This window comes from Xanthomonas sp. 3793, from assembly GCF_024806835.1.
Taxonomy (GTDB): domain Bacteria; phylum Pseudomonadota; class Gammaproteobacteria; order Xanthomonadales; family Xanthomonadaceae; genus Xanthomonas; species Xanthomonas arboricola_F.
This window is the reverse complement of the sequence record NZ_JANTYU010000002.1, coordinates 223,959-656,137: the sequence shown is the minus strand read 5'-3', so window position 1 is coordinate 656,137 and position 432,179 is coordinate 223,959. Positions and strand designations below refer to the sequence as shown.

Annotated in this window: 355 protein-coding genes, 2 tRNA genes, 6 other RNA genes and 1 riboswitch (1 of these 364 only partly in view); of the genes, 177 read left to right on the top strand and 186 right to left on the bottom strand. The window is 65.5% G+C overall.

Annotated elements, in window-relative coordinates; translation table 11 throughout:
* Positions 1-431 precede the first annotated feature (431 nt).
* Complete coding sequence (gene fur, locus FHY18_RS09115) at positions 432-842, bottom strand: ferric iron uptake transcriptional regulator (protein ID WP_029221003.1); 411 nt, start codon at positions 840-842, stop codon at positions 432-434.
* Positions 843-946: 104 nt separating this feature from the next.
* Here fur and bamE point away from each other — a divergent pair, with 104 nt between their 5' ends.
* Entirely contained in the window at positions 947-1,342 is a 396-nt protein-coding gene (bamE, locus tag FHY18_RS09110; protein WP_029221004.1) for an outer membrane protein assembly factor BamE, read from the top strand.
* Between the two features lie 398 nt (positions 1,343-1,740).
* Here the strand turns inward: bamE and FHY18_RS09105 are convergent, their stop codons facing one another.
* Both FHY18_RS09105 and FHY18_RS09100 read right to left on the bottom strand, forming a co-directional pair.
* Positions 1,741-2,016, bottom strand: a complete 276-nt coding sequence (locus tag FHY18_RS09105) for an RnfH family protein (RefSeq protein WP_259153998.1) — start codon at positions 2,014-2,016, stop codon at positions 1,741-1,743.
* Positions 2,017-2,018: 2 nt separating this feature from the next.
* On the bottom strand, positions 2,019-2,450 hold the full coding sequence (locus tag FHY18_RS09100; RefSeq protein ID WP_046963470.1) for a type II toxin-antitoxin system RatA family toxin: 432 nt from the start codon (positions 2,448-2,450) through the stop codon (positions 2,019-2,021).
* Positions 2,451-2,510: 60 nt separating this feature from the next.
* Here FHY18_RS09100 and smpB point away from each other — a divergent pair, with 60 nt between their 5' ends.
* Positions 2,511-3,014, top strand: coding sequence for an SsrA-binding protein SmpB (gene smpB, locus FHY18_RS09095; RefSeq protein WP_259153574.1), 504 nt, complete (start codon positions 2,511-2,513; stop codon positions 3,012-3,014).
* A 143-nt stretch (positions 3,015-3,157) separates the two neighbouring features.
* Here the strand turns inward: smpB and FHY18_RS09090 are convergent, their stop codons facing one another.
* Positions 3,158-5,593: a S8 family serine peptidase gene (locus FHY18_RS09090; RefSeq protein ID WP_259153571.1), complete on the bottom strand. Its 2,436-nt coding sequence runs from the start codon at positions 5,591-5,593 to the stop codon at positions 3,158-3,160.
* Positions 5,594-5,727: 134 nt separating this feature from the next.
* Between FHY18_RS09090 and ssrA the strand changes: the two genes are divergently transcribed.
* Positions 5,728-6,124: a transfer-messenger RNA gene (gene ssrA / locus FHY18_RS09085) on the top strand.
* A gap of 129 nt (positions 6,125-6,253) precedes the next feature.
* Here the strand turns inward: ssrA and FHY18_RS09080 are convergent.
* Entirely contained in the window at positions 6,254-6,424 is a 171-nt protein-coding gene (locus FHY18_RS09080; protein ID WP_259153569.1) for a hypothetical protein, read from the bottom strand.
* 216 nt (positions 6,425-6,640) lie between these two features.
* A complete protein-coding gene (locus FHY18_RS09075) occupies positions 6,641-6,892 on the bottom strand; it encodes a hypothetical protein (protein ID WP_259153996.1) in 252 nt (83 codons plus the stop codon).
* A 144-nt stretch (positions 6,893-7,036) separates the two neighbouring features.
* On the opposite strand from FHY18_RS09075, the gene FHY18_RS09070 reads away from it, so the two are divergent.
* Entirely contained in the window at positions 7,037-8,752 is a 1,716-nt protein-coding gene (locus tag FHY18_RS09070) for a diguanylate cyclase (RefSeq protein ID WP_259153567.1), read from the top strand.
* A 254-nt stretch (positions 8,753-9,006) separates the two neighbouring features.
* Here FHY18_RS09070 and FHY18_RS09065 read toward each other — a convergent pair whose 3' ends face one another.
* Positions 9,007-9,306 carry a hypothetical protein gene (locus tag FHY18_RS09065; RefSeq protein ID WP_259153566.1) on the bottom strand — a complete coding sequence of 100 codons (300 nt, stop codon included), beginning with the start codon at positions 9,304-9,306 and terminating at the stop codon, positions 9,007-9,009.
* Positions 9,307-9,400: 94 nt separating this feature from the next.
* Here FHY18_RS09065 and FHY18_RS09060 point away from each other — a divergent pair, with 94 nt between their 5' ends.
* On the top strand, positions 9,401-10,375 hold the full coding sequence (locus tag FHY18_RS09060; RefSeq protein ID WP_259153995.1) for a diguanylate cyclase: 975 nt from the start codon (positions 9,401-9,403) through the stop codon (positions 10,373-10,375).
* 85 nt (positions 10,376-10,460) lie between these two features.
* On the opposite strand, the gene FHY18_RS09055 is transcribed toward FHY18_RS09060, so the two are convergent.
* The 6 genes from FHY18_RS09055 to FHY18_RS09030 form a co-directional block, all read right to left on the bottom strand.
* Complete coding sequence (locus FHY18_RS09055; protein ID WP_259153565.1) at positions 10,461-11,885, bottom strand: efflux transporter outer membrane subunit; 1,425 nt, start codon at positions 11,883-11,885, stop codon at positions 10,461-10,463.
* Positions 11,879-12,610, bottom strand: coding sequence for an SDR family oxidoreductase (locus FHY18_RS09050; protein WP_046963463.1), 732 nt, complete (start codon positions 12,608-12,610; stop codon positions 11,879-11,881). The genes FHY18_RS09055 and FHY18_RS09050 overlap by 7 nt, the downstream gene beginning before the upstream one ends.
* A gap of 36 nt (positions 12,611-12,646) precedes the next feature.
* Positions 12,647-15,817, bottom strand: a complete 3,171-nt coding sequence (locus FHY18_RS09045) for an efflux RND transporter permease subunit (RefSeq protein ID WP_259153562.1) — start codon at positions 15,815-15,817, stop codon at positions 12,647-12,649.
* Positions 15,818-15,922: 105 nt separating this feature from the next.
* Positions 15,923-17,113 carry an efflux RND transporter periplasmic adaptor subunit gene (locus FHY18_RS09040; RefSeq protein WP_259153561.1) on the bottom strand — a complete coding sequence of 397 codons (1,191 nt, stop codon included), beginning with the start codon at positions 17,111-17,113 and terminating at the stop codon, positions 15,923-15,925.
* Positions 17,110-17,883 carry an SDR family NAD(P)-dependent oxidoreductase gene (locus tag FHY18_RS09035; protein WP_259153560.1) on the bottom strand — a complete coding sequence of 258 codons (774 nt, stop codon included), beginning with the start codon at positions 17,881-17,883 and terminating at the stop codon, positions 17,110-17,112. Before FHY18_RS09035 ends, FHY18_RS09040 begins: the two co-directional genes overlap by 4 nt.
* A complete protein-coding gene (locus tag FHY18_RS09030) occupies positions 17,880-18,107 on the bottom strand; it encodes a hypothetical protein (protein WP_259153559.1) in 228 nt (75 codons plus the stop codon). The genes FHY18_RS09035 and FHY18_RS09030 overlap by 4 nt, the downstream gene beginning before the upstream one ends.
* 129 nt (positions 18,108-18,236) lie before the next feature.
* Here FHY18_RS09030 and FHY18_RS09025 point away from each other — a divergent pair, with 129 nt between their 5' ends.
* Positions 18,237-19,271 carry a LysR family transcriptional regulator gene (locus tag FHY18_RS09025; protein ID WP_003483593.1) on the top strand — a complete coding sequence of 345 codons (1,035 nt, stop codon included), beginning with the start codon at positions 18,237-18,239 and terminating at the stop codon, positions 19,269-19,271.
* 441 nt (positions 19,272-19,712) lie between these two features.
* On the opposite strand, the gene FHY18_RS09020 is transcribed toward FHY18_RS09025, so the two are convergent.
* The 9 genes from FHY18_RS09020 to FHY18_RS08980 all read right to left on the bottom strand — a co-directional run bounded on the left by FHY18_RS09020 (position 19,713) and on the right by FHY18_RS08980 (position 32,831).
* A complete protein-coding gene (locus FHY18_RS09020; protein WP_046963485.1) occupies positions 19,713-20,438 on the bottom strand; it encodes an OmpA family protein in 726 nt (241 codons plus the stop codon).
* Between the two features lie 266 nt (positions 20,439-20,704).
* Entirely contained in the window at positions 20,705-22,123 is a 1,419-nt protein-coding gene (locus FHY18_RS09015) for a deoxyribodipyrimidine photo-lyase (protein ID WP_259153557.1), read from the bottom strand.
* Positions 22,124-22,847: 724 nt separating this feature from the next.
* Positions 22,848-24,278: a replicative DNA helicase gene (locus FHY18_RS09010; RefSeq protein ID WP_259153556.1), complete on the bottom strand. Its 1,431-nt coding sequence runs from the start codon at positions 24,276-24,278 to the stop codon at positions 22,848-22,850.
* Between the two features lie 221 nt (positions 24,279-24,499).
* Complete coding sequence (locus tag FHY18_RS09005) at positions 24,500-25,054, bottom strand: NAD(P)H-dependent oxidoreductase (protein WP_259153555.1); 555 nt, start codon at positions 25,052-25,054, stop codon at positions 24,500-24,502.
* Between the two features lie 265 nt (positions 25,055-25,319).
* Complete coding sequence (asnB, locus tag FHY18_RS09000) at positions 25,320-27,260, bottom strand: asparagine synthase (glutamine-hydrolyzing) (protein ID WP_259153554.1); 1,941 nt, start codon at positions 27,258-27,260, stop codon at positions 25,320-25,322.
* Between the two features lie 40 nt (positions 27,261-27,300).
* Complete coding sequence (locus FHY18_RS08995) at positions 27,301-27,945, bottom strand: glutathione S-transferase family protein (protein ID WP_259153553.1); 645 nt, start codon at positions 27,943-27,945, stop codon at positions 27,301-27,303.
* 134 nt (positions 27,946-28,079) lie between these two features.
* Positions 28,080-30,647, bottom strand: a complete 2,568-nt coding sequence (locus tag FHY18_RS08990) for a DUF3857 domain-containing protein (RefSeq protein WP_259153993.1) — start codon at positions 30,645-30,647, stop codon at positions 28,080-28,082.
* A 61-nt stretch (positions 30,648-30,708) separates the two neighbouring features.
* The gene (locus FHY18_RS08985) at positions 30,709-31,884 is read right to left on the bottom strand and encodes an acyl-CoA dehydrogenase family protein (RefSeq protein WP_259153552.1); all 1,176 of its coding nucleotides are present in this window, start codon (positions 31,882-31,884) and stop codon (positions 30,709-30,711) included.
* Positions 31,885-32,039: 155 nt separating this feature from the next.
* Positions 32,040-32,831: a glycine zipper 2TM domain-containing protein gene (locus FHY18_RS08980; RefSeq protein WP_259153551.1), complete on the bottom strand. Its 792-nt coding sequence runs from the start codon at positions 32,829-32,831 to the stop codon at positions 32,040-32,042.
* A 144-nt stretch (positions 32,832-32,975) separates the two neighbouring features.
* Between FHY18_RS08980 and FHY18_RS08975 the strand changes: the two genes are divergently transcribed.
* Together FHY18_RS08975 and FHY18_RS08970 are read left to right on the top strand one after the other, a co-directional pair.
* Positions 32,976-33,191 (top strand): DUF6116 family protein, encoded by a 216-nt coding sequence (locus tag FHY18_RS08975; protein WP_259153550.1) that lies wholly within the window; start codon positions 32,976-32,978, stop codon positions 33,189-33,191.
* Positions 33,191-33,958, top strand: a complete 768-nt coding sequence (locus FHY18_RS08970) for a TatD family hydrolase (RefSeq protein WP_259153549.1) — start codon at positions 33,191-33,193, stop codon at positions 33,956-33,958. Before FHY18_RS08975 ends, FHY18_RS08970 begins: the two co-directional genes overlap by 1 nt.
* Positions 33,959-33,992: 34 nt before the next feature.
* Here the strand turns inward: FHY18_RS08970 and FHY18_RS08965 are convergent, their stop codons facing one another.
* Complete coding sequence (locus FHY18_RS08965; RefSeq protein ID WP_259153548.1) at positions 33,993-34,826, bottom strand: tRNA threonylcarbamoyladenosine dehydratase; 834 nt, start codon at positions 34,824-34,826, stop codon at positions 33,993-33,995.
* A gap of 71 nt (positions 34,827-34,897) precedes the next feature.
* On the opposite strand from FHY18_RS08965, the gene FHY18_RS08960 reads away from it, so the two are divergent.
* Positions 34,898-35,326, top strand: coding sequence for a hypothetical protein (locus FHY18_RS08960; RefSeq protein ID WP_259153547.1), 429 nt, complete (start codon positions 34,898-34,900; stop codon positions 35,324-35,326).
* Positions 35,327-35,456: 130 nt separating this feature from the next.
* Positions 35,457-35,939 (top strand): glycine zipper 2TM domain-containing protein, encoded by a 483-nt coding sequence (locus FHY18_RS08955; protein ID WP_046963449.1) that lies wholly within the window; start codon positions 35,457-35,459, stop codon positions 35,937-35,939.
* A 91-nt stretch (positions 35,940-36,030) separates the two neighbouring features.
* Here the strand turns inward: FHY18_RS08955 and FHY18_RS08950 are convergent, their stop codons facing one another.
* The gene (locus tag FHY18_RS08950) at positions 36,031-36,246 is read right to left on the bottom strand and encodes a cold-shock protein (protein WP_003483561.1); all 216 of its coding nucleotides are present in this window, start codon (positions 36,244-36,246) and stop codon (positions 36,031-36,033) included.
* A 228-nt stretch (positions 36,247-36,474) separates the two neighbouring features.
* On the opposite strand from FHY18_RS08950, the gene FHY18_RS08945 reads away from it, so the two are divergent.
* Together FHY18_RS08945 and FHY18_RS08940 are read left to right on the top strand one after the other, a co-directional pair.
* Positions 36,475-36,960: a DUF456 domain-containing protein gene (locus tag FHY18_RS08945; RefSeq protein ID WP_259153538.1), complete on the top strand. Its 486-nt coding sequence runs from the start codon at positions 36,475-36,477 to the stop codon at positions 36,958-36,960.
* 210 nt (positions 36,961-37,170) lie between these two features.
* Entirely contained in the window at positions 37,171-38,301 is a 1,131-nt protein-coding gene (locus FHY18_RS08940; RefSeq protein ID WP_259153537.1) for a phospholipase A, read from the top strand.
* 190 nt (positions 38,302-38,491) lie between these two features.
* Here the strand turns inward: FHY18_RS08940 and FHY18_RS08935 are convergent, their stop codons facing one another.
* The 4 genes from FHY18_RS08935 to FHY18_RS08920 form a co-directional block, all read right to left on the bottom strand.
* The gene (locus FHY18_RS08935; protein WP_259153536.1) at positions 38,492-39,208 is read right to left on the bottom strand and encodes a carbonic anhydrase; all 717 of its coding nucleotides are present in this window, start codon (positions 39,206-39,208) and stop codon (positions 38,492-38,494) included.
* 112 nt (positions 39,209-39,320) lie between these two features.
* Positions 39,321-39,956: a glutathione S-transferase family protein gene (locus FHY18_RS08930; protein WP_259153535.1), complete on the bottom strand. Its 636-nt coding sequence runs from the start codon at positions 39,954-39,956 to the stop codon at positions 39,321-39,323.
* A 13-nt stretch (positions 39,957-39,969) separates the two neighbouring features.
* Entirely contained in the window at positions 39,970-40,317 is a 348-nt protein-coding gene (locus FHY18_RS08925) for a hypothetical protein (protein ID WP_259153990.1), read from the bottom strand.
* Between the two features lie 382 nt (positions 40,318-40,699).
* Positions 40,700-42,217 carry a fumarate hydratase gene (locus tag FHY18_RS08920; protein WP_259153534.1) on the bottom strand — a complete coding sequence of 506 codons (1,518 nt, stop codon included), beginning with the start codon at positions 42,215-42,217 and terminating at the stop codon, positions 40,700-40,702.
* Between the two features lie 210 nt (positions 42,218-42,427).
* Between FHY18_RS08920 and FHY18_RS08915 the strand changes: the two genes are divergently transcribed.
* Both FHY18_RS08915 and FHY18_RS08910 read left to right on the top strand, forming a co-directional pair.
* Complete coding sequence (locus tag FHY18_RS08915; RefSeq protein ID WP_259153533.1) at positions 42,428-44,308, top strand: ABC transporter ATP-binding protein; 1,881 nt, start codon at positions 42,428-42,430, stop codon at positions 44,306-44,308.
* Positions 44,309-44,509: 201 nt separating this feature from the next.
* Complete coding sequence (locus tag FHY18_RS08910; RefSeq protein WP_259153532.1) at positions 44,510-45,289, top strand: ferredoxin--NADP reductase; 780 nt, start codon at positions 44,510-44,512, stop codon at positions 45,287-45,289.
* 294 nt (positions 45,290-45,583) lie between these two features.
* Here FHY18_RS08910 and FHY18_RS08905 read toward each other — a convergent pair whose 3' ends face one another.
* Positions 45,584-46,069 (bottom strand): glutathione peroxidase, encoded by a 486-nt coding sequence (locus FHY18_RS08905; RefSeq protein ID WP_259153531.1) that lies wholly within the window; start codon positions 46,067-46,069, stop codon positions 45,584-45,586.
* A gap of 485 nt (positions 46,070-46,554) precedes the next feature.
* On the opposite strand from FHY18_RS08905, the gene FHY18_RS08900 reads away from it, so the two are divergent.
* Positions 46,555-48,753, top strand: coding sequence for a M3 family metallopeptidase (locus tag FHY18_RS08900; RefSeq protein WP_259153530.1), 2,199 nt, complete (start codon positions 46,555-46,557; stop codon positions 48,751-48,753).
* Between the two features lie 90 nt (positions 48,754-48,843).
* Here the strand turns inward: FHY18_RS08900 and FHY18_RS08895 are convergent, their stop codons facing one another.
* The 3 genes from FHY18_RS08895 to FHY18_RS08885 all read right to left on the bottom strand — a co-directional run bounded on the left by FHY18_RS08895 (position 48,844) and on the right by FHY18_RS08885 (position 50,580).
* Entirely contained in the window at positions 48,844-49,344 is a 501-nt protein-coding gene (locus tag FHY18_RS08895; protein WP_259153529.1) for a MarR family transcriptional regulator, read from the bottom strand.
* A gap of 66 nt (positions 49,345-49,410) precedes the next feature.
* The gene (locus FHY18_RS08890) at positions 49,411-50,256 is read right to left on the bottom strand and encodes a DUF3298 and DUF4163 domain-containing protein (protein ID WP_259153528.1); all 846 of its coding nucleotides are present in this window, start codon (positions 50,254-50,256) and stop codon (positions 49,411-49,413) included.
* A gap of 39 nt (positions 50,257-50,295) precedes the next feature.
* Complete coding sequence (locus FHY18_RS08885; protein ID WP_259153527.1) at positions 50,296-50,580, bottom strand: GNAT family N-acetyltransferase; 285 nt, start codon at positions 50,578-50,580, stop codon at positions 50,296-50,298.
* 213 nt (positions 50,581-50,793) lie between these two features.
* Between FHY18_RS08885 and FHY18_RS08880 the strand changes: the two genes are divergently transcribed.
* Positions 50,794-50,994, top strand: coding sequence for a hypothetical protein (locus FHY18_RS08880; RefSeq protein WP_259153526.1), 201 nt, complete (start codon positions 50,794-50,796; stop codon positions 50,992-50,994).
* Positions 50,995-51,145: 151 nt separating this feature from the next.
* On the opposite strand, the gene FHY18_RS08875 is transcribed toward FHY18_RS08880, so the two are convergent.
* Both FHY18_RS08875 and FHY18_RS08870 read right to left on the bottom strand, forming a co-directional pair.
* Positions 51,146-51,754: a rhomboid family intramembrane serine protease gene (locus tag FHY18_RS08875; protein ID WP_259153525.1), complete on the bottom strand. Its 609-nt coding sequence runs from the start codon at positions 51,752-51,754 to the stop codon at positions 51,146-51,148.
* 7 nt (positions 51,755-51,761) lie between these two features.
* A complete protein-coding gene (locus FHY18_RS08870; RefSeq protein WP_259153524.1) occupies positions 51,762-53,327 on the bottom strand; it encodes an oligopeptide:H+ symporter in 1,566 nt (521 codons plus the stop codon).
* 284 nt (positions 53,328-53,611) lie between these two features.
* On the opposite strand from FHY18_RS08870, the gene FHY18_RS08865 reads away from it, so the two are divergent.
* The 4 genes from FHY18_RS08865 to FHY18_RS08850 all read left to right on the top strand — a co-directional run bounded on the left by FHY18_RS08865 (position 53,612) and on the right by FHY18_RS08850 (position 59,264).
* On the top strand, positions 53,612-55,381 hold the full coding sequence (locus FHY18_RS08865) for a M14 family metallopeptidase (RefSeq protein ID WP_259153523.1): 1,770 nt from the start codon (positions 53,612-53,614) through the stop codon (positions 55,379-55,381).
* A gap of 181 nt (positions 55,382-55,562) precedes the next feature.
* Entirely contained in the window at positions 55,563-57,752 is a 2,190-nt protein-coding gene (locus tag FHY18_RS08860; protein ID WP_259153987.1) for a glycoside hydrolase family 3 protein, read from the top strand.
* 141 nt (positions 57,753-57,893) lie between these two features.
* A tRNA-Leu gene (locus FHY18_RS08855) sits at positions 57,894-57,980 on the top strand.
* 465 nt (positions 57,981-58,445) lie between these two features.
* Positions 58,446-59,264, top strand: a complete 819-nt coding sequence (locus FHY18_RS08850) for a YggN family protein (RefSeq protein ID WP_259153522.1) — start codon at positions 58,446-58,448, stop codon at positions 59,262-59,264.
* A gap of 279 nt (positions 59,265-59,543) precedes the next feature.
* Here FHY18_RS08850 and FHY18_RS08845 read toward each other — a convergent pair whose 3' ends face one another.
* The 5 genes from FHY18_RS08845 to FHY18_RS08825 form a co-directional block, all read right to left on the bottom strand.
* Positions 59,544-60,878 carry a serine hydrolase domain-containing protein gene (locus FHY18_RS08845; RefSeq protein WP_259153521.1) on the bottom strand — a complete coding sequence of 445 codons (1,335 nt, stop codon included), beginning with the start codon at positions 60,876-60,878 and terminating at the stop codon, positions 59,544-59,546.
* 251 nt (positions 60,879-61,129) lie between these two features.
* Complete coding sequence (locus FHY18_RS08840; RefSeq protein ID WP_259153519.1) at positions 61,130-62,710, bottom strand: DHA2 family efflux MFS transporter permease subunit; 1,581 nt, start codon at positions 62,708-62,710, stop codon at positions 61,130-61,132.
* A gap of 6 nt (positions 62,711-62,716) precedes the next feature.
* Complete coding sequence (locus FHY18_RS08835; RefSeq protein WP_259153518.1) at positions 62,717-63,910, bottom strand: efflux RND transporter periplasmic adaptor subunit; 1,194 nt, start codon at positions 63,908-63,910, stop codon at positions 62,717-62,719.
* A gap of 10 nt (positions 63,911-63,920) precedes the next feature.
* Positions 63,921-65,435 (bottom strand): efflux transporter outer membrane subunit, encoded by a 1,515-nt coding sequence (locus FHY18_RS08830; RefSeq protein ID WP_259153517.1) that lies wholly within the window; start codon positions 65,433-65,435, stop codon positions 63,921-63,923.
* Positions 65,432-65,872 (bottom strand): MarR family transcriptional regulator, encoded by a 441-nt coding sequence (locus FHY18_RS08825; RefSeq protein ID WP_259153516.1) that lies wholly within the window; start codon positions 65,870-65,872, stop codon positions 65,432-65,434. Before FHY18_RS08825 ends, FHY18_RS08830 begins: the two co-directional genes overlap by 4 nt.
* 122 nt (positions 65,873-65,994) lie before the next feature.
* Here FHY18_RS08825 and FHY18_RS08820 point away from each other — a divergent pair, with 122 nt between their 5' ends.
* The 4 genes from FHY18_RS08820 (at position 65,995) to FHY18_RS08805 (ending at position 70,498) form a co-directional block, all read left to right on the top strand.
* A complete protein-coding gene (locus tag FHY18_RS08820; protein WP_259153515.1) occupies positions 65,995-66,846 on the top strand; it encodes a helix-turn-helix transcriptional regulator in 852 nt (283 codons plus the stop codon).
* A gap of 60 nt (positions 66,847-66,906) precedes the next feature.
* Complete coding sequence (gene parC / locus FHY18_RS08815) at positions 66,907-69,150, top strand: DNA topoisomerase IV subunit A (RefSeq protein WP_259153514.1); 2,244 nt, start codon at positions 66,907-66,909, stop codon at positions 69,148-69,150.
* Positions 69,151-69,361: 211 nt separating this feature from the next.
* Positions 69,362-69,601 (top strand): hypothetical protein, encoded by a 240-nt coding sequence (locus tag FHY18_RS08810; RefSeq protein WP_259153513.1) that lies wholly within the window; start codon positions 69,362-69,364, stop codon positions 69,599-69,601.
* Positions 69,602-69,841: 240 nt separating this feature from the next.
* The gene (locus FHY18_RS08805) at positions 69,842-70,498 is read left to right on the top strand and encodes a thiopurine S-methyltransferase (RefSeq protein ID WP_259153512.1); all 657 of its coding nucleotides are present in this window, start codon (positions 69,842-69,844) and stop codon (positions 70,496-70,498) included.
* Between the two features lie 232 nt (positions 70,499-70,730).
* Here FHY18_RS08805 and bfr read toward each other — a convergent pair whose 3' ends face one another.
* Positions 70,731-71,216, bottom strand: coding sequence for a bacterioferritin (bfr, locus tag FHY18_RS08800; protein WP_074059611.1), 486 nt, complete (start codon positions 71,214-71,216; stop codon positions 70,731-70,733).
* Positions 71,217-71,478: 262 nt separating this feature from the next.
* Between bfr and FHY18_RS08795 the strand changes: the two genes are divergently transcribed.
* The 3 genes from FHY18_RS08795 (at position 71,479) to hpaM (ending at position 77,880) form a co-directional block, all read left to right on the top strand.
* The gene (locus FHY18_RS08795; protein ID WP_259153511.1) at positions 71,479-73,884 is read left to right on the top strand and encodes a penicillin acylase family protein; all 2,406 of its coding nucleotides are present in this window, start codon (positions 71,479-71,481) and stop codon (positions 73,882-73,884) included.
* A gap of 569 nt (positions 73,885-74,453) precedes the next feature.
* Complete coding sequence (locus FHY18_RS08790; RefSeq protein ID WP_259153510.1) at positions 74,454-76,595, top strand: TonB-dependent receptor; 2,142 nt, start codon at positions 74,454-74,456, stop codon at positions 76,593-76,595.
* A 232-nt stretch (positions 76,596-76,827) separates the two neighbouring features.
* Positions 76,828-77,880, top strand: a complete 1,053-nt coding sequence (hpaM, locus tag FHY18_RS08785) for a type III secretion-associated outer membrane-bound protein HpaM (RefSeq protein WP_259153509.1) — start codon at positions 76,828-76,830, stop codon at positions 77,878-77,880.
* 59 nt (positions 77,881-77,939) lie between these two features.
* On the opposite strand, the gene asnB (FHY18_RS08780) is transcribed toward hpaM, so the two are convergent.
* The 7 genes from asnB (FHY18_RS08780) to map form a co-directional block, all read right to left on the bottom strand.
* Positions 77,940-79,634, bottom strand: a complete 1,695-nt coding sequence (gene asnB, locus FHY18_RS08780) for an asparagine synthase B (RefSeq protein WP_259153508.1) — start codon at positions 79,632-79,634, stop codon at positions 77,940-77,942.
* 295 nt (positions 79,635-79,929) lie between these two features.
* On the bottom strand, positions 79,930-81,060 hold the full coding sequence (gene dapE / locus FHY18_RS08775; RefSeq protein ID WP_259153507.1) for a succinyl-diaminopimelate desuccinylase: 1,131 nt from the start codon (positions 81,058-81,060) through the stop codon (positions 79,930-79,932).
* Positions 81,061-81,171: 111 nt separating this feature from the next.
* Positions 81,172-81,528 carry an arsenate reductase gene (locus FHY18_RS08770; RefSeq protein WP_259153506.1) on the bottom strand — a complete coding sequence of 119 codons (357 nt, stop codon included), beginning with the start codon at positions 81,526-81,528 and terminating at the stop codon, positions 81,172-81,174.
* A complete protein-coding gene (locus FHY18_RS08765; protein WP_259153504.1) occupies positions 81,525-81,998 on the bottom strand; it encodes a hypothetical protein in 474 nt (157 codons plus the stop codon). Before FHY18_RS08765 ends, FHY18_RS08770 begins: the two co-directional genes overlap by 4 nt.
* A complete protein-coding gene (gene dapD, locus FHY18_RS08760; protein ID WP_259153502.1) occupies positions 81,995-83,161 on the bottom strand; it encodes a 2,3,4,5-tetrahydropyridine-2,6-dicarboxylate N-succinyltransferase in 1,167 nt (388 codons plus the stop codon). The genes FHY18_RS08765 and dapD overlap by 4 nt, the downstream gene beginning before the upstream one ends.
* A 17-nt stretch (positions 83,162-83,178) precedes the next feature.
* Complete coding sequence (locus tag FHY18_RS08755; RefSeq protein ID WP_259153500.1) at positions 83,179-85,788, bottom strand: [protein-PII] uridylyltransferase; 2,610 nt, start codon at positions 85,786-85,788, stop codon at positions 83,179-83,181.
* The gene (gene map / locus FHY18_RS08750) at positions 85,785-86,561 is read right to left on the bottom strand and encodes a type I methionyl aminopeptidase (RefSeq protein WP_039410342.1); all 777 of its coding nucleotides are present in this window, start codon (positions 86,559-86,561) and stop codon (positions 85,785-85,787) included. Before map ends, FHY18_RS08755 begins: the two co-directional genes overlap by 4 nt.
* A 291-nt stretch (positions 86,562-86,852) precedes the next feature.
* Here map and FHY18_RS08745 point away from each other — a divergent pair, with 291 nt between their 5' ends.
* From FHY18_RS08745 to bamA, 16 genes are all read left to right on the top strand, one after another.
* Positions 86,853-87,404 (top strand): spore coat U domain-containing protein, encoded by a 552-nt coding sequence (locus FHY18_RS08745; protein ID WP_024940365.1) that lies wholly within the window; start codon positions 86,853-86,855, stop codon positions 87,402-87,404.
* An 8-nt stretch (positions 87,405-87,412) separates the two neighbouring features.
* Positions 87,413-88,183, top strand: a complete 771-nt coding sequence (locus FHY18_RS08740; RefSeq protein ID WP_259153499.1) for a molecular chaperone — start codon at positions 87,413-87,415, stop codon at positions 88,181-88,183.
* A gap of 16 nt (positions 88,184-88,199) precedes the next feature.
* Positions 88,200-90,551, top strand: a complete 2,352-nt coding sequence (locus FHY18_RS08735) for a fimbria/pilus outer membrane usher protein (RefSeq protein ID WP_259153498.1) — start codon at positions 88,200-88,202, stop codon at positions 90,549-90,551.
* On the top strand, positions 90,548-91,582 hold the full coding sequence (locus FHY18_RS08730) for a spore coat U domain-containing protein (RefSeq protein ID WP_259153497.1): 1,035 nt from the start codon (positions 90,548-90,550) through the stop codon (positions 91,580-91,582). Before FHY18_RS08735 ends, FHY18_RS08730 begins: the two co-directional genes overlap by 4 nt.
* Before the next feature lie 48 nt (positions 91,583-91,630).
* Positions 91,631-91,963: a hypothetical protein gene (locus FHY18_RS08725; RefSeq protein ID WP_259153496.1), complete on the top strand. Its 333-nt coding sequence runs from the start codon at positions 91,631-91,633 to the stop codon at positions 91,961-91,963.
* Between the two features lie 2 nt (positions 91,964-91,965).
* Positions 91,966-92,673 carry a fimbria/pilus periplasmic chaperone gene (locus tag FHY18_RS08720; protein WP_259153495.1) on the top strand — a complete coding sequence of 236 codons (708 nt, stop codon included), beginning with the start codon at positions 91,966-91,968 and terminating at the stop codon, positions 92,671-92,673.
* A 361-nt stretch (positions 92,674-93,034) separates the two neighbouring features.
* Positions 93,035-93,847 carry a 30S ribosomal protein S2 gene (gene rpsB, locus FHY18_RS08715; RefSeq protein WP_046963032.1) on the top strand — a complete coding sequence of 271 codons (813 nt, stop codon included), beginning with the start codon at positions 93,035-93,037 and terminating at the stop codon, positions 93,845-93,847.
* 170 nt (positions 93,848-94,017) lie between these two features.
* The gene (gene tsf / locus FHY18_RS08710) at positions 94,018-94,896 is read left to right on the top strand and encodes a translation elongation factor Ts (RefSeq protein ID WP_046963033.1); all 879 of its coding nucleotides are present in this window, start codon (positions 94,018-94,020) and stop codon (positions 94,894-94,896) included.
* 281 nt (positions 94,897-95,177) lie between these two features.
* Positions 95,178-96,701 (top strand): GGDEF domain-containing protein, encoded by a 1,524-nt coding sequence (locus tag FHY18_RS08705; RefSeq protein ID WP_259153494.1) that lies wholly within the window; start codon positions 95,178-95,180, stop codon positions 96,699-96,701.
* Between the two features lie 106 nt (positions 96,702-96,807).
* Positions 96,808-97,530, top strand: a complete 723-nt coding sequence (pyrH, locus tag FHY18_RS08700) for a UMP kinase (RefSeq protein ID WP_046963035.1) — start codon at positions 96,808-96,810, stop codon at positions 97,528-97,530.
* Between the two features lie 195 nt (positions 97,531-97,725).
* A complete protein-coding gene (gene frr / locus FHY18_RS08695) occupies positions 97,726-98,283 on the top strand; it encodes a ribosome recycling factor (protein ID WP_046963036.1) in 558 nt (185 codons plus the stop codon).
* A 17-nt stretch (positions 98,284-98,300) separates the two neighbouring features.
* Positions 98,301-99,062 carry a polyprenyl diphosphate synthase gene (gene uppS, locus FHY18_RS08690; protein ID WP_259153493.1) on the top strand — a complete coding sequence of 254 codons (762 nt, stop codon included), beginning with the start codon at positions 98,301-98,303 and terminating at the stop codon, positions 99,060-99,062.
* Positions 99,059-99,886, top strand: a complete 828-nt coding sequence (locus FHY18_RS08685) for a phosphatidate cytidylyltransferase (protein WP_259153492.1) — start codon at positions 99,059-99,061, stop codon at positions 99,884-99,886. The genes uppS and FHY18_RS08685 overlap by 4 nt, the downstream gene beginning before the upstream one ends.
* A 2-nt stretch (positions 99,887-99,888) precedes the next feature.
* The gene (locus FHY18_RS08680; protein ID WP_259153491.1) at positions 99,889-101,079 is read left to right on the top strand and encodes a 1-deoxy-D-xylulose-5-phosphate reductoisomerase; all 1,191 of its coding nucleotides are present in this window, start codon (positions 99,889-99,891) and stop codon (positions 101,077-101,079) included.
* 26 nt (positions 101,080-101,105) lie between these two features.
* Positions 101,106-102,452: an RIP metalloprotease RseP gene (gene rseP, locus FHY18_RS08675; RefSeq protein ID WP_259153490.1), complete on the top strand. Its 1,347-nt coding sequence runs from the start codon at positions 101,106-101,108 to the stop codon at positions 102,450-102,452.
* 83 nt (positions 102,453-102,535) lie between these two features.
* On the top strand, positions 102,536-104,902 hold the full coding sequence (gene bamA / locus FHY18_RS08670) for an outer membrane protein assembly factor BamA (RefSeq protein WP_259153489.1): 2,367 nt from the start codon (positions 102,536-102,538) through the stop codon (positions 104,900-104,902).
* Between the two features lie 75 nt (positions 104,903-104,977).
* Here bamA and FHY18_RS08665 read toward each other — a convergent pair whose 3' ends face one another.
* Complete coding sequence (locus FHY18_RS08665) at positions 104,978-105,169, bottom strand: hypothetical protein (RefSeq protein WP_259153488.1); 192 nt, start codon at positions 105,167-105,169, stop codon at positions 104,978-104,980.
* Positions 105,170-105,296: 127 nt separating this feature from the next.
* Between FHY18_RS08665 and lpxD the strand changes: the two genes are divergently transcribed.
* From lpxD to FHY18_RS08625, 8 genes are all read left to right on the top strand, one after another.
* A complete protein-coding gene (gene lpxD / locus FHY18_RS08660) occupies positions 105,297-106,310 on the top strand; it encodes a UDP-3-O-(3-hydroxymyristoyl)glucosamine N-acyltransferase (protein ID WP_259153487.1) in 1,014 nt (337 codons plus the stop codon).
* Positions 106,307-106,768, top strand: a complete 462-nt coding sequence (fabZ, locus tag FHY18_RS08655; protein ID WP_046963043.1) for a 3-hydroxyacyl-ACP dehydratase FabZ — start codon at positions 106,307-106,309, stop codon at positions 106,766-106,768. Before lpxD ends, fabZ begins: the two co-directional genes overlap by 4 nt.
* Before the next feature lie 23 nt (positions 106,769-106,791).
* Complete coding sequence (gene lpxA / locus FHY18_RS08650; RefSeq protein WP_259153486.1) at positions 106,792-107,583, top strand: acyl-ACP--UDP-N-acetylglucosamine O-acyltransferase; 792 nt, start codon at positions 106,792-106,794, stop codon at positions 107,581-107,583.
* Positions 107,584-107,612: 29 nt separating this feature from the next.
* Entirely contained in the window at positions 107,613-108,884 is a 1,272-nt protein-coding gene (lpxB, locus tag FHY18_RS08645; protein ID WP_259153485.1) for a lipid-A-disaccharide synthase, read from the top strand.
* Positions 108,881-109,618 carry a ribonuclease HII gene (locus FHY18_RS08640; protein ID WP_259153484.1) on the top strand — a complete coding sequence of 246 codons (738 nt, stop codon included), beginning with the start codon at positions 108,881-108,883 and terminating at the stop codon, positions 109,616-109,618. The genes lpxB and FHY18_RS08640 overlap by 4 nt, the downstream gene beginning before the upstream one ends.
* Positions 109,619-109,904: 286 nt before the next feature.
* Complete coding sequence (dnaE, locus tag FHY18_RS08635) at positions 109,905-113,489, top strand: DNA polymerase III subunit alpha (protein ID WP_259153483.1); 3,585 nt, start codon at positions 109,905-109,907, stop codon at positions 113,487-113,489.
* Positions 113,490-113,683: 194 nt separating this feature from the next.
* Entirely contained in the window at positions 113,684-114,643 is a 960-nt protein-coding gene (locus tag FHY18_RS08630; RefSeq protein ID WP_259153482.1) for an acetyl-CoA carboxylase carboxyltransferase subunit alpha, read from the top strand.
* 64 nt (positions 114,644-114,707) lie between these two features.
* Entirely contained in the window at positions 114,708-115,463 is a 756-nt protein-coding gene (locus tag FHY18_RS08625; protein ID WP_259153481.1) for a tetratricopeptide repeat protein, read from the top strand.
* Positions 115,464-115,615: 152 nt separating this feature from the next.
* On the opposite strand, the gene FHY18_RS08620 is transcribed toward FHY18_RS08625, so the two are convergent.
* A complete protein-coding gene (locus tag FHY18_RS08620; protein ID WP_259153480.1) occupies positions 115,616-116,062 on the bottom strand; it encodes a CopD family protein in 447 nt (148 codons plus the stop codon).
* A 74-nt stretch (positions 116,063-116,136) separates the two neighbouring features.
* Here FHY18_RS08620 and FHY18_RS08615 point away from each other — a divergent pair, with 74 nt between their 5' ends.
* Positions 116,137-116,739, top strand: coding sequence for a class I SAM-dependent methyltransferase (locus FHY18_RS08615; protein ID WP_259153479.1), 603 nt, complete (start codon positions 116,137-116,139; stop codon positions 116,737-116,739).
* 504 nt (positions 116,740-117,243) lie between these two features.
* Positions 117,244-118,587, top strand: coding sequence for a polyhydroxyalkanoate depolymerase (locus tag FHY18_RS08610; protein ID WP_259153478.1), 1,344 nt, complete (start codon positions 117,244-117,246; stop codon positions 118,585-118,587).
* 177 nt (positions 118,588-118,764) lie between these two features.
* Here the strand turns inward: FHY18_RS08610 and FHY18_RS08605 are convergent, their stop codons facing one another.
* Positions 118,765-119,676 (bottom strand): sensor domain-containing protein, encoded by a 912-nt coding sequence (locus tag FHY18_RS08605; RefSeq protein WP_259153477.1) that lies wholly within the window; start codon positions 119,674-119,676, stop codon positions 118,765-118,767.
* Entirely contained in the window at positions 119,673-120,035 is a 363-nt protein-coding gene (locus tag FHY18_RS08600; RefSeq protein ID WP_259153476.1) for a PadR family transcriptional regulator, read from the bottom strand. Before FHY18_RS08600 ends, FHY18_RS08605 begins: the two co-directional genes overlap by 4 nt.
* Positions 120,036-120,412: 377 nt before the next feature.
* Between FHY18_RS08600 and FHY18_RS08595 the strand changes: the two genes are divergently transcribed.
* The 4 genes from FHY18_RS08595 to FHY18_RS08580 all read left to right on the top strand — a co-directional run bounded on the left by FHY18_RS08595 (position 120,413) and on the right by FHY18_RS08580 (position 126,538).
* A complete protein-coding gene (locus tag FHY18_RS08595) occupies positions 120,413-121,966 on the top strand; it encodes an alginate export family protein (RefSeq protein ID WP_259153475.1) in 1,554 nt (517 codons plus the stop codon).
* An 810-nt stretch (positions 121,967-122,776) separates the two neighbouring features.
* Positions 122,777-123,451, top strand: coding sequence for a DUF502 domain-containing protein (locus FHY18_RS08590; RefSeq protein ID WP_259153474.1), 675 nt, complete (start codon positions 122,777-122,779; stop codon positions 123,449-123,451).
* Positions 123,452-123,456: 5 nt separating this feature from the next.
* Positions 123,457-124,233 (top strand): queuosine precursor transporter, encoded by a 777-nt coding sequence (locus FHY18_RS08585; protein ID WP_259153473.1) that lies wholly within the window; start codon positions 123,457-123,459, stop codon positions 124,231-124,233.
* Positions 124,234-124,588: 355 nt separating this feature from the next.
* Positions 124,589-126,538 (top strand): DUF885 family protein, encoded by a 1,950-nt coding sequence (locus FHY18_RS08580; RefSeq protein ID WP_259153472.1) that lies wholly within the window; start codon positions 124,589-124,591, stop codon positions 126,536-126,538.
* Between the two features lie 195 nt (positions 126,539-126,733).
* Here FHY18_RS08580 and mmuM read toward each other — a convergent pair whose 3' ends face one another.
* Both mmuM and mmuP read right to left on the bottom strand, forming a co-directional pair.
* The gene (gene mmuM / locus FHY18_RS08575; RefSeq protein WP_259153471.1) at positions 126,734-127,696 is read right to left on the bottom strand and encodes a homocysteine S-methyltransferase; all 963 of its coding nucleotides are present in this window, start codon (positions 127,694-127,696) and stop codon (positions 126,734-126,736) included.
* Positions 127,693-129,090 carry an S-methylmethionine permease gene (mmuP, locus tag FHY18_RS08570; protein WP_259153469.1) on the bottom strand — a complete coding sequence of 466 codons (1,398 nt, stop codon included), beginning with the start codon at positions 129,088-129,090 and terminating at the stop codon, positions 127,693-127,695. The genes mmuM and mmuP overlap by 4 nt, the downstream gene beginning before the upstream one ends.
* Positions 129,091-129,469: 379 nt before the next feature.
* Here mmuP and FHY18_RS08565 point away from each other — a divergent pair, with 379 nt between their 5' ends.
* The 18 genes from FHY18_RS08565 to FHY18_RS08480 all read left to right on the top strand — a co-directional run bounded on the left by FHY18_RS08565 (position 129,470) and on the right by FHY18_RS08480 (position 149,594).
* Positions 129,470-129,859 carry a VOC family protein gene (locus tag FHY18_RS08565; RefSeq protein WP_259153467.1) on the top strand — a complete coding sequence of 130 codons (390 nt, stop codon included), beginning with the start codon at positions 129,470-129,472 and terminating at the stop codon, positions 129,857-129,859.
* Between the two features lie 144 nt (positions 129,860-130,003).
* Complete coding sequence (locus tag FHY18_RS08560) at positions 130,004-130,897, top strand: ABC transporter ATP-binding protein (RefSeq protein WP_259153466.1); 894 nt, start codon at positions 130,004-130,006, stop codon at positions 130,895-130,897.
* A 12-nt stretch (positions 130,898-130,909) separates the two neighbouring features.
* Positions 130,910-134,500, top strand: a complete 3,591-nt coding sequence (locus FHY18_RS08555) for a M1 family aminopeptidase (protein ID WP_259153465.1) — start codon at positions 130,910-130,912, stop codon at positions 134,498-134,500.
* A 398-nt stretch (positions 134,501-134,898) separates the two neighbouring features.
* Positions 134,899-135,348: a DUF2147 domain-containing protein gene (locus FHY18_RS08550; protein WP_005993603.1), complete on the top strand. Its 450-nt coding sequence runs from the start codon at positions 134,899-134,901 to the stop codon at positions 135,346-135,348.
* A 253-nt stretch (positions 135,349-135,601) separates the two neighbouring features.
* Positions 135,602-137,686 (top strand): methionine--tRNA ligase, encoded by a 2,085-nt coding sequence (metG, locus tag FHY18_RS08545; protein ID WP_259153464.1) that lies wholly within the window; start codon positions 135,602-135,604, stop codon positions 137,684-137,686.
* Positions 137,687-138,364: 678 nt separating this feature from the next.
* Positions 138,365-138,955, top strand: coding sequence for an HAD family hydrolase (locus FHY18_RS08540; protein WP_259153463.1), 591 nt, complete (start codon positions 138,365-138,367; stop codon positions 138,953-138,955).
* A 16-nt stretch (positions 138,956-138,971) separates the two neighbouring features.
* Positions 138,972-139,391 carry an Rnf electron transport complex subunit RnfB gene (gene rnfB / locus FHY18_RS08535; protein WP_259153461.1) on the top strand — a complete coding sequence of 140 codons (420 nt, stop codon included), beginning with the start codon at positions 138,972-138,974 and terminating at the stop codon, positions 139,389-139,391.
* A gap of 345 nt (positions 139,392-139,736) precedes the next feature.
* Complete coding sequence (locus FHY18_RS08530) at positions 139,737-140,525, top strand: hypothetical protein (protein ID WP_259153459.1); 789 nt, start codon at positions 139,737-139,739, stop codon at positions 140,523-140,525.
* 85 nt (positions 140,526-140,610) lie between these two features.
* Positions 140,611-140,976: a DUF4345 domain-containing protein gene (locus tag FHY18_RS08525; RefSeq protein WP_259153458.1), complete on the top strand. Its 366-nt coding sequence runs from the start codon at positions 140,611-140,613 to the stop codon at positions 140,974-140,976.
* 58 nt (positions 140,977-141,034) lie between these two features.
* A complete protein-coding gene (locus tag FHY18_RS08520) occupies positions 141,035-141,598 on the top strand; it encodes a sigma-70 family RNA polymerase sigma factor (RefSeq protein ID WP_259153457.1) in 564 nt (187 codons plus the stop codon).
* The gene (locus FHY18_RS08515) at positions 141,595-142,431 is read left to right on the top strand and encodes an anti-sigma factor (protein WP_046963069.1); all 837 of its coding nucleotides are present in this window, start codon (positions 141,595-141,597) and stop codon (positions 142,429-142,431) included. The genes FHY18_RS08520 and FHY18_RS08515 overlap by 4 nt, the downstream gene beginning before the upstream one ends.
* 337 nt (positions 142,432-142,768) lie before the next feature.
* Positions 142,769-143,764 carry a fatty acid desaturase gene (locus FHY18_RS08510; RefSeq protein WP_259153456.1) on the top strand — a complete coding sequence of 332 codons (996 nt, stop codon included), beginning with the start codon at positions 142,769-142,771 and terminating at the stop codon, positions 143,762-143,764.
* Positions 143,761-145,011: an FAD-dependent oxidoreductase gene (locus FHY18_RS08505; protein ID WP_259153455.1), complete on the top strand. Its 1,251-nt coding sequence runs from the start codon at positions 143,761-143,763 to the stop codon at positions 145,009-145,011. Before FHY18_RS08510 ends, FHY18_RS08505 begins: the two co-directional genes overlap by 4 nt.
* Entirely contained in the window at positions 145,011-145,895 is an 885-nt protein-coding gene (locus FHY18_RS08500; RefSeq protein WP_259153454.1) for a DUF1365 domain-containing protein, read from the top strand. The genes FHY18_RS08505 and FHY18_RS08500 overlap by 1 nt, the downstream gene beginning before the upstream one ends.
* Positions 145,892-147,178, top strand: a complete 1,287-nt coding sequence (locus FHY18_RS08495; protein ID WP_259153453.1) for a cyclopropane-fatty-acyl-phospholipid synthase family protein — start codon at positions 145,892-145,894, stop codon at positions 147,176-147,178. Before FHY18_RS08500 ends, FHY18_RS08495 begins: the two co-directional genes overlap by 4 nt.
* Before the next feature lie 3 nt (positions 147,179-147,181).
* Positions 147,182-147,727 carry a DUF2878 domain-containing protein gene (locus FHY18_RS08490; RefSeq protein WP_259153452.1) on the top strand — a complete coding sequence of 182 codons (546 nt, stop codon included), beginning with the start codon at positions 147,182-147,184 and terminating at the stop codon, positions 147,725-147,727.
* Positions 147,724-148,506, top strand: a complete 783-nt coding sequence (locus FHY18_RS08485; protein WP_259153451.1) for a DUF1295 domain-containing protein — start codon at positions 147,724-147,726, stop codon at positions 148,504-148,506. Before FHY18_RS08490 ends, FHY18_RS08485 begins: the two co-directional genes overlap by 4 nt.
* Before the next feature lie 17 nt (positions 148,507-148,523).
* Positions 148,524-149,594 carry a cyclopropane-fatty-acyl-phospholipid synthase family protein gene (locus tag FHY18_RS08480; RefSeq protein WP_259153450.1) on the top strand — a complete coding sequence of 357 codons (1,071 nt, stop codon included), beginning with the start codon at positions 148,524-148,526 and terminating at the stop codon, positions 149,592-149,594.
* 348 nt (positions 149,595-149,942) lie between these two features.
* Here FHY18_RS08480 and FHY18_RS08475 read toward each other — a convergent pair whose 3' ends face one another.
* Complete coding sequence (locus tag FHY18_RS08475; RefSeq protein ID WP_046963077.1) at positions 149,943-150,290, bottom strand: RidA family protein; 348 nt, start codon at positions 150,288-150,290, stop codon at positions 149,943-149,945.
* Positions 150,291-150,300: 10 nt separating this feature from the next.
* Positions 150,301-151,008, bottom strand: a complete 708-nt coding sequence (locus FHY18_RS08470) for a DUF998 domain-containing protein (protein ID WP_259153448.1) — start codon at positions 151,006-151,008, stop codon at positions 150,301-150,303.
* A gap of 260 nt (positions 151,009-151,268) precedes the next feature.
* On the opposite strand from FHY18_RS08470, the gene mprF reads away from it, so the two are divergent.
* Positions 151,269-153,833, top strand: a complete 2,565-nt coding sequence (gene mprF / locus FHY18_RS08465; protein ID WP_259153446.1) for a bifunctional lysylphosphatidylglycerol flippase/synthetase MprF — start codon at positions 151,269-151,271, stop codon at positions 153,831-153,833.
* A 265-nt stretch (positions 153,834-154,098) separates the two neighbouring features.
* Here the strand turns inward: mprF and FHY18_RS08460 are convergent, their stop codons facing one another.
* The 6 genes from FHY18_RS08460 to FHY18_RS08435 form a co-directional block, all read right to left on the bottom strand.
* A complete protein-coding gene (locus FHY18_RS08460) occupies positions 154,099-155,472 on the bottom strand; it encodes an AcvB/VirJ family lysyl-phosphatidylglycerol hydrolase (RefSeq protein ID WP_259153444.1) in 1,374 nt (457 codons plus the stop codon).
* Between the two features lie 69 nt (positions 155,473-155,541).
* The gene (locus tag FHY18_RS08455) at positions 155,542-155,724 is read right to left on the bottom strand and encodes an oxidoreductase-like domain-containing protein (RefSeq protein WP_259153442.1); all 183 of its coding nucleotides are present in this window, start codon (positions 155,722-155,724) and stop codon (positions 155,542-155,544) included.
* A 67-nt stretch (positions 155,725-155,791) separates the two neighbouring features.
* Entirely contained in the window at positions 155,792-156,397 is a 606-nt protein-coding gene (locus FHY18_RS08450; protein WP_259153441.1) for a hypothetical protein, read from the bottom strand.
* 40 nt (positions 156,398-156,437) lie between these two features.
* Positions 156,438-157,064 carry a 2'-5' RNA ligase family protein gene (locus FHY18_RS08445; protein WP_259153440.1) on the bottom strand — a complete coding sequence of 209 codons (627 nt, stop codon included), beginning with the start codon at positions 157,062-157,064 and terminating at the stop codon, positions 156,438-156,440.
* A 280-nt stretch (positions 157,065-157,344) separates the two neighbouring features.
* Positions 157,345-157,800 (bottom strand): PA2169 family four-helix-bundle protein, encoded by a 456-nt coding sequence (locus FHY18_RS08440; RefSeq protein ID WP_104614037.1) that lies wholly within the window; start codon positions 157,798-157,800, stop codon positions 157,345-157,347.
* A gap of 640 nt (positions 157,801-158,440) precedes the next feature.
* The gene (locus FHY18_RS08435; RefSeq protein WP_259153439.1) at positions 158,441-159,652 is read right to left on the bottom strand and encodes an MFS transporter; all 1,212 of its coding nucleotides are present in this window, start codon (positions 159,650-159,652) and stop codon (positions 158,441-158,443) included.
* 243 nt (positions 159,653-159,895) lie between these two features.
* Between FHY18_RS08435 and FHY18_RS08430 the strand changes: the two genes are divergently transcribed.
* From FHY18_RS08430 to FHY18_RS08420, 3 genes are all read left to right on the top strand, one after another.
* Entirely contained in the window at positions 159,896-160,990 is a 1,095-nt protein-coding gene (locus FHY18_RS08430) for an alkene reductase (RefSeq protein ID WP_259153438.1), read from the top strand.
* Positions 160,991-161,223: 233 nt separating this feature from the next.
* Positions 161,224-162,273, top strand: a complete 1,050-nt coding sequence (locus tag FHY18_RS08425; protein WP_259153437.1) for a L,D-transpeptidase — start codon at positions 161,224-161,226, stop codon at positions 162,271-162,273.
* A gap of 181 nt (positions 162,274-162,454) precedes the next feature.
* Entirely contained in the window at positions 162,455-163,255 is an 801-nt protein-coding gene (locus FHY18_RS08420) for a hypothetical protein (RefSeq protein ID WP_259153436.1), read from the top strand.
* Between the two features lie 134 nt (positions 163,256-163,389).
* Here FHY18_RS08420 and FHY18_RS08415 read toward each other — a convergent pair whose 3' ends face one another.
* Complete coding sequence (locus tag FHY18_RS08415) at positions 163,390-163,725, bottom strand: zinc ribbon domain-containing protein YjdM (RefSeq protein ID WP_259153435.1); 336 nt, start codon at positions 163,723-163,725, stop codon at positions 163,390-163,392.
* Positions 163,726-163,840: 115 nt separating this feature from the next.
* Here FHY18_RS08415 and FHY18_RS08410 point away from each other — a divergent pair, with 115 nt between their 5' ends.
* From FHY18_RS08410 to FHY18_RS08395, 4 genes are all read left to right on the top strand, one after another.
* The gene (locus FHY18_RS08410; RefSeq protein WP_259153434.1) at positions 163,841-164,887 is read left to right on the top strand and encodes a cation diffusion facilitator family transporter; all 1,047 of its coding nucleotides are present in this window, start codon (positions 163,841-163,843) and stop codon (positions 164,885-164,887) included.
* Positions 164,888-165,225: 338 nt separating this feature from the next.
* Positions 165,226-165,699 carry a peptidylprolyl isomerase gene (locus FHY18_RS08405; RefSeq protein WP_259153433.1) on the top strand — a complete coding sequence of 158 codons (474 nt, stop codon included), beginning with the start codon at positions 165,226-165,228 and terminating at the stop codon, positions 165,697-165,699.
* A gap of 123 nt (positions 165,700-165,822) precedes the next feature.
* Positions 165,823-167,199 carry an Hsp70 family protein gene (locus FHY18_RS08400; RefSeq protein WP_259153432.1) on the top strand — a complete coding sequence of 459 codons (1,377 nt, stop codon included), beginning with the start codon at positions 165,823-165,825 and terminating at the stop codon, positions 167,197-167,199.
* A gap of 188 nt (positions 167,200-167,387) precedes the next feature.
* Entirely contained in the window at positions 167,388-167,573 is a 186-nt protein-coding gene (locus FHY18_RS08395; RefSeq protein WP_010366034.1) for a hypothetical protein, read from the top strand.
* Between the two features lie 113 nt (positions 167,574-167,686).
* On the opposite strand, the gene FHY18_RS08390 is transcribed toward FHY18_RS08395, so the two are convergent.
* The 3 genes from FHY18_RS08390 to FHY18_RS08380 are packed head-to-tail and all read right to left on the bottom strand — an operon-like array spanning position 167,687 to position 169,700.
* The gene (locus FHY18_RS08390; protein WP_259153431.1) at positions 167,687-168,571 is read right to left on the bottom strand and encodes a DUF4097 domain-containing protein; all 885 of its coding nucleotides are present in this window, start codon (positions 168,569-168,571) and stop codon (positions 167,687-167,689) included.
* 11 nt (positions 168,572-168,582) lie between these two features.
* Complete coding sequence (locus FHY18_RS08385) at positions 168,583-169,119, bottom strand: hypothetical protein (protein ID WP_259153430.1); 537 nt, start codon at positions 169,117-169,119, stop codon at positions 168,583-168,585.
* Positions 169,116-169,700, bottom strand: coding sequence for an RNA polymerase sigma factor (locus FHY18_RS08380; protein ID WP_259153429.1), 585 nt, complete (start codon positions 169,698-169,700; stop codon positions 169,116-169,118). The genes FHY18_RS08385 and FHY18_RS08380 overlap by 4 nt, the downstream gene beginning before the upstream one ends.
* Positions 169,701-170,148: 448 nt before the next feature.
* Here FHY18_RS08380 and FHY18_RS08375 point away from each other — a divergent pair, with 448 nt between their 5' ends.
* Both FHY18_RS08375 and FHY18_RS08370 read left to right on the top strand, forming a co-directional pair.
* Positions 170,149-170,397, top strand: a complete 249-nt coding sequence (locus tag FHY18_RS08375) for a hypothetical protein (RefSeq protein ID WP_259153428.1) — start codon at positions 170,149-170,151, stop codon at positions 170,395-170,397.
* 205 nt (positions 170,398-170,602) lie between these two features.
* The gene (locus tag FHY18_RS08370; RefSeq protein WP_259153427.1) at positions 170,603-171,196 is read left to right on the top strand and encodes a mechanosensitive ion channel family protein; all 594 of its coding nucleotides are present in this window, start codon (positions 170,603-170,605) and stop codon (positions 171,194-171,196) included.
* A gap of 147 nt (positions 171,197-171,343) precedes the next feature.
* Here FHY18_RS08370 and FHY18_RS08365 read toward each other — a convergent pair whose 3' ends face one another.
* Positions 171,344-171,610, bottom strand: coding sequence for a DksA/TraR family C4-type zinc finger protein (locus FHY18_RS08365; protein WP_259153426.1), 267 nt, complete (start codon positions 171,608-171,610; stop codon positions 171,344-171,346).
* Between the two features lie 143 nt (positions 171,611-171,753).
* Between FHY18_RS08365 and FHY18_RS08360 the strand changes: the two genes are divergently transcribed.
* Complete coding sequence (locus FHY18_RS08360) at positions 171,754-172,008, top strand: DUF2789 domain-containing protein (protein ID WP_259153425.1); 255 nt, start codon at positions 171,754-171,756, stop codon at positions 172,006-172,008.
* A 144-nt stretch (positions 172,009-172,152) separates the two neighbouring features.
* Here the strand turns inward: FHY18_RS08360 and FHY18_RS08355 are convergent, their stop codons facing one another.
* Positions 172,153-172,326 carry a DUF1328 domain-containing protein gene (locus FHY18_RS08355; RefSeq protein WP_003489471.1) on the bottom strand — a complete coding sequence of 58 codons (174 nt, stop codon included), beginning with the start codon at positions 172,324-172,326 and terminating at the stop codon, positions 172,153-172,155.
* A 393-nt stretch (positions 172,327-172,719) separates the two neighbouring features.
* Between FHY18_RS08355 and FHY18_RS08350 the strand changes: the two genes are divergently transcribed.
* The 3 genes from FHY18_RS08350 (at position 172,720) to FHY18_RS08340 (ending at position 175,796) form a co-directional block, all read left to right on the top strand.
* Positions 172,720-173,247, top strand: a complete 528-nt coding sequence (locus FHY18_RS08350) for a M48 family metallopeptidase (protein ID WP_259153424.1) — start codon at positions 172,720-172,722, stop codon at positions 173,245-173,247.
* A gap of 35 nt (positions 173,248-173,282) precedes the next feature.
* The gene (locus tag FHY18_RS08345; RefSeq protein WP_259153423.1) at positions 173,283-174,539 is read left to right on the top strand and encodes a 2OG-Fe(II) oxygenase; all 1,257 of its coding nucleotides are present in this window, start codon (positions 173,283-173,285) and stop codon (positions 174,537-174,539) included.
* 156 nt (positions 174,540-174,695) lie between these two features.
* Complete coding sequence (locus FHY18_RS08340; RefSeq protein ID WP_259153422.1) at positions 174,696-175,796, top strand: Glu/Leu/Phe/Val dehydrogenase dimerization domain-containing protein; 1,101 nt, start codon at positions 174,696-174,698, stop codon at positions 175,794-175,796.
* A gap of 101 nt (positions 175,797-175,897) precedes the next feature.
* Here the strand turns inward: FHY18_RS08340 and FHY18_RS08335 are convergent, their stop codons facing one another.
* Positions 175,898-178,738: an autotransporter serine protease gene (locus tag FHY18_RS08335; RefSeq protein ID WP_259153421.1), complete on the bottom strand. Its 2,841-nt coding sequence runs from the start codon at positions 178,736-178,738 to the stop codon at positions 175,898-175,900.
* 158 nt (positions 178,739-178,896) lie between these two features.
* On the opposite strand from FHY18_RS08335, the gene FHY18_RS08330 reads away from it, so the two are divergent.
* From FHY18_RS08330 to pdeM, 11 genes are all read left to right on the top strand, one after another.
* Complete coding sequence (locus tag FHY18_RS08330; protein WP_259153420.1) at positions 178,897-180,072, top strand: thiolase family protein; 1,176 nt, start codon at positions 178,897-178,899, stop codon at positions 180,070-180,072.
* 123 nt (positions 180,073-180,195) lie between these two features.
* Positions 180,196-180,537, top strand: a complete 342-nt coding sequence (locus FHY18_RS08325) for a hypothetical protein (RefSeq protein ID WP_039528386.1) — start codon at positions 180,196-180,198, stop codon at positions 180,535-180,537.
* Between the two features lie 225 nt (positions 180,538-180,762).
* The gene (locus FHY18_RS08320) at positions 180,763-181,089 is read left to right on the top strand and encodes a hypothetical protein (protein ID WP_104614060.1); all 327 of its coding nucleotides are present in this window, start codon (positions 180,763-180,765) and stop codon (positions 181,087-181,089) included.
* A 242-nt stretch (positions 181,090-181,331) separates the two neighbouring features.
* Complete coding sequence (locus FHY18_RS08315; RefSeq protein WP_259153419.1) at positions 181,332-183,053, top strand: diguanylate cyclase; 1,722 nt, start codon at positions 181,332-181,334, stop codon at positions 183,051-183,053.
* 97 nt (positions 183,054-183,150) lie between these two features.
* Positions 183,151-183,711 (top strand): polymer-forming cytoskeletal protein, encoded by a 561-nt coding sequence (locus FHY18_RS08310; protein ID WP_259153418.1) that lies wholly within the window; start codon positions 183,151-183,153, stop codon positions 183,709-183,711.
* Positions 183,708-184,073 (top strand): hypothetical protein, encoded by a 366-nt coding sequence (locus FHY18_RS08305; RefSeq protein WP_104611419.1) that lies wholly within the window; start codon positions 183,708-183,710, stop codon positions 184,071-184,073. Before FHY18_RS08310 ends, FHY18_RS08305 begins: the two co-directional genes overlap by 4 nt.
* Positions 184,074-184,324: 251 nt before the next feature.
* On the top strand, positions 184,325-185,341 hold the full coding sequence (locus tag FHY18_RS08300; RefSeq protein WP_259153416.1) for a ligase-associated DNA damage response exonuclease: 1,017 nt from the start codon (positions 184,325-184,327) through the stop codon (positions 185,339-185,341).
* Positions 185,338-185,571, top strand: a complete 234-nt coding sequence (locus tag FHY18_RS08295; RefSeq protein WP_259153415.1) for a hypothetical protein — start codon at positions 185,338-185,340, stop codon at positions 185,569-185,571. The genes FHY18_RS08300 and FHY18_RS08295 overlap by 4 nt, the downstream gene beginning before the upstream one ends.
* Positions 185,568-187,172, top strand: coding sequence for an ATP-dependent DNA ligase (locus tag FHY18_RS08290; protein ID WP_259153414.1), 1,605 nt, complete (start codon positions 185,568-185,570; stop codon positions 187,170-187,172). Before FHY18_RS08295 ends, FHY18_RS08290 begins: the two co-directional genes overlap by 4 nt.
* Positions 187,169-189,670, top strand: a complete 2,502-nt coding sequence (locus tag FHY18_RS08285) for a ligase-associated DNA damage response DEXH box helicase (RefSeq protein ID WP_259153413.1) — start codon at positions 187,169-187,171, stop codon at positions 189,668-189,670. Before FHY18_RS08290 ends, FHY18_RS08285 begins: the two co-directional genes overlap by 4 nt.
* A complete protein-coding gene (pdeM, locus tag FHY18_RS08280) occupies positions 189,660-190,304 on the top strand; it encodes a ligase-associated DNA damage response endonuclease PdeM (RefSeq protein ID WP_259153412.1) in 645 nt (214 codons plus the stop codon). Before FHY18_RS08285 ends, pdeM begins: the two co-directional genes overlap by 11 nt.
* Positions 190,305-190,590: 286 nt before the next feature.
* Here the strand turns inward: pdeM and FHY18_RS08275 are convergent, their stop codons facing one another.
* From FHY18_RS08275 to rlmD, 11 genes are all read right to left on the bottom strand, one after another.
* The gene (locus tag FHY18_RS08275) at positions 190,591-191,901 is read right to left on the bottom strand and encodes an NAD(P)/FAD-dependent oxidoreductase (protein ID WP_259153411.1); all 1,311 of its coding nucleotides are present in this window, start codon (positions 191,899-191,901) and stop codon (positions 190,591-190,593) included.
* 96 nt (positions 191,902-191,997) lie between these two features.
* Positions 191,998-192,204: a cold-shock protein gene (locus FHY18_RS08270; RefSeq protein WP_003488188.1), complete on the bottom strand. Its 207-nt coding sequence runs from the start codon at positions 192,202-192,204 to the stop codon at positions 191,998-192,000.
* A gap of 87 nt (positions 192,205-192,291) precedes the next feature.
* Complete coding sequence (locus tag FHY18_RS08265) at positions 192,292-193,044, bottom strand: S-methyl-5'-thioinosine phosphorylase (RefSeq protein ID WP_104611515.1); 753 nt, start codon at positions 193,042-193,044, stop codon at positions 192,292-192,294.
* A gap of 222 nt (positions 193,045-193,266) precedes the next feature.
* Positions 193,267-193,821, bottom strand: a complete 555-nt coding sequence (locus tag FHY18_RS08260) for a hypoxanthine-guanine phosphoribosyltransferase (protein WP_005991984.1) — start codon at positions 193,819-193,821, stop codon at positions 193,267-193,269.
* Positions 193,821-194,822 (bottom strand): beta-N-acetylhexosaminidase, encoded by a 1,002-nt coding sequence (gene nagZ, locus FHY18_RS08255; RefSeq protein WP_259153363.1) that lies wholly within the window; start codon positions 194,820-194,822, stop codon positions 193,821-193,823. The genes FHY18_RS08260 and nagZ overlap by 1 nt, the downstream gene beginning before the upstream one ends.
* A 357-nt stretch (positions 194,823-195,179) precedes the next feature.
* Positions 195,180-195,256: non-coding RNA, sX9 sRNA (locus FHY18_RS08250), on the bottom strand.
* A gap of 59 nt (positions 195,257-195,315) precedes the next feature.
* Positions 195,316-196,911 (bottom strand): cryptochrome/photolyase family protein, encoded by a 1,596-nt coding sequence (locus FHY18_RS08245; protein ID WP_259153362.1) that lies wholly within the window; start codon positions 196,909-196,911, stop codon positions 195,316-195,318.
* Positions 196,886-197,896 carry an FAD-dependent oxidoreductase gene (locus FHY18_RS08240; protein WP_259153361.1) on the bottom strand — a complete coding sequence of 337 codons (1,011 nt, stop codon included), beginning with the start codon at positions 197,894-197,896 and terminating at the stop codon, positions 196,886-196,888. Before FHY18_RS08240 ends, FHY18_RS08245 begins: the two co-directional genes overlap by 26 nt.
* 39 nt (positions 197,897-197,935) lie before the next feature.
* The gene (locus FHY18_RS08235) at positions 197,936-198,619 is read right to left on the bottom strand and encodes a DsbA family oxidoreductase (RefSeq protein ID WP_259153360.1); all 684 of its coding nucleotides are present in this window, start codon (positions 198,617-198,619) and stop codon (positions 197,936-197,938) included.
* A gap of 149 nt (positions 198,620-198,768) precedes the next feature.
* Positions 198,769-199,266: a CYTH domain-containing protein gene (locus FHY18_RS08230; protein WP_259153359.1), complete on the bottom strand. Its 498-nt coding sequence runs from the start codon at positions 199,264-199,266 to the stop codon at positions 198,769-198,771.
* 110 nt (positions 199,267-199,376) lie between these two features.
* The gene (gene rlmD / locus FHY18_RS08225; RefSeq protein ID WP_259153358.1) at positions 199,377-200,711 is read right to left on the bottom strand and encodes a 23S rRNA (uracil(1939)-C(5))-methyltransferase RlmD; all 1,335 of its coding nucleotides are present in this window, start codon (positions 200,709-200,711) and stop codon (positions 199,377-199,379) included.
* A 160-nt stretch (positions 200,712-200,871) separates the two neighbouring features.
* Here rlmD and FHY18_RS08220 point away from each other — a divergent pair, with 160 nt between their 5' ends.
* Positions 200,872-201,594 carry a response regulator gene (locus FHY18_RS08220; RefSeq protein WP_039424755.1) on the top strand — a complete coding sequence of 241 codons (723 nt, stop codon included), beginning with the start codon at positions 200,872-200,874 and terminating at the stop codon, positions 201,592-201,594.
* 119 nt (positions 201,595-201,713) lie between these two features.
* Here FHY18_RS08220 and recO read toward each other — a convergent pair whose 3' ends face one another.
* The 9 genes from recO to rpoE form a co-directional block, all read right to left on the bottom strand.
* Complete coding sequence (recO, locus tag FHY18_RS08215; RefSeq protein ID WP_259153357.1) at positions 201,714-202,436, bottom strand: DNA repair protein RecO; 723 nt, start codon at positions 202,434-202,436, stop codon at positions 201,714-201,716.
* 308 nt (positions 202,437-202,744) lie between these two features.
* Entirely contained in the window at positions 202,745-203,641 is an 897-nt protein-coding gene (gene era / locus FHY18_RS08210; RefSeq protein ID WP_104611434.1) for a GTPase Era, read from the bottom strand.
* Entirely contained in the window at positions 203,638-204,318 is a 681-nt protein-coding gene (rnc, locus tag FHY18_RS08205; protein WP_259153356.1) for a ribonuclease III, read from the bottom strand. The genes era and rnc overlap by 4 nt, the downstream gene beginning before the upstream one ends.
* Positions 204,308-204,715 carry a DUF4845 domain-containing protein gene (locus FHY18_RS08200; protein WP_104611435.1) on the bottom strand — a complete coding sequence of 136 codons (408 nt, stop codon included), beginning with the start codon at positions 204,713-204,715 and terminating at the stop codon, positions 204,308-204,310. The genes rnc and FHY18_RS08200 overlap by 11 nt, the downstream gene beginning before the upstream one ends.
* Positions 204,716-205,516 (bottom strand): signal peptidase I, encoded by an 801-nt coding sequence (gene lepB, locus FHY18_RS08195; protein ID WP_104611436.1) that lies wholly within the window; start codon positions 205,514-205,516, stop codon positions 204,716-204,718.
* Positions 205,517-205,621: 105 nt separating this feature from the next.
* Positions 205,622-207,412 (bottom strand): translation elongation factor 4, encoded by a 1,791-nt coding sequence (lepA, locus tag FHY18_RS08190; RefSeq protein ID WP_259153985.1) that lies wholly within the window; start codon positions 207,410-207,412, stop codon positions 205,622-205,624.
* Between the two features lie 186 nt (positions 207,413-207,598).
* The gene (locus FHY18_RS08185) at positions 207,599-209,191 is read right to left on the bottom strand and encodes a DegQ family serine endoprotease (protein ID WP_259153355.1); all 1,593 of its coding nucleotides are present in this window, start codon (positions 209,189-209,191) and stop codon (positions 207,599-207,601) included.
* Between the two features lie 109 nt (positions 209,192-209,300).
* A complete protein-coding gene (locus tag FHY18_RS08180) occupies positions 209,301-210,173 on the bottom strand; it encodes a sigma-E factor negative regulatory protein (RefSeq protein WP_259153354.1) in 873 nt (290 codons plus the stop codon).
* Positions 210,170-210,790: an RNA polymerase sigma factor RpoE gene (rpoE, locus tag FHY18_RS08175; RefSeq protein ID WP_005991949.1), complete on the bottom strand. Its 621-nt coding sequence runs from the start codon at positions 210,788-210,790 to the stop codon at positions 210,170-210,172. Before rpoE ends, FHY18_RS08180 begins: the two co-directional genes overlap by 4 nt.
* 235 nt (positions 210,791-211,025) lie before the next feature.
* On the opposite strand from rpoE, the gene FHY18_RS08170 reads away from it, so the two are divergent.
* Together FHY18_RS08170 and FHY18_RS08165 are read left to right on the top strand one after the other, a co-directional pair.
* On the top strand, positions 211,026-213,107 hold the full coding sequence (locus FHY18_RS08170; RefSeq protein ID WP_259153353.1) for a 3-hydroxyacyl-CoA dehydrogenase NAD-binding domain-containing protein: 2,082 nt from the start codon (positions 211,026-211,028) through the stop codon (positions 213,105-213,107).
* Between the two features lie 179 nt (positions 213,108-213,286).
* Complete coding sequence (locus FHY18_RS08165; RefSeq protein WP_259153352.1) at positions 213,287-213,805, top strand: hypothetical protein; 519 nt, start codon at positions 213,287-213,289, stop codon at positions 213,803-213,805.
* An 80-nt stretch (positions 213,806-213,885) separates the two neighbouring features.
* Here the strand turns inward: FHY18_RS08165 and FHY18_RS08160 are convergent, their stop codons facing one another.
* The 6 genes from FHY18_RS08160 to FHY18_RS08135 all read right to left on the bottom strand — a co-directional run bounded on the left by FHY18_RS08160 (position 213,886) and on the right by FHY18_RS08135 (position 220,850).
* Positions 213,886-214,851 (bottom strand): cation diffusion facilitator family transporter, encoded by a 966-nt coding sequence (locus FHY18_RS08160; protein WP_259153350.1) that lies wholly within the window; start codon positions 214,849-214,851, stop codon positions 213,886-213,888.
* A 308-nt stretch (positions 214,852-215,159) separates the two neighbouring features.
* Positions 215,160-216,062 (bottom strand): 3-hydroxyisobutyrate dehydrogenase, encoded by a 903-nt coding sequence (mmsB, locus tag FHY18_RS08155; protein ID WP_259153348.1) that lies wholly within the window; start codon positions 216,060-216,062, stop codon positions 215,160-215,162.
* 118 nt (positions 216,063-216,180) lie between these two features.
* Positions 216,181-217,359, bottom strand: coding sequence for an enoyl-CoA hydratase/isomerase family protein (locus FHY18_RS08150; protein WP_259153346.1), 1,179 nt, complete (start codon positions 217,357-217,359; stop codon positions 216,181-216,183).
* Entirely contained in the window at positions 217,359-218,156 is a 798-nt protein-coding gene (locus FHY18_RS08145) for an enoyl-CoA hydratase (RefSeq protein WP_259153344.1), read from the bottom strand. The genes FHY18_RS08150 and FHY18_RS08145 overlap by 1 nt, the downstream gene beginning before the upstream one ends.
* Complete coding sequence (locus FHY18_RS08140; RefSeq protein WP_259153342.1) at positions 218,153-219,334, bottom strand: acyl-CoA dehydrogenase family protein; 1,182 nt, start codon at positions 219,332-219,334, stop codon at positions 218,153-218,155. The genes FHY18_RS08145 and FHY18_RS08140 overlap by 4 nt, the downstream gene beginning before the upstream one ends.
* A 10-nt stretch (positions 219,335-219,344) precedes the next feature.
* A complete protein-coding gene (locus FHY18_RS08135; protein WP_259153341.1) occupies positions 219,345-220,850 on the bottom strand; it encodes a CoA-acylating methylmalonate-semialdehyde dehydrogenase in 1,506 nt (501 codons plus the stop codon).
* A gap of 135 nt (positions 220,851-220,985) precedes the next feature.
* Between FHY18_RS08135 and FHY18_RS08130 the strand changes: the two genes are divergently transcribed.
* The 6 genes from FHY18_RS08130 (at position 220,986) to FHY18_RS08105 (ending at position 232,551) form a co-directional block, all read left to right on the top strand.
* Positions 220,986-222,371, top strand: a complete 1,386-nt coding sequence (locus FHY18_RS08130) for a short-chain fatty acyl-CoA regulator family protein (protein ID WP_259153340.1) — start codon at positions 220,986-220,988, stop codon at positions 222,369-222,371.
* Positions 222,372-222,738: 367 nt separating this feature from the next.
* Positions 222,739-225,426 carry a TonB-dependent receptor gene (locus tag FHY18_RS08125; RefSeq protein ID WP_259153339.1) on the top strand — a complete coding sequence of 896 codons (2,688 nt, stop codon included), beginning with the start codon at positions 222,739-222,741 and terminating at the stop codon, positions 225,424-225,426.
* Positions 225,427-225,730: 304 nt separating this feature from the next.
* A complete protein-coding gene (locus FHY18_RS08120; protein ID WP_259153338.1) occupies positions 225,731-226,933 on the top strand; it encodes an arabinogalactan endo-1,4-beta-galactosidase in 1,203 nt (400 codons plus the stop codon).
* A complete protein-coding gene (gene galA, locus FHY18_RS08115; protein ID WP_259153337.1) occupies positions 226,930-229,491 on the top strand; it encodes a beta-galactosidase GalA in 2,562 nt (853 codons plus the stop codon). Before FHY18_RS08120 ends, galA begins: the two co-directional genes overlap by 4 nt.
* 1,171 nt (positions 229,492-230,662) lie before the next feature.
* A complete protein-coding gene (locus FHY18_RS08110; protein ID WP_259153336.1) occupies positions 230,663-231,664 on the top strand; it encodes a hypothetical protein in 1,002 nt (333 codons plus the stop codon).
* 311 nt (positions 231,665-231,975) lie between these two features.
* Positions 231,976-232,551 carry a hypothetical protein gene (locus tag FHY18_RS08105; RefSeq protein ID WP_259153335.1) on the top strand — a complete coding sequence of 192 codons (576 nt, stop codon included), beginning with the start codon at positions 231,976-231,978 and terminating at the stop codon, positions 232,549-232,551.
* Between the two features lie 332 nt (positions 232,552-232,883).
* On the opposite strand, the gene FHY18_RS08100 is transcribed toward FHY18_RS08105, so the two are convergent.
* Positions 232,884-234,047 carry a mandelate racemase/muconate lactonizing enzyme family protein gene (locus tag FHY18_RS08100; protein ID WP_259153980.1) on the bottom strand — a complete coding sequence of 388 codons (1,164 nt, stop codon included), beginning with the start codon at positions 234,045-234,047 and terminating at the stop codon, positions 232,884-232,886.
* A 28-nt stretch (positions 234,048-234,075) separates the two neighbouring features.
* Positions 234,076-235,362, bottom strand: coding sequence for a C4-dicarboxylate transporter DctA (gene dctA / locus FHY18_RS08095; protein WP_276577188.1), 1,287 nt, complete (start codon positions 235,360-235,362; stop codon positions 234,076-234,078).
* Between the two features lie 184 nt (positions 235,363-235,546).
* Here dctA and FHY18_RS08090 point away from each other — a divergent pair, with 184 nt between their 5' ends.
* Positions 235,547-236,464 carry a LysR family transcriptional regulator gene (locus FHY18_RS08090; protein ID WP_259153334.1) on the top strand — a complete coding sequence of 306 codons (918 nt, stop codon included), beginning with the start codon at positions 235,547-235,549 and terminating at the stop codon, positions 236,462-236,464.
* Between the two features lie 43 nt (positions 236,465-236,507).
* On the opposite strand, the gene FHY18_RS08085 is transcribed toward FHY18_RS08090, so the two are convergent.
* From FHY18_RS08085 to FHY18_RS08070, 4 genes are all read right to left on the bottom strand, one after another.
* Positions 236,508-236,861 (bottom strand): hypothetical protein, encoded by a 354-nt coding sequence (locus FHY18_RS08085; RefSeq protein ID WP_326521208.1) that lies wholly within the window; start codon positions 236,859-236,861, stop codon positions 236,508-236,510.
* A gap of 3 nt (positions 236,862-236,864) precedes the next feature.
* Positions 236,865-237,146, bottom strand: coding sequence for a TetR/AcrR family transcriptional regulator (locus tag FHY18_RS08080; protein ID WP_259153332.1), 282 nt, complete (start codon positions 237,144-237,146; stop codon positions 236,865-236,867).
* 120 nt (positions 237,147-237,266) lie between these two features.
* The gene (locus tag FHY18_RS08075; RefSeq protein ID WP_259153977.1) at positions 237,267-239,195 is read right to left on the bottom strand and encodes an alpha-L-fucosidase; all 1,929 of its coding nucleotides are present in this window, start codon (positions 239,193-239,195) and stop codon (positions 237,267-237,269) included.
* Positions 239,196-239,952: 757 nt separating this feature from the next.
* On the bottom strand, positions 239,953-240,246 hold the full coding sequence (locus FHY18_RS08070) for a hypothetical protein (RefSeq protein ID WP_259153331.1): 294 nt from the start codon (positions 240,244-240,246) through the stop codon (positions 239,953-239,955).
* 311 nt (positions 240,247-240,557) lie between these two features.
* Here FHY18_RS08070 and FHY18_RS08065 point away from each other — a divergent pair, with 311 nt between their 5' ends.
* Positions 240,558-242,822, top strand: a complete 2,265-nt coding sequence (locus FHY18_RS08065; RefSeq protein ID WP_259153330.1) for a methyl-accepting chemotaxis protein — start codon at positions 240,558-240,560, stop codon at positions 242,820-242,822.
* A gap of 108 nt (positions 242,823-242,930) precedes the next feature.
* On the opposite strand, the gene FHY18_RS08060 is transcribed toward FHY18_RS08065, so the two are convergent.
* The 6 genes from FHY18_RS08060 to FHY18_RS08035 form a co-directional block, all read right to left on the bottom strand.
* Positions 242,931-244,055: a pyridoxal phosphate-dependent aminotransferase gene (locus FHY18_RS08060; protein WP_259153327.1), complete on the bottom strand. Its 1,125-nt coding sequence runs from the start codon at positions 244,053-244,055 to the stop codon at positions 242,931-242,933.
* Between the two features lie 13 nt (positions 244,056-244,068).
* Positions 244,069-244,845 carry an SDR family oxidoreductase gene (locus FHY18_RS08055; RefSeq protein ID WP_259153325.1) on the bottom strand — a complete coding sequence of 259 codons (777 nt, stop codon included), beginning with the start codon at positions 244,843-244,845 and terminating at the stop codon, positions 244,069-244,071.
* 11 nt (positions 244,846-244,856) lie between these two features.
* Entirely contained in the window at positions 244,857-246,113 is a 1,257-nt protein-coding gene (locus FHY18_RS08050) for an aminotransferase class V-fold PLP-dependent enzyme (protein ID WP_259153324.1), read from the bottom strand.
* A 27-nt stretch (positions 246,114-246,140) separates the two neighbouring features.
* A complete protein-coding gene (locus FHY18_RS08045) occupies positions 246,141-247,598 on the bottom strand; it encodes an FAD-dependent oxidoreductase (protein ID WP_259153323.1) in 1,458 nt (485 codons plus the stop codon).
* A gap of 85 nt (positions 247,599-247,683) precedes the next feature.
* Positions 247,684-248,856: a tryptophan 2,3-dioxygenase family protein gene (locus tag FHY18_RS08040; RefSeq protein WP_259153322.1), complete on the bottom strand. Its 1,173-nt coding sequence runs from the start codon at positions 248,854-248,856 to the stop codon at positions 247,684-247,686.
* Positions 248,849-249,379 (bottom strand): VOC family protein, encoded by a 531-nt coding sequence (locus FHY18_RS08035; protein WP_259153321.1) that lies wholly within the window; start codon positions 249,377-249,379, stop codon positions 248,849-248,851. The genes FHY18_RS08040 and FHY18_RS08035 overlap by 8 nt, the downstream gene beginning before the upstream one ends.
* A gap of 928 nt (positions 249,380-250,307) precedes the next feature.
* On the opposite strand from FHY18_RS08035, the gene mutS reads away from it, so the two are divergent.
* From mutS to katG, 3 genes are all read left to right on the top strand, one after another.
* Positions 250,308-252,929: a DNA mismatch repair protein MutS gene (mutS, locus tag FHY18_RS08030; protein ID WP_259153320.1), complete on the top strand. Its 2,622-nt coding sequence runs from the start codon at positions 250,308-250,310 to the stop codon at positions 252,927-252,929.
* A gap of 309 nt (positions 252,930-253,238) precedes the next feature.
* The gene (locus FHY18_RS08025; RefSeq protein WP_259153319.1) at positions 253,239-253,853 is read left to right on the top strand and encodes a DUF937 domain-containing protein; all 615 of its coding nucleotides are present in this window, start codon (positions 253,239-253,241) and stop codon (positions 253,851-253,853) included.
* A gap of 360 nt (positions 253,854-254,213) precedes the next feature.
* Positions 254,214-256,460: a catalase/peroxidase HPI gene (katG, locus tag FHY18_RS08020; protein WP_259153318.1), complete on the top strand. Its 2,247-nt coding sequence runs from the start codon at positions 254,214-254,216 to the stop codon at positions 256,458-256,460.
* 603 nt (positions 256,461-257,063) lie between these two features.
* Here katG and FHY18_RS08015 read toward each other — a convergent pair.
* The gene (locus FHY18_RS08015) at positions 257,064-257,471 is read right to left on the bottom strand and encodes an RNA-binding S4 domain-containing protein (RefSeq protein WP_259153317.1); all 408 of its coding nucleotides are present in this window, start codon (positions 257,469-257,471) and stop codon (positions 257,064-257,066) included.
* Positions 257,472-257,909: 438 nt separating this feature from the next.
* Between FHY18_RS08015 and FHY18_RS08010 the strand changes: the two genes are divergently transcribed.
* Positions 257,910-259,385 carry an MATE family efflux transporter gene (locus FHY18_RS08010; RefSeq protein WP_259153316.1) on the top strand — a complete coding sequence of 492 codons (1,476 nt, stop codon included), beginning with the start codon at positions 257,910-257,912 and terminating at the stop codon, positions 259,383-259,385.
* Between the two features lie 444 nt (positions 259,386-259,829).
* Here the strand turns inward: FHY18_RS08010 and rplS are convergent, their stop codons facing one another.
* The 8 genes from rplS to ffh all read right to left on the bottom strand — a co-directional run bounded on the left by rplS (position 259,830) and on the right by ffh (position 266,539).
* A complete protein-coding gene (gene rplS / locus FHY18_RS08005) occupies positions 259,830-260,237 on the bottom strand; it encodes a 50S ribosomal protein L19 (RefSeq protein WP_005989873.1) in 408 nt (135 codons plus the stop codon).
* Positions 260,238-260,381: 144 nt separating this feature from the next.
* Positions 260,382-261,155: a tRNA (guanosine(37)-N1)-methyltransferase TrmD gene (gene trmD, locus FHY18_RS08000; protein ID WP_259153292.1), complete on the bottom strand. Its 774-nt coding sequence runs from the start codon at positions 261,153-261,155 to the stop codon at positions 260,382-260,384.
* Positions 261,156-261,220: 65 nt separating this feature from the next.
* The gene (rimM, locus tag FHY18_RS07995; protein ID WP_259153290.1) at positions 261,221-261,733 is read right to left on the bottom strand and encodes a ribosome maturation factor RimM; all 513 of its coding nucleotides are present in this window, start codon (positions 261,731-261,733) and stop codon (positions 261,221-261,223) included.
* Between the two features lie 43 nt (positions 261,734-261,776).
* Entirely contained in the window at positions 261,777-262,037 is a 261-nt protein-coding gene (rpsP, locus tag FHY18_RS07990; protein WP_011036396.1) for a 30S ribosomal protein S16, read from the bottom strand.
* Between the two features lie 110 nt (positions 262,038-262,147).
* A complete protein-coding gene (locus FHY18_RS07985; RefSeq protein WP_259153282.1) occupies positions 262,148-262,945 on the bottom strand; it encodes an aminotransferase class IV family protein in 798 nt (265 codons plus the stop codon).
* The gene (locus tag FHY18_RS07980) at positions 262,936-264,027 is read right to left on the bottom strand and encodes a nitronate monooxygenase (RefSeq protein WP_259153281.1); all 1,092 of its coding nucleotides are present in this window, start codon (positions 264,025-264,027) and stop codon (positions 262,936-262,938) included. Before FHY18_RS07980 ends, FHY18_RS07985 begins: the two co-directional genes overlap by 10 nt.
* A gap of 7 nt (positions 264,028-264,034) precedes the next feature.
* Entirely contained in the window at positions 264,035-264,820 is a 786-nt protein-coding gene (locus FHY18_RS07975) for a DUF2314 domain-containing protein (RefSeq protein ID WP_259153974.1), read from the bottom strand.
* A 342-nt stretch (positions 264,821-265,162) separates the two neighbouring features.
* Positions 265,163-266,539, bottom strand: coding sequence for a signal recognition particle protein (ffh, locus tag FHY18_RS07970; RefSeq protein WP_259153280.1), 1,377 nt, complete (start codon positions 266,537-266,539; stop codon positions 265,163-265,165).
* 354 nt (positions 266,540-266,893) lie between these two features.
* On the opposite strand from ffh, the gene ccsA reads away from it, so the two are divergent.
* Entirely contained in the window at positions 266,894-267,685 is a 792-nt protein-coding gene (ccsA, locus tag FHY18_RS07965; RefSeq protein ID WP_259153279.1) for a cytochrome c biogenesis protein CcsA, read from the top strand.
* A 370-nt stretch (positions 267,686-268,055) separates the two neighbouring features.
* Here ccsA and FHY18_RS07960 read toward each other — a convergent pair whose 3' ends face one another.
* Complete coding sequence (locus tag FHY18_RS07960; RefSeq protein WP_259153278.1) at positions 268,056-269,105, bottom strand: aldose epimerase family protein; 1,050 nt, start codon at positions 269,103-269,105, stop codon at positions 268,056-268,058.
* A gap of 241 nt (positions 269,106-269,346) precedes the next feature.
* Here FHY18_RS07960 and FHY18_RS07955 point away from each other — a divergent pair, with 241 nt between their 5' ends.
* Positions 269,347-270,930, top strand: a complete 1,584-nt coding sequence (locus tag FHY18_RS07955; RefSeq protein WP_259153277.1) for an alpha-L-arabinofuranosidase C-terminal domain-containing protein — start codon at positions 269,347-269,349, stop codon at positions 270,928-270,930.
* A gap of 165 nt (positions 270,931-271,095) precedes the next feature.
* Here FHY18_RS07955 and FHY18_RS07950 read toward each other — a convergent pair whose 3' ends face one another.
* On the bottom strand, positions 271,096-272,061 hold the full coding sequence (locus FHY18_RS07950; protein WP_259153276.1) for a LysR family transcriptional regulator: 966 nt from the start codon (positions 272,059-272,061) through the stop codon (positions 271,096-271,098).
* 134 nt (positions 272,062-272,195) lie between these two features.
* On the opposite strand from FHY18_RS07950, the gene FHY18_RS07945 reads away from it, so the two are divergent.
* Both FHY18_RS07945 and FHY18_RS07940 read left to right on the top strand, forming a co-directional pair.
* Positions 272,196-272,471, top strand: a complete 276-nt coding sequence (locus tag FHY18_RS07945; RefSeq protein ID WP_259153275.1) for a DUF2798 domain-containing protein — start codon at positions 272,196-272,198, stop codon at positions 272,469-272,471.
* Between the two features lie 356 nt (positions 272,472-272,827).
* Entirely contained in the window at positions 272,828-274,177 is a 1,350-nt protein-coding gene (locus FHY18_RS07940) for a glycoside hydrolase family 16 protein (RefSeq protein WP_259153274.1), read from the top strand.
* A 32-nt stretch (positions 274,178-274,209) separates the two neighbouring features.
* On the opposite strand, the gene FHY18_RS07935 is transcribed toward FHY18_RS07940, so the two are convergent.
* A complete protein-coding gene (locus tag FHY18_RS07935) occupies positions 274,210-274,578 on the bottom strand; it encodes a response regulator (RefSeq protein ID WP_259153273.1) in 369 nt (122 codons plus the stop codon).
* Positions 274,571-275,734, bottom strand: coding sequence for a PAS domain-containing sensor histidine kinase (locus FHY18_RS07930; protein ID WP_259153272.1), 1,164 nt, complete (start codon positions 275,732-275,734; stop codon positions 274,571-274,573). The genes FHY18_RS07935 and FHY18_RS07930 overlap by 8 nt, the downstream gene beginning before the upstream one ends.
* Positions 275,735-275,892: 158 nt before the next feature.
* On the opposite strand from FHY18_RS07930, the gene FHY18_RS07925 reads away from it, so the two are divergent.
* From FHY18_RS07925 to trxC, 6 genes are all read left to right on the top strand, one after another.
* Positions 275,893-279,063 (top strand): response regulator, encoded by a 3,171-nt coding sequence (locus FHY18_RS07925; RefSeq protein ID WP_259153271.1) that lies wholly within the window; start codon positions 275,893-275,895, stop codon positions 279,061-279,063.
* Entirely contained in the window at positions 279,036-279,884 is an 849-nt protein-coding gene (locus FHY18_RS07920; RefSeq protein WP_259153270.1) for a CheR family methyltransferase, read from the top strand. The genes FHY18_RS07925 and FHY18_RS07920 overlap by 28 nt, the downstream gene beginning before the upstream one ends.
* Positions 279,881-280,465 carry a chemotaxis protein CheB gene (locus FHY18_RS07915; RefSeq protein ID WP_259153269.1) on the top strand — a complete coding sequence of 195 codons (585 nt, stop codon included), beginning with the start codon at positions 279,881-279,883 and terminating at the stop codon, positions 280,463-280,465. The genes FHY18_RS07920 and FHY18_RS07915 overlap by 4 nt, the downstream gene beginning before the upstream one ends.
* Complete coding sequence (locus FHY18_RS07910; protein ID WP_259153268.1) at positions 280,462-281,586, top strand: hybrid sensor histidine kinase/response regulator; 1,125 nt, start codon at positions 280,462-280,464, stop codon at positions 281,584-281,586. The genes FHY18_RS07915 and FHY18_RS07910 overlap by 4 nt, the downstream gene beginning before the upstream one ends.
* Before the next feature lie 393 nt (positions 281,587-281,979).
* On the top strand, positions 281,980-282,345 hold the full coding sequence (locus FHY18_RS07905; RefSeq protein ID WP_259153267.1) for a DUF1428 domain-containing protein: 366 nt from the start codon (positions 281,980-281,982) through the stop codon (positions 282,343-282,345).
* Between the two features lie 179 nt (positions 282,346-282,524).
* A complete protein-coding gene (gene trxC / locus FHY18_RS07900; protein WP_259153266.1) occupies positions 282,525-282,971 on the top strand; it encodes a thioredoxin TrxC in 447 nt (148 codons plus the stop codon).
* Between the two features lie 95 nt (positions 282,972-283,066).
* Here the strand turns inward: trxC and FHY18_RS07895 are convergent, their stop codons facing one another.
* Positions 283,067-285,427 (bottom strand): TonB-dependent receptor, encoded by a 2,361-nt coding sequence (locus tag FHY18_RS07895; RefSeq protein ID WP_259153265.1) that lies wholly within the window; start codon positions 285,425-285,427, stop codon positions 283,067-283,069.
* 301 nt (positions 285,428-285,728) lie between these two features.
* Here FHY18_RS07895 and FHY18_RS07890 point away from each other — a divergent pair, with 301 nt between their 5' ends.
* Positions 285,729-287,366: a glycoside hydrolase family 43 protein gene (locus FHY18_RS07890; RefSeq protein ID WP_259153973.1), complete on the top strand. Its 1,638-nt coding sequence runs from the start codon at positions 285,729-285,731 to the stop codon at positions 287,364-287,366.
* A gap of 48 nt (positions 287,367-287,414) precedes the next feature.
* Here FHY18_RS07890 and FHY18_RS07885 read toward each other — a convergent pair whose 3' ends face one another.
* From FHY18_RS07885 to FHY18_RS07860, 6 genes are read right to left on the bottom strand one after another with little or no spacing between them, the layout of a single operon-like run.
* Positions 287,415-289,370 (bottom strand): response regulator, encoded by a 1,956-nt coding sequence (locus FHY18_RS07885; RefSeq protein WP_259153264.1) that lies wholly within the window; start codon positions 289,368-289,370, stop codon positions 287,415-287,417.
* Complete coding sequence (locus FHY18_RS07880; protein ID WP_259153263.1) at positions 289,360-290,235, bottom strand: ATP-binding protein; 876 nt, start codon at positions 290,233-290,235, stop codon at positions 289,360-289,362. The genes FHY18_RS07885 and FHY18_RS07880 overlap by 11 nt, the downstream gene beginning before the upstream one ends.
* Positions 290,232-291,242, bottom strand: coding sequence for an ATP-binding protein (locus FHY18_RS07875; protein ID WP_259153262.1), 1,011 nt, complete (start codon positions 291,240-291,242; stop codon positions 290,232-290,234). Before FHY18_RS07875 ends, FHY18_RS07880 begins: the two co-directional genes overlap by 4 nt.
* A complete protein-coding gene (locus FHY18_RS07870) occupies positions 291,233-291,628 on the bottom strand; it encodes an ATP-binding protein (protein ID WP_259153261.1) in 396 nt (131 codons plus the stop codon). Before FHY18_RS07870 ends, FHY18_RS07875 begins: the two co-directional genes overlap by 10 nt.
* Entirely contained in the window at positions 291,625-291,987 is a 363-nt protein-coding gene (locus tag FHY18_RS07865) for an STAS domain-containing protein (protein ID WP_104611489.1), read from the bottom strand. The genes FHY18_RS07870 and FHY18_RS07865 overlap by 4 nt, the downstream gene beginning before the upstream one ends.
* Position 291,988: 1 nt before the next feature.
* On the bottom strand, positions 291,989-292,831 hold the full coding sequence (locus FHY18_RS07860) for an STAS domain-containing protein (protein WP_104611490.1): 843 nt from the start codon (positions 292,829-292,831) through the stop codon (positions 291,989-291,991).
* 676 nt (positions 292,832-293,507) lie between these two features.
* On the opposite strand from FHY18_RS07860, the gene FHY18_RS07855 reads away from it, so the two are divergent.
* Positions 293,508-294,608 carry an NADH:flavin oxidoreductase/NADH oxidase gene (locus FHY18_RS07855; RefSeq protein ID WP_259153260.1) on the top strand — a complete coding sequence of 367 codons (1,101 nt, stop codon included), beginning with the start codon at positions 293,508-293,510 and terminating at the stop codon, positions 294,606-294,608.
* Positions 294,609-294,800: 192 nt separating this feature from the next.
* Here the strand turns inward: FHY18_RS07855 and FHY18_RS07850 are convergent.
* From FHY18_RS07850 to FHY18_RS07835, 4 genes are all read right to left on the bottom strand, one after another.
* A non-coding RNA gene (locus FHY18_RS07850) (sX9 sRNA) lies at positions 294,801-294,875 on the bottom strand.
* Between the two features lie 60 nt (positions 294,876-294,935).
* Positions 294,936-297,260: a tetratricopeptide repeat protein gene (locus FHY18_RS07845; RefSeq protein WP_259153259.1), complete on the bottom strand. Its 2,325-nt coding sequence runs from the start codon at positions 297,258-297,260 to the stop codon at positions 294,936-294,938.
* A gap of 24 nt (positions 297,261-297,284) precedes the next feature.
* Entirely contained in the window at positions 297,285-299,153 is a 1,869-nt protein-coding gene (locus tag FHY18_RS07840; protein ID WP_259153258.1) for an ATP-binding protein, read from the bottom strand.
* A 225-nt stretch (positions 299,154-299,378) separates the two neighbouring features.
* Positions 299,379-300,734, bottom strand: coding sequence for a helix-turn-helix transcriptional regulator (locus FHY18_RS07835; protein ID WP_259153971.1), 1,356 nt, complete (start codon positions 300,732-300,734; stop codon positions 299,379-299,381).
* A 901-nt stretch (positions 300,735-301,635) separates the two neighbouring features.
* Between FHY18_RS07835 and FHY18_RS07830 the strand changes: the two genes are divergently transcribed.
* Positions 301,636-302,421, top strand: a complete 786-nt coding sequence (locus tag FHY18_RS07830) for a response regulator transcription factor (RefSeq protein ID WP_259153970.1) — start codon at positions 301,636-301,638, stop codon at positions 302,419-302,421.
* Between the two features lie 696 nt (positions 302,422-303,117).
* On the opposite strand, the gene FHY18_RS07825 is transcribed toward FHY18_RS07830, so the two are convergent.
* From FHY18_RS07825 to murJ, 13 genes are all read right to left on the bottom strand, one after another.
* On the bottom strand, positions 303,118-303,504 hold the full coding sequence (locus FHY18_RS07825; RefSeq protein WP_259153257.1) for a DUF805 domain-containing protein: 387 nt from the start codon (positions 303,502-303,504) through the stop codon (positions 303,118-303,120).
* 266 nt (positions 303,505-303,770) lie between these two features.
* Positions 303,771-305,162, bottom strand: coding sequence for a DNA repair protein RadA (gene radA, locus FHY18_RS07820; protein WP_259153256.1), 1,392 nt, complete (start codon positions 305,160-305,162; stop codon positions 303,771-303,773).
* 376 nt (positions 305,163-305,538) lie between these two features.
* The gene (locus FHY18_RS07815) at positions 305,539-307,419 is read right to left on the bottom strand and encodes a tetratricopeptide repeat protein (RefSeq protein WP_259153255.1); all 1,881 of its coding nucleotides are present in this window, start codon (positions 307,417-307,419) and stop codon (positions 305,539-305,541) included.
* A 155-nt stretch (positions 307,420-307,574) separates the two neighbouring features.
* Complete coding sequence (gene cyoD, locus FHY18_RS07810) at positions 307,575-307,910, bottom strand: cytochrome o ubiquinol oxidase subunit IV (protein WP_003484294.1); 336 nt, start codon at positions 307,908-307,910, stop codon at positions 307,575-307,577.
* Positions 307,910-308,542, bottom strand: a complete 633-nt coding sequence (cyoC, locus tag FHY18_RS07805; RefSeq protein ID WP_024711670.1) for a cytochrome o ubiquinol oxidase subunit III — start codon at positions 308,540-308,542, stop codon at positions 307,910-307,912. Before cyoC ends, cyoD begins: the two co-directional genes overlap by 1 nt.
* A complete protein-coding gene (cyoB, locus tag FHY18_RS07800; protein ID WP_259153253.1) occupies positions 308,539-310,539 on the bottom strand; it encodes a cytochrome o ubiquinol oxidase subunit I in 2,001 nt (666 codons plus the stop codon). The genes cyoC and cyoB overlap by 4 nt, the downstream gene beginning before the upstream one ends.
* On the bottom strand, positions 310,539-311,474 hold the full coding sequence (cyoA, locus tag FHY18_RS07795) for a ubiquinol oxidase subunit II (RefSeq protein WP_259153252.1): 936 nt from the start codon (positions 311,472-311,474) through the stop codon (positions 310,539-310,541). Before cyoA ends, cyoB begins: the two co-directional genes overlap by 1 nt.
* A gap of 356 nt (positions 311,475-311,830) precedes the next feature.
* Positions 311,831-311,906 (bottom strand) — tRNA-Thr (locus FHY18_RS07790).
* A 142-nt stretch (positions 311,907-312,048) separates the two neighbouring features.
* On the bottom strand, positions 312,049-312,999 hold the full coding sequence (ispH, locus tag FHY18_RS07785) for a 4-hydroxy-3-methylbut-2-enyl diphosphate reductase (RefSeq protein ID WP_259153251.1): 951 nt from the start codon (positions 312,997-312,999) through the stop codon (positions 312,049-312,051).
* A 66-nt stretch (positions 313,000-313,065) separates the two neighbouring features.
* Complete coding sequence (gene lspA, locus FHY18_RS07780; RefSeq protein ID WP_259153249.1) at positions 313,066-313,584, bottom strand: signal peptidase II; 519 nt, start codon at positions 313,582-313,584, stop codon at positions 313,066-313,068.
* Positions 313,585-313,892: 308 nt separating this feature from the next.
* Positions 313,893-316,724: an isoleucine--tRNA ligase gene (gene ileS, locus FHY18_RS07775; protein ID WP_259153248.1), complete on the bottom strand. Its 2,832-nt coding sequence runs from the start codon at positions 316,722-316,724 to the stop codon at positions 313,893-313,895.
* A 6-nt stretch (positions 316,725-316,730) separates the two neighbouring features.
* Entirely contained in the window at positions 316,731-317,816 is a 1,086-nt protein-coding gene (locus tag FHY18_RS07770; RefSeq protein ID WP_259153247.1) for a bifunctional riboflavin kinase/FAD synthetase, read from the bottom strand.
* Between the two features lie 272 nt (positions 317,817-318,088).
* Positions 318,089-319,693, bottom strand: a complete 1,605-nt coding sequence (gene murJ, locus FHY18_RS07765; protein ID WP_259153969.1) for a murein biosynthesis integral membrane protein MurJ — start codon at positions 319,691-319,693, stop codon at positions 318,089-318,091.
* A gap of 116 nt (positions 319,694-319,809) precedes the next feature.
* Here murJ and rpsT point away from each other — a divergent pair, with 116 nt between their 5' ends.
* A complete protein-coding gene (gene rpsT / locus FHY18_RS07760; protein ID WP_002807888.1) occupies positions 319,810-320,079 on the top strand; it encodes a 30S ribosomal protein S20 in 270 nt (89 codons plus the stop codon).
* Positions 320,080-320,170: 91 nt separating this feature from the next.
* On the opposite strand, the gene obgE is transcribed toward rpsT, so the two are convergent.
* The 3 genes from obgE to rplU form a co-directional block, all read right to left on the bottom strand.
* A complete protein-coding gene (gene obgE / locus FHY18_RS07755; RefSeq protein ID WP_259153246.1) occupies positions 320,171-321,220 on the bottom strand; it encodes a GTPase ObgE in 1,050 nt (349 codons plus the stop codon).
* Positions 321,221-321,452: 232 nt separating this feature from the next.
* A complete protein-coding gene (rpmA, locus tag FHY18_RS07750) occupies positions 321,453-321,713 on the bottom strand; it encodes a 50S ribosomal protein L27 (protein ID WP_003484326.1) in 261 nt (86 codons plus the stop codon).
* A gap of 12 nt (positions 321,714-321,725) precedes the next feature.
* Positions 321,726-322,046, bottom strand: a complete 321-nt coding sequence (gene rplU / locus FHY18_RS07745) for a 50S ribosomal protein L21 (RefSeq protein WP_005989959.1) — start codon at positions 322,044-322,046, stop codon at positions 321,726-321,728.
* A 292-nt stretch (positions 322,047-322,338) separates the two neighbouring features.
* Between rplU and uvrA the strand changes: the two genes are divergently transcribed.
* From uvrA to FHY18_RS07715, 6 genes are all read left to right on the top strand, one after another.
* On the top strand, positions 322,339-325,305 hold the full coding sequence (gene uvrA, locus FHY18_RS07740) for an excinuclease ABC subunit UvrA (RefSeq protein WP_259153225.1): 2,967 nt from the start codon (positions 322,339-322,341) through the stop codon (positions 325,303-325,305).
* Positions 325,305-325,709 carry a thioesterase family protein gene (locus tag FHY18_RS07735; RefSeq protein ID WP_259153224.1) on the top strand — a complete coding sequence of 135 codons (405 nt, stop codon included), beginning with the start codon at positions 325,305-325,307 and terminating at the stop codon, positions 325,707-325,709. Before uvrA ends, FHY18_RS07735 begins: the two co-directional genes overlap by 1 nt.
* 228 nt (positions 325,710-325,937) lie before the next feature.
* Complete coding sequence (locus FHY18_RS07730; RefSeq protein ID WP_259153223.1) at positions 325,938-326,708, top strand: enoyl-CoA hydratase/isomerase family protein; 771 nt, start codon at positions 325,938-325,940, stop codon at positions 326,706-326,708.
* A gap of 72 nt (positions 326,709-326,780) precedes the next feature.
* Positions 326,781-327,686 (top strand): acyl-CoA thioesterase II, encoded by a 906-nt coding sequence (gene tesB / locus FHY18_RS07725; protein WP_259153222.1) that lies wholly within the window; start codon positions 326,781-326,783, stop codon positions 327,684-327,686.
* A 230-nt stretch (positions 327,687-327,916) separates the two neighbouring features.
* The gene (locus FHY18_RS07720) at positions 327,917-328,420 is read left to right on the top strand and encodes a DUF2007 domain-containing protein (RefSeq protein WP_259153221.1); all 504 of its coding nucleotides are present in this window, start codon (positions 327,917-327,919) and stop codon (positions 328,418-328,420) included.
* A gap of 488 nt (positions 328,421-328,908) precedes the next feature.
* Positions 328,909-330,102: a sigma-70 family RNA polymerase sigma factor gene (locus FHY18_RS07715; protein WP_259153220.1), complete on the top strand. Its 1,194-nt coding sequence runs from the start codon at positions 328,909-328,911 to the stop codon at positions 330,100-330,102.
* A gap of 494 nt (positions 330,103-330,596) precedes the next feature.
* Here the strand turns inward: FHY18_RS07715 and FHY18_RS07710 are convergent, their stop codons facing one another.
* Complete coding sequence (locus FHY18_RS07710) at positions 330,597-331,196, bottom strand: EF-hand domain-containing protein (protein ID WP_259153219.1); 600 nt, start codon at positions 331,194-331,196, stop codon at positions 330,597-330,599.
* A 39-nt stretch (positions 331,197-331,235) separates the two neighbouring features.
* Between FHY18_RS07710 and FHY18_RS07705 the strand changes: the two genes are divergently transcribed.
* Together FHY18_RS07705 and FHY18_RS07700 are read left to right on the top strand one after the other, a co-directional pair.
* Positions 331,236-332,150, top strand: a complete 915-nt coding sequence (locus FHY18_RS07705; RefSeq protein ID WP_259153968.1) for an arginyltransferase — start codon at positions 331,236-331,238, stop codon at positions 332,148-332,150.
* Positions 332,151-332,201: 51 nt separating this feature from the next.
* Entirely contained in the window at positions 332,202-333,428 is a 1,227-nt protein-coding gene (locus tag FHY18_RS07700) for an endonuclease/exonuclease/phosphatase family protein (RefSeq protein ID WP_259153218.1), read from the top strand.
* 252 nt (positions 333,429-333,680) lie between these two features.
* On the opposite strand, the gene purT is transcribed toward FHY18_RS07700, so the two are convergent.
* On the bottom strand, positions 333,681-334,883 hold the full coding sequence (gene purT, locus FHY18_RS07695) for a formate-dependent phosphoribosylglycinamide formyltransferase (RefSeq protein WP_259153217.1): 1,203 nt from the start codon (positions 334,881-334,883) through the stop codon (positions 333,681-333,683).
* A 129-nt stretch (positions 334,884-335,012) separates the two neighbouring features.
* Between purT and FHY18_RS07690 the strand changes: the two genes are divergently transcribed.
* From FHY18_RS07690 to FHY18_RS07665, 6 genes are all read left to right on the top strand, one after another.
* The gene (locus FHY18_RS07690) at positions 335,013-335,879 is read left to right on the top strand and encodes an SPFH domain-containing protein (RefSeq protein ID WP_259153216.1); all 867 of its coding nucleotides are present in this window, start codon (positions 335,013-335,015) and stop codon (positions 335,877-335,879) included.
* Positions 335,880-335,888: 9 nt separating this feature from the next.
* Entirely contained in the window at positions 335,889-336,173 is a 285-nt protein-coding gene (locus FHY18_RS07685) for a hypothetical protein (RefSeq protein WP_011036335.1), read from the top strand.
* The gene (locus FHY18_RS07680; RefSeq protein WP_259153215.1) at positions 336,170-336,349 is read left to right on the top strand and encodes an Arc family DNA binding domain-containing protein; all 180 of its coding nucleotides are present in this window, start codon (positions 336,170-336,172) and stop codon (positions 336,347-336,349) included. Before FHY18_RS07685 ends, FHY18_RS07680 begins: the two co-directional genes overlap by 4 nt.
* 331 nt (positions 336,350-336,680) lie before the next feature.
* Positions 336,681-337,133, top strand: coding sequence for a PH domain-containing protein (locus tag FHY18_RS07675; protein ID WP_326521197.1), 453 nt, complete (start codon positions 336,681-336,683; stop codon positions 337,131-337,133).
* 15 nt (positions 337,134-337,148) lie between these two features.
* Complete coding sequence (locus tag FHY18_RS07670; RefSeq protein WP_259153212.1) at positions 337,149-337,946, top strand: M15 family metallopeptidase; 798 nt, start codon at positions 337,149-337,151, stop codon at positions 337,944-337,946.
* Positions 337,947-338,114: 168 nt separating this feature from the next.
* Entirely contained in the window at positions 338,115-339,548 is a 1,434-nt protein-coding gene (locus tag FHY18_RS07665; protein WP_259153211.1) for an FAD-binding oxidoreductase, read from the top strand.
* A 106-nt stretch (positions 339,549-339,654) separates the two neighbouring features.
* On the opposite strand, the gene FHY18_RS07660 is transcribed toward FHY18_RS07665, so the two are convergent.
* From FHY18_RS07660 to FHY18_RS07640, 5 genes are all read right to left on the bottom strand, one after another.
* Entirely contained in the window at positions 339,655-340,329 is a 675-nt protein-coding gene (locus tag FHY18_RS07660; RefSeq protein ID WP_259153210.1) for a DNA-3-methyladenine glycosylase, read from the bottom strand.
* 1 nt (position 340,330) lies between these two features.
* Positions 340,331-340,702 carry a DUF423 domain-containing protein gene (locus FHY18_RS07655; protein WP_259153209.1) on the bottom strand — a complete coding sequence of 124 codons (372 nt, stop codon included), beginning with the start codon at positions 340,700-340,702 and terminating at the stop codon, positions 340,331-340,333.
* A gap of 95 nt (positions 340,703-340,797) precedes the next feature.
* Positions 340,798-341,979, bottom strand: coding sequence for an SRPBCC family protein (locus tag FHY18_RS07650; protein WP_046964735.1), 1,182 nt, complete (start codon positions 341,977-341,979; stop codon positions 340,798-340,800).
* A 419-nt stretch (positions 341,980-342,398) separates the two neighbouring features.
* Positions 342,399-343,040, bottom strand: a complete 642-nt coding sequence (locus tag FHY18_RS07645; protein WP_005990002.1) for a response regulator transcription factor — start codon at positions 343,038-343,040, stop codon at positions 342,399-342,401.
* Positions 343,041-344,234 carry a sensor histidine kinase gene (locus FHY18_RS07640; protein ID WP_046964733.1) on the bottom strand — a complete coding sequence of 398 codons (1,194 nt, stop codon included), beginning with the start codon at positions 344,232-344,234 and terminating at the stop codon, positions 343,041-343,043. It abuts the gene before it with no gap.
* Between the two features lie 240 nt (positions 344,235-344,474).
* On the opposite strand from FHY18_RS07640, the gene FHY18_RS07635 reads away from it, so the two are divergent.
* The 5 genes from FHY18_RS07635 to FHY18_RS07615 all read left to right on the top strand — a co-directional run bounded on the left by FHY18_RS07635 (position 344,475) and on the right by FHY18_RS07615 (position 347,573).
* Positions 344,475-345,074 carry a GNAT family N-acetyltransferase gene (locus FHY18_RS07635; RefSeq protein ID WP_259153208.1) on the top strand — a complete coding sequence of 200 codons (600 nt, stop codon included), beginning with the start codon at positions 344,475-344,477 and terminating at the stop codon, positions 345,072-345,074.
* A gap of 2 nt (positions 345,075-345,076) precedes the next feature.
* The gene (gene minC, locus FHY18_RS07630) at positions 345,077-345,820 is read left to right on the top strand and encodes a septum site-determining protein MinC (RefSeq protein WP_259153207.1); all 744 of its coding nucleotides are present in this window, start codon (positions 345,077-345,079) and stop codon (positions 345,818-345,820) included.
* Between the two features lie 36 nt (positions 345,821-345,856).
* Positions 345,857-346,666, top strand: coding sequence for a septum site-determining protein MinD (minD, locus tag FHY18_RS07625; protein WP_046964730.1), 810 nt, complete (start codon positions 345,857-345,859; stop codon positions 346,664-346,666).
* 2 nt (positions 346,667-346,668) lie between these two features.
* Complete coding sequence (gene minE / locus FHY18_RS07620) at positions 346,669-346,926, top strand: cell division topological specificity factor MinE (RefSeq protein ID WP_005994583.1); 258 nt, start codon at positions 346,669-346,671, stop codon at positions 346,924-346,926.
* Positions 346,927-347,081: 155 nt separating this feature from the next.
* The gene (locus tag FHY18_RS07615) at positions 347,082-347,573 is read left to right on the top strand and encodes a hypothetical protein (RefSeq protein ID WP_046964729.1); all 492 of its coding nucleotides are present in this window, start codon (positions 347,082-347,084) and stop codon (positions 347,571-347,573) included.
* Between the two features lie 112 nt (positions 347,574-347,685).
* Here the strand turns inward: FHY18_RS07615 and FHY18_RS07610 are convergent, their stop codons facing one another.
* Together FHY18_RS07610 and FHY18_RS07605 are read right to left on the bottom strand one after the other, a co-directional pair.
* Entirely contained in the window at positions 347,686-348,984 is a 1,299-nt protein-coding gene (locus tag FHY18_RS07610; RefSeq protein WP_259153204.1) for a HAMP domain-containing sensor histidine kinase, read from the bottom strand.
* On the bottom strand, positions 348,977-349,693 hold the full coding sequence (locus FHY18_RS07605) for a response regulator transcription factor (RefSeq protein ID WP_259153203.1): 717 nt from the start codon (positions 349,691-349,693) through the stop codon (positions 348,977-348,979). Before FHY18_RS07605 ends, FHY18_RS07610 begins: the two co-directional genes overlap by 8 nt.
* A gap of 147 nt (positions 349,694-349,840) precedes the next feature.
* Between FHY18_RS07605 and FHY18_RS07600 the strand changes: the two genes are divergently transcribed.
* The 6 genes from FHY18_RS07600 (at position 349,841) to FHY18_RS07575 (ending at position 358,458) form a co-directional block, all read left to right on the top strand.
* Positions 349,841-351,574: a glycosyltransferase family 39 protein gene (locus tag FHY18_RS07600; RefSeq protein ID WP_259153202.1), complete on the top strand. Its 1,734-nt coding sequence runs from the start codon at positions 349,841-349,843 to the stop codon at positions 351,572-351,574.
* A gap of 98 nt (positions 351,575-351,672) precedes the next feature.
* A complete protein-coding gene (locus tag FHY18_RS07595) occupies positions 351,673-352,437 on the top strand; it encodes a phosphatase PAP2 family protein (RefSeq protein WP_259153967.1) in 765 nt (254 codons plus the stop codon).
* Positions 352,434-354,095: a phosphoethanolamine transferase gene (locus FHY18_RS07590; RefSeq protein WP_259153201.1), complete on the top strand. Its 1,662-nt coding sequence runs from the start codon at positions 352,434-352,436 to the stop codon at positions 354,093-354,095. The genes FHY18_RS07595 and FHY18_RS07590 overlap by 4 nt, the downstream gene beginning before the upstream one ends.
* A gap of 135 nt (positions 354,096-354,230) precedes the next feature.
* Positions 354,231-356,249 carry a M2 family metallopeptidase gene (locus FHY18_RS07585; RefSeq protein ID WP_259153200.1) on the top strand — a complete coding sequence of 673 codons (2,019 nt, stop codon included), beginning with the start codon at positions 354,231-354,233 and terminating at the stop codon, positions 356,247-356,249.
* Positions 356,250-356,380: 131 nt separating this feature from the next.
* Complete coding sequence (locus FHY18_RS07580) at positions 356,381-358,315, top strand: XVIPCD domain-containing protein (protein WP_259153199.1); 1,935 nt, start codon at positions 356,381-356,383, stop codon at positions 358,313-358,315.
* Between the two features lie 75 nt (positions 358,316-358,390).
* Positions 358,391-358,458, top strand: a non-coding RNA gene (locus FHY18_RS07575) — sX9 sRNA.
* A 256-nt stretch (positions 358,459-358,714) separates the two neighbouring features.
* Here FHY18_RS07575 and FHY18_RS07570 read toward each other — a convergent pair.
* Together FHY18_RS07570 and FHY18_RS07565 are read right to left on the bottom strand one after the other, a co-directional pair.
* Positions 358,715-359,119 (bottom strand): hypothetical protein, encoded by a 405-nt coding sequence (locus tag FHY18_RS07570; protein WP_259153198.1) that lies wholly within the window; start codon positions 359,117-359,119, stop codon positions 358,715-358,717.
* A 19-nt stretch (positions 359,120-359,138) separates the two neighbouring features.
* On the bottom strand, positions 359,139-360,392 hold the full coding sequence (locus FHY18_RS07565; RefSeq protein ID WP_259153197.1) for a multidrug effflux MFS transporter: 1,254 nt from the start codon (positions 360,390-360,392) through the stop codon (positions 359,139-359,141).
* Positions 360,393-360,661: 269 nt separating this feature from the next.
* Positions 360,662-360,776, top strand: a riboswitch (glycine riboswitch).
* A gap of 89 nt (positions 360,777-360,865) precedes the next feature.
* Here FHY18_RS07565 and gcvP point away from each other — a divergent pair.
* From gcvP to FHY18_RS07545, 4 genes are all read left to right on the top strand, one after another.
* Complete coding sequence (gene gcvP / locus FHY18_RS07560; protein WP_259153196.1) at positions 360,866-363,739, top strand: aminomethyl-transferring glycine dehydrogenase; 2,874 nt, start codon at positions 360,866-360,868, stop codon at positions 363,737-363,739.
* Between the two features lie 376 nt (positions 363,740-364,115).
* Positions 364,116-365,786, top strand: coding sequence for a carboxylesterase/lipase family protein (locus FHY18_RS07555; RefSeq protein WP_259153195.1), 1,671 nt, complete (start codon positions 364,116-364,118; stop codon positions 365,784-365,786).
* A 100-nt stretch (positions 365,787-365,886) separates the two neighbouring features.
* A complete protein-coding gene (locus FHY18_RS07550) occupies positions 365,887-366,741 on the top strand; it encodes an aldo/keto reductase (RefSeq protein WP_259153194.1) in 855 nt (284 codons plus the stop codon).
* Positions 366,742-366,957: 216 nt separating this feature from the next.
* The gene (locus FHY18_RS07545; RefSeq protein ID WP_259153193.1) at positions 366,958-369,063 is read left to right on the top strand and encodes a catalase; all 2,106 of its coding nucleotides are present in this window, start codon (positions 366,958-366,960) and stop codon (positions 369,061-369,063) included.
* A 279-nt stretch (positions 369,064-369,342) separates the two neighbouring features.
* Here the strand turns inward: FHY18_RS07545 and FHY18_RS07540 are convergent, their stop codons facing one another.
* The 5 genes from FHY18_RS07540 to FHY18_RS07520 form a co-directional block, all read right to left on the bottom strand.
* Entirely contained in the window at positions 369,343-369,876 is a 534-nt protein-coding gene (locus tag FHY18_RS07540; RefSeq protein ID WP_259153192.1) for an immunity 21 family protein, read from the bottom strand.
* A gap of 40 nt (positions 369,877-369,916) precedes the next feature.
* A complete protein-coding gene (locus FHY18_RS07535) occupies positions 369,917-370,648 on the bottom strand; it encodes an AraC family transcriptional regulator (RefSeq protein WP_259153191.1) in 732 nt (243 codons plus the stop codon).
* A 134-nt stretch (positions 370,649-370,782) separates the two neighbouring features.
* Positions 370,783-371,268, bottom strand: a complete 486-nt coding sequence (locus FHY18_RS07530; protein ID WP_259153190.1) for a hypothetical protein — start codon at positions 371,266-371,268, stop codon at positions 370,783-370,785.
* A 226-nt stretch (positions 371,269-371,494) separates the two neighbouring features.
* Positions 371,495-371,563, bottom strand: a non-coding RNA gene (locus FHY18_RS07525) — sX9 sRNA.
* 203 nt (positions 371,564-371,766) lie between these two features.
* The gene (locus tag FHY18_RS07520) at positions 371,767-373,887 is read right to left on the bottom strand and encodes a S9 family peptidase (RefSeq protein WP_259153189.1); all 2,121 of its coding nucleotides are present in this window, start codon (positions 373,885-373,887) and stop codon (positions 371,767-371,769) included.
* Between the two features lie 506 nt (positions 373,888-374,393).
* On the opposite strand from FHY18_RS07520, the gene FHY18_RS07515 reads away from it, so the two are divergent.
* Positions 374,394-374,469: non-coding RNA, sX9 sRNA (locus tag FHY18_RS07515), on the top strand.
* Between the two features lie 4 nt (positions 374,470-374,473).
* Here the strand turns inward: FHY18_RS07515 and FHY18_RS07510 are convergent.
* Entirely contained in the window at positions 374,474-375,319 is an 846-nt protein-coding gene (locus tag FHY18_RS07510; protein WP_259153188.1) for a transporter, read from the bottom strand.
* Positions 375,320-375,854: 535 nt separating this feature from the next.
* Entirely contained in the window at positions 375,855-377,825 is a 1,971-nt protein-coding gene (locus FHY18_RS07505) for an oligopeptide transporter, OPT family (RefSeq protein WP_259153187.1), read from the bottom strand.
* A 473-nt stretch (positions 377,826-378,298) separates the two neighbouring features.
* Between FHY18_RS07505 and FHY18_RS07500 the strand changes: the two genes are divergently transcribed.
* Positions 378,299-378,697, top strand: a complete 399-nt coding sequence (locus tag FHY18_RS07500) for a DUF3757 domain-containing protein (protein ID WP_259153186.1) — start codon at positions 378,299-378,301, stop codon at positions 378,695-378,697.
* 40 nt (positions 378,698-378,737) lie between these two features.
* Here the strand turns inward: FHY18_RS07500 and FHY18_RS07495 are convergent, their stop codons facing one another.
* The 5 genes from FHY18_RS07495 to lexA form a co-directional block, all read right to left on the bottom strand.
* The gene (locus tag FHY18_RS07495; protein WP_259153185.1) at positions 378,738-379,556 is read right to left on the bottom strand and encodes an HDOD domain-containing protein; all 819 of its coding nucleotides are present in this window, start codon (positions 379,554-379,556) and stop codon (positions 378,738-378,740) included.
* Between the two features lie 516 nt (positions 379,557-380,072).
* A complete protein-coding gene (locus tag FHY18_RS07490; RefSeq protein ID WP_259153184.1) occupies positions 380,073-383,324 on the bottom strand; it encodes an error-prone DNA polymerase in 3,252 nt (1,083 codons plus the stop codon).
* A 166-nt stretch (positions 383,325-383,490) separates the two neighbouring features.
* A complete protein-coding gene (locus FHY18_RS07485; protein WP_259153183.1) occupies positions 383,491-384,909 on the bottom strand; it encodes a DNA polymerase Y family protein in 1,419 nt (472 codons plus the stop codon).
* A gap of 9 nt (positions 384,910-384,918) precedes the next feature.
* Positions 384,919-385,569 carry a translesion DNA synthesis-associated protein ImuA gene (imuA, locus tag FHY18_RS07480; RefSeq protein ID WP_259153182.1) on the bottom strand — a complete coding sequence of 217 codons (651 nt, stop codon included), beginning with the start codon at positions 385,567-385,569 and terminating at the stop codon, positions 384,919-384,921.
* Between the two features lies 1 nt (position 385,570).
* The gene (gene lexA, locus FHY18_RS07475; protein WP_259153181.1) at positions 385,571-386,176 is read right to left on the bottom strand and encodes a transcriptional repressor LexA; all 606 of its coding nucleotides are present in this window, start codon (positions 386,174-386,176) and stop codon (positions 385,571-385,573) included.
* 148 nt (positions 386,177-386,324) lie between these two features.
* Between lexA and FHY18_RS07470 the strand changes: the two genes are divergently transcribed.
* Both FHY18_RS07470 and FHY18_RS07465 read left to right on the top strand, forming a co-directional pair.
* A complete protein-coding gene (locus FHY18_RS07470) occupies positions 386,325-386,546 on the top strand; it encodes an AbrB/MazE/SpoVT family DNA-binding domain-containing protein (RefSeq protein ID WP_210762070.1) in 222 nt (73 codons plus the stop codon).
* 9 nt (positions 386,547-386,555) lie between these two features.
* A complete protein-coding gene (locus FHY18_RS07465) occupies positions 386,556-386,981 on the top strand; it encodes a type II toxin-antitoxin system death-on-curing family toxin (protein ID WP_259153180.1) in 426 nt (141 codons plus the stop codon).
* Between the two features lie 107 nt (positions 386,982-387,088).
* Here FHY18_RS07465 and FHY18_RS07460 read toward each other — a convergent pair whose 3' ends face one another.
* The 5 genes from FHY18_RS07460 to FHY18_RS07440 form a co-directional block, all read right to left on the bottom strand.
* Positions 387,089-388,393 (bottom strand): jacalin-like lectin, encoded by a 1,305-nt coding sequence (locus tag FHY18_RS07460; RefSeq protein WP_259153179.1) that lies wholly within the window; start codon positions 388,391-388,393, stop codon positions 387,089-387,091.
* Between the two features lie 109 nt (positions 388,394-388,502).
* Positions 388,503-389,831, bottom strand: coding sequence for a histidine-type phosphatase (locus FHY18_RS07455; RefSeq protein ID WP_259153958.1), 1,329 nt, complete (start codon positions 389,829-389,831; stop codon positions 388,503-388,505).
* Positions 389,832-390,106: 275 nt separating this feature from the next.
* Positions 390,107-393,013, bottom strand: coding sequence for a TonB-dependent receptor (locus FHY18_RS07450; protein ID WP_259153178.1), 2,907 nt, complete (start codon positions 393,011-393,013; stop codon positions 390,107-390,109).
* Positions 393,014-393,345: 332 nt separating this feature from the next.
* Positions 393,346-394,443, bottom strand: coding sequence for a FecR domain-containing protein (locus FHY18_RS07445; protein ID WP_259153177.1), 1,098 nt, complete (start codon positions 394,441-394,443; stop codon positions 393,346-393,348).
* Positions 394,440-394,964, bottom strand: coding sequence for an RNA polymerase sigma factor (locus tag FHY18_RS07440; RefSeq protein ID WP_259153176.1), 525 nt, complete (start codon positions 394,962-394,964; stop codon positions 394,440-394,442). The genes FHY18_RS07445 and FHY18_RS07440 overlap by 4 nt, the downstream gene beginning before the upstream one ends.
* Positions 394,965-395,235: 271 nt before the next feature.
* On the opposite strand from FHY18_RS07440, the gene FHY18_RS07435 reads away from it, so the two are divergent.
* The 4 genes from FHY18_RS07435 to FHY18_RS07420 all read left to right on the top strand — a co-directional run bounded on the left by FHY18_RS07435 (position 395,236) and on the right by FHY18_RS07420 (position 401,686).
* Entirely contained in the window at positions 395,236-395,811 is a 576-nt protein-coding gene (locus tag FHY18_RS07435) for a (2Fe-2S)-binding protein (RefSeq protein ID WP_259153175.1), read from the top strand.
* On the top strand, positions 395,784-396,872 hold the full coding sequence (locus FHY18_RS07430; protein ID WP_259153174.1) for a xanthine dehydrogenase family protein subunit M: 1,089 nt from the start codon (positions 395,784-395,786) through the stop codon (positions 396,870-396,872). The genes FHY18_RS07435 and FHY18_RS07430 overlap by 28 nt, the downstream gene beginning before the upstream one ends.
* Positions 396,869-399,166 carry a xanthine dehydrogenase family protein molybdopterin-binding subunit gene (locus FHY18_RS07425; RefSeq protein ID WP_259153173.1) on the top strand — a complete coding sequence of 766 codons (2,298 nt, stop codon included), beginning with the start codon at positions 396,869-396,871 and terminating at the stop codon, positions 399,164-399,166. Before FHY18_RS07430 ends, FHY18_RS07425 begins: the two co-directional genes overlap by 4 nt.
* A gap of 234 nt (positions 399,167-399,400) precedes the next feature.
* On the top strand, positions 399,401-401,686 hold the full coding sequence (locus tag FHY18_RS07420; RefSeq protein WP_259153172.1) for a glycoside hydrolase family 3 N-terminal domain-containing protein: 2,286 nt from the start codon (positions 399,401-399,403) through the stop codon (positions 401,684-401,686).
* Between the two features lie 108 nt (positions 401,687-401,794).
* On the opposite strand, the gene FHY18_RS07415 is transcribed toward FHY18_RS07420, so the two are convergent.
* Positions 401,795-404,329 (bottom strand): excinuclease ABC subunit UvrA, encoded by a 2,535-nt coding sequence (locus tag FHY18_RS07415; protein WP_259153171.1) that lies wholly within the window; start codon positions 404,327-404,329, stop codon positions 401,795-401,797.
* Positions 404,330-405,391: 1,062 nt separating this feature from the next.
* The gene (locus FHY18_RS07410) at positions 405,392-406,030 is read right to left on the bottom strand and encodes an HD domain-containing protein (protein WP_259153170.1); all 639 of its coding nucleotides are present in this window, start codon (positions 406,028-406,030) and stop codon (positions 405,392-405,394) included.
* Positions 406,031-406,177: 147 nt separating this feature from the next.
* Between FHY18_RS07410 and FHY18_RS07405 the strand changes: the two genes are divergently transcribed.
* Positions 406,178-406,924, top strand: a complete 747-nt coding sequence (locus FHY18_RS07405) for an EAL domain-containing protein (RefSeq protein WP_259153169.1) — start codon at positions 406,178-406,180, stop codon at positions 406,922-406,924.
* Between the two features lie 331 nt (positions 406,925-407,255).
* On the opposite strand, the gene FHY18_RS07400 is transcribed toward FHY18_RS07405, so the two are convergent.
* The 3 genes from FHY18_RS07400 to FHY18_RS07390 all read right to left on the bottom strand — a co-directional run bounded on the left by FHY18_RS07400 (position 407,256) and on the right by FHY18_RS07390 (position 410,109).
* Positions 407,256-407,561 (bottom strand): UBP-type zinc finger domain-containing protein, encoded by a 306-nt coding sequence (locus tag FHY18_RS07400; RefSeq protein WP_259153168.1) that lies wholly within the window; start codon positions 407,559-407,561, stop codon positions 407,256-407,258.
* Positions 407,558-409,267 carry an FAD-dependent oxidoreductase gene (locus FHY18_RS07395; RefSeq protein ID WP_259153167.1) on the bottom strand — a complete coding sequence of 570 codons (1,710 nt, stop codon included), beginning with the start codon at positions 409,265-409,267 and terminating at the stop codon, positions 407,558-407,560. The genes FHY18_RS07400 and FHY18_RS07395 overlap by 4 nt, the downstream gene beginning before the upstream one ends.
* Positions 409,268-409,479: 212 nt before the next feature.
* Positions 409,480-410,109, bottom strand: coding sequence for an alpha-ketoglutarate-dependent dioxygenase AlkB (locus tag FHY18_RS07390; RefSeq protein ID WP_259153166.1), 630 nt, complete (start codon positions 410,107-410,109; stop codon positions 409,480-409,482).
* A 702-nt stretch (positions 410,110-410,811) separates the two neighbouring features.
* Between FHY18_RS07390 and FHY18_RS07385 the strand changes: the two genes are divergently transcribed.
* The gene (locus tag FHY18_RS07385) at positions 410,812-413,166 is read left to right on the top strand and encodes a GH92 family glycosyl hydrolase (RefSeq protein WP_259153165.1); all 2,355 of its coding nucleotides are present in this window, start codon (positions 410,812-410,814) and stop codon (positions 413,164-413,166) included.
* Between the two features lies 1 nt (position 413,167).
* Here FHY18_RS07385 and FHY18_RS07380 read toward each other — a convergent pair whose 3' ends face one another.
* Positions 413,168-413,875, bottom strand: coding sequence for a DUF429 domain-containing protein (locus FHY18_RS07380; RefSeq protein ID WP_259153164.1), 708 nt, complete (start codon positions 413,873-413,875; stop codon positions 413,168-413,170).
* A 184-nt stretch (positions 413,876-414,059) separates the two neighbouring features.
* On the opposite strand from FHY18_RS07380, the gene FHY18_RS07375 reads away from it, so the two are divergent.
* Complete coding sequence (locus tag FHY18_RS07375) at positions 414,060-414,962, top strand: SDR family oxidoreductase (RefSeq protein ID WP_259153163.1); 903 nt, start codon at positions 414,060-414,062, stop codon at positions 414,960-414,962.
* Positions 414,963-415,258: 296 nt separating this feature from the next.
* Here FHY18_RS07375 and FHY18_RS07370 read toward each other — a convergent pair whose 3' ends face one another.
* The 4 genes from FHY18_RS07370 to FHY18_RS07355 all read right to left on the bottom strand — a co-directional run bounded on the left by FHY18_RS07370 (position 415,259) and on the right by FHY18_RS07355 (position 418,879).
* Positions 415,259-416,722, bottom strand: coding sequence for a glycoside hydrolase family 30 protein (locus FHY18_RS07370; RefSeq protein WP_326521206.1), 1,464 nt, complete (start codon positions 416,720-416,722; stop codon positions 415,259-415,261).
* Positions 416,722-416,865, bottom strand: a complete 144-nt coding sequence (locus FHY18_RS07365; protein WP_259153160.1) for a hypothetical protein — start codon at positions 416,863-416,865, stop codon at positions 416,722-416,724. Before FHY18_RS07365 ends, FHY18_RS07370 begins: the two co-directional genes overlap by 1 nt.
* A gap of 356 nt (positions 416,866-417,221) precedes the next feature.
* Positions 417,222-418,091 carry an NAD(P)H-hydrate dehydratase gene (locus tag FHY18_RS07360; RefSeq protein WP_259153158.1) on the bottom strand — a complete coding sequence of 290 codons (870 nt, stop codon included), beginning with the start codon at positions 418,089-418,091 and terminating at the stop codon, positions 417,222-417,224.
* Positions 418,091-418,879 (bottom strand): histidine phosphatase family protein, encoded by a 789-nt coding sequence (locus tag FHY18_RS07355; protein ID WP_259153157.1) that lies wholly within the window; start codon positions 418,877-418,879, stop codon positions 418,091-418,093. Before FHY18_RS07355 ends, FHY18_RS07360 begins: the two co-directional genes overlap by 1 nt.
* A gap of 173 nt (positions 418,880-419,052) precedes the next feature.
* On the opposite strand from FHY18_RS07355, the gene FHY18_RS07350 reads away from it, so the two are divergent.
* The 3 genes from FHY18_RS07350 to FHY18_RS07340 all read left to right on the top strand — a co-directional run bounded on the left by FHY18_RS07350 (position 419,053) and on the right by FHY18_RS07340 (position 422,311).
* The gene (locus FHY18_RS07350; protein ID WP_259153156.1) at positions 419,053-419,682 is read left to right on the top strand and encodes a TetR/AcrR family transcriptional regulator; all 630 of its coding nucleotides are present in this window, start codon (positions 419,053-419,055) and stop codon (positions 419,680-419,682) included.
* A 218-nt stretch (positions 419,683-419,900) separates the two neighbouring features.
* Entirely contained in the window at positions 419,901-421,370 is a 1,470-nt protein-coding gene (locus tag FHY18_RS07345) for an XVIPCD domain-containing protein (RefSeq protein ID WP_259153155.1), read from the top strand.
* Positions 421,367-422,311 (top strand): hypothetical protein, encoded by a 945-nt coding sequence (locus tag FHY18_RS07340; RefSeq protein WP_259153153.1) that lies wholly within the window; start codon positions 421,367-421,369, stop codon positions 422,309-422,311. Before FHY18_RS07345 ends, FHY18_RS07340 begins: the two co-directional genes overlap by 4 nt.
* A gap of 111 nt (positions 422,312-422,422) precedes the next feature.
* Here FHY18_RS07340 and FHY18_RS07335 read toward each other — a convergent pair whose 3' ends face one another.
* On the bottom strand, positions 422,423-422,692 hold the full coding sequence (locus tag FHY18_RS07335) for a hypothetical protein (protein ID WP_259153151.1): 270 nt from the start codon (positions 422,690-422,692) through the stop codon (positions 422,423-422,425).
* Positions 422,689-422,985 (bottom strand): hypothetical protein, encoded by a 297-nt coding sequence (locus tag FHY18_RS07330; RefSeq protein WP_259153149.1) that lies wholly within the window; start codon positions 422,983-422,985, stop codon positions 422,689-422,691. The genes FHY18_RS07335 and FHY18_RS07330 overlap by 4 nt, the downstream gene beginning before the upstream one ends.
* A gap of 576 nt (positions 422,986-423,561) precedes the next feature.
* On the opposite strand from FHY18_RS07330, the gene hsdR reads away from it, so the two are divergent.
* From hsdR to FHY18_RS07305, 5 genes are all read left to right on the top strand, one after another.
* Positions 423,562-427,035 (top strand): type I restriction-modification system endonuclease, encoded by a 3,474-nt coding sequence (gene hsdR / locus FHY18_RS07325; protein ID WP_259153147.1) that lies wholly within the window; start codon positions 423,562-423,564, stop codon positions 427,033-427,035.
* Positions 427,036-427,123: 88 nt separating this feature from the next.
* Complete coding sequence (locus FHY18_RS07320) at positions 427,124-428,326, top strand: Fic family protein (protein ID WP_259153146.1); 1,203 nt, start codon at positions 427,124-427,126, stop codon at positions 428,324-428,326.
* Complete coding sequence (locus FHY18_RS07315; RefSeq protein ID WP_259153144.1) at positions 428,323-429,861, top strand: type I restriction-modification system subunit M; 1,539 nt, start codon at positions 428,323-428,325, stop codon at positions 429,859-429,861. Before FHY18_RS07320 ends, FHY18_RS07315 begins: the two co-directional genes overlap by 4 nt.
* A complete protein-coding gene (locus FHY18_RS07310; protein WP_259153143.1) occupies positions 429,854-431,170 on the top strand; it encodes a restriction endonuclease subunit S in 1,317 nt (438 codons plus the stop codon). The genes FHY18_RS07315 and FHY18_RS07310 overlap by 8 nt, the downstream gene beginning before the upstream one ends.
* A 36-nt stretch (positions 431,171-431,206) precedes the next feature.
* Positions 431,207-432,179: the 5' portion of a DUF262 domain-containing protein gene (locus FHY18_RS07305; protein WP_259153142.1), read on the top strand. 830 nt of this gene lie beyond the right edge of the window; only the first 973 of its 1,803 coding nucleotides appear in the window; it begins with the start codon at positions 431,207-431,209; the stop codon falls past the right edge of the window.

Here is a 432,179-nt window from a genome sequence, read left to right as displayed (position 1 = left end):
CATCCGGCGCTGCGCGCCACCTTCTCCCGCCAGCGGGAGAAGCGATGCCTGGCTGCGCGTGATCTCTCGATTGCACGGCACCCCTCCACCGCTCCCTCCCCCGCCTGCGGGGGAAGGTGCCCGAAGCGCGGATGGGGGCAACATCGCTGCGACGCGACCACCACAGGCGCGACAAGCGCAAACGGTGCTGCCCCTCATCCGGCGCTACGCGCCACCTTCTCCCGCCAGCGGGAGAAGCGATGCCTGGCTGCGCGTGATCTCTCGATTGCACGGCACCCCTCCACCGCTCCCTTCCCCCGCCTGCGGGGGAAGGTGCCCGAAGGGCGGATGGGGGCATGGGGGCATGGGCCTGCGGCATACCCACCAACACGCCCCAGAACGCACAAGGCGGCCGAAGCCGCCCTGTCTTTCTCATTGGCGATGCATCGCGCTCAGCGCTGGCGCTTCTTGCGCACGTACAACACCAGCGAATGCTCTTCCAGTTCGTAGCCATGCTTGGCGGCGATCTGACGCTGCAACGCCTCGATCTCTTCGCTTTCGAATTCGATGACGTGGCCGGTGTCCACATCGACCATATGGTCGTGGTGGCCGCCGCGGTCCAGCTCGTACACGGCCTGGCCGCCTTCGAAATTGTGCTTGAGCACCAGACCGGCCGCCTCGAACTGGGTCAGCACGCGGTACACCGTGGCCAGCCCGATCTCGTCGCCGTGGTCGAGCAGCTGCCGATAGATGTCTTCTGCGCTGAGGTGGTGCTGGTTGCTCTTCTGTTCGAGCAGCTCCAGGATCCGCATCCGCGGATGGGTCACCTTGAGCCCGACTTTGCGCAGGTCGTGGGTTTCCATATGTTCTCCGTTCATTGGCGATTTAGCGCCAGCTGCCATCAAACGGGTCGCGGCGACCGGCGGGAGTGTATCATCGGCGTGATTTCCTCAGCACTTATTCCCCGATGCGCAATCTCCTGCTGGTCGCCGCCGTTGCTCTTTCCACCGCTGGCTGCGGCATCATCTACAAGCAGCCGATCTACCAGGGCAATCTGATCAAACAGAACGCCGTGGAGCAACTGCAGGTAGGCCAGAGCAAGCAGCAGGTCAGCGCGTTGCTGGGTACTCCGTCGATTCCGGACCCGTTCCATGCGCAGCGTTGGGACTACACGTCCACCCAGCGCGTCGACCGTCTGGCGCGTACTGAAATCAAGAATTTCACCGTGTTCTTCGAGAACGATCAGGTGGCGCGCTGGGAAGGCGACTACTTCCCGTCGCAGGACGAGCAGCTGGCCAAGTCGGCCCCCAAGCAGTTTGGCCGCAACCTGGCACGCGACAAGAAGAAGCAGCGCGGCCGTTGATGCAGTGGGTCGGCGATCGCGCGATCGCCTGACCACGCGCAGCGCCAGAAAGCCGGCCTTGGTGCCGGTTTTTCTTTATTTTCTCGCCTGAATGCCCTCGACCGGCATGCCAACGGCGACGCGCCTGCCCATCTCGACAGGCCGCCCGACTGCTGGGCGGAGCGCCCACGCCAATGGCAGCGGCGCTACCGTACCGCTACGCCCATGCACAGCCGCCGCACGACTCAGCGCAGCGCCAGATGTCCTCGGAACCCGTTTGCCCGCACCCACGCCGGAGGCAATGGGTCTGCAGCTGACGCAACGCGCCGTCGCATGACACGACGCAAGACACAGCAATGGCGCCCCATCTGGAAGAGCTCGCTCACCAGCAATGCGGCCGACTGCGGCCAATCCCGCCACTAGCTGCCGGTGTCGGCTTTCTTCGCAGGTGCAGCCCGACGGCGACGGGCTTCTTTCGGATCCAGCAGCAGCGGCCTGAGCAACTCGACCCGGTCGCCGGCGCGCAGCACCTGGTCCGGGCGCACCACGACACCGTGGATGGCGATCGCTGCGGGCGGGGCCTCTGCGCAGAGGCCGGATGCGGCGGTTGCCTCGGCGACGGTGGCACCCTGCGGCAGATCAAGCACGATCGCGCTGTAGCGATCCGGCCAGGCCAGGATGACTTCGACCTGCACGGTCACACGTCGCCGCGATCGGCGACCCGCACGAAATCGTTGACCATGCGATCGGCCAGGCCCTGGAAGCCCAGCGCCAATGCCGGCCCCAGCAAGCGCGAGCTGGTTTCCACCTCGAGGGTCAGGCTCACCTTGCACGCGTTGTCGCCCAGCGATTGAAACTCCCACAGGCCTTCCAGGCGCTTGAACGGGCCGTCGCGCAGATGCATCACGATGCGTTCGGGCCGCTCGAGCATGTTTTCGGTGGTGAACCAGGTGCGGAACGAGCCCAGCCCCAGGTCCAGGCGCGCCACGATATGCGCATCGTCCTGCTCCAGCACATGGGCAGCGTCGCACCAGCCGAAGCGGCGCGGATAGGCGGCGACATCATTGACCAGATCGAACATGCGGGAGGCGCTGTGTTCGACCAGTGCGCTGCGACGGATGGTAGGCATTCGCTAACTTGTGAAAGACGGAAGATCGTTTGACGACACCGAATCGGCGACAATGGCGTCATGAGCAAGAAACCAACCAAGGATAAAGCAAACGGCGCGAAGGCCACGAAAACCATCGCGCTGAACAAGCGTGCGCGCCACGAATACCACCTGGAAGAGCGCTACGAAGCCGGCCTGGCGTTGCAGGGCTGGGAGATCAAGGCGATCCGCGCCGGCCGCGCCAATATCGTGGACGGCTATGCGTATGTGCGCTCCGGCGAGATCTACCTGATCGGCGCGCAGATCACCCCGCTGATCCAGGCCTCCACCCACACCGTGCCGGTGGAGCGTCGCGACCGCAAGTTGCTGCTGCACCGGAGCGAAATCGACAAGGTGCTTACCCGCGTGGAGCGCGAAGGCTACACCCTGGTGCCCACCGCCCTGTACTGGAGCAGCAACAAGGTCAAGCTGGAAATTGCGCTCGCCAAGGGCAAGCAGAATCACGACAAGCGCGACGCCGCCAAGGACCGCGACTGGCAGCGCGACAAGCAGCGCGTGATGCGGCGGCACAATCGAGATGCCTGAGGGGCGGGGATTGGGGATTAGTAATTAGGGATTCGTTACAGCAGTTGTGCATGAACTGGCGCGCCGCTGGCTTGCGATCCATTTAGTACCAAGGCAAGGCGCGGGCTTGCTGCTCTTGCCAATCCCCAATCCCGACTCCCGAATCACGTGGCTCCAAGCATCCGCATCAAATTCGGCACCCCCCTGCCCTGCACGTAGCGGTCGCGTTGCAGATCGGTGCAGGTGTCGAGCATCAGCTGCTTGACCCGGTCCGGAAAGCCGATGAACTCGCGGCGTGCCGACAGAAAGCCGGCCAGCACGCCGGAGACATGCGGCGCAGCCATGCTGGTGCCGCTCATTTCCACCATCAGGCTTGCCGGATCTTTCGGATCGAAGTCGTAATACGTCGAGACGATCTTTTCGCCCGGCGCCACCACGTCGGGCTTGCCGCGGCCGTCGGCGGTGGGCCCGCGCGAGGAAAAATACGACACGCCGTAATTGTGCGGGCTGCTCTTGTGCACCGAGCCGACCACGATAGCCTCTTCCAGATTGCCGGGGTCGCTGATCGACAGATCCATGTTGGCCGGGTAGGCATCCCCATCCTTGCCCATCAACCAGGCCAGCCCTTCGTTACCGGCAGCCACCACCACCAGTACGCCCTGTCGCCATAGCCGGCGCAACTCGTTGCACAGCGGTGTAAAGCCACAGCCGTAGCTTTCCGGGTCGAAATAGCCGCCCAGGCTCAGGTTCACTCCGTGGATGACCAGCTCGCCTGCGCGCTCGTTGATGGCAGCCACCTGCTGCACTGCCTTGATCATCCACGAATCGCGCCCATCGCCGGCGTCGTCCAGCACCTTGAAGCCATACAGCTGCGCATCCGGCGCCATGCCGGCAAATTCCAGCGGCGGACCAGGCTTGCCCTGCGCATCCGGCAGCGTTGCCTGGCAATGGCCGGCAATGATCCCGGCGATGTGGGTGCCGTGGCCGTGCCGATCGAGCCGGGCAAACGCATCGCCATCGGCGCGCGTCAATTGCCTGGGCGCACCGCGCCGCGTGCAATCCCATTGCGCCACCACGTTGTCGCGCTGGCCTTTGACGAAGAAATGCGGATGGCTGGCGGCGATACCGGTATCCAGCACTGCCCAGCCGATCTGCTGCCCGCGCGCCCGATAGGCATTGCGTGCTGCGTCGGCATGCAGCACGTTGCCGGAGATGTGGATCAGCGCGCGCTTGCCGGCATCGCGCCACACCCGGCGAAACCCCAGCGCACGATAGCGGCCCTGCAGCGATTCGATTTCGAAGCGGGTCAACCGCGCCGATACGAAGCGCTGCAAGCCATCTTCCAATTCGATCGCCTCATCCAGCGCGTCGCCCTGCAGGCCGGTGCTGCGCGCAGCGACCTCGCGCAGATGGCGTATCAGCACTGCCCGCACACCGGCCGGATCGTTGCCGGCGAGCCGCCGGTCCAGTTCGATCAGGACTTCATGCCGATGCTCGGGGCCGTGCGCTTCGAGCTGCTCGCTGAGGTCCTTGATCAACACCGCATTGGACACCGGCTGGTCGAAGCCCACGCCCACCGCTTGCCGCACCGCTGCGCGCACCTGCGGGATCGACAGATAACCCGAGCCCGAATGCGCGTTGTGCTGCCAGTCGGGATTGATCCGCGCGCCGGCAATGTTTTCGAAACGCCCCTTCGCGTTGGCGATGTCGTCGGTGAGATCGGCGTCCAGCGCGATCGGGTCGCGCGTCTCGGCGACGTTGATCCACTGCCGCACGCATGCAGGGAACGGCAGCTTGCGGGTGCCGGTCCAGCGCTTGAACATGCTGCGCACCTGCGGCAACCCGAGCGGCGATCCCAGGGTCAGGAACAACGTCACCTCGCAGTCGGCCGCCTCGAGCTGGCGCAGCACGTCGTAGGCGATCATCGAACCCTGGCTATGCGCGACCACCACGAACGGCCCGCCTCCCGCACGCAGCCGCTGCGTCAGACTGTCGCGCATCGACGCCGCGCGCTCGGGCACGAAGAACAGGTCGTGCACGTCCTGCAGCAGCGCTGCGGAAATCAGCCGCAGCAGCACCCGGTTGATCGCGTCGATCGGGCCCTTTGCCTGCACGCTGCCGGGTGCGCTCGTACTTTCCAGCTCGTCCAGCAAGCGATGCAGGTCGGCCCGCTCCTGATCGCTCTGTGCCAAGGCGTCGGCGAGCACGTGCAGATCCTGCCCGCCCGGCACCAGACCGAGCGTCGTCAATGCACGCTGCACGCTTTGGTTGAGCGCCGGCCCCACATCGCGCCCGTCGCAATTGCCGGGCTCCGCCACCGGATACCGCTCGCGGTTGACCCAGTACGCCAACCGGGTGCGCTCGCCCATCGGGCGCCCGAACAATGCCTTGTCCCACTGACACCGCAATACGTCGGCCGGTGGCTTGTTGCCGATGCCGTGGATATAGATCACGGTGCGCGCCTTGCCCTGCACGCGAGCCGCAGCCGCGGCCTGCGTGCCTGACTGCGGTGCGCGCTTGTGTGGCTGCCTGGCAGGTACAGCGGCAGCGCGCGGTGCTGCGCGTGTCGAACGTGGACGTGGGGGCTTGCCGGTCGCCATCGCTTCGCTCCTTCGTTTACAGACTGTTCGGTCCGGTACGGGACTGAAGCCACTGTAAGCGCTGTCCATCTCACCACTTGTGACAGGGCGCGCCGATCCCTACACTGGCCTGGTCAGCGTTTGATGCTTTCCCCGGGGGTGCACTGGTTTCGACGGGGGTCGCGAAGTCGCTTGGCGCATGCCGAGGGGGCAGCTTTCCTCGTTAATCCAGCAGCAAACTTTTAGTTGCCAACGACGACAACTACGGTTCGGACTTCGCTATCGCCGCTTAATTGGCTTTAGTTGTAGTTCTACAGCCGCCTAAGGCGAACCCCCGAAACTACTTGTGCCCGTGCTCGTAGATGTAGGGTCATTATCACGGAACCGCCGGTGGTGGCTGCCTGTCAGCTACCGGCTAAATCAAGCAGGCTGGTTTCCAGGTGCGCTTTGCCCGCCGTGCTGCCTGGGAATGAGATCTAACGGAGGGATAAGCATGTAGTGCCGGGGATGGAGTGCTTCCGGACGGCGGTTCGATTCCGCCCACCTCCACCACACAACGGTCCTAAGACGGCCGACTGAGGCCGGGAATTCTCGAAAGAGGTTCTCGGCCTTTTTCATGGACGATACTGCGGCTCAATCAGCTCGCACGGGAGGCGCCAGCGATCACCGCTACCGGCCGCGTCAGTTAGTGACGCAGTCGGTCGGTTCGGATGTGGTGGGCGTGGACGTGCAGGTCGTGCCATCACACGCGCGCGCCGATGGAAGGTCGCCGCGGAGTTGGTCGAACAGTGCGAGCAGCTCGGTAGCCTCCTGCTGCAGCAGGACCAGGGCACTCTTGTTGGGTTCATCCATTGCATGTGGTCCGACGGCGCTCCCCAGCGCTCCTGATGCCGGCGACGCAAACTGCGTGCCAGCATGACGGCACCTGATCCGGGTTGGTCAAGGTTGGGTCAGGCAAGCAGATTCGTAGCCGCAACCTTGCACGATGCGCTGCCCGGCCATCGGGTGCCATGCTGTCGTCTCGCCTGTCCGCGGGCTGGGTCTGCGCCAATGCAAGCCGTGTTCGACTCAGCTGTAGTCGAGCTGCCGTTGCGCTTCGGCGTGCATGACTTCCAGGGTCACCATGCCGGCGCTGCGCGCGGCAGACATGGCGCTGCGGTGGTCGGGAAACGTGCGCGCAAGAGTGGCGCCTGCGAGTTCGCCCGCTTTCCGTCCCATGCCGATCTGTTCGATACGCCAGTCCGCGCTCCAGGTCGCGTCGACGCCACGGCTTGGGGCCGCATGGCAAATCAGCTGATAGTTTCCAAGAAAAATGACCAAACTGGGCTCGGCTCTGCGGTGCGTGATGAGCATACCGTCGCAAGATCGCGGCGGCGAGTCCCGCCCCCGTCTGCCAGCTGACTGGGCGGTTGAGGCACGCGACTTGCATCGACCTCGACCATACCATCGGTGTTGGGGAACACGGTGTTGACCAAACAAGCAAAACGTCATGCAGCCGGAGCGCTGCTGCTGGGCGGGGCCATCTTCGTGGTGATCGGCATCGGCGGCTACTTCACCACGCAGCGCTCGCTGGCCGATGCGGGCTGGGTCACGCATACACAGGAGGTCCTCGCGGGCATCGACGAAATCCAGGCCGGGCTGCTGTCGGCGGAGTCGTCGGTACGTGGCTACGTGCTGACCGACAACGAGGCGTTCCTGGGCGTCTATGCCGACGCGATCGGGCGCCTGCCCGAGCGCATCGTGCGGCTGGAGGCGCTGGTACAGGACAACCCGGTACAGGGCCGCAATGCGCGTGAGCTCAACCGATTGGTGAACACGCGACTGGTGCAGATCAACGATCTGCTGCTCAACTACCGTAGCCATGGGCTGGAAGGCGCGCGCGGGTCGATCGCGCGCGGCGTGTTCCAGACCTCTTCGGCATTGCGGCGCCAGGTGCAGATCATGACCGAGCTGGAACGTCATCAACTGGTGAAGCGGACGCAGGCCAATGCACTCAGTGCGCAGTGGGTGCTGCGGATGACCGTGATCGGCATCGTCAGCGGGCTGCTGGTGATGCTGCTGGCCTACCGCTTGCTGGCGCGCGAGCTGCAACGCCGCGTGCGCGCCGAGGACGATGCCAGCCATACCAGCGAGCGGTTGGTCGAATCCTTTGCGGCGCTGGAGCGAACCTCTGCGGGACTGGAAGCGCTGGCACGCTACTCGGGACTGCTGCAGAACTGCCGCGACGCCGAAGAAGCACTGGAAATCACCGCACGCACGATTGCGCCGCTGATCCCCGGCGCAGCCGGCGCGGTATATCTGCTGCGCGCATCGCGCGATCGCGCCGAGCAGGTCGTGGCGTGGGGCGCGATGGCCGACGGCGACAGCGCAAGCATCGCGCCGGAGACGTGCTGGGCGCTGCGCCGCGATCGTACGCACGTGGTGGAAGATGCCAGCCAGGGCATGCTGTGTCGCCATGCCGACGCCAATCTTCCGACGCACGCCAGCACGGTGTGCATTCCGTTGTCGGCTCAAGGCACGCAACTGGGCATGTTGGCGCTGCGCAGCGACCAGCCAGGTGGTCTGAGCTCACTGACCGTTGCCGAAGCGGCGGCCGAACAACTCTCGCTGGCGCTGCATAGCCTGCGTCTGCGCGAAACGCTGCGTCAGCAATCGATCCGCGATCCACTGACCGGCCTGTACAACCGCCGCTATCTGGAAGAAGCGCTCAATCACGAACTGGCGCGCTGTACGCGCCGCGAGCAGCCGTTGTCGGTGCTGATGCTGGACGTCGACCACTTCAAGCGCTTCAACGATCTGCATGGGCATAGTGGCGGCGACCGCGTGTTGGCGGCCATCGGCGAACTGTTGCTGACGCAGACCCGCGGCGAAGATATCTGCTGCCGCTACGGCGGCGAAGAATTGACGATCATCCTGCCGGAAGTGGATCTGGCAACTGCGCGCAGGATGGCGGAGAAGCTGCGCGCCGGGATCGAGGCCTTGCAGGTAATGGCCGATGGCGTATCGCTGCCGAAGATCACCGCCTCGTTTGGCGCAGCGAGCTTTCCCGAACACGCGGGCACTGCGGCGCAACTGCTGCGGCGCGCGGACGAGGCCTTGTACCGGGCCAAGCAGGCCGGCCGCAATCAGGTGGTCAGCGCACCGGACGCTGCGAACGCCGACTGTGCGCAGCAGCCCTGAAGGCAGCAAGAGACGTCGCGAACCTGGCCTTGATGCGCTTGGCCAGACCGCCGGCCAGGCGCCACTGGTCGCTAACCGCTTGGCGATCCAGGCGCAACTATGCAATTTCACTTATATCGGTCTGCGACAGATCGAGCCCGGCCGTTGCTGGGTACCGCTGCGCTGGTGGGTTGCAGCCAGCTCACCGCGCCGAGATTGGCGTTCACCGCGTTTGCTACCCGCATCATCCGGCTTCGAGCAGCGCAGCATCACCGTCAGCCGCGTCCCTCTTCGTCGGTGGGAATAAGACCGGCGCCAGCCAGCATGCCGTCGACGCGGGTACGCACATAGGCCGCATCTTCGGGGTCGGCGCTGCGCAGCACCGCTTCGGCGCGTGCCTGGAAATCCAGATAGTCAAAATCCGCATCCTCATCGGCAGACAGTTGCGGCAGTTCGTCCTGCAACGCGTCCAGGCGCGTCTCGAGCTCTTTGCGTGTAGGCATAACAGGCTCCGGCATCAAAGCCGTTACGGTTGCGGCAAGGCCGTCAAGGACGCGCGAAGCCTTGCCATGCAACGCTTCATTTTCCTACCCGCTGCAGCGGCGGCTGCATGCTCAACTTTCGCACAGGCCGGCCGATAATGATGCCGACTCCGACAGAACCTTGCCTGTGATCCTCCACCTGCGGCGGGATTTCCGCCTCGGCATCGTCAAGATGCTTGGGCCAATCACCGCGCTGTTGCTTTGCCTCTATGCGGTGTATCTGGCCATGACCGGCCAGGCGATTGCGTGCCTGATCACCGCAGCGCTGGGCATGCTGGCGATCTGGCGCGGCTGGAAGATGCGCGCGGCCGAACGCACCGCTGCCGGCGGTGTCTGGCTGGCGTCGATCAATGTCGCCGGCTGCCTGGTGGCTTGCTGGACCGGGGGCGATGGCGCCCTGCCCTGGCTGTTTCCGGTATTGGCAACCAATTATTTTTTGTGCGGGCCGCAGCGTGCGGTGTTGCTGAGCCTGCCGTTGATGGCGGCATTGCTGTTCCTGCCCGGCTTGATCGTCAGCCCCGGCCAGGGGGTGTCGACCGTAGTGGTGACCTTGGTGACGCTGGCGGTGGGATATTCGTTCTCGCTACGCATGCAGGACGACCGCGTGCACCTGGAAGAGCTGGCCTCGCTGGATGCACTGACCGGCTTGCCCAACCGACGCATGCTGGAACGCGCGCTGACCCACCAGATCGATCAGCGCCAACCGCAGGACCGGCTCAACAGCCTGATCATCCTGGACCTGGATCATTTCAAGGAGGTCAACGATCTGTACGGACATGCCGCCGGCGATGCGGCGCTGTCGGATCTGGCGACCATCCTGCGCTACGAAGTGCGCGAGCCGCATCAGGTGTTCCGGTTCGGCGGCGAAGAATTCGTGGTACTGCTGCGCGCAGGTTCGCTAGCGGAACTGGAAGCGGCCACCGAGCGCTTGCGCAAGGTGATCCGCAGTGGATTGCGCGGCCCGGGCGGGCGCATCACGGTCTCGCTGGGCGCTGCGCGCCACGATGGCGAAACCCATTGGCAAGACTGGTTTTCGCGTGCCGATGCAGCACTGTACCTGGCCAAGAACAGCGGCCGCGACAGCGTGCGGGTTGCCGACTGAGCGCAGCGCTGCGGGCTGGATCGCAACATCAGGAACCACGCCCTTCTGCCAGGCGGGGCGACCCAACGGCCGCCCCGTCCATCGGTCAACGATTGACCACGGCCACCGGTGCGGCGGGGGCTTCGCCCTGCTTCCAGCCGCCCAAGGCCTTGTACACGCCGACCACGCCGACATTGACTGCCGCCTCGGCCTGCGCCAACGCATCGTCTGCCGCCAGCTGAGTGCGCTGTGCATCCAGCAAGGTCAGGAAGTCTTCCGAGCCCTCGCGGTAGCGGATCTGCGCCAGCTGTTCGGCACGCCGCGCCGCATTGGCCTGGTCGACCACGATCGCCAGGCGCGCCTGCTGACGCCCATAGCCGATCAAGGCGTTTTCGGTGTCTTCCAGTGCCAGCAAGACCGCTTGCTGGTACTGCGCCAACGCACCGTCGGCCTGCGCCTTGCTGGCACGCAGGCGTGCACGCACGGTACCGAAGTCGAACGCGGCCCAGCTGATCGACGGGGTGACCGACCAGGCCTTCGCATTGCCCTGGGTCAGCCTGGCCGCATCGCCGGACAGAAAGCCGACAAAACCGCTGACGCTGATGCGCGGGAACAGATCGGCCGTGGCCACGCCGACCTGCGCGGTGGCTGCGGCCAGACGGCGTTCGGCACTGCGCACGTCCGGACGTTGACGCAGCAATCCGGCGGTATCGCCCAACGGCAACGGGTGCGCGAATGCCGGCATGGCGCGTGCGACCAGAGTGGCGTCCAGCGCATTCGGCTGTTGGCCAAGCAATACGGCAAGCCGGTGCCGGTATTGCGCCTCGGCAGTTTCCAGCAACGGAATATCCGCCTCGATCGCCTTCAACCGCGCCAGGCTGCTCTGCACATCCAGCTCGCTGCCGGCACCCAGATCCCAACGCGTCTGCGTCAGCTTCTGGGTGTCGCGCAGGTTGGTCAGGGTGCGCTTGGAGACATCGAGCTGCTTCTGGGTGCCGCGCAATTGGAAGTAATTGCGCGCCACTTCGGCAGCGACCGTGACCTGTACGTCCTGCAGGCTGGCCTGCTCGGCGTCCAGATCGGCGCGCGCCGCTTCAGAGGCGCGGCGCTGGCGGCCGAACAGATCCAGCTCCCAGGCCGCATCCAGGCCCAGGGTGGTCTGCTCGGTGAGGAAGCGCTGATTGCCGGCGATCACCTGCTGCTGCTCGCGTCGATCGAAGCTGCCCTGGGCGGTGATGTGCGGGGCCTGGTCGAGACGACGCTCCACGAAGACCGCACGCGCCTGCTTCACCCGCGACACCGCAATGCGCAGATCGTGGTTGGCGAACAAGGCATCGCGCACCAGCTGCTCCAGCACCGGGTCGTCGAACTGCGACCACCAGTTGCCGACCGGGGATTGTGCGCTGAACGCGGCATCCTGCGCGCCCTGCAGCGTGACCGGCGGCGGCGGGTCGGGCCGGTAATCGGGCCCCACCGCGCAACCGCTGAGCACCAACGCGGCCAACGCCGCGCCAAGCAATGTTCTTACCATGGCAAGGTGTCTCCCAGGTGGGTAAAGCTGCCGGTCGGGCCGTGCGCATCGATCAATGCCATCTGCACGCTGCTGTGCGCGCCCTGCTCGATGTCGATCTCGCCCTCGCCACCGTTCATGTCGGTTTTGACGTAGCCGGGATGGATGGTATTGACCTTGATCGAGGTATCGCGCAGCTCGTAGGCAAGATGCACGGTCCAGCTGTTCAAGGCGCTCTTGGACGCGTTGTAGGCCGGCACCTTGAAGCTGTAGATCGGCGAGCCGGGGTCGCTGTGCAGCGTGAGCGAGCCGAGAATGCTGGACACATTGACGATGCGGCCGGCCAGCGAGCGCTGCAGCAGCGGCAGGAAGGCCTTGGTCACGCCGACCACCGCGAACAGATTGGTGTCGAAGGTGCGCTTCCAGGTGTCCAGGCTTTGCTCGGACGGCTTGCGCTGGATGTCATCGATCATGATGCCGGCGTTGTTGACCAGGATGTCCAGGTGGCCGTGACGCTCCTTCACCGTACCGACCGCCGCAGCGATGCTGATGTCGTCGTTGACGTCCAGTTGAATCGCTTCCACCGGCAGGCCTTCGGCCTGCAGCTTGAGCGCGGCGGCCACCGCGTCATCGCGCTTGCGACCGGCCAGCAGCGTATGCACGCCGGCCTGTGCGAGTTGACGAACCGTTTCCAGGCCGATGCCGCGGGTGGCGCCGGTGACCAGTGCGATCTTGGTGTTGCTCATGTGGTGCATCCTCTTGAATTGGGGGAAGTGACTGGCTTACGCCTTCACGGGGTCATGCGAAACGGCAGCCGGTGCAGCAGGCCCGCGACGGGTCACCCACTTGCGCAGCGCCACGTAGAACACAGGGGTCAGGAACAGGCCGAACAAGGTCACGCCCAGCATGCCGGCGAATACCGTGATCCCGGTGACCGAACGCACTTCGGCGCCGGCGCCATGGCCGAACACCAGCGGCACGGTGCCGGCGATGAAGGCGATGGAGGTCATCACGATCGGGCGCAGACGCAGGCGGCAGGCTTCCAGCGCTGCTTCCACGATGCCCTTGCCATGCATCTCCAGCTCGCGGGCGAACTCCACGATCAGGATCGCGTTCTTGCACGCCAGGCCCATCAACACCACCAGGCCCACCTGCACAAACACGTTGTTGTCGCCACCGGTGAGCCACACACCGAACAGTGCGGACAGCAAGGTCATCGGCACGATCAGGATCACCGCCAGCGGCAGGGTCCAGCTTTCATACAACGCGGCCAATACCAGGAACGCCAGCAACACCGCCATCGGGAACACGATCAACGCCGAGTTGCCCTGGGTTGACTGCTGATAGCTCAGGTCGGTCCACTCGATGTTCATGCCGTTGGGCAACACCTTCGGTGCCATGCCGGCCAGCGTGTGCATCGCCTCGGTGGAGGAGAGCATGCGCGGGTCAGCCTCGCCGATCAGATCGGCGGCCGGGTAGCCGTTGTAGCGGATCACCGGATCCGGGCCGTAGGTCTGGCCCAGCGTGACCATGCTGCCGATCGGCACCATCTCGCCGTTGGCATTGCGGGTACGCAGGTTGGCGATGTCTTCGACGCTGTCGCGGAACGGTCCATCGGCCTGGGCGATCACCTGATAGGTGCGACCGAAGCGATTGAAGTCGTTGATGTACGACGAACCCAGGTAGGTCTGCAGCGTGTCGAACAGGTTGGTCAACGGCACGCCCTGCGCCTTGGCCTTGTCGCGATCGACCTTGGCGTCCAGCTGCGGCACGTTGGCCTGGTAGGTGCCGATCGGGAACTGCATGCCCGGCGTCTGCGAAATCGCACCGGACATCGCATTCACCGCGCTCTGCAACTGGCCATAACCCAGACCCGCACGGTCCTGGATATACAGCGAGTAGCCCGAGCCCTGCCCCAGGCCCAGAATCGGCGGCGGCATGAAGGCGAACGCAAAACCCTGCTGGATCTGGCTGATGCGCGCGTTGAGCTCGGCATTGATCTGCACCGCGCTGCGGGTGCGCTGACTGAACGGCTTGAGCGTGATGAACACCGTTCCGGTGTTGGGCGTATTGGTGAACTGCAGCGGATTCAACCCGGGGAACGCGATCGTGTGATCCACTCCTTCGGTCTGCATCGCGATCTGGCTGATCTGGCGGATCACTTCATTGGTGCGCTCCAGCGAGGCGCCTTCCGGCAGTTTGGTACCGGCAATCAGGTACAGCTTGTCCTGGGTGGGAATAAAACCGCCCGGCACGATCTTGAACATGAAACCGGCGCCCACCAGCAGCAACAGGTACACCATGAACACCGCACCGCGCTTGCTCAACGTGCGCGACACCGCACCCTGGTACTTGTGCGAGCTGCTGTTGAAGAAGCGGTTGAACGGACGGAACAACCAGCCGAACAGACGGTCGATCAAACGCGACGGGCCATCCTTGGGCGCGTCGTGCGCCTTGAGCAACATCGCGGCCAGCGCCGGCGACAGGGTCAGCGAGTTGATCGCCGAAATCACCGTGGAAATGGCGATGGTCACCGCGAACTGCTTGTAGAACTGGCCGGTCACGCCCGACAGGAACGCCATCGGCACGAACACCGCGCACAGCACCAGCGCGATGGCGATGATCGGCCCGGACACCTCACGCATCGCCTGATGCGCGGCCGCCAGCGGGGTGAGGCCTTCTTCGATATTGCGCTCGACGTTTTCCACCACCACGATCGCATCGTCGACCACGATGCCGATCGCCAGCACCAGGCCGAACAGGCTCAGCGTGTTGATCGAAAAACCCAGCAGATACAGCGCAGCGAACGTACCGACCACCGACACCGGCACCGCCAGCAACGGAATGATCGAGGCACGCCAGGTCTGCAGGAACAGGATCACCACCAGCACCACCAGCAGCACCGCCTCCAGTAGCGTGTGCACCACCGCACTGATCGAGTCGCGCACGAACACGGTGGGGTCATACGCTGCCGACCAGGCCATGTCCTGCGGGAACTGCTTTTCCAGCTCGGCCATCTTGGCGCGCACGGCGTCTGACAATTCGATCGCATTGGCGCCGGGCGACTGGAACACACCCATGCCCACCGCGTTCTGGTTGTCCAGCTGCGAGCGCAAGGTGTAGTTGCCGGCGCCCAGTTCCAGACGCGCCACGTCGCTCAGGCGCACGATCTCGCCGCTGTTGCCGCTGCGGATCACGATGTTGCCGAATTCCTCTTCGGTGGTGAGTCGGCCCTGCGCATTGATCGAGAGCAGGAAATCGCTCTTGTTGGGCATCGGTTCGGCGCCGAGCTGGCCGGCGGAGACCTGCACGTTCTGCTCGCGGATGGCCGCGACCACGTCGCTGGCAGTGAGCCCGCGCGCGGCGACCTTGTCAGGGTTCAACCAGATGCGCATGGCGTAATCGCCGGCACCGAAGACCCGGATCTGGCCCACGCCCGGCAGGCGCGACAGCTCATCCTTGACCTTCAAGGTGGCGTAGTTGCTCAGGTACAGCGAGTCGTACTTGCCCTTGGGCGAGGTCAGATGCACCACCATGGTCAGCGTCGGCGATTGCTTCTGCGTGGTCACGCCCTGGCGGCGCACGTCTTCGGGCAGGCGCGCCTGCGCCTGACTGACGCGGTTCTGCACCTGCACCTGCGCCTGGTCCGGATCGGTGCCAGGCTTGAAGGTCACGGTGACCATCAGCACGCCATCGGAGCCGGCGACCGACTTCATGTACATCATGTTTTCGACGCCGTTGATCGCCTCCTCAAGCGGCGTGGCGACGGTCTCGGCGATGACCTTGGGGTTGGCGCCCGGATACACCGCACGCACCTGCACGCTCGGCGGTACTACTTCGGGGTATTCGCTGATGGGCAACAGCGGCATGGCGATCAGGCCAGCCGCGAAGATGATGATCGACAGCACCGCGGCAAAGATCGGCCGGTCGATGAAAAAACGGGAAAAGTCCATTGGGGTGGTCCTGAAAGAGGTTGCCGCCAGGTGGCGGCGCGGCACGGCGGCCCCGGACCGGCCTGGTTACCAGGCCGGTGGTCGAAGGCGCGATGCAGCGATGAATCAGTTCGACGCGGTGCGCTTGTCCGGTGTCGCGGCCATGGCCACGGCCTTGGCATCGACCGGCATGCCGGGCATGAAGATCTTCTGCACGCCGTCGACCACGACACGGTCGCCGGCAGCCAGGCCCTTGCGCACGATGCGGAGTCCATCGGCGCTGCGGCCCAGTTCCACATCGCGGCGCTGCGCCTTGCCGTCCTTGTCGACCACGTAGACGTACTTACGGTCCTGGTCGGTCAATACGGCTTTTTCGTCGACCAGCATGGCCTTGAACTGGCCGCTGCCCAGCAGCTGTACGTGCGCATACAGGCCCGGCGTGAACTGCCGCTGCGCGTTGTCCAGCACGGCACGCACGCGGATGGTGCCGGTGCTGCGGGTCACCTGGTTATCCAGGAAATCCACGCGCCCTGCATGCGGGAAGCCCTGCTCGCCGACCAGGCCGATACGCACCGGCAATTGGCCGCCGCGCTCGTCCGGACGTTCGCCGTTGCGGGCCATCTGCGAGTAGCGCAGGAAGGTGCCTTCGTCGGCATCGAAGTAGACGAACACCTTGTCCAGCGACACCAGCGTGGTCAGCACGCTGGCGCTGTCGCCGGCAGTGACCAGGTTGCCGGCGGTGACCATCGCACGCCCGGCGCGGCCATCGATCGGCGCACGCACGTGGCTCCAGTCCAGGTTGAGCTTGGCGGTGTCCACTGCGGCCTGTGCGGCCAGCAGATCGGCATCGGCCTGGTCGGCGGCGGCGCGGCGCTGCTCCCACACTTCGGTGGAAATGGCCTGCTGATCGGAGAGTTTGCGCGCACGCGCCGCTTCGCTGCGCGCCAGCGTAGCCTGGGTGCGCGCCCGCACCATCGCTGCGTTGGCGCGCGCGAATTCGGCGCGGTAGCTACGGTCGTCGATGCTGAAGAGCACATCGCCCTTTTTCACTTCCGCGCCTTCGGTGTAGTTCACCTTGTCGATGTAACCGGACACGCGCGGGCGCAGCTCGACGCTTTGCACCGCCTCGATGCGGCCGCTGAACTCGTCCCACTGGTTGATCTCCTTCATCAGCACCGGTGCGACGCTGACGCTGGGCGGCGGCGGCGCGCCGGTCTGCGCAGCACCGCCGCCGCAGGCGGCAAGCACCACCGCGAGCACGGCGCCCGTCAGAACAGTACGCATTGGAAAACGGAACGGGGTGGCGTTCGGGGTCATGGTGAGATCTCTCGAGTGGGGATGGGCAAATGCAGGCCGGCCAGCCGGTCCACCGACGGAGCGGTGGAAAGACGACGGCTGACGGTCACGATGGGTTGTGCGGGCTGGCCGGGCCCGGTAATGAGCGAGACCGCGGCGCGGCCGACATCGACGGCGCGAATCCATTCCGGGCACGCGTCCTTGGTGCGGCCCGGCGTGCACACCGGTTGTTCAACCGAGAGCAGATGCACGCGCACGCCCAGCGGTTTGGCTTCTTCATGCAGCACCTGGGCAAGCATGCGGATGGCGGCCGCGGCCACCGACATGTCGCCATGCGCCGCCCAGGCGCGCAGTGCGCACGGGCTGCCCAGCAACAGATAGCGTCCGCCGCCATCTGCTTCGGCCAGCAGCGGCAGCAGATGACGTGCCGCAGCCAGATGCGGCAGCACGTCGCGCTCCAGGCGTCGACGCAGTGCGGTCACCGGCCGGTCCAGCAGGCGCCCGGCCTTCAACGGGCTGCCCAGGCTGGCGATCACTGCGCCCAGCGGTCGCGGGCGCTGCGCCAGCTCGGTGGCCAGCGCCTGCGCCGAGGCATCATCGGCCACCGAGCCTTGCAGGGTGTCCAGCAGCGCAGCATTGCGATGCTGCGCGCGCAGCGCGTCGAGCTTGGCGGCATCGCGTCCAATCACCAGAACCGGCATGCCGGCGTCGAGCAGTGCGGTCACGATCCCGGCACCCACGTTGCCCGCGCCGCCGATCACGACGGTTTCGGATTGGACCATCCCGGTCATGGGACTTTCACTCCCGACATCGGGACAATTCCGCGCTGAACCCAACGCGCTTGCAGTCCAGTCCGCTGCGTCGGCGCACCGCCGGCCTGCCGCTTCGGCGACGCGGCAAAGCCACGCGAAACGCTGGCGCGCGGGCTTCTTGCCGGGGAAACCACCGGATCGAAGGCGCTTTCAAGGGCGCTGCGGGAGTTGGAGGACAAGCCGAAGACATCGCACAACCACATGGCCGTGCTCCTGCGTTGAAGGGATGCTGCATAAGCTAGGCCTCAAAGCAGCACTTGATTAGTCCGGATTTAGGGGAATAATCGTCCCGTAAGCGGTCTAATCCCTCCTGACCCCCGGAAGGCAGTCCCATGACACACGATCTCAACGACACCCTGATCTTCGTCAAGGTGGTCGAACAGGGCAGCTTCATCGCCGCCGCCAACGCGCTTGGCCTACCCAAGACCACCGTCAGCCGCAAGGTGCAGGAACTGGAGACCCGCCTGGGTGCGCGCCTGCTGCACCGAACCACGCGGCGCATCGGGCTGACCGAAGCAGGCTCGGTGTACCACGAACATTGCCAGCGCATCGCCCGCGAACTGGAAGAAGCCGAAAGCGCGGTCGGGCAATTGCAGTCCGGCCCACGCGGCTGGCTGCGGTTTACCGTGCCGTACTCGCTGGGCATCACCTGGATCGCGCCGTTGCTTGGCGAATTCCACGCGCAATACCCGGAAATCCAGCTGGACATGCACCTGGGCAACGAGAAGCTGGACCTGATCGGCGGCGAAGCCGACCTGGCCCTGCGCGTCGGTGCCCTGCCCGATTCCAACCTGGTCGCACGCAAGCTGGGCAGCCTGCGCACGCAGGTGTTCGCCAGCCCGTCGTATATCGAACGCTATGGCGAGCCGCTGCATCCGGACGAGCTGCAATTCCATCGCACGCTGGCGCTGCGCAAGAACCGCAACGTGCACAACAACCGATTTTTCTGGTCGCTCAGCGACGGCAGCGATGTGCGCGATTTCCCGGTCAATCCACTGATGGTGGCCAATGACCCGGCCGCGCTCAACGGTGCGGTGTTATGCGGCGAAGGGCTGTTGCTGACCGGCGATGTGATGGCCAAACCCTTCGTGCAATCGGGTCTGGTGCGCCGCGTGCTCGCTGGCTGGACCGGGCCGGAAGTGGATTTCAATGCGGTGTTTGCCGGCGGCCGCCTGGTGTCGCCGAAAGTGCGCGCGTTCGTGGATTTCCTGGTCACGCGGATGAACTTCGACGCTGACTACATGATGGCGCAGTGTCCGGCCCGTCTGGCCGCGCAAAAAGCCGACAACGATGCGAAAGTCGAGGTGGGCGCAGAAGCGGAACTGCGTGCCGAGGGCAAGCGCATCCTGGAAAACGTCACGGCGTAGCCCGCACTCAAACAGTCGCCTGACGGAGCACCCTCGTCCCCCTCGGGACAAGGTGTCCGAAGGGCGATGGGGGGACGTTGCCCGCACAAGCGAAAACGTCCTGGCTGCTACAACTCCCGAATCCCTGCAGGAGTGTCGGGGCCATCCGGCGCCGGTCCTTTTGTCGTGGCCGGCCACCATCACCGCTGTGGACCGAGTCCGCAATGCTCTCGCCTTGTTTCTTCCTGCGCGCCATGACCCATACACGGAAGGGTCCATGCCGCCCCGTGGATCCCACAAAACCGCAAAGGCTCCACACCTGCCAAAACAGCACTCGGGAGATTTATGCACCGCTCTTGATCAACAAGATACGCAGCGCAAAAAAACAGGCCGCTTTCGCGGCCTGTGTTTCGCATGCATCGTCGGCTAGTCAATCGACCCGCCACGATTCATTGCATCACCTCAACGCATGCCGGTATTGCTGGCAGCGCCTTCCGCACGCAGCGGAATCAGGCGGATTTCCACGCGTCGATTCTGCGCGCGGCCGGCGTCGGTGCTGTTGTCGGCGATCGGATAGCGCTTGCCAGCACCCATGGTTTCCATGCGCTCGCGCTGCACGCCCTGCGCGGTCAGATACTGTGCAACTGCACCGGCACGTTCTTCGGACAGGCGCTGGTTCACCGCATCGCTGCCGACGCTATCGGTATGCCCTACCACTTCCACCATGGTCTGGTTGTACTCGCGCAAGGTCGATGCCACGCCATTGAGCGCGCCATAGAACTGCGGCTTCAAGGCAGACTTGCCGAAGTCGAAGGTGATGCCGTCAGGCAGGTTCAAGGTGATGTTGTCGCCCTGGCGCTGCACGTCGATACCGGTGTTGGCGGTGCGCTCGCGCAACGCGCGTTCCTGGCGATCCTGGTACTGGCCGATGGCCGCGCCGCTGAGCGCGCCGATGCCGGCACCGACCATCGCGTGCTGACGACGCTCGGTGGCGCTATCGCCGGTGAGCAGACCCGCAGCCACACCGATCGCGGTGCCGATCAGCGCATTGCGGCCGGTACGGTTCTGTTGTTGCGTCTGGTCGCCATATTGATCGCGCTGCACATACGAGCCGCCGGTGGCGCAGGCGGACAGCGCGATGGCGCTGGCCAGGGCAACGGCGAGACTCTTGGTGGCTGCTGGGGACATGGTGTTCTCCTGTGGCCGGAACATCCGGCGCTCAATCGTGTCGGCGAGGATAAACAGACCGACGCGATTGGCGCATGATGAAACCGGCCATCGCCGCCGCGCGGATAGCCGTCCATTCAGGAAAACGTTTTCGATAATCACGCGCGAAAACAAGACCAAAACGACCTCTTCCTGCATCGCCAGATGGCCGCTTCGAAGACGCGCCCGTGGCGCGACGTCTCATCAAGAAAAGCACATCGGCACGCGCACTGACAGCGACGTTTCACTCAGCCCTTTGTCTTTGCATACGCAGCCAACGCCGCATCACGCCCTTCTGCCAGACCGATGATCGGTGTGCGCGGATACTCTGGTGCCAAGCGCGCGAGCGACAACGGATGCAGCCAGGGGGCGAAGCGTTCCTTCACCGCGAGCTTGCCGAGTTCGGGCACCCAGCGCGTGATGTACGCGGCCTGCGGATCGAATTTTTCCGCCTGCGTCACCGGGTTGAACACGCGGAAATACGGCGCGGCATCGGCACCGGTGCCGGCCACCCATTGCCAGCCCATGGTGTTGTTGGCCAGGTCCGCATCCACCAGCGTGTCCCAGAACCAGCGCGCGCCTTCGATCCAGTGCACGCGCAAGTGCTTGCACAGCAGACTGGCCACGATCATGCGCACGCGGTTGTGCATCCAGCCGGTATGCCAGAGCTGGCGCATGCCCGCATCGACGATCGGAATGCCGGTGCGGCCGCGTTGCCAGGCCTGCAGCGCAACTGGGTCGGCCTTGGCCCAGTCGAACCCTTCGAAGCGCGGATTGAGATTCTGGTTGGTGGTGTCGGGGAAGTGATGCAGCAGGTGATACGAAAAATCGCGCCAGCCCAGTTGGCGGATATAGCCATCGATCTCGGCGCCGTTGCGCGCATTGCGCTGCGCGTCCAGCATGCCGGCAATACGCCACGGTGCGATCTCGCCGAAGTGCAGGTGCGGCGACAGCTGCGAGGTACCGACGCGATCGGGACGGTCGCGGTTTTCGCGATACCCGTTGAGCGCACCGTCGCTGAAGATCTCCAGCATTTCATGCGCACCGGCCTCACCGGGCTGCCAGTGCTCCCAGAACCCGTGGTCCCAGTTCAAGCGCGGCAGCAAGGCCAGCGACTCCAGCGCAGCGGTTTTCAGCGCTGCCGGCAACGGCGGCAAGCTGCGCGGCGCAGGCACGGCGGCGGGCAACTGCAGCTGGCTCAGCGCGTTGCGCCAGAACGGGGTGAACACCTTGTACGGGCCACCTTGCTGGGTGGACAACTGCCAGGGCTCGAACAGCAGCGCAGAATTGCAGCTTTGCACCTCGATGCCGCGCTCACGCAGGCTGCGTTTGATCTGCGCATCGCGCGGTTGGGTGGCCGGTTCGTATTTGCGGTTCCAGTACACCGCCACCGCGCCGGTCTGCGCGATCACCTCATCCAGCACCTGCGCACTGTCGCCGGCACGCACGACCAGGCCGCTCCCCAGCGCACGCAGCGCGTTGTCCAGCGCCGCCAGCGAGCGATGCCGCCAGCTGCGCGACGCTGCGCCAGGGGTCCACTCGCCTTCTTCGTGCGGTGCGTCGATGTAGAGCGGAATCGGGTCATGCCCGGCATCGAGCGCGGCACGCAGGGCCGGGTTGTCCTGCAGACGCAGATCGCGACGGAACCAGACGATGGCGTAGGACATACGAACTCGGCAGCGACGATAAGGCTGCGCAGCATAAGACAGCAGGTGCAACGATGGCGCGATGCAGGGTGAGCACTCCTGGCCCCGCTAAGAGCCCTCCCGCCCCCTGTAGCGATGGCGGCAGCGCGGTTGGCCATGCCAGCCTTCGTTGACCAGTGGAGCGATATCGTGAACAACAGTGACATTGTCCGGTTCAGATCGAACTGAGTTGATCACCCCGCACCTGATCAACCGGCCGCGCAGCATGCACTGCTCGCAACCATGCACACCGACCATCTCCACTTGTCCTTGCCCGTCCACCGTCGAGGGACCTTATGCGGCATGAATGACGCAGAAGAGCTTACATGGACGTACCTGCAGCGTGCACCGCGATGGTGGGCGGGCACGGCCTCTGCAGCAGACCCGCAGATCATCCGCTCTAAAACACCGCATCCACGCCGTTCAATCACCTCTCAAGGCGACCGATCAAGGCGACCGAGAGCTGAGCTTCAACGCAATTTGGATGTTGCCACGCCGAGCGGGTCGAGGGCGCGACGCCCTCACCGCTTGCGGGACACGCCGCAAGTGCGTGCATGCAGGCTCGGTGGCGGCATCCATGCCGCCGCACGGTCGCGCAAGCGGTGAGGGCATCGCAGCTGCCAACGTGGTCGCGTACGTACGGACGCCACGACGCGGGCCGCGCCCGCTGAGCGTCGTCGCTTTTTGGAGAACCAAAACAGAACGCTTACTCGAAACTGCCGACCGAATCGTGCGCCAGGTTGTCGAAGCGGGTGTATTCGCCGAAGAATTTCAACTTGCACGAGCCGGTCGGGCCGCCGCGGTGCTTGCCGATGATGATCTCGGCCAGGCCCTTGTCCGGCGAATTTTCCTTGTTGTAGTAATCATCGCGGTAGATGAAGACGATCATGTCCGCGTCCTGCTCGATAGCGCCGGATTCGCGCAAGTCGGCCATCACCGGGCGCTTGTCGGTGCGCGTTTCCAGCGAGCGGTTGAGCTGCGACAGCGCGATCACCGGCACGTTGAGTTCCTTGGCCAGACCCTTGAGACCACGCGAGATTTCCGAGATTTCGGTCGCGCGGTTTTCGCTGTTACCCGGCACCGACATCAGCTGCAGGTAGTCGATCACGATCAGGCCCAGGTCGTGTTCGCGCTTGAGCCGGCGGCACTTGGAGCGCAGCACTTCCGGCGACACGCCCGGCGTATCGTCGATGAAGATCTTGGTTTCCTTCAGCATCTTGATCGCGCCGGTCACGCGCGCCCAATCCTCGTCTTCCAGCGCGCCGGTACGCAGACGCTGCGCATTGATGCGGCCGTTGGAGGAGATCAGACGCATCGCCAGCTGCGATGCCGACATTTCCATCGAAAACACCGCCACGCCCTTCTTGGACTTGATTGCGGCGTACTCGGCAATGTTCAGCGCAAAGGTGGTCTTGCCCATCGCCGGGCGCGCGGCCAGGATGATCAGATCGGTTGGCTGCAGGCCGGCGGTCATCGCGTCGAAGTCGGTGTAGCCGGTAGGCAGGCCGGTGATGTTGCCGCCGTTTTCGAAACGGTTGCGCAGCTCTTCGAACGCGTCCTTCAATGCGCCCGGCATCGCCACGAAATCGGTGCGTCCGCGCGCGCCGGCCTCGGCGATCTTGAATACTGCCTTTTCCGCGGCCGACAGCAACTCCACGCTCTCGCGACCTTCCGGCTGGAAACCGTCGTTGACGATGGTGGTGCCCACCTCGATCAGCTGCCGCAGCACCGCCTTGTCGCGGACGATTTCCGCATATGCGGCGATATTGGCGGCCGACGGCGTGGTGCTGGCCAGCTCGATCAGGTATGCGCCATCGCCAACCTGCTCCAGCTTGCCCTGCGATTCGAACCACTCGCCCAGGGTCACCGCATCGAAGGGGCGGTCCTTCTCGTTCAGTTCGCGGATCGCACGGTAGATCAGCCGGTGATCGCGACGGTAAAAGTCGTTTTCGGTGAGCTGGTCGTTGACCCGATCGAACGCATCCGGCGCCAGCATCAGCCCGCCGAGTACCGCCTGCTCGGCCTCGACCGAATGGGGGGGCACGCGCAGCTGGTCAATCCGCGGCTCGGGACGATCGTAATCGTCGTCGTCGCGATCGCGATTGCGCTTGGAACGGAAACCAGGACGAGCGGACATGGACAGACAAACCTGACGCGGGGAGACGAGGGCAGGAAGCATAGTCATCGACGGCGCCGACGACCATGCACAACTCTGTGGATAACTGGTGGACAGCCAGTGCATCACGCTTGTACGCGAGCACTGTCGCAGCAGCCGCGACCCCTGCCCTGCCTGGCTTTCAGACCACCGACCAAGCTTCCCGGCGAGCGTGCACCCGCCGGGACAACGCTGTGATCAACTCAGCGCTTGAGGTGCGCGACCAGGCCCACAAACGCGTCGACAAAGCCCTGCAGGAACTTGCGGCTGTCGGCATTGGCGATCTGATTGTCCGGGCCGAACAGGCCGTCCTTGTACTGCAGGAAGACCTCCGGCTGGCCGAGCACATGCATGTTCAGATACGCCAGCACGTTGCGCAGATGCTGCTGCGCGGTCGCGGTGCCGATCGCACCGACCGAGATGCCTACCACCGCTGCCGGCTTGCCGCTGAACGCGCTGTCGCCGTAAGGACGTGAGCCGGTATCGATGGCGTTCTTGAGCACGCCGGGAATCGACCGGTTGTATTCGGGGGTGACGAACAACACCGCATCGGCCGCGCGGATCTGTTGCTTCAGGCGCGTGCCCTCGGCCGGGTAGTCGCTGTCGCGGTCCTGGTTGTACAGCGGGATATCGCCGATCTCCACATACTCGAAGACGGCCTTGTCGCCGGCCAGATGCTCCAGCGCGCGCGCCAGCTGACGGTTGTAGGACTCTGCGCGCAGGCTGCCGACCAGGACGGCGATGGTGATCTTGCTCATGGGAGACGCTCCGTGGAAACCGAGCCCCACCCTACCCAGCGCGATGCTCAGAGCCGGTGAAGCGCCGTCCGGCTCCGGGCGATCGACCGCAGGCACCGGCAACCGGCGCCGTGACAGTCCGCAAGGCGCTGACGCGCCCTGCCCTGCCCGGCCCGATGTCCGAATGGCAGGTTCAAGCGTCAGCAACACCTCGGCAACGGCAGCGCGGTTTCGCACACCGCGCAGCGCTTGGCCGCCGCATCCAAGATCACCACGTTGACCTGGATCAGCGCGTGATCGCCGCGCGTTGCGCGCGCCAATGCGCCTGCCAGGCCTGAAACATCAGTACCGTCCACAGGTGCGTATGCCATTTGCGCTCGCCACCGTTGAAGTCGCGCCATAGCCCGGCCACGGTGTCGGCGGCGAACACGCCTTCGCGCTCCAGGGTGGCGTGCGCCAGCAGATCGTCGGCCCAGCCGTGCAGGTCGCCACGCAGCCATGCGCTGACCGGCGCGCCGAAGCCGCGCTTGCCGCGGTAGACCATCGGGTCGGGCAGGTAGCGGCACAGCACGCGCTTGAGCAGGTACTTGCTGACCCCGTCGCGGTACTTGAGCGAGAGCGGCAACGACCAGGCGAATTCGGCCACGCGCCAGTCCAGCAGCGGCGCGCGCGCCTCCAGGCCCACCGCCATGGTGGTGCGGTCCACCTTGCACAGCAGGTCGTCGGGCAGATAGGCGGCGAAATCGGCCAGCATCATCGCGTCGGCGGGGGTGCCGGAGCCGTGCAGCGGGTCGGCCAGGCTGTAGAAACTGTCCGGCTCGGTGGCGCCCAGCACCACCGCGGCCGGATCGCGCCAGCGCGAGATGCGGTTGCGGTAGATGTCGCCGATGCCGCGTGCGCCGGCCTCGGCCACCAGCGCGGCCAGGCCGCCGGTACGCGAGGACTCGCCGTTGCGGCGCGCCGCCAGCGCCATCAACCGCCGCAGCGGCCCCGGCACCAGCCCATGCATGCGCCAGTTGCGCAGCGCACGCTGGTACCGGCCGTAGCCGAAGAACAACTCGTCGCCACCATCGCCGGACAGCGCCACCGTCACCCCGCCACGCGCCAGCCGTGCCACCAGCGCGGTCGGCACCTGCGAGGCATCGGCGAAGGGCTCGTCGAACATGTCAGGCAAGGTCGGCACCACCGCCAGCGCGTCTGCGCCGCTGACGTAGAGCTCGGTGTGGTCGGTGTGCAGATGTGTGGCCACTTCGCGCGCCAGCGGCGCTTCGTCGTGATGCGAGCCTTCGAAGCCGATGCTGAAGGTATGCACAGGCTGGCTGCTTTGCGCCTGCATCATCGCGGTGACGATGGACGAGTCGGTGCCGCCGGACAGGAACACACCCACCGGCACATCGGCCACCATGCGCAGCGCCACCGCATCGCGCAGCACGCTATCGAGTTGCTCTTCGGCCTGCGCATCGCTGCCGGTGAACGGCGCCGCCAGCGCGCGCTGCATCGCCTCGCGCGCGTTCCAGAACGGCTGTTGCGCCTGGTCGGGGCGATGCGCGGCCGCGCCGGCCGCCACCATCTGCGCATCCAGCCGCAGCACCCGGCCAGGCATCAGCTTGAAGGTGCGCTCGTGGATGCAGGCCGGCGCCGGGATATAGCCCAGCCGCAGCAGCAAGGTCAGCGCATCGCGATCCACGCCGTTGTCGAAATCCGGGTGCTGCCACAACGCCTTGAGTTCGGAACCGAACACCAGCGTGTCGCCGGCCCAGCCGTAGTACAGCGGTTTCTTGCCGACGCGATCGCGGGCGAGATACAGGCAGTTATCGCGTTCGTCCCAGAGCGCGATGGCGAACATGCCGTTGCAGCGGCCCAGGGTGTCGTCCAGCCCCCACTCCACCACCGCCGCCAGCAGCACTTCGGTATCGGAATGCCCGCGGAAGCGATGCCCCAGCGCGGCCAGTGCAGCGCGCAGCTGCGCAAAGTTGTAGACCTCGCCGTTGTAGGCCAGCACGTAGCGGCCGTCGGCCGAGCGCATCGGCTGATGGCCCAGCGGCGACAGATCCAGAATGCTCAAGCGTTGATGCGCCAGCGCCACACCGGCCTGCGCATCGCACCAGGTGCCGGCATCGTCCGGGCCGCGATGGCGCAGGACCGCGCCCATCGGTCGCACCAGCGCATCGAGCTGCTCGCCATGCAGGCGCGGCGATGCCAGCAGCATTCCTGCCAATCCGCACATCGTCAGTGCTCCTGCGGGCGGCCGATGCCGTGCATATCGCTCATGCGCTCACCGAGGCGGACGCGGGCGCCGGCATCGCGACAAACCCGGGCAAGGCCTGCACGCGTTGCAGCCAGGCGCCGATCGCCGGCCAGCGTTCCAGATCGAAGCCGCCGTCCTCGGCGCAATGGGTGTACGCAAACAGCGCGATATCGGCGACGCCGTAATCGCTGCCGGTGAACCAGGCGTGCTGCTGCAGATGCTGCTCCATCACCGCCAGCGCCTGCTCGCCGCGCACACGCAGCTGCGGCAGTTCGGCGCGGCGCGCTGCATCGCGCGGTGTCCACAGGCTGATGAAACGCGCCACCGCCAAATACGGCTCGTGGCTGTACTGCTCGAAGAACATCCAGCTCAGCGCTTGCGCGCGTTGCCACGCATCGGTGGGCAGGTAAGGCGTGCCCTCGGCCAGCCAGAACAGGATCGCGTTGGATTCGGTAAGCACGCGGCCGTCGTCGCGTTCCACCATCGGCACCTTGCCATTGGGATTCTTGGCCAGGTAGTCCGGCGTGCGGGTCTGCCCGGCCACGCTGTCCACTTCGACCCAGTGATAGCGGCTACCCAGCTGCTCCAGCAGCAGACGCACCTTGTAGCAGTTGCCGGAACTGGACATGCCATGCACGGTCAACGGGGGACGCACGGTCGACATCAAGCTGGCTCCGCGGCAACGACGAGGGGCTGGCAGTGTCACAGCCCTGTGCGCCTTTGCAAAGCCCTTGCATGCATCTCAGCTGCCTGCCGCCATCGTTGCCATCGCCAGCGGCATTGCGGCGATGGCCCATCTCAGGCTGTCGCCACGAGCGCCACCGGCACGCCCAGCACCGCGATGACCACACCCAGCAGCGACAGCGTCAAGGCCCAGGCGCCGAAGGCGCGCGTGCGCCCGCATCCGGCGGCACCGGCAACGGCCTGAACCGAGCACACCGACCACCACAGGCTGCCCAGCAGCAACAGCAGCACGCACGTCGACAACTGCGCCATGCCGGCCGGATCGCTGGCACCGCTCTGCAGCAGGGCCGGCCTGCCCTTGAGCGCGACCAGCCCGGCGAGCACGCACACCAGCCATGGCAAGACGCTGCCCGCCATCGCCGGCAGCAGCCGCTCGAGCTGCGCTGCGCTGTCCATCCAGCGCAACAGCTGTTTGAGCAGCACGCAGCCCAGCACCAGCAGCGCTCCCACGGCCAGCGCACCGGCCAGTTGCATCCACCATGGCAAGGCCTGCAGCCACATCCACGCCGACAACAGCGTGGTCACCGCAAACACCGCCCAGGCGCTGCGGCGCAAACCGCTCTGCTGCGGCATGCGCTGCACCGTGCCGTGCGGGTCGAACAGCAGCCCGCCCAGGCCGCCGCCACGCCACCAGGCCAGGCAACCCAGCACAAGCACGATCAATGCCAGCAATCCGATTAGTGGGTAGCTCAGCGCCCGCCAATCGGTCGGCTGCTTGCGCCGCTGCGGCTTGAGGTCGTGATTGAAGTACAGCAGGTCGCGCGCGCGCTCCATATCGGCCGCCGCACGTGCCACCCCATTGGCGGGGATGCGGTCGGTGTAGCGCTGCCATTGCCCGATGATCTCGATACGGCCATCGCGCATCGCAATCGTGCGCGAGAAGCGAAACCAGGGGTTGGACACGATCTGCGTGTCTGCATCCACCTTGGCCGCCGGGTCGGTCTGCACGCGCACGGTCTGCCGCGCCAGCTGCGGCCCGCGCAACGCCAACGGGCTCTTGCGCGCCTCCTTGGGCAAGCTGTCCATCCAGTCGCCGAGCTGAAACAGCGGGAAGCCCACTTCGTCGCCTTCGGCCGCCGGCCATTCCAGCCGATAGGTCTCGTGCGTGCGCACATTCAATGCATCGCTAGCGTCGATGGTGGGCTCATCGACCTGTGTCAGCGCGGTGTAGTACTGCTGCATGAACTCCAGATAGCGCTCGCCCACCGTTTGCGCGCCATCGTTTTCGAAACTCGATGCCACCCGCTCGCCGCGTCCCTGCCGGTAGGTGGTGTCCACGCTGAAGGTGGCCACCCGCTGCGGTTTGCGCAGCGAAATCGCGATGTCTTCAATCACCTCGACCTGCGGCAAGGTCGGCATCGGCGCCGGTACGTCGACCAGGGCGTCCTGCCCCGCCAGGACCGGTAATCCGCGCACAAACGGCAGCGGCCGACGCTGCGCAAGCGAGCCTTCCTCGCGGTCGCGCGTGGCGTCCACCCACACATCGCCCTGCGGCAGATGCGCGCGCACCACGACATGGTCGAATGCGTAGGGGCTCGGCAGGCGCTTGTCCAGCGTGGCGCCCTTGTCGCTGTTGACCAGCACCGGCTCGGCGCGGATGCCGGCCAGCTGCAACAGCGCGATCAACAGCGTCGCCTTGTCCTTGCAGTCGCCGTAGCGGTTGCGCAATGTCACTTCCGGCGCATGCGGGGCATGCGAGTTCTCGCCCATGTCCAGGCCGACGTAACGGATCTCGCCCTGCACGAAGGCCACCGCACGCATCAGTGCGCCTTGCGCATCGTCGCTGCGCAGCCGCAGGCTCTGCCTCATGCTGGCAGCCACCTGCGCATCCTTGAATGCATCCGGGTACAACTGCGCGGCCCACGCCGCCACACGCGCCCAGTTTCCGGCAGTGGACACTTCGATCAGCCCGTACGGGTCCACATCGTCGGGAGCGCCTTTTTCCTCCTGCACGGCGGCGACGTTGCTTGCCCCGATGTTCAACAGCGCGACCCCATCGGCCTTGCCGACATTGCGGCTGAAGCCCGGCGCGCTGATGCGCCACTGCAAGGCCATGTCGGCGGGATAGCGCACACGGACCCGCCGTTCGCCCAGCGGCACGCCGTAGCGCGCATCGAAGATGTCGTAATAGCCCTTGCCGAACACCGGATTGCTGCCGGTGATGGTCACGCCGTAATCGACCCGGTCGCCCACGCGCAGATCCGGCAAGGTGATCGACAGCGTCAGCGCGCCATCGATCAAACCGTCTTCCAGCCCGCTTTCGCGGCGCAGCTTGGCGTAATGCGCACGGCTGCGCATGTCGATGCGCTGACCCGCGCGCCAGACGTCCAGGCTGTTGAGCTGCAATGTCTGATACTGCGGCTGGTAATCGATGGAGATCTGCCCGGCCTCATCCAGGCTCTTGGCGCGCTGTATCGTATAGCTCAACCGGCGGTACGCGCGCACCGCCGGGCCGGTGAGATCGACCTGATCGGACACCAGCTCATAGCGCAGCCCGCTCGCACCCGGCACGCTGTCGGGCACCGCATCGGCCACCACCCATGCCGGTGCCGGCGCCATGCTAGGCGCCTCGTTCGCTTGCGCCGGTATCGCGATTGCGGCAATCGCGCAGATTCCGCACATCGTCCAGAAGACGCCTCTCAGGCGTCGCACCACATCCTTGCCGATCAACACCCACTCCTCGTCAAAACGCGTTGAGCCCCGTCAGCGCACGTCCCACCACCAGCTGGTGCACGGTTTCGGTGCCCTCGTAGGTAATCACCGATTCCAGGTTGAGCGCATGCCGGATCGCCACATGTTCGGTGGTGATGCCGGCCGCCCCCAGAAGGTCGCGGCACTCGCGCGCCACGTCCAGCGCCATGCGGCAATTATTCCACTTTGCCAGCGAGATCTGTTCCGGTCGCAGCGTCCCGGCCTCCTTCAGGCGGCCAAGCTGCAGCGCCAGCAACTGCGCGGTGGAAATCCGCCGCGCCATGTCGGCCAGCTTGATCTGCGCGCTCTGGGTGGCCGCCAGCGGCCGGCCGAACAGGATGCGTTCGCCTGCGTAGGCCAGCGCCTCGCGCAGGCAGGCCACCGCCGCGCCGATGGCACCCCAGGCGATCCCGTAACGTGCCTGGTTGAGGCAGCCCAGCGGCGCCTTCAACCCGGCCGCGTTCGGCAGGCGCATCTGCTCGGGTACGAACACGTTGTCCAGGAACAACGCCGAGGTCACCGAGGCGCGCAGGCTCATCTTGTGGGCGATGTCCTGCGCAGTGAAACCGGGGCTGGCGGTTTCCACCAGAAAACCGCACACGCCATCGTCGGTGTGCGCCCAGACGATGGCCAGGCTGGCGATGCTGCCGTTGGTGATCCACATCTTTGCGCCGTTCAGGCGCCAGCCGTCGCCATCGCGCACTGCACGCGTGGTCATCGCCGCAGGGTCCGAGCCGCCTTGCGCTTCGCTCAGGCCGAAGCAGCCGATGACGCGGCCGGCGGCCATCTCCGGCAACCAGCGCTGGCGTTGCGCGTCGCTGCCATAGGCATGGATGGGATACATGCACAGCGAGGACTGCACGCTGACGAAACTGCGCAGGCCGCTGTCGCCGCGCTCCAGTTCCTGGCAGATCAGCCCGTAGGACACCGCTCCCAGACCCGCACCGCCATCGCCGACCGGCAGGCTGGCGCCCAGCAGCCCCAGTTGCGCCAGTTCAGGCACCCACTCGCTTGGGAACCGCCCCGCATCGAAGGCATCGCCGATCGCCGGCAGTACCCGCGTATCGGTAAAACGCGCGACGGCGTCCTGCACCGCCCGTTCTTCGTCGGTCAGCAGCGCACGGACATCGAACAGATCATCGGGACGCACCGGCATGCTGATTTCCACCACTGGAGAAGCGGCGATTATCTGCCAGTTGCCTGCCGAACATGGCGGCGACGTGTACAGCGCACGGGAGTTACCGCTGGCCTGAAAACAAAAAGAGCCGGCAGTGCCGGCTCTTTTTGCTGACGCAGCGATCCAGCCGGAAGGCTGCCAGCGTGTTACTGGCGCGTACTGCCCGCATCCACGCGGACGCCCCGGTCACCGGCCGTCGAAGCGGTCTGGGTCACCAGCTGGCCATCGACCACCGGCAGACGATCGCTCGCCGGCTTGTCGTTCATACGCACGGTCTTCTCGAACCCATCGTAGCGGTAGGTCACGTCGTAGGCCACCACGTTGTCGGCGTCGCCCAGCGAGATGCGCTCGCCCGGCTTGCTGTCCATACGCATGGTCCCGGTGGTGCCGTCGGCATTACGGTAGGTCACGTCGTAGCCCACCACGCGCGAGGAGCTCGAATTGGCGTTCTCGGTGTGGCACTGGCGTTCGGTGCGGTCGACTACGCGGCCGCCGACATGATTACGGTCGACACGGTTACCGACCATGCCGCCACCGACCGCACCGGCCACCGTGGCCAGCTTGCGGCCGTTGCCGCCGCCGACCTGGTTGCCGAGCAGACCGCCGATCACCGCACCGGCGACGGTGCCGCCGACGTTGCCATCGCGCTCGGGCAGACGTTCCTGCACCACCACGTCGCGGCACACTTCGCGCGGCGAGGAGCTGGTGGTGGTTTCGCGAATGGCCGCGCTGTTGACGACCTGCGCATACTGCGGCTCGCGCTGGGTGATCGGCGCGACCTTGACCACGTCGGCATATTCCAGACCACGCGGTGCCGGCTCGCCGTTGGCGACGAAATCGCCCGAGGACGGTCGGTTGTTCATGAAGGCGGCAGTGGCCACGCCTCCCACCAGCAAGGCACCAGCGGCGACCAGTATAGTTGTCGTGTTGCTCTTCATGACCAGCTCCCTGCGGACGCACCGCGTTGTTGACGGCGTGATTCCAGCACGGGAACCCTGAACGAAAACGCCCTCGCTCATGAACGCCACGGTTAAGTTCAGCTAGCGGTTACTTCATGCACTTCTAACAGCCGGAGTCTTCGCATGCGAAATCCCCTGACCGCACGTGCCCTGGAATGGGCGGCCAAGCTGCGCTATCCCACCTTGTTCAAGCTGGCAGCCACGCTGTTCGTGGTGGATGTGCTGGTGCCGGATCTGGTGCCGTTCGTGGACGAACTGCTGTTCGGCCTGACCACGCTGCTGCTGGCGAACTGGAAAACCCGCAAGGCGCCGCTGCCGGCACCGGTGCGCCGCGACTGATGCAGTTGATCGACAGCCATTGCCATCTGGACGCGGGCGAATTCGACCACGACCGCCCTGCGGTGATCGCGCGCGCGCGCCAAGCCGGCGTCATGCAACAAGTGATGCCGGCCGTCACTGCCGCCAGCTGGCCGGGCTTGCGTGAAGTGTGTGAAATGGCGCCTGGGCTGCATCCGGCCTATGGCCTGCACCCGATCTTCCTGGATCAACACCGGCCCGCGCATCTGGAGCTGCTGGCCGAGTGGATCGAGCGCGAGCGCCCCTGCGCGATCGGCGAATGCGGGCTGGATTTCTATCTCGAAGGACTGGACGCGCAGGCCCAGCGCGACTATTTCGATGGGCAGCTGCGCCTGGCAAAGCGCCACGACCTGCCGCTGATCGTGCACGCGCGCCGCGCTACCGAAGAAGTCATCGCCCGCATCAAGGCCGTCGGCGGCCTGCGCGGCGTGGTGCACAGCTTTGCCGGCAGCCCTGAGCAGGCGCGGCAATTGTGGACACTGGATTTCATGATCGGCCTGGGCGGCCCGGTCACCTACCCGCGCGCCAATCGCCTGCGCGGCCTGGCCGCAACCATGCCGTTGCAGTACCTGCTACTGGAAACCGACGCACCCGATCAACCCGACGCCAGCATCCGCGGCGAGCGCAACGAGCCGGCCGCGCTGCGGACGGTAGTGGACTGCATCGCGCAGCTGCGCGGCGAAGACGTCGAGCGCATCGCCGCACAGACCACGGCAAACGCACGCGCCCTGTTCGGCTTGCCGGGCTGATCAGGCAGGCTGCCGCCGCAGCGCGCGCATGCAGTTACGATGACGCGGCAGCGACCTCGGCCACCGGCTTGGACGCAGCGGCCTTGGGCTTGAGCAACATCTCCAGTGCCTTGCCGACCGCTACAAACGCGAACGTGCCGGTGATATGCGTGGCTGCGCCCAGCCCGGCCCCGCAATCCAGCTTGAGCGTGGCATCGGCATCGAGTTGCGGGCGAATGCCGCACACGCTGCCGTCGGCCTGCGGGTATTTGACGTTTTCCAGCGAGTACACCGCCGGCACGCCGAAATAGCGCTGCGCATTCTTCGGGAAGTTGAAGTCGCTGCGCAGCTTCTTGCGGATCAATGCCAGCATCGCATCGTGCTCGGTGCGCGAGACATCGCGCACGCGCACCAGGGTGGGATCGGTGCGCCCGCCGGCAGCGCCCACGGTGAGCATCGGCAGCTTGCGGCGGCGGCACCAGGCAATGGTTTCCACCTTGACCCGGAAACTGTCGCAGGCATCGATCACCAGATCCAGGCCGTCGCCTAGCAGGGTTTCGATGTTGCCGGTGGTGAGAAACGCCTCCACCGCCTCGGCATCGATCTCCGGGTTGATCGCAATGCAGCGCTCGGCCATGGCGCGCGCCTTGTTGCGTCCGTACTGCCCGGCCAGCGCCGGCAATTGCCGATTGGTATTGGACACGCACAAGTCGTCGGCATCGATCAGGCGGAGATGGCCGACGCCGGTCCGTGCCAGCGCCTCCACCACCCACGAGCCCACACCGCCCATGCCCACCACCGCCACGCGGCAGGCGGACAACCGCTCTACCGTGCCGACTCCGTACAGCCGGTCGATACCGGCAAAGCGTTCACGCCATTGTGCTTTCATCGGCCTATTTTACGCGCGCCGCCGTGCGCGCGTCCGCCCCACCGCGGGCTTTAATGCCGGAGCAGCTCGCCATGTCCGCCACACCTCCCCATCAGTCACGCGCGGCCCGTTACGCCTTCATGCTGGTGCTGGGCGTGTTGATCGGGCTGATCACCACGGTCATGCTGGCGCGGGTGTTGCAGGCGCGGCGCGACCCGCTGCCCGACAGCCTGATGCACGTGCTGGACTACCAACTGCGCGCCCTGCAGCCGCAGCCCGGCAGCGCGTGCACAGCTGCGCAGCAGCAGGCGCGACTGCAATCGCTGCGCTTGCTTGCCGACGAACTGGAACCGGCATTTGCGCAGATTGGCGAAGACCGCCGCTTCAGCGAACATGCTCAGGCACTGCGTGTCGCCCTGGAGCAGGCGCAGCGCAGCGCGCCGTCCAGCTGCGCCGCGTTCGTGCCGATCAAACGGCAGGTCGCGGAGGCCTGCGAGGCATGTCACCGCGACTTTCGATGAGCCTGGATGAAGGCGACGCTCGGGTTTCGTTAAGCCTGGAGTGATCCAGTTGGCAGACCGTTCACCTGGACCAACACAGGATGACGTCGCCGCGGCCCCGACCGCCTTGTCGACCCACCTGGAGACACCCATGAAAACCCGACTGCTCGTTATCGGCCTGGCTGCAACCGCGACCTTGGTCGGCTGCGCCACATCCCAGCCCCAGTACGGCAGCTATCGCGGCGACCGCGGCTACGACCAGGGCTATTCGCAGCCTGCGCCGCGTTGCGTGGACTGCGGCATCGTCACCCGCATCGACGAAGTCGGCCCCACCCGCACCGCGCCCACCGGCACCGGGGCGGTGCTCGGCGGTATCGTCGGCGCGGTGGCCGGCCGCCAGATTTCCAAGGAAACCGGCGGCAGCAAGGGCAACAAGAATGTCTCGGCCGTGGCTGGCGCCGCTGCCGGCGCGCTGGCGGGCAACGCCATCCAGAACAACGTCACCAGCGAGAGCTTCGACGTGCAGGTGCGCATGGACGATGGCCGCGTCATCGTGGTGAACCAGCGCGACCTGGCCGGTGTGCGCGAAAACGCTTACGTGCGCGTGGTCAACGGCAAGGTAGTGCTGCGCTGAGCAACGGCTGCGGCCGACGTGCAGACAACAAAAAGGCCCGGTGACGGGCCTTTTTGCTGGGCGCGTGATGCATCGCCCCCGATGCCGTAGCTCAGACCACCTGCACCGCATCGGCCTGCAGGCCTTTCTGACCTTGCACGACGGTAAAGCTGACCTTCTGCCCCTCCTTGAGACTCTTGAAGCCCTGGATCTGGATGGCGCGGAAATGGACGAAGACGTCTTCGCCGTTTTCGCGACTGATGAATCCAAAGCCCTTGGCATCGTTGAACCACTTTACGACACCATTCTCGCGTTCGATGTTGGACATCTCGACTGACTCCCTACGACACTGTGATGGACTGGCGGTGGTGGCTGTGATTGCAAGGAGGAAGCGAGGTACAAGGATGTAGCGGATCGGGCGATCTACCGCATCAGGCCACGATTCACGGTGACCTTTGCAAACAGCAGCGGCTGCAACTTAACCCGCGCAAAACCAATTTTCAAGCACCCCTTGCGTATTTTTGTCAAGCCTGAAATAGGACATTTCCAAACCTTCATGGACACGACTGTCGTTTATTACGTGCTGGCTGGCGCACTGGTGCTGGTGGGTCTTGCCGGCGTCATCCTGCCCGCACTGCCGGGCCTGCCGCTGGTCTTTGCCGGATTGCTGGTGGCCGCCTGGGCAGATGGGTTCACCCATGTCGGCTGGGTCGCGCTGGTGATACTCGGATTGATCACCGCCCTGTCTTTTGTCATCGACTTCCTTGCCACCCTCTATGGCGCGCAGCGCGTAGGGGCCAGCAAGATGGCGATGTGGGGTTCGGTGATCGGGGCCATTGCCGGGATTTTCTTCATGCCGATCGGCCTGTTCGTCGGCCCGTTCGCCGGCGCGTGGTTGGGCGAGTACTACCAGACCCGCAAGACCGGCCAGGCCACCAAGGTCGGCTTCGGCACCTGGGTCGGCATCATGCTGGGCACGGCCACCAAGCTGGCGCTGGGCATGTGCATGTTGGGCGTGTTTGCGATTGCCTGGTTGTTCTGACACGCGAGCCGATGTCCCAGGCCGGCACGGCCGCGGTTGCCGCGAGCGTGCAGACCGGCCCTCAATAACGGCCCCGCCAGCGCAGCGACATCTGCCTAAACGCACCGCCCCGGATGTTATGCCACCGTGTACACACGGCGTATGCAGACGCGACCGTTAAGCTAAGCGCCTGACGCGCCTGCCTGGCGCCTACACTCGGCCAGACTGCCCATGCCCAAGCACCGCACCCGTCCCCTGATGCTGATCGCCCTGGCCGCTGCGCCATTGGCGCACGGGCAGGAAATCGCTCCGCAGCCCGCATCGCCGCAGGCCTGTACCTCCGTGACCTCGGATGCCGCGCGCCTGGCGTGCTACGACCAGGCGCTGGGCTACACCCCGCAGGCCGTGCAGGAGGCAGATGCCGCAGCGCAGTTGGCCAAGCAAGCCGCCAAATCGGAAGACACCGGCAAGACCAGCCGCGTAGGCGATTTTTTCCGCGCCGACGGTCAGGATCAGCCGAAGGAAGAAGCGGTCGCCAATGCCGGCCGCGGTTCGCTGCTGGATCGCCGCTGGGAACTCGCCAAGGACTCCAAACTGGGGACCTTCCAGCTGCGCGGCTACAAGCCGGTCTACCTGCTGCCGGCGTTCTGGACCAGCGACTCCAACCGCACTCCGCAATCGCCGAATCCGGCCAACTCGGTCAGCACGCCACAGCAACTGGACAGCGCCGAGTTGAAGTTCCAGCTGAGCTTCAAGACCAAGGTGGTCGAAGACCTGTTCGGCGACAACGGCGACATCTGGATGGGCTACACCCAGAGTTCGCGCTGGCAGGCTTACAACACCGATGCCTCGCGCCCGTTCCGGGAAACCAATTACGAGCCGGAAGCGATGCTGGTGTTCCGCAACAACTACAGCCTGTTCGGCTGGAAGGGCCGCATGAGCGGCATCAGCATTAACCACATGTCCAACGGCCGCGAAGATCCGCTGTCGCGCTCCTGGAACCGGGTCATCCTCAACATCGGGCTGGATCGCGAAAACTGGGCGCTGACGCTGCGCCCGTGGTTCCGCATCAAGGAAGACCGTGTCGACGACAACAACCCGGACATCGAGGATTACATGGGCCGCGGCGACGCGACCCTGGTCTACAACAAGGACGGCCACGAATTTGCGTTGATCGCGCGGCATTCGCTGCGCGGCGGCGACCGCTCGCATGGCTCGGTGCAGCTGGATTACGGCTTCCCCATCACCAACCTGCTGCGCGGCCATGTGCAGGTGTTCGACGGCTACGGCGAAAGCCTGATCGACTACAACCACAAGGCCACTTACATCGGCCTGGGCGTGTCGTTGCTGGAGTGGTTCTGACGTTTCCGGAATTACGACAACGCGTGCGTCGCAGCCTGACCACGTGCTGAGACTGCGTGGGACCTCAGCGATGTGAGGGACAGGAATAAAAAAAGCCGGCAGCGATGTCGGCTTTTTTGTGTCGCGATTACCGCACGCACAACAGGGACGGCGAAAGACCGTTGCCAGCCGCCCTGTTTCAGGCGGGGACTCAGACGTCGAAGAAATCCACCTTGCCGTCCTTCAATGTGTAGTACGCGCCCACCACGCGGCATGCGCCTGTGCGCAGCGGTTCGAGCAATGCCGGTTCGGAGGCGCCGCGCAGGCGGTCGACGGTGCGCTTGACGTTGGCCTTGACCGAGGCGGCGAGCAGGTCGTCGCTGCCCTTGCTCTTGGCGGCCAGCACCGCCGGGACGATGGGTTCGATCATGGAGCCGATCGCGCCGGGGAAGAAGGCATTCTGTTCGACAACCGACACCGCCGCCGCCACTGCGCCGCAGCTTTCGTGGCCCATCACCACCACCAACGGCACGCCGAGCTGGCTCACCGCATATTCGATCGAGCCAAGCGCGGTGGTGTCCACGGTATTACCGGCGTTGCGCACGATGAACATCTCACCCAGGCCGCGGCCGAACAGCAGCTCTGGCGGCACGCGCGAGTCCGAGCACGACACCAGGATCACGAAGGGAGTCTGCCCGAGCGCCAGTTCCAGACGCCGCTTGCTGTCGGAAATAACCTTCTTGGGGCGATTTTCGACGAAGGCCGCGTTTCCGTCGCGCAGCACCTGCAGCGCCTGTTCGGCATTCAAGTCGGTCTTTTTCGAGGGTGCTGCCGCGCGCACCGCGAACGGGAGGGATGCGGCAGCGGCCGCGATCGGCGCGCAACAGGCGCACTGCAGCAATTTTCGGCGGGATGCGGAATGCGACATGGACGAGCCCCTGCTCTCTGGTTGGTGTCGCGATCCTACTACGCGGCGAGCGCGGCAAAATGCCTGCCGGAGAGGTTATACGGACATGACTTCGCGCCCACGCGCCGCAGGTTCAGGTCCAGTCCGTCAGGCCCTCGCGGCGATAGGTTTCCTGAAACGCAGGACGCGCCTTCATACGCTGCGCATGCGCCTGCAGTGCCGGCCAGGTATCGGTCGGGCGCGGCATGTTGCGCGACCAGCGCATCAACATGGTCAGCATGAAATCGGCGGCCGATGGCGTCCGGCCGAGCAGATACGGCCCGTGCGCCTGCAGATGCGCATCGACCTGGGTCCAGGCCGCTTCCAGCTTGTCGCGTGCCTGGGTCTGCGCTGCATCGACGTGCGCAGCGCCGGCCGGCTCGTGCGGATAGAACCAGGCGCGATACGCCGGCTGCAAGGTGTTGGCGCAGAAGAACATCCACCTGTAGTAAGCCGCACGCTCGGGCGTGGCCACCGGCGGCGCCAGCCCGGCTTGCGGGTAGAGATCGGCCAGGTGCATGACGATGGCGGCCGCTTCGGTGAGTACCTGCCCGTCCAGCACCAGGGTCGGCACCACCCCGGCCGGGTTGAGCGCCAGATACTCCGGCGCCTTTTGCTCGCCCCGTTCGAAATCCAGCGGATGCAGCACGTGCGCAACGTCCAGTTCGATCAACAGCCAATGGACGACCAGGGCGGCGGTACTGGGGGTGTGGTAGAGCGTGGCGGCCATGCGGGGTCTCGGGTCAGTTGGTACAGGCGCGCAGGCAGGCGAGCTTGCGCGGTTCGCAACGATTGTCGTCGCTTTGCTGAGTGCAGTCGAAGACCTGCGCCATGCAGTTGGCCCGTTGCGCCGGATTCTGTACGTCGTCGCAGCGCTTTCCTCGCGGCGCCACCCTGCTGCTGCAACTGGACTCGCTGGGCCGGTCTGCGCGGCATTGTCGGGCGCCGCTGTTGCACTGCGCGATGCAGCGATCCGCAGCCGAGGGTCCGTTGAAGCGTGTCGCGGCATCGTTTGTTTTGAGCAGCTTGCGCTCTGCGAACGGCACCGGGGCGGCAGGTGGCGGCGCGTAGTTGCGCGAGGGAAACAACACCGTGGGTGCTTTTTGCTGCTGCGCCGCCGAGCTCAGGCTCAGGCACGACAACAGCGCAACGCAGACGAGTCGGAGCATTCCTGTTCTCCTGAAGGTCACCGGTCAGTGCGGCGAGCATAGCCGGTTCCCGTGGAGTCACGCCTGTCTTCTCTGTCGAGAGATCGCAGATGCCGCCTCTCCGACGGCACTGGACCCGCTGCCGGCACCAGCCTGCATCTGCCCGGTGACCTGCAGCAAACGGCAAGGCGTGCCATTGCCTCGCGGTTCCAGCCACGCCTGACGAGCGCACTGTGGCGCAGTCGTCAGGCGAGTCTGCGCGCTTGTTCCGCCAACGGGCGCAGACCGCCTTGCTGACGGTCTGCTTGGCAGGTTGCGACTGCCGTTATTCCACCACGACCGGAATCTTGCCGATACGCGACTGCCACAAGCGCGGGCCGGTCTTGTGCACCGATTCGCCGGTGGAATCCACCGCCACGGTGACCGGCATGTCCTTGACCTCGAACTCGTAGATCGCCTCCATGCCCAGATCTTCGAAGGCCAGCACGCGCGCAGCCTTGATCGCCTTGGACACCAGATAGGCCGAACCGCCGACCGCCATCAGGTACACGGCCTTGTTGTCGCGGATCGCATCGATCGCGGCATCGCCGCGCTCGGACTTGCCGACCATGCCCAGCAGGCCGGTCTGCTCGAGCATCTGGCGGGTGAACTTGTCCATGCGCGTGGCGGTGGTCGGGCCGGCCGGGCCCACCACTTCGTCGCGCACCGGATCGACCGGGCCGACGTAATAGATGAAGCGGTTGGTGAAATCCACCGGCAGGGTTTCGCCCTTGTTGAGCATGTCGATCATGCGCTTGTGCGCGGCGTCGCGGCCGGTCAGCAGCTTGCCGTTGAGCAGCACCACCTCGCCCGGCTTGAAACTGGCGACCTCTTCCTTGGTGATGGTGTCCAGGTTGACCCGGCGCGCGTTGCTCGGGTTGTAGGTGAGCTTGGGCCAGTCTTCCAGCGACGGCGGGTCCAGCATCACCGGGCCGCTGCCGTCCAGGGTGAAATGGGCATGGCGGGTGGCCGCGCAGTTGGGGATCAGCGCTACCGGCAGGTTGGCGGCATGGGTCGGGTAATCCTTGACCTTGATATCCAGCACCGTGGTCAGGCCGCCCAGGCCCTGCGCGCCGATGCCGAGCGCGTTGACCTTTTCATAAAGTTCAAGCCGCAGTTCCTCGGCGCGATTGGACGCGCCGCGCGCCTGCAGGTCGACGATGTCGATCGGCTCCATCAGCGCTTCCTTGGCCAGCAGCATCGCCTTTTCGGCAGTGCCGCCGATGCCGATGCCGAGCATGCCCGGCGGGCACCAGCCGGCGCCCATGGTCGGCACGGTCTTGAGCACCCAATCGACGATGGAGTCGGACGGGTTGAGCATGGCGAACTTGCTCTTGGCTTCCGAACCGCCGCCCTTGGCCGCGACGATCACCTCGACATGGTGGCCCGGCACGATCTTGGTATTGACCACTGCCGGGGTGTTGTCGCGGGTGTTGGTGCGCTTGCCGGCCGGGTCGGCCAGCACGCTGGCGCGCAGCTTGTTGTCGGGGTGGTTGTAGGCGCGGCGCACGCCTTCGTTGACCATGTCTTCCACGCCCATGGTGGCGTCGTCCCAGCGCACGTTCATGCCGATTTCCAGGAACACGGTAACGATGCCGGTGTCCTGGCAGATCGGGCGATGGCCCTCGGCGCACATGCGCGAGTTGATCAGGATCTGCGCGATGGCGTCCTTGGCCGCCGGCGATTCTTCGCGCTCGTAGGCGGCGGACAGATTCCTGATGTAGTCGACCGGGTGGTAGTAGCTGATGTACTGCAGCGCATCGGCGACGGACTGGATGAGGTCTTCCTGCTTGATCGAGGTCACGGCTGGCTCTACGGCTGGCGGGGGCAATCCGCATATTTTAGAGCAAACCGCGGGCGCGGCCGGATGTGGCATCAATCACAGCGATTGACAGGTGGAACGCGTGCGCCTGCCAGGACAAGCCCGACGGGGCGCCGACATCGCCACCCACGCTGCACCCGCCGTGCCCGTGCCAACACCCCGCACCCACGCCGCGCGCGGCACACTAGCGCGATGTCAGCTTCCCGTTCCGGCGCCACCGCGCCCGCCGCCGCCCGTACCGGCCCCACCCTGCGCGAGCGCCTGGATGCGCTGCGTAATCTGCCCCCGTTCCTGCGCCAGATCTGGCAGACCAGCCGCTGGTTGAGCGCCAGCAGCATCGGCCTGCGCGTGCTGCGCGCGTTGATGCCGGTGGCCACGCTCTACATCGGCAAATTGATCATCGACGAGGCGATCCACCTGGTCGGCCAGCCGCCGGCGTTCGAGTCGCTGACCCAGGCATTGGGCAACGGGCGCTTGAACCGCCTGCTGGAATTGCTGGCGCTGGAACTGGCGCTGGCGATCGGTTCGGACCTGCTCGGGCGCATGGTCGGTTATGCCGATGCGCTGTTGTCGGAGCTGTTCAACAACGCTGCCAGCGTGCGGCTGATGGAACATGCCGCGCAGCTGGATCTGGAAGACTTCGAAGACCCCGACCGGCAGGACAAGCTGGATCGCGCGCGGCGCCAGACCATGAACCGCATGAACCTGATGAGCCAGTTGTTCGGCCAGGTGCAGGATGCGATCACCGTGGTCAGCCTGGCGGTGGGCCTGGTGGTGTATGCGCCGTGGTTGATCGCGCTGCTGGCGGTGGCGCTGATCCCGGCCTTCATCGGCGAGGCGCACTTCAATGCGCTGGGCTATTCGCTCAACTTCCAGTGGACGCCGGAACGCCGCCAGCTCGATTACCTGCGCCAGGTCGGTGCCAGCGTCGAGACCGCAAAAGAAGTCAAGATCCTCAACCTGCATCGTTTCCTGATCGCTCGGTATCGGCGCCTGGCCGACAAGTTCTTCCTGGCCAACCGCGCACTGGCGCGCAAGCGTGCGTTGTGGGGCGCACTGCTCGCTGCACTGGGCACGCTCGGCTATTACATGGCCTATGGCTACATCGCCTGGCGCACCGTGCGCGGCGATTTCAGCATCGGCGATCTGACCTTCCTGGCCGGCAGTTTCCTGCGCCTGCGTCAGTTGCTGGAGGGGCTGCTGATCGGGTTTTCGCAGGTCGCCGGCCAGGCCTTGTATCTGGACGATCTGTACTCGTTCTTCAACATCGTGCCGGAGATCCGCTCGCGCCCGAACGCACTGCCGGTGCCGCGCCCGATCCGCCAGGGCTTCGTGTTCGAGGACGTGGGCTTCCGTTATCCGGATGCCGAGCAGTGGACGGTGCGGCACCTGGATTTCGAACTGCGCGCCGGCGAAGTGCTGGCCCTGGTCGGCGAAAACGGCGCCGGCAAGACCACCCTGGTCAAGCTGCTGGCGCGGCTGTACGACCCGGACGAAGGCCGCATCCTGCTCGATGGGCAGGACCTGCGCGACTACGACCTGGACGATGTGCGCGCCAACCTGGGGGTGATCTTCCAGGACTTCGTGCGCTACCACCTGAGCGTGGGCGAGAACATCGGCGTCGGCCAGGTCGATGCAATGGACGATATGCCGCGCATCCAGACCGCTGCGCAGCGCGCAATGGCCGGCGAGCTCATCGACAGCCTGCCCGATGGCTACGACCAGCTGGTCGGGCGCCGCTTCAAGAACAGCGTGGATCTTTCCGGCGGGCAGTGGCAGAAGATCGCCATCGCACGCGCCTACATGCGCGATGCGCAGCTGATGATCCTGGACGAACCCACCGCCGCCCTGGATGCGCGCAGCGAGTTCGAGGTGTTCCAGCGATTTAAGGAGCTTTCCGACAACCGTACCGCGGTGCTGATCTCGCACCGCTTCTCCAGCGTGCGCATGGCCGACCGCATCCTGGTGCTGGCCGCCGGCCGCATCGAAGCCAACGGCACCCACGCCGAGCTGATGGCGCAGGGTGGGCGGTATGCGGAGCTGTTCGAGTTGCAGGCGGCGGGGTATCGGTGAGGTTGGGGATTGGGGAGTCGGGATTGGAGATTCGCTATAGCAGATCCGGGGTCCTGGACGTATCGGGCTCGCGGATGAGCCAGGAGCTCTTGCGAATCCCCAATCCCGACTCCCGAATCCCGGCCGGCCAAATGAGAGCCTCTCTCATTTGGCCGGCTTGAGGTAGAATTGGCCGGTACTCTTCCCACGACACTTACCGGTATGTCTTCCGCTTTCGGCGCCGAAACGGTGCTTGAGGTCCGTCACTGGACCGATGCCTACTTCAGCTTCACCACCACCCGCGATGCCGGTTTCCGCTTCGAGAACGGGCAGTTCGTGATGATCGGTCTGGAGACCGAAACCCGCCCCCTGCTGCGGGCGTACTCGATCGCCAGCGCCAACTGGGAAGAACATCTGGAGTTCTTCAGCATCAAGGTGCCGGATGGTCCGCTGACCTCGCGTCTGCAGCACATCAAACCCGGCGACAAGGTCCTGGTCGGCAAGAAGCCCACCGGCACACTGCTGATCAGCGACCTGCACCCGGGCCGCAATCTGTATCTATTGGGCACCGGCACCGGCCTGGCGCCGTGGCTGTCGATCATCAAGGACCCGGAAACCTACGAGCGCTTCGACAAGGTAATCCTTACCCAGGGCGTGCGCTTCGTGCAGGACCTGGCCTATCGCGACTACTTCGAGCGCGAGCTGCCGCAGCACGAATTCCTGGGCGACATCCTGCGCGAGAAGTTGCTCTACTACCCGGCGGTGACCCGCGAAGCGTTCGCCAATCAGGGCCGGCTGACCGAGCTGATGGCCGATGGCCGCATGCAGCAGACGCTGGGACTGCCGACCCTGGACCCGGCCAACGACCGCTTCATGATCTGCGGCAGCCCGCAGATGTTGGCCGACCTGCGCACCCTGCTGGACGCGCGCGGCTTCCAGACCTCGCCACGCATCGGCACGCCGGGGCATTACGTGTTCGAGCGCGCCTTCGTCGAGAAGTGATACGGCGCGCGCGACGCGGCGCCTCGTGCAGGCTCCGCTGTCGTAGGAGCGCACCTGGGCGCGACTAGCCATCACCAGGAACGCCTCGTCGCGCCCAGGTGCGCTCCTACGGGTGGGCGTGGGTCTTGGGAGATCGGAAGTGATGTGGCGCGCATGAAGCATCAACGCGATCCGGCGTCTCGTCTAACCCGCCACCTGACTCCGCTGTCGTAGGAGCGCACCTGGGCGCGATAGCCATCACAAGGAACGCCTCGTCGCGCCCAGGTGCGCTCCTACGGGGGCGTACGCTGCGGGTCAGGTGCCCAGCGCGCGCTCGATATCTGCTGCCAGGGCTTCCGGTTTGGTGGTCGGCGCGTAACGCTCCAGCACCGCGCCATCGCGGCCGATCAGGAACTTGGTGAAGTTCCACTTGATCGCCTCCGATCCCAAGACGCCGCGCTGCTGGTGCTTGAGCCATTGCCACAGCGGATGCGCGCCGTTGCCGTTGACTTCGATCTTCGAAGACAGCGGAAAATCCACCGCATAATCGAGCGAACAGAACTGGCGGATCTGCGCAGCATCGCCTGGCTCCTGGTGACCGAACTGATCGCAGGGAAACCCGATCACCACCAGGCCACGTTCGCGATAGCGCTGCCACAGCGACTGCAAACCGGCGTACTGCGGGGTAAACCCGCATTTGGATGCGACATTGACCACCAGCACCACGCTGCCGACGTAATCGCGCATCGATTGCGTGCGACCGTCCAGGTCGGTGAATTCAAACGTGGAGAGATCGCTCATGGCGTGCTCGAATGCCCAGGGGAAGCGGCAGCGTAGCGCAGCCGCGGGCCATGCAGCACTGCAGCGGTAAGGCTGACCCGGCTCCCCCGTGCAAGGGTGAAGAACGACAGCTAGCGCGCTGGCGCGTCCGTCCGCACCTGCCAGCACTGCGCCCGGTCCGCGCCGACGTCGCGGCTGCAACGCCAGTCAGCTCCGCCGAGCGAAGCGCTCCCGCAATCGCAGGGCCCGCACAGCGGGCGAACTTCGCTACGGCGCTTGCGTGCTGCCTGCCATGCCGGCACGACGCCGTGCGAATCGCGGTCCGGCGACGCCGGCCACGGGCCGAACCCGCCAGCATGACGACCGGCCAACCGGCGAGCTCGGCCTCACGCGTCGGCCGCGTCTGCCAGTTGACTGCGCGAAGCCAGGGCAGCCATGCCTTTTGTCACACGCCTGTCCCGGCAGGCTGGGTTAGCCTCGGCGGTTCGCACTTTGGAGCTACCTTCTTGACCACCCGTCTCGCTTTTGCCCTGGCCGCTTCCCTGGGACTTGCCATGCCGTCCTACAGCATCGCCGCACCCGCGACCACGCAGGCTGCCACCCAAGCCAACCCCTTCTTTGCCGACAGCACGCTGCCGCTGCATTACCCGCAGTTCGACAAGATCACCGACAACGACTTTGCCCCCGCCTTCGATGCCGGCATGGCCGAGCAGTTGAAGGAAGTGGACAAGATCGCCAACCAGAAAGCCAAGCCGAGCTTCGACAACACCATCGTCGCGCTGGAAAAGAGTGGCGCCACGCTCGATCGCGCAACCACGGTGTTCTTCAACCTGGTGGGTGCCGACACCAACGATGCACGCAAGAAACTGCAGGCCGATTATTCGGCGAAGTTCGCCGCGCATCGCGATGCGATCTCGCTCAACGGCAAGTTGTTCGCGCGCATCCAGACCCTGTACGACCAGCGCGCCAAGCTGGGCCTGGATGCGCAAAGCCTGCGCCTGGTAGAGAAGTACTACAGCGACTTCGTCCGCGACGGCGCCAAGCTCTCCGAGGCCGACAAGACCACGCTCAAGGCGATGAATGCCGAGCTGGCCAACCTGGGCACCACCTTCAGCCAGAACGTGCTGGCCGAGGTCAACGCCGCTGCAGTGGTGGTGGATGACGTCAAGCAGCTCGACGGCCTGTCTGAAGAACAGATCGCCGCAGCCGCCGAAGCGGCCAAGGCGCGCAAGCTCGACGGCAAGTACGTGATCGCGCTGCTCAACACCACCGGCCAGCCGCCGCTGACCCAGTTGAAGAATCGCGACCTGCGCAAGAAGATCTATGACGCGTCGGTGTCGCGCGGCAGCCACGGCGGCCAGTACGACAACACTGCGCTGGTGTCGCGCATCATGAAGCTGCGCGCCGACAAGGCCAAGCTGCTCGGCTTCCCGACCTATGCGGCGTATTCGCTGGAAAACCAGACCGCCAAGACCCCCGAAGCGGTCAACGCGATGCTCGGCAAGTTGGCACCCGCTGCTGTGGCCAATGCCAAGCGCGAGGCTGCCGACCTGCAGGCGATGATCGACAAGGAACAAAAGGCCGCGCGCAAGCCGACCTTCAAGCTCGAAGCCTGGGACTGGGCCTACTACAGCGAGAAGGTGCGCCAGGCCAAGTACAACTTCGACGAGTCGCAGCTCAAGCCGTATTTCGAGCTGAAGAACGTGCTGGAAAACGGCGTGTTCTATGCGGCCAACCAGGAATACGGCCTGACCTTCAAGCAGCGTACCGACCTGCCGACCTACCGCGACGACATCACCGTCTACGACGTGTTCGACGCCGACGGCAAGCAGCTGGCGATCTTCATCGCCGACATGTACGCGCGCGAATCCAAGCGCGGTGGCGCATGGATGAACTCCTACGTGTCGCAGTCGGACCTGACCGGTTTCAAGCCGGTGGTGGCCAATCACCTCAACATCCCCAAGCCGCCGGCCGGCCAGCCGACGCTGCTGACCTGGGATGAAGTGACCACCATGTTCCATGAGTTCGGGCATGCGCTGCACGGCATGTTCTCCGACGTCAAATACCCGTATTTCTCCGGTACCAGCGTGCCGCGCGACTTCGTCGAGTTCCCTTCGCAGGTCAACGAGATGTGGGCCGACGAGCCGTCGATCCTGAAGAACTACGCCAAGCATTACCAGAACGGCACCCCGATGCCGCAGGCGCTGCTGGACAAGGTGATTGCCGCGTCCAAGTTCAACCAGGGGTTTGCCACCACCGAGTATCTGGGTGCGGCGATGCTGGACCAGAACTGGCATCAGATCAGCGCCAGTCAGGTGCCGGATGCGGCCGGCGTGATGGCCTTCGAAGCCAAGGCCCTGCAGCAGGACGGCATCGCCTACGCGCCGGTGCCGCCGCGCTACAAGACCCCGTATTTCAGCCACATCATGGGCGGTTACGCGGCCGGCTACTACGCCTATATCTGGTCCGAAGTCCTGGATGCAAACACCCAGCAGTGGTTCAAGCAACATGGCGGCTTGAGCCGGGCCAATGGCGACCGCTTCCGCAAGACGCTGCTGTCGCGCGGCGGCAGTGTGGACGCGATGGAGCTGTTCCAGAACTTTGCTGGCCATGCGCCGCAGATCGAGCCACTGCTCGAGAAGCGCGGCCTGAGCGCGCAGGGGGGCGATGGGGCAACGCCGGAAGCGCCGCAGTCCAAGCCGTAATCGGACCTGCATGACGACAACGCCGCCCGGAGCGATCCGGGCGGCGTTGTGGTTTTTGCGAAGGCATGCAGCGCAGCTGCCGCGTGGCGCTCAGGCGTCTACGGCGTCCACGCCATTGAGCAGCTTCTTCAGCAGCTTTTCCAGACGCGCCTGCTCCGCTTCGCTGAGGTCGGCCGTCTGTTCGTGCAACAGCGTGCATGCTTCCGGCAACACGCTTTCGATCAATGCCAGCCCGGCCGGCTGCAGGGTCAGCATGATCTTGCGGCGGTCGTCGGGACTGCTGCCACGCGCGATCAAGCCCTTCTCGCACAGCTGGTCAGTGAGCCGGGTGATGTTGGCCGGTTTCTCGCTGGCGGCTTCTGCCGCCTCGGTCGGGGTAATCGCCTGCTCAGGCGTGCCGTACAGCATCATCAGGATTTCGTATTCCGGCGGGCTGATCCCGTACGGCTTGAGTCGCACACAACTGATGGTGTGCAGCCGCTTGTAGAGATGCTTGATCAACCTCACCAGGACAGCGGGCTCCCGCGGGAAGGCTGGGTAGCGCGCGCAGGTGTGGTCCACGCGATTTGCGGTTGGATCGAAACTACTCATATCACCCGTTTGGCTACATTACTGAATGGCCGAACCATTCAATCACATCACTTGCGGGGCAACACCTCAGCGAGCGAAAAGATGTACATATTCCGGCGCGACCCAGGGCATCAAGGTGGCTGCAGCGACCTCGGCCGTTTGCGTGCCGTCCGAATACGGCCCGACCTGGTAAGGCGGAAACACGAAGCGCACGGCAGTGATCTGCCCGGCTGCGTTCAACACCGGGACGAACTGCGCGAAGTTGTCCACTTGCGCTGCAGTGCCTTCGGCAATCATGCGGTCGGCCGATGCGACCTGTTCGGCCTGTTCCTCGACCGGTACCCGATCGGCTTCCACACGTTGGGTAGCCGCCGCATGCAATTGCGCAGCGACATCGCGACCGATCTTCTCCCATCCGGCCGGGTCGGGGACCAACGCCTGCGCGGTCAGTTGCTTGCGCTCCTTGATCAGCCACACGAAACGCGCCACCAGCGGCTCGCCATGCGCGCCGCCGGTGTAGCGGCTGCCATCGGCGGCGATGACGATCAGGTCCGTGGTCTGCAACAATTTTTCGAATGCCAGCGACAACTCATAAGGCGCGGCGGGCTTGTCGTTGCCCAGACCGGAGACGGCCTCCATCAACTCGCTGCGGGCATCCTGCGCATACTTGCGAATCAACGCAGCCAGGTCCGGGTATGCATCCAGCCCGGGCGGATAGCTGATACCAATCATGTAGGCCGGCGCGTGTTCGATCACATCTTCCAGCGGGCCGCTCTGCACCATCTGCGGTTCCGGAGCCGGCGTTGTCGGTGCGCCCGCATCGGCTGCCGGCTCGGTCGACTCGACTGCCGCAGGTTCGCGCTGCGTACAGCCCGTCAACAGGGCCAGCATCAGCAGACCGCGCGCACTATTGAATCCAAGCAACCGCCCCATCCCACCTGCTCCCCTGATCGAACCACCCACTGCTGTCCATCAGGCCAGCAGATCCTGAAACTGTTGATGCCGGCGCACGTAGGCGGCGGCGTAGCTGCACGCTGGCACGACCTTCAGCCCAGCCTGGCGCGCATGCTGCAGAGCGGCCTCGACCAACACCGCGGCGATCCCGCGGCCTGCAATGGCATCCGGCACCAGCGTGTGCGTGATGGTCATGCGCGCACCCTCGAGCTGATAGACCAGCTCGGCATGATGTCCCTCGGTGTCAACAACGAAGCGCTGCTGCGTGGAATCGTGTTCGGCGTGCACTGTCGCTGCCTCCATCGTGGTCTGCGCCCGGCAGTGAATATGCGCCAAGTGTGACCAGCGCGACGCCGCGCCTGCGTGAAAATGAATCCCCGCTGTGACCGCCGGCCCGACTTGGCGACGACGTCCTTAAGTTCGCCGCGGCAGCGCCGATAGCTGACTCGACGGCGCTGCCTGCAACCGGTCTCCGGCCTGGCCAGTGCCCTCGCCTTATCAACGAGGAGTCACCGCATGCACAACGATTCGGCAGGAAACGGCACGGACAGCGATAGCTCGCTGCTGGAAGGCTTGTTCCAGTTCGCCATCAATGGCGACACCCACAACCCCGATTTCGCGCAACTCAACGATACCGTCTACGAACGTCTGCAGCAGGCCTACGGCGCAGCGTCGGGCACAGCGCTCAGCACCGACCGCGAACGCAACGCGGCCTGACGCCGGCCTCGCTCCATCCGCCAGGACCTGCGACGCCATGGCGTCGGTCCTGGCCCGGTTGCCGCAGGCAACCGCTGCACTGATGCGTCAGCTGCGTCACCGCAGCGCCGGCCAGCCCGGTACCCCCAGGCAGCAGGACGGGCCAGCGCCCTCAGCCGAAGCGGGGATTGGACAGCTGCTCCAGGAAGACCTGCCACACCCGCGGCTCCATGATCAGCATGAACATCACCCCGAATGCCGCACCGGCCAGGTGCGCGCTGTGGTTGATGCGATCGCCGCCACGGCGGTCCATCCACAGGCTGTAGCCCACGTAGAACACCGCATAGATGATCGCCGGTGCCGGAATGAACAGCACCAGGATGATGGTCCACGGCTGCAGCAGGATGAAGGCGAACAGCACCGCCGACACCGCACCGGAGGCGCCCAGGCTGAGGTAATTGGGGTTGTTCTGGTTTTTCAGATAGCTGGGCAGGATCGACACCACCAGCGCCGCCAGATAGAACAGCGGATAGGTCAGCACGCTGCCGGTCAGCTGTGTCATCACGCTTTCGATCACCCGGCCGAAAAAGAACAGCGTGATCATGTTGAAGACCAGGTGCCCCAGGTCGGCATGGATGAAGCCGTAGGTCACCAGGCGGTCGTACTGGCGCTGCTTGTCCAGCGCTGGAGGCCAAAGGATCAAGCGGTCGTTCAATTTGCGGTTGTTGAACGCCATCCACGAGACGATGCCGGTGATGGCGATCAGGATCAGGGTAATCATGCGGACCTCAGGCAGAACGGTAATTGTCGACCATGCGATACCGGCGTGCGTACAGGCCGAAGGCCAGTGCTGCCAGAAACGCGAAGGCCGCGAAGAAGAACATCAGGAATGCCGCTTCGCTGAGCCCAGTATCGGCGATATGGGAGGTCACCGTCGCGTTGCGAACCGCCACGTTCGATAGCAGCACCCACAGATTGCCCACCGTGGTGGTCAGATACCAGAAGCTCATCACCACGCCCTTCATCGACGGCGGCGCCTGGCTGTAGGCGAACTCGATGCCGGTGGCCGATACCAGCACCTCGCCGAAGGTGAGCAAGGCATAGGGCAGCATCTGCCAGGCGATGTGCATCGGCTCACCGCCATCCATGACGACCTGGATCGCGCCGACCGCAATCCACGCCACCCCGCTGAAGGCGATACCGCTGGTCATGCGACGCAACGGCGTCGGCTCCCAGCCTCGACGGCGCAGCAGCGGGTACAGCACCAGGTTGTTGAAGGGGATCAGCAACATCACCAGCAGCGGATTGAGCGCCTGCATCTGCGAGGCGGTGAACCACGCCGGCATGGTCATCTCGCGCCCCTGCAGCACCCAGGTCGAAGCCTTCTGATCGAACAACGAAAAGAACGGCGTCACCAGCGCGAAGATCACCAGCACCCGCAGCAATGCGCGCACGCCTTCAACCGCTGCATCCGGATGCAGGCCGCGCGCGCGTTCCAGCTGCCACCAGGTGCCGCCACCGATCCCGGCCAGCAGCAGCACCAGCGCCATGCACAGACAGATGACGATGCCCAGCGGCTCGATCAGCGCCATGCAGGCCAGTGCAGCGACCACCGCGATGATGGCCAGCGCCAGACCAGGCCGCCCCTGCCCGGGCGCGCGCGCCAGCAATGCCGTGCGCAGCACGGCGCCAAACCCGTGCGGGTCTTTCGGCGGCAATGGCACCAGCACGTAGCGCTTGCGCCCCAGCCAGAACACCAGCGTGGCCACGAACATCAGGATGCCGGGGATGCCGAACGCCCACGACGGGCCCAGATTCTTCAGCGCCAGCGGAATCAGCAACGAGGCGAACAACGAGCCGAAGTTGATGATCCAGTAGAAGGCGTCGAACACCACCTTGGCCATGTGCTTGTTGGACTGGTCGAACTGGTCGCCCATGAACGAGGCCACCAACGGCTTGATGCCGCCCGCGCCCAGCGCGATCAGGCCCAGCCCCACGAAGAAGCCGTGACGGCTGCCCTCGAACATCGCCAGACACGCGTGGCCGGCGCAATAGATCAGGCTGAACCACAGGATGGTGTTGTATTTGCCGAACAGCCGATCGGCCAGCCAGCCGCCCAGCAGCGGGAAGAAGAACACCCCGATCATGAAACTGTGCAGGATGTGCTTGGCTTCGGCCTCGCGGCCCGGCCCGCCAACTTCCTGCAGCAACAGCGAAGTGATCAGAAACTGCACCAGGATGTTGCGCATCCCGTAAAAGCTGAAACGCTCGCAGGCTTCGTTGCCGATGATGAAAGGAATCTGGCGCGGCAGGCGCGCGCCGGCCGTGGGGCCCGGCAGGGTCGAGGTGGTCAAAGGCGGTCCGGTCGAGCGGTAAACAGCCCCTATCGTACCGGCGCCGAGAGGCCGGCCGCCATGCAGGAGCAGGCCGGCGGCCGGCGCGGCGCGCTGCCGACATCGGACGGCGCGCAATCGACGCCGCGTGCAGGCGCGCGCAGAACGTATCGATAGCCGGCGAAGCAGCGTGTTCGAAGCGCTCGCGCCCGCTTTGAATGGTCGGCAAATGTCGCAGTGCAGATTGGCCTGCCAGCTCGGCTCGGCTACATTGCAAACGTTTTCCTGGAACACTGGACCGCTGGATGCCCCGCTTTACCCGCCTGGCCCTGAGCCTGTTGTTGTTGACCTGTGCCCCTGCCGCGCTGGCCGCCGAACCGCTGACTACCCAGGCCGAGCGCAGCGGCTTCGTCCAGACCGGACGCTACGACGAAGTCGTCGCACTGTGCGATGCCTTTGCCCAGCGTTACCCGCAGGCGGTGCGCTGCGTGGAGTTCGGCACCACGCCGGAAGGCCGGCCGATGAAGGCGTTGATCGCCTCCACCAGCGGCGCGCTGGATGCGGACAGCGCCGCGCAGCGCAAGCTGCCGGTGGTATTGATCCAGGGCGGCATCCATGCCGGCGAGATCGATGGCAAGGACGCGGGCTTTCTGGCTTTGCGCCAGCTGCTCGATGGCAAGGCCGGCAAGGGCGTGCTCGACAAGCTGGTCTGGGTGTTCGTGCCGGTGTTCAACGTGGATGGGCATGAGCGCTTTGGCGCCTGGAACCGCCCCAACCAGCGCGGCCCCGAGCAGATGGGCTGGCGCACTACCGCGCAGAACCTCAATCTCAACCGCGACTACGTCAAGGCCGACGCGCCGGAGATGCAGGCCATGCTGCGGCTGGTGCAGCAATGGGACCCGCTGATGTACGTGGACCTGCATGTCACCGACGGCGCCAAGTTCGAGCACGACGTCTCGGTGCAGGTCGAGCCGGTGCACGCCGGCGATACCGCGCTGCAACGCGACGGCACGCGTTGGCGCGATGCGGTGCTTGGCGATCTGGCCAGGCAAGGTTCGCTGCCGCTGCCGTACTACCCGTCTTTCGTGCACGAAGACGACCCCGCCTCCGGTTTTGCCGACGACGTATCGCCGCCGCGCTTTTCGCATGGGTATTTCCTGCTGCGCAACCGCTTCGGCATGCTGGTGGAGACCCATTCGTGGAAGGACTATCCCACGCGCGTGCGGGTAACCCGTCATGCCATCGTGTCGGTGCTGCAGCAGGCCGCAAAACACGGCAGCGCCTGGCGCGCCGATGCGCTGGCGGCCGATCGGCGCGCCAGCCAGCTGGCCGGCATGCCCGAGCCGCTGAGCTTTGCTGCCGGCCCTGCCGCGCGCACCGTGGCGTTCCGCGGCTATGCGTACACGCGCACGCCCTCGCCGATTTCCGGCGCGTTGATGACGCGCTACGACGAGAGCAAACCGCAGATCTGGAAGCTACCGCTGCGCGATCAGATCAAGCCCGACCTGGTGGTCGACGCACCGCGTGGCGGGTATCTGGTGCCGGCCGCGCAGGCTGCCTTCGTCGCAGACAAATTGCGCCTGCACGGCATCGATTTCCGCACCGTCGCCAGTGCGGCCGAACACCCGGTGCAGACGTTCCGCGCCGACACCGCCAGCTTTGCCGCGCGCTCGAACGAAGGCCACCAGACGCTGGACGTCGCTGGGCAGTGGCGCGATGAAACCCGCGCCGTGTCCGCCGGCTCGCTGTTCGTGCCGATCGCTCAACCCAAGGCGCGCCTGCTGATGGCGATGCTGGAGCCGCAGGCACCGGACTCGTTGCTGCAGTGGGGCTTTTTCAATTCGGCCTTCGAGCGCAAGGAATACATGGAGGCCTACGTGGCCGAAGACGTGGCGCGCGACATGTTGGCCAACGACCCCGCGCTGAAGGCGCAGTTCGAACAGCGCATCGCCAGCGACCCGGAGTTCGCCAAGAGCCCGCAAGCGCGCCTGGAGTTCTTCGCCAGGCGTCATTCCTCCTGGGACGAGCGCTACCAGCTGTATCCGGTGCTGCGTACCGCGCAGACCGATTTCTAACCGCAGCGCCGATTCCGGCGAGCGGCCGAGCGGCGCCTGTGCGCCCCTACCATTCGGGCATCCCGGTGCCCCTTAGTTTTGTAATGACCCAGCACCACAAGGACACCCCGTGCCACACCCCGATATGAAAACGTTTACAACAACCGTCTATCGCCGTCGCCCGCTCGTATTGGCGGTGGTGATGGGCCTGGGCATTGCGCTGGCTGCACCGTTGGCAATCGCACAATCCGCACCGGCATCGCAGCCATGGATGGACACCGCATTGACCGCCGACCAGCGTGCGGATCGGCTGCTGGCGCAAATGAGCGAGGACGAAAAATTCCAGATGTTGCGCAGCTACTTCGGCCTGGGCACCGACAAGATTCCCAAGCCCGAAGGCGCGCTGGGGTCGGCCGGCTATGTGCCCGGCATTCCACGCCTGGGCATCCCGGCGCAGCAGCTGGCCGATGCCGGGGTGGGCGTGACCAATCCCGGCGGCATCCGCAAGGGCGACTTCGCCACCGCGATGCCGTCCGGCCCCTCGACCGCCTCAAGCTGGAATCCGCAACTGGCCTACGCCGGCGGCAGGACCATGGGCCGCGAGTCCTGGCAGCAGGGCTTCAATGTGCTGCTGGCCGGCAGCGTCAACCTGCAGCGCGACCCGCGCAACGGACGCAATTTCGAGTATGCCGGCGAAGACCCGCTGCTGGCCGGCACCATGGTCGGCGAGTCGATCCGCGGCGTGCAGAGCGAGCACGTGCTGTCGACGATGAAGCACTTTGCGCTCAACGACATGGAGACGCGCCGCAACTTCCATAGCGCGCAGATCGGCGAGCAGGCAATGCACGAATCGGACCTGCTGGCATTCGAGATCGCGCTGAAGATCGGCGACCCGGCTTCGGTGATGTGCTCCTACAACAAGATCAACGGCATCTACGGCTGCGAGCACGATTACCTGCTCAACCAGGTGCTCAAGCAGGAATGGAACTACCCTGGCTATGTGATGTCCGATTGGGGCGGCGTGCACAGCGGCTCCAGGGCGGCCCTGGCCGGACTGGATCAGCAATCGGCCGGCGAAGTGTTCGATGCGGCGGTGTTCTTCGATGCCCCGTTGCGCATGGCGGTGTCGGCCGGCGTGGTACCACGCGCGCGCTTCGACGATATGGTCAAGCGCGTGCTGCGCAGCCTGTTCGCGCATGGCGCGTTCGATCATCCCACTAAGCGCCAGCCGATCGACGGCAAGGCCGGGCTGCTGGCCGCGCAGCATGTCGCCGAAGAAGGCAGCGTGCTGCTGCGTAACGAGCAGGCGACCCTGCCGTTGTCCAGGGACGTGCGCCGCATCGCGGTGATCGGTGGTTACGCCGACAAGGGCGTGATGTCCGGCGGCGGCTCCTCGCGGGTGGACTACACCATCAACGGCGGCAACGCGGTGCCCGGGCTCACCCCGACCACCTGGCCGGGCCCGGTGATCATCCATCCGTCCTCGCCGTTGCAGGCGCTGCGCGCGGCATTGCCGAACGTGCAGATCGATTATGTCGACGGCAAGGACCGCGCTGCCGCCGCGCGCGCGGCCAAGGCGGCCGATGTGGCGATCGTGTTCGCCACCCAATGGGCCGCCGAATCGGTGGATCTGCCGGACATGCAATTGCCGGACAACCAGGATGCCTTGATCGAGGCGGTGGCCAAGGCCAACCCCAAAACCACCGTGGTGCTGGAAACCAACGGCCCGGTGCGCATGCCCTGGGCCGAACGCGTGCCGGCAGTGCTGCAGGCCTGGTATCCGGGTATCGGCGGCGGCGAGGCGATCGCCAACCTGCTGACCGGCAAGGTCAATCCCTCCGGCCATCTGCCGGTGACCTGGCCGGTGGACGAATCGCAGTTGCCGCGCCCCTCGATTCCGGGGCTGGGCTTCAAGCCGGCCAAGCCGGGCAAAGACACGATCGACTACGCCATCGAAGGCGCCAACGTCGGCTACAAGTGGTTTGCCGCGCGCAAGCTGACCCCGAGGTACCCGTTCGGCCATGGTCTGTCGTACACGCAGTTCCGCATGGGCGGCCTGCAGGTGGACGCGCAAGGCAGTACCCTCACCGCGCGCTTTGACGTGGAGAACACCGGCCCGCGCGAAGGCGCCGCCGTGCCGCAGCTCTACGTCACCCTGCCCGACGGCCACCCCACCCCGCTGCGCCTGATCGGCTGGCAGAAGCTCACGCTCAAGCCGGGTGAAAAGCGCAGCGTGCAGGTGGTGGCCGAGCCGAAGACGCTGGCCGATTTCGATGCCAAGGCACGTCACTGGAAGATCGCTGCCGGCACCTACCGAGTGCAGCTGGCGCGTTCGGCAAGCGAACCGGTGCAAAGTGCGGAGGTCATCTTGCAGGCGGCGCAGCTGCCGTAATCGCGTGCCGTGGCGGCCATGCAATGCGCATGGCCGCCACGCCGTCTTCTCACATCGCCGGCAGGCGCCAGCCACGTCAAGAATTTGTGCCAGATGCGTTGACAGCCGCGCGCGCAGCTTGCACAATTCGCCCCCTGAGTCGCCCAGGTGGCGGAATTGGTAGACGCACTAGCTTCAGGTGCTAGCGGGGGCAACTTCGTGGAGGTTCGAGTCCTCTCCTGGGCACCACGACTCACGGTAGATCGCAAAAAACCTCGCTTCGGCGGGGTTTTTTGCGTTTGGGCATTTGCGTTTGGGCGCCTGCCTTCGCGCACTACTCGCCATTGCGCCGTGGTCTGTTGCAGGCAGTCTCCGGCAGCAGCAGCATCGAACGATTCCGCCATCGCGCGGCCAGGTCACCGGGCATGGGCCAAGCTCAGCCCGGGCAGCAAGCGCATGCGTGGTGATCTCCTGATGTGTTGCCAGAAACACATCACTGCGCGCCGTCGCACCCAACACACACCCAAGCGCCATAGCAGTGACTTTCGACACGCGCCACACGCGCTCCACACGCATGAGGATGCCTCGTCACCATCATGGCAATCCCCGATGCGCCGTTCGCTGCCACTTGCCTTGATGCTGATTGCCACGTTCAGCACGCCCGCATGGGCACAGCAGGCCCATAGCGGCGCGGCGCAGACGCATCGAGCTCAGGTGTCATCGCACCAATGCGGCCTTGGCACAGCGTTCAATGTGCTCGCCGACAGCGGCGGCATCTGGCTTTACCGCGACACTGGCGTGCCGCGCGAGGTGTTCTTCCACGCTGGCGAGTTGAGCATTGATCACCAGGTGCAACAGATCAGTGCTGCCGACAGCGAGCGATTGCGCGAGATGGAACAACACGCCCGTGCACTGATGCCGCAGGTCGCCGATATGGCGCACGCGGTGGTCGACCTGAGCTACGACGCGCTGGGCGGCGTGATCGAGGTGCTGACCGGCAGTTCGCTCAACGCCCGCAAGATCGCACGCCTGCGCACGCGTGCCAACGACTATGTCGATGCCACGCTGGGCAAGGGACGCTGGGACCAACAGGCCTTCGACGGGAACTTCGAGCGTTATGTCGAACACGAAGCCGAAGCCTTCAAAGGCAGCATCGAGCGTCACATGCTGTGGCAGATCATGACCGGCCGCTCGGATGCGATCGATGCACGCGCACAGGCGATGGATGGCCAACTCGACGCCAGACTGGATGCGCGGGCACGCGCAATCGAAGCCAGGGCCAGCGCCTTATGCAGCGATGTACAAACGCTACGCGCCTTACAGGATGCACTGGACGTGCGCTATCAGGGCCATGCACTGCAGTTGCTCGATGCAGTGCCGCAAGACGATCGCAACGCCATCACCGCAGCCGCGCGCACGCGCGCACCGGTTGAAAAAGAGATCGCCAACGATGGAGCGCTTGCGTTGCCGCAACCGGTAAAACTGCAAGGCGGCACCGAAGGCACGCCGGCAGCTGCGGTGACGCATCAGTAGTGTGCCGGAGCGACTGCCACATGCCGCGAGCGAGGTCGGGCGCACGGCGCGGAGAAACGGGTCCTAGGAGCGGCATCTGCCGATTGCGAACACCGGCCGCACCCGCCAGGAGATCGCGCAGCGGCGTGTGAGCCGCACCCAGAGTGGCCAGAACGTGGCGAGCAGTCGTCACGCGGGAACGGACAGCGCGCTCAAAAACGGGGGGACACGTGGTCCATGCCGCACCGGGCACCGGCTGCACCCGCCTGACGGTGAGCACAGTCGGTTTGTTAGCTGCCCTCAGTCGGCACTGCTGGACTTGCCCTTGATCGCTTGCCTGATGCGCTTGGCACGTGCAAGGTCTCCGGCCGCCTCGTACGCTTCAGCCAGGCTGTCCTGCGCATTGCGCGATGCCGGGAACACGTCCACGTTGAGTGCAAACACCCTGATCGCGGCGGTGGCGCCCAGGTTGGACAGCACGGTGTAGCCGGTCGTATTGATCGCGCGTTCGAGCGCAGTGTCGGAGAGGCCGGGCCGTGCCCGCAGTGCCTGCACAAAGAGACGGTTGTCCTGCTCGTCGGAAGCGCGCAGCGCGTAGGCAATCAGCGATTCAGCCAGCGACTTATCGGCAAACCGTTGCGGCGAAAGCGTGCCAAGCACGCTATCCAGCAGCACCCTGCTCCACACACCGCGTGCGCTGCCATTGGTGAGATAGACGACGCTGTAACTGTCCCCATCAAGCGTCGTATCGAACAGGATCCGCACTCTCGCCCGCGCGCCGCCATCGTGGCCAATCGCCTGATACGCGTCGTCCTGCCCGAGCTCCCACCCACTGGCGAACCAGCCGCGCTGTCCATTGGCAAGCGTCTGCGGTTGCCAGAGCTGGCGCAGCGTGTCCTGGCCCACCAGACGCCCGGTCCGCACCGCCTCCAGGAACGTGCTCAGATCGTCGACGCTCGTATACAACTGCCCATGTGCGAGCGCGTAGTCCGGCCAGGCGACAGTCGGCTCCAGCTCCGGCTTGCCGTCTTTACCGAGGTACGCGCTGGCCACGCTGTGTGCAGGCAGCAGTGGGAGCCCAACAGATGTGCGCGTCAGATGCAGCTTGGCGATGATCCGCTCCGATGCGATCTGCGGATACGGCTTGCGGTAGTGCGCCTGCAGTAGCTGCGCCAGCACCACGTAATTGGTGTTGGTGTAGCGCGTTTGGCTGCCGGGAACGGCAACCAAGGGCTGTATGGCCAGTCGCTCGAACATCGCCTGCGCGCTGGCTGGAAAGCGCGCATTGTCCTGGACCGAGCCACGCATCTGCGACGGCTCGAAGTACTCCGGTAGACCGGAGGTATGATCGAGCAGCTGCCGAACGGTGATGCGCTTCCAGGGCGCGGGCAACGCGGGCAGATACTGCCTGGCCGGCTGGTCCAGGTCGATCTGCCCTGCCTCGACCAGTTGCATGATCAAGGTACTGACAAACAGCTTGCCGATCGAAAATACGGGAAAGATCTGCTCGCGCGTGATCGGTTGCTGTGTCTGCAGATCGGCGACGCCGTCGACTGCGCAAAATTCCCGCTTGCCGTTGTGCACGACAACCACTGCCTGGCCGACGATGCCGTAGCGCTGCCGATTGAGCTGCATCTGCCGGGCCAGGCGGTCGCCGAGAGACTCAGGCGTGGCAGCAACGGGAAAGCAGCAGCACAACGCAAGACACAGCAGCAGCCATGCAAACCACTGGGTCAGTTGTCGCCGCCGCGCTGGCAGGTGCGATGATCGCGACGCCGCTGGCAAAGCTCCATCCGTGAATGCCCTACCTGCCCAACACCCGACCATCGGCGCTGCTCCCGAGTGAACAGCGCCAGTCTAGCCCAGCGGCAAAACCTGCCGTGCGCTCAATGCCCCCCGGCCGCCGCCGCACCACCGGCGCCCGCGCCGAATGGCGGCTTGGCCAACCACAGGAAGAAGATGATCGCCAGGAAGGTCCAGCCCAGCAGATAGAAGATGTCGTTGAAGCCCATCTGCGAGGCCTGGTGGTTGATCATGTTGTTGAGCGATGCCGCGCCGCGTTGCAGGTCGCCCTGCCCCATGGCGGTGACCTGTTCCTGCATGCCGGGCGTGTACACCGAGATGTGTTCGGTGATGTGCGCGTGGTGCACCTGCGTGCGGCGCGCCCACAGATACGTGGTCAACGATGCGGCAAAGCTGCCGCCCAGGGTACGCAGGAAGGTAGCCAGGCCCGAGCCCGCGGCGATCTCGCGCCCATCCAGGTCGGAGAGCAGGATCTGCAGAACCGGCATGAAGAACAACGCCACGCCGACGCCCATCACCAATTGCACGGTGGCCACGTGGCTGAAGTCCACCTGCAGGTTGAAGTTGGAGCGCAGGAAGCTGGTGAACGACAGGAAGATGAAGGCGACGGTTGCCAGCATGCGCAGATCGAAGCGCAAGGCGTATTTGCCGACGAACGGCGTCATCAGCACCGGCAGGATGCCGATGGGCGCGGTGGCTAGGCCGGCCCAGATCGCGGTATAGCCCATATCGCGTTGCAGCCACTGCGGGATCAACAGGCTCACGCTGAAGAACGCCGCATACGCCACCACCATGGCCAAGGTGCCGGCGCGGAAGTTGCGATGCCGGAACAGTTTGAGATCGACGATGGGGTCCTTGTCGGTGAGCTCCCAGATCACGAACACCACCAGCGCCACGGCAGCAACGCAGGCCAGCACCACGATCTTGTCTGAAGAGAACCAGTCCTCGTCGTTGCCCAGATCCAGTACCAGCTGCAGCGCGCCCACGCCGACCACCAGCAGGATCAGGCCGATATAGTCCATGCGCGGTTTTTCGAGCTGTTCGGGGCGATGCCGCAACTGCGAACCGACGATGCTGCTGGCGATGATGCCCAGCGGCACGTTGATCAGGAAGATCCATTCCCAGCTGTAGTTGTCGGTGATCCAGCCGCCCAGGATCGGGCCGGCGATCGGCGCGACCACGGTGATCATCGCCAGCAACGCCAGCGCCTGCCCGCGTTTTTCGCGCGGATAGATCGACACCAGCAAGCTTTGGGTGATGGGATACATCGGCCCGGCGACAAACCCCTGCAGCGCGCGTGCGACCACCAGCATGCCCATGCTCTGGGCAAGCCCGCACAGCAACGAGGCGATGGTGAAGGCCAGCGTGGACCACACGAACAACTTGGTTTCGCCAAAGCGCCGGCTCAACCAGCCGGTCAACGGCAACGCGATCGCCGTGCTCACCGCGAACGAGGTGATGACCCAGGTGGCCTGCTGCGAACTGGCGCCGAGATTGCCGGCAATGGTCGGCAGCGAGACGTTGGCGATGGTGGTGTCCAGCACCTGCATGAACGAGGCCATGGCCAGGCCCATGGTGCACAACGCCACGCTGGCCGGACGAAAGCCGGCAGCGGGCGCCGGCGCTGCCGGGCCGCCGGACGCAGTGGGAGCTTGCGAAGACATGGTGGCCTAGCCCGCCTTGCTGGCAGCCTGCGACGGCAGGTTGTCCTGGATGATGCGATGGATGTCGGCGTCGGCAGCCTGCAACTGCTGCGCGTACACATCGGTGGAGAACACCGAACCGGTCGCCAGCTTGGTCGGCAGCACGCTGCCCTGCTGGTCATGCAGATTGACGTCGACCTTCATCGACAACCCAATGCGCAGCGGATTGTCGGCCAGTTGCTTGCTGTCCACCGAAATGCGCACCGGCACGCGCTGCACGATCTTGATCCAGTTGCCGCTGGCGTTTTGCGCCGGCAACAGTGAGAACGCGCTGCCTGTGCCCAGGCCCAGGCTCTCGATGCGACCGGTGTAGTCGACACCACCGCCATACAGATCCGAATGCAGTTCCACTTCCTGGCCCAGGCGCATGTGCTTGAGCTGGGTTTCCTTGAAGTTGGCTTCCACCCACACCTGTTCCAGCGGCACCACCGCCATCAACACGCTGCCCGGCTGCACGCGCTGACCGACCTGCGCCGAACGTCGTGCGACATAGCCCGATACCGGCGCCACCACGCCGGTGCGCGCATGATTGAGATAGGCCTGACGTACCTGCGCTGCGGCCGTCTGCACATCCGGCTGATTGGACAGCGCGCTGTCGTCGATCAGCGCACGGTTGCGCTCGAAGCTCTCGCGCGAGCCGCTCACGGCCGCTTCGGCGGCAGCGAGCTCTTCGCGGGCATGCGCCAGTTCTTCATTGGAAATGGCGCCGCTGGCAGCCAGATTCCTGCGTCGCGCAAAGTCGGCACGGGCGCTGCGCAGGGTGACTTCGCGTGCCGACAATTCGGCCTGCGCGCCTTCCACGCTGCGATACAGACCGCGCACCTGGCGCACGGTCTTGGCCAGGTTGGCTTCGGCCTGCTGCAGCGCCACGGCGGTATCGGCCGGGTCCAGTTGCACCAGCAGCTGGCCACGCTCGACACGCATGCCGTCTTCGGCACCGATGCTGACCACCGTGCCGCCCACCATCGGGGTGATCTGCACCTGGTTGCCCTGCACGTACGCATCGTCGGTGTCCTCGTACCAGCGTCCGACCAGGACGTACCAGGTCACGATGCCGATGATCGCCAGGATCACCACAATGGCCACGATGCGCAGCGCCGCGCGGCGCTTGCTGGGTGCGGCTGGCGCGGGTTGGGAAGAAGTTGGAGTCGTCTGGCTCATCGTCGATGTCTCAGGAATTCGGTTGTGCGGAAGTGGGCGCGGTGTGTGCGGTGTCGCGTGCGGGCTCCGGCGCAAATCCGCCACCCAGCGCACGCTGCAACCTCACCGAGGCCAAAAGTTGTTGCGATTGCAGTCCGGCCATGCGCTGGCGTGCGACGAGCAATTGCTCCTGCACGCTGAGCACCTCCAGGTAGCCGCCGATGCCGGCGCGGTAGCGCTGCTCGGCCAGATCGAAGGCGGCGGCGGCGGTCTGCACGGCATCGTCCTGGGCGCGTGCGCGCTGCTCCAGCGAACGCACCGCGTTGACCTGGTCGGCCACTTCGCGCAACGCCGCGATCACCTTCTGGTTGTAGTCGGCAACGGCCAGGTCGTACTGCGCATCGCTGCCGGCCAGATTGGCGCGCAGCTTGCCGCCGTCGAAGATCGGCAGGCTCAATGCCGGGGCGACCACGCCGAAGACCGAAGCGCTTTCCAGCAACTGGCCGACATCGCGGTTCACCACACCGCCCAGCGCGGTGATGTTGAAGCTGGGATAGAAGCGGGTCTTGGCCGTGGCGATGTCCTTGTCGGCCGCCTCCACGCGCCAGCGCGCGGCCACCACGTCCGGGCGACGGCCGAGCAGATCGGCCGGCAGGTTGCTCGGCAGCTGCGCGGCGACGCTCGCGCCCAGCAGCGGGCGCGCGATGTCCAGCCCGCGGTCCGGGCCCTGGCCAAGCAACGCCGCCAGCGCGTTGCGCGCTTCGTCGATCTGCTGCTGTGCGGATTGCACCTGTTGCTGCGCCGCCGGCACCCGTGCCTGGGCCTGACGCAGCTGCAGATCGCTGTCGATGCCTGCACTGCGGCGCTGCTGGGTCAGCTCCACGGTCTTGCGCGAGCGCGCCAGTTCCTCGTCGGCCACGTCGTGCAGACGCCAGGCGTAGTCGAGTTGCGCATAGGCTTCGGCGATCGCCGCCGACAGGTTCAGGCGCGCGGCCTGCGCATCCACCTCGGCCGCGTGCGCGGTGTCCACCGCCGCTTCCCAGGCGGCGCGCTTGCCGCCCCACAGGTCCACGCCATAGCGGAAGTCCACCACCAGCTGACCGTTGCCGCCGAAGCGTCCGCCGCGCTCTTCGCCGGCCACCGACTCCGGCAACTGCACGCCCGCATAGCCGCCGGAGACCGACAGGCTGGGGCCTCGATCGGCCTGCGCGGTACCGATGCGGGCCTGCGCCTGGCGCAGGCGCGCGTCGGCCGCCTCCAGGCTGGGGCTGTGCTGCAGGCCTTCGCCGATCAGCGCGTTCAATTGCGCATCGCCAAGCGCACGCCACCAATCGCTGGCCGGCCATGCGGCCGCACTCAGCCCGGCCTGCCCCAGGGTGCGCTCGGCATGCAGCTGGCTGGCGTCGAGCACGGTGGCTTGCGGCGCCAGGCCACGGCTGCTGGCGCAGGCGGCCAGCGCCAGCGTCAGGGCGGCGACAACGAGTGGCCGCGCGCGGCGCATCGGGCGCGGGCGCAGCGTCTGGATGGAAAAACTAGCAGCGTTCATGAGTTGAGTGCATCGCGGACACGGATAAGAAGAGAGGTGAGTTGTTCGCGCTCAGAGGCATCCAGGTCGCGCAGGCCATGCTCGATCGCACGTTCGCCGCGCAAGCGCAGCCGTTCCCACAGCGCCACGCCCTGCTCGGTCATGACGATCTGCAGCGCACGCCGGTCCTGGGCATGCGGCTCGCGCCGCACCGCGCCCAGTGCCTCGAGCTTGTCGAGCAGGCGGGTCACCGCGCTCGGCGTCTGGTCCAGCGCCAGCGCCAGTTCGTTGGCCGTACACGGCGAACGCACCGCCAGGATCTTCAGACCGACGTAGTGGCTGAAACCGAAGTCGGGCAGCTCGCCCTTCATCTCGGCATCGAGCTGACGCATCAGCGCGTCGCGCACCTGGCGCAACAGCAACCCGAACGACGGCGGAGCGGTGGGCGGTAAATTCATGCGGCACATTTTGTTCCGAAAAATATATTTGTCAACGCAAATATCTCACCCGGGATTAAACCGCCAGCAAGGATCGCCACCTTACGCGCCACTCCAACTGGCCCGGTAATACAATCAGGCCAATGACTATCGAAAACCCGCCAACGACGGTGGACGCACTGCCGCCCGGCGTGCGCAGCAGCTTCGAATGGGCCGACGGCCCGGTGCTGATCGCCTTCCTGGCCGACCTGCGTGCGGTGTGGGCGCCCGAAACCGCCTGGCATGCGCATGTACGCGGACAGCTGATGTTTGTCGAACAAGGCGTGCTGACCGTGCATACCCGACAGGGCACGCTGTCGTTGCCACCGGGCTGCGCCGGCTGGATGCCGCCTGGCCAGCAGCACACCGTCGAGCTGGCCGGCCCGATGCGCGGTTGGGGCGTGGTGGTGCGGCCGGATGCCTGCGCCTCCCTGCCCGCGCAAGGCGGAGTGATCCGGCTGACCGGGCTGGCCCGCGAGGCGATCATGCGTGCCGCCGGCTGGCCGCTGGATCGGCCGCTGGATAGCGCCCAGCAGCGGCTGGCCGCGGTGCTGCTGGACGAGCTATGCCAGGTCCAAATCGACCACCTGCACCTGCCGATGCCGGCCGACCGCCGCCTGCTGCGGATTGCCCGGCAATTGCTCGCCACCCCTGCCGACCCACGCCCGCTCGATGCCTGGGCCGATTGGGGCGGGCTGTCGCCGCGCAGCCTGAGCCGGCATTTTCGCGACGAGACCGGGCTGAGTTTTGCGCAATGGCGCCAGCAGGCACGCCTGGCCGAGGGCCTGCGCCGGCTCAGCCAGGGCAGCGCGGTGGCGCAGGTGGCCGACCAGCTCGGCTACAGCAGCCCCAGTGCCTTCGTCAGTGTGTTTCACCGCCACTTCGGCGCCCCGCCCACCCGTTATCTGGCCGCCGGCCACGCGCGCGGCTTGGCATCCCCCGCCGCATCCGGATAATCGGCGCTCTTCGAGCTCGCGCTGCGGCGCGGTCTCCTCTCACGCAGGACCTGGCTTTACATGACCGATCTGACCCGCCCCACCTTCCATGGCTTCGAACAGCTGCCGCTGCGCGAGTACGCCGAACGCGCCTATCTCGACTATTCGATGTACGTGGTGCTCGACCGCGCCCTGCCGTTCCTCGGCGATGGCCTGAAGCCGGTGCAGCGCCGCATCATCTTCGCGATGAGCGAGCTCGGCCTGAACGCGGCTGCCAAGCCGAAGAAATCCGCGCGCACCGTGGGCGATGTGATCGGTAAGTACCATCCGCACGGCGACAGCGCCTGCTACGAAGCGCTGGTGCTGATGGCGCAGCCATTTTCGTACCGCTATCCGCTGATCGAAGGCCAGGGCAACTTCGGCTCCACTGACGACCCCAAGTCGTTCGCGGCGATGCGCTACACCGAGTCCAAGCTCACCCCCATCGCCGAAGTGCTGCTGGGCGAAATCGGCCAGGGCACCACCGATTGGGCGCCCAACTTCGACGGCACCCTGGAAGAGCCGACCTGGTTGCCGGCCCGCCTGCCGCACCTGCTGCTCAACGGCACCACCGGTATTGCCGTCGGCATGGCCACCGACGTGCCGCCGCACAACCTCAACGAGATCGTCAGCGCGCTGCTGCGCCTGCTCGACAACCCCGATGCCACGGTCGCCGAGTTGTGCGAACACGTGCTGGGCCCGGACTACCCGACCACCGCAGAAATCATTACCCCGGCCGCCGACCTGCGCAGCATCTACGAGACCGGCCATGGCAGCGTGCGCGCACGTGCCACCTATAAAAAAGAACACGCCAACATCGTCATCGATGCGCTGCCGTACCAGGTCTCGCCGTCCAAGGTGATCGAGCAGATCGCCCAGCAGATGCGCGCCAAGAAGCTGCCGTGGCTGGAAGACATCCGCGACGAGTCCGACCACACCAGCCCGGTGCGGGTGGTACTGGTGCCGCGCTCCAACCGTGTCGACGCCGAACAGTTGATGGGCCACCTGTTCGTCACCACCGATCTTGAGCGCAGCTACCGCGTCAACCTCAATGTGATCGGCCTGGACGGCCGCCCGCAGGTGAAGAACCTGCGCCAGCTGCTGAGCGAGTGGCTGACCTTCCGCAGCGATACCGTCACCCGCCGCCTCAACCATCGCCTGCAAAAGGTCGAGCGCCGCCTGCACCTGTTGGAAGGCCTGTTGATCGCCTTCCTCAACCTGGACGAAGTGATCCGCATCGTCCGCAGCGAAGACGAACCCAAGCCGGTGTTGATTGCCCGCTTCGCGCTCAGCGAGGAACAGGCCGAATACATCCTGGAAACCAAGCTGCGTCAGTTGGCGCGCCTGGAAGAAATGAAGATCCGCGGCGAGCAGGAAGCACTGGCCAAGGAACGCGCGCAGCTGATGGCGATCCTGGAAAGCAAGACCAAGCTCAAGAAGCTGATCAAGGACGAGCTGACCGCCGACGCCAAGAAGTTCGGCGACGCGCGCCGCTCGCCGCTGGTGCAGCGTGGCGCCGCGCAGGCGATCGACGAGACCGAAATGGTCGCCAGCGAACCGATGACGGTGGTGCTGTCGGAAAAGGGCTGGGTGCGCGCGGCCAAGGGCCACGAGGTCGATCCGGCCGGCATGTCGTATCGCGACGGCGACAGCCTGCTGGCGGCGGTGCGCAGCCGCAGCACGCATCAGGTGGCGTTCCTGGATTCGGATGGCCGCGCCTATTCGACCGCCGTGCACACCCTGCCCTCGGCACGCGGCAACGGCGAACCGTTGACCGGACGCTTCTCGCCCGGCTCGGGCGCATCGTTCCAGGTCATGGCCAGTGCCGACAACGCCACCCGCTTCGTGCTGGCGTCCTCGCACGGCTATGGCTTCGTGACTCGTTTCGAAAACCTCACCGGCCGCAACAAGGCCGGCAAGGCGATGCTCAACCTGACTGCCGGCTCGCATGTGCTCAGCCCTGCGCAGGTGAGCAACCCGCAGACCGACCGCATCGTCGCCGTCACCAGCGCCGGCAACCTGCTGGCGGTGCCGGCCACCGACGTGCCCGAGCTGGACAAGGGCAAAGGCAACAAGATCATCGAGATCCCCAAGGCCAAGCTCGGCACCGAGCGCGTGGTGGCAGTGGTCGCGGTGGCGCCGGGCAACACCCTGCTGGTGCGCAGCGGCGCGCGCACCATGAGCCTGTCGTTCAAGGATCTGGATACGTACGTGGGCGCGCGTGCGAGTCGTGGATCGTTGTTGCCGCGCGGGTGGCAGAAGGTGGATGGGCTGGAGGTGCAGTGACGGTGATTCACTCGTCTGGCGCGCGGCGGCGCGACTGACATTGCTATCGCCTCAGGCTGCTGAGGCGCGGCAAAAAAGTCGATGGGCTGGAAGTGCGGTAACGGCATCCGCTCACCGCGCGCGGCGGCGCGGCTGACACTGCGGTCGCCCCAGCCCGCTGAGGCGCGGATCACCAACGCACCGCATTGCGGTGTCTTGGCTGGGAGGTTCAATGCTGTATGCGGATGGCCAGGAATCCAAAGCCGGTGATCTGATCGAGATCGACACTCAATACCGCGGAAATGTCGTTGCCTGCATGGACACAGCCGATTATCTTCCGGGCCACGAGAGCTGGGGCTATCTAAGCCACGGCATCATGGTCGACACGGATTTTTGTGGCCTGGTTCATTACGATCAGGCCTCTGCCGATGCAGAGGGACTGCTACTTCTTGCACGCCTACCAGCCAATTGAATCACCCAGTCACGCGATTTGATTCCGGCAAGTGCTGTAGCGTCTGGACTAACGCAGCGGGCATAGTTCGGTGGGACCTTCCCCAGCTTGCAACCACGCAGCCGGCGATCTGATCGATGCGATTGGCTGCAAAACCAACTTCATCACCCGCAACACTAAGCACCCCTGCCGCACTGCGCACACAGGCGCGTTTTTTCGTAAGCGCGGTACCGCACTGGGGTGCACCGACATGACGAGACCATGGACACAGATTTCTGGTTGCAACGTTGGCAGGACGGACAGACCGGCTTTCACCAGGATGAGGTGATGCCGCTGCTGCAGAAGCACTGGCCGGCACTGCAGCTGCCACACGCTGCACGCGTATTGGTGCCGCTGTGCGGCAAGACGCTGGACATGCATTGGCTGGCCGCGCAAGGCCATCGCGTTCTGGGCGTGGAGGTCTCGCCACTGGCCGTGACGCAGTTCTTCGATGACGCCAACCTGCAACCGCAGCGCCATAGCAGCGGCGCTGCCGAACATTTCGTCGCCGGCCCCATCGAGATCATCTGCGGCGATGCCTTTGCGCTGGACGCGCACGTATTGGCCGATTGCATGGCGGTCTACGACCGCGCTGCGCTGGTGGCCTTGCCGGCGAACCTGCGCCAGCGGTATCTGCAAACCACCTACGCGCACTTGCCGGCAATGTGTCGTGGGCTGCTGATCACGCTGGATTATCCGCAAACCGAAAAGGCCGGCCCGCCTTTTGCAGTGGATGCGGCCGAGGTGCAGTCGCTGTTTCAGGCGCCATGGCAGGTGCAACAGTTGGAACTGCGCGACATCCTGGATCAGGAGCCGCGCTTCCGTGCCGATGGCGTCACCGCCTTATCGACTGCGGTGTATCGGCTGCAGCGCAACTGACAGCGTCGAGACCAGGTCTGCAGCGCCAATCCGGGCGCCGGGATGGCCTGAATGAAAAAGCCGGCATCGAGCCGGCGATCTGCAGCACTGGAGCCTGTGACGTAACGGAGGTCTGCACGTCTGCACACTCCGGTGCAACGTGCCGGCCGCATGCGCCAAGCACCACGGTTCGTGGCCGCCTCAAGCACCAGCGCACGGCCTTGGAGCGTACGCCAGTCCAGCAATCCCGCAATCAACCGGCCACGTGGCCCTTGTCGATCTTCGAGGTCTGGTACAGCTCCAGGCCGATCCGCTTGATCAGGCCAAGCTGCTGCTCCAGCCACCAGGCATGGTCTTCTTCGGTGTCCTGCAATTGCTTGAGCAACATGTCGCGGCTGACGTAATCGCCGTGCTCTTCGCACAGCTTCATGCCGGCAGCCAGCGCCGCGCGCACTTCGTATTCCACCACCAGATCGCGCTCGAGCATCTCGACAACGGTCTTGCCCGGCGCAAACTCGGCCGGGCGCATATCCGGGTCGCCTTCCAGGAACAGGATGCGCCGCAGCAACGCGTCAGCGTGCTCGGTTTCTTCCTGCATCTCATGGTTGATGCGCTCGTACAGCGCCATCAGGCCCTGATCCTCGTAGCGGCGCGAATGCAGGAAATACTGGTCGCGTGCCGCCAGTTCGCCGCGTAGCAGCTGCTTGAGGTAATCGACGACTTCGGGATGGCCTTTCATGGTGTGCTCCAGCGACGCAATGCGCGCATGGTGCACTAAGCCGGCGGGCAATGATCTAATCGGAATCACTTTCAGTTGCGCTTGCGGCCAGACCCGTCGCGGTCATGATCTGCAGCCACACTGAAACGGCCCGCACCTCGGCGCAGCAGGAACGGGCGGCCTCGCCCCGCATCGCGCCTGATGCACCGGAGCCGCCATCTCTCGCTCCACTGACCGCCCAGGTCTATCGGCAACCCCCGAACCACGCTCCAAGGAACCGACGATGCGCAAATGGCTGGCCCGGCTGATGCTGGCAACTGTGGTGCTGGTGCTCGCCGCCGGCCTGGCGCTGTATCTGCTGCTGCGTGGCAGCCTGGCGCAGCTGGATGGCGACACGCCCTTGAGTGGCCTGGCCGCCGCCGTCAGCGTGCAGCGCGACCAGAACGGCGTGGTCACCATCGACGCGGCAAGCCAGAGCGATGCGATGCGCGCGCTCGGCTACGTGCATGCGCAGGAGCGCTATTTCGAGATGGACCTGATGCGCCGCGCGCCCGCCGGCGAATTGTCCGAACTGTTCGGTCCCAAGGCGGTGGATCTGGACAAGCGCAGGCGCGTGCATCGGCTGCGCGCCCGCGTGCATGCCAACCTGGACATCGCCGCCGGCAGCCAGCGCGCTGCCCTGCAGGCCTACACCGACGGCGTCAATGCCGGGTTGGCCGCCTTGCCGGTACGCCCGTGGCCGTATCTGCTGCTGCGCCAGGCCCCGCGCGCCTGGACGCTGGACGACTCCATCCTGACCGGCCTGGCGATGTATGCCGACCTGCAGGACAGCGACAACCAGACCGAACTGGCCGCCGCGCGCATCCGCGCCGTGGTGCCGCCTGCGCTGGCGGCGCTGCTCGATCATCAAGGCTCCAGCTGGGACGCGCCGCTGCTGGGCCCGGTACATGGCGATGCCGTGCTTCCCGACGCGGCTGCACTGGATCTGCGTGCCTTGCCGCACCCGCCCGCCACACCGCCTGCCGAGCAACCCACCCCAGGCAGCAACAATTTTGCGGTGGATGGAAGCCTCACTGCAGACGGGCGCGCCATCGTCGCTGACGACATGCATCTGGGGCTGCGCGCGCCCAACATCTGGTTCCGTGCGCGGCTGCGCTACCCCGACAGCGCTGCGCCGGACGGCAAGGTGGACGTCACCGGCTTCACCCTGCCCGGCCTGCCCGCGGTGGTAGTCGGCAGCAATGGGCATGTGGCCTGGGCGTTCACCAACAGCTATATCGACACCGCCGACTTTGCGCGGATTCCCGCAGCTACGCCCGGTCATCCGCAGGCGCTGACCACGCATGTCGAAACCATTGGTGTAGCGGGCGCTGAGTCAGTGCGTCTGGAGGTGCGCGAAGCGGCGTGGGGGCCGATCCTGCATGAAAACCCGGATGGCAGCCTGCTGGCGCTGCGCTGGGCCGCGCAGTTGCCGGGCGCGATCCGTCTGGACTTCGCACAGATGAGCAGCGCACGCGACCTGCGCAGCGCCTTCGAAGTGGCCGACCGCTCGGGCATTCCGGCGCAGAACCTGTTGCTGGCCGACCGCAGCGGGCGCATCGCCTGGCGCCTGATCGGTGCGCGCCCGGCCCGCAATGCCGGATGCGAGCCGACCGGCATTGCCGAGCTCGCGAGCGCCGCATCACCGTCTGCGTCGCCCACACCCGCTGCGCAAGCGGACACACCAGCGGCCGCCTGCACACCATGGCCGGTGCGCAGCGATGCGGCGCCGGCGTTGATCGACCCGCCCTCGCATCGACTATGGACAGCCAATAGCCGCGTGGTCGATACGCAGCAGCTGGCCACGCTCGGCAATGCCGGCTACGACCTCGGCGCGCGTGCGCAGCAGATCCGCGACGACCTGTTCGCGAAGCAGCGCTTCAGCGAGCGCGATCTGCTGGCGATCCAGCTGGACGATCGTGCGTTGTTGCTGACACGGTGGTGGCAGCTGTTGCGCGGTGTGGTCGAGCACGACAAGGACCCGGCGTTGCAGCAGATCGAACAGGCAACGCGCCGGTGGGACGGCCATGCATCCACCAGCTCGGCCAGCTACCGCATCGTGCGCGAGTTCCGCAGCAAGACCATCGCTGCGGTGGAAGCCGGTCTGCTGGCGCCGGCCCAAGCAGCGCTGGGCGAGCAGTTTCTCGCGCCGCGTCGCGCACAGCTGGAAGGCATCGTCTGGCCGTTGCTGCAGCAGCGCCCCGCCAACCTGCTGCCACCGGCCTTCGCAGACTGGGACCAGTTGCTGAGCGATGCCGCACGCAGCGCGCAGGCGGACCTGATCGCGCAGGCGGCGCCCGGCCAGCCACTCGACAAGCGCAGCTGGGGCGAACGCAACACCGCCGCCATCTGTCACCCGATCGCGCGGGCATTGCCTGCGCTCGCCAAGCACTGGCTGTGCATGCCGCCCGACCAACTGCCAGGCGACCGCGACATGCCGCGCGTGCAAGGCCCGGCCTTCGGCGCATCCGAACGCATGGTGGTGTCGCCCGGCCACGAGCAGGACGGCATCGTGCACATGCCGGGCGGCCAGAGCGGACATCCCTTGTCGCCGTTCTGGGGCGCCGGGCACGACGATTGGGTGCACGGCCGGCCGACCCCATTCCTGCCGGCAGCCATGCGCTACACGCTGCACTTGCAACCGGAGTAGGCGGTCGTGCTTTCTTTGTCTGTCGACACGGGTCTCTAGGTCGGCGTCCTGCACCCTCATCCGCCCTTCGGGCACCTTCTCCCGATGGGAGAAGGGAGACAGGCAGCGCTTCATCCGTTTGCTTGAGCAATCCCCTCTTCCGCCGGGAAAGCGGTTGGGGTGAGGGTACGGGCGCCTGCCATGCGACCGATGGCAGGCGATGCGACTCAGCTTGCGCTGGCTTCGATCGGTTTCCTGCATCGCAAAATGGCGTCCTGCACGACAGACAGCACGAGGCTTCGCTCGTACCCTCATCCGCCCTTCGGGCACCTTCTCCCGAGGGGAGAAGGCAGACAGGCAGCGCTTCATCCATCTGCTTGAGCAAGCGCTCTCCCGCCGGGAGAGCGGTTGGGGTGAGGGTATGGGCGCCTGCCATGCGACCGACGCAATTGCACGTTTTGCTGTTTACAGATCGCGCCCGGCACATCGGCACGCGCAAGTGTCCGCGACTATGTCCGCCTGCCGACCTGCGCAATCAAGCGGGCACAACATGCTAAGATGCATTTGATAACCATTCCCATTAGTGACCAATGCGCCCCACGCTCCTTGTCACCGCACTCGCCGCTGTCTTGGCGTTACCCTCGCCCCGCGCCTTTGCCCAACACACCAGCACCTCGGCAACCGTCACCGACCTGGATGGCGTCGACGTCGTCGGCCGTGCGCAGACGCTGTACAAGTCCGACGACGCCGCGGTCGCCACGCGCACCGACACGCCACTGTCGCTGGTGCCGCAATCGGTGCAGGTGCTGCCGCGCGAGTTGATCGACGACCAGGCCGCGCGCCAGATCACCGATCTGTATCGCAGCATCAGCGGCATCAGTTTCTTCAGCTATGCGGGCGTCACCTTGCGTGGCTTTCGCCAGGAAAACGTGCTCTACGACGGTCTGCGTGGCGACCCGTATGCCGGCTTCTCGGTGCCGCAGCTGTTCAACATCGAACGCGTGGAAGTGCTCAAGGGCCCGGCAGGTGCGTTGTATGGCGGCGGCGAACCCGGCGGCGTCATCAACTACGTCACCTGCAAGCCTGCGCACCAGGCGCAGCGGCGCGTGGAGCTGCAGCTGGGCAATCAATCGTTCGGCGCGGCGTCGTTCGAAGCCACCGGCCCTGCGCGCGAAGACGGCCGCATCCGCTATCGCATCGGCGCCTATGCCGATGGCGAGGATGGCTTTCGCTGGAACACCGATAGCCAGAGCCAGATCGGCGATGCATCGGTGGCTTTCGATGTCGGCGACACCGGCGAGCTCACCCTGCAGTACACCGACATCACCCAGAACCTGGGCGGAAACCGCTTGCGCGGTGTGCCGGTCGATGACGAAGGCAACTTCCTCACCGACCGTCGCTGGAACCACAACGAGCCCACCGATTTTCTCGACATGCGCGCCAAGGTGGCGTTCGCGCAATATCGCTTTGCGCCGTCGGATGCGTGGGACGTGGACATGGCGCTACGCTGGTTCAAGAACGACGAGCACCAGATCTATCACGAGCCGATGGGTTTGATCGATCGCGATCGCGACGGCACCGCCGAGTGGATGACACGGCAGTTGCGCAATCAGTTCCGCGACAACGATGCGATCTCCAGTAACGTCAATGCGGTGTTCCGTACCAGCACCGGTGCCATCGCACACAAGCTGCTGATGGGCGCTGATTACTATCGCCTGGATGCCGATTTCCGCGCGCAAACGGCCAATACCGCAGATACCGGACGCGTGCGCGGGCCGGTGCCGGGCATCGACCTGTTCAACCCGGTGTATGGCCGCAGCGGCTTTTACGACTACGGCCTGGACGCGCTGCCCTGGCGTGCCACCAGCACGCACAGCCAGCGCTACGGCGCGTATCTGCAGGACGAACTCACCCTGACGCCGCGCTGGTTTGCGATGGCCGGACTGCGCTGGGACGGCTTCAAGGACGACAACCGGCTGGACGGCTCGCGCGTCACCGGCAACGATCTCAGCTGGCGTGTGGGCAGCACCTTCGTGCTGCGCGATGGCGTCAACGCGTACGCCAGTTATGCCAGCGGCTTCCTGCCGCAGGATGCGGCGAACCAGGACAGCAGCGTCGGGGGCCCGTTCGAACCCGAGCGCAGCACGCAGTGGGAAGTCGGCCTGAAAACCGCGCTCAACGACGGCGGGCTGACGCTCAACACCGCGCTATATCGCATCGAACGCAGCAATATCGTGCAGGCCAACGGCAGCATCGTTGCCGGCGTCAACCAGCTCTCCGCGCTCGGCCTGGTGCGCAGCGAAGGCCTGGAAGTGGATCTGCTGGCCGACCTCACCGAACGCTGGGTGCTCAACCTGACCTACGCCTACAACGATGCGCGCGTGCTCGATGCGGGTACCAACGGCATCACCAATGCGTCCGGCGACCGCTTCGCCAATGCACCGCGCAACACCTTCGGTCTGTGGACGCGTTACGACCTGCCGGCCTGGAACTCGGCGATTGCCTTCGGTGCCGACTACGTGGGCGAGCGGGTCAGCCTTGAAGGTCAGCGCGTCAAGCCGTACGCCATCTTCGACATCAGCTGGCAGACGCAGTGGGATGCCTGGAAGCTGCAGGTCAACCTCAAGAACCTGTTCGACAAGGTTTACGCCGTCAGCGGGTTCACTGAGCGCACTGGTCACTTTCCCGGAGAGCCGCGTCGCATCTACGCGCAGCTGGCTTATAGTTTTTAAGCGTGGCGAACGCGCGCCTGCGCAGGCCTTGCGCGCGGCTTCAGATGTGACGTTCGTCGACCGCTACACGCGCGTTTGCGGCCTCGACGACGGCTGTGCAATGAACCTGCGCCGAATCAGGCAGGCCGGAATCAGCCAGACTTTAACGTCCGGTGGGACACACTAGAGGCCGTCGCGATGTGGAGTACCGCTCCACAGCATCGCCCTCTTCCCCCCACTGACCGGAATCCGCATGCCTCTGCTTGCCCGCTCCGTTTCCGCCTTGTTGCCTCTGCTTGTTGCCACTGCCTGCTCGGCAGCGCCGCCCGCCCGGTCCGGCCCGCCGGCCGCGCCCGTCGCTGCCTGCACCGCCAAGGTGAAGCCAGGACAGGATCTGCAAAAAGCCATCGACAAGCTCCCGCAAAGCGATACGCCTGCGGTGTTGTGCCTGGAAAAAGGCGAATTCCCGCTCAATGGCCTGGTCTCGATCCACCGCGGCAATCTCACCCTGCGCGGCAAGGGCCCGACCACCGTGCTGCGCATGGCCGATGGCGTGCAGCAGCCGGCACTGGTGGTCGGCGACTACGAAAACCAGCAGCCGACCGGCGTGATCCGCAATGTCAGCATTGAAGACATGCAGATCGTCGCCAGCACCGGCGACAAGGAGTTCATGCCCGAGCGCCCGTACCTGAGCAATAGCGCGGTGGTCGTGCGTTCCGGCCAGGGGATTCGCCTGGCCGGCCTGCAGGTCAACAAATGCCGCAGCGCCTGCCTGCTGAGCGAATACGACACCCGCGAGATCACCATCGAAAACAACGATGTGTCCGGGGCGATCTGGGACGGGGTGTCGTTCAACCGCACCGCCAAGGTCACCATGGTCAACAACTACATCCACGACAACGTGGCCGCAGGCCTGACCACCGAACATCTGGAAGACAGCGAGATCCGCAACAACCGCTTCGAGCGCAACGGCAGCCAGGGCATCTACCTGTCCGACGCGCGGCGCAACCGCTTCAGCAACAACGTGTTCGATGGCAACAAGGTGGCCGGCGTGTTCCTGGCCTGCGCGATCCGCTATCGCACGCCGGAAATCCTGTGCTGGGACAACAGCATGAGCCAGGACAACGTGTTCGAGAACAACCGCTTCTCCAATACGCCGTTCACCTACACCATCGGTGTGGACCGTGCGGCCAATTGCACCGCGGGCGACTTCAAGCCGAACCTGTGGCGTAACAACCAGGCCGATGTGGCCGGTGTGGATATCGAGCCGCAGCGCTACGGCTATTGCGTGCGCCACGAGCAATAAGCACGGGCGATACGACAGCGGCCGGCCGCGCAAGCCGGCCGCTGTTCCTGCACTGTGCGTTACGAGGCCAGTGCCTGTTCGTGCACGCCGGCGATCGCACGACCCGACGGGTCGGCCATCGCCGCGAAACTGGCATCCCAGGCAATCGCGGTCGGCGACGAGCATGCAATCGACTTGCCGCCGGGCACGGTTTCCGCGGCCGCCTGGCTCGGGAAAAACTGCTCGAACAGGCTGCGATAGAAATACGCTTCCTTGGTCTGTGGCGGATTGACCGGGAAACGCCGGTCGGCCGCGGCCAACTCGCGGTCGCTCACATGCGCGGCGGCATGCGCCTTGAGTCCATCAATCCAGCCATAACCCACGCCATCGCTGAACTGCTCCTTCTGCCGCCACAGGATCGATTCGGGCAGGTAGCCGGCGAAGGCTTCGCGCAACACGCCCTTTTCCATGCGCGTGGCGCCCGTGCTGGTCTTGTCGATCATCTTGAAGCTGGCATCCATGCGCATGGCCACGTCCAGGAACTCGCGATCCAGGAACGGCACGCGCGGCTCCACGCCCCAGGCCATCATCGACTTGTTGGCGCGCAGGCAATCGTAGTTGTTGAGCGCGTCGAGCTTGCGCACCAGCTCTTCATGGAACTCGCGCGCATTCGGCGCCTTGTGGAAATACAGATAGCCGCCGAAGATTTCATCGCTGCCTTCGCCCGACAGCACCATCTTCACGCCCATCGCCTTGATCCGCCGCGCCAGCAAAAACATCGGCGTGGACGCACGAATGGTGGTGACGTCGTAGGTTTCGATATGGCGGACCACTTCCGGCAACGCGTCCAGGCCTTCTTCGAAGCTGTACTCGAACCCATGATGCACGGTCCCCAACGCCGCGGCGGCCACCTCGGCGGCGGCCAGGTCCGGCGAGCCCTTCAAGCCGATTGCGAACGAATGCAGGCGCGGCCACCACGCTTCGGTGGTGTCGTTTTCTTCGATGCGGTGCCGTGCATAGCGCGCGGCAACGGCTGCGACCAGCGAAGAATCCAGCCCGCCGGACAGCAACACGCCATACGGCACGTCGGTCATCAGCTGACGGTGCACCGCGCGCTCGAAGGCCTCGCGCAACTCCTGCAACTGCACCTGCACGCCTTCCACTTCGGCGTATTCGCGCCAGGAGCGCTCGTAGTAACGGCTCAATGCACCGGTGGCGCTGTCGTACCAGTGCCCGGGCGGAAACTGCGCCGCATCGGCGCAATCGTCCACCAGCGACTTCAGCTCGGAGGCCACACGTAGCCGGCCTTCGCGATCGTGGCCCCAGTACAGCGGCACCACGCCGATCGGATCGCGCGCGATGATCACCCGCCCTGCCGCCTTGTCCCACAGTGCGAACGCGAAGATGCCGTTGAGGCGGTTGAGATAGGAGGCCGGCGCATCTTCGCGATACAGCGCGTTGATCACCTCGCAATCGGAGCCGGTCTGGAAGGCGTACGGCTGCACCAGTTCCTGCTTGAGTTCACGATGGTTATAGATTTCGCCATTCACCGCCAATGCGAGCTGCCCATCTTCGGAGAGCAATGGCTGCGAGCCGCCAGCCGGATCGACGATGGCCAGCCGCTCGTGCACCAGGATCGCACCGGTGTCGACATACACACCGCTCCAGTCCGGACCGCGATGCCGCTGCCGCTGCGAACATTCCAGCGCCTGCCGGCGCAGGGCCTGCAGATCGTCGCCGGGTTGCAGGCCGAAAATGCCGAAGATGGAACACATGGAAACACTCCTGATGAAACTGCGGGGATGGATGGCCGATGGATGAGCATGCTGCATGCAAGTGACGCCCAAAAAAAAACCCGCATCGGCCGATGCGGGTTTTCTGATTCCTGGGCGTTTGGTTTTACTTCGCCTAGTCGCAGACCCGCATCGACCGCGCACGATTATTCGCGCGCAGCGTGTTGCGGTTGGCGTTATTGACGTTGGCGAAGCGGATGACCATGCAGCCGACGCTAACCGTTCGTTTTCGCTGGCGCAACTGTTTCAGCGGCAACGACGGCGGCGCGGCGCCTGCTCAACCGATCAACAAGCGCTCGACAAGCGTGCGATACAGCGATGGCAGCGCCTCCAGGTCGGCCACGCGCACATGCTCGTCGACCTGGTGGATCGACGCGTTGACCGGGCCGACCTCGATGCATTGCGCACCAAGCGGGGCGATGAAGCGCGCATCGGAGGTGCCGCCGCCGGTGCTCTCCTCCGGTGGTGCCCCGGCAAACTGGCCCAGCACCTCGCGCGCGACACTGCGCAGCCGCCCCTCCGGCGTGTAGAACGGCTCGCCGCTGCGGTGCCAGCGCAATGTGTAATCCAGTGCATGGCGCTCCAGCACTGCGGTGATTTCCGCCTCCAGACGCGGCGCATCCCAATGCGGGGTGTAGCGCAGATTGAAGGCCACCTGCAGCTCGCCGGGAATCACGTTGTTGGCGCCGGTGCCGGCGTGGATATTGGAAATCTGCAGGCTGGTGGGCGGGAAACTTTCGAAGCCCTCGTCCCAGCGGCGCGCGATCAGTTCGGCCAGCGCCGGTGCCGCCAGATGGATCGGGTTGCGTGCCTTGTGCGGATACGCCACGTGGCCCTGCACGCCGTTGACGACCAGCGTGCCGGACAGGCTGCCGCGGCGGCCAACCCGCAGCAGATCGCCCAGCCGCTCGGTGGAGGATGGCTCGCCGGTGATGCACCAATCGATCTGCTGGCCACGCTCGGCGAACAGCCGTGCCACGTGCCGCACACCATCGATGGCATCGCCCTCTTCGTCGCTGGTCAGCAGCACCGCGAGCGTGCCTGGGTGCTGCGGATGCGCAGCGACGAACTGTTCGGCCGTCACCACGAACGCAGCCACGCTGCCCTTCATGTCGGCCGCGCCACGCCCGTACAGCACGCCATCGCGGATCTGCGGATCGAACGAATCGCTGGTCCACGCCTCGCGCGGGCCGGGCGGCACCACATCGGTATGCCCGAGCAGCACGAGCACCGGCGCGCCGCTACCGTGCGTGGCCCATAGATTGTCGACCTCGCCCAGGCGCAGGTGTTCGCAGCGGAAACCGGCCGCATCCAGACGTTGCGCGAGCATTGCCTGACATCCGGCGTCGACCGGCGTTACCGACGCGCGTGCAATCAGATCGCGGGTCAAATCCAGTACATCGCTCATGGAACATCACCTGCGTGGAGGCCGCCGCTGGCGGCGTGAGTTGATCCTGCACCATCGAAACAGCAGGCGCAGGCCTGCAGCGTCGCCGCAGTCTGCATGCAGCTGCGCGACTCAGCCGATGCCGAAGCGCTGCTTGAAGCCGTTATCGGAAAAGCCCTGGGTCAGGGCTCCATCGTCACTCACCACTACCGGACGACGAATCAGTTGCGGATACTCGCGCAGCAGCAGCTTCCACTCCGCCTCCGAGCCGGGCGCCTTCTTGTTGTCGGGCAACTGCCGCCAGGTGGTAGACGACTTGTTGATCAAGGCATCGAATCCTCCGGCCTTGCCGGCCCACTCCAGCAGCGTCTCCGGCGACGGCTTGTTGTCGCGGTAATCCACAAACGTATAGGCGACACCGAAGCGGTCCAGCCACTTGGTGGCTTTCTTGCAGGTATCGCAGTTCTTCAATCCATATAGCGTGGTCATGTCGTGCTCTCTTCAACTGCCTGGCGCGCGCCCGCACGCGTCAGCAAGGTGGTGGCCAACTCGGCGGGGTCCAGCCCGTGTGCGGGCAGGAACACCACCTGAGTGCGCTCACCGTGGAATTTCAATGCCAGCCGCGTCGGCGGGAGCAGCCAGGCAGGAACCGCCGCACGCAATTGCGCAAGGTCCACGCGCTGCGATCGCCCCTGCCGGGTGATCTCCAGCGCATCGCCGGCATCGCGCACCTGCGCCCACCGCCTGCATGACACGAGGTGCCGCACGGCCAGCCCCACCAGCGCGACAGGCGCCAGCCAGCGCCGCACATCCAGCTGCTGCGGGACGCCGTCGCGCACCAGCGAGCCCATCACGTAGACCGCAGCCCATCCCAGCCACAGCGCCGGGATGCCCCACCGCATCCAGCCACTGGCCGGACGCGACAGCAGCGTGCCGGCAGGCGCGTGTGCGGCACTCAATCGGCCAAACCGCGCAACAGTTCGTTGACGCTGGTCTTGCTGCGCGTCCTGGCATCGACCTGCTTGACGATCACTGCGCAATACAGCGAATGCGACCCGTCCTTGGACGGCAGCTGGCCGGACACCACCACGCTATACGGCGGCACATAACCGTAGGAGATCTCGCCGGTGGCGCGGTTGTAGATGCGCGTGCTCTGCGAAATGAACACGCCCATGCCGATCACACTGTGGTGGCCGATGACCACGCCTTCGACCACTTCCGAACGCGCACCGATAAAGCAGTGGTCTTCGATGATGGTCGGGCTGGCCTGCAGCGGCTCGAGCACGCCACCGATGCCGGCACCGCCGGACAGATGGCAGTGCTTGCCGATCTGCGCGCACGATCCCACCGTGGCCCAGGTATCGACCATGGTGCCTTCGCCGACATAGGCACCGATGTTGGTGAAGCTCGGCATCAGCACCACATCCTTGCCGAAATAGGTGCCGCGCCGCGCCGCCGCGCCGGGCACCACGCGCACGCCGGCCTTGCGGAACTGCGCTTCATGGAAGCCGGCAAAGCGCGATTCCACCTTGTCCCAGAACGGCGCCGGCTGGGCGTCGATCACCGCCATCTCGTTGACACGGAAATACAGCAGCACGGCCTTCTTCAGCCACTCGTTGACGGTCCAGCCGCCCTTCCCGTCCGGCTCGGCGACGCGGAACTCGCCGCTTTCCAGGCCGTCGATGACGCGATTGACGATGGCGCGGGTAGACCCGTCGATCTCGTCCATGGTCAAGGTGGCGCGACGCTCGAAGGCGCTTTCGATGCCGAACCTGAGTTCATCGCTGCCCACCTGGGTTGCAGCGCTGTGCACGGCCTGCTCGGCAATGGACAGTTTCTTCGCGGCGGCGGCCTTCCTTGCAGTCGGCGCCGACACCACGCCAGTCGCCTGTCTGGCCACACGCGGCGCGCCGGCTGCGGTCTTTGCAGCGGTCTTCTTTACCGCGGCTTTCTTGACCGCAGCCGTCTTGACGGCACCCTTCTTGCCGACGCTCGCTACCGGCTTGGCCGTGTCTGCTGCGGACGTCTTGGCGGCCTTGGCGGTGGAGGTGGCTGCGCGCTTGGGTGCGGCGCTGGCGGTGGTGGCACCGGGCTTGCGCACGGTCTTCTTGGTGGTGGCCATGGGGGTCTCCGGTCGTACTAGGCGGGGTCGAGACAGGCGCACAACGCATCGCGCAGGGCCTGCCGGGCGGATTCGGACAACGGGCGATCGTGCTCGTCGGTGATCTGGAACTGATCTTCCGCACGCTCGCCAAAGGTGGCGATGCGCGCATCGTGCACGCGCAGATGTTGCATGCGCAGGACATACGCCACATCGGCCAGCAGGCCGGGGCGATCGGGGGCGACCAGACTGATGCGGGTGCGGCGGCCGCCGGCGCTTTCGCTGAACTCCACGCGCGGCGCGAAGCGGAAATGCCGCAACTGGCGCGGCACCGCACGCCGCGATGGCCGCACTTTTTGCAGGTCGCCGGCCAGCACCTGCCGTAGCGCTGCGGCAAGACGCTGCGGATCGCCATCGGCATAGCCTTCCTGCGGCAGCACTTCGAACACGTCGAAGATCGCATCGTGCGGTGCATCCAGCACGCGCGCGCGGTGGATGCCGTAACCCTTGCGATCCAGGGTGGCCACGATCGCCGAAAACAGTCCATCGCGGTCCGGCGAATAGACGAACAGTTCCAGCGCGTCGTTGTCCGGCACCGCACGCCGCGCCTTGACCAGGGTCTGGCCGATCTGCACTTCGATCAGCGAGACGGCCTGCCAGGCGAGCTGCTCGGGACGGAAGCGCAGGAAGTTTTCGTCCGGCATGCCGGCGAACTGGCGGTCGATGGTGGCATCGTCATGCCCTTGCGCCTGCATCAGCGCGCGCGCGGACTCGCGCGCTTCGCGCAGCCGCTCTTCGCGCGGCGGCGGATGTTCCAGGCCCTCGCGCAGCGCGCGCCGCGCCGCGAAATACAGGTCCGCCAGCAGGCGGTCCTTCCACGCGTTCCACAGTTTGGGGCTGGTGCCGGCGATATCGGCGCAGGTCAGCAGATACAGATAATCCAGCCGCTCGCGCGTGCCGACCAGGGTGGCGAAACGATGGATCACCTCCGGGTCGGAGATGTCCTGCTTTTGCGCAGTGACCGACATGCGCAAGTGCTGCTCCACCAGCCAGGTCACCAGTTGGGTATCGCCTTCGCTCAACCGGTGCGCAAGACAGAATGCACGCGCATCGACCGCGCCCAGCTCGGAATGGTCTCCGCCGCGGCCCTTGGCGATGTCGTGAAACAACCCGGCCAGCAGCAGCAATTCCGGCTTGCGCAGGCGCGGCCAGACTTCGTGGGTGATCGAAAAACGCTCGTCGGCGCGGCCGGCGGCGAACAACGCGATGTTTCGCAGCACCATCAGCGTGTGCTGGTCCACCGTGTAGACGTGGAACAGATCGAACTGCATACGTCCGGATACGCTGGCAAAGGCGGGAATCCACTGCCCAAGCACGCCCAGCCGCGCCATGCGATTGAGCGTCTCCACCGCGCGCGGGCCACGCAGCAGCGCCATGAAGCGGTCGCGCGTGGCGGCATCGGCCACGTCGTAGGCCGGCAGTTGCTGCAGCACCTCGGCCAGCGCGCGCGCGGTCAACGAATGCAGGCCGCGCACATCGCGATGCGCCGCCCACTGCGCAAACAGCGCGAACACCTGCAGCACATCGCCATCCGGCCAGCTCTCGGCATCGGCGGCAAGGTAGCCGCGGCGCAGGCTGAAACCATCGCCCAGCGGCTCTGGTACCGCTTCGCCGTCGAACTGTTCTTCGAAGCGCTGCAGCAGCCGGTCGCTGATCCGGCGGATCAATGCAGCGCTGCGGTAAAAGCGCTGCATCATTTTTTCCACGCCCAGGCTTTCCGGGTCGTCGGCAAAGCCCAATCGCTGCGCCAGGGTCTTTTGGTAATCGAAACGCAGCCGCTCTTCCGGCCGGTTGGCCACGATATGCAGCCCGAACCGCAGCCGCGCCAGCTCTTCGCGCTCGCGCCGCAACGCGGCCGCTTCATCGAAGCCGACATGGCCCAGCCCGACCAAGGCTTCCAGATCCTTGACCCCGAACGCGCGCAACGCCATCCAGCCCAGGGTCTGCAGATCGCGCAGGCCTCCCGGGCCATCCTTGATATCGGGTTCGAGGTTATCGGCGGTATCGCCGAACCGCTGATGCCGCGCCAGCAATTCTTCGCGCTTGGCCTGGAAGAAGTCGCGTGGCGGCCATACCCATTGCGGCGCGATCGCCGCAGCCAGCGCTGCCCGCGCTTCGCCATCGGCCACCAATGGGCGCGACTCGATCAGGGCGGTGAGCACGGTCTGATCGATCGCCGCAGCGGTGCACTGCGCCGGCGAGCGCACCGCATGACTGATCGGCAGACCCACATCCCACAACAACGCAAACAAGCGGGCCAGCGCCTGCTCATGGTGCTGCTGCGCAGCGGTGTCGCCCAACACCAGCACGTCCACGTCCGAGCGCGGAAACAGCTCGCCGCGGCCGTACCCACCGACCGCATGCAACGACAGGCCGCTATCGGCCGGAATGCAACGCGTCCAGGCGTTGCGCATCAACTGGTCGACCGCGCGTGCGCGTAACGCAACCAGCCGTTCGATCGGCTCGCCCTGATCGAAGCGCTTGCACAGCCGCATGTCGGCATGCACCAGCAGCGGACGGGCCTGCGCGGCCCACTCCGCGTCGCCGGCGACGCCCGGGTCGGGTCGGTCCGCCGGCGTGTCCGTCATACCGGCGCGGGCGAATTGGCCGACAGCGTCAGCACATCCACGCCGTCTTCGGTCACCGCGACCATGTGCTCCCACTGCGCGGACAACTTGCGGTCCTTGGTCACCACGGTCCAGCCATCGGGCAGGGTCTTATGGTGATAGGTGCCTTCGTTGATCATCGGTTCGATGGTGAAGGTCATGCCGGGCTTGAGCACCAGGCCTTCGCCGGGACGGCCGTAATGCATCACCTGCGGTTCGTCGTGGTAGACCTTGCCGATACCGTGGCCGCAGTAGTCGCGCACCACGCTGAAGCGCTCGGCTTCGGCGAACTTCTGGATCGCATGGCCCACATCGCCCAGCGTGGCGCCCGGCTTGACCGCACGGATGCCGCGCCACATCGCTTCATAGGTGGTGTCCACCAGGCGCTTGGCCATCACCGACGGCGTGCCGACGTAATACATGCGGCTGGTGTCGCCATGCCAGCCGTCCTTGATCACGGTGACATCGATATTGACGATATCACCGTCCTTCAGGACCTTGGCCGCGCTCGGAATGCCGTGGCAGATCACGTTGTTGACCGAGGTGCACACGCTCTTGGGAAAGCCGCGATAGCCGACGTTGGCAGGAATGGTGCCCTGCACGTTGACGATGTGGTCGTGGCAGATGCGGTCCAGCTCGGCAGTGGTCACGCCCGGCTTGACGTGCGGGCCCACGATGTCGAGCACCTCGGCAGCCAGACGGCCGGCGATGCGCATCAGTTCGATTTCTTCTTTGGTTTTCAGATTGACGCTCATGACAGCGATTATCGCCGATTCGGGCTGAATCTGAACGGCCTGCGCAGGCGTTTTTTCATCCTGCACGCCCAGCCCGCCGAAACGGACCGGGCAACAGGAAACTGACGGTACCGCGTATTCATGTGTGACGCACAGCCATCCGCGTCAAGAAACCCCTGAGCGAAGTCATCCGAAAGACATCGCAATTTCGCGCAGAATCGCAGGATAAACAGCGAGATAGCCAAACCATTCAGGGTAATCTTTGGCACAGCTGATGCATTGGAGGCAGGGCGACGAGTTGTCGCGTCATCAATGACCAGACCGGTCAAGGAAATGTCCATGCGTACTGTCCGCCCTGTCCTGCTGTCCCTCGGCCTGCTCTCGACCATTGGCGTTGCCAGTGCAGCAGATACCACCACATTCAATGTCAAGATCGCCGTCACCAAGGCCTGCACGATCACGGCAGCCTCCGCGACGGACGTCGACTTCGGCTCGGTGCTGTCCACCTCGACCGCCAATGCCGACGCCAACGGCAGCGTGACCGCACAGTGCACCGCGCTGACTCCGTACAACATCGCATTGAGCGCGGGCAGCAATGCCGGCACCGCCAACGACGTCACCACCCGCCGCATGAAGAACACCGATGCGCTGGTCACCACCAACAACTTCATCGCCTACCAGCTGTACCAGGATCTGGGCCGCAGCACGGTGTGGGGCAGCACCACCGGCACCAATACGCTGAGCCGCACCGCCACCGGCATCAACCAGGTCTATCCGGTCTACGGCCGCGTGACCAACCCGTCGGCCAACAATCCCGCGACCGGTACCTACCAAGACACCATCACCGCCACGATCGTCTATTGAGCGCGCGCATGCCATTGCACCACCCCCTGTCGTACCGGACGCCGGCCTGGCTGATCAGCGCCGGACTGGCCCTGACGCTGGCGCTTGGCAGCGGCTTGCCGCTGCAGCCGGCGCATGCGGCCAGCCTGCAGCTGGCACCGACCTCGCTGACGCTGAGCGCCCAGCAGTCGGCCGACGGGCTATGGCTGAGCAACAGTGGCAGCGCGCCGGTCCAGGTGCAGACCCGCGCGTATCGCTGGACCCAGCGCGACGGCAAGGATCAGCTCGACCCGACCCAGGAACTGCTGATCAGCCCGCCGATGCGCACGCTGGCCGCCGGCGAGCGCCAGCTGATCCGGGTGATTCGCGCCGGGCCTGCGCCCACCAGCGAGGAGGCCTGCTACCGGATCATCGTCGACGAATTGCCCAACGCCGATGCGGATCGCAAGGGCATGCAGTTCGTGCTGCGCTATTCGGTACCGATCTTCCTGTTGCCACCGGGCAAGACCGACTCCATGCCGACCTTGAGCACCCAGGTGATTGCCGGCAGCGATGGCAATGCGCAGATCCAGATCAGCAACACCGGCGACGGCCACGCCCAGGTCGCCGACCTGCAGCATCGGGTCGATGGCACGACCAAGACCGCATTGAACGGGCTGGTGGGCTATGTCCTGCCCGGCCAGACCATGCGCTGGTCGCTGGGCGCGCCGCTGGCCCAGTTCGGCCGCGGTACCATCATCGCAAGGATCAATGGTGAGGCGGACGAACGCACCTTGCTGGCCGCGCCAGCAGCGCCGTGATGCGGGCCGGCTGGCGATGACGCTGCTTGCGACCGCCACCTGCCTGGCCCATGCCGCGCCCGCCGATCTGGCCGACGTGGCGCCACTTCCCGACCAGGCCCCGCAAAACGTGGCGGCCCTGCCGCAGACGCTGTACCTGGATGTCACCCTCAATCAGGCCGACCGCGGCCTGGCACCGTTCGAACTGGTGGACGGCCACCTGCGCGGCTCGGTCGACACGCTACGCAAGCTGGGCTTCATCCTGGCCGACCGCGCCGCCAGCGAGCTGGTCGACCTGGATCGCCTGCCCGACGTGGAAGTGCGCTACGACGCCGCGCTGCAACGGCTGGCGCTGCAGGTGCCGCTGGCGCAGCTGTCGCTTTCCACCACGGTGCTGAAGGCCGAACAGGTCGCGCCGCCCAGCGCCACCGCCTCGCCGGGCATGCTGCTCAACTACGACTTCTATGCCACGCGCAATGCAGGGGCCAGCAGCGTGTCGCTGGCGACCGAATTGCGCGGCTTCGGCATCGGCCGCGGCATGGTCGACACCACTGCGGTGTTCCTGGCCTACGACCGCCCGCAGGACCAGCGCTGGCGCAGCGAGGCGGTGCGCCTGGACAGCGCCTGGCAGATGGACTTCCCCGACAGCGCCACCAGCCTGACGGTCGGCGATTTCTACAGCGGCTTTGTCGACTGGAGCCGCTCGATCCGCCTGGGCGGTGTGCAGATCGGCCGCAACTACGCCTTGCAGCCGTATCGCGTGCTGACCCCCACGCCCAGCTTCCTGGGCGAGGCGGTGGTGCCCTCGACCGTGGAGCTCTACGTCGATGGCCTGCGCCAGTACAGCGGCCAGGTGCCGGCCGGCCCGTTCCAGCTGGCCGCGCAACCAGGCATCAGCGGCACCGGACAGGCGCAGATCGTGGTGACCGACGCGTTCGGCCAGGTGCGCCGGCTGGACTTCGCGTTCTATGGCACGCCGCAACTGCTGGCGCGCGGCATTTCCGAGTGGTCGGCCGGCATCGGCCATCTGCGCCAGGACTACGGCGTGCGCTCGTTTTCCTACGCGTCGCGCACGGTCGCCAGCGCCACGCTGCGCAAAGGCCTGCGCGAAGACTTCACCATCGAAGCGCATGCCGAGGCCGGCGGCGGCGTGGTCAATGCCGGTGCGGGCGGTGTGTGGCTGCTCGGCGTGGGCGGCGTGGCCAACGTCGCCTACGCGCATAGCCGTATGGATGCGCTGCGCGGTGGCCAGTACGTGCTGGGCTATGCCTGGAACAACCGTCGCTTCAACCTCACCGCCGGCACCCAGCGCACCCACGGCGACTATCGCGACCTGGGCGCACTGCAGGGCGCGTTGCCGGCGCGCATCAGCGACCGCGTGGCATTCGGCGTCAACGTCAATCCGATCGGCTCGCTCGGCACCAGCTATGTGCGACTGAGCTACCCGCAAGGCGACACCTCGCGTTACGCGAGCCTGTTCTGGTCGCGCAATTTCGGGCGCAACTGGGCGGCCAACCTGTCCGGCAACCAGAACCTGGATGTGCGCAGCGACCGCAGCCTGTACCTGTCGCTGTCGACCACATTCGGCGAGTTGCGCCAGGCCAGCGCATCGATGCAGCGCAACGGCAACCGCACCGGGTTCGTGGCCGACCTCAGCCAGCCGCTGCCCGGCGACGGCGACCTGGGCGGGGTCGGCTGGCGGCTGCAGGGGCGTGCCGGCGACGACGCCAACGGCGGCCTGGCAGAACTGGGGTGGTTGAACCGCATCGGCCGCTACAACCTCGGCGTCGCCAACCAGGATGGCGACAACTTCGGCTATGCCAGCGCCAGCGGCAGCCTGGTGTGGATGAACGGCAGCGGCTTTGCCGCACGCGACATCCAGGATGCCTTCGCGGTGGTGTCCACCGACGGCCAGCCCGGCATTCCGGTGCGGCTGGAGAATCGCCTGATCGGTGTCACCGACGCGCGCGGGATGCTGCTGGTCACCCCGCTGCAGTCTTGGCAGCGCAACCAGTTGTCCATCGACACCCTGAGCCTGCCGGCGGACCTGCGCGTGGACCGCGTCGATACCGCGGTGACACCGCGCCAGCAGTCCGGGGTGGCGGTGCGCTTCGGCATCACCCGGGTACGCGCGGCCATGATCGTGCTGCACGACGCCCAGGGCGTGCCGTTGCCGGTCGGCAGCGTGGTGCAGCGCGAAGGCGATGCCGAACGCGTGGTGGTCGGCTACGACGGCGAAACCTATCTGGACAACCTGCAGATCGACAACCGCATCCTGGTCGAGCTGCCCGCTGGCCGCTGCAGCGCGCGGTTCACCTACCCGGCCAACCCCGGCGGCATCCCGCGGGTCGGCCCGCTGCCCTGCGTCCCCGAGCAGAAGGCCCCATGAGCCCGCTCGCGCTCTGGCGCCTGCTGCTTGCGCTGGCGATCGCCACGTTATGGCTTGTCCCCGGCCAGGACGCGCGTGCGGACACCACCTGCAGCGTCACCCTGGGCACGCCGCTGGCATTCGGCAATGTGGCGGCCAACGGCACCACCCATGCGGTGGCAACGCTCAACGTCTCCTGCGCGACCGCCGCGCTCAGCGTATTGGGTTATGCCCAGGTGAGTCTTTGCCTGGACCTTGGCCCGGGCAGCGCCAGCAACGGGCTGTATGCACCGCGCCGCATGCTCAACCCCACCAGCGACAGCCTGGACTTCCAGATCTACAGCGAGGCCACGCGCACCCAGGTCTGGGGCGCCACCGGATCCACGACGCCTTCGCCGCGCCTGCTGACCCTGTCCTACGGCGTCCCGGTGATCACCGGCGGCTCGCAGACGACCACCATCACCGTCTACGGGCGGATTCCGGCCAACCAGATCCTGTCGGTCGGCAACCACACCAGCAGCTTCGGCGGGGCCGACACCGTGCTGCGCTACTCCTACAACGAAAGCATCATCGGCATCCCGCCGGCGCCGAGCAGCTGCACGGCCGGCGGCAGCGGCGCCAAGACCGCCAGCAACGCGTTTCCGTTCACCGCCTCGGCCAACGTGCCGGCCCGCTGCAATACCTATGTCACCACCGACCTGGATTTCGGCAGCATCGCCGGCACCATCGATACCGCCATCGACCGCACCTCCACCATCAGCCTGTCGTGCACCAACCGCACCGCCTGGAACATCGGGCTGGGCGACGGCATCAATGCCAGCGGCAGCACCCGGCGCATGCGCCATGCCAGCAGTGCCAACTACATTACCTATGAGCTGTACCGGGATGCCGGCCGCGGCAACCGCTGGGGCACCAGCATCGGCGTCGACACGCTCAGCGGCACCGGCAACGGACTGGCGCAGACGGTGACCGTCCACGGCCGCGCGCCGGCACCGCAGCAGCCCATTGCAGGCGCCTACAACGACACGGTGACCGTCTCCATCACTTACTGACAGTTAATAAAGTTCGCATCGGGGACGTCGCTATTTGTTACGTCTCCAATGCAAACGATTGCCTTCATGACGCTGGTCACCTCGCTCAAGCGCCTGACGCTGGCCGCCCTCGTCTGCACCGCGACCTCGACCGCGGCCAGCCCGGCCACCGCCCGCGGCCCGGAGAACTTCACCCTGCACATCGGACTGCGGCTGCTGAGCGGTTGCGAGCTGCGCACTGCGCCGCCGCGCGCCAGCTGCTCCAAAGGCACGCCGATGGCGATCGCCCCGCCAGCCAGCACCGCCGAAGCCCCGACCGTCACCAGCACCGGGCAGGATGCCAGCGCACTTGCCGGGCCTGCGCCTGCCGGCAGCGCGCGCATGACCACGATCGCGTTCTGAGCATGGCAGCGCCCCGCCCCTGTCGCTGCCTGCTGACGCTGGCGTTGGCCGGCCTGTCCATCGCGGGCAGCGCCGCTGGCGCCGAGATCGCGATCGCCCCGACGACAGCGCGCATTCCCGCCGACAACGACCAGGCCACCGTCTGGCTGTACAACCAGGCGGCACTGCCGTGGCGGGCCGACGCCAAGCTCTACCGCTGGCGCCAGGACGGCGACCGCGAGCTGCTCGAACCGACCGCCGCCGCCACCGTCAGCCCGGCGCATTTCGAAATTCCTCCACAAGGCCGGCAGCTGCTGCGGGTGATCCGCCTCGGCCCCGGCCCGGTGCAGACCGAGGACAGCTACCGGCTGGTGGTCACCCAGCATGCCACCGGCAGCGATAGCGAACTGTTGCGGTACTCCACGCCGGTATTCGCCCTGCCCAGCCAACCGGGCGACCCGCACCCGGCACTGCAGGCCAGTCTCTCCGGCCACGGCAGCGGCCGCGCACTGCAAATCCGCAACGCCGGGCCAGGCCATGCCAGGCTGGCCGACCTGGCCTACATCGATGCCGGTGGCACCCGCCGCCGCATCCGCGACGACCTCGCCGGTTACGTGCTGCCGGGCCAGACCCGCCACTGGCCGCTGCCCGCCGACCTGCCGGTTGGCAATGGCCGCTTCGTGGCGCGCATCAACAGCGACATCGAGACTACGCTGGCACTCGAGCCGTAAGCTCGGGATTGGGGATTGGGGATTCGCATCGAGGAAGCGCCAGCTTTTGCCAATCCCGAATCCCCAATCCCACCCCACCCAATTGCACCGCCCCGCCCAGCCGGCTATACTCCGCCGGCTGTTTTGCGTCTTTCACGCATCGCGCCGTCCACGTCGGACGTCATCGACGAATTCACACCTGCCGCCGCCATCCGTGCCGGGGTGCCCCCACAAGGGGTTCGTCACGGAGGCGACAGGGAAGCCCAACCCCGGAATCATGTGCGTTTTGATGCGAGTGCCTCGCAACAGCCCGCGCATCCATGTGCGGACCCTTCAAAGTCCAGGCCGCGCACGGCGATTCCGCTCTTACGGAGTTACTTCAATGCCCCAAGTCACCATGCGCCAGATGCTGGAAGCCGGCGTCCATTTCGGCCACCAGACCCGCTACTGGAACCCCAAGATGGCGCCGTACATCTTCGGCGCACGCGGCAAGATCCACATCATCAACCTCGAGAAGACCGTTCCGCTCTTCAACGACGCGATGAACTTCCTGTCCTCGATCGCGCAGAAGCGCGGCACCGTGCTGTTCCTGGGCACCAAGCGCAGCGCGCGCGAGTCGATCAAGGAAGAAGCCGAGCGTTGCAACATGCCGTTCATGACCCAGCGCTGGCTGGGCGGCACGCTGACCAACTTCCGCACCGTCAAGCAGTCGGTTGCCCGCCTGAAGGAACTGGAAGCCGCTGAAACCGACGGCACCTTCGAAAAGCTGGTCAAGCACGAAGTGCTGGGCCTGCGTCGCGAGCGCGAGAAGCTGGACGCCTCGCTGGGCGGCATCAAGGAAATGAACCGCCTGCCCGACGCGATCTTCGTGATCGACATCGGCCATGAAGACATCGCCATCAAGGAAGCCAAGAAACTCGGCATCCCGGTGATCGCAGTGGTCGATACCAACTACGATCCGGCCCTGGTCGACTACGCCATCCCGGGTAACGACGACGCCATCCGCGCCGTGCAGCTGTACGCACGTGCCGCCGCCGATGCCGTGCTGGAAGGCAAGGCTGCTGCGCCGAACTCGGCGTCGGTTCGCGAAGAAGAGTTCTCGGCCGAAGCCGGCGACGAAGGCAAGGGCCGTCGCGCTCCGGCCAAGAAGGCCGACAAGAAGGCCGACGCACCTGCGGCACCGGCTGCCGAGTAATCGGCATGCCATGCGGCCGCTCCATGCTGGGCGGCCGCAGCCCCGACGGGTCCATCGCGCCCCGTCGCTGAGGCCACCAAAAATTCTTACGGGGACGGCGCGCACGCTGCACCGTCTCCTCACTGGCGGAACACTTCCGCCGTACGCATTCGTCCATACGAGGTAATTCCATGGAAATCACTGCTTCCCTGGTCAAGGAACTGCGCGAGCGCACCGGCGCCGGCATGATGGAGTGCAAGAAGGCACTCGTCGAAAACGCTGGCGACATCGACGCTGCGGCCGAGTGGCTGCGCAAGTCGGGCCTGGCCAAGGCCGACAAGAAGGCTGACCGCGTTGCCGCCGAAGGCCGCATCGCCACCGCACAGGCCGGCGGCAAGGCCGTGCTGGTCGAAGTCAATTCCGAGACCGACTTCGTCGCCAAGGATGAGAACTTCCTGGCCTTCACCGAAGTCGTGGCCAATGCCGCACTGAGCTCCGACGTGGCCGATGCCGATGCGCTGAAGAGCGTCAAGCTGGACAGCGGCGAAACCATCGAAGAGCGTCGCGCTGCGGTCATCGCCAAGGTCGGCGAGAACCTGCAGGTGCGTCGCCTGGTCCGTGTCGACAGCGCCAACAACGTCGCAGCCTATGTGCACGGCGGCCGCATCGGCGTGCTGGTCGAGCTGAAGGGCGGCGACATCGAACTGGCGCGCGGCATTGCGATGCACATCGCTGCCATGAACCCGCCGCACGTCAAGGCATCCGACGTTCCGGCCGAGTTTGTCGCCAAGGAAAAGGAAATCGAACTGGCCAAGATGTCCGAGAAGGACAAGTCCAAGCCGGCCGAAATCCTGGAAAAGATCATCAGCGGCAAGATCAGCAAGATCGTCAACGAAGTGACGCTGTACGGCCAGCCGTACGTGCTGAACACCGATCAGACCGTCGAGCAGGCCGTCAAGGCCGCTGGCGCCGAGGTGATCGGCTTCCAGCGCCTGGCCGTTGGCGAAGGCATCGAGAAGGTGGTGGAAGACTACGCCGCCGAAGTGATGAAGCAGGCCGGCCTGGCCTGATCTTCGCCACAGCGTGAAGAAAGCCGCGGCCATGCCGCGGCTTTTTTTTTGCCTTCCACTGCGCGCCGCATCCCAGCGCAGCAAACTGAAGCGCACGCATCCGTCGCGGCTTCAGCCGGCCTCGACGCTATAGATGTCGTCGGGGTTGCCGCTAAACCTGGATGCCAACCACACTCTCAGAACCCGCCGCGCATGCATTCCAGCGCGGCGAACGCGGGCCGTGGCGTGCTCAAACTCACCGAACGCAGCTGTATGCTTGCGTTCACTGTTGGCGATGACTCATGCAACCAGATCTCCAGGCCGCCCTGCACTACTGCCGTAACCTGCCCTCGCCCCCGGGCGTCGCGCTGCGCATCATCGAGCTGGCGCAGGACCCGGATGTGGACATGACCACCACCGCGAAGGTCATCGGCATGGACATGGCCCTGAGCGCACGCATGCTGCGCGTGGCCAACTCGCCGCTGTACGCCAGTCGCCGCCGCGTCGACAACCTGGGCCAGGCACTGACCATGCTCGGCCTCAATGCGACCCTCAGCCTGGCGCTGGGATTTTCGATGGTGCACGGCGTGCGCAGCACCTTCGCCGCGCATCCGTTGCATGAGCGCATCTGGCGTCGCGCCGGCCTCTGCGCCCTGGCAAGCCGCATCCTGGGCCAGGCCTATGGCATTCGCAAACCCGAAGAATTGATGCTGGCCGGCCTGCTGCAGGACATCGGCAAGCTGGCGCTGCTGCAAGGCGCACCCGCGCTGTACGCCCCACTGCTGGAACAGGCACCCGACAACGCGTCGCTGCTGGAGGCCGAGCGCCAGCACCTGGGCGCCACCCACGCCGAGATCGGCGCCTGGCTTGCGCACCAGTGGCAGTTGCCGCACTACCTGCAGAATGCGATCGCGCAGAGCGAAGAAGAGCCGGCAGGGCTGGAGCCCTTCATGGCCTGCGTGGCGCTGTCCGGGCACCTGGCCGACATCTGGCTCTCCGCCAGCGCCGTCACCGCGACCGAGCATGCGCAGCGCCAGGCGCAGGACGTGCTGGAACTGGATGCCGAACGCTTCGAAAAAGTGATCGAACGCATCGCCGAATCGTTGCCCGAGCTGGAAGCGCTGTTCGATATCCGCGTGCCGCAACCCGAGCACATCCAGCTGATCTTCGAACAGGCGCGCGAGCTGGCGATGCTGCGCAGCCTGCGCGAACTGCAGGATGTGGCCGAAGCGCGCCGACACGCCGACGAATCGGAAAACCGCATGCGTCACCTGGCCGAGCAGGCCAGCCGCGATGCGCTGACTGGCGTGTTCAACCGGCATCAGCTCGGCACCGCCTTGGCGCATGAATTCGAACTGGCATCGCGACAGAGCTGGCCGCTGTCGATCGCCTTCATCGATCTGGACGACTTCAAGCGCGTCAACGACGCGCACGGCCATCTGGTCGGCGACGAGGTGTTGCGCAACTTCGCGCAGACGCTGCAACGCATGGTGCGTACCAGCGACCTGGTGGCGCGCTATGGCGGCGAAGAATTCCTGGTGATCCTGCCCAACACCCCTGCCGATGCGGCATTGATGGTGATCGAGCGCATCCTTGCCGAGACCGCGCGCACGCCGATGGCGCAGTTGCAGGGCGGCCCGCTGCACATCACCTTCTCCGCCGGCCTGGCCACGCATGGCGGCATCGAGCGCCAGTTCGAAAGCATCGAGCATCTGTTGCAGGCGGCCGACAGCACGCTGTACCGCTCCAAGCATCGCGGCCGCAACCGCGTCACCGCCTACGATGCGACCGATGTCTCGACGCCGCCGAACCTGCGGGCACACTGAGCACGCCGTCACTTGGATGCCGACAAAGGAATTTTTACCACGCCCGGTGGCAGGCTTCCGCTAGAATTGCCGGCGTTTGCCGTCCCCCACCCCCGAGGTCTCCCCCATGTCCGAACTTTCCTATCGCCGCATTCTTCTCAAACTTTCCGGGGAGGCGCTGATGGGGGACGGGGATTACGGCATCGACCCCAAGGTCATCAACCGCCTTGCCCATGAAGTGATCGAAGCCCAGCAGGCCGGCGCGCAGGTCGCGCTGGTGATCGGCGGCGGCAACATCTTCCGCGGCGCCGGCCTGGCTGCCAGCGGCATGGACCGCGTCACCGGCGACCACATGGGCATGCTGGCCACCGTGATCAATGCGCTGGCCATGCAGGACGCCCTGGAAAAGCTCGGCGCCAAGGTGCGCGTGATGAGCGCGATCAAGATCAACGACGTCTGCGAGGATTTCATCCGTCGCCGCGCCATGCGCCACCTGGAAAAGGGCCGCATCGCGATCTTCGCCGCCGGTACCGGCAACCCGTTCTTCACCACCGACTCGGGCGCGGCGCTGCGCGCGATCGAAATCGGTGCCGATCTGTTGCTCAAGGCAACCAAGGTCGACGGCGTGTACGACAAGGACCCGAAGAAGCACACCGACGCGGTGCGCTACGACAGCCTGACCTACGACGAAGTCATCATGCAGGGCCTGGAAGTGATGGACACCGCCGCTTTTGCACTGGCGCGCGACAGCGACCTGCCGCTGCGCATCTTCGGCATGAGCGAGCCCGGCGTGCTGCTGCGCATCCTGCGTGGCGAGCAGATCGGCACCCTGGTGCAGGGCCGGAGCTGAGTTTAGGGATTCGGGAATCGGGATTGGGGAGTCGCAAAGGCGCGGCGCCCGGGCTGCGCTGATAGCTCACGATGGCGGCGCCGGGCGTGAAGTGCCGGCAAGTGAACCGGCTGCGCCGGCCCATGCAGGCCGGCGAGTCGTGAAACCCCAGTCCCGGCTATAATCCCCGGATTCAGCTCCACACGGATTCCGGCGATGCTCAACCAGATCAAACAAGACGCGCTCACGCGCATGACCAAGAGCATCGATGCTCTGCGCCATTCCCTGACCACCGTGCGTACCGGCCGCGCTTCGCCGGCGCTGCTGGACGGCATCAAGGTCAAGGCCTACGGCACCGACACCCCCCTCAACCAGGTTGCCAGCATCAGCGTCTCCGAAGGCCGCTCGCTGGTGATCAGCCTGTTCGACAAGGGCATGATCAAGGATGTGGAAAAAGCCCTGTATGCCTCGGATCTGGGCCTGACCCCGACCGTGGTGGGCACGGTGATCCGTCTGAACCTGCCGCCGCTGACCGAGGAGCGCCGCAAGGAGCTCAGCAAGTCCGTGCATGGCGAAGGCGAAGACAGCAAGGTGGCCATCCGCAACATCCGCCGCGATGCCAATCAGCAGGTCAAGGATCTGCTGAAGGACAAGAAGGTCACCGAAGACGAAGCCCGCAGCGCCGAAGACGACATCCAGAAGTTGACCGACAAGGCCATCAAGGATGTGGATGAGGTCGTCAAGGGCAAGGAACAGGAATTGATGACGGTCTGATCGTGGCATCTCCTGCCATGCATCCAGCCCCTTCTACCGACGCGATACCGCGCCACATTGCCATCATCATGGATGGCAACGGGCGTTGGGCGCAGCGTCGGCGACGTCCGCGCATGATCGGCCATCGCGCCGGTGCGCGTGCGGTCAATCGCACCATCGATTTCTGCCTGGAAAAAGGCGTCTCGGCACTCACCCTGTTCGCGTTTTCCAGTGAAAACTGGGGCCGCCCGCAGGAGGAAGTCGATGCGCTGATGAAACTGTTCCTGCATGCGCTGGACCGCGAGGTCGAAGAACTGCAGCGGCGAGGCGTGCAAGTGCGCTTCATCGGCGAGCGCAGCCGCTTCGCCGCACCGCTGCGCGAACGCATGGCCGCTGCCGAGCGCGTTACCGCCGGCAACGCACGCCTAGTGCTCAGCATCGCGGCCAGTTACGGCGGCCGCCAGGACATCGCGCTGGCCGCGCGTGCGCTGGCAGAAGAGGTGGCGGCCGGACGCCTGCAACCGCACCAGATCGACGAGGCACTGCTGTCCAGCCGGGTCGCCCTGTCGGACCTGCCGGCGCCGGACCTGTTCATCCGTACCGGTGGCGATACCCGTATCAGCAATTTCCTGTTGTGGCAGCTGGCCTATACCGAGCTGTGGTTCACCGAAACCCTGTGGCCGGAGTTCGATGCCGGCGTGCTGCAGCAGGCGCTGGACGACTATGCCGGGCGCGAACGCCGCTTCGGCCTGACCAGTGCCCAGATCGCCGACAAGGCGACGGAGAGCTCCTCCGCATGACCAAGACCCGCGTGATTGCCGCGCTGATCATGGCGCCGCTCGCCATCTGCGCGATCGTGCTGCTGCCCACGCAATGGCTGGCGGCGCTGGCGGCGATCCTGTTCCTGACCGGTCTGTGGGAGTGGCTCAAGCTCTCCGGCATCGACGACAGCCTGCCGCGCACCGTGCTGCTGATGCTCAATCTGCTGCTGATGGTGCTGATGGTGTGGGCGTCGGCCGGCTCCATGGTGCTGTTCCAGATCGCCGCCCTGGTGGGCGTGGTCTGGTGGCTGCTGGCGCTGCTGTGGCTGCGCTTTTTCACCTTTGGCGCCGATCATGGCAACGGCCAGGCGCGCGCGCTCAAGCTCGCTGCCGGTACGCTGGCAGTGCTTCCGGCCTGGGCCGCGCTGGTGCTGCTGCACGCCAACCCGGACAGGGGCAACCTGTGGCTGCTGACCGCGCTGACCATGGTCTGGGCGGCCGACTCGGGGGCGTATTTCGCCGGGCGCGCGTTCGGCAAGCACAAGCTGGCGCCGCGCATCAGCCCGAACAAGACCATCGAAGGCCTGCTCGGCGGGATGGTCGCCGGTATCGCGGTGGCCTGCGCCTTCGGCTGGCTGGCCGGACTGACCCTGGCGCATGTGCCGCAGCTGGTCCTGGTCGCGGCGGTGGCGGTGCTGGCGTCGGTGCTGGGCGACCTGTTCGAGAGCCTGCTCAAGCGCCATGCCGGCGCCAAGGACTCGGGCACGGTCATTCCCGGACACGGCGGCGTGCTGGATCGCATCGATGGCGTACTCGCCGCCCTGCCGGTGTTCGCACTCGGCAAGGAAATTCTCGGATTCTAAGCATGGCTGGCTCTTCTCCCCGCCAGGTCGCCGTATTCGGCGCGACCGGCTCGATCGGCACGTCGGCATTGGACGTGATCGCCCGCCATCCGCAGCGGCTGCGCGCCAGCGTGCTGTCTGCGGGCAGCCAGGTGGATGCGCTGCTGGCGCTGTGCGCCACGCATCGCCCCGCGCATGCAGTGATTGCCGACCCGACCCTGTACCCGGCTTTGCGTGACGGGCTGCATGCGGCCGGTCTGGCCACCCAGGCGCATGCCGGGACGGCGGCGCTGGACGCGCTGGCCGGCAGCGATGCCTGCGACACCGTGGTGGCCGCGATTGTGGGAGCGGCTGGCTTGCCCTCCACGCTTGCCGCCGCCCGCGCCGGCAAGCGCCTGCTGCTGGCCAACAAGGAATCCTTGGTCCTGGCCGGCGAGCTGCTGACCCGCACCGCGGCTGCGGCGGGCGCGCAGATCATTCCGATCGACAGCGAACACAGCGCGATCTTCCAGTGCCTGCGCTCCTGCGATGCGAGCCGCGGCGTACGTCGGGTGATCCTGACCGCGTCCGGCGGCCCGTTCCGTGGCTGGGATCGCAACGCGCTGTCGGCAGTGACGCCGGCGCAGGCGGTTGCGCACCCGAAGTGGTCGATGGGCCCGAAGATCTCGGTGGACTCGGCCACCTTGATGAACAAGGGCCTGGAAGTCATCGAGGCGCACCATCTGTTCGGCCTGCCCGGCGAGCAGATCGACGTGCTGGTGCATCCGCAAAGCCTGGTGCATTCGCTGGTGGAATTCGTCGACGGCTCCACCCTGGCCCAGCTCGGCCTGCCGGACATGCGCACCACCCTGGCGGTGGGCCTGGCCTGGCCGGAACGGGTCGACTCGGGCGTGGCGGGCCTGGATCTGCTGCAGCAGGGCCGGCTGGATTTCGAGGCGCCCGATACCGCCGCATTCCCCTGCCTGCGCCTGGCCTGGGAGGCCTTGCGCGCCGGCGGGACCGCGCCGGCGATCCTGAACGCGGCCAACGAAGTGGCTGTTTCAGCGTTTCTTCAGGGCCAAATAGGTTTCCTAGCGATCCCTGCGTTGGTCGAACACACGCTGACAACGCTCCCACGGCACAATGCCGACTCCCTCGACACCCTGCTTTTTGCCGATGCGCAAGCCCGGCAAACCACCGAACGCGCCCTCGCCAACCACGCCCTTCATGCCTGATCGATCCACGCAGCCGAGTTGCATCCATGGGTGATTTCATCGGTTCGGTCTGGTGGATGATCGTCAGCCTGGGTCTGTTGGTGACGTTCCACGAATTCGGACACTTCTGGGTCGCGCGCCGCTGCGGCGTCAAGGTGCTGCGTTTTTCGGTGGGCTTCGGCAAGCCGTTGTGGATGCGGCGCGACCGCCATGGCACCGAGTTCGTGGTGGCCGCGATCCCGCTGGGCGGTTACGTCAAGATGCTCGACGAGCGCGAAGGCGACGTGCATCCGGCCGAACAGGACCAGGCGTTCAATCGCAAGACGGTGTGGCAACGTATCGCCATCGTCGCGGCAGGCCCGATCGCCAACCTGTTGCTGTGCATGGCGATGCTGTGGGCGATGTTCGTGGTCGGCAAGCAGGATTACTCGGCCACCGTCGGCCGCGCCGATGGCCTGGCCGCCGAAGCCGGGCTGACACCGGGCGAGCGCATCGTGCGCATCGACGGACGCAGCGTGAGCAGCTGGAGCGATGCCAGCATGCAGCTCACCACCGCGGCCATGGACAAGCGCGACATCCGGGTACTCACCGCCGCCGAAAGTGGAGGCCACAGCGAACACACCTTGCGTCTTTCGCAGCTGCCGGTCGGTTTCGACGAGCGCCGCGTGGCATCGCTGGCCGGCATCGGCTGGCAGTTCATGTTGCAGCCGCCGGTGATCGCCGAGGTGGTGCCCGGTTCGGTGGCCGACGGCCTGCTCAAGCCGGGCGATCGCATCGTGGCCATCGATGGCCAGCCGATCCGCTCGGCCGACGACATCATTCCGCAAGTGCAGGCTCTCGGCGCACACGGCGGGCCGGGCATGATCGAAGTGGCACGCGGCGAAGACCGCCTGGCGCTGGAAATCGCACCGCGCAAATCGCCGCAGGGCCAGTGGATGATCGGTGTCCGCCCCGCCGCCGCACCGGCGCCGCAATACGACAGCCGACAGCAGTACGGCATCTTCGCGGCGGTGCCCGCGGCCATCCGCGAAACCGGCAAGATGACCGCCGATTCGCTGGGCATGATGAAGCGCATGCTGACCGGCCAGGCCTCGGTCAAGAACATTTCCGGCCCGGTCACGATTGCGCGCGCCGCCAATGCCTCGGCCGAACGCGGGCTCGACTGGTTCCTGTATTTCCTGGGGTTGCTGTCGCTCAGCCTGGCGATCATCAACCTGATGCCGATCCCGATCTTGGACGGTGGGCATCTGCTGTATTACCTTATCGAGTTGGTCAAGGGCAGCCCGATCAGCGAACGGGCCATGATTGCCGGGCAATATGTCGGCCTGGCGGTCCTGGCCGGGTTGATGGGACTGGCGTTCTACAACGACATCCTCGGCCTGGTTCCACGATGAAACTGCTCCACTCTTTCCGCCTGTTGTCGTCGTCATACGCCGGCACCCAGCAACACCCGAAATCGACTCCAACCGGATGTGACATGACGCGTCTTCCCACTCGCCGCCTGCTTGCCCTCGCTCTTGCCGCCGGCCTCAGCCTGCCAGCCGTTGCCCTGGCCGCAGAGCCGTTCGTTGCCAGCGACATCCGCGTCGACGGCCTGCAGCGCATCGCTTCCGGCACCGTGTTCACGTACCTGCCGGTGAACCGCGGCGACACCGTGGACGACACCAAGGTGGCCGACTCGATCCGGGCGCTGTACCGCACCGGCTTCTTCGAGGACGTACAGCTGGACCGCCAGGGCAACATCCTGGTGATCACGGTCAAGGAACGCCCGGCGATCAACAAGCTCACCGTGACCGGCAACAAGGACATCAAGTCCGAGGAACTGCTCAAGGGCCTGGGCGACATCGGCCTGACCGAGGGCGGCACCTTCGACCGGCTGAGCCTGGACCGCGTGACCCAGGAACTGACCCGCCAGTACAACAACCGCGGCAAGTACAACGTCGAGATCACCCCGACGGTGAGCCCGCTGGACCGCAACCGCGTGGACGTGGCGATTGCGATCAAGGAAGGCAAGGCGGCCAAGATCCGCCACGTCAACCTGATCGGCACCGAGAAGTTCGCCAACGAGGACATCCTGGAGAACTGGGAATCCAAGGAGCACAACTGGGCCTCGTGGTATCGCCGCGACGACCAGTACTCCAAGGAAAAGATGTCCGGCGACCTGGAGAAGCTCAATTCCTGGTACCTGGACCGTGGCTATGTCGATTTCAGCATCGACTCCACCCAGGTCTCGATCAGCCCCGACAAGCGCGACATGTTCGTCAGCGCTGGCGTCACCGAGGGCGAGCAGTACAAGATTTCCGAGATCAAGGTCACCGGCGACACCGTGCTGCCACAGGCCGACATCGAGCGCCTGGTCATCCCCAAGGCCGGCGACATCTTCTCGCGCGCGCTGCTGGAATACACCTCCGATGCGATCACCAACACGCTGAGCAACGTCGGTTACGCATTCGCCAAGGTCAACCCGATTCCAACCCCCAACCGCGAGGACCGCACCGTTGCGGTGAACCTGCAGGTGGTGCCGGGCCCGCGCGTGACCGTGCGCCGCATCCTCTACAAGGGCAACAGCCGCACCTCCGACGAGGTCTTGCGCCGCGAAATGCGCCAGTTCGAGAACACCTGGTACTCGCAGGCGGCGATCGACCGTTCCAAGATTCGTCTGCAGCGCCTGGGCTATTTCGAGTCGGTGAACGTGGAGACCCCGGCGGTGCCTGGCAGCAACGACCAGGTCGACGTGATCTACGACGTCAAGGAAACCACCTCCGGCAGTTTCGTGTTCGGCCTGGGGTATTCGCAAAGCTTCGGTGTGACCACCTCGGTGCAGTTGTCGCAGAACAACTTCCTGGGCGGCGGTAACCGCGTGGCGGTGGAAGCCTCGCGCAGCACCTTCCAGCAGCGTTACGCGTTCTCCTACACCAACCCGTTCTTTACCGACGACGGCGTGTCGCTGGGCTACAACCTGTCGTGGCGTTCGCTGGATTACTCGGACTTCAACACCGCGCAGTTCAACAGCAAGAACGGCTCGGCGCAGGTAGTGTTCGGCGTGCCGATCACCGAGAACGACACTGTCTCGGCCATGGTGGGCATCGACAGCAATCAGATCACCACCTTCCCGGGCACCACGCCGCAGGCGATCGTCGACTACATCGATGCGATCGGCACGCGCACCTTCCATGCCTGGCGCAGCGAGCTGGGTTGGGCGCGCGATACCCGCAACGACTTCTTCATGCCCACCCGCGGCATGTACCAGCGCGTCGGCCTGGAAACCACCCTGCCCGGCTCGACAGTCGAGTACTACAAGCTCAACTACCAGATCTCCAACTACTGGCCGATCATCCCGGCGCTGGTGTTGAACACCCGCTTCGAGCTGGGTTACGGCGACAGCTACGGCAACGACAGCACCCGCGTAGTCACCAACCCCGATGGCACCTCGCGCACCATCACCGCCACCGGCCTGCCGTTCTACGAGAACTTCTACGCCGGCGGTACCAATTCGGTGCGCGGCTTCGAAGACAACACCCTGGGTCCGCGTTCGGAGCCGATCAACGGCTTCAACCGCGGCCAGCCGCTGGGTGGTTCGTTCAAGACCGTCGGTTCGGTGGAAATGTATTTCCCCAAGCTGTTCGACAGCCCGTCGGCGCGCGTGTCGGCGTTCTTCGACTTCGGCAACGTGTACAGCGGCGTGGACAACTTCAAGGCCAACGAGCTGCGCGCCTCCACCGGTGTGGCGCTGTTGTGGCGCGCTCCGGTCGGCCCCATTTCGATCAGCTACGCGTTCCCGCTGAAGAAGGAAGACAACGACGAGATCGAGCGCCTGCAGTTCACCTTCGGCGGCCAGTTCTAAGACGCACACAAGACAATGGCGGCCCGATTGATCGGGCCGCCATCGTTTGTCTGTCGTAGCTGAAGCGCTACCGGTTCAGAGGTAGCTCTGGAACAGCGTGCTCAGGCAGCTGGCCGTACCGCTCCAATCGGACGGATTGACGCACTGGACCTGCTGGTCCCAGAAGCTCTGAGCGTCGGCGCGCTGCTGCGCGAAATCGTCGGCCGAGGCGCTGCTGACTGCGCCCAGCAGGACGACGCCGGCGAACATGGAGAGGAGAGTTTTCATATGCTTCTTCCTGGGTTAGCCGCTCGGTTGCGGCCAGGCAACAGATACGCCTGACTGTTTAGCGGATTCTTGGCGATGTTTTTTTTCCGTAAAAACAGCCACTTACTGTTTACACGAGGTTCACCTGATGCCCCTGACCGCCAGTGCGATTGCCGAACAATTTGGTCTGACCGTCGTTGGCGACGGCGCAACCGAAGTCACCGGGGTGGCGACGCTGGCGCACGCCGGAGCGGGCCAGCTGAGCTTCCTGTCCAACCCGCGCTACCGGCCGCAGCTGGCCGACACGCACGCGGCGGTGGTCGTGGTGCGCGCCGATGACGCTGAGGCGGCGCACGGCACCGTGCTGGTTGCCAAGGACCCGTACACCGCATTCGCCAAGATCGCCGCGTTGTTCGACGTGGCGCCGGTGCGCGAGCCCGGTATTCATCCCCTGGCGGTAATCGACCCCAGCGCGCAGGTGTCGCCCGGTGCGCATGTCGGGCCGTTCGTCAGCATCGGTGCGCGCAGCCGCGTGGGCGATGGCTGCATCATTGGCACCGGCAGCATCATCGGCGAAGACTGCGTGGTGGACGACGGCAGCGAGCTGATCGCCCGCGTCACCCTGGTCACCCGCGTGCGGCTGGGCAAGCGCGTGCGGATTCATCCCGGCGCGGTGATCGGCGCCGATGGCTTCGGCCTGGCGATGGATGCCGGCCACTGGATCAAGGTGCCGCAGCTGGGTGGTGTGGTGATCGGCGACGACTGCGAGATTGGCGCCAACACCTGCATCGACCGCGGCGCGCTGGAAGATACCGTGCTCGAAGAAGACGTGCGCGTGGACAACCTGGTGCAGATCGCCCACAACTGCCGGATCGGCGCGCACAGCGCGATCGCCGGCTGCACCGGCATTGCCGGCAGCGCCAAGATCGGCCGGTATTGCCTGCTCGGCGGGCACGTCGGCGTGGTCGGCCACCTGGAGATCTGCGACAAGGTCGTGATCACCGGCAAGTCGGTGGTGCGCAATTCCATCCATGAGCCGGGCGAGTATTCGTCCGGCACCCCTCTCACCGACAACCGCACGTGGCGCAAGAATGCCGCGCGCTTCAAACAACTCGATGCGCTGGCAAGGCGCATCCTGGCTGTGGGCAAGGAGAACGCATGAGTCACCCCGTTTACGAGCTGCCGATCGACGTCAACCAGATCCAGACGCTGATCCCGCACCGCTACCCGTTCCTGCTGATCGACCGGGTCATCGAGCTGGACCTGGAAGCCAAGCGCATCGTTGGCCAGAAGAACGTCAGCATCAACGAGCCGTTCTTCCAGGGCCACTTCCCGAGCCGTCCGGTGATGCCGGGTGTGCTGATCATCGAGGCGCTGGCGCAGGCCGGCGGTGTGATGACCCAGCTTGGCCTGGGCCGCGATGCGCTGTCCAAGCTGTTCTACATGGTCAAGGTCGACAACGCGCGCTTCAACAAGCAGGTGGTGCCGGGCGATGTGCTGATCCTGGAGGTGCAGATGAAGCGCCTGATCCGCAACATGGGATGCTATTACGGCGAGGCCAAGGTCAACGGCGAGATCGTGGCCAGTGCCGAAGTCATGTGCGCCGGCGCCAAGGAATAATCCGTTTTTGGAGGTGAGACACGATGCGTGATCAAGCACCCTTGATTCATCCCACCGCCGTCATCGACCCGTCGGCGCAACTGGCCGACGACGTGCGCGTTGGCGCGTTTTCGCTGATCGGCGCCGACGTGCAGATCGGCGCCGGCACCGAGGTGGGGCCGCATTGCTCGATCCACGGCCCGACCCGGATCGGCCGCAACAACCGGTTCATCGGGCATGCGGCGATCGGCGGCGAACCGCAGGACAAGAAGTACGCCGGCGAGCGCACCGAACTGGTGATCGGCGACGGCAACGTGATCCGCGAATTTGTCACCATCAACCGCGGCACCGGCGGCGGTGGCGGCATCACCGTGGTCGGCGACGACAACTGGATGCTGGCCTACACCCACGTGGCGCACGACTGCCATGTCGGCAACCACTGCGTGTTTTCCAACAACACCACCCTGGCCGGCCATGTCACCGTGGGCGACTACGTGATCATCAGCGGCTTTGCCGGTGCGCATCAGTTCTGCCGCATCGGCGCGCACGCCTTCCTGGGCATGGGCGCGCTGACCAACGGCGACGTGCCGCCGTTCACCATGGTCGGCAGCGAATCGCTGGGCCGCCCGCGCGGCATCAACAGCGAAGGGCTCAAGCGTCGCGGCTTCGATGCCGAGCGCATCACCGCGATCAAGCGCGCCTACCGCACGTTGTACGTCGCCGGGCTGCCGCTGGCCGAGGCCAAGGCGCAGCTGGCCGAACAGGCCAAGAGCAGCGAGGACGTGCGCGGGCTGCTCGAGTTCATCGAGGCGGCGGAAAGGCCGTTGTTGCGATGAAGGCCGGGATTCGGGATTCGGGATTGGGGATGCAAAGCGTCCACACCACACCGGGCGACGTCGTGCATGACGCGCTGGCCAATCCCCAATCCCCAATCCCCAATCTCCGCTCCCCACGCATCGCGCTGATCGCCGGCGAAGCTTCCGGCGACATCCTCGGCGCCGGGTTGATCGATGAATTGAAGCGACGTTATCCGAACGCCGAGTTCGTCGGCATCGGCGGCGACGCGATGCGTGGTGCCGGTTGCCAGACCTGGTTCGATGCCAGCGAGCTGGCGGTGATGGGGCTGACCGAAGTGCTGCAGCATCTGCCGCGGCTGTTGAAGCTGCGCCGCGCCTTCCGGGAGCGTGTGCTGGCGTGGAAGCCGGACGTGTTCATCGGCATCGACGCACCCGATTTCAATCTGCCGGTCGAGCGCTGGCTCAAGCAGCGCGGCGTGCGCACCGTGCATTACGTCAGTCCATCGGTCTGGGCATGGCGCGAGAAACGTGCCGAGAAGATCGGTGCCAGCGCCGACCTGGTGCTATGCCTGTTTCCGATGGAGCCGCCGATCTACGCCAGGCACGGCATCGATGCGCGCTTTGTCGGCCACCCGATGGCCGACGACATCCCCTACAAGGCAGACCGCGAGGCGGCCCGCGCGGCCCTGGGCATCTCCGCCTCCAGCACCGTGCTGGCGGTGCTGCCGGGCAGCCGGCATGGCGAGATCAGCAAGCTGGGCGACACCTTTTTCCAGGCCGCCTGGCTGGTGTCCGAGCACCTGCCCAACCTGCACGTACTGGTGCCCGCCGCCAACCCGGGCTGCAAACAACTGCTGGCCGAGCAGCTATCGCGCAGTTCGTTGCCGGTGCTGCGCTCGCACCTGCTCGATGGCCAGGCGCGCACCGCGATGCTGGCCGCCGACGTGGTGCTGCTGGCGTCGGGCACCGCCACGCTGGAGGCGATGCTGGTCAAGCGCCCGATGGTGGTCGGCTACAAGGTCGCCCCGCTGACCTACCGCATCGTCAGGACGCTGGGCCTGCTCAAGGTCAACCGCTACGCACTGCCCAACATCCTGGCCAACGACGACCTGGCACCGGAGCTGATGCAGGACGACTGCACCCCGGAACGGCTATGCGTGGCCCTGCTGGACTGGTTCAAGCACCCGGAAAAGGTCGCCGCGCTGCAGCCGCGTTATCTGGCCCTGCACGCCGAACTGCGCCGCGATGCGTCGGCGCGTGCGGCCGATGCGGTGGCGGAGCTGCTGGAAGGCGGGGATTCGGGAGTGGGAATTCGGGATTCGTCAGGAGCGAAAGCATGAAGATCCTCGCTCCGCGCGCACACGCCGATAGCGCCAACGCCGAGGCGCGCCAGTCGCCCTTGTTCGACCAATCCCAAATCCCGAATGCCGAATCCCGGCGTTTGATCGCCGGTGTCGACGAGGCCGGCCGCGGTCCGCTCGCCGGGCCGGTGGCGGTGGCTGCGGTGGTGTTCGACCCCGGCAAGCCGCGCATCAACGGGCTGGACGATTCCAAGCAACTGACCGCGCAGCGCCGCGAGCAGCTGTACGCGCGCATCGTCGAGCGGGCGCTGGCGTGGTCGGTGGTGCTGATCGACAGCGAAGAGATCGACCGCATCAACATCTACCAGGCGACCATGCTCGGCATGCGGCGCGCGGTGGAAGGCGTGGCGCACGTGGCCGGGTTTGCGCGGATCGACGGCAACCGCGTACCCAAGGGGCTGCCCTGCCCGGCCGAGGCCTTGATCGGCGGCGATGCGCTCGATCGCGCCATCATGGCCGCCTCGATCGTGGCCAAGGTCACCCGCGACCGCCTGATGCAGCAGCTGCACGCCGAGCATCCCGAATACCGCTTCGACCAGCACAAGGGCTACGCCACGCCGGTGCATCTGGCCGCGCTGCGCAGCCACGGGCCGTGCCCGCAGCACCGTCGCAGCTTCGCCCCGGTACGGCGTGCCTTGGGAATCGAGGCGGCGCAGTCGCCGTGGGACGTGCCCTGCGCAACCCCGGCCGACGACCTGCTGCGGGCCGACTGAACGACCGCACCCCAGGCAGACCGGCCCGCTACCGGCGCCATCCCTCCATTGACGCGTAAGCAGCCGGTTCGCCCGGGGCCTCGAGCATCGAACCTCGCACACCCGCGTCCGCGGGCCGCCGATCCGCGCAATCGCCACTGCTGCGCCGCACGCAGCTAGCCGAAGCCTGAATCGGCTGCCGCGCCCAGCCCCCGTGGCAGCTGGCCGCGGCCCTGCGCCGGCGCTGTCAAGCCTTGTTCGACCCGACCACGCTCGCTACCCTGACCGCGCATTATTCCGGTCTCGCATGTCCACTTCCCGTTTCGTCCATCTGCACGTCCACACCGAGTTCTCGCTGGCGGATTCCACCATCCGTGTGCCCGAGAAACCGGATCAGGCTGACCCGAAAAAGGCCAAGCAGGCCAACCTGCTGAGCCGCGCGGTCGAACTCGACATGCCCGCGCTGGCGGTCACCGACCTGAACAACCTGTTCGCGCTGGTCAAGTTCTACAAGGCCGCCGAGGGCGTGGGCATCAAGCCGATCGCCGGCGCCGACGTGATGATCGCCACCCCGGACATGACGCCCTGGCGCATGACCCTGCTGTGCCGCGACCGCGAGGGCTACCTGAGCCTGTCGCGGCTGCTGACGCGCGCCTGGATGGAAGGCCACCGCCCCGAAGGCGGGGTGGCGATCCACCCGGAATGGCTGCAGGCCGGGCACGCCAACCTGTTCGCCCTGGCCGGCCGCGACAGCCTGGCCGGACGCCTGTTTTCCGAGGGCCGCGCCGATCTGGCCGAGCAGCAGCTGGCCGACTGGCAGCGCGTGTTCGGCGATGGCCTGCATCTGGAACTGACCCGCACCGGACGCGAGGGCGAGGAACGCTTCAACCAGTTCGCCTTGCATGCCGCTGGCGTGCGCGGGCTGCCGGTGGTGGCCAGCAATGACGTGCGGTTTCTGTATGCCAGCGACTTCAACGCGCACGAGGCGCGCGTGTGCATCTCCTCCGGCCGCGTGCTCGACGACCCCAAACGCCCGCGCGACTACAGCGACCAGCAGTACCTCAAATCCGGCGAGGAGATGGCCGCGCTGTTCGCCGACGTGCCCGATGCCATCGACAACACGCATGCGCTGGCGCAGCGCTGCAACATCGAGATGCGCCTGGGCACCTACTTTCTGCCTGCCTACCCGGTGCCCGAAGACGAGACGCTGGACAGCTGGATCCGCAGCCAGTCGCGCGAGGGTCTGGCCGCACGTCTGGAAAAGAACCCGATCGCACCGGGCAAGACCCGCCAGGACTACGTCGACCGGCTGGAATTCGAGCTGGACACCATCATCAAGATGGGCTTCCCCGGCTACTTCCTGATCGTGGCCGACTTCATCCAGTGGGGCAAGAATCAAGGCATCCCGATCGGCCCGGGCCGCGGTTCCGGTGCCGGTTCGCTGGTGGCCTGGGCGCTGCAGATCACCGACCTGGACCCACTGCCGTACAACCTGCTGTTCGAGCGCTTTTTGAACCCCGAGCGCGTGTCGATGCCCGACTTCGACATCGACTTCTGCATGGATCGCCGCGACGAGGTGATCGACTACGTGGCGCGCAAGTACGGGCGCGAACGGGTCAGCCAGATCATCACCTACGGCACCATGGCCGCCAAGGCGGTGGTGCGCGACGCCGGGCGCGTGCTTGGCTTCACGTACGGGTTAGTCGACAGCGTCGCCAAGCTGATCCCCAACATCCTGGGCATCACGCTCAAGGATGCGATGGGCGAAGGCAAGGATTCGGAGATGGCCTCGCCGGACCTGATCCAGCGCTACCAGGTCGAGGACGACGTACGCGACCTGATGGACCTGGCGCGCCAGCTCGAGGACCTCACCCGCAACGCCGGCAAGCACGCCGGTGGCGTGGTGATCGCGCCCGATCCGCTGTCCGAGTTCTGTCCGCTGTTCGCAGAACACGACGAAGACGGCCGCGGCAAGAATCCGGTCACCCAGTTCGACAAGGACGACGTCGAAGCGGTCGGCCTGGTGAAGTTCGACTTCCTCGGCCTGCGCACGCTGACCATCATCGACTGGGCGGTCAAGGCGATCAACGTGCGCCATGCGCGCGCCGGCATCGACCCGGTCGACATCACCACCATTCCGCTCGACGACGTGCCCACCTACAAGGGCGTGTTCGCCTCGGGCAATACCGGTGCGGTGTTCCAGTTCGAGTCCTCGGGCATGCGTCGCCTGCTCAAGGACGCGCGCCCGGACCGCTTCGAAGACCTGATCGCGCTGGTGTCGCTGTACCGCCCCGGCCCGATGGACCTGATCCCGGACTTCAACGCGCGTAAGCACGGCCAGCAGGAGATCGTCTATCCGGATCCGCGCACCGAAGTCATCCTGAAAGACACCTACGGCATCATGGTGTATCAGGAGCAGGTGATGCAGATGGCGCAGATCGTCGGCGATTATTCGCTGGGCGGCGCCGACCTGCTGCGCCGTGCGATGGGCAAGAAGGTGCCGGCCGAAATGGCCAAGCACCGCGAGATCTTCCGCGAAGGCGCGGCCAAGGGCGGGGTGAGCGCGGCCAAGGCCGACGAAATCTTCGACCTGATGGAGAAGTTCGCCGGCTACGGCTTCAACAAGTCGCACGCCGCCGCCTACGCGCTGGTCAGCTACCAGACCGCCTGGCTGAAGCGGCATTACCCGGCCGAATTCATGGCCGCGACGCTGTCCTCGGACATGGACAACACCGACAAGGTGGTCGGCTTTCTCGATGAAGTGCGCAACCTCGGCCTCACCGTCAAGCCGCCGCGGGTCAACGAATCGGCCTACATGTTCGAAGCCGCCAGCCCGGACACGATTCAATACGGCCTGGGCGCGATCAAGGGCGTCGGCCAGGGCGCGTGCGAGGCGATCGTCGAAGAACGCCAGCGCGGCGGCCCCTACACCACGCTGCTGGATTTCTGCACGCGTGTGGGCACCGCAAAGCTCAACCGCCGCACGCTGGAAGCGATGATCAATGCCGGCGCGATGGATGGGCTGGGCAGCAACCGCGCCTCGCTGATGCTGCAATTGCCGGAAGTGATGAAGGCCACCGAGCAGATGGCGCGCGAACGCGCCTCGGGGCAGAACTCGCTGTTCGGCGGGCCGGACCCGAGCGCCCCGGCGATGCGGCTGGATCTGCCCGAAAGCAAGGAATGGCCGCTGGGCCAGTTGCTCACCGGCGAGCGCGAAACGCTGGGCTTCTACCTCAGCGGCCACCCGTTCGATCCGCATCGCGACGAAGTGCGCGAACTGGTCGGCTGCGACCTGGGTGCACTGGAAAAGATCCTGGCCTCGCAACAACGCGGCGGTGGCGGCGGCGATGGCGAAAAACGCGCCTGGCGCCCGGAAGTCAGCGCCATCCTGGCCGGCCAGGTGATCGGCGTGCGGCGCAAGGGCGACAGCCAGGTGTTCGTGCAGCTCGAAGACGGTCGTGGCCGGGTCGAGTGCAGCGCGTTTTCCGATGCGATGGCCGAGTTCGGGCACCTGCTCACCCGCGACCGCATCCTGATCGTCAAGGGCGGCCTGCGCGAGGACGAATTCAACGGCGGCTACAGCCTGCGCATCCGCCAGTGCTGGGACTACGAGCAGATCTGTGCCGAGCATGCGCAACGTCTGTCGCTGCGCCTGGACCTGCGCGAGAAGCAGGCATGGAAACGCATCGACGCGTTGCTGGCCAAGCACCGCCCCGGCAAGACCCCCCTGCGCCTGGACCTGCTGCTGCGCGCGTCCAGCGGCGGCGTGGCCGGCATGCTCGACCTCAACGGCAGCCACTCGGTGCGCATCGACCAGCACCTGATGGACAGCCTGCGCGCCGACCCGGCGGTGCGGACCTTGAAGATCAAGTACAGCCCGCCGTGGGCTTAAGGGGCGGGGATTGGGGAGTCGGGATTGGGGATTGGGGATTGGCAACGGCGGTCTACCGCCATGCCGAAGCGGCGCGGTACTGCTCTTGCGAATCCCGAATCCCGACTCCCCAATCCCCGCCTCCGAACGGCTCCGTACGGGCCAGCCACACCGCTTCAGCTACACTCCCCGCCTTACGTTGACGACGCCATTGCATGAATCCTAACTACCTCGACTTCGAGCAACCCATCGCCGATCTGGAAGCCAAGATCCAGGAACTGCGCAACGCCAGTACCGGCCCTGCGGTCAACGTGGAGACCGAGGTGCGGGCGCTGCGCGACAAGGCACGCGTGCGCACCGCACAGATCTTCCGCGACCTGTCGTCGTGGCAGATCTCGCAGCTGGCGCGCCACCCGCAGCGCCCGTACACGCTGGACTACATCAATACCATCTGCGATCAATTCCAGGAGCTGGCCGGCGACCGCGCCTATGCCGACGACAAGGCCATTGTCGGGGGCCTGGGCCGCATCGACGGCCGCCCGGTGGTGATCATCGGGCACCAGAAGGGCCGCGATACCAAGACCAAGGTGGCGCGCAACTTCGGCATGCCGCGCCCGGAGGGCTACCGCAAGGCGCTGCGCCTGATGAAGCTGGCCGAGCGCTTCCGGCTGCCGTTGCTGACCTTCATCGATACCCCCGGCGCCTACCCGGGCATCGGCGCCGAAGAACGCGGCCAGTCCGAGGCGATCGCGCGCAATCTGCTGGAAATGGCAGAGCTGAAGGTTCCGGTGATCTGCACCGTGATCGGCGAAGGCGGCTCCGGCGGCGCGCTGGCGATCGGCGTGGGCGACCGCACCTTGATGCTGGAATACGGCACCTACTCGGTGATTTCGCCCGAAGGCTGCGCCTCGATCCTGTGGAAGGACGCAGCCAAGGCCAAGGACGCCGCCGAACAGCTCGGCCTGACCGCCAAGCGACTCAAGGGCCTGGGCCTGGTCGACAAGGTGATCCGCGAGCCCACCGGCGGCGCGCACCGCAACCCCGAGCAAATGGGCAAGCGCTTGAAAGCGGTGCTGCTCAACGAGCTCGACGCGCTGGAGAAAATCCCGGTCGAAGCGCTGCTGCAACAGCGTTACGAGCGCCTGCGCAGCTACGGTGCCTACGAAGGAAACTGAATCCTGCGGCTCCGCCTGGCGGAGCCCCAAGGAACTTGCACCAGGGACAAGGACTCCTACCGGCATGAGCCCCCTCATTCTTCTGTCGATCGTGTTGCAGATCGCCTGCTGCGTGCATGTGGTGCGTAGCGGACGGCCGCTGTACTGGATCCTGATCCTGCTGACATTTTCGTATCTGGCGGTGTTGATCTACGCGTTTGTCGCGCTCATCCCAGACATGCGTAACGACCCGAGCGCACGCCGCAGCCTGCAACGCGTGCGCCGGACGCTGGACCCGCAGCGCGACCAGCGCGATGCCGCACGCAAACTGGATGTCTCCGACACTCCGGAAAACCGCCGCCAGCTGGCCCGCACCCTGCTCGAACAGGGCAACCATGCGCAGGCCGCCGAGGTCTACGAAGGCGCCTTGCGCGGGCTGTATCGCGACGACCCGGACCTGATGCTGGGGCTGGCGCAGGCGCAGTTCGGTCTTGGCAATGCCGCGCAGGCACGCCAGACCCTGGATGCCTTGATCGCCGCTAACCCCAACTTCCGCTCGCATGACGGGCATCTGCTATACGCACGTGCGGTGGAAAGCAGCGGCACCATCGAAGAAGCGCTGCACGAATACCAGACGCTGGTGCAGGGCTATCCTGGCGAAGAGGCACGCGTGCGCTATGCGCAGTTATTGCAACGCGCTGCGCGTCCGGAGCAAGCCAAGGCCGTGTTCGACCAGGTAATCCGTCGCGCCGCCGCCTCGCCCAAGCATTACCAGCGTGAGCAACGCGGCTGGATCGATCAGGCGCGCAAGGGCCTACGCGAGTTGGATTCGATCGCCTGAGTCAGGCCGGGGTATGCGCCATCTGCGCAAATCTGCCCCTTCCCCACTCATTGATGGCATGCAGCGACAGCGACCAGCGCGCCATGCAGCGACCGCACCGGAGTGGCACACGCCGACAAGGCGACGCTGCGCCGCCTTGTCGGTATCGCGGCCTAAAAAGGCTTGGCCAGCACCAGCCAGATCACACCGACCAGCAGGATTACCGGCACCTCGTTGAACAAGCGCAATGCCCGCCCGCTCGGGACCGCGCGGCCCTGGTCCACGCCCTTCAACCAGCGCCCGGCCACGATGTAATGCGCCAGGATCAAGGCCACCGCCAACAGCTTGGCGTGCAGCCAGCCGCCGGTCACCATCGTCGGGAAGTCGGGGATCACGCGATAGCCTTGCCACAGCACCGCACCCAGCAGCAGCGCCAGACCGAGCATGCTGTGGCCGAACCTGTAGAGGCGTCGGCCCATCAGCACCAGCCGCGCACGCACGGACGGCTCGCTGCCGGCTTCGGCGATGTTGACCAGAATGCGCGGCAGATAGAACACCGCCGCCATCCAGGCGATCACGAACAGCAGATGGAAGGTCTTGATCCACAAATACAGGGTCATGCGCTGGCTCCGCTGGCTCGCGTAGGATGGCCCGCATTTTCACCTATCCGCGCACGCGAAAGCAGCTGAGCCCCATGCAGCAGTCAGACGAAAAACAGTACGACGCCCGGTATTTCCGCCGCTGGTACCGCGATGCCGGGCTGGCCGACCCGGCCCGCCTGCGACGCAAGGTCGCACTCGCCGTCGCACAGGCCGAGTATTACCTGGAGCGACCGATCCGCAGCGTGCTGGATATCGGCTGTGGCGAAGCGGCCTGGCGCGCGCCCTTGTTGGCGCTGCGGCCCAAGCTCAGCTACCTGGGCTTCGACAGCAGCGCCTACGCCGTGCAGCGCTACGGACGCAGCCGGCAGATCCACCCCGCCCGCTTCGGTGATTTCGCCTGGCTACGCCCCGGCGCACCGGTGGACCTGCTGATCTGCTCGGACGTGCTGCATTACGTGCCCACGCGCGAATTCAACCAGGGCCTGCCTGGGCTGGCCGACATGTGCGCGGGCGTGGCGTTTCTGGAGACCTTTGCGCAGGAAGACGCATTCGAAGGCGATCACGACGGCTTCCAGCCCCGCCCGGCGCGCTGGTATCGCAAGCGCTTTGCCAGCGTCGGATTCGCTGCGCTGGGGTCGCATTGCTGGTTGTCGCCGCAGCTGGCAGATGAGACATCTGCGCTGGAGCGCGGTTGACGAGTCCGTTGGCTACTTGAGGCACTTATTGCGTGTAGCTTCGCTCCGTACCCTCTCCCCAATCCCCACTCCGCGCCCCGGCCCGCGCTTGCGGCGCGGGCGCTCCAAGGCACGCGCGCCATGGCGCGCAAGCAGTGCCTTCTCGCCCCGCAGGGAGAGGGGCTAGATTGTGCAGGCCGAACGTTACTCTGCTGGCGAAGGCTATCTTCCAGCCACACGAAACTGTTCCTTCTCGCGCCGGGAGAAGGTGCCCCGCAGGGGCGGATGAGGGTACGGGCGAAGCCTCATGGAGTTTGAATGCACATGTGGCTTCGCCCATCCCCCTCACCCCGCCCCCTGTCCCGAGAGGTGCTTACCCTGCCGGCGAACGCGATCTGCAAGCCGTACGAAGCCGCTCGAAAGACCACAACCAGCGGCAGACAAAGCTGCCTACGCCCGCCATACCTTCTATGACAGCCTCTACCGTCCGCAGCCCCATTAAGGTGCAAATGCGCCAAACCCGGTATGCTGCGCGGCAGCAAAACCGCACGGATGGGTGGAATGCTTTATCAACTGCATGAGCTGACCCGCAATCTGCTAGCCCCCTGGGTGCATCAGGCCCAGGCGAACGCCAAGATGTTCTCCGACCCCGACAGCCTGTGGGCTTCGCTGCCCGGCGCCGAACGCATGGCGGCCAGCAACGAGCTGTTCCATCGGCTGGGCAAGGAATACGAAAAGCCGGCCTGGGCACTGGACGATGTCGAGGTCGACGGCCATTCGTTGCCGATCATCGAACGCGAGGTGCTGAGCAAGCCCTTCTGTCGCCTGCTGCGCTTCAAGCGCTTCAGCGACCACGTCGAGCTGATCGGCAAGATGAAGGAGCAACCAGCCGTGCTGGTGGTGGCGCCGTTGTCCGGCCATCACGCCACCCTGCTGCGCGACACCGTGCGCACGCTGCTGCGCAACCACAAGGTCTATGTGACCGACTGGGTGGACGCGCGCATGGTGCCGCTGGAGGCAGGCGCGTTCCGGCTCGAGGACTACATCAGCTATATCCAGGACTTCATCCGCCATATCGGCGCCGAGCGCCTGCATGTGGTGAGCGTATGCCAGCCCACGGTACCGGTGTTGGCGGCGGTGTCGCTGATGGCGACCAACGACGAACCCACGCCGCGCTCGTTGGTGATGATGGGCGGGCCGATCGATGCACGCCGCAGCCCCACCCAGGTGAATAACCTGGCGACGGAAAACGGCATCGAGTGGTTCCAGAACAACCTGATCCACACCGTGCCGTTCCCGTATCCGGGGCATGGCCGCCAGGTGTACCCGGGCTTTCTGCAGCATGCCGGCTTCCTGTCGATGAACCCCAACCGACATGTGATGTCGCATTGGGATTTCTACACCGATCTGGTCAAGGGCGATCTGCAGGATGCGCAGGCGCATCGGCAGTTCTACGACGAGTACAACGCCGTGCTCGACATGCCGGCCGAGTATTACCTGGACACGATCCGCGTGGTGTTTCAGGACTTCCTGCTGCCGCAGGGCAAGTGGAAAGTGGACGGCCAGCTGGTCAAGCCGTCGGCGATCCGCAACACCGCCCTGTTGAGCATCGAAGGCGAACTGGACGATATCGCCGGGCTCGGCCAGACCGAAGCGGTGCACGATCTGTGCACCGGTATCGATGCGGCGCACCGTCGCCACCTGGTGGTGGAAGGGGCCGGCCATTACGGCATTTTCAGTGGCCGCCGCTGGCGCGAAGTGGTCTACCCGCAGGTGCGCGAGTTCATCGCGCGCTATGACGCAGACCCGGTCGGCAGCCGCGACCCCGCCACCGTCACGCCCATCCGCAAGCGCGGCAAGCGCGCCTGAGCGCACGCACAAACGCTCCCGGTCGTCGTCGACCGGGAGCGTTTTTTATGCGCGCGACTGCCTCATCCATATCTGCAGCAACACATGCGTGCGGCCGTCGTCGTCTCTGAACCACTCGCGGAGGACGCAGGCCTGCTCAGCGAGACCGCCTGCGCGAGGCCGCCTGCATCGATCCACTCAGATCGCACCGCTCTTGACCAGCAGATGCTTGGCCAGCATGCCGTGCACAGCGCCGATCGCACGCGCCAGGTGCAGGGTCACGAACAGCAGCAGCACACCGAGCACGCAGATCGGCAGCGTCAGCCATCCATTGACGACATCCACACCACCGAAGGTCATCACCACGCCCGAGTCGAACAGTGACAGCACGGGCGCGACGACGAACCCCAGCGAAATCGCCAGCAGCGTGACGAACACGGTGAAGTACACGATGCCCAGCGGCAGCATCAGCAGGAAGTACAGCATGGTGCTCCAGGTACGCAGGTCGGTGAACATCTCGCCGATCCGCTGCAGCCAGCCGCCCTGCAGGCCTGGATGGGACGGCCGGCGCGGCATGCGCACCCCCAGCAAGGTCTCCACCACGCGCCCTTCCACCAGCGACAGCATCCGCACCGAGCCGAAGAACAGCACCAGCAGCGGCACGCCGATGATCAGGATCAACAGGCCCAACGACAGGCTGCCCCCGGCAACCACCCAGGTGAAATAGAAGATGCCGGTCAACAGCGACAGCAACATGTAGAACAGCGCGCCGTAGGTGCGCGGGTCGGCGGCCACACCGAAGAACTTGCCGATCCATGAGGCACGGCGAGGCGGCAGCGGCGGGCGCAGCGCACGGCTGACGGTGACTTCGGTTTCGCGATAGATCTCGGCTACCTCATCCGGCGCGCCATAGCTGCCGGCGACGCCTGCGATGACCTCCGCTTCGCTCTTGTCACGGTGTTCGGCAAGCTCGGCGCGCAGATATTCTTCGGCGTCGTAAAGCGCATCCTGGACCATCGCCGGGTCGGCACCGGCCAGCGCCTGCCGCAGTTGCGTCAGGTAATCGGCAATGGTGGTCGGCAACGGACGTGTTTGTGCGATCGTCATCATGAGTGGGTCCCCTCCAGCACGGAATCAACGGAATCACGGGTGGCGCGCCAGGCGGCGATCCATTGGCGCAGGCAGTCATGCCCGCTGTCGGTAATGCGGTAGTAGCGTCGCGGCGGTCCCGATGCGGACGGCTCGATATGGCTGTGCAACAGCCCCGCCCCTTCCAGATTGCGCAACACCGGATACAAGGCGCTCTGTTTGCCGCTGAGCACTCCCTCCAGCCGCTCAAGCCGCTTGGCGATCAAATAGCCGTACAGCGGTTCTTCGGCCTGGGCCAGCACCGCCAGCAAGGCCAGCGACACGGTGCCTGCACTCAGCTCCTTCTGGAATTTGCGCAGGTAGACATCCGGCTCGCTCATCGGTCATCTCCGCTAGGTCGAAGCTCATACTATGTAGAACCTAGCTATAGCGAATGTGCCGGTAGTCATGGGCGGTGATGGGGGAGTCGGCATTGGGGATTCGCGAAAGCAAAAACAAAGGCGGGGCCGCCGGCTCGCTTGGGCAATCGTCGGCATCGCAATGCGGTCCACCGCAGACCCCAGCGCCGCCGTTACCAACCCCGCAATGCCCAATCCCCACTCCCCACCCCACTCGCGCTCGCCTGTGCAAACCCCAGTGCGTTCATGAGCTTAGAACCTTTGGGTTACTGCCTTTCTGGCACGGCTTAACTACAGTCGACGTCCCCCGTGCCGATAAGTTTCGCTCAGGGGTTTTTCACTTTCGACGGGGCAATACGATGCAATTGACACGCTTGGCGCAGCCGGCCATGGCTGAAACTTCCTTTGGAGCCACCCGGCGCCTGTGCCTTGCGATCGGGTTGGCGCTGCCGGTGCTGGGCTTTGCGCAGACACAGCCTGCGCCAGCCAATGCCGAACAGACCCAGCCGGAGCCTGCCAAGCCGCCGGTCACCGCCGCACCCGCCACCGCCAAGGGCTATCCGCTCGAGGCGCAGGGCTGGGGCGCCAAGCAGGGCGGCAACATGTGGCAGGTGCGCTGGGCCGAGGACTGGTCGTATCTGAAGGACCCATCCAAGCGCAAGAGCCTGTTCGATCCGCTCAAGTACATCCCGCTCAGCGAAGACGGCGATGTCTACGTTTCGCTCAGCAACGAGCTGCGCGTGCGCAGCAACACCATCACCAACCCGGGGCTGATTCCCGGCAGCCACTCGCAGCAGCAATACCTGTTGCGCGCGTTCTTCGGTGCGGACCTGCACGTGGGCGAGCACTTCCGTCTGTACACGGAACTGGCGCACGGCAGCCTGGATGGGCGCAACGAGGGCGCCAAGACCGGTACCCAGGAAAACAACGCGATCCTGCAGCAGGTCTTCTTCGACGTGAAGGGCAACATCGGCGGCGCCGACACCGGCCTGCGGGTCGGCCGCCAGGTGTTCGTCGACGGCCCCACCACCTTGATGGCACTGCGCGACAACACCGATATCTTCGTGACCTTCAACGGCGCACGCGCCTGGGCGATCGGCGAAAAGACCCGAGTGGACATATTCGATTTCAATTTCAACCTGGATGGCACCGAAGGCCTGGGCGATGACCGCATCGACCGCTCGCGGCATTTCCGCGGCGTGGTGGGCGGCTATCGGTTGCCGACCGCCAAACCGATGTATCTGGAGCCGTTCTTCTATCAGTTCCGCAACGACAACCAGGTGTGGGGCCGCCAGACCGCGGAAGAAAACCGCAACTACTACGGCCTGCGGTTGTGGGGCAACGTGGGCAAGCTGCGTACCGACTCGTTCGTGACCGTGCAACGCGGCAGCTTCGGCGGGCGCGACCTGCGCGCCTACATGGCCAGCACCTCCAATGCGTGGACACTGAGCGACAACGGCTGGAAGCCGCGCCTGGGCTTCCACAGCGAAATCGCCTCCGGCGGCGGCGGCACCTCCGGCACCGGCACGCTGCGCAACAACAACTTCCTGTACGGCAATACGATCTACTTCAGCTGGGCCACGTTCTTTGGCCCGGTGAACCTGGTCACCGCCGCCCCGACGTTCACCTTCTCGCCCACCTCCAAGCTCACCGTGAACCTGGAATGGGAAACCCTGTGGCGGCAGACCACCAGCGATGCGATCTACAACAATCAGGCGCGCGCCTATGCACGCACCCAGGGCACCGGCGAGCGTCGCATCGGCACCATGCCGCGCATCAACGCGACGTGGAATATCGATCCGAACTGGTCGGTGACCTTCCGCGCCGAGCATCTGATGGCAGGGCCTGCACTGGAGAAGGCCGGTTACGGCGATTCGACCTTCGTGATGGGCTGGTTGAACTTCCGGTTCTAAACGCCGTTTGTCGGCGCTGCAATGTGCCGACCCGGTGTGCGTGCGTTTCTAAACCAGTCGCTGTTGGATCACATGCCGCGTCCGGCAAGGACGCGGCATGTTGGTTTTCAGCGTTGATCGTTTTGATGCCCCGGGGTTTTCGCACGCTGCACGCAACAGACAAGCGCTGCCTTCGGTCACCTGTGGCGACGGATGGTCGCGCTGCTCCGCCGGTCGACCACGCCGCAACCGGCTGCGGTGCACGCAAACGCGGTCCGCATCCGTCATCGGCCTGACGGTGCCGGGCACATCGAAAAGGCACTGTCCTTACTGAATCAACGGCGCCCTGCCTCAAGCGCACTGCCCGCCAACGGCCAGCGGTCGTCAGCTGCGCCTATTTTCAGGTCTTGCGTGCCTCCCCTGGAGAGTGACGCCTTTCAGTGCCACCTGAGTGCAGATGTCAAACAAGCAAACGCGCATCGACACCAAGAGGGCGGGATATTTCAGTATGCAAAAACATCGAGAGCCGTTCGACTGACGACCGCACGCCGCTCGGCCAACACCGCATGCCATTGGCCACCCGCTGCAGGCCCATATCTGGCTGGAGCAGCGCGATATCAGCCCGGGTCGCCAGGCAGTTGCCGCTGTCATACGCGCGCCCCTTCTCCTGGCGGAAGCCGGAAATGAGCTGATGCAGCCTTGGGCACTCAACGAGCCGCTGCTGGATGGCTAGGCTGCACCAAGCAGCAGTGCGTCGTTTTTTTACCAATGCCCAATCCCGAATCCCCGCCCTACCTGCACCGGACGCGGCCGAATGCCTACACTACGCAGATGTCCGAATCCCCCACTCCGCATCCCCGCCCTTCCCTGCAACGCGTGTTTCTGACCGGGTTGCTGACCCTGCTGCCGGTCTGGCTGACATGGGTGGTGGTGAAGTTCGTCTTTTCATTGCTCTCTGGCATCAGCAGCCCGTGGGTGGTGCCATTGTCCGAGCGCATCGCGGCCTCGTTTCCCGATTACCTGGGCTGGATCAAGGCGCTGTGGGTGCAGAACACCATCGCCCTGGTCGCCACGGTGGGGGCGATCCTGTTCGTCGGCATCCTGAGCCGGCGGGTGATCGGCCAGCGCCTGCTGCGCTGGTTCGAGGCGATCATGCGGCGCATCCCGCTGGCCAGCGTGGTCTACGACAGCGCGCGCAAACTGCTCGACATCCTGCAGACCCAGCCCGGTAGCACGCAGCGCGTGGTGCTGATCGACTTCCCGCATCGCGACATGAAGTCGGTCGGCCTGGTCACGCGCGTGATCAAGGAGCAAGGCACCGGCCGTGAGCTGGCGGCGGTGTATGTGCCGACCACGCCCAACCCCACCTCCGGCTATCTGGAAATCGTGCCGGTCGAACTGCTCACGCCCACCGACTGGAGCGTGGACCAGGCGATGAGTTTCATCATTTCCGGTGGCGCGGTTGCGCCGGAGTCGGTTCCCTTCACCCGTACTGCGGATCGCTGAAGCCCATGACACACACGCGTACCCTCGACGATCGTGCGGTCCGCCTGTTCATTGCCTTGGCGGCATTCTTCTGCGTCAACGCGGCCCTGGCCGAGTTCATCGGCGTCAAGATCTTCGCACTGGAAGACACCCTCGGCATCGCGCCGCTGAACTGGAACCTGTTCGGCCAGACCGGTTCGCTCAGTTTCACCGCCGGCACCTTGTTGTGGCCGGTGGTGTTCATCATGACCGACACCATCAACGAGTTCTTCGGCAGCCGCGGGGTGCGTTTCATCTCGTGGGTGGCGGTTGCGCTGATCGGCTACGGCTTCGTGTTCGCGTTTGCCGCCATCGCATTAGCGCCTGCAGGCTGGTGGGTGACTGCGGCGCAGAGCCAGGGCGTGCCGGATTACCAGGCCGCATTCGCGGCGGTGTTCGGGCAGGGATTGTGGACGATCGGCGGCTCGCTGGTGGCCTTCCTGTTCGGCCAGTTGATCGACGTGTCGGTGTTCCATCGCATCCGCAAGGTCACCGGCGAAAAACACGTCTGGCTGCGCGCCACCGGCTCTACCGCAGTGTCGCAGTTGGTGGACAGCTTCGTGGTGATCTACATCGCCTTCGTGCTTGGCCCGCAGCATTGGTCCACCGACCAGTTCCTGGCGGTGAGCACACTCAACTACATCTACAAGATGGGTTTTGCGATCGCCTTGATTCCGCTGCTATACCTCGCGCGCCGCGCCATCAGCGCGTATCTGGGTGCCGAACGCGCCGAGCAGTTGCGCGAAGAAGCCGCTGCCGACTAAGAGCGGCCACCAAACGTAGCGCGCAGTCGTCGGCTGGGGCCGACGGCGCACTCGGCATCGGGGTACCCGCGTGGTCCGCGTGGGGCCAAGTACCGGCCGCGCCCGTCTGGCGATGAGCACAGGCGTTTTGTTGGCTGCTCCTGAGACGGCGCGGTGCCCACACGGTGCCTGACCGAGGCCGGCAGCGCCCATGGCAGCACGCTGCGCGGCGGGTTATCGCAGCGCACCATTGCAGCCAGGCCCCCTCCCCTGCCCGTGCCGCATCTGAATTGCATGTACGCCGCATGCGCCGCACGGCTGGCCGTAACGGTGCGGATCGGGCAAGCTCCCCGCTCGCTTGTTTCCGGAGCCGGTAATGCCCCTCAGCTTTTCCCGCCTGCTGTCGCTGGCCCTCGCCGCCGTGTTGAGCCTGTCAGTGGCAGCGCCCGCCGATGCGGCCAAGAAGAAGACCGCCAAGGCACAGACCACGCAGACGCGCGCGAAGGCGAGCAAAGGCAAGAAGACCACCAAGCCGGCGGCCAAGGCCTCCAAGACGGCCAAAGGCAGCAAGGCCGCCAAGGCCAGGCCGCGCGCAGTGGCCGCACCGGTGGTGCTGACCAAGGCGCAGCAACTCAACCTGCTCTACGACCAGTACTGGGACGCTTCGCTCAAGCTCAACCCGCTGCAGGCCACCTTCCAGGGCGAGACCCGCTACAACGACCAGCTGCCCAACTTCCTGTCGCCGGCGTTCCGCCAGCAGTCGCACGATTTCACCGTGCTGTGGCTGGGCAAGGCCGAAGCACTGGGGCCGGACGGTCTGAGCGGGCAGGACCTGCTCAGCTACCAGATCTTCGTGCGCGATGCGCGCAGCGCCCTGGCAGCCGAGCAGTTCCCCAGCTGGATGCTACCGATCAACCAGTTCTACAACATCGCCAGCATTACGGTGGTGCTGGGCTCGGGCACCGGCGCGCAGCCGTTCAAGACGGTCAAGGATTACGACAACTGGTCGCGGCGTGCGCTGGGCATTCCCGACCTGTTCGATCAGGCCATCACCAACATGCGCGCCGGCATGCAGGCCGGCGTGGTGCAGCCCAAGGTACTGATGCAGAAGGTGTTGCCGCAGCTGGATGCGATCATCGCGCGCAGCGCCGAAGACAGCCTGTTCTGGGGGCCGATCCGCAACCTGCCGGCCGACATCCCCGAGGCCGACAAGCAGCGCCTCACCGCCGAGTACAAGCGGCTGATCGAAGTGCGCATCCTGCCGGCCTATCGCGCGCTGCGCGGTTTCATCGCCACCGAATACCTGCCCGCCTGCCGCGACAGCGACGGCCTGGCCGCGCTGCCCAATGGCGCGGCGTGGTACGCCTATGACGTGCGGCAAAGCACCACCTCCGACCTGAGCCCGGAGCAGATCCACCAGATCGGGCTGGAGGAGGTCGCGCGCCTGCAGGGCGAGATCACCGCGCTGACCAAGCAGGTCAAGTTCCGCGGCAACCTGCCCAAGTTCTACAAGTTCATGCAGACCGACAAGCGCTTCGGCTTCCGCAGCGACACCGAGCTGCTGGGGTATTACCGTGGCCTGCAGGGGCGCGTGCAAGGCGCAGTGCCGCGGCTGTTCGCCCTGCAGGGCATTCCGGAGCTGGAAGTACGCGCGGTGGAACCGCAGCGCGCGCAATCGGCAGCCAGCGGCTCGTACATGCGTCCCAGCGTCACCGGCAGCAATGGCGGCACCCCGGGCATCTTCTACGTCAATACCTCCGACCTGCCCTCGCGCAAGACCTGGGAAGCGGAGAGCCTGTACCTGCACGAAGCGATTCCGGGCCACCACTACCAGCTCGGGCTGCAGCAGCAGCTGACCGACCTGCCCAAGTTCCGCCGCCTCGGAGGCGAGACCGCCTACATCGAGGGCTGGGGGCTGTACGCCGAATCGCTGGGGCGCGAGTTGGGGCTGTATCAGGACCCCTACAACTACTACGGCTACCTGCAAAACGCATTGTGGCGCTCGATCCGGCTGGTTGCCGATACCGGCCTGCACAGCAAGGGCTGGACGCGGGCCCAGGCCATCGACTACATGCTGGACAACTCGGCGATGAGCCGCACCGATGCCGAAGCCGAAGTCGACCGCTACATGGCCATCCCCGGCCAGGCGCTGGCCTACAAGGTCGGCGAGATGAAGATCGCGCAGCTGCGCGAGCAGGCGCAGCGCGAGCTGGGGCCGCGCTTCGACGTCCGTGCCTTCCATACCGAAGTACTCAAGGATGGCTCGGTGCCGCTGGAGATCCTGCAGGACAAGATCCAGCGCTGGATCGCAACGCAAAAAGGGTGAGGCGACCTGGCGCGGCATCACGGTCGTCAAGCCACTGCAGGTCACGCGCTCCGGACCAGGCGCGTCACCTGTGGGCATCGCCCAAGGCGCAGGCTACCTGACGCCGCGCCAGCGTCTGCCAGCGGCACACACGCGGCTGACCGGTCCGCCCGACGCCCTGCCCTGCGATGAACGCCGCCGCTTTACCGGCTGCGTTCATCCCGCCACGCGTGCGGCTGCCAGCGCTGCAATGTCGCGCGGCGTGGTGCGGCAGCAGCCGCCGATCAGGCGCGCGCCTGCAGCCAGCCACTGCGCGTGCTGGTCTGCCAGGCTGCAGGCCGGCGCATCGCCAGCATGCCAGCGCTTGTCGCCAGCATCGTAGTGCTCGCCGGAGTTGGGATACACCACCAACGGCAAGGCGGTCAGCGCCGACAGGCTCTGCAATGCGGCGGTGACCCGATCCAGCGCGATGCAGTTGATCCCCACCGCGATCACCTGCACGCAGGCATCCAGCGCCGGAATCACCTGCGCCAGCGGCGTGCCATCGCTCAGATGGTCGGCATCGCGCAAAGTGAAGGAGAACCACGCATGCAATTGCGGGAACTCTTCCAGCAGCAGACGTAACGCCACGATCTCGTTCGCCGAGGGCAGCGTCTCGCAGGCCAGCACATCCACGCCCGCCGCTGCCAGCGCGGCGATGCGCGGGCGATGGAAGTCCATCAATTGCGCCAATGGCAACGCATAGTCGCCGCGGTATTCCGAACCATCGGCCAGATAGGCGCCGTACGGCCCGACCGAACCCGCCACCCACAACGGCGCGTCCTGCGGTTGCATCTGCAGATGATCGGCACGCGCCTGCGCAGCCAGTGCCACGCTGCGCGCGATCAGCACCTGCGACTGCGCCAGATCCAGCCCGCGCGCCGCAAAGCCCAGCGGCGTGGCCTGGTAGCTGGCGGTGATCGCGCACTGCGCGCCGGCAGCGAAGTAGTCGCGATGCACCTGATAGATCAGCTCCGGTTGCTCCATCAGCACGCGCGCCGACCACAGCGCATCGTTGAGATCGCAGCCGCGTTGCTCCAGCTCGGTGGCAAGCGCGCCATCCAGCAGCACATACCCATCGTGCTGGAGCGCCGCACTGAAAGGCGCATCCACGCGCGGCTGGCGGGGAAGTGTCGTCATACGTGCAGTCTCCTGGCTGCGAGCCATCGGGTCAGTGCATAGGCGCCATAGCACAGTGCCACGAACGGGATCCCGCACCACAGCGCGATGCGCTGCTGCGGATCGAATGCCAAGCCGACACAGGCCAGCAGGCATAGCGTAAAGCCCAGGATCGGCGTCCACGGATACCACGGCGCGCGATAGGCCAATGTCTCTACTGCGATGCCGTCGCGCAACAACTGGCGCCGAAAAAAATAGTGCGAGGCGCAGATGCTCAGCCACACCACCACCACCGCAAAACCCGATACTGCCGAAATCGCCACGAACACGGTATCGGCCGCGTAGACGCCGGTGAGCAGCGCCAACAGGCCGCCCAACATGCTCAACAGCAAAGCCGGCAAGGGAATGCCGCGCTTTGTCAGGCGTGCCAGCCGCGCCGGCAGCGTGCCCTCGTTGGCCAGCGACCACAGCATGCGTGCGGCCGCATACAGGCCGGAATTGGCCGCCGACAGGATCGCGGTCAGGATCACCGCATTCAAGATGTCGGCCGCATACGGGATACCCAGCAACTCGAACGCGCGCACGAACGGACTGGTGTCTACCGCCGCCTGCTCGGCCGGCAGCAGCGCGGCCAGCACCAGCACCGTGCCGACAAACAACACCACCAGCCGTATCAATGTGGTGCGGATCGCCAGCGGAATCGCACGCGCCGGCTGCGCGGTTTCGCCTGCGGCAACGCCGATCAATTCGGTGCCGGAGAAGGCGAAATTCACCGCCACCATCGTCATCAGTATCGGCAGCGTGCCTTGCGCAAACCAGCCATCGGCACGCAAATGGCGCAGCCCGGGCGCGGGCGAGCCATCGGCCAACGGAAGCAGGCCGATCACCGCCGCGCCACCCAGCAGGATGAACACCAGGATCGTGATCACCTTGATCAACGAAAACCAGAACTCGCCCTCGGCAAACCAGCGCGCCGACACCGTGTTCAGGCCGAAGATCAGCGCGCAGAACAGCAGGCACCACGGCCACGTCGGCGTGTGCGGAAACCAGTACTGCATGCAGAACGCCGCAGCGGTCAGGCTCGAACCCAGCGCCACCGTCCAGGTCAGCCAGTACAACCACGCCACCACGTACCCGGTGGCCGGGCCAAGGTAGCGCGCCGCATACACATGGAAGGCACCGGTCTGCGGCATCGCCACCGCCAGTTCGCCCAGGCATTGCATCACCAGATACACCGCCAGCGCACCGATCAGGTAGGCGATCACCGTGCCCAACGCACCGGTGCTGGCAATGATGTAGCCGGTGTTGAAGAACAGCCCGGTGCCGATGACCCCGCCCAGCGAGAGCATCACCAGATGGTGCACCTGCATGCTGCGCTGGAATTGCGGTGCGGCGTTGGACGACGGCTCGGGCATCGGCGTGTCTGATCGGTGGCAGCGCATCCTGCCATGCGCGCGCAGGCGAGCACAGCCATGCAGTGGCCAGGCGTGACGCGCAACCAGGTATTGCGGGATGCCATGCGGCAGGTCGCGCCCACGATCGGCCCACGCATGCTTCGCGCCCGGCCCGGCCTGCACGACACGCCCGGGCGCTACCGAGGGTATCCTCGCGACTGCTCATCCGGACTGTTGCCATGCCACATCATCTGCACACACGCACGGCAGCGCAGACGCAGCGCTGGAGCGCATCCCGGCTGCCGGCACGTCTCACAGCCCCGAGCGCTGTCACCACGCTCCGTGCATCCCTGCTCGCCACCGGGCAGCGCCAGCGTCCGCAACGCGTGCGAGGCGCGGCATGAAGCTGGCCGGCATCCACCACGTGGCGATCATCGCCGGCGACTACGCGGTCTCCAAAACGTTCTACTGCGACATCCTCGGCCTGCGGGTGCTCGATGAGCATTACCGGCAGGCGCGCGCTTCCTGGAAGCTGGACCTGGCACTGCCCGATGGCGGCCAGATCGAGCTGTTCTCGTTTCCCGCCGCACCGCTGCGCCCCAGCCGCCCGGAAGCACGCGGCCTGCGCCATCTCGCCTTCCGTGTCGAGGATCTGGACGCGGCCGTGGCGCATCTCGCTGCGCATGGCGTGGCCACCGAGGACATCCGCATCGACGAGTACACCGGCCGCCGCTTCACCTTCTTCGCCGACCCGGACGACTTGCCGCTGGAGCTGTACGAGGTGGGCTGAGCGCAGCGGCGCCGGCGGGTTCGGTCACATCCGCCGCACGGTCACGTCGAACAGCTGTAGTCGATCGTCGCCGTGACTTCCGGCGGATGTGGCGATGCGGCAACGTCGTGAAGATCGAACCACCCCAGGACACAGGAGCCGTCCATGCTGCAGATCCGTGCGTTGTCCAAGACCTATGCCAATGGCGTGCATGCGCTGCAAGGCGTCACGCTGGACATTCCTCGCGGCATGTTCGGACTGCTCGGGCCAAACGGCGCCGGCAAATCGTCGCTGATGCGCACGCTGGCCACGCTGCAGGAGCCGGACTCGGGCAGCGTCAGCCTGACCGGTGCCGATGGCAGCAGCATCGACGTGCTCGCCGACAAGGACGCGTTGCGGCGCCGGCTGGGCTATCTGCCGCAGGATTTCGGCGTGTACCCGAAGGTGAGCGCGCTGGACATGCTCGATCACTTCGCCGTGCTCAAGGGGCTCACCGATCGCGCCCAACGCAAGGAGGTGGTCGAGCGGCTGTTGCAGCAGGTCAATCTGTGGGATGCGCGCAAGCGCAAGCTCGGCACCTATTCCGGCGGCATGCGCCAGCGCTTCGGCATCGCGCAGGCACTGCTGGGCGATCCGCAACTGGTCATCGTCGATGAGCCCACCGCCGGGCTGGATCCGGAAGAGCGCAACCGCTTTTTGAACCTGCTGGCCGAAATCGGCGAGAACGTGGTGGTGATCCTGTCCACCCATATCGTCGAAGACGTCACCGACCTCTGCCCGACGATGGCCATCATGAACAAGGGCCAGGTGCTGCTGACCGGGCGGCCCGTCGATGCGATCGACATGCTGCATCAGCAGGTCTGGCGCAAGCAGGTCAGCAAGCAGGCCTTGCCCGATTACGAAGCACGTTTCACCGTGTTGTCCACGCGCCTGATCGCCGGCCACCCGGTGATCCACGTGTTCAGTACCGATTGCCCGGAGCCCGGCTTCGAGCAGGTCGCTCCCGATCTTGAGGATGTCTATTTCCAGCGCCTGCGCAAGCAAGCGCTGGCCGCCTGACGGAGCGTTGCGATGATCCTGGCGTTCCTGCGCTTCGAGCTGCGCGAGCAACTGCGCTCGCCCTTCCTGTGGTTGCTGGCCGCGCTGTACGCCTTGCTGGCCTTCGCCGCACTCTCCAGCGATGCGGTGCAGATCGGCGGCGGCATCGGCAACGTGCTGCGCAATGCGCCGACCGTGATCGCCACGCTGCTGAGCCTTTTCAGCCTGCTCGGCCTGCTGGTGACCACTCTGTTCGTCAGCAACGCCTTGCTGCGGGACTTCGACCTGGGCACCGCCGAGCTGGTGTTCTCCACACCGGTGCGCCGCCGCGATTACCTGGTCGGCCGCATCGGTGCGGCATTGATCGCCGGCACGGTGATGTATCTGGTGATCGCGCTGGGCATGTTCATGGCGCAGTTCATGCCCTGGATCGACCAGGCGCGGTTGGGTCCGGTCGCCGTGTTGCCCTATCTGTGGTCGCTGCTGGTGCTGGTGCTGCCCAACCTGCTGTTCACCACCGCGTTGCTGTCAGTGCTGGCGGTGACCACGCGCAGCATCCTGTGGGTCTATATCGGCGTGATCGTGTTCTTCGTGCTGTACGGCGTGAGCCGTGCACTGCTGGCCGATCTGGACAACGTCTGGCTCGCGACCCTGTCCGATCCACTCGGCATCCGCGCACTGTCGCAGACATTGCGCTATTGGTCGGCCGAACAACGCAACCTGCAGCTTCCTCCGTTGACCGGTTACCTGCTCGCCAATCGCGCCCTCTGGCTGGGCATGAGCGGGCTGTTGTTCGCTGCGACCTTCGCACTGTTCCGCACCGAACGTAGCGGCACGCGTCGTCGACGCGGAGCGGTGCCTGCTGCATCCACCAGCGCACCGGCAGCCAGCGTGCGCGTCACCACCACCCGCCTCACCGTGACACCCGCCTTCGCGGCTACCACCGCGTTTCAGCAACTGCTGCGCCAGATCCGTTTCGACACGCTCGGCGTGCTGAGCAGCGCGCCGTTCGTAGTGCTGCTGATGCTGGGCCTGGCCAATTTCATTCCGACCGCACTGTTCACTGCGCGCCTTTACGGTACCGCCGTGCTGCCGGTCACCTCGTTGATGCTGCAGGCGCTGCAGAACAGCTACAGCTTTCTGCTGATCATCGTGGTGCTGTTCTATGCCGGCGAACTGGTGTGGAAAGAACGCAGCAACCGCATCGACGGCATCACCGATGCCATGCCGGTGCCGGACTGGGTTCCCCTGCTGGGCAAGTTTGTGGCCTTGCTGGCGGTGATCGCCAGCTTCCAGCTCGCCGGCGCGTTGACCGCGATCGCGCTGCAGCTTGGCCGTGGCTATACCAGCATCGAGCCACTGCTGTATCTCAAGACGCTGGCGCTGGGCTCGGTGCTGTATGTGCTGATGGGCGGCATGGCGCTGGCGCTGCAGGTGTTGAGCAACAACAAGTTCGTCGGCTATGCGCTGCTGATGCTGGTGCTGATCGGTCAATCGGCGCTGTCGATGCTCGACTACACCCAGAACCTCTACACCTTCGGCGGCTGGCCCAACGCGCCATATTCGGACATGAACGGCTACGGCCACTTCCTGCCCGGCCAGTTGTGGTTCCAGGGCTATTGGGGCCTGTTCCTGCTGGCCCTGCTGTTGCTGTCTTCGGCGTTCTGGCCGCGTGGCGTTGGCCACGGTGTGCGCCAACGTCTGCGGCTGGCGTTGCAGCGCCTGCGCAGCCCGACCGGTGCGGCCCTGGCGGTCACCCTGCTCGGCTTCGCAGCGGTCGGCGGCTGGCTGTACTGGAACACCAACGTCTACAACAGCTTCCTGTCGCCAGAGCAGCAGCTGGACCTGCAAGCGCGCTACGAGCGCGAGTACGGCAAGTACCGGGACCTGCCGCAGCCGCGCATCATTGCCGTGGATAACCATGTCGACCTGCATCCGGAAACGCAATCGGTCGTCATCGATGCCACCTGGACCGTGCGCAACACCCACCCCACGCCGATCAGCGACGTGCACATCGGCATGCAAGGCAGTACCGGCGACCGCAGCCTGGTGCAGGTAGATCTGGGCGGGCAGACGCTGATCACGCACGATGTACCGGCCGGTTACCGCATCTATCGCCTGCACACACCGCTGCAACCCGGCCAGGAGCGCGTGTTCCGCTTCCGCGTGGACCAGCACCCGCATGGCATTACCGCCGGGCAGGCACAGACCGATCTGGTCGCCAACGGCAGCTTCTTCAACAGCCAGGTCTTGCCCTGGTTCGGCTACAACAGCCAAACCGAGATCACCGACCGCAACGACCGCCGCAAGCGTGGGTTGGGCGAGCCCACGCGCATGCCTAAACTGGAAGACCAGGCCGCACGCGCCAACACCTACGTCAGCGACGATGCCGACTGGCTCAGCTTCGCCAGCACCATCTGCACCGCACCGGACCAGATCGCGCTGGCGCCGGGCTATCTGCAGAAGCAATTCCGGCAGGCTGGCAGGCGCTGCTTCCGCTATGTAATGGATCGCCCGATGCTGAACTTCTATGCCTACCTGTCGGCGCGCTGGCAGGTGCGCAAGGCCTATTACAACAAGATTCCGATCGAGATCTATTACGACCCCAAGCACCCGTACAACGTGCAACGCATGATCGAAGGCGTGCAGAAATCGCTGGCCTATTACGAGGCCAATTTCACTGCGTACCAGCATCACCAGGTGCGCATCATCGAGTTTCCGGGCTATGCGGGGTTTGCGCAGTCGTTCGCCAATACCATTCCTTATTCCGAATCGATCGGTTTCATCGCCGACCTGCGCGACAAGGACGACATCGACTACGTGTTCTACGTCACCGCGCATGAAGTGGCGCACCAATGGTGGGCGCATCAGGTGATCGGTGCGAATGTGCAGGGCGCCACGGTGCTGTCCGAATCGCTGGCGCAGTACTCGGCGTTGATGGTGATGGAGCGCGAGTACGGGCGTGCGCACATGCGTCGCTTCCTCAAGTACGAACTGGACCGCTATCTGGAGGGCCGCGGCGGCGAAACCATCGACGAACTGCCGCTGTACCGGGTGGAGAACCAGCAATACATCCACTACCGCAAGGGCTCGCTGGCGTTCTACCGGCTGCGCGAGGAGATCGGCGAGCAGGCGCTCAATCGCGCATTGCAGCGTTTCCTGCAGGCCAAGGCGTTTCAGCAGCCGCCTTACACCACCTCGGCCGAGCTGTTGCAGGCCATTCGTGCCGAGGCACGCCCGGACCAGCAGGGAATGATCACCGACCTGTTTGAAAAGATCACCTTTTACGACAATCGCGTGGTTGGCGCACAGGCCCACAAGCGCCCGGATGGACGCTTCGATGTGACCGTGCAGACGCAGGCGGCCAAGTTGCAGGCCGATGGCCGCGGCAAGGAGCATGCGGTGCCGATGGACGACTGGATCGAAGTGGGGATCTACGGTTTGCCCGCCGGCAAGAATGCGCAGGCGCCGGTGTTGGCGCTGCGGCGGCAGCACGTCACCAGCGCCACGCCCAGCTTTACCCTGACCGTCGACGCCCTTCCCATCGAAGCCGGGTTCGATCCCGACAACAAGCTGATCGACCGGGTGCCGGACGACAATCGCAAGCGGGTGACGCTGCAATAGCGGGCAAGCGTTCGCTGGCCGATGATTGGCGGTCGGCCAGGACCGGCGACGCGCACGGCCAACGACTGAAAGCGAGCCGGACCAGTCCGCGACGGCCGGCGTGACGACGAGCCCTGCGCGCGTCGTCGACTCAGTCGCAGCGAACGGACTGCGCTCACCCGTCCTCCTCCCGGATGCCGGACAACGCGTACGTCGCACGACGGAATCTGCCGACTTAGCGCCGGCCCGAAGCGGCCAGCCTGCGCAGCCGGCATCTTCAATGGGAGCGGCTCAGCAACGGCACCGCAACTGCGCGCATGAACGCATCCCGCAGCGCATCTTTCCCGCACCATACCCCACGGTATACATTCGCCATCAGGCCGCCGACGGCGGCCACAGCAATCCCTGGGAGGGGACACATGCGCAAGACCTTCAAGACCCTGATGGTGGCCCTGCCGCTGGCCGCCGCCTCGCTGCTGGCCCAGGCGTCCGATTCGCCGGTGGGCCGCTGGAAGACCATCGACGACGAGACCGGCAAGCCCAAGTCGGTGGTGCAGATCGAACAGGCCGCCAACGGCACGCTGAGCGGCAAGGTGGTCGAGATCCTGCAGTCCAACCATGGGCCCAACCCGACCTGCGACAAGTGCGATGGCGCGCTGAAGGGCAAGCCGATCAAGGGCATGACCATCCTGTGGGGCCTCAAGGCCGACGGCACCGCCGTGTGGGATGGCGGCTCGGTGCTGGACCCGGCCAAGGGCAAGACCTACAAGGCCAAGATCACCTTGACCGAAGGCGGCAAGAAGCTGCAGATGCGCGGCTACGTCGGCATCGAAGCGCTGGGCCGCACCCAGACCTGGATCCGTGAATAGCGGGGATTCGGGAATCGGGATTGGGGATTGGCAAGAGCGGGCGTCCTTCGGGGCGCCTTTTTTGTGCGTCGGCGCATTTGGGGCTTGTCCTGTTGCACGGGATCGTCTGCTGCTGGTGCCGCACAGACGGCCAACGCCGCGCGTCTGGACAGACAGTCGGCGTGATCCTGCTTTGACGAATCCCCAATCCCCATTCCCCAATCCCGGCTCGCGACTAATGCGATAATCGGCTGTCCCCCGCATCACGCCTGCCATGACCCGCACCGCACTTGTCACCACCGCTTTGCCGTATGCCAACGGCCCGCTGCATCTTGGCCATCTGGTCGGTTATATCCAGGCCGATATCTGGGTGCGCGCGCGCCGCCTGCGCGGCGACAAGACCTGGTTCGTCTGCGCCGACGACACCCATGGCACGCCGATCATGCTGGCGGCCGAGAAGGCCGGGGTCACCCCGGAAGCCTTCATCGCCAACATCCAGGCCAGCCATGAGCGCGATTTCGCCGCGTTCGGGGTCACCTTCGACCATTACGACTCGACCAATTCGCCGGTCAACCGCGCGCTTACCGAGGCCTTTTACGCCAAACTGGAGGCCGCCGGTCACATCAGCCGCCGCTCGGTGGCGCAGTTCTACGACCCGGCCAAGGGCATGTTCCTGCCCGACCGCTACATCAAGGGCATCTGCCCCAACTGCGGCAGCGCCGACCAGTACGGCGACAACTGCGAAGTCTGCGGTGCCACCTACGCGCCGACCGAGCTGAAAGAGCCCAAATCGGTGATTTCCGGCGCCACACCGGAGTTGCGCGATTCGGAGCATTTCTTCTTCGAGGTGGGCCATTTCGACGGCTTCCTGCGCGAGTGGCTGGCCGGCGATGTGGCGCTGCCGGGGGTCAAGGCCAAGCTCAAGGAATGGCTGGACACCGAAGGCGGCCTGCGCGCCTGGGACATCTCGCGCGATGCGCCGTACTTCGGCTTCCAGATTCCCGGCCAGCCGGGCAAGTATTTCTACGTGTGGCTGGACGCGCCGATCGGCTACCTGTGCAGCTTCAAGACCCTGTGCGCGCAGATGGGCGAGGAGTTCGAAGCGCATCTGGTCGCCGGCACGCAGACCGAGCTGCATCACTTCATCGGCAAGGACATCGTCAATTTCCATGGCCTGTTCTGGCCGGCGGTGCTGCACGGCACCGGCCACCGCGCGCCGACCCGGCTGCACGTCAACGGCTACCTCACCGTGGACGGCGCAAAGATGTCCAAGTCGCGCGGCACCTTCGTGATGGCGCGGACCTTCCTGGATGTGGGCCTGGAGCCGGAGGCGCTGCGCTACTACTTCGCGGCCAAGTCCTCCGGCGGCGTGGACGACCTGGACCTGAACCTGGGCGATTTCATCGCGCGGGTGAACGCGGATCTGGTCGGCAAGTTCGTCAACCTGGCCAGCCGCTGCGCCGGCTTCATCGGCAAGCGCTTCGACGGCAAGCTGGCCGACGCCCTGCCCGACCCGGCGCAGTACGACCGCTTCGTCGCCGCGCTGGCGCCGATCCGTGAGGCCTACGAGCGCAACGATGCGGCCAGCGCGATCCGCCAGACCATGGCGCTGGCCGACGAGGCCAACAAGTACATCGACGACACCAAGCCGTGGGTGATCGCCAAGCAGGACGGCGCCGATGCGCAGCTGCAATCGGTGTGCACGCAGGGCCTGAACCTGTTCCGCATCCTGGTTGCCGCACTCAAGCCGATCCTGCCGCGCACCTGTGCCGAGGCCGAAGCCTTCCTGTCGGCGCCCATGACCAGTTGGGAAGACGTGGAGCGCCCGCTCACCGCGCACACGATCCAGCCCTACACCGCCCTGTTCACCCGTATCGACCCCAAACTGATCGACGCCATGACCGACGCTTCAAAAGACACCCTGGCCGCACCTGCGGCACCCGCTGTGGCTACCAAGCCCGCACCGGCCAAGGCCAATGTAGCGCCCGCCGCCGTTGCGAATCCCCAATCCCCAATCCCCACTCCCAGCCTCATCGGCATCGACGATTTCGCCAAGCTCGACCTGCGCATCGGCAAGGTGCTGGTGTGCGAATTCGTGGAAGGCTCGGACAAGCTGCTGCGCTTCGAACTGGATGCCGGCGAACTGGGCAAGCGCCAGATCTTCTCGGGCATCCGCGGCAGCTATGGCGAACCGGACGCGCTGGTCGGCCGCAGCGTGGTGTTCATCGCCAACCTGGCCCCACGCAAGATGCGCTTCGGCATCAGCGAAGGCATGATCCTCTCTGCCGGCTTCGACGGCGGCGCGCTGGCGCTGCTGGATGCCGACAGCGGCGCCCAGCCGGGCATGCCTGTGCGGTGAAGCGGGATTCGGGATTCGGGATTCGGGATTCGGGATTCGTAGAAGCCAGAGCTGATTGTTGAGGGAGACCTGACTCGAGTGCTTGGCGCGTCCCCTCATCCGCCCCTGCGGGGCACCTTCTCCCGCAAGCGGGAGAAGGGAAGATTTCAGAGCCCTCTCCCGCCGACAGAGAGGTTGGGGCGAGGGTGCGGGGCGAAGCGCTGTTACCTTTCCACCTGCACATGGCTGCGCCCGTCCCCTCATCCGCCCCTGCGGGGCACCTTCTCCCGCAGGCGGGAGAAGGGAAGATTTCAGAGCCTCTCCCGTCGGGAGAGGGGTTGGGGTGAGGGTGCGGGGCGAAGCGCTGTTACCTTTCCACCTGCACATGGCTGCGCCCGTCCGCTCATCCGCCCCTGCGGGGCACCTTCTCCCGCAAGCGGGAGAAGGGAAGATTTCAGAGCCCCTCTCCCGTCGGGAGAGGGGTTGGGGTGAGGGTGTGGGGCCAAGCCCTGGTACCGTTCCACCTGCACATGGCTGCGCCCGTCCCCTCATCCGCCCCTGCGGGGCACCTTCTCCCGCAAGCGGGAGAAGGGAGATAGATCAACGCTGTAGCGCCCTCTCCCACAGGCGGGAGAAGGGAACAACCAGTCACCGCGCTTTTAACCAATCCCCAATCCCGACTCCCCAATCCCCGCCCCCATGCACCTGGCCCTGTTCGACTTCGACCACACCATCACCACCTGCGATACCTATGCGCGCTTCCTGCGCAAGGTCGCAACGCCCGCGCAGCTGGCGTCGGCAAAGTGGAAGGTCGGTCCATGGGTGCTGGGCTATCGGCTCGGCATGGTGTCGGCCGCCGCGCTGCGTGCGCGCGTAACGCGCATGGTGTTCAGCGGCCGTGCGCTGGACGAAATGACCGCGCACGGCGCGGACTACGCGCGCAGCGCACTGCCGGGCGTGCTGCGTGCAGAGATGATGCAACGCATCGACTGGCACCAGGCGCAAGGGCATGAGGTGGTACTGGTGTCGGCATCGGTGGACCTGTATCTGCAGCCATGGTGCACCCAGCATGGGCTGTCGCTGATCTGCAACCGGCTGGACCACAGCGACGGCCGCCTGAGCGGACGGTATGCCGACAGCGACTGCGGACCGCACAAGGCCGCGCAGATCCGCGCACGCTATGACCTGTTGCAGTACGACTGCGTGCACGCCTACGGCGACAGCCGCGAAGACAAGCCGATGCTGGCACTGGCGCAACAGCGCTGGTATCGCGGCAATCCGCTGCACTGATCGCCACTGATCGCCCATGCCCGTCTCCGCGCCCTCCCTGGTCGAACGCCTCGACCGCCTGCTGCCACAGACCCAATGCGGTCAATGCGGCTACGACGGCTGCCGCCCCTATGCGCAGGCCATGGCCGACGGACTGGCCGACGTCGACCATTGCCCGCCGGGCGGCGATGCGGGCGCACGTGCCCTTGCGCAGGTGCTGGAGGTGCCGGCGCGCCCCTTCGATCGCAGCCGCGGCGCGCACAAACCACCACAGGTGGCCTGGATCGTGGAGGCCGATTGTATCGGCTGCACCAAATGCATCCAGGCCTGTCCGGTGGATGCGATCGTCGGCGGAGCCAAGCACATGCACACGGTGATTGCGCCGCTGTGCACTGGCTGCGAGCTTTGCCTGCCGGCGTGCCCGGTGGATTGCATCGCCTTGCGCGTCCTCGGCTAGGCAACGCGAGCGCAAGCCGGCGCGCCCCGTCCGGCACGACCGGCAGTGCACGTTGCATCCGCCACCTGTGGCTCTGCGATTGCTGCGCAGGCGCTAACCGATGCCAGACGTGGCGGGTCTGCTCGCCAGCCACCTCGACGCACGTCGCAACGGTGAACCGACCTGTCGGCATGACCGGCGACGCCTTCCCCGCGCAACGGCCCGAAATCGCGCCACCGGCAACGCCGATGCCACCGGCCATGGCGGCCGCACCCTACCTTCGGTCAGGAACGTCCTGACGCCGCCGGCGCATCCATGCTGCGGCTGTGCCCGTATGCATAGGCACTCCCATCGAGGAATCGGCCGATGCGCCCATTCGCTGCTGTCGTTGCTGCGCTGGCACTCCGCTGCCGGCCGATTCCGCCGTTGCTGCTGCTGGTGCTGGGCAGCGCGCCGCTCAGCGCGGCAGCGGTCACGCGGGTGGACGGCGATGTCTTCGATGCCGACAAGGGCGCGCTGCGCTACCGCGAGTCGCATTGGCTGCTCGACGATGGCGGGCGGCTGGTGCTGTACCGCTGCCCGAACGGGCAAGCGTTCGCACGCAAGCAGGTCGATGGCGGCGGCAGCTCGCCCGATTTCAGTCTGATCGACGGTCGCGACGGCTACCGCGAAGGCGTGCGCAGGCGCAATGGTGTGCGTGAGATGTTCCAGCAGCCGCCCGGCAAGCCGGAGCGCAGCACGGCGTTACCGGCCGGCGAAGACGAGCGCGTGATCGATGCCGGTTTCGATGCCTATCTGCGCAACCACTGGGATGCGCTGGCCAGCGCCCCGCAACGTGTGGACTTCGTCTTGCCCAGCTTGCAACGGCAGTTGGCGTTCCGGGTCGAACGCGTCGACGACAGCGCCGGCCAGCGTCGCTTCCGCATTTCGCTCGACGCCTGGTATGGCGCGGCAGTGCCCTCGCTGGAGGTGCGTTACGCGATCGCCAGCAAACGTCTGCTCGAGTTCCGCGGCGTAGGCAATCTGCGCGACGCACAGGGGCGCTACCCGCGCGTGCGCATCGTGTTTCCGGACACCGCTGCGCGTGCCGCCAGTGCAGACGAACTGCGCCAGGCACGCGAGCAGCCGCTGACCCGCAGCTGCAGCGCGTCATGAGCCAGACCCGCGTCATCTTCACGTTCGACCACGCGCCGTTGCGTACAACGGCCCGGGCACCCACTCCCTGTACAGGAACACGTCCATGGCAAAGGCTTATCTCTGGCTCAACGCAGTGCTCTACGTCGTCCTGGCGATCTGGTGCACGCTGTCGCCGACCAAGACCGCAAACGCGGTTGGCTATACCCAGCTCTCGCCGGCCGGGCAATCGGAATATCTGGTCATCTATGGCGGGCTGCAGTTGGGCATGGCGTTCTTGTTCGGCTACTTCGCCTGGATCAATCAACCGCGCACCGGTCTGCTGGTCGCACTGGCGTTCTACGTGCCCATCGTGTTGTTCCGCAGCGTCTCGCTGTCGCGCCTGTGGCCGGTGTCCACGCCAACCGTCGCACTCGCCGGTGTCGAGATCCTGCTGCTGCTCGCCGCCGTACTGTTGTGGCTGCGCAAGTGACAGACAGCGCCTGCGCACTCCGGTAGCATCGCCCCCACCTTACCCAACGCCCGACCGCATGAGTGCCATTCCTGGCCACGACGACGATGAAACCGGACGCCTGCTGACCGCAACCGCGGGTGGCGACCGGCATGCCTTCGAAGCGCTGTACCGGCAGACCTCGCCCAAGCTGTTCGGGGTCTGCCTGCGCATGATCCCGCAACGTGCCGAGGCCGAAGAGGTGCTGCAGGACGTGTTCACGCTGATCTGGCACAAGGCCGGGCAGTTCGACCCCGCGCGCGCGCGCGGGCTGACCTGGCTGGCGATGATCGCGCGCAACAAGGCGATCGATCATCTGCGTGCCAATGCGCCGCAGCGCCGCAACGTCGCGCTGGACGATGCCGGCGAACTGCGCGATGGCGATGCGTCGCCGCTGGAGCGCACCGAGCGCGCCAGTACGCGTCGCCGCATCGACCATTGCCTGGCCGAACTCGAACCGCCGCGCAGCGAACTGATTCGCACCGCATTCTTCGAAGGCATCACCTACGAGGAACTCGCCGCGCGCACCGACACACCGATCGGCACGGTCAAAAGCTGGATCCGCCGCAGCCTGGCCAAACTCAAGGCATGTCTGGAACGATGAGCACGCCCTTTCCCATCGACCAGGAACCGCCGCGCGAAGTGTTGGCCGGAGAGTACGTGCTCGGCCTGCTGAGCGCAGAAGAACGCCTGGCAGCAGAACAACGCATCGCCACCGACGCCCAGTTCGCGCAGGCGGTCCTGCAATGGCAGGATCTGCTGGCCCCGCTGCTGGAAGACATCGCCGCCGTGACCCCGCCCGATCAGGTCTGGGCGCAGGTGCGGCAGGCGCTGGGCTTCGACACGCCGCTCCGCGCGGTGACATCGGCCGCGCCGGCAGCCACTACCGGCACCCCGGCCACGCCATTGTGGAACAACGTCCGCGTGTGGCGTTGGGCCAGCGCCGGCGGCCTGGCGACCGCTGCAGTGTGCGTGCTTGCCTTGCTGAACCTGCGCACGCCGCCGGCACCGGTACCGCCCGTGGGCGATACGCCGGTGGTACAGACGCCGGTCACCCCGCCTGCGGCCACCACACCGCCGGAGACCGGCATCGCAATGACATCGACGCTGGCGACCGAAGACGGACGTCCGGGCTATGTGGCGCTGATGGATGCCGACAAGCACACCATCACGGTGACGCCGCTGGATCGCACCGCCACCGCCGACAAGGTGCCCGAGCTGTGGCTGATCACCCCGGACGGCAAGGCGCATTCGATGGGCACCTTCGACGATCAGCGCGCGCGTCGCGCGCAGATTCCCGACCAGCTGATGCCCATGCTCAGCAACGAGGCGATTCTGGCGGTGACGCTGGAGCCGCCGGGCGGCGCGCCGGGTGGCGTGGCCACCGGCACGGTGGTCGCCAAGGGCGGCATCAGCACGCTGGCAATGGCGCCCTGATCGGATGCCCGGGCAGTTGCTGCGCCGCCACCGGACGGAGCGCAGCAACTGCGCGATGGAGTCATCGTTCTCACCGTCATTGTGTGCCTTCCGCACCGGGATGAGCACGCCTACCCAGCGCGATGGCTTTACGCACCCGCGCTGCCCGCACCGGCGACTTCACAACCCACCTCATCTGCGTCACTGATACTGAGCGCACATATCGGTGTGCGCGCTTGCGTCCTGGGGGTGCGCAAGCGCGTCAATCCCACCCTTGCATGCGACGATCAAGCGGGCTGGTGCATCTGTTTGCCGGCAGCTTGCGTAAAGGGTTTCGATAACCTACGGAGAACCACGCGTGCCGAGCACTGGACTCGACCCCCACGTCGCATCGCCTCAGCCCCCGCCCAAGCATCGCGGCTGGGTGGCATCGCGCATCGGCAGCCTGCGTCGCTGGGTGGATTCGCAAGCCGACGAGCCGCTGGACGAGGCGCGCGCCGATCGCATCGACTGGCTGCGCGCCCTGCCCTTCATCGCGCTGCATGTGGCCTGCCTGGCGGTGTTCTGGGTCGGCGCATCGTGGTTTGCCGCCGGCATAGCACTGGCGCTGTACGCGCTGCGCATGTTTGCGCTCACCGGCTTCTATCACCGCTATTTTTCCCATCGTGCATTCAAGACCTCGCGCGCATTGCAGTTCGTGTTCGCCGCCATCGGCGCCACCTGCGTGCAGCGCGGGCCGCTGTGGTGGGCGGCGCATCACCGCAACCACCATCGGCACACCGACACCGGCCGCGATCCGCATTCGCCGGCCCAGCACGGGTTCTGGTGGAGCCACACCGGTTGGTTCCTCACTCCGCGCAACTTCCGCACCGACTGGGAGGTGATCCCGGACCTGCGTCGCTTCGGCGAACTGCGTTTCATCGACCGCTTCGACATCGTGATGCCGGTGCTGCTGGCGCTCGGCCTGTATCTGCTTGGCGACTGGCTGGCCGACGCTGCACCCGCGTTGCACACCAACGGCCCGCAGCTGCTGGTGTGGGGATTTGTGCTGTCCACGGTGGCGCTGTTCCATGCCACCTTCACCATCAATTCGCTGGCCCACCGCTTCGGTAGCCGGCGGTTCGACACGCGCGACGACAGCCGCAACAACTGGCTGCTGGCGTTGATCACCTTCGGCGAAGGCTGGCACAACAACCATCACTTTTTCCCCGGCTCGGCGCGGCAAGGCATGCGCTGGTGGGAGTACGACGTCACCTGGTATGGCCTCAAGGCGATGTCGTGGGTAGGCCTGGTATGGGATCTCAAGCCGATGCCGGCAATGCTCACGCGCCGCGCGCAACGGGTGGCGCGATGAGGGAGGGCAGAATCGCCGTGGTCGGCAGCGGAATCGCCGGCCTGGGCGCGGCGTGGCTGCTGTCGCGTCGCTACGAAGTCACCTTGTTCGAGGCGGCCGATTATCTCGGCGGCCACACCCACACCCACGACATCCAACTGCACGGCCAGCGCTACGCGGTGGACAGCGGCTTCATCGTGTTCAACCCGCAGCACTATCCGCTGCTCACCCGCATGTTCGCCGAGCTGGACGTGGCCTCGCAGCCGACCACGATGAGTTTTTCGGTGCACGATGCCGGCAGCGGGCTGGAGTACAACGCCGGCAGCCTGGATGGATTGTTTTGCCAGCGGCGCAATCTGCTCAACCCGCGCTTCTGGGGCATGCTGGCGGACCTGCGGCGCTTCTATCGGCAGGCGCCGCAGGTACTGCACAGCGACGAGCGCTTCAGCACGCTGGGCGCGTATCTGCAGCGGCATGGCTATTCGGCCGCGTTTCGCGACCAGCATCTGGTACCGATGGCATCGGCGCTGTGGTCATCGCCGTCGCAGACCATCCTTGAATTCCCCATGGGCCAGCTGATCGGCTTCATGGCCAACCACCACATGCTGCAGATCAGCGGCCGGCCGCAGTGGCAGGTGGTGCGTGGCGGGTCCAACAGCTATGTGCGTGCGCTGCGGCGGCGTTGGCAGGTGCTGGAACGCTTGTCCACACCGGTGCACGCGATCCGGCGCACCCCCGATGGCATCATGCTCAACTCGTTGCGCGGCGAAGAATACTTCGACGAGGTGGTGCTGGCCTGCCATGCCGACGACGCACTGGCCTTGCTCAGCGATGCCACCGAGTCCGAGCGGCAGATCCTGGGTGGCATCACCTACCAGGACAACGACACCGTGCTGCATACCGATGCCCGCGTGCTGCCGCGCGACAGGCGCGCGTGGGCGGCGTGGAACGCGCATGTGCCGGCCGACCCGCAGGCGCCATGCACGGTGAGTTACTGGATGAATGCGCTGCAGTCGATCGACGCGCCGCAGCCCTTCATCGTCAGCCTCAACCGCGACCACGACATCGACCCGGCCAAGGTGCTGCGGCGCATGCGCTATCGCCACCCGGTACAGAACGCCGCCGCGCTGGCGGCGCAGGACCGCAAGGCAGAGATCCAGGGCAGGCACCACACCTGGTTTGCCGGTGCGGCATGGGGCTTCGGCTTCCACGAAGACGGCCTGCGCAGCGGCGTGGATGTGGCCCATGGCCTGGGAGTGACCTGGTAATGCAACTGCTGCGCGAAGCCAGTACCGACGCGGTGCCGCTGCCTCCCGGTGAGGACAGCGGTGCCGGCAGCGTGGCGGGCGGCTTGCGCAGCGCGATCTACACCGGATGGGTGCGACATCGCCGCTTCGCGCCCAAACCGCTGGATTTCCGTTACCGCCTGTTCCTGATGTACCTGGACCTGTCCGAACTGGATCAGGTGTTCGCCCATCGCTGGCTATGGTCGGTAGGCCGCGCCAATCTGGCGCAGTTCCGCCGCAGCGACTACCTGGGCGATCCCAGCGTTCCGCTGGACCAGGCAGTGCGCGATTGCGTGCAGGCGCAGACCGGCGAGCGCCCGGAAGGCGCCATTCGGCTGCTGACGCATCTGCGTTACTTCGGCCACGTGTTCAACCCGGTGAGCTTTTATTACTGCTTCGACCGGCATGACGGCTTGCGCTGGATCGTGGCGGAAATCACCAACACGCCCTGGCAGCAACGTCACACCTATGTGCTGCCGGTGGCGCAGGCCCGCACGCATCGCGATGTGCATGCATGGCGCTTCGACAAACGCTTCCACGTCTCGCCGTTCATGGGCATGCAGCACCGCTACGACTGGCGCTTCAGCGTGCCGGATGCGCAACTGCGCGTGCATATGGACGTACTGGATGCCAGTGACGACGACGCTGCCGACGCAATCAACAACAGCGGCACCCGACGCTTCGATGCCACGCTGGTCCTGCAACGTCAGCCACTGACCGCGCGCACGCTGGCGCGCACCCTGCTCGCCTACCCCTTGATGACCGTGCAGGTGGTGCTCGCCATCCACTGGCAGGCCCTGCGCCTGTGGCTGCGCGGCAACCCTGTCCACGATCACCCCCATCCGCCTGTGCGAGATTCCCGATGAACGCCACCTCCCTGCCCGACACTGCTGCGCCGCGCGCGGCTTCCTGGACGGACCGCCTGCTGCGCAAGCGCCTGCTGGCCACACTCGGCGACCTGCGCGACGGGCAGCTGCAGCTGCGCGAAGCCGACACGGTCACCACGCTGGGTAACGCCAGCGGTGCGCACGCGTTGCAGATGCAGTTGCGCGTCATCGACCCGGATTTCTATCGGCAGGCCGCACTCAACGGCAGCGTCGGCGCGGGCGAGTCGTACATGGACGGGCAATGGCAGTGCGACGATCTGGTCGGGCTGATGCGCCTGCTGTTGCGCAATCGCGACCGGCTGGATGCGATGGAGACCGGCACCGCGCGCCTGGGTGGCTGGGCGATGCGCAGCCTGCATACGTTTGCGCGCAATACCCGCAGCGGCAGCCGGCGCAACATCGCCGCGCACTACGACCTGGGCAACCCGCTGTTCAAGCTGTTTCTGGATCAGAACCTGATGTACTCGTCGGCGATCTTCGTCGATGGCGAAGAAGCCCAGGGCGAAGCGGCGCTGGAACGTGCGGCCACGCGCAAGCTCGAACGCATCTGCCAGAAGTTGCGCCTCGGCCCGCAGCATCATGTCGTCGAGATCGGCACCGGCTGGGGCGGGTTTGCACTGCATGCGGCGCGCGAACACGGCTGCCGCGTCACCACCACCACCATTTCGCGCGAGCAGTTCGATCTGGCGAGCCAGCGCATCGCCGAAGCCGGCTTGAGCGACCGGGTCAGCGTGTTGTTGAGCGACTACCGCGACCTGCAGGGCCGCTACGACCGCGTGGTGTCGATCGAGATGATCGAGGCGATCGGCCACCAGTATCTGGACACTTACTTCGCCAAGGTCGGCAGCCTGCTCGGCGACGATGGCGAGGCGCTGATCCAGGCCATCACCATCGAGGATCATCGCTACAAGCAGGCGCTGCACTCGGTGGACTTCATCAAGCGGCATATCTTCCCCGGCAGCTTCATTCCGTCGGTGGCCGCGATGACCGGGGCGGTAGCGCGCGCCAGCGACCTGCGCCTGTTCCATCTCGAAGATATCGGTCCCAGCTATGCGCTGACATTGCGCGCCTGGCGGCAGCGCTTCATGGCGCAGCTGCCGCAGGTGCGCGCACTGGGCTACGACGAGCGCTTCATCCGCATGTGGGAGTTCTACCTGGCCTATTGCGAAGCCGGTTTTCTGGAACGTTCGATCGGCGACGTGCACCTGTGGCTGAGCAAGCCCGGCGCACGCCCGCCGCAGTTCGTGCCCGGTCTTGCGTGAGGCATGAAGCAGCTCGGCAACTATCTCGGCTTGCAGGTGCTCTGGGTGGTGGCGGTGGCCGCTGCCGCGCACGGCCGCGTCTGGCCAACGCTACTGGTGCTGGCGCTATTTGCGCTGTATCAACTGTGGCCCTCGCGACGCGCGCCCGGCGATGGTCCGTTGCTGATCGCCGCATTGGCGCTGGGCCTGCTGCTGGACACCACGCTGGCAGCGGGGGGCTGGGTGCGGTACGCCGCGGCGTGGCCCGGTAGCGTGCTGGCGCCGGCATGGATTCTGGCGCTGTGGGTGGGCTTTGCGCTCACGCTCAATCATTCGTTGCGCAGCGTGATGCAACGCCCGTGGCTGGCGGTGGTGCTTGGCGCCATCTTCGGCCCGTTTTCGTACTGGCTGGCGCAACGCAGCTGGCATGCAGTGGAACTGTCGGCACCGCCGCTGCATGCGGTACTCGCCGTCGGCACCGGCTGGGGCGTGGCCTGCGGCGTGTTGTCGCTGTATGCACGGCGTCTGGCGCGACCATTGCCGCACGACATGACCGGAGAACTGCAATGACTGTGTGGCCGCTGCTGCATGTGGGCGTATTCGCAAGTGGGGTGATGGTGCTGGGCTGGCTATGGCAACGCCGTAGCGGCAATGCCGGCCCGGTCGACGTGTTGTGGGCGGCCTGCCTGGCGATTGCTGCGCCGTATTGCGCGTGGATGTCCGACGGTGCGTTGCTGCCGCGCGTGTTGGTGGCGGTGCTTGGCGGTCTGTGGGGCACGCGTCTGGCCTGGCATCTGGGCGTGCGCGTGTTCGGCGACCCGCACGAAGACGGCCGTTATCGCGCCCTGCGCGAACATTGGAACGGCGACCAGCGCAAGTTTCTCGGTTTCTTCCTGGCCCAGGCGGTGGTGGTGGTGCTGTTTGCGGTGCCGTTCCTGGCTGCGGCCAGCAACCCGAACCCGGCATGGAGCGTATGGAGCACGTTGGCGGTTGTGGTGTGGCTGGTTGCCGTCGGCGGCGAGGCACTGGCCGACCGGCAGCTGTCTGCGCACAAGGCCGACCCGGCCAATCGCGGCAAGACCTGTCGCAAGGGACTGTGGCGGTATTCGCGCCATCCCAATTATTTCTTCGAGTTCGTGCATTGGTTCGCCTATCTGGCCCTGGCGGTCGGCGCCGGGCCCTGGCCGGTGGCGCTGTGCGCGCTCGGGCCGGTGGTGATGTTCGTGTTCCTGTATCGCTTCACCGGTATTCCCTACACCGAGCAGCAGGCCCTGCGCTCGCGTGGCGAGGATTACGCGCACTACCAGCGCACCACCAGTGCGTTTTTCCCGCTTCCCCCTTCGTCCTGAGTTGCCTGGAGAGTCGCATGTCCACCGTCACCGCCCCGCCCTCCTCGCTGCCCGAAGAAGCCTTTGCCACCCGTCTGGCCGAATCCGGCGTGCTGCCCGACGCCGCGTTGCGTTACGGCATCCGGCGTCTGTGCGCGCAGCGCCTGCGCGATGAGCGCGGCGGCGATGCCGATGCCAACGGCGAGCGGCAGCGCGTCTTCATCGACAGCCTGCGCGCCAGCGCGATCGCGATCGAAACCGATGCCGCCAATCGCCAGCACTACGAATTGCCGCCGCAGTTCTTCACCCTGTGCCTGGGCAAACGGTTGAAATACAGCAGCTGCTACTGGGACGCGAGCACCCCGGACCTGGACGCGGCCGAAGAACGCATGCTGGCGCTGTACGGGGAGCGCGCCGAGCTGGCCGATGGCCAACGCATCCTGGAACTGGGCTGCGGCTGGGGCTCGCTGACCTTGTGGATGGCCGAGCGCTACCCCAACGCCACCATCACCGCAGTGTCCAACTCACGCCCGCAGCGCGCGCACATCCTGGAGCAGTGCCGCATCCGCGGCCTGGGCAACGTGCAGGTCATCACCGCCGACGTCAACGCGCTGGCGCTGCCGCCGGGCAATTTCGACCGCGTGGTGTCGGTGGAAATGTTCGAGCACATGCGCAACTACCGCGATCTGCTTGCACGTGTAGGCAGCTGGCTGGCGCCCGGCGGCAAGCTGTTCGTGCACATCTTCTGCCACCGCGATCTGGCCTATCCGTTCGAGGTGGCCGGCGAAGACAACTGGATGGGGCGGCATTTCTTCACCGGCGGGCTGATGCCGGCGGCCGACACCCTGCTGCATTTCCAGCAGGACGTGGTGATCGAACAACGCTGGGTCCTGTCGGGCGAGCACTACGAAAAAACCGCCAATGCCTGGCTGGAAAACCAGGACCGCCACCGCGCGCAGATCATGCCGCTGTTGAAGCAGACCTATGGCGACGATGCGCAGCGCTGGTGGCAGCGTTGGCGCATGTTCTGGCTGGCCTGCGCGGAGCTGTTCGGCTACGACCACGGCCGCGAATGGGGTGTGGCGCACTACCGCTTCGTCAAACGCTGAGGGCACGCTGCCTCGAACGCCTGGATGGCGATGACGGACCAGCAGCCACCGCTGCCGTGCATCGCGACGTAAACGAACCATCGCATTGGTTGGCGATGGGGAGAAGGCGCGACAGACCGCAGTCGCGCATCGTGGCAGCCTGCGCATTGCAGGCGACCTGACGCATAACGCGCTCGGACCTCAGATGGTGAAGCGCGCCAAGCACGATGCGTCTGAGCCGATGCCATGCATCGGCATCCGTGCACCGCGCTTGCAAGCGCGCAGTGCGGAGGAGACACACCGGTCGCAGACACCGCCACGCACCCTGGCGGATGCGCAGCCGTATCGATAGGCGCATGCAGCGCGCGATCAGCCCGCCGCGGCGGTGATCACGATCTCCACCTTCCATTCCGGCCGCGCCAGTTTGGCTTCGACCGTGGCGCGCGCAGGCGTGAAGCCGTGCGGCACCCATTCGTCCCAGGCGGCGTTCATGCCGTCGAAGTCGGCGATGTCGGCCAGATAGATTTCGGCGCGCAGAATCTTGGTCTTGTCGCTGGCCGCCTGCGCCAGCAGCTTGTCGATCTCGGCCAGCACCTGGCGGGTCTGCCCGGTGATGTCTTCGCTGGTGTCATCGGCAATCTGGCCGGCCAGGTAGCACACGCCGCCATGGACGGTCATCTCGGACATACGCGGACCCGCATCGAATCGCTGCAGCATTTCAGACTTCCTACGGTTGATTGACCCGGCCATTGTCACGCGAATGCGCGGTGCGTGCAGCCCCACCGCGTACGGTGCGCGTCAGCCACAGCCCCACCCGCACCATCCAGGCCACGATCAGCACGATGGCGATCTTCTGGCTGATCCCCGGCGGCGCGCTAGTGACCGTGACATGGAACAGCAGCACCGCAAATGCCGCCCAACCGAGCACGCATGCTCCGACCCAATGCGCGCGCCATGCGCGATCGCGGCAGAAGTACCACGACTGCAGCAACACCGCCGCGATCACGCACAGGAACGTGGCGTCGGCCGACACCACATGCACCAGTGTTGCCGCGTCTGGCGCCAGCTCCGGCATCCAGCTGTCGCCGATCGCCACCGCGCACAAGCCCAGCCCTGCCAGCCAGAACAATCCCAACACCGTGCGGCTGCGTGCCGCCGGCGCCAGCGCCGCATACAGGCCCGCCGCCAGCCACGCCATCGCTGCGGCCAACAGGCAGTACGCCGTGCGCAGCAGCAGGCCGTAGGCGCCGTGCAGATAGGCGCTGAGTTGCGCGTCGATCCACCACAGATCGCCGCGTAGCCACTGCAGCACCAGTACCAGCCCGATGAAGGCCAGGCCGGCGGCAGCGGCCAGCGCCCCGGCATGCCCGCTCCAGCGTGGCGCCCCCCCCGGGGTGGCCTGCGCACCATCCGTGCGAAAGTCGGTCGTGCGCATCAGCAGCCTGTCTGCCTTCCAACGGTAACGCCGTTCATCCATTCCCCTGCGGCACGCACCTGCGCCTTTGCCCTATGATGCGCGCGGCCGTCCCGGGCCGACAGGTGTCGGCTCTCACGAACCCTGCGTTCACCTCGTTTCGGCACTTCGCGATCACGCTGCATGCTTCTTCAACCCGCTTGGCACATGCAGATCTTTGCGCACGCGGCACGTATCGTGCATGCGTCCTCTTTCCCTCTTATGCAGATCCCGTTGCCCTCATGACGGATACCCCCGTGTCTTCCGAAGCGCCTGCCAGCGGTTGGCGTCGCGCCCTGCCGGTCATCATCAGCCTGGCGATCCTGGCTATGGCGCTGCACGCGCTGTCGGCGCAGTTCACCGACCATGGGTACCGCCAGATCCGCCAGGCGTTCCGGGCGCTGGGCGCGGGGCAGATCGCACTGACCCTGCTGCTCGGGTTGAGCAGCTACGCCTGCCTGGTGGGTTTCGACTGGGTGGGGCTCAAGCGCACCGGCAAGCGGCTGCATCCGGCCCGGGTAGGCATCACTGCCTTCATGGCGCATGCGGTCGGCCAGACGCTGGGCTTTGCCGCGCTCACCGGTGGCGCGGTCCGCCTGCGCGGCTATGGCAGCGTCGGGCTGACCCTGGCCGAGATTGGCCAGGTGGTGCTGATGAGCACGCTGGGCTTCATCTTCGGCGCCTGGGTGCTGCTCGGGCTTGCGCTGATGCTGGAACCGGAAGCGGCCGCGCGTGCCCTGCCGATCACGGCAGAAGGCATCCGCATCGCCGGCATCGCCTTGCTGGCCGGCTATGTGGCGATGCTGGTGCTGGTGGGCAAGCAAGGCCGTGAGTTCGGGATCCGCAGCCATCGCTTCTGGCTGCCCGACCGCACCACCGTGCTCGGCGTCACCGCCCTCAGCGTGGTCGAGCTGGGCCTGGCAGCGGCTGCGTTCTACGTGCTGTTGCCGCCGGATCCGGGCACCGGTTACTTCGGCTTTATCGGCATCTGGCTGGTGGCGGTGGTGGCCGGCCTGATCTCCACCGTGCCGGCCGGGCTGGGCGTGTTCGAGTGGAGCCTGCTCAAGCTGCTGCCGCATGTGACGCCTGCCGCCGTGCTGGCTGCGGCGCTGGCGTACCGGGTCACCTACTACATCGTGCCGCTGCTGATTTCGGTGGCGATGGCGGCGGCCTCCGGGCTGGGGGCGCCGGTCCGCGCCAGCGCCAGCACCGCACGCACGGTGTGGAAGACGCTGCGTCCGTGGCTGCCGCAGATCCTGGCCCTGGCGGTCTTCGCCGTGGGCGCGGGCCTGATGATCGACGGCACCTTGCCGACGCCGCGTGCGCGCCAGGAAGTGGCGCCGCTGCCACTGATCGAAACCTCGCATCTGCTGGTCAGCCTGGGCGGCATGCTGCTGCTGCTGATCGGCCAGGGCCTGCAACGCCGCAGTCATGCGGCCTGGATGCTGGCGCTGGGCGTATGCGTGCTGCTGCCGCCGTTGTCGCTGCTGCGCGGCAGCCACATTTCGGTGTCGTTGTCGGCAGCGCTGGCAGCGCTGGCGCTGTGGGCCGCGCGGCGCGAGTTCTACCGCCAGGGCGCGCTGCTGGACGAAGCCTGGTCATGGCGCTGGCTGAGCAATCTGGGCCTGGTGCTGGTGGCCACGTTCTGGCTGCTGTTCTTCGTCTACAGCCACGTCGAATACAGCAACGACCTGTGGTGGCAATTCGCCACCTCGGCCAATGCGCCGCGCGCGTTGCGCGCCGCGCTGATCCTGTGCGTGGGCGTGATCATGTTCGGCATGGCGCGGCTGCTGCGCGGCGGGCGCCGACCGATACCGGCCGCCGATGCGCAAACCCTGCAGACGCTGGCGCCGATTCTGGAAATCAGTACCGACACCCAGGCCTGTCTGGCGTTGACCGGCGACAAGGCGTTTCTGTTCGATGCGCAGGGCCGGGGCTTTGTCATGATGCAGCGCTACGGTGGCTCGCTGATTTCGATGGGCGACCCGGTCGGGCCGCCGGAGGTGGCCCGCGCGCTGATCTGGCGCTTCCGCGAGGAGGCCGACCACATGGGCCTGCGCCCGGTGTTCTACCAGGTCGGCGAAAAATACTGGCAGACCTATCTGGATATGGGCCTGACCCTGGTCAAGCTTGGCGAAGAAGCGATCGTGCCACTGGAGGGCTTCACCCTGGAAGGCCGCGACCGCGCCGATCTGCGTCAGGCCTGGAACCGCGGCAAGCGTGGCGGCCTGACCTTCCGCATGCTGCAGCCGGAGCAGGTGGACGCCGTGCTGCCGCGCCTGGCCGAGGTATCGGAACAATGGCTGGAAGAAAAATCCGGCGAGGAGAAAGGGTTCTCGCTCGGCAGCTTCGATGCGGACTATCTGCGCCGGTTCCCAGTGGCGGTGGCCGAGGCCGAAGGGCAGATCGTGGCCTTTGCCAATGTGTGGTGGGCACCGGCCGGCGGCGAGCTGTCGGTTGACCTGATGCGGCATAGCGCCGAGGCGCCGAAGGGCACAATGGATTTCCTGTTCATCGAGCTGTTCCTGTGGGGCCAGGCCAATGGCTACACGCGCTTCTCGCTGGGCATGGCGCCGTTGTCGGGGCTGGCCGAACACCGCCTGGCCGGGCGCTGGAATCGCTTCGCCAGCCTGGTCGCACGCCATGGCGAGCGCTTCTACGGCTTCAGCGGGCTACGCCGGTTCAAGTCGAAGTTCGCCCCGACCTGGCGCCCGCGCTATCTGGTCGCGCCGGGCGGCATGCATCTGCCGGCCGCGCTGCTGGACGTGACCCGGCTGATCTCGGTGGACCCCGGCCGGCAGGAATGACGCGATGCACCCGCCTGTCCGCTTTGCGGCGCAGGTGGGTGCGCAGATCGCAGGATGTGGCTGGGCGGTTGGAGAGGTTGCCGCAATGGAGTCAACCATCGCCAGGGGCGCCCCCACAGCTGGCGCACACCAGTGGCACAGCCACACCTGTCAGCGGCCGCGCCCGCCTGGCTGGGAGCGTTGCAGCACTGACAGCCGCGCCTGGTTCAGTGCCTGAGCCGCACCGACCGATGGCAAGGGCATCGTGGTTACGATGCCCTGCACGTCAAGGCGTCGACAAGCCGTGCAGCTGCTCCATGATCACCTTGGACAGGGTCGCGTAATCGCCCTTGAAGTGGTGATCGCCCGGCAGCGCCACGCGCTTGGCGGCCTGCGCCGGCAGGCTCGGGCACAACGCATCGCCATCGTCCTGGCCGTAGATGCACACCGTGGTGCCGGCCGGCAGACGCTGCACTTCCGGCGCGATCGGCAGGCCTTCGTCATCCGAGCCCAGCCAGTTGCTGACATGGAATTCGTAATCGGCCAGCTTGCCGACCGACAGCAGCGCGGTCATGCGGATGTTCTGCCTGGTCTGCGCCGGCAGCTTGTTGATCGCCGCCGGCAGCACATCGGCGCCTTGCGAGAAGCCGATCAGCACCACGCGCTTGCGCTGCCAGCGCTGCGCATACACGCGCGCAATGCGGTCCAGGTCGGTGGCGAAGCCCTGCGGCGTGCGCTCGGTCCAGAAGTATCGCAGCGAATCCAGCCCGACCACCGGGATGCCCTGCGCGGCGAGCGCATCGGCGACTTCTTCGTCCAGCCCGGCCCAACCGCCGTCGCCGGACACGAAGATCACGAAGGTGTCGTCGTCGCCGTCGCCGTCCGGCTTGGCCGGCAATTCGACTACCGGCAGGTCGGTCAGGCCGCCCGGCGGGGGCGGCAAGACAACGCCCTTCTGCTCGCCCAGCGAACGGGCTGCGGCACGCAGGCCGGGCAGGATGTCGCCCTGCGCAGACCGCTTGAAGGTGCGGGCCTGCGGAACCTGCTTGAGGAAGGCGTCCTCGGCTGCTGCAGGACACCGTTTGTCCTGGCTGCCGGCCAGCACCCAGGGAATCTGCAGCGTCGCCGGAACCAGGCTATTGCCGCCCGGACGCACACCTGGCTGGCAGATCGCCTGATCGGACACCGTGGCCGGGCACAGACCATCGGTGAGCACGCCGGCCAGCACATGCGGCTTGGCCTGCGCGCCGATGGCATACGCCAGCGCCGCACCTTCGCCATCGCCCACCAGCAACGGCAACCGGTAGGTGGGGATGTGATAGAAGGCCTGCAGGTAGCGCGAGAAGTTCTCCACATCGCCCACCGAAAACGCGCAGGTGCCGCCGGCCTTGCGCAGGACCGCGTACAGATGCGCGGTATCCACCATCGCCACCATCGCGCCATCGTCGCGCAACGCTTGCGCCTGGGCCTGGCGCTTGCCGGCATTGCCTGCGCCCGCCAGCCAGATCACCACGCGCTGCGGCTCGTCCTTGGGCATCAACACCGGGATCTGTTCGAAACGCCCGTGGCTGATCGGTTCCGGAGCCTGGGCGGCGGCCATTCCCGACAGCGTCACCATCGCCGCGCCGCAGAGCGCGCTCCATCGTTCAAGTCGTCGCATGTCGCACCATCGGGAAAAGTGATCCAAAGATAATCGTTCCGGCACTCGCCGCGAAGCGCGGCGCTTCGCTCACCGCGCCTGCGCCAGCTGACGGGCTTCCCAGGCGGCCAGGGCCTGGCGGTAACGCGTCATTTCTTCGGCGTACAGATCGTGCACGCACAGCGGGCAGCCGCTTTCGCAGCACTCGTTGGGCGCGGGTGCCTGCGGCGGTTGCGGGCGGGGATCGGAGGCGGACATGGCGCTGTCGTGCATGCGGCTATTGTAGCGTCGTGCGCATCCGCCGCTGCGGGGTCGCGCACCACGCGGTGGCAGCGACGGCTCAGCGACCCAACCGGCGACGCAGGTTGTCCCGCGCGGCCGTATCGATGCGTGCGTGGAAATAGTCGCTGAGAAAGATACGCGGGCGCTTCAGCAGCCCGGCCAGGAAGCGGCGGCGATTGAGCCGGAACAGCAATGCCGGAACATGGCCCCGGTATTCCTCGGCGATCGCGCGGTCGTAAGCATCGAAGACGGCAGCGGGCGCGGCCAGGATCGCCATGTCGCAATCCAGGAACAGCGCGGCCTCCTCGTCCACATCCTGCGGTTGCAGTTGTCCATGGCGCGCGGTGAGCAGGATCAGCGCCTGCACGCGCTGCAGATCCACTTCGGCCTGCGGCCACCAGCGCGGGATGCAGTCCATCGCCCACTTCGCAGATTCGGCTTCGTTGTCGCTGCGCCCGGGCTGGTAGATAGCATCGTGGAACAGGACCGCCAGCCAGACCTCCATCGGCCGTTGCCAACCCGGCCCGGCAGCGACCTCGGCATAGTGGTGCAGCAGTGCACGCACGTGGCCGAAGTGATGGTAGGCGCGCGGCGGCGTGGCATAGGCCTGTTCCAACGCGGCCAGATGGTCGGCATGCAACGGCAGGGGTGTGATGGCATCCATGCGCGCAGGCTACCGCGTGCATGCGCGTCTGCACACAGCCTTACCGATCAACGCAGCTTGCGGCCTGACGCAGCGGCCAGCGGCCTTCGATCTGGTAACGCGACTGGCCGAGAAAGCTGCGCACCAGCGCAAAGTCGCGCACCGTCCAGGCAAGCGCGTCGCAACGGCGTTGCGGCAAGCTCTGGTTGCAATACAGCAGCGTCATATGCGGCGTGTACTGCGCATCGCCAGCGATGCCCACGTGTGCCAGCTGACGGCCAAGCGCCCCTTGCAACGCATACAGCCCGCGCACGCGCTCTTCGCCACGCAGCACGCACGGCAGTTGTGAGCGCCGTCCACCGAACGTCCCGACGCGGTCGAACTCGACCTCGAAGGCGTCCATCGCCACCCGCCCGGCGGCCTGGCTTGCACGGCTCACCAACGAGGGCGGCAGCCCGCCGGCGTAATCGCCCAGGTGATGCAAGGTCACATGCAGCCGCTCGCGTCCCAACGGCTTGCCATCCACCTGCCCGCTCTGCAGCAGCCCGTTGGCGATGCCTGCCGCACGCTCGGCAGTGGTGGCGTCGGCCATCACCGCAAAGAACAGACGTTCGGTGGTCTTCTCTTCCCCCAAGCCAAGCGACAACTGCGCCTCGGCCGATGACAGATATAGAAACTGCTGCTTCATGGGGTGATTCCACGACCGCCTGCGCGGGCCTGGCTGAAGAAGGGCGGCGGATACTAGCAGACCTGACGCACGCGCGAATATGCCGCGCAATCCATCGCCAGCGTGGAACACACCAGCGCCGTGGAACGGCACCTTCGATGTGGCGATCTGCTCGCCACATGATGGGCAGCGTGCCGCGCACACAAAAAGAAACGGGCAGCTCGCGCTACCCGTTTCCCGCCTGTATCGATCTACTCCGAGAGCTGCATCGGTACAGATGCGCTTCGGTCTTGCTACCGCGTTATGCGGCGTTCTTCATCGCATGCTTGCGATTGCGCATCACGTCGTGACATGCACGCACTTCCGGCAGCAGGCGCAGTGCGGCGTCGCGTGCAGCGGCCGGCGTGTCGGCATCGGCAATGGTTTCATCGAACGCCTTCAGCAGGCGGTCTTCGGACTCTTCCAGCTCGGCCACGTAGCCGTACTTGGTGTCGCCCAGCGTCGCGCGCACCTTGCCGTAGAACTGCTGCATGCTGCCGACCATGGTGCCGTGCTTTTCCGGCGTCCCACCGGCCGAGACGACCACGCTGCTCAGGCTGCTCACGATATCGGTCTTGACGCCGGCAATGCGGCGGAACAACGTCGCCAGCTCTGCGTCGCCAACCTTGGCCGCGGCTTCGTCGTAGAAGTCCTTGCCGTCGCGGGAAATGGCGATAAGGTCGTTGAGGCTATGCTCGGTCTTGCTCTGAATGCTCATGTGTCGCTCCTTGCTGGATGCGCTGACGCTGCGGAAGTGCGATGCGTCGGCTTTCGGGGAGTAGCGCAATCGATGCGTTGATTGCGATGCCGTAAACGTTGTGTACGGCTGCATCCTGGCGGCGCGACCATAATCGGCATGTGAGCGATGCGCGGCTCGTCCTCACGCCATCGTGCGGCCGATGAACTGCGATTCATCGATGGCAACGACGCATCAAGACTCCTTTGGTTGCCGACTTGCCCACATATTGTCGACCAGATTCGGATACGGCCGCCCGGCCGCTGCTGCACGTTGTTTCGCGGCGGCTTTCTGCGCCTCGGTCAACGGTGTGGATGCGCTCTTTCGCTTGGGAGTGGGCCGCTTCCACGGCGGCGGAGTGAATTCGGTCATGGCGCTGTTCGGTCCGCTTGCATTGAGCGTGCAGTCTCGACACATCGCTGTGAGTTGATCGTGGATGCGCGCATGCGGCGCCCACAGGGACGCGACAGCGAACAAGCGCTGTCGCGTGTTGATCAGCCCGCCACGCCGTCAGCCGGCGTCGCACGCTTCCCAGATGGAAGGCGCGGGCCCAACGTCAACAGCCCACCCCAAGCAGCGCAGCCCACGCCGGCCGGCAAACGCAGCTGCGCGGAGCAACCCATCAGCAGTGGGTCACCAACGTGCGCTGGCGCTGCTCCTGCCACACCGCCAGCGCGTAGACCAGTAAGCCGCCAAGTGCCGTGGCCGCACCCACGTACCCGGTGGAGGTCCAGCCCCAGCCCGCGGTGATCGCCATGCCGCCCAACCAGGGGCCCAAGGCATTTGCGGTGTTGAAGGCGGCATGGTTGGACGCTGCCGCCAAGGTTTGCGCTTCGGCCGCCACATCCATCAGGCGGGTCTGCAACGCAGGCGCCAGCGCGCCCATCGTGCCAACCGCCACGATGGAGACGAACACCCAAAGCCCCGAATGCGCGGCCAGCGGGAAGGTCAGCATCACCACGATCGACCACACCAGCAGCACCGGCACCGCGCGGAACTGCATGCGGTCGAATAACCACCCACCCAGGATGCTGCCAAGCACGCCGCCAACGCCGAATGCGGCCATTGCCAACGGAATGCGCGCAGGCGCGACGCCGGTGACCGCCGTCAAGGTTGGCGCCAGGTAACTGAAAACGCAGAACATTCCCGAGAATCCCACCGCACCGATCGCCAACGCCAGCCACACCTGCGGCTGATTGAACGCACGCAGCTCGCGCAGTGGCTGCTGACGTGGCTCGTCCGGCGCAGGCGGCAGCAACGCCGCCACCGCCGCCACCGTGCCCAGCGCGATCACCGACACCGAGGCATACGCCCAACGCCAGCTCACGAGTTGCCCCAGCCAGGTCGCCAGCGGGTTGCCCACCAGCAAGGCAACGCTCAGGCCCAACAGCACGCGCCCCACTGCGGTCGCGCGTTGATTGGGCGGACTAATCGAGGCGGCAACCAGGGACGCGACGCCGAAATACGCGCCGTGCGGCAGGCCGGCGATGAAGCGACACAACAGCATCGTGTGATAGCTGGGCGCCAGCGCACTGGCAAGGTTGCCCAGCGCGTAGAACACCATCAGCAACAACAACAAGGTGCGGCGCGGCCAGCGCGCGCCCAGGATCGCCAGCAACGGCGCACCGACCACCACACCCAGCGCATAGGCACTGATGACATGGCCCACCTGCGGTTCGCTGATCTGCAGTCCCTGCGCGATCTGCGTCATCAGGCCCATCGTGGAAAACTCGCTGATGCCGATCGCAAAACCGCCCATCGCCAGCGCAAGCAGGATCAGAACGTAGTCGCGCCGTGGCACGCGCGGCGGCGCGGAGAGGTCGATATCGGACATGCCCGACTCCAGGATGACGGGGCGGCTTATTATTGTGCAATGCAGCAATCGGCGAAAGGTGTCGGCCGATGACGGTTCAGCGCTGATCCGCAGCACATCACAGTTCCACTGGCCTGACGCGGTGTGGGGACGCAGTGTCCTATTGACGTCGCTCGAATCTGCTTGGGTCCGCCACCATCGCTGTGGGGCACCGCGATCGGCGTGGTGCCGCGCCTGGCGCGATCCAACTCGAACTGGTTGCTGATGTCCAAATCCACTGAATCTCCGTTGTTCTCCCCGGTGCGCCTGGGCGCATTGGATCTTGCCAACCGCGTGATCATGGCGCCGCTGACACGCAACCGCGCCGGCGCCGGCCAAGTGCCCTCGCCGCTCGCCGCCGAGTATTACGGCCAGCGCGCCACCGCCGGCCTGATCGTCGCCGAAGGCACGCAGATCAGCCCGCTCGGCCAGGGGTATCTGGACACCCCCGGCATCCACACCCAGGCGCAGGTCGAAGGCTGGCGCGCAGTCACCGATGCAGTGCACCGCCGTGGCGGCAAGATCGTGCTGCAGCTATGGCATGTCGGCCGCGTCTCGCATACCAGCGTGCTGCCTCCTGGCGAAGTACCGGTCGCGCCCAGCGCCATTCGCGCCGAAGGCAAGACCTACACCAAGAACGGCTTCGAAGATGTCTCCGAGCCGCGCGCACTGGCGCTGGAGGAAATCCCCGCGCTGATCGAGGACTACCGCATCGCCGCACGCAATGCGATCGATGCCGGGTTCGATGGCGTGGAAGTGCATGCCGCCAACGGCTATCTGCTGGATCAGTTCCTGCGCGATGGCTCTAACAAGCGCACCGACGCCTACGGCGGCGATATCGAAAACCGTACGCGCCTGCTGAGCGAGGTGGTGCAGGCCATCGCCGATGAAATCGGCGCCGAGCGCACCGGCGTGCGGCTGTCGCCGGTGACCCCGGTGTACGGCGCACACGACTCCGATCCGCAGCCGTTGTTCGAACGTGCAGTCGAGCGGCTCAACCTGATCGGCGGGCTGGCCTTCGTGCACGTGATCGAGGGTGCCACCGGCGGCCCGCGCGACAACATCGCCTTCGACTACGCCGCGTTGCGTGCCAAGTTCGATGGTGCGTGGATCGCCAATAACGGCTACGACCGCGGCATGTCCGAACAGGCCATCAGCAGCGGCTACGCCGATGCGATCGCTTACGGCCGCCCGTTCATCGCCAACCCGGATCTGGTGCGTCGGCTGCGCGAGAACGCGCCGCTGACAGAGGTCGACCAGGCCACCCTGTACGGTGGCGGTGCCAAGGGCTATACGGACTACCCCGCACTGGCGGATTGATTCCGCCCCGGCTGGCCGATCACTGCCGGAACCAGGCGGCAGTGATCGGCAGCCAATGCAGTGCGTACGCGCAGTGCGCGATGCAGTGCGGCACTACCAACGCAGACCGGCCAGCTTGGCTACCCTGCGTGCGCAGCCCAGGTTCGCGTGGCACGCCGACACCGCAGCGTCGCCACATGACGCGCACAGCGCATGCCGCTAGCATCCAGGCAGCCCTTGCTGCTGGACGACCCATGCGCTGCCTTCTCTCGTTTGCCCTGTGCTGCACGCTGCTGATCGGCGGGCAGGCGCTCGCCGTGCCGTTCTGGGGCGCGCGCCAGTCCAGCCCTGCCGATACCCTGCCCGCGCAGCTCCAACCGGGCCAATGGATCTGGGGTGGCGTCAGCAAAGGCTGGGGGCCGATGGCGGTGATCGTCAGCCTGACCGAACAACGCGCCTATGCGTATCGCAACGGCATCCTGATCGGCGTGTCCACCATCAGTTCCGGCAAGCCCGGGCACGAAACGCCCACCGGTGTGTTCACCATCCTGCAGAAGGACAAGGACCACCGCTCCAACATCTACAACGCCGCCCCCATGCCGTATCAGCAGCGGCTGACCTGGGACGGCGTCGCCCTGCACGCCGGCGGCCTGCCCGGCTATCCGGAGTCGCACGGTTGCGTGCATCTGCCTTCGGAATTTGCGCGATTGCTGTTCGACAATTCCAACATGGGCATGGTGGTGGTGGTCGCACAGGCCGGCATCAGCGCCGACGATGTGGTGCATCCGCGCGCGCTCAGCCCGATCGATCCCACCACCGGCGCCGAGCGCGCCCTGCTGCCGCTGCCAAGCGGCCAGGCATTCGCCTGGCAGCCGGAGCTGGCACCGACCGGCCCGATCTCGATGCTGATCAGCAGCACCGACCAGCAACTGGTGGTTTACCGAAACGGTGTGGAAATCGGACGCGCGCAGGTGGCCTTGCATGCACAGCCCGGCGCAGCGCCGCTGGGCACGCAGGCGTTCATCGTCGGCCAGGGCTTTCTGCCGGGCGACCTGCCCGGACTGCCCGGCCAGCGCATGCCCAACTGGATGCGAATCGGCATTCCCGGCAGTACATCCGCGGCAGGGCAGGCACTGGACGCCGCCACCGTCGCGCGCCTGCAGGTGCCGCCCGCATTTCTGGCCGGGCTGTTGCCGCTGCTGACCCCTGGCGTGGTATTGGTCGCCACCGACCAGCGCATCCTGCCGCAGACCACCGGCGCCAAGCTGCAGGTGCTGGATTCGGACCCGCCTGAAACGCCATGAGCGCGCCATCAGCGCGTTGACTGGACAGGCGGGGGCAGCGACCGCGGCTCGCGCGGCGTGCCGCGTGCCACCCTCCCCCACCGCGCAGCGTTGTTGTTTGACGGGCTGATCCAGTGCCACGGATCGCGCGATTGTCAACGCGGCGCTACAGGCACATGATGCGGCGACCTCATTGCCAAGGATGTGCGTGATGCGCCTGTTCGCTGCGGTTCTGTTCGGTATCCACGTTGCGGCCTGCAGCATGGCCGCTGCATCGGCACAAACCACACGTCCTGCGGCGCCAGGCGCAGACTGCCTGGATGCGCGGCAGGTTGCGGAACTGCATCAGGCCGACGCACGCACGCTGGCCGTCGCCCAACACGACGGCCGCTTGTTCCGCCTGCAGCTGGCGCAGGACTGCCCACAGCTCGCCGCACAGGCAGATGCCACGCTGCTCGCCCCGCACGGTTGGGTCTGCAACGGCGCCCAGGCGTTTGTCGGCGTCGGGCAGCAACGCTGCGCCATCGGCCAGGTCGCCACGCTCAGCGCGCGCGATTACGCCGGCATTGCCCGGCAACGCGACCGCGACGGAATCCCCACGCTGGACGGCGTCAGCGTCCGCCAGGCGCGACGTCGCAGCTTCGCCGGCTCATCCAGCTACTGCTTCAATCCCAGCATGTTGCGCGCGTGGTCGGAAGACGCCCAGGGCCTGGTGGTGGAAGTGTCGCCGCGCCACCCCGGCACGCACCGCCATTATCGCGTCGAGTTGATGGACAGCTGCCGCGAACTCAGCGGCGCACCGCCGATTCGCTTCGTATCCGGCATGGGCTTGAATGCGATCTGCGGCAATCCTGGCGACAAGGTCGATGTCCTCGACGAAATCGGCCTTGCCGGCGCCAGCGTCGGTGCGGGCCAGCAAGGCGACCTGAGCACGACGCGCGGCGGACAGTTTGGTCGCATGCGCCAGAGCTGCATGGTGGCAGCGGTGTATCCGCGCGATTGAGCGTGCCGCAGCGCAGGAACGCGCTTGCGCGCGACGAAGCGTCATCGAGCATGCATCATCGCGCGCAAGCGCGCTCCTACACACGCCAGACGACATCTGACTCCAGATGACACCTGACCAAGGCGGCGGCAGGCTCAGGCCTTGCGCAGGAAACAGGTCTTCAGCACCAGCCCCTTGATCTTTTCCGAGCTGCCTTCGATATGTTCGGCATCGTCTTCGACCAGGCGGATATTGCGGATCACCGTGCCCTGCTTGAGCGGAATCGACGAGCCCTTGACCTTGAGATCCTTGATCACCGTCACCGTGTCGCCGGCCTGCAACACGTTGCCATTGCTGTCGCGCACGACCGTCGCGCTCGCGGCAGCCTCACCTGCACTCCATTCGAAACCGCAATCGGCGCAGATCGACAACGCGCCGTCGGCATAGGTGTTGTCCTGGCCGCATTGCGGGCAGGCGGGAACGGTAGACATGCGGGTCCTTGATCAAAAACGGCTGTGGATTGTAGCTCTCCGGCGTTGCGATCACGCACCCGGCACGGCCGCAGCGCGATAGTGCCGGGCTTATCGAATACCTTGCAGGTCGTACGTGTCCAACCAGCCAGCGCCTCCCGTACCGACCGCCACAGACACCGGTAACGCCAGCGGCGGCCCCGGCAATGCGAGCCCAGGCACTCCTGCAAAGCCCAAGGGCTCGCACCTGGTGGTTTACGTTGCGCTGGCCGGCAACCTGGCCATCGCAGTGGCCAAATTCATTGCGGCAGGCATTTCCGGCAGCTCGGCCATGCTCAGCGAAGGCGTGCATTCGCTGGTGGATACCGTCAACGAGGTGCTGCTGCTGTACGGCCTGCGCCGCGCCGCGCAAGCGCCGACGCCGACGCACCCATTCGGCTACGGGCGCGAACTGTACTTCTGGAGTTTCATCGTCGCGCTGCTGGTGTTTGCGATGGGCGCCGGCGTGTCGCTGTACGAAGGCATCGTGCACCTGCGTCATCCCGAGCCGGCCAAGAGCCATCTTGTCGCCTACTGCGTACTCGGCGTCTCGATCGTGTTCGAAGGCATTTCCTGGGTGGTGGCGCTGCGCGAATTTCGTGCCAAGAAGGGCCGCATGGGCTATTTCGAGGCGTTTCGCCAGAGCAAGGACCCCAGCACCTTCACCGTCTTGCTGGAAGACAGCGCAGCGTTGATCGGCCTGTTCATGGCGCTGCTTGGCCTGGCCGGCGCGCAGCTGCTGGACATGCCCGAGCTCGACGGCATCGCATCGATCGGCATTGCCGGCGTGCTCGCCTTCACCGCCTTCCTGCTGGCGCGCGAAACCAAGGGCTTGCTGATCGGCGAGCCGGCGCATGCGCATGTCACCGAGTCGCTGCTACGCATCGCCGCCAGCGACCCGGATGTGCGCGCCGCCAACGGCGTGCTCACCATGCAGATGGGCCCCAACCAGGTCGTTGCCGCGCTCAGCGCCGAGTTCGAAGACAGCCGCACCACGCCGCAGATCGAAGCCTGTGTCGGGCGCATCGAAGCGGCGGCCAAGCGCCAGCATCCCGAGCTCACCGCGTTGTTCATCAAACCGCAGACACCGGAAACCTGGCGCGCGCGCCGGGCACAGATCGAGCGTGGCGCGCAGACCGACTGAGCAGGTCCATAGATGTCTGACGCGCACGCGAGCGTGCGCGGGGTGCGGCGTTTCAGCCGGATTCGCGCTGCAGCAGATCCAGCACACGGCCGCCAGCGCATCGGCGCAGACCGCGCCACGAGCCGATCTGCACCCGCATCGCCCGTGCCCACGCAGCAAGGCATTGCTGCGCGGCCTGGTCCAGCCACGCTCTCCACCAAGCTGATCCTCGCCCCAACCGCAACTGCAGCCGCGGTTGCATGACCGGCTTCGATTGCCTACGGTGTGCGGGCAGCATCTGTTCGCATCGTGAATCAGCCGATGCACTCCCCTTCGATCACCCGTCATGGAGGTTTCCAATGGAAATCAGCCAAGGTCGCGTTGCGACCATTCACTACACACTTTCCGACGACAGTGGCCAGGTATTGGACCGCTCCACCCCGGACACCCCGCTGAGCTATCTGCACGGTGCCGGCAATATCGTTCCCGGCCTGGAGCAGGCCCTGGACGGCAGGCGCGTCGGCGACACGCTCACTGCCGATGTCGCGCCTGAGCAAGGCTACGGCCCGCGTCATCAGCAGCTGATCCAGCACGTGCCGCGCGATGCCTTCCCCACCGATGTCGAGGTGGTACCCGGCGTGCAGTTCGAGGCGCGCACCCAACAGGGCCCGGTGCTGGTCACCGTGACCGAGGTCGGCCCCGATCAGGTCACCGTGGACGGCAACCACCCGCTCGCCGGGCAGACCCTGCACTTCGCGGTGGAGGTGGTGGAGGTGCGCGAAGCCACCACGGACGAATTGAACCAGGGTCACGTGGACGACATCGCAGCCTGACGTGCTGTGCCGCGTGCCGACGCGCACGCGGCACATCGGCCGGGGCGCAATGCCTGCGTGCCGATCTGGACGGAGCACGCGGCAGCCGTAGTACAGTGCGCGCCCCGCTCTCAGGCACTGTGCATGAAACTCGGCATCGACTTCGGTACCAGCAACTCCGCCGCCGCGGCGATCGTCGATGGGCAGGTGGCGCCGGTGCGCTTCGGCGAGGCCTTGCAGTTCCGTACCACGGTGTATTTTCCCGACACCATGCGCGACCCGGAGGATTTCAGCCTCACGCCCGCGCTCGAATACGAAATGCAGCGCCTGATCGACTCCGGCCGCCGCGACGCCGTTGCCGCTGGCCGAACGCCCAATCAGGACAGTCTGCGCCGCGAGGCGCTGCGCATCGTGCGTCGGCAATGGATGGAAGAGCAGGTGCGCGAGCCGCGCAGCTCGGCGGCACTGCTGCAGAACGCGGTATACGGCGACGATGCGCTGGACGCCTACTTTCTCGAAGGCGAAGGCAACCTGGTGCAGAGTCCCAAGTCGATGCTGGGCTACAACCTGCACCCGCGCGCGCGCCAGACCATCACCGGCATCGCCACGCACGTGCTGGAGCATATCCGCCTGACCGCCTCGCGCCAGTTCGATCTCAACATCCGCACCGCCGTGCTTGGCCGCCCGGTGCAATTTCGCAGTTCGATCGGCGAGGCCGGCAATGCGCAGGCGCTGGAGATTCTGCAGACTGCGGCAATCGCTGCAGGGTTCGACAGCGTGGAGTTTCTCGAAGAACCCGCAGCGGCGGCGATGCACTACCACGTCAGCCATGACACCCGCCACGACACGGTGGTGGTGGACATCGGCGGCGGCACCACCGACATCGCCCATGCCAGCGTCGGCGGCAGCGCCCCGCCGCAGGTGCACCGCGCCTGGGGCATCGCGCGCGGCGGTACCGACATCGATCTGGCACTCAGTCTCGCCGCCTACATGCCGCTGTTCGGCCGCGGCATCACCCGCGTGCCGGCGCACCATTACGTGGAAGCGGCGATGGTGCAGGACATGACCCGCCAACGCGAATTCCGCCTGCACAAGTACCAGGACGTACCTGCCCCGTTCGACAAACGCCTGCAGGCATTGCAGGACACCGGCAATACCGCGCGCCTGTATCGCGGCGTGGAAGCCTGCAAGATCGCGCTCAGCGAGCTCGACCGGCACCAGGCATCGCTGGAATTCATCGAACGCGGGCTGGGCGTGGACGTGCAGGCCAGCGCGCTGGTTGCGTCCGCTTCCAGTTATCTGCGCGAGCTGGAAGGCCTGCTTGCGCAGGTGCGCGCCGACCTGGCTGCGCCGCCGGCTACCTTGTTCCTGACCGGCGGCATGTCGCGCGCCGGCTATATCCGCGACACCGTGGCCGCGGTGTTCCCGGAATCGCGCCTGGTGCATGGCGACCCCTCGTTCGGCGTGGTGCAGGGCCTGGCATGGGCGGCGGCACAAGACGTCCGCCCGTCGGACGGTTAACACAAATCGGCGCTCAGTGCCTATAATAAGCGGTTGCTGCCTGACGCCCCGCCGTCGTGTCAGCAAGGCACGCTCGCCGTGCCACCGCGATGGCGCACCGAACGCGATCGCACTTCTCGACACCGCTTCCGCGCGCACCACCCTGGCCGCACGCGGTGTCATTGCACTTCCCCGCTACAGGAGGCCACATGGCACGTCCCGCGACCAAGCAGAAATCCCAGCCCAGCATCGCTCGCAGCGAAGGCAAGTCGCAGCCGCTCAGTCGTGAGCGCATCGCTGCCGACATCGCCGCGTTCCGCAAGACCGGCGGCCGGATCGAAGTGCTCACCACCAACTTCGGCCCCGCCCGCAACGACGGCGACAAGATCGCGTAAGCAGCGAGCACGCTAGCGCTTGCTGCGCAGCGCGCGCTCAAGCAGCTGCAGCCAAGGGTTTCCTTGACGTGTTACCGACGTGCCACCGCAAGGTGGCACGTTTGTTTTCGGCATCAGTTGCTGTAGTCGATACGCACCGAACCCGAGTGCGACTCCAGTTTGATATCGCCGTTGCCTGCCCCCAGCGTCGCACGCAAGCTCTTGCCGGGGCCGTACTCCGGCCGTTCGACCCGCCCGGCCACCGAGCGGATGTCGCCACTGAAGACCTCTGCATTCAGCGCCGCCGATACGTTGCGCGGCACCCCCAGCGTGATCGTGCCGCTGACGCTCTCGGCAGAGATGCTGCCGCCCGGCGCCAGTCCGGTCACCGTCACTGCGGTCGAGCCAGACACGCTCTGCGAACGCAACTGCGAGACCTGCCCCGCACCGATCCGGATATCGCCGGAGACGGACTCGGCCGACACGACCCCGCTGGCACCGGCTTGCGCGTCGATCTGCCCGCTGACCGTGCCCAGCGTCACCCGCCCGCTGCTGACCGTGCTGCGCAACGTCCCGCTGACCGTCTCCAGCTGCGCTTCCTTGGCACGCCCGCGTGCCACCACGTCGCCACTGACGGATTTGAGCTGCAGCCGCGCAAGATCGACCTGATCCACATCCACCGACGCGCTGACCGCATCCACCTGCAGCATGGCGGCACGCGGTACGCGCAACTCCAGCTGGGCGCCCTTGCCGTTGCGGCTGGTGCGCGGATAGATCACCTCCAGCTGCAACCGGTTCGAACTCGCATCGACCTCCAACCGCTGACCCTCGCCCAAGGTCCCGGTCAGCGCCACCTCGTCGCGGTCCCAACCGCGCACACGGATTTGCCCGGCGATGTTTTCCAGCTCCACGCGCCCGCCGCGCGCCAGGGGATGACTCTGGTTGACCGCGGTTTGCGCAGCTGCCGGTGCAGCGCACACCGCAGCCAACAGCAACAGGGAAACAGATGCGTAGTGCATGAGCATGCTCCTCAACTTAGAAAGGGTGTCTGGCCCTGGGAGGCGAGACGGGTCAACTGCAGCCGCTTGGCGTAGGTGCGCTGCAGTTGCGATAACAAAAAGGCCGACCGCGGACTCTGCGCGATGGCGGCATGGATGGCCTGTGCGCTTTGATCCAGCTCATCCAGCGCAGGGCGCAAATCGGCCGGCACCTGCTGTACCGGAACCTGCGCAATGGCCTGCTGGTATTGCCCGGCCATCGCCTGCGCCTGCGCGACGAGCGCCGGCTGCGCAGGACGCAGCGGCGATGTGTGCTGCCTGAGACCTGGCACGATCGCGACCACGGCCACCGCCGCTGCCAGCGCCACCCCGAGCACCGGCATCGCCCAGGACCGGCCGCGCGGCCGGCACGCCACCACAGCGGTGTGCGGCACCAATGCCGGCGCGATGCGCTCCCACACCTGCGCAGGCGGCAGGCGCTGCTGCGGCAACGCCTGCAGGTGGGCACGCAGCACAGCGTCTTCGGCCGTGGACTCGGCGTCGATGCGATCAGGGGGATCGGGGGTCATGCGTGTTCTCCAAGCCGGGCGCGCAGCAGACCGCGCGCGCGATGCAGTTGTGCCTTCGAACTGCCCACTGCCATTTGCAGTTGGTCGGCGATTTCATGGTGTTTCCAGCCTTCGATATCGTGCAGCACCAGCACCGCCCGCGCACGTGGCGGCAGGGTTTCCAGGGCGCGCTCCAGATCCATCCGTATCGAATGACAACCCGCGCCATCGGGAACCGCCGCGAGAAGTTCGTCAGCGTCGTCACTGGCGCGATCGCCAAACGCCGAGCGCGCGCGCAGTTCCATCAATGCGGTATTGACGGCAAGCCGATGCAACCAGGTGCCCAACGCGCTCTGGAAGCGAAACTGCGGCAACGCCTTCCACGCGGCGATGAAGGTGTCCTGCAGTACGTCGTCGGCGCGCGCGGCATTCCCGCCGCACAGACGCCACACCAGCGCGTACAGCCGCGGCGAATGGCGGCGATAGATCGTCTCATACGCTGCGCGTTCGCCAGCGGCTGCCGCACGCGCCAACGCCGCGTCGTCGCGGTCGGCGGGAGTGGCGCAAGGCAGGGCGTCGATGGGCACGGAGGTGTCGAGCATAGCCAGTTGGATGCGCCGGGCAACGGAAAGGTTTAAGGCCTGGCGAACTTTTCCAAGACCGGTCGAAAGACCACTGACCTGCCGGCATCCCTGCAGCCCCGCATCGCTTGATCCGGGGCGGCGCCAGCGCTCTGGCTACTGGAGGCGTCGCAGTGTTTGCCAGTGGCACGCCGCGTGGCAGCCGCCACCGCTCTAAAAGCGGCTGACAAAGCGCAGCAAGCAGCGTCAGGCAGGCGCACACGGCACGCAGGACCCGGCGTGTACGTGGGATAGATGCCGCACCGAGCCCGGCCGCACCCGCCTGGCGCCGAGCACGGCCCTTTGTTCGACTGCCCTAAACCTTTTGGCCGGCCGCCGCATCCAAGTCTGCAACCGTGCGCTCCCCGCGCCATCTCGCTGCAAGCCGCCACCACCGTGGTGTCACGCCTGATCGACATTGGAGATCGTCATGCCACACCTGCTCGGCCTGGTCCTGGCCTTGTGCACACCCCACTGCTCCGATGCGCTGCCGCTGCAAGAAGTGCAACTCAGGCTGACGCCTACGCGGATCGAGGCCTGCCTGCTGGAGACTCGTTCAAAGCACGCCTCCTGCATCGGTGCCAGCACGCCGGATCAGTGGGCGGCTGTCCACGCAATCGCGCAGACGTTGCAGCGGTTGGCGGCTTTGGTGACACATGACGCACGTGATCGGCACTGAGTGGCAACCATCTATCGCAACGGAAGACGCGTTGCCTGCACACCACAAGACGCTCGGCATCGGAGACGCGGCGTTTTGAGTCCCTAGCAGCGACAGCACTCGCTGCTGTCGATAACACTCGGCACTCCACGCATTCATCCCCCGCACCTGCCGCGTGCAGGTTGCGCCGTTACAATGGATGCCCGCTCTATGTCTGCCCGATCCGATGTCCGCGTCCGACCCCTTGCCCGCCATGATCCGCAGCCTGTTGCCTCACTGGAACCCGCAGTGGCTGGCAATCGCAGTGCCCACGATCAAGATCGTGCTGATACTTGCCGTGGCCGGATTGGTGCGGCTGTTGTTGCGGCAATTGCTGCGGCGCCTGTGCACGCGCTACAACGTGCCCGCCGAGATGATGATCGGCATCCGCCGCGTTGGCAGCTTCGTCATTTCGATCAGCGCCTTGCTGATGGTCCTGCGCGTTGCCGGTGTCTCTGGCGGCACGCTGTGGACGGCCTTCACCGGCTTTGCTGCGGTCGGTGCGGTGGCGTTCTTCGCCGCATGGAGCGTGCTGTCCAATATCTTCTGCACCTTCCTGATCATCACCACGCGCCCGTTTCGCCTGCACGACCATATCGAATTGCTCGAAGGTGGCGACAAGCCCGGCCTGAAGGGGCGCGTGATCGATATCAACGTGATCTACACCACCCTGGAAGAAACCGGCGACCATGCGGGCAGCGTGTTGCAGGTTCCGAACAGCCTGTTCTTCCAGCGCACCACGCGCCGGTGGCGCGAGAGCAGCGGCTTCAGCGCGAATTGAGCCAGCAAAGGGTGCGTAAGGTACGGTAGCGGTGATTGGCAACCGCAGAGCGCGCGAAGCCATGGCGGCTGACGGGGCAACCCGCTCGCGTCGAGGATGGTTGAAGGTCAACTGAGGCGCCAGCCATTCGCAGGCGCGCCGACGCATTCAGCGCAGCTGGCTGTCCTTGCTGCCGCGACGGTTGAAGCCGCCCTGCGCGCCCTGCTCCAGGTCATGCGCCTGCTGACAGTTCACGCACAGATGCACGCCAGGCACTGCCTTGCGTCGCGCTTCGGGGATCGGCGCATCGCACTCTTCGCAATGGGTCAGGCTCGGCCCCTGGTGCAGCTGGCTGCGCGCTCGCTGGATCGCATCTTCGACGGTGGCATCGATTTGGTCCTGCACCGCCCCATCACCCGCCCATCCGGTCGCCATGCTCGTCTCACCTTGTCTGGTCAGGCTGACGATATGGTCATTGGCGCAGGCAATTCCAAGCCGGCCGTGCACAGTGCCCTCAAACTGGGGGCTTTAACATTCAGCCATCAACACCCGTCATCCGCACTCACGAAGGATCTGCCATGGAACAACCTGTCCACCCATTTTCTGACCTGTTCGCCCAGCTGGGCTTGCCCTCCGATGAGGTCAGCATCGGCAACTTCATCGCCAAGCACTCGCCCTTGCCGGGCGATATGCGCGTGGAAGAAGCGCCATTCTGGACACCTGCACAAGCGCAGTTGCTACGTGAAGAACGTCTCGACGATGCCGACTGGATCGTGACCATCGACCAGCTCAACATAGCGCTGCACACGACCGCCGACGACACGGGCGTCTGATCTGCGTCCGCGAGGTAGTTGCGGTTGAGATCGCCTTCAACGATCGCGTCGTACAAGGCGCTGACAAAAAGAGAGCGGCCAGTGGCCGCTCTCCTTGCGAAAGTGTAGCCGACAGCAAGGCGCTGCCCAGCTGCACGTGGCGCGTCAGGTCACCTTCTTGGCGATCGTCATGCCCAGCACAAACAGCACGATGGCAATGATGATGCCGGCCCAGAACAGGAACTTGGCAATCCCCATCGCAGCGCCTGCCATCCCGCCGAATCCGAGCGCACCGGCAATCAGTCCGATGATGGCGAAAATAATGGCCCACTTGATCATGTTGTTGTCTCCTAATCCGGCACGGTGCCGTGTTCGATCGTGTGCTTGCGACACATCGCCGCAAAACATGCGCTGCACGCTACCCATCCGCATGTGCCGCATTCGTGAATACAGCTGACACACGCTGCCACACGCAGACGGTGCTCAGAGCCAATGGCGCGCAGGAATCATGCACAGACCAGGCGCGTCGACGGTGCGTGGACATCGCAAAGTCGCTATCTCTCAAGACCGTTTGCAAGAGGCATCAGGTCGACAGCGACCACGCAGCGGGCGAGCCGGTCGCACGTCCATACTTGAGACTGGTGGCAGTGAAAGCAATCGCCGGGAATTGTTCCGACGCCATGCAGCACACCCGCTTTCCCGGATTCGCCAGCGCCGCCGGCATCGGCGATCATGCAGGTCTTGCATCAATCGATCGCCATGGACACTCTTCGCTACCTCGCCGGTTACCCGCCCGCCGTCCTGGATCAGGTGCGCGAGCTGATCGCACAGGACAAGCTCGCCGCGGTACTGGCGCGGCGCTATCCGGAGCGGCACAGCATTCGCACCGATCGCCACTTGTACGACTACGTCAAGGCAATGAAGGAGCGTTACATGCGCTCCTCGCCGACCCTGCACAAGGCGATCTACGACAACCACCTGCAGGTGGTGAAACATGCGCTGGGCACGCATACCGCCATCTCGCGCGTGCACGGCGGCCGGCTCAAGGCCAGTCGCGAAATTCGGATTGCCTCGGTATTTCGCGATGCACCGGAGCCGTTCCTGCAGATGATCGTGGCGCACGAGCTTGCGCACCTGAAAGAGGCCGATCACAACAAGGCCTTCTATCAGCTGTGCAACCACATGACGCCGGATTACCACCAGATCGAGTTCGACCTGCGCCTGTATCTGACCCAGCTGGCACTCGTTGCCGATAGCTGATCGCGTTGTGCCGGGGCACGCATTAGGATGCGGCCATGCACACCCCATCCCTCGCGCAGCTCACCCTTGCCGCACAAAGCCGACAGCCTGCGGCCATCAACGCATTGGCGCAGGCGCTGGTTCGCGCCGGCGAGACCGGGCAGGCCCTGGCCTGGTATGTCCGTGGCGCCGCTGCAGGTGATGCCGCCGCCCAGATCGAAGCCGGCCGCATGCTGGCCTACGGCATCGGCGGCCCAGTGGATGTCCCCCAAGCCGTCGCGTACTGGCAGCACGCCGAACGCAACGGCGTGGCCGCCGCGTCTTACCTGCTGGCGACGCTGGCTGTCGGCCAGGATCCTGAGCAACTGGGCACGCAAGCGCATGCGCGGCTGCACACGGCAGCGGCTGCACACTACCTGCCGGCGCTGCGTGCGCTGGCCATCCAGCACGGCCGAATCGATCATCCGCAACACCAACAGCGCTGCGTTCGCCTGCTGGAGCAGGCTGCATCGGCAGGCGACGTGCCAGCCGCAGCGCTGCTTGCCGAGCGCCTGCTGCGCGGCGAAGGCGTTACCGCCCAACCCGATGCAGCACATCACCTGCTACGGCAATTACAGCCACTGGGTGTCACGGCCCTACCCGACGTGCAGATCGCGCCGCCCGATCCGGCCGGTGACATCGCGCTGGACCACCTTCACTTCACACCACGCAGCGCACCGACCCCGCTCCACCAGAGTCCAACGATCGAAAGGCACGCGGCCGTGCTGTCGGCCGACGAGTGCCGGCTGCTGATCCTGCTGGCCCGCCCGCATCTGCGTGCTTCCCAGGTGGTCGATCCGGAAGATGCAAGCAGCCAGCGCACGCCGATCCGCACCAGCCGCGGCGCCACGCTGGACCCGATTCTGGAAGACTTCGCCGCCCGCGTTGCGCAGGCACGGCTGGCCGCCTGCGCACGGCTGCCATTGACGCACGCCGAGCCGTTGTCGGTGCTGTGTTATGCGCCAGGGGAGCACTATCGCGCGCACCGCGACTACCTGCCGGCCAGCAGGATCGCGGCGGATCGTCCCGCCGCCGGTAACCGGTTGCGCACCGTCTGCGTCTACCTCAATGCGGTCGCGGCAGGTGGTCACACCCAATTCCCGGTCGCCGGTGTCAGCGTGCAGCCCTGCGCAGGCTCGGTAGTGTGTTTCGACAACCTGCACGCCGACGGACAGCCCGATCCCGATTCGCTGCATGCAGGCCTGCCGGTCACCACGGGAACCAAGTGGCTGGCGACATTGTGGTTCCGGCAGCAGCGCTATCGGGATTGGTGAACAGATTCATACACTGCGCCCTACCGACGTGGTTTAAAATGTTGCAGCGCGACGTGATCGGACAGGGTCTGCAGACGTCGCTTTTTTGTTTCCTCATTGCACGGGTCCAGGCCCGGCGTCAGGGGAGGCACATCACGCAGCCCCGCGGAGCCTTCGATGCTTTTCGAAACCCTCGATACCACCGGTCACGAGCAGGTGATCTTTTGCCACAACCGCGATGCCGGCCTCAAGGCCATCATCGCCCTGCACAGCACCCGGCTTGGCCCGGCCCTGGGCGGCGTGCGCATGCGCCCGTATCCCAATAGCGAGGCGGCGCTCGCCGATGCGCTGCGGCTCAGCCGCACCATGACCTACAAGAACGCGCTGGCGGGGCTGAATGTCGGAGGGGGCAAGGCAGTGATCATCGGCGACCCCAAGACCGACAAGAGCGAGCCGCTGTTTCGCGCATTCGGCCGTTTTGTCGACACGCTGGGGGGCCGCTACATCACCTCCGAAGATGTCGGCACCGACGTCAACGACATGGAACAGATCTACCTGGAGAGCGAGTACGTCACCGGCGTGCATCAGGTGCACCGCGGCTCCGGCGACCCGGCGCCCTTCACCGCCTACGGTGCGTTGCAGGCGCTGATGGCCTCGCTCAATCGCAAGCTCGGTCACGAAGAAGTGGGCAAGGCGAGCATCGCCATCCAGGGCCTGGGCCATATCGGCATGGAGCTGGTGAAGTTGCTCAAGGAACGCGGCGCAAAGCTCTATGTCGCCGATCTGAATCAGGCGCTGGTGGACAGGGCAGTGGCCGAATACGGCGCCGAAGCCGTGCGCCCGGACGAAATCCACCAGGTGCCGGCCGACGTGTTCGCACCCTGCGCGCTGGAAGGTGCGATCAACGAAAACACCTTGCCGCAGCTCAGGGCCAAGATCATCTGCGGCACCGCCAACAACCAGCTCGCCAGCGCCGCCATCGGCGAAGAACTGCACCAGCGCGGCATTTTGTATGCGCCCGATTATGTGGTGAATGCCGGCGGAGTGATGAATGTGTCGCTGGAGATCGACGGCTACAATCGCGAACGCGCAATGCGCCTGATCCGCAGCATTTATCACAATCTGGAAAAGGTCTTCGACCTGTCCACGCAGTTGAATGTTTCACCGCAGCAGGCGGCCGATCAGATTGCCGAGACGCGCATCGAAGCCATCAGCAAACTCAAACTTCCGCTGGGCCGTACCGCACCGCGTTTTCTGCATAAATTGCGCGGCGAATAAGCCAGCCGGCAGTCGAGCCGCGTTTGACGACACGTGCGATAACGCAACGGCCGCCGCACACGTGACGCCCGGGCGTTGCACCCGGGCATCACCCACACCGATCAGAAATCGGCGCTGTACTTCAGGCTCAACGCGCGGTCGTCGCCGCGCTCACCGACGCGTTGGTCGTAGCCGAAACGCAGCTGGCTCTGCTGGCCCAACGGCGCCGAGGCCGCAATGCCGAACACGCCGCCCGAGCGCGCCGGCTGCATGCCGCTCATCGGTGCCCATGCTTCAACACCGGTGAAGCTGGCATCCAGCATCAACCCCTGGCTGCTCAACGCCTGCTGCCATTCGGCATAACCGCCCAGTTGCAGGCCGCGCCAGCGATACGCCGAACGCACACCCGCCAGCACCTGCGTGCGCGAAGACGTGCTTGCATCGGCACGCAGGCCGAAGCCATCGCCACCGCTTTCGCGGAAACCTTCGCTACGCAGGCGCACGTAATCCAGGCCCATGTACGGCGTCAGCGACGCAGCCGCATGGCCCCAGCGATACCCGGTCTCCAGGTTGCCGCTGAGATAGCTGCCGCTGTAATCGCTGAAGGCGCTGCTGCGGTCTTCGCCCAGTTGCAGGTTGCGCTCGATCTGCCGGTTGACGTTACCGAAGCCCAGCTGGCCCAGCGTGTACGCCGAGCCCAGCGTCGTGCCCCAGTAAAGTTGCGCCTGCACCTGCCGATCGCGGCCACGTGCGCCGTCCAGATCGCCCAGGCTGCTGGAACGGGTTTCGCCGAAAGCGAAACCGGTGACTGCGCCAGACGCCAGGCGCAGATCGTTGCCCATCATCCAGCCGGAGGTAGCGAATCCTGCGGTGGTCACCCCGCCCTCGCCCGGCCCGCCCAGCGCACGCTGCCAGGTGCCCAGCATGCGCGGCTGTTGCGACAGGCCATCGAAATGCGCAGACAACGCGCGCCGGCCCAGATCGATGGTGTCGAAGCTCATCGCTGCCGACGCAGCATGCGCGCGTCCGGACAGGCTGCGCAGCGAATCCGCAGCGGTCTTGGCATCGGGTGATTGCTGCAATGCCGCCGCGGCACGAATGAAACCGCTGCTGATGCCGCCGTTGCCCTGCAGCTGCTGCGCATCGACCTTCTGGAACGCCTGTTCGACGCGGATTGCCGAATCCATCGATGCCGTGCCGACCGCGCCAAGCGAAGCGGCGACGGCGGTGACATCCATGCGCTGCAGCGACACGTACGCGGTGTTGGCGTCGTAGCTCATGGTAGCGTTGAGGAAGGTCACTGCCGGCCCGTTGCTGAGCGAGGCGAAGGTTCCCTGCAAGCCATTGGTCGCCTGCAGCACCGGATAGGTGACGTTGTCGACGACGTAATTGCGCCGCCCGAGCAATTGCAGGTCGCCTGCAATGGTTGCGGTGCCGGCGACGTTCATGCGGTCGCCCACAGTCAGCGCCAAGCGTCCGTTGCTGGCCTGGCTGTAATTGCCGTTGACCGAGAGCAGCGCGCTGTTGACCTGCAAGGTGCCGGCATTGTCGACACGACCGCCGATCCTGCCGGCTGCGACCAGGCTCGCGCCATTGGCAATGCCAACCCGCGCGCTTTGCAGACTGGCCGTCTGTAAGGTTCCCCCAAGTACCTGGGTGTCGCCGGTGAAGGTATTGGCGTCGCTGCCCAACACCAGCGTGCCGGTGCCGCGCTTGATCAGGCCACCGCCGCCGCTGATGTCGTTGGCCCAGGTCGACCGCAAGGTGTTGACCGTGACATCTACCGTCCCCCAATCGAACCGCGCCGGCCCCAGCACCGCCTTGCCAACGTTGAGCAGGCCGTAGCCGAACGTCGGATCGACGCCGGCCGCGCCCAGATCGGTGGCCGTGCCCAACAGCGTCTGACGTACCAGATCGTTGTTGAAATACGGAAACGCCTGCCACACCAGTGCCGCTGCACCCGATACCAGGGGCGCCGCAAACGAGGTGCCGCTGCCGTAGAAGTAACGGATGTTGCTGGCGGTTGCATCGGGGTCGATGAACAGCGACGTGCCCGGTGCCACCAGGCAATAACGCATCGCCACGCCGCAGGCATTGGAGTACGACGCCAGCTGCGTGGGATTGGCGGTGTCCAGCGCGCCGACCACCAGCCAGCCACGCTCCAGGTCGGCGGCCGGAAGCGTTCCGTTCGGTCCGGGCTGACTCGGCAACGCGGCAGTATCGGACGGCTGCGCGCGCGACTCGTTGCCCGAGGCGAACACCACCAGGCCATCGTTGCCGATGATGAAGGAGCGGTATTCCTGCGCGATCTGATTGGTCACCGTCGGGTCGTTCCAGTACAGGCCGCCCCATGAGTTATTCATGATGCGCACGCCTGCGCCGATCAGGTCGGCATGCACCGGACCCAGACCGAGCGGGCCGTCGACTTCATTGCCCTGGCCACTGCCATCGTCCACCGGCGCGCGGTCGCTGATGATGCGCGCCGACACCAGGCCCGCACCCGGCGCAATGCCGCCCGGCCACTGCCCCACCGCACGCCCGGCCGCCAGCTCGGCGACAACCGTGCCATGCCCGACTACATCGCCCACCGCAACATTGTTGGTACGCGGGTCGACATAGATAAAGCTGTCGCTCACCCGGCCCTGCAAGGCAGGATGATTGGCGTTGATGCCGCTGTCGATGACGCCGATGCGATAGCCCGCGCCATTAAAGCCAAGTGCCTGCGCGGCACGTGCATTGGTCAATGCCAGATGCGCGTCGATTGCCGGTTCCGGCGTCGGTGCAGTGACCGGCGGTGGAGGCGGCGGCGGTGAGGTAGGCGGCGGCGGAGGTGGCGAGGTCGGTGGCGGTGCGCTCGGCGTGGTCGGGCGAATACCGCCTCCGCCACCACCGCCGCCACACGCAGTCAACGCCACAGCCAACGCCGAGGCCAGGACAGTCCTGGCGACGTCTTTCTTCTTCATTTGGTGTTCTCCCCGAACCCATTCCATGGATTGGGCCCCATCCCGGGCCCGAACCGAATCATATACGGCATCGAGGCGCGCCTGCAGACGCACTTCAGCTTGCTGGCGCGAATCGACCATGAGGCAGATAATCGTTTCACTTTAAACGGTATCTGCTCATGTCCGACATCGTCATCGTTGCTGCCAAACGCACTGCCATCGGCTCGTTTCTCGGTCAATTCAACGGTGTGCCCGCACCGACGCTCGCTGCTGCCGCCATCGAAGGCGCGCTGGCGCAATCGGGAATCGCACCGGCCGACGTGTCCGAGGTCATTGTCGGCTGCGTGCTGCCAGCCAATCTTGGCCAGGCACCGGCGCGCCAGGCCGCCATTGCCGCAGGCATCCCCACGTCCACTGGCGCCACCACCATCAACAAGGTGTGCGGCTCGGGCATGAAGGCGATCATGTTCGGACACGACCTGATCAAGGCCGGTTCTGCCAGCATCGTGGTGGCCGGCGGCATGGAGTCGATGAGCAATGCCCCGCACCTGCTGCCCAACTCGCGCACCGGCAACCGCTACGGCAATTTCCAGGCGGTGGATCACATGGCGTGGGACGGCTTGACCAATCCCTACGATGGGCAGGCGATGGGCGTGTTCGGCGAAGCCACCGCAGAAAAATTCGGGTTCAGCCGCACCGATCAGGATGCCTTCGCGATCGCCTCGGTGGAGCGTGCGCAGGCCGCGCAACGCAGCGGTGCGTTCGCCGATGAAATCGTCCCGGTCAAGGTCGCCACGCGCAAGGGCGAAGTGGTCGTCGACAGCGACGAACAACCCGGCAAATCCGATATCGCCAAGATCCCGACCCTGAAGCCGGCCTTCAAGAAGGACGGCACTGTCACGGCGGCCAGCTCGTCGAGCATTTCCGACGGTGCGGCAATCACGGTGCTGATGAGCGCTGACGATGCGCAGCGCCGTGGCGTGACGCCGCTGGCGCGCATCGCCGGCCACGTTACCCACTCGCAGGCGCCGGAATGGTTCACCACCGCACCGGTGGCGGCGATCCAGTCTTTGCTCGGCAAGATCGGCTGGCAGCTGGACCAGGTGGACCTGTTTGAAATCAACGAAGCCTTTGCCGTGGTGGCGATGACGCCGATCAAGGAACTGGGCATCGCGCACGAGAAGGTCAACGTGCACGGCGGCGCCTGCGCACTGGGTCATCCGATCGGCGCATCCGGCGCGCGCCTGGTGGTGACATTGGTGAATGCGTTGCGCATGCGCGGCGGCAAGCGCGGAATCGCGACGCTATGCATCGGCGGCGGCGAAGCGACCGCCATCGCTATCGAATTGATTTGATTGCCATTAACAGCGAATTTGCAAAGCTGAATGCGCGCGCGCTTGACACTAGTCTTCGGGCCGTCATCATGTCGGGGGCGCGCAATAGCGCGTTGCCTAATCTAATCGACGAGGATTGAAACAATGACCATCAACAAGCTGCTGATCGCAATGGCTCTGGGCCTGGCCCTGACCGCTTGCTCGAAGCCGGAACAGGCTCAGGACGCTGCTGCTTCGGCTAACGAAGCCGCTGCTGACGCGCAGACCGCTGCTGACCAGGCTGCTGCCTCGGGCTCGCAGTCGGCTGACGCCGCTCAGGCTGCTGCCAACACCGCCGCTGCTTCGGCCGACACCGCTGCTGACGCTGCCCAGGCTGCTTCCGGCGCCGCGACCGACGCTGCTGCCGACCAGGCTGCCGACGCTGCCAAGACGGCTGAAAACACCGCCGAAGCTGCTAAGGACACCGCCGAAGAAGCCAAGAAGTAATCACTTCTTAGCTCCAAGCGAGTTCGGAAAAAGCCGCTGGTTTCCAGCGGCTTTTTCTTTGCCTGCGATTCGAGTCGAGCGACCTGCCGGCCACGATGATGCGCCGCGCCGACGCGATCAAGCCCCGTGCTTGTGCCGCACGCTGGTGGCCGCCCCTTGACACAGGCTGCATCGGCTCCTGAATAAGCTCCGCTCTCCAACACCGGAACAGGAACAGGACCACTTATGAAGACGATCCGCATGCTGTCCTTGAGCGCCATCGCCGCCCTCACCCTCGCCGCCTGCCAGGGCCCTGATGCCGAGCAGGCCCGTCGCGACGCCGCGTCCGCCGCCAAGCACGCTGCCGCTGCCACCGAACAGGCTGCCGACCGCGCTGCAGTACAGGCCAAGGCCGCCACCGCCGATGCGCGCGTGGCCGCGCGCGAGATGGCAGCCGACGCCAGCCGCGCGACCGCCAACGCTGCCGACGCCACCGCCGACAAGACCCGCGAGATGGCCAACAAGGCAGAGCAGAACGCCGACAAGCACGATGCCGAGCACCCGCAGCACTAACGGCGACGACAAAGCCGCTGCGCTCACCGGCGGGTGAGCGCGGTCCATCGCATGAACTGGCCCCGGTCATCCGCTTGCGTTCCAGAGCAACATCCCGCCAGCCAACGGCAGCCTGCATTGCCTGCCAGCTGCACTGAACCGCTCATGGCGCTGCATCTACGCACCCACAATTTCGTGCGCGTGCACACGTCTTGCGTCGAGATGGATCTCGTGTTGTCGAGCCTGGCAGGCTAGCATTCGGCATGCCCAACTCTTTTACATCGCGGCGTCGCAACCAGCTGGCGCTGGTGTTCTCTGCCCTGATCTTCATCGCCATCGGCATCGGCATCTTCGTCGGTGCGCGCCGCTCGCTGGCCGATGCCGCGCTGGTCTCGCATACCCATGAAGTGATCGGGCGGGTCGACGAGATCCAAGCACGCTTGCTGGACGCCGAGTCGGCACAACGTGGCTTCCTGCTCACCGGCAACGAGGCCTATTTGCTGGACTACCACAGCAGCGTGGAACGCCTGCCGATCCTGCTCGGCAATCTGCGCACGTTGATTATCGACAACCCCGCACAAGAGCGGCATCTGGATCAACTGCAGACCATGGTGGAGACGCGGCTGCGGCAGATTCAGCATGTGCTGGACGTCTACGCGCAAGGCGGCCTGGAACCGGCACGTGCCAGCATCCGGCAGAGCGCGTTCCGCACCACCAGCGCCATCCGCGAGCAGGCGCTGACGATGGTGCAACGTGAGCAGGAACTGCTCGCCGAGCGCGCGGAAAGCAGCCGGCAAAGCGCGGCCTTGTTGCTGACGCTGGCCCTGGCCGGCATTCCGTTCGGGCTGCTGGTGGTCGGGGGTGTCTATGCGCTGCTGATGCGCGAACTGCGACATCGTGCGCAGGCCGAACGCCGTGCCGCAAACGCCAATCGAGAACTGGGCGACAGCGTCGGCGCATTGCAGCGCAGTACCGCCGATCTCAATCTGCTCAGCCGCTACACCGGCCTGCTGCAAAGCTGCATCAGTGCCGAAGAGGCATTGGTGGTGACCAGCCGGACCCTGGCCAGCCTGCTGCCGGGCGTTGCCGGAAGCGTGTACCTGCTGCGCGCCTCGCAGGATCGCGCCGAAGCGATCAGCCACTGGGGCGAACCGCTGGTGGAGAGCGCGCCGCATCTGTTGCCGGAGGAATGCTGGGCGTTGCGCCGCGGCCAGCCGCACATCATCGAAGACCTCGCGCGGGATGCGCTGTGCGCGCATATCGACCCACCGGAGCACCCGACACCGATCACCACCGCATGCCTGCCGATGTCGGCGCAGGGCACACAGCTCGGTTTCCTGTTTCTGTCCTCGCCTGGTCCGGGGCCGATGCAGCGCCTGGAAATCGCCGAGGCGGCGGCCGAGCAATTGTCGTTGGCGTTGAGCAATCTGCGCCTGCGCGAGTCGCTGCGCCGCCAGTCGATCCGCGACGCGCTGACCGGGCTGTACAACCGCCGCTATCTGGAAGAATCGTTGAGCCACGAGCTGGCGCGTTGCGCGCGTCGCGGCCTGCCGTTGTCGGTGCTGATGCTGGATGTGGACCACTTCAAGCAGTTCAACGACAGCCAGGGGCATGCCGGTGGCGACCTGCTGCTGGCGGCGGTCGGCGAGCTGTTGCTGACCCGGTTGCGCGCCGAGGACGTGGCGTGCCGCTATGGCGGCGAAGAATTCACCGTGATCCTGCCCGAGGCCGATGGCGAGGAAGCCATGCGGGTGGCCGAGCAGATCCGCGGCCACATCGCGGCGCTGGCGGTCAGCGATGGCCAGCGCGCATTGCCGCGGGTGACCGCCTCGATCGGCGTGGCCAGCTTTCCGGCCGATGGCGAACTCGGTGCGAGCCTGATCCAGAAAGCCGACGCAGCGCTGTATGCAGCCAAGCATCGCGGGCGTAACCGGGTCGAGCGCCATGGCGACGGCGCGCCGCGCGCGACCGACAGCGGGGCCTGAGCAGGCAGCTTGTCGATCGCGGATTGCGCGCTCTGTCACACAAAAGATCGATTGACGCAGCGATAGTCGGCCTTGATCCCCGAAGCGAGGCAATCCGATGTCGATGTGGCGCGATCAAGGTCCCAACAAGAAAGACGGCGTTCCCGCAACGCCGGAGGCTACTGCCGCCGATGGGCGGCTGTTCAATGCCGATGCCAGCCCTGCCCCGCCGGTGCCGGCCGCCACCGCCACGCCCAGCGTCGCGCCAACCGCCGCAGTGCCGCAGCGCCAGGGCGAGGCCAAGGAATCGCTGATCGCCGCCGACATCAGCATCGAAGGCAAGATCGAGGGCGCCGGCCACGTGCGTCTGGCTGGCCGCTTCAAGGGCGACGTCAACGTCAAGGGCGACCTGACCATCGAACGCGGCGCCAAGCTCAATGGCGGCGTGCGCGCCAACAAGGTCATCATCGCCGGCGAGCTGGAGGGCAATATCGAATCGGCCGCGCAGGTGGAGCTGCAGACCTCCGGCGTGCTGGTCGGCGACGTCAAGGCCGGCAGCCTCACCGTGGCCTCGGGCGCGCGCATGCGCGGCCAGGCCGACTTCGGCTGGGGCGATGACACCGGCAAGCCGGCAAGCGCCGGCAAGGCGGCCATCGTCGGCGACAACGACGCCACATGAGTGCACCCCGCCCGGGCACGCCCGGAGCCACGCGCAGCTGTCCGCATTGCAAGGCGACGATCCTGGAAAGCGCCATCATCTGCCCTGCCTGCAAGCACCATCTGCGCTTCGATTCGGCGGCTGCGCAACACGCGCAGCCGGCGCCGATCGTGCCGTTGAAGGTCGACGGCACGATCCGTCACCCCGCCGATGGCGATCCGTGGGAATACACGGTGGTGGTGGTGGTGCGTAACGGCAAGGGCGAGGAGATCCGCCGCCACGTGGTCGACGTGGGCGCGATGCATGGCGGCGAAGAACGCGGATTCACACTGGCGGTGGAAGCGAGCGCGGTGCGCTCGCCGGGGCGACGAACGCGGCATTAGCGCGGTGAGCGCGACCTCGCAGCTGTGGCATCACACTGGCGCAGTGGCGGCACGGGGTTCGCATGCGCCACACGAGTGACGCCGAGCACCATAGCGCCCACCGCAAACCCGCGTACTGACGCGCTCTTGGCGCCGATACAAGCAGGTTCTCGGTCCCGCACTCGTGACTATGGCCGCAGTCGCCTGGTCGCGCCGATGCGCGCCATTCCCATTCTCAGGATCTGCACACCGGCTTGGCCAGAGTTGCGGGCATGCGCAATGGCAACGACACGAACACACGCGGCGATCTGGTGGTGCTCGGCCCCGAGGGGCTGTATTGCCCGCAGGGCGACTTCCATATCGACCCCTGGCGGCCGGTGGCGCGTGCGGTGATTACGCATGGGCATGGCGATCACGCGCGTGGCGGCATGGGTCAATACCACTGCACGCGCGAGAGCCTGCCGATCCTGCAATGGCGGCTCGGCGAGCAGGTCTATCACCCCCATGCCGATGGCGAAGCGTTCACGTTGGGACGCGCGCGCGTGTCGCTGCATCCGGCCGGGCATGTGCTGGGCTCGGCCCAGGTGCGCATCGAGGTGGATGGCGAGGTCTGGGTGGCCTCCGGCGATTACAAGCGCCAGCACGACCCCACCTGCGCTCCGTTCGAGGTGGTGCCGTGCGACACCTTCATCACCGAAGCGACCTTTGGCCTGCCGGTGTATCGCTGGCCGGAGACGGCGGAGGTGGCGGCCGATATCGTCGCCTGGCGGCGCGAATGCGCCGAACGCGGCGAGGCGGCCATCCTGTATTGCTACGCCTTGGGCAAGGCGCAGCGTGTGCTGGCGGAACTGCGCGCCTGGGATACCCAGCCCGCACTGTTGCACGGCGCGATTGCTGCAGGGGTGGAGGTGTACCGTCAGGCCGGCATCGCGATGCTGGACACCCAGCCGGTCAGCGAACATGCGCGCGGCGCCGACTATGCCGGCCAGTTGGTGCTGGCACCGCCTTCGGCTGCGGGCAGTCCCTGGATCCGCCGCTTCCGGCATGCGCAACAGGGATTCGCCTCGGGCTGGATGCGTATTCGCGGCAATCGGCGCCGACGCAATTACGACCGCGGCTTCGTGGTGTCCGATCATGCCGACTGGCCGGATCTGCTGCGCACCATCGAAGACACTGGCGCGCGCCGGGTGATCGCGACCCACGGCAATACCGATGCCTTGATCCAGCACCTGCGCGAGCGCGGCGTTGCGGCCGAAGCGTTCCGCACCGATTTTGGAGCCGAAGAATGAACCCGCTTCCCGCCTGCCGTTATGCCCGCGCCCGTGCGCGTGCGCGCTTGAGCGGCGCGCTGGCGTTTGGCCGGCACGCACTGGCGTTTCGCGTGCATCGTGGCGCACCGGCTGCAGCCATCGGGCCGCCACGTCCGCAGCGCCGTCCACGCACGTTGGCCGCATTTACCCGGCGTGCGCTGGAGCTGCGCGCGGCAGCTGACGACACGACACCCCAGGCGCTGCAGTGAAGCGTTTCGCCGCGCTGTACCGCACGCTCGACCGCAGCACCGGGACGCTCGACAAGCGTGCTGCGCTGGTGGCGTATTTTCGCCAGGCGCCCGCGTTGGACGCGGCCTGGGCGCTGTATCTGCTGGCCGGCGGCAAGGTCGCCGGCCCGCGCATGCGCATCGCCAGCAGCGGTGAGCTGCGCGAGTGGATCACCGATACCGCCGGCATTGCCGATTGGCTGGTCGCCGACAGCTACGACCATGTCGGCGATCTGGCCGAAACGCTGGCGTTGTTGCTGGACGACCCCATCACCGAAGCGGCCGATCTGCCACTGGCGGAATGGATCGAACAGCGGCTGCTGCCGATCGCCAACCAGGACGTTGCGGTGCGCAAGGCGTGCATCGTGCAGGCCTGGCGCAGCCTGGCCTTCGACGAGCGCCTGGTGTTCAACAAACTGCTGACCGGCGCCTTGCGCGTAGGCGTTTCGCAGCGGCTGGTGCAACAGGCACTGGCCGAACTGTCGGGCGTGGATATCGCACGCATCGCCCAGCGCATGCTCGGCAGTTGGCGGCCGCACCCGACCTATCTTGCCGATCTGCTGACACACGAAGAACTGCCGGGCGACCGCCAGCAGCCCTATCCGTTCTTTCTCGCCTCGCCGCTCGAAGCCGAGGTCGACACGCTGGGCGCCATCGACGACTGGCTGCTGGAATGGAAATGGGACGGCATTCGCCTGCAACTGCTTCGGCGCGCCGGCGAAGCGGCATTGTGGTCGCGCGGCGAAGAACGCCTGGATGGCCGTTTCCCGGAAATCGAACACGCTGCCATGCAGTTGCCCGATGGCACCGTCATCGACGGCGAGCTGCTGGCCTGGCAACCCGGGCACCCCCTGCCGATGCCGTTCACCGCCTTGCAGACGCGCATCCAGCGGCTCAAGCCCGGCCCCAAGACATTGGCGGCCGCGCCCGCGCGCGTGGTGGCCTACGACCTGCTCGAACTGGATGGCGCTGACCTGCGCGAGCGCCCCTTGCACGCGCGGCGCGCACTGCTGGAGCACGTGCTCAGCGCGCTCGACGATCCGCGCATCGTCGCCTCGCCCCTGGTGCAGGTCGGCGATTGGCATGCCGCCGCGCAGCTGCGCGTGCAGGCGCGCGAACGCGGCGTGGAAGGGCTGATGCTCAAGCGCGCCAACTCGGTCTATCAGGCCGGCCGCCGACGTGGCGACTGGTGGAAATGGAAGATCGACCCGCTCACCATCGACGCGGTGCTGCTGTACGCGCAGGCCGGCCATGGCCGCCGCAGCACGCTGTATACCGACTACACCTTCGGGCTGTGGCACGAAGGGCAGCTGGTGCCGGTCGCCAAGGCGTACTCGGGCCTGGACGATGCACAAATCCTGCAGCTGGACCGCTGGATCCGCGCCAACACCACCGAACGTTTCGGTCCGGTGCGCGCGGTCAACCCGCACCATGTGTTCGAGCTGGGCTTTGAAGCGGTCAACCGCAGTGCGCGGCACAAGTCCGGCATTGCGGTGCGGTTTCCGCGCATCCTGCGCTGGCGGCACGACAAACCGTTTGCCGAGGCCGATCACCTGAGCAGCCTGCAGGCACTGGCGCGGTGACGGCGGCGCAGCAGGCGCGCGGCACGCCATTGCAGCAATGGCGCGACTGGTTCGCGCAGCGCGGCTGGACGCCGTTGCCGTTTCAACGTGATGTGTGGAAGCGCTATCTCGCTGGCGAATCCGGGTTGCTGCACACGCCAACCGGTAGCGGCAAGACGCTGGCGGCCTTCGGCGGCCCATTGCTGGAGGCACTGGCCGCGCGTGGCCGCGCGCTGCCGATCACTTCGGCCAAACCTGCCGCCGCAGCGCGCCGACAGCAGCAACGCAGCTTGCAGGTGCTGTGGATCACGCCCTTGCGCGCGCTGGCCGCCGACACCGCACGCGCACTGCGCGAACCGGTAGACGCACTGGGACTGGACTGGCAGGTGGGGTTGCGCACCGGCGATGCCAGCGCGCGCGACAAGCGGCTGGCACGCAGCGGCAAGCTCGATGTGCTGGTGACCACGCCCGAGTCGCTGGCCTTGTTGCTGTCCTACTCCGACACCGCGCCGCAGCTGTCCGCGCTGCGTTGCGTGATCGTCGACGAATGGCACGAGCTGCTGGGCAACAAGCGCGGCGTGCTGCTGCAGCTGTGCCTGGCGCGCCTGCGCGGCTGGGCGCCCGCGCTGCGCATCTGGGGCCTGTCGGCCACGCTGGGCAACCTGTCGCAGGCACGCGATGTCCTGCTGCCGCATCTGCCCGATGCGGCACTGGTGTCGGGCGTCAGACCGCGCGCCATGACGCTGGAGACGCTGTTGCCCGACAGCGGCGAGCGCTTTCCGTGGGCCGGCCACCTGGGTCTGGCGCAGCTGGCGCGGGTGCTGCAGAAGATCATGCAGCAGCGCACCAGCCTGGTGTTCACCAACACGCGCGCGCAGGCCGAACTATGGCACCAGGCATTGAGCGCGGTGTGGCCGGACGATCTGGCCACGCTTGCGCTGCATCATGGCTCGCTGGACCCCAGCCTGCGCGCGGCCGCCGAACAGGGGCTGCGCGACGGCAGCCTGCGTTGTGTGGTTGCCACCTCCAGCCTGGATCTGGGCGTGGATTTCCCGGCGGTGGATCAGGTGCTGCAGGTCGGCAGCCCCAAGGGCATCGCGCGCCTGTTGCAACGCGCCGGCCGCGCGCGGCACCGCCCTGGCGAATCCGGGCATGTGGTGTGCGTACCCTCGCATGCCCTGGAACTGGTCGAGTACGCCGCGGCACGTCGTGCCATTGCCAATGGCCATATCGAAGCGCGGCCGCCACCGCGGCTGTCGCTGGATGTCCTGGCCCAGCACTGCGTCACCCTCGCCCTGGGCGGCGGCTTCGATGCCGATGCCTTGTTCGCGCAGGTGCGCGGCACCGATGCCTTCGCTGCGCTGGACGCCCCCACCTGGAACGCGGTGCTCGACTTCATCGTGCAAGGCGGCAGCGCCTTGGCGCATTACCCGGATTTCCACAAGGTGGTGCGCGACGAAGACGGCCTGTATCGCGTCACCGACCGCCGCGTCGCGCTACGCCACCGCTTGTCCATCGGCACCATCACCAGCGATGGCAGCGTGCGCGTGCAGTTCCTGCGGGGCGGCCGACTGGGTGCGGTCGAAGAGCAGTTCGTCGGCCGCCTGCGGCGTGGCGATCGCTTTCAGTTCGCCGGACGATTACTGGAACTGGTGCGCCTGGAAGACATGACCGCCTATGTGCGCGTGGCCAAGGGCGGCAGCGGCGTGGTGCCCAAGTGGATGGGCGGGCGCATGCCGTTGTCGTCGGCATTGGGACGCGAAGTGGAAGCGGTCTTCGCCACGCCAGGCGATGCGCCTGAAATGCAGGCGCTGGCGCCGCTGCTGCACTTGCAGGCATCGCTCTCGTCGCTGCCCGGTCCGGATCATCTATTGGTGGAAAGCATCAAGGCGCGCGATGGCCGGCACGTGTTCGTGTATCCCTTCGCCGGGCGGCAGGTCAACGAAGGGTTGGCGGCGCTGTTGGCCGCGCGTTGGGGCCGACGTCAGCGCAATACCTTCAGCTTCGCTGCCAACGACTACGGCTTTGTACTCTCGCCCGCACAGGAGGTGGAGATCGATCCGGACGTGCTGCACGCCTTGCTGTCGCCGACCGGGTTGTTCGACGATCTGCGCGACAGTCTCAACCTGGGCGAGCTGGCGCGCCGGCAGTTCCGCGAGATCGCGCGCGTGGCCGGGCTGCTGTCGCCGTCGCTGCCCGGCCGTGCGCCGCGTAGCCTGCGCCAGTTGCAGGCGTCCAGCGGCTTGCTCTACGACGTCTTGCAGCGCTTCGATCCGGAGCATTTGCTGCTGGCGCAGGCCGAACGCGAAGTCTTTGAAGGCCAGCTCGAACTGGCGCGCCTGGCGCATGCATTGGAGGACTGCGCACGCCGCGAACTGCGTCTGTGCACGCCACGCAGCCTCACCCCTTTGTCGTTCCCGCTGTGGGCCGAACGCATGCGGGGCCAATTGAGTACCGAGGACTGGAAGGCGCGCGTGTTGCGCGCCGCCGAGCAACTGGAGCGCAGGCATGGGCGATAGCGTGCACCTGCAGCTGGCCGGCGAAACCGTCGAACTGCTCGGCGAACGTGCATTGTATCGACCGGCACAGCGCGTCTTGTTGATCGCCGATCTGCATCTGGGCAAGGCCGATGTGTTCCGACGCGCCGGTATCGGACTGCCGGCCGGCGGCACTGCGCACGATCTCGAACGCCTGGATGCGTTGCTTGCGCAGCGCCAGGTCGAGGCATTGTGGATACTCGGCGACCTGTTGCATGGCCCTGCCCCGCGCGCGGCCTGGCATCGCCGCTGGAGTGCATGGCGCGAGCAGCATCGCGATCTGCGCGTGATTGCCATCCGCGGCAACCACGACCGCGCGGTGGCCGGTGCGGAGCTGCAGATCGAAGCGGCCGGCGAGCAGGTCGAAGACGGGCCGTTCGTGCTGCGCCACGAGCCGTTGCCGCATCCCACCGGCCACGTGCTGTGCGGGCATCTGCACCCGCTGGCGGCACTGCCGGGCCTGTCGCGACGCTGGCCGGCATTCTGGTTGCGCGAACGCGTCACCATTTTGCCGGCGTTCTCGCATTTCACCGCGGGCGTGGTGCCGACACTGCGCGAGGGCGAGCGCCTGGTGGCCTGCGTGGAAGGCGATGCGGTGGCCTTGCCAGTACGTTAGCCGCTGCGTCGCTGGCAACGACTGCGCTCGCCGCCAGGCAGGCGCGCCCGGCGCCCGGTGCGGCATGCCTTCCTCGCGCACGCCTACTCGTACATTCCGATTCCGGGTGCGCCATCCCTATCCGACGTCTGCGCGCCCATCTTTGTAGTTGCCGCTGGCAAACCGCGTACACGCAGGCGACGTCGCGTTGCCACTACGCCAGATGGAGCCACGCACACAGCGCGGCGAACCGTCGCCGAGCGCTGCGGTCGATGCATTGCTACCGAAGCCCGGCGATCCGTGCGCCTTACGACGACTCGCCACGCGCGGTGGGCACATGCGTCTGGTCAGCTGCGGTGGCAACGCCCTGTGGCCGTGGCAGCGCTTGGGGCAATGGTTGCGACAGCGCGTCCACGAACTCGGGGGCCAGTGCCAACTTGCCGAACCAGCCGTGCTGGGTGCCGCTGAGCACGCGCAACATGTGGCCACGACCGCCCGGTACGCGTCCCATCGGCTGCAGCAACAGATCGCGCCCGCGCGCCCACAGGTCGCGCTCGGATTGAAACAGCGGCGTGAGCCAGCGGCTCCAGCGGTGATAGATCGCCACATGCGCCTGGCGTTCGCGCTGATAGCGCTGCAAGGCGTCATCGATATCTTCGCCCGCGCGCAATGCGTCGCGCATGGCCAACGCATCCAGCAACGCCATGTTGACGCCCTGACCCAGCTGCGGGCTCATCGCATGTGCGGCGTCGCCGGCCAGCACGAAACGGCCACGATGCCAGCGCGTCATCACCGCGTCGCGATAGCTGGCGCGTGCCAGCGCGGTGTGCATCTGTACGCTGTCCAGGCGCAGATGCGCGTCCGGCCACATCTGCGCCACCTCCGCGCGCCATGCGCCGATGCCGCGTTGCTCCCAGGCTGCGAAATCGCTGCACGGCAGGCTCCAGAAAAAACTCAGCCGCGGGGTATCGTCGCCAGGCCGCGTGCCGACCGGCAACAGCCCGATCATCTTGCGCGCACCGATATAGCGCTGGCGCAGCTCGTCGACGAACGGCCAGTCCTCGCGCGGCAACAGACACCACAGCGCGCCCCATGGATATACCCGATCCAGCCGGGTTCCCTGCACCTGCGCGCGTAGCGTGGAAGCCGAGCCATCGGCGGCGATGATCAGATCGTAAGGACCATGCCATTGCCCACGCTGGTCCTGCACACGCCTGCCCTCGTGGTCGATGGCGGTGATCCGGGTATCGGTATGCAGCTGCGCGTACTCGGGCCAGGCATCGCACAACAGCGAGAACAACGCACCGCGCTGCATGCCCACCCCCATCAGACGGGCATCCAGATCGCGGTATTGCATGTCCATCACCGCGCGCCCGCAGGGCGTCTCGCCGTACAGGCGGCGAACCGGCGCGCCATGCACCAGTGCCTGCGGCAACAAGCCCATCTTCCACAACACCTGCAGGCCGCTGGGCTGCAGCAGGAAACCGGCACCGACCGGCCCGGGCCTTTCGGCGCGCTCGAACACGTCCAGTCGGTGGCCATCGGCACCCAGCAGGACCGCCAGTGCCTGCCCCGCCGTTCCATACCCCACTACCGCAATCCGTAATGCTTGTTGCATCGTCCCTGCTCTGGTTCGCCGGCACCGGCACCGCATGGGCCGGTGTAAAAAAAACCCCGCCGTGGCGGGGTTCTTCAACCGCACAATCGAGTCGGTTTACTCGACCGGCGTGATGTTCGAAGCCTGGGCACCCTTGGGGCCCTGGGTCACGTCATAACTGACGCGCTGGCCTTCCTGCAGGCTGCGGAAGCCCTTGGAGTTGATCGCGGAGAAGTGCGCGAAGACATCGGCGCTGCCGTCCTCCGGTGAGATGAAGCCAAATCCCTTGGCGTCGTTGAACCACTTGACGGTACCGTTCGGCATGGTGATGCGAGACCTTTGCAATAATTAATGGGTGGTGTACGGCGGTGCGTACGCGCCGAGTATGCAAAGCTTATTCCCCAATGACAATCACCCGCGTGCAAGTTCGCCGATCAGTTCGGGCAACCCGGACGAGGCGGCATCCACGTTGGCCAGCACCTCGGCCATGGTGATTTCCTGCGCGTCGCCGCACCCGGCCGCCCAGTTCGCCACGATCGCCAAACACGCATATTCCAGGCCTTTTTCGCGCGCCAGCCCGGCTTCTGGCATGCCGGTCATGCCGACCAGGTCGCAGCCGTCGCGACGCATGCGGGCGATCTCTGCAATCGTTTCCAGACGCGGCCCTTGCGTCGCACCGTAGCAACCGCCAGCCACCATCGTGACGCCTGTCACCTTGGCCGCAGCGATGACCTTGCTGCGAAACATCGGCGAATACGGATGCCCGAAATCCACGTGCTGCACCTCGCTGCCCGGCTCTTCGCAGAAGGTGGACACGCGCCCCCAGGTGTAGTCGATCAGCTGATCGGGACACGCCAGCACGCGTGGGCCGAACTGTTCGGTGATGCCGCCGACGGTGTTGAGTGCAAGCACGCGCGAGGCGCCGATTTGCTGCAATGCAGCGATGTTTGCGCGGTAATTGACCTTGTGCGGCGGCAGCGAATGGCCTTCGCCATGCCGCGCCAGGAATGCGACCCGATGGCCGAGCAACATGCCGACGCGGATCGGTCCGGATGGCGCGCCATAGGGCGTCTCCAGCTCGTGGGTCTGCACGTCATCGAGCTGCGCGAGCTTGTAGACACCAGTGCCGCCGATCACGGCCAATGCGATGGAATGGGAAGACACAACCGACCTCTGCAACATAACGGACGTGGAAGCGCGCAAGCGCGCAGGAGTGCCCGCGCGATGGCGGACCGGTGATTGGAAGCGACCAGCAACATAGGACGGGCGATCTGTCGCCGGGTTTGGCCGCCGAGGCAGCGCATTGCCCCGGTGCAAACCCACCTTGCGCAGCTGCCAGGTTCACCTGGCGGCTACGCCACCGCGTTGAGGGTCGCAGCGCGCGTCTTATTGCTTCATCGCGTAGATGGCAGGAATGCCGCGCAGCTGTTCGTTGACGTCCATGCCGAATCCGAACACGTAGCGGTCGGCCACTTCCACGCCCACGTAATCGGCGGTCACGCCCGGCACGCAGCGGTCGTGGCGCTTGACGGTCAACACCGCCACGCGCACGTCGGTGGCGCCCTGCTCCAGGCACCACTGGCGCACGCCCTGCAGCGTATAGCCTTCATCGAGGATGTCGTCGACCAGGATCACCCGGCGGCCGAACAGCGCGGTGGCCGGGCGGTGCTTCCACACCAGCTCGCCGCCGACGGTTTCGCCGCGATAGCGGGTGGCGTGCAGGTAATCGAACTGCAGGTCCTGCCCACGCGCGCCCAACTCCAGCGCCAACTGGCCGGAGAACGGCAGCGCGCCGTGCATGATGGTGAGATAGACCGGCACTTCGCCGGCATAGTCGCGCGCGATGGCATCGGCAATGGTGGCGACGGCAGCATCGATGGCCGGGCGGTCGACCAGCAGATCGGCTTGGGCCAGGGCCTGGGAAATGGTGAGCGTGGACATCAGGCAATTGATCCGAAAGGGGCGGAAGGAGTGTTGAAAGAGGCGTCGGTACCGGCAAGCAGGCCGTCCCAGCCGAGCGCGCCGCGACCGATCAGGCCGATCAGCGCTGCAGTGTTGAGGCTGCGGTTTTGCACCGCCTGCAGCGATTCGTCGACCAGTTCAGGATGGCAGACCAGCACGACGTCGCAACCGGCATCCAGGTGCGCGTGCACCCGGCCCGCCACGCCCCCGGCGCTGAACGAAGCCGCCATCCCGATGTCGTCGGAAAACACCACGCCGCGGAAACCCAGCTGTCCGCGCAGGATCTGTTCGATCCAGCGCTGCGAGTAACCGGCCGGTTCCGGCGCGACCTGCGGGTAGACCACGTGCGCCATCATCACCGCATCGGCGCCGGCCTCGATGCCGGCCACGAACGGCAGCAGATCTTCGGCCTGCAGTTGCTCCAGCGACCGCGGGTCGCTGGCATGGTCCACATGGGTGTCTTCAAGCACCGTGCCGTGGCCGGGGAAATGCTTGAGCGTGGCGGCCATGCCGGCGCCGTGCAGCGCCTGCACATAGGCGCGGGTGAAGGTGGCCACGATCTGCGGGTCGTCGCTGAAGGCGCGATCGCCGATGGCGCGGTTGCCGCGGCCCAGATCCACCACCGGCGCAAAACTCAGGTCCACGCCGCTGGCGCGCACTTCATTGGCCATCAGCTGCGCGTGCGCGCCGGCCGCGGCGAGCGCGCCTTGCGGATCCTGCAGATACTGCGTACCGAAGCTTTGCAACGGCGCCAGCGCGCTGAAGCCTTCGCGGAACCGCTGCACGCGGCCGCCTTCCTGGTCCACGCACAGCAACACCGGGCGCGGCGCGGCTGCGCGGATGGAGGCCGACAACTCGGCCACCTGGGTGCGCGAGGCGAAGTTGCGCTTGAACAGCACCACACCGGCGACGGCATCGTGCTGCAGCCAATCGCGTTCCTGTGTGCTGAGTTCGGTACCGGCAACGCCGATCAGAAGCATGTTGGGGGACTCCCGGGCCAGGCGCCACGAGGGCGCAGCGCGGCATTGTCGCAGATGCGCGTTGCAGCGTCAGATTGCGCATTCAGGCAAGGGCTGACGTCTCTCCGCCGAAATGCCTTGCGACCAGGCGTTGCGGTGCCGCGCGCAGCCGCCGCCCGCGTGATTGCCTGCGTGGCCAGGTTGCTGCGCTGACTGGCTGGCGACATTCGTTCGCACCGCATATCCGGTAGCCGGCAGACCCGGCAGCCACTGTGGCTGCGCTGGCCTGGTCGCCTCCACGTGGCGGTCTTCGGGGGCACAGGCGGCCGCCTTCCGCACCCAGGGCAGACGGGTTCAACATGCGCCGACTCCAAGAGCGGCTGACAAAACGTCGCGCGCGGTCGTCAGGTGGGTGTGGACGGCGCGCTCAGAACCGGCGTGTACGCGTGGCCCATGCCGCACCGAGCACCGGCCGCGCCCGCCTGGCGGAGAGCACGCTCCTTTGTCAGCTGCTCTAAAGACGTTCCAGATTCGCCCGCCAGTGCGCGGCCTGGGTCTGGATGCCCTCCAGCACCTGCGGCGCCATGCCGTCGAGCTGCCGATACGGCATCGCCAGGCGCTCGTTCGTGCCCAGCAGCGGGCGCTGCCGCGCCAGGAAATCCCAGTACAGCGCGTTGTAGGGACAGGCCCGCGCACCGACGCGCGCCTTGCGCTGATAGCTGCAGCCGCTGCAGTAATCGCTCATGCGATCGATATAGGCCGCACCGCTGATATACGGTTTGCTGCCGAGCAGGCCACCGTCGGCGAATTGACTCATGCCCACCGTGTTGGGCAACTCCACCCACTCGAACGCATCGATATAGACACCCAGATACCAGCGATGCAGCGCCTGCGGGTCCAGCCCCGCCAGCAACGCGAAATTGCCGATCACCATCAGCCGCTGGATGTGGTGCGCATGCGCGTCGGCCAGCGAATTGCCGACGGCATCGGCCAGGCAACGCATGCCGACCTGCCCGTCCCAGAACCAGTGCGGCAGCGGCGCATGCTGATCCAGCCGATTGGACTGCGCATAGCCTGGCATCTGCGACCAGTACACGCCGCGCACGTACTCGCGCCAGCCCAGGATCTGGCGGATAAAGCCTTCCACCGATGCCAGCGGTGCATGCCCCTGCCGCCACGCCGCCTCTGCACGCGCGATCACTTCGGCCGGGTGCAGCATCTTGACGTTGAGCGCGAACGACAGCAGCGAATGAAACAGCCGCGGACTTTGCGTACTCATCGCATCTTCATAGCGGCCGAAATCCGGCAACGCAGTGGCGATGAAGGCATCCAGATGCCGCAAGGCTTCGTCGCGGTCCAGCGGCCATGGCAGCGCCTGCGCATTCGGCGCACCAAAACTGCGTACGCCGGCGGCTTCGATGCTGCGCCACAACGCGCCATGGTCGTGCGCGGCGCGCCACTCCTGCGGTGCCGGCGGATCGCCCGGCCACGGCGCGCGATTGTCGCGATCGAAATTCCAGCGCCCCCCTTCCGGTTGGCCGGAGGCATCGAGCAGGATGCGATGGCGCGTGCGCATGCGTCGATAGAAGACCTCCATGCGCCACTGCGTTGCGGCGCGGAAACACCCTTCCACCTCATCGCGTTCGGTCAGAAAATGCTCGCTATCGACCATGCGCGTGGCGAACGCGCAGCCCGCGCTCCAGTGCCGCAGCGCTTCATCCAGCCGCCACTCGTCCGGCGCCTGATACTGCAGATGCTGTGCACGGTAATGCGCCATCAAGGCCTGGAGATTGGCCGGGATGGATTGCCGATTACTGGGGGCATCGATCGCGACATAGCGCACGCGGTGCCCGTCATGCCGCAAGCGCGCGGCAAACGCGCGCATTGCCGCAAAGATCGCCAGGATCTTCTGCGCGTGATGCAGCACGTAATCGGTTTCCTCGCGCACCTCCATCAGCACGTAGACCACGCCCGGGTCGTGCGCGGCAAACCAGCTGTGCTGCGGATTGAGCTGATCGCCCAGGATCAGGCGCAAGGTGTGTGCGGATGCCTGTGGGGTGAGGTCGGCTGCGCCTGCCACAGCGTCACTCGTGGCCGCTACGCGCGGCATCGCTGGCGCGCACACGCTCCGCCAATGCCACACCACTTTGCCAGGCACCTTCGACCTTGCCGCCGGCCAACCAGTCGCCGCACAGACCGATGCTCAATCGCCGATCCCACGCACAGCCGATCTGCGAGGGCGGATCGGTGCTGGCCGCAGTCCAGCGATAGGCGTCGCAGGACTGCGGCAATGGCAAACCGAGCACAGGCAACGTTGGCAGCACACTGGCGATCACCGCTTCGGGTTGTGCATCAAGATGCGCTTGGCTCCAATCGGCGGTGGTATGCAGCAGCCAGGTTTCGGCGCCCTGACGTCCAGGCTTGCTGGAGTTGCGCGCCACCCAGCGCAATGGCCCGACGTTGACGAACAAGGCGTCGTAACCGGGATCCACCGGCGTGTCGAAATGCAGCACCACCGCCCAGGCCGGCCGCATCTTCGCGCCAGCGGCAATCGTCGCGAGCGTGGGCGCGCTGTTGGCCAGTAATGCAGCTGCAACTGGCGCAGGCACTGCCAGCAACACGGTGTCGAAAGCGCGTGTCGTCTCGTCTCCCGACACTGCCAGCTGCCATGTGTCACCGTCGCGCTGCAGCGATCGCACAGCGGTCAGCAATCGAACATCAAGTTCCGCCGCAAGCGCACGCGCCGGTTCGGCCATGTCCGGCACACCGACCAAACGCGTCAACTCGCTCTGCGAAGCGCGAAAGTCGGTGCCATCCCAACTGGCGACGCGTGCAGGCCAGGCCGCTGCGACGCCGCTCGCAATCCACTTGTCCCCCACCGCCGCAAACGCCGGATCGCGTGCGGTGAAATACTGCGCGCCGTGGTCGCACTGCCAGCCATCGCCTGCGCAACTGCGCATGCGTCCTCCGGGCGCATCGCCCTGCTCGAACAGCGTCACGGTAAACTCCTGCGCCTGCAGCCGTTGCGCGCAGGCAAGCCCGGCCAACCCGGCGCCGATCACCGCAACCGTCTTCGGGCGGGCAGCCGGTGTCATCTCTTCAGCTGTTGGGAGTTGCAAGATGCCGTTGGCCGTTCACACCGCACAGTCGTCCGGCCCGCAGACATCGGGACCACCGATGGGCGTCGATTCGGCCGCCAGCTGCAGCAACGCTTGCGCAAAGCTCTCTGGCGGCTGCGCGCCCTGGATCAGGCTGCGTCCGTCGATCACGAAACTGGGCACCGCGCGGATTCCCAGTGCAGCGGCTTGCGCCAATTGCGCCTGGACCGCAACGCTGCCTTCGTCGGAGTCCAGCAGCGCGCGTACGCGCGCCTCATCAAGACCGCCAGCGGCTCCGGCAGACACCAGCGTTTCGGTCGCGCCGACGTTCTGGCCTTCGGCAAAATGCGCATGGAACAGCGCTTCGATCACCGCCTCGACATCGCCCTCGCGGCTCGCCAGCCAGATCAGCCGATGCGCACGCAGCGTGCTGACCTGCACCTGGTCGCGTCCGAAATCGAATGGCAGGCCTTCGGCCCGCGCAGTGGCCTGCGTCTGCGCGAGCATCTGCTCCACGCGCGCGGCACCGCCGAACTTTTGCGCCAGCGCATCGCGCAACGGCGTCGGCTCCAGGCCGGCGTCAGGGTCCAGCTGAAACGCGTGGTAATGGATGTCCAGCGCAGGTGCCTGCGCGCCCAGCGAGACCACCGCCTGCTCGAAACGGCGCTTGCCGATCCAGCACCAGGGACAGACAACGTCAGACCAGATATCGATGCGCATGGGCGGGGATTGGAGAGTCGTCATTGGGGATTGGCAAAGCATAAACCCAATACCAAGGCAGGGATTGGCGAGTCGCAACGCAAGCAGCCCAAGTCCGACGCGCCACTTCAGCTGTTACGAATCCCGAATGCCCAATCCCGAATCCCGAATCACAAATCCCCGCCCCAGTTCCTGAACGGATGCGACGCCAATGCCAGGTTGTAATAGCGCACATCGTCGGTGACTTCCGCACCGATCCATTCGGGCTTGGCGAAGGCCTCGTCGGCACTCCCGAGTTCGATCTCGGCCACCACCAGCCCGGCGTTGTCGCCGAGAAACTCGTCCACCTCCCACACGTGGCCCTGGTACTCGACCAGATGCCTACGCTTGTCGATCAGACCGCCGACACACAGCGCCAGCAGCGCGCGCGCATCGACCACCGGAATCGGGTAGTCGAACTCCTGCCGGGTATGCCCCACCTGCCGCGACTTCAGGTTGAGAAATGCGCTCTCGCCCTGGATGCGCACCCGCACCGACGCGTTCTGCGCACCACTGCGCATCGCCGCCTGGTCGTTGATGTAGCCCTGCGCCATCGGGATCACCGCATGCGCGGCGCTACGCCAACCGTCGCCGGTCACGAGAAACTTGCGTTCGATTTCAATGGGCATGGGATTTGGGGGATGAGAGATTCGGGATTGGGGATTGGGGATTAGTCACAGCGGCTAACTGGCGGGCGACGGGAATGCGCTCCTGCGAATCCCCAATGCCCAATCCCCAATCACCGCCGCTCAAACACCGCAATGCTTTCCACATGCGCAGTATGCGGAAACATGTCCATCGCGCCGGCGGACTTGAGCGTGAAGCCCTGTTCGTTGACAAGGTAACCGGCATCGCGCGCCAGCGAGCCGGGGTGGCAGCTGACATAGACGATGCGCTCGAACTTTTTCAACGGCAGTTGCTGCAGCACTTCCAGTGCGCCCGAACGCGGCGGGTCCAGCAGCAGCTTGTCGAAGCCCTGCTTCATCCAGGGCGCATTGCGTTGGTCCTGGGTCAGATCGGCCGCATGGAACTGCGCGTTGTCCAGGCCGTTGCGCTGCGCGTTTTCCCTGGCACGTGCGACCAGACCGGCATCGCCCTCCACGCCGACCACCTCGCGCACCGTCCGTGCCAGCGGCAGGGTGAAATTGCCCAGACCGCAAAACAGATCCAGCACGCGGTCGTCGGGGCTGGCATCGAGCAGCGCCAGTGCGTGCGCAATCATCTTCTGGTTGAGCGAGGCATTGACCTGGATGAAGTCCAGCGGCCGGAACGCCAGCTCCACATCCCATTGCGGCAGGCGGAACGACAGCGTCACGTCCTGCGGCCACAAGGGATGCACGCTGTCCACGCCGCCGGGCTGCAGGAAGACCGCAAACCCGTGCGTCTGCGCGAAGTCCACCCAGGCCTGCCGATCGCGCTCGCTGAGCGGCTGCATGTGGCGGATGGTCAACGCCACCGCATCGTCGCCGGCGATGAACTCGATCTGCGGGATGTCGCGCTTGCCGTCCATGCTTTCGACCAGGGCGGCCAGCAGCTCAATCTTCTCGCCGATCTGCGGGATCACCGTGTAACAGACCGACAGGTCGGCCACAAAACGCGGGTCGAGTTCGCGAAACCCCACCAGGGTCTTGTCCTTCTTCTCTACCCGCCGCACCGAGAAACGGCCTTTGCGCCGATAGCCCCAGGCGTCGCCGACCAGCGCGGGCAGCACCGCCTGCGGGCTGACGTGGCCGATGCGCTCGAGGTTGTCCATCAGCACGCGCTGCTTGGCCACGATCTGCTGCGACTCTTCCAGGTGCTGCAACACGCAGCCGGCGCACACGCCGAAATGCGGGCAACGCGGGGCGACCCGCTGCGGCGAGGCCTCCAGCACTTCAACCGTCTTGGCTTCATCGAAATGGCGGCTGCGCGCGGTGGGTTCGGCGCGCACCAGTTCACCGGGCAAGGCGCCGCTGATGAAGGTGACCTTGCCGCCCTCGCCGTCGCGGCGCGCCACCCCACGGCCGTCATGGCTCAGGTCGGTGATGGCGGTCTGAAAGGGAGTACGGTCGAAACGGTTTCGGGTTCTGGCCACGTGGCGACAAGCTGCGGGCAAAAAGGGTGCGTATTGTCGCAGATGCGATCGACCGAGGCCGCCCTGCGCGGGATGGCAATTGTCGTGCCCTGCAAACACAGGCAAACTTGGCCTGCGCGCCGCAGCTCAGGACGCGGCACCGCTGACAAGGAGGCAGCACATGAATATGGCGACACGTCAGGAACCCCACCCACGACTCTTGCTGGTGGAAGACGACCCGATCAGCCGCGGCTTTCTGCAGGCTGCCCTGGAAAGCCTCCCGGCCCAGGTGGATTGCGCCGATTCGTTGTCGTCGGCGCTGGACCGCGCGCGCGAACGTCGCCACGACCTGTGGCTGATCGACGTCAACCTCCCTGATGGCACCGGCAGCGGCCTGCTGCGCGCGTTGCGTCTGCTGCACCCGGATGTGCCCGCACTGGCGCATACCGCCGATGGCGACATGGCGATGCAGCGCGGCCTGCAGTCCGACGGCTTTCTGGAGATGCTGGTCAAGCCGCTGACCACCGAGCGCCTGTTGCAGGCGGTGCGTCGCGGCCTGGCGCGGGGCCGCTACAGCGTGGCGCCGGTCGGCGTGGTCGACATCGCCGCCAGCGATTGGGACGAAGCGGCAGCACTGAGCGCACTCAACGGCCAGCAGCATCATCTCAACGCTCTGCGCGAACTGTTCCTGGCAGAGCTGCCGGGCACACGCGATGCGGTCACCTCCGCACTGAACATCAGCGACGAGCAGGCGCTGCGCAATCACCTGCATCGGCTGCAGGCCAGTTGCGGCTTCGTCGGCGCCGCCCGGCTGGCCGGCGCGGTCCGGCTGCTGCGTGGTGACCCGCAGTCGCGCACCGCGCAGACCCAGTTTCATGCCGCAGTGGCCGCGTTATTGCATTGAGCTGAGGCTGCCGCAGCCGCCAGCGCCGGTAAGGTCAGGCGCTGGCTGGGTGTCGAAGGGAGCGGAGACGCGACTGGTCCAATGACACGCGACACGGCGCTTGGTCCGGATCGTGCAGATCAACGCCGCCGCGCCAGATCCTCGAGCATTTCCCAGGATTTCAGGCCGCGTCCGTTCAGATGATGCAACAGCACGCTGCGCATGCTGCGGCGCAAGCCGGGCATGTCATCGGTGGCCGGCATCGTATCTTCCCCAAGCGCCAGCAGCGCTGCGCCAGTCACGGTTTCGCGCCGATCCTGCGCCAGACGTTCGCTCAATACCCGCATGGCGCCCTCTTGCGGATCGAGTCGATAGCGCGCCGCCGGGTCGATCGGCTGCCCGTCGCTGTCGTGCTGCAGATCGAAGGCAAACCCCAGTCCATCCAGCACATCGCGCTCGAACCGGCGCAACCCCCACGCCAGCGACAACTCGGACGCCAGATGCGCCCGCGCCTGTGCATAGCACGCGTAGAGCTCCGGCACCGCATCATTGCGAGGAGCCAGGCGCAGCAACAGCTCGCTGATATAGAAACCGGCCAGCATGCGCTCGCCGACCAACCGCGGCGCAGTGTCCAGCGCCTCGGCCTGGCGCAGCTGGGCAAGTTCGCCGCGCTGCACGGCCGTGAACTGGATCAGTTGCAGGGGCTGCAGCGCCGCACGCAGGGCCTGCTTGCGCGGACCCTGCACCCCACGCGCCAGCAGCCCGACACGTCCGTGCTGCTCGGTCAGCACTTCCACCAGCACGCTGGTTTCGCGCCAGGCACGCACATGCAGGACGAAGCCGTGTTCGTGCTCGATCAGCATGGGGGCAGTTGCCGGGATTGGGAACCGGGGACCAGAGATCCGTAAACAGCACGGGCAGCGGCCTCGGGGTGGCGACCGTGCACAGCGGCGCGGTCGGAGCTGCATGCGCGAGCCACAAAAACGCGCACTATGCGCACAACGGCGACCCTGTCATTGTTCCGCAAAACTGGATGCCCTGCCCCGTGTTGAGCGAGCGGTACTCGCTCAACACGGGGCAGGGCATGCCGAGACATCGTCCGTCGACATAATCGCGCCATTGCCGGCGCATTTGCGGACAGGATCCGCTTTCCGGGTCCCAGGTCCCGGCTTCATTCGTACCCGAACGCCTTCAACGCCGCTTCGTCATCCGACCAGCCCTCGCGCACGCGCACCCAGGTTTCCAGGAACACTTTCGCACCGAATAGCCGCTCCATCTGCAGACGCGCCTTGCCGCCGATCTCCTTCAGGCGGGTACCGCCCTTGCCGATGACGATTGCCTTCTGGCCCTCGCGTTCGACCCAGATCACCGCGCCGATCCGCAGCAGCGCGCCGTCTTCGGCAAAGCGCTCGATTTCCACGGTGGTGGCATACGGCAGTTCTTCGCCCAATTGACGCATCAGCTGCTCGCGCACCAGCTCGCCGGCCAAAAAACGCTGGCTGCGGTCGGTGATTTCGTCCTCGCCGTACATCGCCTCGGCTTCGGGCACCAGCTTGAGCAGATCGCTCACCAACGCTTCCAGCCCTTTGCGCTTGAGCGCGGACACCGGATGCACTGCGGCAAACGTCCGCCCTTCACTGACCTGCGCCAGAAACGGGAACAGCGCGGTCTTGTCCTTGAGCCGGTCGACCTTGTTGACCACCAGCACCACCGGCACCCCGGCGTCGCTGAGTACCCGGAACGCCAGCGTGTCTTCCTCGTCCCAACGGCCGGCCTCGATGACCAGCACGGCGGCATCCACGCCTTCGAGCGACCCGCGCGCGGCGCGATTCATCACCCGGTTCATCGCGCGCTTTTGTTCGCGATGCAGCCCGGGCGTGTCGACCAGCATCAACTGCCCTTCCGGGAAGGTGGCGATGCCGAGTAGCCGATGCCGCGTGGTCTGCGGCCGATTGGACACGATACTGACCTTGGCGCCCACCAGGGCGTTGGTCAGGGTGGATTTGCCGACATTCGGCCGGCCGATGACGGCAACGCTGCCGCTACGGTGGGGAGTGGTTTCGCTCACGTGTTTACATCCAGTTGTGCGATGACGGTAGCCGCCGCCTGTTGCTCGGCAAGACGGCGCGACGTGCCCTGGCCCTCGGCGCGGGCGATGGGCTGCTCCAGGATGCAGGCGACGTGGAACTGCTTGGCATGTTCGTCGCCGCTCTCGCTGATCAGAGCGTAATTGGGCAACGGCAGCTGCCGTGCCTGCAGCCATTCCTGCAGCCGCGTCTTGGGATCTTTTTCGGCCTTGCCGACCGGCAGTGCCGCCAGCGATGGTTCAAACCACGGAAGCACCACCTCCCGGCAGCGCTCGAACCCGCAGTCCAGATAGATCGCCGCGACGATCGCCTCGACCGCATCGGCCAGGATCGAATCGCGCCGATGGCCGCCGGACTTGAGTTCGCCCGGGCCCAGCGTCAGCCGCTCGCCGAGATTGAGCGTGCGTCCGATCACCGCCAGCGCACCTTCGCGAACCAGTTCGGCGCGCGCGCGCGTCAATGCACCTTCGTCGGCCTTGGGCCAGCGCCGATACAGCGCCTCGGCGATCAGCAGGTTGACGATGCCGTCGCCGAGAAATTCCAGTCGCTCGTTATGCGGCGTCCCGGCGCTGCGATGGCGCAGCGCCTGGGCGAGCAGACCCGGATCGGCGAACGCATGCCCGATCGGATCACCGCGCTGGAAGGTTCTATTCGACACCACGTCCGGTCATGTCCTGCGACGTATCGAACTTGCCTACGATATCCAGATTGCCGATCAGCTCGCGACGCACTTCGTAGTTGACCTTCATTCGCCAGCCGCCGTCGACACGCTCGAACTTGACGTCCTCTTTTTTGACGTTTTCCGAGTAGTTGATGTACAGGCGACGGAAGAACAGGTCCTGCAACTTGGACGGGTCCATGTTGGCACTCCCCGGCTCATTGGCCAGGCCCTTCATTGCAGTGCGGACGGAGTAATACTCCTGATACATCGGAAACAGCTTCATCCCGATGTACAGGCCAAATCCGACCACCGCCAGCACCACCACGAACGACGTCAACGTCATACCGCTTTGCTTGCGCTTCATTGTGCTTTCCCCGGCACGCCGTGCGTGCATTTACTGGATTCCAGTCCCGATCCGCGATGGATCGAAACTCCCCTTGCAGAACCACCCTTCGCAATTGAGCCAGATCAAGAACGCCTTGCCGCGCAGATTGGCCTCCGGCAGGAAATGCGTCTGGGTCCAGAACCGGCTGTCTTCGCTATTGTCGCGATTGTCCCCCATCACGAAATAGCTGTCTGCAGGCACCGTCCAGTCGCCCTGCCCGGCCGGCATGTTGCGGTCCACCCACTCCAGCACGGTGTGCGTGCGGCCCGGCAGGTCCTCGACCAGCAGCGTGGTGCCGGTCATCTCGGCGCCCTTGCCCTTGCCGATGTACTCGCCCTTGACCGTGTAGCGCATCGGCTTGTCGTTGATATACAGCGTATCGCCATGAAATCCGATCTTGTCGCCCGGCAGGCCGACCACGCGCTTGATCCAGTTCTGGTCCGGCGCATGCGGCGGCTTGAACACCACCACGTCGCCACGCTTGGGCTCGCCGGTGGGGATGAACTTGGTATTGGTGATCGGCAGACGGAAACCGTAGGCGAACTTGTTGACCAGGATGAAATCGCCGATCAGCAAGTTGGGCATCATCGAGCTGGACGGAATCTTGTACGGCTCGGCGACGAAGCTGCGCAGGATCAGCACCACCGCCAGCACCGGGAAGAACGCACGCGAGTAATCGATGATCGCCGGCTCGCTGTCCAGCAGCCCGGCACGTGCGGCACGGCGCTTGGCCAAAAACAGCTTGTCCAGCAGCCAGATAAAGCCGGTACCCAGCGTCAGCACAACCAGGATGATTTCAAACCATTTCATTGGTGTTCCTTCGGAACGTGATTCGGGATTGGAGATTGGAGATTCGCAACAGCAGGAAGGCGGACGAGCCGTTGCCAATCCCGAATGACGAATCCCGAATCCCAGCTACTTATCCATCTGCAGCACGGCCAGGAAGGCCTCCTGCGGAATCTCCACGCGGCCGACCTGCTTCATGCGCTTCTTGCCTTCTTTCTGCTTTTCGAGCAGCTTTTTCTTGCGCGAAACGTCGCCACCATAGCACTTGGCCAACACGTTCTTGCGCATCGCCTTGACCGTGGAGCGCGAGATGATCTGCGAGCCGACAGCGGCCTGAATCGCCACGTCGAACATCTGCCGCGGGATCAGGTCCTTCATCTTTTCGCACAGCTCGCGGCCGCGCCGGTCGGCATGGCTGCGGTGCACGATCAGCGACAACGCATCGACCTTGTCGCCATTGATCAGCACGTCCACGCGCACGAACGGGCCGGCATCGAAGCGCACAAAGTGATAATCCAGCGAGGCGTATCCGCGGCTCACCGACTTGAGCTTGTCGAAGAAATCCAGCACCACTTCGGCCATCGGCAGCTCATAGCTGATCTGCACCTGGCTGCCCAGATAATTGATGCTGATCTGGGTGCCGCGCTTTTCTTCGCACAGCTTGATGATGTTGCCGATGTACTCTTCGGGCGTCAGCACGTTGGCGCGAATGATCGGCTCGCGGATCTCCTGCACCAGGTTCAACTGCGGCAGCTTGGCCGGGTTGTCCATGTTGATGATGGACCCGTCGGTCTTGAGCACTTCATACACCACCGTCGGCGCGGTGCTGATCAGGTCCAGGTTGTACTCGCGCTCCAGACGTTCCTGCACGATTTCCATGTGCAGCATGCCCAGGAAGCCGCAACGGAAACCGAAGCCCATCGCCTCGGAGCTTTCCGGCTCGAAGCGCAGCGCCGCATCGTTCAGACGCAGCTTGTCCAGGGCTTCGCGCAGATCCGGATAGTCCTCGGCATCGACCGGGAACAAGCCGGCGAACACGCGCGGCTGCATTTCCTGGAAACCCGGCAATGCATGCGGCGCCGGATCGGCCGCCAGGGTCAGGGTGTCGCCGACCGGCGCGCCATGAACGTCCTTGATCGAGGCATTGATCCAGCCCACTTCGCCAGCGCCCAACGACGCCAGCTCCTTGCGCTTTGGGGTGAACACGCCGACCTTGTCGACCAAGTGCGTGCGCCCGGTCGACATCACCAGAATCTTGCTGCCCGGCTTGATCTCGCCCTGCATCACGCGCACCAGCGACACCACGCCCAGGTAGTTGTCGAACCAGGAATCGATGATCAGCGCCTGCAGCTTGTCGGTATCGCGCGGTTTTGGCGGCGGGATACGGTGCACGATCGCTTCCAGCACCAGATCGATGTTCAGACCGGTCTTGGCGCTGACTGCCACCGCGTCTTCGGCATCGATGCCGATCACCGCTTCGATCTCGGCCTTGGCACGGGCGATGTCAGCGGTGGGCAGGTCGATCTTGTTGAGCACCGGCACCACTTCCAGCCCCTGCTCCACCGCGGTGTAGCAGTTGGCCACCGACTGCGCTTCCACGCCTTGCGCCGCATCGACCACCAGCAGCGCGCCTTCGCAGGCGGCCAGCGAGCGGCTGACTTCATAGGAGAAGTCGACATGCCCGGGGGTATCGATGAAGTTCAGCTGGTAGACCTGCCCGTCCTTTGCCGTGTACGGCAAGGACACCGACTGCGCCTTGATCGTGATGCCACGTTCGCGTTCGATCGGGTTGGAGTCGAGAACCTGGGCCTCCATCTCGCGCGCCTGCAGGCCGCCGCACAGCTGGATGATCCGGTCGGCCAGGGTGGATTTACCGTGGTCGACGTGGGCAATGATGGAGAAGTTGCGGATATTCCGCATTGAATCAGAGGACATTGAGGTGGGCGCCGGCGGTGCCGTCGTCAGGGTAACGCAGCATTATCGCACGGTCGGCCCCTTTGGGGCCGGGGATTGGGGAATCGGGAGTCGGGAATCGCAAAAGCAGGGCAGCCGCTGCGTATCACGGGGCCGCTTCTGCCAATCCCGAATCCCGAATCCCGGCCTCGATCAGCCGCCAGCCTTCAGGGCCACATAGCTGGTCGCCTTGCCATCGGTGACCAGCAGCATGACCACGTCGCCCTTCTTGTAGCTGGACAGCGCGCGGTTGAGTTCGGCGACGCTGCCCACCTTGGTGCGGCCGACGCGGGCGATGACCAGGCCCGGCGAGAGCGGCGGCTGGGTGCTGCGCGCCGCAACCCCGGTGACCGCGGCAATCCGCACGCCCTCGCCGGCTTCCAGGCCCAGGCGGCTGCGCTCGGCAGCGGTCAGGTCGGCGACCTGCAAGCCGAGCAAGGCCACGCTGGCGGGAGCTTCCGGCTTGGCGTCCGCGGCCGCAGTACGCGGCGCGGCGTCGTCGCGACCATCCTGCAATGGCGCCAGCACAACCGACACCTGGCGCGGCTTGCCGTCGCGCAGCACATCCAGGTTGACCTTGGTGCCCGGCGCCATCAGGCCGATCATCGGCGGTAGATCGCTGGCGACATCGATTGGCTTGCCGTTGACGGCGCGGATCACGTCACCCACCTCGATTCCGGCCTTGGCGGCCGGGCTGCCCGCGGGAATGTCGTTGACCAGCGCGCCGCGCGTATCCGGCAGGCCCAGGCCCTGCGCCTTGAGCGAATCGATCGGGCCGACCGCCACGCCCAGCATGCCGCGGCTCACATGGCCGGTAGCCTTGATCTGCTCGGCGGCGCTGAAGGCCAGATCGATCGGGATCGCGAAGCTGATTCCCATGTAGCCGCCCGACGCGGAGAAGATCTGCGAGTTGATGCCGACCACTTCGCCGCGGGTATTAAGCAGCGGGCCGCCGGAGTTGCCCTGGTTGATCGCCACGTCGGTCTGGATGAAGGGCACATAGCGCTGATCCGCATACGGATTGCTGCGACCGGTGGCACTGACGATGCCGGCAGTGACCGAGTGGTCCAGCCCGAACGGCGAGCCGATCGCCACCACCCACTGACCTGGCTTGAGCGTATTGGAATCGCCCAGGCGCACGGTCGGCAGGCCCTTGGCCTCGATCTTCAGCAACGCCACGTCGAACTGCTCGTCGCTGCCCACCACCTTGGCCTTGAACTCGCGGCGATCGGTCAGCTTGACGGTCACCTCGCTGGCGCCATCGACCACGTGGTGATTGGTCAGCACATAGCCGTCTGCGGAAATGATGAAGCCCGAGCCCATCGACTTGCCGGCGATACCGCCATCGTCATCGCCCTGGCCCGGCCCTTGCCTTGGGCCGCCCGGCATCTGGAAATCCGGGCCGAAGAAGCGCTTGAAGAACTCCGGCATCTGCTCGTCGTCCGGCATGCCGCCCTGACCGGGCATGCCACCCTGGCCACCGCGCCCGCCACGGGCAGAACGTGCCATCGCATCCTTGCGGGTGATGGTGGTTTCGATATTGACCACGCCCGGGCCAACCTGTTCGACCAGATTGGTGAAGTCCGGCAGGCCGGCGACCAACTGCGGCGCCGGTGTCGCGCTGCGGTTGGCGGCAATCGGCGCACTGGTCTTGGCCTCCGGCGGCGGCGCCTGCTGGGCACAGGCTGCCAGCGGCAAGGTCATGGCGATCAGGCCAAACATCTGGGTACGCATGCGGTGATTCATCGAGTTGCCTCCGATGGCAGGGCGACAGGGGCCGCAACCCGCGACATGACGCGGGCCCGGCAAGTTAACGGGAGGAAGGGCGCCGACTGGATGAAGATCGGCAGCAGGATCAGTTCTGCGGGACCGGCAGCGGCCGGCCTGGCGCGGCAGTGCCGGCCGCCTGGGGCGCAGGCTCGAACGGATAGAACGCCGGACCCTGGCGGCTCTGGCTGAAACTGGCGTTGAGCGGGCTGTCGCCTGCACCGGACAGGGCCGAGCGCGGCCACGGGCGCGCCTGCAGCGTCGTATCCGGATGCGTAAATGGATTGGAGCTTGCTGCCGGGCTCATCGCTGCCGCAGGAGCCGGGGCCGCGGAGGCCACCATCCGTGCCGGGGTCGGTTGCTGACGTGTTGCCGCGCTGCGCGCCACCTGCTGGTTACGCGTGGCGGCACCGCGGCGGGTGGACGCCAGCGCAGCGGCCGGCACCGCCGCAACCAAGGCGCCACCATCGCCGGGGTTAGCCGGGTCGGGGACGGCCGGCGTCTTCGGCGCCGCTGGCGGCTGCGCAAGGCCGGGCACTTGCGCGGTGGTGGCATAGACCGGCACAGCGGATGCTGGCGACGCCGTCTCCGGCAAGCGCTCGCGCGCCATGAACAACGCGATGGCGGCAACCGACGCCGCAATCGCCGCACCGCCACCCCAACGCCAGCGTGCGGCCGAGCGCGGTGACGGCTGCGCCTGCGGCGCGGGCTCATCGGCAATGGCGCTGCGGACACGCGCGGCAAAATCCAGCGGCGCCGGCGCACTGGCCGCACCGCGCAGCACGTCGCCGCACAGCTGCCAGCGTTCGTGGCAGCCGGCCAGCTCCTCATCGTGCGCCAGACGGCGCAGCAAAAAGCGCGATTCGTCGGCGTTCAACTCTCCGTCGACCAGTGCAGACAACTGCTGCCGGTAGTGACGTTCGAATTTGTCGGTGGTGGACATGGCAGGGTTATCGCTCATACACGGTGTCGCTCACGGGTAGCGCTTTCGGTCTCCAGCAGAGGCCGCAGCTCGATGTCGATGGCCTCGCGCGCCCGGAAGATGCGCGAGCGCACCGTTCCGATCGGGCAATCCATCTTTCGCGCGATGTCCTCGTAGCTCAGCCCCTCCACCTCGCGCAGGGTGATGGCCGACCGAAGTTCTTCCGGCAGGGCTTGGACCGCACGCATCACCGTTTGTTCCAGCTCCTGTCGCATCAATTCGCGCTCCGGGGTGTCGTTGTCGCGCAAACGGGTCGCCCCATCGAACTGCTCGGCATCGCTGATCTCGATGTCGTCGGTGGGCGGACGGCGGTTGTGCGCAACCAGATGGTTCTTGGCAGTGTTGACGGCAATGCGGTGCAGCCAGGTATAGAACTGGGAGTCGCCGCGGAAACTGTTGATCGCGCGGTAGGCGCGCACAAACGTATCCTGGGCCACGTCCTGACATTCGCTCCAGTCGGCGATGTAGCGCCCGATCAATGCAACGATCCTGTGCTGGTATTTGCGCACCAGCACATCGAACGCCGCGCTCTCGCCGCGCTGCACACGCCGGACCAGTTCCAGGTCCAGCTCCTGAGGTGTATCGACTTCGGCCATGTCGGGCCGCACTCCTGTCAGCCCACCGAAGTCGGGCAATGAGACCGCCGTTGAAGAGGAAAGTTCATACCGATCGGTACGATCGTCACGTAGCAGGGTAGCGGCTCGGGTGCGCCGCTGGCGACGCCTCCTGCGAAGCGCATGCCGCCCTGTCGACTGGTATGGGTATTTGACGTGATGGAAACAACCTCTGGATGATAACGGCCTTTCCTTATATCGCCGGATGGCCAGACGCATGCTTCCAGGTTTCGACGGGCTCCGATTCAGCCATTGGCAGGCCGACCTGCGCGAGGACGGCGTGGTCGTGCTCAGCCTTGATCGCCAGGGCGCACCGGTCAACGCGTTCTCGCAGGAGGTGCTGCTCGAACTGGGCGCCCTGGTCGAGCGGCTGGCGCTGGACCCGCCCAAGGGCGTGGTGCTGCGCTCGGCCAAGCCCAACGGCTTCATCGCCGGCGCCGACCTGAAGGAATTCCAGGAATTCGACCGCAAGGGCACGGTCAACGATGCGATCCATCGCGGCCAGCAGGTGTTCCAGAAGCTAGCGGAGCTGCCCTGCCCCACGGTGGCGGCGATCCACGGCTTCTGCATGGGGGGCGGCACCGAGATCGCGCTGGCCTGCCGGTACCGGGTGGCATCCGACGATGCCGGCACGCGCATCGGCCTGCCGGAAACCAAGCTCGGCATCTTTCCCGGCTGGGGCGGCAGCGCCCGCTTGCCGCGCCTGATCGGCGCACCGGCGGCGATGGATCTGATGCTGACCGGGCGCACCGTCGCAGCCAGGGCCGCGCGGGCGATGGGGCTGATCGACAAGGTCGCTGCACCTGCCGTGCTGGTCGATGTCGCCGCCGCGTTGGCCTTGAACGGCACCACGCGTCCGTTCAAGCAACGTGCGACTGCCTGGGCCACCAATACATTGGTGGCACGCAAGCTGCTGGCGCCGCAGATGCGCAAGCAGGTCGCACGCAAGGCGCGCAAGGAGCACTACCCGGCCCCGTACGCCTTGATCAACGTGTGGGAGCGCGCTGGCGGCAGCGGTATCCAGGCGCGGCTTGCAGCCGAGCGCAAGGCGGTGGTCAAGCTCGCCAGCACGCCGACCGCGCGCAACCTGATCCGCATCTTCTTTCTTACCGAGCGGCTGAAGGCGCTGGGTGGCAAGGATGCTGGCGCGGCCGCATTGCCGCCGATTCGTCATGTGCACGTGATCGGTGCCGGCGTGATGGGCGGCGATATCGCGGCCTGGGCGGCCTACAAGGGTTTCCAAGTGACGCTGCAGGATCGCGAGCAGCGCTTCATCGATACGGCGCTGGGCCGTGGCGGCGAGCTGTTCGCCAAGCGGGTCAAGGACGAGGCCAAGCGCCCGGCGGTGGCGGCGCGCCTGCGTGGCGATCTGGCCGGTGCGGGCGTGGCGCAGGCGGACCTGGTGATCGAGGCGATCATCGAGAATCCGCAGGCCAAGCGCGAGCTATATCAGTCCGTCGAGCCGCAGCTCAAGCCGGACGCGGTGCTGACTACCAACACCTCGTCGATTCCGTTGACCGAGTTGCGTGGACACATCCAGCGTCCGGCGCAGTTTGCCGGCCTGCACTACTTCAATCCGGTGGCGATGATGCCGCTGGTGGAGATCGTGCAGCACGATGGCCTGGATCCGGCCAACGTGGCGCGCCTGGCGGCGTTCTGCAAGGCGCTGGACAAGTTCCCGGTGCCGGTGGCGGGCACGCCCGGGTTCCTGGTCAACCGCGTGTTGTTTCCGTATCTGCTCGAAGCGGCCACCGCTTATGCCGAAGGTGTGCCGGGCCCGGTACTGGACAAGACCGCAGTGAAGTTCGGCATGCCGATGGGGCCGATCGAACTGATCGATACGGTGGGGCTGGATGTCGCTGCCGGCGTCGGCGCCGAGCTTGCGCCGTTCCTGCATCTGCCGATTCCTGCGGCGCTTGCCACCGTGGAGGCCGGCAAACGCGGCAAGAAGGACGGCCAGGGCCTGTACAAGTGGGAAAACGGCCGCGCGGTCAAACCCGAGGTGGCCAGCGGCTATGCCGTGCCGCCCGATCTGGAAGACCGTCTGATCCTGCCGATGCTCAACGAGGCGGTTGCCTGCCTGCACGATCGCGTGGTGGCCGATGCCGACCTGCTCGATGCCGGTGTCATCTTCGGTACCGGCTTCGCGCCGTTCCATGGTGGCCCGATCCAGCATATCCGCAGCGTCGGTGCCGATGCCCTGCTCGAACGCCTGCAGGCGCTGCACGCCCGCTATGGCGAGCGTTTTGCCCCGCGCCCGGGCTGGGACTCGCCGGTGTTGCGCGAGCCGGTGGCGTGAGGCGCGTCCTGGACGAGTGGCAGTGAAAGTACGCAGCAAGGCCGCCACCGACAGCGTTGCTGCCGCATGCCTACGGCAGACCTCGGTGGCGTTGTCCCGGACCTGCTCTTCGATGCAGAACATGGAGGATGCACAGACATGCATCTGGTCGACGCGCTAGATCTTTCAAGATTTACGCAATGAGCATTATCGAGGCCGTCGACGAGCCGGCGTATGCATTTGGTTCCATCGGACAGGCTGGGAGTTATCCATTCGAACTAAACCTTTCCGACAAACATCATCCAAGCTCCGTGCATGGCGTGCGCATCGACGGCCTGCCGATCGCTGTCTTTGGCGCCTGCGGTGGCGCCACCAACATTCATTCCAACTCGATGATTGCAGTAGGCGGTCGTAGCTATCTGGCTATTGGGCCGTTTATCGTGTGTTTCAGCACGTGTCCATTTCAATGGCATTGGGCTATGCAAGCAGACCAAGCGACCTGTTTCGGGGTCTATCACCAGCCCGCGTGTGATGCTCTCTTGTCGCACGGGGAGCTCGCGATCTCCCGCTTCGATCAAAGCGGCCATCTCATCTGGTCGTCGGCAGGCGCCAATATCCTCACTGGCAAACTGACGCTGCATCCCGCATATGTGGAAGTCATCGATTTCAATGGCAACGCATACCGATTCGATTGCGCGGACGGTCACAAGCATCCCTAGCGACTCGTTGCATTCCGTGCAATTCACTGCTGCGCTGCGCCGACATTGCTGACCTGTCTGCGGAGAGCGTGGCGACGCAGTCAGTGGTGATGGTGATGCACCCCATGCGCATGACCATGGTGATCACCATCCGCCATTGCCCGCGCGGGCTTGGACGTGCCACACGGCGGCGTACCGCAATCGCCGCTTTCCACCTGCAAGGTGACGTGGGCGATGTCGAAACGGTCGTGCAGCAGCGTGACGAGGGCGTCGCGCAGGCGATCGCGGTCGGTGCTGTCACCGACCACCACGTGCGCGGTGAGTGCCGGCGTGCTGGAGGCCAGGGCCCAGACGTGCAGGTCGTGCACATCGTCGACGCCGGGATAGCTGGTCAAGGCCTGACGGACCTGCGCCAGGTCGATGCCTTTGGGGACGCCTTCGAGCAGGACGTTGATCGCCTCGCGCAGCAGCACCCAGGTACGTGGCAGCACCCATAGGCCGATCAGCACGGCCAGTACCGGGTCGATCCACTGCCAGCCGGTCCAGCGGATCAGCAAGGCGCCGATGATCACCGCCACCGAGCCGAGCATGTCGCTCCAGACTTCCAGGTATGCGCCCTTGACGTTGAGGCTCTCGCCGCTGCCGGCATGCAGCAGCTTCATCGCGATCAGGTTGATCACCAGGCCGAAGCCGGCGATCAGCAGCATGCCGTTGGAGGAAATGTCCTGCGGCGCGCGGAAGCGTTGTGCGGCCTCCCAAAGGATATAGGCGCCCACACCGAACAACAGCGCGCCATTGACCAGGGCACCCAAGGCTTCGAGACGGACATAGCCGTAGGTGCGACGCGCGTCCGCCGGGCGCCGGCTCAGCCGCACCGCGAGCAGCGCGATCATCAGACCGAGCGTGTCGGTGGCCATGTGCGCCGCATCCGACAGCAGCGCCAGGCTGTTGGACACGAAGGCGCCGATGACTTCGGCCACCAGAAAGGCGGCAGTGAGCCCGAGCGCCCACCACAACGGTGCTTCGTGGCGGATTTCGCTGGGTGCGTGGCTGTGATCGTGTCCCATGGGGTGCAGTGGCCTTGTGCGATGCGCGCACCTTAGGCGCGTGCGATGGCGGAGACTATTACACCCGTGCGTGATGACATCACATCACGTGAGCGCGGCGCCTTGTTGCCCAAGCCGGGCGGCAACTCGGAGCGGCCCACAAAATCCCTCGAACACCGCAGCAGTGGCGGCAATGTGCCGACCACGCTGCATTCGTCAGCCGGTGGAGTGATGTCGTCCTGGCGGTGACGTTGTTCGATCACCTGTCGATACGAAGGCGCGTTACCACGCTGGCGACGCCCACTTGGCGGTGGGCGTCGTAGTCGCTCTCACACCTTGGCCACAAGCTTGACCACGCTGGAAAAATCCAGCGCACCGTTGCCGGCCTGGCTGTTCATGGCGTACAGGTTGCGTGCCAGCTCGCCGAGCGGAATCGACACGCCGGCCTGCACTGCGGATTCGGCCACCAGGCCCAGGTCCTTGAGCATCAGGTCATTGCCGAAACCACCGCTGTAGCCGCGCGAAGCCGGCGCGTTGGGCAGCACGCCCGGCCAGGGATTGCAGACCTCGGTGGCCCAGCTGCGGCCGGTGCTGACCGCCATCATCTGCGACAGCACCGCCGGGTCCAGGCCCTGCGCCACGCCAAGCGCCAGCGCTTCGCCGGTGGCAGCCATGATCACGCCCAGCGCCATGTTGTTGCACAGCTTGGCGACCTGACCGGCACCGTTGTCGCCGACATGGAAAATGTTCTTGCCCATGGACTCCAGTACCGGGCGGGCGCGTTCCAGCGCGTCGGCGGCACCGCCGACGATGAAGGTCAGCGTGCCGGCGGCGGCGCCTGCGGTGCCACCGGACACCGGCGCGTCCAGCATCGCCAGCCCGCGCGCGCGCGCGGCATCGGCCACCTTGCGTGCGGAGACCGGCGCGATGGTGCTGCAGTCGATCACCAGCGCGCCGTCGGGAATCTGCGTCAGGATACCGCGATCGCCCAGATACAAGCCTTCGACATGCCGGCTGGCCGGCAGCATCGAGATGACGATCTCGGCATCGGCCAGGGTGTCGGGCGCCGAGCCTGCTGCGTGCGCGCCGGCGGCCGATGCCGCATCCAGTGCGCCCTGCACCAGATCGAAGACGCGTAGCTGGTGGCCGGCCTTGATCAGGTTGGCGGCCATCGGGCCACCCATGTTGCCCAGGCCGATAAAAGCGATCTTGCTCATCGTGTCGATCTCCACAGTGGAGCAAATAGCGAACGTGTCGGGCGCACGCGCAGCGCTTGATCGCAAGCGGCTTCATGCACGCAACGTGCGCGGCGGTTACGTGGGCGCGTCGAACCTGCGACGCACGCGGTCGTCATGTCTGATACACACCAAGATCTGCCAACGGATGCTGCGCAGCCGGCCACGGCGCATTGAAGAAAGCCGCCGCCCATTGCGTATCCGCTTCGCTCAGCGATGCCGGCTGCCACTGCGGCTGGCGATCCTTGTCGATCAGCAGCGCACGGATGCCTTCGGCAAAATCGCCGTGGGCGGCGGCATGCAGCGCCACTACGTACTCGGTGCGGAAGGTATCGGCCAGTGTGGCGGTGCCGGGATGACGTTGCAGCTCCCATGCCAGCCGTGCCGAACCGGGTGAGCCAGCGGCCAGGCTCGCACGTGCAGCCTGCAGCCAACTGTCCTCGCTTTGCAGGGCCTGGATCGCATCGACCACCTGCTCCAGCGTGTCGGCGGCCACCAGTTGCGCGATCAATGCCGCATGCAGTTGCAGCGGGCCCGGTTCCAGCGGCTGCGCGATGCCCTGTAAAAACGTGCCCAACTGCTCGCGGTCGATGCCGGCGTCGCCGGTCCAAGCGTGCGCGCTCAACGCGTCCAGCACGGCGCTGTATTGGGCATGTTCCAGACGCACGTCGGCCAGGCCGGCGTAGATGGCATCGCTGGCATTGAGCGGCGCGCCGGTCAAGGCGAGAAACAGGCCAGCGCCGTGCGGCACGCGTCGCAACAGCCAGCTGCCGCCCACGTCGGGAAACAGGCCGACGCTGATCTCGGGCATGGCCAGGCGAGAACGCTCGGTGACCACGCGATGGCTGGCGCCGGACATCAGGCCGATTCCACCGCCCATGACGATCCCATGCCCCCAGCACAGCAGCGGCTTGGCATAGGTATGGATGCGGTGATCCAGCCGATATTCCTCTTCGAAGAATGCGGCGGCATGCGGATTGTCCTGCGGCCGTGCGCAGCGCTGGGCCGCATCGGGCACCGCATCGCGATGCGCGCGCATGCTCTGGTACAGCCCGTGCAGATCGCCGCCAGCGCACAACGCCTTGTCGCCGGCGCCACGCAGCACCACGCAGGCGATCTGCGCATCGTCGGCCCACACCTGCAGCTGCGCATCCAGCAGCCGGGTCATCTGCAGCGAAAGGCCATTGAGCGTCTTGGGCGCATTCAAGGTTGCGATCCCGATGCGATGCCCGTCGGCACAATCGCGCTGCTCGAACAGCACCGGCGCCTCGTCGGTTGCGCTTGCCTCCGCCATCAGCGCTTGCTCCACTGCGGTGCGCGCTTTTCCAAGAATGCGGCAACACCTTCGGCCTGGTCGGCCTGTTCGAACAGGTCAACGAAGGCTTCGCGCTCGGCCACCAATGCCGCAGCGTGCGTGCCATGCCGGGTGGATTGCACCAGACGCTTGCAGGCCGCCACGCTCACCGGGCTCTGCTTGCCGGCACGCTGCGCCCAGGCTACCGCCAGCGCGCGCGACTCACCCTTGCCCACCACCTCCTCCACCAGGCCGATACGGTGGGCGGTGGCGGCATCGATGCGCTCGCCCAGCAGGATCATGCGCTTGGCCCAGCCTTCGCCGACCAGGCGCGGCAGGTTCTGCGTGCCGCCCGCGCATGGCAACAACCCGACGCTGGCTTCCGGCAGCGCCAGGTGCGCCTGCTGTTCGGCGATGCGCAGGTCGCAGGCCAGCGCGCATTCCAGACCGCCGCCCATGGCATAGCCGTTGATGGCGGCGATCGACACGCCACGGAAGGCGCTCAACGCCTCGAACGCTTCGCCAAAGCGACGCGCGGCCTCCCGCGCGGCGGCCTTGTCGCCGTCGGCAAACTGCTTGAGGTCGGCGCCGGCGCTGAAGAACTTTTCGCCCTCGCCCGTGATGACCAGCGCGTACACGCTGCGGTCGGCATCGAGCGTATGCACCAGATCGCGCAAGGCGGCCAGGCTCTGCACGGTCCAGGTGTTGGCCGGCGGGTTGCTCAGCGTGACGATGGCCACATGCCCATCGCGCTCGACCTGCAGGCCGGCATGCACGCGTCCTTCCCAAGTGCTCATCGCAGTTCCTCCTCGCCGTTGAGCAGATGGCGCGCCACGATCATGCGCATCACCTCATTGGTGCCTTCCAGGATGCGGTGCACGCGGCTGTCGCGCAGCAGGCGTTCGATCGGGTATTCGCGGATGTAGCCGTAGCCGCCGTGGATCTGCAGCGCCTCGTCGCAGATGGCAAAACCGGCATCGGTAGCGAAGCGCTTGGCCATCGCGCACCACACGGTGGCATCGTGGCTGCCTGCATCGAGCTTGCGTGCAGCGGTGTGCACCATCTGCCGCGCGGCCACCAGCTGCGTGGCCATGTCGGCGAGCTTGAATTGCAGCGCCTGGAAATCGGCCAATTTTTTGCCGAACTGGCGGCGCTCGCCCATGTAGCGGCGCGCGGCATCCAGCGCGCCCTGCGCCGCGCCCAGCGAACAGGCAGCGATATTGATGCGGCCGCCGTCCAGCGCCTTCATCGCCATCTTGAAGCCCTCGCCCTCCTTGCCCAGAAGATTGCCGGCCGGGATGCGCACATCGGTAAAGGTCACTCCGCGCGTGGGCTGACTGTTCCAGCCCATCTTTTCTTCCTTGCGGCCGTAGCTGATGCCCGGCGCATCGGCCGGCACCACGAAGGCGCTGATGCCGCGTGCGCCATCGTCGCCGGTACGTGCCATCACCACCAGCACATCGGTGGCGCCGGCACCGGAAATGAAGGCCTTGCTGCCGTTGAGCACATAGGCATCGCCGTCGCGCTGGGCGCGGGTTTTCAACGATGCCGCATCCGAGCCGGCACCCGGCTCGGTGAGGCAATACGAGCCCAGCTTGGCGCCGCTGGTCATCGCTTCGCCCCATTGCGTACGCACGCCGTCGTTGCCGTAGCTGGCGATCAACCAGGTGGCCATGTTGTGGATGCTGATGAAGGCCGAGGTGGACGGATCGACCGTGGCGAGTTCTTCGAACACCACTGCCGCATCCAGCCGGCGCATGCCCAGGCCGCCTACGCCTTCGTCGGTGTACAGGCCGCAGAAACCCAGTTCGGCGGCCTTGGCGATCGCCTCGCGCGGGAAGTGGCTTTCCGCATCCCATTGCGCGGCATACGGGGCGAGCTCCTTGTCGGCGAAGTCGCGCGCGGCGGCGCGGAACGCTTCCTGCTCGTCGTTCAGATCGGCCGCGTTGGCGTGTAGCTGGATGGCTGCATTCATGGCGTTGAGATCACTTGAGAGAGATGGTGGTGTTGACGCCATGGCCCAGCGTTTCGTCGTCGAACCAGCGCGCAGTGACGGTCTTGGTCTGGGTGTAGAACATCACCACCTGCTTGCCGTACGGTCCCAGGTCGCCGAGCTTGGAGGCGCGCGAGCCGGTGAACGAAAACAGCGGCACCGGCACCGGGATCGGCACGTTGATGCCGACCTGGCCCACGTCGATGTCTTCCTGGAAGCGCCGCGCGGCAGCACCGGACTGGGTGAACAATGCAGTGCCGTTGCCGTTGGGATTGGCGTTGACCAGCGCGATCGCATCGTCAAGCGTGTCTGCGCCCAGGATCACCAGCACCGGGCCGAAGATTTCTTCGTCGTAGATGCGCATGCCCGGGGTGACGCCGGAAAAGATCGTCGGGCCGACGAAGTTGCCCTGCTCCAATCCCGGCACGGTCGGGCTGCGACCGTCCAGTTCCAGCGTGGCGCCCTGCTCCACGCCGGAAGCGATCAGGCCCTCCACGCGCTCACGCGCCGCGCAGGAAATCAGCGGGCCCACATCGGTTCCATGCGCGTTGCCCGCACCCAGCGACAAGGTCCTGGCCTTGGCGACCAGGGCGGGAATCCACTGCTGCGCTTGGCCCACCAGCACCAGCGTGGAGGCGGCCATGCAGCGCTGGCCGGCAGCACCGAATGCGGCGCCGACCATCGCATTGAGGGTCTGTTCCTGATTGGCGTCCGGCAGCACCACGGCGTGATTCTTGGCGCCCATCATGCATTGCACGCGCTTGCCGGCCAGCGATGCGCGGCGGTAGACGTGCGTGCCCACCTTGGTCGAGCCGACGAACGACAGCGCCTTGATATCCGGGTGATCGCACAGCGCGTTGACCACGTCTTCGCCGCCGTGCACCACGTTGAGCACGCCCTTGGGAATGCCGGCCTCCAAGGCAAGCTCGACCAGGCGCATGGTGACCATCGGGTCCTGCTCGGACGGCTTGAGCACGAAGGTGTTGCCAGTCGCAATCGCCATCGGAAACATCCACAGCGGGATCATCGCCGGGAAATTGAACGGCGTGATGCCCGCGCACACGCCCAGCGGCTGCAGCAGGCTGTAGGTATCCACGCCGGTGGCGACGTTGTTGGCCAGCTCACCCAGCTGCAGGTTGCCGATCGCCGCGGCGTGCTCCACCACTTCCAGGCCGCGGAACACATCGCCTTCGGCGTCGGCCAGGGTCTTGCCCTGCTCGGCGCTGAGCAGCGCGGCCAGCTCGGGCATGTGCTCGCGGATCAGCTGCTGGTACTTGAGGAAGATGCGTGCGCGGGCGCCGATCGGCGTCTTGCGCCAACCGACGAAGGCGCGGCCGGCGGCGGCCACCGCAGCATCGACTTCGGCCGTGGTGGCGAACGGCACCTGCGCCAGTACCGACTGGTCGGCCGGGTTGACCACGTCCTGCCACTGATCGCTGGTCGAGACCAGCATTTGTCCATCGATCAGCAGGGACACGCGGGGGACGGATTCGCTCATCACAGGGCTCGCTTGTAGAAGGACATCGGGCCGACGGGCCCCGTTCTTCGCATTGTTCGCAGCCCGCACCGGCTTTCCCAGCCTTCACTTGCTTAATCGCGCTAAGCTTGCGGCACAATTTTGCGAATCTTGCGAATGCCGCAGCCACCCCCTGCCCTCCGCCATCAGCTCGGACTGCGCCTGCAACGGCTGCGCCAGCGCCACGGCCTGACCCAGGCAGAGCTGGCGCGCCGGCTAGGCCTGTCTCCCAGCTATCTCAACCAGATCGAGCGCAACCAGCGCCCGCTGACGCTGGCGATCCAGCAGCGTCTCAAGGCCACCCTGGGCGATCTGGAAGGCCTGCTGGATCTGGACGACCCGGCCGCCCTGGCCGACCCGCTGGACGAGTCGCTGCGCAGCCTGGGCCACACGCTGTCGCCGGCCGAGTTGCGCGCGCTCACCGGCAACCTGCCGCAGGTGGCGCAGGCGCTGCTGGATCTGCACCGCGCCCATCAGCACCTGCTGGAGCGCACTGCCGCACTGGAAATGCAGATCGGCGTCGAGCATGCGGCGATGCCGTCGCTGTCGCCCGGCGAGCAGGTGCGCGATTACTTCAACCGCGCGCACAACTATCTTCCCGAACTGGATGAGCGCGCCGAGGCGTTGTACGCCGAACTCGGCCTGACTCCGGAAAACCTGCCGCTGCGGCTGCGTCAGCGGCTTGCCGACCGCCACGGCCTGCTGGTGCAGGAGGCGCCCGATCTGCACAGCGACAAACGCAGCGTGGATGCGCAGGCGCGCGTGCTGTGGCTACCCGCCCATCTGCGGCCCGGCCAGCAGGCGTTCCAGATGGCCGCGCACCTGGCCTTGCTGGAATGTGCACCGTTGCTGGAAGCGCGCATCGCCGATGCCGGATTCATGGATGCCGAGCGCATCGCGCTGTCGCGGATCGGGCTGTCGAATTATTTCGCCGGCGCGCTGGTGATGCCCTACAGCGATTTCCTGCGCAGTGCGCAGCGTTCGCGCTACGACATCGAATGGCTGGCGGACCGCTTCGGGGTGGGTTTCGAGGCGGTCTGCCACCGCCTCAGCACCCTGCAACGGCGCGGCGCGGCCGGGCTGCCGATCTTCTTCATGCGGGTGGACCGCGCCGGCAACGTCTCCAAGCGCCATTCAGCCACCGACTTCCACTTCTCGCATGTCGGCGGCGCCTGCCCGCTATGGATCGTGTACGAGGCCTTCAACCAGCCAGACCGCATCCTGACCCAGATCGCGCGCATGCCCGACGGGCGACGCTATTTCTGGCTGGCGCGTCAGGTCAGCAGCGGTGCGCCCGGCTACGGCCGTCCGCGCAAGACCTTCGCACTGGCGATGGGCTGCGACCTGCGCCATGCCGACCAGCTGGTCTATGCGCGCGGTTGGGACCTGGGCGCGGTGGACGACGCGGTACCGATCGGGCCGGGCTGCCTGACCTGCGAGCGCAGCGACTGCGTGCAGCGCGCATTCCCCGCCCTGCCCCGGTTGCCGGTCAGTCCGCGCTAGCGAGACCACCCCGCGCCACTGCCACCTGGGCAACATTTGATCGCCCCGCACGCACCCACGCCAGACTGTGACGAAGCAGACGCTAGCGCTGCAGTGCAGCATTCCAAGCCGAGATAGCTCCCGCAAAATGCTTCATTGGAATGGAATGGCTCGCGCTTCTACCCTGAAGCGGACACATGCAGGACAGGGGGACGCCAGCGCGATCGTCGATCGTCGATCGTGGCAGCGCCACAGCAACGCACTCGCCGTAACCGCGTCACCGCACTACGCCATACCCGCTCGATCGCGCCAGACCCAGGTCGGCGCCGGCGGGCAGCACCAGCCGCCATCACTTATTCGGTCACTTAATCCTGGGAGGGATCAACCGATGCCTGTTCACCATACCGGTCACCCGGCCAGCCGGCGCCTGCGCCGCACGCCGGTCCGCGACGTCCTCTGCACCACCATCGCCTTCGTGCTCGCCACCGCGTTCAGTGCGCAAGCGCAGGACACCGCGCCCGCCGCGCCGCCAGCCAACGACACCAGCGCCAGCAATGCGCAGGCACCGGTGACGCTGGACAACATCACCGTGATCGGCCAGCGCGCCAGCCTGAATCAGGCCGTGCAGGCCAAGCAGATGTCCGATCACGTCATGGAAGTGATCTCCGCAGACAACATGGGCCAGATGCCCAACGTCACCGTAGCCGAAGCGCTGGTGCGCCTGCCCGGCGTCAACGGCACCCGCGACCGCGGCAACGAGAGCCTGGCCACCGTGCGCGGCCTGGGCCCGCGCATGACCATGGGTACCGTCAACGGGCGCGAAATCGCCTCCTCCGAGCCCAATCGTGCGGTGCGCTGGGAAGTGTTCCCCACCGAGATCGTCTCCACCGTCAAGGTCTACAAGACCCAGTCGGCCGACCTGGTCGCCGGCGGTCTGGCCGCTACCGTGGACATCTCCACCATCAGCCCACTGGACTACACCGGCCCGGGCTTCGTCGGCACCGCCGGCCCGGTGTTCTACGACCACGCCAAGGACGTGGACGGCTACACCCCGTGGGGCAGCCGCTTCGGCGCCAGCTGGGTGCACAAGTTCAACGACAATCTGGCCGTGGCCTTCGGCGCGACCTATCAGAAGCAGAAGAACGCCAGCTCCTCGATCGGCAGCTGGGGCTATACCGATGCCACCACCTCGCGCGACGTCGATGGCGATGGCACTCCGGATCCCACCCCGTGGGGCGCGGCCGATCAGCTCAAGCTGATCGACCAGACCCGTACCGGCGCGATGGGCACCGTGCAATGGCGCTCGGGCAATTTCGAGTTGAAGTTCGACGGGTTGTATTCGCGCATCGAAATCGACGAAGACCAGCTGCAGAACTGGTTCAACGGCCTGGCCTTCAGTACCTTTTCCGGCGCGACCAACCCGTACACCACGCCGGGCTCGTCCTACACCATCGTCGACGGCGACGTGGTGGCCGGCACCCTGGCCAATTCCAACCTGCAGGTCGACCATGTGGTCAGCCACTACAACGAGGTCAAGACGCTCACCGCCGGCGGCCTGAATGCCAAGTGGAACGGCGATGTGTGGACCTTGGGCAGCGATCTGTCGTTCTCGCAGGCCAAACGCGACAACACCTGGCAGGCGGTGCGCTTCGGCAGCAATCCGGACACGGTGTCGTTCGATTTCCGCCGCAGCGTGACACCCACGATCAGCACCAGCTCCGATACGCCCGAATACGGCATTGCCGGGCAGACCGAACCGCAGGCGCTGCGCGACAAGATCGCCGCGCTGGCGCTCAATGCCAGCCGCTCGGTCGATGCAGGCCCGTTCACCTCGCTGGAATTCGGTGCACGCGCGGCGCGGCGCGAAAAGCAGAACCGGCATTTCATCAGCAACCAGTCCGGCTACGACCAACCGATCTCGGCGTACCAGGACCTGATCTACCCGGTCACCATGCCCGACTTGAACGTCCCCACGCTGACCGGCGGCAATCTGGGCGAGATCGCGCGGATCGGATTCGGCGGCTTCGACCCGACCACGCTCAATGAGCAGATGCTCGACCACTGGAACGTCAAGGAAGACGTGCGCGAAGCCTTCGCCAAGGCGGTCTTCAGCTCGCAGCTGTTCGGCACCGATGTCACCGGCAACGTCGGCGTGCGCCTGGTCAACACCAAGACCAGCAGCAACGGCTTCGATTCGGTCGGCGGCACGGTGCAGGCCAGCAGCGACAGCAAGGAGTACACCGACGTACTGCCCAGCGCGACGCTCAACTTCCTGATCGACGATCAACGCATCCTGCGCTTTGCGGTGGCCAAGGTCATCGCACGCCCGCCGCTGGACGAACTGCGCACCGGCCGTCGCCTGGACGACCCCACCGTCACCGTCGGCCAGCTCACCGGCAGCGGCGGCAATCCGCAGCTGGACCCATTCGAGGCCACCCAGGTCGACGTCTCCTACGAGTGGTACTTCCACAAGGAAGCGCTGGCTGCACTGGCCGTGTATCGCAAGGAAGTCGATTCCAGCATCGGCTACCGGACCGACCGCGAAGTGATCAACGGCCTGGACTACCTGGTCAGCGCACCGTTCAATGGCGGTGGCGGCTACATCAATGGCGTGGAACTCACGTTCCAGACGCCGTTCTTCTTCATCCCGCACATGGAAAACTTCGGCGTCTATTCCAACTATTCGCTGGTGGATTCCAATCTCAAGGAATTCTCGCCGGAAGACAACCCGCTGCCGCTGAGCGGCCTGGCCCGCAAGACCGGCACCTTCGACCTGTGGTACAGCAACGGCACCTTCGAAGCACGCGTGGGCTACAAGTACCACAGCCCCTACACCGTGGTGTACGGCTGGAATGCAGCGCGGCTGGCACGCCTGCAGAGCGAAGGCACCGTGGACCTGAGCTTGAACTGGCAGTACAGCAAACAGCTGGGCTTCCGCTTCCAGGCCGGCAATCTCACCAACGAGCCGCTGCGCGCCTATACCGACAACAAGCCCAACCGCCTGGCCAATCAGGACGATGGCGGCTACCAGCTGTTCGGCCGTCGTTACCAGCTGGAAGCGACGTACCGCTTCTAGGCATGGCGGCGAACCATGACGCGCAGTCGCCGGCAACGCATCGACGGCACACAGGAACCGGCAGCTACGCGTCATGCGTGCCGGTTCCGTGCAGGCCGCCATGCCCCTGGCGCCTGCACCGTCATGCTTTATTGCAGCCCTACATATGCATCCGGCGCACGCTGCGCCGGGCAGCAGGCCAGTGAAGTCGATCCGCGGGAACAAACTGCAACCCTGGTTGCGATTCCGCACAGCGCCTGCGTCGCACGACGGCCACATGCAGCATGCTGTTGGCCGCTTCATGATTGATCTGTCGAGGAATAGCATGCGCTCTACACGCCGCTTCTGGACGCCGACGCTGCTGGCGCTGGCATTGTCCGTTTCCGCACACGCCGCCCAGCCTCCCGCCACGCTGTATCTCGGTGCGGACCTGTCCTACGTCAACGAAATGGAGGAATGCGGCGTGCAGTACCGCGAAAACGGCGCGGTCACCGATCCATTCGAACTGTTCCACGCGCATGGCGCCAACCTGGTACGGGTGCGGTTGTGGAACGATGCACGCTGGACCAAGTACAGCGACCTGACCGATGTCAAAAAGACCATCGCACGCGCGCGTGCGCAGGGCATGCAGGTACTGCTGGACCTGCACTATTCCGACGATTGGGCCGATGGCGAAAAGCAGCTGATCCCCAAGGCCTGGGCCAGCATCACCGATACCGACGAGCTTGCGCGCACGCTCTACGGTTTCACCTACGACACCCTCAGCGCGCTCGACCGCGCCGGGCTGATGCCCGAACTGGTGCAGGTGGGCAACGAGAGCAATTCCGACCTGATGGACAGCCAGCCCTGGGACAAGAAACGCCCCATCGACTGGCAACGCAACGCCAAACTGTTCAACGCAGGCATCAAGGCGGTGCGCGACATGAGCGCGCGCTCGACGATCAAACCGCGGGTGATGTTGCATATCGCCCAACCGGAAAATGTGGAGCCGTGGTTCGCCGCCGCCACCAAGGCCGGCGTTACCGACTTCGACCTGATCGGCATCAGCTACTACCGCAAGTGGTCCACCCAATCGATGGCGCAACTGGGCAAGACCATCAAGCGCCTGCGCAGCCGCTTTGATGCCGACGTGGTGGTGGTGGAAACCGCCTACCCGTGGACGCTGGAGTCCGGCGACACCTCGCACAACCTGCTTGGCGAAGACTCGCTGATTGCCGGCTACCCGGCCACGCCGCAAGGGCAGTCCAGGTACATGATCGATCTCACCCAGCTGGTGATCGACACCGGCGGTGCCGGTGTCGTGTACTGGGAACCGGCATGGACCAGCAGCAGCTGCAAGACGCGCTGGGGCACCGGCTCGTCATGGGAGAACGCCAGCTTCTTCGATTTCAAGCATGGCAATGAAGTGCTGCCGGCGATCGACTTCATGCACCACCCATACACCGGCGCGCCACCTTCGTATGTGCCCACAGTGCACACGCCTGCATCGGCACAACCGGCAGGCGCCGGCACGAGGACACGGCCATGACCGGCATCAATCGCCGCGCGTTGCTGCGCGGCATGCTTGCGAGCGGCGTGAGCGCGGCACTACCGGTTGGCACCGCTGCCGCCCTGGTGCCCGGCGTTGCCGCATCGGCAACGGCCAAAAACACCGTGCCGGTTGGCCCACTGGGTGACCCAACGCTGGCACCACGCGAGCGGCTGCTATTGGATTTCGGGTGGCGCTTTCATCTGGGCCATGCCGGCGATGCGTCGCGCGATTTCGACTTCGGCACGTTTCAACGCACCTTTGCCAAGGCCGGCAAGGACACCGCCACCTGCGCGCAACTGGCCTTCGACGACAGCAGCTGGCAGCAGGTGGATCTGCCCCACGACTGGGCCGTGACACTGCCGTTCCGCCCGGAGCCGATCTCCGCCTCGATGACCGAGGAAGACCCGGCGGCCGCACACGGCTACAAGGCGCTGGGGACCAGCTTTCCGGAAAACAGCGTGGGCTGGTATCGGCGCACGCTGCAGATTCCGGCAAGCGATCTGGGCAAGCGCATCTGCCTGGTGTTCGACGGTGTGTTCCGCGATTGCGTGGTGTTCTGCAACGGCCACATCGTCGGGCGCAATGCCAGCGGCTATTGCGGCTTCGAGGTCGACCTGAGCGAAGTGCTGGACTACGGCAAACCCAACCTGATTGCCGTGCGTGTGGATGCCACGCTGGGCGAAGGCTGGTTCTACGAAGGCGCCGGCATCTATCGCCATCTGTGGCTGCAAAAGACCGATCCGCTGCACATGCCGCAGCACGGCGTGTTCGTGCGCAGCACCGTGCACGGCGACAGCGCCACCGCGCAGGTGTCTGCCGAAGTCCGCAATGACGGTACTGCCCCGCGCCAGTGCAGCGTGCAGGCCAGCATCACTGCACCCGATGGTCGCGTGGTTGCAAAGGCGGTCAGCGCGGTGGTGACGGTGGCGCCGGGCCAGGTGCAGTTGCTTGAGCAGACCCTCCCGCTGGGACAGGCGGCCCTGTGGTCGATCGACGCCCCGCAGCTCTACACGCTCACCACCAGCGTGCACAGCGATGGCAAGGCAACCGATGCGGTGGCCACGCCGTTTGGCGTGCGCAGCATCGCCTTCGATGCGCAGCGCGGTTTCCTGTTGAACGGCACCCCGCTCAAGCTGCACGGCACCAACAACCACCAGGACCATGCCGGCGTCGGCACCGCCATCCCGGACGCCCTGCACGAATGGCGCCTGCGCCAGCTCAAATCGATGGGCTGCAACGCCTATCGCAGCTCGCACAATCCGGCCACCCCCGAATTGCTCGCACTGTGCGACCGACTGGGCATGTTCGTGATCGAAGAAACCCGACGCATGTCCACCGACCCCGAAGCGATGGGCGAACTGGAAACCATGGTCCGGCGTGGGCGCAATCATCCCAGCGTGATCCTGTGGTCGCTCGGCAACGAAGAACCGCAGCAGGTGACCGAGCGCGGCGCGCGCATCGTCGCGCGCATGCAGCAGCGCGTGCGCCAGCTCGACCCCACCCGCCCCACCACCTTTGCCATGGACAAGGGCTTTGGCGACGGCGTGGGCCAGGTGGTGGATGTGGTCGGCTTCAATTACCGCACCAGCCAGATGGACGGCTTCCACGCGCAATACCCCGACATCCCCATCTACGGCAGCGAAACCGGCAGCACCGTGTCGGTGCGAGGCAATTACCAGCGCGACGACGCACGCGGCTATACCCGCGCCTACGACCTGGAGCACCCATGGTGGGCCAGTACCGCCGAAGCCTGGTGGAGCTATGTCGCGCAACGCCCGTACATCGCCGGCGGCTTCATCTGGACCGGCTTCGACTATCGCGGCGAACCCACACCCTACAACCGCTGGCCGAATGTCGCTTCGCAGTTCGGCGTGCTCGACAGCTGCGGCTTTCCCAAGGACAACTACTGGTACTACCGCGCGCAATGGACCAGCGAACCGGTGCTGCATCTGTTTCCGCACTGGAACTGGGACGGCCTGCTGCAGCCCGACGACAAGGGACGCGTCGCCGTCTGGTGCCACAGCAATCTCGAAGCGGTAGAACTGCTGGTCAACGGCGTCAGCCAGGGCCTGCAACACGTGCCGGCCTACGGGCATGTGGAATGGCGCGTCGCGTATGCGCCAGGCGTGATCGAAGCGCGCGGCTATCGCGGCAGCAAGCTGGTGCTCACCGAACGCCGCGAGACCGTCGGCAAGCCGGCTGCGATCCGCTTGAGTTGCGATCGCAAGGCGCTGCGCGCCGACGCAGAAGATGTTGCAGTGATCAAGGTAGAGATTGTCGATGCACAAGGCCGCCTCGTTCCCACTGCCGACACGCAAGTGCAGTTCGCCGTGCACGGCGCAGGCAAGCTGATCGGCGTCGGCAACGGCGACCCCAGCAGCCACGAGGACGACAAGGCAGCGCAGCGTAAAGCGTTCAACGGCCTATGTGCGGCGCTACTCCAAACAACGCGAAAGGCTGGCGACATTCTGTTGCAGGCCAGTGCGCCAGGTCTGACATCGGCCACCTTGCGTCTGCAGGCTGCCAAGTCGGCCTTGCGGCCGTCGGTGGACTGAACCTAGACCACCAGGTGCAGTTCGCCCATGCCCAGTCCCGTGCTTCTGATCGGCGCGGGCAGTGGAGTCCTCGGTCGCCACGGTGATCGACAGGGCGCGCCGTACAGGCCCGACATCCCTGAAGCGGCGCCTGACTTCGCCGCGTGAATTTTTGTGGCTTGAGCCACCTGCGATCTTCTACGGGGACTTCACCGATCATCGCTCAATGCTGGCAGCACTTCCTACCCAACGGCCAGTCGGGAAGCAATAACGCTGACGGACGCGCTTGCCGAGAGACAGTCTCAGTGGCAAAGCAGTACTGGGACGTTCTTGCACATCTATTCGCTCCGACAAGCAATCGAGCAGATGACCGCTTGTTCCCACGCGCCGATTTTGCACAAGGTCACGTTTCTCGGTCTGGACGTCAGCGCACATGGCGTTGTGCAGCCGCGTACGTATTGCTGCCAAACGAGCCAACTCGCAAAAACCATTCCGAGAGGGGGCGCCGCAATCGTCATTGCGTGTGCATCCCAGCGCGCGGCGGCACTGAACTTAGCGGCGCACATAGCGGGCAGAAAGGCGATATCGCTTGGCCGAAAGCGAAACGATAAAAATTTATTTTCTTGAGTGCTGCAAATAGTTTGAAGCGCTGCTCTATCAACGCCCGATGAGCCTGCGCTATTCCACAGCCATATAAGACACACCTGGACTCGTCATGAGTGTCAAAAAAAAGCCTCAGCCATCGAGTAATGCATCGCTTAAATCGAACCCCCTTCGCAATTCCAGGTCACTTTTCCACGCAACGATCTGGTTATCTTTTGAGATCAACGGACGCTTTATAGCCACGCGAGTTCGCTATTTCCTGCATGCAATATTTTACGTAAAGATAGTAACCAACTTTATCACGCCGCGTGGCGATTAATGGCAAGAACTGACACAGATAACGTTGCTTGAACATGTACGTTAATCGGAGACAACAACAATTCGAACCTGATTTTGATAAGCCCTTACCGGCTCGATTCGAATTATACGAAGTCTCGGAGCCTCACTGCGGGGGCGCACCTCAACGTGGCAAGTAAATATATTTCATTTAGACACATTTTTCTATAAATAGGTATGACGGGCAATTGTCGCGACGTGATCGCGCGGCCGCGCCCTTAAGTAGTCTCCAATAGAGTGCAGGAGTTAATCAGTGTCCAGATCGACGAAACCAATCCTCGTTTCCGTTCTTGCCGCAGGGATCTTAGCTGCAACAGCATTTTACTTCGTACATGGTGCACGTGCTACTACGACGACTACATCTGGAACCACAAAATCAGCTAGTTCCAATCATTCAACGTTAAAAAGCGCGTCTCCCACTCGTAACGCTAATGGGCAGTGGGATGTATCCGACTTTTCGGACCCTGCAGCGACCGATCGGCCTTTCACAGCAAGCGATGTTGTATCGCATCTCAACGGCTTTTTTTTAAGGCTTTATTCAGACAAAACAATGACACTGGCGGAACGAGACGCCTTTGCCTATCGGCTTGCGTTGGCGCTTGAAGGCGACAAGGAGGTCCGAAAAGCGGTCTCCGACTATTACAGTCAGATTCCTGCAAAAAAAGCGATGCAGCGCGACCTCATGCGGAACATGCTCGCAGTTAGTCCGGTGGGTCGTGGAGTGATGCTGGACGAGGCCAAGCGGATATGGGAGAGCAAGGAAAAGGACTCGTACCAACACATGTATGAGACCTATTCGGGATTTCCGGGCCAAGCTCCTAAACCGGTTATCGCCGATGCCATTGCTGACCTCAGTACGCATGACATTGGGAGCGGAACAGCTGTCGCAGCATTGAATCTCATCGGCACAATTGAAAAGGACGATTCGCCTGACGCTGCTCAATTGCGCAAAGCAGCCATTTCGCAAATGAGTTCGCTTGTATCAAATGATCAAGAAAAATCGGTGCGCGGAATCGCAGCGCAAAAAATATATCAACTCTCTTCACCCGAAGATGCAGCAAACCTAGCAGCCGGCTTCGTCAGAAAAGATGGCGCCAATCCATGGATGGTCGATCAAACGCTTTACTCGGTTTCTAGCGGCGATGTGGAACTGACACCGGCATTGCGGTCCGCGCTTGCGTCTGCTGTCGCACAAGGTTCGCTTCCCGCTGCCGCAGTCGCACATTACAACTCGGTGGTCTTGCAAGGACACTAACCCCAGCTCGAACTTATGACACGTAGTCGGTATTTACATCATGACTCGCTCACTTCAGTAAAAGCCCTGTTGCCTGAGAAGTCGCGAGGGAGTTGACCCACGATTGGCAAGGAAGGTCGTTTTTAATAGCTGCTTGTAATCGGTGTATTTGCATTTCATGCAATCTATTTAAATACCCATCATGCTGATGCACCCTAATTTGGTGTTCGACTTGTCACCAGATGCGTGAATATATTATCCAATTACCGAGGAGTTTAATTATGTTAAATAGCCATAGATTTAATCGGTGCCTACGTTTTCGAGACGTTTTGATGACTGTTGCTCTGTCAGTCATGACCATCGGTTCTGCGCATGCACAGACCATCCATGACAACTTCCAGCAATGGCTCGGGCATCAGCAAAAGGCTTCCTATGTCAATATATCAAAGGACGCCGTTGCCTGCCTGAGAGGCGGCGGAGGTGCATGCCCGCAGAGGCAGGAAACCTCCGGGACAAGTCAGTGTGTGGAGCAGTCTTTTAATATCGGAGCAAGTTGGGAACCGCCCATCCCGCCCGTCTGGGGTGCATTTTCCCTGAGCGGCGGCGGGGGTAAAAGCTGGTCGGCTTGCCATGAGCGGGCCGAGTCGTTGACTTGCCAACCGGATCCTGGATTTGAGGGCAGGGCCGCCAACTGGGTTGGCGAGCGAATTGGGCGGATCAAGATGATCTCGGCTAAGACCTATTCTGTTCCCGGACAGTTTGCAGCCTGTCCATCGCATTTCACTGCATCGGACTTCTCTGGCAAGTGGGGACGTCGAACCTTGTGCACGTTCAATGGGGCAGGCCAGACGGTGGATGGTTACCTGCCTGAATTCGAACGCCAGATTTGCCTCTACACCAAAACCTGACGCTCGCTGTTCAGCAAGTCGAAGGTGGATGTCCTGCTGTCATAAGCTTTATGTCCGCCGTGCTGCATAAGATAGTGATTAGATTTTTAGAGTAATACGATCGCTATCAGCCAGCCGCTGGACACCAGCGGCTGGTGTCTTATCGCCAAGTGTTTGACCGGGCCGTTCTTGTTGCAGCACGTTTCCATGATTTGAGCTCTACGGCAGCGTGCAGCAGTGCTGAGTACCCTCGCTTGTTGAGGCATCGGTTGCGTATCATGGCTTCTTCGTTGTGGCCTCTGCACTCGCCGGAAATGGCAGGCACGAGGTCGCTGTAGCAGTGACCTCGATCCTTACTCAGCAAGCTCGCGCATCACTTTGATCAGGTCGGACTTGCCCTCGAAACCGATGCCTGGCAATTCCGGCATCACGATGTGCCCGTCTTGAACTTTTACGCCGTCCGGAAACCCGCCATACGGCTGAAACAGATCCGGGTAACTCTCGTTGCCGCCCAAACCCAGGCCTGCGGCAATGTTGAGCGACATCTGATGACCACCGTGCGGGATGCAACGCGCGGGCGACCAGCCGAACTGCTCGAGCACCTCCAGCGTGCGGAGATATTCCACCAGGCCGTAAGACAGCGCGCAGTCGAACTGCAGATAATCGCGATCCGGGCGCATGCCGCCGTAGCGCAGCAAGTTGCGTGCATCCTGGTGCGAGAACAGGTTTTCACCCGTCGCCATCGGTCCTGGATAAAATTCGCTCAGGCTGGCTTGTAGCGCGTAGTCGAGCGGATCCCCGACTTCCTCATACCAGAACAGTGGGTAGTCGCGCAGCATCTTGGCGTAGGCGATGCCGGTCTCCAGATCGAAGCGACCGTTCGCATCGACCGCCAGACGCGCCTGGCCGCCAATTTCCTCAAGCACCGACTCGATGCGGCCGCGGTCCTCGTCGATGGAGGCGCCACCGATCTTCATCTTGACCACGTTGTAACCACGATCCAGATAGCCGCGCATCTCCTTGCGCAGGGCGCTGTTGTCCTTGCCCGGGTAATAGTAGCCACCGGCTGCATAGACAAAGACGCGGGGATTGGCTTGACAGCCTTTTATCTGCGCCAGATAACGAAACAGCGGCAGACCGGCAATCTTGGCGGTGGCATCCCAGACCGCCATATCCAGCGTGCCCACCGCCACCGAGCGCTCGCCATGACCGCCCGGCTTCTCGTTGGACATCATCGCCGTCCAGATCCTGGAAGGATCCAGATTGTCGCCGGCGTCGTTGCACAACGCAGCGCTCTCGGCTTCCAGAATGCGATCGCGAAACCGCTCGCGTATCAGTCCGCCCTGTCCATAGCGCCCATTGGAGTTGAATCCGTAGCCGACGACCCGACGGCCGTCGCGCACCTGATCGGTGACCACCGCCACCAGACTGGCGGTCATCTTGGAAAAGTCGATGTAGGCGTTACGGATCGGCGAGGAGATCGGCTTGGTGATTTCGACGACATCGATGATACGCATTGGGTAGTCTCCCGCGAGGTGTGGTGAGTTATGAATCGGTTGAAGAGGCTGCAACAGGCATTGGCTCGCCCGCCTGTTGACGACGAATGATGTCCTCGGTCTTGGAGATATCCAGCGCGCCATCCCACTTGGCGATCGCAAGCGTGGCAACACTGTTACCGATCAGATTGACCACCGCCCTGGCCTCATTCATGAAGCGATCGACGCCCAGCAAAAGCACCAGCCCTGCAACAGGCACCGTGTCGATGGTGGAAAGCGTTGCTGCCAACGCGACAAAACCCGCGCCAGCGACGCCAGCAGACCCTTTCGAGGTCAGTAACAACACGCCAAGCAGTGCGATTTGTTGATAGACCGGCAGCGGTGTATTGGTCGCTTGCGCGACGAAAATGGCCGCCATGGTCAGATAGATACAGGTGCCATCCGCATTGAAGGTGTATCCCGTTGGCAGAACCAGGCCAACCGTCGATTTGCGCACACCGGCCAGTTCGAGCTTCATCATCATGCGCGGCAGAACGGCTTCGGTCGAACAGGTTCCGAACGTGACAAGCAGTTCGTCCTTGATGAACCGCAGAAGGCGCAGCAGCGGAAAGCCGGTCCACCGCGCGATCGCTCCCAGCACCACGAAAACGAACAGTGCCGAGGTCACGTAGACGGCCAACATCAGATGCCCAAGCGACCACAGGGTGGCCAGGCCATACTTGCCGATCGTGAAAGCGATGCCTGCCCCGGCACCCAGCGGCGCGAGCCGCATCACCATGTTGATCATCTTGAACAGCGCCTGCAGCCCGTTATCGATGAGATCGACCAGCGGCTTGCCACGCTCGCCCAGCTGCAACAGCCCCACTGCAAACAGCACCGACACCAGAATGACCTGCAGCATGTTGCCCTTGGCAAAGGCATCCACCAACGTGGTGGGAATGATGTTCAACACAAAATCCACCATGCCCGCGTCGTCTTTTGCACGATCGACATACTGGCCAATCGCGCTGCTGTCGATCGATGCGGCATCGATGTTCATGCCATCGCCCGGCCGGATGATGTTCACCACGACAAGACCGATCGCCAGCGCCAGTGTCGAGACGACCTCGAAGTAAATCAGCGCCTTGATGCCGGTTTTTCCGACCTCTCTGACACTTCCCATCTTGGCGATCCCAACCACGACCGTTCCAAAGATGATGGGGGCCAACAGCATCTTGATCAGCTTGATGAAACCCTCTGCAGCAGGTTGCATGACCACACCCAGATGCGGCCAGACATAGCCCACCAGGCCACCAATGACGATGGCGATCAAGACCTGCACATAGAGTTGGCTCAACGCCCCTCTCATGCCACTTCTTTTCTGCATGATCGCCCGCTCCCGTCGACATGCGAATTCACCGGAATTGCCGCTTGCCGGACGACCTGCGTGTCGAGGCGTTGCAAGCTCGAGTCAGAGCGTAAGGGGCACCTCCCAAGCGCTGCCAATGCCTTTTTTATGCGCTTGATGCACAATCGGCATCATGGAACTGACATGGCTCGAAGACTGCCTGGCATTGGCTGACACCCTCAATTTTTCGCGCGCGGCACAGCGTCGCTTCGTCACCCAGCCGGCCTTCAGTCGGCGTATTCATGCCCTCGAAGAATGGCTGGGAACGCCGCTGTTTACGCGTTCGCGCAAAGAGGTGCTGATGACGCCGGCTGGAGAAGCCTTCGTTCGCAAGGCATCCGGATTGGCCGCGGCGATTTACGCCGCGCGGCAGGAAGCGCTTGAGGTGGCCGGACAACAACGGCCTGCGTTGGCATTCCTTGCCACACATGTTCTCTCCTTCACCTTCTTTCCGGCCTTTGTAAGACGCATCGAATCGAACACCGGCATCGGCGCGTTTCAGCTGGTCTCCGACACGCTCAGGGCGTGCGAAAAACTGATGCAGCAAGGGGCAGCGCAATTCCTGCTGTGCCACCATCATCCGCGCATGCCGCTTGGGCTGGATCCCGAACACTTCGAGCGCGTTGTGGTTGGCAGCGATGTGCTGCAACCCTTCAGTGCACCGAAGGAAAATAGCGACGGCAGCCCGCGTTGGTCGCTCGCTTCCACCGATGCAATGCCCTTGTTGTCTTACAGCGCAGATTCCGGGCTGGGCCGCATCATCGCCGGGCATCCGGCGTTCAAGGACGTGGAAGCACGCCTGACCCCTGCACTCACCTCCGACCTTGCCGCGACCTTGCTGGCCATGTGCCGCTCCGGTGGCGGGGTGGCCTGGCTGCCGCGCACGCTGGTGGAAGAGGACGTCGCCAAGGGGCGGCTCGTCCATGCAGCGCCCGGACACACGCAGTGGGATATCAGCACGGAGATCTGTCTGATACGCCACATCGGCAGCTTGTCCCAGCAGGCCGAAGACATGTGGCAAAAGCTCAAGCAGGGCAAGTTGCAGCACTAACACACGTGGCGCTGCACGTTTCCAGACTGCAAGCCTAATGCCGCTATCCGCTTGTGGGCTGGCCAGGCGCTCCCGCGCATAACCCCTCCATGACCGTCTCCATCAGCCAGGTCAGGCGGGGCTGCCAGTTCTCGGTAGCGTCTATCTGCCAGATACCCGCAATGGCCAGGAAAAACTTGTCTGTGGTGACCCCCGGACGGATCGTTCCGGCCTTCTCGTTGGCATCGAGCAGCAGTTGCGCGGCAGCGATCACGGATGCATAGCCTGCATTGCCCTCGCATTCTTTCGCGTTGGCGACGGTCCGCAGTGCATCCGCCAGACCCGCCTTGGTGATGGCGTATTCGGCCAGGCGGTTCATCCATTCGCGGAGTGCTTGCTCCGGCCGAAGCGTCTTCAGCAGCTACTCGGCTAAACCGGTGACCTGCAGCATTTCGTGGCGATAGACCTCGATCACCAAGGCCTCCCGGGTCGGGAAGTGCCGGCAGAAAGTTCCCTGCCCGACACCCGCCTTCTTGGCAATTGCAAGGCCGCCGTGCACTCCTTCACCGAACGCTTGCGTATGCAACTGGCCGACAGCAACGTGCAAGTCATCGAGCTGGTGCCGCCAGGCGTTCGCACCAAGTTGTATGGCCAAGGCAACGACGAGCGCGCCATGCCCCTGGATGAATTCCAGGTTCGCCACGTGGTCTGAATGCGGCGATTTCTGGCGCCATCGCGTCGCTTGACGCGTCTCAATTCCGCCAAACTCCGTCACCCCGGATGCTTCCCCTCGCGGCGCGTGGTCGCGAGGGAGCGCAAGTCCTTATCGCAAGCGCGAGAACGCGCCGATCCCCGCAATCGCCAGCCGCTCAGCGGGCACCGCCGTCTCCGCGAACGACAACCGCAGGTAGCGGATCTGGCGGACCTCGGGGAAATTCAGACGCTGGGTCGAGAGCGCATAGGCGATATTGGACAACTCGCCGGCGCCGGCCGGCTGCCAGTGCTTGCCATCTTCGCTGGTTTCGGCGCGATAGCCCTTCGGTGGCGCCGCACCGTTCATCACCGTGCGCGAGGGCGTGAGGCTGAAACCGGCCACCTGACGCAGCGCGCCCAGATCGATGGTCGCCTGCGCGGGATGGCCCGGCGTGGGCGCGGGCGTGATCCAGATCGTGCTGGCATCGTCGTCGAGCAATTTTTCCGCCCCGGGCGCGCTCGCCTCGACGATGTGCCAGCCAGCGGTGGACAGCACGTCCGGCGCATTCGCCATCGGCCGCGCAACCGGCACTGGCGCCACGGCCCGGAATAACGCGAATTCGCTGATTGCCGGGCACACCGGCGCCTCAAGCACGACCAAACGCACCCGGCGCGCGGCGATCGGGCGCTCCAGCCGCACGATGCGCTGCGCACCAATGCACTGCGCTTCGGCCAGCCGACGCCATTGCCCATCGACCTCGGCTTCGACCGCGAAGCGAGTGATGCGCACGCCCAGCGGCAAATACTCGCGCAGCCGGATCAGGTCGAAGCTGTGCACCGCCGACAGGTCCAGCGTCAGCGTGGGCGTGGTGAGGTCATCCGGCGTGGACCAGTAGCTGTCCGGCTGCCGATCAAGCACGCGCGCCGGCTCGAAGCCAGGACCGCGCGACGCGCTGGCGCTGGCCTTGGCGCCCTTGGCCAGATCGATGGCGAAGCTGGCGCGGATTGCGTCGCCGAAACTCTGCAGCACTGCCACGTCGTGGTCGGCGATGCGGCCGCGTCGGTCGGGCGGGAGATTGAGGTTCATGTTGGTGCCGCGCGCGACGGAGGTGTCGAAATAGCGCACCAGGTTCTCCGGGCTGCGCACCTTGCCATCTTCATCGGCATGGTAGAACCAGCCCGGGCGGATCGAGGTGTTGGTTTCGGCCGGCCACCACAGCGCCCCTCTGCGCACCCCGGAGTTGCCGTTTTCCTGTGTGTAGGGCGCATTGGGCATGGTCGGCCAGGATGGATCACCAGCGATACCGTCCTCGTTGCCACCCCAGCGAATATCGGCGCCGAGCGGATCGAAGGTGCAGGCCATCGGCTGGTGCAGATGCACCAACTCAATCATTTTTGGCCAGTTGTAGTAAGCAGGCGCATCGATCTTGCGCGCTTCGCGCGCTCCACCGTAATAGCCGTCGCCACCATTGGCGCCGTCGAACCAGAACTCGAACAGCTCGCCATAGCCCGTGCAGAGTTCGACGATCTGCTTGCGAAAATAGTCGAGGTAGCCGGGGCGCCCATACTCGGCGTGGTTACGATCCCAGGGAGAGAGATAGATGCCGAATGCCAGGCCGGCGCGTCGACACGCCGCGGCCATCTCACCGACGATGTCGCCTTTGCCGTTCTTGTACGGCGAGTTCCGGATGCAATGCTCGGTCAAGCGCGTCGGCCAGAGGCAGAAGCCGTCGTGGTGCTTGGCCGTGAAAATGAGCCCTTTCAGATTGCCGGCCTTGGCAGCAGCGACAATCTGATCGGCCGAAAAATCGCTGGGGTCGAATTTGCCCGGATCCTCGTCGCCGTAGCCCCATTCCTTGTCGGTGAAGGTATTCATCGCAAAATGCACGAAAGCATATTGCTCCCACCGATGCCACCGCAGCTGGCGCTTGCTAGGAACCGCACCCCACGGTGCCGGCCCGTTTGCGCGCGGCGTCTGTGAGATCCGCGCCGCCGGGGAACTGAAGCTGGCAGCAGCGGCTACCACGCCCGTGGCAAGAAAGGTACGACGATCGATCATTGGCGCCTCCGACTTTGCACAAGTTTCGATCTTAGCTTTTTCAAAGGCGAATGAGTCCTCGCAACGACGCAACCGGCAGTGATGCAAGGCAACGCGCGCAAGCAGGCCACTGCGCGGCTGTCACTGAACAGCGTGCGAAGCGAGCTGCAACGATGCGTGGTTCAACCGCCGCTTGTCTCATCCCACGCTGCGCTGTGGTGCCAGCAGGGCGGCTCGTCTTTCCGCACGCGAAGCGAGTTCCGCGGACAGGACAAACAATGACTGGATGACACCCCGCCAAGACCGCAAGACAGTCTGGACTAGCCAGCACCCGCCAAGTTTTGTCATCAAGATTGACCGCAGACCTTATCGTTTGGCTTGCACTGCATTGCAGGGTCCACAGGACCTTGTGTGGCAGCAATTGCTCGGGCTGATTGCGCGCACTCCTCGATGTCAGGACGCCCTGTTCGTCAGCCGTACGCAGTGACGAGGCTGGTGTGGATTGCTCTACTGCAGCGTTGACAGGTCTTGCGCGATCCAGCGATGGACGAAACGCTGAATGAGCCCCGCATCCCGCGGCGTTTTGCCAAGCTCAAACCCACTAGGCGCGTCCTCCAGGCACTGCCTTTGAACTTCAGAGATTCTGCAGGTTATGCAGGTTATGCAGGTTATGCAGAGCACTAGCATCGGGCCAAACAAACATGCGCCGTGAAAAATACAATGCGCTCCGTCACTTGCCTTGTGTTTTCTACGGCGACGAAAAGGCGCGCCCGTGGACCTACGGCCCACCCACATCGCGCGGAAAATAGCGGCGAAACTTTTCTTCCCAGGCCTGGAATTGTTCCAGCGTGTACTCGTCCATGGGGCGTTCCACCGACGCGACGGCCTTGTTCTGTGCAACGATCGCGATCCGCTGAGACGACAACTCGTCCCAGGCCTTCCTCAAGGCCACCGGATCGGGATGCGAAACCAGCATGGCTTCCAGCAGCGTGGCCTGCGCCACACGCGCGGCCAGCAGATCGCTGAGCGCGTCGGTGACGGCCTGCATCCATTCCTGATTGCGGTTATCCATGCGCGGCGTGTCGTAGTTAATCGTTGGCAAACCACTCTAACGTGGCGGCCGCAACGATACCGTGCAGCAGCCGGCCGCCTGGATGACAGCGCGCAGTCCAGCCGCTTTGGTAGTCTGCGCGCCTTCACGCAGCACTCGCCAGTCGGGCAATTCCTGACCGCTGCCGAAGGCAATCTGCAGCTAAATCCGAGCGGTACAGTGGGGTCAAGTTTCCCAATGGCGCGTCGTTATCCACACGCCGGCCCGACACTCATGCGTTCTTCACGCAGTTGCCCAGACGGCACCCTTCGACTCGCACCTGGGATTGCCGCATGACCGCCTTACTCCAACGCTATTCCGTCGGCCGCCGCCTCGGCGCCGCCTTCGGCCTGTTGATCCTGCTGTCGGGCCTGCTTGTCGCCATCGGGCTGAGCTCGATGGCCAGCGCCAGAAAACAACTGGATTTCATCGTGCTGGACCGCATGGCCAAGATCCAGATGGGCAACGGGATGCTGGATGCCAACTCGTCGATCATGATCGCGCTGGGCACCTACGCCATGGCCACCAGTGACCAACTCAACGATGACGCGGTCGCGACGATCAAGACCCAACGGCAACGCTACAACGACTTGCGCGCCAAGCTCGACACCCTGCCCAGCTCCGAAGAAGGTCGCAAGATCCGGGCCGAGATGGATGCCAAGCGTGCCATCTCGGGCACGCTCAACGACCAGGTGATGGCGTTGGCCGCCAGGAACGACAACACCGCGGCGCAAACGCTGCTGAACGAAAAAGCCAGGCCTGCCACTTTGGCCTGGCAGGAAAAGATCCGCGAACTGGTCACCCGGCAGGAACAACAGAGCCAGCAGGCGTACACCGAAGCCGTGCAATCGATGAATCGCGCCAAGCTGCTGCTGTTGATCGGCGGCGTTGCCGTGGTCACGATCAGCGGCCTGCTGGCCTGGCTGATCACCCGCAGCCTCACCCATCCGCTGGCCCGTGCCACCAAGGCAGCCGAAGCGATCGCCAAGGGCCAGCTGGACAACCAGGTGCAGACAGACGCGCAGGACGAAACCGGCCGCCTGCTGCGCGCCATGAGCGGCATGCAGACCCAGTTGCAGTCCCTGTTGCGCGCGCAAGCCGAGATGGCCAAGCGCCACAACGACGGCCAGATCAGCTTCCGCATCGATGCCAATGCATTTCCCGGCGATTACGGCCGCATGGCGCACGACACCAACACCCTGGTCGCCTCGCATCTTGCGGTGCAGACCACGCTCGCGCGCATCATGGGCCGCTATGCGATTGGCGACCTCAGCGAGAGCATGGACGCGCTGCCCGGCGAAAAAGCCGTCCTCACCCAGACCATGAACGAGGTCAAGGCCAACCTGTCGGCGATGAATGCCGAAATCAAGCAGCTGGCAGTGTCGGCGGCCAATGGCGACTTCAGCGCGCGCGGCGATGCGGCCCGCTTCCAGTACGACTTCCACATCATGGTCGACAGCCTCAACCAGCTGATGGCCACCGCCGACGGCAATCTGCAGTCGCTGTCGTCGTTGCTGCAATCCATCGCCGCCGGCGATCTCACCGCCCGCATGAGCGGCGAGTTCAAGGGCGTGTTCGCACAGATGCGCGACGACGCCAATGCCACCGCCGCGCAACTGGCCGAGATCGTCGGGCGCATCCAGCACTCGGCGGTATCGATCAATTCGGCCGCCAGCGAGATCGCCGCCGGCAATCAGGACCTGTCGCAACGCACCGAGCAGCAAGCGGCCAATCTGGAAGAAACCGCCGCATCGATGGAAGAACTCACTTCCACCGTGCGTCAGAACGCCGAACACGCACGCCAGGCCAATCAGCTGGCGATCGGTGCCGCAAGCGTCGCCTCGCAGGGCGGCGACATCGTCAGCAAGGTCGTGGGCACCATGACCGGCATCGAGGCATCGTCCAAGAAGATCGCCGACATCATCAGCGTCATCGACGGCATCTCCTTCCAGACCAACATCCTGGCGTTGAACGCAGCGGTCGAAGCGGCACGCGCTGGCGAGCAGGGCCGCGGTTTTGCGGTGGTCGCCAGCGAAGTGCGCACCCTCGCCCAGCGTTCCACGGCTGCGGCCAAGGAGATCAAGAGCCTGATCGACGATTCGGTCGAGCGCGTGGCCGAAGGCTCGACACTGGTGCACAGCGCCGGCACCACCATGGCCGAGATCGTCGCCAGCGTGCAGCGCGTCACCGACATCATGGGCGAGATCTCCGCCGCCTCGCAGGAGCAGTCGGCCGGTATCGAGCAGGTCAACCTCACCGTCACCCAGATGGACGAAACCACGCAGCAGAATGCCGCGCTGGTGGAAGAAGCCACCGCCGCCGCACGGTCGATGGAAGAACAGGCGGTACAGCTCAGGCAGGCGGTGTCGATCTTCAAGATCGAAGCCGAACGCCCGTCGGTTGCGCGCGCAGCCGCACCGACCGTGCTGCATCCCAGGAAGCCGGCCGGCGTTGCCGCACCGAAGCCACAGGCTGCCGCGGCATCGGTCAAGCGCCCGGTCAGGCAGGCGGTTGTCGCCAGCGCGTCGAGCAGTGGCGCAGATTGGCAAGAGTTCTAAGCCGTCGCTGTCAGCAATAGATGGCGCACTACGAAGGCCGGCTGCGTGAGCAGCCGGCCTTCTGTGTTGCGCCCAAGCACGTCTCAATCGATAACGCCCAAACAGCGATCAGCCCCATTCGGCCAGCAACTGCGCCATCCGCGCAAGACCCAGCTCCAGCTCCTCGGGTGACACCCCACCCGCCCCCAGGCGCAGGTGCTGCGGGTATGCGTACGCACCACCGGACATCACGAACGTCTTGTACGGCGGCGCCAGCAGCCGGCTGCTGAAGGCATCGGCGTCGATCGGCAGGTTCAGATGCGCCATACCGAGCAGGCCTGCCTGCGGCCGCCGCCAGGTCAGTGCCGGCTGTTCGGCGACAAAGCGATCCAGCAGATCGATCCGAGCGTGCCCCATCGCACGCGAGTGCGCGACCGCAGTATCGAAATGCTCCGGTCGCAGCGCGACCTCGGCAATGCGCTCTCCCAGCACATTCATGATTTCGCTGGTGTTTTCGCGCAGCACCATCGCCGCATTGAGCAGGGCTCGATCGCGCGTCACCATCCAGCCGGTACGCAACCCCTGCAGGCCGAGCAACTTCGATACGCTGCCGGTGCTCACACCGCGGTCGTAAAGAGCCGCGATGCGTGGCGTCTCTTGCCTATCCCACTCCAGGCCGCGATAGACCTCGTCGGACAGGATGTAGGCCCCCACGCGCTCTGCCGCCGCCACGATGCGCTGCAGCGTTGCCAGATTCTCCACGCGCCCGGTCGGGTTGTTGGGATTGCACAGAAAAATGAGCTTGGTCCTGGGCGTGACCAGCGCTTCGAGCTGGTCGATATCCAGCGCCCAGCCGGAGGCCTCCAAACGCGTCACCAACTTGGGCATCGCACCGATCTGTCTTGCCAGCACCAGCGGTTGCTGCCAACCCGGCGCATCGATGACGAATTCGTCGCCGGCAGCGAGCAATTGCGTCAGCACCAGATAGTTCGCCTCCTGCGCGCCGGCGGTGATCAACACATCCTGCAACCCGCATGTGCTGGCATACCCATACTGCGCCAGCACCCGCTCGCGCAGCAGTGGCAAACCTTGATAGTCCTCGCCGGTCCAGTCCAGCGACTGCGCAGGATCCAGGTGCGCCAGATAGCGCTGCAACGGCGGCGATGGCGACAGCGAATAGGTGACGCAGGCATCGGGCTTGGCGCGATGCGCGGTGAGCCATTGCTCCCAGAAACTGTTCGATGGCACAGGCATGCATGTGGCTCCCTTATTCCATGACGGCCGGGCACACGCCCAGACCAAGCGAAGCGTCGATCACCGCGCCACGCAGAATGCGGGCCTCGTCGCGGCACAGGTAAAAGCACAGATCGGCGATCTCCCGCGGCGCGATCAAACGCCCGCCAGGCAGCGATGCCTCGAGTAGCCGGCGTTGTTCGGCCGACAATGCATCCAGGGTACTGGCCTGAAACATCGGCGTATCGGTGGCACCGGGACAGACGGTGAAAACATCGATACCCGTGCAGGCGTAGGTGGCCGCAAGCTGCCGACCCAGAAACGCCACCGCCGCCTTGCTCATGCCATCGGCGGCGCGAAAGCGCGGAAAGTGCGTGATGCCGCCATCCACGGAGCTCATCAATAAAATCTTGCCGTGTCCACGCGCCAGCATGCCCGGGATCACATCCTCGCTCAGCCACAACGGCCCCAGCGTGTTGACCCGGAAAAACACCTCGTCCTGCTCCTTGTACGTGGCCGCAGCGCGCTCAACGGTCTTGGTGCCGACGCCGGCGTTATGGATCACGATGTCCAGCGGTGATGACAGCGCGTCCATCAGCCGCGCATGGCTTTGTCGGTCACCCACATCCAGTTCCAACGCGTGCACGCCCTCCTCGCCAACCTTATCGAGCAGCGCCTGCGCACGTTGCCGGCTCTCCTCCCCGGGGCGGTAGGTAAAGCTCACCCGGTACGCGGCCTGCGCAAAGAGGCGCACCAGCTCGACGCCGATCCCTCCTACACCGCCGGTAATCAACACATGTTTACGATCCATCCCGATCGCATTCATCGCGCAACTCCCGCAGTGACGGCCTGCATCAACGCATCGCGTTCGTCCAGGGCAGCGAGCGCGCCTTGCAACGCATCGCCCAGTCGAACCACATCCTCCATCGCCGCATACACCTGCATGGAGACACGCAGCACGTAGCTGGTGTTGTCTGGCCATGCGTTGACTGCCACGTCGATGGAAGACGTGTCGTACAGCCAGTCCTGCAGCGCAGCCGCATCGGGATACGCCGCGCAGATGCGAGGCGGCAGCGCGAATGCGACCATGCTGCCAAGGTGGTCGTCGGCGGCCAGGCGCTTGAGCGGCAGTCGCGCCGTCAGGTAGTGCCCACACCGCATCGCCAGCGCACGGTTGTGTGCAAGCAGCGCAGGCATGCCGCCGGGCAGCACGTTCTGCAGGAAGACGATCGCTTCGGGAATGCACAGCAGCGGCGTGGGGTCGGAGGTACCCAGCCAATCGAATTCCAGATGCAGGCGCGGGCGAGCGCTGCTGCGGTCGCCATAGCCGCGACTGATCACCGGCGGATGCACTCCCGCCTGACGATCGCGACGCACATGCAGGAACCCCGCACCACGCGGGCTGCAGAGCCATTTATGGCAATCGCCTGCGTAATACGCCGCCCCGATCGCTTGCACGTCCAACGGCAACATGCCCGGTGCATGGGCGCCGTCGACCAGCGTCTCGATGCCACGTTCGGCCAGCGCGGCGACCAGGGCGGCAATGGGAAATACGATCCCGGTGGGGCTGGTGACGTGATCCAGTACGGCAAGCCGCGTGCGTGCGGTGACCCGCTCCAGCACGGCCTGCACGACATGCTGCGGGTCCGGAACCGGCACGCCGACCTGCGCAACCACCACATGTGCCCCGGTGGTGCCGGAGACGAAATCGAGCACGTTACGCGCAGACAGATACGCATGGTCCGTGGTCAGAATCTCGTCGCCGGGGACAAAAAGACACGAGCGCAGCACCGCACTCAGTGCGGTGGTGACATTGGGCAGCAACACCAGATCGGTTGGATCGGCACCGATGAGCCCGGCCAGCGCCTCGCGCGAGTCATCCAGCAAACGCGGTAGATCGCGCAGGATGAAGGCAGACGGCAGCCGCTCGATCTGTGCACGAAACGCCGCCTGACGTTCCAATACATCATTGGGGCAGGCACCCAGCATGCCGTGATTGAGGCAGGCAACTGTCGGGTCGAGCGCAAAACGGTGTTTCAGCCGCATCGCTGGTGCGTCGGGTTGCCACGGTGGTTGCATCAGTTACGTCCTCTTGGCAACGGCAAATCAGGAAACAAGGGTGGACTCGGGCGCGGCGCGGTGCTGAGCGATCAGCTGCAACAGCGTCTGTCGGGAGGGTGTGGCCGGCGCTGGCGCGGGATGTGTCGCTGCCAGCGTGCGCACCCGCGTCATGACCTCGTGCTGGTTGAAGATCGCAGACGGGTCTTCAAGCATTCCGGTGCGCCGCGCCAGTGCGTGCCAGACGACTGCATCCTGGCGCGCGGCTGCGGCAATCTGCGGCAAGTCGATCGCATCCGGGTGCTGCGCCACAGGCGATTGCTCGGCCCACACTGCGCGACGTATGCGGTCTTGCGCCACGCTATCGGCGTGCCAGGGCCGAACAAGACGCTGCGCAAGGGCATCGGCATCGATGGCAAGCCGCAGCGGGTCATCCAGTCCCTGGCGGTGGGCAAGATCGGCGACGGCATACGCGTAGCGCATCGCCAACGACATGCCGCGCGTATAGGTCGGATTGGTGGTGCACAACGCATCCCCCACCGCGACCGTCCCGGCGACGGTCGGCATGCCGCTGACCACCGCCGGCCGGTAGCGGTTCTCGCACACTGGCCAGCGCAGCACGCCTGACACCGGTTCGCAGACGGCGGCTTCGAGCCAGGGCGCAATGCCGGCGTGCGCGCATGCGGCTGCAGTGAACACCGCGGGCTCGGCCATGCAATGCCAGGCGCTGTCGCCATGCGGCGCCATCAGCGTGATGGAGACATAGCCGTTATCGGCCGGACACACGATGCATCCACTGGAGGCGGCATAGCCGCCCACCGAAAATCCCGCCGTGAGCTGCACATTCGGACGCTGCCGGCAGCGATACCAGCGCGTGAAATATGCCAGCCCGCAACTTTCCACCAAGGTATCGGGCGTCTGCACACCAGCCTGCCGCAGCCATTTGCCGAATGCAGAGCCGCGACCCAGTGCATCGATGGTCAGCGCCGCACGCAGCTCGCCGCGTGAGGTGCACACTCCTTGCACCAGTGGACCATCCTCGGCACCAACCAGCAGGCCATGGACGCCGACCGCATCGCGCACCGTGATGTTGGGCTCTGCCAGCACCACCGAACGAACGACGTCCTCGATCAACGGGCGGCGCGTCGACAGGCCGAATAGCTCCGCATCCCCGCAGCGCGGCACAGCGACAGAGGGTTCAAGCGTTCCACCGAACGGCATCTCGACCGCACCGGCATCCAGTAGTGCCTGCCAGACGTCCGGTGCGCGTTCGCGCAACACCTGTCGCCCCAGCGCGGCCAGCGCATGCGTGTGACGCGCGTGCGGCACGCCTTTGCGCCACCAGCGCTGCGTGGGCAGATGGGCATCGCGCGCCAGCGATGCCCCGTCGACGAACTCGTCCCGTTCAAGCACGGTCACTTGGTAGCCGTGCCTGGCAAACGCCAGTGCGCTCATCAGACCGGCGATGCTGCCGCCGACCACCAGCACCTGCGAGGTGTCGCTCATGGCAGCCAGCCTGCATCCGCATCGATCCCGTATGCCGACAGGTCGTAGGCAAACGGCAACCGGCGAACGACCGCAAACCTCGACATCACCGTCCATCCTCCGGCGCGAATCCATACGCCGCCGGGTTGTCGATCGGCGGCACGCTGGAGGCGCGTAGCAACAACGAGCGTACCGTCCAGAGTTCGGCAAAAATCCGGTAGCGCAGCGCGGTCTGATCCAGGTAGTCCACACCCGCCGAGCCACCCGTACCAACGCGACGGCCGATAAAGCGTTCAACCATGCGCGCATGCCGTTGCCGCCAGATCAACATCGCCTGTTCCAGCTCGACCACGCTTTCCAGCAGTTCGCGCGGCCACGCAAGCTGCGGCAACTCACGATGACTTTCGACAAACAGCAAGGCAGCGCGTACCGCGCGGTGTGCGTCGTGGGCGGGCGCGCCCAGCTGCGCGTGCTCGTCGGCCAGCAGGAACGCCTGAGCGCTATCGTCTTCCGCCTCATACCGCGCCCGCAGCCGTTGCAACTCTTCCGCAGTGGCGGCCCGGTCGGCAGCCAAACGCCAGCGGCGCTCGCTGTCTGCACGCATCGCCTCGATATAGCGGCGCGCGAAGCGCTCCTTCGCTACCGGCGTAGTGGCGCCGTCGATCGGTAGCCGAGCCAGCCATGCGTAGAGACATTGCTTCAGCGTGGGGCCGGCCTTGGCGCGCGCGTCGACGCGCTGCGCGGCAGTCGAAGGACTGCCGTCCGGCAGCTTGAGCGCATCGCGATAGGAACCGGCGCCGATGGAAATACGTTGCGCATCCTCAAGACCCAGCAGGATCTCGATCTCGCGCAATTGCGCCGACTGAAACCCGCTGGCTGGCGTCAGCCGCTCGCGAAACTCGAGAAAGTCGCGCGCGGTCATGGTCTCCATCAATCGAAAATGCTGGTTCGCCTGCTCGAACACCGTGATTGCGCGACGCAGCGAACGTACCCCGGCAACAATCTGATGCCCCGCCACGTCGCGTGAATTGAGCAGATCGCGCGTGTAGGTCAACTCGCGCAGCACTAGCTTGAACCACAACTCATGCACCTGGTGCACACTGATGAACAAGGCTTCGTCGTTGCTGACCGCTGCTTCGTCATCGTCAAGCCCTCCCTGCAGGGCGAGCAGTTTCTCGACCTTGATGTAGTCCCAGTAGTTCGCCGTTACCGCCCGCGCGCCTTTCCGGTGCTGCGACGCCAGGGCGGGCTCTGCATCCAGGCGGCCGGCATCATCCAAGCAAATGCTCCTTTTTCAGTTGCGTCCACGCAGCAAGATTGGCGTAGGCCATCTTCTCCAGATCGTCCCAAATGGCCGTTTGCGCCACCTCCGGCTTGACGATCAGCTCCAGTCGATGCCCATTCGGGTCGCGGAAATACCACGACCTGGCCAGCTCGGCATGCCTCCCGTCCCCGGCCACGTCGTGGATCACCGGTCCTTCCACCTCGACCCCGCTGGCACGCAGGCGAGCGCACAGTGCATCCGCCCGCTTGCTGTCGCGCACTTCAAGCGCCAGATGCTGAGCCCAATCCTCCTCGACCGGCACCAGCGGAAGCGCACTGCCAAGCACCTCGAAGAAGCAGATATAGCTCCCGTCTTCCATTTCAAAGAAGACATTATTGTTCGTGGCCTTCAGGCCACTGGAAGGAACGTGGTCGATCAGTGCCGCCGCAAACTTCAAACCCAGGGTTTCCGTATAAAAATGCACTGTTTCTGCCGCATCCCGGCAGCGATAACCCACATGATGAAGTTTACTCAACATACTTTCTCCCATATTTCAGCCACAGAAAATCGACTTTCAATTAGTGAAAGCGCTCCGACCACTATTTTTGGCAAGCGAGAACACACAACCATGCTTGCGCACAGCGTGATATGCCATTGCAACTGCAGGACACACCCGGACCTGGGCCAGCCCACACGCGATGCATGCAACAAACCGACAGGTCCTAAGCGCTCTCATCCGCAACGGGACGGAACTTAGCACTTATAGCGGCAGATTTTTATTAATACCCCGACGATTTTCCGATGACATTTGCGATCGATCCCACCTCTTTCCGATGGCGCCGTAAATCGCTTCCGATGGGGAAAATCAACTTTTAGCGAGAGTTGAAGATCAGAACGCAGATCCATCGCGACATACATCACAAAGTGGTTCCCTGCAGATCATCGAAGACGATCGGGCGCCAACTGCAAAAAATTTTGATTTACTTCAATTTCTCGAGACAGATCTCATTCCAACCATAATCAGCACGTGGTTACTTAAATGGAACCATTATCCATCCCGGCTTTCGCCGCAGCGATAGAGAGTCGTGGATTGTCACTGACACACGACACGGTGGAAGCAGATGCATGGCCAGCTCGCCCGACGACCTCCGGACAACAATCGACGACGCCTTGCCGCGACACCCCGCACGATCGTCGCAGGCTGCGCTGGCCAACTGAGAGTGCACCCTCCACAAGGTCGCGACGCACTGAACCCGCCGCTCCGGTCCCTTCACCTGTTGCCTCTCCCCAAGCGGCCAGCGCTGCATCCTGGATCGCGGTTCCGGCGCGCTCGGCTTAAACTTGCCTCCCCACGCCCGACCAGACCACAGCCGCCGCCGCACGCGGCGCCCGGCAGGCCAATGCCGTACGCCCTGCACGCCATCGCCTGCCCGCCCCTACCGCGCCCAGATTTCGGAAGCCGTTTCTTGCAAAGCACTGACACCAAAGACAAATCCAAGCCCAGCGGCGGAGTTCCAGAGCACACCCCGCTGATGAAGCAGTTCTTCGCGGCCAAGTCGGACTACCCCGACCTGCTGCTGTTCTTCCGCATGGGCGATTTCTACGAGCTGTTCTACGACGATGCGCGCAAGGCGGCGCGCCTGCTCGACATCACCCTGACCCAGCGCGGTAGCTCCGGCGGCGCACCGATCCCGATGGCGGGCGTGCCGGTACATGCGTACGAAGGCTACCTGGCGCGGCTGGTGGCGCTGGGCGAGTCGGTGGCGATCTGCGAGCAGATCGGCGATCCGGCACTGGCCAAGGGCCTGGTCGAGCGCAAGGTGGTGCGCATCGTCACCCCGGGGACGGTCACCGATGAGGCGCTGCTGGACGAGCGCCGCGACACCTTGTTGATGGCGGTCTCGCGCAGCAAGCAGGGCTATGGCCTGGCCTGGGCGGATCTGGCCGGCGGGCGTTTCTTGGTCAACGAAGTCGATAGCGTGGATGCGCTGGAAGCGGAAGTCGCGCGCCTGGAACCGGCCGAGCTGCTGGTGCCGGACGAGGACAACTGGCCGGAGTTCCTGCGCGGCCGCATCGGCGTGCGGCGGCGGCCACCGTGGCTGTTCGACGCGGACAGCGGGCGTCGGCAGCTGCTGGCGTTCTTCAAGCTGCACGATCTGTCCGGCTTCGGCATCGACGACAAGCCGTGCGCCACGGCCGCCGCCGGTGCGCTGCTGGGCTATGTCGAGGAAACCCAGAAACAGCGCTTGCCGCATCTGACCTCCATCGCGATGGAAGTGGCCAGCGAGGCGATCTCGATGAACGCAGCCACGCGCCGGCATCTGGAGCTGGACACGCGCGTGGATGGCGACACCCGTAACACCTTGCTCGGTGTGCTGGACAGCACGGTTACGCCGATGGGCGGGCGATTGCTGCGACGTTGGCTGCATCGCCCGTTGCGCCTGCGCGATGTGCTGGTGCAGCGCCACCACGCAGTGGCGAGCCTGATCGACTCCGGCACCGATGCCGACGTGCGCGAAGCCTTCCGCGCGCTTGGCGACCTGGAACGTATTCTCACGCGCGTTGCATTGCGCTCGGCGCGCCCGCGCGATTTCTCCACCCTGCGCGATGGCCTGGCGCTGTTGCCGAAGGTACGTACGATCCTGGCACCACTGGATTCGCCGCGCCTGCAGACCCTGTTCGCCGAATTGGGCGAGCACGATGCCACCGCGCATCTGTTGAGCAGCGCAGTGGCCGAGCAACCACCGCTCAAGCTCAGCGACGGTGGCGTCATCGCTACCGGCTACGACGCCGATCTGGATGAGCTGCGCCGCCTGTCCACCAATGCCGATCAATTCCTGATCGACCTGGAACAGCGCGAACGTGCCAGCAGCGGCATCGCCACGCTCAAGGTCGGCTACAACCGCGTGCATGGCTACTACATCGAGATCAGCAAGGGCCAGGCCGAGAAAGCCCCGCTGCACTACAGCCGCCGGCAGACGCTGACCAATGCCGAGCGCTACATCACCGAAGAACTCAAGAGCTTCGAGGACAAGGTGCTGTCGGCGCGCGAGCGCTCGCTATCGCGCGAAAAACTGTTGTACGAAGGCCTGCTCGATGCGCTGGGCAGCGAACTGGAAGGCCTCAAGCGCTGCGCTGGCGCCCTGAGCGAACTGGATGTATTGGCCGCCTTCGCCGAGCGCGCGCAGGCACTGGACTGGTCGCAGCCGGAACTGGACAGCGCACCGTGCCTGCGCATCGAACGCGGCCGCCACCCGGTGGTGGAAGCGGTGCGCGACCAACCGTTCGAACCCAACGATCTGGACCTGCACACAGACCGCCGCATGTTGGTCATCACCGGCCCGAACATGGGCGGTAAGTCGACCTATATGCGGCAGAACGCCTTGATCGTGTTGCTGGCGCATATCGGCAGCTTCGTGCCGGCCAGCCGCGCGGTGATCGGGCCGATCGACCGCATCCTCACCCGCATCGGCGCCGGCGATGACCTTGCGCGCGGGCAATCCACCTTCATGGTGGAAATGGCCGAAACCAGCTACATCCTGCACCACGCCACCCCGCAATCGCTGGTGCTGATGGACGAGATCGGCCGCGGTACCTCGACCTACGACGGCCTTGCCCTGGCCGACGCGGTGGCGCGCCACCTGGCGCATACCAATCGCTGCTACACGCTGTTTGCCACGCATTACTTCGAGCTCACCGCACTGGCCGACCAATCGCATGCCGGCGGCGCCAGCGGCATCGCCAACGTGCATCTGGACGCGGTGGAACACGGCGAGCGCCTGGTGTTCATGCATGCGGTCAAGGACGGCCCGGCCAATCGCAGCTTCGGCCTGCAGGTCGCCGCGCTCGCCGGCTTGCCCAAGGCCGCCGTGACCCAGGCGCGTCATCGCCTGGCCGAACTGGAACAACGCGGCGGCGACAGCCATGTCGCACAGATGGCGCCGGCCGCATTGGACGCCCCGCAACAATTCGGTCTGTTCACCGCGCCCTCGTCTGCTGCGCAGGAAGCGCTGCAGGCGCTGGACCCGGACGAACTCACGCCCAAGCAGGCGCTGGAAGCACTGTATCGGTTGAAGGCGTTGCTTTGAGGGCGGGGATTGGGGAGTCGGGATTGGGGATTCGTCACGGCGCAGCTTGCTGCGCTTACGGATCTGTCACGGCAGCAGGGTTGGTTGGTCGTTTGAATGCCGGTTTGGAGGTTCGCCACGGCTTTAGCTGCATGCCTGACGCTTGCGAGACCTGATGATCCATTGCTGTTGCAGGTTTGCGTGGTTGCTCGAATGCTGCCCTGCGACAGCGCTGCATCGCGCCCTGCGCGGTGATGCGCAGCGCGCGGATTGCTCTGATGGCGCGACGGGCGCACGCTGCCGCAACGTTTTGTCCAACCGGAGACACCGATGACCACGTCCGCCTCGTTGACCGATCAACTTGCCGCGCAGTTGCAAGGTCCGCAGTTGCAGCAACTCGCCAGCCGGCTCGGCATCGCGCCCGAGCAGGCCCAATCGGCGGTGCAGACCGCGCTGCCGCTATTGATGGGCGCGCTGGGCCGTAACAGCCAGCAGGCCGGTGGCACCGATGCGTTGCTGGGTGCCTTGCAGCGCGATCATGCCGGCAGCCCGGACATCGGCAGCCTGCTCGGCTCGCTGCTGGGCGGCTCGGCCAGCGGTGCGCAAGGCAATGGCGCCGGTATCGTGGGGCATCTGTTCGGCGACAAGGCACCGCAGGCTGCTGCAGGCCTGGGCCAGGCCACCGGGCTGGAAACCGGCAAGGCCAATCAGCTGCTGCAATTGCTGGCGCCCATCGTAATGGCGTATCTGGCAAAGCGCTTCCTTGGTGGCAATGCCACCGCCAGCAGCCAACTCGGCCCTGCCCTGGCACAGGAACGCCAGCAGGTCAGCAGCAATGACGGCGTCAACGGCCTGCTAAGCAGCGTGCTGGACCAGGATGGCGACGGAAAGCTTGGACTGGGCGATGTCATGAAGCTCGGTGGCAGCCTGTTCGGCAAGCGCTGACAGCGCGGGCGCACGTCGGTTCGGCACCGGTCTCATCCATAGCACCTCGCTATCGATATGGTTGAATAATTCGAATTCCCCAACCGATCGATGCTGCTTATCGTGTACCCACGCTGCCACGATGAGTCCGCCTGATGCGCATGCCTGCCAGTCACATTCTGCAGATCGCCCCATACCCGCCCCTGCAGGCAGGCGCTAGCATCGCCACACGCGGCGACGCTTCTCGATGCCCCCACGGCCGCATGTGCGCCTTCGATGGATGACCACCGCTGACGCATTGCCCGCCCTTTCAACTCCACCAGCACGTGTCCGCAGTTTCGGCACACAGCTCCCCAAGTGCTCACGCACACAGGTATTGCCATGACAACCGAAGCAAAGTGCCCGTTCAACCACGCCGTCGTCGGCACCGGAACCACCAACCGCGATTGGTGGCCCACGCAGTTGCGCGTGGACCTGCTCAGCCAGCATTCGAGCAAGTCCAACCCGCTGGGCCAGACTTTCAGCTATGCCGAGGCGTTCAAGCGCATCGACCTGACCGCGCTCAAGCAGGAGCTGCGTGCGCTGATGACCGACTCGCAGGACTGGTGGCCGGCCGATTTCGGCCATTACGGCCCCCTGTTCGTGCGCATGGCCTGGCATAGCGCCGGCACCTATCGCATCGGCGACGGGCGCGGCGGCGGCGGTCGCGGCCAGCAGCGCTTCGCACCGCTCAACAGCTGGCCGGACAACGTCAGCCTGGACAAGGCGCGCCGGCTGCTGTGGCCAATCAAGCAGAAGTACGGCCAGGCGATCTCCTGGGCCGACTTGATGATCCTCACCGGCAACGTCGCGCTGGAAAGCATGGGCTTTACGACCTTCGGTTTTGCCGGCGGCCGCGAAGACACCTGGGAGCCGGATCAGGACCTGTACTGGGGCCGCGAAACCAAGTGGCTGGGCGGCGACGACCGCTACGCGCGCGGCTCGCCGGGCGTGGACGAAGCGCACGGCGTGCTGGTGAAGGACGACGACAGCGAGGTGCCGCATACCCGCGATCTGGAAAACCCGCTGGCCGCCGTGCAAATGGGCCTGATCTACGTCAATCCGGAAGGCCCGGACGGCAAGCCCGATCCGGTCGCCGCCGCGCGCGACATCCGCGATACCTTCGCGCGCATGGCTATGAACGATGAAGAGACCGTGGCGCTGATCGCCGGCGGCCACACCTTCGGCAAGACCCATGGCGCCGGCCCGGCCGACAACGTCGGCGCCGAGCCGGAAGCCGGCGAGCTGGAAAGCCAGGGCCTGGGCTGGCACAACCGCTACGGCAGCGGCAAGGGCGCCGACACCATCACCAGCGGTTTGGAAGTCACCTGGACCACCACCCCGGCGCAGTGGAGCAACGACTTCTTCGACCATCTGTTCAAGTTCGAGTGGGAGCTGAGCAAGAGCCCGGCCGGTGCGCACCAGTGGGTGGCCAAGAATGCCGAGGCCATCATCCCCGATGCGCACGATGCATCGAAGAAGCATCGCCCGACCATGCTCACCACCGATCTGGCACTGCGTTTCGACCCCGCTTACGAGGCCATCTCGCGTCGCTTCCACGAACACCCCGACCAGTTCGCAGATGCCTTCGCCCGCGCCTGGTTCAAGCTCACCCATCGCGACATGGGCCCGCGCTCGCGTTACCTGGGTACTGAAGTGCCGAGCGAAGAATTGCTGTGGCAGGACCCGGTGCCGGCTGTCGACCATGCCCTGGTCGATGCGCAGGACGCTGCCGCCCTCAAGCAGACCATTCTCGATGCGGGCCTGAGCGTGGCGCAGCTGGTCTCTACCGCGTGGGCGTCGGCGTCGACCTTTCGCGGCTCGGACAAGCGTGGCGGCGCCAACGGCGCACGCATCCGCCTGGCACCGCAGAAGGACTGGCAGGCCAATCAGCCCGAACAACTGGCCAAGGTGCTCGGCACGCTGGAACGCATCCAGGCCGACTTCAACGCGGCGCAATCGGGCGGCAAGAAGATCTCGCTGGCCGACCTGATCGTGCTGGCCGGCAACGCCGCGGTGGAACATGCAGCGCACGCCGCAGGCCACAGCGTCACCGTACCGTTCGCACCCGGCCGCACCGATGCCTCGCAAGAGCAGACCGATGTCGAATCGTTCGCCGTGCTTGAACCGGTGGCCGACGGCTTCCGCAACTTCGCCAAGCGTCGCTACGCCGTGCCTGCCGAAGCATTGCTGATCGACAAGGCGCAGCTGCTGACCCTGACCGCACCCGAGCTCACCGTGCTGGTCGGCGGCCTGCGCGTGCTCGGCGCCAATGTCGGCGACTCCAGCCATGGCTTATTCACCGCCCGCCCCGGCGTGCTGAGCAACGACTTCTTCGCCAACCTGCTCGACATGCGTACCGAATGGAAAGCCACCTCCGAATCGAAGGAGGTCTACGAAGGCCGCGACCGCAGCACCGGTGCAGCCAAGTGGACCGGCACGCGCGTGGATCTGGTGTTCGGCTCCAACTCGATCCTGCGTGCGGTGGCCGAGGTCTATGCCAGCGCCGATGCACAGGAGAAGTTCGTCCAGGACTTCGTCGCCGCCTGGACCAAGGTGATGCAACTGGATCGTTTCGATCTGGCGTGAGTGGCAAGGCGCACGCACGCCTTCGTGCGTGCGCCTATAGCGCTCGGGGGAACCACGCACAAGACATCGACTCGGCACAAGATGTCGGTGATCTTGAAGTGATTGGTCTGAAGCGATTGGCTTGAAGCGATTGGTCTGCGCGGAGAGTTCCATGGTGGAGCGGCTGGTCCGCGGCTTGGCTGCAGGGCCCTTGCCCGCCCACCATCGCGGGACACGCCGTGAATCCGTCCATGGAGGCTCTTACGCGGCATCCATGCCGCGTAAGGTCCCGCGACGGTGGGCGGGCAAGGACCCGTCGAGATAGTCGGTGTGCATGGTTAAGAGCAGAGCATGATGCGCTGGTCGGATTACTGTGCGGCTTGCACCACCTACCTGGCGCCAAACGTGGCCAACACCGCCACCACGCGACCGCCGGCCAGGTCTTATGAGTCGTTCCCAAGCTTCTGATCGATGGTTCTGCACCGGCTGCATCGCGCACCGCAACAGAAAACGGCGCTTCCCACCTCAACGGGAAAGCGCCGTTCTTTCTTGATCGACCAGCGTGGCGAAGACCCAGGCGTTTCTCTTTCCACCATCCAATTCGCAGCGGACAACCACGCAGTGCTACAACGCGTCGATATCGCCCAACGCGTTGATCAGCCGGCGTGCGCGCTTGTCCGGCTTGCCCTCGGGTGCGCGATAGCCGGTGCGTTCGGCAGCGCGCTGCAGCCGCCATTGCGCGCGCGCCTCGCGTGAGGCATCGCTTTCCACGTACAGCGTCTGCGCGACCGGTGCCGGGCCGCGTACATCGCTTAGCGCGGCGATGGTGATCTCGAAGATTTCGCCACCGCGGTCGATGCGCAATTGCTCGCCACTACGCAGCGTGCGCGACGGCTTGGGCCGCTGCCCGGCCAGATCCACCTTGCCGGTCTCCACTGCCGCCTTGGCCAGGCTGCGCGTCTTGAAAAAGCGCGCCGCCCACAACCACACATCCAGCCTGACCGTTGTGCCCTGTTCCAGCTCCGGATTCATGCGCCTTGCTGTCTCGCTCTGTCTGGTAGCCGATATTTGGGCAGCCATTTGGGAACTCAAGCTGGACCGTCAACCCCGCGATGGTGACCGATTGCCAGGTCGATGGTCGTCGCGCTCCGATCCGCCCTGCGGGCACCTTCCCACGCAGGCAGGGGAAGGGACCGGCTGTCCATGCGCAACCCCAATCCAATAAGCGCTCGCGAGCTCCAACCCGTCTTCCGCCTGCGGGAGAAGGTGGCGCGCAGCGTCCGATGAGGGACACGCCCCTGCGCTACAGCGCATCCCAACAGCAAGCGCAACATCTCTGCGAAGGCAGTCACCGCTGGTGTCGAACGTAGAGCGTGTCCCAACGAAATCTGCAGCGCAAACCGCATGGCATGCATCGGATCTCACACAGCGATGCTAGTGTGCGCAGCTTCTGCGCGACGATGCCAAGCGATGCCCAAATCCGCTGTCCTGACCGAAGGCCCGATCGGCAAGAACCTGCTGTTGTTCGCGCTGCCGATCATGGCCGGCAACGTCGCCCAGTCGCTCAACGGCTCGGTCAACGCAATCTGGATCGGCCGCTATCTTGGCGAGGAAGCCCTGACCGCTGCGGCCAACGCCAACAGCATCATGTTCTTCCTGATCGGCTCGGTGTTCGGCATCGGCATGGCCTCCACCATCCTGATCGGCCAGGCCATGGGTGCGCGCGACATCGCGCAGGCACGCAAGGTGATGGGCACCAGCGCGAGTTTCTTCGGCGGGCTGTCGGCGGTGATTGCCGTGCTCGGCTGGTATCTGGCGCCCCACCTGCTCACCGCCATGGGCACGCCGGCCGCCTCGCAGGCGCCGGCCGAAGCGTATCTGCGGGTGATCTTCCTGGCGATGCCAACGCTGTATCTGTTCGCCTTCCTGTCGGCGGCATTGCGTGGCACCGGCGATGCGCGTACGCCGTTTCGATTTCTGCTGTTGTCGGTGCTGCTGGATATCGTGTTGAACCCCTTGCTGTTGTTCGGCATCGGCCCATTTCCCGCGCTGGGCATCGCCGGTGCGGCCTGGGCCACGCTGATCGCCCAGGTGGTCGCGCTGGCCGGCCTGCTGATCTATCTGCGCAAGAAACGCAACGTGCTTTGGCTGGGGCGGCGCGACCTGCACCTGTTCCGGATCGATCCTGCCATCCTGCGCGCGCTCATCGTCAAGGGCGTGCCGATGGGCCTGCAGATGGTGATGATCTCGCTGGCGATGATTGCGATGCTGTCGCTGGTCAACGGCTTCGGCACCGACACCGCCGCCGCATTCGGCGCCGGGCTGCAGCTGTGGAATTACGTGCAGATGCCGGCAATGGCCGTCGGCGCTGCCTGTTCGTCGATGGCCGCCCAGAATGTGGGGGCCGGCCTGTGGTCGCGCGTGGATGCCGTCGCGCGCACCGGCATCGCCGCCAACTTCCTGATGACCGGCCTGCTGATTGCACTGTTGATTGGGTTCGATCGCTGGACCCTGGCGCTGTTTCTGCCCGAAGGCAGCGCCACGCTGGAGATCGCGCGCCACCTCAACCACATCGCGATCTGGTCGTTCCTGTTGTTCGGGGTCAGCTTTGTGGTCTCGGGCGTGGTGCGCTCCACCGGCGCGGTGATCCCGCCGCTGCTGATCCTGGCGTTCTCGCTGTGGGGCGTGCGCGTGCCGCTGGCCAACGCTTTGCTGCCGCATCTGGGGGCTGATGCGGTGTGGTGGAGCTTCCCGATCAGCTCCACCTGCTCGATGCTGCTGTCGCTGGCATATTACCGCTGGGGCGGCTGGCGCAAGGCACGCATGCTGGCGACACCGACGCATCCGTCAGCCTTGGCTGCCGCTGCCGAAGTGCCCGCGCACCCCGCTTCCCCCGTCGCCGACCCGGCTCCGATCACCAACCCGGCAGAGCCTCGGCAGCAGTGAGCCCGGCCCTCGCCACGCGACGGATACCGCGGTCGATCCCGATCAAGACACGAACCACCTGCCCTTGAAAGAACGCAACAGCCTGGAATGAGCCCTTGCAAGACCGGCAAGCTGTTGAAGCGCAAAACGCCACGTCGGCCGACTTCACGATTGACAGCAGGCAGCTGCGATCAGCGATCTTTTTGCGCGCCATGGCGCCAGAGGAGCCGGCCCGGTCTCCAGGCCGTCCATGCGCCGATGGCTAGCCCATTGCCGTGCAACGGCCAGTCCTAACGAAAGAAGTGCGTCGCCCTGAAATGGCGATCGACGAAAGGGCCTGCGACGAAACCGCTCCCACGGCCCGCGCAACCTCCCCAACGCACCCGCCACTGCAATGCCAAACGCAGACGGCCGCCCGAAGGCGGCCGTCTGGCAGTGGCAGATCGACGATCTGCCAGTGTTGGCTTACTCGGCCTTGGCAGCAGCCTGGCGAGCGGCCTTGGCCTGTGCAGCAGCGGCCAGATCTTCCTTGATGCGGGCAGCCTTGCCTTCCAGACCACGCAGGTAGTACAGCTTGCCGGCGCGCACCTTACCGCGGCGCTTCACTTCGACCGAGTCGATGATGGCGCTGTGGGTCTGGAACACGCGCTCGACGCCGAAGCCGTGCGAGATCTTGCGCACGGTGAAAGCGGAGTTCAGGCCGGCATTCTTGGTCCCGATCACGACGCCCTCATAGGCCTGCACGCGCTCGCGGTTGCCTTCCTTCACCTTGACGTTCACCACAACGGTGTCGCCCTGGTTGAATTCCGGCAGCTTGCGCTGAATCTGGGCGGCTTCGAAGTCAGCCAGGATGGTCTTGTTGAGTTTGCTCATGATGGGCACCGCGTGTCTGGTGATATTGGACCGGCAGTCGCCGCACGGCGATTGCTCGAGGTTCGTAAGAGGGCCAGACGCAAGGCTGGCCAGCAAGCCGCATATTGTACCCCAATCAATCTTGCAAGAGCTAGGGGTGAGCTCTTATTTCTCGTCACCGGGTTGATCGTCGCTTGGAGCGAGTTCGCGGCGAAACTCGTCCAGCAGACGACGATCGTTCTTGTCCAACCCGGCCTCGTCCAGCAGATCGGGGCGACGCAACCAGGTCCGGCCCAGCGACTGCTGCCGCCGCCAGCGCGCGATGGCAGCATGATTGCCCGACCGCAGCACGTCCGGCACATCGCCCCAGGCATGGGTCGACGGATGGCTGTAGTGCGGGCAATCCAGCAGGCCGTGCGGCCCTTCGAAACTGTCCTGCGCGGCAGATTCGGCGTCGTTCAACACCCCGTCCTGCAAGCGCGTCACCACATCCACCAGCACCGCTGCGCCCAGCTCGCCACCGGACAACACGTAGTCGCCGATGGAGATTTCCATATCCACCGCCTGCGCAAGGAAGCGCTCGTCCACCCCCTCGTAGCGCCCGCACAGCAGCACCATGCGCGGCAACTGCGCCAGCTCGCGCGCGAGCGACTGGGTGAGCGGACGCCCCTGCGGGCTGAGATAGATCACCGGTGCCGGCCGCGGATCGGCGGCGTGCACAGCGTCCAGGCAGGCCCGCAACGGCTCGATCAACATCACCATGCCGGGCCCGCCACCGAACGGACGGTCGTCCACCCGGCGATAATTGCCCTGCGCATGGTCGCGCGGATTCCAGCCCTGCAGCTCCAGCAACCCGCGCTCCTGCGCCCGCCCGACCACGCCGAACGCCGCGCATTGCGCGATGAACTCGGGGAACAGGCTGATGACGTCGATGCGCACTGGGGAATCGGGAATCGGGATTGGGGAATGGGTAGAGCGAAAGCGAAGCCGGGGCAGCGCTTCGATCAGAAATCCGGATCCCAGTCGACCACGATCAGATTGGCCTCGAAGTCCACCGACTTGACGAACTCCGGAAACACGAACGGGATCATCCGCTCACGATCGCCGCGCACCACCACCACGTCGTTGGAACCGGTGGAAAACAGATGCGACACCGTGCCGAGCTTGACGCCCTCGACGGTTTCCACCTGCAACCCTTCCAGATCCACCCAGTAGTATTCGTCGGGCTTGGGCGGCGGCAATGCGCTACGGGCGACGTAGATCTCGGTCCCGTGCATGGCCTCGACGGTATCGCGGTCGGTCACGTCCGGGAACACCGCAATCAGGTTCTTGCCCTGGTCGCGCCCACGCACGCCGCTCACAACCGTTTCCTGCCCCGATGGCGAACGCACGATCCACGGTTGATACCGGAAGATCGCATTGCGCGGCTCGGTCCAGGATTCGAGCTTGAGCTCGCCCTTGACACCAAAAGCGCCGACAATCCTGCCTAACAGGATGCGGCGCTCGGTCGGCTTCATCTGTGTCGACTCTGGGCCAGGCAGCGATGCCCGGCCCTCAAGATCAGGCCGCAGCGGCCTGGGACTTGGATGCTTCGCGATACAGGTTACGCACCTTGTCGGTCAGCTGTGCACCCTGGCCGACCCAATGGTCGACGCGTGCAACGTCCAGCACGACGCGCGGTTCTGCGCCCTGTGCAACCGGGTTGTAGTAACCCAGACGCTCGATGTTGCGGCCGTCGCGCGCGCTGCGCACGTCGGTCACGATGATGTGGTAGAACGGACGCTTCTTGGCGCCGCCGCGGGTCAGTCGAATCTTGACCATGGTGTCGTTTTCCTAAGTTGCCCAGTCGCCTGAAGTGGCGCGGTAAGCCGGCGATTATAGCGGGCTCCGGCGGCGAAGCCAAGCCACCCGGCGCCGGCACAGCAGATCGCTCAGATCGCTTGCCAGGCATGGGTCTGCAGGGCCCGCTCCAGCAGCGGCAACTGCGCGGCATGCGGCCCCCAGCGCGCCGGCCCCAGCGCCACGATGGCCTGCTGCCCACGCGCATTGCAGGCGAATGCGCCATCGAAACGGTCCAGCTCGCCCAGCTCCACCGGGCGGCTGATCTGGGCGATACCCAGCGTCTTCAGGCCGGACTGCAGCAACTGCTGCCGGGTCCCCAGCAGTGCCGGCCCCTGCGGCCAGACCAGCCCGCCGCGTTCCCACAGACCCAGATTCCAGAAGGCACCCTCCAGTACCCTGCCCTGCCGGTCCTGCAGCACCACATCGTCGTGGTCTGCCTGCATCGCCAGCCGACGCAGATGCAGGAGCCCAAACGTTCCGACATGCTTGAGCTCCGGCCGTTCGCGCACGTAATCGGTCACCTGCACGCGCAGCCCGGTCTCGGGCATGTCGGCCGGCGGCGAGATGGCGACCAGCACATCCAGTGCGACTTCACGCAACGGGTTGCGGAAATCGTAGTCGGGCGCGAACACGGTGACGCGCAGGCTGGCATCGGCCATGGCCGATGCCAGCAACGCAGCGCGCATCTGCGCCCGCAGCTGGTCTGCTTCCAGCTCCTTGCCGAACAGCGCGCGACTGCCTTCCTGCAGCCGCTGCAGATGCAGCTCCAGTCCCAGCGTAGCGCCGCCGCGCACCTGCAGCGTGGTGAAGTGGCCGTAGTTGATCAGCGCAGCAGCGCCGAGCTGTTGCGCGCTGGCCGGAGCGCCATTGCAGAAGATCAGCGACATAGCAGTGCCTGCGCCTGCCGCCACCACTGCGCGACCAGTTCGCCGGCCGGCCGGGCTGGTGCCATCCATGCGGATTGACCCGCCCAGGCCTGCATCGATGCCAGACGGTTGTCGCGCGCCGCTGCCTGGCGCATCGCTGCAGTCAGCCCGCGCTGCACCGGGTAGGGCGCAGGCGGCGGTGCATCCGCAGCGATGGCGGCCCGCACGTAAGGCGTGAGCAATGCCCGCCCCAGGCGCCCGGAAAATGCGCGGGTTGGCTGAGTATGTTCCGGCTCGGCGGCCGCCAGTGCATCGGCCCAGGCGCTTGGCAGCGCCGCTTCGGGCGTACGCAACAGGCCGGTGCCGATCTGCACTGCGCTCGCGCCCAGCATCAGCGCCGCCGCGATTCCGCGCGCGTCGGCGATGCCACCGGCGGCGACGATCGGAATCTCCAGCTGATCGACTAGCCGCGGCAGCAAGGCGAACAACCCGGTCATCTGCTGCGCGGCCTGGCCCGCAGCGAACGCGCCGCGATGGCCACCGGCTTCAGCACCTTGCGCAACCACTGCGTCGGCACCGGCAGCCTGCGCCGCACGCGCTTCCTCCAGGGTGGTGGCGCAGGCGAACCACGCGATGCCGGCCGCTTTCAGGCGCACAACCTGGTCGGGCCGGAACAGGCCCATGATCGAGGACGCCACCGCCGGGCGGGCGTCGAGCAAGGCCTCGAACTGCGCATCGAAGTCGGCTGGCGTGGCATCGCCTGCGGCTTCGGCCACCGGCGGCCCCCAGTGCGCAAGAAACCCGCGCAGACGCGCCTCTGCCTCTGCGTCGCGGACAGGGGCCGGATCGGGAATCCACAGATTGACTTGCGCAGGCCCGGCACTCGCTTCAGCGAAGGCGGCCATCCACGCCACGATGTCCTGCGGCTGCGACAACACCGCCCCCATCGCGCCCATGCCGCCGGCGTTGGCGACAGCGACCGACAGCGGCACCGGGCAGGCGCCGGCCATGGGGCTGAGCAGGATCGGGACACGCACGCCAAAGCGCTCGCAGAAATGGGCGACGTTTGAGTACGGGCCATCCGATGCGAGCGACTGTGTCATGACTACCTCAGCGATGGCCTTCAAGAAGTTGCACGATCCTGGGCCACTGCATCTGACGTGCCAGATCCAGCGCACTCTGTCCCGCGGGCGTGCGTAGCGACGGATCCGCGCCGTGCTTGAGCAGCAGCGAAACCGGCTGGTAATTGCCAGCCAAGGCCTCGCGCTGCAATAACGTCCAACCAGCATCGTCGCGAAAATGCACCATGTCGGGCTGATCGCGCAGGCCCTGATCGAACGGGGGCCCCATGTTTTCACTCATCGGATGCTCGCACTCGGACGGATCCTGCTCCGCTGCGGCAGGCTGCCCCGGCTTGCGACCGAATAGCTTGTCGAGCAGGCCACCTTTACGCTCCTGCACAGGCTTAGGCACAAGGCGCACTTCGCCCAGCTCAGCGAAGTCCAGGCCCCACGCGACATCGTGCTCGATCTGTTCGGCCGGCGACATCGCGCGGCGCATCGCGTCGATGGTATGGCCACCGTAAGCCAGCCCATCGATGACGTACATCCAGTCTTCCAGTTCGCCGATCGGCGCAGAGACGGCGTCGCCGGCGGCCAGCCCCGAGATCCAAGCCGGTTTGTTGACCAGCTTGCCAGACAGCTGGTCGCCGTCGAACTGCACGTCCGATACCCACATGTGCTCATGCGAGGGCGCACCAACCGCGAATGCATCGGTGGCAAACGGTAACTTGATCGCTGCCAGGGACAACGCCGGCACGATCCGACGATATTCCCACGACAGTTCACGCCAGAAAAACTTGAACGTCGCGCGCGCAGCGGCATACGCCGCCAACATCGCGGCGTCGTCCTGGGCGGGGTACATCCGGCTTTCGGTCATCTATCCATCTCGAAGTAGGCGCCGCTGGCCACGCCAGGCAAGCCTTGGTCAGAAGCCGGAAAGAGGCAGGCAATAGCGCGGCATGGCGGCGACTCTCAACAGCACTTCACTTCGACAACCGGTTCCAACGCGCGCATGGGCGCCTTTCATTCGCCTGCGCGCGCGTTGGTGGCATGCAGTCTGAACGCTGCGACGCAACGTTCAGCCAATTGTGCCAAGCCCATCCTCGTGCTGCCCTGTATGACTTACGACCGCACCTACCGCATGCACTTATCGCGTCGCGTGAGCGAACGAGCAGACTCAGCGGAACGGCATGCCGCCGCGGCCGCCCATGGCGCCCATCATGCCCTTCATGTTGCGCATCAGCCCCTTCATGCCGCCGCCGGCCAGCTTGCCCATCATCTTTTCCATCTGCTGGTACTGCTTCATCAGCTTGTTGACGTCGGCCGGCAACATGCCCGAACCACGGGCGATGCGGGCGCGGCGCGAGCCGTTGAGCAGGGCCGGGTTGCGGCGCTCCTTCTTGGTCATCGAGTTGATGATCGCGATCATGCGCGGCACTTCCTTGCCGGTGACCTGCTGCTTGACGTTGTCCGGGATCTGGCCCATGCCCGGCAGCTTGTCCATCAGCCCATGGATGCCGCCCATGTTCTGCATCTGCTCGAGCTGTTCCTTCATGTCGTTGAGGTCGAATTTCTTGCCCTTGGCGACCTTGGCGGCGAGCTTGGCGGCTTTTTCCTGGTCGACGCTGTGCTCGACCTGCTCCACCAGCGACAGCACGTCGCCCATGTCCAGGATGCGGCTGGCGACGCGGTCGGGGTGGAACACGTCCAGGCCGTCGGTCTTTTCGCCGGTACCGACGAACTTGATCGGCTTGCCGGTGATGTAGCGCACGCTCAGTGCGGCACCGCCACGGGCGTCGCCGTCGGTCTTGGTCAGCACCACGCCGGTCAGCGGCAGCGCCTCGCCAAAGGCCTTGGCGGTGTTGGCCGCGTCCTGGCCGGTCATCGCATCGACCACAAACAGGGTTTCGGTGGGGTTGACCGCGGCGTGCAGCGCCTTGATCTCCTCCATCATCGCCGCATCGATCGCCAGGCGGCCGGCGGTATCGACCAGCAGCACGTCGGCGAACGACTTGCGCGCATCGCTGATCGCGGCGCGCACGATGTCGACCGGCTTCTGCGAGGCGTCGGAGGCGAAGAACAGCACGCCGACCTGTTCGGCCAGGGTCTTGAGCTGCTCGATCGCAGCCGGGCGATAGACGTCGGCCGAGACCACCATGACCTTCTTCTTGCGCTTTTCCTTCAGGTGCTTGGCGAGCTTGCCGACCGTGGTGGTCTTGCCCGCACCCTGCAGGCCGGCCATCAGGATGATCGCCGGCGCCGGCACATTGAGGTTGAGGTCGGTGGCGGCCGCGCCCATCACCGCGGTCAGCTCGTCGCGGACGATCTTGATCAGCGCCTGGCCCGGGGTCAGCGACTTGAGCACTTCCTGGCCGACCGCACGCACCTTGATGCGCTCGATCAGCGCCTGCACCACCGGCAGCGCCACGTCGGCTTCGAGCAAGGCGATGCGCACTTCACGGGTGGCTTCGCGGATGTTCTCCTCGGTCAGGCGGCCGCGGCCGCGCAGGCGCTCCATGGTGCCGGAGAGACGTTGGGTAAGGGACTCGAACATGCGCAAGGGACCGCGTAAGGGGAAACGGGCACCGATTATAGCGGCACCGGCCAATGCGCCGCCCCGGCCGGCCCGCCGTCCAGCGGCGGAGCCAGCTCGGGCAGCCGCCGCGCCCAAGCGCGGCAATACGCACAGCCAACCAGCGACAGCGCCGCGATGCACGGGAACGGCAGCCGCAGGAAAGCAGCCACCCCACCCCCGCATCCCAAGCCCCCTTACCCACTCGCGCCCTGCCCCGCCTGCCAGCCCAGCTCAAGCCCCGCAGCTCGCAACCTGCTTTTCTCGACTCCCGACTCCCGAATCCCGACTCCCGAATCCCGAATCCCAGCCCCACCAATATGCGAAACTTCCACGATGACAATCGTTCTCATCGCGTTCGCCCTGTATCTGCTGGCCACGGCGCTGCTCACCCAGGCGGTGCTGCGCGATGGCAACCAGGCCCCTGCGCGCTGGCTGGCCCCTGCGCTGGCGGCGGTGGCATTGCACGCCGGATATCACGTCCTGGTGGCGTTCCGCACTGCGGGCGGGCCGGACATGCATTTCTTTGCGGCCCTGTCGCTGTGCGGCCTGGGCATGGCCGCGCTGACGGCGGTGTTCGGCGGCCGCGGGCGCATGGCGGCGGTGGGCGTAGTGGTGTTTCCGCTGTCGGCGATTCTGCTGGCCTGCTATCACGCCTACGGCCACGAACCGAGTGCGGACCTGGGCTGGCGGCTGGAGCTGCACGCCTGGATGGCACTGCTGGCCTACGCCACCCTGGGCATCGCCGCGCTGCTGGCGATCATGCTGTGGCTGCAGGAGCGTGCGCTGCGGCGGCGCGACTTCCATACCTGGTTGCGTGCGCTGCCGCCGTTGACCGAGCTGGAAACCTTGCTGTTCCGCACGATCACGGTGGGCTTCGTGCTGCTGAGCCTGACCCTGTTGACCGGGCTGCTGTTCGTGCAGGATTTCCTGGCGCAGCGGCTGTTGCACAAGACCGTGCTCAGCATCCTGTCGTGGATCGTGTTCGGCGCGCTGCTGGTCGGCCGCTGGCGCAACGGCTGGCGCGGCAGCAAGGCGGTGCACTGGACGCTGACCGCGATGGCGCTGCTGGTGCTGTCGTTCTTCGGCAGCAAGTTCGTGATCGAGCTGGTGCTGGGACCGCGTTGATGGCGGTGGACGTGGAGCTGTTTTGGGCGTCATCGCCGCGGGACGGCATGCCGGAGTGTGTCCGCCCCGGGGGTAACTGCACGTCGATGTCACTGACGCAACCACCGGGCGTCCTTGCGAATCCGCGGGCGATGCGCTTCAGAGCGCAGGCCCGGAACTGCCCTGCTGCGGCGCGCATGCAATAGCAAGCCAGCCAGACTGATCCGACCGATGCGCAGGCTTTCGTGCAATGCGCGTATGCCGCTTTCGCCGCGTCGCTGGCGCCCGGCTGACGCGCGCGCTCCATATGTGCGCATTACCAAACGCAGCAACGCCTGTTTCAGACACGAGCCGCGCAGCGCAGTGGCATCCTATTGCCCCACGCCAAGCCTCAAGCATCCAGCGCCGCACTGACCACATCCCACGGCTGGTCCGGTCCGGGGATGGCGAAGCGATAGACGATACGGCGGCGGTAGGTCTCGCCCGGGCGCAGGATCGTGGACGGGAAGTTGGGGTGATTGGGGGCGTCCGGGTAGTCCTGCGGCTCCAGGCAGACACCGCGCCCCAGTCCGGGGTGATGGGCATCCAGATGCTGCCCCTCGTAGAGCTGCACTGCCGGGGCATCGCTGGTCATGCGCAGCGCTACGCCACTGTGCGGCGAGTACAGCTCAGCCGCGCGGTCCGCGCCGTCCGCCAGCACCAGGCACTGGTCATACCCCTTGCCGAGCACCACTTGCGGATGCGCGGGGTCGATCCGGTCGGCCAGCGCGGCAGGCGTGCGGAAGTCGAAGGGCGTGCCGGTCACCGGGGCGATCTCGCCGGTCGGTATCGACTCGGCATCCACCGGCAGATAGCGGTCGGCCGGCACGCGCAACACCTGCGATGCCGCCCGCGTCTGCGGGTCGCCCGACAGGTTGAAGTACGGGTGGTGGGTCAGGTTCAACGGCGTGGCGGCATCGCAATGCGCCTGGAAGTCCAGTTGCAGGCTGCGCTCGTGCAGTGCCAGACGCGCACGCACCTGCAGATTGCCGGGGTAGCCTTCTTCGCCATCGGGCGAGTGGTAACCCAGCAGTACCTGATCGGAGCTCTGCTCCAGCACGCTCCACACGCGTCGGCCGAACCCACGCAGGCCGCCGTGCAGCTGGTTGCGCCCCTCGTTGGCTGCGAGCACGTGCGTCACCCCATCCAGGGTGTAGCGCGCACCGGCGATGCGATTGCCGAAGCGGCCCACCAGGATATTGAGGCTGTCGCCATCGGCCGCGTAGGAAGACAGGTCCGGCAAGGCCAGCAGCAACGGCACCACGCCCTGTGCGGTGGTCAGCCGCAGCGTGTGCAGGATGCCGCCATAGGTCAGCACTTCGGCCTCCAGCCCGGCATCGCTGCGCAGGGTAAGCGCGTGGACCTCGACACCGTCTGGCAACTGCCCGAACACTCGCTGCATGAATCGCCCCGCCACTGATGGAAGCTGGCGAGCATAGCGGTGTCACGCATCTGCCGACCATGCCCTTGCGCACATCTCGGCGGCACACTCCACAACCACCTATCGGTGCGCGCGGCCGTGCCCGCCTGCTTCGCTCGCGCTGCAACACGACAAACGGCGGCAGCACGCACTACGCTACCGCCGCACTGCTGCAGCAGCGGCGCGTGACCACCCCGACGACCAACACAGGAGCGCCAAGCCGATGCAGTGGATTCCCCTCACGTTGCGGACAGCCTGCAGGCGGCTGACGCATACCGTCGTTGCGGCGGCCCTGGCGACCGGCGCATGTAGCACTTCTGCCGCCGAGGTCAAGGTGACCGGGACGCTGCGTGCGGACCAACCGGGCGCGCAGGTCTCGCGGCAGCTGTTTGGCCAGTTTGCCGAGCATCTTGGCACCGGCATCTACGGCGGCGTGTGGGTGGGCGAAGACTCCCCGATTGCCAATACGCGCGGATACCGCAACGACGTGCTCGCCGCGCTGAAAGCCATCGCAGTGCCGAACATCCGTTGGCCGGGCGGTTGCTTTGCCGACGAATACCACTGGCGCGACGGCGTCGGGGCGCCGGCCAAGCGCCCGATCCGGGTCAACACGCATTGGGGTGGCGTGGAAGAATCGAACCGGTTCGGCACCCACGAGTTCATGGACTTCACCGAGTTGCTCGGCACCCAGGCCTATATCGCCGGCAACGTGGGCAATGCGGCGCCGGACGAGATTGCGCAGTGGACCGAATACATGACCGCGCCCACACGCTCCAGCCTGGCCAGCGAGCGCCGCGCCAACGGCCGCAATACGCCCTGGCAGGTGCCCTACTTCGGCGTGGGCAACGAGCTGTGGGGCTGCGGCGGCAACATGCGGGTGGAATACGCGGCCGACGTGTATCGGCGCTACCAGACCTTCGTCAAGGCGCCGGCCAACCAGAAGATCCTCAAGATCGCGCCCGGCCCCAACAACGACGACTACCACTGGACCGAGGTGATGATGCGCGAGGCCGGCACGCTGATGGACGGCCTGAGCCTGCATTACTACACCGTGCCCGGCGGCTGGCCGCCGCGCGCCTCGTCGACCGACTTCGACCAGCGCGCCTGGATCGACACGCTGTCGCGCACGCTGGTGATGGACGAGCTGATCACCAAGCACAGCGCGATCATGGACAAATACGACCCGGGCAAGAAAGTCGCACTGGTGGTCGACGAATGGGGCACCTGGTATGCAGGCCTGCCCGATGCGAACCCGGGCTTTTTGCACCAGCAAAACAGCCTGCGCGATGCGCTGGTGGCCGCACTGAACATCGATATCTTCAGCACGCATGCCGAGCGCGTGCGAATGGCCAACATCGCGCAGATGGTCAATGTGTTACAGGCAATGATCCTCACCGACGGCGACAGGATGGTGCTGACGCCGACCTACCACGTGTTTGCGCTGTACAAGCCCTACCAGGACGCCACACACCTGCCACTGCAGTTGCAGACACCGGAGTACCGCTACGGCAACACGCATGTGCCGGCGGTACATGGATCGGCGGTCAAGGCAAAGGATGGGCATGTGTATGTCGCGCTGACCAACCTGGATGCAAGCGTGCCCGCCTCCGTCCGCGTCGACGTGCAAGGGCTGTCCGCACGCCGTGTCGATGGGCAGATCTTGACCGCGCCGGCGATCACCGCGCACAACACCTTTGCGCAACCACGCGTCGTCGAGCCGAAGGCGTTCAACGGCGCCCGTCTGCAAGCGAAGGTGTTGACGGTGGCGCTGCCTGCGCACTCGGTGGTGATGCTCAAGCTGCAATGAGCGCGCCATCGCAGGCTTGTCGCCCTGGGAGCAGGTAACAAACCAACTGCGCGAACACCACGCAGGCCAGGCCGGTGCTCGACATCATCATGTAACGCGCGCCCCTGGAGTGAGCGCGCCACCCATGCCCGCCTGGCCGTCGCCGGCCCTGTTTGGTTGGCCGACCTAGACGGATGTGGGTGCCGATGTCGGCAGCGCGTCCGGCTCTGCGAGGCGCCACTCCGGCGGCAGGCGTTCGAGTAGATGCGCCATGAAGGCCCGCACCTTCGGAGTGAAGTCGCGGCGGTCGGCCACGCAGAGGTAGATCCGCAGCGGCTCCGGCACGGCCTGCGTGGTGCTGCCGAGATCGGAGCCAAACAGCGGCTGCAGTTCGCCGCGCTGCAGGTAAGGCTGCACGACATAGGCTGCCAGGCGCGCGATGCCGCCGCCGGCAGCGGCCATGGTGGCCAGCGCGTCGATATCGTCGCTCACCATCGCCTTGCCCGGCTCCGGCTGGAAACGCACGCCATTGCGCACGAAATTCCATGGCAGGCAGCGTCCGTCGACCGGGTAACGCAGCAACAGGCAATCGTGATACTTCAAATCGTCCGCGCCCTGCGGCGTCCCGCAGCGGGCCAGATAATCGGGCGCTGCGCAGATCACCATCGGCACCTGGGCGATGCAACGTGCCACTAGGCCATCTTCGAGTTGCGCCTCGATACGCAGACTGACATCCACGCTTTCCTGCGCATGCTGCACGGCACGGTCGGTGCATAGCAGCTCGATCTCCAGCTGCGGGTAACGCTGCCGCAGCGCGGGCAGCATCGGTGCGAGCACGTGACGCGCGAACGCAGCGGTGCTGGCCACGCGCAATCGCCCGGCCGGCGCATGCTGCGGGCCGGCCACCAGCTGCCGTGCACGCTCCAGGTCGCGCTCCAGCTGCCTGACCTGTTCGAAGTACAGCGCGCCGCGCTCGGTCAGCGCCAGGCTGCGGGTGGTCCGATGCAGCAGGCGCACGCCCAGGTGGTGCTCCAGCCGCGCGATGTTCTGGCTGACTGCAGCGGCACTGACGCCCAACAACTTGGCCCCACCGGCAATGCTTCCGGCATCGACCGTACTGACAAAACTGCGAATCGACTGAAGAATATTCATTTATGGAGCAAGTATTCCCTGGCGATTCGTAAGATCTGCTTACGTAAGCCGCAAGGTTACGCCATCTACCCGCCCGGCGACCCGCATCCTAGAGTTGCACCACGCCGCTGGTTCGCGGCAAGCGAGGTCACCGCATGTCGTCATCCCCACCCCCATCCGCACTGGCGCGCCCACGCTGGAAGCTCGGCGTACGCGCCACGCCGTTCGTGTTTGCGTTTTACATGGCCGCGATCATGGCGCTGCTGATGTGCATCGTGATTACCGGCGCCAACACCGGCCTGGCGTCAGGGTTCGGGTGGCGCGTACTGGACGCCTACCGCATCGCAATGCCCACTGCGTTCTGCTGCGTGCTGGTGGTCCGGCCGCTGGTGGTCCGCCTGGTCGCGTGGACGGTGCATGCAGGGCATTGAGCAGCGCCGGCAATGCTGCTGGCGCCAGATGCATCAGACCCGGCGGATGGTCTGCGAGCGCGGCGCCCGGATGTGCTGAGCAGGCTCCATGCGTCCTCGACAAGCACCAGGCTTTGCTGGGTGTACGCAAGCGTACCGATGGAAGGGAGTACCAGCCCCGGGTAGTGCCGATCGCACCAGGCTGCTGCCGCGCAAGATGCAGCAGCCGACGTTTGCGACCGGCGTCATACCATTGATGGATTATTCCGGAATGAACACCACGAAACGGAATCAGATCGAACAATTGCTTTGACTCTGAACCAAGCGCTGCGCAGCGTCGCTACTCCACGGACACCGGTCCATCGTTGGAGATACGCATGAGCGTCGTACGCAGCGTCACCGTGCAGTTCGCTATTGTGCTGGGCCTCGCATTGACACCTTGCGTGCACGCGCAGACCCTGGTGTGGGAAGACAACTTCAACGGGCCATCCATCGACGGCACCAAGTGGACCTACGACGTCGGCAACGGGTGTCAGATCGGCTTGTGCGGCTGGGGCAATGGCGAAATGCAGTACTACACCAGTCGCCCAGACAACGCGCGCATCGAGAACGGCAGGCTGGTCATCCAAGCGCGCCGCGAAGCGTTCGGCGGCATGCCCTTCACCTCTGCGCGGCTCAAGACCGAAGGCCGCATGCACTTCAGATACGGAACGCTCGAAGCGCGCATCAAGACGCCGATCGTCGGCAACGGGCTATGGCCGGCCTACTGGATGCTGGGCACCATCGGCGTGTGGCCTGGGCGTGGCGAAATCGATCTGATGGAAGCCGGCATGGCCGCGGCGATCGCCAACGGCACCGCCAATCGCCGGATCGGTGCGGCCGTGCACTGGGACTACAACGGCTCGCAAGCCGACTACGACACCAGCTACACCAGCCCGGTGAATCTGCATGACGATTTCCATGTATATCGCATGACCTGGGACCCGCAGCTCATCCGCGTCTCGATCGACGGGCAGCAGTATTTCGAATTTGCGATTTCCAATATCGAAGGCGCCTCGTTGCATGAGTTCCATCAGCAGCAGTATCTGCTGCTCAATCTGGCAGTGGGTGGCACCTACACCGGGGTGACCTCACCGGCCGCAGTCACCGCGCCGCTACCGGGCAAGATGGAGGTCGACTACATCCGCCTGTACCAAAACCCCGGTTCGCAGCTGTATGTGGGCTCCCAACAGGCTACACCGGCCGGACGCTTTGGCGTGTTCACCGACCAGACCGATACCAGCGCGCGGCTGACCTTCGGCCAGGATGCCGAGCTGTATCTCTGGAACAACCTCACCCCGATCGCGCAGGCGCCGTTCGAAGGATCCAATGTCATGGCGTATCGCGCCAATGCGGGGGCATGGTATGGGCTGGGAATCCAGAGCGATTACCGCAATCTGGCCGCCTACGCCGGTGGTGCGCTCAAGCTGCAGCTAAAGACCACCACGGCATCGACATTCAAGATCGGCATCAACACCAGCTTCGGCGATAGCTGGGTGGATTTTGCGGCCGGCGGCAACCAGTACGGCCTGGTGCGCGATGGCGCCTGGCACGAAGTGAGCATTCCACTCAGTGCGTTCTACGACCTGGACCTGCAGGCGGTCAAACAGCCTTTCATGCTGGTGGCCGATCCGCCGGCAGCACCGGTGGAGATCGCCATCGACAAGGTCTATTACCAGAGCCGTTGAGCCGGCAGCGGACGCGCGCCCGCAGCCGGTGCTCAGGCGTTGGCCGGGATGCCCTTCAGCATGTCGATGAGCTGACGCAGGCGATAGGGCTTGGGCAGAAAATCCACCCCTGCCGGCAGCGGCGGCAACTGCGCCTTTGCAAAGCCCGATGCCAGGATGACGCGCGCCTGCGGCAACAATTGCGCCACCTGCTCGCTCAATTCGATTCCCGACATGCCGTTGGGCATGCGGATATCGCTGAACACCACATCGTAGGGGCCGCTGTTGCGCACCATGTGCAAGGCGCCTTGCGCATCGTCGGCGGTGTCGACGGTGATGCCGGCATCGCGCAGCGCCTCGCCGATCAACTCGCGCAGTTCTTCTTGATCTTCCACCATCAACAGGCGCAGGGATTCAGTCATGCTCGGCCTCCTCGATGGCCGGGAGAAACAGGGTGACGGTGGTGCCGCACCCAGGTGCGGTTTCCAGATCGACGAAGCCACCGGATTGGGACGCAAAGCCATACACCTGGCTCAATCCCAGGCCGGAACCCTTGCCGACATCCTTGGTGGTGAAAAACGGCTCGCTGGCGCGCTGCGCCACCTGTACCGACATGCCGGGGCCATTGTCGCGCACGGCGATGCTGACATAACTGCGCTGCGTCCCTTGCGAAGCTGACGGTGCAATACGTTGCTGCGCGGCGGTGATCACGGTGATGGCGCCACCGACCGGCATCGCGTCGCAGCTATTGAACACCAGATTGAGCAGCGCCGATTCCAGTTGGCTGGAGTCCACGCGCACATCCGGTAGCGCTTCGGCAAAGTCCAGCGACAGCGCGACTCCGGCCGGGCAGGCGCGGCGCAACAGCTCGAGCGTGCGCGTCACCAGCGCGTTGGCGGCATGCCGCTCCGGCACCAGGCGCTGCCCACGCGCGAAGGCCAGCAGCTGGCGGGTCAGCAAGGTGCCGCGATCCACCGCGGTCTGCGCCGCTTCCACCAGCATGCGCGTGCGCGCATCGTCGCCGGCGCGCAGCGCGATCAGATCCAGGCTGGTCACCATTACCGTCAGCAGGTTGTTGAAGTCGTGCGCCATGCCCAGCGTCAACCGGCCCAGCGCCTCGACTTTCTGCGAATGCAACAGCGCGTGCTGCGCCTGCTGCAACAGGCGTTGCGCCTCATGACGGTCGGTGACATCGCGGGTGATCTTGGCAAACCCGACCAGCACGCCGAATTCAAGCACCGGCTCTATCACCACGCTTGCCCAGAAGCGGCTGCCGTCCTTGCGTACGCGCCAGCCTTCGGCAGCAAGCCGCCCCTGGCGTTTGGCGATGTCCAGGTTCTGCATCGGCTCGTCGCGCTGCGCATCCTCGGGCAGGTAGAAGCGCGAAAAATGCGAACCGAGCACTTCGGCAGCGGAATAGCCCTTGATACGCTCACCGCCGGGATTCCAGCTACGCACGTAGCCGCCGGTGTCGAGCATATAGATCGCGTAGTCGGAGACGCTTTGCACCAACAGCTGGCACTGCCGGCTGTCGTGCGACAGCGGCCCGATGCTGCCGATGGCCGTTTCCGTCTCCATCGCGCGATGTTCCCCTGCAAAAGCGCGCGACCTTAGTGACGTTGCCGTGAAGGTTGCGTGCAAGCCAACCCGGCCGGAAAAGCGTCAAAAACCCGGCGATTGGCCCGTGAAACTTATCGGCTACCATGACCGCCCTCTCAAGTCGGTACGCGTGCCCCATGCAGAACATCTCGACCACACGCGACCGCTGGATCTGGGTCATCGCGGGGGCCTTGATGGCTGGCACGCTGGGCGTGGAGCTGGTCACGCCGCTGGGGTATGCGGTATGGCTGACCTACTTCGTGGCAGTGGGCGTGACGGTGTTCCAGAACCGCCCGCAGGCGCCACTGGTGGTGGGTGTGCTGTCGTGCGTGCTGCTGGCAATCGGTTTCCATCTGGCGCCGCCCAGCACCAATTCGAGCTTCTCGTCGATCAACCGCAGCATCGGTGGCGTCTCGTTTGTGGCGATGGCGCTGGTGGTGACGCAGGCGATCCGCGCGCGACGTCAGGCCGAGCTGGCGTTGTGGCTGCAGCAGGCAGAGAACACCGTCGAAGCGAGCCTGCGTGGCGATCAAAGCCCTGAGGATCTGTCCAATGCGGCGCTACGCGCCCTGTGCGACACCCTGGATGCGCAGGTCGGCGCACTGTACCGCGTGGAAGGCGAGCGGCTGCGGCTCACCGGCGGTGCGGCGCTGCCGGTCGACATGCCCAGAACGCTGCCCAGCAACGCCGGCCAATGGGGCGAGGTGTTGCAGCGTGGCACGGTGCGTCGCGTGCATGGCGTGGATGCGGGGCATCTGCAGATTGCCTCTGGCCTGGGCCAGAGCGCGTGCCAGGAGTTGCTGCTGGCCCCGGTGACCGCCGATGGCCGCGTGATCGGTCTGCTGGAGCTGGGCCGGGTCACCAGCGCGCAGACATCGGGCACGCGCGAGGAAGAAGTGCTGGCGCGTTGCGGCGAGAACATCGGCCTGGCGCTGCGCACCGCGCTGCTGCGCGCGCAGCTGGTGTCCCTGCTGGAAGAAACCCAGCGGCAGAGCGAGGAACTGCAGACGCAGCAGGAAGAGCTGCGCGTGGCCAACGAGGAACTGGAAGAACAAAGCCGCAGCCTGCAGCAGTCGCAAAGCGATCTGGAGCAGCAGCAGGCCGAGCTGGAACAGACCAATGTGCAGCTCGAGGAGCGCACCCAGGCACTGGAAGCCCAGAAGCAGGCGCTGCTGATCGCGCAAGGCCAACTGGTGCGCAATGGCAACGAACTGGCCACCGCCTCGCGCTACAAGTCGGAGTTCCTGGCCAACATGTCGCACGAGCTGCGTACCCCGCTCAACAGCGCGTTGATCCTGGCCAAGCTGCTCGCCGACAACAAGGACGGCACGCTCAGCGCAGATCAGGTGAAGTACGCGCAGGCGATCCTGTCGTCCAACAACGATCTGCTGGCGCTGATCAACGACATCCTGGACCTGTCCAAGATCGAAGCCGGGCATGTGGAACTGGCCGACGAAACCGTCGCTACCGACGCGGTGCTGCAACGCCTGCGCGACACCTTTGAACCGATGGCGCGGCAGAAGGGCTTGACCCTGGAGATCGGCGTTCAAGCCGCCGCACCGACGCAATTGGTGGTCGACAACCAGCGGCTGCAACAAATCCTCAAGAACCTGCTGGCCAACGCGATCAAGTTCACCGAGCGCGGCACGGTGAGCCTTTCGATCCAGGCGGGTGCACCGGGACGGGTGCTGTTCAAGGTCAACGACACCGGCATCGGCATTGCGCGTGAGCAGACCGATGTGATCTTCGAAGCGTTCCGTCAGGCCGACGGCAGCACACGACGTCGCTATGGCGGCACCGGCCTGGGCCTGTCGATCTCGCGCGATCTGGCACAGCGCATGGGCGGCAGCATCAGCGTGGACAGCGAACCCGGTCGCGGCAGTTGCTTCACCCTGGAATTGCCGACCGACGGCGCGCCGGCAGAAGGGATGAGCGCCACCGAGGCGAACGCGACGTCGCCATCGAGCGCGATCAACGCTACCGCGCCCCTGCATCAGCCCACCGGCACCGCAATGGCTGCGCGGCTTGGCGCACCCGGCAGCGCTGCACCCACGGCAGTGCCGCTGCCGATTCCTGCGCCCAGCGCTGCGCAACAGCAACGTGCGCAGGACGACCGCGATCAACGCACCCGCAGCGGTCGGCTGATCCTGGCGGTGGAAGACGACACCCGCTTTGCGCAGGCACTGGTGGACCTGGCGCATGAGATGGACTTCGATTGCGTGGTTGCCCCCAGCGCCGAAGAAGCGCTGCAGCTGGCCGCCGACTTGCGCCCCAGCGGCATCCTGCTCGACATCGGCTTGCCGGATGCCTCCGGCCTGAGCGTGCTCGAACGCCTCAAGCGCGACCCCGCGACCCGCCACATTCCGGTGCACGTGGTGTCGGCGCTGGAACGCAGCCAGATCGCATTGGAACTGGGCGCGGTGGGCTATCTGATCAAGCCGGCAACGCGCGAGTTGCTGGCCGGTGCGATCCGTCAACTGGAAGATACCAACGCGCGTGCGGTGCGCCGCCTGCTCATCGTCGAAGACGACAGCGCCCTGCGCGAAAACCTGCAGCTGCTGCTGGCGCGCGACCAATTGGAGATCGTTGCGGTGGGCAGCATTGCCGAGGCGATGGCGCAGCTGGCGGGCTCCACCTTCGACTGCATGGTCACCGACCTGGCATTGCCCGATGGAAGTGGCTACGACCTGCTCGAACGCATGGCCGGTAACGATGCGGTCGCGTTCCCGCCGGTGATCGTCTACACCGGGCGCGCACTGACGCGCGACGAAGAACAGCGCCTGCGCCGTTATTCCAAGAGCATCATCATCAAGGGCGTGCGCTCACCCGAACGCCTGCTGGACGAAGTGACGCTGTTTCTGCACAGCGTGGAAGCCTCGCTGCCCAGCGACCAGCAACGCCTGCTGCGCGAAGCGCGTCGCCGCGATGCGGTGCTCGACGGCGCCACCGTACTCCTGGCCGAAGACGATGTGCGCAACATCTTTGCGCTGTCCAGCGTGCTCGAACCGCTGGGTGTGACCCTGCAGATCGCACGCAATGGCCGCGAGGCGCTGGAGCGCCTGGCCGAGCGCGAGGTGGACCTGGTGTTGATGGACATCATGATGCCGGAGATGGATGGCATCACCGCGATGCGTCAGATCCGCGCCAATCGTCAGTGGCAGGATCTGCCCATCATCGCGCTGACCGCCAAGGCGATGGCCGACGACCGCGAGCGTTGCCTGGAGGCCGGTGCCAACGACTACATCGCCAAGCCCATCGACGTGGACAAGCTGGTGTCGCTGTGCCGGGTGTGGTGCTCGCGGCAATGAATCCAGTGGAACTGTTCGACCTGGAACTGCGTGTGCTGCTGGAAGCGGTGTACCAGCGCTACCACTACGATTTCCGTGACTACGCGGTGTCGTCGTTGCGGCGGCGCATGCGCCATGCCATGGCGCGCTTCGAGTGCGCACGCGTGGCCGATCTGCAGCACCGGCTGCTGCACGAACCCGACGCGTTTGCGCAGGCGATGCAGTTCTTCACCGTGCAGGTGTCGGAGATGTTTCGCGACCCGGCGTACTTCCGCGTGCTGCGCGAACATGCGGTACCGGTCCTGCGTACCTACCCGTCGATCAAACTGTGGGTGGCCGGCTGCAGCACCGGTGAAGAGGTCTGGTCGCTGGCAATCCTGCTGCACGAAGAAGGCCTGCTGGAAAAAGCCGTCATCTACGCCACCGACATCAATCCCGAAGCGTTGAACATGGCCGAAGCCGGTGCCTACGGCATCGATCGCATTGCCCAGTTCAGCCGCAACTATCTGGAGGCCGGCGGCCGCGGGTCGTTGTCGGACTACTACACCAGCGCCTACGACGGCGCGGTGTTCGATCGCCGCCTCAAGCGCAATATCGTCTTCGCCGATCACAGCCTGGCCACCGATACGGTGTTTTCCGAAGTGCATCTGGTGTCGTGCCGCAACGTGCTGATCTATTTCAACCGCACCCTGCAGGACCGTGCCGTGGGCCTGTTCTTCGATGCGCTGGTGCACCGCGGATTTCTTGGCCTGGGCAGCAAGGAATCGCTGCAATTCGGCGCGCATGCGCAGGCCTTTGAAACCTGCGCACGCGAACAACGGCTGTACCGGAAGGCCGCATGAGCAGCATGCCCGCGCCCCGGCGGTTCGATGCCATCGTGATCGGCGCATCCGCCGGTGGCGTGATGGCGCTGCAGGCGCTGCTGTCCCACCTGCCGGCAGATCTGCCGATGCCGGTACTGGTGGTGCTGCACATGCCGCGCGACCGCACCAGCCATCTGGCCGAGCTGATGGATGCGCGTTGCGCGCTGCCGGTGCGCGAGGCGGACGACAAGCAGCCATTGCGCACCGGCACCGTGACCATTGCCCCGCCCGATTATCACCTGCTGGTGGAAACCCGCGACAGCCTGGCGTTGTCGATGGATGCGCCGGTGCTGTTTTCGCGCCCGGCAATCGACCCCCTGTTCGAATCGGCCGCGGACGTGTTTGCCGAACGCCTGCTGGCGATCCTGCTCACCGGCGCCAGCAGCGATGGCAGTGCCGGCGTGGCCGCGGTGCGTGCAGCCGGCGGCACCGCCTGGATCCAGCGACCCGATGATGCCGCGTCTCCGCTGATGCCTGCCTCCGCCCTTGCCCACGCCGGTGCCGATGCGGTGCTGACCCTGCAGGCGATCTGCAGCCGACTGGAAGCCTTTCACCCATGAACCTCACCGCGACCGGTCTTGCCACACACCGCGACGAACCCGCCAAGCTCCTGATCGTGGACGATGTCCCGCAGAATCTGGTGGCGATGGAAGCGTTGCTGCAACGCGACAGCATCCAGGTGCTGTGCGCACCCTCCGGTGCGCACGCGCTGGAATTGCTGCTCGAGCACGATGTGGCGCTGGCCCTGCTCGATGTGCACATGCCGGAAATGGACGGTTTTTCGCTGGCGGAATTGATGCGCGGCTCGCAGCGCACCCGGCATGTGCCGATCATTTTCCTGACCGCCTCGCCGAACGATCCGATGCGCGCATTCCAGGGCTACGAAACCGGTGCAGTGGACTTTTTGCACAAGCCGATCGAGCCGCACGTGATCCTGAGCAAGGTCAACGTATTCATCGAGTTGTATCAGCAGCGCCGGCTGCTCAAGGCACGCAATGCCTCGTTGGAACGCGCGCTCGCGCTCAACGAAACCATGATGGCAGTGCTCACCCACGACCTGCGCACGCCGCTGTCGGTGATCCTGTTGTGCGCAGACAAATTGAGCCTGGACGTCGACGGCGAAGGCTCGGCGGCACGCACGCTCGAACACCTGGAAAACAGCGCCCGGCGCATGGCGCGCATGGTCGAGCAGCTGCTGGATTTCTCGCGCCTGCGCACTGACGGGCTGTCGATGCAGTTCGGCCCCTGCAATCTGGGCGAGGTGGCCCACAGCGTGGTCGGCGAGGTGGCGCAGGCCAACCCGCACACCGCCATCGACCTGCGCACCGAAGGCGACCTGGACGGCGACGGCGACGGCGACCGACTGGCGCAGGTGGTGTCCAACCTGGTCGGCAACGCCGTGCTGCATGGCGGCAGCCATCCGGTGCAGGTGCATCTGGATGGCCGCGAGCGCGACGTGCTGCGCCTGTCGGTCCGCAATGCCGGGCATATTCCCGACAGCCTGATGCCGCGCCTGTTCGAGCCGTTCAAGGCCAGCTTCCATGCCAGCCAGGGACTGGGGCTGGGGCTGTTCATTGCCGACCAGTTCGTCAGGGCGCACGGCGGGACGCTGCAGGCCCGCAACGAGGACGGGAATGTGGTGTTCGAAGCAAGACTGCGGCGGCACAACCTGGCTGCATGACCCGGCACGCGCCGGCCGCCAGGTAACGCACTGGCGCACCACGCCACGCTTGCAGCAGCGTTGCGCAGTGCGCCTTGCATCCCACGCGATGCCCGACACAGGCGTGTTGCGATAACCGCCCGTCAGGTAATCCAGCCTCGCAACCGCGCCTGGCGAGCTCATCGATTGTGGGTGGCCATCACCGCTAGGCCTTGAAGCACACAACCGGGCTCAACGCCTGCATCCTGGCGTCATGCGAGCACGAGCAGTGCCAGTTGCGGCAATGCACCGTATGCTCGCAGCCGATGCCCTGGCGCCATTGGCCCGAGCGCTGCGTTGCTGGTTCTTCGATCGCACCTAGATCTGTTCGTCATCATCAGGCGCACGCCGTGCGCCATGTCAGCGGAGGCGGTTATGTCGTATATCGATGGCTTTGTGCTTGCAGTGCCTGCAGCCAACAAGGATGCGTTTATCGAGCACGCCCGCATGGGCGACGCCGTGATCCTGGAATATGGCGCATTGCGTGTGGTGGAGTGCTGGGGCGACGATGTCCAGCGCGGTCAGTGGACTGACTTCCAGCGCGCGGTCGATGCCAGCGACGACGAGATCGTGGTGTTTTCTTGGATTGAATGGCCGGACAAGGCCACCCGCGATGCCGGCATGCGCAAGATGATGGAGGACCCGCGCATGGACCCGTCGGTCAACCCGATGCCCTTCGACGGCAAACGCATGATCTACGGCGGCTTTGTCCCGATCGTGACCCTTGGGCAATCGGCCTGAGCGAGGCAGCGCGCGTCTGCACGCGCGATCGCATGGCGGCCGCACGCCGTTGGTGCGGCCACCGGTCTGCGGGCCCAGCAGCGTCGGCCGCGGCCGCTACACTGGTGGCATGCAGCCGCAATCGCCGCCGGCGATGTCTGGCGTAGCGACGCGCTGCCTGCCCATCGGAGACCATACGCATGACCGACGCACCGCTTCTGATCGCCTGCCCGAACTGCGCTGCCATGAACCGCGTGGCGCACGCACGCCTGCACGATGCGCCCAACTGTGGCAGTTGCCATCGGCCGTTGTTTCTGGGGTCACCGGTGGCGTTGTCGGCGGCAGATTTCGACAAGCACGCCGTGCGCAGCGCGCTCCCGCTGGTGGTGGATTTCTGGGCACCGTGGTGCGCGCCGTGCCTGAGCATGGCACCGCAGTTTGCGGCCGCTGCCGCGACGCTGGAGCCGCAGGTGCGGCTGGCCAAGGTGGATACCGATCTGCATCCGGCGCTGGGCACGCGCTTTGGCATCCGCAGCATCCCGACCCTGCTGGTCATCCGCGGTGGACATGAGATCGGCCGTCATTCCGGCGCGGTGAGCAGCGCGCAGATCGTCAGCTGGGTGCGCTCGGTCCTGAGCCAAGGCTGAGATGACAAAGCCAGCGGCGCATCCACGCCGCTGGCTTGGCTGACACATCGGACAGGGCCGCGAGGGCTGCGCCGCGGCCTTGCCCCAGGCAGGCGTTACTGCCAGTTGACGTTGACCGACACGCCCACGATGCGCGGCTCGTTATAGACCGCCGCCATGTAGTTTTCGATCACACCCTTGACGTTCTTTTCGTTGGTGATGTTGCGCGCGAATGCCGCCACTTCCCACGCGCCATAACCACCGGTGTAGCCCAGCTTGAGGCCGCCTTCGAAGTTGCCGTCGGCGCGGAACTCGGTGGAGTCGTACAGCACGAAGCTGGTTTCGCCCTGCTTGTTCCAGTCGGTGGAAACGAAGAACGCGCCATCGTTGCCCATCGGGATGTCGTAGCGCGCGGCCAGGTTGAGGTTGTACTTGGGCGCGTTGGGCAGCGGGTTGCCGTCGATCTGCGCAAAGGTGTTGGCACCGACGCGGATGGTCGGGTCGTTGACCGTGCACACCACCACGCCATTGAGCGCGCAGGCCTGCGCAAACACGCGCCTGTCCTGGATTTCGCTGTGCAGCAGGCTCAGGCCGGCGGTCAGCGACAGGTTGGAGATCGGGCGCCAGTCCAGGTCCGCTTCCAGACCGTAGGCCTTGGCCTTGTCGGCATTGAACAGCACGCCGTTGCCGTCCGAATCGTTGCCGTTGAGCTGGATGTCGTCGACGGTGTAGGTGAAGCCGCTGACATTCAGGCGCAGCCGGTTGTCGAACAGGCTGCTCTTGATGCCGGCTTCCCAGGACAGGATGGTTTCCGAATCGGCGGTGGTGAAGTCCGAATTGAACACCGCGCTGCGGCCCTGGATGGTGGGGCCGCGGAAACCGCGTGCCACGCGTGCATACACGCTCAGGTCCGGGTTGAGTTCATACATCGCGCTCAGGTCCCAGCTGGGCTGGGTGTCGGACATGCGCACATCGCGACGGCCGCGATAGGTCACCGCACCGGCGGCGGTATCGGCGGTCTTGAGCAGGCAGGTCTCCTTGCTGTCCTTGGTCTGGCGCAGACCGGCGGTCAAGGTGAGCGCATCGGTGGCCTTGTAGCTGAGCTGACCGAAGCCGGCCCATGAGGTATTGGTGTTACGCAGCCGCACCCAGTTGTTGGGGTTGCGCGCGGCGGTGCGCAGGAAATACGCACGCTGATAGAAGTCGGTGGTGTCGCGGCCATCGAAGTAGAACGCGCCCACTTGCCATTGCAGTGCGTCGTCGCCTTCGCTGGCCAGACGCAGCTCCTGGGTGTATTGATCCAGGTCGCGGATCTGCCCCATCGACTGGCCGAAGCCGTTCGGCACGCCGTTGACCGGGTAATTGGCCGCCGCGCCGCCATCGGTATCGCCACGGCTGTAGCCGGAGGTGGTTTCGTAGGCGGTGATGGAGGTCAGCGACACGCCGCCGAAGTCGTAGATCGCCTTGATCGAGCCGCCATCGGTCTTGTAGGCCTGCGGGTTGTTGTTGGCCTCGTCGTAGGCCACGCGGTCGCGCGGCACGTCGACCTTGTCGCTGCCGCGCGTCACTGCATTGCGCAGGAACAACGTGGAGGTGCCGTCGTAGTCGCGGGTGTGCACCGAGCCCAGCAGCGAGAACGCATCGTTGGGCTTGAGCAGCACCTGCAGGCGCGCATTGCGGTCGTTGTAGCCGCCCATCGTGTCCTTGCGCGGGGTGCGCGTGCCATCGGCGCTGCTGCCGGCAAAGGTATTGTCCACCCAGTCGTCGCGGTGCTGGTACAGGGCCGACACGCGGAACGACAGCACATCGTTGATCGGCCCGCCAAAGCCGCCGTCCAGCGACATGGTGTTGTAGCTGCCGTAGCTGGCATCGACGCGACCGGTATAGGTGTCGCCCGGCTTGACCGTGTCGAACTTGACGATGCCGGCGGTGGTGTTGCGGCCGAACAGGGTGCCCTGCGGGCCGCGCAGCACTTCGACCTGATCCACGTCGTAGACGGGGTTGGACTTGAGCACCACGTGCTCCAGCACCACGTCGTCCTGGATGATGGACACCGGCTGCGACGCGCCGAGATAGAAGTCGATGTTGCCCAGGCCGCGGATATAGAAGCGCGGAAAGATGCGCCCAGTGGTGGTCTCGGCGTAGAAGCCCGGCACGCGGCCGGACAGCGCCAGCAAGGTGTCGTCGCCGCCGGCGGTGTACTGCCGCATCGCCGCGCCCTGCACCACGCCCACCGACACCGGCACCTCCTGCAGGTTCTGCTCGCGGTGCTCGGCGGTGACGGTGACCGCGTCCAGCGCGGTGGGGCTGCCCTCGCCCTGGCTGGCCGGCGCCTGCTGGGCCGATGCGGCAGCGGCCATCGAAGCGAGCAGCAGACCGGCGCAGGCGCGTGCCAGCGGCGTGCGTTGCGGTGCACGTGCATACAGATGCGCAACAGCGGACGTCAGCGACGGAGAGACAGACGAGTACAACGACATGCGGGTTGATCCTTGGATGAAGACGCGAAGATGAGTCCGTGCGGCACGGGCCTGCCAGCAGGAGGCGCAGCATGGCGCCGCGCGCACGATATGTCAGCAATGTTGCAGCGAAGTGGCAGGCGCACCGATCCGCGCCCAGAGGCTGCGTTGCGCACAGCCATGCCAGCACGCGCCTGCGGCATGGCAAAACGTCATGCCGTGCCAGGCGCAGAGCTGTCATGCTGCCGCGAGGCTGGCGCCAGGCCAGTGGACGCGTATCGGGGAACCTGTCGTGAAACGAGTCGGATGGATACTGGGCCTGATGGCCGCCGTGAGTTGCCAGCTGGCCCATGCCGGCAGCGCGCTGATCACCCAGGTGGATTACCAGGGCGATGACGGCGGCGCGTTGCCGACCGAGACGCAGTACCGCAATCCGGTGCTGGCCGGGTTTTATCCGGACCCGTCCGCGGTCCGGGTCGGCGACGACTTCTATCTGGTCAACTCCACGTTCGGCTACTTTCCCGGCCTGCCGGTGTTCAAGAGCAGCGACCTGGTGCACTGGACCCAGATCGGCAATGCGATCGATCGCCCCGACCAGATCGACTACGGCCGCGACGAGCTGACCCGCGGCCTGTTCGCCGCCAGCATCAGCCACCACGACGGCACCTTCTACATTGCCAACACCTGTTTCTACTGCGACGGCGGCAACTTCCTGATCACCGCCACCGATCCGGCCGGTCCGTGGTCCGACCCGATCTGGCTCGACGCCAAGGGCATCGACCCGTCGCTGTTCTTCGACGACGACGGCAGCGCCTGGCTGGTCAACAACGACGTGCCGGCCGGCAAGCTGCGCTACGACGGACACCGCGCCATCTGGCTGCAGCAGCTGGATCTGACCCGCATGACGCTGGTCGGCACACGTCAGGTGATCGTGGACTCGGGCTTTCAACCGGCCACCAATCCCGAACATATCGAGGGCCCGCATCTATTCCGCCGCGACGGCTACTATTACCTCACCGCAGCCGAAGGCGGCACCGGCGAGCAGCATGCGCAGATGATCTACCGCAGCCGCCAGATCACCGGCCCCTACGAGCCCTGGAGCGGTAACCCGGTACTGACCCAGCGCGACCTGGACCCGAGCCGCAGCGCACCGATCACCTCGACCGGGCATGCACAGTTCGTCGAGCTCCAGGACGGCACGTGGTGGGCGGTGTTCCTGGGCACACGCCCGTATCAGGGCAACCACTACGCGCTTGGCCGCGAAACCTTTCTATTGCCGGTGCAATGGCGCGACGGCTGGCCGCAGGTATTGCCGCATGGCAGCGCCGTGCCGCCGATCGCCACGCGCTCCGCACTGCCTACCGGCACCCAGGCCCTGCCCACCAGCGGCCCGATGCAATGGAGCGAGCGCTTTCAACAGGCGCGCGTGCCGATGCAATGGATGACCTTCCACCCGCCTACCCAGCCGTGGTACCTGCCCGGCCCGCAGGGTCTGCGCATCACCCCCTCGCAGGTGGCGCTGGGCGATATCGGCCGCGGTCAACCCGCGTATCTGGGCCATCGCCTGCAGCATCACCACGCCACGCTGGCGGCCACTGTCGATGGCAGCGCGCTGGCAATCGGCGAGCAGGCAGGCCTTGCGATGGTGGCCAAGGAAAGCCACTTCCTGGCGGCCATGCTGGTGCGCGACGAGGCCGGCGCCGCTGTCGTGTTGTATCGCCGCGCAGGCCTGCAGGACCCCGGCACCGGCACCGTGCTGGCACGTGCGCCGCTGCCCGATGCGACCCAACCGGTGCAGCTGCGCTTTGCGCTGGACGGCGCGCGCGTGCATGTGGATTTCGCGGTAGGCAACGGTCAGTGGCAGACGCTGCTCGAACAGGGCGACGCCCTGCTGCTCAGCACCGAGACGGCCGGCGGTTTTCTGGGCGCCACGTTCGGGCCGTACGCGTACTCGCGTTGACTGCCGGCGCGCGTACACCGCACTGCCGGGCAATCGAACCAATGCTTCCTAAGCGCGCGCCAGCACGCTGCTGTCGAGCATCTGCCCGACGGTATTGAGCAAATCGTTGAGGCTGAAGGGCTTGGGCAGCAAGGCCATGCCGTCGGCCAGAAATTCCTGCCGTGTGACCGCGTTTTCGGCGTAGCCGGTGATGAACAGGATCGGCAGCCCCGGAAGCAGCGTACGCGCCACATCGGCCATGTCGCGCCCGTTCATGCCCGGCAGGCCGACATCGGACACCACCAGGTCGATCTGCAGATCGGTGCGCAACTGCTCCAGCGCGCCGATGGCGTCTTCGGCTTCGATCACCTGATATCCGGCGTCGCTGAGCACCTCGCTGACCATCATGCGCACCACGTCGGTGTCGTCCACCAGCAGGATGCGCGCGTTGCGCGCGCGTTGCGTCGTCGGCGACGGTGCCGGCGGCACCTCGCTCGCCGACAGCCCGCGCGGCAGCAGCAACGTCACCGTGGTGCCCTGGCCGATCTGGCTGGTGATGCGCGCGGTACCTCCGGACTGGCGTGCAAAGCCGTAGGTCATCGACAACCCCAGGCCGGTGCCTTCGCCGATGGGTTTGGTGGTGAAAAACGGCTCGAACACCTGATTGAGGATGGCCGGCTCGATGCCGCTGCCGTTGTCGATCACATTGACCGCGACATACTCTCCATCGTCCAGTTCCGGGTCGTTGAGCGCGACGTAGGCGGCGGTCTGCACGCAGATGGTGCCATGCCCGCGTAATGCATCGCGGGCATTGATCACCAGGTTGAGCACCACGTTCTCGAGCTGGTTGGCATCGGCAACCGCCACCAGCGAGGCATCGGCAAGCTCCAGCTCCAGGGCGATGTTCTCCCCGATCGAGCGTTGCAGCATGTCTTCCAGCGAGCGCACGCGCAGATTGACGTCGAACGGCTGCGCATCCAGCGATTGCTTGCGCGCAAACGCGAGCATGCGCTGGGTCAGCGCCGCTGCCCGATGCGCCGAGCCGGTGGCAATTTCGGCCAGGCGCGGCACGCGCTCGATGCGGTTGGATTCCACCGCCAGCTGGATCATGTCCAGGCCGGAAATGATGCTGGTCAGCAGGTTGTTGAAGTCGTGCGCGATGCCGCCGGTGAGCTTGCCCAGCGCTTCCATCTTTTGCGCCTGCAACAGCTGGATTTCGGTGCGCTGGCGCTCGGCGATCTGGTGCGCCAGCTCGGTGGTGGCGGTATCCAGTTCCTGACGCTGCTCGCGCTCGCGCAGGCGCCGCTCGGTGACGTCCTCCACCATCAGCAGGCCCAGGTCCGGCTCGCGGTACGGCGACACCCGCCATTCGGTTTCGCACAGCTTGCCATCGCGCAGGATCGACAGCGTGCCGCTCCAGCGCTCGCGCTGCGCCAGTGCGCCGGTCAGCGCCTGCACGGTGGCCGTCTGATCCAGCCCCGCAGCGTGGATCGCTTCACCCGGCGTGGCATCGCCGATCAGGCGCTGGAACGCCGCGTTGAGTTCATGCGTGTGCAAGGCGGCATCGACCACTGCGATCGGCGCGCTGATGTGCTCGAAGATCTCGCGGAAACGTGCCTCGCTGAGCCGCAACGCTTCTTCGGCATTGCGCGCGCGCAACAGCGTGCGCAGCGTGGCGACCAGCACGTTCGGATCCACCGGGTGGATCAGGTAGGCATCGGCGCCGGCATCAAGCCCGGTGATCATGTCGCCGGTGGCGATCGAAGCCGCCGACACGTGCACCACCGGCAGCAACGCAGTGCGCGGCTCGGCGCGCAGGCTGCGCACGATGTCGAAGCCGCTCATGTCAGGCAGATTGACGTCCAGCACCACCGCCGCGAACGCCTGCGCTGCCAGCTTGGCCAGGCCTTCGGTGCCGGTGCCGGCTTCCTCGACCACGAAGCGGTGGTGCTCGAGCACACGTCGCACCGAATAGCGCGTCACCGCGTTGTCGTCGACGACCAGAATGTGCTGCTTACTGCCCAAGTGCCTTCTCCGCTGCCAGGGTCACCGGCAGCACGACGAAAAATTCCGACCCCTGCCCCACCACGCTGTTGATGCCGACCCGCCCGCCCAGCAGTTCGGCGAACCGCTTGCAGATCGACAGGCCCAGGCCGGTGCCGGTCAGGCGCTTCTGCAGCGGCGAGTCCACCTGTACGAAATCCTCGAACAAGGTCTCGTGAAGTTCGGGCGCGATCCCGATGCCGGTGTCCTGCACGCTGAAGCGCACGTGGTCGTCGCCTTCCATCTGCGCCAGGACGCGCACATGGCCCTGCGGGGTGAACTTGAGCGCGTTGGAAATGAAGTTGCGCAGGATCTGGGCCAGCTTTTTGTCGTCGGTGTACAGCATCGGCAGCACCGGCGGGTCTTCGAAGATCAAGGTGGTGGTGCCCACGTCGGTGAGCGGGCGAAACATGCCGCGCAACGCCGCAAACAGGTCCATCAGGTCGAACCAGCCCGGCGAAATGGTGATGCGGCCGGCCTCGATCTTGGCCAGGTCCAGCAGGTCGTCCACCATCTCGGTGAGCTCGCGCGCCGATGCGCTGACAAAGCGCACCTGCTTGAGTTGCTCGTCGTTGAGCGGCCCGTCCATACCGTCTTCCAGCAGCCGGGTAATGCTCAGGATCGAGCCTAGCGGGGTACGGAACTCGTGGCTCATGTACGACAGGAAGCGGCTCTTGAGCTCGGATACCTCGCGCAGCTGTTCGGCCTGCTGGTCGAGTTCGGCGTACAACGCCAGGACGCCCTGGTTGGTTTCGTCCAACTCCTCGCGCAGCGCCTGGTTCTGCTCGCGCAGGCTCGCCAGTTCGCTCATCGGATCGCTGCCCGGTACTGCATCGGATGCGTTCATTGCATGGCTCCCAGGCGCATGACGAAGACGCAGGCATCGTCGCGGCCGCGCGCGTAATCGCGCAATAGCACGCCCGCAATGATGCGTGGATGGCGCGACAACAGCCCGGCGTGATCGCGCAGGTTCCAGCGCGTCTGCAGGCCGTCGCTATGCATGACCAGCAGCTTGCCCGACGCCTGCGGAAAATCGAACGGCTTGGCCCTGCGACACTGCACGCCGACGATGCCCGGATGCGAGGGCATGCCGCGCACACCATCGCCATCGCACAAGGCTGCGGCGACATTGCCGACGCCGGCAAAGCGCACGTGCCCGCTGCTGCCGTCGAACTGCATCACCGCGGCCGCGCCGCCCCGGCTGCCGGACATGCCGGCATGCAGCCGCAAGAGACGTTCGTCGGGTTCGCCGCTGGCAGCGGCCGCAGCGCGCGTGCCGGCATCGGCAGCATCGGCCGCGCCCGGACCGTGGCCCAGGCCATCGATCATGGTGACGGTGACGTGTTGCGCATCGATCGCCAGATGCCAGGCATCGCCGCAGACCGCTTCGCTGTGCAGCGGCAGCCGGATGGCGCCGTACGGCAGATCGGACGCGGCGCCTGCATCGGCATAGACCCGCGCCAGCACCATCGTACCGGCATGATCCGAATACGCATCCAGCAGCGCCGCCTGCCGTCGCACCGCGCCCAGACCATTGCCGGGCGTGCTGCCGGTGGAGTAGCCGTCGGGCAGGCAATCGGCGAGCACGAAGCCCGGGCCCTGGTCGAGCGCGCACAGCTCCACGCCGATGCCAGCGCTGCCGGCCACGCGGCAAAGCTGAATCTGCCCGCCGCCGCCATGGTTGAGCAGGTTGGTACACAGCTCGGTCGCGACCAGCGCAACGCGGCCGCAAGCGCCTTCGTCGAACCCATTGGCCTGCGCAAGCGCCACCGCATCGCGGCGCACCTGCCCCACCTGTGTCACTTCTTCGACGCGGATGACCTGGGTGAGTGCGCCGGCAACATTCACTTCCATTTAGTGATGGTGATGCGCGTGCCCTTGCCGGCCGCAGTGTCCAGCGTGAAATCGTCGACCAGACGCCGGCTGCCGGACAGGCCCAGCCCCAGCCCGCTACCGGAGGTCCAGCCATCGGTCAGCGCAAGATCCAGATTGGGGATGCCCGGGCCTTCGTCGCGGAAGGTCAGCTGCACGCCCTTGCGGATGCCGCTTTCCACCAGCGCCCAGTCCATGTCGCCGCCGCCGCCGTAGATCACGGTGTTGCGCGCCAGCTCGCTGGCCGCAGTGACCAGCTTGGTCTGGTCGACCAGACGCAGGCCGCACTGCACGACCAGCTTGCGCACGGTCTGTCGCGCCAGCACCACGTCCTGCTCGGTGCGGACCGGTTGCGAGCCGGTGGTCATGATGCGGTGTCGGGTTGCTGCAACAGCCGCATGCCGCGTTCGACGTCCAGCGCCGTGCGCACCGACGGCAAGGTCAACCCCAGTTCCACCAGGGTGATCGCCACCGCCGGTTGCATGCCCACCACCACGGTGCGGGCACCCATCAGCGTCGCCAGCCCGGAGATGGTGCTGATCATGCGGCCGATGAACGAGTCGACGATATCCAGTGCGGAGATGTCGATCAGCACGCCACGCGCGGAGGTGACGCTGATCTTTTCCGACAGGTCTTCCTGCAGCTGCAGCGCGAGCTGGTCGTGCATGTCCACCTGGATGGTGACCAGCAACAGGTTGCCCATCCGCAGGATCGGGATGCGCTCCATGTCAGAGCGCCTTGCTCACGGTCAGCCCGGTGCGCTTGAGCGCCAGCGCCAGTGCGTCGGCCAGGTTGGCCTTGGTCACGATGCCCTGCAGATCCAGCCCCAGATGGACGATGGTCTGCGCAATCTGCGGGCGCACGCCGCTGATGATGGCATCGGCGCCCATCAGCCGGATCGCGGTGACGGTCTTGAGCAAATGCTGCGCAACCAGCGTGTCCACGGTGGGCACGCCGGTGATGTCGATGATGGCGATCTCCGAGCCGGTATCGACGATGCGCTGCAGCAGCGACTCCATCACCACCTGGGTGCGTTGCGAATCCAGCGTGCCGATCATCGGCAGCGCCAGCACGCCGTCCCAGAGTTTGACCACCGGGGTGGACAGCTCCAGCATCTCTTCCTGCTGGCGCGCGATGATGTCTTCGCGGGTCTTCTGAAACGCCTTGACGGTGTACAGGCCCAGACGGTCCAGCAGCTCGGACAGCGCCCACAACTGCTGCGCGAGGTCTTCCGGAGTACTGGCGTATTCGCGCTGCACCAGCTCGAACAGCACGCGCTTGAGCGAGAAAATGAAGTTGGCGGTTTCCTGCGAATCGAAGCCGCGGGTGGCGCGGTCGCGCGACAGGTTTTCCAGGAAGCGACGGACCTCGCTCCACTCGGCGCTGTCCAGACTGCTGCCATCGTCCTTCAACGAGGCGGCCAGCAGCCGCAAAAAGTCCGCACCCTGGGCCTGCTGATCCTGCCGGGAGATACGCGCATCGTTGCCGAGGCCTGAGCCCAGCCACGCGGCCAACAACGCCGCTTCCTGGCCACGGATCGCGTCGATCGAGCGCTGCTGCAGTGCCACCATGAGATCACCCGCCAAAGAAATGAATAAAAGAAGCTGGCATGCGGGCTGGACTGCGCCTGGACCGACGCGGCGCCCCCACGCCGATGCGTAGGAGAGTAAAGCAATTCAGTTTCGGCAACCAGCAACCCAACCTGTAGCGGTCAGAGGACGTTGCCGCCCGCAGTTTGACATTGCAGCGCACGCACCGAACGTGCGCCGGGACACGTGGTGGGGAATGGGGAATGGGGAATGGGGAATGGGGAATCGGGAATCGGGTGTGGGGTATTGGGTGTGGGGTATTGGGTGTGGGGTATTGGGTGTGGGGTATTGGGTGTGGGCAGTTGTTGGTCGGGATTTCGCAGGCGGGGACTGCGCGCAAGTGATTGATTGCTGGCAGGTGCGCCGGCAACGGCGCATGCAGGTCTCTTGCACGCTGCATGCCGCGGCACTGCCATGGTCGCCACGCGTTGTCGCACCGGTCTTGCGTGCGCGACAAGGCGCATTGGAAAGCGTGCGCTGCGCACCTGCCCTTGCGCTTCTGCCCCCCCCACCACGCCGTCTTACTCAAGCAAGCGCCACCGGCCTCGACGGTGCGCGCGCCAGGCCGCTGCAACGCGGTGTGCCACCGGCAGTGTTTTGATACGGCCGCCGACGTGGTCTGATCGCCAACCAATTTTCCCAAGGTTCCCGCCCCGCCATGTCGTCGCTTTTTACGCCGTACCACCTCAAGGACGTCTCGCTGCGCAATCGCATCGCGATCCCGCCGATGTGCCAATACACTGCCGTCGACGGATTCAGCAACGACTGGCATCAGGTCCACTACGCCGGCATGGCGCGCGGTGGTGCCGGGCTGGTCATCGTCGAGGCGACCGGCGTGTCGCCCGAAGGGCGCATCACCCCAGGATGTCTGGGCCTGTGGAATGACGCGCAGGCCGAGGGGCTGGCCCGCATCGCCGCATCGATCAGCGCGGCAGGCGCGGTGCCCGGCATCCAGATCGGGCATGCCGGTCGCAAGGCCAGCGCCAACACACCGTGGGAAGGCGACGACCATATCGCCGATGGCGATGCGCGCGGCTGGGACACCCTGTCACCGTCCGCGGTCGCCTTCGGCGGCGGTCTTGGCAAACTGCCGCGCGAGATGACACTGGACGACATCGCCCGCGTGCGTGGCGATTTTGTCGCCGCCGCGCAGCGCGCGCGCGATGCCGGCTTCCAGTGGCTGGAACTGCATTTTGCCCATGGCTATCTGGCGCAGAGTTTCTTCTCGGTGCACGCCAACCACCGCCAGGATGGTTACGGTGGCAATGCCGAAGGCCGCGCGCGCTTTCTGCTGGAAACGCTGCAGGCCGTGCGTGCGGTGTGGCCGGAACATCTGCCGCTGACCGCACGCTTCGGTGTCATCGAGTTCGACGGCCGCGACGAACAAACCCTGGCCGAGGCGATCGACCTGACGCGCGAGTTCAAACGCAGCGGCCTGGATCTGTTGAACGTAAGCATGGGCTTCAGCACACCGAATGCGCAGATTCCATGGGGCCCGGCGCTGCTGGCACCGATCGCCGAACGCGTCAGCCGCGAGGCGCAATTGCCGGTCGCCTCGTCCTGGAACATCGACGACCCCATCGAGGCCAACCGCGTCGTCGCCGACGGGCAAATGGAGCTGGTGATGGTCGGACGCGCGCACCTGGCCAACCCGCATTGGCCGTACCAGGCGGCACTGGCACTGCAACAAGCGCGTCCGTCCTGGGTGCTGCCGCCGTCGTACGCGCATTGGCTGGAGCGGTACGGCAGTCGCAGCTGAGCGGACACGGACTGCAACGTTGCCGCGCGCGGCAACGTTGCGCTCAAGCAAGGACGGGCCCAGCCCACCACGATCGCTGCACGCGCGGGAACGAAGGCAGCCTGGTACTTCTCCGCAGACCGCACCGATGGCATGCGAAACAGCACGCCAATCGCCGTACCGATCGTTACGACGCCACGCCGCTCCAACAACGACTGACAAAAGTTGGCGAGTGGTCGTCAGCTGGCTGCGGACGGCGCAGAGCAACCGGATGTATGCGGGGTACATGCCGCACCGAGCAGCGGCCGCGCCCACCTGGCGGTGAGCGCAGTCGTTTTGCTCGCTGTTCTAGAGCCCGTAACGCTCCACCGCTTCCAGATGCGGACGCGTGTCCTGCTCGCAGGCTTCGGCCAGCCGCAGCCAGCACATCGGATGCGACCAGCGCGAGGTCGTGCATCGCAGCACGCGATGCAGTTCCTGCGGGGCGACGTTTTCAGGAAGCGCCACAGTGAACAACACGCCCGGCAGCCCGGATGTTGCATCCTCCGGATCGAACGCATCCGGATGATCCGGGTCGACCACGCGATAGTCGTCGCGACTGTGCAGCCACATCTTCCAGCCGCGCGTCTCCATGTCGGCACGCATCGCCTCGATCACCTCGTCGCCGGGATGCACGCCGTCCACCAGCCAGCTGCTGCCAAAACCGCCGGCTTGCAGCACATGCACCTGCGCATAGGTCGGCACGAAGCGCGCACGCTCGGCCTCGTCCTCCGGTGCCGGATACAACAGATCCGCATCGAACACCACCCAGTCGCCCACATGCTGACGGCGATGGGCCGGTGCGTTTTCGATGATGCGCGCGGTCACCGGGCCGGTGCGGCGCGCGTAGTACTCGGCAACGTCGCCATCGTCCACACACCGCACGATCACCCAGCCCCAGTCTTCTTCGACAACGCCACTGGCGCTGCTCAGTTCCATGCCGATCGCGGCAGCAGAGGTACGCACCGCATCCCAGTCCTGCGCGGCACTGGCGGCGGTCATGAGATCCCAATGCGCCGAGCGCGGCTCGTCCATCAGCGCGATCAGTTGGCGGTAGACATCGGCCGCCTCGGCAAAACGGCCGGTATTGAGGTACATGCGCGCCAGCAGCCCGCGCGCACCGTGCGAGCCTGGGGAGAGATCCAGCAGCGACGTGCATGCCTGCTCCAGCGCCGGCCAATCGGCCAACCGCTGCGCAAGCTGGGCCTCGCACCACAGCGCCGCCACCGGCACCTGCGGCCGATACAGCAACGCCAGCCGGCGCACGCCCGCGTCATCGCCCCGGGCCAGCAACAGATTCATCAGGCGGAAGGTGGGGCTGGTTTCGCGATCGGCATGCCGCTCCACGAAGGCCCACAGCAGCGCAATCGCCTGCTCGTCCGCCGCGCAGGCACTCAATGCGGACGCCGCGGTATCGACCAACTCGGCATCGTCCGGACGCTCGGCCACCGCCTGCAGCAACCATTGCGCTTCGCGCTCGGGATTGCGCACCACATCGTCGCCCTGCGCGTTCAACCATTCCAGCAACTGTGCGGCAGCGACCGGTGCATCCTCGCCCGCCGATGCGGATGCGATGCGCGCAGCCCAACCGTCCAGCGCCTGCGTGGCGCCACGGTCCTGCCGCAACTTGGACACATGCGCACGCGCCAGCGCCAGATGCCGGCGTGCCGTCCACACCGCACCGCGCTGCAGCGCCAGATCGATCGCGAGCTCGGCAGCCTCGATCAGGATGCGATGCGCACCGACCTGCGCGTAATGATCCAGCATGACCTGCAGGCGGCTGCCCAGGTCCCAGGTATTGCGCTCGGGTGCGCGCGAGGCCAGCACCGCCACCGCGCGCAACCAGTGCAGGCGATAGCGCGGCGCCACCTCGCGCCACGGCAGCAACGCATCCATGGCTTCTTCGTCGCGTTGCAACAGCGCCAGCGCGCGCGCCTTCTGCAGGCGGCGCGGCTGACTGCAGTTGGCCCACTCCGCACCCTCGCGTGCGGCCTCGGCTTCGCGCTGTTCGATCAGCGCCAGGGCATCGGTTGCCCGCCCCAGCGACAGCAGGATCGAGATCCGCATGTCCGGCACACCGTCGTAGATCTGGCCGCCGTGCGCCACGATGGTCTGCGACTGCTGCTCCAGATAGCTCAGCGCGGCGTCGCCGCGACCATCGTCGAGCAAGGCATCGGCCTTTTCGCAGCTCAGGCATTGGTAGCACGACCAACTCGGATCGATGCGGCCCAGGGTTTCATCGCAGACCTCGATGCGCTCTTCCACCCAGCCTGGGCCATCGATATTGGCGTAGCAGGCGGCCAGATCCTGGGTGACGCACACCGATTGCGGGCACTCCACCGCATCGGCACGGTGCGCGCGCTCGAACAGCGCCACCGCATCGCCCAGCGCGCGCTCGCCTTCGCACAGATTGCCGACCCGGTTGCGCATTTCCCAATGGCCGACGAACACTTCCAGCCAGGGGTTGGCCAGCGTCTTGCCCAGCGCGCGCGCCTCGGGCAGCAGCGCTTCGGCACGTTCGATCTGCAGATCGCAGATATGGTCGGTCAGGCGCGTCAGCAGCTGCGCGTTCTGCGGCTGCCCGGCTTCGCCCAGATCGTCCTGCAGTTTTTCAACCCAGTTCCAGATTTCCATTACGTTGTTCCTTGAATGCAGCGCTCAGCGCGCCAGCAATTGGGTCACGGCGTCGGCAAAATCGCCGAACGCCTTGTTGAGATCCGAACCGCCCGACTCGGCGCCGCCGGCCTGCGGCTGCGCGCGCCCCTGCGCAGACACGATCACCTTGAGCGAGCGCAGCAAGCGTGCAGCGACCGCGGCTTGCGGGTTGCCCGCACGCTGTGCGGCCAGCAATGCCTGCAGTGCAGGATTGTCGAGGTTGAGATACAGCCGCTGGGTCTGACGCGCTTCGATACGCGCGGTGAACTGCCGCGCCAGCCGCAGCGCTGCAGTGGACACCCGCTTGTCGTTGTCGTCCTGCTCCAGCCGACGCTTGAGTTCGGCCTCGCGGTCGGGCACCACCACCAGCGGCAGTTCTTCGGGGCTGAACCGCGCCGGCACCAGTGCCTCGCCATCGCCCAGATGCTGCTCCAGCCACGCCAGTTCGTCGGCCGGCAGGGTGTCGAGATGGAACAACTGGCGGTTGCCGTGCTCGGTGCCCAGCTCCACCAGGCGCACGCCCTTGGCCTGCGCCCAGCGACGCAGGAACGGCACCACCGCGTAGCGGTTTCCGTAAGCGACCGGCACGCCCATCGCGCGGAACAGCATTTCTTCGAAACCGCTGTCGCTATCCAGGATCACATGCACCGCGCCACGCGCCGGCAACTGCTGCGCCGGCAAGTCGCCCTGCGAGGTCGGCACGCGCACATGTTCCAACAGCAGGTCGAACAGGCGCTCATCGCACAGCGCCGCGCCCAGCAAGGCTTCGTTATGCCGCAGCAGGATGCGGCGCCACGCTTCGGGCTGTTGCCGCGCCACGTCCGCCAGGCCCTGCACCAGCGCTTCGGACAAGGCGTGCTGCACCGAGCTGTACACCGCATCGCGCTGCAGATCCTCGCGGCTCGCGGTCGGCGTCAACCGGTTGGATTCGATCACCCCGCCGATGAAACCCGCCCACGGCGGCAACAACTCGCGCGCATTGTCGTCCAGCAACATGCCGCGCAGGAACACCGATAGATTGCGGTTATCGCTGGTGCCGTAGGTGGCGCCGTCCTGCACCCACAACAGGCCGACCGCATCGCTGCCGTCGGCGGCACGCACCGGCATGCAGCACAGCGGCTCGAAATTCCGTTCGAAGCGCGCCGCAAACTCGCGCTGCCGACGCCATGCCTGCACCGGATGCAACGGCACCGCATCGTCCATGCGCCACGGCGGCGGCTCGGGATTGATCGGCTGCGCATCGGCACCGACCCGGATCGGCTCGCGCAACAACGCGCAGTAGCGCGACAGGATCTCGTGCAGGCGCGCGTCCTGCGCCAACGCCAGATATTGATCGTGCAGCTCCAGCACCACCTCGGTGCCGACCTGCGCACGCGCCGGGATCGGGCTGACCGTGTATTGCTCGGCATTGCTGGAGATGTAGCAATGGGCCAGTGTCGGATTCTGGTACGAGGCGGTACGCACGGTGACGCGTCGCGCCAGCACGAATGCCGACAAAAACCCCAACCCGAACATCCCGATCAGACCGCTGTCTTCGTGCCCTCCCTGACGCAGCCCACGGGTGTACCCCACACCAACGGTGGCCAGAAAATCGTGGATTTCCTGCTGGGTGAGCCCGGCACCGGTATCGGTGATGCGCACGATGCCCTGGGCGGGATCGGCATAGACATGAATGCACGATTCGCCTTGCCAATCGGGCTGTTCCAGGCGGCGTCGCAGGATCGAGTCGTGCGCGTTCTGCACCAGCTCGCGCAGGGCGACCACTGGAGTGGAATACAGATGTTTGCTGAGGACGGACATCAGTCCGTTGAGATCGACGCCGGCGCGGCGGATCTGTGAGGCGTCCGTCGCCTCGGAGATGTGATCTTGCATGATCGTCGTCGTTTCCTTGGCGGCCACGCCCATCCTCGGACGCGCCTCCTGGGTGGCAGTGCGAGCCGGCAAGGATAGCCGCAAGCCATCCTGCACGCACGTCTCACTTTGGCTCCTGCGCTGGCGCGTATACAGGCGCATACGCGCAGCGGACTGCGCCTGACATGTGCCGTCGGAAACGATGCGCCACCGCCCGGCATGCATGCCGGGCGGTGGCGCTGTCGACTAGCGTTGCAGGGTTTCCATCGGTGCCTCGTTGAAATGCTGGCGGTACCCTTTGGCCAGCGCTGAACGGCTGCCAACGCCCCAGCGGCTGGCCGCCTGCAACACGCTGCCGCAGCCGCCTTCGGCCAGCAACTCGTCGCGGATGCTCTGCATGCGGTAACGCCGCAGCACCTGGGTCGGCGACAGCCCTGTGGCCGACTTGAATGCCTGCTGCAACGCGCGCCCGGTCACGCCGATCTGCGCAGCCACTTCGTTGATCGACAGGTCCGAACGGTGCGCATTGGTGATCATGTACCCGTAGGCACGGCGGTACTTGGCCGGCAGGCGCGCGGAGATATCGTCGCTGACGTGCGCCGGGGTGCCGCTTTCCAGCAGACGCGGTGCCTGCACTTCGCTGCGCAGGCATTGCACGGCGCCCAATGCGTAGCGGTTGTACAGCAGCAAGGCCTGCTCGGTACGGCCCAGCGCCTGGCTGATCTTGGCCTGGCAGTACTCGAACTCCAGGTTCCAGCGCGGCGCATGATGCCGGCCGGCACCGGCCAGGGCACGCTCGGCCAGATCGGCGCGACCGACCGCCAGTGCAGCCAGCGCCAGCTCCACCTGCGCATCCTGGCGCGCGCACGGCGGGCAACCGGTTGCCGCGGCCGGCAGCGCATCGATCTGCGCGTCGAACCCGAAGGTGTCGCCGCCAGCGATCCGCAACAGGTTGCGCACATGCCGCATGCGCTGCGCCAGTACCGGCATGCTTTCGGCCAGATCGGCGATGCAGGCACGCAGTTCGCTGGGCTCGAACGCATGCGCGGCATCTTCCTGGCGCAGCGTAGCCTGCCAGAAGACATGGTCGCTCATGCGGTCGGCGCGACGGATACGCAGCTGCGCAATCATGTCCAGACGCAGCGCGGTGGCGATGCGCAGCCAGTCGGAGGCGCCGGTTTCCAGCTCGGATAGCGCTTCACGCGCACGTTCCAGCGTCTGCAGGGCCAGGGTGCTCTGGCCGAGGTGAAAGTGGGTCAGCGCCTTGCCCAGCAGACCTTCGCCACACAGGCAGGCCGGCGTGTCGCGGTCCATCGCAAGCTGCGCAAAGCAGTTCAGCGCCGCGCTCAAACGCCGCTGGCTCAGCATCAGCCAGGCGGTATTGCGGCACGACAACAGCCGAAGCTGCCGCTGATGGCCGCGCATTGCCTTCAATGCGTGGCGGTAGGCGTCTTCGGCTTCTTCCTGGTATTCGAGAATCAGCAAGGCATCGCCGCTGGCTCCCAGCAGGCTGACCTCGTCGTCGGGGCCGTCCGGTGTTGCCTGGCCATCGCGACGTTGTTGAAGATGTTGCAGACCTTGCGGCCAGGCACCAACCAGCATCCTGCTTGTATAGGTAGGAAGACGATCTGCGTAAGACAACGCAGAAATCGCTGCGAAGTAGGTTGAAAGGATCATGCCGGGCTCTCTCTGAGGGGGACGAGCAAAAAACAAACAATGCGCCGGTCTGGCTGGCGCAAACGATTGTATGCAGCGGATCCAATGGAAATTCTCACCTGCGCACACCGCAAAAATCAAAAAACCTCACTCTGTCTTCCAGCGCGTCCGCCGTGCGTTTTGCATATGCGGGATTCTTTTTTGCAAAGCGCACGTAGTGTCCAGCGATGGACATTACTTAACGCCTGGACGCTGGTTGCGGTTGCGGCACGACCAGGCAACGCGGTGCCTTCGCGCAACATCTGCCAACGCACGCGTTGATCGCAGATTTTTGGGTGTTTGCTCCGATTGCTGCGCGAGCGCTGGACGGGACGTGGCCACGTTGCTGCACACACGTCCCGCTCATAACCAAAGTAACTTTTGTGTTACCTGCTCGCCGGACCTATTCCTTGCGGAGGCAGCATTCGTCGTAATCGCAATACCTTGGTCTAGACCTTTCCAACCAATTTCTGCGTATCGCCCGGACAGACATGTCCGGGCAATACGCCAAGGATATGCGTGGATGCGCGCCCGCATGCCCAAGACGTAAGAGCTGCGTTGCGTATAGATGAGCGCGAGTTAAAGCGTACCCACCCAAACCCGAAGAAAAGTACGCAGCAGTGAAACTTTCTGCCGCTGGAATGGTACATACCATTCGCCTGACCTCGGTCAGACCCTCCCCCCTTTCGCAGCCGGATGGTATGGCGATGCACTTATCTCTATCTGTGGATTTTGTAGCGGCGCCTGCCGCCCGTCACCGGCATCCCACGCATGACTGGTACGTGTGCCGTCACGGGAAGGCCGGATGATGCACACCCCTTCTCCCGGCAAGCACGGAGCGGCGTTCCTGTTGACGCAGGACGCGCGCCTGACATCGCAGGTCAACGCGAGCCTGGCCTCACTAGCACCCAAATTGGCGGTGTTTTCCGATGAGCTGGAGTTGTTGCGCAACTTGCGGCATTCGCCCTGCGACCTGCTGATCTTCGATGCAAGCTGCGTCGCCTCCGACGACAGCTCGGTCCTGGCCTGGCACCGCTGCCACAGCGGCCATCCCACGCCGCTGATCGTGCTGGGGCGGTTCGACTGCCCCGACGACATCCTGGCCTGGTACCAGGCCGGCGCGCAGGAAGTGTTAGCGCTCCCATTCAACTCGTGCGAACTTCAGGTGCGAGCGGCATTGGCGATCTCCCCCGCCCCGGAGGCCTGCCAGGAGTCGCAACACCTCACCGTCGGCCCGTACCAGCTGATCCGCGAAGAAAACACGGTTTACCTGCATGGCAAGCCGATCGTGCTCACCGCGCGCGAGTTCTCGATCGCCTGGCTGCTGTTTTCCAGCCCCGGGGTCTGTTTCCGCCGCTGCCAGCTCGCCAAAGCGGTCTGGGGCAGCCACACCGAGTTCACCGACCGCACCATGGAGCAGCACATCTACAAGCTGCGCAAGAAATTGCAGCTGTGCAACCACAGCGGCGTGGTCCGCATCAGAACCGTGTATTCGCATGGCTACAAGCTGGAGCTCGCGTTACAGGGCAAGGACCCGCTGGCGCCGGGCAAAAGCGCAAGCCCGAGCGCCGGACATCGCGCGGCCGCCTGCTGAGCGCTGATTCTGGATCAGACCCGCGCCATGCACTTATCGAGGTACGTGCATGGCGGATCGTGACGCTGGCGGCCTGCATCGGCTTGCCATGGCGCCATGCGCCCGCCCCCACTCGCCGGTTTCAAGGTGTTTGAATCGTTGTATTAAGTCATTTCAAACTGTGTTGTTCGACCAAACCAAGTTGAATCGACCAACGATGAGATCGGCAGTGGCTCAGGCTGCGAATATGAAGTCCGGGCAGATCGGCTGTTCACGCACGATGCCGAGTGACGCAACCGCAGGTCGAAACACCTTGCGATCTTCGGAAACTTTCTGATTCCCTTTGGGCGAGCAAGGGAGGCCTGAACAGGCACCCGTACAACCGATTGCGATGAGGGCGCTGCGCCCGCGCATCTCGCCACTGCAAAAATTCAACAGCGCCACCAGAGCGACGGCGTAGCCGCCAGGCAGGAGCAGGCGTGCTGCTAACGCAGCACGCGTTGCCGTGATCATTCGGCTGCGGCGTACTCGATCCGCCATGCGGTGGATGTGTGGCCATGAGCCGCCGTCCCGGCATCGGCAGGTAACACGCGCGCAACGCGGAAGACAGTGCACGCGACACCGCACCCTGGGGGTTGCCAGCCGCTCCAAATCGCATAAACGACGATGGCGCAGGAAACTCCTGCGCCATCGTTCAACCTACATCGTGCGAGGCGATTACTGCTTCGGGCTCTCGCCGTACTGGTTCGGGCCCGGGGTGCCTTCCAGGCACATGAACACGAGCACGATAAAACCGCCGACGTAAGGCACGAAGCTGATCAGATAGAACCAGCCCGACTTGTCCTGGTCATGCAGCCGGCGCACGGTCACCGCAATGCTGGGGACGATCAGCGCCAGCACGAAGATCGCCATGATGGCAACGACCACCCAGGCCAGCGGACCAGGGCCGTTCTCGCCTCCCATCACCGCCGCCGCAATACCGAACATGATGCCCAGCACCGCCAGAACGATCACCTGCATCAATATGAACATCCAGTATTCCTTGCGACGCGAGCGACCTTCAAAGTCGGCGTAACGCTTGAGCGGCAACAACATCCATTCCATCGTGGTTCTCCAGTTCGAGCAATCGGCGGTGTCTGTGATCCGGTGCACAGTGCAACGGGCCGCGCATGGTGCCATAGCCGCACTCTGGTGAAAACGCTTTCTTCACACCCGAATCCAGATTGCTGCCACCAGCCGACAGGCGGTTGCCTGCGCAGGCAAAGCCCATCGGGCGATGGCGATATTGGGCAGGGCCGCCTGCGGATAGGCCCAACGGCCAGCTCGGCCGGGTCGTCTGCCCTGCCAGTCCCCACGCAGCAACGCATGCCTCAGTCGGCCGCGGCCTCCAGCGCCTGGCTCAGCCGCTCCACCGCGATGATCTCCATCCCCTTGATGCTGGCCGTCTTCGGTGCATTGGCACGCGGCACGATCGCGCGTTTGAAGCCATGCGTGGCAGCTTCCTTCAAGCGATCCTCGCCATTGGGCACCGGACGGATCTCGCCGGACAACCCGACCTCGCCGAAGGCGATCGTCTTCTCGGACAACGGCCGGTCGCGCAGCGAGGACAACACTGCCAGCAACACCGGCAGGTCGGCCGCGGTCTCCTGCACGCGAATGCCGCCGACCACGTTGACGAACACGTCCTGATCGCCCACCACGATGCCGCCATGGCGGTGCAGCACCGCCAGCAACATCGCCAGCCGGTTCTGCTCCAGGCCCACCGCCACGCGCCGCGGATTGGACAGCGGCGAGGCGTCCACCAGCGCCTGCACCTCCACCATCAACGGCCGGGTGCCTTCACGGGTGACCATCACGCAGCTGCCGGGCTGCTGGGTGCTGCCGCCAGACAGGAAGATCGCCGACGGGTTGGAGACCTCCTTGAGGCCCTTCTCGCCCATCGCGAACACGCCCAGTTCGTTGACCGCACCGAAGCGGTTCTTGAACGCGCGCAACAGGCGAAAGCGGCTACCGCTTTCGCCTTCGAAGTACAGCACCGCATCGACCATGTGTTCCAGCACGCGCGGGCCGGCGATGCCGCCTTCCTTGGTCACATGGCCAACCAGGAACACCGCGGTACCGGTCTCCTTGGCGTAGCGCACCAGCCGCGCCGCGCTCTCGCGCACCTGGCTGACCGAACCCGGCGCCGCGGTCAACGACTCGGTCCACAGCGTCTGGACCGAGTCGGCCACGATCAGCTTCGGGCGCGCCACGCTGGCGTGCTGCAGGATGTTTTCGATGCCGGTTTCGGCCAGCGCGTTCAAGCCCTCCAACGGCAGATCCAGCCGCACCGCGCGCCCTGCCACCTGCGCCAGCGATTCCTCGCCGGTCACATACAACACCGGCAAGGTGCTCGCCATGCTGGCCAGCGCCTGCAACAACAACGTGGATTTGCCGATGCCGGGGTCGCCACCGATCAACACCACCGCACCTTCGACCAGCCCACCACCCAGCACGCGATCGAACTCGCCGATGCCGGTGGACACGCGCGCCTGCTCGGATTGCTGCACATCCTTGAGCGCGGTGATCTTGGGCGCCTCGGCCTTGCCGGCCCAACCGGTGCGGCGCGAGGCCGCAGGCGAGGCCTTGCCGCCGGGCGTGGCGCTTTCCAGCAAGATTTCGCTGAGCGTATTCCACACTCCGCACTCGGTGCATTGTCCCTGCCACTTGTTGTATTCGGCGCCGCACTCGCCGCAGACATAGGCCGTCTTCGCCTTCGCCATCGTCAGTTAACCAATCGCTTCTGGAGCGACAGGATAGTCGGCGTTGGTCTCAGGATGCGCGACGCTGGCTCGGGATTCGGGATTCGGGATTCGGGATTCGGGATTCGGGATTCGGGATTCGGGATTCGGGATTCGGGAATCGGCCAGGCTGCGGCGGCGCAGGAATGGATGCAACCGCGCATTCCTGCTGCTGCTTTCTCACTCGGACATCGATGGCGCCGAGCATTTGGCTGGCGCGATGTCTTTTGATCGGTCGGCACCGGCATCGGTACCGAACAAGACCAGCGTCTGGAGCCGCATGATCGATCGCAGCCGGTCATGCAGCTCCAGGTCTTGCCATTGCCCGCTTCAACGCCTGCGAGCGGGCGGCCGCCACTCAGCGCGGCTTGTACAACTCGCTCAGGCGGTCAGGCTTGCCGGCGATACGTTCCAGATGCGGATACAGCAGGCCGCCGTGGTAATCGATGCGCACGGTGTCGTAGCGGTCCAGGCGCTTGACCAGCAACTCGATCGGCGCGGTGGTGCCCTTGGCCGCCTTGATCGCGTCCTTGATCACCTCGCTGCTGAAGGCGCGGCCGTTGACCGCCACGATGGTGTTGCCGGCGATCAGGCCGGCATTGAAGGCCGGGCCGTCCCAGAGCACATCACCGATCTCGCCGGAGGCCTTCAGGGACAGGCCAAGCGAATAGGTCAGGCTGGCGTCCTTGTCGTCGCTCTCGTCGGCCTTGGTGGCCAGGTTCGGCTCCTCGTTGTAGACCAGCTTCCAGCCATTGGCCTCGATGCCGGCATTCAAGGAACCGTGCCCGTCCATGCGGCTGCGTAACAGGCTGGCCCAGTCGTAGGGCGCCACGCCGTTGAGCGTGGCCACGATGTCGTCGAAGGTGTACGGGTTGACGTCCCAATCGCCGTTGTTCATGCCGAAGAAGGCCTTGCCGAAATCGTCGATGGAGCGCTTGTTGTTGGTCAGCGCGCGCAGCTTGCTGTCCACTTCCAGCCACATCATCTGGCCGCCGGAGTAATAGTCTTCGGCCATCTGATAGCTACGGTAGGCCTTGGGGCGGCGCATCGACATGGTCGGGTCGTTGGTGGTGTCCTGCACGGTGCGCCAGGCCATGCCGGGGCGCCCACGCTCGTACTGGGCTGCCACGCCAGCGAGCATTTCGCGCGCCTGATCCTGCGTCCACAGGCCCGAACGTGCAGCCATCACTTCGCCCCAGAACTGGGTCTGGCCTTCGTACAGCCACAGCAGGCTGTCGCCCATCGGGACGTTGAAATTGGGCGTGGCCAGGTCGGCACCACGGCGGTACTTGCCGTTCCAGGAATGGTTGAACTCGTGCGCGAGCAGGTCGCGCCCGGTCCAGCTCTTGTCCCACTCGGTGAAGTAGGTCGGCACACCGCTGTTTTCGCTGGAGCGATGGTGTTCCAGGCCGATGCCGCCCAACTTCTTGGTCAGCGCCAGCAGGAATTCGTAGTGATCGAAATGCCGCGCGCCGTAAAGCTTGTCCATCTGCTGCACCAGCGACGCATGCGCCTTGATCTGCTCGGGCTTGGCCTCCAGCGACTTGGCTTCGTCGGCGAACACGTTGAGGTAGACCGGCTGCTTGCCGGCGCTCAACTCCACGCGCTTGTAGTACTTGCCGGCGAACATCGGCGAGTCGACCAGGTCGTCGAAATCGATCGGCTTGAAGGTCACCGTGTCGCCGACGCGGCGGTCGGTCTCCAGTGCCGTGGCATAGCTCCAGCCGGCTGGCAAGGTGACGCTGGCCTGGGCCTTGATGTTGCGCGCGAACACGCCGGCCGGATACAGCGCGGTGGTGTTCCACTGCAGGTTGAGCATTTCCGGAGTCATCATCACCCGGCCCTGGTTGGGGGCCTGCGGCGAGAGGAACTTGAACTCGGCCACCAGCTCGGTGGCGCCCTGGGGCACGTCCACCTTGAACGCGTAGACATCGAACTGGTCGCGCGTCCATGGCACCACCTTGCCGTCGACCTTGATCACCAGACCAGCCAGTTTGTCGATCGGCCCTGTCGGCGAGTGGTTGCCCGGAATCCACTGCGGATACAGCAGCGTCATCGGGCCCGGCTTGGCCGGCATCGTGGTCTTGACCTTGAAGATGCGGTGGGCCAGATCGGTGGCATCGACGTCGATCTTCAAGGTGCCGTCGAACGGCACGTCCTGCGGCGGCGCGGTTTGCGCGGCGACCGGCAACGACAGCGCTGCCAGCAGCGACACGGACAACAGGGTGGGCATCTTCATCGCAACTCCGCAGGTGACCTGGAACAGGCAAGCCCACGATGCTAAGCGCCCACCACGGCTTCCCCGTATGCCATTGGTCATGCCGCAGGCAAATTCATGCGCAAAAAAAAGCCGCCCATCGCTGGCGGCTTTCTCCGATCCGGCACTGCGCCGTCTCAATGCATCATGTTGACGTTCATGTTGTGCAGCACCCACAGCGAGCCGACGATCACGATGCCGATGATCAGCAACGAGAACAGGCCCACCTGCACGTTGGAGCGCTGCTCGGGCGTGCGATCCATATGCAGGAAGTACACCATGTGCACCAGCATCTGCACTGCGGCCATGACCGAGATCACGACGATGGTGACACCCTTGGAGAACGCCCCGCTCATCACCATCGCAAACGGGATGACGGTGAGGATGACAGCCATGACGAAGCCGATCAGATAGGACTTCAAACCGCCGGCATGCGCATCGGCCGCGGTATCGGTGTGGTGGTGATTGGCCATTACAGCGCTCCCAGCAGATAGACGACGGTGAACACACCGATCCAGATGATGTCCAGGAAGTGCCAGAACAGGCTCAGGCAGGCCAGACGCGTGCTGTTGCGCGCAGTCAGGCCGTTCTTGGAGATCTGGATCACCAGCACCGCCATCCACAACAGGCCCGATGCCACGTGCAGACCGTGGGTACCGACCAGGGTGAAGAAGGCGGACAGGAATGCGCTGCGTCCCGGGCCGGCACCTTCATGGATCAGGTGGTTGAACTCCCAGATTTCCATGCACAGGAAGCCGATACCCAGCAGCGCGGTGACAGCCAGCCAGCCATACAGGCCGCCCATCTTGCGCTTGTGCGCGGCAATCATCGCAAAGCCAAAGCTCAAGCTGCTGAACAACAGCAGGAAGGTTTCCACCAGCACGAACTTCAGGTCGAACAGCTCCTTGGCGGTCGGCCCATCCACCGTGGCGCCGGAGAGCACCGCATAGGTGGCGAACAGACCGGCAAACAGCAGGCAGTCGCTCATCAGGTAGACCCAGAACCCGAAGACGGTGTTGCCACCGCCGTCGTGATGCTCGTGGTCGTGATCGTGGCCGCCCGCGTGGGCGGCGTGGTCAAGCGTGGTCGAGGAAGCCATGGTCATACCACCTTCGCGGCCTGCGCCGCCTGTTGCTGTTCGAGCAGCGCAAAGCGCGCGTTTTCGATGCGCTCCACTTCATCGGCCGGCACCCAGTAATCGATGTCGTCGTCGAAGGTGCGCGCGATGAAGCTGCCGATCATGCCCACCAGGCCAATGATGGCCAGCCACCAGATGTGCCAGATCAGGCCGAAGCCCAGCAGCACGCTGAAGGCGCCGATATACACGCCTGCACCGGTGTTGCGCGGCATGTGGATGGGTTCGTACTTGGACGGACGCACCCAGCCCTTGCCGTTCTGCTTGTCGGCCCAGAACTGATCGCGGTCGTCGATGTGCGGCAGCACGGCGAAGTTGTAGAACGGCGGCGGCGAGGAGGTGGCCCACTCCAGGGTGCGGCCATCCCACGGATCGCCCGTGTGGTCCATGTGCTCCTTGCGCTTCCAGACGCTGTAACCGATCTGCACCAGATTCAGGAAGATGCCCAGGCCGATGATCGCAGCACCCACCGCAGCGACATACAGCCACGGCGCCCACTCGGGATGGTTGTAGGTGTTCATGCGACGGGTCATGCCCATGAAGCCGAGCACGTACAGCGGCATGAAGGCCACGAAGAAGCCGATGATCCAGCACCAGAACGAGGCCTTGCCGATCTTCTCGTTGAGCTTGAAGCCGAACGCCTTCGGGAACCAGTAGGTCAGGCCGGCCAGGTAACCGAACACCACGCCGCCGATGATCACGTTATGGAAGTGCGCGATCAGGAACAGGCTGTTGTGCAGCACGAAGTCCACCGCCGGGATCGCCAGCATCACGCCGGTCATGCCGCCGATGGTGAAGGTGATGATGAAGCCGATCGTCCACAGCACCGGCGAGGTCATGTGCACGCGACCGCGGAACATGGTGAACAGCCAGTTGAAGATCTTCACACCGGTCGGGATCGAGATGATCATCGTCGTGATGCCGAAGAAGGCATTGACGTTGGCACCCGAGCCCATGGTGAAGAAGTGGTGCAACCACACCACGAACGACAGCACGCCGATGCACGAGGTGGCGTAGACCATCGAGGTGTAGCCGAACAGGCGCTTGCGGCTATAGGTGGCGATCAACTCGGAGAAGATGCCGAACGCCGGCAGGATCAGGATGTAGACCTCCGGGTGACCCCAGATCCAGATCAGGTTGACGTACATCATGGCGTTGCCGCCACCGTCGTTGGTGAAGAAGTGCGTGCCCAGGTAACGGTCCGCACCCAGCAGCGCCAGCGCCACGGTCAGGATCGGGAACGCAGCGATGATCAGGATGTTGGTGATCAGCGCGGTCCAGGTGAAGATCGGCATGCGCATCAGGGTCATGCCCGGCGCGCGCATCCGCATGATCGTCACGAAGAAGTTGATGCCGGTCAGCAACGTGCCTAGACCAGACACCTGCAATGCCCAGATGTAGTAATCGACACCGACCCCTGGACTGTATTCCAGCCCCGACAACGGCGGATAGGCCAGCCAGCCGGTCTGCGCGAATTCGCCGACGCCCAGCGAGATGTTGATCAGCGCCGCACCGGCCACGAACAGCCAGAAGCTCAGCGAGTTCAGGAACGGAAACGCCACGTCGCGTGCGCCGATCTGCAGCGGCACGATCAGGTTCAACAGGCCGGTCATGAACGGCATGGCCATGAAGAAGATCATGATCACGCCATGCGCGGTAAAGATCTGGTCATAGTGGTGCGGCGGCAGGACGCCTTCGCCACCGTTACCCGCCAGCGCCTGCTGAGTACGCATCATCGCCGCATCGGCGAAGCCGCGCAGCAACATGACCAGCGCCACGATGATGTACATCACGCCGATGCGCTTGTGATCCACCGAGGTGAACCACTCGTTCCACAGGTAGCCCCACAGCTTGTACTTGGTGATGGCGCCAGCGATGAGCAGGCCGAGCAGGCCGGCACCACCGAGAGCGACCATGATGATCGGCTCGTGGTACGGAACCGCCTCGATCGTAAGTTTGCCTAGCATCACTTGTCTCCAGAAGTGCACATGGCAACCGGCTCTGCAGCCGATGCCTCATGGTCGCCGTGGCCTTTGTTGTGGCCCGGACCATTCATGTATTTGTCGACCAGCGAGCGGAACATGCCGTCCTGCACCGACGAGTAGTAGGTGACCGGATACTGTTCCTTGTCGTTGCGGTTGGCGGCCAGCACCTGGTACTCGGCAGCGTTCAACGCGGTCGGCGATGCCTTGACCTTGGCCACCCATGCATCGAAGCCGGCCTGATCCACGGCATGCGCCTTGAAGCTCATCTTCGAGAAGCCGTGACCGCTGTAGTTGGTCGACAGGCCGAAGTATTCGCCTGGCTCGTTGGCCACCAGATGCAGCTTGGTTTCCATGCCCGCCATCGCGTAGATCATGGTGCCCAGGTGCGGAATGAAGAACGAGTTCATCACCGTGTCTGAGGTGATCTTGAAGTTCAGCGGCGTATGCACCGGGAACGCGATCTCGTTGACCGTGGCGATGTTCTGGTCCGGGTAGATGAACATCCACTTCCAGTCCAGCGACACCGCTTCGATGGTGATCGGCTTGACGTCCGAATCCAGCGGCCGGTATGGGTCCAGCGCATGCGACGAGCGCCAGGTCAGCACCGCCAGCACCAGGATGATCACGCACGGGATCGACCACACCACCACTTCGATCGCGGTGGAATGCGACCAGTCCGGCTCGTAGCGCGCCTTCGTGTTGGATGCGCGGTACTTCCACGCGAACGCAATCGTCATCACGATCACCGGGATGACCACGATCAGCATCAGCACCACCGAGGTGATCAGCAGTTGCTTCTCGTCGTGGCCGATCTGGCCTTTCGGATTGAGGATGGCCGAGTTGCAGCCTGCCAACAGCAGGAACGGCAACATCAGACCTGGACGAAGTAAACGCCCGAGATGTTTCAGCGGAATCATCGGTCGATCCAAGTGCGAAGGAACGCCAGCCGCGCATCGTCTCCAGCAAGGGAGATGTCCGGCGATGCCCTTCTTTTTGAGGGAGGGCCCACGCAGACCGAAGTTGCAGGTTAGCGCGCCAATTTTAATCTTTGCTGCACCTGCACGAAACCCATTGGCAATGATCTGCCGCAATAAATGCGCGCAAAACCGTGCGACATGTTGTCGCAGCGCAGCGTAAGCAAAGATGCAGGCCATGACGCCCGTCGTCGCAGCCTGCGGTTGCAGTGCAATCGATGCGCAAATCACGTGAAATACGCTTGCGAACGCCAGAAACGCAACTGGGCCGGCCAAGGGCCGACCCAGTGCTGAAGCGATGGTGCCGGAAATAGGAATCGAACCTACGACCTACGCATTACGAATGCGCCGCTCTACCAACTGAGCTATTCCGGCGAGCCGTGCATTGTAGGAGCGGAGCCAGGGGCTGGTCAATCGCCGCCGTGGCGGCCAGCTGCGCGAATGGTCTGCCAGACGTGCCGACACCCGGACGTCGCTCTCCCTGCCCTGCCCGGCAGCTTTGGCTGCTGACGTGAAGTCAGCTGACCAGGCGCAACCGCAATTCCTTGGGCAGCGCGAACACCATCGATTCGGGCTCGCCTTCCAGCTCGCACACACTGTTGGCGCCCAGCTCGCGCAACCGCGCCAGCACGCCATCGACCAGCACCTGCGGGGCGGAGGCGCCAGCGGTCAGGCCGATGTGCTGCTTGCCGACGATCCAGGCCGGATCGATCTCGCCGGCATTGTCGATCAGATACGACTCCACCCCGTCGCGGCGTGCGAGTTCGCTCAGTCGATTGGAATTGGAGCTATTGGGCGAGCCGACCACCAGCACCAGGTCGCACTGGCGCGCCAGATCGCGCACTGCGTCCTGGCGGTTCTGGGTGGCATAGCAGATGTCATCGTGGCGCGGCCCCTGCATCGCCGGGTAGCGCGCACGCAGCGCCTCGATGATGCCCATGGTGTCGTCGACCGACAGCGTGGTCTGGGTGGTGTAGGCGAGATTGTCGGGCTGGCGAATCTGCAGCGTGGCAACCTGCTCGATGTCCTCGACCAGATAGATCGTGCCCGGGCCGCGCTCGCGGCTCCACTGCCCCATGGTGCCTTCCACTTCCGGGTGCCCGGCATGGCCGATCAGCACCACATCGCGACCGGCACGGCAGTGGCGGGCAACCTCGAAATGCACCTTGGTCACCAGCGGACAGGTCGCGTCGAACACCTTCAAGCCGCGGCGCTCGGCCTCCTGGCGCACCGCCTGCGAGACGCCGTGTGCGCTGAAGATCACCGTGGCGTTGTCGGGCACCTCGTCGAGCTCTTCGACGAAGACCGCACCGCGCTGCTTCAGGTCGTCGACCACGAAGCGGTTGTGCACCACTTCATGGCGCACATAGATCGGCGCGCCCAGCGTCTCGATCGCGCGCTTGACGATCTCGATCGCGCGGTCGACACCGGCACAGAAACCACGGGGATTGGCGAGCAGGACATCCATGACGGGCATTCTACGGGAATGGAGAAAGAGGGGTCGGACCGGGTGACGCGCGTCGGCACCGGGGCTTCAGGGGAGATTCCCGATTCCCGGCTCGTGTTTGCCGCCCTTGTCGAACAGCCCGAACACTGCAATCCCGATGGCACCGCCCACGATGGCCGAGTCCGCGATGTTGAATGACGGCCAGGTATGGCTGCCGATATACCACTGGATGAAATCGACCACGTGGCCGTGCATCAACCGGTCGATCACATTGCCGATCGCCCCGCCGATCACCAGCGCGTAGGGCAGCGCGCTGCGCCACTGCCCACGCGCGGTGCGCGACAGCCAGAACGCCAGCAGGCCACTGATGCCCACCGCCAGCGCGGTGAAGAACCACAGCTGCCATCCGCCGGCATCGCTCAGGAAGCTGAAGGCTGCACCGGTGTTATAGGTGCGGTACCAGTTCCAGAAGCCGTCGATGACCGGCACCGGGGTGTATTCGGGCAGGCTGGACAACACCCAGGCCTTGCTCCACTGGTCCAGCCCGACCACGAGTGCGGACAGCAGCAACCAGATCAGGGCGGAGGGTTTGGGGCGTTGACTCATGTCGGAAGGTCGCAGTTGGTGGTGACTTCTCCGACGCCGGAGAAGATGCCTGGATGGCGTTGAGGATGACGGTGGCAGAACGAAAGCCGGAAGACAGGCGCGCAAGGATGGCATGGACCTCGGAGCCAGCCGCCCCGCCCCGCCTTGCCGCATGCGCCACGCTTCAGCAAGCTGGGAAATGCGATGCTGGCGCAGTCACCCTGCCGCAGCGCCTGCGAACGAGGTCGCACGCAGGCGCAAGCCGGGCCCATACGGGTTCTGGATCACGCGTGGCAGGATCGGCCCGCCATGCGCATCGTGCAAACCCATCAGAACCAGCGACGATCCTCGCCGGGGCCTTCGATATTGCTGACGCAGCGGCTGCACAGCTCCGGGTGGCGCGCATCGCTGCCCACGCTGGCCTGGTGGTGCCAGCAGCGCACGCACTTGGCCTTGGTGGTCGGTTGCGCGCTGACGAAGATGTCGTCGGTGCTGGCCGCGGTCACGGTGACATCGCCGCTGATGAACAGTAAACGCAACTCCTCGGCCAGCGGCTGCCAGCGCGCCGCGGTCTGCGCATCGGCGGCAACCGTGATCTCCGCTTCCAGCGCCGCGCCGATCGCACCATTGGCACGCATCGGCTCCAGCACCTTGGCCACCTGCTCGCGCAGCGCCAGCAACTTGTCGACATCCGCGCTGGTCAATGCGGCATCGGCAGGCAGCGGCGCCAGGCCGTCGTACCAGTTGGCGAACAACACGTTGCCGACATGCTCGCCCGGCAGATACGCCCATAGCTCTTCGGCGGTAAAGCTCAGCACCGGCGCGATCCAGCGCACGAAGGCTTCGGCCACGTGATACATCGCGCTCTGCGCCGAACGGCGGCCGCGTGCATCCTCGGCCATCGTGTACAGGCGGTCCTTGGTCACGTCCAGATACAGCGAGCCCAGGTCCACGCTGCAGAAATTCAGCAGCGCCTGCACGATCTCGGCAAAGTCGTAGCGCGCGTAGGCGGCGACGATCTTTTCCTGCAGCTCGTGCGCGCGATGCACGATCCAGCGGTCCAGCAGCACCATGTCGTCCAGCGCCACCAGATGCTGCAACGGGTCGAAGCCATGCAGATTGCCGAGCAAAAAGCGCGCGGTATTGCGCAGGCGGCGATACGCATCGGCATTGCGCTTGAGGATCTCCTGCGACAGCGACATCTCGTTGCTGTAGTCGCTTGACGCGATCCACAGGCGCAGGATGTCCGCGCCCAGGGTCTTCATGATCTCCTGCGGCTCGATGCCGTTGCCGGAAGACTTGGACATCTTGCGGCCGTGCTCGTCCACGGTGAACCCGTGGGTGAGGCACTGCTTGTACGGCGCCGCCTTGTCCATTGCCACGCCGCTCAGCAGCGAGGACTGGAACCAGCCGCGATGCTGATCCGAGCCTTCCAGGTACAGGTCGGCCGGCTTGGGCAGGCCGCGGTCCACCAGCACCGCTTCATGGGTCACGCCGGAGTCGAACCACACATCCAGGATGTCGGTGATCTTGTCGTAGTGGGCCGCTTCGTCGCCCAGCAGTTCGGCCGCGTCCAGCGTGTACCACACGTCCACGCCACCCTGCTCCACCCGGTCGGCGACCTGGCGCAGCAACTCGGTGCTGCGCGGATGCGGCTCGCCGGTTTCGCGGTGCACGAACAGCGCGATCGGCACGCCCCAGGTGCGCTGGCGCGAGATGGTCCAGTCCGGGCGGCCGTCGACCATGCCGGCGATTCGCGCCTGGCCCCAGGCCGGGTACCAGGTCACCTGCTCGATGGCCTTGAGCGCATCGGCGCGCAGGTTGGCCTGCTCCATCGAGATGAACCACTGCGGCGTGGCACGGAACGCGATTGGTGTCTTGTGGCGCCAGCAATGCGGATAGCTGTGCTCCATCTTGCTGGCCGCCAGCAACGCACCGGTGCCGCCCAGCGCCTCGATGATGACGTCGTTGGCCTTCCAGATATGCAGCCCGGCCAGCACGGTGTCGCCCAGCGGCGGTGTGGAGGGCAGGTACACGCCACGCCCGTCCACCGGGTTGATCTGCGCAGCGCCGTAACGCTCGAGCAGGCCGTACTGCTTGGAGACCTGGTAGTCCTCCTGGCCATGGCCCGGTGCGGTGTGCACCGCGCCGGTACCGTCCTCGGCCGACACGTGGTCGCCCAGCAGCAGCGGGATCTCGCGCTCGGCATAGAACGGGTGGTTCAGCAGCATCTGGTCCAGCACGGCGCCCTTGGCATGGCCATGCACCGCCACTTCGTCCACGCCGTAGCGCGCCAGCACCCTGGCCGCGAGGGCCTCAGCCACCACCAGCCAGCGCGGCTGGCCGCGGTCGGCCGGGCCTTCGACCAGCACGTAATCGAGCTCCGCACCCAGGCTCACCGCCAGCGACGCCGGCAGCGTCCACGGCGTGGTGGTCCAGATCGGCACCGCCACGCTGGTGCCTGCCGGCAGGCTGGCACCGAATGCGGCAGCCACCGCCGCCGGATCGCGCGCCGGATAGGCCACATCCACGGTCGGCGAGACCTTGTCGGCGTATTCGATCTCGGCCTCGGCCAGCGCAGAGCCGCAATCGAAGCACCAATGCACCGGCTTGACGCCGCGCGTCAGGTGGCCGTTGTCCACCACCTTGGCCAGCGCGCGGATTTCATTGGCTTCGAAGCGGAAATCCAGCGTCTTGTACGGGTTATCCCAATCGCCGACCACGCCCAGGCGCTTGAAATCGCGCCGCTGCAGATCGATCTGCTCGGTCGCGTATTCGCGGCACTTCTGGCGGAACTCGGCAGCGTCCAGCTTGACGCCGACCTTGCCGTACTTCTTTTCGATCGCGATTTCGATCGGCAGGCCATGGCAATCCCAGCCCGGGATGTACGGCGCATCGAAGCCAGCCAGATACTTCGACTTGACGATGATGTCCTTGAGGATCTTGTTGACCGCGTGACCCAGATGGATCTGGCCATTGGCATACGGCGGGCCATCGTGCAGCACGAACAGCGGGCGCCCCGCCGCGTTGGCACGCAGTTGCGCATACAGCCCATCGCGCTCCCAGCGGTCCAGCATCGCCGGCTCACGCTTGGGCAGGTCGCCGCGCATCGGAAATTCCGTCGCAGGCAGATGGAGAGTGGCTTTGTAGTCTTGGGTCACAGGAATCTACCGTTGCGCTGCGTAAGGAGATGTACGGGGATGTTGCGAAGCGGTGGCATCGACGGCGTCTGCATCTGCCAAATGGCGCGAAGCGTTGTCACGCTGCCCCTCAACGGGAAGACCGACGGAACGAGCAACGCCCGCATCGGCAGGCAGGCGCGAGGGGCTCGCCTTGAGCACGGCGCGGGCCTGCTCGGCGTCGCGATGCATCTGCGCGGTCAACGCGTCCAGCCCATCGAACTTTTCTTCATCGCGCAGCTTGGCGACGAATTCGACCTCGATATGCCGGCCATACAGATCGCCCTGGAAATCGAACAGGTGCGCTTCCAGCAATGGCTCCACGCCGGCCACGGTGGGCCGGGTACCGAAGCTGGACACCGATGGCCACGGCCGCTCGGCCACGCCATGCACCCAGGTCGCGTAGATGCCCGACAACGCGGGAGTGCGCGGGAAACGCAGATTGGCGGTGGGATAGCCCAGCGTGCGCCCCAGTTGCTTGCCGCGCACCACCCGCCCACCGATGGCATACGGGCGGCCGAGCAGTTCCCCGGCATGCACGAATTCCCCGGCGCCCAGCAGCTCGCGAATCCGCGTGGCGGAAATCCGCTCGCCGTGCAGGTGCACCGGCGTGATTTCGCCAGCCGCAAATCCATGCTGTTCACCCAACGCACGCAGCAAGCCGATATCGCCGCCACGCCGATGGCCGAAACGAAATTCCGGGCCGATCCACACCTCTTTGGCGCATAGCCGGCCGACCAGCGCCAGCCGTACGAAGTCTTCGGCACTCATTGCCGACAAGCGGCCGTCGAAACGGATCAGGCCCACGCTGTCGGCACCGAAGTCGTACAGGCCTTCGATCTTGGCGCGCGCCAGGGTCAAGCGCGGCGGCGGCGCGGCCGGCGCAAAAAATTCGCGCGGCAACGGCTCGAAGCTCAACGCCACCGCCGGCACGCCCAGTGCGCGCGCGCGCGCGATGGCGTGCTGCACCAGCGTCCGATGCCCCAGGTGCAGGCCATCGAAAGCGCCGATGCAGACCACGCTTCCGTGCGGGAACAGCGTCCCGCCCTCGACGTCTCTAAACAGCCTGCTCATTCCTCGATCCAAACAGATGCCGGCCTGGTGGCCGACCCTCGCTGATACATAACTTGTAAGTATAGCCGTGCCTGTCAAGCCGCATGGGCGCGCCCGGCGCGCGCAGCACCACCCACGCGCGTGGCCTGGGCAGGCAGCGACTGGTATCCGCTCCCCGGCCGTAACGTCGGCCAGGGCCGCCGCGGACCTTCCACGCCTGTGCGGCCGCGCTGATTGCAGACACCCCGGCGGAGCTCGCCAGGGGCCGCTGCAATGTTCGGAACCAGGGCGGCTCAGCTCTCCCGCAGATGCCGCGGCCGCAACCCCAACGCCAGTTGGGCGACCACGTAGGTCAGCCCGCCGCTGCCGACCAGCACCGCCAACCATCCGATGCGATGCCATTTATCCATCACGGTGAACGATGGCAGCCACCACAACACGCCCAACAGCACCGTTACCATGGCCGCGCACGCCAGCAACAGGCGTACCGCATAGCCGCCCCAGCCCGGCCGCCGCTGGTAGACGCCGGACTTGCCGAGCCAGTACCACAGCAACCCGAGATTGAGATAACTCGACAGCGCGCTCGCAATGCCAAGCGCCAGATGCAGACCCGGCTGCTTGCCCAGCGCCTGCATCACACCCTGGGCCTTGAGCTCGGGCGGCACCATGATCTGGTAGACCACTGCCAGCAACGCGAAGTTGAACACCATGTTGGCCACCAGCGCCGCCACGCCGGCGCGTACCGGAGTACGGGTGTCCTGGCGCGCGTAGAACGCCGGCAGCAGCACCTTGAGCATGGCGTAGGCCGGCAGGCCGAAGCTCAGCCCGTAGACCGACATCGCGGTCATGCGCGTATCGAAGGCAGTGAACTGGCGGTACTGGAACAAGGTGGCCACCAGCGGCTCGGCCAGCAGCAGCAAGCCGAGCATCGCCGGCATCGCGATCAGCAGCGTGGTACGAAAGCCCCAGTCCAGCGCGCCGGAGAACGCGTTGCGGTCGGTCTTGACGTGATGGCGCGCCAGCGCCGGCAGGATCACCGTGCCCAGCGCCACCCCGAACACGCCCAGCGGCAATTCCAGGAAGCGGTCGGCCAGCGACAGCCACGACTGTGAGCCATCGGTCAGCCTGGCCGCGATGATGGTGTCCAGCAGCAGGTTGATCTGCGCGATCGATGAGCCGAACAGGGTCGGCACCATCAGGGTCAGCACCTTGCGCACGCCCGGATGTTGCCAGCCCCAGCGCGGCAGGGTCAGCAGGTCGATGCCTTTCAGCGAAGGCAGCTGGAACAGCAACTGCAGCATGCCTGCCGCCAGCACCGCCCAGCCCAGCGCCAGGATCTGTTTTTCCGGAGTGCCGCCCAGCTTCGGCGCCAGCCACACGGCGCCGGCGATCATGCACAGGTTGAGGATCACCGGGGTCAGCGCCGGCATGGCGAACTTCTGGAAACTGTTCAGCGCCCCGCCGGCCAGCGCGGTCAGCGAGACGAACAGCAGGAACGGGAAGGTCAGACGGAACAGATCCACCAGCAGGCCATGCTTGGCCGGATCCGTATCTACCCCACTGGAGAACAGCGTGGCCAGCGACGGCGCGAAGATCAGCGCCAGCGCGGTGACAAGCAGCAGCACTCCGCCCAGCGTGCCTGCCACCCGTGCCATCAACTCGCGCAGGTCCGCATGCGGGCGGGTTTCCTTGATCTCGGTGAACACCGGCACGAACGCGGTGGCGAAGGACCCTTCGGCAAATAGCCGGCGCAGGAAATTGGGGACCCGGAATGCCACCCAAAACGCATCGGTCACTGCATTGGTGCCGAAGGTGGTGGTGATGACCTGGTCGCGAACCAGTCCCAGCACCCGCGACACCATGGTCATACTGCTGAATGAGAGCAGGCCTCTCAACATGCCAGGCTTGCTCACGCTGCATCCCTCTTGACAACTGACTTGACGTACATATCTGGGTCCATCATACTTTCCCGCTTGCTTTTTCCACTACACCGATTCTTCAGGAAACCACCACCGTGGCCAATATCAAGTCCGCCAAGAAGCGCGCCAAGCAGACCGTTGTGCGCAATGAGCGCAACACCGGACAGCGCTCGATGCTGCGCACCGCCGTCAAGAAGGTGATCAAGGCCCTTGACGCCAACGATGCCGCAGGCGCCGAAGCTGCTTTCGCCGTTGCTCAGCCCATCCTCGACCGTTTCAGCGCCCGTGGCCTGATTCACAAGAACAAGGCTGCGCGCCACAAGAGCCGTCTGACCGCTCGCATCAAGGCCATCAAGGCCGCGTAAGCGATCAGCCGCGCCGTTACCGGAAGCCTGGCTTCCGGTAACACAGAAAAACCCGGCCTCGGCCGGGTTTTTTGTGTGCCTGTACGTGCACTCAGCCCGCATTGCGCGCCTCGAGCTCGTCCTCGCGCTGGCGATCGAAGAACGCCATGACATCCTTCATGATCGGGAACGTGCCATCGCGCCCCAGCGCTGACACCAGATACCACGGCGCGGTCCAGCCCAGCTCGGCCACGATGGTTTCGGCGGCGGCACGCGCTTCGTCCTCGAACATCAGGTCGGCCTTGTTGAGGACCAGCCAGCGCGGCTTCTTCAGCAACTCGGCATCGTGACGTTCCAGCTCGCGCTCGATGGTGCGCACCTGATCCACCGGTGAGGCGTCCACGCCCCCATCCATCGGCGAAATATCCACAAGATGCAGCAGCAGCCGGGTGCGCTGCAGATGGCGTAGGAACTGCGTGCCCAGGCCGGCACCATCGGCGGCCCCCTCGATCAGGCCCGGCACGTCCGCGATCACGAAGCTGCGATAGGCCTCGACACTGACCACGCCCAGATTCGGGTACAGCGTGGTGAACGGATAGTCGGCCACCTTCGGCGTCGCCGAGGACACCGCGCGGATCAGCGTGCTCTTGCCGGCATTGGGGAAACCCAGCAGGCCGACGTCGGCCAGCAGCTTGAGCTCGAGCTTGAGCAGACGCTCCTCACCCTCTTCGCCGGTGGTGGACTGGCGCGGCGCGCGATTGACCGAGCTCTTGAAATGCATGTTGCCCAGACCGCCCTTGCCGCCCTTGGCCACCAGCAGTCGATCGCCATGCTGGGTCAGGTCGCCGATCACTTCGTCGGTCTGCACATTGATGACCACGGTGCCGACCGGCACCACGATGACGCGATCTTCGCCCCCCTTGCCATAGGCCTGACGGCCCATGCCGTTCTCGCCGCGCTGCGCCTTGAAGGTGCGCTCATGACGAAAATCGACCAGGGTGTTGACGTTCTCGTCCGAGACGATCCAGACGCTGCCGCCGGCACCGCCATCGCCACCGTCGGGACCACCAAGTGGAATGAACTTCTCGCGGCGAAAGCCGACACAGCCATTGCCGCCATTACCGGCGGTCACCAGGATTTCTGCTTCGTCGACTAACTTCATGAGATTTGGGATTCGTAATTTGGGATTGGTAACACCACCGCAGGACGCCGCTTGGCGAACGCGGAGATAACAGGAAGCTACGGTATCGGGACGATCGAAATCCGCCGTTGCGAATCCTCAATCCCGAATCCCTACTCCCGGCCGTCAAACGAAAAACCCCGCAAAAGCGGGGCTTTCCGTCTCGTCCGCCGGGCAGCGATGCCTGACGAACTGGCCTGCATGGAGCGGGCGATTACGCCTCGGCAACCACGCTGACGGTACGACGCTTCTTCGGACCCTTGGTGGAGAACTCCACCTTGCCGTCGACCAACGCAAACAGCGTGTGGTCACGACCCAGGCCGACGCCGGCGCCCGGGTGGAACTGGGTGCCGCGCTGACGCACGATGATGTTGCCGGCGTCGATGGCCTGGCCACCGAAAATCTTCACGCCGAGGTACTTCGGGTTGGAATCGCGACCGTTGCGCGAGGAACCTACGCCCTTTTTATGTGCCATGACTGGTTCTCCTTACTTCTTGTCGCCACCGGCGATGCCGGTGATCTCGATTTCGGTGTAGTACTGACGGTGTCCCTGACGCTTCATGTGGTGCTTGCGGCGACGGAACTTGATGATGCGCACCTTGTCGGCGCGGCCATGGGCCACGACCTTGGCGGTGACCGAGGCGCCCTTCAGCGCATCGCCCAGCTTGATTCCATCGCTATCGCCCAGCATCAGGATGGTGTCGAACTTGATCTCGTTGCCTGCTTCGACTTCGAGCTTTTCCACGCGGAGCGTTTCGCCCTGCGCGACGCGGTATTGCTTACCGCCGGTTACCAGAACTGCGTACATGACCAGGTGTTCCTCTGTAGTTATTATGGTCGCCTGACTTGCCCATGGGGCAGACAGGAGCGGGATTGTACTGGCCTAGCGGGTTTCGGGTCAACCCGCAAGCAGGTTCGCAGCCGCGCACCCGAATCGGACGGGTGGAACGCATCATCCGGCCGCCACAACGGCCCCGGCAGACTGGCATTTGGGGCAATTGCCCTCACCTAGGTCGGCGGGTAGGCTGATCGACTGCCACTCATTCCTGCTGAGCACGCTCGCACCACTGCCGGTTCGCCGGCCCGACATCGGATCCCCCATGGCGATGGATTTCATCCGCATCCGCGGCGCGCGGACGCACAACCTCAAGAACATCGACCTCGACCTGCCTCGCGACAAACTGATCGTGATCACCGGCCTGTCCGGCTCGGGCAAGTCGTCGTTGGCGTTCGACACCATTTATGCGGAGGGCCAGCGCCGCTACGTCGAGTCGCTGTCGGCGTATGCGCGCCAGTTCCTCAGCGTGATGGAAAAGCCGGACCTGGACCATATCGAAGGCCTGTCCCCGGCAATTTCGATCGAACAGAAATCCACCTCGCACAACCCGCGTTCCACGGTCGGCACGATCACCGAGATCTACGACTACCTGCGCCTGCTGTACGCGCGCGTCGGCCAGCCGCGCTGCCCGGATCACGGCTTCCCGCTGGAAGCGCAGACGGTCAGCCAGATGGTCGACCACATGCTCACCCAGGACCAGGAGCAGCGCTACATGCTGCTGGCGCCGGTGATCCGCGAGCGCAAGGGCGAGCATGCGCAGGTGTTCGAGCAGCTGCGCGCGCAGGGTTTCGTGCGCGTGCGCGTGGATGGCGAGCTGTACGAAATCGACGCGGTGCCGCCGCTGGCGCTGCGCCAGAAGCACACCATCGAGGCGGTGATCGACCGCTTCCGTCCGCGCGAGGACATCAAGCAACGGCTGGCGGAAAGCTTCGAAACCGCACTCAAGCTCGGCGAAGGCATGGTGGCAGTGCAGTCGTTGGACGACCCGGCCGCAGCCCCGCACCTGTTTTCGTCCAAGTACAGCTGCCCGGTGTGCGATTACTCGCTGCCGGAGCTGGAGCCGCGACTGTTTTCGTTCAACGCACCGGTGGGCGCCTGCCCCAGTTGCGATGGCCTGGGCGTGGCCGAGTTCTTCGATCCGGATCGCGTCGTGGTGCATCCGGAGCTGTCGCTGTCGGCCGGCGCGGTGCGCGGCTGGGACCGGCGCAACGCCTATTACTTCCAGCTGATCGCCTCGCTGGCCAAGCACTACAAGTTCGACGTGGATGCGGTGTGGAACTCGCTGCCGGCCAAGGTGCGCCAGGCGGTGCTGTTCGGCAGCGGCGATGAGGTGATCAGCTTCACCTACTTCACCGATGCGGGCGGGCGCACCACGCGCAAGCACCGCTTCGAAGGCATCCTGCCGAACCTGGAACGCCGTTACCGCGAGACCGAATCGCCGGCCGTGCGCGAAGAGCTGACCAAGTACGTCAGCCAGCAGCCCTGCCCTGCCTGCAATGGCACACGTTTGAATCGTGCTGCGCGCAACGTGTTTGTGGCAGATCGTCCGCTGCCGGAGCTGGTGGTGTTGCCGGTCAATGAAGCGCTGAGCTTTTTCCGGGGCCTGTCGCTGCCGGGTTGGCGCGGCGAGATCGCCAGCAAGATCGTCAAGGAAATCGCCGAGCGCCTGGGCTTTTTGGTCGACGTGGGCCTGGATTACCTCACTCTGGAACGCAAGGCCGACACCTTGTCCGGCGGCGAGGCGCAGCGCATCCGACTGGCCAGCCAGATCGGCGCCGGCCTGGTCGGGGTGATGTATGTGCTGGATGAGCCGTCGATCGGCCTGCATCAGCGCGACAACGAGCGCCTGCTGGGCACGCTGACGCGGTTGCGCGACCTCGGCAACACGGTGATCGTGGTCGAACATGACGAAGACGCCATCCGTCTGGCCGACCATGTGCTGGACATCGGCCCCGGCGCGGGCGTGCACGGTGGCGAAATCTGCGCGCAAGGCACGCTGCAGGACATCCTGGACTCGCCACGTTCGCTGACCGGGCAATACCTGTCCGGCAAGCGCCGCATCGAGATTCCCAAGCAGCGCCACAAGCCCAACCCGAAGATGATGCTGCATCTGCGCGGGGCCACCGGCAACAACCTCAAGAATGTCGACCTGGAGATTCCGGCCGGCCTGCTGACCTGCATCACCGGTGTGTCCGGTTCGGGCAAGTCGACCTTGATCAACGACACGCTGTTTTCGCTGGCAGCCAACGAGATCAACGGCGCCTCGCATCCGGTGGCGGCGCATCGGGAGATCGAAAATCTCGATCTGTTCGACAAGGTGGTCGATATCGACCAGTCGCCGATCGGACGCACGCCGCGCTCGAACCCGGCGACGTATACCGGCATGTTCACTCCGCTGCGCGAGCTGTTCGCACAGGTGCCCGAGTCGCGCGCGCGCGGCTATTCGCCGGGCCGTTTCAGCTTCAACGTACGCGGCGGCCGCTGCGAGGCCTGCCAGGGCGACGGCATGATCAAGGTGGAGATGCATTTCCTGCCCGACGTCTATGTGCCGTGCGATGTCTGCCATGGCAAACGCTATAACCGCGAGACACTGGAGATCCGTTACAAGGGCTTCAACATCAGCGACGTGTTGCAGATGACCGTCGAAGATGCGCTGCGCCTGTTCGAGCCGGTACCGTCGATCGCGCGCAAGCTGGAAACGCTGGTCGATGTCGGCCTGAGCTACATCAAGCTGGGCCAGAGCGCGACCACGCTGTCCGGCGGTGAGGCGCAGCGCGTCAAGCTGTCCAAGGAACTGTCGCGTCGCGATACCGGACGCACCCTGTACATCCTCGACGAGCCGACCACCGGCCTGCACTTCCACGACATCGAAGCGCTGCTCGGCGTGCTGCACAAGCTGCGCGACGAGGGCAACACGGTGGTGGTGATCGAACACAATCTGGACGTGATCAAGACCGCCGACTGGATCGTGGACCTGGGCCCGGAGGGCGGCCATCGTGGCGGCACCATCCTGGTGTCCGGCACACCGGAAGAGGTGGCCGCGCACGAGGCATCCTACACCGGGCAGTTCCTGGCCAAGATGCTGCCGTCGGTCAAGGCGCGCGAGACCCGCCCGGCCGCGATGGCCAACAAGCCGGATGCGCGCCCGCCGCGCAAGGTCAAACCGGAGAAGGTGACCAAGGTCGCCAAGTCCGCCACCAAGAAGACTGCAAAGAAGAAGGCAAGCTGATGAGCGAACACAAGATCCTGGCACGCATCCCGATCAGCGTGCGCTGGCGCGACATGGACAGCATGGGCCACGTCAACAACGCCAAATACATCTCGTACCTGGAAGAAGCGCGCGTGCGCTGGATGCTGGGCGTGCAAGGCGTGTCGATGACCGACCGTATCGCGCCAGTGGTCGCCGCCACCAACGTCAATTACAAACGCCCGCTGGTGTGGCCCAACGACATCACGGTGGAGTTGTTCGTCGAGCGCCTGGGCAGCAGCAGCATCACCATCGGCCACCGCATCGTCGACCAGAAGGACGAGGGCGTGCTGTATTCGGACGGCAATGTGGTGGTGGTGTGGATCGATACGCAGACCGGCAAGAGCGCGGCGCTGCCGGATGCGGTACGCGCAGCGAGCAGCTGATCGCGCTCAGCACGGACGCGGTTGAATGACGCATGGCGGCTTCTTGATGGAGCCGCCGTTTTTATTTGCGCATTTCCCGCCCCTGGTGAAACAGCCGGCTCGGCATATGCGCTTGATGTGCGATGTGCCTGCACGCCAAAACGCAGCACCGGACCAGCAGCGCGCCTGCATGTACGCGCTGCATGCAGCGACGGCCGTCTATCATGACCCGACTTTCAGGAGCCCCGCATGAGCATCCAAATCCTCGACCACGGCCGTCTTCGCGAACTCCGCCTGGCGCGCCCGCCGGTCAATGCGCTGGATACCGCACTCTGCCAGGCACTGACTTCCGCCGTGCAGCAGCTGGGAAGCGATGTCGACGGCGTGGTGCTGTCGGGTAGCGAACGCATTTTTTCCGGTGGCATGGATGTGCCGCACCTGCTGTCGCATGGCACCGACCGCGCTGCGCTGCTGGCCAGCTGGACGGCCTTCTTCGAGGCAGCGCAGGCATTGGCCCATTGCCCGGTGCCGGTGGTGGCGGCGATCGGCGGCCATGCGCCGGCCGGCGGTTGCGTGCTGGCGCTGTGCTGCGACTACCGGGTGATGGCGCGCAGCGCCGATACCGCAAGGCCGTACACGATCGGCCTGAATGAAGTGCAGGTGGGGTTGGCGGCGCCGGAAGGCATCCAGCGGCTGCTGCGCCGCGTGGTCGGGGCGCATCGCGCCGAACGCCTGCTGATTTCCGGGCAATTGCTGCCGGCCGAACAGGCCGCCCAGATCGGCCTGGTGGACGAGCTGGTGGACGGCGAGCTGGTCACCGCACGCGCGGTGGCGTGGCTGCAGGAGCTGCAACAACTGCCACGGCAGCCGATGCTGGCCACGCGCGCGGTGGCCAGGGCGGATCTGCGCGCTGCACTGGCGCCGGAGCTGATCCAGCTGGAGCGCTTTGTCGATGGCTGGTACGCACCCGATGCCCAGGCCGCGCTGCGCGGCCTGGCCGCACGGCTACAGAAGGCCTGAGCCCGGCCCCCGCACGGTGGCTGGCAGGCGGCCCGCTATAATCGTGGTCCGTCGCACGCCCAGGCCAGCCTCTTGTCCGCCACCGCCGAACCCGTCGTCTCCGAACTGATCAGCCTGCTGTCGCTGGAGCGCCTGGAAGACAACCTGTTTCGCGGCCAGAGCCGCGACATCGGCACCAAGTACGTGTTCGGCGGGCAGGTGCTGGGCCAGGCGCTGTCGGCCGCGCAGGCCACGGTGGAAAACGGCCGCCAGGCGCATTCGCTGCACGCCTATTTTTTGCGTGCAGGCAATATCGACCACCCGATCGTCTACGACGTCGACCGCACCCGCGATGGCGGCAGTTTCTCGGTGCGGCGGGTCACCGCGATCCAGCACGGCAAGGTGATCTTTTTCTGCGCGGCCTCGTTCCAGGAACACGAAGACGGCGCCGAGCATCAGTCGGCGATGCCGGTGGTGCCGCCGCCGGAAGACATCGAACCGGCCGCGCCGCTGGCGCCGGAGGTGCTGGCAAAGCTGCCGGCGAAGGTGCAGCGCTGGCTCTCGCGCGGTGGGCCGTTCGAATTTCGCCATGTGTTTCCGCGCGACGAGCTCAAGCCACCCAAGCGCCCACCGTTCCAGCAGATGTGGCTGCGCCTGAACGACCCGATCGGCGACGATGTCGGCCTGCACCAGGTGCTGCTGGCCTACGCTTCGGATTTCCAGTTGCTGGGCACCTCGACCTTTCCGCACGGCATCAGCTACTACACGCCGAATGTGCAGATGGCCTCGCTCGACCATGCACTCTGGTTCCACCGCCCCTTCCGTACCGACGACTGGCTGCTGTACTCGCTGGACAGCCCCACCGCGCAGGGCGCGCGCGGCCTGGCACGCGGGCAGTTCTTCACCCGCGATGGCGTGCTGGTCGCCAGCACCACGCAGGAAGGCCTGATCCGCGTGGTGCCCGACGGCAGCGCGATTGCCGTGCCGGCCAAGGGCTAGGCGCAGATGCGTGGCGCGCTTGTGGCGCGGACTCATTCATCGCCAGCGCAGAAGCTGGGCGCGCTGGCGGTTCACCACCCGGCATGCGAGTGGCCACGACCATGCGCGGGTGTGTTCGCCGGCGCGCGTGCGGCCAGCTAGCGACAGCGATCAGCGGCATCCTTCTTTCATCTTGAACCGGCGCAGCACTGGCGCCATCTGTTCCGGACCCAACGGCGGTTTTCACCAGCATGCGCAAGATCTTCAGCAGTCAACGTATCGAAACCGCCGAGGGCGTGGCCAATCTGTTGCGCAACGCCGGCATCGACGTGCGCATGAGTAATGGCCGCTCGTATGAGAGCAAGCGCACCGGCCAGTTCAGCTACCTGGAGCAAGGCAACGCGCAGGCCTATCCCACGGTGTGGATCGTGCACGCCGACGACCAGCCGCGCGCGCGCGACCTGCTGCGCGAAGCACGCCTGCTCGATACCACCCGCCGCGATCTGCCGAACGTGGAATACACCTTCCGCGAAGGCGAAAACGGCTCCAGCACCACCGCACGCAGCTGGGCATGGCGCATCCGTCTGATGCTGTTGCTGGTGATTGGCGCGGTCGCCATGGTGGTGGTGATGCGCCATCGCAGCGCTCCGGCGCCGGTCGCGCCGGCCACCCAGCCCGCCCCACGATCGACCCCGGACGCGACACCGCCGGCGGACGAGGAAGAAATGCGGGTGCGGATCCAGCCGGCGCGCTGAGCGCCGCTGATGCTGCGTGGGTCGGCTCGGGCCGGCATGGGCGTACCCACTCGCTCGCTGCCCACCATGGCTACAAGCACTTCCCCACTGCGCCGCTACCTGGGGTGCAGGTCGATCAGTGGATCGACACCGACGGTGGGTTCGGCGCGGACGGCAGCCATCATGCGCCGTCGATGCGGCTCAGACCCGGTCGCGGTCGGCAGTCGCTCGACCTTTATCGCTTGCGGTCGCCGGTACCGATCGTGTCATGCCGCTACTGCCGGGACCGGGTGACCCACCTGGCGACACCAACAATGCGTTCGCTGCGGACCGTGTCCTCATGCGTTGAAGAGCCGGGCCAGCCCCGGTCGATGGAGCATCGGCTCGGCTGCGCCCGTGCATGATCGTTGACCGGCGTCTCGAAGGCCGCATCCGCCCACCACCACATCGTATCGGTCACATCCACCGTGCCCATGCGTCATGCTGGGAACAGGACGGGGATTGCGCCAATGAATGCCGACACACTGGATCTGATGTTGCAACGCGAACTGCCCAGTGCCGCGGCCGGCTGTCAGCAGGCATACGGCCGCATCGTCGGTGCCTGCCAGAACACCGTCACCGCGATTGCACTTGCGATCACCCGCGATATCGCCGCCAGCGAGGACATCGCCCAGGAAGCGTTTTTGCGCGCCTGGCAGCGGCTGGCGCAACTGCATCAGCCCGCCAGCTTCCTGCCGTGGCTGCGCCAGATCACCCGCAATCTGGCACGCGACTGGCTACGCGCCAATCGCCATCGCGCACTCAGCGGCGAGGCGGCGGATCTGGCGATCGCCATGGCCGCCGACCCTGCGCCCTCGCCCGCCGACCGCCTGCTGAAGGCGGAGGAAGAGATCGCCGCGCTCGACATCATGTCCGCATTGCCCGAAGAAAGCCGCGAAACCCTGCTGCTGTATTACCGCGAAAGCCAGAGCTCGCAGCAGGTGGCCTCGCTGCTCGGTCTGAGCGATGCGGCGGTTCGCAAGCGCCTGTCGCGTGCGCGCGCCAGCGTGCGCGACGAGTTGCTGCGCAGGTTCGGCGAAGTCGCACGCAGCAGTGCCCCCAGTGTCGCGTTTGCCACGGCAGTGACCTCGGCGACGATGCTGGCGGCACCCGGCACCGCCAGCGCGGCCATCGCCTTGGGCAGTCTCGGGGGCGCAGGTAAACTCGGCGCCGGTGGATTGACCGGCGCGGCACTCGGCAGTGGTGGCGCAGCAGGCGCGGCGAGTGTCTGGTTGGGCGCGCCGGCGCTATTGGCCGCAGGCAGCGTGCTGATCGCCGCGCTGGCCACCTACTGGTCGGGCCACTACCTGTTGCGCTTTGCGCAATCGCCCAGCGAGGCGGCAGCCGTGCGACGTTTTATACGTGCAATCACACTGGTCTCCGTGCTGGTCTGCAGCGCCACGCTGATGCTGAGATGGGTCGAAGTCAGCCCATGGGCGTCGCTGCTGGCGCTATGCGCAGGCCTGCTGGTGGTCAACTATCAGTCCCTCATGGTGCTGCCGCGGGTGATGCACCCGATGCTGGAGCGCGATGCACGTCGGCGTGGGGCCACCCGGGCACCGCTGCTCTACCGCTGCATGTTCAGCCCTGGCGCAGTGATCGTCAGCAACGTCGCGGTGGTGCTGCCGATCCTGCGTCACTACATCAAGCTGGGGATGCTATGAGGTACTCCAACACAGGGATCGATCCGCATGCCAGGGGCCCGCACGTGGCAGATCGGCCGGATGCGCGTAGCGCGTTTGTCACCAACATGCGCGAGGTGTGCCACCTGCGCGTGCCGGCAGCATTCTACGTGGCGCTTGTCTGGCTTGTTGAGGCGATCTCGGTCATCGGATGATGTCGATTGACCAACGTGGCGCCCGCAAGTTGCCGCACCCTTGCCGCTGCAGAAGGCGCGATCGAGGTTCCGCCCCAGGTCGACCAACGGCGCTTGGAGGTGGCCATTAGTCAGCGATGAGGCGGTTGCCGTAACTAGAGGCGGTAAACACTCCCCGTACCTGGCAGATCCGACAACGTGCGCACAAAAAACGGCCTCCTGCTTTTGCGGGAGGCCGTCTGTCGATCGGCGCCTTGTTACCTGTTGCGGATGAGCCACCGCCATGACGGCGGCATCATCCGAGCACTGCATTGTTCAACCCGTTGCACTGCACCTACATACTCAGTTGCCTGCGGCAGGCTTGGCCGGCATCGGACGCTTGCCATGGTCGCCATGCTCACCGTGCCCACCTGGGCCACGCGGGCCGTGCTCGCCGCGCAGCTTCGATGCGGCATCGAACTCGGCCTTGCTCAGCTTTCCGTCCTTGTCGGTGTCGGCCTTGGCAAACCAGGCATCGCGATGCTGCTGCATGCGCAGCTCACGGTCGGCACGATCGACAAAGCCGTCCTTGTTGAGGTCCATCTGATCGAAGCGCGCGGCAAACTTCGGATCGGCCTTGGCTTCCTCGCGGCTGATGCGGCCGTCCTTGTTGGTGTCGAATCTGGCCATCCAGTCACCACGTCCGTCGCGACCCGGGCCGCGATGACGCGGGCGCTCATCGCGCGAGAGCTTGCCGTCCTTGTTGGCGTCCAGCGTATCGAACTGCGCGGCCAGCTTGGGGGCGGCGGCCGCTTCGCTACGATCGATGACGCCATCGTTATTGCTGTCGAGCTTGCCAGGACGCGGCGCATCGCCGGCAACAGGCACAGTGGCGGCGAACACGACGCCGGTGGACAGTGCAGCCAGCACGGCCAGGGCGAGGAAAGGTTTGCGAGACGTCATGGGAAACTCCTGATTGTGGGAACCACACGCGGCACCTGCATGGGCCGCATCGCGTGGGTGGCGCATCCGGACAGGCCGTGCGCTGCCACCAACACCCACATCAACGAGCCATCGGCGCGCACGTTGACGCGCGCACCTGGCGTATTCATCCGGCGGACAGTCGCCGCTGTTGCGACGCACAGGCGCTATCCTGCGCGCATGGCCATTCACGCCGACACCCACGACGACCTGCGCCTGTTCCAGACCGGTGAGCATGCCTGCAGCTACTGGCCCGAGCGTCGTGCGCGCGATCTGGTGCTGGACCCGCATGACCCGCGCCTTGGCACGATCTATCCGCAGGCATTGGCATGGGGATTCCGTCGCTCCGGCGATCTGGTGTACCGGCCGCATTGCGAGCGCTGCCGCGCATGCGTGCCGGTGCGCATTGCGGTGGATGCGTTTCGGCCCGATCGCAGTCAACGCCGCTGCCTTGCGCGCAACCAGGATCTGGTCGTGCGCGTGGTCGCGGCCCAGCGCACCGACGAGCAACTGGCCCTGTACCGCCATTACCTTAAATCCCGCCACCCCGGTGGCGGCATGGACGAGCACGGCGGCAGCGAATTCGATCAGTTCCTGATCGGCGGCTGGTCGCATGGGCGGTTTCTGGAAATCCGCGAACCGTCCGTGGCGCATGCCCCGGGACGACTGCTCGCCGTCGCGGTCACCGATGTGACCGAGCATGCGCTGTCGGCGGTGTACACGTTCTACGCGCCGGAGGCGGCCGCGCGCAGCCTGGGCACCTTCGCGATCCTGCAGCAGATTCAATGGGCGCAGCGCGAGCGACGCGCGCACGTGTATCTGGGCTATTGGATCGATGGCCACGCCAAGATGAACTACAAGCGTCGCTTCAACGCACTGGAGGCCTACGACGGCCGTCAGTGGCGCGGGCTGCCGCCGGCCGCATCGGCACCGTGAATCGCAGCGCGCGACATCGGCCTGTCGCATCCGGCATGCGAGAATCGGGCGATGATCAGACCTCTTCTGTTGCTTGCATTGACCGCGCTTTGCGCCGCCTGTACCCATCGCACGCCTGCATCGGCCGCCACCTCCGATAGCGCGGGCGGCGCTGTGCCGACCCAGCTGCGCATCGCCACCTACAACACCTCGCTGTACTCCGACGAGGCCGGCGGCCTGGTGCGCGAACTGCAGGGCGACAGCGCGCATGCACGCAAGATCGCCGCCGTGCTGCAGCGCGTGCGCCCTGATCTGGTGCTGCTCAACGAATTCGATTTCGATCCCGACCACCGCGCTGCCGATCTGTTCCAGCAACGCTATCTGCAGGTCGCCCAGCCGGGCGGCGGAGACGCGTTGCGCTACCCATATCGGTATCTGGCACCGGTCAATACCGGCGTGCCGAGCGGCCTGGACCTGGACAACAACGGCAGTGTCGGTGGCGACGGCCGCACCCGCGGCAACGATGCCTGGGGCTATGGGCTGCATCCCGGCCAGTACGGCATGCTGGTGCTGTCGCGGTATCCGATCGATGCGCAGGCCGTGCGCAGTTTTCAATTGCTCAAATGGAGCGCGTTGCCGGGTGCGCTGCGGCCGCTGGATCCGGGGACCGGGCGTTCGTTCTACAGCGACGCGATCTGGTCGCAGCTGCGCCTGTCGTCAAAATCGCATTGGGATGTGCCGGTGCGCACGCCGCTCGGTGTCGTGCATGCGCTGGTTTCGCACCCGACGCCGCCGGTGTTCGATGGCGCGGAAAAACGCAATGCCGCCCGCAACCACGACGAGCTCGCGCTGTGGCGTGCATATCTGGACAACGCGGCCGACAGCAAGCGCTGGTTGTGCGATGACAAGGGAATCTGCGGCGGCCTGGCGGCCGATGCGCACTTTGTGATCCTTGGCGATCTGAACAACGACCCGATCGATGGTGCCGGCCGCCACGAAGCGATCAGCGCATTGATCCATCACCCGCGCGTGCTGCAGTACCCCACCCCACGTAGCGACGGCGGCCCGGAAAAGACTGCCGAATACGCCGCGCAAGGCATCGTGCACATCGGCGACCCGCACCAGGTCACCGGCGACTTCGGCCCGCAGGCCGGCACCATGCGCCTGGACTACGTGCTGCCATCGCACCGGTTCACCCTGATCGGCAGCGGCATCTTCTGGCCGGCCAGCACCGCTCCGGAAGCGGCGATTGCCGATGGCAGCGACCATCATGCGGTGTGGGTGGATGTCGGCTTGTAGCCGGGATTAGCGGGTGGGGGGCAAAGTCGCGTCGTTGGAACCGGTCTTACTTCCCGAGCCGGCATGACGGGGAGAGCGAACGCACGCACGGCGCGAATCGGCCCCGTCGCGAACTGACGCCCGCCGCACGTCGACGCGTGATCGCTCGCACGCTTGCCTTCAATGGTGATGGCAAGCGTGTCGACACATACCGCAGCTGGCTTTCCGAAAGAAGTGCAACACCGGGCGGACCTCTTTCAAGCAGGCCGCTGCTCAGCCTTGCAACTGGATCGTCAGCGCCGCAGCAGCCACACGCGCTTTCTCGCGTGCCGCATCGATACTCTCTGCGCGCGCCAGGGTGACGCCGACACGGCGGTGGCCGTCCACGCGCGGTTTGCCGAACAGGCGCAGGGCGGTGTCCGGGTCGCGCAGTGCAGCGGCCACGTTGCCGAACACCGGCACGCCATTGCCGTGCGCGAGTAGCGCACAGGACGCCGACGGGCCGCTCTGACGGATCACGCCACCGTTCTCGGCACCGACCGGCAAGCCGAGAATGGCGCGGGCGTGCAGCGCGAATTCGCTCAGGTCCTGCGACATCAGCGTCACCAGGCCGGTGTCGTGCGGGCGCGGCGAGACTTCGCTGAACCACACTTCGTCGCCCTTGACGAACAACTCCACCCCGAACAGTCCCCAGCCACCCAGATCGTCGGTAATGGCTTTCGCAATCTCCTGCGAACGTTGCAAGGCGGCGGCCGACATCGGCTGCGGCTGCCAGCTTTCGCGATAGTCGCCGTCCTGCTGCCAATGCCCGATCGGGTCGCAATACGAGGTTCCGCCGGCATGCCGCACGGTCAGCAAGGTGATCTCGTAATCGAAATCGATGAAGCCCTCGACGATGCAGCGGCCGGCACCGGCACGTCCGCCGGTCTGCGCGTAGTCCCAGGCCGCATCGATGTCGGCCTCGCTGCGCAACGTGCTCTGGCCCTTGCCGGAGGACGACATCACCGGCTTGACCACGCACGGCAGGCCCACCGCGGCGATCGCATCGCGGTACTCGGCAGCGGTGTCGACAAACCGGTACGGCGAGGTCGGCAGGCCCAGGGTTTCGGCAGCCAGGCGACGGATGCCTTCGCGGTCCATGGTCAGGCGTGCGGCGCGCGCGGTGGGAATCACGCGCTGGCCCTGATCGCGCTCCAGCGCCACCAGCGTTTCGGTATGGATGGCTTCGATCTCTGGCACGATCAAATGCGGCTGCTCGGCGGCGATCAGCGCGCGCAGCGCGGCGGGATCGAGCATGTCCAGCACGTGCGAGCGATGTGCCACCTGCATCGCCGGTGCATTGGCGTAGCGATCGGCGGCGATCACTTCCACGCCGAAGCGCTGCAGCTCGATCGCCACTTCCTTGCCCAGTTCGCCCGACCCCAGCAGCAACACCCGGGTGGCGGAGGGCGATAACGGCGTGCCGAGAGTAGTCATGAGCGCGGGTCCAGATCGGAAGGGGGCGGCCATTCTAACGGGCGGGCGGCACGACCGCTGGTCGGAAACCAGTCGAATCCTGATATCAATCTGATATCTTTTATCCACACCCATCAAGGATGCCCCACCATGAAAGAGAAGTCGCTCGGCTCCGTCCCAGGCATTCCGGTGATCGCCGCGAGTGTCGTCGTGCTGCTGCTGGCAGCCGCGGCGCTGATCGCGGCCGGCATGGGGTTGCTGCCGATTCTGAGCATGCTGCCGGCCATCCTGATCGCAACCGGCAATGTGTTCGTGCTGGCCGGCCTATACACCCTGGAACCGAACCAGGCCGCAGTGCTGAGCCTGTTCGGCAAGTACGTCGGCACCGTCAAGGACCAGGGCGTGCGCTGGAACAGCCCCTTCTACGCCAAGCGCCGGGTCAGCCAGCGCGTGCGTAACTTCGAGAGCGGACGACTCAAGGTCAACGAGCTCGATGGCAGCCCGATCGAGATCGCCGCGGTGATCGTGTGGCAGGTCATGGATGCATCGGAGGCGGTCTACAACGTCGACGATTACGAAAGCTTCGTGCACATCCAGTCCGAAGCGGCGCTGCGCGCGATGGCCACCAGCTATCCCTACGACCAGCACGAAGATGGGCAGATTTCGTTGCGCAGCCATCCGGCCGAAATCAGCGAACAGCTCAAGCGGCATCTGGACGAACGCCTGACCCAGGCCGGCGTGGACGTCATCGAAGCGCGCATCAGCCACCTGGCCTACGCACCGGAAATCGCCCAGGCCATGCTGCAGCGGCAACAGGCCAATGCGGTGATCGCCGCACGCACGCGCATCGTTGCAGGCGCCGTGGGCATGGTGGAAATGGCATTGGCCGAGTTGCAGAAAAGCGGCGTCGTGCAGTTGGACGAAGAGCGCAAGGCGCATATGGTCAGCAACCTGCTCACCGTGCTGTGTTCTGATCGCGGCACCCAACCGGTGGTCAACACCGGCTCGCTCTATTGAGGTCAAGCAATGAATGTCATGGTGCCGTTGGTGGTCGCCCTGTCCGGTCTGCCCGCACTGGCGATCGCCGCCTCCATCGGTGCGGACGACGACGACCGCGCGCGCGGCCTGGGCCTGCGCTGGGCCTTGATCAGCCTGGTGATCCTGATCGGTGCCGCCTGCCTGTACTGGGCCGGCGACAACCGCGCCGGTATCTACGCAGTGGTGATCGGCATGATCATCGGCGTCAACGTCTTGATCGTCTCGATGGTCATGCACCTGCGCCGTCACAGCGGCCGCGGTGAGCGCGAGTGAGCGAAAAGAAGGCCTACCCGCTGCGCATCAGCGCCGATGTGCTGGCAGCCGTGCAGCGCTGGTCCGACGACGAACTGCGCAGCCTCAATGCGCAGATCGAATACGTGTTGCGCGATGCGCTACGCAAGGCCGGACGTTTGCCCAAGCCACGCGACGACAAGGAATCCGAGGCATGAGCGGGCGCTGGACCGGGCGTGGCGTTGCCGCATCGCGGCCCTCTATCCGAGACTTCAACGGCGATGACATCCAGGTTGTGGTTGCCGCACCACACACCTTCGACATGCTCGCTGCCAGACACCCACACATGACGGCGAGGGCTGTGTCGCCGGTGCCCGCCAGGGAAGCCAGATGACAACGCGAACAGGCCAACGCCCCGGCAACGTCGCACCGCCCACTGCACATACCGGTCACCGTCCGCCACCATACCGGCGTGACTACGCCGTCGCTACGGTCGCGCCCTGGAGGCTGGCGCTGTGGCTGTGGCTCCCGTTGCTGGCTGCCGCATGCGTGATCGTCGTGGTCCATGCGGGCAATGCCCGCGACGGGCATCCTGCCGCCCTGTACGCCCACCTAGCACTGTTGCTGACAGTTGCGGTGAGCTGCACTGCCGCGCATGCGCGACGCAGTATCCGGCTCCAGGACGAGCGCTTGATCGTGCGCTCGACACTATTCACCAGGCGGGTGCCCGTCGACCAGATCCGGCTGGACACGGCGCGCGTGATCGACCTGGCCAGGGACACTGCCTTCAAACCGGGCAGAAAGTCCTTGGGTTTTGGCTACCCGGGCTTCCAGTCCGGGTACTACCGCAGCAGGCAGGCGAGCCCGGGTTTCTATCTGATCACCCAGTCTGCCCGCGTGCTGGCCCTCCCGTTGAAGGACGGCAGCGTACTCGTGCTCAGCCCCGAACAGCCGCGCCAGCTGCTGCAGGATCTCCAGCAACTGGCCGCGCAACGCGCTTAGCCCTACCCTGTCGCAATGCGTACAACGCCGTCCCTGCTGCTCAACACCACCGCTATCGAGCTGGTACCGGCCGCCCTGCTGCGTGCGCGCGGCAATGCCGACGCCCGCGTGCTGGCGCAGGCCGACTGGCTACTGCGGCGCAAGCGCGATGGACGCTATCTGGCCGCGCAACTGCCGCACGGGCTGATGCCGCTGGTGCCGCGACTGGCAAACGAGCCCGGCCTGGACGAGGCACTGGACCGACTGCAAGACGCGACCGTTCGATGCCGCCAAGGCCACGCCGGCGTTCTTGCGATCGACGGCTTGCAGCATCGACTGACACAGCTCGGGCTTGTTGCCGATGACTATGTGCAACGCACCGGCCTGCGCCTGATCGCCGAACCGGCAACGCTGCAGTACGCCGGGCGCGATCGCTTCGGCCGGCCGCTCTGGCTCAGCGCAGGCGCCGCGCGTGCATGGAGGCAGATACGTGCGGCCGCACTGCGTGCGGACATCGTGCTCGATGCAATCTCCGGCTATCGCAGCCACGATTACCAACTTGGCATCTTCGAACGCAAGTTCGCACGCGGGCTGGCGCTGGAGCAGATTCTGGCAGTCAACGCCGCGCCCGGCTTCAGCGAACACCACAGCGGCGACGCACTCGATATCGGCACTCCTGGCGAACCCCCGGCCGAAGAATCGTTCGAAGCCACCGCTGCATTTGCCTGGCTGGGCAGTCACGCGGAGCAGTTCGGCTACCGCCTGAGTTATCCGCGCGACAATCCGCATGGCATCGTCTACGAACCCTGGCATTGGTGTTGGCACGCGCCATGAAGCCTGCCGCACTCTGTGTCATCGCGACGACAGCTCCAACGCGTGAGCGCGCGCTGCATCGCCATCACCTCCATTGCCTGCAAATCCTCTGGCCGTGGTCCGACGCACCACTCGACAGGCCGCCGCCGGCCGTCACCTGATTCCCAACCCTGCTGGAAACATCCGCTTATGGACGAGCACATCGATAGACAGCGCCGCACTGCCACCGCCGTACTCCTGGGTGCCGGCGTTGCATTGACCACGCCCGGATGCGGCAAGCGCTCCGACACATCGCTGCAGGTCACCGATATTGCCGGCATCGATCGCACCACGGTGGCACGCATCGCGCGGCCGCGCAGCGTGGACGAGGTGGTCAGCCTGCTACAGGGCAGTACCGGCACGGTATCCATCGGCGGCGCGCGCTACAGCATGGGAGGGCAAATCTCTTCGCCCTCTTCGCTGCATCTGGACCTGCGCGAGCTGGTCGGCCTGGTGCACCTGGATGTCGCTGCCCGACGCATCCGCGTGCGTAGCGGCATGCGTTGGCGCGACGTGCAGGAGCTGATCGATCCACATGACCTGGCGGTCGCGGTGATGCAGAGCTACAGCAATTTCAGCGTCGGTGGCTCGATCGGGGTCAATTGCCATGGCCGCTACCTGCATGCCGGGCCGATTGCGCACACGGTGCATGCCTTGCAGCTGGTGGACGCAGGAGGCCACATACACGAACTCGACCGCACGCGCACTCCGGCGCTGTTCGCCGCTGTCATTGGAGGCTACGGCGGGCTCGGCGTGGTCACCGAAGTGGAGTTGTCGCTGACACTCAACGACATGCTGGAGCGACGGGTGGAACCAGTGGCGCTGGACGATTACCCCGCCTTTTTCGCCGACCGCATCGCCGCCGACCCACTGGCGGTGATGCACAATGCCGACCTGACGCCGCCGCACTTTGATCGCCCCTTGGCGGTGACCTGGGTCAGCAGCGATGCCCCGCCAACCGATGCCAGGCGCCTGATTCCGCGCGACCTGGACTACTCCCGCGAACAGAATCTGATCTGGGCGGCATCGGAACTGCCGCTGGGCAAGTCGCTGCGCGAGCGCTATCAGACCGCGCCGCTGTTGCAGACGCCGGCGGTGATGCGTCGCAATTGCCAGGCCAGCCTGGATGCACGCTCGCTGGAACCGCGCACGCGGCGCATGTCCACCTATCTGCTGCAGGAATACTTCGTTCCGGTGCCTGCATTTACCGCATTCGCGCGCGAAATGGCCGCAATCCTGCGCCGCCACGATGTCAACGCACTCAATATCTCGATCCGCCACTCGCCTGCCGATACGGTGTCGCTGTTGCGCTGGGCACCGCAGCCGGTGTTTTCCTTCGTGCTTTATTACAAGCAGCGCAGCGGCAGCTCGCCTGACAAGGCAACGGTGGCCTGGACCCGGCAGTTGATCGATGCGGCGCTGGCGCATGGCGGCCGCTACTACCTACCCTACCGGTTGCATGCCAGCCAGCAGCAATTTGACGCCGCTTACCCGGAAGCCGGGTCTTTTGCGAGCCTCAAAAGTAACATCGATCCCGGGCGTCGCTTCCGCAACCACTTGTGGGACAAGTACCTGCCTAGCTGAGCAACGCCGGGAACCGGCCATTGCCGGTGCCCGGGACACCCCTGACAACTGATAACGCCCGGCCCGCTCGCGCCGGCGTGCGCGCCTGTACATCCACCCGGTGCACCTACTCCTGCGAGCGCGGGGTCGGCACTTTGGTCGCAACGCTGAAGTCGGCGATCTTCCACAGATAAAACGCGGCGTAGGTGCGGTACGGGCCCCACCGTTGCCCGCGCTCGGCAAGCTCCCTAGGCGTGGGCATATGCTCCTGTTTGTCCACGCGCTGGGCGCCCTTGCGCACGCCCAGGTCGTCGATGGGCAGCAGGTCCGGGCGGCCCAGGCGGAACATCAGCATCATTTCCACCGTCCAGCGGCCGATGCCGCGTACCGGTACCAGCGCTTCGACGATCGCATCGTCTTCCATGAAGGCGAGTTTGCGCAGCGAGGGGATTTCACCCAACGCTTCGCGCCGGGCAAGATCGCGCAGTGCCAGCGCCTTGTTGCCGGACACACCGCAGGCACGCAAGCCGGCATCGTCCACGCGCCCCAGGGTGTCGGCGTGCAGCCGGTTCGATCCGATCGCCGCCTCTACCCGCGCCACGATCGTGGACGCGGCCTTGCCGCTCAGTTGCTGGAACAGGATGGCACGCGCCAATGCGTCTACCGGGTCGAACGGTTTGCGCCAGCCCGGCTGCGGCGCGATGGGACCGATACGCTTCATCCACGCGCCCAGCACGCGGTCGCGCCGGCTCAACTGCGCGAACGCCGCCTCCACATCGAATCCGCGGACATGACGTGGCATCTCAGCGCCGCAACGCGCCGATCGCCAGCACCACCCAGCCAAGCATCAGACTGATGCCGCCGATCGGTGCCAGGCCGGTCGGCCAGTGCAGCAAGGCACCACCGACCAGGCTGCCGGCAAACAGCAACGTGCCGAGCAGCAACAGGTACAAGCCGACCCGTCCGAACGCACGTGTCTCGGTTGCACCCAGCACAACCAGCACGGCGCCATGACCGAATGCGTACAGCGACGCCAGTTGCAGCCGCGACTGCACCAGCGCGTCGGTTACGCCATGCGAGGCATAGGCCGACAACCCCACGGCGACGGCGGCCAGCAAGCCGCCAAGAAAGGCCAGCAACGAGGGATGTTTCTTGCGACGATCGAGCAAAGACATACGGGCAACTTCCTGGCAGCGCCGTGGCGCAAAAAAAAACGCGCCGCAAGACTGCGGCGCGTTTTCGTCTGGATCACATCATCGTAGTAAAGCGATTACTTGATGGCCCAGTAGACGTCGTAGGTACCGTCCTGTGTAAACGACTTGTCCACGCCGCCCTTCCACGACTCGTACGGACGCTCGGTCACGTCGTTGCCGCTGGTGGCAGCCCAGGCACGCAGCGAGCTACGCACCGCGTCCAGGCCGGCCATGTGACCTGCGTAGGTTGCAAATGCCGAACGGTGCGCCTTGGTGCGCTCGTACTTCACCGGCGCTTCGGACGGGATGTTGAGCTTGAGCTCTTCACCCGTTGCGGCAACCGGCGTCGCGTCGACCGGCGCGGCAGCAGCGGCGTCGTCCTTCTTGGCATCGGTCTTGGCGGTGTCGGTCTTGGCATCGGCCTTCGGCGCACCACCGGCACGCTTGCGGACTGGCTGCACGACGTCGAACGCGTACTTGTCGGTGGCAAAGTCGGTGGTGACGATCCGGACCGGACCAGCAGCTTCCAGGCCGTTGGCGTCCATCACGCGCTTGATCCACTCCTGGTTGTCCTTGATCGACTTCTTGATCGTCTCGTTGTCACGATCGATGTTGCCTGCGGTGACGACCAACAGGTCCTCGGCCGGCACATCGACGAGCTTGAGATCGCTCAACACCGGCTTGCCGTCCAGCTGCGCGCGGTAGTCGAAGTTCGGCACGGTGGCCAGTGCGGTGGCCAGACGCGACAGACCCAGCTTCAGGTCGTCGCCCACGTGGCGGCTGACATACAGGCCGGCATAACGACCGAACAGGTTCCAGCCGTACTTGACGCTGTAATCCTGGGTGATCTTGACGTTCTTGTTGTTCTTGCCGGTCGGAGCCAGGGTGAAATTGGTGACCTTGTCGTAGCCCTTGGTGGGATCTTCGATCGCGATCTCAACACGCTCGTTCTTGACGGTGTTTTTGATTTCCCAGCTGCCGTTGCCGATATAGCCCTCGGTGGAGCTGTATTCGACGCGTGCACCCTTGCCCTCTTCCGGGCCGGCCAGCTTCAGCTGGATCTTCGGGTCACGCAGCACAAGCGGGTTCCAATCCTTGAAACGACGGAAGCTGTTCACGGTGTCGTAAACAATCGTCATTCTGCGGTTGGTCTCAACACTCTCGGACATCTGCCGCTCCGAGGGCAACACCAAGCCCACCACGACAAACAAGCCAGCCACGATCCCCAAGGCGATCAGGAACTCGATAATACGGGTCATTCAGGAGGTCTCCGGGGCCGATCCCACGGCCGGGTTGAGTGAAGCGAAGCCACCATCCTAGCAGGCTTCGAGAAAGATGTTCAGTTGTGCGACGGGTAGCGCGGTCTTGCGGTGTCATCCAGCGCGCGCAACGCCGTTGCGAAACTGCGCAATCCCAGCCTGCGCAAGGGTTTGCGCCGATCGCGCGCAGTCATCATGCACATCGTGCGCTGCGTGCGTGTGATGCCGCATCAGTCAGAGGTACGAACGGCCGTATCGCCGTGCGCCCGGCGCGGCGCAATCGCGTCACCGGGGTCTAGGACCGCGATGCCACGTCAGGCTGCAATCTCCTTGAACGTCAGCGCATTGCGACGGCCCGGCCGTCAGACCAATTGCAACTCGAACGCCCGGCGCGCTGCGCCGGGCGGGACATCCTGCCATCAGACCAGCTGCAGCTCGAACGCCTTCAGCACCGCGCGGGTACGGTCGCGCACGCCGAGCTTGGACAGGATGTTGGACACATGATTCTTGATGGTGCCCTCGGCCACGCCCAGCGAATTGGCGATCTCCTTGTTGGAGAAGCCGCTGGCCATCAGCCGCAGGATCTCGGTCTCGCGATCGGTCAGCGGATCGGGCCGGTCCAGGCTGACGAATTCGTTACGCATGTGCTCCAGGCCCGACAGCAGGCGCTGGGTGACCGCCGGCTGCACCAGCGAGCCGCCGTCGGCCACGGTGCGGATCGCGCCGACCAGCTGTTCCAGCGAGACATCCTTGAGCAGGTAGCCCTTGGCGCCGGCCTTGAGCCCGGCCAGCACCAGCTGGTCGTCGTCGAAGGTGGTCAGGATGATGGTCGGCGGCAGGGTGCCGTTGCGCGACAGCATCTGCAGGGCTTCCAGACCGGACATCACCGGCATGCGCATGTCCATCAGCACCACATCCGGCTGGATCTGCGGAATCTGCTCCACCGCCTGCTTGCCGTCCGAGGCCTCGGCCACCACCTCGATGCCGTTATCCAGCGCCAGCAGCGAGCGGATCCCCTGGCGCACCAGGGTTTGGTCGTCGACCAGGCAGACACGGATCATCTAGAACACTCCTTGGGTAACGGCCGCAGGCATCAGTGCCGGCGCGCCTGGAACGCAGATGCGCAGGCCGAAGCCGTCGCCGCGCCGGGTTTGGATTTCCAGCTTCCCACCATACTGGCTGAGCCGCTCGCGCATGCCGCGCAGGCCGTTGCCGGGCGCCACCGCATCGGCGCCATGGCCGTCGTCGCGGGCGTCGATCAGCACGGTGTCCGCGTCGCGCCGCACCTGAATCCACAGATTGCGCGCGCCGGCGTGGCGCACCGCGTTGGTGATGATTTCCTGGGTGCAGCGCAACAGCACATGCGCCCGCTCGGGGTCGTCCAGGGTCAACGGCTGGGCGATATCCAGGTGGATGTCCAGCGAGGGAACCTGGGTCACCAGCGGGCGCAGCGCCGCCTCCAGATCGATAGCCCCGCTGTCGCGCAAATGGCTGACCGCCTCGCGCACGTCGGTGAGCAGCAGCTTGGCCAGCGTATGCGCCTGGCGCACATGCTCCTGGGCCTGGCCTTCGGTGATGTGGCCGGCCACCTCCAGGTTGAGGCTGAGCGCGGTGAGATGGTGGCCGAGCAGATCGTGCAGCTCGCGCGAGATGCGGGTGCGCTCGTTGATACGCGCGCTTTCGGCCAGGAGCGCGCGGGTGGCGCGCAGTTCGGCGTTGAGCCGGCGCTGTTCTTCGCGTGCTTCGGTCTGTTGCCGGGCGACCAGGCTGGTGACGAAGATGAACATCGAAAACCCGCCGTACAGCAGCGACTGCATCAGGGCGCCGGAGACCGGGAACCCGAGCAGCAGATGGTAGACCGGCAGCACCGCCAACTGGCTCAGCACCAGCCACACCACGCCCACACGGAGCGGCAGCAGCCAGGGGATTACCCCGGCAGCCACCATCATCAAGATACTGCCGAGGCCGGTTCGGGTGAGATAGCTGACCGCCAGCGCGCAGACCGTGAGCAGCAGCAGGATCAGCCGGTCGTACCAATGCGCATGGCCGCCGCTGCTCAAGCCGCGCGTCAGCCAGAAATAGCTGCCCCCAAAGCCGACGAAGAACGCCGACATCGTGGCCGCCTCCAGCACGCTGCGGTGATCGCCCTCTTCGGCGGGCGCCCAGTAGATGAACACCAAGGGCATGGCGATCATCGCCCAGGTGAACAGGCCGGCGAAGCGCAGGACGCGCGTATGACTGAGGTATCCCAACATGCTGGCATCTTAGGCCCAAGCGCCGGCGTTGCCCTCTTGCCGGAAGTCATGCATGCACGTGTGCGCCTGCACGCGCCTGCCGGCAAGGCCGGGTTTGCGCCTGCGCGCCGCCTTGGCGCGCTTGGCGCGAAGGCGACTTGCCCGCCGTGGTCACGCGGCGGGTCGCCGCTTCAGGCCACGCATGCAATAATCCGACGCAGATCCGATTTCGGGTCGAGAGCGTTACCCCACGGAGTCCCAATGTCGATCGTCATCCGCGACGTGCGCGAGCACGAGCTCGATTCCGTCCTGGCCCTGAACAACAATGCCGGACTGGCGATCCTGCCGCTGGATTCAAACAAGCTGCAACGCTTCTACGAGCATGCCGAATATTTCCGCGTCGCCGAGCGCGACGGCAACCTGGCCGGTTTCCTGGTCGGGTTCGGCAGTGGCAGTGCCCATGACAGCAGCAATTTCGCCTGGTTCCGGGACCGTCACCCGGAATTTTTCTATATCGACCGCATCGTGGTCGCCAGCCGCCGTCGCGGCGGCGGCGTCGGGCGGGCGTTCTATGCCGATGTACAGAGCTACACCGAGCTGCGCTACCCGCAGCTGGCCTGCGAAGTGTTCCTGGACCATGGCGCCGATGCGGCGCTGCTGTTCCATGGCAGCTTCGGCTTCCGCGAAGTGGGCCAGAACACCATGCCCGACGTGGAGGTGCGCGCGAGCATGCTGATGAAGGACATGAGCAGCTATCCGTGGGTCAAGGAGACCTATGGCGGCAAGTTGCCCGAGCACTTGCCGTGGGTCGGCCGGCCGCGGCATGCCGCCGCCACCGACAATCCATCGACGGGGGCCTGAGCGTGTCGAGTGTGAATGTGGATTTTGAACAGGCCGGCGAACTGAAGATCGGCCAGGTGGGCATCGCCAACCTGCGCGTGCGCACCCTGGATGTGCCGCGCCTGGTGCAGGAAATGCGCGAGCGCGTGACCCGGGCGCCCAAGCTGTTCGGGCGGGCGGCAGTGATCCTGGATTTCGGCGGGCTGTCGCAGGTGCCGGACGTGAGCACCGCCAAGGCGCTGCTGGATGGCCTGCGCGCTGCGGGTGTGCTGCCGGTGGCGCTGGCCTACGGCACCAGCGAGATCGACCTGCTCTCCCAGCAGCTCGGCGTGCCATTGCTGGCCAAGTTCCGCGCGCAATACGAACCGACTGCGGTCAGCCCGCCACCTGCGCCGCCGCCGGCACGCGCCGAACCCGCAGCGCCGGTCGCGCGCCCGGCGCCGGGTCGCATGCAACGCAACGCGGTGCGCTCGGGCCAGCAGCTGTATGCGGAAAACTGCGACCTGACCGTACTCAATACGGTCGGCGCCGGGGCGGAGGTCATCGCCGACGGCAGCATCCATATCTACGGTACCCTGCGTGGCCGCGCGTTGGCCGGCGCCCAGGGCAACCCTGACGCGCGCATCTTCTGCCGCGACTTCCACGCCGAACTGGTTGCCATCGCTGGCCACTACAAGGTGCTGGACGATGTTCCCATGGACCTGCGTGGCAAGGCCGTCCAGGTCTGGCTGGAGCAGGATCAGATCAAGATCGCTGCGCTGGATTGACGCAGCCCAACCACAGAAATATTTCGGAGAAATCCTTTGGCTGAAATCATCGTAGTCACCTCCGGCAAGGGCGGCGTTGGCAAGACCACCACCAGCGCGAGCCTGGCCTGCGGGCTGGCGCGGCGCGGCAAGAAGGTCGCCGTCATCGACTTCGACGTCGGTCTGCGCAACCTGGACCTGATCATGGGCTGCGAGCGGCGCGTGGTGTACGACTTCGTCAACGTCGTGCACGGCGAAGCCACGCTCAAGCAGTCGCTGATCAAGGACAAGCGCTTCGACAACCTGTACGTGCTGGCCGCCTCGCAGACCCGCGACAAGGATGCGCTGACCCAGGACGGCGTGGAGAAGGTGCTCAAGGACCTGGCCGCCGACGGCTTCGAGTACATCGTGTGCGACTCGCCGGCCGGTATCGAAAAGGGCGCGTTCCTGTCGATGTACTTCGCCGACCGCGCCGTCGTGGTGGTGAACCCGGAAGTGTCTTCGGTGCGCGACTCCGACCGCATCATCGGCCTGCTCGATTCCAAGACCCGCAAGGCCGAGGAAGGCAAGACGGTGCCGGCGTTCCTGCTGCTTACCCGCTACAGCCCGGGCCGCGTGGAAGGCGGCGAGATGCTCAGCATCACCGACGTGGAAGAAGTGCTGGGGCTCAAGGCCATCGGCGTGATTCCCGAATCCGGCGACGTGCTCAACGCTTCCAACAAGGGCGAGCCGGTGATCCTGGATGCCGAGTCCCCGGCCGGCCAGGCCTACGACGACGCGGTCGCCCGCATCATGGGCGAAGAGCGCCCGATGCGATTCACATCCGTGGAGAAGAAAGGCTTCTTCAGCAAGCTGTTCGGAGGCTAAGCATGGGCCTGCTCGATTTTCTCAAGAGCAAGAAGAACACCGCCGAGACGGCCAAGAACCGCCTGCAGATCATCATTGCGCAGGAGCGCAACCACCGCGGCGGGCCGGATTACCTGCCGCTGCTGCAGCGCGAATTGCTGGAAGTGATCAAGAAGTACGTCAACATCGACGCCGATGCGGTGCGGGTTGATCTGGTCAAGGACGGCGAGCACGACGTGCTGGATATTTCTGTCGCCCTGCCGGAAGACGGCGACAAGTAACGCGGTCGTTGCCACCAGCGTGCAGGTCATCGATGCTCGCGCGCTGTGTGGCGATGGCCGCACCATCATTACGACGGTACCGTGTTCGCACGGTACCGTTTTGGTATCTACCCCATGGCGCGCCCTGTAGCGCGCCCGACCGCGAGCGACTGCGCGTGACTTCTCATCCTGCTTCCCCATCCGATGCGTCCGCGGTGCTGTGCGTGGCCGATATCGGCCTGGACGCCCCGGCCGCCCTGCTGGGCCGGTATGGCCTGCGCCTGCATCGCGTGGACGCGGGCGCTGCGATCCCTGGCAGCTTCTGGGGCGAACCGGAGGCGGGCATCATCGGCTGCGATGTCTATGTGCGCGACGACACGCCGGTACACTCGATGCTGCACGAGGCCGGGCATCTGATCGTGCTGCCCGCCGACAAACGCGCCGCCGTGCATACCGATGCCACCGATTCGGTGGATGAGGAAGACGCCACCTGCTACCTGCAGATTCTGCTGGCCGAACAGCTGCCGGGCGTGGGCAGCGCGCGGCTGATGGCCGACATGGATGCCTGGGGCTATACCTACCGATTGGGATCCACCCGCGCCTGGTTCGAGCAGGATGCCGAGAACGCACGCAACTGGCTGAGCGAACGCGGACTGCTGCCGGCCTGAGTTGGCCGCTGGTTGCCCTGGATGGCAAGGCATGGCTTGCCTGATGCCGACCGGGATGCGCAGCGTGTGCACGGCCGCGTGGCGCACGTCGACGGGCTGCGCCTGCGCTGCGCTAGGCGTGTGTCGGCTCGATTGCTGTCGTGGCACCGCCCAGATCCAGCGTTGCGACCGTGCCCTGCCCTGCATCGGATTCCAGGCTGAGCTTCCAGCCCAGGTGTTCGCAAAGACGCCCGATCAGCTCCAGGCCGATGCCATTGCCCTGCCGTGCATCGCCGCGCGCCAGGCGCGCATAGATCGCGCTGATTTCTTCCGGCGTCATGCCGTGGCCCGGGTCGGAAATGCGCACCACGCCCGGCGCCGATAGCGCGATGCGGATGATGCCGCGGTCGCTGTTTTCGATCGCATTGCGCAGCAGATTGCCGATGGCGGTCTGCACGATGGCGACCGGCGCGGTGAGGCTGCACGGCGGCAACGGCTCGATGACAAGCTGCAGATCCTTGTCTGCGCACAGGTGCGCGTGGTCGGCGACGATATCCGGAATCAGATGGTCCAGCCGCACTGTGTCGCTGCTGCGTACCAATCGGCCGGGATCTTTCGCCAGCACCAGCAACAAGGCGATCAGTTGCTCCACCGACGCGCTGGTCTGTGCGATGCGCTGCAACTGATGGCGCACCGCCGGCGGCGTGCCGGGCTGCTCCAACGCCAGCTCCACCGCATTGCCGATCACCGCGATCGGCGTGCGCAGCTCGTGACTGGCGCTGTCGATGAAGGCGCGTTCGCGCTCGACGAACTGGCCGTTGCGCTCCAGGTAATCGTTGAGCGCATCGGCGATGACGTACAGCTCGGCGCTGCCCTGCGCCCCCACCGCAACCTGTTGCGCGCGCCGTTCCGGACGCAGCGCACCGATATCGCGGGCCAGCTCCACCAACGGGCTCACCAGTCGGGCCATGGCATAGGCGCCCATCAGCAAGGTGATGCCGATCAGGGCCACGCCGGCGGCCAACATCCAGCGGGTGAGGAATTTCTCCAGCGCTTCGAAATCGGTGATATCCAGCACCAGCGCCAGACGACCGGCCTGCGCGGTGTCGCGCACCATCACCGCACTCGGGCGGCCGTCGACGTCATGCTCATGCAGGCCGGGATGCAGCGTTCGCAATACCGGCGGTACGGCCTTGCCGCCGTCCAGGCGATACAGCCGCAAGGTGTCCGAATCCTGCCAATGGTAGCCGGGACTTTGCGCGCTGCTGTCCAGGATGCTGTCCAGTTCCGAGTTGAGCAGCGAGCGCCATACGCCATGCTCGGCGCGCTCGTGCAGGTATTGCGCGGTGCCGAACACCGCCAACGTCATCAGCAAGGTGTAGCCGAACAACCACACCATGACCCGACGTCCCAGCGGGCGCGGCTTAGCCATCGGCGCAATCGCTGCTCGTCGGTTCGCTGGCGCCTTCGAGTTCTGCCAGACGATAGCCGAGCCGCGGCAGGGTATGGATCAGCTTCTGCGCGAACGGGCCGTCCACGCTGCGACGCAGCTCGTAGATATGCGAGCGCAGCATGTCGCCATCGGGCGGGTCGTCGCCCCACAGCGATTGCTCCAGGCGCTGCCGGGTGACGGCGGCAGGGCTTGCCTGCATCAGCACTTCGAGCAACTTGCGGCAGGCCGGATACAGGTGCAGCACCTGGCCGGCGCGGGTGGCCTCCAGGGTGGACAGATCCAGACGCAGGTCGGCCACCTGCAGCAGCTTGCCGCGGCGGCGGCCGTGCGCGCGCGCAAGCAAGGCCTCGATACGCACCTCGAGCTCGGGCAGCGCGAACGGCTTGGTCAGGTAATCGTCCGCACCGGCGCGGAAGCCGGCAATCTTGTCCGGCAATTCGTCGCGTGCGGTGAGCATGATCACCGGCAGCTCGGAGTGGTGGTGCTCGCGCAGGCGGCGCAACACCTCCGGCCCGTCCATGCGCGGCATCATCCAGTCCAGCACCAGCACGTCGTACTGCTGGGTGGTGGCCAGATGCAGGCCGGTGACGCCATCGGGCGCCGCATCCAGGGTATGCCCGCGCGCTTCGAAATAGTCGAACAGGTTGGCGACCATATTGCGGTTGTCTTCGATGACCAGCAGCCGCATGGGGCGGTTTCCAGAGCGGCCCGACAGGGACGGTGTGCGCATCCTAACCGAGCCGAGCCGAACCCGACCGCTCCCGGCGGCGTTGCGCGCATTCCGACAAAATTCCGACCTGCTTGCCGGCTATGGTTCTGCCCCTTTGACCGGGGCATGCACGTGTCGCCTGCCAGCTCTGCCTCTCTCTCCCGTCGGCGCGCGCTGCTTGCCGCGTTGCTGCTGATCGTTGTCAGCCTGCTGGCCGGGCTCGGGCTGCGCCAACCCAATCCGCCGGACGAGCCGCGCTTCGTGCTGGCCGCACGCACCATGGTCGAAAGCGGGCATTGGCTGCTGCCGCACCGTGGCAGCGAGTTGTACGCGGAAAAGCCGCCGGTGTTCATGTGGCTGCAGGCGGCGAGCCACGCGCTGGTGCCGCACTGGCCGATCGCGTTCCTGCTGCCCTCGCTGCTGGCCGCGCTGGCAACGCTGTGGCTGACCTGGGACATGACGCGCCGGCTGTGGAACCGGCGCGTGGCCGGCTACGCGGTGCCGGCGTTGTTTGCGGTGCTGCAGTTCGGCCTGATGGCCAAACGCGCGCAGATCGACATGGTGCTGGTGGCGCTGACCACGCTGTCGCTGTGGGGGCTGCTGCGGCATGTGTTGCGCGGGCCGGACTGGCGCGCGTGGACTCTGGGGGTGTTTGCCGCCGGCGTCGGCACGGTGACCAAAGGCGTTGGTTTCCTGCCGCTGCTGCTGTTGCTGCCGTGGATGGCGCTGCCGCGCAGGCACTGGAGCGTGTTGCCGGCGCGTGCGCAGGCCGGGCGCAGCTGGTTGCTGGTACTGCCGGCCTTTCTGGCTGGCACTGCGGTGTGGTTGGGGCCGCTGGGCATCGCGCTGCTGCATGGCGATAACCCGCAATTGCACGCCTATGCGCACGAGTTGTTGTTCAAGCAGACCGGCACGCGCTATGCGCACGCCTGGCACCACGTCAAACCGTTCTGGTACTACCTGCAGGTGATCGCCACGCTGTGGCTGCCGGGCTGCCTGTTGCTGCCGTGGCTGCTGCCGGCATGGTGGCGCCGGCTGCGCCGCGGCGACCCGCGCTATGTGCTGCTGCTGGAGTGGAGCGTGCTGGTGCTGCTGTTCTTCAGTGCCAGCCCGGGCAAACGCGAGGTCTACATCTTCCCGATGCTGCCAGCGCTGTGCATGGTGGCGGCGCCGTTGCTGGCCGGGCTGCTGCGCCGTCGCGGTGTGCGTGCGCTGCTCACCGGCTATGTGTTGCTGCTTGCGCTCGCCGGCCTGAGCCTGGGTGGCGGCATTGCGCTGCATCTGCATTGGGCCGAAAACACTGCGCTGAAACGCGGCATGGAGCTGGCGTCGTTGCAGTCGGTGGGGTTCTGGCTGATCGGCCTTGGCATCATCGGCCTTGCCGTGGTGGCCTGGTCGCGCGGCCGGCGTGCGGGCACCGCAGTAGTGGTCATGACGGCGGCGCTGTGGATCGTGTACGGCCTTGGCTTGATGCCGGCACTGGATCCTTACAGTTCGTCCGCGCGGCTGATGCAGCGCGTTGGCCAGCGGATCGGCCCGGACGCCGAGTTGGGCATGCTGGCCTGGCGCGAGCAGAACCTGCTGCAGGCCGACCGCGCGGTGACCGACTTCGGCTTCAAGGCGAGTTGGCAGCAGCAATGGGACAAGGCAGGCCCGTGGCTTGCGCAGGCGCCGGAAAAACGCTGGCTGTTCGTGCTCAAGCAGGCTGTACCGACATGCATCGATCCGGCACAACGCATCGATATCGGCGAATCCAATCGCAATCAATGGCAACTGGTGCCGGGCACCGCGTGGCGTGCCGGTTGCACCGCCACTGCGTCCGACACCGAACAAACCGGTAGCGACGGCGATCCAGACTGAATGCTCGGTGTCGATTAACGGCTGGGCAACTCCGGTCCGACCGCTCTCCGACATCCGGGTTTCGAAGATGCCGGGCAATGACACAGGCCGACATCCCGATGAGCACGCTTCCCGTCCATGCGCCCGTCCTGGCGCACACCGCCCCCGATGTGCGGGCGCGCTTTCTTGCGCGCCATCTGTGGATGCCGCTGACGGGTGTGCTGCTGCTCAGCGCGTTGTTGATGGGTGCCGGCGGCGACCAGTGGATTGCCGATGTGCTGTACCGGCTGGAAGGCGGGCACTGGCTGCTCAAGGACCACTGGTTCACCAGCGGCGTGATTCATCGCATCGGCAGAGGGCTGAGCACGGCGGCGGGTGTCAGCGTCGTGATTCTGGCAGTGGCTGCCTGGTGCAGGCCACGCCTGGGCAAACTGCGCTGGCCGCTCACCTATCTGGCCGCATCGGTCGCCTTGTCGACCTCGCTGGTGTCGTTGCTCAAGTCGTGGACGGCGATGGATTGCCCTTGGGATTTGAGCCGGTATGGCGGCACCCAGGCAATGATCGGGCTATTCGAATCGCGCCAGGGCGTTGCCGCGTCCGGTTGTTTTCCGGCCGGCCATGCCAGTGCCGGATATGCGTGGGTTGCGCTGTATTTCTGCGCGTTGTCGCTGCGTCCTGCGTGGCGCGTCCCAGGTTTGTTGACCGGGTTGCTGGCAGGTCTCATTTTCGGCGTTGCGCAGCAGCTGCGTGGCGCGCATTTTCTCTCGCACGATGTATGGTCGTTGGCAGTGTGCTGGCTGACGGCACTGGCGTTGTACTGCGTGATGCTGGCTCGACCGCATCGCGCGTCCGATTCGATGTTGCCATCGGGGGATGCAGCATGAGCACCTGGTTACCGGAACCGCGCGGGCGCACCAATGCGCGCGTGCTGACATGGAGTACCCGGCCGACCGTATCGACCGAAGCGCTGGTATTGCTGTCGAGCCTGTTTTTCGCGCTGGTGTGCAATCAGTTGTTCTGGCGCACGGCGATGGCCACCCACCCGGGCAGTGTCGGGTTTGCGATTTCGTTGATGTCGCTGCTGGTCGCCGTGCACGCGCTGTTATTGGGTCTGCTGGTGTGGCGCTGGAACGCCAGGCCGCTGCTGACCCTGCTGCTGTTCACCACCGCGCTGGCTGCGCACTACATGGACAGCTACAACGTCTATCTGGATGCGGACATGCTGCGCAACGTGCTGCATACCGACCACAAGGAATCGCGCGAGCTGCTGACGCCGGGGCTGATCTTTCCGCTGCTGTGCTACTTCCTGATTCCCACCATACTGCTGTGGCGTACGCGCCTGCGTGCGCGCAGTGTCGGCAAGTCGCTGCTGGTACGGCTGGGATTCCTGCTGGCAGTGGCAGTGGTGGGCGCCGCCGGCACCATGTTGTCGTCGCAGGACATTTCGGCGCTGATGCGCAATCACCGCGAAGTGCGTTACCTGGCCACGCCGATCAACTACATCGTCGCATTGCGCCAGAACCTCAAGTCCGAGTCGCCGATCAAGCGCGCGCCCAAGCAGCCGATCGAACACGATGCCAGCGCAACGCCGCGCGCTGCCGGCAGCCGCCCACGCCTGTTGCTGCTGGTGCTGGGTGAGACCGCACGCGCGCAGAACTGGGGCCTCAACGGCTATGCGCGCCAGACCACGCCGGAGCTGGCGCAGGCAGGGGTGATCAATTTCCCGGACATGCATTCGTGCGGCACCAGCACCGAAGTGTCGGTGCCCTGCATGTTCTCGCCGTTCGGCCGCCGCGATTACAACGAAGACATGATCCGCGGCCACCAGTCGTTCCTGCACGTGCTTGAACATGCCGGTATTTCCACGCTGTGGCGCGACAATCAGTCCGGCTGCAAGGGCGTGTGCGAGGGGCTGGACATGCAGAAGCTGGATGACGCCACCACGCCAGGCCTGTGCGCCGACGGCCGTTGCATGGACGAAATCCTGCTGCGCGACCTGGCGGCGCAAGTGCGTGCCAGGCCCGGCGACCGCGTGGTGGTACTGCATCAACTCGGCAGCCACGGCCCCAGTTACTTCGAACGCTACCCGGAGCAGTTCGAGCGCTTCAAGCCGGTGTGCAGGACCGCCGACCTGGGCAGCTGCAGCCGCCAGGACATCGTCAACGCCTACGACAACTCCATCAGCTATACCGATCACTTCCTCAATCAGGCCATCCATACATTGCGCGGCTTGTCCGACTACGACACCGCCATGATCTATCTCTCCGATCATGGCGAATCGTTGGGCGAGAAGGGCCTGTATCTGCATGGCGTGCCGTATGCCATCGCGCCGAAGGAGCAAACCCACGTGCCGATGGTGATGTGGTTTTCGCCGGAATTCGCGCGCGACCGCGGCCTGGACGAGGCCTGCCTGCGCCACCGCGCCGGGCAATACACCGACCAGGATGCGCTGTTCCCGTCGGTGCTGGGCCTGATGCAGGTCAAGACCAGCGCGTATGCGCGCGAACGCGATGTCTTTGCGCAGTGCACGGGGAAAGGCTGAGCGTTTTGGCACCGCCAGCGGCGGGATCGGCCGCCGCTGCGCGGCAGCGGCAGCGGCACCGCTTGCCTTGAACACTGCTTGCCCTGAAGCCTCGCGCGCTCTAGCCTTCGCCGGACTTCACCGCAAGGACCACCCGTGAATCCTCGTCTGCTGTTGCTGGCACTGGCTGTCGCCGCCGGCACGTTATCGCTGTCGGCCTGCCGCAAGGACGCCGCGCCGCCGGCCACACCGGCCGCGACCAAGGCCGCGCCTGCCGAAAGCGCCGACCAATTCGTTGCGCGCATCAGCGCCGAGTACAAGGCCGCCTACCCGGAAGTCACTGCCGCGCAGTGGCTGTCCTCGACCTATATCAACGGCGACTCGCAGCTGCTGGCGGCCAAGGCCAACGAGCGTTCGCTGGCGCAGCTGGATCGCTGGATCGAACAATCCAGGCACTACGCCGGCACGCCGATGTCGGCCGACAGCGCACGCGCACTGCAGCTGCTCAAGCTGATGAGCGCCCTGCCGGCACCGCGCGACCCGGCCAAGCTTGCCGAACTCACCCGCATCGCCGCCAAGATGGAAGGCGACTACGGCGCAGGAAGCTACTGCGTGGGCGATGGCGAACAACGCCGTTGCCGCCAGCTCGGCGAGCTGGAACAGGTGCTGGCCAGCAGCCGCGACTACAACGAACAACTCGATGCCTGGCAGGGCTGGCATGACACCGCCCAGCCGATGCGCAAGGATTACCAGCGCTTTGTCGAGCTGGCCAACGAAGGTGCGCGCGGCAATGGCTTTGCCGATGTCGGGGTGATGTGGCGCAGCGGCTACGACATGCCGCCGGCACAACTGGCCAGCGAGACCGACCGGTTGTGGGAGCAGGTCAAGCCGCTGTATGCGCAGCTGCAGTGCTACGCGCGCGGCAAGCTGGATACGCAATACGGCAAGGACAAGGGCGAGCTGGCCGGCGGCCTGTTGCCCGCGCATCTGATGGGCAATATGTGGCAGCAGGACTGGAGCAATCTGTGGGATCTGCTGCAGCCCTACCCCGGCGCCGGCGATCTGGACATCACTTCTGCGCTGGAAAAACAGTACCAGGGCAACCTGAGCGCGGTGCTGGCGCGCAACACCGGTGGCGACGGCGGGACGGCCGCACGCTTCAATGCCGAGCGCGAGGCGCAACTGCGCACCGCCCGACAGATGACCGAGCGCGCGCAGGATTTCTACACGTCGCTGGGCATGCCCAAGCTGCCCGACACCTATTGGCAACGCTCGCAGTTCATCAAGCCCCTGGACCGCGATGTGGTCTGTCATGCCAGCGCATGGGACATGAACATGGGCGGCGAACCGAACCAGAACATCGGCGCAGATGTGCGTACCAAGATGTGCATCAAGCCCACCGAAGAAGACTTCACCACCATCTATCACGAGCTCGGCCACATCTATTACGACCTGGCCTACAACCCGCTGCCGCCGCTGTTCCAGAACGGCGCCAACGACGGCTTCCACGAAGCGATCGGCGACACTATCGTCTTGGCGATGACGCCCAGGTATCTGCAGTCGATCGGCATGGTCGGCGAACAGCAGGCCGGGCGCGAAGCTTTGATCAATTCGCAGATGCGCATGGCCTTGAGCAAGGTTGCCTTCCTGCCGTTCGGTTTGATGATCGACCGCTGGCGCTGGGGCGTGTTCGATGGCTCGATTCCGCCCGAGCGCTACAACCAGGCCTGGTGGGAACTGAAAGCCAAATACCAGGGCGTGGCGCCGGTGACCCCGCGCGGCGAAGAGTTCTTCGATGCCGGCGCCAAATACCACGTGCCGGGCAATACGCCGTACACGCGCTATTTTCTGGCGCATATCCTGCAGTTCCAGTTTTACAAGGGCCTGTGCGATGCGGCCGGGCAGCAAGGCCCGTTGTACGAGTGCAGCTTCTACGGCAACAAGGACGCCGGACAGAAATTCTGGTCGATGTTGCAACGTGGATCGAGCCAGCCCTGGCAGACCACGCTGAAGGAACTCACCGGCAACGAAAAACTCGACGCCGGCCCGATGCTGGAATATTTCGCACCGATGAGCGAATGGCTCAAGCAGCAAAATCAAGGCCAATTGTGCGGCTGGCAAGCCACTGCGCCTGCTGCCGCGAACAACGCGCCTGCGCCTGCCACGCTGCACTGAGGCGCCGATTTCGCTACGACATGCGACGGCCGTCGCCTCGGCCGCCGCATAACATTCCCTTGATAAACGCCTAAAACGCTGGCGATATACTGCGCGCCCGCTGCGCAGCCGCAGCATGCAGGAAGCATCCAATGAGCAATGCCTCCACCGGCCCGGACGTGCGCGATGTGGACCGCAATACGCAGTTCATCGACGATGCCAACGATCGCGCATTCGACCCGACCTACAGCAGCCCCAACAGCGAGTACGCGGCGGAGTTGGGAAGCGCCACCGTTTCGGTCAACCCGGCAGAGCAGTCGGTCAAGTATGCGCAGACCAGCGAGCAGGGCAATGGCAGCCTGACGCAGCCGCTGGGCGAGACCAGCCTGCGCCACGGCGGCTCGCTGAGTGCAGGCGTTCTCAGCGATGCCGATGCCAAGACCACCACCTTCAGCCTCGAGGCCGACGCGCAGACCGGCCTGCAGCAAAGCCTGCAGTCCAAGCTTGGCGACAGCAAGCTGAGCATCGAGGCCGGCGCCAGTGCCGGGCAGCGCATGCGCTACGCACTGACGCTGCCCGGTGTCGACCAGCCGCTGGAGGCCGCCAGACAGGTCAATCCACTGCAGCCGGAAAGCCTTCCGATCGGCGCACGCGCGGTGATGGATACCCAGACCTTCGTACAGCGCGAATCCTCGGCGAGCCTGCGATCGCTGACCGCGCAGAGCCAGATCACCGAAGCCAGCGGCCGCAGCTACATGATCGAGCGCGTCGACGAGCGCCATGTGCGCGTGGTGACCGGGCCGAACGCGGCCATCGAGGCGGTGAATGCGCTTGGCGTCAAGGCCGGACCGGCGCAGGCACTGCTCGGGCGCGCCGACTCCCTGGGCCAGTCGCAGGTGCACAGCGCGCAGTTCGACCTGGCCGATCCGCGCGCACGCGCGGCCATGGGCCAATTCGTGCGCGAGGGCAGGCTTGCACCGGGCGTGCCCGGCGTCGATGAGATGCAGACGCTGGAGCGGATCAATTTCAGCTCGCAGCAGCGTCTGCAGCTGGAACTGGGCCCGCTCAGCGCCGATGTCGCCGGCAACCGCAACCAAGGCAGCCAGGTACGCATCAGCACGCCGGGCCAGGATGGCTACACCCTGGTGCAACAGCTGCAATACGGCGACAACGTGCCGCTGACGATCGTGCGCCAGTACGACGGCAATCAGACCGAACGCGTGGACCAGCGCAGCTACCGTTTCCAGATCGATGGCGATGTGGCCGCGCCGGGCCTGTTGCAGCGCCTGGGCGGGCGCAACGAGGCCAGCGAGGAAAAGGCGATCGCGCAGACCCTCAACAGCGCGTTGAACGGCGAGATGACGGGCACCGGCGCGATCGCACCAGGACAGAAGACCACGCTGGAATTCAACGAGGTGCAGATGCAGGCGCTGCTGGAGCAGACCCGCGCCAGCGTCGACGCCAGCAGGATCGGCGGCAGCTCCCTGACCTCGCTGGTCGGCGATCGCAACGCCCCGGCGCAGTCGCCCGAGCAGTTTGCGATCGCGATGGCCCGCAACGTGGGTGGATCGCCTTATGCGTTCGCCGAGCGGTTGCAGCGCATCGCCGACGGCGCCGACGGCACGTACGACGGCCAGCTGCAGCGTATCGATGCCACCGTCCTGCCGCGACCGACCGAGGCCGCCCCGGCGCTCCCGGACCCGCGCGATGCAACGCACCCGGATCATGCCCTGCTGCAGCAATGCACTGCGGCCGTGGGGCGCCTGCAAGCGGCACCGGGCCCGGCAGCCGGGATGGACAGCGAACGCCTGGCCCTGGGGTCGGTGGTGGCCGCACGCGAGAATGGCTTGCAGCGGGTCGATCACGTGCTGCTCGGCAACGATCCTGCACGTGGCTTCGTGGTGCAGGGAGCACTCGACTCGCCTGCGCATCTGCGGGGCAGCTTCGATGCCAAGGCCGTGCAGGAGGAGCCCGTCGCAGCCAGCCTGCAACGCCTGCAGGCGCTGGAAACCGGCACGCAGCGCGATGCCGCGGCGCAGGCGCAGGTGTCGCAGCAGGAAACGCAGCGGCAGGCACAGGCGCGCTGAGACGGCGCACCTGTGCGCAGCCAACGAACCCGCGGTGCTCACCGCCAGACGGGCACGGCCGGTGTTCGGCGCGGCATGGACCCACTCGTACACGCCGGCTCCTCCGCGCCCACCTGACGACTGCTCGCCACGTCGTGCCAGCCGCGCTCAGTCGCACCGACTTTGCAGATCGAAAGAGCTCGATCGCAAGTGTGGCCAACCGGCGGTGTTGGCCCAGCGTACCGGGTCGGGGACGCTGATCGGCTGGCGCGCCGGTGACGCTGCGCCACGCATCTGCAGCGCAGCGCCTACCCGCCAAAGCCGGGCCGACCTGCTACAGGCCCGCAGGCACGGCAGCCCGATTGATCCATCCACAACGCCACGTCCCCCGGGCCGGCGAAGGCACGCCGCGGGGGCGACTCAGTTGAGCTTCGCGCCGCCCTGCAAGCGTTCGCTCAACCTGGCCTTGAACTGCTCGAACTCCATGCCACCGGCCTGGGCCTCCGCATGCGCGGCATCCTTGAGCGCGTCCGAATAGGTCAGGCGCACGGGGGTGCCCTGGCGCTCGTGCAGTTCGGCGGCGCGCATGATCAGCGTCAACACCTGCGCGGCGCTGGTGCTCTCGCCAGCGATGCGGCCGTCCATGCCCAGCACCCATTCGCCGTCGCGACGGACGATGCCGGCCAGCAGCGTGCGTTGCTGGTCGCGCAGTTCGGCATGCGCCTCGATCGGCGATTCGGCCGTGGCCTTGGCGGCGACCTGGTTGCGCTGGCGCTCGGCGGCACGCTTGCGGGCATCGCGGCGCAACTTGGAATCGGTGGACATGCGGGCTCCTGTGTAGGGGTCAAAGATGGTCGGCCGGCTCCAGCGGCACTGCCTCGGTGGCCTGGCGGTGCCGCAGACGGCGGCCGCTGCGGCGCTCCCAGCGCCAGAATAGCCAGCCCAGCAGGAAAAAACCGGTCATGCCGATCGCCAGATGCCGCGGGTGTTCACTCAGCAGCGGCGACAGCACCCCGGCCACCACCGTATTGGTCATGAGCTGGGTAAAGGCCTGCAGCGACGAGGCCAGGCCGCGCTGCTGCGGGTACATGTCCAGCACCGCCAGCGCCAGGATCGGGAAGATCAACGCCATGCCGACCCCGGCCAGGAAGATCGGCAGCACCGCCCACGGCAGCGCGATCTGCGCCGCCGCCATGGTGTAGCCCAGGTTGGCCAGCGCCGCCACGCCGCAGCAGATGAAGCCGATGCGGATCTGCCGCACCGGGTTCATCTGGCCGGCCATGCGCCCTGACAAAAACGAACCCAGCGTCATTCCGCCGATGGTGGGAATGAACAACCAGGCAAAGTCGCCTTCGCCCAGATGCAGGTGCTGCATGATCAGCACCGGCGCGGAGGCGATGTACAGGAAGATGCCGGCGAAATTGAACGCACCGGCCGCCGCCAGGCGCTGGAAGCGCGGGTTGAAGCCGATCCGTACGTAGTCGTGCAGCAAGCGCTTGAGCTGCAGCGGCGTGCGCGCCTCCACCGGGTGGGTCTCCGGCAGCCAGGTCATGGTCGCGATGAGCAGTACCAGTCCAAACACCACCAGAAACCAGAAAATCAGCGGCCAGCCAGCGCCGCTGAGCAGGATCCAGCCGCCGATGATCGGCGCGATCGCCGGCGCGATGCCGAAGATCATCGAGACCTGGCTCATCAGCCGCTGCGCATCCGGGCCATGGAACAGGTCGCGGATCACTGCCCGCCCGACGATCATCCCCACGCCGGCCGACAGGCCTTGCAGCGCGCGGAATGCCAGCAGCGTGGGCAGATCCTGCGACAGGGCGCAGCCGATCGAGCCGGCGATGAACAGCACCAGCCCGCCCAGGATCACCCGCTTGCGGCCCCAAGCATCGGACAGCGGCCCGTGCGCGATGCTCATCACCCCGTAGGCCAGCAGGTAGATGCTGATGGTCTGCTGGATCGCCACCTGGTCCACCGCCAGGCTGCGGCTGAGCCGCGAGAACGCCGGGAAGATGGTGTCGATGGAAAACGGACCGAACATCGCCAGCCCGGCGAGCAGCAGCGCCATGCGACGGGTGGAAGGCGTGGTGGGGGTCATGCAGGGATCCGAAACGTGGTGCATCGGGGGACGCACGCCGGCGCTGGCCTGGGGCCAGTGTCGGGATGGGCACAAGGGCGTCGATGATAGGCGCTCGCCGTTGCAAGGTTAAGCGAACGCAAGTGCGGCAGCCTGCGCAGGCCTGGCCCGCTGGATGCGCCGGCGGCATGCACCCACGCTATAATCGCCCCGGCAACACGGTGGGAGAAGCGGCACTGCCGCTGCCGAAGGCGCAACAGCCCGTAATCGCTCAGGCCCGATACCATCCGCAGTACAACTCTGGAGAGACCGGCCGATGCCGGCGCCGAAGGGGCACGGAACGCAGGCAGGCCCAGCGCCATGCCGCATTCTTAAACTCTCAGGCAAAAGGACAGAGGGGCGCGAGGAAGACTGTCGCTGCGACAGGAGGTGATGCGCTGCGCGCGTCACCCCGGTTCGGTGGCTGTCGACCATTCGTCTGCCCCCTGCCCCGGATGCCCGCCATGTCCCAGACCACGTCTTCCCTGCGCGACCTCGAACACCACAGTGCGTTCGTCGAACGCCATATCGGCCCCAACGACGCAGAAATCGCACAGATGCTGGGCGTGGTCGGCCACGCCTCGCTGGATGCGCTGACCGACGCCATCGTGCCGGGCAACATCAAGTCGCCTGCGGCGCTGGCGCTGCCCGAGGCGATCACCGAAGAAGAGGCGCTGGCCAAGATCCGCGCCATCGCCAGCAAGAACCAGGTGCAGCGCACCTTTATCGGCCAGGGCTATTACGGCACGCATACGCCCAAGGTGATCCTGCGCAACATCCTGGAAAACCCGGCCTGGTACACCGCCTACACGCCGTACCAGGCGGAAATTTCGCAGGGCCGCATGGAAGCGCTGATCAACTTCCAGACCCTGTGCGCAGATCTGACCGGCATGCAGATCGCCAATGCCTCGCTGCTGGACGAAGCCACCGCCGCGGCCGAAGCGATGACGCTGGCCAAGCGCTCGGCCAAGTCGAAGTCGGAGACCTTCTTCGTGCACGACGCGGTGCACCCGCAAACGCTGGAACTGCTGCGCACCCGCGCCGAGCCGCTGGGCATCGTGCTGCGCGTCGGCACGCCGGAGGAGGCGCTGCAGGCCGAGTGCTTCGGCGTGCTGCTGCAGTACCCGGACAGCTTCGGACACATCGGCGATCACGCCGCGCTGGCCGATGCGGTGCACGCGCAAGGCGGGCTGGTCGCGGTGGCCACCGACCTGCTGGCGCTGACCCTGATCGCCGCACCCGGCGAGTGGGGCGCGGACATCGTGGTCGGCAATTCGCAGCGCTTCGGCGTGCCGTTCGGTTTCGGCGGCCCGCATGCGGCCTTCATGGCCTGCCGCGATGCCTACAAGCGCTCGATGCCGGGCCGGCTGATCGGCGTGTCGATCGATGCCGCCGGCAACCCGGCCTATCGCCTCACCCTGCAGACGCGCGAACAACATATCCGCCGCGAGAAGGCCACCTCCAACATCTGCACCGCGCAGGTGCTGCTGGCGGTGATGGCCTCGATGTACGCGGTCTACCACGGCCCCGAGGGCCTGACCCGCATCGCGCGGCGCACCCATCGCCTGGCCACGATCCTGGCCGCCGCCTTGCGCGGCGCCGGCGTCACTGTGGGCGAGCGTTTCTTCGACACCTTGCACGTCAAGGCGGTCGATGCCGATGCCATCCACGCCAAAGCACGTGCGGCCGGCATCAACCTGCGCGCGATCGACAGCGAAGCGGTCGGCATCAGCCTGGATGAAACCAGCACGCGCGCCGACGTGGTCGCACTGGCCGCGTTGTTCGGCGCGCAGGCGGATGTGGACGCGCTCGATGCCGCCACCGCCGACGCATTGCCGCAAGGCCTGCTGCGCAGCAGCGCGTTCCTGACCCATCCGGTGTTCAACACCCACCACAGCGAACACGAACTGCTGCGCTACATGCGCTCGCTGGCCGACAAGGACCTGGCGATGGATCGCACCATGATCCCGCTGGGAAGCTGCACGATGAAGCTCAACGCCACTGCCGAAATGATCCCGGTGACCTGGCCGGAATTCGGCGCGATCCATCCGCTGGCGCCGGCCGAGCAGTCGGCCGGTTACGCGCAGTTGATCGACGAGCTGGAAGCGATGCTGGTCGAATGCACCGGCTACGACGCGGTGAGCCTGCAGCCCAACTCCGGCGCGCAGGGCGAATACGCCGGCCTACTGGCGATCCGCGCCTATCACCGCTCGCGCGGTGAGGCGCACCGCGATATCTGCCTGATTCCCGAATCGGCGCACGGCACCAATCCGGCCTCGGCGCAGATGTGCGGCATGACCGTGGTCGTGACCAAGTGCGATGCCAACGGCAACGTGGACGTGGACGACATCCGCGCCAAGGCAGAGAAGTACTCAGAGCGTCTGGCCGCGTTGATGATCACCTACCCGTCCACGCACGGCGTGTTCGAAGAGGACGTGGTGGCGATCTGCGAAGCCGTGCATGCGCATGGCGGCCAGGTCTACACCGACGGCGCCAACATGAATGCCCTGGTCGGCGTGGCCAAGCCCGGCAAGTGGGGCTCGGACGTGTCGCATCTGAACCTGCACAAGACCTTCTGCATTCCGCATGGCGGCGGTGGCCCGGGCGTGGGCCCGTGCGCGGTGAAGTCGCACCTGGCGCCGTTTTTACCGCGCACGCTGGGCGGCGAAGGCGACGTCGGCATGGTCAGCGCCGCCAGCTACGGCTCGGCCTCGATCCTGCCGATCAGCTGGATGTACGTGACCATGATGGGCAGCGCCGGCCTGCGCAAGGCGACCCAGGTGGCCCTGCTCAACGCCAACTACATCGCCAAGCGCCTGGCGCCGCACTACAAGACGCTGTACACCGGCCGCAACGGCCTGGTGGCGCACGAGTGCATCCTCGACATCCGCCCGCTGGAGAAGACCAGCGGCATCGGCGCCGAAGATGTCGCCAAGCGCCTGATCGACTTCGGTTTCCACGCACCGACGCTGAGCTTCCCGGTCGCCGGCACCTTGATGGTGGAACCGACCGAAAGCGAATCGCAGCACGAGCTGGACCGCTTCATCGACGCGATGATCCAGATCCGCGAGGAAATCCGCGCCATCGAAGACGGCCGTCTGGACCGCGACGACAACCCGCTCAAGCACGCCCCGCATACCGCCACGCAGGTGTCGGCCAGCGAGTGGACCCACGCCTACCCGCGCGAACTGGCCGCCTTCCCGCTGCCCAGCCTGAAGCAGCAGAAGTACTGGCCGCCGGTGGCACGCGTGGACAACGTCTACGGCGACAAGAACGTGATGTGCGCCTGCATCCCGGTGGATGCGTACAAGGAAGACGCCGAGGCCTGACTGACAGACCAGAGACGGTCACCATCGAACCCGGCTGGTGAGACAGCCGGGTTTTTTGTTGCGTCATGCGATGCGAGCCACAGTCGCGAGAGGGCGACATCGACGGCCACCGAACGCCGGTGGCAGCACCACCACCGAACGCGCGGCAGCGACATGCTGGCAGCGACACGGTCGCTACCAGAACCGCCGCTGCAGCGGCCAGCATGTATCGACATCGCATTTGCAGAGGGTGTGCGCCTGCACTGGCTTGTTTCAGAGCCATCGCAGAACGCGGCTCCCAACGCATGCCGCGCACGCACGGCGCGTGCGTTTGCCTCGCCTACACGTGCGATGGGCATGATGGCCAACGCCCTCCCCACATGGCAGATCCCTGCACATGCCTGCACTGAAACATCTCGGCACCTTGCTGTTGGCAACCGGCCTGCTGATCGGCTGCGCACCGCGCCGCCCCGGCGAAGTGCCGGCACTGGTGCATGCGCCCGATGCGCGTGCCGAGCTGGTGCGCACCGATGCGGGCGTGGTGCGCGGTGCGGCCAGCGCACAAGGCAAGGCATTTCTGGGCGTGCCGTTCGCCGCGCCGCCGGTGGGCGCGTTGCGCTTTCGCGCGCCGCAGCCGGCAACGGCCTGGAAGGATGTACGCGAGGCAACACAAGCCGGACCAGCCTGCCTGTCGCGCTATCGCTTCGGGCAAAAGAACCTCTCCGAAGACTGCCTCACCTTGAACATCTACGCCCCGCCCGGCCCGGCGCCGGCACATCCGCGCGCAGTGATGGTGTGGATCTACGGCGGCGCGCTGGAGCTGGGCAGCAATGTCGACTACGACCTGAGTGCACTGGCGGCGCGGCAGGACGTCATCGTGGTGGCGCCCAACTACCGGCTGGGGGTCTTCGGATTCTTCGCGCATCCGGGTCTGCGCGAAGAAGGCGAAGGGGCATATGCATTGCTCGATCAACAGGCCGCATTGCGCTGGGTGCAACGCAATATCGCCGCCTTCGGAGGCGACCCGTACAACGTCACCGTCTTCGGTGAATCCGCCGGCGCATGGAGCATCTGTTACCAGCTCGCCTCGCCGGGCGCGCGCGGCCTGTTTCAGCGCGCGATCCTGCAGAGCGGCAGCTGCCTGGCCGCCGATTCGAGCGTGGCACGCCAGCAGGCCGAAAGCGGCGGCACCCGCATGGCGCACGCGCTGGGATGCACAGATGACACAGATGCTGCAGCCTGCCTGCGCGGGCTTCCTGCCGATGCATTGGCCGATGCAACACCGCAACGCCGCGGCCTGACCGGCAGCGACGCCTGGGCGCCGATGGCAGGCGGCGATGTGCTGCCGCTGGCGCCCGCCGAGGCGATTGCCGGTGCGCAGCATGTGCAGGTCCCGGTACTGCTCGGCAACAACCGCGATGAGGGGCGTCTGTTCGCCCAACTGCTGTCCTACATCGGCAAGCTGACGCTGCGCAGCGGCTATGAGGCGCGCATCCAGCGCATGTATGCGGCACCGGCGCCGATCATGGCGCACTATGCGGATGTCGCGGCGCAATCGCGCTGGGAGGCCTTTGCCGACATCGTCACCGACGGCGGCTTCGCCTGCCCCACGCGGCGCCTCGGGCAAGCGTTGCGCACGCATGTGGCGGTGTATGCGTATGAGTTCGACGACCCACAGGCGCCATACGGCCTGTGGCGCCTGCCGTTCTCGCGCCCATTGGGCGCGTATCACGCCTCCGAGCTGGTGTACCTGTTCCAGCGCCCCTGGGTGCTCAGTGGCGACCCGCAGTTCAGTGCCGCGCAACAGGCGTTTTCCAACACGTTCCAGGACTATTGGGGTGCGTTCGCCCGCACTGGCGATCCCAACGGTGGCGGACGACCGCTGTGGCCGCGCCTGGAGGGCGACATGCCGTTGACACTGTCCCCGCGCAGGATCGGCACCACACCCGACTTCGTACAGCGGCACCGCTGCGCGTTCTGGGATGCACATGCACAGGCTGCTGCACTCCCGCTACCGTCGCGTATGCAACAGCATCAGCCGGACCTCACAGGCGATGGTCAACGATGAGGGTCTCGTCGCCGCAGCGAAATGCGTCGGCGACGCGGATGCGGGTGCCGCAGTGTCGGCGTCGCTCAGTTGTCTGCAATCAACGTTACGGGAGTGTTCCATGTCCACATCCATCTCATCCCCCTGTCCCGAGGTGCTGCTGCGCACCGGGCGTCGTGTCGCTGCACTTGGCCTGGGCTCGTGGAATCTGGGCCAGGGCCGGCATCCGCCACAACAGGAGATCGAGGCGTTGCGGACCGGCCAGCAGCTTGGCATGCGCTTGATCGACACCGCCGAGATGTACGGCAACGGCCGTTCCGAGCAGTTGATTGGCCAGGCCATCGACAGCGCACAGGCACCGTATCTGGTGTCCAAGGTGCTGCCGGGCAATGCGAGCGCGCGCGGCATTGCACGCGCCTGCGAAGCCAGCCTGCAGCGGCTCGGCGTACGTACGCTGGATCTGTACCTGCTGCACTGGCGCGGCGGCAGCGATCTTGCCGAGGTGGTCGCGGCGTTTGAAGCCTTGCGCGACGCCGGCAAGATCCGCGATTGGGGCGTGTCGAATTTCGATGTGGACGATATGCAGGATCTGTGGCGCATCGATGGCGGACAGCGCTGCCTGGTCAATCAAGTGCTGTATCACGCCGGCAGCCGCGGGATCGAATTCGATCTGCTGCCGTGGTGCGCCGAGCATGAGGTGACGGTCATGGCGTACTCGCCGCTGGGTAGCCGCGCCTTGCTCGATCATCCGGTGCTGCATGCCATCGGCGCACGACGTGGCGTGGCAGCCACCGCAGTGGCATTGGCGTGGGCGATCCGCAGCGGCCAGGTGATCGCCATCCCCGAATCGGGCACACCCGCGCATGTGCGTGAAAACGCCGCGGCGTGTACCTTGCAGCTGGATGCGCAGGATCTTGCCGCCCTGGATAGCGCGTTCCCGCCGCCCACGCGCAAACAGCCGCTGGATCTGTTGTAGATCCGCACGCTGGGTCGTGCATCGCGGTGGATGTGGCGGCTTCGAATTACGCATGTGGCCTGCTGGCAATGCACAACGCGCGGTCGCGCACGCTTGGCCATGCAAAGCGCACGCGTGTGAGTGTTTGCTCGCATGTAGACACATCCGTTTAACAGCGCCACTCCCAGGCTCGGTTGGATAGCCCGCATCCTCAAGCCCGCCAACGTGGAGTCCCCCATGGCCAAATCCCCAAGCAAATCCGCACAGGTTCCTTCTGTCGGTAGTTCCGCCAACGCGCACGAGTTGCGCGGCACCGGCGACGAACTGCATCAGAAAGCCGGCGGCTCGCATCCGCAATTGACCACCAACCAGGGCATTCCGGTTGGCGACAACCAGAATTCGCTGCGCGCCACACCGCGCGGGCCGACGTTGCTGGAAGACTTCATCCTGCGCGAGAAGATCACCCACTTCGATCACGAACGCATCCCCGAGCGCATCGTGCATGCGCGCGGCAGCGCCGCGCATGGCTACTTCGAGTTGACCAAATCGCTGAGTCAGTACACCACCGCCAAGATCTTTACCGAGGTCGGCGAGAAGACTCCGTTGTTCACGCGTTTTTCGACCGTCGCCGGTGGCGCCGGCTCGGTGGACACGCCGCGCGATGTGCGCGGATTCGCGGTGAAGTTCTACACCAAGGAAGGCAACTGGGATCTGGTGGGCAACAACATCCCGGTGTTCTTCATCCAGGATTCGATGAAGTTCCCGGACCTGATCCATGCAGTGAAGATGGAACCGGACCGCGGCTTCCCGCAGGCAGCCAGCGCGCATGACACGTTTTGGGATTTCATTTCGCTCACCCCCGAATCGATGCACATGATCATGTGGGCGATGAGCGACCGCACCATCCCGCGCTCGCTGCGCATGATCGAAGGCTTCGGCATCCACAGCTTCCGCTTCCTCAACGAAGCCGGCGAGAGCACCTTCGTCAAGTTCCATTGGCGCCCCAAGCTGGGCCTGCAGTCGACCATCTGGGACGAGGCAGTGAAGCTGGCCGGTGCCGACCCCGACTTTCAGCGACGCGATCTGTTCGAGTCGATTCAAAACGGCGACTTCCCGGAGTGGGAACTTGGCGTACAGCTGTTCACCGAGGCCGAAGCCGAGGCATTCCCGTTCGACCATCTGGATTCGACCAAGGTCATTCCCGAGGAACTGGTGCCGCTGCAGATCGTCGGCCGCATGGTGCTGGACCGCTGGCCGGACAACTTCTTTGCGGAAACCGAACAGGTGGCGTACTGCCCGGCCAACATCGTTCCCGGCATCGATTTCAGCAACGATCCCCTGCTGCAGGGCCGTCTGTTCTCGTACCTGGATACGCAGCTGAGCCGTCTGGGCGGGCCGAATTTCCATCAGATCCCGATCAATGCGCCCAAGTGCCCGTTCGCCAACAACCAGCGCGATGGGCATATGCAGATGGGTGTACCGAAGGGACGCGTTGCCTACGAACCCAGTTCGCTGCAGGCCGATGCGCCGCGTGAGGCGCTGCGTGGATTCCCCAGCCATGCCACGCCTGCGGAAGATGGCGCAAAGGGCCGCGTGCGCGCAGAGAGTTTTGCCGACCACTACAGCCAGGCACGGCTGTTCTATCGCAGCCAGACGGCACCGGAGCAGGCGCATATGGCGTCGGCGCTGGTGTTTGAACTGTCCAAGGTCGAAACCGCGCATGTGCGCGAAGCCATCGTGGGTCATCTGCGTCATGTCGACCCGGCATTGGCACAGCGCGTGGCCGACGGCATGGGGATGACCAAGCTGCCGCCCGCACCTCCTGCAGCGGTTGCGCCCACCGACATGCCGCTGTCGCCTGCGCTGCAATTGATCGGCAAGATGAAAGACACCTTGCAGGGACGCACGGTGGGCATCCTGATCCACGACGGATCGGATGCCGCGGCGATCAAGGCCGTGCGCAAAGCCGCCGAAGCAGCCGGCGCAACGGTGAAGATCGTCGCACCCAAACTCGGCGGCGCCAAACTCAGCGATGGCAAGCAGCTGGCCGCCGATGGCCAGTTGGCCGGCACACCGTCGATCGTGTTCGATGCGGTGGCCGTGTTGCTGTCGTCGGAAGCGGCAAAGCTGCTGACCAACGAATCTGCGGCATTGGACTTCGTCAGCAATGCCTGGGCGCATTTGAAGGCGATTGCCTTCGACGATGGCGCGCAGCTGCTGCTCAAGGCAGGCAATGTCGGCAAGGATGCCGGTATCGTCCCGGCTGCCGACACCAAAGCCTTCATCGCCGCAGCCAAGACCCGCCAATGGGCACGCGAACCGAAGGTGCGCATGTTGGCATGACCGCGTTAACGCAAACCGCGCCCCCGGACACTGGTGACGTCATGGATGTCGCTCGCGCCCGGGGGCGTATTGCAGAGAAATACCTGTCGCCTTATCGCCTGCGTGTAGCAGGTGTCCAAGAGCGGGGAACAGCCGCCAGAGAGTGGAGCGGGTTGTTCGGCCAGGCAGTTCGCATGACTGCTTGGAACCCGGTTTCTGATGCATCAATACATCGATGCCACCTCAGAACCTGAGAGAACGATCAAGAATGATTAGTCGCAGCAGGCGTCCCGATCGACCTCAGCCAGCTGCGCTGGTGTCGTCAGGCGCGAGGCGATGAATCAGAGCGCAGATCTTGGAGGAGGGCTGGAAGGCTGCGCTTGCAAGTGAAAGCCGCGGCACCGCCAGGCTGATACCCAGCGCGTCGGACCTGTCCGCATCCACATGCGCACCAGGCGCCGCGGAATCGAACAGAACGTGCGCGCCAGGACGCGTGGAAAAAATTCCTGCCACAGCGAATTCCAGCGTAGGCAGCGCACTGTACAGCGCTGACAGCAAGGCATCTTCCGACGGCGCCCAGCGCCATCGGACAATGAATACCGCCGCATCGCGTTCGATCAGCGACGTCCGATCGGGCTCATCGCCCAGCACCAACGCGTAGCCGGAGGCGGCCTCCACCAGACCGAGTTCGTCATCGATCATGCAGGCACGCGCGTAGTCGGTCGTGCCGCTGTGGCTTAAGGAAGGCCCAGTGCCCGACCAGTCGGACAAAGACGTCGCATGCAGGAGAACAAGCGGCCCACCTCCTGACTCAATCCATTGCAGATGCGTCATTTCTTCCCTCGATAGCGCATGCGCGCAACGGCGAAGCCCGTCATTCGAGCGCAGGCAGCGGTACGTATTGCTGCACAGTTGCCAGCGCGCGGTACTCGCGCGGCGTCATGCCCGCCGCTTGCTTGAACTGCCGGGCAAACGCGCTCTGATCGCTGAAACCGCAGGCATGGCCGATTTCGGTCAGGCTCTTGTTCCCATGCAGCAAATGCATGGCCATCTGCAGGCGCAACTTGGCCAGCACCTGCTGTGGCGTGAGCTGGAACACCTTGCGGAACGAGCGTTGCAGCTTGGACATCGAAAACCCGGTGATCTCCACCAATGCCTGCATGCGCACGTTTTGCGCGTAATTGGCATTGAGATATGCCAAGGCAAGGCGGAGCTTTTCGTACTGCGATTCGTGCCCATCCTGCGGGCCCAGATCGCGCGAGATGCCGATGATGCCCTGCACCTTGCCGTCGACCAGCAGCGGGCGTTTACAGGTGAGGCACCAGCCCGGCTCGCGATTGGCGAACAGATGCAGTTCCAGCAGGTTGTCGATCACCTCACCGGCCAGCACCTGCTCGTCCTGATTGGCGTAGTTGGCGCCCAGTCCGCTCGGGTAAACCTCGGCAACGCGCTTGCCGATCAATTCCTTGCGCGACTTCAGGCCCAGGCGCCGCAACATGGTCTGGTTGACGTGGGTATAGCGACCCTCGCGGTCCTTGACGAAGAACAACACGTCCGGCACCGCATCGAACAGCGCTTCCAGATCGGCAGGATCGATGCTCTTCATGCGGGAGGATTCATGCGGTACGAGAGACTCGGGGCCAGGAGAGGCGCAACGTTGCAGTGACGCACCAGCGCCTGCACGCACCACCGGTGCGCAACCGCATGATACGCCGCGCCTGTCGCTACGCTGGCAGACGCTCAGCGCGGCTGTTCGGCCACAGCGCCGCTGACTGCAGCCGGGGCGTCCTTCGGAGCGTCGATGGACGCACTGGTGGCGCCCATGCGATCGGCCGGCGTCCGCCGCGCTGCCCAGGCCTGCACCACTGCCGCACCCGATTGCGAGCCCACCTGTACGCGCAGACGCGCACCGGCAGTAGGCGCTACGAATTCGATTGCGCAGTCGCCCGCGGCCATGCAGCTATCTGCCGCCAGCGGGTCGACCGGCTGCCAGCCCTGCGCGGCGATCGCCTGCGAAAACGCGCGATAGCTCATGCCTGGCTTGAGGGTCGCCGGCAACGGCACCAGCAGCTCGCTGTTGTCGGCGTCCGTCGCGTTGGCAACGGCGGGCGCCGCAGTCACAGGCGCACGTGCAGTCACCGCCGCCGCAGGCCGCGGTGCGGCGCTCCAGGCAGGGCTGAAGATGAGGGCAAGTCCAAGGAAGGCTGGGCGGACGAACGTGCGCATGCAAAAGATCCTTGCGATCCTGGCAGGGATGGGGAAAGTTAAAGAAGCGCTATTTTGACACGCCGACATGACGACGGGGCGATGCTGCCCGCAGGCGCTCAACAGCCATTTCATCACCGGTTATCCAGCAGCGAGCCGCAAGCGCACTCGACTGCGACCATATCGGCGGCACAAGGTATTGCTTGAGCGAGCGCTGCAACAACCTGCCTTTCCAGCATCGAACCGCGGCCAAAAGACTTGGCGAGCAGTTGTCGGGGGGACGGCGCGGAGAAACCGGCGTTTACGAGTGGGACATGCTGCCCCTCGCGCCGGTGGCGCCCACCTGGCGGTAGCACAGCAGGTTTATCAGCGGCTTTAACGCGACACCAGCCATTCCTGGGCAATACGCAGTTGCCGAATCTTCGATCGGCAGCGGCACCCGTCTGTTGCGGCGACTGACCGCGACACAAAAAAACACCGGCACGCCGCGGCAAGGCGGCATGCCGGTGTTTTAAAGCACTACTGGCCGATATGCTGTTTCAACCAGGCATTGACCGTGTCGTGCCATAGCACGCTGTTATCCGGCTTGAGCACCCAGTGGTTCTCGTCGGGGAAGTACAGGAACTTGGAGTCGATGCCCTTGCGCTGCAACGCGGTGAACGCGGCCAGGCCCTGCTCGACCGGGATGCGGAAATCCTGCTGGCCGTGGATGACAAGCATCGGCACTTTCCACTTGTCCACGTGCAGCACCGGGTTGAACTTCTCGTAGCCGGCCGGGTTCTGCCACGGGGTGCCGCCGTTTTCCCACTCGCTGAACCACAGTTCCTCGGTGGCGTAGCCCATGGTGCGGTTGTCGAACACGCCGTCGTGATCGACCAGGCACTTCCACGGCTGGTTCCAGTTGCCTGCCATCCAATAGACCATGTAGCCGCCGTAGCTGGCACCCAGCGCGCACGCCTTGTCGCCGTTGAGGAAGCCGTACTGCTTCTGCGCAGCACTCCAGCCTTTTTGCAGGTCTTCCAGCGGGCGGTCGCCCCAATGCTGGCTGATCGCGTCGGTGAAGTCCTGGCCGTAGCCGGTGGAGCCATGGAAGTCGATCATCACCACCGCGTAGCCCTGGCCGGCGTAGGTCTGCGGATTCCAGCGGTTGCTCCAGCCGTTGCCGAAGCTGCCCTGCGGCCCGCCATGGATCAGGAACGCAACCGGGTAGGTCTTGCCTTCCTGGTAGTTGTACGGCTTGACCACGTAGCCGTGCACGGTGTCGTTGTTCCAGCCCTTGAACTGGAACTGCTCGTAGTCGCCGAACTGCACGTCCGGCAGCAGCTCGCCGGCGCTCTGGGTGATCGCACGCAGGCCCTGCCCCTGCACGTCGCTGACGAACACCTGGTCGCCGCTCTTGAGCGAGTTGCGGGTGAACGCCAGCGTGCTGCCGGCCAGCGTCGGCGCATGCACGCTGCCCTCGCCCACCAGCTTGGTCGCTTCGCCGCTGGCGATGTCGATCTTGAACAGCGGATGTTCGCCCAGGTCATCGGCACTGGTGTAGATGCTGCTGCCGTCATCGGCAAGGACGATTTCACCGGCCGAGCGATCCCACTTTGGCGCGATCTCGCGCGTCTTGCCGCTGGCCACATCCATCGCCATCAGGCCGAAACGGTCGGCCTCGAAACCCGGGCGCTTCATCGCGCGGTAGTACAGCGTCTTGCCGTCGGCACTGAACACCGGGCCGGCGTCCCAGGCCGGGTTGGCGGCAGTCAAATTGACCGGCGCCGCCTTGCCGGCCGCATCCAGGCGGTACAGGTCGAAGTTGGTCTGCCACGGCTCGTCGTTGCCGGTGGACTTGGCGGCAGCCTTGGCATTCTTGCCGGCCTCCGGACCATGCGGCTGCGGGATGCGCACGCTGGCAACCACGCTGCTGCCATCGGGCGACCAGGTGTAGTCGTCATTGCCGCCGAACGGCTTGGACGGTGCATCGCCCGCCAACGTGGCGCTGATCGCCGAGGCACCAACCACCGGTTTGGCGCCGGTTGCGGGCAGCTCGGAGACGAACAAGGTGTTGCGACGGCCATCGTTCCAGGTGTCCCAATGGCGCACGAACAGCTGGTCGTACACCACGCCGCTGGCCTTGGCATTCTTTACGCTGGCGAGCTTTTTCTTGGTGCACTCCAGGTCCGAGCCGCAGTCCTGAAACACGCCCGCACTGAAGGCGATGCGCTTGCCGTCCGGGGAAAGCTTGTAGCTGTCCACGTCCACCGCAAACGCGGTGAGCTGCTGCGGGGTGCCGCCGGCCAGCGGTTGCGCATACAGCTGCTGGCTGCCGGATTTGCTGCTGAGGAAGTACGCCGTCTTGCCATCGGGCGACAGCGCCGGGCTGTTGACGTTCCAGCCTTCCGGGGTGAGCCGCTTGGGCGGCGACAGATCGCGAGTACGCAGATTGCGCACCCACAGGCCGGTGGCCGGCTTGCCATTGGCGGTCTTGGCCTGGCGTTTGGCGAACAGCACCACGCTGCCATCGGGGCTGAGCGTGGGCGAGGACACCCGATCCAGCGCGACCATGTCGCGCACATCGAAACCGCGCGCAGCGGCAAGGGTTGGCAAGACAGCCAACAGACACAAAGGCAGCACGGCGTGACGCAGCTTCATCGAGATTCCTGCAACGGCAAAACGTCGATGGTAGGCGTTGCTGCAGCGCACGCGCAAAGGCTTGCGCTTGGGTCTGCCTGTGCGGTCGCGTGGGCATCGCCTCGTGCAGGGGATTGCGCGCCTGGGCGCGACGACCAGACGCCAAGGCAGGTGACGTCAAACGCGAATGGCTGGCGCGCATGACGGCATGGTTCATGCGGGCAGCGAGGCCGGTCACGCCGCCCAGGTCCGCTTGCCTCCTGCGCGCTGCGTTGGAGAGGTGATTGCCACGGTGGGCGCACTGGCGGTCGCTACATCGAGAAAGGCTTCCACTGCGGCAGTGCACCGCAGCCTTGCGCGACGAGCGGCAGCGCCTGGCGTGACGCAGACGGACTTGGCCATGCACGACGAGACGGGGTGTGCATGGACGGCAGCCCACCCTGCCCCTGGCCCGTCCTGCGGCGAAGAACCGCCAACAACACGACTGTGCTCACCGCCAGACGGGCGTGGCCAGTGTCGGAACCCTCATGTACCACTCGTACACTCCGGTTCCTCCGCGCTGTCCACACCCACCTGAGAACCGCTCGCTACGTTTTGTTGGCCACTCCTAGAAGCGGTGCGACATGCCCACATACACCTGCGCGTCCGGGGTGCGGTCGTTGAGGCCGAAGTTGGCGCCCACGTCCAGTTGCAACAGCGGGTTGATCAGATACGCAGCGGCGATGTCGGCCGAATACTGCTCGATGGTGTCGGCGGGGTCGCGATTGATCGAGGACCACACTTCCACCGCCATCGACAGCTTCGGCGTCAACGGGCGCGCCAGGTTGATCGCATTGATCACCGCGACGTGCTTGCCGCTGCCATCGCTGTCGGCCAGCCAGTCGACCTCCGGGCCGAAGGTCAACGAGAAGCTGTTGGGCAAGGCGAAGTTGATCGGCAGAGCGACGCCGCCTTCCCATTCGTCGTTGCCCAGGCCGGTGCGCGCGGTCGGCGCCTTGACGAACGGCAGCACCGCAACGGTAGCGGTATCGCTTTCGTAGAAGCGCGCCTTCATGCGCAGATAGATGTCGCCGCCGCCGCTCAGGCTGCTGCGTGCACCGGTGGCGCGATCGGTGGTCTTGACCTGCAGCTGCGGCGCCCAGTTGAGCTGCAGGTCGATGCGGTCGCTGACGCCGTACTTGAGCGTGGGATTGGTGAACACCGAGGTTTCGATGCGTGTGCCGGGCTGGCTGTCGCGGGTGTAGCTGCCGATGTCGGTTTCCAGCTGCCAGGCGCCGGTCGGCACGGTACAGGTGGAATTGGCCTTGGTCGGCCGATCGGTGCACAGCGGCGCATCGGTGGCGTCTTGCGCCTGCGCTTGAGTGGCCATGCCGCACAGCACGCCGGCCACGGCGATGGCCAGCAGAGGGGTGCGCCGTACGCGGGACGAGGAACGGGAAATAACAGTCAGCATTGCAGTAACTCCATGGCAGAGCGCTGGATCGATGACACGACAGACCAGCAGTGAGTGAGGGGGAATGCACGTGGAGAGGTGGATCGACTGCACGACGCCGGGATGGCAGCGTCCGGTCGATCCTATCGAACTGTCGAGCTCGTATGACAAAAAGCGACCGCAACCGCGCGCCGGAAGAGACGCAGTGTGATTGGGCTAACGGTTTTGCCAGGCAGCAGCGGCGGCGCGATGGCCTACGGCGCGGAGATCAGCGGGGTCGATCGAGTCATGCGGCAGCCGTAACGCATCATCCGTGCGGGAGACGGCACGATACGGAGCGGCGGCATAAAGGCGCTATGCATGCGCGCCGGAGTTGGCATAAAGCCGGCGCAAAGGCTGGCTGCAGACCAGCAAGCGCCATCGTGGACGGCCGAGGGGGGCTGCCGCGGCGATGCGTGGCTAGGTTGCAGAGGGCAGCGGCAGGCGCTGCGGGCAGGTCGCCTTGCGCGCCCGCCAGGACGGCGCATGCATCGCATGCGCCGTGTCTGTAACAGGCTCAGGCCGCCTGTTCGCCACGCTTGCCGACGCGATACAGCAGCCAGCCGACCACGGCGAGGATAGCCAGGCCAACCCACTGATTGAGCTGCAGGGCAGCCGGCAGCGCCAGCACGTCGGCGCGGCTGGACAGCACGATCGGCACGGCGATCGCGATTCCCATCAAGGCCTCGCCGGTGATCAGGCCGGCCGCAAACAGCACGCCCGGACGATGCACCCGATCGCGGCCGTCTTCGTCGTCGGCGCGGATGTTGTGGAAGCGCTCGACCAGATGCGCGATCAGGCCGCCGATGAAGATCGGCACCATCAGCTCCAGCGGCAGGTAGATACCGATCGCCGCGGCCAGCACCGGCACGCGGAAGCGCTTGCCGGTGGCCTTCAACCATTCGTCCAGCGCGATGATCGCCGCACCCACCACCGCTCCGATGGCGATCATGGTCCACGGCAACTGGCCGCCGAACAGGCCCTTGGCCACCGAGGCCATCAAGGTGGCCTGCGGCGCGCCCAGCGAGTTGGGGTGCTGCGGGGTGGCGGGGCCGATGCCGTAGGCCTGGGCCAGCAGGTTCAACACCGGCGCCATGATCAGCGCGCACGAGAACGCGCCGATGCCCAGCATCAGCTGCTGCTTCCACGGCGTGGCGCCGACCAGATAACCGGCCTTGAGATCCTGCAGGTTGTCGCCGCCCACCGCCGCCGCGCAGCACACCACCGCGCCGATCATGATCGCCGCCACCGCGCCCAGCGGTGCGGCGCCGATGCCGACCGGCACCAGACCGTCCTTGCCCAGCAACAGCACCAGCACCGCCGAGGCGAACAGGATGGTGGAGATGGTGATGCCCGACACCGGGTTGTTGGACGAGCCGATCAGCCCGGCCAGATAGCCCGACACCGACACGAACAGAAAGCCGGCCACGATCATGATGATGGTCATCGGGATCGACACGTGCCACTGCTGCACGATGGCCTGATACAGGCCCAGCAGCGGCAAGGTGCACAGCACCAGCGCCACCAGCATCCACTTCATCGGCAGGTCGCGCTCGGTCTCGGCGACCACGCCGCCACCGCTCTTGCGTGCGGCAGCAAAGCCGCTCTTGACGCCGGAAAACAGCGATTTGCGCAGCGAGAACAAGGTCCACACGCCGCCGATCAGCATCGCGCCGACGCCGAGGTAGCGGATCTTCGCACCCCAGATACCGAACGCGGCATCGGCTGCCGGCGCACCGGCCAGGCTCTGTGCCAGCGCCGGGTCCGAGCCCATGAAGAACTGCTGATACAGCGGGATGGCGATGTGCCAGGACAGGATGGAACCGGACAACACCACGATGCCGACGTTCAAGCCGACGATGTAGCCCACGCCCAGCAGCGCCGGCGACAGGTTGGTGCCGATATAGCCCACCAGACGGCTACTGCCCAGGTAGGTGGCCTGCGCCCAGGTGTCCGGGATCACGCGCAGGCCGCTGGCGGCGGCGAGCTTGACCAGCGCGCCGATGGCGCCGGAGGCCGCCAGGATCTTCAGGCCCGGGCCGGGATTTTCGCCGGCCTTGAGCACCTCGGCCGCAGCCTTGCCCTCGGGGAACGGCAGCGGGTCTTCCACGATCATCGAGCGCCGCAGCGGCACCGAGAACAGCACGCCCAGCAACCCGCCCATGCCGGCGATGCCCAGCACCCACCAGTACTTGAAGTCCGGCCAGTAGCCCATGATCACCAGCGCGGGGATGGTGAAGATCACCCCGGCCGCGATCGACGAACCGGCCGAGGCACCGGTCTGGACGATGTTGTTCTCCAGGATGGTGCCGCCGCCGAGCAGGCGCAGCACGCCCATCGACACCACCGCCGCCGGGATGGCGGTGGCGATGGTCAAACCGGCGAACAGGCCGAGGTAAGCGTTGGCGGCCGAAAGCACCACCGCCAGCACGATGGCCAGCACGACGGCGCGGAAGGTGAGCTGGCGCGGTTGCGCGTCGTGGCTCATTGGGCATTCCCCTGTGGGCAAAAAATCCGTACCACGCTAGCGCCTGGGCCGACGCGAGTCCAGCTGCGGCGCGGCGTGACAGTGTGCCCACTGTGGCGGGTGGAACACCATCCATGAGCACAGGCGCAGCGGGCATGCTCCGGACTACGCCATCGATGCGTTGGCCTGGTGCAGCGAGGCCAGGTCGGTACGCCGGTGTCGACATCGATTCGCCTCGAACGCCGGCCGGGAGCGTGGCGATCGGCACCCTCGCTCTACGGCCCCGCCCTAGCGGGAGCGCGCTCCCCACAGTCGGCCGATGCTGTTTGCGCTGGCCGATCTCCATCGACACGCCCCCCGCACCAGCACGCAGCCGCATGCCGAGAGGTCCCGACAATGCACCATCCATTGAGCGCTTCCCTGCTGGCCGGCATGCTGCTGTCGCTGCCAAGCGTCGGCGCATTCGGCAACGAGCCTGCTGCGCACGGCACGCGGTGCCCGCCCCTGCAGCGGTGCGTTACGCGGCCGGCCGCTACCGTGCCCATGCGCGGATCGAAGTGGCTTCCGGACGTGGCGAGTGGTCCAGTACGCCACAAGCCAACGCCGGCATGCCGCGCCATCTGTCCTCGGTGCTGTACTACGGCAAGCGGTCCGATACAGCGACCAGCACGGGTGTGCTGGTCAATTGCAGTTATGCGTTGCCCACCGGCGAGGATGTCGACCTGGCCTACTTCGACCAGCAAACGCCACAAACGCCACGCAACCTGATCGTCGCGCTCCAACATCCCGCTGTTTGGCTGCTCGATCAACCACCGGCACCCGGAGAAGATCAGTTCTACGCCTGTACTCGCAGCCTCAAGGACTGCGCGTTCGAGCCGCTGCGCCTGGAATGACGCAGCGGCGCGCGTGCGCAGCCCCTGACGGGGCCGATCCTCAGTGCAGCAGCTCGGCAAACGCGCGATCGGCTTCGATCACGTCCGGCAGCGCCGCGAACAAGGCATCCAGATCCACGCTATCCATCAACGGCCCGCGCAGCGCGTCCAGTGCGGCCGGCGTGGCACCGGCATGCGCATGCAATGCATCCGACACCTGGGCTGCCTGCGCAACCACCAGCGCCATCGGCGCACCGTCCGGAGCGGCGGCTGGGCGGACCTGGTAGGCGATCGCCTGCTGGATCACCGCAGGCAACTGCCAACGGCGCGCCAGTTCGGCGCCCACCTCCGGGTAGCCGAAACCCAGCTGCAGGGTTTCCTCGGCGGCGTGGCCGGCCGATGAGGTCTCGTGATTGATGCGGCCGGCATACTCCGGCGCGCCGGACTGGATCAGCAACTCGCCGATGTTGTGCATCATGCCGCAGGTGAAGGCGGTTTCCGGATCCAGGCCGTGCTGGCGCGCCAGCAGGCGGCAAATGCCGGCCACCTCGAAACTGTGGCGCCAGAAGGACTTCAGATCGAAGCCGGGGCCGGCGCGAAAGGCGCCGGTCATGGCCGAGGCCAGCACCAGGGTGCGCAGCGTGTTGAAGCCCAGGCGCATTGCGGCGTCTTCCACGCTGGTGGAATCGCGCAAGCCGTGGAAACGCGCCGAATTGGCCAGGCGCAACACCTTGGCAGCGATCACCGGATCGCGCTCGATGGTGTGCGCCAACACATCGATGTTGGTATTGGGATTGTCGAACTGGGCAATCAGTTCCTGCGCCACCTTGGGCACGGTGGGCAAGGTGTGCAACTGGTCAAACAACGCCTCCAACTTCATGATCGCCTCGCAGGTCAATGGTGATGAGTGTGGCTGACAACGGGAGCGCGGGTCGGCCCGGTGCGGACGGCGCGCAAGCCACGAAGTGTACGTCCGATGCCGCCGATCCCGAACACTGCGCCTGCCGCCGCCGCACAGTCGGTTGCCAACGGTTTCGGTCCGGCCAGGCGGGACGCCCTCCCTGGTGTAACACGGGCCGGTTCCGCGGCGATGACCGCCACCGGGCCGAGCTGAAAAGCGGTATCTGCAGCAACCTCGCCAATCCTGCCCGGCGTCACCCTTGCTTGCGACGCGTCGCTGGCAGGCGGCGACATCCGACCGACCGACGCAGGTACTGCGATTGCGCGCTGGCGCCCACCTCGATCGGTCCTGGCATCACCTGGCACCACCTGGCGGTCAGCTCGGATGGGCGAGCGAGTGCACATGCATCGCACCGCCAGCACGCAGCGGCCCTCGGCGCTTGCACCGAGCAGCGCCGGGCGTGGTCACGCGACATGCGGCCTTTGCCGCCCTGCCTCAATGGAAGTCGCGCGAGGGCAGCTGCATCTCGCCGAGCAAATCGCTGAGGTCGTACAAGTCGCCGGCAATCAGATGCTCCACGTCGTCCACGCGCTCCCAGCGGCCACGTACGGCGAGCAGGCGCGATTCGAGCAATGCACGGCGGCGGCGCAGCGCCAGATGCGACCAGACGATGACGTTGATCATGCCGTGTTCGTCTTCCAGGGTGACGAAGATGGTGCCCTTGGCGGTGGCCGGGCGCTGCCGTTGGGTGACCAGCCCGGCCACATGCACGCCGCTGCCGTGGCGACGGCCCTGCAGGTCGCGCAGGCCGAGGATGCGCCGCTGCTGCATCTGCGGGCGCAGCAGCGCCATCGGATGCTGGCGCAGGCTCAAACCGACCGAACGGTAATCGGCCAGGATCTCCTCGCCTGCGCGCGGTGCTTCAAACTCCACCTCGCGTTCCTGCGGGCTGCCTGGCAGCAGCGGCCGGCGCGCTTCCACGCCGGCCATCGCCCAGCGCGCGGCATTGCGGTTGCCGACCAGGCCCTGCAAGGCGCCGGCTTCGGCCAAGGCCAGGCGCGCCTTTTCGTCGAGTGCGGCGCGCAGGCACAGATCGCCGATATCGGCGAAGGCCCGCTGCATGCGTGCCGCGACAATGCGGGTGGCCACCACTTCCGATAACCCGGCGACCTGGCGCATGCCCAGCCGGATCGCCGGTTGTTCGCCAGGGTCTTCGTCGCTATGCCAGGGCCGGCCACCGACCAGCGTGTTGTCCCACTCGCTGTGCAGCACATCCACCGGCAACACCTCCACGCGCGCGCGCTCGGGGCTGCCGCGGCGTGCATCCTGCACGATCTGGCTGGCCGAGTAGAACCCCATCGGCTGCGCATTGAGCAACCCGCAAGCAAAGGCCGCCGGCTCGTGGCGCTTGAGCCAGCAGCTGGCGTAGACAAGCTTGGCGAACGAGGCGGCATGGCTTTGCGGGAAGCCGTAGGAGCCGAAGCCCTTGATCTGTTCGAAGATCTGGTCGATGAAGGTGGAGGCGTAGCCTTTGCCCTGCATGCGCTCACGCACCCGCGCGCGGTGCTGTTCCATGTCGCCGCCGCGCCGCCAGGCCGCCATCGAGCGACGTAGATTGTCCGCTTCGCTCTCGGTGTAATCGGCAGCGTGCATCAGCAGCTCCATCACCTGCTCCTGAAACAGCGGCACACCCAGTGTTGGCTTGAGGATGTCCTCCACCTCCGGCGATGGATAGTTCACTTCTTCGCGGCCCTGCCGGCGGCGCAGATACGGGTGGACCATATCGCCCTGGATCGGGCCGGGGCGCACGATCGCCACTTCGATCACCAGATCGTAGAACACCGCAGGCTTGAGCCGCGGCAGCATCGCCATCTGCGCGCGCGACTCGATCTGGAACACGCCGACCGTGTCGGCGCGCTGGATCATCTTGTAGGTCGGCTTGTCGTCGCATGGCAGCGTGGCGATGGTGTATTTGCGCCCGCGGTGGCCGCGCACCAGCTCCAGCGTCTTGCGGATGCAGGTCAGCATGCCCAGCGCCAGGCAATCGACCTTGAGCAGCTTCATGGTTTCCAGGTCGTCCTTGTCCCACTGGATGATGGTGCGGTCGGCCATGGCCGCGTTTTCCACCGGCACCAACAGCGACAGGGGTTCGTCGGAGATGACGAAGCCGCCGACATGCTGCGACAGATGGCGCGGGTGATCGCGTAGGTGTTCGGTCACCGCAAGAATCTTGTTGATCAGCGGATTGGCCAGATCGAACCCGGCCTCTTCGATGCGCTGCTCCATCGGCGTGTCGCCATTGCCCCAGCCGTAGCAGTTGGCCAGCAGCGCGATCTGGTCCGGCGGCAGGCCGAAGGCCTTGGCCACGTCGCGCACGGCACTCTTGCCGCGATAGCAGATCACCGTCGCCGCCAACGCCGCGCGTTCGCGTCCGTATTTGCTGTAGACATACTGCAGCACCTCCTCGCGGCGTTCGTGCTCGAAATCGACGTCGATGTCCGGGGGCTCGTCGCGTTTTTCGGAGAGAAAACGCGCCATCAGCAAGCGGGTTTCGTCTGGATTGACTGCGGTGATCCCCAGCGCATAACACACCGCCGAATTGGCCGATGAGCCGCGCCCCTGGCAGAGAATCTGTCTGGAGCGCGCAAACCGCACCACGTCCTGCACGGTCAAGAAAAACGCCTCGTACCGCTTGAGCGCAATCAGCGCGAGCTCCTTTTCGATGTCTTCGCGCACCTTGGTCGAGATGCCGTCCGGCCAGCGCTCGCGAATACCGTCCTCGGTGAGCTGGCGTAGGTAGCTGGTGGGCGTATGCCCTTCCGGCACCAATTCTTTGGGATAGCTATAGCTGATCTTGGAAATATCGAAGGTGCAACGCTGCGCCAACTCCACCGTGGCCTGCAACAGCGCATCGGTATAGATATTGCCCAGGGCACGCCGCGTACGCAGGTGGCGCTCGCCGTTGCGGAACAGCTGCGCCCCACACTCTGCCAGCGGGGTGGTGTGGCGGATGGCAGTCAAGGTGTCCTGCACGATGCGCTCGCGCCGCTGCGCCATATGTACATCGCCACTGGCCAATGCGGTCATGCCCAGTTGCTGGGCCAACAGTTGCAAGGCAAGCAGACGCGCTGCGTCGTCCTGTTCGCGATGCAGTTCCACTGCCAGGAAGGCACGCTCGCCGAACACCTGCTGCAGCCAGACGCCCTGCTCTGCCTGCGGCTGCGCACCGGGCAACCACAGCGCGAACACACCGGGGACGACATCGCGAAACTGCGCCTGGACCTCGGCACGCCCGAGTCGATACGCGCCCTTGCCTGCCGCACGCCGCGCGGTGGTGATCAGCGCGCACAACTGCGGATAGCCGTGTGCGTTTTCCACCAGCAGGACGAAGCGGGTGCCATCGACGAGCGTGAATTCGCTGCCGACGATCAGCCGCACGCCGGTGGCACGCGACGCTTCCAGGCCACGCACGATGCCGGCCAGCGAGCACTCGTCGGTAATCGCCAGTGCGCTATAGCCGCAGTGTTGCGCACGCGCGAACAACTGCTCGGCACTGGAGGCGCCACGCAAAAACGAAAAGTCCGACAGGCAATGCAGCTCGGCATAGCCAGGCAGGCCGTCGGCGTGCTGCGCATGGACGATGTCGTCGTTGGCCGCGCGCAGCCGTGCCGCCACATTCCAGCCGCGCGGCATGCGCCCGCCCGGCGTGTCGCGGTCCACGCCATCGACAGCGTCGTCCCAGCTCATGGGCGTATACCTGCAAAAACGCGCCGCCACCGCGCCGTCTTTGCAATGCGCGGCAGATCGCATGGTTGCAGCAGCCCCTTCGCATCATGGTATCGGGCGCTGGCGGCAGCGCTGCGATGACCATCCAGGCACCCCACGCCCCACTCTGGCAGTGGCCTACGCCGGATCACGCAAACCACCCATGCAGCATCCAGCCATCCACACGGCCGGGGGCGGCGAACGCCCAGCCGCGCCGGCCGCGTGCGGTCTCCACCACGTAGTAATCGCGTCGCGCCTCGTCGTCGTCCCACCAGCCGCTTTCCAGTCGTTCGGGACCGGAGACGATGCGCAGGTGCGGATCGTGCAAAGGCACCGGCTGCGGCAGCAACCAGGTGGGCCGCGGCGGGCGTGGCGGCGCCGCAGCTTCGCGCACTGCATCGCCGATGGCGCGACGCCAGGCGCGTTCCGGGCGCGGGTCGTCGGCCGGCAGCACGCGGTACACCGCCTCATCGCCCAGGCGCGCACGCAGCCGCTCGCGCAGTTGCGGCCAGTCCACCGATTGCTGCGCACGCTGGTCGAACAAGTCGCGCATCGCCGGCACGAACGGTGGCAGCTGGCGCGCCAACAGCCGCATCGCCACCACCGGCCGCGGAATCTCCACCCGCTCCAGCCGGTTGCGGGCCAGCTCGAACAACAACGTGGGCGCACGCTCCGGCGTCAGCAGACCGATCTCGACATCGGTGGCGCCTTGTTCGTGCTCCAGACGCAGCAAAAAGCGTTGCACGCCGCCATCGCGGATGGACAGATACGTGCACAGATCGCCGATCAACCGGCGCAGCGGGAACAACAGGGCCGGATGGGTTTCCACCTCGTAGCCCAGCTCCACGCGTTGGTCGAAGTGGTCCGGGGGCGCGTAGCACTCCAGCGTGTCATCGACGCTGCCATAGAGGCGGTCCAGATGATCGAGCAGACCCGCACCGAAACGCCGCTGCAGCCCGTCGCGCGGCAAGCCACGTACTGCGGCGAGCGTGCGCACGCCCATGTGCTGCAGACGCTCGCCGGCATCGCCCGGCAAGGCGGCCCGGCGCACCGGCACCTTGTCCAGGGTGCTGTGCAAGGCCGGCACCTGGGTCAGCACCATGCCATCGCGCAGCCCGGCCAATACGCGCGCCGCGCGTGGGGTGGGCGCCAGTGCAAGCCGGTGCTGGAAACCCAATGCCTGCAACTCATCGCGCAGGCGTCGCTCGAAACGCGGCCATGGACCGAACAGACGAAAACTCGCACCGGCCTCCAGCACGATGGCGCGCGACCATTGCTGGCTCACCAACGAACTATGCCGATACGCCCAGGCCGCAAGAAACCGCTGGGTACGTGCTTCGTTCTGCGCGTCGTAATCGACCGTGCGCACCTGTGCCATCAAGGCATGCGCCGCAGACAGGCGCATGCCCGGTTTCAATCCAGCAGCGGCAGCGGCGGGGTTGGCCGAATGCAGGCTGCGCAACTGCGCCGGCCCCTGCACCAGCACCAGCGGCGCGTCCGGCTCTTCAAGCCGCCGTAGAACGGCGTCCAGTGCCAGCTGCGGCAATAAGATGCAGGCCCACAACATGCGCGCGGCTCAATGCGCCAGCCGCAACGGCTGCGAAGGCACCTGGCCGCCGCGGCACTTGCGCACCTGCCAGGCATCGCGCTCGGGCAGGAATTCCAGCCGCAAGGCCGCCGGCGATGCATTGACCGCATGCCGACGATCGCGCAACGCGAACGCGCAGCAATTGCCGCTGTCGGCCGCCACCTGCAGCCGCCGCAAGGCGCGCGCATCGCCGGTTTGCGGCCACCCCAGCACTGCTGCGCAGGCGCCGCTGCGCAGGCATTGTTCGAATGCCCACAGGGCGTCGCGCGGCTCGGCCTGCACCACTTCCAGATGTTCCAGCACCACCCCGCCCGCCTGCCAGGCCGGTGCGTACGGGATGAAGGGCGGTGCCACCAGCACCACCCGGCTGCTAGCACCGGTCATCCGCGCCAGCGTGGGCAGCAACAAGGCGATTTCGCCGATGCCATGTGCGGGCAACAGCAACTCGGTGAGCGCACGCCGCGGCCAGCCGGCATCGGGCAGCAGCGCATCCAGTGCGGCATGCCCGGTGGATTCGCCCCCATTGGCCGTGGCAGTGCCGTGGCCTGCGCGCCATACCGTGCGCGCAGCCAGCAAGGCGTCCAGCGGCATCGCCAGCGCGGCATTGCCGTGTTGTCGCAGCTGCACGGGCTCGCTCATCTCAACCCTGCCGGATCAGGCCGCAGTACAGCCCTTCGATCGCGAAGTCGGCGTCGGCCGCCACCACGATCGGCGCATGCGCGCGGTTGCGCGGCAGCAGGCGGATGCGTTCGGCACCGCGCTCCAGGCGTTTGATGGTGATTTCGCCATCCACCCGCGCCACCACGATCTGCCCATCGCGCGCGTCGTTGCTGCGATGCACGCCGACAAGGTCGCCATCCAGGATGCCGTCGTCGATCATCGAATCGCCCTGCACTTTCAGCAGGTAATCCGGACGCAACGAAAACAGCGTGCGGTCCAGCCACAGCTGCCGCTCCAGCCCGATATCCGCCCCGATCGGCACACCGGCCGCCACCCGTCCCAGCACCGGCAAGGCCAGCAAGGCATCGCGCCCGGCGCCGCTTGGCACGCGGATGCCGCGCTTCTGGTTGGGCAACAGTTGGATCAACCCCGCCTCGGCCAGCGCCTGCACGTGCTTTTGCGCGGCATTGCGCGAGGCAAAGCCGAATGCCTGCGCGATCTCGGCCAGACTGGGCGACACCCCTGTGCGGGCCTGCTCCTGCAGGAAAGCCAGCACGGCCAGACGCTTGGGAGAGAGAGGTTGCATGAAAGTGCGGCGGCCGACAGGACGAGGTGTACATTTGTACACTTTTCAATCGCAGGAGACGAGACTGACTTGCTGAGCCACTTCAGCACAGCGCTTGCGGGCGGGTGACGACAGAGTTATAACCTACGTACTAACGTGAGGCATTACCATGAAGCTCAAGATCACCTCCATCGGCAATTCCGCTGGCGTCATCCTGCCCAAGGAACTGCTCGCTCGCCTGCGCCTGGGCAAGGGCGACGAGCTCTATGCACTGGAAACGCCCGACGGCATCAAGCTGACCGCGTTCGACCCGACCCTGGCCGCGCAGATGGAGGTGGCCGAGCAGGTGATGCGCAACCGCCGCACGTTGCTGCACAAACTGGCGCAATAAGGCGCGCCCATGATCATCTGGATCGAGCGGCCGCTTGTCCTGGCCATCCACGATCGTCAACTCGCCGAACACGGAGGCGGAAGCGGTGTGCGCGACGACGCCCTGCTCGACTCGGCGCTTGCCAGGCCGAAACACCTGCAGTCCTACGGCGATCCACCACCGGATCTGGCTGCGCTTGCGGCCAGTCTTGCCTACGGACTGGGCCGCAACCATCCGTTTGTCGACGGTAACAAGCGCACTGCGGCGGTTGCCTGCGAAACCTTCATCGTGCTCAATGGTGCAACCTTGGTCGCCGATGATCTGGAACTCTACGGCTTCTACATCGGTCTGGCCGATGGCTCACTCGATGAAGCGGCCTGCGCCGCGTGGTTGCGCTCACGCCTGCAAGTGCGGCATCCAGATCGCGTGCACGAATCAGCGCCCACATACGGGTGATTCGTACGCTAGAAAAAATGTGCGCAATGGCCATCCTTGGCCAACATCGCTGCCCTGCAGCTATCACCGAACCGACGATCAAGCTGCATGAGGTTTAGCGCCAGCGCCTAATCCTTTGCATACACCACGCCCAACTTATCGATCTCCTCACCTGCGCGGCCGGTGAAACCGGCGATATGCCAGCCGCTGGGAGCGGTCAGCGTGTAGGTCTCGCTGGTAGGGCTGCCCACCTGCACGCTGCGGCCGGTATTGGTGCGCAGACTCAACGAGAACAGGCGGGTGCGGTCGTTGTACCTACCAACGCTGAAGGTGGCCGAGGACAGCGTTTCGTTGGCACCCAGCGACAATGTGGTCGCCTGCCCACCGCTGCCGCCATGCGCGAGCAGCTTGCCGCTGTCCAGGATCACGCCGACGCCATCCAGGCGCGCACCGCCGCGCAGGGTCACGCCACTGAGCCGGCGCACGCCGGGGTTGCCGGCCAGATCGTTGAACGGAATGCCGTGCGGACCACCGAACTGGTCGCTGGTGCGCAGTCGATCGCCCACCGCCCATCCGAACTGTGTAGACAGCGGGTAGTGGTCGGACAAGGGCTTGCCGGCGCTGTCGTAGAAGCCGCCGCCATCGAGCTGATAGCGATTGGCCACCAGGGTCAGTTGCGGGGCGTCACGGTACAGGATCTTGTCGACCACCTCGCAGCTATTGGTGGGCGGCGTGCCGCAGAGCAGCGGCGCGGCACCGGCCGCCGGTGCGCTGCCCTTGATCAGTTCCACCCACGTATCGGCCAGCCCATTGGAGGCGATCAGCTCGCGGATGTTGTCGTCACTGCGGGTGTAGCGCGTATTGGAATCCATCATCACCAGCACCGCGTTGCCGGCCGACCAGGTCTGGATGAATTGCGAGAGCTGGCCGATATTTGCGCGACGCGCCGACAGATCGCCCGCTTCGACACCGGCATTGGGGTGCGCGTTGTAGACGTCCAGCAGCACGCCATCGGCCAGGCGCACGCGCATGTAACTGAACCCCTTCGGGGTCAGGCAGTCGGTGCCGTTGCACTGGTTCCACTTGATCCGGGTGAAGTCGCTGAAGGGATAGTTGCTGAGCGTATTGAGCCCGTCACCGAACGCGGCACCGCCGCTGGTGGCGGTACGGTAGGGATGCGCGTCGCCAGCGTACAGCGTGGCGTGGTAGTTGAAGTCTTCCTGCACGTTGACCAGCCCGTAAGGGGCCAGTTTCGGTGCGAGCAGTGCGGTGTTGGTGGCCGGCGTTCCGCTGGACAGGCCTTCGGGCAGGCCGGCGATGTTGTAGGTCAACACGTCGAGTACGCCGACGTCCGTTTGCGCCTGTGCGATGCTGGCGCAGGCAAGACCGAGAGTGAGTGCGAGACTGACGAGAGTACGTCGCTGGTGGAGCATAAATCGCCTCTTGCAGTGATGAGAAACAGCGGCTGGCACGGCGGCCAGGGATACGGCGCTCAAACGCCGATGCAACCACACGCGCCGGCGGCGGCCGGCGCGCGCAGCGTCATTCGCTCAGGTAATGCGGGTCGATCGCCGCGCCGATCAGGCTGGCCAGGGTCGGCAGCGCGCAGTCGTACTCCGGCGTGGCGCTGCTGCAGCCGGGAATGAACACCGGCGAGGACGGCGGCGGCGCCTGCGGTGTCAGCGCGCGGTGTTCGCGCAGTTGCGCCAGCGTCTGCGCGGTGTAGCGCAGGCGGATCACGCGCTGCCCGTCGGCACGCCGCCAGCGTTCGAAGACCAAGGCACCACCAGGCACGGTCTGGTCCGGCTGGTACCCCGGCAGCTGCCAATGCAGATCGAACATGCCGGCCAGCAGGGTCAGCGTGCCGTCGTGACCGGACAGCACCACCAGCCGTGCATCCCCACCAATCGGCGTGGCACGCGCTGCAGTGGCGTTTGCACTGCCGTTGGCCTCGCCGCCTTGCTGCAAGGTTGCCAGCAGCCGCGCCGCCAACGGCGAACTGGCCATCCGCGCCACCGTCGGCGCACGCAGGCGCAGCGCGAACTCGGCCTGGTGAGGTGCGAACGCGCGCAGCAGGCTGGCTTCGTCCAGGCCTTGCCACCCCAGTGCGGCAAAGTCCTGGCCGTCGGCCCAGCCCATCAGCAGGCTCTCGCTGATGCCCGATGCGGCCGCTGCCGGGCCTTCGACCCCGGCAATGCCGTGGTGCGCATCGCCCATGCGTGCAGGTACCGCATCCAGGCGTTGCTTGCCGGCAACGGCCTGCGCCGGGCACGGCCGCTGCGTGCATTGCAACAGCAGTTGCTGCAAGGTGTCGATGGCATCGCGCTGCGCCGCATTCCAGCTCGCAACATCGCCGCCGACGCGGCCGGCGATGGCTGCGCGCATCAATGCGGCGGCAGCGGGTTGGCGCAATGCCGGCGCGCCATCGAACAGTGGATCGGATGCATCGTCGGCAACGTGGTGCACCGTGTTCGTGCACCCGGGCGTAAGCGTGCTTGCCAGCGCCTGTGCCGAGGCGATGGTGCGCTGGGTGCGGTTGGCCCAGTAGTAGACCTTGTCGCAAGCATCGCCATCGAACAGGCCGAGCGTTGCGTAATGGGCGCGATAGTAGCGGCCGAACAAGGCTTCCAGACGTGCGCCGTTCTCGGTGAGATAACCGGCAGGCACGCCGAAACGTGGCCAGGAATGTGCGGAGTACCTGCCCAATGCTTCCGGGCTGGACATCGCCGCGCGCACGCCATGGCGCTTGAGGATGACGACCTTTTCAAGCGTGTCAGGCGTTGCTGCGGCGGCGTGCGCGGTTCCCGGCGGAATCAGCGCAGCAACGACAGCAGCAAAATATCCAAGACACAGACGCGGTAGTGATGACATGCCTTCGATCTCGATCATGGCGCCACCCTGTGTTGCGACAGGGCGCGACCGGCAGTTGGCAACAACGCCACAGCGGGCGCCGTTGCAGGTGCAGATGACGCCCTGCTGGAAGGCGCCCTGTTGTGGCCTTTGGCTGTTGTCGGCAACGCTGGAGCGGCTATCGCAGCGGCTATCTCCCAAAAGACCGCGGTTGCAGCATGTCGCGCTACACGCGTGCCAGATGGAGCGCACCATCCTCGACGGATCCCCGCCTACCGGCTTGCCTTGGACCCCACTCAGAACCGCGCGCGCACTCCAAGCGACCAGGTGCGGCCGTAGTCGGTATAACCGCCGAACAGGTGATCACCGACGAATTGGCGCTGCACTTCGCCGGTAAGGTTGATCGCATTGACGAACACAGACAGCGTGTCGTTGACCTTGTAGGCCACGTTGGCATCCAGGCTGCCGAACTTGTCGCTGTTGAGCGTGGCGACATTGGCGGTGCCCACCGCGTTGAGAATCTCGTCGCTCCAGCTGTAGCTGACGCGCGCCATCAACGGCCCCTTCTCGTAGAACAGAACGGCGTTGTAAGTGTTCTTGGCCACCCCTTCCAGGCTGTCGGTAAAGCTGCTGGTGCCGTCGTGATAGGTCGCCTTGCTGTCGGTCCAGGTGTAGTTGAGCTGCATGCCCAGGCCATCCAGCGGCGATGGCAGGCCGCTGAACACCTGCTGATACGCCACCTCCGCACCCTGCACCATCGCCTTGCTGCCATTGGTCTTGGACGACAGCAGATAGGTCTGGCCTTCGTAGACCAGGTTGGACATCTGGGTCTGGATGAAGCTGGAGATGTCCTTGTAGAACAGACCGCCGGTCAGTGCCGAGGTGCCGTCGATGTACCACTCAAAGGTCAGGTCGTACTGCCACGCTTCGAACGGCTGCAGCGCAGGGTTGCCGCCGCTGGCGGTGAGGCGTTCGCCACTGGAATTGAAGGTGAGCTTGGACGACAGATCGGTGAGGTCCGGGCGCGTGATCACCTTGGCCGCGGAGGTGCGCAGCACCATGTCATCGCGCACGTCCCAGGCGGCGTTGAACGAGGGCAGCACGTTGGTGTAGCTGCGCTCGAAATGCACCGGCTGCGCGCTGCCATTGACGTCGGCATGGCCATCGGTGGCCTGTTCGGTACGCACCACGCGTGCACCGAGATTGCCGCGCAGTTCGCGGCCCGCCAGCTGTGTGCCGAAGTTGGACATCGCATACGCCGAGGCGATCTTTTCCTGCACTTCATAGGAGTTCTGCAGGTCGGCGCTGTTGGGGGTGTTGCTCAGATCGGCGCTGGTCGGCCAATTGCCCCAGAACGCGGATTCGATCGGCGCCAGCCATTGCCGCGGCAGGTTGCCGCTGGCGTCGGCCAGCATGTCGCCCACCGGCAAGGCGGTGAAATAGCTGCCAGGGAAACGGACGCCGGCGATACTGTTGAGCAGCAGGTCGGCGCGATCGTAGGTGCGCGAGCGCTGGCGATACTTGGCGCCCAGCTTGAAATCGCGGAAGAAGCTGCCGTCGAGTGTGCGCCTGGCGTCGAACTGCAGCGCGTCTTCCTTGTCGCGCGCATCGATCTCGCGCCATTCCAGCCGGCGCCCCGCCACGGTGGCCGGGTTGGTCGGATCGAAGCCGTTGCTGAAGCGCCAGTCCGGCACGTTGTCGCCGTCGGCTTGCGGCATGTCCACGCGCATCGACAGGTTGGTGCCGCTGCGCAGGCGGGTGCGCCGGATCGGGTCCGAATCGTAACTGTGCGCCTGCGAGTGGAAGGCCACCGCGCCCAGCGTCCACTGGTCGCCGCTCCAGGTGCTGGACAGGCGCGCACTGCGATTGTCGTCGGTGATGCCAGAGGTCTCGCGCGAGATCTGCACCTGCCCATTGCGATAGTCGAAGCCGGTGATGCCACCGTTTTCCACGCGCAGATTGCTCAGCTTGGCCAGGCTGTCAAAGCCCACGCCCATGCTGTATTCGTCATAATGCACGGTCTGCCTGGCGTAGAGCAGATCCAGATTGGTTTCCCATTGTGCGCTAGGCTTCCATTGCAGCGATGCCGCCACGCCGGTGCGTTCGCGCTCTTCCAGCTCCAGCGTCGGCCGCAGGCCCGTCGGCACGTAACTGGCGCCGGGGACGCCCGGCACACCGTTACGGTAGTAGTCCCAGCTCACCTCGTTGACGCGGTCCTGGCGCAAGCTGCGTTGCGCATATGCGCCAGAGATCAGCATGCCGAAGGTGCCCTCGGCATTGACCCAGTTGAACAGCCCCGACACGCGCGGATCGTTGGCATGCGTGCGTTGTGCCTGGCTCGATTCCAGCGATACGTTGGTCAGGGCCTTGCCCAGCTCCAGCGGGCGGAACGTGCGCACATTGACGATGCCGCCGATGGCGCCTTCGTCCAGGTCGGCGGTGGGACTCTTGATCACGTCCAGCCCGGAAACCAGTTCGGCCGGCAGCGTGTCGTAGCGAAACTGCCGCCCGGTCTGACCGGACGTGCGCACGTTCTCGTTGACCGCCATGGTCTGGCCGTTGAGCGTGGTGACCTGGAAGTTCGGCCCCAGGCCGCGCACGCGCACGTACACGCCTTCGCCGCGGTCGCGCACGATCGAGACACCGGGCACGCGCTGCAGCGCTTCAGCCACGTTCTGTGCCGGCAGCTTGCCGATGTCTTCGGCGGCGATCACATCCACCACGCTGTCGGCGTAGCGCTTCTGGCGCAGCGCGGCGCCGAGGCTGCCGGCGTAACTGCCGAGCACCTGGATGCTGTCCAGTTCCTGCACCGGTGGGTCTGCGCGCGGTGCTGGCACTGTGACGGTCGTTGCGACTGCGGCCGTTGCAGGAACCCCCTGCGGCACGCCGGGCGCTGGTTCGGCGGTTTCGATCGTCACCGTGGTCGCATTGAGATAGCGGTAACGCAGGCCGGTGCCATCGAGCAATTGCTGCAACGCCTGCTCCGGTGCGATGCCTGCAGGGGTGGCACGGGTCTGCGGGTTGCCGGCCACGCCGGCGGCATACACGAACTGCAGCCCGGTCTGACGCGACAGCGCATTGAGCGCGCGTGCCAGCGGTTGTGCGGGAATCGCATCGACCGACACCGCCGCAGGCGTGGTCTGGGCACCGGCAGTACCGGCATGCAATGCGAGAGCGATCGAAAGAACCAACGTACGACGCATCGTGGAATCCAGTAGGGGAGGAAGCAATGCGCAGCGCCACGCTTGGGCGGGAATGCTGCGTTGTACCTGGACTACGAGGGACGACAGCGACGATCGGGCACCGTTTTTTGATGAATTTTCTGTGACACGCGCGCACCGGTAGCGCGCATGCACGCAGGCGTACTGCACTGCCCGCACGATGCGGGTGCATCTGCACGCGTGCGCACGCCGGCCAGTTGCCACAGGGTCATGGCTGATGTCAGGGCGCGGCGCGCACACGATGCCGCCCCGCGGTGCGCACCCATATCGGAGATGTCACCTGGCACATGACGGCGTCGTACACGCCGCGGTCGTCAGTGCGCGGCGACGCCCTGCGCTGGCCGGCTGCTCACGCGCAGCACGCCCGGCGCATCGACCACGCGCAGGTTGGGTTGATCGTCGAGAAACGCGCGCAGCGAGGCGACATCGTCGCCGCGCAGGTTACCGGTGAGCCGCAACGCGCCGGCGGCGGCATCGTCGATAAGCAGGCGGGTGCGATTGAGCCGATTGAAATCCTCGGCCACGGTGGTCAGCGGCGCATCGCGGAACACGATGCGTCGCTGCCACCACGCATGCATCGCGGCGACATCCTCGCTGGACACCTCGACCCGGCCGGACACCGCGTCGATCCGTGCGCTCTGCCCGGCGCCCAGGTTTGCCAGCATCGGCTGCTGCTTGCGGTCTTCGCGCCACACGTGCACGCGACCTTCGGTGACCTCGATGCGTGCCTGCTGCCGATACAACGCGATATCGAAGGTGGTGCCGATATCTTCCACACGCAGGCGGCCTGCATACACCTGCAACCGACGGCGGTCCTGAGCCACTTCAAAGCTGGCCTGACCCTGCAGCAATTGCAGGCGACGGCTCCACGGTGTCATGGTCGCGCGCACGCTGCTGAGCGCATTCAGATGCACCACGCTGCGATCGGCCAGTTGCACGCGGCGCTGCTCGCCATGCGCGGTGGCATAGGTCTGGGTGCGCGGCCAGGCCCAGCCGGTCAAGACCGCCACGCCGCACAACGCCGCGGCCAGGCCCAGGCTCCAGCCGCGTAGACGCGCGCCGCGCTGGCCATCGTGACGGCCCACAGGCGCCGCATGCCGAGGCGGTGGTGGTTGCGGCAATCGCGACGGCAACGGCAACGCGATCACATTGGGCGATGCTGCAGCCGCACGCGTGCGGCGATCGCCATCGAGCAAGGCATCCACATCCAGTTCCATGCCACGCATTACGTCGCCCAGCTCGCCGGCGACGCGCAGCACGGCCATGTACTCGCGCACATGCAGCGGCGATGCGGTCAGCCATTGCATGAAACTGGCTTGCTGCTGCGCGTCCAGCGCCTGCATGCGCTGCAGCGCATGCCAGTGTGCGGCCTCGCCAGCAGCGCTGCGGGCGGCCAGAATGCGTGTACTCACCAGCTCTCCCCGCTGTCGGCAACCGCCTGCCTGCAAGCCGACAACCCACGCACCACATGTTTTTTGACCATGTGCGCAGACACGCCCATGCGCTCGGCGATCTGCTTGTAGCTGAGCCCATCGCGGTACTGCATCACCAGCACCGCGCAGGTGCGTTCCGGCAAGGTGGCCAGCAAGGCCTGCAGACGTTGCTGGCGCTGCTGACGGTGCGCGGCATCTTCCACATCCTCGCCGGCGGCCAGCAACTGCGAAAACTGTTCCATTTCATCGATCTGCAGCGGCGCCTGCTTGCGCCGCACCGCCTGCTCGCGCGCAAGATTCAGCGCCACCGTATACAGATAGGCTTCCGGGTTGGCGATTCCCTCGCCCTGGTCCTGCTGCGCACGCAACAGGCGTAGATAGGTTTCCTGCACCAGGTCCTCGGCGTCCTCCTTGGCGCCGCGGCGCACAAAGAAACCGCGCAGCACAGATCCGTGCTGCGTGAACACCTGGCTCCACGCGCGGGTGGCATTGGCTTTCATCGTGCGCGCTCCCCTTGCGCTGGGCGCGCTAGCCTGGCCAATTCAGGTGACACCACGATGACGCGCCGCGCGCACTGCAGGCCGCTGGGTTGCGCAACCGATCGCCCATCGCGCGATACCACAGTGCAGCCGAGCGAACGCCACAGCGCAGCTGTTTGCCCGCGCGAGCGCGATCGCAGCATCGCTACCTCTACACCGTCCCTACACCGCACCTTGACCCTGCGAGGGTCAAGGTGAGGGCCCTCCTCCCAGCCATCGCCACGGGGTTCGCATGAATGCCACGCCCGCCATTGCCGATCACACGGCGCCGGCAACCGCCACCGCTGCGCCAACCTACCCGGTCAACCTGCGCATCAACGGTCAGCCCTATCACCTGCAACTGGAAGCCTGGGTCAGCCTGCTCGATCTGCTGCGCGACCGGCTCGATCTCACCGGCAGCAAGAAAGGCTGCGATCACGGCCAGTGCGGTGCATGCACGGTGCTGGTCGATGGCCGCCGCATCAATAGTTGCCTGACCCTTGCGGTCATGCAGGACGGCGCCGACATCACCACCGTCGAAGGCCTGGCCGATGGCGAGCAACTGCATCCCCTGCAGCGCGCCTTCATCGCGCACGATGCATTCCAGTGCGGGTACTGCACGCCGGGTCAGTTGTGTTCTGCGGTCGGCCTGCTCAACGAAGGCAAGGCGCACGACCGCGACCAGGTACGCGAACTGATGAGCGGCAATCTCTGCCGCTGCGGTGCGTATCCGCAGATCACCGACGCGGTGATGGAGGTGATGGGCAATCCCGGCGACAGCAGCGACAGCGCTGCAACGCCGTGGACGCCAGGGACGGTGCCGGCATGATCCCGCTCACTTACACGCGCCCGGACAACGTCGATGGGGCGCTCACTGCGCTTGCAGTGCGCGGCAGCGACCCGCATCCGGTGCCTGCCGAAGCCCCCGTACGCCTGATCGCCGGCGGCACCAATCTCACCGATTTGATGAAGCTGCAACTGATGCGGCCCAGCAGCCTGGTCGACATCAACCGCCTGCCGCTGGACAGCATCAGCGCATTGCCGGCGGGTGGCTTGCGTCTGGGCGCGCTCGCGCGCAACGCCGACACTGCATATCACCCGGACGTGGAAACGCGCTACCCGTTGCTGAGCGCAGCGATCCTGGCCGGCGCCTCGCCGCAGATCCGCAACATGGCCAGCAACGGCGGCAACCTGTTGCAACGCACGCGCTGCATGTATTTTTACGACCATGCCACGCCGTGCAACAAGCGCGAGCCGGGCACGGGGTGCTCGGCTCTCGGCGGGCTGACCAAATACCACGCCATTCTCGGCGCCAGCGCGCACTGCATTGCCACGCATCCGTCCGACATGTGCGTGGCGCTGGCGGCACTGGACGCAGTCGTACATGTGCAAGGCCCCACTGGCGAACGCGACATTCCCTTTGCGCAGTTCCACCGTTTGCCGGGCGATCATCCGGAGCTGGACAGCACGCTGGCAGCGGATGAATTGATCGTGCACATCGACCTGCCCGATGCGCGGCGCTTCGCTGCGCACAGTGCCTATTTGAAGATTCGCGAGCGCCTGTCGTATGCCTTTGCGCTGGTCTCGGTGGCCGCAGCGCTGGAGTTGGCAGAAGACGGCAGCATCCGCGAGGTACGCGTCGCACTGGGCGGGGTGGCGCACAAGCCCTGGCGCAATCCCGAGGCCGAAGCGCAGCTGGTGGGCAAGCCGGCCACGGCAGAGAGTTTCAGCAGCCTGGCCGATGCGCTCCTGCAAGGCGCGCAATCGCAGGGCGAAAACGCCTTCAAACTGCCGCTGGCCCGGCGCGCGATCGTGCGTGCCCTGGACGTCGCCCGTGAGGGCACCATCGACAACCGCGGGCGAACCAGCGCGCTGGAGGAATCGCCATGAACGCACGCAGCATCGATCTATCCAACAGCGACATGGCGCCACCGGTTGCCGATATTGGCACTGGTTATCGCCCCACCAGCACTGGCGTCACCCGCATCGATGGGCGCGCAAAGGTCACCGGCCAGGCGCGCTACGCCGCCGAATGGCCAGTTCCGGATCTGGCCTATGGCGTTGTGGTCAACAGCAGCATTGCCAAGGGCGAGATCGTCGCCTTCCATCTCACCGCTGCACGCGCAGTGCCCGGCGTGCTGGACATCATCACCCATGAGAACCGCCCGCATATGCGTGGCATGGACCTGTTCTACAAGGACATGACCGCACCGGCCGGCTCGCCGTTCCGGCCCCTGTACGACAACAAGATCCTGTACAGCGGCCAGCCGATCGCCCTGGTGGTGGCCGACACCTTCGAAGCGGCGCGCCACGCGGCCCACCTGGTGGAGGTGGAGCTGCTGCAGGATCCGCACGACACCAACCTGATGACCAACCTGGACCGTGCGCACAAACCCAAGGCCATGAAGGCCGGTTTCTCGCCGCCGCCCAAGGACAAGGGCGAGCCGAATACCGCCTTTGCCAATGCTGCAGTCCAGATCCAGGCCGACTATTACAGCGGTGTGGAGCACCACAATCCGATGGAGTTGTTCGCCTCCACCGTGATCCGCGAAGACGACGGCCACTTCACCATCTACGACAAGACCCAGGGCTCGCAGAACAGCCGCTGGTATGTCTCGCATGTGTTCGGCCTGAGCAAGCGCAAGGTCACCGTGCGCAATCCGTATGTGGGCGGTGCCTTCGGCTCCGGGCTGCGCCCGCAGTATCAGTTGCCGCTGGCGGTGATGGCCTCGATCCTGCTGGACCGCTCGGTACGCGTAGTGCTGACGCGGCAACAGATGTTCACCTTCGGCCATCGCCCGGAAACGCTGCAGCGGCTGAAACTCGGCGCAGACCGCGACGGTAGCTTGCGCGCGATCTGGCACGAAGCCATTGCCGAAACCTCGCGCATCGAGGATTACGTCGAGGTGGTGGTCAACTGGAGCGGGCAGCTGTACGCCTGCGACAACGTGCATCTGGGCTACAACCTGGTGAGCCTGGATCAGTTCAGCCCGATGGACATGCGCGCGCCGGGCGCCGCACATGGCGTGCATGCGCTGGAAGTGGCGATGGACGAGTTGTCGTATGAACTCGGCATGGATCCGTTGGCGCTGCGTTTGAAGAATTACGCCGAGGTCAACCCGGCCGATGACAAGCCTTATTCCAGCAAGGCGCTGCGCGCGTGCTATCAGCAAGGTGCCGAGCGCTTCGGTTGGGCGCAACGCCCCTTGCAACCGCGCGCCCGCAAGGAAGGCAACGAATGGGTCGGCTGGGGCATGGCCACCGGTCAATGGGATGCGATGCAGATGTTCGCGCGCGCGCATGCGGTGCTGCATGCCGATGGCCGGCTGGTGGTGAGCAGTGCGGCCAGCGATATCGGGACCGGTACCTACACGGTGATGGCGATGATCGCTGCCGAAGCGCTGGGCCTGCCGCTGGAGCAGGTCACCTTTCAACTCGGTGATTCCACGCTGCCGGTCGCCCCGATCGAAGGCGGCTCCTCGCATGTCGCCACAATTGGCTCGGCGGTGGATGGCGTGTGCGGCAAGTTGCGCACGCGGCTGCTGCGCCTGGCCCAGGCCTTGCCCGATTCGCGCTTTGCACGGGTCAAGCTGGACGATGTGGTGTTTGCCGACGGCACGCTTGCGTTGCGCGCCGACGCCAGCAGCGCGGTTGCATTGCCCGAGTTGCTGCGCGCGGCCGCACTGGAGCAGATCGAAGACAAGTTCCTGCTGCTGCCCAATGTACTCAAGCAGCGTAAATACACCCGCGCCACGCACGGGGCGGTATTCGTGGAAGTGCGTGTGGACGAAGAGCTGGGCACGGTGCGCGTGACCCGCGTGGTCAGCGCGATCGCGGCCGGGCGTATTCTCAACCCGATCACCGCGCGCAGCCAGATCGTTGGCGGCGTGGTCTGGGGCATCGGCCAGGCATTGCACGAACACACCCAGTCCGATCACCGCTTCGGCCGTTTCATGAATCACGATTTTGCGACGTACCACGTCTCGGCCAATGCCGATATCCACGACATCGATGTGATCTTCGCCGATGAGGACGACCGTGTCGTCAGCAGCCTGGGCGCAAAAGGCGTGGGCGAAATAGGCTTGGTCGGTGTCTCGGCGGCGATCTGCAATGCGATCTTCCATGCCACCGGAAAGCGCATCCGCAGCACACCGATGACACCGGACAAGGTGATGGCGGATTAGGTCAGCCGGGCGTTGTGCGCGCGATGTACAACGCCTGGCCTGGATGCAGCACGACGGTGGGCCGACTACATCTATGCAGCGGGCCTTCGCGCGCGTACACGACAACGATGTGCTTTACCGGTTTGTGATCGATCTGCAGGCCGGTGCGCTGTAGGCGCTCGGAAAGCGAAAGCGGTCTGGTTGCCCGGCTTGCCCATGCTGTAGCGTGCACCCACGCCACCCAAGAATCCTCACATGTCTCCACGCACGACGCGACGCCAATTGCTGGGTGGTGCAGTGGCGCTAGGCCTGCTCGCACGCGTTCCCGCCGGCTGGGCGCTGTCGCCTGGGCCGGGGCGCACTCCTGCGTTCATCGACGCCCTGATCGCGCGCATGAGCGTTGAAGAAAAAGCCGGCCAGCTCAGCTTGTTCAGCTCGGCGCAGCAAGATGGCAAAGCGGTCGTCGCCAACCCGCTCGCCCGCTCTGCGGATGGGGACGATCAGCTGGCTGCCGCCCGGGCCGGGCGGCTGACCGGGGTTTTCAATGGCTCTAACGTGCGCTGGCACCAGCAACTGCAGAAGGCAGCACTGCAAAGTCGGCTGCGCATTCCGTTGTTGTTCGCCGCCGATGTGATCCATGGCTACACCACCGTCTTTCCGGTGCCGTTGGCCGAAGCGGCCAGCTTCGAACCAGAGCTGGCGCAGCGCACGGCGCGTGCAGCCGCCATGGAAGCCAGTGCCGTCGGTATCGATTGGACCTTCGCGCCGATGGTGGACATCGCCCGCGATGCACGCTGGGGCCGCAGTGTCGAGGGCGCTGGCGAGGACGTGCTGCTGGCACGGCGGTTCGCACAGGCGCGGGTGCGCGGCTTTCAGGGCGATGCGGGATTGGCCGATGCCGATGCGATGGCAGCCTGTCCAAAACATTTCGCCGCCTATGGCGCGGCCGAAGGCGGACTGGATTACAACCGTGTGGATGTCTCCGAGCGGACTCTGCGCGAGGTCTACTTCCCGCCGTTTCAGGCCGCCTTCGCTGCCGGCGCGGTCACCACCATGGCCGCCTTCAACGAACTGTCGGGCGTTCCGGCAACGGCCAACGCATGGTTGCTGGATGACGTGCTGCGGCGGGAGTGGGCGTACCAAGGCCTGGTCGTGTCCGACTTCAGCGCCGACCAGGAACTGGTGGCACACGGCGTTGCAGCCGACGACCGCGAGGCAGCCAGGCTGGCCTTCATGGCCGGGGTGGACATCAGCATGGAAAGCGGCCTGTATCTGCGCTACCTGCCTGCCTTGGTTGCCGCAGGCGAGGTGCCGATGGCACGGCTGGATGCTTCGGTACGCCGCGTCCTGACCTTCAAGGCGGCGTTGGGGCTGTTCGACGATCCGTTCCGGCGCATCCGCCCCAGGCTCGCGCAGTCGCGTCAGCGCCGCGCCGAGACCTTGGCATTGGCGCGCGAAGCGGCATGCAAATCGGTGGTGTTGCTGAAGAACGACGGGCAGTTGCTTCCCTTGCGACGCAGCGGCCAGCGCATTGCCCTGATCGGGCCGATGGCGCGCGACTGGCTCAATCACGCCGGGCCATGGAGCTTGTTCGACGAAGAAGACAACAGCAACACCCTGGCCGCTGCACTGTCGGGCGCGCTGCAGGACCCCGATGCGCTGCGCGTGGAAGACGGTTGCGGGTTCGATCACGCCCTGCCGGGCGGCATGCAGGCGGCAGTGGCGGCCGCCGGCGATGCCGATGTGGCGCTGCTGGCCATCGGTGAGCCGCTGAGCTATTCGGGCGAGGCGCAATCGCGCACCGAGATCAGCATCCCCGACATACAGCAGCAATTGCTGGCTGCTGTGATCGCCACCGGCACGCCGGTGGTCGTACTGCTGAGCACCGGCCGCGCACTCGCGCTAGAGGGGCCGGTGCTCAGCAGCGCGTCGATCCTGGTCAGCTGGTTCCTGGGTTCGGAGGCGAGCGGCGCGTTGGCCGACATCCTGTTCGGTACACATGCGCCATCGGGCCGCTTGCCGGTGAGTTTTCCGCACGCCGCAGGCCAGGTGCCCTACTTCTATGCCCACCCCGCCAGCGGCCGCCCCAACCCGCGGCCGGATGTCCTGGAGCCGTATAAAACGCACTACCGAACGGTGCCCAACACCGCACTGTTTCCTTTCGGCCACGGGTTGACCTATGGCCGCATCGAATACGCCGAGCTGCGCTTGAGCGATACGTCGTTGACCGCGACCGGCAGCCTGCGCATCAGCGCGCGCATCCATAACCGCGGCACACACGATGCCGAAGAAGTGGCGCAGCTCTACATCCGCGACCGCAGCGCCAGCGTCACCCGCCCGGTGCGCGAGCTCAAGGATTTTCGCAAGCTTGCGGTGCCGGCAGGCAGTAGCGTGGAGGTGGAGTTCGTGCTGCGCCGTGAGGCGTTGTTGTTTATCGGCCAGGCCTTGAAACCAACCGTGGAGCCCGGCGTGTTCGATGTGTGGGTGGCGCCTTCTGCCGAAGCGTCGGGCGTATCAGCGAGTTTTGAATTGATGGGCTGAGTACAAACCGCCATCGGAATGGCTCAGCCGACACCATCCGTCCGCCGGCACGCGGCTGTACGACATGACGTACGAGACTCACGCACGGGCTGGCAGCAGCGTCTCGACTCACTCCCCGCGTAACACCTGCGCCAGAAACGGCGCAGTGCGGCTGGCGCGATGTTGCGCGACCACATCCGGCGTTCCGGCCACCACCACCGTACCGCCGGCACCGCCCGCGCCCGGGCCCATGTCCAGCACCCAATCGCTGCTGGCGGCCACGCGCATGTCGTGCTCGACCACGATCACCGTATTGCCGGCGTCCACCAGGCCTTGCAGCTGACGCATCAAGGTATCCACGTCGGACGGATGCAGGCCGGTGGTGGGCTCGTCCAGCACGTAGACGGTGTCGCGCCTTTGGGCGCGCTGCAGTTCGGTGGCCAACTTGATGCGCTGCGCTTCGCCTCCGGACAACTCGGTGGCCGGCTGGCCAAGGCGCAGATAGCCCAGCCCCACTTCACGCAACACCTGCAGCGGGCGCAGCACGCTGGCATCGTCGGCAAAGAAGGTGGCGGCCTGGTCCACCGTCATCTCAAGCACCTGCGCGATGGTGTGCCCGAGCAGTTCGATCTCCAGCGTCTTGGCGTTGTAGCGCGCGCCGTGGCAGGTCGGGCATGGCGCATAGACGCTGGGCATGAACAGCAGTTCCACCGACACCGAGCCCTCGCCTTCGCAGGTCGCGCAGCGGCCCTTGGCCACGTTGAAGGAGAATTGCCCGGGATCGTAGCGACGGCGTCGTGCGGTGGGGGTGGCCGCAAACAGCTTGCGCACCGGATCGAACAACCCGGTATAGGTAGCCAGGTTGGAGCGCGGCGTGCGGCCGATCGGCTTTTGATCCACCCGCACCAGCCGCCGCACCTGGTCGAGCCCGCCGACGATCGCCCCACCCAGCGGCACCTGTGTGCCGCGCTCCAGCGGATCCAGCGCTTCGTCGTCCTCTGCCTGCGCTTGCCCAAGATGCGCGGCCAGCAATTCCACCAATGCCTGGCTCACCAACGACGACTTGCCCGAGCCGGACACGCCGGTGACCGTGCTAAACACACCCAGCGGCAGGTCCACATCCAGCGCGCGCACGTTGTTGCGGGTGATGCCGCGCAACTGCAGCCAGCCGGTCGCAGTGCGCGCATGGCGCTGAACTGGCGGTGACGCGCCAAACAGATAACGTCGCGTGGACGATGCCTCCACCGCCTCCAGTCCCGCAGGCGGGCCGCTGTACAGCACCTTCCCGCCGTGGAGACCCGCCGCAGGGCCCACGTCGACGATCCAGTCGGCGTGGCGGATCACATCCACCTCGTGCTCGACCACGAACACCGAATTACCCGCAGCCTTCAACTGGTCCAGCGCGCCGAGCAGCGCCTGCGCATCGGCCGGGTGCAAGCCCGCCGATGGCTCGTCCATCACATACACCACGCCGAACAATTGCGAGCGGATCTGCGTGGCAAGCCGCAGGCGTTGCAGCTCGCCCGGCGACAGCGTGGGCGTGCTGCGCTCCAGGCTGAGATAGCCCAGGCCCAGTGCCTGCACCACGGCGATCCGCGCGCGCAGATCTGCCGCAATCCGTTGCGCGGCGATCACCTGTTCCGGGTGCTGCGCTGCGCCCCTCTTCTTCGCCTGTGGCCGCACATCGGCATCGGCCGCCGGGCGCAACAACTCGGCTACCTCATCCAGTGGCCTGCGCGACAGCTCGCCGATATCGAGCCCGGCAAAGGTTACCGACAGCGCCTCGCGCCGTAGCCGCTTGCCATCGCATTGCGGGCACAGCGTGCTGACCAGATAAGGCGCCACACGCTTTTTCATTTGCGCGCTCTGCGTGGTGGCAAAGGTGTGCAGCACATAACGACGTGCACTGGTAAAGGTGCCCATGTAGCTGGGCTCTTCCTTGCGTTTGAGTGCGCGCTTGACCTCGTCCAGGCCATAGCCGGCGTACACCGGCACCACCGGTTGCTCGTCGGTGTACAGAATCCAGTCGCGGGTTTTCTTGGGTAACTTGTGCCACGGCAGGTCCACATCGATGCCCAGCGTGGTCAGGATGTCGCGCTGGTTTTGCCCATGCCAGGCGCCCGGCCAGGCCGCCACGGCACGGTCGCGGATGCTCAGGTTGCGGTCCAGCACCATGGTGGCTTCGGTGGCATCGTAGATGCGGCCCAGGCCGTGACAGGTCGGGCAGGCGCCGGCCGGCGTATTGGGCGAAAACCCGTCCGCATAGATGATGTCCTGCCCGGGCGGATAACTGCCCGCACGCGAATACAGCATGCGCAGCGAGTTGGAGATGGTGGTAACGCTGCCCACCGCCGAGCGCGCGCTCGGCGCACCGCGCGCCTGCTGCAGGGCCACCGCCGGCGGCAGCCCATCGATGGCATCCACTTCCGGCACGCCCACCTGGTCGATCAGGCGCCGCGCATAGGGCGAGATCGAATCCAGATAGCGGCGTTGCGCCTCGGCGAAGATGGTGCCGAACGCCAGCGACGACTTGCCCGAGCCGGACACGCCGGTGAACACCACCAGCGCATCGCGCGGGATGTCCACGTCCACATTGTTGAGGTTGTGCTCGCGCGCACCGCGCACACGCACCAGGCCGGAGGACGACGAGATTGCGTTGGACATGACCACCAGACCGACATTCGACAGCGCACTAGCCTAGCGCGATGGGCATGCAGCCGATGTCAGTGTTAACCGCGAGTCCTGCGGCGCTTGAATCAACCAACTCGCTGATCGCCTTGGAATGCGACGATCAAGGGCGCGGTGCCCTCACCGCTTGCGAGGCGCGCAGTGAACCCGTCCCTGGGACCTGGGTGGCGGCATCCATGCCGCCATACGGTCCCGCAATCGGCGAGGACACCGCACCAGACACTTTTCTGGCTGCTTTACTGAAAACACCGACCATCTCAACTGGTCCTTGCGCGCCCACCGTCGCGGGACCTTACGTGGCATGGATGCCGCGTAAGAGCTTACAAGGATGTACTTGCAGCGTGTCCCGCGATGGTGGGCGCGCAAGGGCCCTGCAGCAAACTCGCAGCGCCGAGGGCGCGGTGCCATCACTGCTCGCGGGACACGCCGCAAGTACGTCCATGTAGGCTCGGTGGCGGCATCCATGCCGCCACACGGTCCCGCAATCTGCGAGGACACCGCACCAGAAAGTTGGTCGGTCGCTTGAGAAGAAACTGGTGTTATCGCGAGTTGCGGTTTGCTGGTGCGGGCTACAGAACTGCAATGAGCTAGCGAGTCAGAAGCATCCCATGCATTGCTTGCAACCCTGCACACCGACCATCCCGACTGGCCCTTGCCCGCTCACCGTCGCGGGACCTTACGCGGCATGGATGCCGCGTAAGAGCTTACAAGGATGTACTTGCAGCGTGTCCCGCGATGGTGGGCGGGCAAGGGCCCTGCAGCAAACTCGCAGCGTCGCGGGCGCGGTGCCCTCACCGCTCGCGGGACACGCCGCAAGTACGTCCATGTAGGCTCGGTGGCGGCATCCATGCCGCCACACGGTCCCGCAATCGGCGAGGACACCGCACCAGAGAGTTGGTCGGTCTCTTAATAAAAAAACTGGTGGTGCGGCATCGATGCCGCGTAAGCGCCTGGCGGGACGTACTTCCAGCGTGGTCCTACGATGGTGGGCGGCAAGGCCCTGCAGCCAGGCCGCGGATCAGCCTCTCTACAGCCCGATCACCCTAATGCATGCGCCGGCACCGGCTGCTCGCTGGTCTCGGCCAATGCCTGCATGCGTGTCACCACACCGGTGAACAACCGCGCTGTGGCGGCATCGCGCGTACGAAAGATAGCTTCCAGCTCGCCGTAGTACCACAGCGTGCCTTCGCGGCCGGCAGTGAACACATTGAAGATGTCCTGGCCCACGGCGGGGTTTTCCAGGTCCTGCACGATGCTGCGCGCGTTATAGAGCTTGTCGCAGCCGGACACCAGCAATGCGCGCTCCGGCGTCTTGCGCAGATGCTCCAGGTAGGCCAGCTTGCGCTCGCGCCAATCGCGCTTGCGTGCACGCTCGGTGTTGTCCACCTCGGCCTTGTCTTCGGCGGTGGCATCGGTGCAGGCCATCACGATGTCGGCCACCGCATCGCCGAACTGCGCACGGATCGAGGCCTCGTGCCCGCCGCCGCAGTCCTCCACCACATCGTGCAGCAAGCCGGCGATCGCCTGCTCTTCATCGCCGCCGCACTCCAGTACCAGCGTGGACACGCCGAGCAAGTGGCTCAGGTACGGAATCTGCGTCCCCTTGCGCACCTGTCCGGCATGGGCGATGCGTGCGTAGTCCACGGCCAGGGCGTAACGTTCGGTGAGAGCGGTCATGGGGCGTCCGATGCGAGGGATGTCGCATTATCCCCGAGCCAGACCACACGCAGGGTGAGGATGCTGCGATGCGCAATTGGCTCAATGACGCGCCATTGCGGCCGATAGGATTAGGCTCGATCCACACCGCACGATTGTGTCTACATCATGACCCAAGTTCCTGTTTGCAACGCCTGCCGCGATGGCCAAGCATTTCCCACCGCCATCACCATGGCCTTCCAGCCGGTCGTCGACGTCGCCAGGCGCAGCATCTATGCCGGTGAGGCATTGGTGCGCGGCATCAATGGCGAGTCGGCCGGCAGCATCCTGGCCGCCGTGGATGAGCGCAACCGCTACGCCTTCGACCAGGCCTGCCGCATCAAGGCGATCGAATGCGCCGCGCAGATCGCGCTGCCGGCATTGCTGTCGATCAACTTCATGCCCAATGCGGTCTACAACCCCGAGCACTGCCTGCGCGCCACGCTCTCGGCCACTGCGCAACATGGTTGGCCGCTGGATGCGATCATTTTCGAGGTAAGCGAGCAGGAACACCTCGCCGATCCGGCGCATCTGCTGGAGATCCTGCGCACCTACCAGGCGCGCGGACTGAAGACCGCCATCGACGACTTCGGCGCCGGCTATGCCGGGCTCGGCCTGCTGGCCGACTTCCAGCCGGACCTGCTCAAGCTGGATATCGCACTGATCCGCGGCATCGACACCGACCGCAGCCGCCAGGCCATCGTGCGCCATGTCGCCCGCATGTGCGAGGAACTCGGCATCGCCGTCATTGCCGAAGGAATCGAACAAGCCGACGAATACCGCACCCTGCGCGACCTGGGCATTCACCTGCAACAAGGCTACCTGTTCGCCCGCCCGCAGATCGGAGCGCTACCGCAGGTGCAGTGGCCGGCGTAAGCGCTAACAACGCATGCGCATCCGCCAGGCCTGCGCGGCTGACGCCCGGAATCGACACGCGTAGACAGCGGTTCCGGCCGCGCCGCCCGCAGCACACCCTCTGATGACCGCCCGCTACGTCGTGTTGGCCACACTGGCTCCGCGTGCACGCGTGCGCGCCGGTCAATCACCCAATAACGCACGCTCAGAGCGACCAGCATCAAACGCAATCACCATGCAAGGCGCTCGCAAGGAACACCAAGCAGAGGCATGCGCTCTTACGATTCCCCATTCCCCATTCCCAGCGGCGCCTGGTAGCCCAACAGCGACTCCGCCAACCATCCAGCGCCCCTCACACATACCGCGGTATCGGCCCCAGCTGCGGCGTCTGGTCCGGCAGCTCCACTTCCACTTCGTCTACGTAGCACCAGCCCCAGCCTTCGGGCGGGTCATAGCCCTCGATGATGGGATGGCCGGTGGCGTGGTAATGCGCCGTGGCGTGTTTGTGCGGCGAATCATCGCAGCAACCGACATGGCCGCAGCTTCGGCACAGGCGCAGATGCACCCAGGCACTGTCGATGGCAAGACACTCTTCGCAGCCGCGCGCACTGGGCGTGACGTCTTCGATCTGCGTGGTGTGGGTGCAAGGGTGGCTCATGCGGTGGTCGACTCCTGATTGGCGCTGGCCAGTTCGGAAGCCGGCACCGGGTTGGCCTGATGGGCCAGGTATTGATGGATCTGCGCGACCACGGCGGCGCCCTCGCCCACGGCGGCAGCCACGCGCTTGACCGAGCCGGCACGCACATCGCCGATGGCGAACACGCCGGGGCGATTGGTCTCCAGCGGCAGACACGCCGGCACGCCATCGCCGCGCGCGGTCCCGGTGATGACAAAGCCGCGCTTGTCGGTCTGCACACACTCCTGCAGCCAACCGGTATTGGGGTCGGCACCGACGAACAAGAACAGGTGCCGCAACTCCACGCGCGTAGTTGCACCGTCATCGCGCGTCCGCAGCACCGCCGCCTGCAGCCCACGATCGTGGTCGCCTTCCAGCGCGGTCACTTCGGTGCCGGTATGCAATTGCACGTTGGGCAACGCGGAGATGCGCTCGATCAAGTATTGCGACATCGAGGCTTCCAGCCCCGTGCCGCGAATGATCAGGTGCAGCTCCTTCACGCGCGGCGCCAGAAAGGCCACCGCCTGCCCTGCAGAATTGCCGCCGCCCACCAGGGCCACCACACCGCCCTCGCACAGGCGCGCTTCCACCGGCGAGGCCCAGTACGACACGCCATGGCCTTCGAAGCGCTCCAGCCCTTCAATTTCTGGGCGTCGATAACGCGCACCCGAGGCGATCACCACGGTGCTGGCCAACACCTGTTTGCCATCGGCCAGGTCCAGATGCAGCGCACCATCGTCGCGCCCGCATTCCAGCGTTGCCGCCTCGATCGGGATGGCCAGCTCGGCACCGAATTTCAGCGCCTGGTTGTAGGCGCGGCCGGCCAGCGCCTGGCCGGAAATGCCGGTCGGAAAGCCCAGATAATTTTCGATGCGTGCCGACGCGCCGGCCTGGCCGCCGATGGCGCGCTGGTCCATCACCAGCACCGACAAGCCTTCGGACGCGGCATACACCGCCGTCGCCAGACCCGCAGGGCCGGCGCCCACAATCGCAACGTCGTAGCGCTTGTCCGGGTCGATATCCGGCGTCATGCCCAGGCAATGCGCAGCTTCGGCATCGCTGGGCTGGCGCAGCACCCGGCCGCTGGGGCACACCATCACGGGCAGATCCTGCTCCTGGATGCCCAGCCGTTCGACCAGGGCGCGGCCCTCGGCATCGGACACATCCATCACCGTGTTGGGATAGCCGTTACGGGTCAGGAACCCCTGCAAACGGGTCAGATGCGGGTCGTCCGGCTCACCGATCAACACCGAGCCCGACGCATCGCCCTCGATCAGGCCGACCCGGCGCAGGATCAGCGCACGCATCACCACCTCGCCCACTTCGGCCGAGCTGATCATCAGCGCACGCAGATGCGCGGTGTCGAATGGCAGCGCCAGGCAGCCCTGCTGGCCGGCACGCCCAGCCGCCAGCGATGCGCGCCCGGCCAGCTGACTCACCTCACCGGTGAACTGGCCGGGCGTGTGCCGGGTAATCGGCTTTTCGTTGCCCAGCCCGTCGCGACGCACCACCTCGATGGCGCCTTCCAGCACCACCCAGACCGGGGCGTGCGCATCGCCGACTTCGAACACAATCTCGCCGGCGTCGAACCGCTGCGCAGGCCCGCTGGCGAAGCGTCGCGTGATCGCCAATTGGCCCGCGTCCAGCTCGGGAAACATCTGATGGTGACGGGTAGCGTCCAGAGGCATGGATCGGCAGCGTTTGGGGGGGATTGCATGCAAGCATGGCCAGTGGTGACGGCAATGGCAATCACCCGAAATGGGCAATGTCAGCCATGCCGGGCGCAACATAGAGGCAAGCGCACGCGAGCGCAGGCCGCTATCAAAGTAACGTGTTCGTCGCCCTGCACCGGCCAACGTTCAGTGGAGCGCCACCGGGCAAACGGACACAAGCGTGCGCGTTACCGCTGCGTCGGCTGCCAATGCGGGCCGTGCTGGCCTGCCGCCATGCGCTCGGCCGGGCGCACGCGAAACACCACGCTCATGCGTTCGCCCACGGCCCGACTGGTCTTGGGAATGCCATGCGTATGGGTCAGCTGCGAGGCATGGCTCATCGCCAACAGGCTGCCCGATGCCAGCTCCAAGGCGATGGCCCGGCTATGGCCATCGTTTGCCCGCAGATTCATGCGCCTTGCAGCCCCCAGCGATAACAGCGCGATGGGATATGGCGCAACCAGCGTGTGCAGTGCGTCGTGATGCATCGCCACGCTGTCGCGTCCATCGCGGTACAGATTCAACCCCACCGCGTTGTACGGGGCGGGCAATACCGCCTGCACCGTCTCCAGCAAGCGTTGAAGCGGCAGGCCGGGCGGCAAGGCGTCGTCCAACCGGTAGGAGGCCAGCAAACGCGGCACCTCCACCACGCGGTCGTACATCTCACGCCGCTGGCTGTGCCAATCGACGCGCTCGCGCAGTGCCGCAAAGCACGCCAGCGCCAGTGCGGGCGTCAGCAGCTGCGGCCAATAGCGCACACCGCCTTCGGCATCGTCCAGCAACTGCAAGGGCGCGACGGGGGTGTCGAACAAATCCATCCGCGCCATATGCGGGCGCGTGTCCGAGATTTCAGCTGCGCGATGCGGGTATCCAGTGCGCCAACCCGACCAGTTCAGTTTCGTGCTGCGATAGATGCAGCCCGCATGTCGTTTACATCACGTGCTCAGTTCTGGAAGTTGCCGCCTCGTTCCGTGCATCGCACCTCTACTGCCAAGGCCTTCGCTTGCGACCCGTCCAGCTGCGCTGACCAAGTTGTTGTTGCGTTGCCGAGCACGTGGCGCACATCGTGTTGGCCGCACGCAGCGGGGCGGCGTTTTCATACCGCCACCGAATGAAGCGGCGCATCTGGCGGACGTGCCGTAGAAGTTCTGGTTGGGTACGTCAGTGGCAAGCATGCCGGCCAGGTCAAGGCCCCAGCGAGCCGCCCGCAACATTGGTCACGTACATCGATCGACGATAGCGGCGTTCGATGTCGTTGACTGGCAGATGTTGATTGGCACAGACGCACGCGTTGAAGCATCCCGATGCGGAATCTTCAACGCGATAGCCGCATGCCGCGCCTCCTCGTGCACGATGGGATGCTGCGCTGCTGCTTGCGTACTCGCTTTGCCAAGCATCGCCAACACATATGGCGCTAACGGCCGCAACAGCGACTACTTGGTCGTTCACGGCGTAATGCCTGTGGCCGGCAACGCCGCTGTGCTACGGTCCGGCGCTGCATCCGCCCGGAGACGTTTCGCATGCCGCACCGATCGATCGCATCCTCTCGCCTGCGCTGGCTGGTGCTGCTGGCCAGCCTTGCTGTCACTACCGGCAACGCAGCGCCGCGCGCGGCCGAGGCCGCCTTCAGCGCAGTGGATCCGTTCATCGGCACCGGTGGCGAAGGCCACACCTATCCCGGCGCCACGGTGCCGTTCGGCATGGTGCAGCTGAGCCCGGATACGCAGATCAAGCCGCGCAAGGAGGCCTATGGCTGGGCCGCCGGTTACCGACACAGCGACAGCACCATCGTGGGCTTCTCGCATACGCACTTTTCCGGCTCCGGGCATTCGGACCTGGGCGATGTCCTGCTGATGCCGCAGGTTGGCGAGGTCAAACTCGAACGCGGCGATATCACCAAGCCCGGCAGCGGCTATACCGCGCAGTTCGACCACGCCAGCGAGCAGGCGCAGCCCGGCTATTACGCGGTCACCTTGAAAGACCGCAACATCCGCGCAGAACTCACCGCCAGTGCGCGTGTGGGCGTGCATCGCTACACCTTCCCCAAGGGCGTACCGGCGCATGTGCTGGTGGACCTGCGCACCAGCCTGTACGACTACCCCGGCAAGGTGCAGTGGTCGCGGCTGCGCGTACGCGGCGATGGCACCGTCACCGGCTTTCGCGAAACCCGCGGCTGGGCACCCGGCCGCCAGCTGTACTTCGCCATGCGCTTCTCCCGCCCGCTCACCGCCACGCAATTGCACGACACCGAGCAGAACGTCCCGTACAAGGGCTTTCCGCCGCCGGGCGAGAAGAATCCCGCGCAGCGCGCACAGATCGAAGGCCGGCAACTGGTCGGCGTGTTCGATGTCGCCAACGATGGCACGCCGCTGGTGGTCAAGGTCGCGCTGTCGCCGGTCAGCGAAGCCGGCGCCATCGCCAATCTCGATGCCGAGGTGCCCGGCTTCGATTTCGACCGCGTGCGCGCCGATGCACGCGCGCAGTGGACGCAGGCGCTGTCGGCGATCGACGCGCAAGGCACGCCGCAACAACGCACCCAGCTCTACACCGCGCTGTATCACACCCTGCTCGGCCCCACCCTGTTCATGGACAGCGATGGCCAGTACCGCGGGCCGGACAATGCCGTGCATCAGGCGCGTGGCTGGACCAACTACTCCACCTTCTCGCTGTGGGACACCTACCGCGCGCTGCATCCGCTGCTGACTCTGGTGCAGCCGCCGCAACGCAGCAGCGACATGGTCAATTCATTGCTCGCCTCGCGCCGCGAGAGCGCCTACGGCATCCTGCCCGTCTGGGCGTTCCACGGCCTGGAAACCTGGTGCATGATCGGCTACCACGCCGTGCCGGTGATTGCCGATGCCTACATGAAAGGCATCGGCGGCTTCGATGCCAACGAAGCATTGGACGCCATGGTCGCCAGCGCCAACTACGGCCCCTACGACGGCATCGCGCAGTACCGCGAGCTGGGCTATGTGCCTATCGACGAAGAAGGCGAAGCCGCGTCCAAGACGCTGGAATACGCCTTCGACGACTGGACCATCGCGCGCATGGCCGACAAGCTCGGCAAGCCCGCCATCGCCGCAGAATTCAGCAAGCGCGCCGGCAACTGGAAGCACGCCTTCGACCCGGCCACCGGCTACATGCGCGCACGCACCCGTGCCGGCGACTTCCGCGCGCCGTTCGCCCCCTCGGCCAGCGGCTACGGCAGCGACTACACCGAAGGCAATGCCTGGCAGTACTCCTGGTATGTGCCGCAGGACGTCGCAGGACTTGCAGCCGCACATGGCGGCGAAGACACGCTGCTCGCGCGCCTGGATGCGGTGTTCGATGCCAAGGTCGACCCCAAGGTGTTCGAACACATGGAAGACATCACCGGCCTGATCGGCTGGTATGCGCACGGCAACGAGCCCAGCCACCATGTCGCCTATCTGTACGCCTACGCCGGCCAGCCCTGGCGCACCCAGGCGCGGCTGACCCAGATCATGAACACCCAGTATCACGCCGGCCCCGAAGGCCTGGCCGGCAACGACGATCTCGGCCAGATGTCGGCTTGGTACGTGTTCACCACGCTGGGCTTCTATCCGGTGGCACCGGGCAGCAACCAGTACATCATCGGCCGGCCGTTCCTGCCGCGCGCCACGCTCAAGCTGCCCAATGGCAAGCGCTTCAGCGTGATCGCCGATGGCCTGAGCAAGGCGCGCAGCTACGTCGGCAGCGCCACCCTCAACGGCCAGCCGCTGAGCCGCGCCTACCTCACGCATGAAGAAATCCAGGCCGGCGGCGAACTGCGCTTCCGCATGCAGGCCACGCCGAACACGCAATGGGCCACCGATCCGGCGCAGCGGCCGTATTCGATGTCGACGCAGACGCGCTGAGTCAGTAGTGGATGCCCATGCGCAGCCCGCAGGCATCGCGCTCCACCACCGCCGGCAGGCTGCCGGCGGTACCTGCGGCAATGCGCTGCGCGCTCCAGCAGGCCACCAGGGCATCCAGCACATCGTCCGGCTTGGCCAGCGCACGCGGCACGCGCTCCAGCAACGCGGCCACCTGCCTGGCGCCATAGCACTGGCCCAGCAGGGCGGCGCGCTGTTGGTGGCCCGCACCGCTCTTCTTGCCCGCCGCCAGGCCATGCCCGCCGGCGAGCACGGCGAAGGAAACTTCCGGGTGCACCTCGAACACGCGCTCCGCCCACGCCGGATCGGCGCGCAAGGCATCGTCCCAGGCGCGAATCTTCGACAGCAGCGCAAACGACTGCGCGCCAAAGCCGCGCTGCCCGTCGTGGTCCAGCACCCGATGCAACGCAGAGGCTTCTGCCTGCGTACGTGCATGCAACATGCCCCGCAGTGGCGCGGCAAAGATGCTGCATGCGCGGCGCCCACCGACAAAGCGCCGCGCCTGCGCATCCGCAACGCGGGGTGCGTGCTCGCTCAAGCCGATCGGAATGTCCACGCCCAGCACAGCGACGCCGCCCAATGCGCTCGCCAGCGCGGCAACACTGGGGTAGCCGGCGAACTGCAAGCCATCGCCGGCCTCCCACACCGCCAGCCATCCGCTGCCGGCGCCATCGATCCCTACACACTGCATTGCGGTCCTCCCGGTCGTGGCCTGCGTGCACGGCGCAGCAGCACCGCACGCACGCCATCTGCGTGACGCGTTCACATCATGCACAACATTCGTTCACCCGCACGCATCGCCGTGGTTTCCAGACTGCACTGCATCGGCCGCAGCACGCTGCGGCCCTGCCATCCCCCACTGCAGGAGCCAGCGCATGTCCAGCACCAAAAACCAGTACGAAATGCAGAACCCGCTCACCCAGTTTCCGCAGCCCAAGTTCCCCGAGCAGACCCAGGAAGCGCCGGGCACCATCCATGCATTGCAGCCCAAGGCCGACCACGGCGAGCAGAGCTACCAGGGCTTCGGCCGCCTGAAGGGCCGCAAGGCGCTGATCACCGGCGCCGACTCCGGCATCGGCCGCGCCACTGCGATTGCCTATGCACGCGAAGGCGCCGACATCGTGCTGAACTACCTGCCGGAAGAAGAGCAGGACGCCGCGGAAGTGGTGAAGTTGATCCAGGCCGAAGGCCGCAAAGCCATCAGCATCCCGGGCGACCTGAAGGACGAAGCCTTCTGCAATGAATTGGTCGCACGCGCGGTCGCCGAGCTCGGCGGGCTGGACCTGCTGGTCAACATCGCCGGCAAGCAGACCGCGATGAAGGATATCGCCGACATCACCACCGAGCAGTTCGACGCCACCTACAAGACCAACGTGTACGCGATGTTCTGGCTGTGCAAGGCGGCCATCCCGCACCTGCCGCCGGGCGCATCCATCATCAACACCGGCTCGATCCAGTCCTACCAGCCCTCGCCGACGCTGCTGGACTACGCGTCCACCAAGGCCGCCATCGTCAACTTCACCAAGGGCCTGGCCCAGCAGGTCGCCGACAAGGGCATCCGCGTCAACGCCGTCGCCCCCGGCCCGGTGTGGACCCCGCTGCAGCCCAGCGGCGGCCAGCCGCCGGAAAAGATTCCCGAGTTCGGCTCGGAAACCCCGCTCAAGCGCGCCGGCCAGCCGGTGGAGATGGCGCCGCTGTATGTGATCCTGGCCTCACAGGAATCCAGCTATGTGACGGGCGAAGTATTCGGTGCCACCGGCGGTTTGTTGCTGTCCTGAGGCAGCTGAAAGCGCACTTCCAACGTCACGCCACCAGAACCCTGCCGATCGCTGCATACGGAGCGTATCGGCAGGGTTTTCTTCGGTGGCGTTCTTGGTGCTGGCGATCGCGTCTTTGCTACTGGCGACAATATCGAGGGCTGATGTATCCGTAAAACGGAAACGCAAGGTAATTCGACCGACTACGCAAGGAAGGCTTCGATCATGCAGAAGCCTCCTTCTCCCCCCGGGAGAAGGTGCCCGAAGGGCGGATGAGGGTACGCAATCTCTACTAAAACTCCGCCCACAGTCCGCGCTTACTGCATCACCACCGTCTGGATCGCGTGCGCCGGGATCTCCAATTCACTGGACGCCTCACCCACATACAGGTTGTAACGGATCGCCACGTCACTGGCATTCATAACCACCGTCGCCAGGCTGCCATCGGTGTTGAGAAAGGACGTCGTTGCCAGATTGCTGCGGCTGCTGGCCGCGCTCACCCGCCGCGCACCGGGGCGGATGAACTTGGAAAAGTGACCGATATACCAATAGCTCGGCGTGTAGATCACCTCGCCGGTGCGCGTGTCGGCATGCACCGGCGCAAAGCAGTAATTGCCCACATGGTTCGGCCCGCCGGTCTGGTCGAGCAGAATGTTCCAGTCGGTCCAGCCCACCGCCCCATGATTGAGATCGTTGATGATGGCAGTGCCATAGCGCTCGCCGTTGGGCCAGTACTGCAACTTTGCCGGGTCGAACTTTTCCACCGCTGCTTCGGTCAGCAATAGCGGCTTGTCCGGGTACGCCTGCGCCACCGCCGCCACGTTCTCCACCATCGGCGCGAACCCGGCCCAGGTCTCGTACCAGTGGAAGCCCATGCCCCATGCATATCTGGCGGCTTCCGGATCGTCGAAGATCACATGCGCGCGGTGCAGCATCATGTCGCGGTTGTGGTCCCACACGATGATCTTGCGGTCGCCATAGCCGGCCTGCTCCATCGTCGGGCCGAGGTAGTTCTTCAAAAAGTCGCGCTCTTCCTCGGCGGAAAACACCATCGACTCCCAGGTCTGCACCGCCATCGGCTCGTTCTGCAGGCTGATGCCCCAGATCGGGATGCCGGCCTTTTCGTAGGCCGCAATAAAACGCGTGTAGTAGGTGGCCCAGGCCGGCGCATACGCGGGCAGCAACTTGCCGCCCTTGAGCATGTTGTTGCTGTCTTTCATGAAGGCCGGCGCGCTCCACGGGCTGGCGAATGTCGTCAACGTGCCGCCGGCCGCCGCGATGGCCTGGCGCAGCATCGGGATGCGATAACGCTCATCGTGCCTGACCGAAAAGCTCTTCAGCGCCGCATCGCCTTCCTTGATGTAGGTGTAGCTGCCGCTGCTGAAATCCGAGCTGTGGATGGTGGTGCGCGCCAGCGTATAGCCAATGCCCTTTTGCGGGTCGTAATAGGCGGTGAGCAATGCGCGCTGCGCAGGCTTGGGCAGCCTGGCGAAGGTCTCGGCACTGGCATCGGTTATCGCCCCGCCGATGCCCAGCACCTCCTGGAAGCGCCGCTGCGGATTGACGAAGATGGAGTTCTCCTTCTCGGTCAACGCATGCCCGGCCCTGGGCGCCTCGGCGGTGCTGGCGCGCATCTGCTGCGCTGCGCCTTGGGCGGAGGTGTAGACGCGTAGTGCGCCGGCGGGTGCTGCTGGCGGAGCAGCAGCATCCGCAACCGCAGCGTCTACCGCCGTCGATGCGGGCGTGGATGCAGACGGTGCCGTCGATGCCGGCCTCGGAATCAGCGTTGCTGCTGTTGCAGATGCAGCTGTTGCTGCAGCTGTTGCTGCTGTTGCTGCTGTTGCTGCTGTTGCAGATGCAGATACAGATACAGATACAGATGCAGATGCAGATGCAGGTGCCAACACCGTTTCAGTCGCAGCACCCCAAACTCCCAGAACCCCCACCATCGACCAGGCAATCGTTCGCTTCACCGTGCACCCTCCCAGGTTGGTGACCAAGCCTAACCGAGCAACGCGGCGCAACATCGCGCAACAAACGAGCGCAACCATGCATCCTTCCATCGCCGCACTTTCCCTTCTCCCCTCGGGAGAAGGTGGCCCGAAGGGCCGGATGAGGGTACGTCTGCTCAGAGTGCAAGCTGCCCCCTGCAATCAGGCAGCAACATAAACCCCATCTGGAAAGACAGCCCCACGACTCCAGCAAGCGTACCCTCACCCCAACCCCTCTCCCACTGGACAGGGCTTTGGTCCGCGTGCGGCATCAAGCGATTGGCTTCAATCACCGGCGCGCCAACCGATCCAAAATCCCAGGCACTTCCAATCCAAGCTCGCGCGCCAGAAACCCCACCGGCCCGATCCGCTTGGCCAACTGCCTGCCCGCTGCTGCATGCACAAACACGCCCCATAGCGCAGCGCCCAACGCATCGCAGCCGCGCGCGGCAAACCCGGCAATCAATCCCGCCAGGACATCGCCAGATCCGGAGGTGCCCAACCCGGATGCGCCCCCGCGATGCATCCACAACGCACCGTCGGGCCCGGCAATGAAACTGTCCGCGCCCTTGACGATCACCACGCTGCGCAGCTTCTGCGCAAACTTCAGCGCGTACTCCCCCGGCGCCGCTTCTACCGCTGCCTTGTCGTCGCCGGCCAGGGTCGCCATCTCGCCCGCGTGCGGCGTCAGCACGAACGGCCGCCCGATCGGCGCCCGCAAGCCGCGCGACAACGCACCGGCATCGAGCACCAAGGTGCACACCGCCTGTTCGGCAGCGCGCCTGACCATCGCCGTGGTGGTGGCCGACGACGCCATGCCCGGCCCGATCACTGCCGCGTCGCAGGCCGCCATCGCCCCATCCAGCGCGCGGTGCCCGCGCACGATCTCGCCGTGCGCGTTCTGCGCCAATCCCAACACCAGGGCTTCGGGCACAGCCAACGCCATGCCCGGCGCCACGCTGACGGCGGTGGCGATCTGCAACTTGCCCGCACCGGTGCGCAGCGCCGCCTCGCCGGCCAACAGCACCGCGCCCGGCACGCGCATCGAGCCACCCACGATCAACACGCGCCCGCGCTGCTCCTTGTCGCCGCCAGGTGCCGGCAACGGCATCGACCGCAAGGCGGCGGCGGTAAGCAGGCGCACGCGCGGGGCGGCCATCAGCGCGCGCCGGCCGGGCGGTCGGACTCGGTGGTCACCGGCTCATCAGCCAGCTCCGGCGGCACAAAATTGGTGTGCAGCAACTCCAGCGATTGCCCGTCGGCCGCAACCGCATACCCGGTGACCCCGCAGTTGGGCACATCGCCTTCGCGATCGATGTCCAGGATGGTTGCCTCGTCCATCCGCTCGATCAGGTAGCGGAAGCAATTGACGATCACCTGATGCCCCACGATCAGTACCCGCGCGCCCACATGGTTGCGTTGCAGATCGCCCACGATGGCGCGCAGCCGGAAGATCACATCGCACCAGCTTTCGCCACCGGGCGGGCGGAAGTAGAACTTGCCTACCAGGTTGCGTTGCTCGAAGAGCGCTGGAAACGCCTCTCGAATACCGGACGTGGTGTAACGGTCGAGCACGCCAAATTCCTTCTCGCGCAAACGCTCGTCCACGCTGACCGACTCGGCCGGCTGCCCCAGCGCACGCGCCACTGCAGCGGCGGTCTGGCGCGCACGCACATAGGTGGAACTCAGGATCAGCGTCGGGCGCTCCTGCTCGGGCAGACCGGCCATCCACGCCCCCAACGCCTCGGCCTGGCGCTCGCCCAGTGGCGAGAGCGGAATATCCGCATCGCGATGCTCCAGGTCGATCAGCGCCGCACCATTGGCTTCCGCCACGTCGCGCGCCACATTGCCTGCGCTCTGCCCATGCCGCACCACCCACAACCGCGCCGGCCACTGCGCCGACACGCCGGCTACCGCACTGTTCTCACTCACACGCTTCTCCTGCATAACGTCGCCTCACATGTCGCACAGCCACCGTGAAAACATGGTTGACCAGCGCATCTGTGACCGGCGTTTCAATACGCATGCGCATCCATGACTGATGGCCTATCAGCAAGCGAACGCAACGGACGACTAACGCCGCGCCGCTATACTGCAGCCCCCCGCTGATCTACCGCCCCATGTCCAACGTCCTGTTGCTGCGCACGGCAAAAGAGCGCGAAGAACTGCTGCTGGAAGAGGTGCTGGACGCCACCGAGCAGTGCATCGACGTCATCGGCCTCAGTGCCACCAGCTTCGAGCTGATCGCCGAGCGCGCCAAGGTCAGCTGCGGCAGCCTGCTGCAACGTTTCGAAGACAAGGACGCGCTGGTGCGCGCCCTGCTGGAGCGCAACTACATGCGCGCCATCCGCCAGATGTGGCTGGTGGAACGCCCAGCCAATGTGCACGTGGTGGATTTCATCGCCGGCCTGCTCGAAGAATGGCTGCTGCAGGAAATCAACATCAAGCGCACCCGCATCGACCTGGAACTGCACCTGGCCACCCTGCGCGACCCGGTGCTGGCCGCCTTCATGCGCAGGCAAAGCGCATCGCTGATCGAACACCTCAGCGCCCTGCTCAAGCGCCTGCTGCGCGGCCACGCCGACCCGGCCAGCAGCCAACAGGAATTCCAGGCCCGCGTCTTCGCCGTTGCCGCCATGTGCGGCGGCCTGCACAGCGTGATGACCAGCGGCATGGAACTCAACCGCATGCATTTGCAGCTGATCCTGCGGGAGAGTTTGTCGGGGATTTTGAAGTCTGCGCCGGTGTAGCGACTGAAAGCCTAAGCGTTCGATCTTCAACCGAATCTGTCCGATATTTAAAGCCTGCGTCGGACGCAGATCGATGAGACATTCCGTACCGTTACGGGCGAAGCTGCTATTCATACAGATCAGCAGCTGCGAAGCGGTTGAATCATCGCTAATTCGGTGGTACATCGGCAACTTGTTCAGCTCGCTGATCGCCATCCAAGGACCTCAAGGAGAGAGACATGCCGGAACTTGATATCAACGCATCTGCTGACGAAGTCGCACGCCTGTTCAACCAAGGCCAGGCCCGCGAGGCAGCCATGCGGCTGGACGCGTTGCGCCAGGACCAATCACTACTAGTGCAAGAGGCTTTGGACCGCTCAGTCGCTTCGCGTGCAGCGGAGCGAATTGATGCACTTCAGCGCCCCGGCGGGCTGCCGGCAACAGACGCTTCGACAGTAGGGCCAGTTATTACTCGACTGGAAGCAGCACGTAATGCTCCCCGTTTTCCTGGTGCTGAGGAAACGCGCGATCTTTCTCAGGCGCAGCAACACGACATTTACGCAAGCATTGTTGAAACGCGAGGCGATGATGCCGCGCACCAAGCCTTGGCGACGCAAGATAGGGTCATTGTTGGGCTTCGCAACGAAAATCGGACAACGCAAGGAACCGATTCACAAACGGGAGACACGAACAGTAGGGGTACGGGTGTGTATGACGATCGCATCGTTGTGCTGTGGAGGGCTTCCGACGGCACACGTCACGCACGCGAATTCAATGATGTGACAACGGAACCCACTGCTCAGTACGACGGACACGCCAAGACAACTCCACGCAGCCAAGGCTATGAACAGGTAAACGCCAAGGCTAAAACCGAGGGCGAAGATGTCAATCGTGATGGTGTTCGCGACCTTGGGCGCATGGCGGAGGGAACAACGGAGATGGGCCGAGCAACGCATCCGCGACGCGGCCATCCCGATGAATTCGCATTGCGTCCTACAGATGCGGCTATGGCGAATGGGAGTCGCCGGGTTGAGCGCGATAGCAATGGCGATGGGTGGTTCGATGCTCGCGACACGCAAGGCGTTCAAGACCTCAACAACACGTTTAAGATTCATCGCGGCAGCGGGCGCAATACCGACTCAGCTGGATGCCAAACCATAGGAGGTAACGATTACGACACCTTCGTAAGCACGGTCCGTGGGACGCCTGGTCAGGACCGCTGGCAGTACGTATTGACTTCAGTGGCACCGACGCAAACGTTGCGACAGAATCAAGAGCGGGAGAATTTTCAGCCAGGTACCACCCCTGATCCTCGGGCGCCCGGGCACCCGGACCATGGCCTACAGCAACAAATCAGTGGCCATTTGACCGCACTAGGCGGGCACTACGCGCAAAATGCAGGTAGCTACAGCTTGGCATTACTCTACGAAGCCAAGGCAAACGGCATGACACGTGTTGATAATCTGGTCCCCAGCAACGCAACCGGAACACAGGCCGAAGGCACGCGAATTTTTCTGGTTCAGGGGCAAGACAACGATCCTGCGGCGTTGAGGGTTGCCAGCGAGACGGCCACCATTGCAGCAACGCCCGTCGAGACAAGTCTGCAGCGGCTTCACCAGCAGCAGCAAACTGCGATCGAGACGCAAGGGCAGCAACAGCAACAGCAACAGCAACAGCAACAGCAACAGCCTGCGATTGGAGGCAGATGAAAATGCAAAGCAACCGTTGCTTGCCTACACTCGCACTTCTCGCGTTTCTGACAGTTACCGGCTGTTCCCAGCAAGCGCCTGCGTCGTCTGCCAGGATCAATCCGCCGGCTACCACACCACTTCCCGACTCCAGCACGGGCCCCAAAAACGCACCTCACCTTGCCCAGGCGTTGCCTGGGGTCGCAAGCCCTAACAATCGAACTGCAGCCAACGGCAGCTATCGACCTATTCCCGACGAGGTCATTGCTGCGCTGCTTTCGCTGCCAACAGACTCACTCCACATCCCACGCCCGCTTCTGAAGCATCTGCTGGAGAAGCAGAGCAGTTACGTCGTCGAGATACCGCATGGCACCTCGCCCTCCGACTTGCGCATCACCAGTACCGGGCAGTCCGGTGCCGCGTACTTTATATGGGTACGTGTCTTTCAAGGCGTGTCCCCGGGCGTGGTGGGGTACCTTGCGCTTGTCAGCGCATCCTGCAAGGAGCTTGAGCACCTTCCGCCCGACAAAACGTTGGATGCGGCAAGACAACAGTGCGCAAAGCCTGGCAATCAGCGATTAGGCGGCGGCCTGCGCGCATACCGCATTGCAAATGGCCAAGCCGAGGATGTGACCACGAGCATCCGACAGCCCGAAGACACGCTAGGCCGCGAACTTTACAAGCGCTATCAGGCCGCCGGTGCAAGCGAGGCGTTCCTCGATGCCTCGCGCCTGGACCAAGTCCCCGTCGGCCGATGGATCATGGAGCTCGACCCCGAGCAACCGCTAGCCAAAGACGCGCCCCGCGCCTTCGATCGCGGCATGCGGGTGCATGCCGGCTTTTTTCTCTGGAACGGCGACCACTTCGAGAACCGCGACACCGTGCCTGCAAGCCTATGGCCGTGTACGGACAGGCCGTCGGAATGCATCGAGGAAGATCGCTACGTCACTGCCGACAAGTGAGGCATCTGCGCGATGACTGTCGACACGTCCAGCCCAGCTTAGTAGTTGCTCGACGTCGCGGTTACAGAGCACACCTACGCCGAAACATCAGCGCCCCAATGGCCTGAGTCATTAAATCCGCTGAAGCTCCAACTGGTCCAGGATGCGATGCATGGCACCGGCCGCATCAAAGATCGCGCCGCCCAGCACGGGCAAGGTGCGGCGGTCCAGCCAATCGGCGTTGCCGGCAACGATCACATCGCCAAGGGCGGCGATGGTCAGCAACAACTGATCCAGCGCGTCTACTTGCTCCAAGGTAATGCCGAAGGCAAACGCATTAGGTTGCATGCCATCCCCTGCCCGCCTTCGCGCCGGGGCCGACGCCATCACCGGCCGGCTCATACGGCCTTCCCTGAGCCGGCACGCTCACGGTCAGGGGCCTCGGGCTCCAGGAGTGCGGGCCACTGCACCTGTGCCAGTGCCTGCGTTACTTGCTCGGCCAGCAGCTCCAGGCAGCACGCCAGCTCGTCCATACGGATGACTGGTTGCCTCGCCTGCTCTTCGGCCCTCGAGCGCGGCTGCGCCAGGCGCGCCAAAAAACGCATGTGGTCGTGCAGTTGCTGCAAGCGGTACTGCGCGCCTTCTGGCAGGTAGTAGCCCGGGTGTGACTGCGCATCTCGTAAAACGTCCGACATGGCCTGCTCCTCATTCCATGGAATCAGCCCGCCCGCCGCAAGGCGACGGACGGGAAGTCGGGAGGCTCGAAACCGCGAACAGCCGGCGGGCGTATTCCCCTTGCGGGTGTTGTATTAGCCGCCCTCCCGACGCAGGCATCACGTCGGTTGCACCCACAAAAGTTGCAGGCACAAAAAACCCACCGGTTTGTCGGAGGTGGGTACCGCTGTTCGGGGAGTTTCGAGGCTCCGTGAGGTGATCGTGCTACTACAGATTACCGTCGTCAAGGAGTACCGCCTTCAAGGCCTTCGGCACCTGCAATTTCATATAGGCAGTAGACTCATTTCAAACGAATCATCAGGCAGAAGCATCCATGCTGCCGCCGAATTTCATTGCGGCAACGACTTGTGTTGTCGACAAAAGACTGGGAATTCACAGGAAAAACTTGCGCAGTTGCCAACAAGGTCGCTGCGACGGCCCAAGCCATCGCATATCGGTCCATCGCATCCGGCGCTAGAATGACCACGGCAGCGTCGGTGACCTATGAGGGCTACCGCGAGATGCCATCCCGCCGGGCGCCAAGTACGGATACGCGTGTGACTGTCGACAGCAACTTTTCCTTCCTGCAGGAACACGATCCGGTCTTCTTCAAACTGGCCTCGATGGCCGAGCAGGTCTTTGCCAGCGATCCCAACACCACGCTGATCAAGCTCCGGCAGTTCGCCGAAGCGCTTGCCCAGGATCTCGCTGGGCGCGCCGGCATCATCCACGACCAACGGACGACCCAGGCGGATCTGATCTACCAGCTCGCACGCGAGCTGCGCCTGGACCGGCGGATCCAGGAGCTGTTCCACGTACTGCGGGTCGAGGGCAACAAGGCGACCCACGGCTTCACCACGCAACACCGCGAAGCGATGGATGGCCTGAAGGTCGCCCGCGACTTGGCGGTCTGGTACCACCGGGCCTTCGGCAGGAACGCCGCCGAATTCAAGGCTGGTGCTTTCCTGCCCCCGAAGGATCCAGCCGCGCCGTTGCGTGAAGTACAGGCCGAGGTCCATCGCCTGAAAGCGGAGCTGGATACCGCCCGCCAGCAACACGACCAGAGCCAGGCGCTCGCCGAACTCAAGGACAGCGAAGCCAAGCTCAACGCCGAGCTCGCCGAAGCGATGGACGTCGAAGCGCGTGCGCAGTCGGCGCTGGCAGTCCAACGCGAACAGGAACTGCAACGGCTTCGCCAGGACTTCGAACAACGCATCGCCAGCCTGCAACGGCCGGATACCGCCCGCCAGGCCGCCACCCAACAGGTCGCCGGCGCCACCCAGCAGGCCAGCAACAATTTTGACCTCAGCGAAGACCTCACCCGCATCCTGATCGACCAACAGCTGCGCGAGGCCGGCTGGGAAGCAGACTCGCTCGACCTCACCCACGCCAAGGGCATCCGCCCGGAAAAAGGTCGCAACCTCGCCATCGCCGAGTGGCCCACCAAGGTGCCGCGCGCCAACGCCGACTATGTGCTGTTCGCCGGTCTCACGCCGGTCGCCATCGTCGAGGCCAAGCGCAAGCAGATCAACATCGCCGACCGGATTCCCCAGGCCGAGCGCTACGCGCGCGACTTTGTGATGCGTGGCGAGCTGGCCCCCGCCTACCCGGCCACCCCCTCGATCGCAGGCTGGGCCGACGGCCAGGGCGGCCATTTCCAAGTGCCGCTCGCATTCGCCTGCAATGGCCGTCCTTTCGTGAAACAACTGGCCGAGCAATCGGGCATCTGGTTCCGCGACCTGCGCTCACCGGCCAATCTGCGGCGCCCGCTGCAGAAGTTCCACACGCCCGAGGACATCGCCGATCTGCTCAGCCGCGATCGCGACCAGGCCGAGCGCGACCTGGCCCAGGAAGGCTTCGCTTACCTCAACCTGCGCGACTACCAGCAGCGCGCGATCCAGGCAGTGGAAGGCGCGCTGGCATCGGGCTCACGCAACTGCCTGCTGGCGATGGCGACCGGCACCGGCAAGACGCGCACAATGATTGGCCTGATCTACCGTCTGCTCAAGGCCGAGCGCTTTCACAGGGTTCTGTTCCTGGTCGACCGCTCCGCGCTCGGCACCCAGGCCACCGAGACGATGCAGGACATGCAGCTTGAGCAGAACCAGACGCTGGCGCAGATCTACAATCTCGATGGCCTGGACGACACCCGCACCGCCGATGAGACCCGCGTGCAGGTCGCCACGGTGCAGGCCATGGTCCGGCGCATTTTCCAGTCCGATGACCGGCCACCGATCGGCACCTTCGACTGTATCGTCGTCGACGAGGCCCACCGCGGTTACACGCTCGACCAGGAAATGACCGACGGCGAGCTGGCCGTGCGCGACCACGCGCAATACCTGTCGCAATACCGCCGCGTGCTCGACTACTTCGATGCCTGCCGTATCGGCCTGACCGCCACGCCGGCCAAGCACACCACCGAAATCTTCGGCAAGCCGATCTACACCTACAGCTACCGCGAAGCAGTGGCAGATGACTGGCTGATCGACCACGAGCCGCCCATCCGCTACACCACCGCGCTCGGCAAGAACGGCATCCACTTCGATCGCGGCGAGCGCGTCAGCGTCATCAACACGCAGACCGGCGAAGTCGATACCGCAGACCTGGAAGACGAGCTCGACTTCAATATCGAGTCGTTCAACCGGCGTGTGATCACCGCGGACTTCGACCGGGTCGTCTGCGAGCAGCTCGCCATCGAACTGGACCCGGACGGCGAGGAAAAGACCCTGATCTTCTGCGTCAGCCAGCCCCACGCCGAACGCGTCAAGAACCAGCTGGACGAGGCCTTCAAACAGGTCCATGGCAATTACTACAACCAGGCCAGCGTCGCGGTGATCACCGGCAAAAGCGACAAGGTCGACCAGCTGATTCGCAACTACAAGAACGAGCGCTTCCCCAATATCGCCATCACCGTCGACCTGCTGACCACCGGCGTCGATGTGCCGCGTATCGCCAACCTGGTGTTCATGCGCCGGGTCCGCTCGCGCATCCTCTACGAACAGATGAAGGGCCGCGCCACCCGCCGCTGCGACGACATCGGCAAGACCGTGTTCCGCATCTTCGATCCGGTGGATCTGTACGCCGCGCTCGAAGACGTCGACACCATGCGCCCGCTGGTCAAGGACCCCAACATCAGCATCGAGCAGCTGGTCCACGAGCTCGGCCAGCAGCGCAGCTTCGATGCCCCCGGCAGCAACGGCGGCAGCCATGCCGACGACGCGCTCGACCAGTTGAGCCAGCGCATCATGCGCGTGCTGCGCAAGGCCCAGCATCGCGCCGAGCAGCGCCCGGATCTGCGCGACAAGCTCAGCGAGCTGGAAACCGCCTGGGGCGTGGCGCCCGCCGTGCTGCACACCCATCTGCACAAGCTCGGCGCGCGCAATGCCGCCAGCTTCCTCCGCGAACACCCGCGCCTGGTGGAGCAACTGGCCGAAGTGGGCGTGCTGCTGGGCACGGACCGCTACCCGGTCATTTCCGAACACACTGACACCCTGCTCGAACGCGCACAGAACTACGGCGTCAACGAAGCCCCGGCCGATTACCTGGACAGCTTCAACGCCTTCATCCGCGAGCAGATCAACCAGTCCGCCGCGCTCAGCGTCATCGTCAACCGCCCCCGCGACCTCACCCGCGCCCAGCTGCGCGAGGTGCGCCTGCTGCTCGACCAGCACGGCTACAGCGAGGCCCACCTGCGCGGCGCCTGGCGCGACAGCACCCAGCAGGAGGTCGCTGCCAGCATCATCGGCTACATACGCCGTGCCGCGCTGGGCGAGGCATTGGTACCGTTCGAGCAGCGCGTCGACAAGGCCATGCAGGGCATCTATGCCCAGCGCAACTGGACGCCGGTGCAGCGGCGCTGGCTCAAGCGGCTGGCCCAGCAGCTGATACACGAGGTGGTGATGGACCGCGACACGGTACAACGCAACTTCAGCGGCGACGGCGGCGCCCTGCAGTTGGACCGCCTGCTCGATGGCCGGCTGGACCAAATCCTGGGCGACCTGGGCGAGCATCTGTGGGAACAGACGGGCTGAGTTGGTAGTTCACACTGGCGCATGAGCCGATTAGCCGGGATAATCGGCTCATCCAAAGAGCCAATTAACCCAGCCAATCGGCTCACCGATGCCCAACCACACAACCGAACCCCGCCCCCGCTGGATCTGGCAGCAGCCCGACTGGCCTCGCTTCCATTGGCAGGCAGATGCCCTGGCGGCAGTTCTGCGCGACTGCCAGCACGCCCACGGCCAGCTGCTCGGCATGGCCGGCGCGGTCGCCGGCGACCAGCAGGCCGCCGAAGCGCTCGACACCCTGCTCTCCAACATCGTCACCTCCTCGGCCATTGAGGGCGAGCGGCTGGATGTCGGCTCGGTACGCTCCTCGCTGGCCCGCCATCTGGGCCTGGCCGAAGACAGCCCGCGCCGCACCACTGGCCGCAGCGAGGGGCTGGCCGAGCTGATGCTAGACGCCACTGGCCACGCCGACGCCCTGCTGGACCTGCCCCGCCTGCTGCAATGGCACCGCTGGCTGTTTGCCGAACAGGGCAGCCTGCTGCCCACGCGCATCCGTATCGGCGCGCTGCGTGGCGATGAGCCGATGCAGGTTGTCTCCGGCCGGCTCGACCGCCCCACCGTCCACTTCGAAGCCCCGCCGCGCGAGGGGCTCGACACCCAGCTCGCCGCCTTCCTCGACTGGTTCGCCAGCTCGCGCACCGACGCCACGCTGGACCCGCTGCTGCGTGCCGGCATCGCCCATCTGTGGTTCGTCACTCTGCACCCGTTCGACGACGGCAATGGCCGCCTCACCCGCGCACTCACCGATCTCGCCCTGGCCCAGGCGCAACCGCAGGCGATCCGCCTCCACGCACTGTCGGCCAGCATCCTTGCCGACCGCAGCGGCTATTACCGCAGCCTGGAAACTACCCAGAAAGGCCTGCTCGACATCACCCACTGGCTGCACTGGTTCCTCACCACCCTGCACGACAGCCTGGTGCAGGCACTGCACCGTATCGATCGGGTATTGGCCAAAGCACGCTTCTGGCAGCAGCATCACGCGCAGCCGCTGTCGGCCGAACAGGTCAAGGTGCTCAACCGCCTGCTCGATGGCGGCGAGCGCGGCTTCGAACACGGCATCAGCGCCTCGCAATACCAGGCCGTGGCCAAGGTCTCCAAGGCCACCGCCACCCGCCACCTGGCCGACCTGCTGGAAAAAGGCTGCCTGCGCCGCTTGCCCGGCAGTGGCCGCAGCACCCGTTACGCCATCAACACGCCGGCCTCCAGCATCGCGCTGCCGGCCCGCACCACTTCAGAACAAGGCAGCACCCCATGACCCATAACGACATCGTCCAGAAACTCTGGAACCTCTGCGACGTCCTGCGCGACGACGGCATCAACTACAGCGATTACGTCACCGAGCTGGTGCTGTTGCTGTTCGTCAAGATGGAATACGAGCAGGTACGCAACAACGACGCCTTCGAGCACAAGCTGCCCGCCGGCAGCCGCTGGCCTGATCTCAACGGCAAGTCCGGCCTCAACCTGCTCAACCACTACCGGCAGATGCTGTTGGACCTGGGCAAGAGCAGCGATCCGATGATCGCCGCCATCTACGCCGACGCGCAGACCCGGCTCAAGGAGCCGCGCCATCTGGAAACCCTGGTCACCGCGCTCGACGGGCTGGACTGGTTCAGCGCGCGCCAGGACGGCCTGGGCGACCTTTACGAAGGCCTGTTGCAGAAGAACGCCAACGAGACCAAGTCCGGTGCCGGCCAGTACTTCACCCCACGTGCGCTGATCGACGCCATCATCCGCTGCCTGCAGCCGCAGCCCGGCGAAACCCTGCAGGATCCGGCCGCCGGTACCGCCGGCTTTCTGATCGCCGCCGATGCCTACATCAAGGCCAACACCGACGATCTGTACACGCTCGACGACAAGGCCCGCCGCTTCCAGCAGCAAAAGGCCTATACCGGCATGGAGCTGGTGCCCGGCACCCGCCGCCTGGCGCTGATGAACTGCCTGCTGCACGGCATGTCCGGCGAAGGCGCCGGCGTGGTCCAGCTCGGCAACAGCCTCGGCAATGCCGGCGCCGCCTTGCCCAAGGTGGACATCATCCTGTCCAACCCGCCATTCGGCACCGCCAAGGGCGGCGGCGGCCCCACCCGTGACGACCTCACTTACAAGACCAGCAACAAGCAGCTCGCTTTTTTGCAGCACATCTACCGTGGCCTGAAGCCCGGTGGCCGCGCCGCCGTGGTGCTGCCGGACAACGTGCTGTTCGAGGCCGGCGTCGGTACCGAGATTCGCCGCGACCTGATGGACAAGTGCACCCTGCACACCCTGCTGCGCCTGCCCACCGGCATCTTCTACGCGCAGGGCGTCAAGACCAATGTGCTGTTCTTCCAGAAAGGCACCGCCGCCAACCCGCGCCAGGACACCGGCTGCACGCAGGCGACGTGGGTCTACGACCTGCGCAGCAACATGCCCAACTTTGGCAAGCGCACCCCGTTCGGGCCGACGCACCTCAAACCGTTCGAGGAGGCCTACGGCACCGACCCCAACGGCGCCAGCCCACGCACCGATGAAGGCGAGCAAAGCCGCTTCCGTTGCTTCACCCGCGCCCAGATCGCCGAGCGCGGCGACTCGCTGGATATCAGCTGGCTCAAGGATGCCGACAGCGTCGATGCCAACAGCCTGCCCGCGCCCGAAGTGCTGGCCGCCGAAGCGATGGCCGAACTCAGCGAAGCGTTGCGCGAGCTCGACGCGCTGATGCAGGCGCTGGGCGCCGGCGATGAAGCGCTGGAACAGAAGCGGCTGCTGGCCGAGGTGATGGGGCTGGAAGTGACCAGCAGCGAGGTGGACGGTGAGTGAGTTGCCGGTTGGGTGGGTGGAAGTCGAAATCGGCGACCTGTGCGAGTTGGTCAATGGCCGTGCCTTCAAGCCCCAAGAATGGTGCAAAGAAGGACTGCCCATCATCCGCATCCAGAACCTAAATCGCCCCGACGCCGCGTTCAATTTCTTCAAGGGAGAACTTGACCCCCGCCACTTTGTAGTGACAGGGCAGCTGCTTTTTGCGTGGTCTGGAACACCCGGAACTTCCTTCGGGGCGCACGTATGGAATGGCCCATCGGCAGCGCTGAATCAGCACATCTTCAAGATCGAATTCGATACTGAGCAGGTAGATAAAACATTCTTTCGGCACGCTATCAATCAGAAACTGGACGAGCTGATTGGATCAGCGCAGGGGGGCGTGGGTCTGCGCCATGTCACTAAAGGCACTTTCGAGAGAACGCAGATCACCCTGCCGCCGCTCGTAGAGCAAAAGCGCATTGCGCAGAAGCTGGATGCGCTGCTGGCCCAGGTCGACACCCTCAAGGCCCGCATCGACGCCGTCCCCGCCCTGCTCAAGCGCTTCCGCAAAGGCGTACTTGCGTCGGCAATTACTGGAAAGCTCACAGAAGTCACCTTCACCGCCACCATCCAGCTCTCGAAGGTCGGCGAGATCACCGGCGGCATCACTAAGAATGCGAAGCGAGGCTCTTTCGAACTCTCCGTTCCTTATCTGCGGGTGGCGAATGTACAAGCTGGCTACCTTGATCTTACGGAAGTGCGCGACATTGGGGTTTCACCGTCAGAAGCGCAAAAGACCGCGCTCGAGCGAGGCGACATCCTAATAGTTGAAGGAAACGGAAGTCTTGAGCACATCGGCAGAGCCGCCACGTGGCACGGTGAGATCAATGGCTGCTGTCATCAGAACCACTTGATTCGCTGGAGATCCAATGGAGGTGCTCTACCAGAGTTTGTAATGATCTATCTCTCATCACCACAGGGAAGATCTGATTTGGTGAAGGTAGCCAAGAGCACCACTGGGCTGCACACCCTCAGCATTAGCAAAGTGTCATCACTAACTATTCCGGTTGCCGATCTGCAGCAGCAACAGCAGATCGTCCGCCGCGTCGAACAGCTCTTCGCCTACGCCAACCAGCTGGAAGCCAAGGTCACCGCCGTCAAGCAGCGCATCGACGCGCTGACGCAGAGCCTGCTTGCCAAGGCCTTCCGCGGCGAACTGGTGCCGCAGGACCCCAGCGACGAACCGGCCAGCGTGCTGCTGGAACGCATCCGCACCCAGCGCGCCGCCACGCCCAAACCGAAGCGCGGCCGCAAGGCGGCGACAAGCTGATCTGATCCATCCCATCCATCACAAGGAAGCGAACCCATGACCACATTCGACAGCACCAAACTGCCATTGAAGGACCTGCTCAAGGACGTCGTCCAAGGCAAGATCCAGCTACCGGATTTCCAGCGCGGCTGGGTCTGGGATGACGAACATGTGCGCAGCCTGCTGGTCAGCCTGGGGCGCTCATTCCCGGTGGGCGCAGTCATGCTGCTGGAAACCGGCGGCGAGGTGCGCTTCCAGGTCCGCCCGGTGGAGAACGTGCCGCTGCAGGGACTGGCCGCGCCGGAGAAGCTGATCCTCGACGGTCAGCAGCGTCTGACTACGCTGACCCAGGTGCTCAAGCTGTCCGGCCCGGTCAAGACCACCACCGACAAAGGCAAGCCGGTCGACCGCCACTACTACATCCACATCCCCACCGCCCTGGCCGGCCCTGACCGGCTGGACGAGGCCATCATCGCCACCGACGGCAGCCGCCAGCAGCGCAGCGACTTCGGCCGCAGGCTGGATCTGGACCTGTCCACGCGCGAGCTGGAATGCAAACAGCTGTACTTCCCATGCTCGGAGATCCTGGAGGCGATGGGCTGGCTGCAGGACCTGTTCAAGTTCAACGCCGCTGCGCAGGCGCAATTCTTTGAGTTCAAAGAAACGGTGCTCGATGCATACAACGAGTACCAGATTCCACTGATCGTGCTGAAGAAGGAGACCAGCAAGGAAGCAGTGTGCCTGGTGTTCGAGAAGGTCAACACCGGCGGCGTCCCGCTGTCGGTGTTCGAGCTGGTGACCGCCAGCTACGCCGCCGATGGCTACAACCTGCGCGACGACTGGTACGGCAGCGAGCTGCGTAAGGTGTCCTCGCGCTACAAGCGGCTGGCGAAGGAACCAATCCTGCGCGGGGTGGAGAACACCGACTTTCTGCAGGCGGTGACCATGCTGCACACGCTGGAAAAGCGCCGTGCCGATATCGAGGCCGGCAAGACCGGCAAGCAGGTGGCCCCGGTCAGCGCCAAGCGCG

Excerpts from the sequence above, each read along its gene's own strand:
- FHY18_RS07975 (WP_259153974.1), bottom strand. The coding sequence starts at position 264,820 with ATGTTGGCGGCGTATGCCGCTGCGCGCGCGACGTTCAAGTTTTTCTGG.
- FHY18_RS08300 (WP_259153416.1), top strand. The coding sequence starts at position 184,325 with ATGCGCAATGGCAACGACACGAACACACGCGGCGATCTGGTGGTGCTC.
- FHY18_RS07410 (WP_259153170.1), bottom strand. The coding sequence starts at position 406,030 with ATGACCGCTCTCACCGAACGTTACGCCCTGGCCGTGGACTACGCACGC.
- rplS (WP_005989873.1), bottom strand. The coding sequence starts at position 260,237 with ATGAGCAAACTCAACAAGACCATCCTGGCTGACTTCGAAGCCGCCCAG.
- FHY18_RS08150 (WP_259153346.1), bottom strand. The coding sequence starts at position 217,359 with ATGGCGGAGGCAAGCGCAACCGACGAGGCGCCGGTGCTGTTCGAGCAG.
- FHY18_RS07735 (WP_259153224.1), top strand. The coding sequence starts at position 325,305 with ATGAGCGAACACAAGATCCTGGCACGCATCCCGATCAGCGTGCGCTGG.
- rpmA (WP_003484326.1), bottom strand. The coding sequence starts at position 321,713 with ATGGCACATAAAAAGGGCGTAGGTTCCTCGCGCAACGGTCGCGATTCC.
- FHY18_RS07335 (WP_259153151.1), bottom strand. The coding sequence starts at position 422,692 with ATGAGCCGGCCGGTGATGGCGTCGGCCCCGGCGCGAAGGCGGGCAGGG.
- FHY18_RS08995 (WP_259153553.1), bottom strand. The coding sequence starts at position 27,945 with ATGTCGACCGTGCGTCCCCCGTTGACCGTGCATGGCATGTCCAGTTCC.
- FHY18_RS08860 (WP_259153987.1), top strand. The coding sequence starts at position 55,563 with ATGGGCCTGGGCATTGCGCTGGCTGCACCGTTGGCAATCGCACAATCC.
- FHY18_RS08965 (WP_259153548.1), bottom strand. The coding sequence starts at position 34,826 with ATGAAAGCACAATGGCGTGAACGCTTTGCCGGTATCGACCGGCTGTAC.
- FHY18_RS08515 (WP_046963069.1), top strand. The coding sequence starts at position 141,595 with ATGAGCACGCCCTTTCCCATCGACCAGGAACCGCCGCGCGAAGTGTTG.
- FHY18_RS07910 (WP_259153268.1), top strand. The coding sequence starts at position 280,462 with ATGAACCTCACCGCGACCGGTCTTGCCACACACCGCGACGAACCCGCC.
- parC (WP_259153514.1), top strand. The coding sequence starts at position 66,907 with ATGACCGATCTGACCCGCCCCACCTTCCATGGCTTCGAACAGCTGCCG.
- FHY18_RS07400 (WP_259153168.1), bottom strand. The coding sequence starts at position 407,561 with ATGAGCCACCCTTGCACCCACACCACGCAGATCGAAGACGTCACGCCC.
- FHY18_RS09050 (WP_046963463.1), bottom strand. The coding sequence starts at position 12,610 with ATGAGCAACACCAAGATCGCACTGGTCACCGGCGCCACCCGCGGCATC.
- FHY18_RS08725 (WP_259153496.1), top strand. The coding sequence starts at position 91,631 with ATGCAAACGATTGCCTTCATGACGCTGGTCACCTCGCTCAAGCGCCTG.
- FHY18_RS07935 (WP_259153273.1), bottom strand. The coding sequence starts at position 274,578 with ATGACTGAATCCCTGCGCCTGTTGATGGTGGAAGATCAAGAAGAACTG.
- FHY18_RS07700 (WP_259153218.1), top strand. The coding sequence starts at position 332,202 with ATGATCAGACCTCTTCTGTTGCTTGCATTGACCGCGCTTTGCGCCGCC.
- FHY18_RS08130 (WP_259153340.1), top strand. The coding sequence starts at position 220,986 with ATGCCGCAGCCACCCCCTGCCCTCCGCCATCAGCTCGGACTGCGCCTG.
- FHY18_RS07545 (WP_259153193.1), top strand. The coding sequence starts at position 366,958 with ATGGCCAAATCCCCAAGCAAATCCGCACAGGTTCCTTCTGTCGGTAGT.
- cyoA (WP_259153252.1), bottom strand. The coding sequence starts at position 311,474 with ATGATTCCGCTGAAACATCTCGGGCGTTTACTTCGTCCAGGTCTGATG.
- FHY18_RS08390 (WP_259153431.1), bottom strand. The coding sequence starts at position 168,571 with ATGCACTACGCATCTGTTTCCCTGTTGCTGTTGGCTGCGGTGTGCGCT.
- FHY18_RS08070 (WP_259153331.1), bottom strand. The coding sequence starts at position 240,246 with ATGGATAACCGCAATCAGGAATGGATGCAGGCCGTCACCGACGCGCTC.
- FHY18_RS08555 (WP_259153465.1), top strand. The coding sequence starts at position 130,910 with ATGATCCTGGCGTTCCTGCGCTTCGAGCTGCGCGAGCAACTGCGCTCG.
- FHY18_RS08145 (WP_259153344.1), bottom strand. The coding sequence starts at position 218,156 with ATGAGCACTTGGGAAGGACGCGTGCATGCCGGCCTGCAGGTCGAGCGC.
- FHY18_RS08550 (WP_005993603.1), top strand. The coding sequence starts at position 134,899 with ATGCGCAAGACCTTCAAGACCCTGATGGTGGCCCTGCCGCTGGCCGCC.
- FHY18_RS08430 (WP_259153438.1), top strand. The coding sequence starts at position 159,896 with ATGTCCAAATCCACTGAATCTCCGTTGTTCTCCCCGGTGCGCCTGGGC.
- FHY18_RS08445 (WP_259153440.1), bottom strand. The coding sequence starts at position 157,064 with ATGAAGCAGCAGTTTCTATATCTGTCATCGGCCGAGGCGCAGTTGTCG.
- FHY18_RS07455 (WP_259153958.1), bottom strand. The coding sequence starts at position 389,831 with ATGTCATCACTACCGCGTCTGTGTCTTGGATATTTTGCTGCTGTCGTT.
- FHY18_RS08365 (WP_259153426.1), bottom strand. The coding sequence starts at position 171,610 with ATGGCGACCGGATGGGCGGGTGATGGGGCGGTGCAGGACCAAATCGAT.
- FHY18_RS08735 (WP_259153498.1), top strand. The coding sequence starts at position 88,200 with ATGACGCTGCTTGCGACCGCCACCTGCCTGGCCCATGCCGCGCCCGCC.
- FHY18_RS07715 (WP_259153220.1), top strand. The coding sequence starts at position 328,909 with ATGAATGCCGACACACTGGATCTGATGTTGCAACGCGAACTGCCCAGT.
- uvrA (WP_259153225.1), top strand. The coding sequence starts at position 322,339 with ATGGCGATGGATTTCATCCGCATCCGCGGCGCGCGGACGCACAACCTC.
- ccsA (WP_259153279.1), top strand. The coding sequence starts at position 266,894 with ATGACAATCGTTCTCATCGCGTTCGCCCTGTATCTGCTGGCCACGGCG.
- FHY18_RS07985 (WP_259153282.1), bottom strand. The coding sequence starts at position 262,945 with ATGTCGCTGATCTTCTGCAATGGCGCTCCGGCCAGCGCGCAACAGCTC.
- FHY18_RS07395 (WP_259153167.1), bottom strand. The coding sequence starts at position 409,267 with ATGCCTCTGGACGCTACCCGTCACCATCAGATGTTTCCCGAGCTGGAC.
- FHY18_RS09005 (WP_259153555.1), bottom strand. The coding sequence starts at position 25,054 with ATGAGCAAGATCACCATCGCCGTCCTGGTCGGCAGCCTGCGCGCAGAG.
- FHY18_RS07565 (WP_259153197.1), bottom strand. The coding sequence starts at position 360,392 with ATGACCCCCACCACGCCTTCCACCCGTCGCATGGCGCTGCTGCTCGCC.
- FHY18_RS07930 (WP_259153272.1), bottom strand. The coding sequence starts at position 275,734 with ATGGAGACGGAAACGGCCATCGGCAGCATCGGGCCGCTGTCGCACGAC.
- FHY18_RS08060 (WP_259153327.1), bottom strand. The coding sequence starts at position 244,055 with ATGCCTGTGCCATCGAACAGTTTCTGGGAGCAATGGCTCACCGCGCAT.
- FHY18_RS07345 (WP_259153155.1), top strand. The coding sequence starts at position 419,901 with ATGCCGGAACTTGATATCAACGCATCTGCTGACGAAGTCGCACGCCTG.
- FHY18_RS07435 (WP_259153175.1), top strand. The coding sequence starts at position 395,236 with ATGAATGCCACGCCCGCCATTGCCGATCACACGGCGCCGGCAACCGCC.
- FHY18_RS08835 (WP_259153518.1), bottom strand. The coding sequence starts at position 63,910 with ATGAGCCAGACGACTCCAACTTCTTCCCAACCCGCGCCAGCCGCACCC.
- FHY18_RS08470 (WP_259153448.1), bottom strand. The coding sequence starts at position 151,008 with ATGCGCACGACCGACTTTCGCACGGATGGTGCGCAGGCCACCCCGGGG.
- FHY18_RS07720 (WP_259153221.1), top strand. The coding sequence starts at position 327,917 with ATGCGCAAGATCTTCAGCAGTCAACGTATCGAAACCGCCGAGGGCGTG.
- FHY18_RS08755 (WP_259153500.1), bottom strand. The coding sequence starts at position 85,788 with ATGACGGACACGCCGGCGGACCGACCCGACCCGGGCGTCGCCGGCGAC.
- FHY18_RS08720 (WP_259153495.1), top strand. The coding sequence starts at position 91,966 with ATGGCAGCGCCCCGCCCCTGTCGCTGCCTGCTGACGCTGGCGTTGGCC.
- FHY18_RS08480 (WP_259153450.1), top strand. The coding sequence starts at position 148,524 with ATGTCCACCGTCACCGCCCCGCCCTCCTCGCTGCCCGAAGAAGCCTTT.
- FHY18_RS08335 (WP_259153421.1), bottom strand. The coding sequence starts at position 178,738 with ATGAAGAAGAAAGACGTCGCCAGGACTGTCCTGGCCTCGGCGTTGGCT.
- FHY18_RS08950 (WP_003483561.1), bottom strand. The coding sequence starts at position 36,246 with ATGTCCAACATCGAACGCGAGAATGGTGTCGTAAAGTGGTTCAACGAT.
- FHY18_RS07875 (WP_259153262.1), bottom strand. The coding sequence starts at position 291,242 with ATGGAAGTGAATGTTGCCGGCGCACTCACCCAGGTCATCCGCGTCGAA.
- murJ (WP_259153969.1), bottom strand. The coding sequence starts at position 319,693 with ATGTTGAGAGGCCTGCTCTCATTCAGCAGTATGACCATGGTGTCGCGG.
- FHY18_RS08015 (WP_259153317.1), bottom strand. The coding sequence starts at position 257,471 with ATGAATCCGGAGCTGGAACAGGGCACAACGGTCAGGCTGGATGTGTGG.
- FHY18_RS07690 (WP_259153216.1), top strand. The coding sequence starts at position 335,013 with ATGAAAGAGAAGTCGCTCGGCTCCGTCCCAGGCATTCCGGTGATCGCC.
- FHY18_RS07405 (WP_259153169.1), top strand. The coding sequence starts at position 406,178 with ATGACCCAAGTTCCTGTTTGCAACGCCTGCCGCGATGGCCAAGCATTT.
- FHY18_RS08680 (WP_259153491.1), top strand. The coding sequence starts at position 99,889 with ATGGCTGGCTCTTCTCCCCGCCAGGTCGCCGTATTCGGCGCGACCGGC.
- FHY18_RS08385 (WP_259153430.1), bottom strand. The coding sequence starts at position 169,119 with ATGACCCCCGATCCCCCTGATCGCATCGACGCCGAGTCCACGGCCGAA.
- FHY18_RS08125 (WP_259153339.1), top strand. The coding sequence starts at position 222,739 with ATGCCTGTTCACCATACCGGTCACCCGGCCAGCCGGCGCCTGCGCCGC.
- rpsP (WP_011036396.1), bottom strand. The coding sequence starts at position 262,037 with ATGGTCAAGATTCGACTGACCCGCGGCGGCGCCAAGAAGCGTCCGTTC.
- FHY18_RS07905 (WP_259153267.1), top strand. The coding sequence starts at position 281,980 with ATGTCGTATATCGATGGCTTTGTGCTTGCAGTGCCTGCAGCCAACAAG.
- FHY18_RS08475 (WP_046963077.1), bottom strand. The coding sequence starts at position 150,290 with ATGCTGCAGCGATTCGATGCGGGTCCGCGTATGTCCGAGATGACCGTC.
- FHY18_RS07440 (WP_259153176.1), bottom strand. The coding sequence starts at position 394,964 with ATGAAAGCCAATGCCACCCGCGCGTGGAGCCAGGTGTTCACGCAGCAC.
- FHY18_RS08960 (WP_259153547.1), top strand. The coding sequence starts at position 34,898 with ATGTCCGCCACACCTCCCCATCAGTCACGCGCGGCCCGTTACGCCTTC.
- FHY18_RS08220 (WP_039424755.1), top strand. The coding sequence starts at position 200,872 with ATGAATATGGCGACACGTCAGGAACCCCACCCACGACTCTTGCTGGTG.
- lepB (WP_104611436.1), bottom strand. The coding sequence starts at position 205,516 with ATGAAATGGTTTGAAATCATCCTGGTTGTGCTGACGCTGGGTACCGGC.
- imuA (WP_259153182.1), bottom strand. The coding sequence starts at position 385,569 with ATGAGCGAGCCCGTGCAGCTGCGACAACACGGCAATGCCGCGCTGGCG.
- FHY18_RS08615 (WP_259153479.1), top strand. The coding sequence starts at position 116,137 with ATGCAGCAGTCAGACGAAAAACAGTACGACGCCCGGTATTTCCGCCGC.
- FHY18_RS08770 (WP_259153506.1), bottom strand. The coding sequence starts at position 81,528 with ATGACCACGCTATATGGATTGAAGAACTGCGATACCTGCAAGAAAGCC.
- FHY18_RS08165 (WP_259153352.1), top strand. The coding sequence starts at position 213,287 with ATGAGCATTATCGAGGCCGTCGACGAGCCGGCGTATGCATTTGGTTCC.
- FHY18_RS08945 (WP_259153538.1), top strand. The coding sequence starts at position 36,475 with ATGGACACGACTGTCGTTTATTACGTGCTGGCTGGCGCACTGGTGCTG.
- FHY18_RS08025 (WP_259153319.1), top strand. The coding sequence starts at position 253,239 with ATGACCACGTCCGCCTCGTTGACCGATCAACTTGCCGCGCAGTTGCAA.
- FHY18_RS08590 (WP_259153474.1), top strand. The coding sequence starts at position 122,777 with ATGTCCGAATCCCCCACTCCGCATCCCCGCCCTTCCCTGCAACGCGTG.
- FHY18_RS08540 (WP_259153463.1), top strand. The coding sequence starts at position 138,365 with ATGCACCTGGCCCTGTTCGACTTCGACCACACCATCACCACCTGCGAT.
- FHY18_RS08910 (WP_259153532.1), top strand. The coding sequence starts at position 44,510 with ATGTCTTCCGCTTTCGGCGCCGAAACGGTGCTTGAGGTCCGTCACTGG.
- FHY18_RS07845 (WP_259153259.1), bottom strand. The coding sequence starts at position 297,260 with ATGGAAATCTGGAACTGGGTTGAAAAACTGCAGGACGATCTGGGCGAA.
- FHY18_RS08105 (WP_259153335.1), top strand. The coding sequence starts at position 231,976 with ATGACTGTTGCTCTGTCAGTCATGACCATCGGTTCTGCGCATGCACAG.
- bamE (WP_029221004.1), top strand. The coding sequence starts at position 947 with ATGCGCAATCTCCTGCTGGTCGCCGCCGTTGCTCTTTCCACCGCTGGC.
- FHY18_RS08505 (WP_259153455.1), top strand. The coding sequence starts at position 143,761 with ATGAGGGAGGGCAGAATCGCCGTGGTCGGCAGCGGAATCGCCGGCCTG.
- FHY18_RS07895 (WP_259153265.1), bottom strand. The coding sequence starts at position 285,427 with ATGTCGTTGTACTCGTCTGTCTCTCCGTCGCTGACGTCCGCTGTTGCG.
- FHY18_RS08320 (WP_104614060.1), top strand. The coding sequence starts at position 180,763 with ATGAAGACGATCCGCATGCTGTCCTTGAGCGCCATCGCCGCCCTCACC.
- FHY18_RS09030 (WP_259153559.1), bottom strand. The coding sequence starts at position 18,107 with ATGTGGTTGTGCGATGTCTTCGGCTTGTCCTCCAACTCCCGCAGCGCC.
- FHY18_RS09055 (WP_259153565.1), bottom strand. The coding sequence starts at position 11,885 with ATGGTAAGAACATTGCTTGGCGCGGCGTTGGCCGCGTTGGTGCTCAGC.
- FHY18_RS09090 (WP_259153571.1), bottom strand. The coding sequence starts at position 5,593 with ATGGCGACCGGCAAGCCCCCACGTCCACGTTCGACACGCGCAGCACCG.
- FHY18_RS08135 (WP_259153341.1), bottom strand. The coding sequence starts at position 220,850 with ATGAGCGAATCCGTCCCCCGCGTGTCCCTGCTGATCGATGGACAAATG.
- fabZ (WP_046963043.1), top strand. The coding sequence starts at position 106,307 with ATGAGTCACCCCGTTTACGAGCTGCCGATCGACGTCAACCAGATCCAG.
- fur (WP_029221003.1), bottom strand. The coding sequence starts at position 842 with ATGGAAACCCACGACCTGCGCAAAGTCGGGCTCAAGGTGACCCATCCG.
- FHY18_RS08600 (WP_259153476.1), bottom strand. The coding sequence starts at position 120,035 with ATGAGCGAGCCGGATGTCTACCTGCGCAAATTCCAGAAGGAGCTGAGT.
- FHY18_RS07535 (WP_259153191.1), bottom strand. The coding sequence starts at position 370,648 with ATGAAGAGCATCGATCCTGCCGATCTGGAAGCGCTGTTCGATGCGGTG.
- FHY18_RS08975 (WP_259153550.1), top strand. The coding sequence starts at position 32,976 with ATGCGAAATCCCCTGACCGCACGTGCCCTGGAATGGGCGGCCAAGCTG.
- FHY18_RS08915 (WP_259153533.1), top strand. The coding sequence starts at position 42,428 with ATGTCAGCTTCCCGTTCCGGCGCCACCGCGCCCGCCGCCGCCCGTACC.
- trxC (WP_259153266.1), top strand. The coding sequence starts at position 282,525 with ATGACCGACGCACCGCTTCTGATCGCCTGCCCGAACTGCGCTGCCATG.
- FHY18_RS08160 (WP_259153350.1), bottom strand. The coding sequence starts at position 214,851 with ATGGGACACGATCACAGCCACGCACCCAGCGAAATCCGCCACGAAGCA.
- katG (WP_259153318.1), top strand. The coding sequence starts at position 254,214 with ATGACAACCGAAGCAAAGTGCCCGTTCAACCACGCCGTCGTCGGCACC.
- dnaE (WP_259153483.1), top strand. The coding sequence starts at position 109,905 with ATGTCCACTTCCCGTTTCGTCCATCTGCACGTCCACACCGAGTTCTCG.
- lspA (WP_259153249.1), bottom strand. The coding sequence starts at position 313,584 with ATGAGTCAACGCCCCAAACCCTCCGCCCTGATCTGGTTGCTGCTGTCC.
- cyoC (WP_024711670.1), bottom strand. The coding sequence starts at position 308,542 with ATGACCATGGCTTCCTCGACCACGCTTGACCACGCCGCCCACGCGGGC.
- FHY18_RS08310 (WP_259153418.1), top strand. The coding sequence starts at position 183,151 with ATGTCGATGTGGCGCGATCAAGGTCCCAACAAGAAAGACGGCGTTCCC.
- cyoD (WP_003484294.1), bottom strand. The coding sequence starts at position 307,910 with ATGGCCAATCACCACCACACCGATACCGCGGCCGATGCGCATGCCGGC.
- lexA (WP_259153181.1), bottom strand. The coding sequence starts at position 386,176 with ATGCAACCTCTCTCTCCCAAGCGTCTGGCCGTGCTGGCTTTCCTGCAG.
- FHY18_RS07355 (WP_259153157.1), bottom strand. The coding sequence starts at position 418,879 with ATGCAGGAGAAGCGTGTGAGTGAGAACAGTGCGGTAGCCGGCGTGTCG.
- lpxB (WP_259153485.1), top strand. The coding sequence starts at position 107,613 with ATGCAAAGCGTCCACACCACACCGGGCGACGTCGTGCATGACGCGCTG.
- FHY18_RS07330 (WP_259153149.1), bottom strand. The coding sequence starts at position 422,985 with ATGTCGGACGTTTTACGAGATGCGCAGTCACACCCGGGCTACTACCTG.
- FHY18_RS07660 (WP_259153210.1), bottom strand. The coding sequence starts at position 340,329 with ATGCCACGTCATGTCCGCGGATTCGATGTGGAGGCGGCGTTCGCGCAG.
- FHY18_RS08360 (WP_259153425.1), top strand. The coding sequence starts at position 171,754 with ATGGAACAACCTGTCCACCCATTTTCTGACCTGTTCGCCCAGCTGGGC.
- FHY18_RS08375 (WP_259153428.1), top strand. The coding sequence starts at position 170,149 with ATGCCACACCTGCTCGGCCTGGTCCTGGCCTTGTGCACACCCCACTGC.
- FHY18_RS07340 (WP_259153153.1), top strand. The coding sequence starts at position 421,367 with ATGAAAATGCAAAGCAACCGTTGCTTGCCTACACTCGCACTTCTCGCG.
- FHY18_RS08345 (WP_259153423.1), top strand. The coding sequence starts at position 173,283 with ATGCACACCCCATCCCTCGCGCAGCTCACCCTTGCCGCACAAAGCCGA.
- FHY18_RS09045 (WP_259153562.1), bottom strand. The coding sequence starts at position 15,817 with ATGGACTTTTCCCGTTTTTTCATCGACCGGCCGATCTTTGCCGCGGTG.
- FHY18_RS07770 (WP_259153247.1), bottom strand. The coding sequence starts at position 317,816 with ATGAGCAGGCTGTTTAGAGACGTCGAGGGCGGGACGCTGTTCCCGCAC.
- FHY18_RS07425 (WP_259153173.1), top strand. The coding sequence starts at position 396,869 with ATGAACGCACGCAGCATCGATCTATCCAACAGCGACATGGCGCCACCG.
- FHY18_RS07360 (WP_259153158.1), bottom strand. The coding sequence starts at position 418,091 with ATGGCCGCCCCGCGCGTGCGCCTGCTTACCGCCGCCGCCTTGCGGTCG.
- FHY18_RS08315 (WP_259153419.1), top strand. The coding sequence starts at position 181,332 with ATGCCCAACTCTTTTACATCGCGGCGTCGCAACCAGCTGGCGCTGGTG.
- FHY18_RS07555 (WP_259153195.1), top strand. The coding sequence starts at position 364,116 with ATGCCTGCACTGAAACATCTCGGCACCTTGCTGTTGGCAACCGGCCTG.
- FHY18_RS07950 (WP_259153276.1), bottom strand. The coding sequence starts at position 272,061 with ATGAATATTCTTCAGTCGATTCGCAGTTTTGTCAGTACGGTCGATGCC.
- FHY18_RS07980 (WP_259153281.1), bottom strand. The coding sequence starts at position 264,027 with ATGACACAGTCGCTCGCATCGGATGGCCCGTACTCAAACGTCGCCCAT.
- FHY18_RS07595 (WP_259153967.1), top strand. The coding sequence starts at position 351,673 with ATGAGCACGCTTCCCGTCCATGCGCCCGTCCTGGCGCACACCGCCCCC.
- FHY18_RS08525 (WP_259153458.1), top strand. The coding sequence starts at position 140,611 with ATGGCAAAGGCTTATCTCTGGCTCAACGCAGTGCTCTACGTCGTCCTG.
- bfr (WP_074059611.1), bottom strand. The coding sequence starts at position 71,216 with ATGAAAGGCCATCCCGAAGTCGTCGATTACCTCAAGCAGCTGCTACGC.
- FHY18_RS08065 (WP_259153330.1), top strand. The coding sequence starts at position 240,558 with ATGACCGCCTTACTCCAACGCTATTCCGTCGGCCGCCGCCTCGGCGCC.
- FHY18_RS07880 (WP_259153263.1), bottom strand. The coding sequence starts at position 290,235 with ATGAACGCATCCGATGCAGTACCGGGCAGCGATCCGATGAGCGAACTG.
- FHY18_RS08970 (WP_259153549.1), top strand. The coding sequence starts at position 33,191 with ATGCAGTTGATCGACAGCCATTGCCATCTGGACGCGGGCGAATTCGAC.
- minE (WP_005994583.1), top strand. The coding sequence starts at position 346,669 with ATGGGCCTGCTCGATTTTCTCAAGAGCAAGAAGAACACCGCCGAGACG.
- FHY18_RS07610 (WP_259153204.1), bottom strand. The coding sequence starts at position 348,984 with ATGGCTAAGCCGCGCCCGCTGGGACGTCGGGTCATGGTGTGGTTGTTC.
- FHY18_RS07350 (WP_259153156.1), top strand. The coding sequence starts at position 419,053 with ATGTCCAACGTCCTGTTGCTGCGCACGGCAAAAGAGCGCGAAGAACTG.
- FHY18_RS07870 (WP_259153261.1), bottom strand. The coding sequence starts at position 291,628 with ATGACCACCGGCTCGCAACCGGTCCGCACCGAGCAGGACGTGGTGCTG.
- FHY18_RS07485 (WP_259153183.1), bottom strand. The coding sequence starts at position 384,909 with ATGTTGTGGGCCTGCATCTTATTGCCGCAGCTGGCACTGGACGCCGTT.
- FHY18_RS08565 (WP_259153467.1), top strand. The coding sequence starts at position 129,470 with ATGAAGCTGGCCGGCATCCACCACGTGGCGATCATCGCCGGCGACTAC.
- rplU (WP_005989959.1), bottom strand. The coding sequence starts at position 322,046 with ATGTACGCAGTTCTGGTAACCGGCGGTAAGCAATACCGCGTCGCGCAG.
- FHY18_RS07925 (WP_259153271.1), top strand. The coding sequence starts at position 275,893 with ATGCAGAACATCTCGACCACACGCGACCGCTGGATCTGGGTCATCGCG.
- FHY18_RS09035 (WP_259153560.1), bottom strand. The coding sequence starts at position 17,883 with ATGACCGGGATGGTCCAATCCGAAACCGTCGTGATCGGCGGCGCGGGC.
- FHY18_RS07415 (WP_259153171.1), bottom strand. The coding sequence starts at position 404,329 with ATGTCCAACGCAATCTCGTCGTCCTCCGGCCTGGTGCGTGTGCGCGGT.
- FHY18_RS08935 (WP_259153536.1), bottom strand. The coding sequence starts at position 39,208 with ATGTCGCATTCCGCATCCCGCCGAAAATTGCTGCAGTGCGCCTGTTGC.
- FHY18_RS07960 (WP_259153278.1), bottom strand. The coding sequence starts at position 269,105 with ATGCAGCGAGTGTTCGGGCAGTTGCCAGACGGTGTCGAGGTCCACGCG.
- FHY18_RS07710 (WP_259153219.1), bottom strand. The coding sequence starts at position 331,196 with ATGACGTCTCGCAAACCTTTCCTCGCCCTGGCCGTGCTGGCTGCACTG.
- FHY18_RS08090 (WP_259153334.1), top strand. The coding sequence starts at position 235,547 with ATGGAACTGACATGGCTCGAAGACTGCCTGGCATTGGCTGACACCCTC.
- FHY18_RS07495 (WP_259153185.1), bottom strand. The coding sequence starts at position 379,556 with ATGAAGTTGGAGGCGTTGTTTGACCAGTTGCACACCTTGCCCACCGTG.
- map (WP_039410342.1), bottom strand. The coding sequence starts at position 86,561 with ATGAGCGTCAATCTGAAAACCAAAGAAGAAATCGAACTGATGCGCATC.
- FHY18_RS08325 (WP_039528386.1), top strand. The coding sequence starts at position 180,196 with ATGACCATCAACAAGCTGCTGATCGCAATGGCTCTGGGCCTGGCCCTG.
- FHY18_RS08845 (WP_259153521.1), bottom strand. The coding sequence starts at position 60,878 with ATGCAGCTCAATCGGCAGCGCTACGGCATCGTCGGCCAGGCAGTGGTT.
- FHY18_RS08435 (WP_259153439.1), bottom strand. The coding sequence starts at position 159,652 with ATGTCCGATATCGACCTCTCCGCGCCGCCGCGCGTGCCACGGCGCGAC.
- FHY18_RS08980 (WP_259153551.1), bottom strand. The coding sequence starts at position 32,831 with ATGAAGAGCAACACGACAACTATACTGGTCGCCGCTGGTGCCTTGCTG.
- rseP (WP_259153490.1), top strand. The coding sequence starts at position 101,106 with ATGGGTGATTTCATCGGTTCGGTCTGGTGGATGATCGTCAGCCTGGGT.
- FHY18_RS08100 (WP_259153980.1), bottom strand. The coding sequence starts at position 234,047 with ATGCGTATCATCGATGTCGTCGAAATCACCAAGCCGATCTCCTCGCCG.
- FHY18_RS07825 (WP_259153257.1), bottom strand. The coding sequence starts at position 303,504 with ATGGAATGGATGTTGTTGCCGCTCAAGCGTTACGCCGACTTTGAAGGT.
- FHY18_RS08460 (WP_259153444.1), bottom strand. The coding sequence starts at position 155,472 with ATGCGACGACTTGAACGATGGAGCGCGCTCTGCGGCGCGGCGATGGTG.
- lpxA (WP_259153486.1), top strand. The coding sequence starts at position 106,792 with ATGCGTGATCAAGCACCCTTGATTCATCCCACCGCCGTCATCGACCCG.
- pyrH (WP_046963035.1), top strand. The coding sequence starts at position 96,808 with ATGTCCGAACTTTCCTATCGCCGCATTCTTCTCAAACTTTCCGGGGAG.
- FHY18_RS09020 (WP_046963485.1), bottom strand. The coding sequence starts at position 20,438 with ATGTCCCCAGCAGCCACCAAGAGTCTCGCCGTTGCCCTGGCCAGCGCC.
- frr (WP_046963036.1), top strand. The coding sequence starts at position 97,726 with ATGCTCAACCAGATCAAACAAGACGCGCTCACGCGCATGACCAAGAGC.
- FHY18_RS08865 (WP_259153523.1), top strand. The coding sequence starts at position 53,612 with ATGCCCCGCTTTACCCGCCTGGCCCTGAGCCTGTTGTTGTTGACCTGT.
- FHY18_RS08425 (WP_259153437.1), top strand. The coding sequence starts at position 161,224 with ATGCGCTGCCTTCTCTCGTTTGCCCTGTGCTGCACGCTGCTGATCGGC.
- gcvP (WP_259153196.1), top strand. The coding sequence starts at position 360,866 with ATGCCCGCCATGTCCCAGACCACGTCTTCCCTGCGCGACCTCGAACAC.
- FHY18_RS08730 (WP_259153497.1), top strand. The coding sequence starts at position 90,548 with ATGAGCCCGCTCGCGCTCTGGCGCCTGCTGCTTGCGCTGGCGATCGCC.
- FHY18_RS08705 (WP_259153494.1), top strand. The coding sequence starts at position 95,178 with ATGCAACCAGATCTCCAGGCCGCCCTGCACTACTGCCGTAACCTGCCC.
- nagZ (WP_259153363.1), bottom strand. The coding sequence starts at position 194,822 with ATGCTTCTGATCGGCGTTGCCGGTACCGAACTCAGCACACAGGAACGC.
- FHY18_RS08580 (WP_259153472.1), top strand. The coding sequence starts at position 124,589 with ATGCCCCTCAGCTTTTCCCGCCTGCTGTCGCTGGCCCTCGCCGCCGTG.
- FHY18_RS08685 (WP_259153492.1), top strand. The coding sequence starts at position 99,059 with ATGACCAAGACCCGCGTGATTGCCGCGCTGATCATGGCGCCGCTCGCC.
- FHY18_RS07505 (WP_259153187.1), bottom strand. The coding sequence starts at position 377,825 with ATGAGCCACGACGCGCAACCGCGCCAGCTCACCTTCCGCGCCGTCGTG.
- FHY18_RS07460 (WP_259153179.1), bottom strand. The coding sequence starts at position 388,393 with ATGCTCCACCAGCGACGTACTCTCGTCAGTCTCGCACTCACTCTCGGT.
- FHY18_RS07420 (WP_259153172.1), top strand. The coding sequence starts at position 399,401 with ATGTCTCCACGCACGACGCGACGCCAATTGCTGGGTGGTGCAGTGGCG.
- FHY18_RS08075 (WP_259153977.1), bottom strand. The coding sequence starts at position 239,195 with ATGATCGATCGTCGTACCTTTCTTGCCACGGGCGTGGTAGCCGCTGCT.
- FHY18_RS08520 (WP_259153457.1), top strand. The coding sequence starts at position 141,035 with ATGAGTGCCATTCCTGGCCACGACGACGATGAAACCGGACGCCTGCTG.
- FHY18_RS07550 (WP_259153194.1), top strand. The coding sequence starts at position 365,887 with ATGTCCACATCCATCTCATCCCCCTGTCCCGAGGTGCTGCTGCGCACC.
- FHY18_RS08010 (WP_259153316.1), top strand. The coding sequence starts at position 257,910 with ATGCCCAAATCCGCTGTCCTGACCGAAGGCCCGATCGGCAAGAACCTG.
- FHY18_RS08055 (WP_259153325.1), bottom strand. The coding sequence starts at position 244,845 with ATGGATCGTAAACATGTGTTGATTACCGGCGGTGTAGGAGGGATCGGC.
- FHY18_RS07640 (WP_046964733.1), bottom strand. The coding sequence starts at position 344,234 with ATGTTGGGATACCTCAGTCATACGCGCGTCCTGCGCTTCGCCGGCCTG.
- FHY18_RS08170 (WP_259153353.1), top strand. The coding sequence starts at position 211,026 with ATGCTTCCAGGTTTCGACGGGCTCCGATTCAGCCATTGGCAGGCCGAC.
- FHY18_RS08185 (WP_259153355.1), bottom strand. The coding sequence starts at position 209,191 with ATGAATCACCGCATGCGTACCCAGATGTTTGGCCTGATCGCCATGACC.
- dapD (WP_259153502.1), bottom strand. The coding sequence starts at position 83,161 with ATGGCCACCACCAAGAAGACCGTGCGCAAGCCCGGTGCCACCACCGCC.
- FHY18_RS08485 (WP_259153451.1), top strand. The coding sequence starts at position 147,724 with ATGACTGTGTGGCCGCTGCTGCATGTGGGCGTATTCGCAAGTGGGGTG.
- FHY18_RS08745 (WP_024940365.1), top strand. The coding sequence starts at position 86,853 with ATGACCAGACCGGTCAAGGAAATGTCCATGCGTACTGTCCGCCCTGTC.
- FHY18_RS07645 (WP_005990002.1), bottom strand. The coding sequence starts at position 343,040 with ATGATCCGTGTCTGCCTGGTCGACGACCAAACCCTGGTGCGCCAGGGG.
- FHY18_RS08415 (WP_259153435.1), bottom strand. The coding sequence starts at position 163,725 with ATGTCTACCGTTCCCGCCTGCCCGCAATGCGGCCAGGACAACACCTAT.
- tsf (WP_046963033.1), top strand. The coding sequence starts at position 94,018 with ATGGAAATCACTGCTTCCCTGGTCAAGGAACTGCGCGAGCGCACCGGC.
- FHY18_RS08305 (WP_104611419.1), top strand. The coding sequence starts at position 183,708 with ATGAGTGCACCCCGCCCGGGCACGCCCGGAGCCACGCGCAGCTGTCCG.
- bamA (WP_259153489.1), top strand. The coding sequence starts at position 102,536 with ATGACGCGTCTTCCCACTCGCCGCCTGCTTGCCCTCGCTCTTGCCGCC.
- FHY18_RS09040 (WP_259153561.1), bottom strand. The coding sequence starts at position 17,113 with ATGACCCCGAACGCCACCCCGTTCCGTTTTCCAATGCGTACTGTTCTG.
- FHY18_RS07315 (WP_259153144.1), top strand. The coding sequence starts at position 428,323 with ATGACCCATAACGACATCGTCCAGAAACTCTGGAACCTCTGCGACGTC.
- FHY18_RS08405 (WP_259153433.1), top strand. The coding sequence starts at position 165,226 with ATGGAAATCAGCCAAGGTCGCGTTGCGACCATTCACTACACACTTTCC.
- FHY18_RS08295 (WP_259153415.1), top strand. The coding sequence starts at position 185,338 with ATGAACCCGCTTCCCGCCTGCCGTTATGCCCGCGCCCGTGCGCGTGCG.
- asnB (WP_259153554.1), bottom strand. The coding sequence starts at position 27,260 with ATGTGCGGATTGGCAGGAATGCTGCTGGCATCGCCGCGCCTGCATGGC.
- FHY18_RS09100 (WP_046963470.1), bottom strand. The coding sequence starts at position 2,450 with ATGCCTACCATCCGTCGCAGCGCACTGGTCGAACACAGCGCCTCCCGC.
- FHY18_RS07450 (WP_259153178.1), bottom strand. The coding sequence starts at position 393,013 with ATGCGTCGTACGTTGGTTCTTTCGATCGCTCTCGCATTGCATGCCGGT.
- FHY18_RS08120 (WP_259153338.1), top strand. The coding sequence starts at position 225,731 with ATGCGCTCTACACGCCGCTTCTGGACGCCGACGCTGCTGGCGCTGGCA.
- pdeM (WP_259153412.1), top strand. The coding sequence starts at position 189,660 with ATGGGCGATAGCGTGCACCTGCAGCTGGCCGGCGAAACCGTCGAACTG.
- FHY18_RS08795 (WP_259153511.1), top strand. The coding sequence starts at position 71,479 with ATGCGCAAATGGCTGGCCCGGCTGATGCTGGCAACTGTGGTGCTGGTG.
- FHY18_RS07890 (WP_259153973.1), top strand. The coding sequence starts at position 285,729 with ATGGCCGCCGTGAGTTGCCAGCTGGCCCATGCCGGCAGCGCGCTGATC.
- FHY18_RS08930 (WP_259153535.1), bottom strand. The coding sequence starts at position 39,956 with ATGGCCGCCACGCTCTACCACACCCCCAGTACCGCCGCCCTGGTCGTC.
- FHY18_RS07830 (WP_259153970.1), top strand. The coding sequence starts at position 301,636 with ATGCACACCCCTTCTCCCGGCAAGCACGGAGCGGCGTTCCTGTTGACG.
- FHY18_RS07940 (WP_259153274.1), top strand. The coding sequence starts at position 272,828 with ATGAGCGTCGTACGCAGCGTCACCGTGCAGTTCGCTATTGTGCTGGGC.
- ispH (WP_259153251.1), bottom strand. The coding sequence starts at position 312,999 with ATGGATGTCCTGCTCGCCAATCCCCGTGGTTTCTGTGCCGGTGTCGAC.
- mprF (WP_259153446.1), top strand. The coding sequence starts at position 151,269 with ATGACGGATACCCCCGTGTCTTCCGAAGCGCCTGCCAGCGGTTGGCGT.
- FHY18_RS07510 (WP_259153188.1), bottom strand. The coding sequence starts at position 375,319 with ATGCTGACTGTTATTTCCCGTTCCTCGTCCCGCGTACGGCGCACCCCT.
- FHY18_RS07840 (WP_259153258.1), bottom strand. The coding sequence starts at position 299,153 with ATGCAAGATCACATCTCCGAGGCGACGGACGCCTCACAGATCCGCCGC.
- cyoB (WP_259153253.1), bottom strand. The coding sequence starts at position 310,539 with ATGCTAGGCAAACTTACGATCGAGGCGGTTCCGTACCACGAGCCGATC.
- FHY18_RS08370 (WP_259153427.1), top strand. The coding sequence starts at position 170,603 with ATGTCCGCGTCCGACCCCTTGCCCGCCATGATCCGCAGCCTGTTGCCT.
- FHY18_RS08610 (WP_259153478.1), top strand. The coding sequence starts at position 117,244 with ATGCTGCGCGGCAGCAAAACCGCACGGATGGGTGGAATGCTTTATCAA.
- FHY18_RS08560 (WP_259153466.1), top strand. The coding sequence starts at position 130,004 with ATGCTGCAGATCCGTGCGTTGTCCAAGACCTATGCCAATGGCGTGCAT.
- FHY18_RS08940 (WP_259153537.1), top strand. The coding sequence starts at position 37,171 with ATGCCCAAGCACCGCACCCGTCCCCTGATGCTGATCGCCCTGGCCGCT.
- FHY18_RS08880 (WP_259153526.1), top strand. The coding sequence starts at position 50,794 with ATGCACAACGATTCGGCAGGAAACGGCACGGACAGCGATAGCTCGCTG.
- FHY18_RS07855 (WP_259153260.1), top strand. The coding sequence starts at position 293,508 with ATGTCGTCGCTTTTTACGCCGTACCACCTCAAGGACGTCTCGCTGCGC.
- FHY18_RS07945 (WP_259153275.1), top strand. The coding sequence starts at position 272,196 with ATGTCGTCATCCCCACCCCCATCCGCACTGGCGCGCCCACGCTGGAAG.
- hpaM (WP_259153509.1), top strand. The coding sequence starts at position 76,828 with ATGCCTCTGCTTGCCCGCTCCGTTTCCGCCTTGTTGCCTCTGCTTGTT.
- FHY18_RS07590 (WP_259153201.1), top strand. The coding sequence starts at position 352,434 with ATGAGCACCTGGTTACCGGAACCGCGCGGGCGCACCAATGCGCGCGTG.
- FHY18_RS07650 (WP_046964735.1), bottom strand. The coding sequence starts at position 341,979 with ATGACCCGTATTATCGAGTTCCTGATCGCCTTGGGGATCGTGGCTGGC.
- FHY18_RS08625 (WP_259153481.1), top strand. The coding sequence starts at position 114,708 with ATGAGCCCCCTCATTCTTCTGTCGATCGTGTTGCAGATCGCCTGCTGC.
- FHY18_RS08585 (WP_259153473.1), top strand. The coding sequence starts at position 123,457 with ATGACACACACGCGTACCCTCGACGATCGTGCGGTCCGCCTGTTCATT.
- FHY18_RS07470 (WP_210762070.1), top strand. The coding sequence starts at position 386,325 with ATGAAGCTCAAGATCACCTCCATCGGCAATTCCGCTGGCGTCATCCTG.
- FHY18_RS07320 (WP_259153146.1), top strand. The coding sequence starts at position 427,124 with ATGCCCAACCACACAACCGAACCCCGCCCCCGCTGGATCTGGCAGCAG.
- FHY18_RS08340 (WP_259153422.1), top strand. The coding sequence starts at position 174,696 with ATGCTTTTCGAAACCCTCGATACCACCGGTCACGAGCAGGTGATCTTT.
- FHY18_RS08240 (WP_259153361.1), bottom strand. The coding sequence starts at position 197,896 with ATGACACCGGCTGCCCGCCCGAAGACGGTTGCGGTGATCGGCGCCGGG.
- FHY18_RS08885 (WP_259153527.1), bottom strand. The coding sequence starts at position 50,580 with ATGGAGGCAGCGACAGTGCACGCCGAACACGATTCCACGCAGCAGCGC.
- FHY18_RS08140 (WP_259153342.1), bottom strand. The coding sequence starts at position 219,334 with ATGAATGCAGCCATCCAGCTACACGCCAACGCGGCCGATCTGAACGAC.
- FHY18_RS07570 (WP_259153198.1), bottom strand. The coding sequence starts at position 359,119 with ATGTCCACCGATTCCAAGTTGCGCCGCGATGCCCGCAAGCGTGCCGCC.
- FHY18_RS07580 (WP_259153199.1), top strand. The coding sequence starts at position 356,381 with ATGAGCAATGCCTCCACCGGCCCGGACGTGCGCGATGTGGACCGCAAT.
- FHY18_RS08595 (WP_259153475.1), top strand. The coding sequence starts at position 120,413 with ATGCAATTGACACGCTTGGCGCAGCCGGCCATGGCTGAAACTTCCTTT.
- mmuP (WP_259153469.1), bottom strand. The coding sequence starts at position 129,090 with ATGCCCGAGCCGTCGTCCAACGCCGCACCGCAATTCCAGCGCAGCATG.
- radA (WP_259153256.1), bottom strand. The coding sequence starts at position 305,162 with ATGGCGAAGGCGAAGACGGCCTATGTCTGCGGCGAGTGCGGCGCCGAA.
- FHY18_RS08230 (WP_259153359.1), bottom strand. The coding sequence starts at position 199,266 with ATGCCCATTGAAATCGAACGCAAGTTTCTCGTGACCGGCGACGGTTGG.
- FHY18_RS08440 (WP_104614037.1), bottom strand. The coding sequence starts at position 157,800 with ATGAGCATTCAGAGCAAGACCGAGCATAGCCTCAACGACCTTATCGCC.
- FHY18_RS08875 (WP_259153525.1), bottom strand. The coding sequence starts at position 51,754 with ATGATTACCCTGATCCTGATCGCCATCACCGGCATCGTCTCGTGGATG.
- FHY18_RS08495 (WP_259153453.1), top strand. The coding sequence starts at position 145,892 with ATGAACGCCACCTCCCTGCCCGACACTGCTGCGCCGCGCGCGGCTTCC.
- FHY18_RS07955 (WP_259153277.1), top strand. The coding sequence starts at position 269,347 with ATGCAGTGGATTCCCCTCACGTTGCGGACAGCCTGCAGGCGGCTGACG.
- FHY18_RS07835 (WP_259153971.1), bottom strand. The coding sequence starts at position 300,734 with ATGCTGGTTGGTGCCTGGCCGCAAGGTCTGCAACATCTTCAACAACGT.
- FHY18_RS08180 (WP_259153354.1), bottom strand. The coding sequence starts at position 210,173 with ATGAGCGATAACCCTGCCATGTCCACCACCGACAAATTCGAACGTCAC.
- FHY18_RS09010 (WP_259153556.1), bottom strand. The coding sequence starts at position 24,278 with ATGTCCGCTCGTCCTGGTTTCCGTTCCAAGCGCAATCGCGATCGCGAC.
- FHY18_RS08395 (WP_010366034.1), top strand. The coding sequence starts at position 167,388 with ATGGCACGTCCCGCGACCAAGCAGAAATCCCAGCCCAGCATCGCTCGC.
- FHY18_RS07540 (WP_259153192.1), bottom strand. The coding sequence starts at position 369,876 with ATGACGCATCTGCAATGGATTGAGTCAGGAGGTGGGCCGCTTGTTCTC.
- FHY18_RS08450 (WP_259153441.1), bottom strand. The coding sequence starts at position 156,397 with ATGGATGCCATCACACCCCTGCCGTTGCATGCCGACCATCTGGCCGCG.
- FHY18_RS07670 (WP_259153212.1), top strand. The coding sequence starts at position 337,149 with ATGCGTACAACGCCGTCCCTGCTGCTCAACACCACCGCTATCGAGCTG.
- lepA (WP_259153985.1), bottom strand. The coding sequence starts at position 207,412 with ATGCGGAATATCCGCAACTTCTCCATCATTGCCCACGTCGACCACGGT.
- uppS (WP_259153493.1), top strand. The coding sequence starts at position 98,301 with ATGCATCCAGCCCCTTCTACCGACGCGATACCGCGCCACATTGCCATC.
- galA (WP_259153337.1), top strand. The coding sequence starts at position 226,930 with ATGACCGGCATCAATCGCCGCGCGTTGCTGCGCGGCATGCTTGCGAGC.
- FHY18_RS08840 (WP_259153519.1), bottom strand. The coding sequence starts at position 62,710 with ATGTCTTCGCAAGCTCCCACTGCGTCCGGCGGCCCGGCAGCGCCGGCG.
- FHY18_RS08275 (WP_259153411.1), bottom strand. The coding sequence starts at position 191,901 with ATGCAACAAGCATTACGGATTGCGGTAGTGGGGTATGGAACGGCGGGG.
- FHY18_RS08035 (WP_259153321.1), bottom strand. The coding sequence starts at position 249,379 with ATGTTGAGTAAACTTCATCATGTGGGTTATCGCTGCCGGGATGCGGCA.
- FHY18_RS08530 (WP_259153459.1), top strand. The coding sequence starts at position 139,737 with ATGCGCCCATTCGCTGCTGTCGTTGCTGCGCTGGCACTCCGCTGCCGG.
- FHY18_RS08420 (WP_259153436.1), top strand. The coding sequence starts at position 162,455 with ATGTGCGTGATGCGCCTGTTCGCTGCGGTTCTGTTCGGTATCCACGTT.
- FHY18_RS08200 (WP_104611435.1), bottom strand. The coding sequence starts at position 204,715 with ATGCACGCACGGCGTGCCGGGGAAAGCACAATGAAGCGCAAGCAAAGC.
- FHY18_RS08810 (WP_259153513.1), top strand. The coding sequence starts at position 69,362 with ATGCTGTATGCGGATGGCCAGGAATCCAAAGCCGGTGATCTGATCGAG.
- FHY18_RS08630 (WP_259153482.1), top strand. The coding sequence starts at position 113,684 with ATGAATCCTAACTACCTCGACTTCGAGCAACCCATCGCCGATCTGGAA.
- FHY18_RS09015 (WP_259153557.1), bottom strand. The coding sequence starts at position 22,123 with ATGTCCTACGCCATCGTCTGGTTCCGTCGCGATCTGCGTCTGCAGGAC.
- FHY18_RS07490 (WP_259153184.1), bottom strand. The coding sequence starts at position 383,324 with ATGAGCTGGGACGACGCTGTCGATGGCGTGGACCGCGACACGCCGGGC.
- FHY18_RS07655 (WP_259153209.1), bottom strand. The coding sequence starts at position 340,702 with ATGTCTTTGCTCGATCGTCGCAAGAAACATCCCTCGTTGCTGGCCTTT.
- FHY18_RS07380 (WP_259153164.1), bottom strand. The coding sequence starts at position 413,875 with ATGCAGTGTGTAGGGATCGATGGCGCCGGCAGCGGATGGCTGGCGGTG.
- FHY18_RS07730 (WP_259153223.1), top strand. The coding sequence starts at position 325,938 with ATGAGCATCCAAATCCTCGACCACGGCCGTCTTCGCGAACTCCGCCTG.
- purT (WP_259153217.1), bottom strand. The coding sequence starts at position 334,883 with ATGACTACTCTCGGCACGCCGTTATCGCCCTCCGCCACCCGGGTGTTG.
- FHY18_RS08050 (WP_259153324.1), bottom strand. The coding sequence starts at position 246,113 with ATGCAACCACCGTGGCAACCCGACGCACCAGCGATGCGGCTGAAACAC.
- FHY18_RS07865 (WP_104611489.1), bottom strand. The coding sequence starts at position 291,987 with ATGGAGCGCATCCCGATCCTGCGGATGGGCAACCTGTTGCTGGTCACC.
- FHY18_RS09080 (WP_259153569.1), bottom strand. The coding sequence starts at position 6,424 with ATGGATGAACCCAACAAGAGTGCCCTGGTCCTGCTGCAGCAGGAGGCT.
- FHY18_RS07665 (WP_259153211.1), top strand. The coding sequence starts at position 338,115 with ATGGACGAGCACATCGATAGACAGCGCCGCACTGCCACCGCCGTACTC.
- FHY18_RS07600 (WP_259153202.1), top strand. The coding sequence starts at position 349,841 with ATGCACGTGTCGCCTGCCAGCTCTGCCTCTCTCTCCCGTCGGCGCGCG.
- FHY18_RS08905 (WP_259153531.1), bottom strand. The coding sequence starts at position 46,069 with ATGAGCGATCTCTCCACGTTTGAATTCACCGACCTGGACGGTCGCACG.
- FHY18_RS07530 (WP_259153190.1), bottom strand. The coding sequence starts at position 371,268 with ATGCGCACGTTCGTCCGCCCAGCCTTCCTTGGACTTGCCCTCATCTTC.
- FHY18_RS09025 (WP_003483593.1), top strand. The coding sequence starts at position 18,237 with ATGACACACGATCTCAACGACACCCTGATCTTCGTCAAGGTGGTCGAA.
- FHY18_RS08620 (WP_259153480.1), bottom strand. The coding sequence starts at position 116,062 with ATGACCCTGTATTTGTGGATCAAGACCTTCCATCTGCTGTTCGTGATC.
- FHY18_RS08235 (WP_259153360.1), bottom strand. The coding sequence starts at position 198,619 with ATGCGCATCGATATCTGGTCTGACGTTGTCTGTCCCTGGTGCTGGATC.
- mmuM (WP_259153471.1), bottom strand. The coding sequence starts at position 127,696 with ATGACGACACTTCCCCGCCAGCCGCGCGTGGATGCGCCTTTCAGTGCG.
- FHY18_RS08490 (WP_259153452.1), top strand. The coding sequence starts at position 147,182 with ATGAAGCAGCTCGGCAACTATCTCGGCTTGCAGGTGCTCTGGGTGGTG.
- FHY18_RS07860 (WP_104611490.1), bottom strand. The coding sequence starts at position 292,831 with ATGGTGGCACTGCAGCAGCGCTCGATCGACGCGATCCGTGGCCAGGAA.
- rpoE (WP_005991949.1), bottom strand. The coding sequence starts at position 210,790 with ATGGCCGAAGTCGATACACCTCAGGAGCTGGACCTGGAACTGGTCCGG.
- FHY18_RS08045 (WP_259153323.1), bottom strand. The coding sequence starts at position 247,598 with ATGAGCGACACCTCGCAGGTGCTGGTGGTCGGCGGCAGCATCGCCGGT.
- FHY18_RS08640 (WP_259153484.1), top strand. The coding sequence starts at position 108,881 with ATGAAGATCCTCGCTCCGCGCGCACACGCCGATAGCGCCAACGCCGAG.
- FHY18_RS08665 (WP_259153488.1), bottom strand. The coding sequence starts at position 105,169 with ATGAAAACTCTCCTCTCCATGTTCGCCGGCGTCGTCCTGCTGGGCGCA.
- FHY18_RS08260 (WP_005991984.1), bottom strand. The coding sequence starts at position 193,821 with ATGTCCACGCTCACCATTTCCCAGGCCCTGGCCCAAGCCGATCTGCTG.
- FHY18_RS08805 (WP_259153512.1), top strand. The coding sequence starts at position 69,842 with ATGGACACAGATTTCTGGTTGCAACGTTGGCAGGACGGACAGACCGGC.
- FHY18_RS08790 (WP_259153510.1), top strand. The coding sequence starts at position 74,454 with ATGCGCCCCACGCTCCTTGTCACCGCACTCGCCGCTGTCTTGGCGTTA.
- FHY18_RS08330 (WP_259153420.1), top strand. The coding sequence starts at position 178,897 with ATGTCCGACATCGTCATCGTTGCTGCCAAACGCACTGCCATCGGCTCG.
- FHY18_RS08500 (WP_259153454.1), top strand. The coding sequence starts at position 145,011 with ATGCAACTGCTGCGCGAAGCCAGTACCGACGCGGTGCCGCTGCCTCCC.
- rnfB (WP_259153461.1), top strand. The coding sequence starts at position 138,972 with ATGCCCGTCTCCGCGCCCTCCCTGGTCGAACGCCTCGACCGCCTGCTG.
- FHY18_RS07915 (WP_259153269.1), top strand. The coding sequence starts at position 279,881 with ATGAGCAGCATGCCCGCGCCCCGGCGGTTCGATGCCATCGTGATCGGC.
- FHY18_RS08270 (WP_003488188.1), bottom strand. The coding sequence starts at position 192,204 with ATGCCGAACGGTACCGTCAAGTGGTTCAACGACGCCAAGGGATTTGGC.
- smpB (WP_259153574.1), top strand. The coding sequence starts at position 2,511 with ATGAGCAAGAAACCAACCAAGGATAAAGCAAACGGCGCGAAGGCCACG.
- FHY18_RS08820 (WP_259153515.1), top strand. The coding sequence starts at position 65,995 with ATGACTATCGAAAACCCGCCAACGACGGTGGACGCACTGCCGCCCGGC.
- FHY18_RS08245 (WP_259153362.1), bottom strand. The coding sequence starts at position 196,911 with ATGCCGCGCGTAGCGGCCACGAGTGACGCTGTGGCAGGCGCAGCCGAC.
- FHY18_RS07705 (WP_259153968.1), top strand. The coding sequence starts at position 331,236 with ATGGGCCGCATCGCGTGGGTGGCGCATCCGGACAGGCCGTGCGCTGCC.
- metG (WP_259153464.1), top strand. The coding sequence starts at position 135,602 with ATGACCCGCACCGCACTTGTCACCACCGCTTTGCCGTATGCCAACGGC.
- FHY18_RS07375 (WP_259153163.1), top strand. The coding sequence starts at position 414,060 with ATGTCCAGCACCAAAAACCAGTACGAAATGCAGAACCCGCTCACCCAG.
- recO (WP_259153357.1), bottom strand. The coding sequence starts at position 202,436 with ATGCTGATCGAGCACGAACACGGCTTCGTCCTGCATGTGCGTGCCTGG.
- FHY18_RS08830 (WP_259153517.1), bottom strand. The coding sequence starts at position 65,435 with ATGAACGCTGCTAGTTTTTCCATCCAGACGCTGCGCCCGCGCCCGATG.
- FHY18_RS08990 (WP_259153993.1), bottom strand. The coding sequence starts at position 30,647 with ATGTGCGGAATCTGCGCGATTGCCGCAATCGCGATACCGGCGCAAGCG.
- FHY18_RS08380 (WP_259153429.1), bottom strand. The coding sequence starts at position 169,700 with ATGCTCGACACCTCCGTGCCCATCGACGCCCTGCCTTGCGCCACTCCC.
- FHY18_RS08400 (WP_259153432.1), top strand. The coding sequence starts at position 165,823 with ATGAAACTCGGCATCGACTTCGGTACCAGCAACTCCGCCGCCGCGGCG.
- obgE (WP_259153246.1), bottom strand. The coding sequence starts at position 321,220 with ATGAAGTTAGTCGACGAAGCAGAAATCCTGGTGACCGCCGGTAATGGC.
- FHY18_RS08355 (WP_003489471.1), bottom strand. The coding sequence starts at position 172,326 with ATGATCAAGTGGGCCATTATTTTCGCCATCATCGGACTGATTGCCGGT.
- FHY18_RS07465 (WP_259153180.1), top strand. The coding sequence starts at position 386,556 with ATGATCATCTGGATCGAGCGGCCGCTTGTCCTGGCCATCCACGATCGT.
- FHY18_RS07815 (WP_259153255.1), bottom strand. The coding sequence starts at position 307,419 with ATGAAGATGCCCACCCTGTTGTCCGTGTCGCTGCTGGCAGCGCTGTCG.
- FHY18_RS07635 (WP_259153208.1), top strand. The coding sequence starts at position 344,475 with ATGTCGATCGTCATCCGCGACGTGCGCGAGCACGAGCTCGATTCCGTC.
- FHY18_RS07385 (WP_259153165.1), top strand. The coding sequence starts at position 410,812 with ATGCCGCACCGATCGATCGCATCCTCTCGCCTGCGCTGGCTGGTGCTG.
- lpxD (WP_259153487.1), top strand. The coding sequence starts at position 105,297 with ATGCCCCTGACCGCCAGTGCGATTGCCGAACAATTTGGTCTGACCGTC.
- FHY18_RS08350 (WP_259153424.1), top strand. The coding sequence starts at position 172,720 with ATGCAGGTCTTGCATCAATCGATCGCCATGGACACTCTTCGCTACCTC.
- dapE (WP_259153507.1), bottom strand. The coding sequence starts at position 81,060 with ATGAGCGATGTACTGGATTTGACCCGCGATCTGATTGCACGCGCGTCG.
- rimM (WP_259153290.1), bottom strand. The coding sequence starts at position 261,733 with ATGAAGCCGACCGAGCGCCGCATCCTGTTAGGCAGGATTGTCGGCGCT.
- FHY18_RS08740 (WP_259153499.1), top strand. The coding sequence starts at position 87,413 with ATGCCATTGCACCACCCCCTGTCGTACCGGACGCCGGCCTGGCTGATC.
- ffh (WP_259153280.1), bottom strand. The coding sequence starts at position 266,539 with ATGTTCGAGTCCCTTACCCAACGTCTCTCCGGCACCATGGAGCGCCTG.
- FHY18_RS08455 (WP_259153442.1), bottom strand. The coding sequence starts at position 155,724 with ATGCACGACAGCGCCATGTCCGCCTCCGATCCCCGCCCGCAACCGCCG.
- FHY18_RS07390 (WP_259153166.1), bottom strand. The coding sequence starts at position 410,109 with ATGGATTTGTTCGACACCCCCGTCGCGCCCTTGCAGTTGCTGGACGAT.
- FHY18_RS07520 (WP_259153189.1), bottom strand. The coding sequence starts at position 373,887 with ATGAAGCTGCGTCACGCCGTGCTGCCTTTGTGTCTGTTGGCTGTCTTG.
- FHY18_RS07685 (WP_011036335.1), top strand. The coding sequence starts at position 335,889 with ATGAATGTCATGGTGCCGTTGGTGGTCGCCCTGTCCGGTCTGCCCGCA.
- FHY18_RS08890 (WP_259153528.1), bottom strand. The coding sequence starts at position 50,256 with ATGGGGCGGTTGCTTGGATTCAATAGTGCGCGCGGTCTGCTGATGCTG.
- FHY18_RS07605 (WP_259153203.1), bottom strand. The coding sequence starts at position 349,693 with ATGCGGCTGCTGGTCATCGAAGACAACCGCAATATGGTCGCCAACCTG.
- FHY18_RS08895 (WP_259153529.1), bottom strand. The coding sequence starts at position 49,344 with ATGAGTAGTTTCGATCCAACCGCAAATCGCGTGGACCACACCTGCGCG.
- FHY18_RS08955 (WP_046963449.1), top strand. The coding sequence starts at position 35,457 with ATGAAAACCCGACTGCTCGTTATCGGCCTGGCTGCAACCGCGACCTTG.
- asnB (WP_259153508.1), bottom strand. The coding sequence starts at position 79,634 with ATGTGTTCCATCTTCGGCATTTTCGGCCTGCAACCCGGCGACGATCTG.
- FHY18_RS08605 (WP_259153477.1), bottom strand. The coding sequence starts at position 119,676 with ATGATGACGATCGCACAAACACGTCCGTTGCCGACCACCATTGCCGAT.
- rpsB (WP_046963032.1), top strand. The coding sequence starts at position 93,035 with ATGCCCCAAGTCACCATGCGCCAGATGCTGGAAGCCGGCGTCCATTTC.
- FHY18_RS08825 (WP_259153516.1), bottom strand. The coding sequence starts at position 65,872 with ATGAATTTACCGCCCACCGCTCCGCCGTCGTTCGGGTTGCTGTTGCGC.